General features: G+C 65.7%; 416 protein-coding genes, 9 tRNA genes, 1 other RNA gene, 9 pseudogenes and 1 other annotated feature (2 of these 436 cut by a window edge). Of the genes and pseudogenes, 164 read left to right on the top strand and 271 right to left on the bottom strand.

The genetic code is table 11. The features are described 5' to 3' along the window. The 5 genes from ACQE2J_RS11355 to ACQE2J_RS11335 all read left to right on the top strand — a co-directional run. Positions 1–142: the 3' portion of a TetR/AcrR family transcriptional regulator gene (locus tag ACQE2J_RS11355; protein WP_426936360.1), read on the top strand. 413 nt of this gene lie to the left of the window's left edge; only the last 142 of its 555 coding nucleotides appear in the window; the start codon falls outside the window, past its left edge; it ends in the stop codon at positions 140–142. Between the two features lie 71 nt (positions 143–213). Continuing rightward, the gene (locus ACQE2J_RS11350) at positions 214–1,002 is read left to right on the top strand and encodes an LLM class flavin-dependent oxidoreductase (RefSeq protein ID WP_426936359.1); all 789 of its coding nucleotides are present in this window, start codon (positions 214–216) and stop codon (positions 1,000–1,002) included. 86 nt (positions 1,003–1,088) lie between these two features. Next, entirely contained in the window at positions 1,089–2,510 is a 1,422-nt protein-coding gene (locus ACQE2J_RS11345; protein ID WP_426937512.1) for an MFS transporter, read from the top strand. A gap of 137 nt (positions 2,511–2,647) precedes the next feature. Next, complete coding sequence (locus ACQE2J_RS11340; RefSeq protein ID WP_426936358.1) at positions 2,648–3,916, top strand: EAL domain-containing protein; 1,269 nt, start codon at positions 2,648–2,650, stop codon at positions 3,914–3,916. Positions 3,917–4,009: 93 nt separating this feature from the next. Next, positions 4,010–4,086, top strand: a tRNA-Ile gene (locus ACQE2J_RS11335). Between the two features lie 221 nt (positions 4,087–4,307). Here ACQE2J_RS11335 and ACQE2J_RS11330 read toward each other — a convergent pair. Further along, the gene (locus ACQE2J_RS11330; RefSeq protein WP_426936357.1) at positions 4,308–4,703 is read right to left on the bottom strand and encodes a hypothetical protein; all 396 of its coding nucleotides are present in this window, start codon (positions 4,701–4,703) and stop codon (positions 4,308–4,310) included. Positions 4,704–4,821: 118 nt separating this feature from the next. After that, positions 4,822–5,469, bottom strand: a complete 648-nt coding sequence (locus tag ACQE2J_RS11325) for a recombinase family protein (RefSeq protein ID WP_426936356.1) — start codon at positions 5,467–5,469, stop codon at positions 4,822–4,824. A 309-nt stretch (positions 5,470–5,778) separates the two neighbouring features. Between ACQE2J_RS11325 and ACQE2J_RS11320 the strand changes: the two genes are divergently transcribed. After that, positions 5,779–5,910: a hypothetical protein gene (locus ACQE2J_RS11320; protein WP_426936355.1), complete on the top strand. Its 132-nt coding sequence runs from the start codon at positions 5,779–5,781 to the stop codon at positions 5,908–5,910. Positions 5,911–6,199: 289 nt separating this feature from the next. Here the strand turns inward: ACQE2J_RS11320 and ACQE2J_RS11315 are convergent, their stop codons facing one another. The 6 genes from ACQE2J_RS11315 to ACQE2J_RS11290 all read right to left on the bottom strand — a co-directional run bounded on the left by ACQE2J_RS11315 (position 6,200) and on the right by ACQE2J_RS11290 (position 12,709). After that, positions 6,200–7,315: a hypothetical protein gene (locus ACQE2J_RS11315; RefSeq protein WP_426936354.1), complete on the bottom strand. Its 1,116-nt coding sequence runs from the start codon at positions 7,313–7,315 to the stop codon at positions 6,200–6,202. Positions 7,316–7,384: 69 nt separating this feature from the next. After that, positions 7,385–7,972 (bottom strand): CPBP family intramembrane glutamic endopeptidase, encoded by a 588-nt coding sequence (locus ACQE2J_RS11310; protein ID WP_426936353.1) that lies wholly within the window; start codon positions 7,970–7,972, stop codon positions 7,385–7,387. A 155-nt stretch (positions 7,973–8,127) separates the two neighbouring features. Then, a complete protein-coding gene (locus ACQE2J_RS11305) occupies positions 8,128–8,823 on the bottom strand; it encodes a SagB/ThcOx family dehydrogenase (RefSeq protein ID WP_426936352.1) in 696 nt (231 codons plus the stop codon). 241 nt (positions 8,824–9,064) lie between these two features. Continuing rightward, a complete protein-coding gene (locus tag ACQE2J_RS11300) occupies positions 9,065–9,835 on the bottom strand; it encodes a hypothetical protein (protein ID WP_426936351.1) in 771 nt (256 codons plus the stop codon). Positions 9,836–9,878: 43 nt separating this feature from the next. Then, on the bottom strand, positions 9,879–10,805 hold the full coding sequence (locus tag ACQE2J_RS11295) for a hypothetical protein (RefSeq protein WP_426936350.1): 927 nt from the start codon (positions 10,803–10,805) through the stop codon (positions 9,879–9,881). 446 nt (positions 10,806–11,251) lie between these two features. After that, entirely contained in the window at positions 11,252–12,709 is a 1,458-nt protein-coding gene (locus ACQE2J_RS11290; RefSeq protein ID WP_426936349.1) for a YcaO-like family protein, read from the bottom strand. A gap of 878 nt (positions 12,710–13,587) precedes the next feature. On the opposite strand from ACQE2J_RS11290, the gene ACQE2J_RS11285 reads away from it, so the two are divergent. Beyond that, complete coding sequence (locus ACQE2J_RS11285; protein WP_426936348.1) at positions 13,588–14,496, top strand: ABC transporter ATP-binding protein; 909 nt, start codon at positions 13,588–13,590, stop codon at positions 14,494–14,496. Beyond that, the gene (locus ACQE2J_RS11280) at positions 14,483–15,283 is read left to right on the top strand and encodes an ABC transporter permease (RefSeq protein ID WP_426936347.1); all 801 of its coding nucleotides are present in this window, start codon (positions 14,483–14,485) and stop codon (positions 15,281–15,283) included. Before ACQE2J_RS11285 ends, ACQE2J_RS11280 begins: the two co-directional genes overlap by 14 nt. A 149-nt stretch (positions 15,284–15,432) precedes the next feature. Here the strand turns inward: ACQE2J_RS11280 and ACQE2J_RS11275 are convergent. Continuing rightward, positions 15,433–15,768, bottom strand: a pseudogene (locus ACQE2J_RS11275) (integrase core domain-containing protein); the annotation flags it as partial. On the opposite strand from ACQE2J_RS11275, the gene ACQE2J_RS11270 reads away from it, so the two are divergent. Continuing rightward, positions 15,746–16,021 (top strand): integrase core domain-containing protein, encoded by a 276-nt coding sequence (locus ACQE2J_RS11270; protein WP_426936346.1) that lies wholly within the window; start codon positions 15,746–15,748, stop codon positions 16,019–16,021. The pseudogene ACQE2J_RS11275 and the gene ACQE2J_RS11270 overlap by 23 nt on opposite strands. Before the next feature lie 20 nt (positions 16,022–16,041). Here ACQE2J_RS11270 and ACQE2J_RS11265 read toward each other — a convergent pair whose 3' ends face one another. Then, positions 16,042–16,341 (bottom strand): hypothetical protein, encoded by a 300-nt coding sequence (locus ACQE2J_RS11265; protein ID WP_426936345.1) that lies wholly within the window; start codon positions 16,339–16,341, stop codon positions 16,042–16,044. Positions 16,342–16,503: 162 nt separating this feature from the next. On the opposite strand from ACQE2J_RS11265, the gene ACQE2J_RS11260 reads away from it, so the two are divergent. Next, entirely contained in the window at positions 16,504–16,995 is a 492-nt protein-coding gene (locus ACQE2J_RS11260; protein WP_426937511.1) for a DUF3145 domain-containing protein, read from the top strand. A gap of 214 nt (positions 16,996–17,209) precedes the next feature. On the opposite strand, the gene ACQE2J_RS11255 is transcribed toward ACQE2J_RS11260, so the two are convergent. The 6 genes from ACQE2J_RS11255 to aceE form a co-directional block, all read right to left on the bottom strand. Continuing rightward, positions 17,210–18,454, bottom strand: coding sequence for a beta-ketoacyl-[acyl-carrier-protein] synthase family protein (locus tag ACQE2J_RS11255; RefSeq protein WP_135809200.1), 1,245 nt, complete (start codon positions 18,452–18,454; stop codon positions 17,210–17,212). A 67-nt stretch (positions 18,455–18,521) separates the two neighbouring features. Continuing rightward, complete coding sequence (locus ACQE2J_RS11250; RefSeq protein ID WP_135809201.1) at positions 18,522–18,773, bottom strand: acyl carrier protein; 252 nt, start codon at positions 18,771–18,773, stop codon at positions 18,522–18,524. Between the two features lie 119 nt (positions 18,774–18,892). Continuing rightward, positions 18,893–19,894, bottom strand: a complete 1,002-nt coding sequence (locus tag ACQE2J_RS11245) for a beta-ketoacyl-ACP synthase III (RefSeq protein WP_135809202.1) — start codon at positions 19,892–19,894, stop codon at positions 18,893–18,895. A gap of 18 nt (positions 19,895–19,912) precedes the next feature. Further along, positions 19,913–20,818, bottom strand: a complete 906-nt coding sequence (locus ACQE2J_RS11240) for an ACP S-malonyltransferase (RefSeq protein ID WP_135809203.1) — start codon at positions 20,816–20,818, stop codon at positions 19,913–19,915. A gap of 55 nt (positions 20,819–20,873) precedes the next feature. Then, the gene (locus ACQE2J_RS11235; RefSeq protein WP_135538443.1) at positions 20,874–22,073 is read right to left on the bottom strand and encodes a PucR family transcriptional regulator; all 1,200 of its coding nucleotides are present in this window, start codon (positions 22,071–22,073) and stop codon (positions 20,874–20,876) included. Positions 22,074–22,207: 134 nt separating this feature from the next. Continuing rightward, positions 22,208–24,970, bottom strand: coding sequence for a pyruvate dehydrogenase (acetyl-transferring), homodimeric type (gene aceE / locus ACQE2J_RS11230; RefSeq protein WP_425120046.1), 2,763 nt, complete (start codon positions 24,968–24,970; stop codon positions 22,208–22,210). A gap of 262 nt (positions 24,971–25,232) precedes the next feature. On the opposite strand from aceE, the gene ACQE2J_RS11225 reads away from it, so the two are divergent. The 3 genes from ACQE2J_RS11225 (at position 25,233) to ACQE2J_RS11215 (ending at position 26,606) form a co-directional block, all read left to right on the top strand. Continuing rightward, on the top strand, positions 25,233–25,676 hold the full coding sequence (locus tag ACQE2J_RS11225) for a DUF3052 domain-containing protein (protein WP_135538439.1): 444 nt from the start codon (positions 25,233–25,235) through the stop codon (positions 25,674–25,676). Next, the gene (locus ACQE2J_RS11220) at positions 25,673–26,140 is read left to right on the top strand and encodes a redoxin domain-containing protein (RefSeq protein WP_135538437.1); all 468 of its coding nucleotides are present in this window, start codon (positions 25,673–25,675) and stop codon (positions 26,138–26,140) included. Before ACQE2J_RS11225 ends, ACQE2J_RS11220 begins: the two co-directional genes overlap by 4 nt. A 61-nt stretch (positions 26,141–26,201) precedes the next feature. Next, on the top strand, positions 26,202–26,606 hold the full coding sequence (locus tag ACQE2J_RS11215; protein ID WP_135538435.1) for an HIT family protein: 405 nt from the start codon (positions 26,202–26,204) through the stop codon (positions 26,604–26,606). A gap of 27 nt (positions 26,607–26,633) precedes the next feature. Here ACQE2J_RS11215 and ACQE2J_RS11210 read toward each other — a convergent pair whose 3' ends face one another. Further along, positions 26,634–27,395, bottom strand: a complete 762-nt coding sequence (locus ACQE2J_RS11210) for a MerR family transcriptional regulator (protein ID WP_425120047.1) — start codon at positions 27,393–27,395, stop codon at positions 26,634–26,636. A 114-nt stretch (positions 27,396–27,509) separates the two neighbouring features. Then, positions 27,510–28,691, bottom strand: a complete 1,182-nt coding sequence (locus tag ACQE2J_RS11205) for a trans-sulfuration enzyme family protein (protein WP_135542404.1) — start codon at positions 28,689–28,691, stop codon at positions 27,510–27,512. A gap of 109 nt (positions 28,692–28,800) precedes the next feature. Between ACQE2J_RS11205 and ACQE2J_RS11200 the strand changes: the two genes are divergently transcribed. Then, complete coding sequence (locus tag ACQE2J_RS11200; protein ID WP_426936344.1) at positions 28,801–29,277, top strand: Lrp/AsnC family transcriptional regulator; 477 nt, start codon at positions 28,801–28,803, stop codon at positions 29,275–29,277. A 41-nt stretch (positions 29,278–29,318) separates the two neighbouring features. Here the strand turns inward: ACQE2J_RS11200 and ACQE2J_RS11195 are convergent, their stop codons facing one another. Then, entirely contained in the window at positions 29,319–29,909 is a 591-nt protein-coding gene (locus ACQE2J_RS11195; protein ID WP_135542401.1) for a DUF2249 domain-containing protein, read from the bottom strand. Between the two features lie 48 nt (positions 29,910–29,957). On the opposite strand from ACQE2J_RS11195, the gene ACQE2J_RS11190 reads away from it, so the two are divergent. Beyond that, on the top strand, positions 29,958–30,623 hold the full coding sequence (locus ACQE2J_RS11190; RefSeq protein WP_135542399.1) for a helix-turn-helix transcriptional regulator: 666 nt from the start codon (positions 29,958–29,960) through the stop codon (positions 30,621–30,623). A gap of 54 nt (positions 30,624–30,677) precedes the next feature. Then, positions 30,678–31,019 (top strand): cupin domain-containing protein, encoded by a 342-nt coding sequence (locus ACQE2J_RS11185; RefSeq protein ID WP_425120048.1) that lies wholly within the window; start codon positions 30,678–30,680, stop codon positions 31,017–31,019. A gap of 847 nt (positions 31,020–31,866) precedes the next feature. Here ACQE2J_RS11185 and istB (ACQE2J_RS11180) read toward each other — a convergent pair. The 7 genes from istB (ACQE2J_RS11180) to ACQE2J_RS11150 form a co-directional block, all read right to left on the bottom strand. Beyond that, entirely contained in the window at positions 31,867–32,649 is a 783-nt protein-coding gene (gene istB / locus ACQE2J_RS11180; protein ID WP_426936343.1) for an IS21-like element helper ATPase IstB, read from the bottom strand. Continuing rightward, the gene (gene istA / locus ACQE2J_RS11175; RefSeq protein WP_426936342.1) at positions 32,646–34,223 is read right to left on the bottom strand and encodes an IS21 family transposase; all 1,578 of its coding nucleotides are present in this window, start codon (positions 34,221–34,223) and stop codon (positions 32,646–32,648) included. Before istA (ACQE2J_RS11175) ends, istB (ACQE2J_RS11180) begins: the two co-directional genes overlap by 4 nt. Before the next feature lie 342 nt (positions 34,224–34,565). Continuing rightward, positions 34,566–36,545, bottom strand: a complete 1,980-nt coding sequence (locus ACQE2J_RS11170; RefSeq protein WP_127363299.1) for a hypothetical protein — start codon at positions 36,543–36,545, stop codon at positions 34,566–34,568. A gap of 38 nt (positions 36,546–36,583) precedes the next feature. After that, positions 36,584–38,569, bottom strand: a complete 1,986-nt coding sequence (locus tag ACQE2J_RS11165; protein WP_426936341.1) for a hypothetical protein — start codon at positions 38,567–38,569, stop codon at positions 36,584–36,586. Then, a complete protein-coding gene (locus ACQE2J_RS11160) occupies positions 38,566–39,255 on the bottom strand; it encodes a hypothetical protein (RefSeq protein ID WP_127363297.1) in 690 nt (229 codons plus the stop codon). Before ACQE2J_RS11160 ends, ACQE2J_RS11165 begins: the two co-directional genes overlap by 4 nt. Positions 39,256–39,840: 585 nt before the next feature. Then, positions 39,841–40,050, bottom strand: coding sequence for a hypothetical protein (locus ACQE2J_RS11155; RefSeq protein ID WP_127363295.1), 210 nt, complete (start codon positions 40,048–40,050; stop codon positions 39,841–39,843). After that, the gene (locus ACQE2J_RS11150) at positions 40,047–40,442 is read right to left on the bottom strand and encodes a sulfate permease (RefSeq protein WP_244223219.1); all 396 of its coding nucleotides are present in this window, start codon (positions 40,440–40,442) and stop codon (positions 40,047–40,049) included. Before ACQE2J_RS11150 ends, ACQE2J_RS11155 begins: the two co-directional genes overlap by 4 nt. A 195-nt stretch (positions 40,443–40,637) precedes the next feature. On the opposite strand from ACQE2J_RS11150, the gene ACQE2J_RS11145 reads away from it, so the two are divergent. Together ACQE2J_RS11145 and ACQE2J_RS11140 are read left to right on the top strand one after the other, a co-directional pair. Further along, on the top strand, positions 40,638–41,645 hold the full coding sequence (locus ACQE2J_RS11145; protein ID WP_426936340.1) for a DNA-processing protein DprA: 1,008 nt from the start codon (positions 40,638–40,640) through the stop codon (positions 41,643–41,645). Positions 41,646–41,737: 92 nt separating this feature from the next. Continuing rightward, a complete protein-coding gene (locus ACQE2J_RS11140; RefSeq protein WP_127363293.1) occupies positions 41,738–42,982 on the top strand; it encodes an AlbA family DNA-binding domain-containing protein in 1,245 nt (414 codons plus the stop codon). Here ACQE2J_RS11140 and ACQE2J_RS11135 read toward each other — a convergent pair. From ACQE2J_RS11135 to ACQE2J_RS11125, 3 genes and pseudogenes are all read right to left on the bottom strand, one after another. After that, a pseudogene (locus ACQE2J_RS11135) lies at positions 42,979–43,989 on the bottom strand (C-terminal helicase domain-containing protein); the annotation flags it as partial. The gene ACQE2J_RS11140 and the pseudogene ACQE2J_RS11135 sit on opposite strands and share 4 nt — an antisense overlap. 138 nt (positions 43,990–44,127) lie before the next feature. Then, positions 44,128–45,108, bottom strand: a complete 981-nt coding sequence (locus ACQE2J_RS11130) for a fumarylacetoacetate hydrolase family protein (RefSeq protein WP_101593801.1) — start codon at positions 45,106–45,108, stop codon at positions 44,128–44,130. A 3-nt stretch (positions 45,109–45,111) separates the two neighbouring features. Further along, positions 45,112–45,609: a hypothetical protein gene (locus ACQE2J_RS11125; RefSeq protein ID WP_147271526.1), complete on the bottom strand. Its 498-nt coding sequence runs from the start codon at positions 45,607–45,609 to the stop codon at positions 45,112–45,114. Between the two features lie 54 nt (positions 45,610–45,663). Between ACQE2J_RS11125 and ACQE2J_RS11120 the strand changes: the two genes are divergently transcribed. Further along, the gene (locus ACQE2J_RS11120) at positions 45,664–46,293 is read left to right on the top strand and encodes a TetR/AcrR family transcriptional regulator (protein WP_101593798.1); all 630 of its coding nucleotides are present in this window, start codon (positions 45,664–45,666) and stop codon (positions 46,291–46,293) included. 49 nt (positions 46,294–46,342) lie between these two features. On the opposite strand, the gene mobF (ACQE2J_RS11115) is transcribed toward ACQE2J_RS11120, so the two are convergent. Both mobF (ACQE2J_RS11115) and ACQE2J_RS11110 read right to left on the bottom strand, forming a co-directional pair. Next, positions 46,343–49,822: a MobF family relaxase gene (mobF, locus tag ACQE2J_RS11115; protein WP_101596620.1), complete on the bottom strand. Its 3,480-nt coding sequence runs from the start codon at positions 49,820–49,822 to the stop codon at positions 46,343–46,345. Between the two features lie 142 nt (positions 49,823–49,964). After that, positions 49,965–50,621, bottom strand: coding sequence for a MerR family transcriptional regulator (locus ACQE2J_RS11110; protein ID WP_426936339.1), 657 nt, complete (start codon positions 50,619–50,621; stop codon positions 49,965–49,967). 103 nt (positions 50,622–50,724) lie between these two features. On the opposite strand from ACQE2J_RS11110, the gene ACQE2J_RS11105 reads away from it, so the two are divergent. Further along, positions 50,725–51,615 carry an SDR family oxidoreductase gene (locus ACQE2J_RS11105; protein WP_136651690.1) on the top strand — a complete coding sequence of 297 codons (891 nt, stop codon included), beginning with the start codon at positions 50,725–50,727 and terminating at the stop codon, positions 51,613–51,615. Continuing rightward, positions 51,612–52,049: a DUF1772 domain-containing protein gene (locus ACQE2J_RS11100; RefSeq protein WP_068483897.1), complete on the top strand. Its 438-nt coding sequence runs from the start codon at positions 51,612–51,614 to the stop codon at positions 52,047–52,049. Before ACQE2J_RS11105 ends, ACQE2J_RS11100 begins: the two co-directional genes overlap by 4 nt. A 50-nt stretch (positions 52,050–52,099) precedes the next feature. On the opposite strand, the gene ACQE2J_RS11095 is transcribed toward ACQE2J_RS11100, so the two are convergent. From ACQE2J_RS11095 to ACQE2J_RS11075, 5 genes are all read right to left on the bottom strand, one after another. Beyond that, positions 52,100–53,386: an ISL3 family transposase gene (locus ACQE2J_RS11095; RefSeq protein ID WP_073884858.1), complete on the bottom strand. Its 1,287-nt coding sequence runs from the start codon at positions 53,384–53,386 to the stop codon at positions 52,100–52,102. Between the two features lie 122 nt (positions 53,387–53,508). After that, the gene (locus tag ACQE2J_RS11090) at positions 53,509–54,771 is read right to left on the bottom strand and encodes an MFS transporter (protein ID WP_073884835.1); all 1,263 of its coding nucleotides are present in this window, start codon (positions 54,769–54,771) and stop codon (positions 53,509–53,511) included. 85 nt (positions 54,772–54,856) lie between these two features. Continuing rightward, the gene (locus ACQE2J_RS11085; RefSeq protein ID WP_073884834.1) at positions 54,857–56,596 is read right to left on the bottom strand and encodes an ABC transporter ATP-binding protein; all 1,740 of its coding nucleotides are present in this window, start codon (positions 56,594–56,596) and stop codon (positions 54,857–54,859) included. Continuing rightward, positions 56,593–57,123, bottom strand: coding sequence for an ATP-binding cassette domain-containing protein (locus ACQE2J_RS11080; protein ID WP_426937510.1), 531 nt, complete (start codon positions 57,121–57,123; stop codon positions 56,593–56,595). The genes ACQE2J_RS11085 and ACQE2J_RS11080 overlap by 4 nt, the downstream gene beginning before the upstream one ends. Then, entirely contained in the window at positions 57,008–58,408 is a 1,401-nt protein-coding gene (locus ACQE2J_RS11075) for an ABC transporter transmembrane domain-containing protein (RefSeq protein WP_426936338.1), read from the bottom strand. Before ACQE2J_RS11075 ends, ACQE2J_RS11080 begins: the two co-directional genes overlap by 116 nt. A gap of 171 nt (positions 58,409–58,579) precedes the next feature. On the opposite strand from ACQE2J_RS11075, the gene ACQE2J_RS11070 reads away from it, so the two are divergent. Beyond that, a complete protein-coding gene (locus tag ACQE2J_RS11070) occupies positions 58,580–59,284 on the top strand; it encodes a hypothetical protein (protein WP_426936337.1) in 705 nt (234 codons plus the stop codon). 280 nt (positions 59,285–59,564) lie between these two features. Then, positions 59,565–60,482 carry a serine hydroxymethyltransferase gene (glyA, locus tag ACQE2J_RS11065; RefSeq protein ID WP_073884831.1) on the top strand — a complete coding sequence of 306 codons (918 nt, stop codon included), beginning with the start codon at positions 59,565–59,567 and terminating at the stop codon, positions 60,480–60,482. Here the strand turns inward: glyA and ACQE2J_RS11060 are convergent. Beyond that, a complete protein-coding gene (locus tag ACQE2J_RS11060) occupies positions 60,434–61,720 on the bottom strand; it encodes an ISL3 family transposase (protein ID WP_073884858.1) in 1,287 nt (428 codons plus the stop codon). The two genes, glyA and ACQE2J_RS11060, sit on opposite strands and share 49 nt — an antisense overlap. A 381-nt stretch (positions 61,721–62,101) precedes the next feature. Here ACQE2J_RS11060 and ACQE2J_RS11055 point away from each other — a divergent pair, with 381 nt between their 5' ends. Beyond that, positions 62,102–62,962, top strand: coding sequence for an exopolyphosphatase (locus ACQE2J_RS11055; RefSeq protein WP_426936336.1), 861 nt, complete (start codon positions 62,102–62,104; stop codon positions 62,960–62,962). Between the two features lie 395 nt (positions 62,963–63,357). Here the strand turns inward: ACQE2J_RS11055 and ACQE2J_RS11050 are convergent, their stop codons facing one another. Beyond that, entirely contained in the window at positions 63,358–64,932 is a 1,575-nt protein-coding gene (locus tag ACQE2J_RS11050; RefSeq protein WP_426936335.1) for a recombinase family protein, read from the bottom strand. Between the two features lie 58 nt (positions 64,933–64,990). After that, positions 64,991–65,869 (bottom strand): annotated as a pseudogene (locus ACQE2J_RS11045) (AAA family ATPase); the annotation flags it as partial. Positions 65,870–65,922: 53 nt separating this feature from the next. On the opposite strand from ACQE2J_RS11045, the gene ACQE2J_RS11040 reads away from it, so the two are divergent. After that, positions 65,923–67,410, top strand: a complete 1,488-nt coding sequence (locus tag ACQE2J_RS11040) for a recombinase family protein (RefSeq protein WP_426936334.1) — start codon at positions 65,923–65,925, stop codon at positions 67,408–67,410. A 361-nt stretch (positions 67,411–67,771) separates the two neighbouring features. Here ACQE2J_RS11040 and ACQE2J_RS11035 read toward each other — a convergent pair whose 3' ends face one another. Together ACQE2J_RS11035 and ACQE2J_RS11030 are read right to left on the bottom strand one after the other, a co-directional pair. Next, a complete protein-coding gene (locus tag ACQE2J_RS11035) occupies positions 67,772–68,638 on the bottom strand; it encodes an exopolyphosphatase (protein WP_426936333.1) in 867 nt (288 codons plus the stop codon). Positions 68,639–68,907: 269 nt separating this feature from the next. After that, positions 68,908–69,273, bottom strand: coding sequence for a VOC family protein (locus ACQE2J_RS11030; RefSeq protein WP_426936332.1), 366 nt, complete (start codon positions 69,271–69,273; stop codon positions 68,908–68,910). An 86-nt stretch (positions 69,274–69,359) separates the two neighbouring features. On the opposite strand from ACQE2J_RS11030, the gene ACQE2J_RS11025 reads away from it, so the two are divergent. Together ACQE2J_RS11025 and mobF (ACQE2J_RS11020) are read left to right on the top strand one after the other, a co-directional pair. Further along, positions 69,360–70,334, top strand: a complete 975-nt coding sequence (locus ACQE2J_RS11025; RefSeq protein ID WP_426936331.1) for a helix-turn-helix transcriptional regulator — start codon at positions 69,360–69,362, stop codon at positions 70,332–70,334. Positions 70,335–70,428: 94 nt separating this feature from the next. Further along, on the top strand, positions 70,429–73,884 hold the full coding sequence (gene mobF / locus ACQE2J_RS11020) for a MobF family relaxase (RefSeq protein WP_426936330.1): 3,456 nt from the start codon (positions 70,429–70,431) through the stop codon (positions 73,882–73,884). A gap of 89 nt (positions 73,885–73,973) precedes the next feature. Here mobF (ACQE2J_RS11020) and ACQE2J_RS11015 read toward each other — a convergent pair whose 3' ends face one another. The 5 genes and pseudogenes from ACQE2J_RS11015 to ACQE2J_RS10995 all read right to left on the bottom strand — a co-directional run bounded on the left by ACQE2J_RS11015 (position 73,974) and on the right by ACQE2J_RS10995 (position 78,786). Further along, the gene (locus ACQE2J_RS11015) at positions 73,974–74,798 is read right to left on the bottom strand and encodes an SDR family NAD(P)-dependent oxidoreductase (protein WP_426936329.1); all 825 of its coding nucleotides are present in this window, start codon (positions 74,796–74,798) and stop codon (positions 73,974–73,976) included. Then, a complete protein-coding gene (locus tag ACQE2J_RS11010; protein WP_426936328.1) occupies positions 74,767–75,750 on the bottom strand; it encodes an SDR family NAD(P)-dependent oxidoreductase in 984 nt (327 codons plus the stop codon). Before ACQE2J_RS11010 ends, ACQE2J_RS11015 begins: the two co-directional genes overlap by 32 nt. After that, positions 75,750–76,307: a TetR/AcrR family transcriptional regulator gene (locus tag ACQE2J_RS11005; RefSeq protein ID WP_426936327.1), complete on the bottom strand. Its 558-nt coding sequence runs from the start codon at positions 76,305–76,307 to the stop codon at positions 75,750–75,752. Before ACQE2J_RS11005 ends, ACQE2J_RS11010 begins: the two co-directional genes overlap by 1 nt. Positions 76,308–76,542: 235 nt before the next feature. Further along, positions 76,543–78,219: pseudogene (gene mobF / locus ACQE2J_RS11000) on the bottom strand (MobF family relaxase); the annotation flags it as partial. 174 nt (positions 78,220–78,393) lie between these two features. Next, the gene (locus ACQE2J_RS10995) at positions 78,394–78,786 is read right to left on the bottom strand and encodes a MerR family transcriptional regulator (protein ID WP_208649189.1); all 393 of its coding nucleotides are present in this window, start codon (positions 78,784–78,786) and stop codon (positions 78,394–78,396) included. Positions 78,787–78,811: 25 nt separating this feature from the next. Between ACQE2J_RS10995 and ACQE2J_RS10990 the strand changes: the two genes are divergently transcribed. Together ACQE2J_RS10990 and ACQE2J_RS10985 are read left to right on the top strand one after the other, a co-directional pair. Then, entirely contained in the window at positions 78,812–79,621 is an 810-nt protein-coding gene (locus ACQE2J_RS10990) for an aminotransferase class IV family protein (RefSeq protein ID WP_019158396.1), read from the top strand. Positions 79,622–79,801: 180 nt separating this feature from the next. After that, on the top strand, positions 79,802–80,422 hold the full coding sequence (locus ACQE2J_RS10985; protein ID WP_127363292.1) for a LysE family translocator: 621 nt from the start codon (positions 79,802–79,804) through the stop codon (positions 80,420–80,422). 12 nt (positions 80,423–80,434) lie between these two features. Here the strand turns inward: ACQE2J_RS10985 and ACQE2J_RS10980 are convergent, their stop codons facing one another. Beyond that, positions 80,435–81,829, bottom strand: coding sequence for a PLP-dependent aminotransferase family protein (locus ACQE2J_RS10980; protein ID WP_114306101.1), 1,395 nt, complete (start codon positions 81,827–81,829; stop codon positions 80,435–80,437). A gap of 104 nt (positions 81,830–81,933) precedes the next feature. Between ACQE2J_RS10980 and ACQE2J_RS10975 the strand changes: the two genes are divergently transcribed. Next, a complete protein-coding gene (locus tag ACQE2J_RS10975) occupies positions 81,934–82,629 on the top strand; it encodes a B3/B4 domain-containing protein (RefSeq protein WP_127363290.1) in 696 nt (231 codons plus the stop codon). Positions 82,630–82,674: 45 nt separating this feature from the next. On the opposite strand, the gene ACQE2J_RS10970 is transcribed toward ACQE2J_RS10975, so the two are convergent. Continuing rightward, positions 82,675–83,376, bottom strand: a complete 702-nt coding sequence (locus ACQE2J_RS10970; protein ID WP_426936326.1) for a hypothetical protein — start codon at positions 83,374–83,376, stop codon at positions 82,675–82,677. Between ACQE2J_RS10970 and ACQE2J_RS10965 the strand changes: the two genes are divergently transcribed. Next, positions 83,375–84,621, top strand: a protein-coding gene (locus ACQE2J_RS10965) for an IS3 family transposase (protein ID WP_241155578.1) whose coding sequence is annotated in 2 segments (ribosomal slippage) — positions 83,375–83,660 and positions 83,660–84,621 — 1,248 coding nt in all. Because the reading frame shifts where the segments join, the coding sequence is not laid out codon by codon here. The genes ACQE2J_RS10970 and ACQE2J_RS10965 overlap by 2 nt on opposite strands. After that, positions 83,653–83,781 (top strand) — a sequence feature (AL1L pseudoknot). It overlaps the preceding gene by 129 nt. 15 nt (positions 84,622–84,636) lie before the next feature. Here the strand turns inward: ACQE2J_RS10965 and ACQE2J_RS10960 are convergent. Both ACQE2J_RS10960 and ACQE2J_RS10955 read right to left on the bottom strand, forming a co-directional pair. Next, positions 84,637–85,011 (bottom strand): hypothetical protein, encoded by a 375-nt coding sequence (locus ACQE2J_RS10960; RefSeq protein ID WP_426936325.1) that lies wholly within the window; start codon positions 85,009–85,011, stop codon positions 84,637–84,639. 51 nt (positions 85,012–85,062) lie between these two features. After that, positions 85,063–85,584, bottom strand: coding sequence for an HXXEE domain-containing protein (locus ACQE2J_RS10955; protein WP_127363288.1), 522 nt, complete (start codon positions 85,582–85,584; stop codon positions 85,063–85,065). A 74-nt stretch (positions 85,585–85,658) separates the two neighbouring features. Between ACQE2J_RS10955 and ACQE2J_RS10950 the strand changes: the two genes are divergently transcribed. The 9 genes from ACQE2J_RS10950 (at position 85,659) to ACQE2J_RS10910 (ending at position 93,284) form a co-directional block, all read left to right on the top strand. Further along, positions 85,659–86,255 (top strand): TetR/AcrR family transcriptional regulator, encoded by a 597-nt coding sequence (locus tag ACQE2J_RS10950; RefSeq protein ID WP_127363287.1) that lies wholly within the window; start codon positions 85,659–85,661, stop codon positions 86,253–86,255. Between the two features lie 136 nt (positions 86,256–86,391). Then, positions 86,392–87,354, top strand: coding sequence for an NADP-dependent oxidoreductase (locus ACQE2J_RS10945; protein ID WP_426936324.1), 963 nt, complete (start codon positions 86,392–86,394; stop codon positions 87,352–87,354). A 170-nt stretch (positions 87,355–87,524) separates the two neighbouring features. Next, positions 87,525–88,661, top strand: a complete 1,137-nt coding sequence (locus tag ACQE2J_RS10940) for a sensor histidine kinase (protein ID WP_181870162.1) — start codon at positions 87,525–87,527, stop codon at positions 88,659–88,661. Continuing rightward, positions 88,658–89,329 (top strand): response regulator, encoded by a 672-nt coding sequence (locus ACQE2J_RS10935; protein WP_127363284.1) that lies wholly within the window; start codon positions 88,658–88,660, stop codon positions 89,327–89,329. Before ACQE2J_RS10940 ends, ACQE2J_RS10935 begins: the two co-directional genes overlap by 4 nt. 178 nt (positions 89,330–89,507) lie before the next feature. Continuing rightward, positions 89,508–90,413: an ABC transporter ATP-binding protein gene (locus tag ACQE2J_RS10930; protein WP_114306109.1), complete on the top strand. Its 906-nt coding sequence runs from the start codon at positions 89,508–89,510 to the stop codon at positions 90,411–90,413. 11 nt (positions 90,414–90,424) lie between these two features. Further along, a complete protein-coding gene (locus ACQE2J_RS10925) occupies positions 90,425–91,153 on the top strand; it encodes an ABC transporter permease (RefSeq protein ID WP_244223217.1) in 729 nt (242 codons plus the stop codon). Between the two features lies 1 nt (position 91,154). Continuing rightward, entirely contained in the window at positions 91,155–91,907 is a 753-nt protein-coding gene (locus tag ACQE2J_RS10920; RefSeq protein ID WP_114306110.1) for an ABC transporter permease, read from the top strand. 64 nt (positions 91,908–91,971) lie between these two features. After that, the gene (locus ACQE2J_RS10915; protein ID WP_127363283.1) at positions 91,972–92,334 is read left to right on the top strand and encodes a hypothetical protein; all 363 of its coding nucleotides are present in this window, start codon (positions 91,972–91,974) and stop codon (positions 92,332–92,334) included. Positions 92,335–92,363: 29 nt separating this feature from the next. Next, positions 92,364–93,284, top strand: a complete 921-nt coding sequence (locus tag ACQE2J_RS10910; RefSeq protein WP_015780254.1) for a helix-turn-helix transcriptional regulator — start codon at positions 92,364–92,366, stop codon at positions 93,282–93,284. Between the two features lie 174 nt (positions 93,285–93,458). Here the strand turns inward: ACQE2J_RS10910 and ACQE2J_RS10905 are convergent, their stop codons facing one another. Next, the gene (locus ACQE2J_RS10905; protein WP_015780255.1) at positions 93,459–93,875 is read right to left on the bottom strand and encodes a MerR family transcriptional regulator; all 417 of its coding nucleotides are present in this window, start codon (positions 93,873–93,875) and stop codon (positions 93,459–93,461) included. Between the two features lie 186 nt (positions 93,876–94,061). On the opposite strand from ACQE2J_RS10905, the gene ACQE2J_RS10900 reads away from it, so the two are divergent. Further along, on the top strand, positions 94,062–94,634 hold the full coding sequence (locus tag ACQE2J_RS10900) for a hypothetical protein (RefSeq protein ID WP_169307796.1): 573 nt from the start codon (positions 94,062–94,064) through the stop codon (positions 94,632–94,634). A 151-nt stretch (positions 94,635–94,785) separates the two neighbouring features. On the opposite strand, the gene ACQE2J_RS10895 is transcribed toward ACQE2J_RS10900, so the two are convergent. After that, complete coding sequence (locus ACQE2J_RS10895) at positions 94,786–96,036, bottom strand: MFS transporter (protein ID WP_015780258.1); 1,251 nt, start codon at positions 96,034–96,036, stop codon at positions 94,786–94,788. A gap of 69 nt (positions 96,037–96,105) precedes the next feature. Here ACQE2J_RS10895 and ACQE2J_RS10890 point away from each other — a divergent pair, with 69 nt between their 5' ends. The 11 genes from ACQE2J_RS10890 to ACQE2J_RS10840 all read left to right on the top strand — a co-directional run bounded on the left by ACQE2J_RS10890 (position 96,106) and on the right by ACQE2J_RS10840 (position 105,948). Further along, entirely contained in the window at positions 96,106–96,522 is a 417-nt protein-coding gene (locus ACQE2J_RS10890; protein WP_015780259.1) for a MerR family transcriptional regulator, read from the top strand. A 409-nt stretch (positions 96,523–96,931) separates the two neighbouring features. Then, on the top strand, positions 96,932–98,053 hold the full coding sequence (locus ACQE2J_RS10885) for a sensor histidine kinase (RefSeq protein ID WP_426936323.1): 1,122 nt from the start codon (positions 96,932–96,934) through the stop codon (positions 98,051–98,053). Beyond that, positions 98,050–98,718: a response regulator gene (locus ACQE2J_RS10880; protein ID WP_190247126.1), complete on the top strand. Its 669-nt coding sequence runs from the start codon at positions 98,050–98,052 to the stop codon at positions 98,716–98,718. Before ACQE2J_RS10885 ends, ACQE2J_RS10880 begins: the two co-directional genes overlap by 4 nt. Positions 98,719–98,820: 102 nt before the next feature. Then, positions 98,821–99,726 (top strand): ATP-binding cassette domain-containing protein, encoded by a 906-nt coding sequence (locus ACQE2J_RS10875; protein WP_190247125.1) that lies wholly within the window; start codon positions 98,821–98,823, stop codon positions 99,724–99,726. A gap of 11 nt (positions 99,727–99,737) precedes the next feature. Then, positions 99,738–100,469, top strand: coding sequence for an ABC transporter permease (locus ACQE2J_RS10870; RefSeq protein WP_426936322.1), 732 nt, complete (start codon positions 99,738–99,740; stop codon positions 100,467–100,469). Between the two features lies 1 nt (position 100,470). Further along, complete coding sequence (locus tag ACQE2J_RS10865) at positions 100,471–101,223, top strand: ABC transporter permease (RefSeq protein WP_426936321.1); 753 nt, start codon at positions 100,471–100,473, stop codon at positions 101,221–101,223. 65 nt (positions 101,224–101,288) lie between these two features. After that, on the top strand, positions 101,289–101,687 hold the full coding sequence (locus ACQE2J_RS10860; protein ID WP_190247122.1) for a hypothetical protein: 399 nt from the start codon (positions 101,289–101,291) through the stop codon (positions 101,685–101,687). A 176-nt stretch (positions 101,688–101,863) separates the two neighbouring features. Next, positions 101,864–102,616 carry an ABC transporter ATP-binding protein gene (locus ACQE2J_RS10855; RefSeq protein WP_301499063.1) on the top strand — a complete coding sequence of 251 codons (753 nt, stop codon included), beginning with the start codon at positions 101,864–101,866 and terminating at the stop codon, positions 102,614–102,616. Between the two features lies 1 nt (position 102,617). Then, positions 102,618–104,003: an FtsX-like permease family protein gene (locus ACQE2J_RS10850; protein WP_426936320.1), complete on the top strand. Its 1,386-nt coding sequence runs from the start codon at positions 102,618–102,620 to the stop codon at positions 104,001–104,003. A 62-nt stretch (positions 104,004–104,065) separates the two neighbouring features. Beyond that, a complete protein-coding gene (locus tag ACQE2J_RS10845; protein WP_301498980.1) occupies positions 104,066–105,325 on the top strand; it encodes a sensor histidine kinase in 1,260 nt (419 codons plus the stop codon). After that, positions 105,313–105,948: a response regulator transcription factor gene (locus ACQE2J_RS10840; RefSeq protein ID WP_426936319.1), complete on the top strand. Its 636-nt coding sequence runs from the start codon at positions 105,313–105,315 to the stop codon at positions 105,946–105,948. Before ACQE2J_RS10845 ends, ACQE2J_RS10840 begins: the two co-directional genes overlap by 13 nt. A 190-nt stretch (positions 105,949–106,138) precedes the next feature. Here ACQE2J_RS10840 and ACQE2J_RS10835 read toward each other — a convergent pair whose 3' ends face one another. The 4 genes from ACQE2J_RS10835 to ACQE2J_RS10820 are packed head-to-tail and all read right to left on the bottom strand — an operon-like array spanning position 106,139 to position 109,769. After that, on the bottom strand, positions 106,139–106,942 hold the full coding sequence (locus tag ACQE2J_RS10835; RefSeq protein ID WP_426936318.1) for an ABC transporter permease: 804 nt from the start codon (positions 106,940–106,942) through the stop codon (positions 106,139–106,141). Beyond that, complete coding sequence (locus tag ACQE2J_RS10830; protein WP_426936317.1) at positions 106,939–107,913, bottom strand: ATP-binding cassette domain-containing protein; 975 nt, start codon at positions 107,911–107,913, stop codon at positions 106,939–106,941. The genes ACQE2J_RS10835 and ACQE2J_RS10830 overlap by 4 nt, the downstream gene beginning before the upstream one ends. Before the next feature lie 28 nt (positions 107,914–107,941). Beyond that, complete coding sequence (locus ACQE2J_RS10825; protein ID WP_426936316.1) at positions 107,942–108,565, bottom strand: histidine phosphatase family protein; 624 nt, start codon at positions 108,563–108,565, stop codon at positions 107,942–107,944. A 43-nt stretch (positions 108,566–108,608) separates the two neighbouring features. After that, complete coding sequence (locus tag ACQE2J_RS10820; RefSeq protein WP_426936315.1) at positions 108,609–109,769, bottom strand: PEP/pyruvate-binding domain-containing protein; 1,161 nt, start codon at positions 109,767–109,769, stop codon at positions 108,609–108,611. A gap of 59 nt (positions 109,770–109,828) precedes the next feature. Here ACQE2J_RS10820 and ACQE2J_RS10815 point away from each other — a divergent pair, with 59 nt between their 5' ends. Beyond that, positions 109,829–110,224 (top strand): DNA-binding protein, encoded by a 396-nt coding sequence (locus ACQE2J_RS10815; RefSeq protein ID WP_426936314.1) that lies wholly within the window; start codon positions 109,829–109,831, stop codon positions 110,222–110,224. Then, on the top strand, positions 110,221–110,856 hold the full coding sequence (locus ACQE2J_RS10810) for a transcriptional regulator (RefSeq protein WP_426936313.1): 636 nt from the start codon (positions 110,221–110,223) through the stop codon (positions 110,854–110,856). Before ACQE2J_RS10815 ends, ACQE2J_RS10810 begins: the two co-directional genes overlap by 4 nt. Positions 110,857–110,994: 138 nt before the next feature. On the opposite strand, the gene ACQE2J_RS10805 is transcribed toward ACQE2J_RS10810, so the two are convergent. After that, the gene (locus ACQE2J_RS10805; protein WP_426936312.1) at positions 110,995–111,405 is read right to left on the bottom strand and encodes a tetratricopeptide repeat protein; all 411 of its coding nucleotides are present in this window, start codon (positions 111,403–111,405) and stop codon (positions 110,995–110,997) included. A gap of 244 nt (positions 111,406–111,649) precedes the next feature. Between ACQE2J_RS10805 and ACQE2J_RS10800 the strand changes: the two genes are divergently transcribed. From ACQE2J_RS10800 to ACQE2J_RS10780, 5 genes are read left to right on the top strand one after another with little or no spacing between them, the layout of a single operon-like run. Next, on the top strand, positions 111,650–112,906 hold the full coding sequence (locus ACQE2J_RS10800; protein ID WP_426936311.1) for an MFS transporter: 1,257 nt from the start codon (positions 111,650–111,652) through the stop codon (positions 112,904–112,906). Positions 112,907–112,918: 12 nt separating this feature from the next. Then, on the top strand, positions 112,919–113,704 hold the full coding sequence (locus tag ACQE2J_RS10795) for an SDR family NAD(P)-dependent oxidoreductase (RefSeq protein ID WP_426936310.1): 786 nt from the start codon (positions 112,919–112,921) through the stop codon (positions 113,702–113,704). An 11-nt stretch (positions 113,705–113,715) separates the two neighbouring features. After that, on the top strand, positions 113,716–114,534 hold the full coding sequence (locus ACQE2J_RS10790) for an alpha/beta hydrolase (RefSeq protein WP_301443884.1): 819 nt from the start codon (positions 113,716–113,718) through the stop codon (positions 114,532–114,534). Beyond that, entirely contained in the window at positions 114,531–115,052 is a 522-nt protein-coding gene (locus tag ACQE2J_RS10785) for a hypothetical protein (RefSeq protein ID WP_426936309.1), read from the top strand. Before ACQE2J_RS10790 ends, ACQE2J_RS10785 begins: the two co-directional genes overlap by 4 nt. Further along, entirely contained in the window at positions 115,049–115,966 is a 918-nt protein-coding gene (locus tag ACQE2J_RS10780; RefSeq protein WP_301443882.1) for an MsnO8 family LLM class oxidoreductase, read from the top strand. The genes ACQE2J_RS10785 and ACQE2J_RS10780 overlap by 4 nt, the downstream gene beginning before the upstream one ends. 77 nt (positions 115,967–116,043) lie before the next feature. On the opposite strand, the gene ACQE2J_RS10775 is transcribed toward ACQE2J_RS10780, so the two are convergent. Beyond that, positions 116,044–116,913, bottom strand: a complete 870-nt coding sequence (locus ACQE2J_RS10775) for a helix-turn-helix transcriptional regulator (protein WP_301443881.1) — start codon at positions 116,911–116,913, stop codon at positions 116,044–116,046. 118 nt (positions 116,914–117,031) lie between these two features. On the opposite strand from ACQE2J_RS10775, the gene ACQE2J_RS10770 reads away from it, so the two are divergent. The 23 genes from ACQE2J_RS10770 (at position 117,032) to ACQE2J_RS10660 (ending at position 139,997) form a co-directional block, all read left to right on the top strand. Continuing rightward, on the top strand, positions 117,032–118,495 hold the full coding sequence (locus ACQE2J_RS10770) for an MFS transporter (protein ID WP_426936308.1): 1,464 nt from the start codon (positions 117,032–117,034) through the stop codon (positions 118,493–118,495). 155 nt (positions 118,496–118,650) lie between these two features. Next, positions 118,651–119,505, top strand: a complete 855-nt coding sequence (locus ACQE2J_RS10765) for a helix-turn-helix domain-containing protein (RefSeq protein ID WP_426936307.1) — start codon at positions 118,651–118,653, stop codon at positions 119,503–119,505. 215 nt (positions 119,506–119,720) lie between these two features. Next, positions 119,721–120,833: an ArdC-like ssDNA-binding domain-containing protein gene (locus ACQE2J_RS10760; RefSeq protein WP_426936306.1), complete on the top strand. Its 1,113-nt coding sequence runs from the start codon at positions 119,721–119,723 to the stop codon at positions 120,831–120,833. Then, positions 120,833–121,762: a bifunctional DNA primase/polymerase gene (locus tag ACQE2J_RS10755; protein WP_426936305.1), complete on the top strand. Its 930-nt coding sequence runs from the start codon at positions 120,833–120,835 to the stop codon at positions 121,760–121,762. The genes ACQE2J_RS10760 and ACQE2J_RS10755 overlap by 1 nt, the downstream gene beginning before the upstream one ends. After that, positions 121,759–122,640, top strand: a complete 882-nt coding sequence (locus ACQE2J_RS10750) for a DUF2637 domain-containing protein (protein WP_426936304.1) — start codon at positions 121,759–121,761, stop codon at positions 122,638–122,640. The genes ACQE2J_RS10755 and ACQE2J_RS10750 overlap by 4 nt, the downstream gene beginning before the upstream one ends. Then, positions 122,621–123,019 carry a hypothetical protein gene (locus ACQE2J_RS10745; protein WP_301443450.1) on the top strand — a complete coding sequence of 133 codons (399 nt, stop codon included), beginning with the start codon at positions 122,621–122,623 and terminating at the stop codon, positions 123,017–123,019. Before ACQE2J_RS10750 ends, ACQE2J_RS10745 begins: the two co-directional genes overlap by 20 nt. A 98-nt stretch (positions 123,020–123,117) precedes the next feature. Continuing rightward, positions 123,118–123,996: a hypothetical protein gene (locus tag ACQE2J_RS10740; RefSeq protein WP_301443451.1), complete on the top strand. Its 879-nt coding sequence runs from the start codon at positions 123,118–123,120 to the stop codon at positions 123,994–123,996. A 36-nt stretch (positions 123,997–124,032) separates the two neighbouring features. Next, positions 124,033–125,103, top strand: a complete 1,071-nt coding sequence (locus ACQE2J_RS10735; protein ID WP_426937509.1) for a ParB N-terminal domain-containing protein — start codon at positions 124,033–124,035, stop codon at positions 125,101–125,103. 63 nt (positions 125,104–125,166) lie between these two features. After that, positions 125,167–125,841, top strand: coding sequence for a hypothetical protein (locus ACQE2J_RS10730; protein WP_426936303.1), 675 nt, complete (start codon positions 125,167–125,169; stop codon positions 125,839–125,841). Positions 125,842–125,875: 34 nt separating this feature from the next. Continuing rightward, entirely contained in the window at positions 125,876–127,546 is a 1,671-nt protein-coding gene (locus ACQE2J_RS10725) for a M23 family metallopeptidase (protein WP_426936302.1), read from the top strand. Beyond that, positions 127,546–127,812 (top strand): DUF6112 family protein, encoded by a 267-nt coding sequence (locus ACQE2J_RS10720; RefSeq protein WP_127363259.1) that lies wholly within the window; start codon positions 127,546–127,548, stop codon positions 127,810–127,812. Before ACQE2J_RS10725 ends, ACQE2J_RS10720 begins: the two co-directional genes overlap by 1 nt. 130 nt (positions 127,813–127,942) lie before the next feature. Continuing rightward, positions 127,943–128,212, top strand: a complete 270-nt coding sequence (locus ACQE2J_RS10715) for a DUF6112 family protein (protein ID WP_127363258.1) — start codon at positions 127,943–127,945, stop codon at positions 128,210–128,212. A 37-nt stretch (positions 128,213–128,249) separates the two neighbouring features. Continuing rightward, entirely contained in the window at positions 128,250–129,644 is a 1,395-nt protein-coding gene (locus ACQE2J_RS10710; protein WP_426936301.1) for a conjugal transfer protein TrbL, read from the top strand. A gap of 5 nt (positions 129,645–129,649) precedes the next feature. Continuing rightward, positions 129,650–131,125 (top strand): SCO6880 family protein, encoded by a 1,476-nt coding sequence (locus ACQE2J_RS10705; RefSeq protein ID WP_426936300.1) that lies wholly within the window; start codon positions 129,650–129,652, stop codon positions 131,123–131,125. Between the two features lie 77 nt (positions 131,126–131,202). Continuing rightward, positions 131,203–132,174, top strand: coding sequence for a hypothetical protein (locus tag ACQE2J_RS10700; RefSeq protein WP_426936299.1), 972 nt, complete (start codon positions 131,203–131,205; stop codon positions 132,172–132,174). Between the two features lie 126 nt (positions 132,175–132,300). After that, the gene (locus tag ACQE2J_RS10695; RefSeq protein ID WP_426936298.1) at positions 132,301–132,786 is read left to right on the top strand and encodes a hypothetical protein; all 486 of its coding nucleotides are present in this window, start codon (positions 132,301–132,303) and stop codon (positions 132,784–132,786) included. Further along, a complete protein-coding gene (locus ACQE2J_RS10690) occupies positions 132,783–134,252 on the top strand; it encodes an ATP-binding protein (RefSeq protein ID WP_426936297.1) in 1,470 nt (489 codons plus the stop codon). The genes ACQE2J_RS10695 and ACQE2J_RS10690 overlap by 4 nt, the downstream gene beginning before the upstream one ends. A 109-nt stretch (positions 134,253–134,361) precedes the next feature. Then, positions 134,362–134,880 carry a hypothetical protein gene (locus ACQE2J_RS10685; RefSeq protein WP_301443563.1) on the top strand — a complete coding sequence of 173 codons (519 nt, stop codon included), beginning with the start codon at positions 134,362–134,364 and terminating at the stop codon, positions 134,878–134,880. Beyond that, complete coding sequence (locus tag ACQE2J_RS10680) at positions 134,877–136,667, top strand: TraM recognition domain-containing protein (RefSeq protein ID WP_301443562.1); 1,791 nt, start codon at positions 134,877–134,879, stop codon at positions 136,665–136,667. Before ACQE2J_RS10685 ends, ACQE2J_RS10680 begins: the two co-directional genes overlap by 4 nt. Before the next feature lie 78 nt (positions 136,668–136,745). Beyond that, complete coding sequence (locus ACQE2J_RS10675; RefSeq protein ID WP_301498214.1) at positions 136,746–137,207, top strand: single-stranded DNA-binding protein; 462 nt, start codon at positions 136,746–136,748, stop codon at positions 137,205–137,207. A gap of 15 nt (positions 137,208–137,222) precedes the next feature. Beyond that, on the top strand, positions 137,223–137,846 hold the full coding sequence (locus ACQE2J_RS10670) for a hypothetical protein (protein WP_301443560.1): 624 nt from the start codon (positions 137,223–137,225) through the stop codon (positions 137,844–137,846). Further along, the gene (locus ACQE2J_RS10665) at positions 137,846–138,097 is read left to right on the top strand and encodes a hypothetical protein (protein ID WP_301443559.1); all 252 of its coding nucleotides are present in this window, start codon (positions 137,846–137,848) and stop codon (positions 138,095–138,097) included. The genes ACQE2J_RS10670 and ACQE2J_RS10665 overlap by 1 nt, the downstream gene beginning before the upstream one ends. Before the next feature lie 199 nt (positions 138,098–138,296). Next, on the top strand, positions 138,297–139,997 hold the full coding sequence (locus ACQE2J_RS10660) for a recombinase family protein (RefSeq protein ID WP_426937508.1): 1,701 nt from the start codon (positions 138,297–138,299) through the stop codon (positions 139,995–139,997). Here the strand turns inward: ACQE2J_RS10660 and ACQE2J_RS10655 are convergent. Continuing rightward, positions 139,957–140,030, bottom strand: a tRNA-Val gene (locus ACQE2J_RS10655). The genes ACQE2J_RS10660 and ACQE2J_RS10655 overlap by 41 nt on opposite strands. 117 nt (positions 140,031–140,147) lie before the next feature. Further along, on the bottom strand, positions 140,148–140,645 hold the full coding sequence (locus ACQE2J_RS10650; RefSeq protein WP_135542395.1) for a TetR family transcriptional regulator: 498 nt from the start codon (positions 140,643–140,645) through the stop codon (positions 140,148–140,150). An 82-nt stretch (positions 140,646–140,727) separates the two neighbouring features. Here ACQE2J_RS10650 and ACQE2J_RS10645 point away from each other — a divergent pair. After that, positions 140,728–140,804, top strand: a tRNA-Pro gene (locus ACQE2J_RS10645). Between the two features lie 191 nt (positions 140,805–140,995). Here ACQE2J_RS10645 and ACQE2J_RS10640 read toward each other — a convergent pair. Continuing rightward, positions 140,996–142,480 (bottom strand): uracil-xanthine permease family protein, encoded by a 1,485-nt coding sequence (locus tag ACQE2J_RS10640; RefSeq protein WP_426936296.1) that lies wholly within the window; start codon positions 142,478–142,480, stop codon positions 140,996–140,998. A 226-nt stretch (positions 142,481–142,706) separates the two neighbouring features. Here ACQE2J_RS10640 and bioB point away from each other — a divergent pair, with 226 nt between their 5' ends. After that, the gene (gene bioB, locus ACQE2J_RS10635; protein ID WP_426937507.1) at positions 142,707–143,801 is read left to right on the top strand and encodes a biotin synthase BioB; all 1,095 of its coding nucleotides are present in this window, start codon (positions 142,707–142,709) and stop codon (positions 143,799–143,801) included. Positions 143,802–143,876: 75 nt separating this feature from the next. On the opposite strand, the gene ACQE2J_RS10630 is transcribed toward bioB, so the two are convergent. Further along, a complete protein-coding gene (locus tag ACQE2J_RS10630) occupies positions 143,877–145,418 on the bottom strand; it encodes a fatty acyl-CoA synthetase (RefSeq protein WP_425120051.1) in 1,542 nt (513 codons plus the stop codon). Between the two features lie 102 nt (positions 145,419–145,520). Between ACQE2J_RS10630 and ACQE2J_RS10625 the strand changes: the two genes are divergently transcribed. Both ACQE2J_RS10625 and ACQE2J_RS10620 read left to right on the top strand, forming a co-directional pair. Further along, positions 145,521–146,381 carry a Nif3-like dinuclear metal center hexameric protein gene (locus ACQE2J_RS10625; RefSeq protein WP_135542388.1) on the top strand — a complete coding sequence of 287 codons (861 nt, stop codon included), beginning with the start codon at positions 145,521–145,523 and terminating at the stop codon, positions 146,379–146,381. A 14-nt stretch (positions 146,382–146,395) separates the two neighbouring features. After that, positions 146,396–147,124, top strand: coding sequence for a DUF7581 domain-containing protein (locus tag ACQE2J_RS10620; RefSeq protein ID WP_426936295.1), 729 nt, complete (start codon positions 146,396–146,398; stop codon positions 147,122–147,124). A gap of 50 nt (positions 147,125–147,174) precedes the next feature. Here ACQE2J_RS10620 and ACQE2J_RS10615 read toward each other — a convergent pair whose 3' ends face one another. Continuing rightward, positions 147,175–147,951: a YaaA family protein gene (locus tag ACQE2J_RS10615; protein WP_135542384.1), complete on the bottom strand. Its 777-nt coding sequence runs from the start codon at positions 147,949–147,951 to the stop codon at positions 147,175–147,177. Between the two features lie 140 nt (positions 147,952–148,091). Here ACQE2J_RS10615 and rnpB point away from each other — a divergent pair. Next, an RNA gene (rnpB, locus tag ACQE2J_RS10610) (RNase P RNA component class A) lies at positions 148,092–148,459 on the top strand. Position 148,460: 1 nt separating this feature from the next. Here rnpB and ppgK read toward each other — a convergent pair. Further along, entirely contained in the window at positions 148,461–149,303 is an 843-nt protein-coding gene (gene ppgK, locus ACQE2J_RS10605) for a polyphosphate--glucose phosphotransferase (protein ID WP_135542382.1), read from the bottom strand. Between the two features lies 1 nt (position 149,304). Continuing rightward, on the bottom strand, positions 149,305–150,213 hold the full coding sequence (map, locus tag ACQE2J_RS10600; RefSeq protein ID WP_135542380.1) for a type I methionyl aminopeptidase: 909 nt from the start codon (positions 150,211–150,213) through the stop codon (positions 149,305–149,307). Positions 150,214–150,422: 209 nt separating this feature from the next. Between map and ACQE2J_RS10595 the strand changes: the two genes are divergently transcribed. Then, positions 150,423–151,148, top strand: coding sequence for a FadR/GntR family transcriptional regulator (locus ACQE2J_RS10595; RefSeq protein ID WP_135542379.1), 726 nt, complete (start codon positions 150,423–150,425; stop codon positions 151,146–151,148). Between the two features lie 124 nt (positions 151,149–151,272). Here ACQE2J_RS10595 and ald read toward each other — a convergent pair whose 3' ends face one another. Further along, a complete protein-coding gene (ald, locus tag ACQE2J_RS10590; RefSeq protein ID WP_425120055.1) occupies positions 151,273–152,391 on the bottom strand; it encodes an alanine dehydrogenase in 1,119 nt (372 codons plus the stop codon). Between the two features lie 297 nt (positions 152,392–152,688). On the opposite strand from ald, the gene ACQE2J_RS10585 reads away from it, so the two are divergent. The 3 genes from ACQE2J_RS10585 to ACQE2J_RS10575 are packed head-to-tail and all read left to right on the top strand — an operon-like array spanning position 152,689 to position 157,302. Then, positions 152,689–152,892, top strand: a complete 204-nt coding sequence (locus tag ACQE2J_RS10585; protein ID WP_135542375.1) for a hypothetical protein — start codon at positions 152,689–152,691, stop codon at positions 152,890–152,892. 4 nt (positions 152,893–152,896) lie between these two features. Beyond that, entirely contained in the window at positions 152,897–154,255 is a 1,359-nt protein-coding gene (glnA, locus tag ACQE2J_RS10580) for a type I glutamate--ammonia ligase (protein ID WP_135542373.1), read from the top strand. Positions 154,256–154,260: 5 nt separating this feature from the next. Then, the gene (locus tag ACQE2J_RS10575; protein ID WP_135542371.1) at positions 154,261–157,302 is read left to right on the top strand and encodes a bifunctional [glutamine synthetase] adenylyltransferase/[glutamine synthetase]-adenylyl-L-tyrosine phosphorylase; all 3,042 of its coding nucleotides are present in this window, start codon (positions 154,261–154,263) and stop codon (positions 157,300–157,302) included. Between the two features lie 27 nt (positions 157,303–157,329). Here the strand turns inward: ACQE2J_RS10575 and ACQE2J_RS10570 are convergent, their stop codons facing one another. Then, positions 157,330–158,796 carry a mycothione reductase gene (locus ACQE2J_RS10570; protein ID WP_135542369.1) on the bottom strand — a complete coding sequence of 489 codons (1,467 nt, stop codon included), beginning with the start codon at positions 158,794–158,796 and terminating at the stop codon, positions 157,330–157,332. Between the two features lie 126 nt (positions 158,797–158,922). After that, positions 158,923–160,347: a type I glutamate--ammonia ligase gene (gene glnA, locus ACQE2J_RS10565; protein WP_135542367.1), complete on the bottom strand. Its 1,425-nt coding sequence runs from the start codon at positions 160,345–160,347 to the stop codon at positions 158,923–158,925. 143 nt (positions 160,348–160,490) lie between these two features. Between glnA (ACQE2J_RS10565) and ACQE2J_RS10560 the strand changes: the two genes are divergently transcribed. Beyond that, positions 160,491–160,931: an RDD family protein gene (locus ACQE2J_RS10560; protein WP_135542365.1), complete on the top strand. Its 441-nt coding sequence runs from the start codon at positions 160,491–160,493 to the stop codon at positions 160,929–160,931. Positions 160,932–161,140: 209 nt separating this feature from the next. Here ACQE2J_RS10560 and ACQE2J_RS10555 read toward each other — a convergent pair whose 3' ends face one another. From ACQE2J_RS10555 to lipB, 3 genes are read right to left on the bottom strand one after another with little or no spacing between them, the layout of a single operon-like run. Further along, a complete protein-coding gene (locus tag ACQE2J_RS10555) occupies positions 161,141–161,878 on the bottom strand; it encodes a DUF4191 family protein (protein WP_135542364.1) in 738 nt (245 codons plus the stop codon). A 55-nt stretch (positions 161,879–161,933) separates the two neighbouring features. Then, positions 161,934–162,986, bottom strand: a complete 1,053-nt coding sequence (lipA, locus tag ACQE2J_RS10550; RefSeq protein ID WP_425120060.1) for a lipoyl synthase — start codon at positions 162,984–162,986, stop codon at positions 161,934–161,936. 10 nt (positions 162,987–162,996) lie between these two features. Beyond that, complete coding sequence (gene lipB / locus ACQE2J_RS10545) at positions 162,997–163,635, bottom strand: lipoyl(octanoyl) transferase LipB (protein WP_135542360.1); 639 nt, start codon at positions 163,633–163,635, stop codon at positions 162,997–162,999. A gap of 157 nt (positions 163,636–163,792) precedes the next feature. Between lipB and ACQE2J_RS10540 the strand changes: the two genes are divergently transcribed. Further along, on the top strand, positions 163,793–165,301 hold the full coding sequence (locus ACQE2J_RS10540; RefSeq protein ID WP_426936294.1) for a hypothetical protein: 1,509 nt from the start codon (positions 163,793–163,795) through the stop codon (positions 165,299–165,301). 94 nt (positions 165,302–165,395) lie between these two features. On the opposite strand, the gene sucB is transcribed toward ACQE2J_RS10540, so the two are convergent. From sucB to ACQE2J_RS10525, 3 genes are all read right to left on the bottom strand, one after another. Continuing rightward, complete coding sequence (gene sucB, locus ACQE2J_RS10535) at positions 165,396–167,255, bottom strand: 2-oxoglutarate dehydrogenase, E2 component, dihydrolipoamide succinyltransferase (protein ID WP_425120062.1); 1,860 nt, start codon at positions 167,253–167,255, stop codon at positions 165,396–165,398. Positions 167,256–167,276: 21 nt separating this feature from the next. Then, positions 167,277–168,665 carry a dihydrolipoyl dehydrogenase gene (lpdA, locus tag ACQE2J_RS10530; protein ID WP_135542354.1) on the bottom strand — a complete coding sequence of 463 codons (1,389 nt, stop codon included), beginning with the start codon at positions 168,663–168,665 and terminating at the stop codon, positions 167,277–167,279. A gap of 153 nt (positions 168,666–168,818) precedes the next feature. Further along, positions 168,819–170,294, bottom strand: a complete 1,476-nt coding sequence (locus ACQE2J_RS10525; protein WP_426936293.1) for a leucyl aminopeptidase — start codon at positions 170,292–170,294, stop codon at positions 168,819–168,821. Between the two features lie 97 nt (positions 170,295–170,391). On the opposite strand from ACQE2J_RS10525, the gene ACQE2J_RS10520 reads away from it, so the two are divergent. Then, positions 170,392–171,498: a quinone-dependent dihydroorotate dehydrogenase gene (locus ACQE2J_RS10520; protein ID WP_425120065.1), complete on the top strand. Its 1,107-nt coding sequence runs from the start codon at positions 170,392–170,394 to the stop codon at positions 171,496–171,498. On the opposite strand, the gene ACQE2J_RS10515 is transcribed toward ACQE2J_RS10520, so the two are convergent. Further along, entirely contained in the window at positions 171,473–172,084 is a 612-nt protein-coding gene (locus ACQE2J_RS10515; protein WP_425120066.1) for a DUF3043 domain-containing protein, read from the bottom strand. The genes ACQE2J_RS10520 and ACQE2J_RS10515 overlap by 26 nt on opposite strands. Before the next feature lie 23 nt (positions 172,085–172,107). On the opposite strand from ACQE2J_RS10515, the gene ACQE2J_RS10510 reads away from it, so the two are divergent. The 6 genes from ACQE2J_RS10510 (at position 172,108) to ACQE2J_RS10485 (ending at position 177,702) form a co-directional block, all read left to right on the top strand. Further along, entirely contained in the window at positions 172,108–173,484 is a 1,377-nt protein-coding gene (locus tag ACQE2J_RS10510) for a dipeptidase (protein ID WP_426936292.1), read from the top strand. Between the two features lie 79 nt (positions 173,485–173,563). After that, positions 173,564–173,917, top strand: coding sequence for a HesB/IscA family protein (locus ACQE2J_RS10505; protein ID WP_135542344.1), 354 nt, complete (start codon positions 173,564–173,566; stop codon positions 173,915–173,917). A 32-nt stretch (positions 173,918–173,949) separates the two neighbouring features. After that, positions 173,950–174,627 carry a leucyl/phenylalanyl-tRNA--protein transferase gene (gene aat / locus ACQE2J_RS10500; RefSeq protein ID WP_135542342.1) on the top strand — a complete coding sequence of 226 codons (678 nt, stop codon included), beginning with the start codon at positions 173,950–173,952 and terminating at the stop codon, positions 174,625–174,627. Positions 174,628–174,737: 110 nt separating this feature from the next. Continuing rightward, entirely contained in the window at positions 174,738–175,610 is an 873-nt protein-coding gene (gene coxB / locus ACQE2J_RS10495) for an aa3-type cytochrome oxidase subunit II (protein WP_135542340.1), read from the top strand. Continuing rightward, positions 175,607–177,304, top strand: a complete 1,698-nt coding sequence (gene ctaD / locus ACQE2J_RS10490; RefSeq protein ID WP_426936291.1) for a cytochrome c oxidase subunit I — start codon at positions 175,607–175,609, stop codon at positions 177,302–177,304. Before coxB ends, ctaD begins: the two co-directional genes overlap by 4 nt. Beyond that, on the top strand, positions 177,301–177,702 hold the full coding sequence (locus ACQE2J_RS10485; protein WP_426936290.1) for a cytochrome c oxidase subunit 4: 402 nt from the start codon (positions 177,301–177,303) through the stop codon (positions 177,700–177,702). The genes ctaD and ACQE2J_RS10485 overlap by 4 nt, the downstream gene beginning before the upstream one ends. A gap of 98 nt (positions 177,703–177,800) precedes the next feature. Here the strand turns inward: ACQE2J_RS10485 and ACQE2J_RS10480 are convergent. Beyond that, positions 177,801–177,947, bottom strand: a pseudogene (locus ACQE2J_RS10480) (ISL3 family transposase); the annotation flags it as partial. A 349-nt stretch (positions 177,948–178,296) separates the two neighbouring features. Here ACQE2J_RS10480 and istA (ACQE2J_RS10475) point away from each other — a divergent pair. Further along, the gene (gene istA, locus ACQE2J_RS10475) at positions 178,297–179,826 is read left to right on the top strand and encodes an IS21 family transposase (RefSeq protein WP_426936289.1); all 1,530 of its coding nucleotides are present in this window, start codon (positions 178,297–178,299) and stop codon (positions 179,824–179,826) included. After that, positions 179,826–180,602, top strand: a complete 777-nt coding sequence (gene istB, locus ACQE2J_RS10470; RefSeq protein WP_426936288.1) for an IS21-like element helper ATPase IstB — start codon at positions 179,826–179,828, stop codon at positions 180,600–180,602. Before istA (ACQE2J_RS10475) ends, istB (ACQE2J_RS10470) begins: the two co-directional genes overlap by 1 nt. A gap of 243 nt (positions 180,603–180,845) precedes the next feature. On the opposite strand, the pseudogene ACQE2J_RS10465 reads toward istB (ACQE2J_RS10470), so the two are convergent. The 6 genes and pseudogenes from ACQE2J_RS10465 to ACQE2J_RS10440 all read right to left on the bottom strand — a co-directional run. Further along, positions 180,846–181,007, bottom strand: a pseudogene (locus tag ACQE2J_RS10465) (ISL3 family transposase); the annotation flags it as partial. A 204-nt stretch (positions 181,008–181,211) separates the two neighbouring features. Further along, positions 181,212–181,682 (bottom strand): hypothetical protein, encoded by a 471-nt coding sequence (locus ACQE2J_RS10460; RefSeq protein ID WP_425119425.1) that lies wholly within the window; start codon positions 181,680–181,682, stop codon positions 181,212–181,214. Between the two features lie 202 nt (positions 181,683–181,884). Next, entirely contained in the window at positions 181,885–183,510 is a 1,626-nt protein-coding gene (locus tag ACQE2J_RS10455; RefSeq protein WP_135540800.1) for a cytochrome bc1 complex cytochrome b subunit, read from the bottom strand. Next, positions 183,507–184,550 (bottom strand): Rieske 2Fe-2S domain-containing protein, encoded by a 1,044-nt coding sequence (locus ACQE2J_RS10450; RefSeq protein WP_426936287.1) that lies wholly within the window; start codon positions 184,548–184,550, stop codon positions 183,507–183,509. Before ACQE2J_RS10450 ends, ACQE2J_RS10455 begins: the two co-directional genes overlap by 4 nt. Before the next feature lie 49 nt (positions 184,551–184,599). Continuing rightward, positions 184,600–185,352: a cytochrome bc1 complex diheme cytochrome c subunit gene (locus ACQE2J_RS10445; protein ID WP_425119428.1), complete on the bottom strand. Its 753-nt coding sequence runs from the start codon at positions 185,350–185,352 to the stop codon at positions 184,600–184,602. Positions 185,353–185,442: 90 nt separating this feature from the next. Continuing rightward, complete coding sequence (locus tag ACQE2J_RS10440) at positions 185,443–186,012, bottom strand: aa3-type cytochrome oxidase subunit III (protein ID WP_135541115.1); 570 nt, start codon at positions 186,010–186,012, stop codon at positions 185,443–185,445. A 284-nt stretch (positions 186,013–186,296) separates the two neighbouring features. Here ACQE2J_RS10440 and trpD point away from each other — a divergent pair, with 284 nt between their 5' ends. Then, positions 186,297–187,418, top strand: coding sequence for an anthranilate phosphoribosyltransferase (gene trpD, locus ACQE2J_RS10435; protein ID WP_135540806.1), 1,122 nt, complete (start codon positions 186,297–186,299; stop codon positions 187,416–187,418). Here trpD and ACQE2J_RS10430 read toward each other — a convergent pair. The 3 genes from ACQE2J_RS10430 to ACQE2J_RS10420 form a co-directional block, all read right to left on the bottom strand. Then, the gene (locus ACQE2J_RS10430; RefSeq protein WP_135540808.1) at positions 187,386–189,143 is read right to left on the bottom strand and encodes a DEDD exonuclease domain-containing protein; all 1,758 of its coding nucleotides are present in this window, start codon (positions 189,141–189,143) and stop codon (positions 187,386–187,388) included. The genes trpD and ACQE2J_RS10430 overlap by 33 nt on opposite strands. 74 nt (positions 189,144–189,217) lie before the next feature. Next, on the bottom strand, positions 189,218–189,670 hold the full coding sequence (locus ACQE2J_RS10425; protein ID WP_135541117.1) for a hypothetical protein: 453 nt from the start codon (positions 189,668–189,670) through the stop codon (positions 189,218–189,220). A 28-nt stretch (positions 189,671–189,698) separates the two neighbouring features. Continuing rightward, positions 189,699–190,490: an alpha/beta hydrolase gene (locus ACQE2J_RS10420; protein WP_135540810.1), complete on the bottom strand. Its 792-nt coding sequence runs from the start codon at positions 190,488–190,490 to the stop codon at positions 189,699–189,701. 105 nt (positions 190,491–190,595) lie between these two features. Between ACQE2J_RS10420 and ACQE2J_RS10415 the strand changes: the two genes are divergently transcribed. Then, entirely contained in the window at positions 190,596–191,429 is an 834-nt protein-coding gene (locus ACQE2J_RS10415) for a lysophospholipid acyltransferase family protein (RefSeq protein WP_135540812.1), read from the top strand. Between the two features lie 227 nt (positions 191,430–191,656). Further along, positions 191,657–192,238 (top strand): MerR family transcriptional regulator, encoded by a 582-nt coding sequence (locus ACQE2J_RS10410; protein ID WP_135540813.1) that lies wholly within the window; start codon positions 191,657–191,659, stop codon positions 192,236–192,238. Positions 192,239–192,450: 212 nt separating this feature from the next. Here the strand turns inward: ACQE2J_RS10410 and ACQE2J_RS10405 are convergent, their stop codons facing one another. Further along, complete coding sequence (locus ACQE2J_RS10405; RefSeq protein ID WP_135540815.1) at positions 192,451–193,293, bottom strand: ParA family protein; 843 nt, start codon at positions 193,291–193,293, stop codon at positions 192,451–192,453. A 176-nt stretch (positions 193,294–193,469) separates the two neighbouring features. Here ACQE2J_RS10405 and ACQE2J_RS10400 point away from each other — a divergent pair, with 176 nt between their 5' ends. The 3 genes from ACQE2J_RS10400 (at position 193,470) to ACQE2J_RS10390 (ending at position 198,295) form a co-directional block, all read left to right on the top strand. Beyond that, positions 193,470–196,871 carry a pyruvate carboxylase gene (locus tag ACQE2J_RS10400; RefSeq protein ID WP_135540817.1) on the top strand — a complete coding sequence of 1,134 codons (3,402 nt, stop codon included), beginning with the start codon at positions 193,470–193,472 and terminating at the stop codon, positions 196,869–196,871. Further along, positions 196,864–197,370 carry a peptide deformylase gene (locus ACQE2J_RS10395; RefSeq protein ID WP_135540819.1) on the top strand — a complete coding sequence of 169 codons (507 nt, stop codon included), beginning with the start codon at positions 196,864–196,866 and terminating at the stop codon, positions 197,368–197,370. The genes ACQE2J_RS10400 and ACQE2J_RS10395 overlap by 8 nt, the downstream gene beginning before the upstream one ends. A 70-nt stretch (positions 197,371–197,440) precedes the next feature. Continuing rightward, on the top strand, positions 197,441–198,295 hold the full coding sequence (locus tag ACQE2J_RS10390) for a 3-hydroxybutyryl-CoA dehydrogenase (protein WP_135540821.1): 855 nt from the start codon (positions 197,441–197,443) through the stop codon (positions 198,293–198,295). 166 nt (positions 198,296–198,461) lie between these two features. Here the strand turns inward: ACQE2J_RS10390 and ACQE2J_RS10385 are convergent, their stop codons facing one another. Beyond that, positions 198,462–199,721, bottom strand: a complete 1,260-nt coding sequence (locus ACQE2J_RS10385) for an aminotransferase class I/II-fold pyridoxal phosphate-dependent enzyme (RefSeq protein WP_135540823.1) — start codon at positions 199,719–199,721, stop codon at positions 198,462–198,464. Between the two features lie 154 nt (positions 199,722–199,875). Here ACQE2J_RS10385 and ACQE2J_RS10380 point away from each other — a divergent pair, with 154 nt between their 5' ends. After that, on the top strand, positions 199,876–200,610 hold the full coding sequence (locus ACQE2J_RS10380; RefSeq protein ID WP_135540824.1) for a class I SAM-dependent methyltransferase: 735 nt from the start codon (positions 199,876–199,878) through the stop codon (positions 200,608–200,610). Between the two features lie 94 nt (positions 200,611–200,704). On the opposite strand, the gene ACQE2J_RS10375 is transcribed toward ACQE2J_RS10380, so the two are convergent. From ACQE2J_RS10375 to ACQE2J_RS10300, 16 genes are all read right to left on the bottom strand, one after another. After that, positions 200,705–201,190, bottom strand: coding sequence for an Hsp20/alpha crystallin family protein (locus ACQE2J_RS10375; protein ID WP_426936286.1), 486 nt, complete (start codon positions 201,188–201,190; stop codon positions 200,705–200,707). Positions 201,191–201,485: 295 nt separating this feature from the next. Further along, positions 201,486–202,001 (bottom strand): ferritin, encoded by a 516-nt coding sequence (locus tag ACQE2J_RS10370; protein WP_135540827.1) that lies wholly within the window; start codon positions 201,999–202,001, stop codon positions 201,486–201,488. Between the two features lie 137 nt (positions 202,002–202,138). Beyond that, positions 202,139–203,572, bottom strand: a complete 1,434-nt coding sequence (locus ACQE2J_RS10365; protein WP_426936285.1) for an amidase — start codon at positions 203,570–203,572, stop codon at positions 202,139–202,141. A gap of 4 nt (positions 203,573–203,576) precedes the next feature. Further along, positions 203,577–204,809: an amidohydrolase gene (locus tag ACQE2J_RS10360; protein ID WP_426936284.1), complete on the bottom strand. Its 1,233-nt coding sequence runs from the start codon at positions 204,807–204,809 to the stop codon at positions 203,577–203,579. A 77-nt stretch (positions 204,810–204,886) separates the two neighbouring features. Further along, the gene (locus ACQE2J_RS10355) at positions 204,887–205,615 is read right to left on the bottom strand and encodes a hypothetical protein (protein WP_135540833.1); all 729 of its coding nucleotides are present in this window, start codon (positions 205,613–205,615) and stop codon (positions 204,887–204,889) included. A 10-nt stretch (positions 205,616–205,625) separates the two neighbouring features. Then, complete coding sequence (locus ACQE2J_RS10350) at positions 205,626–206,372, bottom strand: DUF5058 family protein (protein ID WP_135540835.1); 747 nt, start codon at positions 206,370–206,372, stop codon at positions 205,626–205,628. A gap of 255 nt (positions 206,373–206,627) precedes the next feature. Further along, a complete protein-coding gene (locus ACQE2J_RS10345; protein ID WP_426936283.1) occupies positions 206,628–207,134 on the bottom strand; it encodes a hotdog fold domain-containing protein in 507 nt (168 codons plus the stop codon). Positions 207,135–207,246: 112 nt separating this feature from the next. Then, on the bottom strand, positions 207,247–207,678 hold the full coding sequence (locus ACQE2J_RS10340; RefSeq protein WP_425119421.1) for a DUF1801 domain-containing protein: 432 nt from the start codon (positions 207,676–207,678) through the stop codon (positions 207,247–207,249). Positions 207,679–207,994: 316 nt separating this feature from the next. Continuing rightward, positions 207,995–208,447: a transglycosylase family protein gene (locus tag ACQE2J_RS10335; protein ID WP_425119420.1), complete on the bottom strand. Its 453-nt coding sequence runs from the start codon at positions 208,445–208,447 to the stop codon at positions 207,995–207,997. A 213-nt stretch (positions 208,448–208,660) separates the two neighbouring features. Continuing rightward, positions 208,661–211,036 carry an ATP-binding cassette domain-containing protein gene (locus ACQE2J_RS10330; protein ID WP_426936282.1) on the bottom strand — a complete coding sequence of 792 codons (2,376 nt, stop codon included), beginning with the start codon at positions 211,034–211,036 and terminating at the stop codon, positions 208,661–208,663. A 5-nt stretch (positions 211,037–211,041) separates the two neighbouring features. Further along, positions 211,042–211,452 (bottom strand): VOC family protein, encoded by a 411-nt coding sequence (locus tag ACQE2J_RS10325; protein ID WP_426936281.1) that lies wholly within the window; start codon positions 211,450–211,452, stop codon positions 211,042–211,044. Positions 211,453–211,471: 19 nt separating this feature from the next. After that, positions 211,472–211,879 (bottom strand): helix-turn-helix transcriptional regulator, encoded by a 408-nt coding sequence (locus tag ACQE2J_RS10320; protein ID WP_426936280.1) that lies wholly within the window; start codon positions 211,877–211,879, stop codon positions 211,472–211,474. Next, positions 211,876–213,399 carry an APC family permease gene (locus tag ACQE2J_RS10315; RefSeq protein WP_426936279.1) on the bottom strand — a complete coding sequence of 508 codons (1,524 nt, stop codon included), beginning with the start codon at positions 213,397–213,399 and terminating at the stop codon, positions 211,876–211,878. The genes ACQE2J_RS10320 and ACQE2J_RS10315 overlap by 4 nt, the downstream gene beginning before the upstream one ends. Positions 213,400–213,403: 4 nt before the next feature. Beyond that, positions 213,404–214,762, bottom strand: a complete 1,359-nt coding sequence (locus ACQE2J_RS10310) for a flavin monoamine oxidase family protein (protein ID WP_426936278.1) — start codon at positions 214,760–214,762, stop codon at positions 213,404–213,406. A 294-nt stretch (positions 214,763–215,056) separates the two neighbouring features. Then, positions 215,057–215,800, bottom strand: a complete 744-nt coding sequence (locus tag ACQE2J_RS10305; RefSeq protein ID WP_426936277.1) for a septal ring lytic transglycosylase RlpA family protein — start codon at positions 215,798–215,800, stop codon at positions 215,057–215,059. 204 nt (positions 215,801–216,004) lie between these two features. Beyond that, positions 216,005–216,328, bottom strand: coding sequence for a hypothetical protein (locus ACQE2J_RS10300; protein WP_426936276.1), 324 nt, complete (start codon positions 216,326–216,328; stop codon positions 216,005–216,007). A gap of 55 nt (positions 216,329–216,383) precedes the next feature. On the opposite strand from ACQE2J_RS10300, the gene ACQE2J_RS10295 reads away from it, so the two are divergent. Beyond that, positions 216,384–217,172, top strand: a complete 789-nt coding sequence (locus ACQE2J_RS10295; protein ID WP_426936275.1) for a glycerophosphodiester phosphodiesterase family protein — start codon at positions 216,384–216,386, stop codon at positions 217,170–217,172. 62 nt (positions 217,173–217,234) lie between these two features. Then, entirely contained in the window at positions 217,235–217,576 is a 342-nt protein-coding gene (locus ACQE2J_RS10290; RefSeq protein ID WP_135540857.1) for an RNA polymerase-binding protein RbpA, read from the top strand. A 111-nt stretch (positions 217,577–217,687) separates the two neighbouring features. Here the strand turns inward: ACQE2J_RS10290 and ACQE2J_RS10285 are convergent, their stop codons facing one another. Continuing rightward, positions 217,688–218,458: a polyprenol monophosphomannose synthase gene (locus ACQE2J_RS10285; protein ID WP_426936274.1), complete on the bottom strand. Its 771-nt coding sequence runs from the start codon at positions 218,456–218,458 to the stop codon at positions 217,688–217,690. 276 nt (positions 218,459–218,734) lie between these two features. Next, positions 218,735–219,673, bottom strand: a complete 939-nt coding sequence (locus ACQE2J_RS10280; RefSeq protein ID WP_426937506.1) for a metal-dependent hydrolase — start codon at positions 219,671–219,673, stop codon at positions 218,735–218,737. Positions 219,674–219,749: 76 nt separating this feature from the next. On the opposite strand from ACQE2J_RS10280, the gene ACQE2J_RS10275 reads away from it, so the two are divergent. Together ACQE2J_RS10275 and secA2 are read left to right on the top strand one after the other, a co-directional pair. Further along, on the top strand, positions 219,750–221,441 hold the full coding sequence (locus ACQE2J_RS10275) for a 5'-3' exonuclease H3TH domain-containing protein (protein ID WP_426936273.1): 1,692 nt from the start codon (positions 219,750–219,752) through the stop codon (positions 221,439–221,441). Positions 221,442–221,484: 43 nt separating this feature from the next. Continuing rightward, on the top strand, positions 221,485–223,746 hold the full coding sequence (gene secA2 / locus ACQE2J_RS10270; protein WP_426936272.1) for an accessory Sec system translocase SecA2: 2,262 nt from the start codon (positions 221,485–221,487) through the stop codon (positions 223,744–223,746). A 45-nt stretch (positions 223,747–223,791) separates the two neighbouring features. Here the strand turns inward: secA2 and ACQE2J_RS10265 are convergent, their stop codons facing one another. The 5 genes from ACQE2J_RS10265 to ACQE2J_RS10245 form a co-directional block, all read right to left on the bottom strand. Then, a complete protein-coding gene (locus ACQE2J_RS10265; protein ID WP_425119412.1) occupies positions 223,792–226,512 on the bottom strand; it encodes a DEAD/DEAH box helicase in 2,721 nt (906 codons plus the stop codon). Beyond that, complete coding sequence (gene tatC, locus ACQE2J_RS10260) at positions 226,505–227,347, bottom strand: twin-arginine translocase subunit TatC (protein WP_346763090.1); 843 nt, start codon at positions 227,345–227,347, stop codon at positions 226,505–226,507. Before tatC ends, ACQE2J_RS10265 begins: the two co-directional genes overlap by 8 nt. After that, positions 227,344–227,631 (bottom strand): Sec-independent protein translocase subunit TatA, encoded by a 288-nt coding sequence (tatA, locus tag ACQE2J_RS10255; protein ID WP_135540864.1) that lies wholly within the window; start codon positions 227,629–227,631, stop codon positions 227,344–227,346. The genes tatC and tatA overlap by 4 nt, the downstream gene beginning before the upstream one ends. 85 nt (positions 227,632–227,716) lie before the next feature. Then, the gene (locus tag ACQE2J_RS10250; protein WP_135540866.1) at positions 227,717–228,604 is read right to left on the bottom strand and encodes a WYL domain-containing protein; all 888 of its coding nucleotides are present in this window, start codon (positions 228,602–228,604) and stop codon (positions 227,717–227,719) included. After that, entirely contained in the window at positions 228,588–229,610 is a 1,023-nt protein-coding gene (locus ACQE2J_RS10245; RefSeq protein ID WP_240689945.1) for a helix-turn-helix transcriptional regulator, read from the bottom strand. Before ACQE2J_RS10245 ends, ACQE2J_RS10250 begins: the two co-directional genes overlap by 17 nt. Before the next feature lie 40 nt (positions 229,611–229,650). On the opposite strand from ACQE2J_RS10245, the gene ACQE2J_RS10240 reads away from it, so the two are divergent. Beyond that, positions 229,651–230,775 (top strand): DUF3866 family protein, encoded by a 1,125-nt coding sequence (locus ACQE2J_RS10240; protein WP_425119411.1) that lies wholly within the window; start codon positions 229,651–229,653, stop codon positions 230,773–230,775. Positions 230,776–230,884: 109 nt separating this feature from the next. Here the strand turns inward: ACQE2J_RS10240 and ACQE2J_RS10235 are convergent, their stop codons facing one another. From ACQE2J_RS10235 to dop, 7 genes are all read right to left on the bottom strand, one after another. After that, the gene (locus ACQE2J_RS10235) at positions 230,885–231,256 is read right to left on the bottom strand and encodes an FKBP-type peptidyl-prolyl cis-trans isomerase (protein WP_135540870.1); all 372 of its coding nucleotides are present in this window, start codon (positions 231,254–231,256) and stop codon (positions 230,885–230,887) included. Between the two features lie 47 nt (positions 231,257–231,303). After that, positions 231,304–232,260 (bottom strand): FKBP-type peptidyl-prolyl cis-trans isomerase, encoded by a 957-nt coding sequence (locus ACQE2J_RS10230; RefSeq protein WP_240689946.1) that lies wholly within the window; start codon positions 232,258–232,260, stop codon positions 231,304–231,306. Between the two features lie 69 nt (positions 232,261–232,329). Then, the gene (gene pafA, locus ACQE2J_RS10225) at positions 232,330–233,733 is read right to left on the bottom strand and encodes a Pup--protein ligase (protein WP_135540872.1); all 1,404 of its coding nucleotides are present in this window, start codon (positions 233,731–233,733) and stop codon (positions 232,330–232,332) included. Beyond that, positions 233,734–234,423 carry a proteasome subunit alpha gene (gene prcA / locus ACQE2J_RS10220; RefSeq protein WP_135540874.1) on the bottom strand — a complete coding sequence of 230 codons (690 nt, stop codon included), beginning with the start codon at positions 234,421–234,423 and terminating at the stop codon, positions 233,734–233,736. It abuts the gene before it with no gap. Positions 234,424–234,468: 45 nt separating this feature from the next. Beyond that, a complete protein-coding gene (gene prcB / locus ACQE2J_RS10215) occupies positions 234,469–235,269 on the bottom strand; it encodes a proteasome subunit beta (RefSeq protein WP_135540876.1) in 801 nt (266 codons plus the stop codon). A 1-nt stretch (position 235,270) separates the two neighbouring features. Beyond that, the gene (locus ACQE2J_RS10210) at positions 235,271–235,462 is read right to left on the bottom strand and encodes a ubiquitin-like protein Pup (protein ID WP_135540878.1); all 192 of its coding nucleotides are present in this window, start codon (positions 235,460–235,462) and stop codon (positions 235,271–235,273) included. A gap of 11 nt (positions 235,463–235,473) precedes the next feature. Beyond that, positions 235,474–237,003, bottom strand: coding sequence for a depupylase/deamidase Dop (dop, locus tag ACQE2J_RS10205; RefSeq protein WP_135540880.1), 1,530 nt, complete (start codon positions 237,001–237,003; stop codon positions 235,474–235,476). A gap of 32 nt (positions 237,004–237,035) precedes the next feature. Here dop and ACQE2J_RS10200 point away from each other — a divergent pair, with 32 nt between their 5' ends. After that, positions 237,036–237,440, top strand: coding sequence for a DUF3054 domain-containing protein (locus ACQE2J_RS10200; RefSeq protein WP_135540882.1), 405 nt, complete (start codon positions 237,036–237,038; stop codon positions 237,438–237,440). Positions 237,441–237,527: 87 nt separating this feature from the next. On the opposite strand, the gene arc is transcribed toward ACQE2J_RS10200, so the two are convergent. Genes arc through ACQE2J_RS10185 form a run of 3 tightly spaced genes read right to left on the bottom strand, consistent with a single transcriptional unit; the run spans position 237,528 to position 241,447 of the window. Continuing rightward, on the bottom strand, positions 237,528–239,180 hold the full coding sequence (gene arc, locus ACQE2J_RS10195) for a proteasome ATPase (RefSeq protein ID WP_425119408.1): 1,653 nt from the start codon (positions 239,178–239,180) through the stop codon (positions 237,528–237,530). Then, positions 239,177–240,241 carry a tRNA (adenine-N1)-methyltransferase gene (locus ACQE2J_RS10190; RefSeq protein WP_135540886.1) on the bottom strand — a complete coding sequence of 355 codons (1,065 nt, stop codon included), beginning with the start codon at positions 240,239–240,241 and terminating at the stop codon, positions 239,177–239,179. The genes arc and ACQE2J_RS10190 overlap by 4 nt, the downstream gene beginning before the upstream one ends. A 45-nt stretch (positions 240,242–240,286) precedes the next feature. After that, positions 240,287–241,447, bottom strand: a complete 1,161-nt coding sequence (locus tag ACQE2J_RS10185; protein WP_135540888.1) for a site-2 protease family protein — start codon at positions 241,445–241,447, stop codon at positions 240,287–240,289. A gap of 127 nt (positions 241,448–241,574) precedes the next feature. Here ACQE2J_RS10185 and ACQE2J_RS10180 point away from each other — a divergent pair, with 127 nt between their 5' ends. Beyond that, positions 241,575–242,384 (top strand): RecB family exonuclease, encoded by an 810-nt coding sequence (locus ACQE2J_RS10180; RefSeq protein WP_425119407.1) that lies wholly within the window; start codon positions 241,575–241,577, stop codon positions 242,382–242,384. 14 nt (positions 242,385–242,398) lie between these two features. Here ACQE2J_RS10180 and ACQE2J_RS10175 read toward each other — a convergent pair whose 3' ends face one another. Further along, positions 242,399–243,073, bottom strand: a complete 675-nt coding sequence (locus ACQE2J_RS10175; RefSeq protein WP_425119406.1) for an HAD family hydrolase — start codon at positions 243,071–243,073, stop codon at positions 242,399–242,401. Between the two features lie 22 nt (positions 243,074–243,095). Here ACQE2J_RS10175 and ACQE2J_RS10170 point away from each other — a divergent pair, with 22 nt between their 5' ends. Then, positions 243,096–243,926 (top strand): PAC2 family protein, encoded by an 831-nt coding sequence (locus ACQE2J_RS10170; RefSeq protein WP_425119405.1) that lies wholly within the window; start codon positions 243,096–243,098, stop codon positions 243,924–243,926. 9 nt (positions 243,927–243,935) lie between these two features. Here ACQE2J_RS10170 and mshC read toward each other — a convergent pair whose 3' ends face one another. The 3 genes from mshC to ACQE2J_RS10155 form a co-directional block, all read right to left on the bottom strand. Next, on the bottom strand, positions 243,936–245,195 hold the full coding sequence (mshC, locus tag ACQE2J_RS10165; protein ID WP_425119404.1) for a cysteine--1-D-myo-inosityl 2-amino-2-deoxy-alpha-D-glucopyranoside ligase: 1,260 nt from the start codon (positions 245,193–245,195) through the stop codon (positions 243,936–243,938). Positions 245,196–245,268: 73 nt separating this feature from the next. Then, the gene (locus ACQE2J_RS10160) at positions 245,269–246,081 is read right to left on the bottom strand and encodes an SCO1664 family protein (RefSeq protein ID WP_135540898.1); all 813 of its coding nucleotides are present in this window, start codon (positions 246,079–246,081) and stop codon (positions 245,269–245,271) included. 4 nt (positions 246,082–246,085) lie between these two features. Continuing rightward, positions 246,086–246,649: a DUF3090 domain-containing protein gene (locus ACQE2J_RS10155; protein ID WP_425119403.1), complete on the bottom strand. Its 564-nt coding sequence runs from the start codon at positions 246,647–246,649 to the stop codon at positions 246,086–246,088. 57 nt (positions 246,650–246,706) lie between these two features. Here ACQE2J_RS10155 and ACQE2J_RS10150 point away from each other — a divergent pair, with 57 nt between their 5' ends. Further along, complete coding sequence (locus ACQE2J_RS10150) at positions 246,707–246,967, top strand: hypothetical protein (RefSeq protein WP_425119402.1); 261 nt, start codon at positions 246,707–246,709, stop codon at positions 246,965–246,967. Between the two features lie 25 nt (positions 246,968–246,992). On the opposite strand, the gene ACQE2J_RS10145 is transcribed toward ACQE2J_RS10150, so the two are convergent. Further along, positions 246,993–247,892, bottom strand: coding sequence for an aldo/keto reductase (locus tag ACQE2J_RS10145; RefSeq protein ID WP_135540903.1), 900 nt, complete (start codon positions 247,890–247,892; stop codon positions 246,993–246,995). 69 nt (positions 247,893–247,961) lie between these two features. On the opposite strand from ACQE2J_RS10145, the gene ACQE2J_RS10140 reads away from it, so the two are divergent. Further along, positions 247,962–248,798 (top strand): undecaprenyl-diphosphate phosphatase, encoded by an 837-nt coding sequence (locus ACQE2J_RS10140; protein ID WP_425119401.1) that lies wholly within the window; start codon positions 247,962–247,964, stop codon positions 248,796–248,798. 98 nt (positions 248,799–248,896) lie between these two features. Here ACQE2J_RS10140 and ACQE2J_RS10135 read toward each other — a convergent pair whose 3' ends face one another. Then, entirely contained in the window at positions 248,897–249,577 is a 681-nt protein-coding gene (locus ACQE2J_RS10135) for a histidine phosphatase family protein (protein ID WP_425119400.1), read from the bottom strand. A 58-nt stretch (positions 249,578–249,635) separates the two neighbouring features. On the opposite strand from ACQE2J_RS10135, the gene ACQE2J_RS10130 reads away from it, so the two are divergent. Further along, positions 249,636–249,818 carry a DUF5703 family protein gene (locus ACQE2J_RS10130; protein WP_135540909.1) on the top strand — a complete coding sequence of 61 codons (183 nt, stop codon included), beginning with the start codon at positions 249,636–249,638 and terminating at the stop codon, positions 249,816–249,818. 4 nt (positions 249,819–249,822) lie between these two features. After that, complete coding sequence (locus ACQE2J_RS10125) at positions 249,823–250,797, top strand: DMT family transporter (RefSeq protein ID WP_425119399.1); 975 nt, start codon at positions 249,823–249,825, stop codon at positions 250,795–250,797. Here the strand turns inward: ACQE2J_RS10125 and ACQE2J_RS10120 are convergent. The 5 genes from ACQE2J_RS10120 to ACQE2J_RS10100 form a co-directional block, all read right to left on the bottom strand. Beyond that, a complete protein-coding gene (locus tag ACQE2J_RS10120; protein WP_425119398.1) occupies positions 250,751–252,058 on the bottom strand; it encodes a M20/M25/M40 family metallo-hydrolase in 1,308 nt (435 codons plus the stop codon). The genes ACQE2J_RS10125 and ACQE2J_RS10120 overlap by 47 nt on opposite strands. Positions 252,059–252,234: 176 nt before the next feature. Continuing rightward, positions 252,235–252,322: transfer RNA gene (locus ACQE2J_RS10115), tRNA-Leu, on the bottom strand. An 81-nt stretch (positions 252,323–252,403) separates the two neighbouring features. Continuing rightward, positions 252,404–253,258, bottom strand: coding sequence for a MaoC family dehydratase (locus ACQE2J_RS10110; protein ID WP_425119397.1), 855 nt, complete (start codon positions 253,256–253,258; stop codon positions 252,404–252,406). Further along, positions 253,255–254,607: a 3-oxoacyl-ACP reductase gene (locus ACQE2J_RS10105; protein ID WP_425119396.1), complete on the bottom strand. Its 1,353-nt coding sequence runs from the start codon at positions 254,605–254,607 to the stop codon at positions 253,255–253,257. Before ACQE2J_RS10105 ends, ACQE2J_RS10110 begins: the two co-directional genes overlap by 4 nt. Next, positions 254,604–255,893: an acetyl-CoA C-acetyltransferase gene (locus ACQE2J_RS10100; RefSeq protein ID WP_135540919.1), complete on the bottom strand. Its 1,290-nt coding sequence runs from the start codon at positions 255,891–255,893 to the stop codon at positions 254,604–254,606. The genes ACQE2J_RS10105 and ACQE2J_RS10100 overlap by 4 nt, the downstream gene beginning before the upstream one ends. A 58-nt stretch (positions 255,894–255,951) precedes the next feature. On the opposite strand from ACQE2J_RS10100, the gene ACQE2J_RS10095 reads away from it, so the two are divergent. Together ACQE2J_RS10095 and ACQE2J_RS10090 are read left to right on the top strand one after the other, a co-directional pair. After that, complete coding sequence (locus tag ACQE2J_RS10095; RefSeq protein ID WP_135540921.1) at positions 255,952–256,563, top strand: TetR/AcrR family transcriptional regulator; 612 nt, start codon at positions 255,952–255,954, stop codon at positions 256,561–256,563. Beyond that, on the top strand, positions 256,560–258,596 hold the full coding sequence (locus ACQE2J_RS10090; protein ID WP_425119395.1) for an acyl-CoA dehydrogenase: 2,037 nt from the start codon (positions 256,560–256,562) through the stop codon (positions 258,594–258,596). The genes ACQE2J_RS10095 and ACQE2J_RS10090 overlap by 4 nt, the downstream gene beginning before the upstream one ends. A 158-nt stretch (positions 258,597–258,754) precedes the next feature. Here the strand turns inward: ACQE2J_RS10090 and metX are convergent, their stop codons facing one another. From metX to ACQE2J_RS10060, 6 genes are all read right to left on the bottom strand, one after another. After that, on the bottom strand, positions 258,755–259,789 hold the full coding sequence (metX, locus tag ACQE2J_RS10085; RefSeq protein WP_135540925.1) for a homoserine O-acetyltransferase MetX: 1,035 nt from the start codon (positions 259,787–259,789) through the stop codon (positions 258,755–258,757). Position 259,790: 1 nt separating this feature from the next. Then, on the bottom strand, positions 259,791–261,113 hold the full coding sequence (locus ACQE2J_RS10080) for an O-acetylhomoserine aminocarboxypropyltransferase/cysteine synthase family protein (protein ID WP_425119394.1): 1,323 nt from the start codon (positions 261,111–261,113) through the stop codon (positions 259,791–259,793). A 204-nt stretch (positions 261,114–261,317) separates the two neighbouring features. After that, positions 261,318–264,785 (bottom strand): error-prone DNA polymerase, encoded by a 3,468-nt coding sequence (locus tag ACQE2J_RS10075; RefSeq protein WP_135540929.1) that lies wholly within the window; start codon positions 264,783–264,785, stop codon positions 261,318–261,320. A 54-nt stretch (positions 264,786–264,839) separates the two neighbouring features. Further along, positions 264,840–266,438, bottom strand: a complete 1,599-nt coding sequence (locus ACQE2J_RS10070) for a Y-family DNA polymerase (protein ID WP_135540931.1) — start codon at positions 266,436–266,438, stop codon at positions 264,840–264,842. After that, positions 266,428–267,201 (bottom strand): DNA recombination/repair protein RecA, encoded by a 774-nt coding sequence (locus ACQE2J_RS10065; RefSeq protein ID WP_240689951.1) that lies wholly within the window; start codon positions 267,199–267,201, stop codon positions 266,428–266,430. The genes ACQE2J_RS10070 and ACQE2J_RS10065 overlap by 11 nt, the downstream gene beginning before the upstream one ends. Before the next feature lie 39 nt (positions 267,202–267,240). Further along, a complete protein-coding gene (locus ACQE2J_RS10060) occupies positions 267,241–268,833 on the bottom strand; it encodes an HNH endonuclease signature motif containing protein (protein WP_135540933.1) in 1,593 nt (530 codons plus the stop codon). Positions 268,834–269,078: 245 nt separating this feature from the next. Between ACQE2J_RS10060 and ACQE2J_RS10055 the strand changes: the two genes are divergently transcribed. The 3 genes from ACQE2J_RS10055 to ACQE2J_RS10045 all read left to right on the top strand — a co-directional run bounded on the left by ACQE2J_RS10055 (position 269,079) and on the right by ACQE2J_RS10045 (position 271,244). Further along, positions 269,079–269,819, top strand: a complete 741-nt coding sequence (locus ACQE2J_RS10055; protein WP_425119393.1) for a class I SAM-dependent methyltransferase — start codon at positions 269,079–269,081, stop codon at positions 269,817–269,819. Between the two features lie 90 nt (positions 269,820–269,909). Further along, positions 269,910–270,374, top strand: coding sequence for a tRNA (cytidine(34)-2'-O)-methyltransferase (locus ACQE2J_RS10050; RefSeq protein ID WP_135540937.1), 465 nt, complete (start codon positions 269,910–269,912; stop codon positions 270,372–270,374). Positions 270,375–270,419: 45 nt separating this feature from the next. Beyond that, positions 270,420–271,244: a PfkB family carbohydrate kinase gene (locus ACQE2J_RS10045; RefSeq protein WP_135540939.1), complete on the top strand. Its 825-nt coding sequence runs from the start codon at positions 270,420–270,422 to the stop codon at positions 271,242–271,244. Positions 271,245–271,404: 160 nt separating this feature from the next. On the opposite strand, the gene ACQE2J_RS10040 is transcribed toward ACQE2J_RS10045, so the two are convergent. Continuing rightward, the gene (locus ACQE2J_RS10040; protein ID WP_135540941.1) at positions 271,405–271,659 is read right to left on the bottom strand and encodes a type B 50S ribosomal protein L31; all 255 of its coding nucleotides are present in this window, start codon (positions 271,657–271,659) and stop codon (positions 271,405–271,407) included. Between the two features lie 177 nt (positions 271,660–271,836). Between ACQE2J_RS10040 and ACQE2J_RS10035 the strand changes: the two genes are divergently transcribed. Further along, the gene (locus tag ACQE2J_RS10035; protein WP_135540943.1) at positions 271,837–272,388 is read left to right on the top strand and encodes a YbaK/EbsC family protein; all 552 of its coding nucleotides are present in this window, start codon (positions 271,837–271,839) and stop codon (positions 272,386–272,388) included. A gap of 67 nt (positions 272,389–272,455) precedes the next feature. On the opposite strand, the gene ACQE2J_RS10030 is transcribed toward ACQE2J_RS10035, so the two are convergent. The 4 genes from ACQE2J_RS10030 to ACQE2J_RS10015 all read right to left on the bottom strand — a co-directional run bounded on the left by ACQE2J_RS10030 (position 272,456) and on the right by ACQE2J_RS10015 (position 275,802). Continuing rightward, positions 272,456–273,226, bottom strand: coding sequence for a phosphatase (locus tag ACQE2J_RS10030; RefSeq protein ID WP_135540945.1), 771 nt, complete (start codon positions 273,224–273,226; stop codon positions 272,456–272,458). 61 nt (positions 273,227–273,287) lie between these two features. Continuing rightward, positions 273,288–274,181, bottom strand: a complete 894-nt coding sequence (locus ACQE2J_RS10025; RefSeq protein ID WP_135540947.1) for a TrmH family RNA methyltransferase — start codon at positions 274,179–274,181, stop codon at positions 273,288–273,290. Beyond that, positions 274,178–275,014, bottom strand: a complete 837-nt coding sequence (locus tag ACQE2J_RS10020) for a sulfite exporter TauE/SafE family protein (RefSeq protein WP_135540948.1) — start codon at positions 275,012–275,014, stop codon at positions 274,178–274,180. The genes ACQE2J_RS10025 and ACQE2J_RS10020 overlap by 4 nt, the downstream gene beginning before the upstream one ends. A gap of 2 nt (positions 275,015–275,016) precedes the next feature. After that, on the bottom strand, positions 275,017–275,802 hold the full coding sequence (locus tag ACQE2J_RS10015; RefSeq protein ID WP_135540950.1) for an ABC transporter ATP-binding protein: 786 nt from the start codon (positions 275,800–275,802) through the stop codon (positions 275,017–275,019). Between the two features lie 44 nt (positions 275,803–275,846). On the opposite strand from ACQE2J_RS10015, the gene ACQE2J_RS10010 reads away from it, so the two are divergent. Together ACQE2J_RS10010 and serB are read left to right on the top strand one after the other, a co-directional pair. Continuing rightward, positions 275,847–276,581 carry a hypothetical protein gene (locus ACQE2J_RS10010; protein WP_135540952.1) on the top strand — a complete coding sequence of 245 codons (735 nt, stop codon included), beginning with the start codon at positions 275,847–275,849 and terminating at the stop codon, positions 276,579–276,581. Next, the gene (gene serB, locus ACQE2J_RS10005; protein WP_135540954.1) at positions 276,578–277,255 is read left to right on the top strand and encodes a phosphoserine phosphatase SerB; all 678 of its coding nucleotides are present in this window, start codon (positions 276,578–276,580) and stop codon (positions 277,253–277,255) included. The genes ACQE2J_RS10010 and serB overlap by 4 nt, the downstream gene beginning before the upstream one ends. A gap of 151 nt (positions 277,256–277,406) precedes the next feature. Here serB and ACQE2J_RS10000 read toward each other — a convergent pair whose 3' ends face one another. The 3 genes from ACQE2J_RS10000 to ACQE2J_RS09990 form a co-directional block, all read right to left on the bottom strand. Beyond that, positions 277,407–277,913: a SixA phosphatase family protein gene (locus ACQE2J_RS10000; RefSeq protein WP_135540955.1), complete on the bottom strand. Its 507-nt coding sequence runs from the start codon at positions 277,911–277,913 to the stop codon at positions 277,407–277,409. Between the two features lie 10 nt (positions 277,914–277,923). Further along, positions 277,924–278,682, bottom strand: coding sequence for an enoyl-ACP reductase FabI (gene fabI, locus ACQE2J_RS09995; RefSeq protein WP_135540957.1), 759 nt, complete (start codon positions 278,680–278,682; stop codon positions 277,924–277,926). Positions 278,683–278,798: 116 nt separating this feature from the next. Further along, positions 278,799–279,509, bottom strand: a complete 711-nt coding sequence (locus ACQE2J_RS09990; protein WP_135540959.1) for a beta-ketoacyl-ACP reductase — start codon at positions 279,507–279,509, stop codon at positions 278,799–278,801. A gap of 130 nt (positions 279,510–279,639) precedes the next feature. Between ACQE2J_RS09990 and ACQE2J_RS09985 the strand changes: the two genes are divergently transcribed. The 3 genes from ACQE2J_RS09985 to ACQE2J_RS09975 are packed head-to-tail and all read left to right on the top strand — an operon-like array spanning position 279,640 to position 281,176. After that, the gene (locus ACQE2J_RS09985) at positions 279,640–280,065 is read left to right on the top strand and encodes a DUF3099 domain-containing protein (protein ID WP_135540961.1); all 426 of its coding nucleotides are present in this window, start codon (positions 279,640–279,642) and stop codon (positions 280,063–280,065) included. Then, the gene (locus ACQE2J_RS09980; RefSeq protein WP_135540963.1) at positions 280,062–280,274 is read left to right on the top strand and encodes a hypothetical protein; all 213 of its coding nucleotides are present in this window, start codon (positions 280,062–280,064) and stop codon (positions 280,272–280,274) included. The genes ACQE2J_RS09985 and ACQE2J_RS09980 overlap by 4 nt, the downstream gene beginning before the upstream one ends. Then, a complete protein-coding gene (locus ACQE2J_RS09975; protein WP_135540965.1) occupies positions 280,271–281,176 on the top strand; it encodes an SURF1 family cytochrome oxidase biogenesis protein in 906 nt (301 codons plus the stop codon). Before ACQE2J_RS09980 ends, ACQE2J_RS09975 begins: the two co-directional genes overlap by 4 nt. 6 nt (positions 281,177–281,182) lie before the next feature. On the opposite strand, the gene ACQE2J_RS09970 is transcribed toward ACQE2J_RS09975, so the two are convergent. From ACQE2J_RS09970 to ACQE2J_RS09925, 10 genes are all read right to left on the bottom strand, one after another. After that, positions 281,183–282,781, bottom strand: a complete 1,599-nt coding sequence (locus ACQE2J_RS09970; protein ID WP_425119388.1) for an ABC-F family ATP-binding cassette domain-containing protein — start codon at positions 282,779–282,781, stop codon at positions 281,183–281,185. Continuing rightward, positions 282,778–283,515 (bottom strand): RNase H family protein, encoded by a 738-nt coding sequence (locus ACQE2J_RS09965; RefSeq protein ID WP_426936271.1) that lies wholly within the window; start codon positions 283,513–283,515, stop codon positions 282,778–282,780. The genes ACQE2J_RS09970 and ACQE2J_RS09965 overlap by 4 nt, the downstream gene beginning before the upstream one ends. 246 nt (positions 283,516–283,761) lie before the next feature. Continuing rightward, a complete protein-coding gene (locus tag ACQE2J_RS09960) occupies positions 283,762–284,097 on the bottom strand; it encodes a metal-sulfur cluster assembly factor (RefSeq protein WP_025778421.1) in 336 nt (111 codons plus the stop codon). After that, entirely contained in the window at positions 284,090–284,569 is a 480-nt protein-coding gene (sufU, locus tag ACQE2J_RS09955; RefSeq protein ID WP_167854452.1) for a Fe-S cluster assembly sulfur transfer protein SufU, read from the bottom strand. Before sufU ends, ACQE2J_RS09960 begins: the two co-directional genes overlap by 8 nt. Before the next feature lie 16 nt (positions 284,570–284,585). Beyond that, the gene (locus ACQE2J_RS09950) at positions 284,586–285,836 is read right to left on the bottom strand and encodes a SufS family cysteine desulfurase (protein ID WP_135540971.1); all 1,251 of its coding nucleotides are present in this window, start codon (positions 285,834–285,836) and stop codon (positions 284,586–284,588) included. After that, positions 285,836–286,594, bottom strand: coding sequence for a Fe-S cluster assembly ATPase SufC (gene sufC, locus ACQE2J_RS09945; RefSeq protein WP_135540973.1), 759 nt, complete (start codon positions 286,592–286,594; stop codon positions 285,836–285,838). The genes ACQE2J_RS09950 and sufC overlap by 1 nt, the downstream gene beginning before the upstream one ends. A 24-nt stretch (positions 286,595–286,618) precedes the next feature. Further along, positions 286,619–286,936, bottom strand: coding sequence for a non-heme iron oxygenase ferredoxin subunit (locus tag ACQE2J_RS09940; RefSeq protein WP_167854455.1), 318 nt, complete (start codon positions 286,934–286,936; stop codon positions 286,619–286,621). 2 nt (positions 286,937–286,938) lie between these two features. Then, positions 286,939–288,114, bottom strand: a complete 1,176-nt coding sequence (gene sufD / locus ACQE2J_RS09935; protein ID WP_135540977.1) for a Fe-S cluster assembly protein SufD — start codon at positions 288,112–288,114, stop codon at positions 286,939–286,941. 43 nt (positions 288,115–288,157) lie between these two features. Beyond that, positions 288,158–289,588, bottom strand: a complete 1,431-nt coding sequence (gene sufB, locus ACQE2J_RS09930; protein ID WP_135540978.1) for a Fe-S cluster assembly protein SufB — start codon at positions 289,586–289,588, stop codon at positions 288,158–288,160. Continuing rightward, positions 289,585–290,304 carry a helix-turn-helix transcriptional regulator gene (locus ACQE2J_RS09925; protein ID WP_135540980.1) on the bottom strand — a complete coding sequence of 240 codons (720 nt, stop codon included), beginning with the start codon at positions 290,302–290,304 and terminating at the stop codon, positions 289,585–289,587. The genes sufB and ACQE2J_RS09925 overlap by 4 nt, the downstream gene beginning before the upstream one ends. 115 nt (positions 290,305–290,419) lie before the next feature. Between ACQE2J_RS09925 and ACQE2J_RS09920 the strand changes: the two genes are divergently transcribed. From ACQE2J_RS09920 to ACQE2J_RS09910, 3 genes are read left to right on the top strand one after another with little or no spacing between them, the layout of a single operon-like run. Beyond that, complete coding sequence (locus ACQE2J_RS09920; protein WP_135540982.1) at positions 290,420–291,337, top strand: ABC transporter ATP-binding protein; 918 nt, start codon at positions 290,420–290,422, stop codon at positions 291,335–291,337. Then, positions 291,334–292,065, top strand: a complete 732-nt coding sequence (locus tag ACQE2J_RS09915; protein ID WP_135540984.1) for an ABC transporter permease — start codon at positions 291,334–291,336, stop codon at positions 292,063–292,065. Before ACQE2J_RS09920 ends, ACQE2J_RS09915 begins: the two co-directional genes overlap by 4 nt. Positions 292,066–292,073: 8 nt before the next feature. Further along, a complete protein-coding gene (locus tag ACQE2J_RS09910) occupies positions 292,074–292,976 on the top strand; it encodes a COX15/CtaA family protein (RefSeq protein ID WP_135540986.1) in 903 nt (300 codons plus the stop codon). Positions 292,977–293,303: 327 nt separating this feature from the next. On the opposite strand, the gene ACQE2J_RS09905 is transcribed toward ACQE2J_RS09910, so the two are convergent. Next, a complete protein-coding gene (locus ACQE2J_RS09905; protein ID WP_135540988.1) occupies positions 293,304–294,290 on the bottom strand; it encodes a heme o synthase in 987 nt (328 codons plus the stop codon). Between the two features lie 97 nt (positions 294,291–294,387). Next, positions 294,388–294,915 carry a hypothetical protein gene (locus ACQE2J_RS09900; RefSeq protein ID WP_135540990.1) on the bottom strand — a complete coding sequence of 176 codons (528 nt, stop codon included), beginning with the start codon at positions 294,913–294,915 and terminating at the stop codon, positions 294,388–294,390. Between the two features lie 226 nt (positions 294,916–295,141). On the opposite strand from ACQE2J_RS09900, the gene tkt reads away from it, so the two are divergent. The 3 genes from tkt to ACQE2J_RS09885 are packed head-to-tail and all read left to right on the top strand — an operon-like array spanning position 295,142 to position 299,951. Further along, positions 295,142–297,223 (top strand): transketolase, encoded by a 2,082-nt coding sequence (gene tkt, locus ACQE2J_RS09895; RefSeq protein ID WP_135540992.1) that lies wholly within the window; start codon positions 295,142–295,144, stop codon positions 297,221–297,223. Next, positions 297,220–298,323 carry a transaldolase gene (tal, locus tag ACQE2J_RS09890; RefSeq protein ID WP_135540994.1) on the top strand — a complete coding sequence of 368 codons (1,104 nt, stop codon included), beginning with the start codon at positions 297,220–297,222 and terminating at the stop codon, positions 298,321–298,323. The genes tkt and tal overlap by 4 nt, the downstream gene beginning before the upstream one ends. Further along, complete coding sequence (locus ACQE2J_RS09885; RefSeq protein WP_135540996.1) at positions 298,320–299,951, top strand: glucose-6-phosphate isomerase; 1,632 nt, start codon at positions 298,320–298,322, stop codon at positions 299,949–299,951. Before tal ends, ACQE2J_RS09885 begins: the two co-directional genes overlap by 4 nt. A gap of 101 nt (positions 299,952–300,052) precedes the next feature. Here ACQE2J_RS09885 and secG read toward each other — a convergent pair whose 3' ends face one another. The 10 genes from secG to ACQE2J_RS09835 all read right to left on the bottom strand — a co-directional run bounded on the left by secG (position 300,053) and on the right by ACQE2J_RS09835 (position 313,694). Further along, complete coding sequence (gene secG, locus ACQE2J_RS09880) at positions 300,053–300,298, bottom strand: preprotein translocase subunit SecG (RefSeq protein WP_135540998.1); 246 nt, start codon at positions 300,296–300,298, stop codon at positions 300,053–300,055. 55 nt (positions 300,299–300,353) lie between these two features. Further along, positions 300,354–301,139: a triose-phosphate isomerase gene (gene tpiA / locus ACQE2J_RS09875; protein WP_205683365.1), complete on the bottom strand. Its 786-nt coding sequence runs from the start codon at positions 301,137–301,139 to the stop codon at positions 300,354–300,356. 14 nt (positions 301,140–301,153) lie between these two features. Continuing rightward, on the bottom strand, positions 301,154–302,389 hold the full coding sequence (locus ACQE2J_RS09870) for a phosphoglycerate kinase (RefSeq protein ID WP_135541002.1): 1,236 nt from the start codon (positions 302,387–302,389) through the stop codon (positions 301,154–301,156). After that, positions 302,386–303,387 carry a type I glyceraldehyde-3-phosphate dehydrogenase gene (gene gap, locus ACQE2J_RS09865; protein WP_426936270.1) on the bottom strand — a complete coding sequence of 334 codons (1,002 nt, stop codon included), beginning with the start codon at positions 303,385–303,387 and terminating at the stop codon, positions 302,386–302,388. The genes ACQE2J_RS09870 and gap overlap by 4 nt, the downstream gene beginning before the upstream one ends. A 9-nt stretch (positions 303,388–303,396) precedes the next feature. After that, positions 303,397–304,380, bottom strand: coding sequence for a DNA-binding protein WhiA (gene whiA, locus ACQE2J_RS09860; protein WP_135541006.1), 984 nt, complete (start codon positions 304,378–304,380; stop codon positions 303,397–303,399). Positions 304,381–304,405: 25 nt separating this feature from the next. Then, on the bottom strand, positions 304,406–305,401 hold the full coding sequence (locus tag ACQE2J_RS09855; RefSeq protein ID WP_135541007.1) for a gluconeogenesis factor YvcK family protein: 996 nt from the start codon (positions 305,399–305,401) through the stop codon (positions 304,406–304,408). Position 305,402: 1 nt separating this feature from the next. Beyond that, the gene (rapZ, locus tag ACQE2J_RS09850) at positions 305,403–306,299 is read right to left on the bottom strand and encodes an RNase adapter RapZ (protein WP_135541009.1); all 897 of its coding nucleotides are present in this window, start codon (positions 306,297–306,299) and stop codon (positions 305,403–305,405) included. Positions 306,300–306,377: 78 nt separating this feature from the next. Then, a complete protein-coding gene (uvrC, locus tag ACQE2J_RS09845; protein WP_135541011.1) occupies positions 306,378–308,237 on the bottom strand; it encodes an excinuclease ABC subunit UvrC in 1,860 nt (619 codons plus the stop codon). A 5-nt stretch (positions 308,238–308,242) separates the two neighbouring features. Beyond that, positions 308,243–311,113: an excinuclease ABC subunit UvrA gene (uvrA, locus tag ACQE2J_RS09840; protein WP_135541132.1), complete on the bottom strand. Its 2,871-nt coding sequence runs from the start codon at positions 311,111–311,113 to the stop codon at positions 308,243–308,245. A 79-nt stretch (positions 311,114–311,192) separates the two neighbouring features. Next, on the bottom strand, positions 311,193–313,694 hold the full coding sequence (locus ACQE2J_RS09835; RefSeq protein WP_135541013.1) for a DEAD/DEAH box helicase: 2,502 nt from the start codon (positions 313,692–313,694) through the stop codon (positions 311,193–311,195). Between the two features lie 65 nt (positions 313,695–313,759). Between ACQE2J_RS09835 and ACQE2J_RS09830 the strand changes: the two genes are divergently transcribed. Continuing rightward, a complete protein-coding gene (locus ACQE2J_RS09830) occupies positions 313,760–314,050 on the top strand; it encodes a YciI family protein (protein ID WP_135541015.1) in 291 nt (96 codons plus the stop codon). A 138-nt stretch (positions 314,051–314,188) separates the two neighbouring features. Here the strand turns inward: ACQE2J_RS09830 and ACQE2J_RS09825 are convergent, their stop codons facing one another. From ACQE2J_RS09825 to rpsA, 5 genes are all read right to left on the bottom strand, one after another. Next, positions 314,189–315,316, bottom strand: coding sequence for a TerC family protein (locus tag ACQE2J_RS09825; RefSeq protein WP_135541017.1), 1,128 nt, complete (start codon positions 315,314–315,316; stop codon positions 314,189–314,191). A 166-nt stretch (positions 315,317–315,482) separates the two neighbouring features. Then, positions 315,483–317,615, bottom strand: a complete 2,133-nt coding sequence (gene uvrB / locus ACQE2J_RS09820) for an excinuclease ABC subunit UvrB (RefSeq protein ID WP_135541019.1) — start codon at positions 317,613–317,615, stop codon at positions 315,483–315,485. Positions 317,616–317,673: 58 nt separating this feature from the next. Further along, positions 317,674–318,849 carry a dephospho-CoA kinase gene (gene coaE / locus ACQE2J_RS09815; protein WP_135541021.1) on the bottom strand — a complete coding sequence of 392 codons (1,176 nt, stop codon included), beginning with the start codon at positions 318,847–318,849 and terminating at the stop codon, positions 317,674–317,676. Between the two features lie 9 nt (positions 318,850–318,858). Beyond that, positions 318,859–320,700, bottom strand: coding sequence for a hypothetical protein (locus ACQE2J_RS09810; RefSeq protein WP_240689953.1), 1,842 nt, complete (start codon positions 320,698–320,700; stop codon positions 318,859–318,861). Positions 320,701–320,746: 46 nt separating this feature from the next. After that, a complete protein-coding gene (gene rpsA / locus ACQE2J_RS09805; RefSeq protein ID WP_135541023.1) occupies positions 320,747–322,231 on the bottom strand; it encodes a 30S ribosomal protein S1 in 1,485 nt (494 codons plus the stop codon). 207 nt (positions 322,232–322,438) lie between these two features. Between rpsA and ACQE2J_RS09800 the strand changes: the two genes are divergently transcribed. Then, entirely contained in the window at positions 322,439–323,278 is an 840-nt protein-coding gene (locus ACQE2J_RS09800; protein WP_135541025.1) for a class I SAM-dependent methyltransferase, read from the top strand. Between the two features lie 160 nt (positions 323,279–323,438). On the opposite strand, the gene polA is transcribed toward ACQE2J_RS09800, so the two are convergent. Then, positions 323,439–326,105, bottom strand: coding sequence for a DNA polymerase I (gene polA, locus ACQE2J_RS09795; RefSeq protein ID WP_426936269.1), 2,667 nt, complete (start codon positions 326,103–326,105; stop codon positions 323,439–323,441). A 42-nt stretch (positions 326,106–326,147) separates the two neighbouring features. Between polA and ACQE2J_RS09790 the strand changes: the two genes are divergently transcribed. Further along, a complete protein-coding gene (locus ACQE2J_RS09790; protein WP_135541029.1) occupies positions 326,148–326,609 on the top strand; it encodes a PaaI family thioesterase in 462 nt (153 codons plus the stop codon). A gap of 106 nt (positions 326,610–326,715) precedes the next feature. Here the strand turns inward: ACQE2J_RS09790 and ACQE2J_RS09785 are convergent, their stop codons facing one another. Continuing rightward, positions 326,716–327,336, bottom strand: a complete 621-nt coding sequence (locus ACQE2J_RS09785; protein WP_425119370.1) for an ANTAR domain-containing response regulator — start codon at positions 327,334–327,336, stop codon at positions 326,716–326,718. Between the two features lie 192 nt (positions 327,337–327,528). Between ACQE2J_RS09785 and ACQE2J_RS09780 the strand changes: the two genes are divergently transcribed. Next, positions 327,529–327,610, top strand: a tRNA-Leu gene (locus ACQE2J_RS09780). A 121-nt stretch (positions 327,611–327,731) separates the two neighbouring features. Here ACQE2J_RS09780 and ACQE2J_RS09775 read toward each other — a convergent pair. From ACQE2J_RS09775 to ACQE2J_RS09525, 51 genes are all read right to left on the bottom strand, one after another. Then, positions 327,732–329,096 carry a dicarboxylate/amino acid:cation symporter gene (locus tag ACQE2J_RS09775; RefSeq protein ID WP_135541031.1) on the bottom strand — a complete coding sequence of 455 codons (1,365 nt, stop codon included), beginning with the start codon at positions 329,094–329,096 and terminating at the stop codon, positions 327,732–327,734. 183 nt (positions 329,097–329,279) lie between these two features. Further along, positions 329,280–330,827 (bottom strand): pyruvate kinase, encoded by a 1,548-nt coding sequence (gene pyk / locus ACQE2J_RS09770; RefSeq protein ID WP_135541033.1) that lies wholly within the window; start codon positions 330,825–330,827, stop codon positions 329,280–329,282. A 126-nt stretch (positions 330,828–330,953) separates the two neighbouring features. Beyond that, entirely contained in the window at positions 330,954–332,396 is a 1,443-nt protein-coding gene (locus ACQE2J_RS09765; RefSeq protein WP_135541035.1) for a glutamate synthase subunit beta, read from the bottom strand. Beyond that, positions 332,389–337,083, bottom strand: a complete 4,695-nt coding sequence (gene gltB / locus ACQE2J_RS09760) for a glutamate synthase large subunit (RefSeq protein WP_135541037.1) — start codon at positions 337,081–337,083, stop codon at positions 332,389–332,391. Before gltB ends, ACQE2J_RS09765 begins: the two co-directional genes overlap by 8 nt. A gap of 185 nt (positions 337,084–337,268) precedes the next feature. Further along, complete coding sequence (locus ACQE2J_RS09755; RefSeq protein WP_135541039.1) at positions 337,269–338,432, bottom strand: prolipoprotein diacylglyceryl transferase; 1,164 nt, start codon at positions 338,430–338,432, stop codon at positions 337,269–337,271. Beyond that, positions 338,429–339,220, bottom strand: a complete 792-nt coding sequence (gene trpA, locus ACQE2J_RS09750; RefSeq protein WP_135541041.1) for a tryptophan synthase subunit alpha — start codon at positions 339,218–339,220, stop codon at positions 338,429–338,431. The genes ACQE2J_RS09755 and trpA overlap by 4 nt, the downstream gene beginning before the upstream one ends. Next, positions 339,217–340,431, bottom strand: a complete 1,215-nt coding sequence (trpB, locus tag ACQE2J_RS09745; RefSeq protein ID WP_135541043.1) for a tryptophan synthase subunit beta — start codon at positions 340,429–340,431, stop codon at positions 339,217–339,219. Before trpB ends, trpA begins: the two co-directional genes overlap by 4 nt. A 124-nt stretch (positions 340,432–340,555) precedes the next feature. Then, positions 340,556–341,353, bottom strand: a complete 798-nt coding sequence (gene trpC, locus ACQE2J_RS09740; RefSeq protein WP_135541045.1) for an indole-3-glycerol phosphate synthase TrpC — start codon at positions 341,351–341,353, stop codon at positions 340,556–340,558. Next, the gene (locus ACQE2J_RS09735) at positions 341,350–341,619 is read right to left on the bottom strand and encodes an HGxxPAAW family protein (RefSeq protein WP_135541047.1); all 270 of its coding nucleotides are present in this window, start codon (positions 341,617–341,619) and stop codon (positions 341,350–341,352) included. Before ACQE2J_RS09735 ends, trpC begins: the two co-directional genes overlap by 4 nt. Positions 341,620–341,715: 96 nt before the next feature. Continuing rightward, on the bottom strand, positions 341,716–342,228 hold the full coding sequence (locus ACQE2J_RS09730) for a Trp biosynthesis-associated membrane protein (RefSeq protein ID WP_135541049.1): 513 nt from the start codon (positions 342,226–342,228) through the stop codon (positions 341,716–341,718). A 7-nt stretch (positions 342,229–342,235) separates the two neighbouring features. Next, on the bottom strand, positions 342,236–343,795 hold the full coding sequence (gene trpE, locus ACQE2J_RS09725; protein ID WP_135541136.1) for an anthranilate synthase component I: 1,560 nt from the start codon (positions 343,793–343,795) through the stop codon (positions 342,236–342,238). 19 nt (positions 343,796–343,814) lie between these two features. Continuing rightward, the gene (gene hisI, locus ACQE2J_RS09720; protein WP_135541051.1) at positions 343,815–344,171 is read right to left on the bottom strand and encodes a phosphoribosyl-AMP cyclohydrolase; all 357 of its coding nucleotides are present in this window, start codon (positions 344,169–344,171) and stop codon (positions 343,815–343,817) included. Next, a complete protein-coding gene (gene hisF, locus ACQE2J_RS09715) occupies positions 344,168–344,932 on the bottom strand; it encodes an imidazole glycerol phosphate synthase subunit HisF (RefSeq protein ID WP_135541053.1) in 765 nt (254 codons plus the stop codon). Before hisF ends, hisI begins: the two co-directional genes overlap by 4 nt. A 9-nt stretch (positions 344,933–344,941) precedes the next feature. Further along, positions 344,942–346,444 (bottom strand): carboxyl transferase domain-containing protein, encoded by a 1,503-nt coding sequence (locus ACQE2J_RS09710; protein WP_135541055.1) that lies wholly within the window; start codon positions 346,442–346,444, stop codon positions 344,942–344,944. A gap of 11 nt (positions 346,445–346,455) precedes the next feature. After that, on the bottom strand, positions 346,456–347,661 hold the full coding sequence (locus tag ACQE2J_RS09705) for a CaiB/BaiF CoA transferase family protein (protein ID WP_135541057.1): 1,206 nt from the start codon (positions 347,659–347,661) through the stop codon (positions 346,456–346,458). Between the two features lie 2 nt (positions 347,662–347,663). Next, entirely contained in the window at positions 347,664–348,125 is a 462-nt protein-coding gene (locus tag ACQE2J_RS09700; protein WP_135541059.1) for a PH domain-containing protein, read from the bottom strand. Next, entirely contained in the window at positions 348,106–348,945 is an 840-nt protein-coding gene (gene hisG, locus ACQE2J_RS09695) for an ATP phosphoribosyltransferase (protein ID WP_135541060.1), read from the bottom strand. Before hisG ends, ACQE2J_RS09700 begins: the two co-directional genes overlap by 20 nt. Before the next feature lie 50 nt (positions 348,946–348,995). Then, positions 348,996–349,259 (bottom strand): phosphoribosyl-ATP diphosphatase, encoded by a 264-nt coding sequence (locus tag ACQE2J_RS09690; protein WP_425119361.1) that lies wholly within the window; start codon positions 349,257–349,259, stop codon positions 348,996–348,998. Positions 349,260–349,429: 170 nt separating this feature from the next. Continuing rightward, positions 349,430–350,095: a nicotinamide mononucleotide transporter family protein gene (locus ACQE2J_RS09685; protein WP_135541064.1), complete on the bottom strand. Its 666-nt coding sequence runs from the start codon at positions 350,093–350,095 to the stop codon at positions 349,430–349,432. Positions 350,096–350,143: 48 nt separating this feature from the next. Then, the gene (gene rpe / locus ACQE2J_RS09680; RefSeq protein ID WP_425119360.1) at positions 350,144–350,806 is read right to left on the bottom strand and encodes a ribulose-phosphate 3-epimerase; all 663 of its coding nucleotides are present in this window, start codon (positions 350,804–350,806) and stop codon (positions 350,144–350,146) included. 3 nt (positions 350,807–350,809) lie between these two features. Further along, positions 350,810–352,363, bottom strand: coding sequence for an RsmB/NOP family class I SAM-dependent RNA methyltransferase (locus tag ACQE2J_RS09675; RefSeq protein WP_135541068.1), 1,554 nt, complete (start codon positions 352,361–352,363; stop codon positions 350,810–350,812). 5 nt (positions 352,364–352,368) lie between these two features. Continuing rightward, on the bottom strand, positions 352,369–353,313 hold the full coding sequence (locus ACQE2J_RS09670) for a methionyl-tRNA formyltransferase (protein WP_135541069.1): 945 nt from the start codon (positions 353,311–353,313) through the stop codon (positions 352,369–352,371). 29 nt (positions 353,314–353,342) lie between these two features. After that, entirely contained in the window at positions 353,343–355,430 is a 2,088-nt protein-coding gene (locus tag ACQE2J_RS09665; RefSeq protein WP_135541071.1) for a primosomal protein N', read from the bottom strand. A 15-nt stretch (positions 355,431–355,445) separates the two neighbouring features. Continuing rightward, positions 355,446–356,651 (bottom strand): methionine adenosyltransferase, encoded by a 1,206-nt coding sequence (metK, locus tag ACQE2J_RS09660; RefSeq protein WP_135541073.1) that lies wholly within the window; start codon positions 356,649–356,651, stop codon positions 355,446–355,448. Next, positions 356,648–357,916 (bottom strand): bifunctional phosphopantothenoylcysteine decarboxylase/phosphopantothenate--cysteine ligase CoaBC, encoded by a 1,269-nt coding sequence (gene coaBC, locus ACQE2J_RS09655; RefSeq protein WP_135541075.1) that lies wholly within the window; start codon positions 357,914–357,916, stop codon positions 356,648–356,650. The genes metK and coaBC overlap by 4 nt, the downstream gene beginning before the upstream one ends. Continuing rightward, positions 357,913–358,248, bottom strand: coding sequence for a DNA-directed RNA polymerase subunit omega (gene rpoZ, locus ACQE2J_RS09650; protein WP_240689955.1), 336 nt, complete (start codon positions 358,246–358,248; stop codon positions 357,913–357,915). The genes coaBC and rpoZ overlap by 4 nt, the downstream gene beginning before the upstream one ends. A gap of 12 nt (positions 358,249–358,260) precedes the next feature. Beyond that, positions 358,261–358,824 carry a guanylate kinase gene (gmk, locus tag ACQE2J_RS09645; protein ID WP_135541078.1) on the bottom strand — a complete coding sequence of 188 codons (564 nt, stop codon included), beginning with the start codon at positions 358,822–358,824 and terminating at the stop codon, positions 358,261–358,263. Positions 358,825–358,843: 19 nt separating this feature from the next. Then, positions 358,844–359,155 carry an integration host factor, actinobacterial type gene (gene mihF / locus ACQE2J_RS09640; RefSeq protein WP_135541080.1) on the bottom strand — a complete coding sequence of 104 codons (312 nt, stop codon included), beginning with the start codon at positions 359,153–359,155 and terminating at the stop codon, positions 358,844–358,846. A 176-nt stretch (positions 359,156–359,331) separates the two neighbouring features. After that, positions 359,332–360,189 carry an orotidine-5'-phosphate decarboxylase gene (pyrF, locus tag ACQE2J_RS09635; protein ID WP_135541082.1) on the bottom strand — a complete coding sequence of 286 codons (858 nt, stop codon included), beginning with the start codon at positions 360,187–360,189 and terminating at the stop codon, positions 359,332–359,334. Beyond that, positions 360,189–363,464, bottom strand: a complete 3,276-nt coding sequence (gene carB / locus ACQE2J_RS09630) for a carbamoyl-phosphate synthase large subunit (RefSeq protein ID WP_425119356.1) — start codon at positions 363,462–363,464, stop codon at positions 360,189–360,191. The genes pyrF and carB overlap by 1 nt, the downstream gene beginning before the upstream one ends. A gap of 10 nt (positions 363,465–363,474) precedes the next feature. Next, positions 363,475–364,635, bottom strand: coding sequence for a glutamine-hydrolyzing carbamoyl-phosphate synthase small subunit (carA, locus tag ACQE2J_RS09625; protein ID WP_425119355.1), 1,161 nt, complete (start codon positions 364,633–364,635; stop codon positions 363,475–363,477). Further along, entirely contained in the window at positions 364,632–365,126 is a 495-nt protein-coding gene (locus ACQE2J_RS09620) for a hypothetical protein (protein WP_135541088.1), read from the bottom strand. The genes carA and ACQE2J_RS09620 overlap by 4 nt, the downstream gene beginning before the upstream one ends. Continuing rightward, positions 365,111–366,424: a dihydroorotase gene (locus ACQE2J_RS09615; protein WP_135541090.1), complete on the bottom strand. Its 1,314-nt coding sequence runs from the start codon at positions 366,422–366,424 to the stop codon at positions 365,111–365,113. The genes ACQE2J_RS09620 and ACQE2J_RS09615 overlap by 16 nt, the downstream gene beginning before the upstream one ends. Next, a complete protein-coding gene (locus tag ACQE2J_RS09610) occupies positions 366,417–367,397 on the bottom strand; it encodes an aspartate carbamoyltransferase catalytic subunit (protein ID WP_425119354.1) in 981 nt (326 codons plus the stop codon). Before ACQE2J_RS09610 ends, ACQE2J_RS09615 begins: the two co-directional genes overlap by 8 nt. Continuing rightward, entirely contained in the window at positions 367,394–367,945 is a 552-nt protein-coding gene (gene pyrR, locus ACQE2J_RS09605) for a bifunctional pyr operon transcriptional regulator/uracil phosphoribosyltransferase PyrR (RefSeq protein WP_426936268.1), read from the bottom strand. The genes ACQE2J_RS09610 and pyrR overlap by 4 nt, the downstream gene beginning before the upstream one ends. Positions 367,946–368,055: 110 nt before the next feature. Continuing rightward, complete coding sequence (gene nusB / locus ACQE2J_RS09600) at positions 368,056–368,466, bottom strand: transcription antitermination factor NusB (protein ID WP_135541095.1); 411 nt, start codon at positions 368,464–368,466, stop codon at positions 368,056–368,058. Beyond that, positions 368,467–369,027, bottom strand: a complete 561-nt coding sequence (gene efp / locus ACQE2J_RS09595; RefSeq protein WP_135541096.1) for an elongation factor P — start codon at positions 369,025–369,027, stop codon at positions 368,467–368,469. A gap of 213 nt (positions 369,028–369,240) precedes the next feature. Next, positions 369,241–370,356, bottom strand: a complete 1,116-nt coding sequence (gene aroB, locus ACQE2J_RS09590) for a 3-dehydroquinate synthase (RefSeq protein WP_135541098.1) — start codon at positions 370,354–370,356, stop codon at positions 369,241–369,243. A 169-nt stretch (positions 370,357–370,525) separates the two neighbouring features. After that, positions 370,526–371,170: a shikimate kinase gene (locus ACQE2J_RS09585; protein ID WP_135541100.1), complete on the bottom strand. Its 645-nt coding sequence runs from the start codon at positions 371,168–371,170 to the stop codon at positions 370,526–370,528. After that, complete coding sequence (aroC, locus tag ACQE2J_RS09580) at positions 371,167–372,366, bottom strand: chorismate synthase (protein ID WP_135541102.1); 1,200 nt, start codon at positions 372,364–372,366, stop codon at positions 371,167–371,169. The genes ACQE2J_RS09585 and aroC overlap by 4 nt, the downstream gene beginning before the upstream one ends. 10 nt (positions 372,367–372,376) lie before the next feature. Beyond that, positions 372,377–373,129, bottom strand: a complete 753-nt coding sequence (locus ACQE2J_RS09575; protein ID WP_426936267.1) for a prepilin peptidase — start codon at positions 373,127–373,129, stop codon at positions 372,377–372,379. Positions 373,130–373,165: 36 nt separating this feature from the next. After that, the gene (locus ACQE2J_RS09570) at positions 373,166–374,086 is read right to left on the bottom strand and encodes a shikimate dehydrogenase family protein (protein WP_135541105.1); all 921 of its coding nucleotides are present in this window, start codon (positions 374,084–374,086) and stop codon (positions 373,166–373,168) included. Then, positions 374,083–375,225: an endolytic transglycosylase MltG gene (gene mltG / locus ACQE2J_RS09565; RefSeq protein WP_135541107.1), complete on the bottom strand. Its 1,143-nt coding sequence runs from the start codon at positions 375,223–375,225 to the stop codon at positions 374,083–374,085. The genes ACQE2J_RS09570 and mltG overlap by 4 nt, the downstream gene beginning before the upstream one ends. Further along, a complete protein-coding gene (gene ruvX / locus ACQE2J_RS09560) occupies positions 375,222–375,698 on the bottom strand; it encodes a Holliday junction resolvase RuvX (RefSeq protein ID WP_135541109.1) in 477 nt (158 codons plus the stop codon). The genes mltG and ruvX overlap by 4 nt, the downstream gene beginning before the upstream one ends. Beyond that, positions 375,695–378,349: an alanine--tRNA ligase gene (gene alaS / locus ACQE2J_RS09555; protein ID WP_135541111.1), complete on the bottom strand. Its 2,655-nt coding sequence runs from the start codon at positions 378,347–378,349 to the stop codon at positions 375,695–375,697. The genes ruvX and alaS overlap by 4 nt, the downstream gene beginning before the upstream one ends. A 274-nt stretch (positions 378,350–378,623) precedes the next feature. Continuing rightward, positions 378,624–379,265 (bottom strand): 30S ribosomal protein S4, encoded by a 642-nt coding sequence (rpsD, locus tag ACQE2J_RS09550; RefSeq protein ID WP_425119349.1) that lies wholly within the window; start codon positions 379,263–379,265, stop codon positions 378,624–378,626. Positions 379,266–379,459: 194 nt separating this feature from the next. After that, on the bottom strand, positions 379,460–381,037 hold the full coding sequence (locus ACQE2J_RS09545; RefSeq protein ID WP_426936266.1) for a cation:proton antiporter: 1,578 nt from the start codon (positions 381,035–381,037) through the stop codon (positions 379,460–379,462). Between the two features lie 107 nt (positions 381,038–381,144). Then, positions 381,145–382,572: a replication-associated recombination protein A gene (locus tag ACQE2J_RS09540; RefSeq protein ID WP_426936265.1), complete on the bottom strand. Its 1,428-nt coding sequence runs from the start codon at positions 382,570–382,572 to the stop codon at positions 381,145–381,147. Then, on the bottom strand, positions 382,572–384,356 hold the full coding sequence (aspS, locus tag ACQE2J_RS09535; protein ID WP_135542451.1) for an aspartate--tRNA ligase: 1,785 nt from the start codon (positions 384,354–384,356) through the stop codon (positions 382,572–382,574). The genes ACQE2J_RS09540 and aspS overlap by 1 nt, the downstream gene beginning before the upstream one ends. Before the next feature lie 58 nt (positions 384,357–384,414). Beyond that, entirely contained in the window at positions 384,415–385,749 is a 1,335-nt protein-coding gene (gene hisS, locus ACQE2J_RS09530; protein ID WP_135542449.1) for a histidine--tRNA ligase, read from the bottom strand. A gap of 132 nt (positions 385,750–385,881) precedes the next feature. Continuing rightward, entirely contained in the window at positions 385,882–386,526 is a 645-nt protein-coding gene (locus ACQE2J_RS09525) for an MBL fold metallo-hydrolase (protein ID WP_135542448.1), read from the bottom strand. Positions 386,527–386,645: 119 nt separating this feature from the next. On the opposite strand from ACQE2J_RS09525, the gene ACQE2J_RS09520 reads away from it, so the two are divergent. Beyond that, positions 386,646–387,998: a DUF349 domain-containing protein gene (locus ACQE2J_RS09520; RefSeq protein ID WP_425120454.1), complete on the top strand. Its 1,353-nt coding sequence runs from the start codon at positions 386,646–386,648 to the stop codon at positions 387,996–387,998. A 142-nt stretch (positions 387,999–388,140) separates the two neighbouring features. Beyond that, positions 388,141–388,695, top strand: a complete 555-nt coding sequence (locus ACQE2J_RS09515) for a hypothetical protein (RefSeq protein WP_426936264.1) — start codon at positions 388,141–388,143, stop codon at positions 388,693–388,695. Here ACQE2J_RS09515 and ACQE2J_RS09510 read toward each other — a convergent pair. From ACQE2J_RS09510 to ACQE2J_RS09430, 17 genes are all read right to left on the bottom strand, one after another. Beyond that, complete coding sequence (locus ACQE2J_RS09510) at positions 388,674–390,971, bottom strand: RelA/SpoT family protein (RefSeq protein ID WP_135542442.1); 2,298 nt, start codon at positions 390,969–390,971, stop codon at positions 388,674–388,676. The genes ACQE2J_RS09515 and ACQE2J_RS09510 overlap by 22 nt on opposite strands. Before the next feature lie 19 nt (positions 390,972–390,990). Then, entirely contained in the window at positions 390,991–392,007 is a 1,017-nt protein-coding gene (gene secF, locus ACQE2J_RS09505) for a protein translocase subunit SecF (RefSeq protein WP_425120457.1), read from the bottom strand. Continuing rightward, a complete protein-coding gene (gene secD, locus ACQE2J_RS09500; RefSeq protein ID WP_426936263.1) occupies positions 392,004–394,160 on the bottom strand; it encodes a protein translocase subunit SecD in 2,157 nt (718 codons plus the stop codon). Before secD ends, secF begins: the two co-directional genes overlap by 4 nt. Before the next feature lie 38 nt (positions 394,161–394,198). Further along, complete coding sequence (locus ACQE2J_RS09495; RefSeq protein ID WP_240690106.1) at positions 394,199–394,735, bottom strand: preprotein translocase subunit YajC; 537 nt, start codon at positions 394,733–394,735, stop codon at positions 394,199–394,201. 81 nt (positions 394,736–394,816) lie between these two features. Then, on the bottom strand, positions 394,817–395,860 hold the full coding sequence (ruvB, locus tag ACQE2J_RS09490; protein WP_135542462.1) for a Holliday junction branch migration DNA helicase RuvB: 1,044 nt from the start codon (positions 395,858–395,860) through the stop codon (positions 394,817–394,819). Between the two features lie 50 nt (positions 395,861–395,910). Continuing rightward, complete coding sequence (gene ruvA, locus ACQE2J_RS09485; protein WP_135542439.1) at positions 395,911–396,507, bottom strand: Holliday junction branch migration protein RuvA; 597 nt, start codon at positions 396,505–396,507, stop codon at positions 395,911–395,913. Positions 396,508–396,615: 108 nt separating this feature from the next. Beyond that, on the bottom strand, positions 396,616–397,212 hold the full coding sequence (gene ruvC / locus ACQE2J_RS09480) for a crossover junction endodeoxyribonuclease RuvC (protein ID WP_135542437.1): 597 nt from the start codon (positions 397,210–397,212) through the stop codon (positions 396,616–396,618). Next, a complete protein-coding gene (locus tag ACQE2J_RS09475; protein WP_135542435.1) occupies positions 397,212–397,964 on the bottom strand; it encodes a YebC/PmpR family DNA-binding transcriptional regulator in 753 nt (250 codons plus the stop codon). The genes ruvC and ACQE2J_RS09475 overlap by 1 nt, the downstream gene beginning before the upstream one ends. 107 nt (positions 397,965–398,071) lie before the next feature. Continuing rightward, positions 398,072–398,551, bottom strand: coding sequence for an NUDIX hydrolase (locus ACQE2J_RS09470; RefSeq protein WP_135542433.1), 480 nt, complete (start codon positions 398,549–398,551; stop codon positions 398,072–398,074). A gap of 130 nt (positions 398,552–398,681) precedes the next feature. Next, positions 398,682–400,628 carry an alpha/beta hydrolase family protein gene (locus ACQE2J_RS09465; protein WP_426936262.1) on the bottom strand — a complete coding sequence of 649 codons (1,947 nt, stop codon included), beginning with the start codon at positions 400,626–400,628 and terminating at the stop codon, positions 398,682–398,684. Further along, entirely contained in the window at positions 400,625–401,230 is a 606-nt protein-coding gene (locus ACQE2J_RS09460; RefSeq protein WP_135542430.1) for an HIT family protein, read from the bottom strand. The genes ACQE2J_RS09465 and ACQE2J_RS09460 overlap by 4 nt, the downstream gene beginning before the upstream one ends. Then, positions 401,227–403,233, bottom strand: coding sequence for a threonine--tRNA ligase (gene thrS, locus ACQE2J_RS09455; protein ID WP_426936261.1), 2,007 nt, complete (start codon positions 403,231–403,233; stop codon positions 401,227–401,229). The genes ACQE2J_RS09460 and thrS overlap by 4 nt, the downstream gene beginning before the upstream one ends. Positions 403,234–403,440: 207 nt before the next feature. Further along, entirely contained in the window at positions 403,441–404,679 is a 1,239-nt protein-coding gene (locus ACQE2J_RS09450; RefSeq protein ID WP_426936260.1) for a DUF4352 domain-containing protein, read from the bottom strand. 161 nt (positions 404,680–404,840) lie between these two features. After that, positions 404,841–404,912: transfer RNA gene (locus ACQE2J_RS09445), tRNA-Val, on the bottom strand. 37 nt (positions 404,913–404,949) lie between these two features. Continuing rightward, positions 404,950–405,021, bottom strand: a tRNA-Val gene (locus ACQE2J_RS09440). A gap of 30 nt (positions 405,022–405,051) precedes the next feature. Further along, positions 405,052–405,122: transfer RNA gene (locus ACQE2J_RS09435), tRNA-Cys, on the bottom strand. 26 nt (positions 405,123–405,148) lie between these two features. Beyond that, positions 405,149–405,221: transfer RNA gene (locus ACQE2J_RS09430), tRNA-Gly, on the bottom strand. Between the two features lie 136 nt (positions 405,222–405,357). Here ACQE2J_RS09430 and ACQE2J_RS09425 point away from each other — a divergent pair. Beyond that, complete coding sequence (locus ACQE2J_RS09425) at positions 405,358–405,834, top strand: PGPGW domain-containing protein (protein ID WP_425120460.1); 477 nt, start codon at positions 405,358–405,360, stop codon at positions 405,832–405,834. A 203-nt stretch (positions 405,835–406,037) separates the two neighbouring features. Here ACQE2J_RS09425 and zapE read toward each other — a convergent pair whose 3' ends face one another. The 8 genes from zapE to hrcA all read right to left on the bottom strand — a co-directional run bounded on the left by zapE (position 406,038) and on the right by hrcA (position 414,074). Next, a complete protein-coding gene (zapE, locus tag ACQE2J_RS09420; protein ID WP_425120461.1) occupies positions 406,038–407,045 on the bottom strand; it encodes a cell division protein ZapE in 1,008 nt (335 codons plus the stop codon). A gap of 146 nt (positions 407,046–407,191) precedes the next feature. Continuing rightward, positions 407,192–408,127 (bottom strand): GTPase Era, encoded by a 936-nt coding sequence (gene era, locus ACQE2J_RS09415; RefSeq protein ID WP_425120462.1) that lies wholly within the window; start codon positions 408,125–408,127, stop codon positions 407,192–407,194. 1 nt (position 408,128) lies between these two features. Then, entirely contained in the window at positions 408,129–409,442 is a 1,314-nt protein-coding gene (locus tag ACQE2J_RS09410) for a hemolysin family protein (protein WP_135542420.1), read from the bottom strand. Between the two features lies 1 nt (position 409,443). Next, the gene (ybeY, locus tag ACQE2J_RS09405; protein WP_426936259.1) at positions 409,444–409,932 is read right to left on the bottom strand and encodes an rRNA maturation RNase YbeY; all 489 of its coding nucleotides are present in this window, start codon (positions 409,930–409,932) and stop codon (positions 409,444–409,446) included. Further along, positions 409,929–410,981: a PhoH family protein gene (locus ACQE2J_RS09400; protein ID WP_135542416.1), complete on the bottom strand. Its 1,053-nt coding sequence runs from the start codon at positions 410,979–410,981 to the stop codon at positions 409,929–409,931. Before ACQE2J_RS09400 ends, ybeY begins: the two co-directional genes overlap by 4 nt. 55 nt (positions 410,982–411,036) lie before the next feature. Beyond that, positions 411,037–411,789, bottom strand: coding sequence for a 16S rRNA (uracil(1498)-N(3))-methyltransferase (locus tag ACQE2J_RS09395; RefSeq protein ID WP_426936258.1), 753 nt, complete (start codon positions 411,787–411,789; stop codon positions 411,037–411,039). Further along, positions 411,786–412,901, bottom strand: coding sequence for a molecular chaperone DnaJ (gene dnaJ, locus ACQE2J_RS09390; RefSeq protein WP_135542412.1), 1,116 nt, complete (start codon positions 412,899–412,901; stop codon positions 411,786–411,788). The genes ACQE2J_RS09395 and dnaJ overlap by 4 nt, the downstream gene beginning before the upstream one ends. Positions 412,902–413,030: 129 nt before the next feature. After that, positions 413,031–414,074 (bottom strand): heat-inducible transcriptional repressor HrcA, encoded by a 1,044-nt coding sequence (gene hrcA, locus ACQE2J_RS09385; protein ID WP_425120465.1) that lies wholly within the window; start codon positions 414,072–414,074, stop codon positions 413,031–413,033. A gap of 174 nt (positions 414,075–414,248) precedes the next feature. On the opposite strand from hrcA, the gene ACQE2J_RS09380 reads away from it, so the two are divergent. Continuing rightward, complete coding sequence (locus ACQE2J_RS09380) at positions 414,249–415,109, top strand: DUF3097 domain-containing protein (RefSeq protein ID WP_205683402.1); 861 nt, start codon at positions 414,249–414,251, stop codon at positions 415,107–415,109. A gap of 105 nt (positions 415,110–415,214) precedes the next feature. Next, on the top strand, positions 415,215–415,856 hold the full coding sequence (locus ACQE2J_RS09375) for a DUF4870 domain-containing protein (RefSeq protein WP_135542408.1): 642 nt from the start codon (positions 415,215–415,217) through the stop codon (positions 415,854–415,856). A gap of 49 nt (positions 415,857–415,905) precedes the next feature. Here ACQE2J_RS09375 and ACQE2J_RS09370 read toward each other — a convergent pair whose 3' ends face one another. After that, positions 415,906–416,370, bottom strand: a complete 465-nt coding sequence (locus ACQE2J_RS09370; protein WP_426936257.1) for a hypothetical protein — start codon at positions 416,368–416,370, stop codon at positions 415,906–415,908. Between the two features lie 682 nt (positions 416,371–417,052). Between ACQE2J_RS09370 and ACQE2J_RS09365 the strand changes: the two genes are divergently transcribed. From ACQE2J_RS09365 to ACQE2J_RS09330, 8 genes and pseudogenes are all read left to right on the top strand, one after another. Beyond that, complete coding sequence (locus ACQE2J_RS09365) at positions 417,053–418,255, top strand: IS110 family transposase (protein WP_426936256.1); 1,203 nt, start codon at positions 417,053–417,055, stop codon at positions 418,253–418,255. Positions 418,256–418,409: 154 nt separating this feature from the next. Further along, positions 418,410–419,644 (top strand): IS3 family transposase gene (locus ACQE2J_RS09360; protein WP_425120641.1). Its coding sequence is split into 2 segments (ribosomal slippage): positions 418,410–418,695 and positions 418,695–419,644, totalling 1,236 coding nucleotides; the frame shifts between segments, so codons are not numbered across the junction. A gap of 356 nt (positions 419,645–420,000) precedes the next feature. Then, a pseudogene (locus ACQE2J_RS09355) lies at positions 420,001–420,477 on the top strand (IS110 family transposase); the annotation flags it as partial. Between the two features lie 61 nt (positions 420,478–420,538). After that, positions 420,539–421,722 (top strand): IS3 family transposase gene (locus tag ACQE2J_RS09350; protein WP_420896842.1). Its coding sequence is split into 2 segments (ribosomal slippage): positions 420,539–420,796 and positions 420,799–421,722, totalling 1,182 coding nucleotides; the frame shifts between segments, so codons are not numbered across the junction. Positions 421,723–421,756: 34 nt separating this feature from the next. After that, positions 421,757–422,482: pseudogene (locus ACQE2J_RS09345) on the top strand (transposase); the annotation flags it as partial. Between the two features lie 570 nt (positions 422,483–423,052). Further along, a pseudogene (locus ACQE2J_RS09340) lies at positions 423,053–423,217 on the top strand (DUF4870 domain-containing protein); the annotation flags it as partial. Positions 423,218–423,345: 128 nt separating this feature from the next. Beyond that, a complete protein-coding gene (locus ACQE2J_RS09335) occupies positions 423,346–423,459 on the top strand; it encodes a DUF4870 domain-containing protein (protein ID WP_425120618.1) in 114 nt (37 codons plus the stop codon). Between the two features lie 37 nt (positions 423,460–423,496). Continuing rightward, positions 423,497–424,126 carry a DUF4870 domain-containing protein gene (locus ACQE2J_RS09330; RefSeq protein WP_135541139.1) on the top strand — a complete coding sequence of 210 codons (630 nt, stop codon included), beginning with the start codon at positions 423,497–423,499 and terminating at the stop codon, positions 424,124–424,126. A gap of 74 nt (positions 424,127–424,200) precedes the next feature. On the opposite strand, the gene hemW is transcribed toward ACQE2J_RS09330, so the two are convergent. Both hemW and lepA read right to left on the bottom strand, forming a co-directional pair. Beyond that, complete coding sequence (gene hemW, locus ACQE2J_RS09325; RefSeq protein WP_135541141.1) at positions 424,201–425,430, bottom strand: radical SAM family heme chaperone HemW; 1,230 nt, start codon at positions 425,428–425,430, stop codon at positions 424,201–424,203. Further along, complete coding sequence (gene lepA / locus ACQE2J_RS09320; RefSeq protein WP_135541143.1) at positions 425,431–427,299, bottom strand: translation elongation factor 4; 1,869 nt, start codon at positions 427,297–427,299, stop codon at positions 425,431–425,433. A 119-nt stretch (positions 427,300–427,418) separates the two neighbouring features. Here lepA and ACQE2J_RS09315 point away from each other — a divergent pair, with 119 nt between their 5' ends. From ACQE2J_RS09315 to rpsT, 3 genes are all read left to right on the top strand, one after another. Next, complete coding sequence (locus ACQE2J_RS09315) at positions 427,419–428,183, top strand: endonuclease/exonuclease/phosphatase family protein (protein ID WP_425120619.1); 765 nt, start codon at positions 427,419–427,421, stop codon at positions 428,181–428,183. Between the two features lie 47 nt (positions 428,184–428,230). Next, positions 428,231–428,860, top strand: a complete 630-nt coding sequence (locus tag ACQE2J_RS09310; protein ID WP_135541147.1) for a type II toxin-antitoxin system PemK/MazF family toxin — start codon at positions 428,231–428,233, stop codon at positions 428,858–428,860. A 290-nt stretch (positions 428,861–429,150) separates the two neighbouring features. Further along, entirely contained in the window at positions 429,151–429,411 is a 261-nt protein-coding gene (gene rpsT, locus ACQE2J_RS09305; RefSeq protein WP_135541149.1) for a 30S ribosomal protein S20, read from the top strand. A 143-nt stretch (positions 429,412–429,554) separates the two neighbouring features. Here rpsT and holA read toward each other — a convergent pair whose 3' ends face one another. The 5 genes from holA to ACQE2J_RS09280 all read right to left on the bottom strand — a co-directional run bounded on the left by holA (position 429,555) and on the right by ACQE2J_RS09280 (position 436,109). Next, the gene (holA, locus tag ACQE2J_RS09300; protein ID WP_135541155.1) at positions 429,555–430,538 is read right to left on the bottom strand and encodes a DNA polymerase III subunit delta; all 984 of its coding nucleotides are present in this window, start codon (positions 430,536–430,538) and stop codon (positions 429,555–429,557) included. Between the two features lie 96 nt (positions 430,539–430,634). Then, a complete protein-coding gene (locus tag ACQE2J_RS09295; protein ID WP_426937483.1) occupies positions 430,635–432,785 on the bottom strand; it encodes a ComEC/Rec2 family competence protein in 2,151 nt (716 codons plus the stop codon). A gap of 85 nt (positions 432,786–432,870) precedes the next feature. After that, positions 432,871–433,788, bottom strand: a complete 918-nt coding sequence (locus ACQE2J_RS09290; protein ID WP_135541157.1) for a helix-hairpin-helix domain-containing protein — start codon at positions 433,786–433,788, stop codon at positions 432,871–432,873. Positions 433,789–433,929: 141 nt separating this feature from the next. Continuing rightward, positions 433,930–434,805 (bottom strand): DegV family protein, encoded by an 876-nt coding sequence (locus tag ACQE2J_RS09285; RefSeq protein ID WP_135541159.1) that lies wholly within the window; start codon positions 434,803–434,805, stop codon positions 433,930–433,932. Continuing rightward, positions 434,802–436,109: a UDP-glucose dehydrogenase family protein gene (locus tag ACQE2J_RS09280; protein ID WP_135541161.1), complete on the bottom strand. Its 1,308-nt coding sequence runs from the start codon at positions 436,107–436,109 to the stop codon at positions 434,802–434,804. The genes ACQE2J_RS09285 and ACQE2J_RS09280 overlap by 4 nt, the downstream gene beginning before the upstream one ends. Before the next feature lie 96 nt (positions 436,110–436,205). On the opposite strand from ACQE2J_RS09280, the gene ACQE2J_RS09275 reads away from it, so the two are divergent. Next, a complete protein-coding gene (locus tag ACQE2J_RS09275; protein WP_240689970.1) occupies positions 436,206–436,922 on the top strand; it encodes a hypothetical protein in 717 nt (238 codons plus the stop codon). Positions 436,923–437,055: 133 nt separating this feature from the next. On the opposite strand, the gene nadE is transcribed toward ACQE2J_RS09275, so the two are convergent. Next, complete coding sequence (gene nadE, locus ACQE2J_RS09270; protein ID WP_135541163.1) at positions 437,056–437,889, bottom strand: ammonia-dependent NAD(+) synthetase; 834 nt, start codon at positions 437,887–437,889, stop codon at positions 437,056–437,058. 34 nt (positions 437,890–437,923) lie between these two features. Next, the gene (gene leuS / locus ACQE2J_RS09265) at positions 437,924–440,839 is read right to left on the bottom strand and encodes a leucine--tRNA ligase (protein WP_426937482.1); all 2,916 of its coding nucleotides are present in this window, start codon (positions 440,837–440,839) and stop codon (positions 437,924–437,926) included. A 189-nt stretch (positions 440,840–441,028) separates the two neighbouring features. On the opposite strand from leuS, the gene ACQE2J_RS09260 reads away from it, so the two are divergent. Further along, positions 441,029–442,837, top strand: coding sequence for an AMP-dependent synthetase/ligase (locus ACQE2J_RS09260; RefSeq protein ID WP_426937481.1), 1,809 nt, complete (start codon positions 441,029–441,031; stop codon positions 442,835–442,837). Between the two features lie 170 nt (positions 442,838–443,007). Then, positions 443,008–444,051: a glutathione S-transferase family protein gene (locus ACQE2J_RS09255; RefSeq protein WP_426937480.1), complete on the top strand. Its 1,044-nt coding sequence runs from the start codon at positions 443,008–443,010 to the stop codon at positions 444,049–444,051. A gap of 42 nt (positions 444,052–444,093) precedes the next feature. On the opposite strand, the gene ACQE2J_RS09250 is transcribed toward ACQE2J_RS09255, so the two are convergent. Next, positions 444,094–444,729, bottom strand: a complete 636-nt coding sequence (locus ACQE2J_RS09250) for a DedA family protein (protein WP_426937505.1) — start codon at positions 444,727–444,729, stop codon at positions 444,094–444,096. A gap of 299 nt (positions 444,730–445,028) precedes the next feature. Between ACQE2J_RS09250 and ACQE2J_RS09245 the strand changes: the two genes are divergently transcribed. Both ACQE2J_RS09245 and ACQE2J_RS09240 read left to right on the top strand, forming a co-directional pair. Beyond that, entirely contained in the window at positions 445,029–446,078 is a 1,050-nt protein-coding gene (locus ACQE2J_RS09245; RefSeq protein ID WP_426937479.1) for a YhjD/YihY/BrkB family envelope integrity protein, read from the top strand. A gap of 41 nt (positions 446,079–446,119) precedes the next feature. Then, complete coding sequence (locus ACQE2J_RS09240) at positions 446,120–447,547, top strand: glyceraldehyde-3-phosphate dehydrogenase (RefSeq protein WP_425119567.1); 1,428 nt, start codon at positions 446,120–446,122, stop codon at positions 447,545–447,547. A gap of 309 nt (positions 447,548–447,856) precedes the next feature. Here ACQE2J_RS09240 and ACQE2J_RS09235 read toward each other — a convergent pair whose 3' ends face one another. The 9 genes from ACQE2J_RS09235 to ACQE2J_RS09195 form a co-directional block, all read right to left on the bottom strand. Beyond that, on the bottom strand, positions 447,857–448,444 hold the full coding sequence (locus ACQE2J_RS09235) for a hypothetical protein (RefSeq protein ID WP_135541174.1): 588 nt from the start codon (positions 448,442–448,444) through the stop codon (positions 447,857–447,859). Further along, complete coding sequence (locus tag ACQE2J_RS09230; RefSeq protein ID WP_135541176.1) at positions 448,441–449,406, bottom strand: D-2-hydroxyacid dehydrogenase; 966 nt, start codon at positions 449,404–449,406, stop codon at positions 448,441–448,443. The genes ACQE2J_RS09235 and ACQE2J_RS09230 overlap by 4 nt, the downstream gene beginning before the upstream one ends. Beyond that, complete coding sequence (locus ACQE2J_RS09225) at positions 449,348–451,099, bottom strand: MDR family MFS transporter (protein WP_426937478.1); 1,752 nt, start codon at positions 451,097–451,099, stop codon at positions 449,348–449,350. The genes ACQE2J_RS09230 and ACQE2J_RS09225 overlap by 59 nt, the downstream gene beginning before the upstream one ends. A gap of 126 nt (positions 451,100–451,225) precedes the next feature. Then, entirely contained in the window at positions 451,226–451,870 is a 645-nt protein-coding gene (locus ACQE2J_RS09220) for a TetR/AcrR family transcriptional regulator (RefSeq protein WP_135541180.1), read from the bottom strand. Between the two features lie 108 nt (positions 451,871–451,978). Then, entirely contained in the window at positions 451,979–454,015 is a 2,037-nt protein-coding gene (gene dnaG / locus ACQE2J_RS09215; RefSeq protein WP_135541182.1) for a DNA primase, read from the bottom strand. 3 nt (positions 454,016–454,018) lie between these two features. Continuing rightward, the gene (locus tag ACQE2J_RS09210; RefSeq protein ID WP_135541184.1) at positions 454,019–455,326 is read right to left on the bottom strand and encodes a deoxyguanosinetriphosphate triphosphohydrolase; all 1,308 of its coding nucleotides are present in this window, start codon (positions 455,324–455,326) and stop codon (positions 454,019–454,021) included. A gap of 2 nt (positions 455,327–455,328) precedes the next feature. Further along, complete coding sequence (dusB, locus tag ACQE2J_RS09205; protein WP_135541186.1) at positions 455,329–456,516, bottom strand: tRNA dihydrouridine synthase DusB; 1,188 nt, start codon at positions 456,514–456,516, stop codon at positions 455,329–455,331. 89 nt (positions 456,517–456,605) lie between these two features. Continuing rightward, on the bottom strand, positions 456,606–458,276 hold the full coding sequence (locus ACQE2J_RS09200; protein WP_135541188.1) for an ATP-binding cassette domain-containing protein: 1,671 nt from the start codon (positions 458,274–458,276) through the stop codon (positions 456,606–456,608). A gap of 187 nt (positions 458,277–458,463) precedes the next feature. Continuing rightward, positions 458,464–459,012 (bottom strand): helix-turn-helix domain-containing protein, encoded by a 549-nt coding sequence (locus ACQE2J_RS09195; protein ID WP_135541190.1) that lies wholly within the window; start codon positions 459,010–459,012, stop codon positions 458,464–458,466. 61 nt (positions 459,013–459,073) lie between these two features. Here ACQE2J_RS09195 and ACQE2J_RS09190 point away from each other — a divergent pair, with 61 nt between their 5' ends. Further along, the gene (locus tag ACQE2J_RS09190) at positions 459,074–460,459 is read left to right on the top strand and encodes an L-lactate permease (RefSeq protein ID WP_135541192.1); all 1,386 of its coding nucleotides are present in this window, start codon (positions 459,074–459,076) and stop codon (positions 460,457–460,459) included. 39 nt (positions 460,460–460,498) lie between these two features. Here the strand turns inward: ACQE2J_RS09190 and ACQE2J_RS09185 are convergent, their stop codons facing one another. Beyond that, positions 460,499–461,373 carry the 3' portion of a M24 family metallopeptidase gene (locus ACQE2J_RS09185; protein ID WP_205683369.1) on the bottom strand. The gene runs 454 nt beyond the window's last position, so 875 of the gene's 1,329 nt are visible here — the last part of the coding sequence; its start codon lies off the right edge, out of view — the gene reads right to left on this strand; the stop codon is at positions 460,499–460,501.

Here is a 461,373-nt window from a genome sequence, read left to right as displayed (position 1 = left end):
TGACGACAGACAGTGCGAGGCTGCCGCGGCTATGGCGATCGGACTGTTCCAGATGACCTGGGCATCGCCTGGGGCGACGCCCAGTTCGACCTCTGCCCTGCTTCGCCGGGCGTTCGACGACGCGGTGAACCTGGTTGTGTAGCTCGTCGGGCCACAAGAATTCACCTGCTGCCGCCCGACCGCGCACTAGAGATCAAGTGTCACAACGCTGACATGCGGTATGAGAACCCGCTCTACCTCGCCGAGGAGGCCGCCGCCCTCGATCTGCTCTCTGACCAGAGACTGGCGTTGGGAATCAGCCGCGGTTCGCCGGAACCGGCCCTGCGGGGTTGGGAAGCCTTCGGCTACGAGGACCACACCGAGCCGAAGGCAGCGAACATGGCCCGAGAGAAGTTCGATCGCTTCCTCCGCGCCATCCGCGGCGAGGAACTCGCCTCCGCCGATCCGCAGCAGTTCGGCCCCGGAGCGCGCCTGCGCGTCGAACCGCATTCGCCCGGACTCGACCGTCGCATCTGGTGGGGCGCAGGTTCTGCGTCGACCGCCGAATGGGCGGCACAGATGGGCGTGAACCTGATGAGCTCGACCCTGCTCACCGAAGCGACCGGCGCCGCCTTCGGCGACCTGCAAGCAGAGCAGATCGAACGATACCGGGCAGTGTGGAGCGAGGTCGGGCATGGCTGGACGCCGAGAGTATCCGTCAGCCGCAGCATCTTCCCGATCACCACCGACCTCGACGACCTCTACTTCGGGCGACGCAGCGCCGGGCAGGGAGACCAGATCGGGATCATCGATGACACTCGCTCGACGTTCGGCCGCACATACGCGGGTGAGCCGGACAGACTGATCGAAGAGCTCAGGGCCGATGCGGCGATCGCAGCCGCCGATACCCTCATGCTCACGATCCCCAGCCAGCTGGGAGTCGACTACAATCTGCACCTCCTTGAGTCCTTTGCCGAGCACGTCGCGCCGGCTCTCGGCTGGGTGTCCGCCCACGAACGCTGAAGACCGGGTCCGAGTAACCATCCGCGAACGTATGATGAGACGGAACGACACATAACAGGGGAGACCGAGTGAGCGAGAGCACGAAGATGACGCAGACGCAGAAGCGCATCCTCATCATCGGCCTCGTTCCCCTCTTCATGTCGCTGCTGTCCGTCTCCAGCATCAACGTCGTCCTGCCCTCCATCGCCGCCGATATCGACGCGTCCGCATCGGCTCTGCAGTGGGTGCTCACCGGATATGCGCTCTCCTTCGGTGTCGTCCTCGTCGCCGCGGGACGAGCCGGTGATGTCTTCGGGCGCGGCCAATTGTTCGTCATCGGCGTGGGCCTCTTCGGGGTGTCTTCTCTGGTGGCAGGGATCGCCCCCGATCCGCTGACGCTCAACATCTCCCGTGTGACCATGGGGCTGGGCTCGGGATTTCTCAACCCACAGGTCGTGGGCCTGCTGCAGCAGTACTTCCAGGGGCCGCCGCGCGGTCGTGCCTTCGGGCTGATGGGCACCACCGTCGGACTGTCTGTGGCCATCGGCCCGGTGCTCGGCGGCGCCCTCATCGCGCTGTTCGGCGGTGACCTCGGCTGGAGGGCGACCTTCCTGGTCAATGTGCCCTTTGCCATTGCTTCGCTCGTCCTCGCCCGGATCTGGCTGCCGAGCGGCGCTTGGCGACCCGCCGTCGAACAGAGCGCGAAGAGTGCCGAGGGCAACAAGGACCTCGACCCGGTGGGAGTTGTCCTCCTCGGGGTCGGAGTGCTCCTCATCCTTCTGCCCTTCGTCGAATCTTCGCTGGGTTGGTTCATCTGGCTCTCCCTCCCGCTCGGTGTCGGCGCGATCTGGCTGTGGACGTGGTGGGAACGCCGTTATGCGCGAATGGGCCGACCGCCGATGGTCGACCTCGATCTCTTCCGCATCCGCAGCTTCAGCAATGGGTCGATCATCATCGCCCTCTACTTCCTCGGAGTCACAAGCGTCTGGGTCCTCGTCGCTATGTACATGCAGCAGGGTCTGGGACATTCGGCGCTCGCCGCGGGCATGATCGGTCTGCCGGCCGCACTGCTCTCAGCGGTCTCCGCCGACGTCTCCGGACGGTTCGTCTTTCAGATCGGGCGTCGCCTCGTAGTGTGGGGGATCGCCCTCTGCCTTGTCGGTCTGGTGGCCACGATCGGCGTCGTCGCACTGCTGTCCCAGGGCATCGGCAGCGAATGGTGGATGCTGCTCACCTTGGCGTTCATCGGCACCGCTCAGGGCATGGTCATCAGCCCCAACCAAACCCTGACTCTGCAGGAAGTCCCGCTGCGATACGCCGGATCTTCCGGGGGAGTGCTCCAGACGGGGCAGCGCATCGGCACCTCGATGGGATTGGCCATCATGACTGCTCTGGCGTTCTCGATCACTGCGATGAGCAATTGGCATTGGGGGATGATCGGGGCGTTCGCCGCTATCGTCGTCATTGTCGTCCTCGCCGGATTCGTCGGTCTCATCGAAGTCCGCCGAGGCGGCCCTCGCCGCGTATGAACCGCCGATCGCACCGCGTCCGGCGATTAAGAGAACGCCCTCAGCTGTCAGCGCAATAATGTTACGGATTTTAGACAATCCGCTGTGTCCGAATATGGAAGACTGTGAACGCACATCAGCCCATGGAAGGATACACAGTGGTCGAGCCCATACCCGATGACGAGCTTGCGCTCGAGGAACTCGTGCGTTCGGGCGGGATCGAAACCTATTTCGCCCCCGTCGTCGACGCACTGACTTTCCATCGGGTCGGCCATCAGATCCTGCAGGCCCCCACGGGTGATCCGGAGCTGGGTCGCGCCGAATCGGAGAACCTGCGCCACGCCATGCGCGCCTCCACGATCACCGGTGATATCGACGCCTCTCTGCGGGATTCGGCACTGCGTACCGCAGAAGGTGCGGGACTGCCGAAGTCTAACCGCCTGTTCCTCCACGCCGAGGCCGAATCCTTTGCGACTCTCGAGGATCGCAGCGGGGAACCCGACCGCTCAGTCATCCTGCAGCTCGACGCCAACCGGGTCGCATCGTCCCCGGCCTCGGTTCTGCGCTCAGTGCGCTCGGCGCGTGCGCTGGGGTGGGGAGTGGGCATGTCATCGGTCGGCGCCGATCTGCGCAGCACCTCCTTCGTCCCGCTGGTCAATCCCTCAGTCGTCGGACTCCATCCGGACGTTCTGCACATCGACTGCGAGTCACATCTGGCTGAGCTCAATCGCCTGCTCCATGCCCATCTCGAACGCACAGGAGCCGTCATCCTCGCCGACGGCGTCGAGACCGAAGACGATCTGGACCGTGTGCGTGCACTGGGGGCACGGTTCATGTCCGGACCCTACTTCGGTGAGGCTACGAAACAGCCGCAGCCGTTCTCCGAACCGAGTGAAGACGCCCTCGTCTCGCACTACTCACGCAATCTGCCGGCACTGGGGACTCCGTATTCGATCTCGCAGGGACTGCGGCGTGAACCGCTGGTGATGAACCGCGAACTCCTCATCGCGCAGATCGCGGCATTGGAAGAACGCGCTCTGGCGTCGGGAACCGCGACGATCACCCTGGGAGTGTTCGGGGAGGACGACGGATTCTCCGAGGCGACACGACTTCGGTACGAGAAGATCCGTGACACCGTGGGCCTGACCGCTATGTTCTCCGGCGGGTTCGACGGACCACCCATCCGTGGTGTGCGGACCGGACTCGTCGACGCCTCCGATCCCATGCGCAATGAACACGGAGTCGTCGTAGTCGGACCTGACTGGTCGGGCATGGTCGCGGCATCGAAACGCAACGACCCGGGCAGCGACGGACAGACCGTCTTCGACGTCTACATCACGACCGACCGCTACACATGCGTCGACGCGGCACGCAGCGTTCTCACCCGCGTCGCCCCTCTCACCGCGACGGCGAATCTGCCGGCCTGAGACCGTGGAGGCGGTGCGTCTCGGCTCGACCGAATGCGCGTGTGATCCGAATGGGGCAGGGGGGCACCGATGGTGCTAATGTTGTCTCGGCTGGCCCCCGTAGCTCAGCTGGTTAGAGCAGGGAACTCATAATTCCTTGGCCGTCGGTTCAAGTCCGACCGGGGGCACCACCACGAAAAGCCCCGCGATCCCAGTAAATACAAGGGAGATCGGGGCTTGGTCACTGCTCGGAACGAACTGATACACAATCGGTTCCGGCTCTCAATTTTACCGGCGTGTCACGGTCGATTCTCAGACTGACTTGCAGAGTTGTTGCGGAGTTGAGGGTTTGCAGGTCGGCCAGCTCGCCTGCTGTGGCGCACCCCTCTAAACGCCACACGGCACACCGCAGTCAGCGGCGCTTCGTTAGCAGACGTGTTTGCCGGGAAGTTCTAATGAGGCGGCGGCGTTCGTGGGGGCCGATTCCAGCCTGAGCTTCCAGGACTGCCGCATATTCCCAGAGCCCTCTGGTCTGCGCTTCAATTTGCTCAATCTGCCCTTGCAGACGAGCTTTCTTCGCACTGAGTTTGTCCATCTTCGCCTGCTGGTCCACGAGAACTAACCCACTGATAAACGGTTCTACTACCCGGATGACGTTGATCGCTGTGAGCCAAGAGAGTGCACCCCACATTAGGATATTGATAGGTTGCGGCAGGTCAGTCTGACCCATAAGCGCGTAAAGCGCGGCGAGCAAGGATGTCGCAGTGCCGACAATTCCGAGCACGGCAAACACGAGACTGTAGCTCAAGAAAAAGCGCCTGGCTCTACCCCCACCGTCGGGGATTCGGAATGCTAGAACTGTGCCGAGCAAGAGGACGGGGGCCACAGTTACCACAGCAATATAGAAGCTTTCGTTCATCCACTAATCACACCACAGCAGCGCCGATGCCGTCCGTGTTGGCGGCTGAACATGTGGCACGAACGTGGCCCATTCGAACCGCTGCAGGGCCGTTCGTTTTTACCGCATGTGATCCACGTGCCACCTGACGACTCACGCCTAGCTCTTCGGGTAGTTCGGAGAGTGGCACGCATGCCTCGCGCCGCTGGGCGGCTTCTTCCACCTGCTCGGGGGTGAGTGCTTGCTTCTTGGCGAAGCGGCCCTGAGCCTTGGCTATCTCGATGCCCTCGGATTGCCTCTCTCGAATAGTGGTGCGTTCCAGCTCTGCGAATGCGCCCATGACGGTGAGCATGAAGCGGCCCTGTCCGGTTCTGACGTTCATGTCGGGGGTGTCGATGAACTCGACACTCACGTCTTTGTCGCTGAGTTCTTGGACGATGGAGAGTAGATCTGTCGTTGACCGTGTGAGGCGGTCAATCGACTTGACTTTCACCACGTCACCCTCGCGGACGTGTCCGAGCATGGCCTCTAGCGCGGAGCGCTTGCGCTCTTTGGCGCTGATCTTCTCGGTGAACAGTTTGTCGTATCCGCCTGCTGCGTCGAGCGCTCTGAGCCGGCGGGCTTCGTTCTGGTCGGCCGAGCTGACTCGGACATAGGCGACGGTGTGCGCGTTCATGGTCACTCCCTGATTGGTTGGCATGTTAAGGCAACTCCAGAGCTCCTTGGATTTCGTGGCAAAGCGATTACGCAATACTTGCTTGGACTCTAGGTTTGGCGGTTCTTGAAACCGCCTGATCTTGCCTGAGCAGGTGTGCGTCGACAGACTGCATGGGTACCGGTGGTTCGTGGCCTGCTAAAGACATGGGAGGTGATTCGGATATGTTGCTGTTGAACCCCAACAGAAAATGGAAGACTCCGACTTACTTCACGTGGGACGCTGAAGCGGCCAAGAGACTTCAAGGTCTAAAACGGTGGTCTCAGGAGCATGTCCGTCAGAAGATTCTTCACTCCGCTGAGCCTCGCGATCATCGGAATCCTCATCGCAATTGCCGAGATGGTAGACACGTGGTCACTGCAGATGGCCCTGCTCAAGCGCGGTGACACTGCTCCTGAGTGATGCCCTGCGCCTCCAGAGAACGTACCCCCGGAGACCGGATTCTCATACGAGATATCGTGTTTTCCTCCGACCGTCGACTGCTCGGTCAACTCGAAGGAAGCGAACTGGGAATCAGCGCAATCCACCGTACTGAGTGGATGCGTGATCACGCACATCGTGGGCTCGCTGGTATGGGCATTGATTCGAGAGCGCCGCGCTCAAGAGTCGTAGATTTAGCGCAACGGCCCGTCACCATGGTGACGGGCCGCCGTAGCAGCTATCTGTTCGTCGCGTCGAACACCTCTGCGGCCTATTGGGAAGTAGCCACTCGAAGAGAAAGCAGAAGCCGCGTCGGATCGTCGTCTTGACCTGTGTCGTCGGAGATGAGTCGTTGCCCTGCATCCTCAGGAATTTCAAGAAACATCCTCGCGCTCTCTGTGGCGCTGTCGAGCACGTAGTCGAGAGAGCAGCCCAGATGGGCCAGTATCGCCAGCTCTTCCTTGAAGCTGTATCCGGGAACCGTAGTGATCTGCGGCGCACGGCTTCCTGGAAGCAGACGCACAGACTGATGGGTGGCCTCGCATGCTTCGAGGACACCGTTCCAGCCGGCCTGTGCCCGTTTGGCCATCTGTCGGTTGGGTTCAGCCAAACCGGTGCTCTTCTTCAGCTCTCGTTTACCGGCGAGATAGCCTCCCGTACGATTCATCTCTCTGATGTGCCTGGTGTGTGGAAGAATCGGTTCGAGAGTCTCCAAGAACGGAGTATTCAATCCTTCACGGACGAACACTGATCGTCGATGGCTGACCAACTCGGTGGTAATGCCGACCCCACGTTCACCGAGCATCTGTGCCAACTGTCGGCCACGTTCTATTCCATCGTGGGACTCCCACTCCACAAGAGTATCCAGAGGATGCGCGACCGCTGATCGAGACAGCAGCCGGATGAAGCCGAGAAACATGTCGCCCTGTGCGAGGCAGTCAGCACAGTTGCCGGAGCCTCGCAAAGCCACTCTCACATTATTCTTCCTAGCCTCAGTCGCAACGGCCTGGACGAAGTCCCGAGAAGAGCTCTGAACTGTGATCCATGCACGATCTTCACTGCGGGTCGTGAATACTGCTCGTCTGATGTCATCCTGCGAACGAATCCAACGAAGACGGTGAGATACCGGCGATTCGTCGGTGACAGCTGCTCCACCACCGCTGACGACTGGGCCGCCGCTCTCGGTGGCGATCTGCCGGAACGCCCAATATTCTTCCCACGTCGAACTCGTCGAATGAATGGCTCCAACACCATGGCGGCGGAGGGCCTCGACAATAGCGGTCGGCGCGGCGACCACCGAATCCGTCAATCGTTCACGATAGCCACCTAGAGCCATGGAACAGTCGACCATGGGGCCCACGGCGTACTGAGTGTTCGATGTATTCACGGGTTCCAATCTTTCTCCCTGACTTCATCGTTCCAAGAATCGGAACTGTTCACGTCGAGGTCTCGACAGTCAGGAGCGAGACTTCTGCTTACGTAGTGGCTCGAACTGCTGGTAGACCCAATACTGATAGACGGCATGTCCGATAATGGCGACGAACAGCCCGGCGACCATGGCTCCTGCTCCCAGCCCGATCCCGAGCACGATCTTGCCTGCCACGGTGGCCACACCGAACACCACGTGGGTCAGGGCGTAGAGCACCGCTTGTACCCCGATGACGAGTAGTAGGCTATGTCCGTCGGGTCCGAACCCATGAGTCAGGAACAGCCCTCGGAAGAACAGCTCCTCACCGATCACAGTCACCGCGGTCAGCAGACTGAACAGGAGAGGGCGAGTTGCCACTCCTGCGATACCGAGCATGCTCTCGCCTCTGTTCGGGATGTCGAAGCCCTGCAGCGCTGCAGGCAGATTGGCGTCCTCGTCCGTCTGTCGGCGCAGCGACAACATCCATCGTTCAAGAGCGAAACTGAGTCGCCCGATGGCTATCGCTACGAGCACCATCAGCGGAAACTGCCACACCAGATGGACAGTGGCCCCAACCAGCCCGGTGACGACCGCACTCGATCCGCGTGTGGGCAGGATCACGGTGCTGACCGCCATGCATGCGACTCCGAGAACGAGCGGGGCGATGACCGGGAGGCTGGGTCGTGCACGGGGGATCAGCCAGACACATACGATTGTCGCCGCTCCGAGGGCGATCATCGGAATGCTCCACAGGCTCAAAGAAGATGAGATCCATGGAGGCAGAACTCCGGTCATTCGAGGTCTGGTCTTCCGTATTCCAGCGGACGTCCCATCGCCACCAACGCCGAGACGAACTGATCGGTTCCCGCATTGCCCAGCGCCTCGTCAAGATCGTCGTCGAGGAAACCGGCGACTGCGCAGGCACCGAACTTATGAGCTGTTGCTGACAGGTAGAGGTTCTGGAGCAACGCGCCTTGATCCATATGCGAGATGCGGTAACCCCGTGTCATGTACTTCCAACTCACCTTCGACTGGCAGTTGTTGAGCACGAAGACGACGGGAGCGAAGAAGATCCATTCTGTCTCGAACGTATTTCGCTGAAGAATCAGTCGCATGTCGCCGCGCTTGACTGGCACCAACCCGTGGCTGATCGCATCGTATCGATAGTAGCCGGCTTCGACACCTTCAACATTGTTGACGATGACGCCGAGGACATTGCTGTCCAGACCGCCGATGCTCGGATAGGGGACCAGCGGAAGGTCGCGAGTTCCGTACCCGTCTTCGCTGCCGTTCTTAGCGGCCGCCATGCGCAGAACTCCACTGAGCTCGCTCTTGTCGAGCGGGCCCTTGGCGAAATCTCGCACCGACCTCCGGTCGGCAAGCACATCGGCGAGGCTGACGTCGGGCAGATCGACGTCCCCGAGGTCCAGGGCCGATGGATCAGGACGTGCGAATCGGATCAGGTCCTCAGGCAGCTGGGTGCTCATCGACTTCGAGGTGAAGAACTCACCGACCGATCGCCCGAGGACCCTTCTCAGGACTCGAGCAAGAGTGGGGTCCTGCTCGGACTCGAGAATATCCTCAAGGCTTCTGAGTAGTTCCTCCGCCACGTCCTTCGTCTCGGTCGTCCTCGCAGTCGTCCGTGCCTGAATCCACGCTTCCAGGGCCGTTGTCAGCACGTCATCCGTGTCACGTCTATGCTCTGTCAGGTCAGTTTCGGGAGTTACGTCAGTGGTCATGGTGTTCGCCTCCTGCGTGAGAGCTGTCTTCGGAGTCGGAGTCGGCCGGCAGAAGAATCACTGCCATGGCGGCGCGTTCCACTCCGTCGCAACGAAGTGCCTCATTGACGGCCGAATCGATGAAGGCGTTCGCTGTGGCGATCGGGAGCTGAGCTGCCCGACCGTGCTCCCACGCGGCTCCGAGCAACATGCCGCTCGCCAAGGTCGAATTGCGAAAGGCTCGGTCGCCGGTCAGATAGGACGACCTGCCGAGATGGTTGACCAGGAAGATGGCTGGTCTGAAGCTCTCGGTGTCCGTCTGAAAGAGTCCCTCGTCAAGCGTCTCAGCGTCCGCGTCTGTGAAATCGCCCTCGAGGACGGCTCCTGGTCGATTGGGGACAACCCTCCACAGCTTGCCTCGATCGATGAAGAGCACTTCGGTCGAGAACAGCGCAGCGATCAAGGCCGGGTTCTCGTTCAACGGACAAAGAAGCGCTTGCACTGCTGGTGGATACTCACTCTGGGGCAACAACCAACGTGATTCTTGGGATGTCAGCTGATCAAATCCCGATCCTGCAGTCGTGAAGTAGAAATCCGTGATGGTCTCCACTTCTTTACGATCGGCGATCCTCTGCGCCGACGCATGAGTGAGCACAGAATTCACGGAATATGTCTCCGCGAGGTTTCCGGTGGAGCTTCCCCAGCGGCTCGTCGCTGCATCGATGGTGTCTGGATCCAGTTCGTCGACCGTGGTCGGAGGCACCAACGTCTGTTCGAGCATTCGCCTGAGCTGGTCTTCTGGTCTACGCACAGGTCAGTCCTCCTCAGATGAATGGGTGGCGCAGGTCGGGTCGCGATCCCACAGTCACAGGGTTTCGGGCCAGGCGAAGAACACGATCACGGATGACTTGCATTCGTTCGAGATCAATTCGCAGCACATGATCTTCGAGGAACGATCCCGGTCCCCAGAGATGTTGTGCGACTGCCGCCGTCGTCCACCCCGCAGCCATCTGTGCGATGAACAGGGGAATCGGGGCGTCAGCTTCGATGTCCGGACTGGCCGATGCCATGTACTGGTGCTCGAACCGCAAAGTACGAGCAGACTCGTCCAGAGTGTCACGATCGAAGTAGTTCGTCGTCGAGCCAGGGATGAAGGTCGGACCGACGACGATCTCGGCTCCATCGAGATACGATAGATGCCACGGAGTCTCAGAGATCCGAGCGTATTCGTCAGCGTCATAGAAGAACGCCTGATCTAGGCGGTCAGCGCACACCACGACGAAATCGCTCTCGTCGAAAGCCCTCTCGGCGTCGTGGCTGATCTCGATCTCAGACGATGTGAGATCGGTCAGATTCCCTGCCACGGATTCGGCCATGCGCCCTGTTCCGACGACGGTCAGGACCTGATCATCGCGCTCCGGGGTGATGTGCATGCCACTGATGAGTTGGCTGTACCGAACTTGTTCCGGCGAAATGAGGAGGGAGCCCTCGGTGAGCTTCTCGATGAACTCCTGCCGAGTGTCATCGTTGATCCCGAAGTGCGCAGCAACCTCCGCAGGGATGGCCGGACGGACGAACGCTCTGACGAAGTCGGCAAGCACTCCGTGACCATTCGTGTCCGTGATTCGGTAGGACGAGCGCGACCGCGATCCAAATCGAGACATGATCTCGTCATCGCTGCCACGGATGATCGAGACGGCGGGATTGATGACAAGCTGATCCTGCGGACTCAGCGATTCTGTTTTCAACATTAGTTTCCTCTGTTCAGTGGATAATCAGTCGGATTACCAGCGAGAGCCGCGGAGTGCACCCGTGGCCAACGCCCAGACGATACCTATCGCCGCGAGCGCATTTGTCGCGAGTTGGAGAGCGCCCCACACTACGGAGCCATCATTGAGCAGTTGGATTCCACCGATTGTGGAACCGATGACGAGCACAGCTGCAACAGCCATTCCTACCCACCTGCGCAAGTAGACGAGCACTGCCGCAGACAGAAGGAATGCAGTGTTTCCCAGTCCGCTGACGACAGTCCCACCCGAGTCAGGCACTATGTCACCTGCTCCAGTCGGATACACCGCGGTCAGCACGACAAGCGGGAGCTTGAGAGCGAATGCCACAAGTATCAGGATGATTCCTGCGTTCCTGTGACGAGCATTGGAGGTCGTTTCGGTCGGCTGCGAGGTCGAATGTGTATTCATCATGGGTAAGGAAGGGGGTCGGTCGGCATGTCGTCGAACGTCCACGGGCGATCGATCAGGCCGAGCTTCTGAGGGACGTCACGGTATCGCCGATGGCCGAGCTGCGGATTGTTCGGCGGAAAGGCTGGGGCAAGCTCTGGCACGAAGACCTTCGTCGTCTTGATTCGGTCGAAGTCACTGGGTGTCAAATCGAAGGCGATCGGTGTGAGACCGTACTTCTCGTACAGAGCGAGGATGTCGGACAGCTCGGAGTTCTGCGATTTCGGCGGTTGATTTTCGCTCAGTTTGATTTGCGCCATATCGGGATTCCTGAAGAACCAATCGAGCTTGCTCTGATTCTGTGGATAGCCGTAGTAATCGACGACCTGAATGAAGTTCGTGAAATCGGAGGGCACCGCATCCGGTTCGATCCCGAATCGCTTCTCCACACCCATCGTCAGCTCCCAGTCAGGAGTCAGCTGAGCGCTGCGTGCCATGCGCTCGGCCTGCACCACCTCAGCCAGCGCGCTTCGGATGGCGTCTTCCAGACGCAATCCCACACCACCTCCTGCGACGTACATACCTGAACTCAGACCCGGCTCGATGCCAGCAGCTGTGACGACGAAGAACTCCGGCATGTCCATGCGATGGACATAGAAGGTGATGTCGAGCCCAACTCTGCGCGCACTGTCGAGCCATTCGTCGATGAGCGGATCCTCGAAGTCCGTGTCGATGTCGACGACGGACAGTGGAATCTTCGAGAACCACGCGACATTCAGCCCGTCCCGCTCAACGACTTCCAACAATCCATGCGCCAGCGATTGCTCCCTCGTGACATGGGTGGCAAGCCCTCCGGAGCTCGACGAGCCCACTCGGAGCTCCTCCGGCGAGGAGATGTAGAACAGATGTACGAACTGGGCCGGCACCCAATGATCATCGCCGGTGATGAGGTTCTGTCCACGATGCCAGACCAGTCTCGTCCCATCCGTCCATCTCTGGAAGAGAAATCCGGGGGAGTCCAGCTGTTCATCGGAGTACGAGTCATAGTCTTCGGGACATACATGGTGAAGTCCGGCTGCGCGCATCTCCGCGGCGGATGCGGTCATTCGATCACGCGAGTCCACAGTCTGCAGTGAGGAGAATGATCCGAGCATTCTCTCGACTGCCTCACCAAGGGACGACGCCACAGAATCGGCGAAGATCAGCCCCTTGCCTCCACCATAGATGTCGCGATCCAACCCAGCCGATATGCCGGACATACCCAACATTCGACGCAGCTGATGGTCGAGCGACATCGGTGTCGCTGACCCCTGGTAGCCATACGGCCCCACACTCGAGCGAAATGAGGTCAACACGTTGCGGATTGCTCCAAACGGGCTGTATACCGTCAGCAGTTCTTCGAGACCTCGCGCACGTTCACCTGTGTTGCGCGCCGGTGCCCATGGGAGCGAATGATTGATGACTCGTTCCTCAAGCATCAACGACGTCCTTTCAGCATATTCCAAATGGCTTGGTTGTCTCTATCTTTCTTCAATCCTGGTGAATGGCTGGGTGGAACTACTAGACTCCACCCAGCCACACAGCATCAGAATGAGAAGATGCTGTTATTGCACCAGCAGCAGCAGGTGCAGCACCAGCCGCCAGGGGCAACTGTGTTCTCAGTGGTGAAGTGCTTGTCTTCTGCTCGTCCGAGTGAACTTAGCATTGGACGCTCTCCTTACTTTGATAGTTGTTTCACTGTGGTGGTGCACGCAGTTCCTTAACAAAATAAATGAAACTACGCGTTGCTTACTTTATAGAGCCATACCGGTTCATTCAACAGATGAATGCCGTCAGAATCAGCCCGTACGATGTACCGATCCGCATGTGCAACGCTCTGACCTGCAGTAATGGTAATAGATTCGCCAGTTGATCGCAGCTGCGAGGCTCAGCAAACATTGCGCAAATCGACATCTGCTGTTGTCGATACGATATTTGTGAATGTGGTATCCTGGCTCGCCCCTAGGGCGCTGGCGCTATCGCTCGGCAGTATATGGGTGATTCTTCAACTGGAGAGCGTCCTTGCCTCTTGGTGTGGCGCGATTCGTGTTCATTTTTGAGGGCAATCTGTTTAACATTAAATTTGAAAGTTGATGATTAAATTAAAGAGCACTGATCCACCTAATCGAGAACATGTATCAAGTCGACGGCTATGAGTCCGGGCGAAGTAAATGTGTAATCAATTGGGAGTTACGATTTCATTAAGCTTGACGATGCTTGACTCGACGCGTGTCTTAACAACATCGATTTACGGGTTCGTTATCGATATGGTAGCTGTATGAGGAATACACACTCTGCTGTTGGAATGCTGGACTCAGTGACCAAAAAGTATGGTCCGAAGACTGCTATCGATGCTGTGAGCCTCTCTGTTCATGCAGGTGAAGTACTCGTTGTAGTAGGACCGAACGGATCAGGGAAGACGACGTCGTTGGAGATCCTGTCGGGGCTGAGGCGACCTGACTCGGGTCAAGCGCGCATCTGCGGTCATCTGACCCCAGGCAGTCGCGAGGCTCGGTTGACGACCGGTGTTCAACTGCAGGAATCACGATTGCCTGGCGGGATCAAGGCCAAGGAAGCGATTCAGGCGAAGGCCTGTCTCTTCAAAGACGCAGGCCCCGTGGACGCTGTGGTTGAGGCAATGGGGCTCGGCCCGCACCTATCATCTTCCGTCGACAAGCTCTCAGGAGGATGGCAGCGGCGTTTGGACGTGGCCATCGCATGCATCGGTCGACCTCGTCTGCTGATTCTGGATGAACCAACCAGCGGTGTCGATCCGGATGGGCGAGGGGAGATGTGGCGCTTCTTCCGCGAGATCCGTAGTGCTGGAACAGCGATCATCACATCGACTCATGACCTTGCTGAAGCAGAAGCTTTCGCCGACCGCATGACAGTGATCTCCGGCAGCCGGGTAGCCGACACCGGCACCGTTGCGGAGATACTGGAGCACGCCGGCGGCGACTGGCGGCTGCGCGTAGAGGCACCTGATTCGGCAGCTGAGCGCATGGTGCAAGCCAGCGGCCTCGAGATTGGACGCGCACCGAGTTCGCTCTCCGTGTTCGGTCCACGTGATGAAATCAAACAGCTTGGTCGCGTTCTAGAGGATCACCACGAACACGGTGAGGTCAGATACCGAGATCTATTGACCGGAGCAGTGCGACTAGAGGATGTCTTTGCCACCATGGTCGACACCACAAAAGCAGAACGGAGTAGCGATGGCCGCGCCTGAGAGCTCGATCTATGCCCCTTCACACAAACACCATGCGGCATCCGGTGCATCAATTCTCCGAACGTGGTTCGTGCAAGAATTACGGCTATTGCTGCGACAACCTATCGCCGTCTTCTTCAGCCTCGCCTTCCCTCTGGTCATCTATCTGTTCATCGGCCTTCCCTTCGCCGAGCAGCAGGTCGACGAAGGCGTCCGGTACATCGATCTGATCTTCCCGGCTCTGTTGGGCACGGCAGTAGCGAATCTTGCGGTCATGGGTTTGCCGATCTATCTCGCTGAGCTGCGTACTCGAAGGTCGGACATCAGGTATCGAACTCTTCCGTTGCCACTCATCTATTTCGGCATCGCACTGATTCTGTCCATGCTAGTGCTCTCCATCCTGGGCCTGCTCGTCGTGTCGCTCGTCATCGGAATTGCTCACGGACTTTTGCCTACCGCCGCCAACCCCTTCTTCTGGCTGCTCATCTTCCTCATGATCGGTTGGCTCAGCGCCATCGGGTTCTTCGTCGGCTCATTGCCTCTCGATGCTCGCGCAATTCAAGGTATCTCTGCGGTCCTGTTCTTCATCATGTACTTCGGTTCGGGCGCTGCTGTACCGATTACCGAGTTGCCGCAGGTCATGCAAGACGTTCTCGAGTGGAATCCGCTCAAGCAATGGTTCGAAGCTCTTGGCAAGATCTACACCGGTCAAGAAGTAGGCAGTGCACTGACTGCCAAACTGTTTATCGCTTTGCCTCTATCTGCCGCAGCAATTGCTGGTGGTCTGCTCCTCTGGAGAAAGCGATAATCGCGATGCATGCACGGAGAACAAACTACGAGGTGAGATGACGATGGCACATACGAATAGCTGTGAAGTCGCGAAGACATACTCCTGTGCGTGTCCGTGCGGTGGCGCGCTACTGAGCCTCCCCGCAAGTCGTGGACACGTGAACCACGTCACGCAGCTTGCGTAGACGCTTCCTCCTGAACCTGGCCGGCACTCTGCTCGGCCCGGAACTTCTCCTCAAACTCCACCGGCGGCACCATACTCAACGCCGTGTGCAACCGCCGCCGGTTATAGACCACCTCGATCCAACGAGCGACTTCCCGCATCGCCTCAGCCCGGGCCTGCCAGACTCGCCGCTCGAAGAATTCCGGCTTCAATGACGACCAGAACGACTCCGACATCGCGTTATCCCAACACACCCCAGTCCGACCCGCCGACTGCCTCAAACCCAGTTCGACCTATGCTTGATGCAACTGCGCCGACGTGTACTGGGCGCCCTTGTCCGAGGTTGTGGCGTCGGTGGGGTCGCGTGGGGACTCGTACGACAACGCCATGGCCGAGGCATTGAACTTGGTCTACAAGGCAGAGCTCATCGACCTGAAGGTCTGGTCGGGGCCGATTGAGGTGATGGCGGAGACCTCGAAGTGGGTGGCTTGGTACAACCAGTCCAGGTTGCATTCAGCGATTGACTATCGACCGCCCGTCGAGGTCCATTCTGAATGGATCAACCAGTCCGCGACAGAGTCCGCGGCTGCTTAGGAAACCAAGAAAAGGAGGCTCTACGAAACCCGGGGCTTGACAACGAACTTGGGACCGACTTCGGCAGAGACCCATCGGGCGAGCCGCACGCCTTCCTCGGTGAAGGTGCGTGCAGCTGTGTCGGATACCCAAACGAAGGCGGAATCGAGCGAGTCATAGTAAGACTGTTCCGACGCCTCCAGCACCGCGCCGAGCTGGCCGGACAATTCCGTGTCCTCGTAGTCGATCGGTATGTTGATCCACAGTACCGTATCCGTATAGTCGGGGAACATGCGGATGGTCCGCTGCGGTGAGTCGGGCGTCGTGAGTTCCACAGTCATGGGGCCGGCCACCCTAACGTCGATCGCGACCACCGCGCAGGCACCCGACGCCACCAGTATCTTTGATGCTTGGCTGCACGTCGAACATCGACTATCATGTGGTCAGCACCTCCTTTCGGATCGTAGGGGAAGACGTATCCGAGGTAGGAGGCAGAAATGGATATGACACAGGGCGTACTCTTCGTCCACTCAGCACCTCGTGCGCTGTGCCCTCACATCGAATGGGCAGCGGGCGGGGCTATCGGCGCACAAGCACGCTTCGACTGGACACCCCAGCCGGCTGCTCCAGGTCTCGTGCGCGCAGAAGTCTGCTGGCGCGCGCCGGCAGGCTCCGGAGCCCGTATCGCTTCGGCCCTGCGCGGCTGGGATTCTCTCCGCTACGAGGTCACCGAAGAACCCTCTCCCGGAGTCGACGGCGGACGGTGGAGCCACACACCCGATCTGGGCATCTACCACGCCGTGACCGACACAGCTGGCAATATCCTCGTTCCCGAAGACCGCATCCGCTCGGTCATGGACCGCGCTGCAGGCGATCCCGCGAAGTTCTCCTCGGAGATGGCGACTGCCCTCGGCGAAGCGTGGGATGAGGAACTCGACGCGTTCCGCCACGCAGGCGACGGCGCGCCGGTTCGCTGGCTGACCAAGGTCGGCTGAATCGCCTCCGGGCCGTACAGTCATTCGGCGGCTCCGGCTCAATTCTGCTCAATGGGCACACCTACCTGCCTCGGGTGTGTCCATTTCGCCTGACCGCTCTCACGCTTTGCTTGAGCACCGATGAAAACGGCCCACTCCAAGGTGAGCAGCCCAGGATCAAACCTGTGCTGTCCACTCTGGAGTGGGCCGAGCCGCTCGATTGGAGCGGCGTTGATCAGACGGAGCGGAAGGCGACGACGGCGTTGTGACCACCGAAGCCGAATGAGTTCGTGATCGCCGCGATATCGCCCGAAGGCAGTTCCTGCGGAGTGTCACGGACGATGTTGATGCCCTCGACCTTCGGGTCGACCTCATCGACATTGATGGTCGGGGGAGCCGTGCGCGTCTGCAGAGCCTTGACCGTGAGGATCGCTTCCACCGCACCGGTGCCGCCGAGGAGGTGGCCGGTCATCGACTTCGTGGCCGAGACCAGAGCATCAGAGACGTTGTCCCCGAGGAGTTCACTGATGGCCAGCGACTCCGGGATGTCTCCGACCGGGGTCGAAGTCGCATGGGCGTTGACGTGCTTGATCTCGGCTGCGGTGATCTCACCGCCGTCGAGGGCCTGCTGCATGGCGGCGAGGGCATGCTTGCCCTCGGGCTCTCCGCCGGTGATGTGGTAGGCGTCATTCGAGATGCCCCAACCGGCCACCTCGGCGTAGATCTTCGCTCCACGGGCCTTGGCATGCTCTTCGGTTTCGAGGATGAGCGTGCCTGCTCCTTCGCCCATGACGAAACCGTCGCGATCGACGTCGTAGGGACGCGATGCGGCCTCGGGCGAATCAGTGCGACGCGACAGCGCCTGCATCGAGTTGAACGCCGCCAGGGTGATCGGGTGGATCGCAGCTTCGGAACCGCCGGCGATGATGACATCGGCCTTGCCCGAAGCCAGAACGTCATAAGCATGACCGAGGCTCTCGGTCGATGAGGCGCAGGCGGAGACCAGAGTCTGCACACCGGCGCGAGCCTCGAATTCCATTCCGATCGCGGCCGCAGGACCATTGGGCATGAGCATAGGAACGGTCAGAGGCATGACCCGGCGCGGGCCCTCTTCCTGGAGAGTGTCCCAGGCGTCGAGCAGCGTCCAGACTCCGCCGATTCCGGTAGCCCAGGAGACGGCAGTGCGCTCCGGATCTGTCTCCTCGAGGCCGGCGTCGGCCATGGCCTCACGAGCGGAGATGAGGGCGAACTGGCTCGAGGGGTCGAGGCGCTTGGCCTGCACCCGCTTGAGATTGTCGGGCACGACCTGTGGGTCGACCTGCGCGGCGAAGTCCACGGCGAGGCCGTACTTCTCTGACCAATCGTTGTCCATGGTGTGGACGCCGGACTTGCCGGCCAGAATGGCTTCCCAAGTGGCATCGACAGTCGCGCCCAAGGGGGTTACCGCACCGATTCCGGTGACGACAACTTTAGATGTCATGGTACAAACCTCGTCGATAGTGTGGACACGGCCCGTCTGTGGACGGGCCGTGTTCGGCTGCTGTGGGTCAGGCTTCCTGAGCCTTGTTGATGTAGTCGACAGCGTCCTGAACGGTGACGAGGTCCTTGACGTCGTCATCGGGGATCTTCACGCCGAACTTCTTCTCAGCGTTGACGACGATGGTCATCATCGAGATGGAGTCGATGTCGAGGTCGTCGGTGAACGACTTGTCGGCTTCGACTGCTTCGGCAGCGAGGCCGGTCTCTTCGTTGACGATCTCTGCCAGCCCAGCGAGGACTTCAGCTTCGGTGAATGCCATTTCTTTCCTACTTTCTGATTTCGGCCGAGGGTTTTTCGACCGTTTGAGGAACTTTTCGACGAGTGTCCCGCCGAATATCTTAGGACATTCACGGAGAGTTTTCCGTGAATGGGTGTGTCTCAGGGCAGGCGGACGACCTGCGCACCGTAGACCAGGCCCGCGCCGAAGCCCATCTGCAGGGCGAGACCGCCGCTGAGTTCGGGCTGTTCACGCAGCAGCCGTTCTGTGGCCAACGGGATCGACGCCGCCGAAGTGTTCCCGTTGTCAGCGATGTCACGCGCGATGATGACCGATTCGGGTAGCTTCAGCTGTTTGGCGAGTTCATCGATGATGCGCATGTTCGCTTGGTGCGGAATGAATGCCGTAAGGTCCTCGGCCTCGACCCCGGACGCGGTGAGCGCTTCCTTGGCCACCTCGGCGCCGTCCCATACAGCCCAGCGGAAGACGGTCGGACCGTCCTGGCGCAGGGTCGGGAACGGCAGCTCGCGGTTGTCGCGGATGTCCATGAGCGAATCGGTCATCCGGATGGTCGACCAGTTCTCACCCTTCGAACCCCACACGGTCTTCGATATGCCCGGTTCATCGGATGAGGTCACGACGACCGCCCCGGCACCGTCGCCGAGGATGAACGAGATCGATCGGTCCTCTGGGTCGATGACGTCGGAGAGCTTCTCTGCTCCGATGACGAGAACGTTGTCCATTGTTCCGGCACGCACGAGTGCGTCGGCCTGGGAGATTCCGTAGCAGTAGCCCGCGCAGGCGGCGCTGATGTCCCATGCCGGGACCGGCCCGGTGCCGAGGCGGTCCGTCAGTGCGGCCGCGGCCGAAGGGGTGAAGTAGGGGAATGTCACCGTGGAGATGATGATGCCGCCGATGTCTTCCGGCTTGAGACCGGAGGAGGCGATCGCCTCGAGGGCGGCCTCTTCGCACATGTCGAGGACCCCGACATCTCTGCTGGCGCGACGGCGGGTGATGATGCCGGTGCGCTGACGGATCCATTCGTCGGAAGAGTTGATCGGTCCGGCGATATCGTCATTTGTGACGAGGTTCTCCGCACGATAGGCGCCGATTCCCGCGATGCGCGAGAAGGTGCCGAGCTCGGCTGTTTTGAGTGTGGGCATAACGTCTTCCTTCGATTCTCAGGCGTGGGCTGCCGCGAACTCACGCGCGCCGTCGAGGTCGGCGGCTGATTTGACGGCGAATGTCTCGACGCCCTTCATGGCGCGTCGAGCGATGCCGGTGAGGGTTCCACCGGGGACGAGTTCGATCATTCCGGTGACCCCGGAGTTCAGCAGCGACTCCTGACACAGGTCCCAGCGCACCGGGTTCGTGACCTGTTTGACCAGACGGTCGACGTACTCACGACCGGCTGCGACAGCAGCGCCGTCGGAGTTGCTGAGGATGGACACGGTCGGATCTGAGACCTCCATCGCCGAGGCGGTGGCAGCGAGATCCTCGGTGGCCGCAGCCATGAACTCGGTGTGGAAGGCACCGGCCACGGGCAGCGAGATGACCCGAGCGCGCTCCGGCGGGTCCTCGGCCAGCGCCTCGAGCGATTCCAGCGAACCGGCGGCTACGGTCTGGCCTCCGCCGTTGACATTGGCAGGGCTGGCCCCGGCGGCCTCGATTGCGGCGAGGACATCGTCGGGCTGACCGCCGACCACAGCGGACATGCCGGTCGGTGCGGCGGCGGCAGCGGTGGCCATTCCGTCGGCACGGACCTTGACGAAGCGCATGGCGTCGGCGGGAGTGAAGATGCCCGCGATCTGCGCTGCGGCGATCTCACCCACGGAGTGGCCTGCGACGACGGCTGGACTGGCACCGAGTTCGGCTGCGCAGGCGATGGCGGAGGCGACGAGCAGGGGCTGAGCCACCGCGGTGTCCTTGATCGTCTCGTCATCGGAATCGGTTCCATGCAGACGCAGATCGATCCCCGAGGCGGCTTGGAGTTCGTCGATCTGTGCCGAGAAGGTATCGAGTTCGAGGAACGAACTCAGGAAACCGGTCTTCTGGGCTCCCTGGCCCGGACAGGTGATTGCAAGCACTCAGTTCTCTTTTCGTTGGGTTCCAGATGCCAATCTAATGGACGTCGGACCGATTTCAATGAGATTTGTCGCTGTTCGACAATACGCCGTCTTCTGACAGTCGCCCATAGACCAATGCGATGTGGATGACGAACGCATCGCGAGACGTCGTCGGGTCGAGTCCGATGGCTTCGGTGATCTTGCGCAGACGGTAGCGGACGGTGTTCGGATGCACTGACAGCGCCTTGGCCGTGGCTTCGAGCGAGGATCCGAATTCGACATACGCGCTGACGGTCTTCAGCAGCTGCCCGGTGCCCGACGTCAATGGTGCGTAATAGCGGTCGATGAGCTCGCCCAAGGCGATCCGGTCTCCGGCCAGTGCCCTTTCGGGCAGCAGGTCATCGGCCTTGACCGGCCGCGGGGAGTCAGGGCGTGCTGTGGCGGCCTTGAGTGCGCGGATCGCCGCTTTCGCCGAGGTGGCCGCCTCGGCCAGCGCCGGGACCGTGGGTCCGACGATGACTTCGGAGGGACCGAAGCAGTCGGACAGATCCTCGACGGCCTCATCGACTTCGGTGACCCCGCCCAGGACGATGAGCAGCCGGTTGTCGTGGATGCCGACGAGGGCGTCGTCGGCCCACCTGCTGGCTTTGCGCCGGATTCCGTCGAGGCCCTTGTTCGCCGAGCGCTGCGGGGCACGCCCGACGATGACGCACACTGGGCCGTCTGACTGCCAGCCGAAGGCAGCGGTGCGGCTGGCGAGCTCATCGACGGAGTCTCCGCGAACGAGAGCGTCGATGACCATAGCCTCGAGTCGGGCGTCCCAGCTGCCGCGGGCTTCGGCGGCGCGGGCGTAGACATCGGCGGCGGCGAAGGCCACCTCGCGCGAATAGACGAGCACGGCTTCGCGCAGGGCCGGCTGCTCGACAGGACGGGCGATGTCCGGAACGCGCTCCTCGACGACTTCGACGACGATCTTGAGCAGCTGCAGTGTCTGCTGCAGGCTGATGGCGCGGACGAGGTCGCGCGGAGCGGTCTTGAACAGGTCGGAGACCACGCGCAGGTTCTTATCGGGTTTGCGGTACCAGTCGACGAATGAGGAGATGCCCGACTGGGCGAGCAAGCCTACCCAGGACCGGTCAGAGGACGACATCGTGCGGTACCAGGGCAGCTGCGTCTCAAGCCGCTGCAGCGTCACCGACGACAGGACCCCGACTCCCGCCCGCAGTCGACGGGCGGTTTCGGCGCGACGGCGCACGGACTCGGCATCAGACATCATGAGTACGACTTTAGATGATTACTCACAAATACGTTGTCAGCGACATACAACCAGTGGGAATTTGAGACAAATATGGCCGGAGTCTTGGAGACTCCGGCCATATCGGGGCTCAACGCGTGAGCAATCTCAGGAGATCAGGCTCCTGCTCCCTCGGTCGATCCCGAGCTGCCCGCTCGGACATCGTCGAGCTGGTACTTCTTCGCCGCCTCGGCGGCCTTCTCAGCCGAGATCTTCCCGGTGTCGGCCAGGGAGATGAGCGCCTGGGTGACCACAGACGGACCGTCGACGAGGTAGTAGCGACGAGCCGCGGGACGGGTGTCCGAGATCGCGTAGCCGTCGGTGCCGAGCGAGGTGAAGTGGCTGGGCACGTACTGGCGGATCTGGTCGGGCACGGCTCGCATGTAATCCGAGGTCGCGATGACCGGGCCTTCGGTCTCAGCCATCTTCTCGCTGACATAGGGCACACGCGATTCGGCGTCGGGGTGCTTGAGCCGCTCGTTCTCGGCGTCGAGGCCGTCACGACGCAGCTCGGTCCACGAAGTCACCGACCACACATCGGCCGAGACTCCCCAGTCCTTCTCCAGCAGCTCCTGAGCCTCGAGGACCCACTGGACACCGACACCGGAGGCCATTAGCTGAACCTTCGGCCCACCGTTGTCGGCACCCTTCTTGAGCAGGTAGAGGCCCTTGAGCACGCCTTCGACGTCGAGGCCCTCCGGCTCGGCCGGCTGGACCATCGGCTCGTTGTACATGGTGATGTAGTAGAGCACGTCGGGGTCGCGTTCATCGGCGGGATCGTACATCCGGTGGATGCCGTCCTTGACGATATGGGCGATCTCGTAGCTGTAAGCCGGGTCGTAGGACACGACCGAGGGGTACGTCGAGGCGAGCAGATGCGAGTGGCCGTCGCCGTGCTGCAGGCCCTCGGCTACGAGTGTCGTGCGTCCTGCGGTGGCACCGAGGACGAATCCGCGGGCCATCTGGTCGCCGGCGGCCCAGAAGAAGTCGCCGGTGCGCTGGAAGCCGAACATCGAGTAGAAGATGTAGAACGGGATCATCGGCTCGCCGTGGGTGGCGTACGAGGTGCCCGCCGCAGTCAGTGCTGCGGTCGCGCCGGCCTCGTTGATGCCCACGTGCAGAAGCTGACCGTCAGTGGCTTCCTTGTACGCGAGGAACAGGTCCCGGTCGACAGAAATGTAGTTCTGACCGTGTGGGTTGTAGATCTTCGCCGTCGGGAAGAACGAGTCCATGCCGAAGGTGCGGGCCTCATCGGGGATGATCGGCACGATCCGGTGACCGAACTCCTTCTCCCGCATGAGGTCCTTGAGCACGCGCACGAAGCCCATCGTGGTCGCGATCTGCTGCTTGCCCGAACCGCGACGCCCGGCCTCGAAGGCCTTTTCGGAAGGCATCTTGAGGTCGATGTGGGTGCTGCGACGTTCGGGGGAGTATCCGCCGAGCTCGGCACGACGCTCCTGCATGTACTTGAGTTCGGGGGCGTCGACACCCGGGTGGTAGTACGGCGGGAGCTGCGGATTCTCTTCGAGCTCCTTATCCGAGATCGGGATCTGGAAGTGATCGCGAGCGAGTTTGAGGTCGTCGACGGTCATCTTCTTCATCTGGTGCGTTGCGTTGCGGGCCTCGAAGTGAGGTCCGAGCGAGTAGCCCTTGACGGTCTTGACGAGGATCGCCGTCGGCTGACCGGTGTGTTCGAGGGCTGCCTTGTAAGCGGCGTAGACCTTGCGATAGTCGTGGCCTCCGCGCTTGAGGTTCCAGATCTGCTCGTCGCTGTAATTCTCGACCATCGCCTTCGTGCGCGGATCACGGCCGAAGAAGTTGTCGCGGACGAACCCGCCGGACTCGCCTTTGTAGGTCTGGTAGTCACCGTCGGGCGTGACATTCATGAGGTTGACGAGCGCACCGTCGCGGTCCTTGGCCAACAGGGCGTCCCACTCGCGTCCCCAGACGACCTTGATGACGTTCCAGCCGGCACCGCGGAAGTAGGATTCGAGCTCCTGCATGATCTTGCCGTTGCCGCGGACGGGGCCGTCGAGCCGCTGCAGGTTGCAGTTGATGACGAAGTTGAGGTTGTCGAGCTCTTCGAAAGCGGCGACATGGAGCATGCCGCGGCTCTCGGGCTCGTCGAGTTCGCCGTCGCCGAGGAACGCCCAGGTCTGCTGCTGGGACGTGTCCTTGACGCCGCGGTTGTGCAGGTACTTGTCGAACTGAGCCTGCGCGATCGCGTTCATCGGCCCCAGACCCATGGACACCGTGGGGTGCTCCCAGAAGTCAGGCAGCTGGTGCGGGTGCGGGTAGGAGGGCAGCCCCTGCGGCTTGCCGTCGATGAAGTGCGACTGCTGCTGACGGAACCCGTCGAGCTGTTCGGCGCTCATCCGCCCCTCGAGATAGGCACGAGCGTACATACCGGGGGAGGCATGACCCTGATAGAAGATGTGGTCACCGCCGCCGGGATGGTCCTTGCCGCGGAAGAAGTGATTGAGCCCGACCTCGTAGAGAGTCGCGGACGAGGCGTAGGTGGAGATGTGTCCGCCGACCTCTACGCCGGGACGCTGGGCCCGGTGCACGAGCATGGCGGCATTCCAGCGGTTCCAACGGCGGTAGCGGCGCTCGACCTCTTCGTCGCCGGGGAACCATGGCTCGTTCTCGGGTCCGATGGTGTTGACGTAGTCGGTGGCCGTGAGGCTGGGGACACCGATCTGTTTCTGCCGTGAGCGCTCGAGCATGCGCAGCATGATGTAGCGTGCTCGTGTTCGACCGCTCTCATCGATGAGGCCATCGAGGGAGGCCAGCCATTCCTCGGTCTCCTCCGGGTCGATGTCGGGCACCTGGCTGGGCAGGCCGTTGAGAATGGGGCCGCCCTGATTCCGATTGTCCACGATGTGGTCCTCTCTTCAGCTCCACGATCTTCATTGGTGTAGAGATCATGTCCATCAGATGGAGTGTGGTCCGCAGGATGTCTGAGCCCAGGGTCCACCCGATACACAGGTCAGCCTAGTACGGGCAGGCAAACTTCGCTGTGCCGTTCACTTGTGATCTCCCTGACGGAAATGCGTGCTTAGATGCCCTTTGACTGCGCTTGCGGCGCGCGGGCGCGGACATCATTTGCACCTTGACCACTGTTGACGGAACAATACAGGCATGAGCAACTCCGCTTCTGAAAGGACATCCTCCACTTCGACCCTCGCGAACGAGCTGGGACACAACCTCGGCTTCAGCAAGGGCGACTATGTGCAAGAGATCGGCTATGACGACGATGTCGACCAGGCACTCTGCGAGGCGATCGAAAGCATCATCGGAGACAAGATCGCCGACGGCGAAGAGGACGATGTCTATGACGTGATCCTCATGTGGTGGCGATCGGACGACGATGATCTCATCGACGGCCTCGTCGACGCCCAGGCCACGTTGAAGGAGGGCGGAGTCGTGTGGCTGCTCAGCCCGAAGGCGAACCGCCCCGGCCACATCAGCCCAGCCGACATCTCCGAGGCGGCTCCGACCGCCGGGATGCACGTGACGTCGACGGTCAGTGCCGCCGATGATTGGGCCGGTTTCCGACTCGTAGGCAAAAAGAACTTCTCATGATCCTCAGGCCCGGTGACCGGGCCCCGGATCTCGCCCTTCCCGATCAGTTCGGATCGGTCTTCACCCTCACCGAGGCGGCCCGACCTCGCGTGGTCGTGCTCGTTTTCGTCCCGTTTGCGTTCTCACCGATCTGCGGTGACGAACTCGCCGCACTCGATGTGTGGCAGAAGCGGATGCGCGAGCGCGGGCGGGCTGTCGAGGTGGTCGTGGTGTCCGTGGACTCGAAGTACACCCTGGCCGCCTGGGCCCGGCACGCCGACACCGATATCGTGCTGCTGTCGGACTTCTGGCCGCACGGTGAGTCGGCCCGTGCCTTCGGCGTCTTCGACCCGATCCACGGCGTCGCCGAGCGCGGGGTCTTCGTGATCGCCCCGACAGGTACGATCGTCAGTGGCAGGCAGGTCGCTCGCACCGAGACCCGCGACTTCGGCGCGGATTTCGCTGCGGCCGTCTCCTGCCTGTGAAATTCGAGCCACATTCCGCGGGCGGGTCCACGCTCCGCGGGGACTGCAAGGAGGACTCCACATGGCCACGCTGTTCACGAAGATCATCAATGGCGAGATTCCCGGCACCTTCGTCCATGAGGACGAGAAGTGCGTCGCCTTCCTCGACGTTGCTCCGATGACAGAAGGTCATCTCATGGTGGTCCCGCGTGAGGAGATCTCGCACTGGATCGATGCTGACCAGGAGCTGATGAACCATCTCATGACCGTGGCGAAGAGGCTCGGTGAAGCGCAGAAGAGGGCCCTCGACTGCGAGCGCATCGGTCTGCTCATCGTCGGTTATGAAGTGCCCCACCTGCACATCCACGTTCTGCCGACGAACTCGATGGACGACTTCGACATCTCCGATCGAGCTCCGATGCAGACCCCGGAGCAGTTGGAGGTGCCTGCAGAGAAGATCCGTCAGGCACTCTCCGAACTGCCCTGAACCAGATGAGGTCCGTCGCGGGCCGTCTCAGATCCGATGGGCCTCGAGCCAGCGGTCGAGTGAGTCCCTGACCAACTCGGCGCCTGCGGTCCCGCCGTAGTTCGCACCGAGTCGTGGGTCGTCGACGTACATTCGGCCGAGGCCGCGCACGTAGCCGGCGAGATCCCCTGCGGGATCATGGGCCGGGGTGCCCGGAATCGCCTTCAGCCATTCGATATGACGGCGGGCGAGTTCCTGGCAGCGGTCCGATTCGGGCCGCGCCCCCGCCTCTGCGGCGGCGATCCAATCCTGGGAGAGCACGGCGACCCGCGATTTCCACACCTGTTTGTCCGTGTGACTCTTCCGGGACCACCATTCATCGGAGCGTCGGTACGCGTCGGCGCCCCAACGCTCGGTCACCTCTTCTTCGTATTGCCGATGGTCGAAGCCATCGAACATCTCTTCCGCCATGAGCGGTTCACCTGCTTTCAAATGCGTGATCGTCGCGGTGACGGATGCGATCTGCCGGTCGATGCGATCCCGCTCGCGTCCGAGCGAGAGCACATGGCGTGTCAGCGCCTCGACCGGGTCCTCGGTGCGGTCGAGCACCTCGGCGATCGTCGTCAACGACAGCCCCAGTTCTTTGAGCAGCAGGATGCGTTGGAGGCGCACCAGAGCCGCTTCGTCGTAGCAGCGGTAGCCGTTGGCGGCGATGTACGTCGGCGGCAGCAGACCGATCGCGTCGTAATGACGCAGAGTCCTGCTCGTCGTTCCCGTCAGCCGTGCTGTTTCCTGAATGGACCAGTCCATGCCTGACAGCCTAGAAGTTGACGCGACGTCAAGGTCAAGCCAGAACTGAGACGACTGTGCCCGCCCCGGGATCGTCCGGGGCGGGCACGAGGGGCGCCGGTGCTCCGGTGGGCCTCAGGCGGCACTCCGGATCGCATCGAGTGCGGTGAACAGGTCGCGTGCGAGGTCATCGACATGTTCGAGCCCGACCGACAGCCGTACCAGTCCGTCGCCGGGCTTCGCGGTGGCCGCGACGGGGCGGTGCGTCAGTGAGGCCGGGTGCTGGATGAGTGTGTCGGCACCGCCGAGTGAGACGGCATGGACGATGAGGTCGCAGTGTTCGACCAGGGTTCGGGCGGCCTCGAAGCCCCCAGCGAGTTCGAGTGCGATCATCGCGCCGCCGCCGTCCATCTGCCGGCCGACGAGTCCGCGCGGGTCGCCCCCGGATAGGCCGGGATAGTGGACGCGGGCGATTTCCGGACGCGACTGCAGGCGGCGGGCGAGCTCTCCGGCCGTGTCCTGGGCCGCATGCATCCGCACCGACAGCGTGCGCAGTCCGCGATGGAGGAGATAGGCACCCATCGGATGCAGCAGGGCGCCGGTGATCGCGCGGACCTGGCGCAGCCGGGTGGCCCATTCGGAGTTCGCGGCGATGATTCCGCCCATCGCATCACCGTGGCCGCCGAGGTACTTCGTGGCGCTGTGGAGCACGAGGGCGGCACCGTGGTCGACGGGCCTCTGCAGCACCGGGGTGCAGAAGGTGTTGTCGACGAGGACGGGTACCCCACCGGCTGCTGTCACGACGGCCCCGATGTCGACGAGGTCGAGGCTCGGGTTGGCCGGGGTCTCGACGATGACGAGCCCGGTGTCCTCACGGATGGCCTCGGCGATTCCGTCTTCCTCGGCCCAGGTCACCGATGTTCCGAGCAGGCCGGATTCGAGGATGTGGTCGCTGCCGCCGTAGAGCGGGCGGACGGCCACGATGTGAGGGGTGCCGGCCTGGACCGCGGCGAGGAGGGCCGCGGTGAGTGCGGCCATGCCTGTGGCGAAGGCAACGGCCTCCTCGGTGTTCTCCAGGTCTGCCAGTGCTGTTTCGAAGCGTGCCACGCCGGGCTGCCACAGCCGCTGGTACACGGCCGAGTCGCCGGCGCCCGGCCGGTGCCCTGACGCGAGGTTCTCATATGAGTCCCCTCCGGTCCGGACGTCATTGACCGGGTTGGTGGTGGACAGGTCGATGGCAGGAACATGGACGCCGGCCTCCGCCAGACCCTCCATTCCGCCATGGACCATTCGGGTCTCCGGATGCATTGAGGTCATACTCGCATTCAATATGGTTCTCCTATTGCGCGCAAGGAATTCTCAAGAGACTTCGATGATCGGCGTCAGTGATGGAAATCCTGCGAGAATCTCTGGAAGAATGTGACTCATGTCGCAGAATGTCTCACTCGATGTCACCGACCACCGCCTCCTGCGGGCGCTCAACGTCGATGCGCGCGCCTCGGGCGCCGCCTTGGCCGCGGAAGTCGGCATCTCCGAGTCGACGGTGTCTCTGCGACTCAAGCGCCTCAAGTCCCTCGGCGTGATCCGCGGCTTCCGGCTCGATGTCGATCCCGGTGCCCTCGGTGTCAGCCTGCACGCTCTCGTCTCGATCCGACTGGCCAAGCACGACCGGGCCGATATCGACGCCTTCACGGCCGCAGCGCTGAAGTTCCCCGGGGTGGTGCGGATGTACCACATGGCTGGGGCGGATGACTATCTGCTGCACATCGTCGCCGCCGACACCGAGGCGGTGCAGTCGTTCGTCCTCGACTACCTCACCCGGTATCCAGCGGTAGCGCATACACGCACGAACCTCATCTATCGGGTCGAGGAGGGCTCGGCGTGGATGCCTGAGGACATCTGAGTCGCGTCATGTCGGCATCGGCGATGCCCACGAGGGGAGGCTCAGGGCCGGGCGGAGATCGTCAGGCCCTGCTTGCGCTGGTGGACGGAGAAGTACTTGAGCCCGTTCTCGGCGTCGGCGGTGAACCGGCGACGTGAGAGGCGCGGCAGCCATACGATCTGGCCAGGTGACAGGTCGATCGTGCCGGTTTCGGTCTCGAGCGTTCCGGCGCCGTCGAGAATATGGATGAGGACGTCGAGGTTCGGTCCGGTGTGCTCGCGGATCTCTCCGCCCGGGGCGAGGGCGATGACATTCGCGTCGAGATCACGCTGCTGAGTCGGCAGCTGCCAGACCGAACCGGACTCTGCCTCGGTGCCGGCCACCTCGGCGACGTCGAGGACGACCCGCGGAGTCGGAGTCGCCGCCTGCTTGACGATGCGCACCCGCACGGCGTCCTCGCTGCTCTCCAGCGGCTCCCATCCGACGGCATCGGCGAACTCGCGGACCATCTCTACGCGCAGGCCCTCGGGGACGTGATCATTGACGAGGATCAGCCCAGCACCGACGTCGAGCTTCTCGTAGGCGTCGATGATGAGTGGGTGGCGTTCGGGCTTGGGGATGGTGCGAACGTCGATGACGGCTTCTTCGGACACGAAAGCTCCTCTGGTTTGTTCTGAATATCTCTTGGATAAACTATCATCATGGACACTCGACTGGGACCACGCGGCGATTCCCTCGGCCGGCCGGATTCGACGGCTGCGCGAGGGGGTCGGCGCGCCGAAATCCTTCGACAGCTGCGAGGACGATCCAGTGCCACAGCGGTCGAACTCGCCGAGAGTCTCGGAGTTCACCCGAACACGGTCCGCTTTCACCTCGGAGTCCTCGAACGCGACGGTGACGTCGTTCGTCACACGCGGCCCGCTCATGGGCCCGGACGGCCCGAGGTCCGATACTTCCTCACGCCGGCCACGGACTCCGGGCCGCACCGAGCCGATCTGCTCGCTCGTATCCTTCTTTCGCGCGTCGCGTCCGCGCCCGATCCCGCGGGCGAGGCCGAGGAGGCGGGGTATCAGTGGGGGAGCGGTGCAGCCGCAGGCGCGGGCAGTCGGGCCGACTCCGCCGTCGACGGACTCATCGACACGCTGGATGCGGCCGGGTTCGCGCCGGCCCGCCTCGACGGGAATCAGATCGACCTCCACAACTGTCCGCTGCGCGAGTTCCTCGGCACGCACGGGAGCCTGGTGTGTGCGATCCACCGCGGAATGATGACCGGCTTCCTCGAAGCCGCACAGTCATCGAATGCCGTCGAATCGCTCGAGCCCTTCGCCACCCCGACCAGCTGCCGCGCCCGTCTGCGCAGACGCTGATCTGGACCCTGGACCACGAGCACCACTCACCAATGTGAAAGGAACCGCACCACCATGACCGAGAAGCTCACGTCCGAGAATCTTGCCGAACTCAGCCGCGAACTGCTCAGCAGAGCTCGCCGCGCCGGCAGCGGTCGAGCAGCCAAAGGAATATTCACCGGCACCTATCTGCGGCAGGTGCTGCTCGCCCTCGCTGCCGGCTCCGAACTCGCCGAGCACGATTCCCCGCCCGAAGCGACATTGCAGGTTCTCGAGGGTTCTGTGCGTCTGACGACGACGGACGAGTCATGGGAGTTGTCGACCGGAGATCACATCGCCATCCCAGCCGAGAGGCACGCGGTCACCGCGCTCGAGGACGCCGCCTTCATTCTCACCATCAGAATGGACATCAGCTGAAGTGAGGATGTGACTCAAGGATTCCGATCGTGAGCTGCTCCAGTGGCTGTCGACGAGTCCTCAGCCCGCAGACGGGCGCGACACTGTCGATTCCTCCAGGGGGTGCGAAATTCGGCTTGGTCTATGCCGGTTATTGTCTCGGTGCCAATCCGAAGCCCCGTAGGATGAACATGAGACGTTGAGGGCTCGGGGGGCGCCGGGGGAGTGGATCGACGTGCGCCGATGGTGTCTGGGTAAGTGTTTGTGCTGGTGGGCCTCCGTAGGGAGTTTGAGAACATCGGCCAGGCCTTGAAGACCGTAGCTTCTCGCTGGTCACAGGGTGCTTACCGGAAGTCTAAGCGACTGGTCGAGCCGCCGGTGGTGGACTCTCGGGGTCGGTTGGTACGTGCCATTGGGATGGCTCAAACCTTTCTCAAGGAGGAGCAGGTTGACGAGCTGGTGGTGCTGTATCGGCGGGGTTGGACGCTGGCGTCGTTGGCAGACCGCTTCGGGATTCATAAGCGGACGGCCGCCGCACATCTGGTTCGTAGGTCGGTTCCGATCCGAGGAAAGGGGCTGTCTGAGGATGATCTGCCTGAGGCTGCACGGCTCTACGCTGGGGGCGCGACGCTGATCGAGGTCGGGTCGCGGTTCGGGGTGAGTCAGCAGACGATCCGTCGGGCGCTAGCCGCGGCGGGTGTACAGATTCGGCCAAGTGGACGGCGTCGCGACGTGTCAGCCTGAGCGTGGGGCAGGAAAGGTGGGAGCTGTCAAGGGACATCGGGATCTCCCTGTGGGCGGACGTTTGATCTCCCTGTTCGCGGACAGTTCATCTCCCTGTCGGCGGTCAGTTGATCTCCCTGCGGGGTTAGGTCAGGGGGACGACGCCGCGTCCGGCGGTGGCCTCGGCCAGTCGCATCGAGGTGCCCTCGGTGGTGAGGACGTGGGCGTGGTGGAGGAGCCGGTCGACGGTCGCGGTGGCGAGGGTCTTGGGCATGAAGGTGTCGAACCCGGCGGGGTGGAGGTTGCTGGTCACGGCCAGGCTCCGCCGTTCGTAGGTAGCGTCGACGAGGCGGTAGAACGCTTCGGCGGCGGCCTGCCCTGCCGGGAGCATGCCGATGTCGTCAACGACGATCAGGTCGGCGCGGGTGATCCGGGCGATGACCTTGTTGATCGACCCATCGACGCTGGCCCGTCCGATCGCGGTGGTCAGCGATTCCAGGGTGAACCAGGCAACGCGCATGTCGGCGTCGATCACCTGGTGGGCGATCGCCTCGACGAAGTGGGTCTTCCCGGTGCCGGAGGGCCCGCTGATGGCGAGGTTCTCAGCGCGGTGGATCCATTCCAGGGTCGCCAGCGCCGACTGGGTCGGGGCGGGGATGGAGGAGGCGGTCTCCTGCCAGGTCTCGAAGGTCTTCCCGGCTGGCAGGCCGGCGCTCTTGCGGCGCATCGCCTTGGTGGCCGCGTCCCGCCCCCGGACCTCTTCAGCCAGAAGGACGCGGAGGACCTCGGTGGGGTCCCATCGCTGCGCTTTCGCGGTGGCCAGCACGTCCGGGGCGGCAGCACGGAGGTAGGGCATGCGCATGCGCTTCAGGACCGTGGTCAGGTCCTCGGGCAGCGGCGGGGCAGTCATCGTCGTGGTGACGGTCATCGGGTGGTCTCCATGCTCGTGGTGGTGGTGAATCCGGCCCAGCTGGTGGTGCCGGGCTGGGCGGAGTGGGTCTCATCAGCGATGACCAGGTCTGCGACCGCGGCACCGCTTAAGTGGTGGTCGACGATGGTGGCCAGGTCACCCTCGGCGAAGCGTCCGGCGGTCGCGGCGATCCCGAGTCCGGCATCAACCTGATCGGTGCCGACCAGGGCGGCCAGCTCGAGCGCGGCGGTCATCTTCGCCCGGATCCGCACTGTCCCGGCGGCGGAAGCCTCGATCAGCCAGGCCCTCGCCCCATCTCCCAGGGCGAGGAAGTCCCGCTCGGCGCTGGTGCGGGCCCGGGGCCGTGGAACGCGGGGAGCGCCGGTCGGATCTTGGGGATGGTCGGGATAGTGGGCCAGGTCGATCCGGGGAGTGCCCGGGGTGGAGAGGCGATGGCGGGCGACCTCGACCAGCCCGCGTCGGTCCCCGGCCCAGGCCGGGAGGGTGGGTAGGGCGTCGAGGTCGGCGATGATCACCAGCTCCATCCCCGCGGCGCGGACCCAGACCTCGGCCCCGACCAGGCCCGGCGGCGTGGAGTAGCGCACCGATCCGAACCGCACCGTCTGATCGGTGCCCACCGACCGGGTCTGGCCCAGCGCCATCGTGTGAGGAGCCGCCGGCAGCACGTGCAGGCGGGCACGTTCCTCGGCCAGGGCCTCGGCCGGGATCCGTGCGGACTCTCGATGCCTGCGGGCGTTGACCTTGTGGGTGAACGTCTCGCAGGCGGTCTCGAGCTCGGCGAACGAGGCGTAGTCGGCGCGGAGGTTCGCGTCGGTGGGCACCAGATCCGCCTTCGCGATCTTCACCGTCGCCTCGGTCCCGCCCTTGGACTCCGGATCGAAAGGGACGCAGGTATGGACCTGCATGCCGTAGTGCCGGCCGACCTCGACGATCTGCGGATGCCGCACCGGGACCCCGGCCACGTGATCGATGCTGACGGTCCTCGGGTTGTCGGTCAGGACATAGGTCGGGACCCCGCCCAGGCGGTGCAGCGTCGCATCCAGGCACGTGATCAGCGTGGGCAGGGTCTGGTCCCAGACCGGGATCACCACCCGGAACCTCGAGAAGGCCAGCCACGCGCAGAACAGCCACGTCCGCCGCGGCGTCCCGTCCGGGCCGGGCACCTTCGGACCCTCACCCCAGTCGAACTGCAGCCACAGCCCCGGCTCGGTGATCCACGGCCGGTAAGTGCGCCGGTGCCCGGCCCGCCACGCCGCCTTGGCTCGTGCGACCGCCCGCCGAGTAGTTCGCTCCGTCCCCGTGAACCCCTGCGCGACCAGCCGTTCATGGACCACGTCCGCGCGGACCTTGCCGCTACTGCGCTCGACCCACTCCTCGATCTTCGGCAAGAACCCATCCAGCATCCGCGGCCGCCGGCCCGGCCCCATCACCGGCGCCCCCGCATCCCGGGCAGCGACGTAACGCCGCACCGTCTTCGCATCCACCCCCGCCAGCCCCGCCGCCGAATGCGCGGACCCCGTGGCGTCGAACGCCTCCAGAATTTCCATGATCTCCCTGTCAGACTTCTTCATGCGTCCCTCCGGTGGGTACCTGCTCGTGGTGGTAGAAGACCTCGAGCAAACCCCGGAGGGACGCGCATTTCGGGACCGACACGGCCCGATCCCAGGACCACAGACAGGGAGATCAACTGTCCGTCAGCAGGGAAATCCGTGTCCGCCTACAGGGAGATTGGCATGTCCGCTAGCAGGGAGCCTGTCCTCGCGGGAAGGCTCCTAGCAGCTGAACGACCAATCACGAGTGATCGGTTGGTGAGGCGTCGCCGGCGTCCGCCGCATGGGCCGCGCATTCTGATGGCCTGCTTGCTGGATTGGCCGGTCGCCGCTCCGACTGTGCACATATCACCGCAGCGCGCATCATGATGCGCTCTCCGACGGCCGTTGCTGCTTCATCGCACTGGGCGTCGGCCGGTTCCCACGCACGATCGCGATGACCGTACTGTTCGTCACCTTACCGCTGGCGTCGCGTCGGTGCGCCACCCAAATCGAGTCTTGAAGGTGCGGCGTTCCGCCCGAGTGATCGGTGAGATCCAGTACAAGCAACTGACCTAGCGGTTCGTTCGTCGACTGATACTCAGCAGCCTGAGCTAGGTACGCAGACTCGATGCTCTGCCTTTCTGCGGTCCTGAGTTCGCGCTTTACCTCCGTGACGTATCGGCGCGCTCCATCGAATGTGGTGACGACATCCGCACGTCCGCCAGCGATGTTCGCGTGCTCTTTTCCGACACGGCCGGCCAAGTCAGACGCACTGAGGAACTCGTGGAAGTGGTTCTGAATGTCGACTTCAAGCGGGGCCGCACCGTTGGGCGAGATAGGCGCTGTGTAGGTTTGTGCATTGTCTCCCACATGCACCAGAAACCGAACTGTATTGACGAGAAGTAGGGAGAAGTCTGCTTTCGCCATGCCAGAAAAGGCTTCGTTCTCGCCGAGCTCAGCTACGAGACCAGCGCACAGGCGTTCGATGATTTCGTTCTTGGGCCGATCGCCGGCGAAACTTCCGACGAACGTCTGACGTGCAGCTTCTTCGAGTCGTGCTCGACGGGGCGCTGAGAGGTCATGGAGCACAGAGGATACCGGACCTAGCAAGGCATTGAGGTATGGCTCGTTAGGAGATGACTCCTCAGGTGCGTCGCTCGACTCGCGCGGTGTCGCCCGGCCACGATGTACGAGGTCCAGGAGTTCGTAGATCTCCGTCGCAATCTCAGATTCGTCCCGCCGCTTGTCGATGGCGACTACGCGCTCCAGCTGGTGCGTCATCGCCTGACGCTGAGCGATCTCATTTGCCAGCCTTGGCCTAATGAGGGTGGTCACGGTCTGGAGATTGGTGAACTGCCGGTCCGCTTCATAGACCTTCATGATCGCGTCAACCGCGACCCAGGTGTCAAGGAACGCGTCTTCCTCGATCTCGGCAGCTGCAACCTCCAACTGCCATGCCAGAGAGGTCCAAGCAAGTTCCGCCCCGTGGCGCGCAATCGTGTAGTGCCGACTGTGCATGCCGTAACCGAGAAGCGCCCGTCGATCAGCGATAGATCGAGCTGCATGGGCCGACTCTGAAAGGGCTGCGCGGTCTACTTCCTCGAACGCAAGAAGAGCTGTGCAGGCTTGCGCAAACGCATCAGCGTCGTCGCGCCCCTCGACCATGCGTGACATCGCAGTAAACCTGTCCCGAGCTTCGCGGACCTTGCCGACAAGGTCTTCCTTGCTCGGCTGCATGAGGGCGTCGCGTAGTTGCTCGACAGCACCCTCGTAGGCTGCGTCCTCACTGCCTCGGCCGGCCAGCTCGTCCAAAGTAATGGCAAAGCGCGCACGTTCGGCGGGAGCCGTCCAGATGTCCGCTGCGACGCCGAGCGCCCGTGCCAGAGGGTCATCGAAATCCTCTGGGTAGTCCTGAACTGGCCCGGTGAGCAGCGCTAGCAGGCGGTAGGGTGCCACCGTCGTCTTAGCCACGACCTCAAGTGCTATGTCAAGCCGCAAACCTGCGAGCAGTGGACTTGATGCGATGGTGTCCACTTCAGGAATTAACGCGTCATGAAGCGTGGTGGCTGCCAAATCGAGGGCTCGTTCATCTTCTAGCAATACCTCTGCCGTTTCGCGCAGGGCGAGGTAGCTGCGCTGCTGAGCCATGCCAGTGACAAAGCTCAGCAGAGCCACGGTGTGGTCGTCTGTCCAGGCCCCATCTCGCAACTGCGCACAGAAGGAATACGCGAGCCAAGGGGCGAGAGGTTTGGCAGCCAGCTCAGAGGCCTGGGCACCCACTTCGGCGACAGTCCCCAGCTCTTCTAGGGTTATGGTGCTGGAGTCGTCGGTTGCCTGTGCGAGACGTTCACTGACCGACATCTTCACCTTTCGAGACTCCTGGAATTTGGATGACCAATCTAGAAAAGGGACGTTCTGTTTGGCTTTGGAGTGATCGTGCCAGCCACCCCCGACACCGATCCAGAAAGTGTCTTGTCCGCAGTCGTCACAAGTATCTGTAGGCCGGGTTCTTCAACCGCAGCGGAAACTAGGCCCTGAAGCAAAGTCTGTGCATGATCGTCCTGCACCTCTTCGGCTTTCAGGCTGTCGAGTAAGAGGAGACCCGGGTGCCCGGCGATATCGCGAGCACGCGCCGTCCGCAGCAGCGCGACCACGAGCGCGTATCGCAAGCGAAGTCGTTCGCCTGGGCTCTGCGAGCTGAAGCTGGATCGCGCACCGCCGCCCTTGGTCACGTCCATGGTGCCGTTGCCCTTGATTTTGACATGCTCTAGCTCGCTGATTCCGAAGGAATGAGCAAAGTCTCTGGTGGCGTCGCTGAGTTCGGAGTAGAGCGCTGCGCTGACCTGAGCAATCTCCTCGCGAAGAATCTTGTTTGCGGCGTTGAGCACGGCGACAGATACGGGCGTCTCGACTTCTTCCGGAGCCATCGCTCGGAGTGCTTCCACGACGGCTGTAGCCGCTGCAAACTCGTGTTCCGCCTGGATCCGCTCGGCCGTCTGGTGCACACGCTGCGCTTGGGTTATCCGTTCATCAATCGAGTCCAGGTCTTCCTGCGCGCCGTGGAGCTCGACCCGTGCCTTGTTCATTGCCGCGTCCAACGCCTTCTCAGCCGCGCGAGTCGCCGCAAGTGCTTGGACGGCCTGAGCCTCGCGTTCCGTGTAGTCATCCTCATCGTCCGCGTGGAGCGTTGTGTCGCACACGGCGCATTGGTGTTCATCGTGCTCGCGCGAGCGACGCTCGTCGCCGATCGCGGTCTCGCATCGAGGACAAAACCGGGGGTCCAAGCCGTGGAACAGGACGCTCGCTGCCTTCGATTCACGGAGCCCGTTGAGCGCCTTTTCGTCGGCGACCCGAGCGACCTGGGCTTCGTTGAAGGCCGCAGTAGCCGCCTCTGCCATTTGCCTAGCAGTAGCAGCACGCTCTCCTGCCTGCGTGGCGGAGTCTGCCAACTCTTGCAGGCTCTCGGCAGGAGCTTGGTGACGGAGTGCTTGGAGGCGGGCATCGGCGGTTGTTTGTCGGGTCGTTGCCTCTTGAATCTGCCTAGCAATCGCTGCGTTTGTGTCGCGTCCGCGTCGCTGCTCGGCGTTGAACTCGCTGTCGAGGCGCTGAGCGAGTGCCCGCACACGCATTGCACGTGTCGCCTCGGGCATATCGAGGAAGACCTGCATGAGCCTGACGGGTAGTTGATCGCCGGCGGTGCTGCCGAGCAGGATGGTGTCCGCTCCCGATGGTGGATACAAGACGCCGAAGTACGCAGGCCAGCCGTGGGACTTGATGACTCCCACTTCGTCGTCACTGCGTGCTCGGTTGAAGACCTGCATCTCCTCCAGTCCGAGTTGAGTCATCATGAATGCACCGACTTGTTCGGCCCACTCGGCGTTGCTCTGAGCTCGTGCTAGTTCGGTGGTACTCGCTGCGGGCGAATCATCGCTTGCCGCCAGTTCTGCGATCGTTCCGGCCAGGATGCGGGCATCAGTGATCTGCGAATCTTTCAGGGACAGACGGAGACCGATCGCTTGACCATTGATGTGCATGTCAAGGGAGGCTTCATTAAGCCAGGACAGTACGTCTGCTTGCAGATTCCGTGGCTCGCCGCGAAGGAACAGTGTGAGTACTTCGAGAATGCTGGTCTTACCTCGGAGGTTGTCGGCCGCGATGACGGTGACTCCCAGATCGAAGACGAAGGTCTCATCAAACATTCCGGGTTCGACTTCTCCGGCTTTCTCACCACGTATCCGCAGACGATCGAGCCGCATACTACGATGGCGTCGATTGCTGGTCGTCAGGTTCAGTCCGTAATCATTCAAGACTTGTTCGACAGTTTCTCGGGAACAAGCGGCAGCGGCAGCGATTCGATCAACGAGATTCGTACTTCCAGCACTCACTGCCGTTCCTCACTCTCGATACTCGCCAGCGCATGCTTGAGTCGCTGGCGCGCGCGGTCGGCGATACCAACGATTCGAGTCCCGAGTGCGGCATCTGCGTACTCTGGCTGGAGATATTGGATGTCGCGCAATGCACTGCCTCGCCGACCAGCTGCGAGATCCGCTACCAGTACCGACCGCTCGACGTAGTAGGAGAGATCAGGTGCCGTATCAACGATTGTCTGGGCTGCCGTTCGCCCTGAGGCGGTGAGGTAGTAGTCATGCTGGGTGGTGTGCCCGGCGCTGCCTTGTTTGCGGCGAATGACGAGCCCGGGGGTGCGCAGTACCGACAAGGCCTCATCAAGGGGTTCGTAGGCGCCGAAGAGGTAGCGAAGCATCTGGTGCGAACGAACCTCGGGCTCGTCACTGTCCAGGATGTCACGAGCCAACTCGAGGTCCTCGGCGTTGTCGTCGCGTTCGAATCGCGAGATTAGTTCGTCCGCGAGGTAGTCCGGGTTCCGCAGCCAGAAGTCCAGTTTCTGAAGCAGAACCTGAGAGTGCAGGACAGCGACGGCGTCCGCTGGTGTCTCGGTTGGGCGAGGATCAGGAACTGGCTCAGAGGCTGCATCGATGAGCAACAACAGGCGAACTGCATCTTGGAAGACGCTTGTCGTGCGTCCATCCGCTACCTCCTCAAAGCTCGCCATGACACTAATGATAGTGCGACGGCACCTCTGAGAGAGGTAGGCGTGCGGGCTCGGCTATCGGTTCTCGTGGCCAGAGTGATCGGCCGATCCGGTTCGCACTGCCGTCCGTGGGCTCCGCATCTTCCCGTCCACGTTGCGGCGCCTCTGTCACTTGAGGGCGTCGCGTGCGCGGGGGCGTCGATGCTCTACGGGTCGCTCGCGGTCGTCGAACGCGGGGATCGCGATCTGGGAGGCCGAGTCGACTGGGGTCACGCCGTCGTCGTGATCTGGCCGAGGACGGCGCAGAGGTCCGGGCATCACCGGAACTTGACTGCATGAGCGGCCAACAAGAGGTGGAGCCTGTCTCGTTGCGAGGCGGGCTCCGTGCGGTTCAGCACCGTCGTGCTCCGAGGCGTGTGGGTGGTCGGTGCCTTCGTCGGCGACGAGTTCTGCTTGGAGCAGCTCGAACTTGTACACGAAGGATCGCAGGCAGTCAGCACCGATAGGACCGGTGATGATGCCGCTAGCGGTGTGAATGGTGAGGCCCGCTTGGTCAAGTGCGGTGTAGTTGGCGAGATTTCTCCGGCAGTTGGCGGCCGAGACGGTTCAGGCTGGCGATGGCGACGTGGTTGTTTCGCCGCGGGAGGCAGCGCCGAGCAGGCTCGCCCGTGCGGAGCCTGGTTGGCCCTCCTCACGGTAGGTCGCGGTCGCGCGCAGTCCGCGTTCACGGAGGTAAGCGCGGACTGAGCCGCTCTGACGGTCTGCTTGGTCCCGATTCGCGGTCGTGCTGCGGAGGTAGATGACGGCCTTGGTCATGATGCGCCTCGTGCCATCACGGGAGTCGACTCGAACGTCTGCTCCTGTCCAGTATCGGGCTCGACCTGTCGACGCTCAGCACGGTGTTCGGCGTGCTCGTGAATGCGGACGCGGGCGAGCAGGATCAGGCTGACTGGGCCGATCCAGAGCATCTTCAACGCTGACCACAACGCGATGAGCACAAAGAGGTTGAGCCAGCCGGGGCCGCCGTCGCGGACAATGATGGCCAGCAGGCTGGCGAGGTAGAGGTAGGGGATGGCGAGCAGCATTGCCGGCAGGCCCCATTTGAGCCCGCGTCGAGTGCGGACTTTGTCGAGCACGATGTTGCTGGGCATCCATCGGCGCATGAAGGAGCGGATGTGGATGCCGGCGATCCAGAGGAGACGGAACATGGCGGGCCTCCCAGACACGTGACCATCAGGTGAGGCAGTTCGTGTAGTGAGTGCCCGAAAGGGCTGTCCCGAAGGACCCGCAGAGTTGAGGACCTGCCTCTCCTTCCACGATACGCCGGACCTTCGACAGACGGAACCCCTGTTCCGGGTTCGGGGGTGCACCTTGCCGGTGACCGCTTCGGAGGGAGCAGGATCATGGCGAGGCTCGCGGACCAGGTACGGGATGAGCGGCAGGCTCGGGTTGTGCTGTCGATGATCGCCGAACCCGACGACCCAGTGACGGGGCGGCTGCTGAACCAGGTGAGTGGCGTCGAGACGCTCCGCCTGATCGAGGACGACCAGGCCGCAGTCCCGGGGATGAACCGTGTGGACGCGATCACTTGGCGCGAGCACATGTCGGCAGCGATCCCGCCTGATCTGGCGGAACGGATGGCGCAGCTCCAGGACGGCAGGTTCGGCACACTGATCCCCGCGGACGCGCACTGGCCCGTGGCCCTGAACGAGCTCGGCGACCGGGCCCCGTACGTGCTGTGGACCCGTGGAGCGACCTCGCTGTTAGCAGGTGGGATCGAGGGCCGGGCGACGATCACTGGTGCCAGGGCCACGACGCCGTATGGCACGACGGTCGCCGGGGAGTTGGCAGCGGAGTTGGCGAACCAGGACCGGGTGATCGTCGCCGGCGGTGCGTACGGGATCGAGGGCGCTGCACACCGGGCAACCCTCGCCGCAGGTGGCAGCACGGTGGCTGTGCTCGCAGGCGGGGTGGACCGTCCGTATCCGTCCGGGCACGCCGATCTGCTGGATCGTGTTGGCGACCTCGGCCTGCTAGTCAGCGAGGTCCCCCTCGGGGTAGCGCCGTCGCGGCACCGCTTCCTCGCCCGCGCCCGTCTGCTGGCGGCGTTGTCGGGCACGACCGTGGTTCCTGAGGCGGCGAGCCGGTCGATGTCGCTGCGCGTGGCGACCGAGGCGCACCGCTTGGGCCGTCCGGTCGGTGCGGTGTCTGGCCCGGTGACCAGCGCGGCCAGTACCGGGCCGAACGAGCTCCTCAAACGAGGCATCGCTGACGTGGTCACCAGCGCGCAGGACGTGGCCGAACTGCTTGACCGGCAGGATCACACGCGGGGCACAACTGGTCACACAGAGCTCGGCCAGCATCGCGAACCGCCGTCCACTCGGCCAGAACGATCAGGACCGGCCCTGTAGCCCAGACACTCTCGCCCGTCGCCCGGTCGCTGCGCGCCCGGTCCGGGCCGGCGTTCGGACGTCGTGTCAGCAGCGCTGTCTACGCTTGAGGTATGACCTTCACTGCCCTGCACGGAGCGCTTGGACTGCCTCCCAGTCCGTTGACCGACGATGTTCTCAACTCTGCGGTGGACGCGGGTGTGACGGAGACCGATGACTTGGACTGGAAGTCTGAGCTCCCTCCTGTCAAGAACCTCTCCCAGACTGACGTGCCCAAGGACATCGCGGCGATGGCGAACAGCGGCGGCGGGATGATTGTCTACGGCGTCGAGGAGCAGGCGAAGGCGGCAACTGGTCGGAGCGACACCGGGGAGTTCACTGAGGGTCATGAGCGCGCCTATCGCAGCGTCGCGGTCACGGCAATCTCCCCGCCGGTGTTCGGGCTGGAGGTTTATCGGCTCGGTGCCGAGTGCCGGGCCGTCGCCGTGATCGTCCCGGCGAGCGTCGATGGGCCGCACCTGATCTACAAGAACGACTTCTTCGGCGCTCCCGTCCGCAACGATGCCGATACCGCCTGGATGAAGGAGCGCCAGATCGAGGCCATGTATCGGGCGCGGTTCGATGAGCGTCGTCGAGCTACGGAGGCCGTGGATTCGCTGTATGTCGAAGCCGCCGAGGGCTGCGATGTGGCAGACCGTGCCTGGCTGGTCGCGGTGGCGCACCCGCGCATCCCTGGAGCCTTGACCCGTCTGACCCGTGACGAGGCGCGGGAGGTGTTCAAGGACGCTCGGGCGATCACTCTGTCGTTCTCGAAGAACGTCGGCGTGTATCCCTTGGAGAACGTCGAGCATCTGAACCCTCGACCGGGGTTGCGCCGCTGGGTGGCGCCCAACACTGCGACCGGTGATCGATCAGTCTGGAAGTCGGCGTGGGCCAGCGTCCATCACGACGGGTCCGTCTCTTTGACGGCCGCCGTCGGCGGCCACCGCAAGAGTTCTGACGGGTACTTCGAGGACTGGGAGATCGAAGGGCGCGGCATCGAATGCGCCGTCGCGGATTTCATGGCTCTTATCCAAGCCACGGCCCGGGCATTGCATCACGACGAGTATGACGTGCGGATCGGCATCGAATGGAGCGGCGAACGCCCGCTGACCGTCCTGACCGTCGACGGCACCGGCTACACGTATGACGGAGTCTCTACCCCGCTGAGGACGTTCACGTCCGTGCGTTCGACCGTGACAGCATCTGCCGCTGACGCCGCCTTCCACCGCCAGCTCCACGAGTTGGCAGAAGACTGCGTGAACCAAGGCGGCGTCACATACCTCCACGCGATCCACCCCCTACCGGCGGACGATTAGAGCTGGGGCCCGCGCCTATCCATACCCACCGACAAACGACGAGCGGCATCCTGCTCCGGCGCCGGCCGTGGGTTGAGGCGCCGCAGGGCGGCAGCGGCGCGGGCGTGGTCGATCTTCTGCGACGCGGCCTCCGGCACCGCCCCCACCGCCGTGTCGTCGTTGATGCTGTAGCGGTCGCGGTAAGCGGCCACGGTGCGGGCATCGCGCCGCCACCTGGCAGCCCCACGCTCATCCGCCGACGGCGTGCCGAGCCCGGTCATCCAGGGTTCGGCGTCGTGGAGGGCGGTGTCAAGGATCGCGTCGGCCCGGGCCTCGATCAGCTCCTGCCGCTCGGTGAGGGCTTGGCGCATCTCGCCGCTCATGGCGCCGGCGGCGTGCGGGATGAGCCCGACGATCAGCCGCGGGGCCTTCCGGCTGCGTCCGGACCCGGCCGGCTGGACTGTGGCGCGGGCGAGCCGGTAGTGCATGACCTTGGCGATGTCGTCGGCGTCTTCGAACCCGCGCGCCGCGACCAGGCGCGGGAACAGGGCATCGAGGTCGTGGTGGTTGGCCTCGGCCCGCCGTAGCTCTGCGGTGAGCGCCCCGAACGCCTCCGACCCGAGCGCGGCCTCAGCCTGGTCTGCGGTGAAGCCGGAGCTGCGGATGAGGGTGGCCCAGCGGTCGTGCTGGGCGGCTGCGGCGATGGTCTCGTACTCCGCGGCGAGCTGCGCGATCGACCCCCACTGCTCCTGCTCAGCTGTGATGGTCCCGTGGGCGGAGACCTCGGCGCCGGAATGCTGCAACACTCCGAACAACACTGAGCGGCCGGTGGCTTCCTCGTTGTCCGAGGGGTGCGGGGTCTGGTGGGTTGGGTCGGGGCGGTCGAGGATCACGTAGGCACGGTTCGAGGTTCTGCCGCGGGTCATGCCGACGTAGAAGTTCTCCCGCGTGGACGTCGGCTCGACGAGGACGTGGGTGGTATCGACGGTGATGCCCTGCGCGCGGTGTGCGGTGACGGCGTAGCCGAGGTACTGCAAACGCACTCACCTGTGTTCGTGCGCGTGTGCGCACGTTCCAGTCTACCGACTACATGGGACGCGCGAGTCACAGGCCGAGGGGCGCGACCAACGGCGAGGCGGGGTACTCCGTTCGATGTAGCACCGGGTCTATCGACGTGGCGGCCATCTGGTCTGAGGCATCGTCACCGGGGTTCCGAGGCTTTGTTGTAGCTCGCCCATCCCGTCGAAGCGGATCGTGAAGGTCTCACCAGGGTCGAGCCATTCGTCTCGGTCGAGTCCGCAGCAGCCTGGGATGGTGCCCATTCCGATGACTGTTCCGGCAGGTAGCGATCGTCGTTGCAGGATGTGCGCGAGGAGCTCTTCGGGGTGGCTGGTGTAGTCGCTTGTGGAACCGCGCCAGGTGGGGCGGGTACCGAAGTACACCCGGACGTCGACGGCAAGCGGGTCTGGCAGCTCATCGGGAGTGACGAGGTAGGGGCCGATGCCGTTGCCGGTGTCGAGGTCTTTGCTGCTGGCTGGCCCGGTGAAGAGCATCTCTGCCAGTTGGACGTCTCGTGCGCTGGCGTCGTTGTAGATGATGTACCCGGCAGGCACTGCCCGGTCGGTGTGTCGTTGCGGCTCTGGGCCGGTGACTAGGGCGAGTTCAGGTTCGATGTCGAGGTAGGCGGTGAAGTCCGGCCAGGTAATCTCGTCGCCGGGGCCGCTGACCGAGTGATGGTTGCCTTTGTAGAACCGGATAGTGGCAGACCTGCTGGCGGCTCGCCCGAGTACCCAACCCAAGGGCGTGCCGAGCGGTGCCGGGAGGCTGTGTCGCAGCAGGGTACGGCTTGAGGCACGTAGATGTGTTGGGCTCAGGCCGCAGTCGAGGATCGCTGCCGGTCGGGGCAGAGCAGGAAGTAACTGCACATCGTCCAATTCGACTCCGGTGGTCGTGTGGTCGGCTGCGATCGCCGAAGCCCGCTCGAAGGTGTCGGGCAGCCCTGCCAGATAGGTTTCGACGGATTCCAGCCCTTGGGTGTCGTGACCGGGTGCAGTTGTGAATTGGATGATCTCGTGGACGCGCATCACGCCGAACAGCGGCGGCGTGGTCGGGTCAGCGTCGTGTGGCCTGTAGGTGACGAGTTTCATAGGTTATCTCCTTCGGTTGCGGACGGTGCGAGCAACGAGAACTCCGGCGGTGCCGAAGGCAAACACCCACTTGGTCCGAGTCAGCAGAGTCGATATCCGCGCTACACGCCTGGTGATGCGATTCGGGTGGCGGATGAACCTGGCATGGAGTGCGTTCTCGGCCAGATCGCATCCGGCAGAGAGCACCGGCGCGGCCACCACGCCCATGCGTACCCACCGTGGCGTGTCGGGCCTGTGCCCGGCGACACCTGCTGCGGCAAGGGCAGAGGCGTACACCAGAGGATGCAGGGTGTCAGGAAGCAGGTGCCTGCGGTACCGATCACATTGCTCGGGCGACCAAGCGCCCATGATGCGCCTGAGTTCGTCTGGGTCTCTGGTGGTCTGCACGCGCAAGGCGTCCGCACCGACCGGGCGCAACAGTACCGCGATGTAGGCCTGGGAGACCGCGTAGACGCCGAACAGCACGGCGGCCGCTTTGCCGGCTCGTTTGGATGAGAGCACGTCACCTTCCTCTATTAGACGGAATGTCAATAACAGTCAGGCTACACTACTGACATGACATCTAATAGCGGTGGTCGAGCGGGGCGTACTTCGCATCGTCGTCGGCTGTCGACGGATCAGCGGCGACAAGAGTTGATCGACACGGCAGTTGAACTCTTGGGGAACGAGCCTGTGGATGCCTTCTCGATGGACGAAGTTGCCAAGCGGTCTGGCGCTTCACGCCCGCTGCTGTACCACTACTTCTCCTCGAAGCAGGAACTCATCCGAGCCGTCGTCGCCCACGAATCGGCTACCCTCGCCGGTTCCATCGACTCGGCGAAGCTGCCGGAGGCTCTTGATGCGTATCTCGATTACGTGGAGTCGCACCCGCATGGCTACCGCCTCCTCCACGGTGGCCCGCTCCAGGCCGACCGCGAGGTGAAGACCACCGTAGAGCAGACGCGCACCCTGATTGAGAATGAGGTGATCTCCCACCTCGGTATCGAGAAACCCACCGAATTGACCCGGCTGGCCGTTCGAGGCTGGACGGGCTACGTCATCGCCGTATGCATGGAATGGGCGGGCAGCGACTCGACCCGCCGAGATGAGATCCATGACCTCCTCATCCAAGCGCTACCGACACCGACGAACGCATCGAGCATCAAGTCACAAACCGCAGCGGCGACTCCCAACAGGAGCGAGTAGAGTCGAACAGAATGAACAGACCTATCAAAACGGTCGTACTTTTGGTGGCCTATAGACGTCGCGTCGGCCCCTGGCGGCCAGTCTCGTGACGGTGTGGGTCGTGCTGGAACGGGTCATGGAGTTGTCGTTCCCGCTGAGCCGCACGTTCCCGTGCCTGCTCTTGCGCGGCGTGCTTAGTCTCGATCAGACGTGCGGCGTCGTTGATGGGGAGGGCGCGGAGTTCATCGGCCTCTGAGCGTAGGAGCGCGGCCTGGTTCTTGGCGTCGTGCGCTTGACGCTCGGGGTTCGCGATGCAGCGCATCCCGTATCGGGCGGCCTGGGCGTGCTCGGCCCCGTACTCGCTGACGAGCAACGCTGTTCGTTCCTGCTGGTGTCGCTTCCGCATCGTTTCGCGGTCGGCGGTGGCGGCTTCGACAGTCTGGGCGGTCTCGGTTACGCGAGGGTCGGTCTCGGCGCGGTTCGCGGCGACCTGGCCTGCCCATTCCGGGAGACGATCAGGGTTCGCCGGTGTGGTGCCCCACTCGGTGCTGACCTGTCCGCGCAGCGTCTGGGTGCGTTCGGTCGCGGCCTGGTGCTCGGTGCGGGCTTTGCGTCTGCCGAACCTGCCTACGGTGGCGAGGCGGCCACGGGCGGCGGCCTCGTCTGCGACGGCATCGAGATAGGCGGCACCATCAGTCTTCGCCTGCACCGTCAGCGGCCAGGTGACCTCGGCACGTACCTGCTCGGCGGCGTCCTCGGCCATACGAAGCACCCCAGCGCTCTCGTTGTCTTCGGCCCGGTGGGTCGAACTTTGAGCGCCGAATCTGGCGGCGATCTGCTCCCACCGTTCCGCCGCCCGTTCTGCACGCTCGGTCTCGTGGTCGAGGCGGGCGAGTTCGTCGGTGACCAGCCGCACGGGGCCGTCTGCGACGAACCCGCGCACCGCTTCTTGGGCTACGCGGGTGGCGTGGTCGAGGCCCCGGTCGGCCGGGTCGCGTTCCATCGCCTCAATGAACCGCCCCCTGGCGTCGGCCATGTCCTCGGCCACGACGTGGAGCCGGTTGGTCTGGCGGCCTCTGGTCATGCCGACGTAGACGCCCGCCGCGCTCGTCGCCTCCGACAGCACCGTGTGCGAGGCATCGAGGGTTGCACCTTGGACACCGTAGGCGGTCGCGGCGTAGGACAGGTGCGCGTACTCTCCCACATACTCGGCAGGCAGGGCAACGGTGCGGGGGTTCTTGCGCCCGCTGCCGACCTCGCGGGCATAGACGGTGTCGTTGCTTTCGACGTATTGGACGATCCACTGCTGCCGGTTCGCCACTCCCACTTCGCTATCGTTCTTGCGCGTCTGGATCAGGTCACCGGCTCCGATACTCAGGCCGTCGCTGCCGGTGGTCGTGATCGTGTCGTTGACCTCGCCAGCCTCGATCCTCCCGGCGCGGATGCGCTCGTTCAGGGCGGTGGCCTCGTCGTTGGTCGCCACGGTGATCGTCTCACCGTCGCGGGCGTGGGCGGTGATGTGCTCGCGGGCTGTGTCGTCGTCGGGGTGCAGCGTAATGAGATGCATGGCGGCGAGCCGGTCGAACACCTCGCCAGGGTTCTCCCGGTCGCGCATCAACAGCGTCAGCGCTGCGTACTCGGCGTCAGTGAAGCGGTGCAACTCGCTCATGTCGTAGGTGCGGCCCCTGATCTGGGCGGCCATGTCGAGCACCCCGCCGCGACCGACGGCGGGGAGTTGGGCGCGGTCGCCGACCAGCGCGACCGTCGCCCCAGCCTCTTGCGTGATGGTGAGGAGGGCGTGGGCGGTGTCTTGGTCGAGCATCCCGGCCTCGTCCACGATCACCCGTTCACCCTGCGACAGTCGGGCATCTCGCGGTGGGCCGGTGTAGACGCCGCCGGTCATTGGGTCGGTGTCGCCCCGCGTGAGGCGTGTCCAGACGCCATCGTCGTTCCATCGCCACCCGTGCGCATAGACGAGCGCCGCAACGCTGGTGGCGGGTACGCCGAGTTCGTCGTGCGCGACCTGCGCCGCCCGCTTCGTCGGCGCAACCACCCGCGTACTTCTGCCGTGCTCGGCGGCAACCTCAATAGCGGTGCGAAGCATAGTGGTCTTCCCGCTGCCTGCTGCTCCCTCGACGATCACCAGCGGATCAGTCGAAGCCACCGCTGCCGCCGCTACCGTCTGCCCGGCATCAAGTCCGGCGGCTTGTGCCGTCTCGGTGATCTCGTGCTGCACGGGCTCTTGCTCTGGGGTGCTCGCGGTGAGTTGGTCACGTAGCGCGGTCTCAGCGGCGATCACGCCGAGGCTGGTCAGATGCGCGACATGCTCCGGCGTCGCCGTTCCGGGTGGCAGGATCGAGAGGCAATCCGAGACCGCAACCTCGGACGCTTCGCTGATGACCTCCCGCAACTCATCCGGTGTGGCCTGCACTCCTGCCTCGGTGACGATCCGGGTGACTTGCTCCTGCACCGTGTGCGGGGTCCAGGCCGAGGATGCGGCGGTGCAACGATCCAGTGCACGAGAGGCGACCTCCTGCACGGGCAAAGCATCCAGTGCAATCGGCTGTTGCGCGGCACGACGGCCAAGGTTCTCGGGGTCGTATCCGGCATCGCTGAGTTCTTGCTGCCACCACTGCTCGTTCTTCAGGTCGGCGGGCTTCTTACCGGGCCGCTGGTGTGCCCACGCTGTGCCCTGCATCCTTGCGGTCACGACGGGGCCGGGCGTCTCACCGGGATGCGCGGTCTGCCATTCGGCTTCGAGCCGGTCGAGGTTCCGGTTGATCTGGGCTGAGCGCTTCGACATGACCGCATTGAACGGCTCCAACTCGGCCACCTCGCCTGATACGGGGTCGAGGGTCAGACCGTGGCGGCTCAGTGTCTCGGCAAGTTCGGGGTGTGCGGCGATCACTGCCGTGCCCATCGCGCGGATCGCGCCCTGCTGCTTGAACAGCGCCGCCGTGTCCAGTGCTCGCCACTTTCCGGCGGCGAAGATGCGGGTGCCGATCTGCATGTGGATGTGCCGGTGGGGATCACCAGCACGGGAGGTCTTATGGCTGATCCCGACCACCTGCATCTGCTCGATAGGCACCACCTCCCGCGCCTCACGCGGGCCGACCCTTGTCACTGAGTGCTGGCTGAGCCAGCGGCGTATCTCGGATAGCGCGTCCTGCTGGGTGGCATCCAGCGCTGCCGAGACTTCGGGGTGGAGGGCGGCGGCGACCGACAGGCTCTTGGGGCTGTTGATCGTCATCTCACAGAACAACGGCGACCCCTTGGTGCCCTCGGCAGGCTTGCGCGGGGTGCCCATCGACTCGCCCGTGATCGGATCGTGCCAGTCCACCCAGCCCTCGTACTCATCCGGCGACAGCGACCGGGCGGCGGTGACCTCGCCCGTGCCGTCGAGCACGGCGTACTCGGCGATGGCGTTGTCTGCGCCGAGGTAGTACTCATCCGCCCCGGAGCGGTCGGCCTCGACGTACCGACGCGCGGCAGCACCGTTGCCGTGGAACGGGATCACGCCACCTTTCACGCCTGCCACCGCCTCTCTCATGAGTCGTCTCATGAGAGAGGTGCGCACCACGGCCCCGCCGTGGCATCCGTGCATCCAGAGAAGTAGCGGGGCTGGATCCAGAGAAGTAGGGGGTCTGGCTCTAGCGATGGCAGGGCAGGTGATCCGTGTCGAGCGATGAGCGCTATGCGCGAGCTTGACGTGTGGGAGTGTCGTGCCTGGTGGTTTCGATCTTCTGGTTGAGCTGGTTGGCGTAGTGCTGTTGGGCAAGGAGCACGAGGGAGTCCAGGAGTGGGCGGCGAAGCACGCTGCCGAGGACGACACCGCGGATCATCGTTTCGAGGTTCTCGGCCTCAGCGACGGCCCGGACGTCGATGCGTCCAACCGCGTCCGCGGCGTCGGCGTACTCATCGAGACGATCCAGAAGAAGGGTGAGGTCTTCGGCCTGCAGCTCAGCTATCGCCTGAACCGCTGCGGCGTGCGCGGGCGACCCCTCCTGGCATCGCCAACCGCGCGCGGTGACGAGCTCCGAGAGTAGCTGTAACGCAGCCTCCTCGCCTGGGACGGCTCCAACGTCGCCAACGAGTGCGTCTTGGGTGACGCCCATCGCATCGAGGACGGAAGACTCAATGCTGACCGCCTGCACGACCTCCCGAACCTTGTCGAGCGGAAGCCCGGCAACCTTCACGAGCGCGCGGATCAGTCGGAGGCGTTCGAGATGGGCATCGTCGTATCTGGCCTGATTCACGCTCGTCCGTCGCCCCGGCTGCAACAGCCCTTCGCGCAAGTAGTACTTGATCGTGGGCACGCTGAGCCCTGACCGCCGTGACAGCTCCGCCATCCGCATCTCCACGTTGCACCTCGTTCCCATCGCGCTGGCGCTTTCAGATGGATAATACTAGTATCCATAAATAGATAATCACACTATCCATGAGGAGGCGGGGATGGCACGCATCGCTGTCATAGGAGCAACCGGGTACCTCGGTGGGTACGCCCTTACCCGCCTGCTGGCAGACGGCCACACAGTGCGCGCGATCGTGCGGTCGCCAGAGAAGGCATCGCTACCAAAGGGTGTCGAGACCGTGCGGGGTGACGTCACGGCCCCCGACACGTTGGTGGCCGCGTTCACCGACGTTGATGGCGTGCTGCTGACCCTCAACGGTGGGAGCGACCCTGAGCGGGCGCGACACATCGAGGAAGACGGCGTTGCGAACGTTGCCGCCGCCGCTGAAGCGGCTGGGGTGCGGCGCGTGGTGCTGATCTCCGGCATGTTCGCACAGCCCGCCTATGCCGACTATCCCTGGGAACACTCCAAGGCCCGTGGCGAGCAACTCTTGATGGCCAGCCCGGTGGCATCCACCGTGTTCCGTGTCGGGTTCATCAATGAAACGCTCGCGAAGTTCATCCGAGGCGGCCGCCCGGTACTCATCGGCAACCAACCGCACCCGATCCACCCCGTCGCCGCTGACGACATCATGGCGGCTGCCTCCCGCGCGTTCGAGATGCCCGAAACCGCGAACAAGGTCTACGACGTGGCCGGGGAGCAGACGATGACATTGCGGGAGGCGACCGCCGCATACGCGGGCGCAATATCCGGCAAGCCCGTTGCATCGAACGCGGTGCGGGTCATGCCGCTCGGATTCATGCGCGCCATCAATCGCCTATTCCTGAAGGGCGAGATGACCAGACCCCTGGGCATCCTCGACAGCATTGACCGCCACGGCGACGTGACCGACACCACCGCGTGGTTCCAGGACTTCGGCACCCCTCCCACCCCGTTCGCCAGGTGGATCGCGCTACAGCGCGACAACGCCGCCGAAAGGTCAACATCATGAACTGGCTGGAGACTGCCACCATCCTCGTCACCGGATTCGTCGGGTCAGCCGAGTTCGCCTCTGTCGCACTCGTGCACCCCGTGATCCGTAAACTCGCTCCCGACGACCAGCTCACCTTCGAGAAAGGGCTGCTCAAGACCTACGGACGCATCATGCCCATCGGCATGACCGCCGCCACCGTCCTCGCGATCACCGTCGCAATCCCGACGCCCTCGGCCTGGCTGATCTCCGCCGCCGTCGCCCTCGGGATCGCGCTCATCGTCACCATCTTCGGCAACGTGCCCATCAACTTCCGCACCGGACGCATCAAACAGGACACCGCACCCGAAGGCTTCATCGCAATGCGCCGCCGTTGGGATGTCTTCCAGATCACCCGAGGATCGCTTCAGCTCCTCGGGTTCATCCTCGTCACCATCGGACTCGCCGCCGTCTAGCAACTTGGCTCTTCGCGGTTCGTGGTGAATGACCCTGCTGTGGCGGGTATTCACGCTACGGTTCTCGCGGCGCTGGTGAGCAGGATACGCGTCCGGTAGTTCTCCGCGTTGCGGAATCCGCGGCCGGTGCGTTTGATGTTCTTGATGCCGGTGTTGCCCGCTTCGACCTTCGCGGTGGTTGCGCCGGTGACGATGAGGACCTCGATGGCGTCCCACCAGGTCACGACGGTGTCGTAGAGCTTCGTGGCCTCGGGCATGTTCGCGATCTGGACGAAGTAGCCCATCCGCATCCGCTCCTGCCAGGCCTGGGCGAGAGTGTCGGTGGCCAGCAGGCGTCGGAGCTGCTCCTTGATGCCCCAGGAGGCCGAGAGCTCGTCGGTGGGGTCGTCGGTGCGGAACACCCTCTCCAACCGCTCCCACGCCCTCGGGGTCAGGGTGTCGCCGCCGCGCAGCAGCAGCATCCGGTGGGCCCAGGCCGGGTCGTCCTTGCGGCCCCGACGACCGCGATGGGTGCGGGCCAGGCGCTGCCTGACGGTGGTGACCATGTCGTTCCCGAGCTTGACCAGGTGGAACTTGTCGACCGAGACCGCGGCGCGAGGCAGCCAGGTCCGCAGCGCCTTGCGGAACGCGGCCGAGGGATCGATCGCGACGATCTCGATCCGCTCCCGCCACTGCTCAGAGCGCTGCGCGAGCCAATCCCCGACGGCCCTGGAGTCCCGGCCGTCGACGATGCCGAGGACCTGCCCGGTGGCCAGGTCGACCAGCGTCGTCATCCACGGCTCGAACCGTCTCCAAGCGCCCTCGTCGGTGCGGAACCAGCGCACTGACCGGTAGCGGTGCTCATCGACCCCCAGACGCCTGACCCGCACGTCGTCGACGTCAGGCAGGACCACTGCGGCGGCGCTGAGGGCGGCCTGGACCAGCCACCACGAGACGCCGTGGGCCCGGGCCACCTCGGAGGCTGCACGGCCGGAACGGATCACGGCAGAGACGACCTGGTCCCGCAGTCGGGTCGTCGAGCGTGCGTATCGCGGGATCTGCTCGGTGGCCTCGGCGAACGTGCCCCGGGCACAGGCCGGCTCCAGACAGAACCAGCGCCGCTTGGCCCACACCACCACCGCTGCGCCAGCGACGGGAACGTCCCGGACCTGCTGTGACCGGCGGGAATGGACCTTCGTCGCCAGCACGCCGCAGGACGGACAGCCCGGCGGGACGGTCGAGGCGATCACCACCCGCCGGCCCCCGTCGGGCAGGTCGACGGCATCGATGACGCGGTAATTGGGCAAGTTGAAGATCGTGCTCGCAGCATCACGCTGCGAACCAGTACTCTCGTGCACAGGCTCGTGGTCCTCTGAGATTCGGATGTCTTGACAACACCCATCACAGCAGGACCACGAGCCGTTCTACGTCAACGACGCGACGCTCCCCATCACCACGAACCGGGAAGAGCCCGTTTGCCTCAACGTTCATGGCCGGCGTCCTGCGTTGGCACGTCCGAATTCGTCGCATCGCCTTCGGGCGGAGTCGGGATGCGTCGGAATCGGGGGTGAAGGAGAACGAACACGGAGACGATGGCCATGATGGCCGCGCCGACGATGATCGGCAGAGAGGTCCAGACGCCGTACAGGACGGTACCGGCGGTGGGTGCGACGACGAAGGTGAGACCCATGTTGGCGGCGATGAGCCCGGCCAGGCCTCCTTGTTCCTCGCGGGAGACCAACAGTGTTGGTCCGGCGGTGTAGCCGGGCATGGCGGTACCCAAGCCCAGGCCGATGAGGGCGATCGATCCGAAGAGGGCGACCGGCCCGGCATCGGGGATCAGCACGAGGAATCCGAGCAGCGCAACCACGCCGCCCACACGCAGCAGGGTGGCCGGGCCCCATCCCGTACTAGGAACAACGACTGTCTGGGCGAGGATCATGCCGATACCTGCGGCCAGGAGGGCCGCGCCGGTGAGCACTCCGGCTGTCTTCGCGTCCAGGTGAAGTCGGTCTTGGACTATGAAGCCCGTGACGATCTGGATGAACCCCAGGGCGGTGAACATGCCGAACCCGGCGAGCAGGAACGGCCACACCCGCGAGTCTGTCGGCCGGACGCTCGTAGGCTTCTCGATCAGTGTGGTGCGCGCCTCGGGGCGCAGCCGAAGGGCGACCAGCACGAGGCCGAGGGCGAGGAGCACCGGGACGGAGAGGATCGGGGCCATCAGCCCGAAAGCGGCGAGCAGGCCACCGACAACGGAACCGGCGATCTGAGCCACGCCCTGGACCGCGCCCACACCGGCCATGCCCTTGATCCGGGTGGTCTCATCGGTGGTGACATCAGCGATGTAGGCCTGCGCGGTTGGTTGGATAGCAGCAATGGCGGTGCCGAACCCGATACCGCGCAGCACGACGAACAGCGCGAACAGAACGGTGCCGCTGAGAGCGCCGATCATGCCGACCTGGGAGATCAGCGCGAAGGCTGCCGTCGCGATCGCACCGAGGGCCAGCGCCGCGAGGAGAACGCGTTTGCGTCCCAGCGACTGCGACCGGCGCCCCCATATCTGAGCCGTGAGCACCACCATGATCGCTGCTGTGCTGATGGTCACCCCGACCTGCCATTCGGCCAGGCCGACCTCGCGTGAGAGCGGGGCAATGATGGGGTTCAGCGTCATCTGCGCCAGGTAGGCCAGGAACACCGCCGTTAGCACCAGCTTGATCTGCGCGGGGTTGCTTGTCGTCATCCTCGGGGGTCCTTCAGTGCATCCGGGTCGGTCACGATGACGGCGTAGCATGTGTGCGCACACCGCGCTGTTCTCGCGTGTCGTTTCATGAGGCGTCGGTGGGGTGGGTGACGCGCCAGCCTTGGGCCCGTTCGCGTTCGGCCCAGAAGTCGGCGTACAGACCTGTGCCGGCGACGAGGTCGGTGTGGGTGCCGTGCTCCACGATCGCGCCGTCATCGAGGACGAGGATCTGGTCGGCTCCGGCGATCGTCGTCAGGTCGTGGCTGACGATCAGCATGGTTCGGCCTTCAGACAGTGCGGCCAGGCCGGCGTGGACGGCGATCGCGTTCTCCGGATCGAGCGATGCGGTGATCTCGTCGAGAAGCACGATGGGCGAGTCCTTGAGGAAGGCTCGCGCGATGGAGACGCGCTGACGCTCTCCGCCAGAGAGCGCGACTCCGGCCTCGCCGACCTGCGTGTCGAGGCCGTGGGGCATCCGGTCGATGATCTCGTCGACGCGGGACAGACGGATCGCCTCGCGCAGTTCGTCGTCAGTGGCCTCCGGGTTGCCGAAACGGATGTTGGCCTCGATCGTGTCATCGAGCAGGTAGACGTTCTGTTGGACCACCGAGAGCTGCTCCATCACGGTCTGTACCGGCAGCAGCCTGGCATCGACACCGCCAATGCGCACAGTGCCTGCGTCGGGGTCGAAGAACCTGGCGGCCAGCTGCAGGATCGTGCTCTTGCCCGATCCTGACGGCCCTACCAGAGCGGTAGTGGTTCCCGGGTGCGCCGAGAAAGTCACCTCGTGCAGCACTTGTCGACCCCCGGGATATGTGAAGTCGACGTGGTCGAAGGCGAGTTCTCCGGCCTGTTCGATGCTGTCTGTGCCCTCGGGTTGCGCGGGTTCGTCGAGGACATTGTCGATGCGATCCAGGTCGTGACCGGCGAGCCGGAGCGCGGAGCCGAGGTCGGCGGCGTCGATGAGTGGACCGGTGAAGCGTGCGGCGGCGAACAGCACCACGGCGGCGGTCGCCGCGCTCGCCGCGCCGGTGAGGGACTGCCACACGGCGATGACGATGACGGCGGCGAACATCAGCTGCACGGCGGTCGCGAAGCCGATCAGGCCGGGCAGGCTGGTGCGCAGCGAGCGGCGGGAGGCTTCCTGTTGGGCGCGGTGTGCTCTCGCCAGCATGCCGTTGCCGGCCTGATCGGCCCGGAATGCCCTCATCACCGGCTGGGCGCGAGTGAACTCCACGACGCGGCTGGCCGCCTCAACCGCCGCCTGGTCGATCTGATCGGCCGAGCGCTCAGCGAGCGCGGCCGCCCACCGGTACACCAGATACAGGAGTGGGGCGGCGATCAGCATCGTCAGCGCCACCGGCCAGTCGATGAACAGCAGCCCTAGCGCGATGGTCATGGGCGTAACGACGGCGGTCACCAGCGGCTGGATCAGGGTCGAGGCGGCCGTCCACACGGCGGTCGTGCCCTGGGAGACTGATTGCGAGAGTCTTCCGGTGCGATCGGAGGAGAACCAGCCCACCGGCAGCACGCCGAGGTGGTCGATGATGCTGCGGTGCAGGCCGCGCATCAGGGCGAGCCCGATCCGGGATCCCAGCACGCTCTGGATCGAGAATGCGATGCCCGCGATGACAGCGGCACCGATCACCGAGAGGATCCACGGCCAGCTCGCAGAAGCTTCACCTGCGAGCAGGTGGCGTAGTGCGGGGATCGCCAGCAGCAGCGCGACGCCCTGGAGGATCCCGTAGGCGACGCAGACGGTGAGGAAGGCGCGCATCTTCGCCCGGTCGTCCGATGCGAGGATCGGCAGCAGCTTGCGGATCATGCGGTCGTTCCTTCCTGGGCGTTCCACAGAGCGGCGTAGAGTCGGCCATGGTCCAGCAGTTCGTCATGGCGGCCGGTCTCGACGACCCGGCCGCCCTCGAGAACCACGATCTGGTCCGCGTCGGTGATCGTGCGCAGCCGGTGCGCGATGACGAGGACCGCACGGCCTGCGATCAGCGTTGACAGGGCGTCCTGGACGGCTGCTTCTGATTCGGGATCTGCGAAGGCGGTGGCTTCGTCTAGCACCACGATGGGAGCGTCAGCGAGCATGGCCCGTGCGATGCACAGCCGCTGGGTCTCACCGCCGGACGGAGTCACCTGCTCGTGCACGATCGTGTCGTAGCCATGCGGCATGGACATGATCACGTCGTGGATCTGCGCCGCTCGCGCTGCCGCCTCCACGGTCGCGTCGTCAGCGTCCGGGGCCGCTAGGCGCAGGTTGTCGCGCACGCTCATGCGCAGCAGAACGTTGTCCTGGAACACGAATGCGACTCGCCGGTAGATCTCTTCGGGAGCCGCGTGCCGCAGGTCGACTCCGCCGATCCGGATCGCACCGTCGGTGACGTCCCAGAACCGGGGCAGCGCGCGCCAGCGTGGACTTGCCGGAGCCCGATGGGCCCACCAGTGCTGTGACGGTGCCGGGTCGCAGTACGAGGTCGATGTCCGAGAGCACGTCGGTCTGCCCATCGTAGGAGAATCGCACGCCGTCGTACTCCACCACGGCACCCTCCGGGGTGCGTGGATGCGCGACCTGCGGTAGTACCGGGGTGCGGAGCAGGTCGCCCAGCCGCGCCGCTGCCGCGGTGGCGGTGCGCATTGCCTGCGCCCCGATCCCCATGTTCAGCACCGGTGCACCCAGTCCGACCCCGATCATCAACGCCAGCAGCACCTCGGCCGGCGCCCCCCACCCTGAATGGACGAACCAGGCCCCTGTCGCGAGCACCAGGGCGATCACCGTCGGCGGTGCCAGTACCGCACTCGCCAGCGCGTTGACGCGTAGCAGTGGTCCCATCCAGCGTTCGAAGAACACGGCCAGCTCGTCACCGACTGCGTGGTAGCGCTCCTGAGTGCTGCGCGTCCGGCCGAATGTCTTCACGACCGCGATGCCCTGCACGAACTCCACGATCCGGGAGTTCACCCGGCCCAATGCCTCGTCCCAGCGTGCCGCGTTCTCCGTGTTTCCGCGCATCATCACGCTCAGTCCGACGAAGTACAGCAGCACCGGCACCAGGCACACCAGGCCCAATCGCCAGTTGACGACGAACAGCAGTACGAATCCCGCGAGCGGGGCCACTATGGCTCCCACCAGGTCGTTGATCGCGTGTGCCACCAGATGATGCACGTCGTGCACGTCATCTTGCAGGCGGCGCTTCACCTGACCCGAGGAGCGTTCTCCGAACCAGCCCAGCGGCACCCGCCACAGCCGATCGGTCAATCGTTGCCGAAGCGCCTGGCCCACCGTTCCGTCCGCTCCGTGAGTGATGGTGTATGCCGCCCCTGTCGCGGCAGTGCGCACCAACACGCCGATCACGGCGATGACCGCCCACGCCCACACCACGTTCCCGCTCGCGCCTGCCGGCTGCAACAGTTCCTCGACGATCCGATAGATCGCGACATACGGCACCAAGGACGTCAGCGCGCCAAGCGCTTGGAACGCCCCCGCCAGGATCAGCCGCCCACGCACCGGAGCGAGCAGCGAGCCGAGGCTCTTGTCACTACCAGCGGCTCTCGTCTCGGGCTCAAGCGTATCCGGCGCCGACTCGGATTGAGCGTCGGGCAACACAGCCTGAGTAGCGGTCGCATCATCGGGCATGAGCCATCCTTTCAAGCATCCACTCATCGACGGTCTGCACGGTCCCCGATCGCGGGCCCTGTGCAGTGCACAAATCTTTGAAGTGAGTGTACCCTTACCCGGCGCGTTTGTTCAACGGACAACTACGCCGGGTATCGTGGTGGCACGACACTCCGCGGATGGGAGCCGAGCATGACAAAGCCGAAGGCAAAGAAGAGCAAACGCCAGCGCGGACCGCGCACCGCCGCGGACGAAGCCCCCTTGACTACAGAGCAGATCATCGAAGCCGGAGTCCGCCTCACAGCCGCCCGCGGCCTAGCCGGGTGGTCCACTCGGGACCTCGCGAAAGAGGTCGGCTGCTGGCCGACGGCGATTGCGCACCGCGTCGGCCCACGCCACGAGGTCGACCGCGTCATCGTCGACGCCGTCATGTGCTCAGTCGACTTACCGTCACCAGAACTCTCGTGGCGACCGTGGTATCAGCAGCTCCTCACCTCGCTGCACGACACACTGTCTGCGCACCCCGGCGTCGCCCGCTGGCTCGGCATGGCCGCCACGACCGTCCCTGCGGCGGTGCTGATGATCGATACCGGGGTCAGCAAGCTCGCTGAGGCCGGCTTGGGCGACGAAGCACCCGCCGCACACATCATGCTATTGAATACCGCCGTGCACCTGATCGCCTCCGAAGACGAGCGAGATGTCGACCCCAAGCTTCAGGACGCGATCCTCGCAAGCCTCGGCATGTTGTCCGAGGACAGTCAGCATCCAGGGGCGGCAATGTTCGCGGACACGCTCGCCCATGCCTTTGACCTCGATAGGCTCTACAACTACGCAGTCGAGCGTGCACTCGACTGCGTCGCAGCCCGCATTGCGACGAGACAGCCGATGAAACCATAGGCAACATCTCATTAGGGTAGCCTCACCTAAAGGCATCGGGTACACTAGCACCGATCGATAATTTGTGCACTGCACACCTGGCATCGGATTGTCGGTCCTACCCGGCGCGGACACCCTCCCCAGGCGGATCTCCGGTCACCCGCGCTTGCCGAGCCCATCGGAGGTGATTGCCTTGTCCGCGACAGACAGCACTGACGCCTGGCCGCCGGACTCCGATGAGTCCCTTCGGTCAACTCGCAGAGCGTCGCCGCCAGCGCACAACGATCTCGACGAGTCACTGATGGACGCAGACCCCCAGCTGCACACCCTCGTGTCGGAGGAAATGTCACGTCAGCGGCAGACGTTGGAGATGATCGCATCGGAAAACTTCGCGCCAGTCTCCGTGCTTCAGGCGCAGGGTTCGATACTGACAAACAAGTATTCCGAGGGATATCCGGGCCGTCGCTACTATGGCGGATGTGCCCATATCGATGAGATTGAACGTCTCGCGATTGATCGGGCTCGGAAGCTGTTCTCGGCCGACCACGCAAATGTGCAGCCGCACTCTGGAGCTCAGGCGAACGCCGCTGCGTTCGGCGCCCTGATGAAACCTGGTGACACGGTGATGGGTTTGGCCCTTTCCCACGGCGGGCACCTCTCACACGGCACGACAATGAATGCTTCAGGAACCTTCTACAAAGCTGTCCGATATCACCTGGATTCCGATACCGGGCTGGTGAACTTGGAGACCGTGGCCCGTCTCGCGCGCCAGCATCGACCGCGAGTCATCGTTGCAGGGTGGACAGCCTATCCGAGGACGGTTGACTGGGCCGGGTTCCGACATACCGCCGACGAGGTCGGCGCCTTTCTCGTCGCGGATATGGCACACCTTGCTGGCCTGATCGCAGCCGGTGTGTACCCCTCGCCGGTGCCGTATGCCGATGTCGTCACCAGCACGACCCACAAGACTCTCGGAGGTGCGCGCGGTGGGCTGGTCCTCTGCCGGGGCTCACTGGCCGACCGAATCGACGCGGCTGTTTTCCCCGGGCACCAAGGCGGAGCGCTCAATCAGAGCATCGCCGCCAAGGCTGCCACCTTCCATCTCGCCGGCCGACCTGGGTTTGTCGGCTCTTCGCGGTTCGTGGTGAATGACCCTGCTGTGGCGGGTATTCACGCTACGGTTCTCGCGGCGCTGGTGAGCAGGATACGCGTCCGGTAGTTCTCCGCGTTGCGGAATCCGCGGCCGGTGCGTTTGATGTTCTTGATGCCGGTGTTGCCCGCTTCGACCTTCGCGGTGGTTGCGCCGGTGACGATGAGGACCTCGATGGCGTCCCACCAGGTCACGACGGTGTCGTAGAGCTTCGTGGCCTCGGGCATGTTCGCGATCTGGACGAAGTAGCCCATCCGCATCCGCTCCTGCCAGGCCTGGGCGAGAGTGTCGGTGGCCAGCAGGCGTCGGAGCTGCTCCTTGATGCCCCAGGAGGCCGAGAGCTCGTCGGTGGGGTCGTCGGTGCGGAACACCCTCTCCAACCGCTCCCACGCCCTCGGGGTCAGGGTGTCGCCGCCGCGCAGCAGCAGCATCCGGTGGGCCCAGGCCGGGTCGTCCTTGCGGCCCCGACGACCGCGATGGGTGCGGGCCAGGCGCTGCCTGACGGTGGTGACCATGTCGTTCCCGAGCTTGACCAGGTGGAACTTGTCGACCGAGACCGCGGCGCGAGGCAGCCAGGTCCGCAGCGCCTTGCGGAACGCGGCCGAGGGATCGATCGCGACGATCTCGATCCGCTCCCGCCACTGCTCAGAGCGCTGCGCGAGCCAATCCCCGACGGCCCTGGAGTCCCGGCCGTCGACGATGCCGAGGACCTGCCCGGTGGCCAGGTCGACCAGCGTCGTCATCCACGGCTCGAACCGTCTCCAAGCGCCCTCGTCGGTGCGGAACCAGCGCACTGACCGGTAGCGGTGCTCATCGACCCCCAGACGCCTGACCCGCACGTCGTCGACGTCAGGCAGGACCACTGCGGCGGCGCTGAGGGCGGCCTGGACCAGCCACCACGAGACGCCGTGGGCCCGGGCCACCTCGGAGGCTGCACGGCCGGAACGGATCACGGCAGAGACGACCTGGTCCCGCAGTCGGGTCGTCGAGCGTGCGTATCGCGGGATCTGCTCGGTGGCCTCGGCGAACGTGCCCCGGGCACAGGCCGGCTCCAGACAGAACCAGCGCCGCTTGGCCCACACCACCACCGCTGCGCCAGCGACGGGAACGTCCCGGACCTGCTGTGACCGGCGGGAATGGACCTTCGTCGCCAGCACGCCGCAGGACGGACAGCCCGGCGGGACGGTCGAGGCGATCACCACCCGCCGGCCCCCGTCGGGCAGGTCGACGGCATCGATGACGCGGTAATTGGGCAAGTTGAAGATCGTGCTCGCAGCATCACGCTGCGAACCAGTACTCTCGTGCACAGGCTCGTGGTCCTCTGAGATTCGGATGTCTTGACAACACCCATCACAGCAGGACCACGAGCCGTTCTACGTCAACGACGCGACGCTCCCCATCACCACGAACCGGGAAGAGCCAGCAACTTCCCTCACCAGAAAGCACACGAACGGCATGAACAGAACAACGCCCGAGCGCCGCGAACTGAGCCACGGCTGCGCCCCCGGAGCACAAGGTATCCACCCCAGGTAATTCCTCCGTCGCCATCTCAACGGTCAGCCGAGAGTTTCGAAATGGCACTGGGATAAGTCGAACAGTAATGCTGACGAGCAGCGGGCATAGGGGCGCGTTGGTGAGCGTCCTGGTCTGGCTCCTGGTGGGCCACCTCCTTCACGGGAGGTACCACCGTGGCCGAACACACCCCGCCCGCCGCCGACGACGCTGCGGAGCCAGGCAGCCGAGGATTCGAGACGCCCGAAGGGCTACGCGCCCTGCTCCTCCGCCTGCACGAGTCTGGGCCTGGGGCGTGGCAGGGTGATCGGGAGGCGGCGGATCTGATGCGCTACACCGCCGAGCGGTATCGACGGCTGGCCAGGAAACACAACCTCGACCCGTGGCATATCGCGTCGGCGGCGTTCGAGGTCATGCTCGCCCCCTCGACGCGGAACGCAGGGAACCCGTGGGCCGTGGTCACCCGCGCGGTGCAGATCACTTGCAATGCTGACGTGCGGGCGGCCGGGCTGTTGGTGTCACCGAATCAGGCGCGTCACACTGCCCGGATCGCCGGGTTCCATGACGCGGTGCGGTTCGCGGATCGAGAGAACCTGGACGACTATCACCCCGCGTTCGCCGTGAACTCGACCACGGACGACGACGCGGACAGCGGCGAGGAAGATGATCGGGTTGCCGCTGTTCTCGCGGAGGTTGTAGCCCTGTTCGTATCGGCAGGTTGGGATGCCTCACTCGTGGTGGTGTGCGTGGAGCATGTGGCTTACCGACTGGCCGATGTCTCCTCGCGACGCCGCGCGGTGGAGGTGCTGCGCCGTGACCGCACCGTACCGATGCTGCTGGGGCTGCCGCCGCGCTCGTGGACGGCGCTGTCGCGGATCATGCTCGGCAACCCCGACCCGAAACACGCTGGTACCCCGACAGGCGACGGTGTTCTCCTGCGTCTACTGAGTGGTGAATCCTTGGACTCGCTGCGCTGCGACACCGGCCTGCTGGCCGCAATCTGGGCGGCCAACCCGAAGCCTCCGCGCGGCTCCTGAACCGCTGTGGCGGGGCGACGGGCATAACACTTGACCCGCATATAGTGCCCGTAGTGACTACTCGCTACTAAATGTTGTGGTCTTGGGTCTGATTCTGGGTGTTCGGCTCGCACCTATCAGTATGACCATCCCCGCCTCCTCGCCATCGATCACCACAGACACGCCGACAACCCCGCGCGCCCCGAGTTTGGGCGCGCGGCTGGCTGCGACATCGCGGCAGGCACAGGGGCTTTCTGCGGCGGTGAGCGACCCGACTGTGCTGGCCGGTCTGCGGGAGCTGTGCAAAGCACCCCGATTCGCAAAGAGGGTCATGGTCGAGGATCAGGAAGGTCTGTGCGCGCCTGCACGTTCGCCGGTCAAGAACGAGCGAACGAAGCCACGGAAGACGGTGCAGGTTAGGCGCGCCAGATGAACTCGACTCTGCGGGCGAGCACGTCAGCGCGGTGAGCGTCGCGGCGGGCGTGGAACGCCTCGTAGGTTTCGTTGCGGCGTTTGGGGACGGCGGTCATCATGTCGGCCGGGTGCGCGCGGATGAGGACCGCTTGAAGGATCAGGCTCGTCGCTTGGTACTGCCACATCGGAGTACGCCCCTCCCACTCCGCCGCGACGGTGGTCACGTCGATACCCAGCCCCGCATGCGGCTCGGGGGCTGTAGCGGCGTATTCGCGGCGAGTGCGCTCGATCCGCTCCGCGATCCTCGCCCGCTGTCGTACCCACATGGCCTTGTCGATCAGCCCGTCGTAGTGGTCGTCATCGAGTTGGGCGAGGCGTGCCCGGTCCGCGTCGAGCGTCGCCGCGAGCCCGACCCGCGCCGCCTGGTCAGGGCCGGAGGCGTGGCGTTGGGTGGGGTCGAGGGTGATCTGCTCGAACGTCGCCAACACCGCCTCCTGAATGAGTTTTGAGATTTCGGTGGCGCGGATCGAACGGTTGCACCCACCCCTTGTGGCCTGGATGCACTGATACACGTCACCTCGATGAATCATCGTCTGCCCGCAGCCCGAGCACTGGATCAGCCCGGAGAACGGATACATCCGCACAGCGGCCCCGCTACCTGGGATATGGAAGTTGCGGGCCTTCTTCCTCGCGTCGAGGACATCGGAAACCTGCTGCCAAGTGTCCTCGTCCACCAGAGCGGGCCATGCCGCTTTCGCCTGCATCGTCGAGGTCTTCGCCCGGCTCCCGTCCGGCAACACAGGCCGGTACTCTCGGACGCCCTTATTGGAGGGGTTGCGGAGCATCAGCTTCAGCGTCCGATCCGACCACGCGCACCCGTGGGTGGTGAGGATGCCGCGCTCGTTCCAGTCGATCCGAATCCGATACAACGACTCACCGGCCAGCACCCGCCGCATCGCCTCGACCGCCAGCGGCCCCGTCACCGGGTCAATCACCAAGGCACCGTTCTCGGCGCGGTACCCGAACGGCACGCGCCCGCCGTGCCAGGAGCCTTCGATGGCCTGCTGCTTCGCGGCCCGTGCGACACGGCGGGCGGTGTCGGCGGAGGACTTGTTCGCCATCGCGACCAGCACCCTGGCCATCGCCACATCAGAGTCCGTATCCAACCGCAGCGAGCCCGTCACCGAACGGACAGTGAACCCACCGAGCACCTTCGCGTCGATCAGGTCCTCCAAGTCGCGCGGGTCGCGAACGGCGCGGTCCAGGTCGTAGGCGATCATCACCTGCGCCTGCCCGCCGGTGAGGTGGGTGAGCATGGCGCGGAACTGCGGGCGGATCACCCGCCGTACTCGCTCACCAGACGGGAGCGTGATCGTGCGCTGCTTGAACGCAGACGTGTCGTTCTCGCGAAACACCGCGACGACTTCCCAGCCGTGTGCTTCGGCGTAGGTGCGGCAGTCGGCCTCCTGCTGATCCACACCCCGTTCCGTGCCCTCCGGGTCGTCGCTGATTCGGACATACACCACCGCCCGCAACCGCTCGGCACCCGTAGCCTGTTCCTGCTTGTTCTGGCCCATGTTCCAGCGCACCTTCCTACTCCTATGAGGGGTAGGTGCGTTTACAGAACCTCGGCTAGCCGAGGTCGACGTGCTCGGCCACGTAGTCCGCCGGGAGCACGATCGGCCCGAACCGGCGGCCGGGCTTGCGGATTGTGATCGACCCGTCATCGCGCACATCGGTGATGCGCCAGGTCTCACCGTTGCGCACCCAATCCCGGCCGGTGCCGGTGCGCAGGCGGCGGTCGTTGCGGCGGGTGATGATCGTGTCCCCGACCCCGGCACGGGTGCCCTCGGCCAGGGCGACTTCGCGGGTCGGGGTTATGCGGCCTTCGAGGATCAGGTCGGCGCGGGCGCGGGCGTTCAGCGCGGTCACGTCCTCCCGTGTTTCGGCGATCAGCACCGATACCCGCCCGGCGTCCCGGTCGGCCCGCCACGCGGCGTAGGCGACATCGATCATCTCCTCGCCGTCCCCGTCGGCGATGCGGTGATGGTTGAGGTAGGTGTCGATCACACGGGTGCGGCCATGTCGCAGGTCCAGGGAGGCGGTCTTCTCCCACTCGTGGATGAACCGATGCACGTCCACCAGCTCCGGCGCATCATCCTGGCGGTCGGCCACGAGCATCCCGAACGCCCCGCCGGCATCCACGGACTGGAGTTGCCCGTAGTCGCCGACCAGCAGCACCTTCGCGCCCGCCTGCGCCGCCAGGGAGGTGATGCGATCCAGCGACAGGGTGCCGGCCAGGGATGCTTCGTCGATGATGACCAACTGGCCGGCCTGGAAGGTCTCGCCGCGGGTGAGGTGGTTCTGCCACCATTTCGCCGTGTTCTCCGTGGCGATCCCGAGATCATCGCCGAGGACCTGGGCCGCGACCGCCGACGGGGCCAGCCCGACCACGGAACCAGCGCCGTGCTGCTTCTCCCACGCCCGCCGCAGCGCGTTCATCGCCGTGGTCTTGTCGACGTGTCGGGTTTGACCGGCGTACCTACCAGGCAACAAGGGAGGTCGTCATGGACGGCGCAGAAGCAAGCAGTAGTGGGGCGGAGCAGGTGGTGGTGTACCTGCGTATCAGTGAGGATCGTACCGGTGCGGAGGCAGGGGTGGAGCGGCAGCGCCAGGACTGCCTGGAGCTATGTGCCCGCCTCGGGATCGCCGATCCGGCGGTGTTCATGGACAACGACATCTCGGCCTATTCGGGCAAGAAACGCCCCGGCTACCTCGACTTGCTGGAGCGGGTGAAGCTGGGGCCGTCGAGGATCGTGGCGTGGCATGTGGATCGCCTCTATCGCCGTCCCCGCGAGCTGGAAGACCTCATCGACCTCGTGGAAGCCCACCCGATCCGGATCGAGACGGTCAAGGGCGGCGCGTTCGATCTGAACACCCACGAGGGACGGTTGATGGCCCGTCAGCTCGTCGCGATCGCCTCCTACGAGTCCGGGCACAAAGCAGACCGCATCCGGCGTGCGAACCAGCAGAAAGCCGAGCGCGGCGACTGGCACGGCGGAGCGAAGTACGGGTACGGCATCGGCGGCGTCCTCATCCCAGAAGAGGCCGCGGTGATCCGGGAGATGGCCGACCGGTTCCTCGCGGGTCAGTCGGTGCGGCAGATCACCAGGTGGCTCAACCGCGACGGCGGGCCGGTGCCGCCGTCGAAGGGCAAGAGCGCGTTGAACGTGTGGCACGAGAGCACTGTCGGCTCGATCCTGTGCTCGGCGCGTATCTCCGGGCAACGAGCCTACGAACCAGCATCAAAGACGACAGCGACCTGGGAACGACGCGACCGCGCGATCCTGGGGCCGGGAAACTGGGAAGCGATCATCACCCCCGAAGAGACGGCGCGTATCCGGGCGGTGTTCAACCATCCCGACCGGCGGGTGGGCCGCTCGTCCAAAAGTCTGCTGGTGGGGCTGATTACCTGCGCCAAGTGTGGGAACACGCTCGTCTCGTCGGGGTTGCACCGGGGCGAGACGTCTATCGGGAAGCGCCGCTTCTACCGCTGCCTGCCACTCCCCGGCAGGCCCGAGCGTGGCGGGCTCGTCGTGTCCGCACACGGGATCGAAACCCTGGTGAGCGAGGCCATGATCACACGCCTGGCCGCGACCACACTGCCCAGCGTCGAGCCCGGACAGGACGCGGGAGTGAGCGCGGCGATGGAGCAGATCACCGCCGCCCGGCAACGCATGGAGGACATGGCCCGCGACTACGGAGCCGGGCTGCTCTCCCGCACCGAGCTGCACGCCGCGAAGACCGCCGCCACCGCGACGATCAGCAACGCAGAACTCGTCCTGGGACGTGGCGCGAAGTCGTCGGCGTTGAAGGGCATCCCCATCGGCGACGAGACCGCGTTGCGGGCGGCGTGGGATGAGGAGTGGTCGATCCCGCAGAAACGAGCGATCATCGCCGCCCTCATCGACACCCTCATCGTCAAACCCGCACAGCCCGGCAAGCGCGGGGCGAGGTTCCGACCCGAACGCGTCGAACTCACCTTCAAAGCCTGACCCACCCCGCGCGAGGTCAGGTCTCGGGGCGGGTGAGGACACGGAGCTTGGCCAGCGCTACAGGATCGGTGACCCCGACCGGCACGCCGGAACGCTCACACGCATCCCGCGTCCACGCCACCGGATCAAACCCCGGCGGCAAACCGCTCGGAGCCGAGCCCCGCCGCTCGCGAACCGAGGGCGTCAGAGAGATGTCGGGGGTGCTGTGCGCTGCTGTGGTCGTCATACCTGACAGGTGCGCATCCTCAACCACAACATATAGTGGTCTTATCCCATGTAGAACACTATATGTAGCTACTTATCGTGGCTGGCGCTCTCCATGCGACGCCGCCCACAGTGCTGGCCGCGCCGCCGATGAGGTTCACCGTTCAACCGTCGGGTTGGGCCTGGCAGCGCAGACCGCGCCTCTCAAAGCATCGTCGTCGCGCAGGCACTCCGGCGGTTCACCGCTGAGCAGGCGCAGCAGCACGCCGTCGCCGGTCGGGGTGCCGGTGTGCTTCGGTGCGTGGTGCCCCAGCACGATCCGCAGCAACGCGGTCCATGATCGTGGCGGTAGGCCCAGCAGCACCGGCATGGTGCGGTCGCGGCGCAGCACCTCGACCGCACGGGACCGCGAAGGCAGATCAGCCAGCCGATAGGCCACATGCTCCACGCAATCGGCCACGAGGGCAGCGTCCCAGCCCTCTAACTCGAACAGCGCCACGACCTCCGACAGCACGGCAGCGACCGGCCCGTCATCCTCACCGGGCTCTGGATAATCATCGTCCGGGGTGACGGCGAACGCGGGGTGGTAATCGGTCAGGCCCTCTCGGTCAGCGAACCGCACAGCATCGTGGAACCCGGCGATCCTGGGCGTGCGGCGCGCCTTGCTCGTCGCCACCAACAGCCCAGCAGCCCGGACCTCGACGCCGCAACTGATCTGCACGGCGCGGGTAACCACAGCCCACGGATTCCCCGCGTTCCGCGTCGAGGGGGCGAGCATGACCTCGAACGCCATCGAAGCGACCTCCCAGGCATCCAGCCCGTACCTGCGCGCCAGCCGCTGGTACCTCACCGCGGCGTATCGCATCAGTTCCGCCGCTTCACGGTCGTCCTGCCAGGCCCCAGGCCCGGCCTCATGCAGCCGGATCAACAAGGCGCGCAGCCCTTCGGGGCTCTCGAATCCGTGGCTGGCCGAGCCAGCCGATCCCGCAGCATCGTCGCTGACGGGTGGGGTGTGTTCGGTCACGGTGGCGCCTCCCGCGAAGGAGGTGCGCCATCAACACCCAGACCAGGACCGGTATCGGCCGGTCTCTAGTCGTTCATCGGCAGATCAGCTACTGCGGTAGACCTCCTTGCCGGGAGCTGCTACTGACGAGCCCGCGTCCGCTGGCGACGGGCTTGATGCGGTGATCCGCTTGATTGATTCGCTAGAAGGCGCGCCGGGGTCGTCCGGCGTCCACGTGACTCCGGTGGACGCCGGACGACGCGCTCGTGGACGTCGCCGCCTGTGTCTCGTCAGTCGACGGGGCTGACCCGGATGAGGTTGCCGTCGGGGTCGGTGATCACGAAGGTGCGCCCGAAGACATCGTCGTGGATGTCCTCGACCACGTTGTGCCCGCTGCCCTTCCACTTGGCGTAGAGGCTGTCGATCGCCTCAGCCGATCCCGGCACCATCAGCCCGAGTTCGGACAAGCGCGGGGTCTGGGGCGTGACGGAATCTCCATGGCGGCTCCAGAGCGCGAACAGCACTCCGGGGGTGACCTGGAACGCGACGTAGGCGGGGTCGACGAAGACAGGCTCGATCTCGAACAGGTCGGAGTAGAACCGGGTCGAGCGCTCCGTGTCGGTGACGTAGATCAGGAACAGGTTGGGTGCACTCATGAAAAGCCTCCTTGTTGGCGGGGAACGGTGCGCCATCTACACTGGCAGCAATAGAAGACATCCCATGTCACCTTTGGAGAAGCATCGTGGACCGTCCGCAACGACTGCTCGCGATGCTGGTCGCGTTGCAGGCCAACCATCAGATGACGGCCGCCGAACTTGCCGAACAGTTCGGCGTGTCCAGACGCACGATCCTGCGCGATGTCGAGGCGCTGGCCGACGCCGACATCCCCGTCATCGCCGAGCGTGGACGCTACGGCGGCGTCACCCTGCTGCCTGGTGCAGAAGTAGATCTGAGCCGGCTCACGGGGAGCGAGGCAGAGGTGCTGGAACTGATCGGCGTGGACCTCGCCCGGGCGAAACAACTCGGGATCGAAGCCGCCACCCGCACCGCTGCGCAGAAGCTCGCCGCACGCAGACCGTGGGCGTTCGGGAAGACTGCCGGTCTCCTCCCTCTCAACGAAGTCGTCGCCATAGACAACCGTGGCTGGTTCACCCGTGACGATTCTGCCGATGTAGCTGCACTCATCCGCGATGTCAGACGGGGCAAGCGGCTGCGCATCGACTACCGGGCCAGCGGAGCACCTGGGTCGCGCGAGCGGCTCGTTGACCCGTATGGCGTGTTCTCCCGCGGTGGACGCTGGTATCTCATCGCAGATGTACGAGGCGAACCACGGATGTACGCGCTCGCACGGCTTCGCGCCTGGGTCGTGCTCGACGAGGATCGGCAGATACGCGCAGACGTGACACTCGCCGACCTCGCAACGAACCTTGCCACGAACCTGGAAGAGCGTCACAACATCTACGTGACCGCAGTTCTCGACACGAAGATCGAGGACATGGCCCGCCGTATCCTCGGTAGCCGTCTGCTTTCGGTCGAACCCACAGAAGTCTCAACCTCGGTGCAGATCACCGTCGGCTACGAGCAACTCGACGCTGTGCGTCAGCTCCTTCAGTTCGCCGAAAAGATCGAAGTCACAGACCCTCCCGAAGCACGCGCCCTCATCGCCAGTCTCACCCGCACCATCGCCACTCGCCATCGCGACGCAGCCAGCAGATAACCAGCCCTCGCTGACAACAAAAGCGATGCACGCATTTTACGGCGGTGCCGTCGTGCACACCTCCCTCATGAGACCACTCATGAGGGAGGCCAGGATGAAGGGCGGCGTGCTCTTGTTCCGCGGCAGCGGTGCTGCCGCCCGCCGCTACGTCGAGGCCGACCGCTCCCGCGCCGACGAGTACTACCTCGGCGCGGACAACGCCGTAGCCGAGTATACGGTGATCGACGCCAGGGGCGAAGTCACCGCCGCCCGGTCGCTGTCGGCGGATGAGTACGAGGGGTGGGTGGACTGGATCAACCCCGTCACCGGGGAGTCAATGGGCACCCCACGCACGCCCGGCGAGGTTCGGAAGGGGTCGCCATTGTTCGCGGAGATGACGATCAACGCCCCCAAGAGCCTGTCGGTCGCCGCCGCTCTGCACCCCGAAGTGTCGGAGGCGCTGGATGTGGCGCAGCGGGACGCGGCCGGGGAGATACGGCGGTTCCTCGGCCGACACTCGGTCACGCTGGCGGGGCCGCGCGGAGCGCAGGAAGTCCTCCCGGTCGAGCACATGCAGACCGTCGCGATCACGCACAAGACCTCGCGGGCTGGTGATCCGCACCGGCATATCCACTTCCAGATCGGCACCAGGGTGTGGGCCGCAGGTGCGTGGCGGGCACTGACCACCGCGGCCTTGTTCAAGCAGCAGGGCGCGATCCGCGCCCTCGGCGCCGCAGTGATCGCCGCCCACCCACAGCTCGCCGACACCCTCGCGGAGCACGGGCTGACGGTCGATCCGGTGTCCGGGGAGGTGGCCGAGTTGGAGCCGTTCAACCATGTGATGTCGAAGCGGTCGGCGCAGATCAGGCGGAACCTGGACCGCATGGTGGCCGAGTGGCAGGCGGAGCACCCCGGCGAGACACCCGGCCCCGTATTGACGGCGAGAATGCAGGACACGGCGTGGGCCTATCAGCGGCCCGGCAAGAAGCCCGCCGACCTCAAAGACGAGGCGTGGTGGGTGCAGGAACTCACCGACGCCGGTTACGACCCGGCCCGTATGCAGCGGCGGGAGACGCCCGCCGCGGTATCGCTGGATGACCTGGCGGTGCAACAGGTCGCGAGCCGGGCGCTGGATCGCTGCGCGGCGGCGGCATCGACGTGGACACGGCACACCGTGGTCGAGCACGTCACCCGCATCACCACCGAACAAGGCGTGCAGGCAACCCCTGCCGAGTTGCGGGAGTTCATCGACCTGGCAACCGGCCTCGCAACCAAGGATTGCTTCTCCGTGCTCCCGGAGGAAATGGTGCAGCCAGAGCATGTCGCGCATCTGACGAGCCTGAACGTGATCGCCGCCGAGACCGCACTGCGAGACCAACTCGCCGCCACAGTGCCAGAGCGGGAACCGGAGTACCCCGACGTGACCCGTGCCGCACAAGCAGCCGGGCTCGATACCGGGCAGACGGTCGCGGCTGCCGCGGTTGCCTCGACTGATCCGCTTGTGATCGTGGAGGGCGCGGCGGGCAGCGGGAAGACCACGATGCTCCGCACCGCCACTCAGGTTGCAGAAGAACACGGCCGCAGTGCGCGTGTGGTCGCCCCGACGTTGCGTGCCGCGCAGGTCGCCGAGCAGGAACTCGGCGTGCCCGCAACCTCCGTGGCCGCACTGGTCTACGCGCACGGGTGGCGGTGGAACGACGACGGCGTATGGGCACGCCTCAACCCCGGCGACACCGACCCCGCAACCGGCGACACCTACACCGACCCGCCAAGAGACATCCAGCTGTCGCGGGGCGAGCGGGTGATCGTGGATGAGGCGGGAATGCTCGACCAAGACACCGCTCAGGCCCTTCTGACCGTGGCCGCCGAAGCGGGCGCGACGGTCGCGCTCGTGGGCGACCGCGCCCAGTTGCCCGCGGTCGGTCGCGGCGGGGTGCTCGACATGGCTGCGCAGATCAGGGGCCGTACCTACGACATGACCGAGCTGCATCGCTTCTCCGATGCCGAGTATGCGGCCCTCACCCTCGCCATGCGGGACCGGGAGCACCCCGGCGACGTGTTCGACCGCCTCGCCGCCATGAACCGTGTGACCGTGCACGCCGACGACGACACAGCCCACGCACACATCACCGAGCACGCGCGGGGCGGCGAGGCGATCACGGTTGCCACGAACGACGAGGCGGCGGAGCTGAATGAGCGCATCCGCGCCGGGAAGGTCGAGCGCGGCGAGGTCGACGACACCGCGACCGCGACCGGCAGCGACGGGCTGAGCATCGGAGCCGGTGACCTCATCCAGACCCGCAAGAACAACAGCGAGCTGGGAGTGGCGAACCGGCAACAGTGGGTTGTCCAGCAAGTGGCTGACGACGGCACGGTCTACGCTCGCGAGGTCGGCAGCGACCGGAAGCACCTGCGGAGGGTCGCCCTGCCGAGCGAGTACGTGGCCGAGCACGCGCACTTGTCCTATGCCGCGACCGCCTACGGCGTCCAAGGCGCAACCGTAGACGCCTCACACACGATGCTCAGTGAGGCGACGAGCGCGGCAGGCGTCTACGTCGGCATGACCCGAGGCCGCGAACAGAACCGCCTGCACGTCGTAGCCGAAGACCTGACGGACGCGCGGGCGCAGTTCATCGAGGCGATGGAACGCGACCCGGCAGACCGTGGACTCGACCACGCCACCCAGCAAGCCATCGACGCCGTGCACGGCCTCGTCGCGGATGGCCCGGTCAGGCTTGTCTCCGACGAACTCGCCCGGCTCGACCAGGAGGCCGCGCGCGCCCAGCGGCAGGCGGACAGGTGGGAGCAGATTGCCGCGCGCTTTGACGCCCAGCATGCTGCGCACCGCGTCGAGGACGACGAGAACGCCACCGTGCTTCGGACCGCCGAGGCGGAGGCCGAGCGGGTGCGCGCCGAGGTCGCCCAGACGCTCGTTGTGCAGGCCGAGAACGACGGCACGGCCTACCTCGCCGCCATCGCTGCCGAGACGGCCGCGAGCGTGCGCGTCGCGACCAGCGGGCGATTCGGCAGGCGCAAGGCCCGTGCCGAGCACCGCACCGCGACCGGACAGACCCACGCCGTCCGGGTCCAGGTCCGCGACGCCTGGGATGTTGAGCCGCCCCGCGCCCCCGAAGCACTCCCCGCCTGGGCCGCGCAGGCAGCAGCGCGACAAGCCGAGGGCGACCCTCGCGTGAGCGACGCTGACCGCGCCGTCCAGGCAGCGCACGCCGAGCAGAAAGCGACCAGCCAGCGACACCAGCACGAGCGCATGACGTTGCTGGTCAACGAGTTCGGAGCGGACCAGGCTCGCCGCGACCAGTTCGGCATGCGCACGACCAACCCGCACCGAAACGTCGCCGACGCCCGCACGCGAGCCGCCCTGATCCGCGCCGAAGCAGACGAACTCCGTAGCATCCCGGTGACCGATGCCGCCCGCCGCATCGAGGCCAAGCGCGCCGAGCAGGAGCAGACCCGGCAGCGGGCCGTGTGGCGGGCACGGCAGCTCGACCCGTTCGAGCACGGGCCCCGCCGCAGCGCCCCACGCCGCGACGGGCCAGCACGAGGTCTATAGGCCCAAGGCTCCGAACCGATGGAACCGTCGTCACTGGCCTATGGCATGCCGTGGGGCGCAAAAGCAACTACGCCCCTCGACCCACCAGTTCACCAACCGATGTCGAGCATGTCTGCGCTGCGCTGCCAGTGCTCGCGCACGATTTCCGGGTCAGAGGCTTGCCGGTTGGTGCTCCCGATGCGCCTCGGCGTTCCGTAGTACTCGCCCGAAGCCCAGGTACCGCCTGGCTTGCCGTCGATGAAGTGGCGCAGCCGTGCGCCGCCCTGCTGCGGGGAGATGAGGAACCGCTTGAGCACTCCGTGGTAGACGCGCTGGAAGTAACTGTCGGTGTCGGCGGCGAAGTTCGTCGCGACGTTGCCCGGATGGAACGCCACCGATGACAGACCGCGTGCGTGGAAGCGCTCGTGGAGACCTTTGGTGAAGAGGATGTTCGCCAGCTTCGCGTCGCCGTAGGCCTTGTTCGGGGTGAACCCCTGCCAGTTGTTCAGATCGTCCAGATCGATGTTCCCGAACAGGCGCGCCCCGATGCTGGAGGTGTTCACTACCGCCGCCCGGCTGTCGAGCAGTCTGTCGATGAGCAGATGCGTCAGCAGATACGGCGCGAGGTGGTTGACCTGGAAGGTCTTCTCGAAACCGTCCGGCGTGGTCACCGGGCCGGAGAACATCCCGCCCGCGTTGTTCGCGAGCACGTCGATCCGGCTGCAACTTTCGTTCAGCACCCGGGCGAGGCGGCGCACCTCATCGAGCCTGGTGAAGTCGGCCAGGTGGTACTCCGCGCCCGTGGCTTCGGCGACGGCCTGCGTCTTCTCGGGCGAGCGCCCGATGAGGATGAGCCGAGCGTCCGTGTCGGCGAGTTGCCGGGCGGCTGCCGCGCCGATGCCGTCACTGGCTCCGGTGATGACGATGGTGCGCATCGGCACGCCTTTCCATGTTCGCGTCAGGAGGGAGGAAGCGTGCGGTGAGCGCTTCAACGGCTTCCCAGGTGTCTTGCTCACGCCCAGGGTCGTATGACTCGGGCGAGGATCGCGCGACCTTGTGGCGGTCGGTGTAGGCCCCACTGGGTGCCTCGACAGCACCGAGCGCCGCGTCAGCGAGGAAGCTCCCAGCCTTGCCCGGTGACGTTGCGAAGGGGGTGAGTGTCATCAGTGGCATGATCCAGCGCATCGCGAAGCGGGAGACAGGATCGGCGTCTCGGGCCAGATCGGTGCCGGGTACGAAGCCAGGGTTGTAGCCAGTGATCGTCCACGTCGCCGGAAAGCGGCGAGCGCACTCGTGCACGAGATAGATCGCGGCGAGTTTGCTGGTCGAGTACGCGGTACGCCCCGCCCTCGTGCTCGATGGGTCGCGGAACGCGCCGACGCGGGCCAGCGTCTCGACCGGCTGCCACCTGGGGCCGGGCACCATGCCGAGGTTGTGCCGGAAGTCTCCGAAGTGCGTATCACTGACGGTCACCACGACCCGCGCCTGCGGATGCAGACGGTGATGGAGCCTGCGCACCAGGACATGGTTGGCGAGCACGTTGACCGCGAACGTCGACTCGAACCCGTCGACCGTCTCGGTGCGCGCGTTAGTGTGCTGCACCCCGGCGTTGCACACCAGTCCACGGATCGGCGGCAGACCACCAGAGCACACAAGGTCGAGCACGGCATCGGTCGCATCAGCCACGCTCTGCAATGAGGACAGATCGACGCGGACGACCGAGACGCTGCCGCCGTGAGCCTTCAACTCGTCCACGAGGTCGCGCGGATCGTTCCGGCTGAGCAGGACAAGATGAGTCTCCGGCTGCGCAGCGAGCATCTGCCTCGCTGCGATCCGGCCGATACCCCGGCTCGCCCCGGTCATCACGACGGTCTGTTCCACGCTCATCAGCGGCCCGTCCCGCCGCTGTGCTGATCCCGAGGCCCCGCGATGGCCTGCACCAGCAGCACCACATCGCTCTCGGTGAACAGCCCGCCATCGCTCTCGGTGCTGGCGAACGCGACACGGGCGAGAATCGAGCCGACCACGATATGCGCGGCCGCAGTGGCATCGGCACTCATCTGCTCGCAACGCGCCCGTGCGCGGTCGAGGATCGTGGCCAAGTGCTCACGTGTCGGGTCGAAGATGCTCGCCCGCACGATGGCCGCGAGTTCGGGATCGTGGGCGGACTCGCCCACCAGTGCGACCAGGGTCGCCCCGATCCTGCCGGAAAGCACCCGCCGCTTGTGCGCGAACAACTCCCGCAGATCACCCTCGGTCGAGCCGGTGTCTATGTCCGCCGACTCAGACTCAGCGATCTGTTCCGCCGCCGAGAGCAGCAGATCACGCTTCGACGGCCACCGCCGGTACAGCGTCGCGGTCGAGACTCCGGCACGCTTCGCAACCAGAGCAGTGGTCAACCGGGCATACCCCTCGTCCGCGAGCAACGACAGCACCGCGTCCATGATCGCGGGAGTGAGTTCAGCATTGACCGGCCGACCCCGCGACCTGACCTGTTTGTCTTCACCCTGCACCACGACCCACCCCTCGCCCATAGATACAAAACGACTTCATTTCATAATCTAGCGGGCGAATCGCTGGATGCGCAAGCGAGACGGCGACGGCCGGACAGCAGGACAGCAGGACGAAGGAAGCACCCCGCCCGGCAGGTGCACTTTCAGAGTGGTGTCAAACCCGACATGTGGTATTCCCGGCACCTGCCGGGCCGACCAGCACGTCGAGAACCCTCCCGGAGACTGCGATCTGGGTGAGCGCTGCGGCCTGGTCATCGCCGAGCAGGTGCCCTTCCCGGTCGGGCTTCGCGGTGATCTTCTCGACCGTCTCGACCTCGACCATCGGGCCGGTCAGTGTGCGGGAGTGTTCCAGGAGACGGTCTTCGGCCTCCAGCAGTACCGTCGAGGAGAACACGGTCGAGTGGCGGGGCCGGAACACGCTGGTGCCGTCCGGGCGGCGGAACGCGGCCGGGCTGGTGGCGAGCTCGGGCGGCGTCAGCCGCAGCGAGGCCTGCTCGGCGGCATCGGCGATCATCCCCACGATCGCCTCCCGGTCGCTCGCAGTCGCGAATCGCCATGCCATCGACTGCCTGCTCGCCTCGGAGTGCAGGTTCCATCGCCGCCAGGTCGAGCGTTTCTCGCCGACGACCTCGACAACCGCCTGCCCGAGCTCGGAGATCACCTCCAACGGCACATCATCAGCCCGCAACGGCCGCACCTGCTGCGCCTCCGCGAGGACATTGCCGGCCCAGCCGGTCGCGTCCTCACCCAGCAGACGCCCGGCCCGGTCGCGCCAGCCGCTCGTCAGGTCCGCGAGGGAGTGGACCTGCTTCTCGGGGCGGGTGGCGAGGGTGGCCTGGGCGCGCAGGCGCACGATCGTCCGCGCCGAGGGCCGGCGGCCATGCTCAGTCGTGTAGGCGGCGATGAGCCGGTCGGCCTCGGCATCGATATCGCGGGCGCGGGAGGAGAACTCCTCGATCAGCTCCTCGCTGACCCCGGTGATCTCCCACGCCGGGTTACGGTCCCGGCCCCGATCCCGCGCCTCCCACTCCACGCCGAGCGTGCCGGTGAGGCGGTCGGCCAGGACCGCGTTGTAATGCTCCGAGAGCGCGACGACCGCCGCGTGCATGGGGCGCCCGTCCAGCGACCGCCAGCGTCCGTCCAACGCGGTCTGGACCTTGTTGGAGATCACGACGTGGGTGTGCAGCTGCGGGTCGCCGGAGCGGCTGTCGTAGTGATCGAACGCCGTGGCGATCAGCCCGGTCACCTCGACCTGGGCGACCGCGCCATCGGCGGCGGTGTACCCGCTGCGGGTCGCGGCGACCTCCCGCTCCATGAACTCCACCACCTGAGCCACCGCGTCATGATGTGCCTGCGCGATCAGCGCCTGCGTGCCGGCGTCGGCGACGCCCCAGAGCACGGAGACCGATTTCGGCACCGAGAACGTGTAGTCGAACCCCGCGACCGCCCGACGGTTGCCACTCTCGGTCTCCTCGGCCTCGATCAGGCTGATCTGCTCCGCCCGCTCACCCATCCCTAACTCGGAGTCGAGGTCGGCGACGCGCTTCTCAATCCGATCCGCGACCGAGACATACCTCGGGAAAGCCCGCCCGAGCGGGTCGCCGCTGACCGGGTCGCGGCCCATCCCGATCAGCAACTGCAACTGCGACTCCGACACCTCATCGCCGAACGCGATCTGCCCGTCGCCGAGACCGTGCAGAGCCGCCCCCATCCAAGTGCCCGGTGGTGTGCCTTCCTCCGTGTAGTACCTCGTCAACGGGGTCGAGAGGGAACGATCACCGTCGGCGGCGGCGATCGTGCGAAGCAGGTACTTGTACCCGTCGCCCGCGCTCATCACCCGCATCGAGACCGTCATGCAGACCAGGTGAACCGCGCAGCCACGCGGCGGAGTGGGGCGTACGTCCGGGCGGCGTTCTCTCCTCCATGTAGTACTTGGTGGAAAGTACCGAACTCCGCTGAGACCTGTCTCTTGATGCAGTATGCGTCCGTGGTTCGCCTGCTATTGGCTTCTGAGCGGCTAGACGGATTGATGCTCTCTTGGTGTCGAGGAGTCGATCAGGCCTTGGAGGGTGTCTCGGGTGCTGACCAGTTCAGCGATCTGCGCGTCATAGTCGTGCAGGTGTTCCACGAGTAAGGGAACCGCGCATGGTTCCAGACGGTCCGAGTCATGGATGCAGTCGAGCAGTTCGTTGATCGCCCGAGTAGGAAGCCCCGCTGCCAGCAGCGTCCTGATATGACGAACTTGACCAGCCACGGCCGGGTCGAACAGTCGCTGCCCCGACGAAGAACGTTCGGCTTCGATAAGCCCCTGGTTCTCGTAATACCGCAGCATCCTTGGAGTCGCGCCGGTGCGGGCCGCCAGATCGCCGACGCGGAGCAGCCGCGCACGGTCTTGACTTGCCTCTGCCACTAGCGTCAACTCCTACGGTCATCTCATGACCCTTCAGATCACTCACCTCAATGGTAACCCCGCAACCGTCTCGGACCTTGCTCCACTATCCTTCGCGGGGTATGCCCACTTCACCGCGATGCAGATGCGCGACTACTCCGTGCCGGGCCTCGATCTCCACCTCGCGCGTCTGCGTCAAGCCAGCGACACGCTCTTTGGACAGCATCTTCCCGATGAGCGAATCGCCGACTACCTTCGGACGGCTGTCGAAGCCTCCGAAGCAACGGACGCATCGGTGACCTGCTTCATCACCTCCCGGCCTGGCGAATTCGCCCCCGCAGGCGAAAGCCCCAAACTCGATGTGCTCGTAAAAGTCACCGACCCCGCAGTTGCTCCTGCCGGTCCTCTTGCCCTGGATATCGTGCGGCATGAGCGGCACCTGTCGCAGGTGAAGCATGTCGGCGAAGTCAGCAAGACCTTCTTTCTCCGTCAGGCCATCGAGCGAGGTTTCGATGACGCAGCATTCGAGGACTCGGCCGGCAGATTGAGTGAGGCGACGATCTGGAACCTCGCATTCTGGGATGGCGAGTCGGTCATCTGGCCGGAAGCCGAGTACCTGCCGGGAGTGACCATGCAGATACTTGCGCGCCGCCTACACCGACTGGGCGTACCGCAACAGACCCGCACCATCCACACAGCGGACCTCAGTGAAAGACTCTCGGCAGTCGTGATGAACTCATGGACACCCGGAATAGCAGTGTCGCTCATCGGCGACCAGTCGATGGCTCAAGATTCGAAGTTCATGAGACTTCTCAACAAGGCATACACCACAGAAAACCGCGACCGCCTGAAGTGACAGCCTAGGCGTAGAGGCAACTACTTTTGCGCCTGCACGGGGTGCCGCTCGCGGCCTAGCATCGCGACTCGATGGCTGCCTACGCTCTCTCGCCCACGCAGCCCCGCCAACGATTGGTCTAGTAGATCAGCGCAGACTTGGATCTGTGTTGTGATCCAAGTTGCGCGGCAGTCTGGGCGGGTGGGTGTCGAGTTCTGGATCGCGTCGATCGTGGTGACGGCGACGCCGGGCACGGGAGCGTTGTTCACGATCGCGGCGGGTCTCGGGCGCGGTACGCGGGCCGGGCTCGTTGCGGCGCTGGGGTGCACGCTGGGGATCGTGCCGCACCTGGTGCTGGCGCTGACCGGGGCGGCCGCGGTGATCGCGGCGAGCCCGGTCGCGTTCGAGGCAATCAAGTGGCTGGGTGTGGCGTATCTGCTGTACATGGCGTGGGGCACCTGGCAGCAGACCGGCATCCTCGCCCCAGACTCTGGCGAAGAATCCGAAAGAAGCAGGTCGGCGGCGAGGGTGATCAGCGGCGCGGTGCTGGTGAACCTGTTGAACCCGAAGCTGACAGTGTTCTTCTTCGTGTTCCTGCCGATGTTCGTGGACACCACCGCGGAGGGTGCGGTGCTGCGCATGGCCTGGCTCGGTCTGGTGTTCATGGCGATCACGCTGGTGATCTTCACCGTCTACGGCGCCTGCGCCGCGTGGCTGCGGCGGTATGTGGTGGGCCGCCCGGTCGCGATGCGCTGGACCGGCCGGGTGTTCTCCGCCTCGTTCGTGGTGCTGGCAGTGATCCTCGCGTTCACACGTCAGTAGCGGATGACGGTCTCATGCCGGTGTGAAGCGGCCGATGGCTCCGAGTGTCTGGAGGGCTGCTTCCAGGCGCGGCGGCGGGTGCGGGCCGTAACCGATGATCAGCCCCGGCGGGCCCGGGCTGATGCGATGAGCGGAGAGCGGCTGCACGGCAAAGCCTGCCTCCTCGGCTCGCGCGGCGAGCATCGTGTCATCCACGTGTTCGGGGAGTCGGACGAGCAGGTGGAGGCCGGCGGCGACGCCCTCGATCCGGCAACCGAGAAGGTAGCGGCGGATCGCAGCCACAGCGGCGTCGCGGCGTTCCCTGTGCCTGAGGCGCAGGCTGCGTAGGTGCCGCTCCAGCGTGCCGCTGTCGATGAGGTCGGCGAGGGCGAGCTGCGGCAGGGCGGGCGAGCCGAGGTCGGTAGCCCAGCGCTTGCGGACCAGGTCGTCGTGCAAGTCGGTGGGCGCGATCATCCACCCGATCCGCAGCGCCGGGGCGAGCACTTTGGACAGGCTCGAGATGTGCACGACGCGCTCGGGGGCTGCGGCGTGCAGGGCGCGCACCGGGGTGCGGTCGTAGCGGTACTCGGAGTCGTAGTCGTCCTCGACCACCAACCCGCCGCGTGCCTCGGCCCAGGCGAGGAGTTCTCGGCGTCTGTCCGGAGCGAGCACGACGCCGGTCGGGAACTGATGCGCCGGGGTCACCAGCACCGCACGGGCGTCGGTACGTGCGAGCGCCGTGACATCGAGCCCCGCACTGTCAACGGGGATCGGGTGGAGGGTGTCGAGCCAGTAGTCGAGGATGCGGCGGTTGCCGTCGGCGCCGGGATCTTCGATGGCGCAGTCGGTGATGCCTTGGTCGCGCAGCACCTGGGCGAGGAGGCTGAGCGCTCCGGTGACGCCGGCGGTGACGATGATCTGCTCCGGGCCGGCGGTGATGCCGCGGCTGCGGGCCAGCCAGTTGGCGAGGGCGGTGCGCAGCCTGGGGGTGCCCTGCGGGTCGGCGTAGCCGAGCTCTGCTGCGGTGGCGGTGGTGAGGACGCGCCGCTCCGCGCGCAGCCACGCCGCTCGCGGGAACCCGCTCAGGTCGGGTACGCCCGCGGAGATGTTGAGCAGTTCCTTCGGTGTCGGCTCGTCCGGCTCAGGGTTGGGCAGTGATGCGGAGGTGGCGGCGAGTGCGGCGACTTCGGTGCCGCCCCCGTGGTTGGTCACCAGCAGGCCTTCTTCGCCCAGGCGCCGGTAGGCCTCCACCACCGTGCCGCGCGCGACGGAGAGCTCGCCGGCGAGTACCCGGCTGGCCGGCAGGCGTGTGCCGGGGGCGAGCGTGCCGTCGGTGATCGCGGTGCGGAGCTGCTGGGTCAGCCAGGCCGTCCGGCCTCGCGGCGGCGCGGTCGCCGGGTCGAGGTTGAGGAAGTCGGAGCCAATCATTTGGTACACGATCCTACGACCCGTTTGGCTCTATCAGGCAGTCCATGCGGTCGGGAGGATGGAGCGTGCCGGGCGGTTCCGGCAGGAAGGGAGCATGTGCTCGTATGCGGTTTCATCACGCGCCGGCCATTTGGGAGGCGCACCCGACGCTCGTCGCCGGGGTCATCAGCGCCAGCGGCATCACTGCGAACGTGGACGTGCAGGAGCTGATCGAGCCCTTCCGAGACAGTACGCTGGCGCGGCTGGAGCAAAAGCCGGTGAGTGAGTTTCCCGAGGTGCGGGCGTGGCGGCAGGCGTTCTCCGCGATGGGGCTGAAGCCCACCCAGTACCGGTGCGCGTCGGAAGCGCTGCTGCGACGCCTCCACAAAGACGACTCCCTGCCGCAGATCCATCCGCTGGTCGATCTGTGCAACCACCTCTCGGCCAGCACCGCGATCCCGATCGCCGTCTTCGATACCGGCCGCATCGACGGTGACCTCACTGTGCGGCCCGCCGACGGCGCGGAACGATACGAGACGTTCTCCGGTGAGGTCGAGCATCCCGCCGCTGGCGAGGTCGTCTTCGCCGACGACGTCGGCCGGGCGCACGCGCGACGCTGGACCAACCGGCAGAGCGCGACCTCCGCGATCCGCGACACCACCCGCGAAGTCCTCATCGTCGTTGAAGCCTTCCACGACGGCGCCGACCATGACGTGCCGGCCCTGCTCGCGACGCTGGCCGCCCACCTTGGCGACCTCTGGGGAGGTGCCCCGCGTAGTGCGATGCTCACCACGCAGTGGCCATGGTTTCCGGCGGACTGACGGCATCTGATCCACCTTGGGTCGCAACACCGTAGGCATGGATGGCTATCGCACCGAACCCGCGGAAGCAGCGGGATCAACGGGCGCGACGACCGGGGCGGGGCGGACGAGCGCGTGCCCGTGCCTGGACAGGAGCAGGAGCACCCCGATCGCCGCCCAGGCTGCGAGGGTGATCCAGGCCGTGTGGATGTCTTGGTGCGGGAAGTAGCTGTGTGCTTTCAGCAGAGTCGCCGCTGCCCCGGGGGCGAGCCACTGCCCGATCTCGCCCCACGGGGCCGGATAGAACGCGGCGGGCATCGCGAACCCGGAGAGCGGGTTGGCGAGCAGTAGCAGGAAGAACACCCCGAGCGGCAGCCCGAGACGGCCGAGCAGCGTGTTCAGGCCGGCGATGATCCCGGTGCCCGACAGCGCGGTCAGGGCGATCGTGACCGCGTTGAGCAGCGGGTTTCCGTGCAGGATGCCCAAGATCGGCTGGAACACGACGGTGAGCAGGACGGCGACGACGGCGGAGTATGCGAGGGCGGTGGTGAGGCGGCGGGTGCGGCCGTGGATGAGGAAGCTGATGAACACGCCGCCGAGGAACCCGGTGAGCACGACCGGGAACCCAGCCGCCGCAAAACCGGCCCCTGCGGGGTCACCGGCCTGCCACGGTGCAATGTCGGTGATCGCCACGGGTGCGTCGCCGGGGTGGACTGAATCGCCCCGGGTCTGGTGGAGGCTCTGAATCCACGGGAGGATGAGGAGCATGGCAGCACCGAGGAAGTACCCGGACGAGCTTCGGGAGAGAGCCACGAGGATGGCTGTTCAGGCGCGACTGGATCCATCGACGAGGTCGGGCACGTTCCGTCGTGTGGGCGAGCAGCTCGGGATCAATCCCGAGACTCTGAGGAATTGGGTCGTGCAGGCGGAGGTCGACGAGGGATACCGTCCCGGAACCACGACTAGCGAGTCCCAGCGCTTGATCGAGCTGGAGAAGGAAGTACGTGAGCTGCGCCGGGCGAACTCGATCCTGAGGTCGGCGTCGGCTTTTTTCGCGGCGGAGCTCGACCGCCCACAGCGTTGATCGTGGAGTACATAGACCAGCACAAGCATGAGTTCGGCGTCGAGCCGATCTGTCGGACGCTAACCGCAGCGGGCACGCAGATCGCGCCGAGCACGTACTACGCGAGCACGGCCCGCCCGCCCTCGAAGCGAGCACTGCGTGACGAGGAGTTACTGGTCGATATCGGCCGGGTCCACTCCGCGAACTTCAGCGTCTACGGGGCAAAGAAGGTCCATGCGCAGTTGCGGCGGGAGGGCATCTCGGTGGCGCGCTGCACGGTCGAGCGACTCATGCGCGTCGCTGGGCTACGTGGGATCAGCCGGTCCAAAGGCCCGCGCACCACGATCTCCGGTCGCGGTCCGGATTCTCGTCCTGACCTGGTCGAACGAGACTTCACGGCCACCGCTCCGAACCAGTTGTGGGTCGCGGACATCACCTACTGCCGAACCTTCGCCGGCTGGGTGTATGCCGCGTTCATCATCGACGTGTTCTCCCGCCGCGTGGTCGGCTGGCAGCTGTCGAAATCGCTGCGGACAGATCTTGCGCTGGACGCGTTGGAGATGGGCATCTGGGCCCGCGATCACGCAGGCCAGTCCGTCACCGGGCTCACGCATCACAGCGATAAGGGCGTTCAATACGTCGCCATCCGCTACACCGAGCGACTTGCCGAGGCCGGCGCGGTCGCCTCGGTCGGCTCCACCGGCGACTCGTATGACAATGCCCTGGCCGAGGCCTTCAACTCGCTGTTCAAGGCCGAACTGGTCCGCAACCGCGGGCCCTGGAAGAACATCGACGACCTCGAGATCGCGACCGCAGAGTACATCGACTGGTTCAACCACCGGCGTCTGCACGGCGAGATCGGAATGATCCCGCCCGTCGAGCTCGAGGACACCTACCATCACAACCACCCCGCACCGGCACCCGCCGACGCGGCACTTGCGAGCCTCTAACAAACCCGGGGCGATTCAGACCCCTTCGAGCGTCGGCGCCAGGTCGGTGAGTGCCTGCCCGATGACTGGGCTCGCCGCGGACGCGATGACGACCTCCGGGTCGCCTTCGAGGATGATCGCGCCGTAGAGGTCGCGCTGTTCGATCTGTTCGAGCGCGCTCGCCCGATCCGTTACTCGGTGCAGGGTGATCGCGTCGGTGCCGACTTGGCTGCTGGCCGACTTGTACTGGGAGTCGGTGGCGACGATGCCGACGGGGATGTTGCGGGGTTCGGCGTTCACCGACGTCCAGGTGAACGCGAGCGCGATCACCGCCGCGAGCACGGATGCGCCGGCGGCGAGGACGGCCACAAGTCTCCAGGGCGAACGCAGTAGTGGACTGGATGCAGACATGAGCGGTGACCTTTCAGATCGGAAGAAGATGGGAACCCCGGCTCCGGGCGGCTATTCGCCGGCGGGCGGGTGTTCGGTCAGGCGGCGTTCGAGGGCGGGGCGGAGCCGGTAGATCAGGGCGAAGTTCGCCGCGATCACCACGGTGAACACGACCGTCCAGGCGCCGACCGCGAGCGGCGCCTGCGCCTGCCGGATGAGCTCGACGATGGCGTAGAGACACCAGGGCAGGGTGATCGCGGAACTGAGCACGGACGGGGTGCGCATCCCCAGTCGGATCGCCTCGGCGATGTGCGAGACCAGGTGCAGCGTGTACGGGATCATCAGCCCGGCGAACACCGCCGGCTGCTCAATGAGCACGACCGTGAAAGCGATGACGGCGAAGATGACGTACTCCTCGAAGATCATCGCCGCGATGATCGAGGTGCTGGTGTTCCGGAACGACCAGAACACCTGGCGTCGAGCACGCGGGTCGTCGCGGTGCCGGGAGAGCCAGGGACGGATGGTGACGATCTCCTCGAACTCGTGCACCAGGAACAGCGCCACGCTGATCCACACGATCAGGTCCAGGCTCATACCGGCGCCACCGCCCAGTGCTCGTGAGCCGATACGCTACGAAGCGTAGTCTGTCGGTGACGGGAGGAACGATCATGACGAACACTCAGGCGCCCGAGGCCCGCGGCGCGGCCCGCCGCGCCCGCACCGATGAGCGCCTCGCAAGCACGGTCGCCGGGCAGGTGCGCGAACACGGCTACGCGAGGCTCACCATTGAGAAGGTGGCCGCCGCATCCGGGGTGGCGAAGACCACGATCTACCGCCGCTGGGCGTCGAAAGCCGAGATGGTGTTCGATCTCGTCGTCCACCGCGCCGACCAGGCGCCCCCGATCAACACCGGTACGCTCGCCGGCGACGTTAAGGCGCTCGCCGAGCGCGCCGTCGCACTGGTCACGGGCGATCCCGGCCGGGATGTGCTGCCGGGCCTGCTGGCGGATATGGCTGGAGACGCGCAGCTTGCCGCCCGGCTGCGGGAGGCGTTCGTGAGCGCCGCCCGCGATGACATCACCGCGACCCTCGACCGGGCACTCGACCGGGGCGAACTGACCGGAGAAGCCGACGCAGACGGGTTTCACGCCGCGCTGCTGGGGATTCCCTACGCGCACGTCCACCTGCTCGCCGATGACGGCGCAGGCCGCCTCTCGGAGCGATTGGCCGATCAGCTGCTCCGCCTGCTCCCACTGCGGCACTGACGCGGGCTCTCCCGACTCCGCCGAGGGCCGTACCGCCCCAACCGCCAGTCCTGTTGCCCTCGTCGGGGGCTTGTTGTGTTCCTGCATACACTCAATGCTACGCTACGTATCGTTGTGAATGAACAGGAGGCAGTCGATGAGTGAGCAGTCCATGTGGGCGGTGCAGTACGGCCGGTACGGCGGGCCGGAGGTGTTGGAGATCGGCAGGGTGCCGCGTCCGCGCCCGTCGGGGAAGCAGGTGCTGGTCGAGGTCGCGGCGTTCAGCGTGAACGCGACCGACCTGATGGCCCGCCAGGGCAAGATGAAAGGGATGAACGGGCTCGGGTTCCCCAAGGGCACCGGCGTGGACTTCTCCGGCACCGTCATCGAGACCGGGCCGAGCGTGACGAATCTGAAGATCGGCGACCGGGTGTGGGGCTACATCGGGATGAAGCCTCCCGGCAAGCACGCGGCCGCCGCCCAGTTCCTCACGATCCGCGCCGACCAGATCGCCACCGTACCCGAGAGCATCCGGCTGGGGGACGCGGCCGCGCTGCCTTTGGTCGGGCTGACCGCGCTGCAGGCGCTCCGCGGTGCGCTGAAGGTCACCCACGGCAAGCGCGTGCTCGTCGTCGGTGGCTCCGGCGGTGTCGGCAGCACCGCGATCCAAATCGCCGCCGCCCTGGGCGCGACCGTCGACGCCGTCGCCGGAGCCCGCGGCGACATCGCAGAGCGGGCCGGCGCGCAGCGGGTCTACGACTACCAGTCCGTCGAGCCCAGTCAGATCGAGGGGCGCTATGACGCGATCCTCGACACCGCCACCGCCGACCTGCGCGCCTACCGCCGCCTACTGAACCGCGGCGGACGCATCGCCGCCCTCACCCCCGCGGCGCTCCCGGCGATCCTCGCATCCGCGTTTACGCCGGGGCCGCTCATCCACCTGGTGTCCGCGAAGCCGAACGCCGACGATCTGGCCTGGCTCGCGCGGGCTGTGGACGCGGGATCGATCGTCCCGATCATCGACGCCACCTACCCCCTGCAGCGCATCATGGACGCCCACCGAGAGACCGAGGCCGGGCCGGCGGGCGGCAAACGGATCGTCATCACGCAGCGCCCCTGATGTCGTAGATATTCTCAATGAGGAGCCAGCTCCGCCCGGTAGGGTTGGAGAGCATGATGACGTCAGCATCGGCCGCGAGGGCTCCACGAGAGTCCCCAAGAGGTCTTGCTGTCAGTGCGTCGCCTCAACGGCCAGGGTGGGTACATGCGCATCAACGGTTGATTGGCGTGGTGGCCTCCGCGTTGGTGTTCGGGTACGACCTGTTGTTCCTCTTGAGCCGCTTCACCTGGAGCGAGATCTCGCTCGGGGCTTTCGTGGGGGCGGTCCTGTTGTCGCTAGTGATGTGCGCGCTCTACGTGTTCCGCTGGCCCGCGCCAGCACTGGTCCTCTATGGGGTTCTTGCTGCCGCGGCGATGCAGACCGTGCTCGGAGTGGGGCTGGCCCCTGCGTCCATGCTGATTCTGGGCCTGATGCTCTACACACTTGGTTCGTGGTCTAGCTGGAAGATGGTTGTCCCTGCCCTACTGCTGTCGGCCGTTTGGGCGGTGATTGCTGCGGTTCCGGTCGTCCGGGCTGAGCGTGCCCGGGTGGGCGAGATCGGGATGCTCATCCTTGCGTATCTCGTGGCCGTGCTCGTCGGGCGGTTGTCGCGCAGCAGGCGAGAACGGATGGAAGCATTACAGGAGCGTGCTGATCGGCTGGCGCGGGAGCGCGACGCGCAGGCGCGGGTCGCCGCCGCAGAAGAGCGGGCAAGGATCGCCCGCGAGATCCACGACATCGTTGCGCACGGGCTGGGCACGATGGTCGTCGTCGCCGACGGTGCGACCGTCACCGTCGACGCTGAACCAGGAAGGGCGAAGGCGATGATGGCGCAAGTACGCGACACCGGACGGACAGCGATGACGGACATGCGGCGGATGCTAGACGTGCTCCGGGAGGATGCCGAGCCGTCGAAGGCGCCGCAGCCGGGGCTCGCCCAGCTGGACCGGCTGATCGAGCCGCTGCGAAAGACAGGCCTGCGCGTGGAAGTGTCCCTCTCAGGTAGTCCGCGCGATCTCGCCTCCGGGGTGGATCTGGCCGCATACCGGATCGTGCAGGAGGCGCTGACAAATGCTCGCAAGCACGGCGGCCCGATGCTGAGCGTCGTGAACGTGTCGATCGCTTACACCGACGACGCCGTGGAAGTTCGTGTCGTAGATGACGGGCAAGGGCCGGCGGGCGATCCTGGCTCGGGCCTGTCCGGCGGCCATGGGCTGGTGGGGATGCGCGAGCGGGTGGCCGCCTACGACGGGGAGCTGACGCTTCGCCCGCGTGCCCGCGGAGGTTTCGAGGTCCATGCCGTGCTGCCCATCGGAGGTGACGAATGACGATCCGGCTCGTGCTGGTCGATGACCAGGAGATGTATCGGATGGGATTCCGGGCGGTGCTGGAGTCACGGCCGGAGTTCGAGGTCGTCGGCGACGCCGACGACGGCGACACCGCGCTCGATCTGCTGCGAGAGGTCGAGGCCGACGTCGTGGTGATGGACGTGCGGATGCCGCGCCTGAACGGGGTGGAGGCCACCCGTCGCATCCGCGAGGCGGGCGGCCCGCGGGTGCTGGTGCTGACCACCTTCGACCTGGACGAGTACGCCTACGACGCTCTCCAGGCCGGCGCTTCCGGGTTCCTGCTCAAGGATGCCCCGCTGGACGAGCTGGCCGCCGCGATCGCGCACGTGCACAACGGCGACGCCGTGGTCGCGCCGAGCACGACCCGGCGCCTGCTGGACCATTTCTCCCCACCGGCAGTCGAGCCTGCGGCCTCGGACCCGGTCGAGAACGCCCGGCTGGAGGAATTGACCCCGCGCGAGCACGAGGTGCTCACGCTGATCGGGCACGGCCTGTCGAACGGGGAGATCGCGGAACGGCTGGTCGTCTCCGAGAACACCGTCCGCGTGCACGGGCAGCGCATCCTCACCAAGCTCGGGCTGCGCGACCGCGTCCAAGCCGTGGTGCTTGCCCACCGAGTCGGACTCGTCACAGCTTCGGAGCTGTGATCGGCCAGCATCCCTGACTCGCACGCCCGTGGGTTCCTGTATCTGACTCGGCGAGGTTCAGCGAGCGCCGGGTAATGCAGATCGACTACTCCGAGCATGCCCGTAATGCGGATCGACTACGCAAAGTTAGTCGTTTGAGCAGACGACGTGCCGCGGCACACTCGGGAGCATTGAAGACATGTCATACGTCGTCGCCACCGAGAAGCTGACCAAGAAGTATGGGGATCGCACTGTCGTGCAGGATCTCGACCTGCGCATCCCCGAGGGAGCCGTGTACGGGTTCCTCGGCCCGAACGGGTCGGGCAAGTCGACCACGATGAAGATGCTCCTCTCCCTCATCCGCCCCACAAGCGGAGAGGCCCAGGTGTTGGGGCAGCCGATGAACCGGAACACACGCCGAGAGCTACTTGGCCAAATCGGGTCACTCATCGAATCACCTCCCGGTTACGCACACCTCACCGGCCGGGAAAACATGCGTATCACTCAACGACTACTCGGCATCACCGACCAGCAGGTGGATTTCGCCGTGCGCACCGTACGGATGCAAGACCAAATGGACAAGAAGGTCCGTGAGTTCTCTCTGGGGATGAAGCAGCGCCTCGGCATCGCGATGGCGCTGGCACGTCAGCCGAGATTCCTCATCCTCGACGAACCGACCAACGGCCTCGACCCCGCGGGAATCGAGGAGATCCGCGACCTCATGAGACGTCTGGCCAGCGGCGGAGTCACTGTAATGGTGTCTTCCCACCTGCTCGGTGAGATCGACAAGACCGCCACCATGCTGGGAATCCTCAGTCAAGGACGCATGATCTTCCAAGGAACACGCGACGAACTCTTCTCCGCAGCCATCCCAGATGTCCTCATCGACTGCAACGACCCGAAACGCGCCCTACGCCTCTTCGCACCCCACTACGAGGCCAGCCTCACCAACGAGACACTGCGCATCCCTGGAATCGATGACCGTACCACCTCGGGCGTCGTGGCCGCTCTTGTCAGTGAAGGGATCGGGGTCTACGGGGTACGTCGCGACGAACAGACACTCGAGGACGTGTTCATGAACCTCACCGCTGGTGGTGGGCTGTGAGAACGAAGGCGATGGTCAACGAATTCGCAAAGATGCGCCACCTGAGAGTCTGGTTGCTCACGCTGATCTTAGCTGTGCTCGCGATCGGAATCGGGCTTTACGGGTCCACTATGCTCGGACCCGACTTCGACCCGGCATCGGACGACGCATGGAACTCCGTACTCAGCGCATCCGGATTCACCCTCGCCGGGCCACTCCTACTTGCAGTAATAGCGAGCCGCCAAGTAGATATTGAACACCAAGGCAACGGTTGGCTCATGTCGGCCACGTCCGGAGTGACTTCAGGCGGACTCTGCCGAGCCAAGCTTTTCTCTCTTGGCATCATGGTCACGATCGCAACGATCGCGGTCAGTGGCGCACTTCTTTCGGTCGGGCTGCTGTTCGGCGTGACCGCTCCCATTCCAGGCGGCAGGTGGATAGGGTTCACTGCCTGCATCATCGTGGTCAACCTGGTCCTGCTCGCGCTGCACATTGTTGTCTCGACCAGGATTGAGAACCAGCTTGTCGGCATCGGCATAGGACTCCTCGGTACCGTCCTTGCCCTTTTCGGCAACGAGATTCCTGCTTGGATGGCGCACCTGACGCCCTGGGGATATTACGCGCTGTCGACTGCAGCCGAATACCAAGACGGTGTCCTCGTCGGGCTCACTCCGTCATACGCGAGTGTCCTCGCTCTCGGCGCCGTCGCAACCACCGTGTTCATTCTTTTCACCGGCCGCCTCGACCGCCAGGAGGTCTGACATGAGAACAATCCAAGCTGAGTTCACGAAGCTCAAGCGCTCCCTCGGCTGGGCCATCGTCCTGCTCCTGCCTCTCGTGATGGTGATTTCCGGATCGATCATGACTCTCGTTGACGGTAGGCCATTGGAAGACGGCTGGCACACATTATGGATGAGATCCATCGTCTTCTACGGACTCTTCCCGCTCGCGGTCGGAGTGGCCATCCTCGGCTCTCTCGTGTGGCGAGTCGAACACCGCGGCAGCAACTGGAACGCCCTCATGAGCGGCCCGACTCCTTCGCTGTACATCGTCGCCGCGAAGACCACCGTCATCGCCATCATGACCACACTCATGCAGGTCGTCGCGCTCATCACGGTGATTCTCGTCGGGAAACTTGCCTTCGGACTCCCGGGTCTGCTTCCCGCCAAGTACGTGTTCGCGACCGTCCTCGTGATGCTGGCCTGCATCCCAGTCGCCGCTCTTCAATCCGGCATGTCGATGCTCATGCGCTCGTTCGCCGCGCCGATCGCTATCGCATTCTTGGGAGCCGGAGTCTCAACCTTCCTGCTCGTGCTCCGAATCGATCCCGTGATCTTCATCAGCCCCTACGCCTTGATCAGCCGTACCACCCAACTGGGAACCGGCACGTTCGCTGACACCGGATACATCACCGCACCCATCGTGAGTTCGATCATTATCGCGACAGGTTTGCTCACCGCGGTCGCCATGGCGATCTCAGCGCTCATCCTGGAACGCACCGATACCCGAACGTAGAGCGTGCACCAGCTCGAATTAGCAAGCTCTGAATACAGCATTCGACATGAGGAGAGGATCGATCATGGCCAATCCGCACGACGACACACCCAGCTTCTGGAACTCAGAAACTTCGATACCGAAGCCTCGGAACCTCCCTGTTCAGGCACCGGACAACGAGACGAAGTTCAACGCAGAGCCCGGCCCAGGGCTCAGTATCGGAGCGATCATCCTGGGTCTCCTCTCGCTTCCCAGTTCATTGCTCCTGCCACCCTTTGCGGCGCTCCTCGCAATAGCGGGAACCGTGCTGTCGGGTATCCAAATCAAACGAAGTTCCCGCCGGCCAAAACTTGCCATCGGAGCAGTTTCATTCTGTATTGCGTCACTCGTGCTCGCGATCGGAATGACCTTCTACGCTTACATGGCCGGCCCCACGGAAAGCGCGTGAGGGTCGCCGCTGCGGGTGAATGAGGACGGATGTCCCAGCGTGCACTGCGCGGTTATCAGGTGTTGTTGGCGCGGACGCAGACGGTGCATCGCCCGGTCGGGCCACTGGCGTATGACTGCGTGAAAGTCATCATCGTCCGCGACGGTAGCGCGATCCTGTTCAGCGAGTTCGGGCAGAAACCGGTCCGACCCGGCGATGTGGTTGTGCTTGGCCCGAACGTCTTGTGCGGGTCCGAGCCTGAAGGTCACATCACCGTCACGACGATCTACGCCGACACCGACTATGTGATCGATCAGGCGTTCTGGCAGTACGCGGCGATCCTCCACGACCGGCTCGACGCGCCAGGGTTCGTGCGGGAGGCGTTCACCGATCCGGCGCAGATCATCCGGCTCGGTGAGGAGCGTGCGGGGTTGTTGATGCCGTGGCTGGACGAGTTGGTCGCGCTGAGCGTCGATGGAGAATTGGAGAGGTTTCATCGGACGCAGGCGTTGTGGTTCGCGATCATGGACCGCATCGCCCCGTACCTCCACGTCACCGATCACCGGATTTCGCCGTCGCAGCGGGCGCGGGTGGTGCCGGTGCATCCGCGTGTGCGGCGGTTCGCGCCGACGCGGAGCGAGGCCGCCGAGGTACGCGAAGCACTAATGGGGGCGATCGCGTATTCGTGGACGCTGGGCGAGCTGGCTGAGGGTGTGCATCTGTCCAGGAAGCAACTTGCCCGCGTGTTCTCGAACGCGTATGGGAAAACACCGCAAGCGTTCTTGACGATGCTGCGGGTCGAGGAGATGGCCCGCCTGCTCCGCGAGACGAACCTCACGATCGAGCAAGCCGCGCAACGGGTGGGGTGGCGCTCCCGCAACCGCGCCACGATCGCCTTCACCCGCGCGACCGGGATGACGCCGAGCGCCTACCGGGCGCTGCGGGTCACCGGGAACCAGCATCCAGCTTGACCCCGTGACCCGCATGCCGGCCTCAGTGAACAGGAACGGGGTTGCGAGTCCCGCAATCGTTCGAGGGGCGGCCCACACAGTCGCGCAGTCGGATGGGTGTTGGCGGTTGCAAACTCTTCGGGCTATCTCCGCTCGGCTGCGACGAGCCGTCCGCACCGAGTGGGTACGTGTCGGTCAGTCATGGTCGGTGCTGGTGGCCTGGTGTTGATGGTCGGTGATCGCGGTGGCCAGGGCGCGCTCGTGCGCGCGAAGGTGCCTGATCTGCTCACGCAGGCTTTGAAGATGCTCGGCCAGGAGATCGAGTCCTGCCCGTGCGCCGTCCTCGCCCTGGGCGCGGAGCGCGGCGTACTCGCGCATCCGGGCGATGGGCATCCCGGTTTCTCGGAGTCTGCGCAGGAACCGGACCCATTCGATGTCGCTGGGCTGGTAGCGGCGCTGGTTTCCCTGCGTGCGGACGATCGGATGGATCAGGCCGGCGCGTTCGTAGTAGCGCAGCGTATGGCCGGTGACGCCGGTCGCTTCGGCCATCTCCGCGACCGCCAGCCCCGCAGCTCCCGAAGACCGCGACGCAGGGGCGTTCTCATCTACCATAGGTATCGATCCTAACTTAGAGCGTACTCTAACTCTTAGCCTTGATCTGCAAGAGGTGTGAACGCTCAAAGGGTGGTGAGGATCGGGTGCGGACGGCGGTACCGACGCGGGACGGTCTCGGGGTTCCGAATGACAGTGAGTCCGAGCTGCCGAGCGAGAGTCTGTGGCTGATGAGCCGGGCTGGTCGTGGGGCCGTACGCCTGGCAGGTGCTCTCTCCGGCGTGGGGCTCCACTCCGGATCTCGTGCGGAGTTCCACCTATCGGCCGGCGCCCTCATGTACCTTCCTCGGTTCGCCGCCCTCGGACTGGTCGCGATTCTCTGGACACAGAGGTCTCGATGTCGACGTCGAGCACGCCCCGGATGATGAGACGATCTGGTTCGCTGGGATCAAGGTCCCTGTTGCGCGCGTGTTGGCCCACAGCTGGCCCGATGCCCCGAATCTCGGCGAAACCGCCGACATCGACTGGAACACGGTGCGGCTGGCGGACATCCTTCGCGGCGGCTTCGCGTACCAAAGGCGCGGGGCTCGCACCTGGGACCCGCTCGGGATCAGTCGTACGTGGCGACCGCAATCGAGGCACTGCAACCCGAAGCTCGCGGTGATCGAGAACGTGCGCAGGCTGCTGTCCGCCAACTGCAACCGCCAACCCGACCCGAGACGAGGCGCGCCCCATGACGACCGCAACCCCGAGCCCGCGACCGCCGTTCGCAACCAGGAGCATGCGCAAGCATTCCTCGCACGCTCCACACTGCGATGAACTACGAGTCACGTTGAACACGCCATGGCAAATGCCCTTTGAGCCCTTGTCTCGTGACGTTCTGCTGTCGCTACGGTGGAGGCGCCCTGTCCAGAGAGACGCTGTAGTGATCATCTGCACGTCGATTCATCGTGAACCGGCGAGCGTGACCTCAGTGGGTGCTCTGTTCGTGCGTCATCTCGGACATATCAGCGACGTATGGCGTGCGGGACGGGAAGGCGTGTCTGCGTGCGACGGCGATGATCAAGAGACTGAGCACGACGAACGAGGTCGCTGCGATCGGGATCGCGGTCGTGCCGATTCCGGCAAGGATGATGCCGCCGACGAGTCCACCGAGCGCCATCGCCGCGTTCCAGAGCGTGACGAGGATCGCTTGCGCGGTGTCGGCCGCAGCGGGGCTGTGCACCAAGGCCGCTCGCGGCGCCGCGGTCTGCAGGAGTGAGGGGATTCCGCCCCATCCAAGACCCCAGATGGCGATCGCGATCCAGATCAGGATCGGTGCCGAGTTCGTCGCCAAGACAGTACCGGCGATAACGAACAGGATCGAGGCCGCCAGCGCCAGGGCGCGCAAGCGGGTGTCGACGTATCGCCCGGTCAGCCAGATGCTGACGAGGCTGGCTGCACCGAACACGAGCAGGATGAGGTCGACCTGCGAGCCGAGACCCACGGCTTCGAGGTACGGGGCGATGTAGGAGTAGACGATGGTGTGCCCCAGCACATACAGCAGCACGACCGCCATGATGGGCAGAACCCCGGGGATCGCGAGCGTGGCTCGCGCGGTCGCCGCTCGCGCCGCATCATCCTGAGCACCGTTGGAGACAGCGGGGACGCCGCCCGCGATCCAGATGATCACGCCGATGGCTGCGACGGTGATCGCGAGAAACGCGGCGCGCCAGTCGAGGTGCTGGCCGATGAAGGTGCCCGCGGGCACGCCGAGCGCGAGCGCGACGGGGATGCCGGTCATGGCGATGGCGATCGCCCGCCCCTCCAGCCCAGCCGGGGCGAGTCGGCGCGCGTAGCCGGCGAGCACGGCCCAGGCGAGGCCCGCTGCGATGCCCGCGATGACGCGACCGGCGAGCATGATCGTGTAGATCGGGATCAGGGCGGTGAGCGTGTTCGCGACGGCGAAGATGGCCATCGACCACAGCAGTACCGTCTTGCGATTGAACGGAGCCGTGGCCCGGGCGAGAGGGATGGCGGTCAGGGCGGTGCCCGCCGCGTAGACGGTCACGGCCTGGCCGGACATGGCGGCACTGACGCCCAGGGTCGCCGACATCCCCGGCAGCAGTCCAGCGGGCAGGGTTTCGGTGAGCGCGGTGATGAACACGGCGGTGGAGAGCGCGAGCAGGGGCAGCCACGGCAGTCGGGTCTGCGTCTGTTCAGAGCGAGTCGTTGAAGTCATGGAACCATCGTGAAACCATCACATCAATGTGATGGTCAAGTCAGGGTCGTCGCACTACAGTGAGTGGGCATGAGGATCGGTGAACTTGCTCAGCGGACGGGCGCCTCGCGCCGGCTGCTGCGGTACTACGAGGAGCAGGGGCTGATCGTGCCGGATCGCTCCGACAACGGCTACCGAGACTACGACCCCCGATACGTCGACCGCGTGCGGCAGATCCGCGGCCTGCTTGGCGCGGGGCTCACCACCCGGATCATCAAGCAGATCCTGCCGTGCCTCGACAAGCCGCGCTCGATCCACTTCCCCGACGCAACCCCGGAAATGCTCACGCTGTTGCACGAAGAGCGCGACAAGCTCACCGAGCGCATCGATGTCCTCATCCGCAACCGCGACGCGATGACGGAATACCTCATCGAGGTCGAGCGCTGCAAGGCGCCCGAGGGGCCGGAGCGATCCGACGATCGGGCACGTGAGGCACAGATCGCCTGACTGCTCGCGGCGGGCTTTCACCCTCGACTCCGCTCGCTCGCTATTACGCGGAGGAGGGCGTTCCTTCCTCCGTGTAGTACCTCGTCAACGGCGTCGACAGCGACCTATCGCCGTCGGCGGCAGCGATCGTACGCAACAGATACTTGTACCCATCGCCCGCGCTCATCACCCGCATCGACACCGTCATACCCACCAGGTGAACCCGGCCAGCACGAGCCGAGGCGGCGCCTATCTCTGGACGGTGTTCCGTCGGTGGCGCGGTCTCGTCCCCTCTGATGTCCAGCCTGGAACGCTAGCCTTGGACAGCATGGTAGCCAGGACGACTCTCGACGCTAGTCACGAAGCGTCTACGCCTCAGGGCTGGGCGTGGGCTTATCGACGTCTCATCGATGCAGCAGTTGCGATACTGGTGTTCGCCTACGACCTCCTGTTCCTTGTCTCCATGCTGGTAGGCGGCGAGTTCACGCCGCTGATGTTCGTAACCGCACTGGTGCTGTCGCTTGCGATCTGCGTGCTCTATCTGTTCCGGCACCGGTCGCTCCCGTGGACTTTTGCTGGCATGTTCACCGCAGCGACGGCGCAGGTCGCCATCGGGATCGGGCTCGCGCCGGCCTCGGTGACCGTGCTGGGGTTCATGCTGTACGCGATCGGTTCGTGGGGAACTTGGAGACTGCTGATCCCAGCTGTCGTACTGACGGCAGGATGGACGGTGCTCGCCGGTATTCCGGTGGTGCGGGACGATCGTGCGCGCGTCGGCGAGATCGGGATGCTGATGCTCGCCTACGTCCTCGTTGCACTCGTGGGGCGCCTCCTCCGTGGACGACGCGAACGATTCGAAGCATTGCAGGCACGTGCCGAGCAGTTGACGCGGGAACGGGATGCGCAGGCAGCGATCGCGGCCGCAGAGGAGCGGACACGGATCGCCCGGGAGATCCACGACATCGTCTCGCACAGCCTGGGCACGATGGTGGTAATGGCCGACGGCGCCGCGCAGACGGCGACTGCAGACCCCGAGCAGGCGGGGGTCGCGATGGCGCAGGTGCGCGACACCGGCCGTGACGCGATGAACGAGATGCGGCGGATGCTCGGGGTCCTGCGCACCGCTGATCCCACAGGTCGTTCGCCGCAGCCCGGGTTGGGCGAGGTGGATCGGCTGGTGGCGGAGGTGCGTGCGACGGGGTTGCGGGTCGATGTCTCAACTGCGGGCGTGCCGGTGCAGCTGCCGTCGGGTCTCGATCTGGCCGCGTTCCGGATCGTGCAGGAGGCGCTGACGAACGCGCGCAAGCACGGCGGGCCGCTGTTGAGCTTGGTGAAGGTGTCCGTGACCTACCGACGCGATGCAGTGGACCTCATCATCACTGATGACGGACGCGAGCCCGCCGCTGTGCCGGCCGGGGCGGGTGGAGGGCACGGCCTGGTCGGGATGCGCGAGCGCGTCGACGCCTACGGAGGCGCGCTGCGCGCCGGCCCTCGTCCGGGCGGCGGTTATGAAGTGCACGCGACGTTGCCCCTGGGAGGTGGTGCGGGATGACGATTCGGCTGGTGCTGGTCGATGACCAGGAGATGTATCGGGCGGGCTTCCGGATGGTGCTGAGCAGCCGTCCCGAGTTCGAGGTCGTCGGCGATGCCGACGATGGCGACACCGCGTTGGAGTTGCTGCGCACAGTCGAGGCGGACGTGGTGCTGATGGACGTGCGGATGCCTCGCATGGACGGGGTGGAGGCGACCCGGCGCATCCGCGAGAAAGACGGCCCGCGGGTGCTGGTGCTGACCACGTTCGATCTGGACGAGTACGCCTACGACGCGATTCAGGCCGGCGCCTCCGGGTTTCTGCTGAAGGACGCCCCATTGGAAGAGCTTGTCGCGGCGATCCGGCATGTCCATGATGGCGATGCCGTGGTCGCGCCGAGCACCACCCGTCGTCTGCTGGATCGCTTCGCCGAACAGCGGCCCCACCCTGCTCACGATCGCACTTGGAATGGAGAGGGCATCTCCGAGTTGACGGCGCGAGAGCGCGAGGTGCTGGAACTCATCGCTCAGGGGCTGTCGAACGGTGAGATCGCCGAGCGTCTGGTGATCGCCGAGAGCACGGCGAGGGTGCATGTCGGTCGCATCCTCGCGAAGCTCGGACTGCGCGACCGAGTCCAGGCGGTCGTGATGGCCTATCAGATCGGGATCGTCCGCACCGGCACGTAAGCAGATCGAGTACGCGACCGGCTGCGGATAAGCAGAACGCGTAGCGAAAGATAGTCGTCCAGGCAGACGATTCCTCGCGTGATTCTGGCGAGAGTGGATGTCATGTCACTCGTCGTCTCCACCGAGAAGCTCACCAAGTCCTACGGCTCCCGCACCGTCGTCCAAGACCTGGACCTGCGCATTCCCGAAGGGTGCGTCTACGGGTTCCTCGGCCCGAACGGTTCGGGCAAGTCCACCACGATGAAGATGCTACTGTCTCTGATCCGCCCGAGCAACGGGCAGGTGCAGATCATGGGCCGCCCGATGAACCGGAGCACCCGTCGGGAACTGCTCGGGAAGATCGGGTCGCTGATCGAGTCGCCTCCCGGCTACGGGCACCTTACCGGCCGGGAGAACATGCGCATCACCCAGCGCCTGCTCGGGTTGAACGACCAGCAGATCGACTTCGCCGTGCGCACGGTGCGGATGCAGAACCAGATGGACAAGAAAGTCCGCGAGTTCTCCCTCGGCATGAAGCAGCGCCTCGGCATCGCCATGGCGCTCGCGAGGCAACCGAGGCTGTTGATCTTGGACGAGCCGACGAATGGCCTGGACCCTGCTGGCATTGAAGAGATCCGCGATCTGCTCCGCCGCCTCGCCGAGGGCGGGATCACCGTCATGGTGTCCTCGCATCTGCTCGGCGAGATCGACAAGACCGCGACCATGCTGGGCATCCTCAGCCAGGGCCAGATGATCTTCCAAGGCACCCGCGACCAGCTCTTCTCTGCCGCGACCCCGGATGTGCTCATCGACTGCACACACCCCAGCCGGGCACAGCAACTCTTCGCGCGGCACCACCAGACGACCTTGGAGAACTCGACGCTACGGCTGCCGGGTGCTGACGACCGCACCACCGCGGGCGTCGTCGCCGCGCTCGTCAGCGAGGGAATCGGCGTCTACGGCGTGCGCCGCGACGAACAGACCTTGGAGCAGATCTTCATGAGCCTGACCGCGGGCGGTGGACTGTGAACGGGACGGCGGTGCGCAACGAGTTCGCGAAGATGCGGCACCTGCACCTCGGCTTGCTCATCGCGCTGCTGGGCGTCATCATGCTCGGGATCGGCCTGTTCAGCTCGCTGGGCAGCCCGGACTTCGACCGTGCGACGCAGGATTCCTGGAACACGCTCATCGGCGGCACCGCGTCGGGTATCACTCTGGCCGCGCCGCTGCTGCTCGCGGTGATCGCCAGCCGGCAGGTCGATATCGAGCACCAGGGCAACGGCTGGCTCATGTCGGCCACCTCCGGCATCACCCCCGGCGGGTTGTGCCGAGCGAAGTTCCTCGCCCTCGGCCTCCTCGTCGCTGGGGCCACCGTCGTCACCAGCGGGCTGCTCGCGGGTGCCGGGCTGCTGCTGGGCATCACGGCCCCGTTCCCGGCCGGGCGATGGATCGGCTTCACGGCAGCACTGCTCGCGGTCAACCTCGTACTGATCGCCCTGCATACGCTCATCGCCGCACGGGTGGAGAACCAGCTTGTCGGCATCGGCATCGGTCTGCTCGGAACGATCCTCGCCCTGTTCGGCACCGCCGTTCCCGCGTGGATCTCCCACCTCACCCGCTGGGGCTACTACGCCCTGGCCACTGCATCCGGCTACGTCGACGGCGTTCTCGTCGCGGTCACGCCCGCCTATCTGAGCATCGCCGCGCTCTGTGTCATCGCGGGCGTCGCGTTCCTGCTCCTCACCCGCCAGTTTGACCGAAAGGAGGCCTGACGTGAACGCCATCGGTGCAGAACTCGTCAAGCTCAAGCGCTCCCTGAGTTGGGCCGTCGTCGTCCTGCTTCCCATCACCCTTGTCGTCTCCGGATCGGTCATGACCCTCATCGACGGGCGCCCGCTCGAAGACGGCTGGCACACGCTCTGGATGCGTTCGATCGTGTTCTACGGCCTGTTCCCCCTCGCGGTCGGCATCGGGATCCTCGCCTCACTGATCTGGCGGGCCGAGCACCGCGGCAGCAACTGGAACGCGCTCATGAGCGGGCCGACGTCCTCGCTGCGCATCGTCCTGGCGAAAGCCACGGTCATCGGGATGCTGGCCGCGATCATGCAGGTGCTCGCAGTAGCGACCACCATCGTGCTCGGCAAGCTCGTCTTCCAGTTGCCCGGCTTCCTGCCCGGCGAGTACCTGATCGCAGCGGTCGTCATCATCGTGGCCTGCTTCCCGGTCGCCGTGCTGCAGTCCTGGCTCTCGATGCTCATGCGTTCCTTCGCCGCGCCCGTCGCGGTCGCCTTCGTCGGTGCGGGCATCTCCGCGTTTCTGCTCGTGCTCAAGCTGACACCGGCTATCTTCATCAGCCCCTACGCCACCGTCAGCAGAGCCACCCAGCTCGGCACCTCCACCTTCGCCGACACCGGGGAGGTCACCGGGCCTGTCGTCGCTCTCATCATTGGAGCCGCGCTCATCCTGTCCGCCGTCCTCACCACCGCGAACACCGCCGTCCTCGAACGCGGCGACACCCGAACCTGAACTCTCCGCCCTCTGTCCGTGAGAGCGCACACGTTCTCGCCTTCGATGCCTCAGAAAGGTCGATCATGTCCACGCCTCACCAGCCCCAGCACCCCGACCAGCACGCCACCGGGACGAATGCCCGATTCTGGCAGGAGACCGGCGATGCGATGGCCCCAGCGTCCGCACCCGTCGAAGACACCACACCCGAGCACCGCAGGAACGGCAGCCGCGGCTACGGTCTCACCGCCTTGATCATCGCTGCCTGCTCGATCGTGCTCGGCATCGTCACACCCCACTTCGCCGCCATTCTCGTCGCCGGCGGTGCCGTGGTCGCAGGGATCGGCATGCGCAAGTGCGCAGGCGGCCCGCGTAAACTCGCCGCCGCCGGGCTCATCGTCTCGGCGATCGTGTTCGTCCTCTGCGTCGTCTACACGATCATCGTCTACGCAGTTATGGGCCCCAGCATCTACCAGGGTCTCTGAACGCCACCCAAGACACTCCTCCCGATAGGAGCAACAGCGTGACGAGGAGGAAGGGGTACTCGCTGGCATGTGGTGTCGCTTGGCTGGCGCGGGCTGTGAGAGGTAATGCTGGGGTTACCTCTGACTGGGGTGGCAGCGTCATCGACTGATTGGCGCGTACCGCGTGAGATGGACATATGGTTCTTCATCCGGCTTCGCTCCCTCCTGCACCGACGATTCACGCCGACCAGATTGTCAAGGTCCCAACTGGCAGCGTCGGGCAGCCTCCTATTCTTCGGGGCGTCTCTCTGAATCTGACTGGTGGTGGACTCACCGCGGTGGTCGGGCCCAGCGGCGCTGGCAAGACGTCCCTGCTCTACTGCCTCAGCGGCCTCGACAAACCGGATCAGGGGCAGGTGGCGATCAACGGCACCGATCTCTACTCCCTCGGGGACGAGAAGCGCACCCGGTTCCTTCGAGACACTGCGAGCTTCGTGTTCCAGCAGTACAACCTCATCGGCTACCTCACTGTGGAGGAGAACGTCCGGCTCCCGCATGCTCTGGCCAAGCGCAGAGTCGACCCTGACGCCGTGACGGACATCCTCGCCCGGTTCGGGCTGACGGAGAAGAGGTCCGCGAGGGTCGGCACGCTCTCCGGGGGTGAGCAGCAGCGGGCGGCGCTGTGCCGGGCGATCCTCATGCGGCCGTCGGTGATCTTCGCCGATGAGCCCACCGGCGCGCTCGACACCGCCAACACCGGCACCGTGCTGCGCGTCCTGCGGGACCTCGCCACGCACGACTGCTCGGTCGTGATGGTCACCCACGACGTCGAGTCCGCAGCGCTGGCCGACCGGATCGTGTTCATGCGCGACGGGATGATCGCCCATGTCACCGGACGGCTCGGTGTCGACGAGATCCTCCACGCCATGGCCCGGCTCGGAGGCAAGTGACATGCACACGTACGCCCGCCGCATCCTCCTATCCGATCTCGGCAGCTGGTGGCCCGCGATCGCCACTGTCGCCGCCGTGACCACGCTGGTCGGATTGTGCGCCGCGCAGTTCGCCTGGACGCACGACGCCCGCTTCGTCGCCGCGGCCGAGGCGCAGGGCCACTCGATCACCGAGTTCACGATCGTCTCCGAGACGATCTACATGCTCGTCGCCGCCCTCGCGCTGTTCTCGCTCACCGTCGTCGGCACGGCGACCGTGGAGTCCACCCGGCGCACGTTCTCCCAGTGGCGTCTGGTCGGGGCCACCCCGAGCGATGTCCGGCGCAGCATCTGGGCGCTGGTCGCCACGGCGGCGTGCATCGGTGCCGTGCCCGGCTCGATCCTCGCGCTCGGCCTGAGCTACCTCGTCGTCCCGGCGTTCAACCAGATGGCCGCACAAGGCTTCGACGCCCCGATCCTGCCGCCATCGATCCTCGCATGGCTCCTGTCCCTCGTCCTGGGCGTAATCACCTGCATGCTCGGAGCGTTCGGGCCGGCGCACCGGGCGTCGCGGACGCGGGCGATCGAGGTCTTCCGCGCCATCCCCGGCCGTCGCAGGACGGGCTGGTGGTGGCGTACCCCGCTGGCAGCGATCCTGGTGCTGACGTCTTTGGCCATGGTGGTCGCCGCGGCCGTCATGGGCCGATCCGAGGCCGGGGTGGCGGTGATGTTCAACCTCGCCATGAACGCCGGCATCTCGGCGGTGCTGTTCATCTACGTCGTCGGCCCGCTCCTCATTCCCCTCGTGCTCGCAGGCCTGGGCCGACTGGCCGGGTCTGTGGGCAGCGTCACAGGGCGACTCGCGGGCAAGGCCGCCGTCGAGCGGGCGGGCACCAGCGCGAACACCATCGCCCCGCTGGCAGCGGGCATCGGCGGTGTGGGCGTCATCCTCACCTCCGTCGAATCAGCGGCAGCGGTGGTCAGGTCCTTCGACAGCCGGGCGGAGACGAACCTCGCCGACACGCTCATCATGGCCGCGCTGATCTCTTTCGTCCTCCTGGTCACCTCTGCCGCGGTCGTCTCGCTCGCCTCACGCGACCTCGAACGCGAGCACTCGCTGTTGCGGATCGCCGGAATGCCCAGCCGCCGCATCACCCTCTGGTACGTCTGGCAGTCGTTCCTCCTCGCGCTGACCGGCACCGTGCTCGCACTCGTCCCGATCGTCATCACCTTGGCGACGACGGCCATCAGCTCCCACGCCTACGCCGGTCACCCGATCGTCGCCGTGCCGTGGACGACCCTGGTCCTCGGGTTCGTCCTGGCGTGGCTGGTCCTCTTCCTCGTCCAGTGGTGGCCTGCTCGGCCCTCGTTGTGCGCCGACGTCGCTGTGGGACTGAGATCGGCATGACGGAGACGGGGCCGAGTATGCGACAGCGAGAAGTTCCAGGGACGCCCGCGACAATGGGAGGCATGCGCGACAGGCAACCGAGAGCCACGACCCCCGGTATCGCGTTGCGCCGCCATCCGGTCGGCCTCCTGTTCACGTCCTGGCCGTGGCGCAGTCTTGCCTACGTGCTCAGCACCCCGCTGATCGCTGCGGTCTGGCTCGTGAGTTGCTGGCCGCTGCTGACCCTCGCCGGTGTGCCGCTCGGGCACCTCGAACGACACCGTCTCAGACTGCTCGATCACGCACCGATCCCGAACCCTCACGTTCCGGCCCCTCGGGCAGGACTGGCGGCGTGGATCCATGTGCGGGCGAGAGAGCGGATCAGCTGGACCGAACTGCTGCACGGCGCGCTCCTCGTCCCGGTGTCGGTGCTGAACTTCGCCGTCCTGACGCTGGTGCTGCTGATGCCGGGCATGCTCGCCGCCTCCAGCGGGCTCCTGATCGTCTTCAGCATCCTCGGAGTCGATCCGGCCACCGTCGACCCGGGCACGACCCTGATCCAGCGCGACACTCTCGCCCAGTCTCTGTTCTGCGTGCTCGGCCTCGTCCTCCTGGTCGCCGGCCTCTACGCCGTCACCCTCCTCGCGGAGGGGCAGCGCTATCTCACCCGGCTGCTGATCACCGAACCCGCCCCGGAGCTGTTCGCTCAGGTCGAAGGGCTCACTCGTTCCCGTGCCCGCGTCACCGACGCCTTCGACGCCGAACGCCGCAGGATCGAACGCGACCTCCACGACGGAGCGCAGCAGCGCCTCACCGCCCTCGTCATGACCCTCGGCACCATGCGCTACCAGCACGACCGCGGCCACAACGTCACCGACCTCATCGACCAGGCCGGCCACGACGCCCGCCGCGCCGTGGAGGAGCTCCGCCAGATCGTGCATGACATCTTCCCCGCCGCGCTGCGCGAGAACGACCTGACCGGTGCACTCGACGACCTCGCCGCCAGCGCGGAGACAGCAGGCATCGCCGCGACGGCCACGATCGACCTCCCCTCCGAGCTTCCGACCGAGGCGCAAGTCGGGGTCTACTTCGCGACGAGCGAGCTGTTCACCAACGTGCTCAAACACGCCAGCGCGACCAACGTTCTCCTCCTCGGCTATCAGACCGAGGATGGTCGCATCGTCGTGACGGTCGAAGACGACGGGATAGGCGGTGCGGACCCGGGCGGTACGGGACTGCTCGGCGTGATCGACCGCATCGAGACGCTCGGAGGCCGAGTCCACCTCGTCAGCCCGGTCGGTGGCCCGACCCGCATCACCCTGGAGGTCCCATGCGCATCGTGATCGCCGAAGACGCCGCCCTCATCCGCGAAGGACTGAAGAGCCTGCTGCACACAGCAGGCCATGACGTCGTCGCCGCTGTCGAGAACGGGGAGGACCTCCGCGACGCCGTCCACACCCACGCTCCCGATGTGTCGATCATCGATGTGCGGATGCCGCCGACGTACACCGACGAAGGCATCCAGGCCGCAAGCGCACTCCGGCTCGTCAACCCGGCCGAGCCGATCCTCGTGCTCTCCCAGATCGTCTCCGGACGCGCCGCCGCCGACCTGCTCACCACCGGCGACGGCGGGATCGGCTACCTCCTCAAAGACCGCGTCGGCAACGTCGAGGAGTTCCTGACCGCGCTCGACACCATCGCCGACGGCGGCCAAGTCATCGACCCCCAGGTCGTCCGCGAACTGCTGCGCCGCCGATCCCGCCTGGACGCCCTCACGCCCCGCGAGATCGATGTCCTCGCACTCATGGCCGAGGGCAAGACCAACACCGCCATCGCCCAGATCCTCGTGGTCAGCAATGCAGCGGTCGCCAAACACATCAATCGCATCTTCGCCAAGCTCGACCTTGACGCCGACGAGACCTCCCACAAACGCGTGCAAGCCGTTCTGACCTATCTCCGACAGTGACCGTCCCCCTCATGCCCGAGCACCGCAATAGACTGATAACCGCAGAATCTAGCCGATCAAGACGGCACCACTTTTGCTTCCCCACGGGGTTCTCGGCTCGGGGTAGCAGCCTGGCCGGGTCGCAGCCCACACCTACCTGCAGCCGAAGCATGCGTTCGTTCATCCGTTCGTAAGAGTCAAGGCAGGTCTGTCAGCGCTTACGGCTGTAGGAGACGATCGCTAGCGGGCAGAAGACGATCAAGATTCCGACGGACCAGATGATCGTCTGGACGATCGAGTTTCCTGCCGGTGCTCCAGCCAGCAATGCACGAGCAGCGTCCATCGCGTGCGTGACGGGGTTGATGTTTGCCCAGGCTTGGAGCCATGCGGGGAGCGTGTCGATCGGGGCGGCGAGGCTAGAACCGAGCATCAGCGGGATGAACACGATGAACGCGAAGGCCATGACTGCGCCCTCGTCCTTGACGAGCACGCCGAGGAAGACGGTCACCCAGCTCAAGCAGAACCCGAAGGCCAACACGAGAACGACTGCTGACAGGGCGGATCCGGCGTCGGTTTGGATGCGGAAACCCATGAGGTAGCCGATCCCGAACAGCAACGCGATGGCGATGATGTAGCGCACCATGTCGGCCATGATCGACCCGAGCAGGGGTGCTGATCGTCCGATCGGCAAGCTGCGGAAGCGGTCGAAGACGCCCTTCTTCATGTCGATGTTGATGCTCAGGCCGCTCGAAAGCATGCCGGAGAGTCCTGCGCCCATGACCACGATTCCCGGAAACAGATAGAGAAGATAGTCGTCGGTGGAACCCGCAACCGAGCCGCCGAAGAGATAGACGAACAGCAGCAGGAAGATCGCCGGGGTGACCACTCCGTTGACCAGCGCACCGGGGTTCCTCGCGGACTTGGCAAGGCTCCGACGGGCCAGGATCAGGCTGTGCCGTAGCAGCCCTGCCGGACGTCTCTCGGAGCTGGTTGCGGTGATGGTGTCGGCGCTCATGCGTGGCTCCTTTCGGCCTCGTCGTTCGTGTCGCCGATGGTGGGTGCTCCGGTGAGGGTGAAGAACACCTCGTCAAGGCTGGGGAGCCGTAACGCGAACTCGGCAACCTCAATTCCTTCCGCTTCAAAGCGATGGGCGATGTCGAACATCGCCCGATCGCCGTCCACCGGCGTGATCAACTCGTGCTGAGCGGCGCGCTCGACCGGGTGGCCGGAGACGGCGGCCAGGATGGCAGCGGCCCTCTCCACGTCGCCGGGGTTCTTGGGACGGGTCGCGATGGCTTGGCCCCCGACGATCTGTTTCAGCTCGGGTGGAGTGCCGTGGGCGATCACGCGGCCGTGGTCGATGACGGTGATCTCGTCAGCCAGTGCGTCGGCTTCTTCCAGGTACTGCGTCGTCAGAAGGACGCTGGCGCCATCGGCGGTGAGTTCACGGATGATCCGCCATAGCTCTTCGCGCTTGCCAGGATCAAGACCGACCGAGGGCTCATCGAGGAACACGACACGAGGGCGACCGACGAGGCTCGCGGCGAGGTCCAGACGTCGGCGCATCCCGCCGGAGTAGGTAGCCACCGGCTTCTTCGCGGCATCGGTCAAGGCGAAACGCTCCAACAGCTCGGCCGCCCTGCGGGAAGCCTCGCGTTTGCGCAGATCGAGCAGACGCCCGATCAGGATCAGGTTGCCCAGGCCCGTGAGCTCTTCATCCAGCGTCGCGTACTGGCCTGTCAAGCCAATGATCCGTCGCACCTTGGCCGCTTCGCGGGTGACGTCCATGCCGGCGACTCTGGCGGTTCCGGCATCGAGGCCTGTCAAAGTCGCCAGGATACGGATCGACGTTGTCTTCCCAGCCCCGTTCGGGCCGAGGACGCCGAGTACGGTGCCCGGCCGGGCACGCAGATCCACCCCGTCCAGAGCGGTGTGCTTGCCGTACCGCTTCACCAGCCCCTCGGCTTCGATCACATAGTCACTCAATTGAATCTCCTTGCCTTCATCGCCGTGTTCAGGGGCGCAGTGTCTTGGGGAATCCCGTCCAATGCAGATCGGGGCGCAGGTGGCTCATGTCGTTGAACATGACGATGCTCGGTGGCACGCTCGGCCGGTGCTCGATCACGGTCAGCGCAGCGTTGGCGCTGCTGAGCCCAAGCCACCTGATCGCCGGGGCGTCCATGGCGTGACGGAGGAGCCACGCGATCGGGTAGGCGTGCGTGATGAGCACTTCGTGCACGTCGTCATCGTCCTCGGGTGCGGTGGCGAACCTCGCGGTGAGGCTCTGGGCGATCTGGTGCCCTGCTTCGGCTTCGTCGGTGTCGTAGCCGTCGAAGAACGGCATCCATGACGGCGGGGTCTCCTCCGGCTTCGGCACGTAAGGCACATGGTCGATCAGCTCGGCCGCTTCGCTCACCTCGGCGGTGCCGGCGAGGAAGATGTTGAGCTGCCTCGCGCTGTCGGCGGCTCGCGGCAACGGCGAGTGCCAGACGGCGTCGATGGGCAGATGCGCTAAACGCTGACCGAGAAGACGAGCTTGCTCGCCCCCGGTGTCGGTGAGGTTGCCGAACGCATCGGCGTCACCGTGGCGTGCGATGTAGAGATACCTAGTAGCCATAAGTATGTCGGGGAGCACCACGACGATGCCCCGGCTCTCCTTTCTCTCGGGGTAAGGCTTCGGGTCAAAGGACGGTGACGGTTCCGGCGGTACCGTCGAGCGTGGTTCGGGCACCGTCGTCAATGCGGGTAGTGACACCGGCGACGCCGAGCACGGCGGGGATGCCGTATTCGCGGGCGACGATCGCGGCGTGCGAGAGCGCGCCGCCGGTCTCGGTGACCACCCCGGCGGCGACGGCGAACAGGGGTGTCCAGGCTGGGTCGGTGTAGGGGCAGATCACGATGGCTCCGCGGCGGACGGTGGCGAAGTCGGAGGGGCCGCGGACGATTCGTGCCGATGCGGTGACCGTTCCGTGGGATCCGGGAGTCCCCCTCAACGCCTCAGCTGGGTGGGGCGGGCCGGGGACTCTGGTGTCGGGAAGCGCTGCCGTGATCGGGCGTGCTTGCAAGATCCACACGGTGCCGTCTGCGACGGCCCATTCAATGTCTTGCGGCCCGCCGAGCACCGTCGCGATCCGGCCTCCCAGCTCGACCAAGGTCGCGACAGTGGCGTCGTCCAGGGCGCGTGCGGATTGCTGGTCGGGAGCGATCGCGCTGGTGACCACACCGCCGCGCTCACGGCCCAGGTCGATACGGGTCTGTTTACTTCCCACCGCGCAGCCGATGGCCCCGTCCGCGGCGACCTCGTAGGCGTCCGGCGTGATCGTTCCGCCAACGACGGCCAGACCGAGGCCCCAGGATGCTTCGATCCTGGTTGGCTGCCCGTGCTGCTGGGGGGTGAACATGACCCCCGACACATCCGCCTCGATCACTGGCTGCACGAGCACCGCCATGCCCGACGCGTGAGGCAACTCTCCACCCGTCCGAGCCCAGTAGCCATCCACTCGTGCAGCGCGGGCCGACTTCCAACAAGCCATGATCGCCTGACACACGTCGTCTGCGCCGCGAACCCCGATGACGCTCTCGTACTGGCCAGCTGCCGAAGCATCCCCGGTATCCTCGTTCATCGCAGACGAACGCACGGCCACCACCGGATCGCCCAGCCTCCCCAGCTCACCGGCGACGGCATCGCGCAAGAAACGCACGGCCTCCGCGCCGGCCGGCTGATCGCCGTGTGGCACGACGAACCCATCGGGCACCGGCAGCCCCTCCCGCAGCAGCACACCGAGCGCCGCCGCCTTGCCACCCGAGCTCGCCCGGGTCGCTTCTGAGAGCGTCGTCAGCATCACACCATCCTTCAACGAAAGATTGACAACATTCTGTTGATCGTAGCAGGATGGACGGCATGGAACGCAAGCACGACGTCGAGCAACTCAGCAGTGCCGACCACGAGTCGACCCGACGTGAGCGCGAGGCCCAGGGCCGACTTCTCGACAAGGGCGCAGACCAGTTGGAACCGCGCCCGTGGCAGCAGGCCGCAGCCCCGCCCTCGGCGGTGGATCTGACGCAGTACGCGCTCTGGCGCTCATCCGAGCTGGCCCCAGACGAGCTTTTGGGCGCTCTCTCGCTGCTCCCGGCAGCACGCGCCGAGGTCGAGAGCGTGGAGATCGGCCTACTCTTCGCCGCTCGCAACGAGGGGCTCACTTGGGCGCAGATCGCCCAGGCGATGGGGTTCCGATCCCCGCAAGCCTGCCAGCAGTACGTGAACCGGCTCAGCGCCAGGCAGGACAGGCGAGCATGACGCATCCGTCCACGCCGGAACTGCTCGTGCTGCACGCCGTGCGCCTCATGGGATTCGCCGACAGTGACGCCGTCGCCGAGCGTGCGGGAACGAGCCACGTCGAGGCGCTGCGCGTGTTGAGTGAGGCGGAGCGTGAGGGGTGGGTGCAGCACGCCGCGTTCGCCGACCTCGAAGGCTGGTCACTCACCGACTCGGGCAAGACGGAGAACGAGCGCCAACTCGCGACAGAACGCGCGGACGCCGACCCCGCTGGCGTGGTGGCGGCTGTCTACCGCGAGTTCCTTCCGCTCAACGCCCGCCTACTCCGAGCCGTCACCGACTGGCAGATCAAGCCCATCGGAGCAGACCAGCTGGCCCCGAACGACCATGCCGACCGCGCATGGGATGGACGCGTTCTCGATGAACTCACGGCACTCGGCAGGAAACTTGCACCCTTGGGCGAGCGCCTCGCTGCCGTTCTCGCGAGATTCTGCGGCTACGCGGAACGGTACGAGACTGCCCTGCACAAGGCCAGGAACGGGGAGCTCGATTGGATCGACAGGACCGAAGTGGACTCCTGCCACCGAGTCTGGTTCCAACTCCACGAAGACCTCGTCGCAACACTCGGCATCGACCGTAGGAACGAAGCATAGATATCTATGCAAGCAGTCACCAAGCGGGCGAGGTCGCTGCCGGCGTCCGAGACATAGCGTGGATCCGCAAGTTCAAGCCGATCGAGACGCAGCTACTTTCACGACCGTACGCGGTGCTTTCCTCCACGAGTTAATACGTCAATATGAGCGACCTATTTGTGGCGAGTTCGCGATGACGCGGGAGTACAGCGGGAGAGTCTGGGCGAGAGCCGTGAGGGCTACGCGCAACGTCTCGTCGGGCCGTCCAGCGTCTCGAAGCGCGAGCGCGAGAAACGTCTGCACGGCATCGCCCGTGGTTTCGTAGCTCGGCTGATTCCTCAGGAGATCAACTACGGCCTTCGGCGCGCCGGCGTTCCGCAGTGAGTTGGCGAGCTGCACCATTCCCTGCGCCCGTCTGGGCTCGGAGAGTCCGCGGTCGAGGGCGGCCCGGTAGAGGGGAACAGCTTCTTGTTCCTTGCCGAGGTAGTCGTGGACGGACGCCCACTCGTACAGGGCGTCTGGATCGTCTTCGGCGCGCTCCGCGACCAGGGCTTGCATGTTGTAGAGCATCGTGTCGGGTGCGGTGTCGTCTACCGATTCCCACAACTACGCGATCCGGCGTCCCAGTCGGCATCCATCCCGTCGGGATCTCACGCAGTCGATGCTCCCGCGGCGGTCAGCCTGTCCCTGTCAGTGCTAGGCAACTCGGGGTTCTGGCTACCCCGCTGTAGCCCGAGCAGGGTGGATGCATGACCGGTTCGCACGCTCTGCTGCTGGTTGGCACTGTCAGATGTTTCGAGGAGGGAAGCGCCGTATGACGACCACTGTCGGTCCCGCACCTGATGCTGAGGTCGGCCAACCACCGGCTGCCGTGCCGCGACGGAACGCGGCACTCGCGCTGTTCGCGCTGAGTGTCGGCGGGTTCGGGATCGGGTTGACCGAGTTTGTCATCGCCGGACTCCTCACCGAGGTCGCCACGGATCTGGGTGTCACGATCAGCCAGGCCGGGCATCTGGTCGGCGTCTATGCGCTCGCGGTCGTGCCCGGCGCGTTGATCATCACCCCTTTTCTCATGCGGCGGCCCCCGAAGTACGCGCTCGCGGTGCTGCTGGCGTTCTTCGTAGCCGGGAACCTGCTCTCGGCCTGGGCGCCGACATATGAGGTGATGCTCGCAGGCAGGATCGTCGCCGCACTCGCGCACGGCGGCTACTTCGGCATCGGAGCCGTGCTCGCCTCGTCCCTCGTGCCCGCTTCGAAGCGGGCGTCGGCCGTCGCGGCCCTGTTCGCCGGCCTCACGATTGCGAACGTTCTCGGGGTGCCCGCGGGAGCGCTCGTGGGCCAACAGTTCGGATGGCGGATGGTGTTCTGGATCATCAGCGTACTCGGCCTTCTCGCGCTGGCCGGGCTGGTCGCTCTCGTGCCGAAGACGGAGCCGGAGCGGGATCAGCTTCCCGTCGCCCAGCAGTTCCGTGCCCTGGCGCGTCCGCAGGTGCTCGCCTCGCTGCTCACGACGGCGCTGGTGTTCGGCGGCATGTTCGGGGTGTTCACCTACATCGAGCCGCTGCTCCGGGAGGTCACCGGATACTCGGCCGCCGCGATCCCGTGGCTGCTCGTGATCTTCGGAGGGGGCCTGTTCGCGGGCAACATCCTCGGCGGCAAGGCCGCAGACAGGAACGCGGACAACGCGGTACTGGTCCTGTCGATCCTGCTGCCGGCCGTGATCCTGACGCTGGGTGCGGTCGCCGGGATGCCGGTGCCGGTCGCGATCGGGCTGTTCCTGCTCGGCCTGGTCGGCTTCGCCACCGTGCCCGGCTTGCAGGCGCGGGTGATGCGGCACGCGGCGGGGGCTACGACTTTGGCGTCGGCGACGAACATCGCCGCGTTCAACCTCGGCAACACCATCGGCGTCAGCCTCGCCGGTGCCGCGATCGCCGCCGGCTACGGGCTGGTCAGCCCCACCGTCGTGGGCGCGGGTCTCACAGTCATCGGCCTGACGATCATCGTCGTCGCGCGCATCGCCGCACGGCGCCGGGTCTCTTCATCCGCTCGCCACATCAACTCGGCAATCTAGGAAGGCTTCACCATGCATCTCGATCTCACAGGCCGCGTCGTCATCGTCACCGGCGGCACCAGCGGCATCGGCCTCGCCACCGCCCACGAACTCACGAACGAAGGGGCGAAAGTCGTGGCGGTCGCCCGCCGCGATCCCGGCGACGGCGTGCTGCCCGCATCGGCGCACTTCGTCGCCGCCGACCTCGCAGCACCGGACGCCGCGGCCCGGGTCGTGGCGAAAGCCATCGAACGGTACGGCCGTATCGATGGGCTGGTGAACAACGCCGCCCTGTTCGATACCCGTGACTCGTTCGAGGCGATCGATGACGAGCTGTGGGAGGCGACGTTCGAGGTGAATCTGTTTGCCCTCGCCCGCCTCACCCGCGCCGTGATCCCGGCCATGCGGGACGCGGGCGGTGGGAGCATCGTGCACCTGGGCAACGAGGCAGCCCGCATGCCCGATCCGACGATGGCCGCCTACGCCGCGTCGAAGGCAGCAGTGCTGTCACTGTCGAAATCTCTGGCCATCGAGTACGGCCCGGCGGGCATCCGCTCGAACGTCGTCTCCCCCGGCCCGACCCGCACCGCGCTGTTCGACGCGCCGGGCGGGTTCACCGAACAGCTCGCTACGCGCTTCGGCACCGATCCTGACGCGGCGGTGGACCGATTCATCCGCGAGGAGCGCCGCCTGCCCACCGGCCGAATCGGCCGACCCGAGGACGTCGCCGGCGTGATCGCCTACCTGCTCTCACCGCGCGCTGCGCAGGTGACGGGTGCGGAGTGGTCGGTCGACGGCGGCGCCCTGCGCCAGATCTGACCGGACCCATCATGACCACGATCACTACCCCTGAAACGACGCTCTCCAGTGCTGTCACACCCGATGGTGCGACGGTGCCGCTCCTCGTGCACCGACCGGCGAACCCGCGCGGCTGGATCGTCTGGGCGCACGGCGGCTCCTGGCAGCACGGCTCCGCTGCCGCCTGGGCGCCCGTCACCGCCGTTCTCGCATCCCGGTCGGGGTGGGCGGTCGTCTCCGTCGAGTACCGCCTCGCCCCGGCTCACCGGTTCCCGGCCGCGGTGCTCGACGTGCTCGCGGCCCTCGACTGGACCGACCGTCGATCCGACGGGTTGCCGGTGGTCGTCGGGGGCGACAGCGCCGGCGGCACAATTGCCGCCTCCGCCGCGCTCGCCCGGCGCGATGCCGGCGACCGGGTGCCGGCCCAGGTGTTGACGTATCCACCGCTCGATCCCGATTGCGGCCGCCCCTCCTATCGCGCCGGGTCTGGCGCGTTTCCGAACCGGGCCGACCTGCGTGCGGCGTGGCGACTCTGGCTCGACAGCACTCCCGAGCCGACGATCCTGCCCACCCCACTAGAGGCTCCGAGTCTTGCCGGGCTGGCCCCGGTGTCCCTGGTCGTCGGCAGCGACGATCCGGTTCGCGACGACGTAATCGCCTACGCCACGCGGCTCCGCACCGACGGCATCCCCACGACCTTGGAAGTACTGCCCGGCGTCGGGCACGCCGACCTGCTCAGCCCTCGCAGCCGCGCGCTCGCGGCGGTGGCCGCAGCCCTGCCCGAACTGCCCCTGTCCGAACGATCCACTCCGAGTACTCAACCGAATCACATGGAAGGAACCCCATCATGACCACCACCACTCCCGCGCCGCTGGAGGCGCTGACCCGTCACTTCATCGACCTGCGCGACGGCAACCACTTCGGCCACGTCACCCGCACCGGCAAGGAGACCGCCTTCGGAGAAGCCGTCCACCTGCTGGACGGCCCGGCCCGACAGGTGCTGGCAGAGTTCAACGACCATCTCCTGGCCGGCACGGGGAAGATCGAGGTGACCGGTCTGCACCGGGATCAGCGTGGCGGGCTCATCGCGTCCTGGCTGCTGACCTGGCCCGAGCAGCGCGCCGCCACCCTCGCCCCCATCAGCCTGATCGCGACCTACGGCGCCGGGTTCCACCACCCGCACCTGCGCGGCGCGACCATCGGCGAATGGCCGCTCAACGTCGCCGAGCCCGAGCACGCCGAAGAGCTGGTGCCGGTGCTGCGCACGATCGCGGGCGCCGATATCCACAACCTCGTGTTCCAGGTCGGCGGCGACTGGCGCATCATCCCCGCCCTCCACCCCGCAAATGCCGAGAAGCAGTCGGCATGAGGGTCTCGATCCTCGACCAGGTACCGCTCACCGAACACACCGCGACCAGAGCGGAGGCCGTGCAGAGCGGTCTCCGCCTGGCCCAGGAGGCCGAAGCGCTGGAGTATCACCGGATCTGGTTCGCCGAGCATCACCGCTCGGCCTCATTCGCGAGCACCGCCCCGGAGATGATGACCGCCCTCGCCCTGGAACGCACTCGAACGATCCGGGTCGGCACCGGCGGCATCCTCCTGCCGCTGTATCCGGTGCAGAAGGTCATCGAGGTGATGGCCTTACTTGGGCAGGTGCATGGCGACCGCGTCGATGCCGGCGTGGGCCGGGCCGCGCTGGATGATCCGGATTACGGGGAGAAGATCGCCGCTCTCGTCCACGCCCTCGGCACCCAGCACCCGTCGGGGGCGGGTGAGCCGGATGGCCGGGTCTGGGTGCTCGGCGCGGGCGGCTCCGCCGCACCCCTGGCCGGCCTCGCCGGCGCCGGATATGCACACGGGCACTTCTTCGTGCCCCGCGGCGGCGAGGCTGCGACCGCCGCCTACCATGCAACGGCGGCCGAGCATGGTCATGGCGCGCATACGGTGCTGGCCATGCGCGTGGTCACTGCCGAGACGCGCGAACGCGCCCAGCAGTTGGCGGATGCGATGCTGCTGTGGCGGGCGAGGAAAGACCTCGGTTTCGACGGGCCGATCCCGTCAGCCGAGACCACGACGCGGCACGAGTGGACCGATGCCGAGCGCACCCGCGCGAAAGCCCGATCCCACGCGATCATCGCCGGAACCCCCGACCAGGTGAGCACCGAACTCACGGCACTGGCCGAAGCGCACAGCGCGGACGAGGTCATGATCAACACCCTCACCAGCGACCCGGACGACCGGCTGACCTCGTACCGGCTGCTGGCCGAGCGCCTCATGGAGTGATCGTCGCGGTCACCACACGAAGAAGCGCTCCCAAGATCATCCTGGGAGCGCTTCTTCACTGTCCGTCGGGCGACCGGTCACGAGGCCGAGGTCAGTAGCCGCAGCGCGGCGAACGACGCGCTGCCAGGCTCCGCGGTGTGGGTGAGGATCCGCTGCCCGTTGCCCTCGGGCAGGTGCAGCACCTCGTAGCCCAGCTCCAGCTCCCCGACCTCGGGGTGGCGGAACCGCTTCGCTCCGCTCGTGCACAGCCGAACGTCGTGGCCGGCCCACAGGCGGGCGAACTCAGGGCTGTTCATACTGAGCTCGCCGACCAGTTCGGCCAGGCGCAGGTCGTCGGCGAACTGCGCCGCGACGTAGCGCAAGGAGGCGACGGCGAGGGCGGCCTCGTCGGTCCAGTCAACGTAGAGATCGCGGGTGTGCTCGTCCAGGAACAGCAGCTTCAACTGGTTCGGACGATCCTCCACCCATGAGGGCGCATCGCAGTCGAGATGCCCGGCGAGTAGGAGGTGACCGGCCCGGTTCCAGGCGAGGATGTCGTTGAACCGGCCCAGCAGCACCGCGGGCACGTCGCCCATCGAGTGCAACAGTTGCTCCGCGCCGGGCTTGGCGATCTCCGGTTTCGACGCCTGCGGTCGCTTCGGCGGGGCGGGGTGCGCGAGCGCATACAGATGCGCCCGTTCGTCGTCGTCGAGCTGGAGGGCACGCGCGAGGGCATCGATGATGGCATCCGAGGCGTTCTGCGACTGCCCCTGCTCCAGCCGGGTCAGATACGTCACCGAGACTCCGGCCAGCTGCGCGAGCTCCTCGCGACGCAGGCCGGGAACCCGGCGGCGACCGTAGCTGTTCACGCCGGCCTCGTCCGGGGTGATCCGGTCGCGACGCGAGCGGAGGAACTCGCCCAGCTCGGTGACCGGGCCATCGGTATCTGTGGACTGCGGTAGTGCCATGCCATCTATTGTCCCGCACGCGTACCGGCGGAGCCTGACCCTGTCAGTGCTAGGCAACCGCAGGCCACGCAAACCGGGGATCTGGCTACCTCTTTCGCATCGTCCGAGTCTGGATGGCATGAGCCACACAGACACCTCACCACCACCCAGTACCGCATCGACACCCGTTCCGGCGGAGCGCTTCACCGCGGCGCAGAAGATCGCCATGGCCGTCCTGCTGACGGCGAACTTCACCCTCGCAGTCGACTTCTCCATCCTCAACGTGGCCCTGCCGCACATCGGCACCGAACTCGGCTTCGCCACCTCCGCGCTGCAATGGATCGTCACCTCATTCGCGCTCTGCGCGGCTGGGTTCACGCTCTTCTTCGGGCGCGTCGCCGACCTGTTCGGCCGCAAGCGCCTGTTCATGATCGGGATCGTGCTGCTCGGCGTCTCCTCCCTCGCAGGCGGGCTCGCCACCGAGCCCGTTCTGCTGCTCGCCGCCCGCGTCGGCCAGGGCATCGCCACCGCGATGGTCACCCCCGCCGCGCTGTCGCTCATGACCACCATGTTCCCCGAAGGCCCGGCCCGATCCCGCGCGCTCGGCCTCAACGGGGCGCTCATGGCCGCCGGCTTCACCGCAGGAGCCGTGCTCGGCGGGCTGCTCACCGGAGCGGTGTCGTGGCGGTGGGCGTTCTTCATCAACGTCGTCGTCGCCCTCGCCGTGATCCTCATCGCCCCGTTCGTGCTCCGCGAACCCGCCCGCGGCCCGCGCCCCAAGCTCGATGTTCCCGGCGCGGTCACGATCACCCTCGCGCTGGTGGCGCTCGTATTCGGGATCGACACCGCCGGCCACAACGGGTGGACCCACCCGGGCACCTGGGGGCCGATCCTGGGCGCGCTGATCCTGTTCGCCGTGTTCTTGAAGATCGAGGGTCGCGTCACCGAGCCCCTCGTTGCACCTGGGCTGCTGAAGCGCTCGAATATTGGCTGGGGCAACACCGCCGGGCTCCTTGCGTTCGGCACTTTCACCTCGCTCGTGTTCCTGCTGACGCTGTACCTCCAGCAGATCCTCGGCTACAGCGCCATCACCGCGGGCCTGATCCTCGGGGTGCTCGGCATCGGCACCGTGATCGGCGGCCTCGTCGCCCCGAAGATCATCGGCCGCACCAGCGCCAAGACCGCGATCATCGCCGGCCTTGTCGTGCAGGCCGCCGCCACGGCACCGCTCGCATTCGCGGGCGACACCCGCGCGTGGCTGGTACCGGTACTGATCCTCACCTTCGTCGGCGGGATCGCGAACCTTGTCGCGATCGTCGGCTACGTCGTCGCCTCCACCTCCGGCGTGCCCGCGAACCAGCAGGGCCTCGCGACAGGCCTGGTCACGATGAGCCAGCAGGTCGGCATCGCCCTCGGCACCCCGGTCATGTCGGCGATCGCGACCGGCATGGTCGCCGCGACGTTGCTGCCCGGGCTGCAGCTCGCGATCGGTGTCAACGCTGTGATCGCGATCGGTGCGGCGATCCTCATCGCGGTGTTCCTGCGTCTACCCAAGGCAGTCGCACCGGTCGCAACACCAGAACCGGCCGACATGACCGTCTAACACACTTCCCTCATCATGAACGCCCCGCGAGTTCCTACCCTCACTGGAAGCTCGCGGGGCGTCCACTTGTTGCCGGACTGATCGCGGTGTTCGAGTCCGTTCTTGCGCGAACCAGCACAATCCATCGCCCTGTTGGTCCGGTCGCCTATGACTGCGTGAAGCTCATCATCGTGCGTGATGGCAGTGCCATCTTGTTCAGCGAATTCGGTGAACGACCGGTCAGGCCCGGCGACGTGGTACTGCTCGGGGCCAACGTGCTGTGCGGGTCGGAACCAGAGGGACACGTCACGGTCACGACGATCTACGCCGACACCGACTTCCTGCTCGATCAGTTGTTCTGGCAGTACGCCGACGTCCTCCGCGACCGCCTCGACGCGCAGGGATTCGCCGACACGATCTACACCGAACCAGCCCAGATCCTCCGGCTCGGGGAAGACCGCTCTGGAATGTTGATGCCCTGGTTGGACGAGCTCGTCGCTCTCAGCGTCGACGGGCATTACAGGGAGCGGTTTCATCGGATACAGGCGTTATGGCACGCGGTCATCGACCAGATCGCCCCGTTCATCCGCATCTCGCCGGTTCGGACCTCACCGCACCAGCGGGCACGGATCAGACCGGCCCTACCTCGGGATCGCCGGTTCACGCCACTACGGGCCGAAGCCAGACAGGTACGCGACGCTCTACGCAGTGACATCGCCCGCAACTGGGGGCTGCCGGAGCTGGCGAGCATGGTGCATCTGTCCACAAAGCAACTCTCGCGGGTCTTCGTGGACGCCTATGGGAAGACCCCGTTGACGTATCTGACGATGCTGCGGGTCGAGGAGATGGCCCGCCTCCTGCGCGAGACCGACCTGACGATCGAGCAAGCAGGACGACAGGTCGGCTGGCGTTCCCGCAACCGGGCGTCGGCGGCGTTCCGAGAGTGCGTCGGGATCACACCGAGCCGGTACCGAGCGATGCGCTCCGCGAGCAGCAGCATGCACATGAATGAGACACCGGTGCCCACCTAAACGACCCCATCCCGGCCCGTCGCGACCACAGCGCTGGCGGTGCTGGTAGTCCGGACTGTCCAAACGTCAGGTGCCTCCGCGTTCCTGTCGGCCAACTTACCGCTCCATCGTTCGCTGACCGTCTCGACTCTCCGGATACACCTGGCTCACCTCGCAGGTGCACGACCAGCCGCCCACACCCCGGGTGGCTGGTCTGCCGGGAGGAGGCCAGAACGATGGCGACGAGGGAAGAGGCCCGCCAGAAGCGGGAAGAGAAGCTCGACGAGCTCCACGAGAAGCTCACCGGTGCGGTCGAGCAGCTCGTCACGGGCGAGGACTGGGCCGACGCGCTCCGCTTCGCCGCCCGCTTCCGGTCCCGCTCGTTCAACAACGTCCTGCTGATCTGGGAACAGCATCAAGCGGCGTTCGAGCAGGGCCGGGTGCCCGAGCCGTTCCCCACCTATGTCGCCGGGTACAAGCAGTGGCAGCAGCTCGGCCGGCAGGTCGAGAAGGGCCAGCCCGGATATCAGATCCTCGCCCCCGTCACCGGCAGGTTCGCGTCCGCGAACCCCTCTGACCCGGCGTCCTGGTATCGCCTGAACCGTGGCGAGAAGCCGAAGCCGGGCGAGGTGGTGCGCTCGCGGATGGTCGGCGTGCGCCCCGCCTACGTCTGGGATGTCTCCCAGACCGCCGGGGAGCCGATCCCGGAACCGCCGTCCCCGGTGCTGTTGGCGGGCGAAGCCCCGGACGGGCTTTGGGACGGGCTCGCGCAGCAGGTACGGGCGGCGGGGTACGAGCTGATGCGGGTGCCGCATGAGGGCATGATCCACGGCGCGAACGGTCTGACGGATTTCGAGGCGAAGACGGTCGCGGTGCGGGAGAACATGGACCCCGCCGCCCAGGTCAAGACCCTCGCGCACGAGCTTGCACATGTACTGATGCACGACCCCGACCAGGAGGATGCCCGCCAGCATCGCGGGATCGCCGAGGTCGAAGCCGAGTCCGTCGCGCTGATGATCGGCGCCGCCCACGGAATGGACACCACCGGTTACACGATCCCGTACGTGGCCGGATGGGCGGCGAACGTTGACGGCAAAGAGCCGGTCGAGATCGTCAAAGCCACCGGTGAGCGGGTGCGGAAGAGCGCGGCAGGGATTCTCGACCAGCTCGACACCGTTCAGGTGCCCGACGGCACTCCGCCGGGACTGGTCCGCGACGGCCCCGCTCGGAAGGCGCCGGAGCAGGATGGCCCGGCCCGTTCGTCGGAGCGCTCGCGGGGGCGGCGGGTCGAGCCGTTGCCGGAGCCTGCGCGTCGGGAGCGGGTGGGGGTTGAGGGGCCGGGGCTGTGATGAGCAGCCCGAGCAGGTTCACCGACGCGGTGCGGCGGATGGATGCGTCCTGGACGCTGCCGAATGCCGCGGCGGCGTACGCGGCGGCTGGGGTTCCGGTGTTTCCGTGCGCGCCGGGAGGTAAGCAGCCGACCACCCGGCGCGGGTTCCACGACGCGACCACAGACCGGGCACGGGTGCGGGCGTGGTGGTCGCGTTTCCCGGCCGCGAACATCGGGATGCCCACCGGCGCCGCCTCCGGCGTGGCGGTCGTGGACGTCGATGTGCATGGCGTCAACGGCTACGAGGCCTTCGGCCGAGCGCGCCGGGCGGGGCTGTTGAACGGGTGGGAGGCGCTGGTGCGCTCACCGACCGGGGGCCTGCATATCTACTATCCGGCCGGGACCGGTGAGCAGCCGTCGTGGCAGGCCGGGCGTGCGGGGATCGACTTCCGCGGGGATCGCGGCTACATCATCGTCCCGCCGTCCCGGCGCCTCGTCGATGGCGACGGCGTGCTCTATCGCCCCACCACGTTCGCTGCGGCGGACGGCCGGCCCCTGGACGCGGGCCGGTTGCGCGATTTCCTCGATCCGAAGCCGCCGGCCCGCCCACGCCCGAGGGGGCTGGTCGCGGACTCGGAGGCGATGGCGGGCCGGTTGGCGGCGTGGGTGGCGCGTCGGCAGGAGGGCGAGCGAAACGCCGGACTGTTCTGGGCCGCGTGCAAGCTCGCCGAGAACGGCCTGCCCCGAGACGACGCGTTCGAGGTCCTGGGCGCCGCGGCCTCGCATGCCGGGCTGGCCGAACGAGAGATCACGACGACCGTTCACTCCGCCTACCGCACCGTGGGCACCACCACCTCTGCCACCTCTGGCGGCGGCCGGGGTGCCGGGTCGCCGTTCGGGCTCTCACGCCCTGTCGTGCGGGCGGAACCGGCCCGGGGGCTGTCATGACGGCCGTATCGGGCCGCCGGTGGGCGGTGGTCGCGGCGGCATCGGGCACGGTGCTGATCGGCGGCGGCGCGTTCTGGCTGAGCTTCACTGCGCTGGCCGATCTCGCGGTGCGTTCGGGCATCGACGCCGGGCTGGCGTGGATCTGGCCGCTGCTGGTGGACGGGCTGCTCGTGGTCGCCACCGTCGCGGCCGTCGCCCTCGACGGGCACCGCTCGGCCTGGTATCCGTGGGCGCTGCTGATCGCCGGCGCGGGAATGTCGGTGACCGCGAACGCCGCCCACGCGATCGTCGCCGCGACCGCGTCAGTGCCGGCCCTACTGGCCGCCGTCGTCGCCGCGGTGCCGCCATTGGTGCTGCTGGCGTCCACGCACCTGACCGTCGTCCTCACCCGCTCCACCAAGACCAGAGCCATCAAATCTCCCGCCGGGCTTCCCGTCACTGGACCAGCTCTGACCGGCACCGTGAGCACGGGCCGGACGGGGCACGCCGATCCGGCTCAGCCGCCCAAGCTGCCCGAGCACCCTGAGCCGGCTGCCACCAGCGAGCCAGAGACACAACCGCCAGCGCTGCCCGAGCCCCAGAACAAGCTCCAGGACGAGCCCACGCCGAAGCCGTCGTCCGGCCCCGATCCCACCGAGCCCGCACCGCCCAAGTCTGGATCGCCCGGGCGGGAGTCGCTGGGCGCCGGACTGGTTCGGCGTGAGCGGGCCGTGACGCTGCGGGAGGCGGGCTGGTCGAACAAGGCGATCGCCCGCGAGCTCGGGGTGCACGCCTCAACGGTGGGCCGCTGGTTCCCCCGCGCCAGCAGCGGCGAGTCAGAGACCGAGATGAAAAAAGACGAGGAGAAGGAGTCCGATCATGAACCCCAACGAGCATGAACACGAGCAGGAGCAGGCCGCCCGGCACGAGACGCCGAACGCGGCACGCCCTGACCCGGTGGAGCTGACGGGCGCACCGCAAGCGGTCCAGGCCGCCGACGTCGACCGCAAGAACCCGACCACCGATGGCGCCGACCCGAAGCGGCGTGCCCGCGGGGTCGACTGGGTGCGCTCGTCGGACCTGTTGGCCCGTGGCAGCGGGGTCGCCTCCCGCCTGGCGATCGACTTCGAGGCCCACCTGGCCCAGAAGGCGCATGACCCGCTCGCCCGCGGGGCGGAGCGACTGGGTGAGCGGGTGCGGGAGCTGCCGCCGCTGTCGGCGTTCGGACGCGGCACGAGCCACGAGGGTGCCGGGCGTGGCCCGGTCGGGATGAGCTGAGGTGAGCGGACATGACCACCGTCAACGACGACACCGAACGCCGCGCTCCGGGCGCCGGAGCGGCTGCGTGCACCTGCTTGTCAGGAGGTGCCGAAACCATGACCACGACCAACACCACGAACGCCCCGCACGAGGACTACGCCACCAGTGCCGGGCTGCGTGCCCTGCTGCGGCGACTGCACGAGGCCGGAGAGCGGGCGTGGGCGCACGATCCGGTCGCCGCCGAGCTGATGCGGTTCGCCGCGGAGAAGTATGGCGCTTTGGCGCGTAAGCACGGGCTGGACCCGTGGGAGGCCGCGTCCGCGGCGTTCGATGTGATGCGCACCCGCTCGGCCCGTGAGGCGCACGACCCGTGGGGCGTGGTCACGCACGCGGTGCGGATCACCTGCATCGCCGAGGAACGCGCCCAAGGGCTGCTGTGCTCGACCCACCAGGCCAGGCGCCCGCATATCTCCGCGTTCCACGACGCGGAGCGGATCTCCGACCGTGAGACCCCGCTGTCGGAGTATCACCCGGCGTTCCAGGTCACCGACCCCGACCCCGCCACCGACGCCGCAGGCGGTGACGCCGGCGACGGAAGTGGTGGCGGTTGCGGGGTGCAGGCGTCGATGTCGGCGTCCTCGGCGATGGAGGACGCGATCGCGCTGGTGACGATGCTCGGCTGGGAGCCGGCGACCGCGCGGGCGTCGGTGGAGCACATCTGCGGCGCGTTGGCCAAGGCCGGGGCGCGGCATACCGCCTACGAGAACCTGCGCCGTGACCAGTACGCGCGTGCGCTGCTCGATCTGCCGGCCCGCTCCTGGACGGGCCTGCTGAAAGCACTGCTCGGGAACCCGCACCCGGGCCTGGCGGCGACCAGCGCCGGGCGGGGCGTGCTGCTGCGGCTGCTGATCGGCGAGACCCTCCCGGTGCTGCTGCGCGATGACGACCTCGTGCTGACACTCTGCCTCGCCGCGCCCGACCAAGGCCGCAAGTAAGCAGACAGCACGCGGATCGGAAGGAGGTGAGTGGCGATGGGGATCGAGCTGGAGCGCACGGTCGATTCGATCCAGGTCGGCACCCGCCACCGCACCGATCTGGGCGATATCGAGGCGCTGGCCGAGTCGATCCGGCAGCACGGCCTGTTACAGCCGATCACCGTCACCACCGACGGGGTGCTGGTGTGCGGACGGCGCCGACTCGCGGCGATCAGGCTGTTGCGCTGGCGCACGGTGAGCGTCTGGGTGCGCCGGGGTGTCTCGGATCGGCTCGGGCTTCTGCTGGCAGAGCAGGACGAGAACGTCCACCGCAAGCCGCTGACCCAGCTCGAAGCCGCCGCCCTCTACCGCGAACTGAAGCAACTCATGACCGAAGACGCCGCCCGCCGACAGGCCGCGACGCGGTTCAGCAGCGGTCAGCAGCCCGGTGGTGACGGTGGTGGAAAATTTCCACCACCGTCACCAGGGCCGGCGGGCAAGGCCCGTGAGCAGGCAGCCGCGATGATCCCCGGCGGCACGTCCTACAAGACGCTAGAGAAGATCGGCCAGGTCCAGCGCGTCGCCGACGACCCGACCGTCGCAGAGTCGTTGCGTGTGCTGGCCGCTGCCGAGCTGGCGGGGATCGAGGAGGGCGGGCCGGTCGACCCGGCCTACCAGCTCGTACGCGCCGCGGTCGCCGAGGCCGAGCAGGCCCGGCAGGCCGAGCTGCACGCGCTGGCCGAGGAGGCTGTCGCCCGTGTCACCGGCCCGGGCCGTACCAAGAAGCGCAAGGACCAGGCCGCCGAGCCTGCGCCGGCGCAGGTGCCGGGTCGGTGGCCGGTGGCGGCGTTCGTGCAGACCTGGACCTCGCTGACCGACTGGTGGACCCACTACGAGCCCGCCGAACTCGCCGAAGAGCTCACCGACGAACAGGCCACCATCTTCCTGACCGTCGCCGAGGGCACCGCCGCGTTCGCCGACCTCCTGCGTCCCCTGCTCACCCCAGGCACCGACGAGACCGGCGATCACACCGGACCCGGCGATGATGCCGCAGTCGGCGAGATGCCAGCGCAGACCCCGGCCGAAGGGGACGCGGAGACCCCGCGTCGGCACCTGCGCGCCCTGTAACCACGAGTCGCGAGCCCGGCCCCGCCGTGTGCGTGTGGGGCCGGGTTCGTGCACCTGGGCGGCATGAAGACTTCTGCCGACACCCCTTCCCGCAAGCGCCTGATCGTCCTGCTCGCCGCGGGCCTGACCGTCCTGATCCTCGCCGGGGTCGGGGTCTACGGGCTGATCCAAGGCCCCCGCACCGGCCCACCCTCCGAGAACGACCGTCCGGCGGCGACTGCCCCGTCCGATGACGGGCCGGCACATCCGGACCGGATCGCGCCGGTGGTTCGCAGCAGTGACCCGGAGACCTTCGCCCGCAACGTCGCGACCGCGGTGTTCGCGTGGGATACCGGGGCCGGGTTCATGCCGCTGGACTACACGGCGGTGTTGATGGAGGTCGCCGACCCCACCGGCACCGAGCAGGCGGGCCTCGCATCGGATATCGCCGCCTACCTGCCCACCCGCGACGCGTGGGTCGAACTGCGCCCGTACGCCACCACCCAGCACTTGGAGATCACTGACGCGTTCGTGCCGGACGCCTGGGCACAGGCCGAGGAGCAGGCGCGGCCGGGGCAGCTCACGCCGGGGACGACGGCGATCACGGTCGAAGGCATCCGCCACCGCGCAGGGGTCTGGAACGACGAGCCCGTCCAGTCCGCGCACGAGGTGGCGTTCACCGTGTTCGTGATCTGCGAGCCCGCCTACGACACCTGCCACCTGCTGCGCCTGTCCGAACTCGATAACCCCCTGCGCTGACCGGGCCGCGAGAGAGAAAACAGGAGGTGCTGTGGTGTTGAAGAAGCTCGCCATCGGCCTGCTCGCCCTGGTGCTGGCGGCGCCGTTGCTGTCCATGGTGGGGATCGGGCTGCTGATGAACCCCGCCCTCAGCGGGGCCTGCACGGTCTCCGGCGGGAGCTTCACCGTCGGCGAGGTCCCCGACGAGCTCGCCGTTCAGACCCGCGACGGCGAACAGTTCACGCTGAACAAGACGCAGCTCACCCACGCGGCCACGATCATCGAGATCGGCTCCGGCATCGACGGCGTGAACCGCGATGGGCTCCAGATCGCGCTGATGGCAGCCCTGACCGAATCGACGCTGCGTCAGCTCGCCAACACGAGCGCCTACCCGGAGTCCGGCGACTACCCGAACGACGGCGACGGCTCCGACAACGACTCGTTGGGGCTGTTCCAGATGCGCCCGCAGTCCGGGTGGGGCACCGTCGCCGACCTCATGGACACCACCTACCAGGCCGAGGCGTTCTTCGGCGGCCCCGACGGACCCAACGGTGGCTCGCCGCGCGGACTGTTGGACATCCCCGGCTGGGAGGACATGGGCAAAGGCGAGGCCGCCCAAGCCGTCGAAGTCGCGGCCCATCCGGAGCGGTATGAGAACTACAGCCCGGTCGCCATCGCGATCCTCGACGCCCTGATCGGCCCGACCACCGGCACGGCCACCGCAAGCAGCACGGACGGCAGCCCGGTGATCGTCCCGGCGCTGGCGGAGTCCTCGCGAGTGGTGTTCCCGCTGCCGGAGGGCACCTGGACAGCGACCTCGCCATTCGGGTACCGGACCCACCCGATCACCGGGGAACGGAAGCTGCACACCGGGGCGGACTTCTCCGCCGCCGATGGCACGCCGATTCTCGCGGCCGCGGACGGCACAGTGACGGTGGCGGAGTTCTCCGGCGGGTACGGCGGCCTGGTCGTCATCGAACACACCATCGGAGGGGCCACGGTGGCGACCGCGTACGCGCACTCCTGGGAGGACGGCATCCACGTGACCGCAGGCGATCGGGTGACCGCGGGGCAGCACATCGCCGATGTCGGCAGCTCCGGGATGTCGACCGGCCCGCATCTGCACTTCGAGGTCCGCGACGGTGGCACCGACGGGGAGTACATCGACCCCGCCGCCTGGCTGAACGACCAGAATGCTGCTGATCTGCCCGAGGCCGAGACCGGCCCTCCCGGTGGCGACTGCGACCCCGAGACCCGCAGCGGGCCGGGTGGGGAGCCGGACCCGTTCACCGGCGACAACCCGGACGAGCTGGTGGACGACCCGACCACCGATGGACAGATCACCCGCCGCACCCTGCACCTGTATCAGCAGACCTCCGCGGCGTTCCCCGACACGACCTGGGCCTGCTACTCACCCCGCCCCGGCTCGGTCTCGGAACATCCACTCGGGCGAGCCTGCGACATCGCCTTCGGCAACGCCATCGGACAGCGGCCCACCCCGGCGCAACGCGAGCAGGGGTGGGAGGTCACCAACTGGATGAAGACCCACGCCGAAGTCCTCGGGGTGGAGTACCTCATCTGGGACGGGAAGATCTGGTCGCTCGCCCGCGACGACGAGGGGTGGCGCGACTACAACGGCGGCGGCATGCACGACCCCGGCTCCATCACCGGAGGCCACTTCGATCACTCGCACGTGACCGTTGCCGATTCGGTCGGGGGCGCGTGATGGAGGTGTTCCCGGATTTCGAGGGCCTGGGCGGGATCGGTGACCTGGAGAGCGTGATCGGCGCGCTGTTGATGTTCGTGCTGGTGATCGCGGTGCTGATGCTCATCGTCTCCGGCATCATCTGGGCGATCGCCTCCTCGACGGGCAACTACCACGCGGCCGGCAAGGCCCGCACCGGCGTGCTCGTCGCCCTCGGTGCGGCGATCCTCGCCGGCTCCGGGGTGGCCTGGATGAACTGGCTCATCGGCATCGGCCAACAACTCTGACCCCACCACACCCTACTTTCCGCGCCCGTCCTGGCTGTTCGCCCGGGGCGGGCGCTTTCTCGCACGCTGGCGGGCCGGCGTGCACCTGGTGGCAGAACCGTATCCGTTCTCGTCCAGAGGAGATTTCGCCGTGATCGACATCGACCCCAACAGCTCCGGCCTTCCGGGCATCGAGCAGCTCCGCGACATCGTCGGTGCCGTGATGACCGTGGGCCTCATCCTGTCCGTGCTCGCCCTGATCGTCTCCGCGATCGTGTGGGGCTTCGGCTCCAACAGCTCCAACCCGCACTTGTCCGGCCGCGGCAAGATCGGCGTCCTCATCTCCTGCGGTGCCGCGGTGATCTGCGGCGCCAGCGTCACCTTGATCAATTTCTTCTGGGACGTCGGCCAGGCCGTCTGACCACCATCCATCCCGTGACCCGTGAGGGAGGTGTGTGATGGCGCTGTGCGATCTGCCCGTCATCTCCAACGTCTGCGACTCCGCCGGTGAAGCGGCCGCGTCGCTGATCTCGGCCCCGTTCGACTGGTTCGCCCAAGCCGTCGGCGGAGCCGCCGGCTGGCTGCTGGAAGCGATGTGGGCGGTATTCGACACCACGACGCTGGTCGATGTCACCCAAGACGGCTACGTGGCAGTCTACAACCTGCTGTTCGGGATCGGCGTGTTCATCGTGCTGATCTTCTTCTGCTTCCAGCTCATCCTCGGCCTGATCCGCCGTGACCCCACCGCCTTGTCCCGTGCCGCCCTCGGCGCCGGGAAAGCAGTACTCGGGTCGTTTGTGGTCATCACCCTGGCCGCGCTGGCGTTGGAGATCACCGACCAGCTCGCCATCGGGATCATCCAGGCCGCCGGCGAGACCACGACCACGATGGGCGACAAGATCATCCTGCTCGCCGCCGGCCTGACCGGCATCAACGTCACCGCGCCCGGGGTCGGGGCGATCGTCACGATCTTCCTCGGCGGCCTGATGGTCGCCGCCGTCGCGATCGTCTGGTTCAGCCTGTTGATCCGCAAAGCGCTGCTACTGATCGCGATCGTCCTCGCGCCGCTCGCGTTCGCCGGGGCCGCGTGGGATGCCAGCCGCTCCTGGATCGGGAAATGGGCGGCGTTCGTCCTCGCCCTCATCGTGTCCAAGCTCGTGCTGGTCGTGGTGTTCCTGATCGCGATCACGCAGATGGCGACCCCGATCGAGGCCGATCTGACGGCGATCACCGAGCCGATCACCGGCATCGTCATGCTCGCCATCGCCGCGTTCGCCCCGTACATGGTCTACCGCGTCATCGCGTTCCTCGGCTTCGACCTCTACAACACCATGGGCGCCGAGCAAGAGGCCAAGAACGCGATGAACCGCCCCGTCCCGGTCCCGACCAAACCCACGGGTGACGGCCCGAAGAAGGTCCTCGACGACAACGGAGGCGGCGGTGGCGGTGGGAATCCTCCGCCACCCCCGGGCGGCGGAGGTGGTGGGAATCCGCCACCGCCCCCGCCCGGCGGAGGCGGAGGCGCTGGTGCCGGGGCTGGTGCGGGTGGCGGTGGTGCTGCGGGCGCTGGGGCTGCTGCGGGTCCGGCTGCGGCCGTGGTGATCGGCGCGCAGGTTGCGAAGAAGGCCGCCACCGCCGGCCCAGAGGCCGGCAGGGCCGCAGGCTCGCAGGCCGAGGCCGCCGCCGACGGCGCGAACCAGAACACCGCCAACACCAACAGCAATGGCAGCGGTGGGAGTGGGCCGGCGTCGCAGGCGCCTCCGCATCGCACCCCGCCGCCGAACGCCCCGTCCGGCCCGACGCCCCCGGCCCGCGACGGCGGCACGAAGCCGCCGGCAGGCGGGAAGGAGTGAGACCCGTGAGCACGAAACACAGCACCGAGGACACCGGCCCGGGGACCGAGCTGGTACCGGTGAAGTTCTCCCGCCTGACCCGCCGCGGCATCCTGCTCGGCCTCTCCGCCTCACAGCTCGTGACCCTCGGCATCGGGGTGCTCGCGCTGGTGGGCGCGTTCTACGCCGGCGGCGGGATGCTCATCGCCTACACCGCCCCGGTCTGGGTGCTCTCGGCGGTGCTGACCTGGATGCCCATCGCGGGCCGCCCGGTCGTGGAATGGATACCCGTGGCCGGCTGGTGGCTCTGGCGCACCACCGGCGGGCAACTGCTGTACCGGCGGCGGATCGTCGCACCCCGCCCGGCGGGAACGCTCGCCTTGCCCGGGGACATGGCGCGGCTGCGTGAACACATCGACCCCGAGACCGGGGCCGGGATGATCCACGATCCGCACCAGGGCACGCTCACCGTGGTGTGCGAGATCCGGCATCCCGCGTTCGTGCTCCTGGACCCGGCCGAGCAGCACCGCCGGGTCACCTCCTGGGGGCGGGTGCTGGCGACCGTGTGCCGGTCCGGGCGGATCGCGACGCTCCAGGTGCTGGAACGCACCCTGCCAGACTCCGGCACGGGCCTCGCGGAATGGTGGGCCGCCCACGGCACCCAGGACGACTCCTGGGCATCGACCACCTACCAAGAGCTCATCGACCGCGCCGGCCCCGCCGGGGAACGCCACGCCACCACCATCAGCCTCAGCCTGGATATGAAGGCTGCGGCCCGGCAGATCCGGACCGCCGGCGGGAGTCTGCGCGGGGCGGCCGCGGTGCTGCGGCAGGAGATGAGCACGCTGACGGCGGCGCTGCGTGCCGCCGACCTCACCCCGACCGGGTGGCTGACTCCGGGGCAGGTCGCGGTGATCTTGCGCAGCGCTTACGATCCCTCGGTCGCGGCGACCTTGGAGCGGCACGGGGAGCTTGGCCAGTCGCTGGCGACGGCGGGGCCGGTCGCGGTGACCGAGACCTGGACGGGCCTGCGCACCGACTCCGCCCACCACGCGGTGCTGTGGATCAGTGAGTGGCCGCGGTCGATGGTGTATCCAGGGTTCCTCGCCCCGCTGGTGCTCTCCAGTGGGATCGGGCGGGCGTTGTCGCTGCTCTATACGCCCCTGCGCACCGACCAGGCCGCCCGCGACATCCGCAAGAAGAAGGTCGAGCACATTTCGGATGCGGCGCAGCGACGGCGGATCGGGCAGATCGAGGACGCCGCCCAGACCGCCGAGTACGAGGACGTGCTCCAGCAGGAAGCCGACCTGACCGCCGGGCACGGAGTGCTGCGCGTGAGCGGCCTCATCGCCGTCTCCGCACCGAGCAGCGAGGAGCTGGATGCGGCGGTCTCGGCGATCGAGCAGGCCGCGATCCAAGCCTCCTGCGAAACCCGCCGCCTGGTTGGGCAGCAAGCGCAGGCCTTCACTGCGGCCGCCCTGCCCCTGGCCCGCCACATCTGACCCCGCTGTTCTCTGCGGGGTGCGGGGTGCACCTGAGGAGCAACCGATCATCCATCCGCTGTCTGGGGAGGTCCCTCATGCCCACGTTCTACGATCCTGTCGCCGACGCCGAAGAGGCCTCCCAGGCGCTCCGTGGCCTGGCACATGCCAGCCGCAGCTTCGAGCATCCCGAAGACGCCTACGGGGTGATCGGCGACCTGCTCGCCGGGGTGCGCTCCTTGCAGCAGTCCATCGAACAGATCGCGCAGCGGCATCGCCGCCACGACGGCCGCGCGTTCGATGACGCCGGTGACCAGGCCGCCGGCATCCGCGATGCCCAGGTGACTGCCGATCAGCTCTCCAGCGCGGCCGCCGCAGTCGATTCGGTCGAGGAACGGCTGAACGCCGCTATGCAGGCCGCCGGACGCATCGCCTGGCACCCCGCACCTACCACCGCCGCAGACGCCGTGAACGCAGAGGCCGTCCAGTCGGACGCGGCTGGGGACGAGGCGGCGCGGGAGTCGCGGTGGGTCAACATCGTCTTCCTGCAAGGCGATGAGGCAGATGAGGTGCTGCGGCTGATCGATCGCGACGGCCCTGACGCCGCGATCGAACACCTGGCTCACTGGGATTACGGAGAGGAGACCACGGATGCGGCGATGGAGAACGGCTACGTCTACGACGCCGTGCCCACCGGGATGCTGGACACCGAGACGGTCTCGGGTGAGTACACGCTGACCTCCAACCCGGCGATGGGGCACGTCGGCCTCTACCGTCAGCACTCGATCCCACCCGAAGACAGCCTCGACGCCGCTACCCCCACGCCCGCCCCGGTCATCCCGACCACCCACGGCGCCGATGCGGCACGGGCCGCGACCGCGGCAGGCGGCGCCGCTGCGGGTCGTGGGGCGGCACGGTCGGCGCGTGGCCCCGGAAGCAGCGCAGCCCGCGGGCGGAAGGAGACCGGGAAGGTGTCCGAGCGCGGCGCGGCGGCCTCGGCGACGGACGGGTCCTGGTTCACCCATCCCGGCGTTGCGGCCGTCCGCCGCGACCGCGGACTCGGCCTCTAACCCGCCAGGGGCCTGTGCATGGTGCCGCCGCCCGGGGATCGGGCGGCGGCACCGCTGCGTGTTCGGGGTGGGGCGGGTGCACCTGAGCCACATCCCTGTTCGCTGCTGCTTCTTGGGAGGCTGCTCATGCCCACGATCTCCTACTATCCCGCCGCCTACGCCGCCGAGGCCGCCCGGAATCTGCGCGCACTCGCCGCGGCCGGGAATCTACCCGCCACCGACCCGGTGATCGGCGAGCTGCGCGAGGTGGCGACGGCGATGCGGCAGGTGCTCGACCAGCTCGCCACCGCCCGGGCGGGACACGGCGATCCCGCGGCTCTCGCCGCCGCTGATGACCTCCACCAGGCCGGCACTTCCCTGGATGCGGTCGCCGCCGGGCTGACCCGCGCCGCACAAGCCGCACATGTCGCCGCGGCCCCAGATCGGTCCGCGATGACAGCGCCGGCGCCTGCCGCGACCTCGGCGGCCGAGCCGGCGCCGCACGAGCGGCCGACCCGCCGCTCCCGACGGGGCCAGTCCCAGCAGACGAGAGCATCCAAACCGGATCGCTCGTGGTTCGCCCCTCGCACTCTCCGTTCCGGTGCCGATCGCGGGCGGGGGCGGGGACTGTGAGCGAGAAGGAACGCCTGCACACCGCGGTGCTCGTCGCCCCCGCGGCAGAGCGGCGCCGGCTGCGCAAACAGCGCCGCCAAGCTGCGGCCCGGCTGCAGGCCGAACAGCGCCGGCAGGAAGTCGCCGCCGCGAAGGCCAAGGCCGACGCGGAGCGTGCCGAGCGCAAGGCCACTCAGTACCTGCCCGCCGCCGGCGAGCCCGGGCCGGCGGCGCTGCGGTCGCCGGGCAGGTTCCGGCTGCCGCGCCACCAGGACACCTCGGCGACGCTCGCGGCGCAGTACCCGTTCCTCGCCGAAGGGGGCCTCGGCTCCCAAGGCGTGTTCGTCGGCCAAGACCTCTACTCCGGGGCGTCGTTCGTGTACGACCCGTGGGTGCTGTACCAGGCCGGGATCATCACCGCACCAAACGTCGTACTGGCGGGGATCGTCGGTAGTGGCAAGTCGTCGCTGGCGAAGTCGCTGTACACGCGGTCGCTGCCGTTCGGACGCCGGGTCTACGTGCCCGGTGACCCGAAAGGGGAGCATACGGAGATCGCACGGGCGGTCGGGGGCCGGGCGATCCAGCTCGGCCACGGCCTTCACACCCGCCTGAACCCGCTTGATGAGGGGTACCGGCCGTCCGGCCTCAGCGATGCTGAGTGGGCGACCACGGTGGCCTCGCGTCGTCGTGACCTGATCGGGGCACTGACGGAGACGGTGCTGACCCGGCCGATGTCGCCGTTGGAGCACACCGCGATCGACGCGGCGCTGGCGCAGACGGTCCGGGAGAACGAGGTACCGATCCTGCCGATGATCGTCGACCACCTCCTCACCCCGTCGGATGATCCCGACGGCCGGCTCGCAGAAGACGGGCGGATGGTCGGGCACGCGCTGCGCCGCCTCGTCGCCGGTGACCTGTCCGGCCTGTTCGACGGCCCGTCCACCGAAGTGTTCGATCCGACGCTGCCGATGGTGTCGCTGGACCTGTCCCGGGTGACCGAGAACGCCACCCTGGTGTCGGTGCTGATGACCTGCTCGTCAGCGTGGATGGAGTCGGCGCTGCTGGACCCGAACGGCGGACAGCGCTGGGTCATCTACGACGAGGCCTGGCGGCTGATGTCGGAGCCGGCGCTGCTGAAACGGATGGATGCGCACTGGCGGCTCGCCCGCGCCTACGGCATCAGCAACATGCTCATCTTCCACAAACTGACCGACCTGGAGAACGTCGGCGACCAAGGGTCCGCGATGCGCTCGCTCGCGAACAGCCTGCTGGCGAACGCGGAATCGCGGATCATCTACCGGCAAGAATCCGACCAGCTCGGCAGCACCGCCAAGACGCTCGGGCTGACCGGCACCGAACGCGAACTCCTCCCGACGCTGGGCACCGGGCAGGGGCTGTGGCGGATCAAGGACCGCTCCTTCGTCGTCCAGCATCAGCTCCACCCGGACGAATACGAGCTGTTCGACACCACCGCTCGCATGGGCTGAAACCTCCGCAAGTTCAGGATTTCTGACGGTTCGCCACCGCGGCTGAACGTTCGTCAGCCACGGTGAAACCCGGAGGTGCGTCCGGGGGTATCGGGTGCACCTGGGCGGCATGAGACGACACACCACCCCGCCGCTGTCTGAGCCTGTGCCGGTGCAGTTGCGCACCGTGATCCTTGACATCCATCCCGATGGGTCGATGAGCGTGACCATCGACGGCGCCCCGCACCCGCCACCAGAGGATGGGTCGTGGTCGCGGGCGTCGTTCCCGCAGATCATCGACCACGCCAGCGACGACCGGGCGGTGCCGGTGCGGGTCGAGGTGCACGAGGCCGACGGCACCAGCTTCACCGAACTCCTCCCGGCCAGGCCGCCCCGCAGGCCCGTCGCTACCGAGTCGGCGTCGAAGCGGAAGAAGGAGAAGCCGGCCCCGCCGGCGCTGATCGAGGTGACCGGCGACGGGTTCGTGCCCGGTGAGGATGTGGCCTGCTGCCTGATCGTCTCCCACACCGACGCCGCCCCGGACGGCACCGCCCGCGCCCTGCTCGACCCGGCACAGGTCACTGGTGCGGATGAGGTGGTGCTCCTCGGGCGCATTTCCGGCACCGTCGTGACCCGGAGCCTGCGATGAGTACCGCACCGCAGGGACGGCAGACCGGCAGCTTCGGCGACGAGCTGACCAACGCGGCCATGATCGGGTTGGTCGGACTGTTCGGCCTCGCCCTGATCCTGCGCGCCGCCGGCAGCGTCGCCGCATTCCTCACCGGCACCGCGCAGCCCGAGGCCGGTCCTGCGGCCGGGGTGGGGGTGCTGTTCCGTCCCGGCGACCCCGCCGCCGCGCTCGATGCGCCCGGGCTCCATCCGTTCGCCTACTGGGCGGTGGCCGCGGTGATGCTCGCCGCGCTCGTCGCCGGGGGCTGCTGGGTGTGGGTGCGGTTGCGGCGGCATTCCCGCAAGGTCGCCACCGACCCGCACACCACCGCCGGGACCGCGACCCGGCATGAAGTGGCGACCACGGCCTCGCCGTCGGCGCTGCTGAAGCGCGCCGGGAGTCTGCGCCCCTCGGTGGAGAAGCCGGTGCCGGCGGACGTGGGGTATCGGATCGGCAGCAGTCTTGGCCGGGAGGTCTGGGCGTCGGTGGAGGACTCGATCCTGCTCATCGGCCCGCCTCGTTCCGGCAAGGGTCTGCACGTGGTGATCCCGGCGATCCTCGACGCCCCCGGCGCGGTCATCGCGACCAGTACCCGCCCCGACAACCTCACCGCCTGCCTGCGGGCGCGCAAACGCATCGGCCCGGTCGCGGTGTTCGACCCGCAGCGCCTGGCCGAGGGGGTGCCTGCGGGGATGCGCTGGTCACCCATCCGTGGCTGCGCAGATCCGCTGACCGCGATGATCCGCGCCACCGGCCTCGCCTCGGCCACCGGATTGTCCGCGGGCGGGGTCGAGTCCGGCGGGTTCTGGGAAGGCAAAACAAGGACCGCGCTGCAAGCCCTGCTGCACGCCGCCGCTCTCGACCACCGTTCCCCGGAAGAGCTGTTCCGGTGGACGCTGGACCCCGCCGCCGCGGCAGAGGCGGTCGCGATCCTCACCAACAGTCCGGACGCGGCGACCGGATGGGCGGACTCGCTGGAATCCATGATCGACGCCGACCCCCGCACCAGGGATTCGATCTGGCAGGGCGTCTCGCTCGCGCTCGGCGCCCTGGCTGACCCGCGGGTGCTCGATGCCGTCAGCCCCGGCCCCGGTGAGGACTTCGACCCCGAAGCGTTCATCCGGGACAAGGGCACTCTGTTCCTGCTGGCCACCGGGGCGGGTGCCGGTGCATCGGCGGCGTTGGTGGCGGCGCTGGTCGAAGACCTCGTGGAGACCGCCCGCCGGATCGCCGCACGCTCGCCGGGAGCCCGGCTCGACCCGCCCGTGCTGCTTGCGCTCGATGAGATCGCCAACCTCGCGCCCCTGCCGTCGCTTCCGGTGCTGATGGCCGAAGGTGGCGGCACCGGGATCACCTGCCTGCCGGTCCTGCAATCCCTGGCTCAGGCCCGCGACAAGTGGTCGGAGAACCAGGCGAACGCGATCTGGGACGCCTCCATCGTGAAGATCATCCTCGGCGGCGCCTCCAACAGTAAAGACCTCCAAGACCTGTCCACGCTGATCGGCGAGCGGGATGAATACACCGATGCGATCACACTCGGTGACCACGGCACCAGGAGCAATCAACGCTCGGTGCGGCGGGTGGCGATCTTCCCGCCCGACCGGCTGCGGACGCTCCCGTTCGGCACCGCCGTCACCCTGCTGCGCGCCGCCCCGCCCATCGTCACCGACCTGAAGCCCTGGCCCGCCCGCGCCGATGCCACCCAGCTGAAGGCGGATCGCGGCGAGATCGAGGGCCTGCTCCAACGCCCCGCTGGTTCTCGGTAGCCCAGGGCGGCTGGGGTGCACCTGCCTGCCACAGCGGCCACCATCACGAAGGGGGCTGCCTGAGCACAGGAGCCAGTCATGTCCATGCATACCCAGACCTCGGCCTCGGGGTTCATCGCCTCCGATCCGCAACTGAGCCAGACCGCCAAAGGTGACTCGCGGTTCTATGCCCGGTTCGGGCAGGAGCACTACCGTCGCGAGGCCGATGGGTCGTTCACGCAGTTGGAGACGACGTACCACAACATGGTGATGTTCGGCCGGTCGGCGCAGCGCGCACACGAGCGGTTCGCCAAGGGTGACAAGTTCCTCGCTGAGGGCTACACCCGCACACCGGAGTACGAGCGCGACGGAGCGATGGTCGCCGGGGAAGAGGAGTTCATCGCCAAGCGGATCGGACACGACACCGCACGCACCCGCTACGAGGTCGACCGCACCCCTCGCCGCACCGCGGCAGAGCGTCCGGCCGCTGAGCGCCAAGCGCCCGGGTCCGAGCCGGCCGAACGTCAGCAGGCCCGTTCCGCGCCGGCGATGGGCATGTGAGGCAGGAGGACCACCATGACTGATCAGACTCCCGCCGCACCCGGTCCCGACGAGGCCCAGCCCGATGACTTTCCCGATGGCTTTCCCGACGACATCGACCTGGACGAAGACGACTACGACACCGAGAACGAGGATGACCAGGACGTCGGCCCGCCGCACCCGGTGAACTGGTACCTGCTGCGCGCCGATGCGCTCGAAGAAGAGTGGTACGAACTCAACCGGTGGGTCGAGACGCTGCGCCGCACCTACGGGCTGCCCGCATCGGTGATCCCGCCGTTCTGGCACCGCCACGACGAACTGGTCTGGGAACTCAGCAGCCTGCATGTGCACTGGCTGTGCGCCTACCACCCCGAACAAGACGGGTCCGCCCCGTTCGGGTGGCACCGCGACTTCGCCGACGCCCGCCAGCGGCTGCGCGAATGGGTCGCCGCCTCCGGCACCCGTCTGGATCGCGACCGGCCCACCCGGCAGACCACCTGGCCCGGCGAAGACCCCGCCGACCCGGTCGAAGACGTGTTCGTCGCCGACCGCGACCGCGACTTCGTGGACTACGTCGCCGCACAGGTCGCCGACCGCCGCACCAAAGAAGACGCCTTCTACGCCGGCGCCGACCCGGACACCGGGGAGGTGCTCGGCTGATGGGCACCTATGTGAAGAAGACCAACCGGCGCCGTTACGAGGACCGATCGTTCTCGGTGCGCCCCGTTCACCGCGACGCCCCCGACCTGCACAAGCTCTGCGAAGTGCTGATCCGCCTGACCATGCAGGAAACCGGACAGTCCCGCATCGACCGGCGCGCCGCCGAACCACCGGACACCTACCGCGCCGCCGCCGTAGCCGCACCCGGCGACGACGGTCATCGCCCGGCGAGCGGAGAAACGGTAGAATGAGTCTGGCAAGCCTCGCGTGCAGCGTGGCGTGCTGTGGTCCCAAACCCCCACCCGGGATCGGGTGGGGCAAGCGTTACGTGGTCGACCTGTCGGCCGAGTCCTAGAACCCCCGCAGCGGGGTTCCTCTCACGATCAGCACCCGCCGGACGGCCCTAATCCGTCTGGGCGCGAGGTCCGATCTACGTGAGAGAAGGACCCCATGAACGCCACATCCTCGCGCCCCGACCCGGTGCGCAGCCTCGTTGACCTACCCGCCGGAGGCGCCCTGGCCGTGTCCTACCTGCGCGTGTCCACCCGCGAACAGGCCGAACGCGGAGGAACCGACGAGGGGTTCTCCATCCCCGCGCAGCGGGAGGCGAACAACCGCAAGGCCGAACAGCTCGGAGCGGTCATCGTCGAGGAGTTCATCGACGCCGGAGCGTCCGCGAAGTCCGCCGACCGGCCCGACCTGATGCGGATGATCCAGTACGTCAAGGCCAACAAGGTCGCCTACTGCATCGTCCACAAGGTCGACCGACTCGCCCGCGACCGCAGCGATGACGTCGCGATCCACCTGGCCCTCCAACAGGCCGGGGTCATGCTCGTCTCCGCCACCGAGAACATCGACCAGACGCCCTCGGGGATGCTGCTGCACGGCATCATGTCCTCCATCGCGGAGTTCTACTCCCGCAACCTCGCCACCGAGGTCACCAAAGGCATGACCCAGAAGGCCATCGGCGGCGGCACCGTCGGCAAGGCCCCCATCGGATACCTCAACATCCGCACCACCGACGAACTCGGCCGCGAAGCGCGCACCGTCGAACTCGACCCCGAACGTGCCCCGATGATCCAGTGGGCGTTCAAGGCCTACGCCTCCGGCAACTGGACCGTCAGCCAGCTCCACGACGAGCTCACATCCCGTGGGCTGACCAGCGTGCCCACCCCGAAAAGGCCCGGTAAGCCCCTCGCGGTGTCCTCGGTGCACCGGATGCTGATCAACCCCTACTACAAAGGCGACGTGACCTACCGCGGCACCCGCTACGCCGGCAGCCACGAACCACTCGTACCGCCCGAGGTCTGGTACCAAGTGCAGTCGGTGCTCACCGCGCACAAGTCCGCCGCCGAAGCCACCCAGCTCCACGACCACTACCTGAAAGGCACCGTGTTCTGCGGTGCCTGCGGGTCACGGCTGATGGTCTCGAACGCGAAGAACCGTCACGGCAACGTCTACCCCTACTTCGTCTGCTCCGGCCGGCACTCCAAGCGCACCAACTGCACCCGCGGCGCGATCCTCATCGAGGACGTCGAGCACATGATCGAGCGGTACTACCAGCGAGTGCAGATCACCCCCGCGCACCGCGAAGCACTCGGCGGGATGCTGCACCACGAGTTCGACCGGCTCATGGCCGAGGAGACCGACGAACTGGGCCAGCTCACCACCAACCGCGACCGGCTCCAAGGCGAGCAAGAACGACTCCTCCAAGCTCACTACGCCGACGCGATCCCGCTCTCGCTCCTCAAACGCGAACAGGACCGCATCCTCGGAGAGCTCGACCAGGTGACCCGCCGCATCGACGCCCACCACGGCGAATACGCCGACGCCCGCGCCCACCTCGCAGACGCCCTCAACCTGCTGGCCAACTGCGCCGACATCTACGCCCGCTGCGACGACACCAACCGCCGCCTGTGCAACCAGGCCTTCTTCACCAAGGTCTACGTCGAGGAAGACGACGAGCTCCGAGTCGAGTACCAGCGCCCCTACGAGATGCTGCTCGACCCCGAGATCAACGGCAACGCCCTCAACTGGGCACAGGACGGCAAAAAGGCTCGAACCCTTGCCAACGATTCGTCGGGCAAGGGTTCGAGCCTTGTGCCTTGGGTGGGCCCAGAGGGACTCGAACCCCCGACCCTCTCGGTGTAAACGAGATGCTCTAGCCAACTGAGCTATAGGCCCCACTGCGTCATCGGAGACTCCGAGAACGCCTGATCAGTATGCCACACCCGTGGGGCTCCGACGAATCGCAACCGCGGCTCATCAGGGGCGCGGTCGTCTCGGCAGCAGGATCGGCATTCAGGGACGTGGTGGCGAACCTTGAAGGATCTGAGCGACATTCGCCGCGAAATTCTCTGCCACGTCGGCAGGGTCGATATCGAACAGTGCGCGACTCTGTTCGACGGCCACTGCACCCAGAGTCAGGGTCAGGACCCCTTGGGAGACGTCGGGTCCCAGCCGCTGGGCGTTGAGCGCCTGCGGAGCGACATCCTCGGCGGCGATCGAATAGCCGAGCAGGACGATCTCGGCACCGTCACGGTACTTCAGCAGGATCTCGCGCATGGACAGTGCCGCGGCCAGAGGGTCGGCTGTGACAGGGCAACGGGCATCGACCTCGGCTTTGAGGCTCTTCGAGATGAGGACGAGAAGAGACTGTTTGTCCTTGACGTGCCAGTAGAGAGCAGAGGGCTGAACCCCGAGTTCACGGGCCAGTCGGCGCATGGACAGGTCGCCGAGACCGTAGCGCGAAAGGATGTCCAAAGCGGTGTGCGTGATGCTTTCGGCGGTCAGTGCCAATGAGACATACCTTTCATTCTTCGTCTGGGGCTCGTCCCGATTTTTCAGATCGCGTTCCCCTCGCTATAGTAGTTCCTGGTGACGGGATATAGCGCAGCTTGGTAGCGCGCCTCGTTCGGGACGAGGAGGTCGTGGGTTCGAATCCCGCTATCCCGACCACGGGAAAGTGCCGCAGCATCGCTCAGGCGAGGTTGCGGCACTTTCTGCATCTCCAGCTCGACACAGTGTCGCAGGTCGTCTCCGGCAGCCGGAAGTGGTGATCATCACTTTTCGTACCAGCCATCGGGTTGCGAACCGATGGCTGGTACGAAACCTGATGGCGGAGTGCACGAAAAGCGGCTCGAGGGCCTCTACTCCCGCTCATCGCTCGCCTCCACGCCCGACGATGGAGCAGCTCCCGAACTCGGATCCGAGCCCGCTGACGAACCGTCCCCCGAGCTTGGGTCCGAGCCCGCTGATGGTTGCGCGCTCGGTTCGGCCTCGGCGAAGGTCTCGACGAGGGCATCGGGATCCGTTCCGCGCCACCGGGCGATCGCCTTCATCACCTGGTAGACGATGATCGCCGAGGCGGAGCCCAGTGCGATTCCTTCGAACTGGAGACCGCCGGGAGTCCAGGTGAAATTCGCAATCGCGACGATGAGGGACACCGCGGCGGTGTTGAGATTGATCGGATTGGCGAAGTCGACCCTGTTCTCCACCCAGATCCGCACACCGAGCATGCCGATCATCCCGTAGAGGACGGTTGCCGCACCGCCGAGGACGCCCGGGGGAATGGTGGCGATGATCTCGCCAAATTTCGGCAGCAGGCTGAGGATGAGTGCGATGACCGCAGCGCACAGGTAGGCCGCGGTGGAGAAGATGCGAGTAGCGGCCATGACACCGATATTCTCCGCATAGGTCGTCGTTCCCGAACCGCCTCCGGAGCCGGCGAGGATCGTGGAGAATCCGTCGGCGAAGAGTGTGCGTCCCGTCAGCTTGTCCAGATCTCGTCCCGTCATGGCCGCCACCGACTTCACGTGCCCGATGTTCTCGGCGATGAGAACGAGGACGACGGGCAGGAAGAGGCCGAGGTATCCGAGATCGAATGCCGGAGCATGGAACGCGGGCAGTCCGACCCAGTCGGCCTGGTCGACGGTCGTGAAGTCGATCTCGCCCTGCAGCCACGCCGCCGCGTAGCCGATGAGCACCCCGATGAGGATCGACAGTCGCCCGAACATGCCCCGGAACGCCACGGTGACCAGCAGAATGGCCACGATGGTGATGACTGCTGTCAGAGGTGCCTCCTGCACCCAATCCCACGCGGCCGGTGCGAGGTTGAGCCCGATGAGGGCGACGATGGCACCGGTCACGACAGGTGGCATCGTCAGTTCGATCCACCGCACCCCGACGAAATGGACGACGAGCCCGACGAGCGCCAAGGTGACTCCCACAGAGATGATTCCTCCCTGCGCCAAGGCCATGGCGTGCGGTTCGAGGTCCTCGCCGGCGGTCGCCGAGAACCCGGTGACCGCACCGATCGGTGCCAGCAGGCCGAACGAGGACCCGAGGTAGGACGGCATCATCCCCTTGGTGATGAGCAGGAAGAGCAGGGTGCCGATCGCGGTGAAGAACAGAGTCGTCGACGGCGGGAAGCCGGTGAGCAGCGGGACGAGGAACGTCGCACCGAACATCGCGACGACATGCTGGGCACCGACGCTGATCGTCCGCGGCCAGCTCAGACGCTCTTCGGGCAGCACACGCTCTCCCGGGCGGATGGTCCGCCCGTCGCCGTGCAGCCGCCAACCGCGCTGTCTTCCGGGCTGCTGCCGAGTGCCCGTCTGCTCCGAGTCCGTCATTGCGCTCCTTGTTCCGTATTCATCGCCGAGTCCGGGAGGTGGCCTCAGCCGCCGGAAGAATTCTATGCGCTCACTGACAATTGGGGTGTCCGGGCGCCGGGGGTGAGTGGCCGGAGACGTGGCAGGAAGGGCATCTCTGCTATCGTATTGAACACTGTTCAGGACTGTTGACCTGGGCAGATTTCAAACCAGGATTTCTTCCAGTCAGGCAAAGGACCATTCGATGATGACCATGACTCCCCACCGACTTGCCGATTCCATTCTGGACGGAGGACAGATCACCGAGTCTGAAGCACTCGCCCTCCTGGCCACGCCCGATGCAGACCTCCTCGAACTCGTATCCGCCGGATCCCGGCTGCGCCGCCGGTACTTCGCGATGACGATCAAGCTCAACTACCTCGTCAATCTCAAATCGGGGATGTGCCCGGAGTCCTGCGCGTACTGCTCGCAGTCGCTGGGATCGACGGCCGAGATCCTCAAATACTCGTGGCTGAGCACCGAGGAGGCGATGGACCAGGCGAACATGGGAATCGGCGGGGGAGCCGCACGTGTCTGTCTCGTCGCCAGCGGTCGCGGGCCCAGCCGCCGCGATGTCGGCCGCGTCGGCGAGATCGTCGAACGGCTCAAGGGCGAGAACCCCGACGTCGAGGTCTGCGCGTGTCTGGGCATCCTTCGCGAAGGGCAGGCCGAGGCACTGAGAGATGCCGGTGCCGATGCCTACAACCACAACATCAACACAGCCGAGTCCTTCCACGACAACATCGTCAAGACCCACACCTACGAAGACCGGACGAACACCGTCGAGCTCGCCAAATCCGCCGGACTCTCGCCGTGCAGCGGACTCATCGTCGGCCTCGGCGAGAGCGACGAACAGATCATCGAAGCTCTCTTCGCGTTGAAGAGCCTCGATTCCGATTCCATTCCGATCAACTTCCTCGTGCCTTTCGACGGCACCCCGCTCGAAGGCCAATGGAACCTCACCCCGACACAGTGCATGAAGATCGTCGCAACGGCACGCTTCGTCTGCCCCGATCGCGAGATCCGTCTCGCCGGCGGGCGCGAGATCCACCTCAAATCTCTCCAGCCGATGGCACTGCACCTGGCGAACTCGATCTTCCTCGGCGACTATCTCACCGCCGAGGGGCAGGCCGCCGCCGACGACCTCGCGATGATCCGTGACAACGGCTTCACGGTCCTCGGCCAGGACGACACCGCGGACCAGCAGGGCGATGCAGGCACGGACATCGCCGCGGGTGCCGATCGCAGCGATCCAGTCATCCGCAGGCGCGGGGCCGGCACGGCTCAGGGTGCGAACGTCTGAGGATCGTCCCTCTTTTCCGAGGCCGAATCCGTCTGCGTCGAATCGGAGCCGTGTGGGCTCGACCGGCAGACGTCCTCAGACGTCGCGCAGGCTGCGCTTGAGGATCTTGCCGGCAGAGTTCTTCGGAAGTTCGGCCACGAATTCCACTCGTTTGGGCACCTTGAAGCCCGCCAGACGGTTCTTGACGTGGGCGATGACCTCGTCAGCGCTCAGTTCCGGCTGTCCCGATCTGAGGACGACGAAGGCCGTGATCGCTTCGATCCACTTCTCATCGGCGACGCCGACCACTGCCACCTCGGCGACCGGAGCCAGCTCGAAGATCGCGTCTTCGACCTGCCGGCTGGCGACAAGGACTCCGCCGGTGTTGATGACGTCCTTGACACGGTCGACGACTTCGATGAAGCCCTCCTCATCGACCTTGACGAGGTCGCCGGAGTGGAACCAGCCATCGTCGAATGCCTCGGCGGTGGCGTCGGGACGATTCCAATAGCCTTCGCACAGCTGCGGTGAGCGGTAGAGGACCTCGCCTTCAGTGCCCGGGGCGACGTTGTTGCCGGCCGAGTCGACGACGCGGGTCTCGACGAACATGACGGGGCGTCCGGCGGAGCCCGGATGATCGTCGTGCTCCTCCGGGCGCAGCACCGTGCACAGGGGGCCGAGCTCGGACTGCCCGAAGCAGTTGTAGAACCCGAGTTCAGGCAAGCGTGCCCGGAGTCGGTCGAGGATTGGTCCGGGCATGATCGAGGCGCCGTAGTAGGCCTTGCGGAGGCTGTCGAGATTGCGGGTCTCGAGCTCGGGACTGTTCGCCAGTGCCACCCAGACCGTGGGCGCGGCAAAGAATGTGCTGATCTCGCGTTCTTCGAAGATCGCCAGCAGCTCATCGGGAACCGGTGCGGGGACGATGATGTTGTGGGCGCCGACGGACAGCAGCGGGATGAGGAAGACGTGCATCTGCGCGGAGTGGTAGAGCGGGAGCGCATGGACGCAGCGATCATCCGCGGTGAAGTCGAGCGACAGCAGCGCCGAGAGGTATTCGTGGATCAGTGCGCGGTGTGTCATGACTGCTCCCTTCGGCGCCGAGGTGGTGCCGGAGGTGTAGAGCAGCTGTGCGACATCGGCATCGGTGACCGAGAACTCACCTGCGCCGACCGGGGCGATGTCACCTGCGGTGGCGACAGGCACGAGAGTCGAGAAGTCGATGACCTGAGCGCTCCCACCCGTCGGAGTGGCCGTGACGGTGTCGAGCAGGTCGCCGTCGGCGAAGACGATCTTCGCTCCGGCGTTGTCGAGGATGTAGTCGAGCTCGTCGTTCTTCAGCTGATAGTTCACCGGCACGTGGATGGCACCCGTGCGGGCACAGGCGAGGTAGAGGAAGACGTAGAGATCCGAGTTCTTGCCATAGGCGGCCACTCGGTCGCCCTTCGTCACGCCCAGGCGCACAAGCTCCCGGGCGACGGCCGTGACAGCTTCGTCGAGCTGAGCGTATGTCCACCTCCGATCCGAGAATTCGATCGCCGTGGCCGCGGAGAAGCGGCCGGCGCTGCGACGGATGAGATCGGAGATCGTCGAAGTGTTGCTGGAGGTCGGAGAGGCGGCTGCGGTATCTGAAACTGACATGGTTCCAATATATGGGCGAATTCGACGATGTGTGAAGTTGATCTCATTGCCGGGCCCCCAGCTCGGAAGGTTCCCGCTCGGGGAATGTAATAGTGTGGAGCCATGAGACATCCGAAGGTGAGTGACTGCGTCGACGTCTTCGATGCGCTGTGGCCGCCGGCCCTGGCCGAGTCCTGGGATTCGGTGGGCCTGGCGGTCGGGGATCCCGACTCCGAGGTGCGTTCGATCCTCCTGGCGCTCGACCCGATGGACGCGGTCATCGCCGAGGCTGTGGTGCTCGGAGCCGATCTCGTGTTCAACCACCACCCGCTCATGCTCAAACCGGTGAAATCTGTGAACGCCGCCACGCTCAAGGGCGGGGCCGTGCACACGCTCATCAGCAACGACATCGCACTGTTCAATGCGCACACGAATGCCGATTCCGCTCGCGGCGGTGTCTCCGATGTCCTCATCTCTCTGCTCGGCATCACCGACGCCGAACCCCTGACACCGCACACCGCTGGGATCGCCGCCTCCGCCGAGCCTGAGCTTCCTGCTACGGGCATCGGACGTGTCGGTGACCTGCCTCAGCCGACCCCGGTGAGAGAGCTTGCCAGACGTCTGGCAGCGCAGCTTCCGCGCACCACCACAGGAGTGCGCATCGCCGGAGATCCCGCTGCGACAGTGACTCGAGTCGCCGTCTGCGGGGGTGCCGGAGATTCCCTCTTCGACGAGGTTCGCGCCCATGGCGCCGAGGTCTACGTCACCGCTGACCTGCGCCACCACCCGGCAACCGAAGCGCTCGACACCTCAAACCGGCGCGAAGGCGGACTCGAAATCATCGACGTCTCCCACTGGGCGTCCGAGACCGTCTGGCTCAACGCCGCGGCCGAAGCACTCGAAGCGGAGTTCGCCGCCCGTGGCTTCACCGTCTCCCTGCAGCATTCGGCCGTCAACACCGACCCCTGGGTCGAACGCTACTGACGAGGAGACACTTGATGCTCATCACCGTTGCTCAGCGCGCCGCGCTGACGACCCTCATCGAACTCACTGCCCAGGGCCGCGCCCTGCGCCACGAACATGAGAACCCGAAACGAGCCGGGGAACTGCAGGAGCTCGTGCGCAAGCACAAGGAACTCGGCGATGAGCGGGCCCAAGCGAACGAAGTCGTCGAAACCCACCGTGCTGCGATCGCCGAGACGAATGCGCTCATCGAGGCCCAGCGGGCGAAGATCGAGAAGAAGAGCGTCGAACTCAACGACGGCACAGGACTGACCAGCCGGGACCTGGTGAATCTGCAGGACGAGATCGCCGGGCATGAACAGCGCGTGGGCGAACTCGAGGAGTCCGAACTCGAGGAGATGGAACGGCTCGAAGCCGCCGAGGCGGGACTCGCCGCCATCGATGACAGGCTTGCCGAGGTCACGGCGGCCGGACGCGAAGTGCAGACGGCCGTCAAGAATCGGCAGGCCGAGCTGAGCGAACTTCTCACAGTCAATGAAGCGGAATCCGAACAGCCTCGACGTGAGCTTCCGCAGCAGGTGGTGACGGCCTTCGAGGCGAATGTGCGCCAGGGCGGCCCCGGAGCCGCACTGCTCACGGGGCCGAACTGTCAGGCCTGCGGGCAGGAGATCGGTGGAGCCGCGTGGAACGCGATGCTCGGCGCCGATGTGAACGAAACCTACGCATGCGAGGAGTGCGAAGCGGTGCTGCTGCGGCGCAGCTGACCGCTGCCGCGCCATTGCACACGGCCCCGGGGCTGCACGCTCAGAGCGATTCAGTCACGCAGAACGATTGTCAGAGCCGCGGGCTTCGACGCAGTGTGCGCAGTGAACTCGACCTCGTAGAACTCTTCGGCACGGGCCACCAGCTCCTCGATCGTCTGCGGCAGCGGGCGCTCGTCGGCGAGGAGACGGCCGGCGAACTGCCCGCGATAGAACTTCGCCCAGTGGGAGACGACACGACGTCTGCCGTCGCTGTCGGTCACCGCCCCCATGAGCACGACCCGGTCATGGGGCCCGGGCCACGCGGCCCGATAATCGCTCGAACGGCAGTCGAGGGCCACCTCGTCGGGTTCGAGGGCACAGGACTTCGCAAGGATCGGCTTCCAGTACGAGGTCAGCCGACCCAGCGTTCCCAGCTCGGTCTTCATCGCCAGCCGGTAGGCCGGGATGACATCGAGGCCGTGAACCCGGCCGAAGAGGGCGGAGAAGACCTGGACGTGGCGCAGACGTTCACGCAGGGTCTCGTCGTCCTCGGCCGCGGCCACCAACTCGTCCGAGCCCATCGCCTCATAGAGGACACCAGAGTAGGTGAGCAGGGCCGGGGCACACGGGATCGAGTCGAGAACCGTATTGCGTTCGACATCTGCGGCCAGGGATCTGCCGACGCCGAGGCGCTCGAGTGCATCCCGGCTCTTCGACGTCTTCTGCAGCGCGGAGAGCACGCGCTTGCGCTTGCTGGTGAGGTCCGGAGCCGAGAGACCGTCGAGGTCGAGAGTCGGTCCGGAGGCGGCCGGCGTCTTGCCCTCGGAGGGCGGCAGGAGGATCTTCACCCTTCCATCGTAGGAGCACCAGCGGACACGATCGCAGGCGGTATCGGATGAGCTTCGTCACGTTCGCCTCGACCCGGGGGAGGTGGGAGAGACGCTGTGCGACGGAGTCCGTCGAAGACGCTAGACTGGGTTGCTTGAGGACAGGTCACCAGACGGCCGCGGCTCTCGTCAGAGGGCTGAGGAACGTCCGGGCTCCCCAGAGCAGGGATGGTGGGTAACACCCACCCGGGGCAACCCGCGGGCCAGTGCAACAGAAAGCAGACCGCCCAGTTCCGACTGGGTAAGGGTGAAACGGTGGTGTAAGAGACCACCAGAGTGTCGGGTGACCGACGCTGCTGGGTAAACCCCATCCGGAGCAAGATCAGACAGACAGCGTTCGAGGCGGCTCGCCGAGCTGTCGGGTGGATTGCTTGAGGCCGGTGGCAACATCGGTCCCAGATAGATGGCCGTCAGGCGAGAAGGGTGACCGACTCGTCGACAGAACCCGGCGTATCGGTGGCCTGTCCTCATCACATCTTTTCGGACCGAACGCGCTTGACCTTCGCCTGCCCGCCGTTGACGGCGATCATCGCCGCACCGACGATTCCGGCGTTGTTGAACAGCTTCGCTGGTTTGAGTTTGGCGCGAGTGGAGATGAGCGGCAGGAACTGCGCATGCGACTTCGACACCCCACCGCCGACGATGATGACGTCCGGTGCCACAAACAGCTCGACGAGCGAGTAGTACTGCTGCAGGCGTGCCGCCCACTCCGAATAGGACAGCCCCAGGCGGGTCTTGACCGACTCGGCCGCCTGCGTCTCCGCATCCGCACCATTCATCTCGATATGACCGAGCTCCGTATACGGCACGAGCCGTCCCTGTGTGAACAGTGCGGTGCCGATGCCCGTGCCCAGGGTGGTCAGGAGCACGGTCTTCTTCCGGTGGCTGCGCCCGGCGCCGAAGATCATCTCGGCCAGTCCGGCCGCATCGGCATCGTTGAGGAAGTACACAGTCCTGCCAGTGCGGTCGCCGATGACCGCGTCGATGTGCGAACCGATCCAACTCTGATCGAGGTTCGCGGTGTATTCGACGCGACCGCGCCGGATCACGCCGGGGAAGCCGCAGCCCACGGGCAGAGAGTCGAGTTCTGCCCGATCGGTGACGAGTTCGAGATCGAGGGCCTGCTGAGTGAGGTCCTCGAGCAGCACGGCGATCGTCTCAGCCACTGCGGTCGGGGTGCCCGGCTTCGGGGTGAGCACCCGCAGTCGTTTGAACGGCAGTCTTCCGGTCGTGGTGTCGACGAGTGCCGCTTTGATCCCGGTCCCGCCGATGTCGATGCCGATTGCGAACCTGTGGGCCGCCTCGGTGCTCATCTCAGTTTCCACCGTTCACCGGTCCCGCAGCGATCGCCGTGTCGGCATCCGGCAGGGTGAGGATGTCCGCGCCGGTCTCGGTGACGACAAGGGTGTGTTCGAACTGGGCCGAACGCCTCCGATCCTTCGTCACCACGGTCCAGGCATCGTCCCACACATCCCAGTCGATCGTGCCGAGGTTGAGCATCGGCTCGATGGTGAAGATCATTCCCGGTTCGATCGTCTCCGCGTGCGCGGGCGCGGCATCGTAGTGGGGGACGATGAGTCCGGAGTGGAATTCGCGGCCCACGCCGTGGCCGCTGTAGTCACGGACGACGCCGTAGTCGAACCGCTTCGCGTACTTCTCGATGACGCGACCGATGATGTTGATCTCGCGTCCGGGCCTGACCGCCTTGATGCCGCGCATCATCGCCTCATAGGTGCGTTCGACGAGCAGCCGAGACTCCTCGTCGGCCTGCCCGGCGGTGAACGTGTAGTTCGTGTCGCCGTGCATCCCCTGATAGTAGGCGGTGATGTCGACATTGACGATGTCACCGTCTTCGATGACCGTCGAATCGGGAATGCCGTGACAGATCACCTCATTGACCGAGGTGCACACGGACTTCGGGAATCCGCGATAGCCCAGGGTCGAGGGGTACGCGCCGTGATCGCACATGTACTCGTGGGCGACGGCGTCGATGTCGTCGGTCGTGATGCCGGGGACGATCATCTCTCCGACGACGGCCAGAGCATTGGCAGCGATCCGTCCCGCTGCTCGGACGGTCTCGATCTCTTCTGCGGAGTAGAAGTTGTTCCCGCGCCCTTCGTTCGCGTCGGCGCGTCCGACGTATTCGGGGCGGGCGATGGTCTTCGGCACTGTCCGTTCGGGAGAGATGGTGCCGGGGGTGAGGAGGCGCGTGTGAGCAGTCATGATGCCTTCGATTCTATGGTGGTTGTCCGACTTTGTCCCACTTCGCGGGCGCCTGTCGCTGCTTCGGGCAGGCCGCGGGCACGACTAGAATCGAAACAGGGGAGGCGTTCGGAACGGACTCGCCCGCGTCGAATGACTCCGGTCCCGACCATCTGGGCGTGACCGCGGGCCGCCGGCGAGAACAGACGGCGCGAACAGAGGGAGGCAGAGTGAGCGAGGAGACGACGGCCGGGAACCATGAGTTCTCCGGCCTCGGCGAAGTCGTGAGCCTGACGAGCGCGCCTCAGCAGATCGCCGACCACATCCTCTCCGGAATCGCGGTCGGGGCTCTGCCGGAAGGCACCCTTCTGCCGGGAGAGCGGACCCTGGCCTCCGATCTGCAGGTGTCCCGGTCGAGCGTGCGTGCGGCGCTGCTGCGCCTCGAGCGCCTCGGTGTCGTCGAACGTCGCCGAGGACGCGGGGGAGGGACCTTCGTCAAGAACGCCCGCCCAGAAGCGCTGGCGCCCATGGCCGGTCGTATCGATGAGTTCCACGCCGAGCGGCGCAATCTGCTCGATGCCCGCGCCGTGTTTCAGAATTCCCTTGCCGCGACGGCGGCCCGTCGCCGCACCGAGACCGAGCTTGCCGAACTGCACGAATTGGCTCAGATCTATTCCCAACGCGCCGAGGCAGCCGCCGCCCGAACCGCGGACGCGCAGTTCCATTTCGCGATCGCCCGCGCCGGCCACAACCCTGAACTCGTGCGGATGGCCATCGACATCGACACGAAGATCAACGCGGGATTCCGCCACGACCCGTTCTCTGCCGAGCTCTTCGACCACGCCGTGGCCGACCACGCCGCGATCGTCGAGGCGATCGCCGAGGGGGATGCGCAGAAAGCCGGTCAGCTCTGTGAGGACCATTTCCGCTACACCACCATCGTCTCCCGCGACTGAGCCGCCCGGGAGACCCGTCAGGCCGGGGGCCTCATGCCCGGATTGTTCTGAAGTCGACTGCCGAAGGCCGGCACTCCCGGATGGGAGCGCCGGCCTTCGGCATCTGCGGTGACCGCGGTCGGACTCAGTTGGCGAGCGCGTGGGCCACGGACACGGCCTCGAGACCGAATGCCTCGGCGACGTTGTCGTTGGTGACGTGGCCGTTGTGGATGTTGAGTCCGCGTGCCAGTGCCGAATCATTCGACAGGGCCTTGTGCCAGCCCTGGTCGGCGATCTTGACAGCGAACGGCAGCGTCGAGTTCGTCAGCGCCGCCGTAGCGGTGTTCGGCACGGCTCCGGGCATGTTCGCCACACAGTAGTAGACCGAGTTGTGAACGGTGAACGTCGGATCATCGTGCGTCGTCGGACGCGAGTTCTCGAAGCAGCCGCCCTGGTCGATGGCGATGTCGACGAGGACCGAACCCGGCTTCATCCCCGCGACCATCTCATCGGTGACGAGCTTCGGAGCCTTCTTTCCGGGGATGAGCACGGAGCCGATGACGAGGTCGGCGCCGGCCAGAGCCTTCGTGATCTCGTACTTGTTTGACACCTTCGTGCCGATCGCACCGGCGAAGGTCTCGTCGATCTGGCGCAGGCGGGGGATGTTGATGTCGATGACCTCGACGGTCGCTCCGAGGCCGAGCGCCATGCGGGCCGCGTTCGTGCCGGCGACACCGGCACCGATGACGACGACATTGGCGCGCTCGACGCCGGGGACGCCGGAGAGCAGGATGCCGCGGCCGCCGTTGGCCTTGAGCAGGCTGTGCGCACCGACCTGCGTCGACAGGCGCCCGGCGATCTCACTCATGGGAGCCAGCAGCGGGAGTCCGCCGCCGTCGGGCTGCACGGTCTCGTAGGCGATCGCGGTGGTGCCTGCCTCCATGAGGGCACGGGTGAGCGCCTCGTCGGCGGCCAGATGCAGGTAGGTGAAGAGGATGAGGTCCTTGCGCAGGAAGCCGTACTCCTGAGCGATCGGCTCCTTGACCTTGAGGACGAGATCGCCTGCGGTCCAGGTGCTCTCAGCATCGGGAGCGATCTTCGCACCCGCGGCGGCATACTCTTCGTCGGTGATGAAAGAGCCTTCGCCGGCTCCCGCCTGCACGGTGACTTCGTGGCCGTGGGCGACGAGCTCGTGCACGCCGGCAGCTGTGATGGCGACTCGGAACTCGTTGTTCTTGACCTCTGTGGGCACTGAAATGCGCATTGTGTGTCCTTCTTTCATGATTGAGCGCCGCTGGGGCGAAGGCCGCCGACTTCGACGTCGGTCGACGATGGTTCAACTGTATTCCTTAGAAGGTTTGGAGAGCAAACCTTTAAGGCTGTTTTCGTCTTGTCAGATACGGAATCAGTGTATTTCGGTACCAGATGACGCGGAAAACATGATTCCAGCCGGGCGTGATCGGCTGGCAGGTCTGAGAACACGGGATGCACCGCGAACTCCCTGCGAAACGGTAAGCTGAAACTGTCAACGCAGAACCCCGCTGAGGAGAGAGGGCTCGACATGGGACTCTACGAAGATATCGACGATCCTGACTCGAAGTACTACTTCAATCTTGAGACGAACACCGTCGAAAAGGGCCTGGTCAGCGACTGGACGCACCGGATGGGCCCGTACGAGACCGAAGAGGTCGCACGCGCCGCCCTGGACAAGGCTCGCGAACGCAGCCAGAAGTGGGACGAAGACGACGAGAAGTGGAACGGCTGATCGGATGTCACGTCAGGAGGAATTCGTTCTCAGGACCGTTGAGGATCGTGATGTGCGATTCATCCGACTCTGGTTCACCGATGTCCTCGGGCAGCTGAAGTCCGTGGCCATCGTGCCGGCCGAACTCGAAGGCGCCTTCTCCGAGGGCATCGGGTTCGACGGCTCGGCGGTGGAGGGGCTCGCCCGGGTCTACGAGGCCGATATGGTGCTCAAACCCGACCCCTCGACGTTCTCCCTGCTTCCCTGGCGGGGAGAGACCGAACCGACCGGGCGGATGTTCTGCGACATCCATGTGCCCGGGGGAGAACCGGCACCGGCGGATCCGCGCAATGTCCTCAAACGCACTCTGGCGAAAGCCGCCGAACGCGGCTTCACCTTCTACGTGCACCCTGAGATCGAGTTCTATCTGTTCAAGACCGACAACCTCGACCCGGTCACCGGCATCACCGACGGCACCGCGCCAAAACCCGTCGACACCGCGGGATACTTCGACCATGTCAACGGCGGCACAGCCAATGACTTCCGACGCGAAGCGGTGACCATGCTCGAAGCCATGGGCTTGTCGGTGGAGTTCTCCCACCACGAAGCCGGACCCGGGCAGAATGAAATCGACCTGCGCTACGCAGACGCCCTGACCATGGCCGACAATGTGATGACGTTCCGGTCAGTGATCAAGGAAGTCGCGATCTCCAGGGGCGTCTACGCCTCGTTCATGCCCAAACCGCTGTCGGAGCACCCAGGCAACGGCATGCACACACATGTGTCGCTGTTCGAAGGGGAGAACAATGCCTTCTTCGAACCGGGAGCGGAGTATCAGCTCTCGAGGACCGGGCGCCAATTCATCGCCGGTCTGCTCACACACGCCGCCGAGATCTCGGCGGTGACGAATCAGCACGTGAACTCGTACAAGCGGCTGTGGACCGGTCATGAGGCTCCGTCCTACATCTCCTGGGGTCACCGCAACCGTTCGGCCCTCGTCCGGGTGCCGCAGTACAACTCCGGCAAGTCCTCCTCGGCGAGGGTGGAATACCGGGCCATGGACTCCTCGGCGAACCCGTATCTGTCCTATGCCCTCATGCTCGCCGCCGGGCTCAAAGGAATCGAGGAAGGCTACGAGCTTCCCGAGGAGGCCGAGGACAATGTCTGGCAGCTCTCGGACACCGAACGGCGGGCGATGGGCATCGAGGCGCTGCCGCGCAGTCTGTCTCATGCGCTGGAGATCATGGAGAGCTCGGATCTCGTGGCCGAGACCCTCGGCGAAGAGGTCTTCGACTTCTTCCTGCGCAACAAGCGTCAGGAGTGGAACGACTACCGTGCCCAGGTGACACCCTATGAACTCGCCAAGCATTTCACTTCGATGTAATCCCCATGGCAGGAATCACTTCACGCACGACCAGCGTCCCGGATGCGACAGCCCGATTCCTCCACGAGCTCGATGAGCTCCTGGGCCAGCCTCTGGCCACGGATTCGCGCTTCGTCGAGCTGCTTCTGGCAACCCCGGATCCGCACGGTGCCGCCCTCGGGCTGCTCCGGGTCGTCGAGGCCGCTGGGCAGGACTCCGCGGCGCTGCTCTCGGCCGTTCGCTCCGGCACTGCGGAGACGCTGGCAGAAGACGAACTCAACCGGCCGCTGCTGGCGCGCCTGCTCGCGGTCATGGGCACCTCGGAGGCTATGGTCGACCACCTGGTCCGACATCCTGATTCGCTGCCGCTTCTGCTGGTGCCCGAACCGTTCCTGCTGATCTCGACACCCGCCGCCTCGGCGGTGTCGCTGCGGGCCGAGATGCTCCAGGCCGTCGGTGCCGACCCCGAGTCCCCGGCACCGCTCGCCACCGTGACCGGAGACGAGGGGATCCGCTCGCTGCGCCGGAACTATCGTGACGCCGTGCTGCGGCTGGTCGCCGATGATCTCGCAGCCGAAGCGCCTGAGGAGATCGTCGACCACGTCATGGCGGTCCTGTCCGATCTTGCCGCCGCCGCGCTCGATGCTGCTCTGGCGATCGCCAGAGCCGAAGTCGACGGGGGAGACGGGATCCGCTTGGCCGTCATCGCTCTGGGTAAGACCGGTGCCCGCGAACTCAACTACGTCTCCGACGTCGATGTCGTCTTCGTTCTCGACTCCGCCGACGACGGCGACGCGCGGGATCTCGCCACGGATCTGGCCCAGCGGACACGGGCAGTCCTCTCCGACGCCGGAGGCGAACCTGCGCTGTGGGAAGTCGACACCGCGCTGCGTCCCGAAGGCAAGGCCGGGGCACTGGTGCGCACTCTCTCGGAGTTCGAGCACTACTATGCCGACATCGCCCAGAACTGGGAGTTCCAGGCGCTGCTCAAAGCCAGGCCGGTGGCCGGTGATGCCGAAGTCGGCAGACGGTTCTCGGACTCGCTTCTGCCGCTGGTGTGGAAGGTGGCCAGTCGTGAGGGCTTCATCGACGGTGTCAGATCGATGCGTCGTCGCGTCGTCGACCTCATCCCGGCCGCTGAGGCTCCGCGTCAGATCAAGCTCGGTCGCGGGGGCCTGCGTGATGTCGAGTTCTCCGCCCAGATGCTCCAGCTCGTCCACGGCGGCACCGACGAGGACATCCGCACCCCGAACACTCTCATGGCGCTCGAAGAGCTCGGCGAGCACGGATACATCGGCCAACAGGATGCTTCCGTGTTCTCCGCCGCCTACCGGTTCATGCGCGTCGTCGAGCATCGGGTGCAGATTCCCCGGATGATGCGCAATGCTCTCATCCCCGATGACGATGCGAAGCTGAGGATGCTCGCCCGGTCGGTCTTCCGCTCCGGCTCCCGCACCGGTGCCCGCCTCGAAGAGACCCGCCGCGACTACGCCAGACACGTCACCCGATTGCATGAGCAGATCTTCTACCGGCCGATCCTCGAGGCCGCCGTCGGCGTCCATGGGGCCGTCGTCGAAGCCCACAAGCGCGGCTCGAGTCTGCAGGCCGCAGCCGATCGTCTGCGGGCCTTCGGCTATCGGGATCCGCAGGGTGCTCTGGGCCATATCAAGGCCCTGACGACCGGCGTGTCGCGCACGGCGATGGTGATCAAACAGGTGCTGCCGGCGCTGCTCGACTGGTTCTCCGACGGAGTCGAACCCGACCGGGCACTTCTGGCGTTCCGGCGACTGAGCGAATCGCTTGCCTCTTCCGGCTGGTTCCTCAAGATGCTCAGGGATTCCGGACTCGCCGCCAAGTCGGTCGCCGATGTGCTGTCCCTGTCCGGCTACGCCACCGAGCTGCTGCTGCGCCAGCCCGCGGCGGTGGCCTGGTTGGACAAGTACGACAATCTCGCTGCCCGTGACCTCAACGTGCTGTCGGCCGAAGTCGACGGACTGCTCAAACGTCACGGAGGCGCCGCTGTCACGCCGATCCGCGAGACCTACAGTCGAGAACTGCTGCGCATCGCCCTGCGCGACGTCCTCGATGTCGGCGACCGATCCGCGATCCCCGGCGATCTCTCAGATCTCATGGATCTTGCCGTCCGCGGTGCGCTGGAAGCCGTGCGCACCGACCTCGAGACACCGGAGACGCCCGATTACGAATTCGCCGTCATTGCGATGGGCCGCTGGGGCGGACGGGAGATCGGGTACTTCTCCGACGCCGATGCGATGTACGTCGTCCGAGCGAAGTCGAACGATCTCGACGCCGAGGCGAAGGGCAAGCTGAGCAAACATGCCAACAAGGTGGCGCTGCAGCTGTCCTCACGGCTCAAGGCCAGCGAAAGCGCACAGGGAGTCGACCTCGACGCAGATCTGCGGCCCGAAGGCAAGAACGGACCGCTCGTGCGCAGCTTCTCCTCCTACCAGGCCTACTACGCGAAATGGTCACAGCCGTGGGAAGCCCAGGCGCTGCTGCGGGCGCGTCCGGTCGCCGGAGACGAAGGACTGATCGAGGACTTCCTCTCACTCATCGACCCGCTGCGGTACCCCGCCGAGATGCCGCACAAGGCGCTGACGCAGGTGCGCACGCTCAAGGCGCGGATGGAGGACGAACGCCTGCCCCGCAATGCGGACAAACGGCGGCACCTCAAGCTCGGCCGCGGCAGCCTCTCCGACGTCGAATGGACCGTCCAACTCCTCCAGCTCGAGCATGGGCATGAGTTGGCCAGTCTGCGCACGACCTCGACCCTGCAGGCACTCGCTGCCGCCACCGAGGCGCAGCTGCTGCCCGCCGAGGATGCCGCGCAGCTGGCGGAGGCATGGCAGCTGGCCACGGATGTGCGGTCTGCCGTGATGCTCTTCAGAGGTCGCACCGCGGAATCACTGCCCGGTGACCACACCGAGCTCGAGGCCACGGCTCGGTTGCTCGGCTACGCCGCCGGCGAGGGCCATGACCTCGAGGACGATTATCTGCGCACCACCCGGCATGCCCGTGCCGTCATGGAGCACCGCTTCTACGGCTTCTGAGCCGAGCCTGCCGACGGCCGCTGGTGCTCAGTCCTCGAATTCGAGGCCGAGGAGTGCATTCTCGATGACTTCGGGCAGGGCCGGATGGATCCAGTACTGTCCCGTGGCCACCTCGTCGGCGGTCTGGCCGAAGGCCATCGCCTGGATGAGGGGCTGGATGAGCATCGACGCTTCGTGTCCGACGATGAATGCACCGAGGATCAGCCGACTGCGGCGGTCGGCGATGATTTTGACGATGCCCGGGTCGTCGGCCATCGCCCACCCGTAGGCGACATCCGAGAACTGTTGGACCTTCACGGTGATGTCGTGACCGGCCTCCTCGGCTTCCTCTTCACTCATCCCCAGATAGGCGACCTGCGGGGAGGAGAATACCGCTCCGGGCACCGCATGGTGGTTCACCCTGGCGAGGTCCTCCTCGCGAGCCGCCCCCGGCTGCCCTGCGGCGACATCGGCGTCGAGGTTGCGTCCGACGATCTTCGCTTCGTGATTGGCCACGTGCTTGAGCTGATGCGGTGAGCAGATGTCGCCGAGGGCGAAGACACCGGGCACCGGCGAGCCCTCGGAGAGCACCCGCTGATGATCGTCGACGGCCAGCCGGTGCCCGTCGCTGACGTCGAATCCGGCGGTCGCGACATCGAGTTCGGCGGTGTTGGGCACCCGGCCGGTGGCGACGAGCACTGCGTCGGCGGTGATCGTCTCCGGCCGGTCGACCTCGCCGAGGCGGCCGCTGGGTTCGAGGCCGATCGTGACTTCGCCGTGGTCGACGTCGATGTGCCCGGCCTGCACGCCGTGGAGGACGGAATGGGACGAGTCGAAGATGCGAGTGAACTCGTCGGCCGCCTCGGCGTCGATGTTGCCCAGCAGGCGAGGCCCGCGGGCGAGGACGGTGACCTCGGTGCCGAGGGAGGAGAAGATGTGGGCGAACTCCATGGCGATGATGCCGGAGCCGATGATGACCAGGCGCTCGGGCTGGGTGGGGCGACGCATCACCGTGTTCGAGGTGAACACCGGGTAGTCTTCGCCGTCGACGCGGGAGGCGTCGAGCCCGTCGATGTCGGGGATGACGGGATGTGCACCGGCGGCGATGACGATGCGGTCTGCGCTGATCTCCTCACCCGAGGCGGTGCGCACACTCTTCGGGCCGGTGAAGTGAACGTGTTCGGCGACGACGGTGATGTTCGGCTGTCGATCGCTGCTGCGGTAGTCGCGACCGCCGGATTCGATGGCGTCGATGCGAGAGAAGATGCGGTCCTGGAGTCCTGCCCAATCGACCTGCGGCTGTGTGGGGGAGAGGTTGTAGCGGTCGGCCTGCGCGGCCTGCTCGGCCAGAGTGGCAGGGTAGACGAACATCTTCGTCGGTATGCAGCCGACGTTGAGGCAGGTGCCCCCGAAATGCCATTCCTCGGCGATGGCCGTCTTCAGTCCCTTGAATCGCTTGTCGAGGAACATGTTCCCCGATCCGGTGCCGATGAGCAGCAGGTCGTAGTGCGTCAAGATCCAACCCTCCAATGGTCAGTGTTCCGGCCCGTGCGGTCACGAGGCGAAGAGGCGAAAGGGCGCCACGGGTGAAAACCCGTGACGCCCCCACTCTATTCCTGTCCTGCTGTGCGCAGGCGAAGGTCAGAGCGCGTAGTAGAGCTCGAACTCTGTGGGAGTCGGACGCAGGCGTGCGACGTCGAGTTCGTTCTCACGTTTGATCCGGATCCAGGTTTCGATGAGGTCGGGGGTGAAGACGTCACCGGCGGTGAGGAAGTCGTGGTCCTTCTCGAGGTCATTGAGCGCCTCGTCGAGGGTGCCGGGGACGATCTTGATGTCCTTGGCTTCCTCCGGGGGCAGCTCGTAGAGGTCCTTGTCGATCGGCTCCGGCGGTTCGATGCGGTTGCGGATGCCGTCGATGCCGGCCATGAGCTGCGCGGAGAACGCGAGGTAGGGGTTCGATGAGGGGTCGGGCACACGGAACTCGAGACGCTTGGCCTTCGGGGAGGATCCGGTGACGGGGATGCGGATCGCTGCCGAACGGTTCCGGGCCGAGTACACGAGGTTGACCGGGGCTTCGTAGCCGGGGACGAGGCGGCGGTAGGAGTTGATCGTCGGGTTCGTGAACGCGAGTACGGCACCGGCGTGTTCGATGAGTCCGCCGATATACCAGCGGGCGAGGTCGGAGAGACCGCCGTAGCCGTTCTCGTCGTAGAAGAGGGGCTCGCCGCTCTTCCACAGCGACTGGTGGCAGTGCATACCCGAACCGTTGTCGTCGAACAGCGGCTTCGGCATGAAGGTCGCGGACTTCCCGAGCTCGAATGCCGTGTTCTTGATCACGTACTTGAAGTCGAGCAGCTGGTCGCCTGCGTGCTGGAGAGTCTTGAACTTGTAGTTGATCTCCTGCTGACCGGCGGTGCCGACCTCATGGTGGGCACGCTCCATCTCGAAGCCGATCTGCTCGAGCGTCAGTGACATGTGATCTCGGATGTCGGCGTACTGATCCTGCGGCGAGACGGGGAAGTAGCCGCCCTTGAAGGGGGTCTTGTATCCCTGGTTGCCGCCGGGCTCGTCGGTGCCCATGTCCCAGGCCGCTTCCTGCGAGCCGATCTTGTAGAAGCTGCTGCCGGGGGTGTTCTCGTACCGGATGGAATCGAAGAGGTAGAACTCCGCTTCGGCACCGAAGAAGACGGTGTCGGCGATTCCGGTGCTCTCCAGGTAGGACTCTGCCTTCGCCGCCACCTGACGAGGGTCGCGCGAGTACGGCTCATCGGTGAAGGGATCGACGATCGAATGCGTGATGACCAGCGTCTTCGCGTCGCGGAACGGATCGATGTACGCCGAGGTGACATCCGCGAGCAGCTTCATATCGGATTCGTGGATGCCCTGGAATCCCGTGATGGAGGACCCGTCGAAGAGCAGACCCTCGGTGATCTCCTCTGTGCCGTAGGAGGCGGCGGGGAGGTTGAAGTGCTGGACCACACCGGGCAGGTCGCAGAACCGGACATCGACGAATTTGACGTCGTTCTCCGAGATGTAGTTGACGAGTTCTTCAGCAGACGAGAACACTTAGGTCTCCTAGTTCGAGTACGGTGGCCGTTTGTCCTGACCACGGTCAATCCTAGTCGCCCCGGAATGAAGTGGTGATGACGCTCATGTTTCGGGCATGTTTCCTGAGGATTCACTCAGGCCGGATTTCGTAGGGTGGGAGGGTGATCAATCGTGACGACCTCGGTTCCTGGCTCGAAGGACCCCGGTTCGACAGGGAAGAAGACGACTGGCCTGGCAAACGGCTCGGTCTGCCTGTCTCCGGTTCGCATTCTCTGGCTCCTGCGTGGAAGCGGATCCTCGCTCTTCTCGTCGACTGGCTGATGTGTCTGGCGATCGCCAACGTCATCGACCCGGCCAATCCCTTTCTGGCCCCCGGTTTCTTCGCCTTGGAGAATCTCCTGCTCGTCGGCACACTCGGCTACTCGGTCGGCCATCGCCTCTTCGGCATCGAGGTCCGCCGGCTGTCCGGGCATGTTCCCGGGCTGCTCAAATCGTTCATCCGTGCGGTGCTCGTCGTGCTCGTCATCCCCGCTCTGATCTTCGACCGGGACAACCGCGGACTGCACGACCTCGCCGCGGGAACCGTCATCCTCCGCCGCTGACACCCGGTGAGGGGGCGAACCGGCCCGACCAGACCACCTGCCTGGCCTCGGAACACTTCCGCCGGGACAGAAGCGCAGAAGAAAGCGGCGTTCAGGACAGTAGCGCAGAAGAGACTGAAGCGGCGCCGACTCGTTTCGAGCCGGCGCCGCTTCTGTGCGCGATCCGGGTGCTGCCGCCGCCGTTGCGAGGGTCGATCAGCGCCTGTCGATCAGCGTCCGCGCATCGCCTTGTGATTCGGGCGGGCCTTGTTCGGGTCGATGCCCTTGGGAATCGGGGGACGCGATCCCTGTGTGCCCAGCGCCGCCAGGCGGTTGCGCACGGCGAGGACTTCTGCCCGGTTGAGTTTGCGCGGCAGCTTCTGCACGGTCGGCACGACCTGCTTCATCGCCAGCTGACCGTCTTCCTTGCCGCCCTGGAAGGTGTGGACGGGAACATTGGGCAGGATGCGCTCATGGCGCTTCTTCTCCTTGGCCAGCAGCTTCGCACTGCGTCCCTTGGGCCCTTCGCTGAGCAGGACGACGCCGGCGCGACCGGTGGAGCGGAACACGAGGTCACGGCTCTTCGGGTCGATGGCGATCGGCTTCTCATCCATGAGGTAGCCGCGACGAGCAGTGTTGAGGACGGCGCCGAAGGCGCCCGGCTGTCCGTCCATCTGCGCGAAGGCCGCAGTCTCGGCGAAGCGGCCGAGCATGAACATGCCCAGCAGCAGACCGAGCATGAGACCGAGGATCGTCGTGAAGATCACGGTGGTTCCGCCGATCAGCAGACCCACCAAGAGCCCGATCAGCGTGAGTCCGAGCACCGCCGCGGCCAACAGCCACGGCGTCGCCTTGTTGTGCTTGGCGGACAGCTCGTAGACCTGGCGCATCTGTGCCAGACGACCGGGTTTCTTGTTCGGATCCTTCGGCTTGCGCCGGAAAATTCCCTTGCGCGGTTCTTCGCTCATTCTCTCACTTGCTCTTGAGGGGCGTCGCGGCGACATCACCAGGTGACGAACGCCTTCATTGCTCAGCTGTCAAGTCTACCTCTTCGCCGGGTCCGAAGGTATCCACGACGGCCTGAGCCTCCTGCTTGGCCGGGGTGTGCTTGTCGAGATGCTGCAGGTGGGAGGGAATCTCCTCTCCGCGACGGCGCATCGCAGTCGCCCACAGGCGACCGGCGCGGTAGGACGAACGCACGAGCGGGCCCGACATGACGCCGAGGAAGCCGATCTCCTCGGCGGCATCGCGCAGCATCACGAAGTCGGCCGGTTTGACCCACCGGGTGACGGGGTGGTGTCTGGGGGAGGGGCGCAGGTATTGGGTGATCGTGATGAGGTCGCAGCCGGCGTCGTGGAGGTCCTGCAGTGCGGAGATGATCTCATCGTTCGTCTCACCCATCCCGAGGATGAGATTCGACTTCGTCACGAGTCCGGCCTCTCGGGCCTGGGTGATGACGGACAGCGAACGCTCGTACCGGAAGGCAGGGCGGATGCGCTTGAAGATGCGCGGAACCGTCTCGACGTTGTGGGCGAGCACCTCGGGGCGGGATGAGAACACCTCGGCGAGCTGATCCGGCTTCGCATTGAAGTCGGGGATGAGCAGCTCGACGCCGGTGCCGCGGCCGTCGACATACTCGAGGTCGTGGATCTGGCGGACCGTCTCCGCGTACAGCCATGCACCCCCGTCTTCGAGATCGTCGCGGGCGACGCCGGTGATCGTGGAGTAGCGCAGCCCCATCTCGGCCACCGAGGCGGCCACGCGGCGAGGTTCGTCCGCATCGAATGCGGCCGGTTTGCCTGTGTCGATCTGGCAGAAGTCACAGCGTCGGGTGCACTGTTCGCCGCCGATGAGGAAGGTCGCTTCGCGGTCCTCCCAGCACTCGAAGATGTTCGGGCAGCCCGCTTCTTCGCACACGGTGTGCAGGTCCTGCTTGCGCACCAAGGACTTCAGGGAGGTGTATTCGGGCCCGATATGGGCTTTGGCCTTGATCCAGGCGGGCTTGTCCTCGATCGGAGTCTCGGAGTTGCGGGCTTCGACCCGAAGCATCCGGCGGCCTTCTGGTGCAATCGTCATCGGCGTTCTCCTAGGCTGTGATGGTCTCTTGCAGAATCTCGTTGAGGCGGTCTGCCGTGTCCTCCGGCGTCACCGTCCGTCCGATCTCTGCGCTGATGGAAGTGGTGTCGGCGTCGCTGATCCCGCACGGGATGATGCTTTCATAGGCGCCGAGTTCATTGCTGCAGTTCAGGGCCAATCCGTGCATCGTGACACCCTCGTGGATGCGGATGCCGATGGCTCCGACCTTGCGGTCACGGCGGAGTCCGTCGCCGAGCAGCCAGACGCCGGCGCGTCCTTCGACGGTGGTGGCTTCGATGCCGTATTCCGCCAGGAGTCGAATCATCGCATCCTCGAGCTGGGACACGAAGAGGCGGACCTCTTTGGGGTCGTTGAGGCGGTAGATGAAGTAGGCGACGAGCTGGCCGGGGCCGTGCCAGGTGATCTTCCCGCCACGGTCGACATCGATGACTTCGGTGCCATCTGTGGGCCGGTCGGCCTCCTCGGTGCGTTTGCCGGCCGTGTAGACGGGGGAATGCTCGAGGTACAGCACCGTCGACTCCCTCCGTCCTGCGAGCACTTCTTCGTGATATCTCTTCTGCATATCCCAGGTCTGCCGATAGTCCGAGAGGACCGGAGCGAACCCGAGCGTTTCTGTGGCCAAGGGCATGGCTCCACACTATGACTCTTGCACCCCGGGTTCAATTTGACCGCGGGCCGTCGAAAACCCGGTTCCCGGAATGTGACCCTTGACATCGAGGTGCCGACGCTATCACTATTAAATAATCACAAATAGCATAGAGCGCCATCAACGGAGATGACGAAACATGACATGGGAGCTTCAGGCACAGATCTCCGACGACGTCTACCGTGTGAGCGGTCCCTCAGGAGAAGCCGTTTGGGGGATCGACAACGATTCCTTCGATGTCGACGATCCGCAGGCCCTCGGCACTGCCGAAGTGGAACTGCCGACCGGTCGACGGTCGCTGCTCCTCGTCCCCACTCTGCCCGGCGGCCTCGTCCTCGACGTGGTGCGCGCATATCAGGGACTGACCGATGCCGAGCTGTGCACTCTGTTCCTCGGCATCGTCACGGAACTTCGCGGCTGCTCATGTCCCGAACAGCGGCTGAGTCTGAAGGCGTTCGCACTCGAAGCCGCAGGACGTCCGGTGCTCATCCCCGGTCTCTCGGTGCCCTTGGAGACGTCACCGCGGCGTGCCGTGGGGGAGATGCTCTACCACGCCGGCTGCGGCCGTCCGTGGGCCGAATGCCTGTTGCCGGTCAATCTTGCGCTGGCTGATTCGTCACAGGCGCTGCGGGCCGTCGTCGGCGACCTGCTCGCGGATTCGGGTCCCGACACCGGGCTGGCTGCGGCACTCGACGAAGTGGCCGAATCGATGCGGTCACTGGCCAGCCCGGCTCCGCTCCCGCTGGTGCCGGCCGATCGGGAAATCGCGCCCGAAGCAGCTCTGACGGCGCGTCTGCGTGCTGTAGCCGGTCAACCCCTCGGTCGCGGATACGGCCGAGATGCGGTGCCGGTCGAACGCAGCGCCACGAGGTTCCCGACTCGGACGAGTGAGCCGGTGGCCACGGGCTCACCGGCCACTGGAACCGAGTCGAGGACCGCTGATTCGACTCAGACTCACGCAGCACGGACCGTGTCCGCCCCGGGCTCAGCCGCTGAAACCCTGCGTGCGGCCAGCCGACGGTCCCTGAGGGGGCGTCAGCGCTCGCGCCGTCGGGGCCCCGGATCCTCCGCGCTCGGACAGGCGGCCGGACGGTTTCGCGGGTTGTTGAGAACCTGGCTGCATCGTCTCAGGGGAGCAGGCCGAGGACACTGGCTGGTCGCCGCGGCCGCGTGCCTCACTCTCGTCGGTGGTCTCCTCGTCTGGCAGTCGTGGACGGCCGGTGAACTCGATTGGCGGAGGACTGCCCCGAACTCCCAGACCGTGTCGGGCGATACGGCAGAGCTCAGCGCTGAGGAGGTGGCACACGTTCTCTCGCGACTCTGCGCCGACCGTGCTCAGGCGCTCAGCGATGGGGACGAGGCGGCCCTGCGAGTGCTGACTGTGCCGGGATCGGCCGCCGCAGCCGCCGATGAGCTCATCGATCCTTCCCGGTTCATCGGCTCCGACTATTCCATCGCAGTCGATGGGGTGGAGATCATCGATGCCGATGCGAACAGGATCGTCGCCTCGGCGCAGATGCACTCCAGCGCGGGAAGCGGCAGCGAGACCGAGGACTTCGGGATGCTGTCGGTCGAATTCGAACTCAAACGCCTTGACGGCCGCTGGCGGGTCGAACAGGTCACCGAGACGGCAGTCGGACAGCACTGATGATCGCGGCAGGACTGCAACCTGGTCATGAATGACCCGAGGGGCCGACCACGGATGGTCGGCCCCTCTTCAGGGTGTGCGGAAGACCGCAGCCTCAGAGGTCGAGGTCGGCCTCGAAGTTGCCCTCTTCCAGACGTGCCTTGATGGTCTGCAGGAAACGACCCGCATCCGCACCGTCGACCAGCTGGTGGTTGTAGGTCAACGGCAGATACACCATGTCGCGGATGGCGATCGACTCGTCACCGTCGGCCGTCTGCACGGCGATGGGGCGACGGACGATGGCACCCGTGCCGAGGATGCCCATCTGCGGCTGGTTGATGATCGGCGTATCGAACAGCGCCCCCACGGAACCGATGTTGGTCACGGTGAACGTGCCGCCCGAGAGCTCGTCCGGCATGATCTTGTTGTTGCGGGTCCGGTCGGCGACATCATCGATGGCCTTGGCCAGACCAGCGACGCTGAGGTCACCGGCATCCTTGACCACCGGCACCAGCAGACCGCGTGGGGTATCCACGGCGACGGCGAGATGCTCGTGATCGAAGTAGGTGATCTGCTGCGACTCGAGATCGTACTGCGCGTTGACCTTCGGGTGCACCTGAAGCGCTTCGACGATGGCCTTGGCGAAGAACGGCAGGTAGGTCAGCTTCGAGCCGTGCTTGGACTGGAAGGCTTCCTTGTTCGCCTTGCGCAGCTTGACGATGCGAGACATGTCGACTTCGACGACCTGCGTGAGCTGAGCAGAGACCTCGAGGGACTCGCTCATCCTCTTCGCAATGGTCTGGCGGATCCGCGAGGCCTTCTCCGTGGTGCCGCGCAGCTTCGCGACCTCCTCGGGGATCTCGACCTTGAACGGTGCCTTCGGCGCACCGGATGGTGCGGCGGCAGCGGCAGGTGCCGTGGGTCCGTTCTTGGCCGCGGTCTCGACGTCCTGTTTGCGGATGCGACCGCCGACGCCGGTGCCGGTGACCTGCGAGAGATCGACGCCCTTCTCGCGTGCCAGACGACGCACGAGCGGAGTGACATAGGCGGCGTTCTCACCGACCGTGTCCGCTGCAGCAGGAGCCTGCGTCGCGGCCTCGACCGGTTCCTCGGCCTGCGCTGCCGAAGCAGTCTGGGCGGAGGGTGCCTGTGCCGGCTTGGGCGCCGACTCCTGCTTCGGGGCCTCCTGTGCGGGCGCCTCCTGCTTGGGGGCTTCCTCGGCGGAGGTTTCCTGCTTGGGGGCTTCCTCGGCAGGTTCTTCCTGCTGGGGAGCTTCCTCGGCGGGCGCCTCGTCCTTCGGGGCCTCCTCGGCGGGAGCCTCTTCCGCAGGTGCTCCGGTTCCGACACGTGCCAGGGGTGCGCCGACCTCGACGGTCTCGTCCTCTTCGGCCAGATGTGCCTGGACGATTCCGGCGACGGGGGAGGGCACCTCGGTGTCAACCTTGTCGGTGGAGACCTCGAGCAGCGGCTCGTCGACCTCGATCTCGTCGCCGACTTCCTTGAGCCAGCGGGTCACGGTGCCTTCGGTGACGGATTCGCCGAGCGCCGGCATCGTGATTTCGGTGCCTTCACCTGAGCCTTCGGACTGTGCAGCCGGTGCGGTCTCGGCGGCCGGTTCCTTGTCCGTGCTCTCGTCTTCGGCGGGAGTCGAGTCCTCGGCGGGGGCCGAGTCCTCTTCGGGCTCTTCGGCGGGAGCTTCTTCGGCAGCCGGAGCGGAATCGTCGGAGGACGATCCGCTGCCGTCGCCGATGTAGGCGAGATCTCCGCCGACCTCGACGACGTCGTCTTCATCGGCGAGGATCTTCTCCAGTGTGCCCGCGTACGGGCTGGGGATCTCGGTGTCGACCTTGTCGGTCGACACTTCGAGCAGGGGCTCGTCTACTTCGACCTCGTCGCCGACGGACTTGAGCCAACGGGTGACTGTGCCCTCGGTGACCGACTCTCCGAGAGCCGGCATCTGAACGGAATTCGACATGAGTTTTCGTCTCCTCGGATCTTATGAGTGGAAGTGCAGGGGTTTGCCGGCCAGAGCCAGGTGAGCTTCGCCGAGAGCTTCGTTCTGCGTCGGGTGAGCATGGATGAGCTGTGCGACTTCCTCGGGGAATGCTTCCCAATTGACGATGAGCTGAGCTTCACCGGCCTGCTCGGACAGGCGCGCGCCGATGCCGTGGACACCGACGACCGGACCGTCCTTCTCGCGGATGACCTTGATGAGTCCGGTGGTTCCCAGGATGACGGATTTGCCGTTGCCGCCGAGGTTGTACTCGAGCGATTCGACCTGGTCCTTGCCGTACTTCTCCTCGGCCTGAGCCGAGGAGAGCCCGACGGAGAAGATCTCCGGTTCGCAGTAGGTGACGCGGGGGATGCCCGATTCGAGCACGGGCACCGGGTTCAGGCCCGCAATCTCCTCGGCGATGAAGATGCCCTGGCCGAAGGCGCGGTGGGCCAGCTGCAGGCCGGGCACGATATCGCCGCAGGCGTAGATGTTGCCGACGCCGGTGTGGAGACGTTCGTTGGCGAGGACGAATCCGCGCTCCATCGGAATGCCCTGCTCTTCGAATCCGAAGCCCTCGGTCACGGGACCGCGGCCCACGGCCACGAGGAGGTATTCGGCTTCCAGAGTCGATCCGTCTTCGAGCGTGACCTTGACCCCGTCAGCGGTCTCCTCGACACCCTTGAACATGGTGCCGAGCTTGAACTTGATCTTGCGCTTCTTGAAGGCGCGTTCGAGGTTCTTCGAGATCGTCTCGTCTTCGTTCGCGACGAGGTGCTTGAGACCCTCGACGATCGTGACGTCGGCGCCGAAGGAGTTCCAGACGCTGGCGAACTCGACGCCGATGACGCCGCCGCCGAGGACGATGGCCGAGTTCGGCACCTTGTCCAGTTCGAGAGCCTCGGTGCTCGTGATCACGCGATCGGTGAGCTCGAGTCCGATGGTCTTCGAAGTCGAACCGGTCGAGAGCAGAACGTTCGTGCCCGTGACGGTGTGGTTGCCGTCTTCGCCGCTGACCTGGACGGAGCCCTTGCCGACGAGCTTGCCGGTGCCGAAGTACGTGTCGATTCCGCGAGCCTTGACCAGGCCCTGCAGCCCTTTGTAGTTGCGGGTGATGACTCCGTCCTTGTACTCGAGCACCTTGTTGATGTCGATGCCCTTGAACTCGGCTTCGATGCCGAATGCTTCGGAGTTCTTGGCGGAGTCGGCGACCTCTGCGGCATGCAGAAGGGCCTTCGTCGGCACGCAGCCACGGTGGAGGCAGGTGCCGCCTACCTTGTCGCGTTCGATCAAAGCGACCTTCATGTCGAGTTCTGCGGCTCGCAGAGCAGCGGCATAACCGCCGGTTCCGCCGCCCAGAACGACAAGGTCGTAGGTCAATGAATCACTCACGGATTACTCCTCGTAGCTGTGAATAAGCCTGCGCTAAGCAGCTTTCTGTCTTATCTTTCCACTTTTCTCGCTCGGGGCGAAAGGAAACGCTGTCTGATTGGACACAGGTGGGGATCATCACGTTGACCTCGACAGCGTGTAGAACTTCGTTGTTCAGCCCTCCGACTTCGCGATTTCGATGAGCGTGCGCACCGCCGCTCCGGTCGCCGCCTTCGGGGTGTATCCGAAGGGTGCCGAGCCGTTGAAGCTGGGCCCGGCGATATCGATGTGCGCCCATTCGGTGCCGTCGCCGACGAACTCGCGCAGGAACGCGGCCGCAGCGAGCATGCCGCCGGGTCGCGGCCCCGAGTTCGTGAGGTCCGCCGAGGTGGAGTCGAAGCCCGAGAGCATCTCCTCCGGAATCGGCATCGCCCACATGTTCTCACCGGCCACGCCTGCCGAGGCGATGACCTCTTCCCGCGCCGTCGTCGATCCCATGACCCCCGAGGTGCGTTCGCCGAGGGCGACGATCTGGGCGCCGGTGAGAGTGGCGACGTCGATGAGCAGGTCGGGGTTCTCGGCGTCGGCGTCGGTGAGTGCATCGGCGAGGACGAGGCGGCCCTCGGCATCGGTGTTCGTGACTTCGACCGTCTTGCCGCTGCGCATGGTCAGCACATCGCTGGGCCTCTGTGCTGAGGAGCCGGGCATGTTCTCGGCCATCGGCAGCCAGGCGGTCACACGCACGGGCAGTCCGAGGTCGGCGATGCCGAACAGTGCCTGCACGACGGCGGCCGAACCGGCCATGTCGGACTTCATGTCCTCCATGCTCTTGGCCGGCTTGAGCGAGATTCCGCCGGAGTCGAAGGTGATGCCCTTGCCGACGAAGCTGAGATGGCGCTTGGCACCCTTCGGCGCGTATTCGACCTTGACGAGACGGGGGCCGCGGGTCGAGCCCTGTCCGACGCCGATGATGCCGCCGTAGCCCCCGGCCTTGAGTTCCTTGTCGCCGAGGACGGTGACTTTGAGTCTGCGTTCCTTGGCCTGCGTCTTGACGATCTCGGCGTAGGACTCGGGGTAGAGGTCCAGGGGCGGAGTGTTGACGAGGTCACGGGCACGATTCGTCGCGGCCGCGATCGCGGTTCCGGCGTCATGGGCGGCGGCGAACGTTTTGCCCTTGGGCCCGATGACGCTGACTTCGCCCGGGGCTTCGCCTTCGCTGCGGTAGTCGAGGAAACGGTAGGCACCGAGCCCGGCGCCCACGGTGACGGCTTCGACTTCGGCGGGGGTGGCCGCCGGCAGAGCCAGGGCGACCGAGTCGACGCCGTCGAGTGCGCGCAGCGCCGCACCGGCGCCTCGGCGCAGTGCCTCAAGAGTGGCGGCGACGTCCTCGGTGGCGGCGTCGAAGTCGCCGAGGCCGACGAGCACCACGGAGTCCGCAGCGACGCCCTTCGGCGAGGGAATCCGAGCGGTGGAACCGGCCTTTCCGGTGAACCCGATGGCCTTCGCAGCCTCGTCGAGCGCGGTCCGCGCGGCCTTTGCTCCTTCGAGCGCGAGGACCGTCGAATCCGCGGCGCCCAGCACCAGCACGGAGGCGGTGGCCTTCACCGGTGAGGTCGTGGAGTAGCTGCTTGGGGTGGATGCACCAGCCATGAGTTCCCTTTCAGTCGTCTTTGAACGTTGATTCGATCCTAATGCCAAACAACGCGGGATGCGGAAGCGGCGGGTGACTGTGACATATTCTGGGGATGTGTACTCATTGATCTTCAGACTTCTCTTCGCACCGATGGATGCCGAACGGGCCCATCATCTCTCGTTCTCCGCACTGCGTGCACTCGACCGTGTTCCGCTGCTCGGCCGTGTTCTGCGCTTTGTCTGTGCGCGCCGAACCGTCCGCCCCGTATCGGTATTGGGCCTGCCGTTCCCCAACCGAGTGGGCCTGGCCGCCGGATTCGATAAGAACGGGGTCGGGGTGCGGGCCATGTCCGCCCTGGGCTTCGGTCATATCGAGGTCGGAACGATCACCGCCCATGCGCAGCCCGGCAACGATCGTCCGCGCCTGTTCCGGCTGCGGGAGAATCTCGCGCTGCTCAACCGCATGGGCTTCAACAACGACGGTGCGCGGCAGGCTTCGTTCAACATCGCCGAGGAGCGGAAGAGGATCGACGCGCTCCCACCTGGCCTGCGTCCGATCGTCGGAGTCAACATCGGGAAGACGAAGATCGTCGAGGCGGCCGATGCGGTCGCCGACTATGCGGCGTCGACTCGAGTGCTGGCCCCTCTGGCCGACTACCTCGTCATCAATGTCAGCTCGCCGAACACCCCGGGACTGCGGGATCTGCAGTCAGTGAGCAGCCTCGAACCGATCATCACCGCAGTCCGTGACACCGCCGCTGAGGTGGTGGCGGCGCCGCGTTCGACGCTCGGTCACGTGCCGCTGCTGGTCAAGATCGCCCCCGACCTCGCCGATGACGACGTTGCCGAGATCTGCGAGCTCGCCTTGCGCTCCGGAGTCGACGGCCTCATCACGACGAACACGACGATCGACCGATCCGTGCTGGGCGGGCAGGAGGCCCCGTTCGCCGAGGTTCAAGCCGGCGGAATCTCCGGTCGCCCGCTGGCCGAACGTTCCTTCGAGGTGCTGCGCCTGGTAAAGGAGCATGTGGGCGATAGCCTCACGGTCATCTCCGTCGGGGGAATCGCGGATGCCGAAGACGCCCGGGCACGAGTGGCCGCGGGCGCCGATCTGGTCCAGGTCTACTCGGAGATGATCTACTCCGGACCGTTCTTCCCCGGCCGCGTCATCCGCGGCCTCGAGTCGACTCGTCTGCTCACTCGGGGTACTGGCGGCGCTTGACCTGAGGCTTGGGCATGCGCAGGGGCCGCAGCTGGATGCTGCGCATGACCGCGTAGAAGGTGATGCCGCGTTCAACCGAACCGAACTTGTTGCGCAGCCGATTCTTGAGGATGTAGTTGAGCACGAACGCATCGAGGATGATGAGTGCGATGAGCCCCCACACCGCGTAGGTGAAGTACTGCTGGATCTGCACCGGCTGCGTGAAGGCAATGACGAGGATGAGGATCGCGGCGGGGATGAAGATCTCCCCGACCGAGAAACGGGCATCGATGTAGTTGCGGATGTAGCGGCGCTGGGGACCCTTGTCGCGGCGGGTGAGGTACTTCTCCTCACCATTCATCATTCCGATGCGTGCACGATCGCGGTCCTGGCGCTGCTGCTCCTTGGCCTTCTTGTTCGCAACCTTGCGATCCTTGTTCACCAAGGGCTGACGGCGCGCGGACTCCTGCTGACTGCGCTTGGGCGTGGGCCGTCCCTTCTTCGCCTCCGCATCGCGCCGAGCGTCGGCTTCTGCGGAGTTGTCGTCATGGACTGGCTGAGAGGCGGAGGTTTTGTCCTCGGCACGAGATTTTTTACTTCCGAACACCTGATGAATACTACCTTTGGAGAATGAGCGAATCGACTTCAGCACTTGACAGTGCACAATTGCATGCCGAATTGGACGCCATCTTCGACGAGGTCCTCAACGATCTCACGGGTCTGGTGGCCATTCCCTCCGTGGCCTGGCCGAGCTTCGACGCCGCCAATGTCACCGCCAGCGCCGAGGCGGTGGCGGGCTTGGCACGGGACCTCGGCCTGGAAGCCGAGATCCTCACCGCGCCGCAGTCCGACGGCACCGACGGCTACCCCGCAGTCGTCGCATCGATTCCCGCGCCCGAAGGGGCTCCGACCGTCCTGCTCTACGCTCACCACGATGTGCAGCCGCCCGGACGCGACGAGGACTGGGACACGGAGCCCTTCGTCGCCACCCGCAGCGGAGATCGTCTCTTCGGCCGCGGTGCGGCCGATGACAAAGCCGGCATCATGGTCCACCTCACTGCTCTGCGTCTGCTGGCCGACCGCCTCGGCGTCGGCGCCACACTCTTCTTCGAAGGGGAAGAGGAAGCGGGCAGCCCGAGTTTCCGCAATTTCCTCGAGACCTACCGGGAACGCCTGCGCGCCGATGTCATCGTCGTCGCCGACTCCGGCAACTGGGCCGCGGGAGTCCCCGCGCTGACGACGAGCCTGCGCGGAATGTGCGCGATCGAGTTCGAAGTCTCCACCCTCGATCACGCAGTCCACTCGGGCATGTACGGCGGCGTCGCACCGGATGCGATGCTCGCGATGACCAAGGTGCTCGCCAGCCTGCACGATGAGAACGGATCGGTCGCAGTCTCGGGCCTCCACTCAGAGCACGGGACCGACATCGACTACGACGAGGCGACCCTGCGCGCCGACTCGGGAGTCTTGGACAGCACGACGCTCATCGGAGCCGGCACACTCGCCTCGCGGCTGTGGACGCAGCCGGCCATCACCGTCATCGGCCTCGACATCCCGGGTGTGGCCGTGTCCTCGAATACTCTGCAGTCCTCGCTCCGGGCCAAACTCTCGATCCGCCTGGCACCCGGAAACACCCCCGCCTCGGCGGTGAGGGCCGTGGAGAAGCACCTCCGAGCGAACCTGCCCTTCGGCGCGCAGCTGAGCATCGGCGAGACCGAGGGCGGCAGCCCGTGGCAGGCAGATGAATCCGATCCCGTCGTCCAGACTGCCCGGCGGGCCCTCACAGACGCGTGGGGGACTGAGTCGGTGACGATGGGCATCGGCGGTTCGATTCCCTTCATCGCCGATCTGCTCGAAATCTTCCCGGACGCGTCGATTCTCGTCACCGGTGTCGAAGACCCCGATGCCAGGGCCCACAGTGCCAATGAATCGCTCTACCTGCCCGACTTCAAGGCCGCGATCGTCGCCGAGGCGCTGCTGCTGCAGCGGCTGGCACCGACGCGATGAGCGCGCCGGGGAATAGGATCCGCGCCGGGGACGTTGTTTGCGGTGTAGCCTGGGGACAGGAACGTGAGAAGGAGTAACCATGACTGTGACTGAAAAAGCCGAGGCCACCCACGAGGTCGAGCTGTCGTCCACCGCTGCCGACAAGGTCCGCAGCCTGCTCGAACAGGAAGGTCGCGATGACCTGCGCCTGCGCGTGGCTGTCCAGCCCGGCGGCTGCTCCGGGCTGATCTACCAGCTCTACTTCGACGAGCGCTACCTCGACGGTGACGCGGTGCGTAACTTCGACGGCGTCGAGGTCATCGTCGACCGGATGAGCGTTCCCTACCTCAGCGGTTCGACCATCGATTTCGCCGATACCATCGAGAAGCAGGGCTTCACCATCGACAACCCGAATGCCGGCGGATCCTGCGCCTGCGGAGATTCGTTCCACTGATCTGCTGTCGCTGACGAGGAGGACCGCTTCTCATGGACCTGGAGGATCTGCGTGCCGTGTCGTTCACGGCCACGCAGCCCCAGGTCCTTTTGTCGTATCGGGCCGGACTGTTCCCGATGGGGGTCGGCGCACAGGGCACCGGTCGCATGGGTTGGTGGGCGCCGCGGCGGCGCGGAGTGCTCCTGCCCGGCGACCTGAGGGTGACGAAGAGTCTGCGCAAATCGATGAAGCACTTCACCTACAGCACTGATCGCGCCTTCGAGCAGGTCATGCGCGCCTGCGCCGATCCGAACCGGTCGGGAACCTGGATCACCGAGGAGATCATCTCCCTCTACTGCGGATTGCACAGGGACGGGTGGGCGCATTCGGTCGAGGTCTGGGCCGAGGACGAACTCGTCGGAGGGCTCTATGGCGTGGCGATCGGATCGTTCTTCGCCGGCGAATCGATGTTCCACACCGCCAGGGACGCCTCGAAAGCAGCTCTGGTCTACCTTGTCGGTCTCTTCGACGGGGTCGACGTGACCACCAGCAACGCACCAGCTGCCACGGCGAACATCCCGCCGGAGCCGGGGGAGTGGCTCATCGACACTCAGTGGCAGACATCACATCTGCAGAGCCTCGGCGTGTCGGAGCTCAGTGGTCTCGAGTACTCGGCACGGCTAGATTCCGCGCTCCGCGGCGATCTCTGTCAGCATATTCTCAACAAATGAACATCTGCAGGTGAATTTCTACCGTCTGTAGCGGTAGTCTTAGACTCGACAGAGTAAGTACTCGTCTCTCGGCCTGACCAGAGACGAAAGAACGTTGTGAAAGGCTGCACGTGGATTCTCCGAATCAGTCAGGACCGCAGCGGTCCTGGGCGAAGCGGCTCGGCATTCTGAGCGCCGTATTGATACCGGCGTTGCTATCGGGTTGCACGAAAGAGCAGATCGCCACAGGATTCCTTCCCGTCGAATCGAAGGGCGCGACGAACCACACGGACGCCTACACAGCACTGTGGAACGGCGCCTGGATCGCCCTTCTGCTGGTGGGTCTCATCGTGTGGGGCCTCATCCTGTGGGCGATGGTCGCGTACCGTCGTCGCAAGCACGATCGTGGACTGCCGGTCCAGATGCGCTACAGCATGCCGATCGAAATCCTCTTCACGGTGACACCGGTCGTCCTCGTCCTCGGGTTCTTCTTCCAGAACGTCCAGGTCATGGAGCAGACGACCGATGATACGACTCCCGGCGAGCAGGTCATCGAGGTCGCAGCCAAACAGTGGGCCTGGGACTTCAACTACGAGACCGAGGACGTCTACTACGCCGGAACACAGGTCGAACTCGACGGCACCGAGGCGCCGGAGGAAACGGCTCCCGTGCTCTACCTCCCGGTCGACACCGACCTGGAGATCCGCCTGCACTCCCGCGACGTCCTCCATTCCTTCTGGGTTCCCGCCTTCCTCGAGAAGCGCGATATGATCCCCGGCCACGACCAGAGCCTGCATCTGCGTGCCGAGAAGGAAGGCGAGTACGTCGGCAAGTGTGCCGAGCTGTGCGGCGAGTACCACTCTGAGATGCTTTTCAACGTCAAGGTCGTGTCGAAGGAAGAGTTCGCCGACTATACGAAGTCTCTTGCCGATCAGGGCAACACAGGCCAGCTGGGACCGGAGTACGATCGCAACTGGTACCCGAAAGAAGGTGCTGAACAATGACCGCCACGATGGATCAGGCGGCCCTTGACGCTCCAGTGGTTCCACGGAGCAAGGGCAAGGCAATAGTCGATTGGATCACGTCGACGGACCACAAGACGATCGGATACATGTATCTGATCGCGTCGTTTTCATTCTTCTGCATCGGCGGGGTGATGGCGCTGATCATCCGCCTCGAGCTCTTCGAGCCCGGAATGCAGATCGTCGAGACCAAGGAACAGTACAACCAGCTGTTCACCATGCACGGCACCCTGATGCTGCTGATGTTCGGGACACCGTTGTTCGCGGGGTTCGCCAATGTCATCATGCCGTTGCAGATCGGTGCCCCGGATGTGGCATTCCCGCGGCTGAACGCTTTCGCGTTCTGGATGTTCCTCTTCGGTTCGCTGATCGCGCTGTCGGGCTTCCTCACCCCGCAAGGGGCTGCGGCCTTCGGGTGGACTGCCTACGCTCCACTGAACAACACGACGTTCACTCCCGGCGTCGGAGGCAATCTGTGGGTCCTCGGCCTGGGGCTGCAGGGCTTCGGCACCATCCTCGGCTCGGTCAACTTCATCACCACCGTCATCACGATGCGTGCACCGGGGATGACGATGTTCCGGATGCCGATCTTCACCTGGAACACTCTGATCACCGGCATCCTCGTGCTCATGGCCTTCCAGCCGCTGGCTGCTGCTCTGCTGGTCCTCGGTGCTGACAGAATTTTGGGCTCGCATGTGTTCAGTCCGGGCAACGGGGGCCCGATTCTGTGGCAGCACCTGTTCTGGTTCTTCGGCCACCCCGAGGTGTATGTGATCGCGTTGCCGTTCTTCGGCATCGTGACCGAGATCTTCCCGGTCTTCAGCCGCAAACCCGTGTTCGGCTACAAGGAGCTCGTGTTCGCCACGATCGCCATTGCGGCGCTGTCGGTGACCGTGTGGGCTCACCATATGTACGTCACCGGTGTTGTGGCCCTGCCGTTCTTCGCGTTCATGACGATGCTCATCGCGATTCCCACGGGTGTGAAGTTCTTCAACTGGATCGGCACGATGTGGAGAGGCTCGATCACCTTCGAGACACCCATCGTGTGGTCGATCGGCTTCCTGGCCACGTTCCTCTTCGGTGGTCTCACCGGTGTCATCATGGCCAGCCCCGCTTTGGACCAGCAGATCTCGGACACCTATTTCATCGTCGCCCACTTCCACTACGTCGTCTTCGGCACCGTCGTCTTCGCGATGTTCGCCGGGTTCTACTTCTGGTGGCCGAAGTGGACAGGCAAGATGCTCAACGAGAAGCTCGGACACATCCACTTCTGGATGCTGTTCGTCGGCTTCCACGGCACGTTCCTCGTCCAGCACTGGCTCGGTGTCGACGGCATGCCCCGTCGTTACGCCGACTACCTGCCGCAGGACGGCTTCACCTGGATGAACCAGGTGTCGACGGTCGGCTCGCTGCTGCTGGGTCTGTCCATGGTTCCGTTCTTCTGGAACGTGTGGATCACCTCGCGCAACGCACCGAAGGTCACGGTCGACGACCCGTGGGGCTACGGAGCATCGCTCGAATGGGCGACCTCGTGCCCGCCCCCGCGTCACAACTTCACCTCGCTGCCGCGGATCCGCTCTGAGCGTCCTGCCTTCGACCTCAACCATCCGGAGCTGCTCGAATACGCAGGTCACAACTCCTCTGAGGAACAGCTGATTGGAGGTTCCGTCAAATGAAATCTTCGATCGTAGTCTTCCTCGTCAACGCGGTGTTCTTCTTCGCCGTATCCGTGGTCTACGGATTCGCCACCGACTGGGGCGAGATGGTCGGGTTCCCGGCCCTGCTGCTCACCGGCGGCATGTCAGGAATGATCGGTATCTACCTGTGGCTGACGGACCGCCGTGTCGGTCGTCAGCCCCAGGACCACGAAGATGCCGAGATCTCGGATGCGGATGCCGACTACGGGTTCTTCAGCCCGTGGAGCTGGTGGCCGATTGCGTGTGCGGGTGCCGCTGCCATTGCGTTCTATGGAATCGCCATGGGTTGGTGGATCTTCCCGTTCGGTGCTCTGCTCGGCATCATCGCACTCGTGGGCCTGTCCTACGAACACGATCGTGGGGACTTCGCCCACTGATCTGAGCTCCGGCGTGATGTACTCAGCCGCACACTGTGGCCCGAACTCATAAGAGTTCGGGCCACAGTGCCATTCACAGCGTCTGCGACCGTTGTACCGTCGAGCGGACATCTCGCGAGGTAATGCGTGAGGCTTCGAAACCCGAGTGCTGATCCCCGCAGAGGCTCGAGCCGTCCGTTCCTCGATTCGGGGGACCCGTTCGATGTTCCCTGCTCGGTGAAGAGCACCACCACGTCGGCTACTCGGTGCTACTGCGGCGAGCTTGTGGACGGGGAAGGGGTCCATGACTTCGACAGCTTCGGACAGCTCCTCGACGGAGCTGTTGTGAAGCCGGAGAATCCGTCGATGGCGACGACGCCGATACCATCACGCCAAAGTCCTTCGCTCGGGTTGTTGGCGGCCATGGAAAACTGCCCATAGGCGGACAGTAGAAATGCCCGTTCCTGGCCACAAGAACTGCCCAGTGGCGGCCACGATTTCTGCCCATCCGAGCATGTAGAACCTCTCATTGAGACACGACCCCGAACCACTTCCGGGAGATGATGACGGTGTCTAATCGATCAACATCCACCACGAGAGGGTTCGGGGCCGCGTATGAAGTCTGACGGAGAAATCATGGAAATTCTAGAAGCGTATGACTCCACAGGGTCCTACCGAGCCGCAGCCGAGTTGGCAGGGTGTTCACACCACACAGTCAAGGCCCACGTCACCGCCCGCGCTCAAGGCCGCCCGGTGGGCGTGCCCGTCCGCCGTGATCGGGTCACGGACGAGTTCATGGACAAAATCACGGAGCTGGTAGCTCGTTCAGGGGGCCGGATCCGTGCCGATAAGGTCCACGAACGCCTTCTTGGACTCGGCTATGAAGGTTCGGAGAGATCAACTCGCCGTGCCGTCGCCCACGCCAAAGCGGTCCATGAAAGAGCGGGTCGTCGTGTGCATCGTCCCTGGGTGGCAGAGCCGGGACTGTGGCTTCAATACGACTACGGTGACGGGCCCGTCGTCGGTGGCGTGAAGACGGTGTTGTTCATCGCGTGGTTGGCGTTCTCGCGGTTTCGCATCGTCATTCCGCTTCGGGATAAGACGCTGGCGTCGGTGTTTATGGTCTTAGACCGCACGTTTCGACTCATCGGCGGCATCCCGACCTATGTGTTGACTGATAACGAGAAGACCGTCACGACGATGCATATCGCCGGGGTTCCGGTGCGCAATCGCGACACAGTCTCATTCGCGAAGTACTACGGAACGACGGTCCTGACGTGTCAGCCGGCCGATCCGGCGTCGAAGGGCGGGGTGGAGCGGTCCGTCCAGATCGCGAAGGCTGATCTGGTGCCCACAGCCACGAACCTGCGCAATGAGTACGCTTCGTTTGCTGACCTCGAGGCCGCGTGCCAAGCCTTTATGTCCGAGATCAACGAGAAAGAGCATCGGGTGACGAAACGATGTCCGATCGACTTGATCGGTCAGGAGCAGGAGAGGATGCATCCGGTCCCGGATCGGGCGCATACGATCGCGTTCGGTCTGTCGAGGAAGGTTCCGGTCAATACGCCGATGGTCGCTTTCGAGTCCGGGCAGTATTCGGTACCGCATGCACTCCTGGGGTCCGAGGTCTTCGTCCGCGTCCACGGTGTCGCCGAGGCAGAACAGATCATCATCGTAGCTGCCGGTCGTGATGGGGTTCGGGAAGTCGCCCGACACGGCAGGGCCCGGCCCGGATCGCCGAAGATCGATGACGAGCATTTCCCGACTGATGCCACACAGAAGGTGCCCGGAGTGTATGCGGTCACAGCGAACAGTCCTGATGAGGAAGCGTTCCTGATGATTGGGCATGGTGCTCACGAGTGGTTACGTGAGGCGGCCGCGGCAGGGACGTCGAGGATGCGACAGAAGATGGGCCAGGCCGTGGCACTGTCGCGGTTGCATGGTCGAGAACGTGTCGATGAGGTCCTGGGTACGGCGGCTGCCTATGGTCGCTTCGGCACTGGTGATGTGGCGTCGCTGCTGGCCCACCGGGTTGCTGATCAAGGCAGTCGCAGTGCGGGTGAGGATGCGTCCCTGGCGCAGGGGACTGTGGGATGGCAGGCGATGAGCTCACCGTCGACGACTGCGGACGGGGGTGAGCTGTGATGGTTGTCTCTGCCCAGGCGCCAGTCCTTGATACCGAGGTCGAGGCGCTGATGCGACGGTTGAAGATGCCGTATGCGCGCAGTCTTGCCCCCGAGTTGTTGGCCACGGCGAAAGCGCAACGGTGGGAGCCGGTCGAGGTCGTGCGGGCATTGTTAGTCGAGGAATCTCGTGGCCGATCGGCGGCGATGTTAGCGACCCGGCGGAAGCAGGCCGGGTTTCCCACGGGCAAGACGTTCGAGTCCTGGGATGAGGAAGTGTCATCGATTCCTGTACCCACGCAGCAGGCGCTGTCGACGCTGGAGTGGGTGGGGCGGAAGGAGAACCTGGCCATCTGTGGGCCCGCGGGAACCGGCAAATCGTTCTTCCTGGAAGCGCTGGGACAGAAAGTCATCGACGGCGGTGGACGCGTGTCCTGGCTGAAGCTGGAAGATCTGGGCGGACTCGTTCGTGCTCATCGTCCTGATGACCAGGTGACGAAGACTGTTCAGCGGCTGTTGCGAGCCGATCTCGTGATCGTTGACGACATCGGGCTGCTGCCGGTCAGTGATGATGCTGCCGAAGGTCTGTATCGGCTTGTCGATGCTGCTTATGAGAAGAGATCCGTCGCGATTTCGTCGAATCTCCATCCTTCTGCTTTCGACCAGTTGATGCCCAAGACCGTGGCTACGGCGACGGTTGATCGGCTCCTTCATCATGCTCATTTGGTCCAGACCAGTGGGGAATCGATTCGACTCAGCCAGGCCGTTTCTGGGGCAGGGGTGGTTGCTTTGAGCTGATATCGACGGCCCCGGGTGGTCACGACTGGACACAACGAGTCGATGGGCAGAAATCGTGGCCACCAGCGGGCAGTTTTATTGGCCACCAGTGGGCAATTCTCGTGGCCGTCTATGGGCAGTTCCTACTGACCGTTGACATCGGGTCTTCAGCCGTTGTTTGAACACCTGTTTCGAGCGTCTGGGCACCATGTCGAACAACAGTGCCGGGCCCGTTCCTTCACTGATGTGGGGGTGGAGGACGATGATGACGATATCGCGACCAGTCCCATGGCCACCACACCGTCGGCACCAGTCATCAGCGGTGTTGGGGCGATATTCCAGAAGGGCATTGTGCCCGGTGATGTGTTGGCCGGCGCAGCTCAGATCGCGGTGATTGAGTCTGCAGAATCTCGTGAGATCAGCCATCGAGTAAGTGGACTTGGCCACGTCGAGGTCTTTCGGATGGACGGTGAAGGTCGTTCCATCGGCGGAAGGCTTCGAGGCTTATCCGGGCAGCGACTCGCCGTGTCTGACAATCCCTGACCCACACTTTCGACGATAACCTGCCCGTAATCTCCGAGCTCGGAGCGCCACGTGAAAGTCTGTCAATCGTCGAGGACGGGCCCTTAACTACTTTGACGCTCTTCGTGAACGCCAGAGATGGAATACGGATCCGACGATCAATGCAGCAATATAGAAGAGAGACGAATGGATCAGCTGGACGCTGACCACGAGCGTGGTCGGGGAATCGCTTCCGGCTGCCCCGAACGTGAAAGCGTAGAGCGCTGAAAACCCCACAGCGACCGCTCCGATGAGCGCGAGCCAACCGAACGCAAGCAGTTCGCTGACGCTTTGACGAGAGCGAACTGCGACCAAACCCAGAACACACAGCGCAATCGCTGCGGCCATGAGGTAGATCGCTCCGAACCAGCCCATGACTGTCGCATAGGCAGGCATCCCGACTGCCGATACAAGGACCAGCACGGCAAAACTGACCAGCAGTACAACACCTTCGGTTCGAACGTAGTCCCAGTATCTCCCACGAATCAACGGCGAAGACGATGTGCTTCCGCTCTCCACGCTGCTGGTTGACACCTCCATTGCTCCTCCTGACACCTCGCACTTCAGAGTGTATGCGAAGTCCTGCCATATGGTCAGCAGGAGCATCACGCTGCCGGCGAAGCCGACGAGATGTGTGCTTCGTACTCGATCGGTGCCGATCGACTGGCGGGCGAGTGTGAATGAGCCGAGGGGCCCAGCAATGTGAATTGCTGGGCCCCTCGGCTATCGTGAACCTGACCGGTCAGTGGCCGAGCTGGTTGTTGCTCGAACCCTCGACCGAGTCGTGGCTGTGGTGAGAAGCTTCGAGTTCCTGCTTCGTCACCGGTGCCACGCGATCTTCGAAGAAGAATCGCGACAGACGTGCACGCAGCTTCTCCATACCCGTCACCTTGCCCTCGGCATTCGGCTGGGCCGGAATGTACTCCGGCGACTCGAATGCGGTGATCTTCCACAGCTTGTGCGGGGGAAGAGCCTCGTGGCGTTCGAGGAATTCACCGTGGGGGAGACGGATGATGTGTGCGGTCTCGCGACCGTGCAATGCGATCTCGCGGTCCTTGCGCTGGAGTGCGATGCACATGCGCTTCGTGATGATATATCCGATGATCGGTCCGAAGAAGAACAGGAATCGGAAGATATAGATCATATCGTTGAGCGACATCTGGAAGAACACCGCGACGATATCGCCCGAAGCGGCCGCCCACATGTTGCAGTAGAAGATGATTCCTGCAACACCGATTGCGGTACGAGTCGGATTGTTGCGCGGGCGATCGAGGATGTGGTGTTCCCGATGGTCCTTCATCAGCCACGCTTCGAAGAACGGGTAGATGAACATCACCGCGAAGAGACCGCCCATGACGATGACAGCACTGTTGATGTTGAACGAGATCGGCCATCCGAAGATATAGAACTCGAACCAGCCCGGAACGATGCGCAGGAATCCGTCCGCCCAACCGATGTACCAGTCCGGCTGCGTACCGGCAGACACCGGCGACGGGTCGTAAGGACCGTAGTTCCAGATCGGGTTGATCGTGAACAGTGCCGAGATCAGAGAGAGGAGACCGAAGATGAGGAAGAAGAATCCTCCGCCCTTGGCCGCGAACGTCGGGAGCACCGGCTCGCCGACCACGTTCTTCTCGGTGTTGCCGGCACCCGGGTACTGGGTGTGCTTGTGCACGACGACGAACATCAGGTGGATGCCGATGAGCGCGATGAGCAGTGCCGGCACGATCATGATGTGCAGGGTGTACAGGCGCGCCACGATGTCGATTCCCGGGAACTCGCCTCCGAAGAGGAAGAACGAGATGTAGGTGCCGACGAGGGGGAGCGACTTGAGGATGCCGTCGATGATTCGCAGACCGTTGCCCGACAGCAGATCATCGGGCAGCGAGTAGCCGGTGAATCCGGCAGCCATGCCCATGATGACCAGCAGGACACCGACGACCCAGTTGAGTTCACGCGGCCGGCGGAATGCACCGGTGAAGAAGACACGGAGCATGTGCACGCTCAGAGCGGCAACGAACAGCAGCGCGCCCCAGTGGTGCATCTGACGGATGAACAGACCGCCGCGGATCTCCAGGGAGATCGCCAGGGTGGAGTTGTAGGCCTCGGAGATCTCGACGCCGCGCAGCGGCAGCCACGGGCCCTCGTAGTGCATCTCGCCCATGGCGGGCTGGAAGAAGAACGTGAGGAACGTTCCGGACAGAACGACGATGATGAAGCTGTAGAGAGCAACCTCGCCGAGCATGAACGACCAGTGCGAAGGGAAGATCTTGCGACCGAACTCGCGCACGAGGGCCGATGCCCCGACGCGGGTTTCGGCGAAGTTCGCCGCCTTCCCGATGGTGGTGGTTGGCTGTGTAGTACTCATGGGTGGTTGATCTCCCAGAACGTAGGTCCGACAGGCTCAGGGAAGTCCGACTGGGCAACCAGGTAGCCTTCGCTGTCCACGGTGATGGGCAGCTGAGGAAGCGGTCGTTTGGCCGGGCCGAAGATGACCTTGCAGTGCTCAGTCACGTCGAAGGTCGACTGGTGGCAGGGGCACAGCAGGTGGTGGGTCTGGTGCTCGTACAGAGCGACCGGGCAGCCGACGTGGGTGCAGATCTTCGAGTACGCGACGATGCCGTCGTGCGACCAGTCCTTGCGATCCGGATCCTCTTTGAGTTCCTTGGGATCGATGCGCATGAGCAGCACGGCTGCCTTGGCCTTCTCGTTGATCGGGTGATCGCTGGCTTCACGGTCGCCGATGCCCGAGGGCAGGACGTGGTAAGCCGAGCCGATCGTGACTTCGTCAGCCTTGATCGGACGTTCGGAATCCATCGAAGGGATGCCGCCCGGGTCACGGATGAGGCGGGTGCCCTTCTCCCACAGCGTGTTGAAGAGTTTGTTGCCGGGCAGCGGTCCCAGATCGCGGAAGACGAGGACCGCGGGCAGGGGAGCGATCGCCAGCGCCGCGATGAGCGTGTTGCGCAGAAGCGGACGACGGGCGATGCCCGACTCTTCCTTGGCCTGGTGGAGGATCTCGAGCGCAACGGCCTGATCCTCGTCGCTGCCGTTGATGTCGTGACGTTCGTCGATGCCCTCATGATCGCTCATGAGGTTCTTGGCCCAGAGCACGGCGCCGAAGCCGATGGAGAACATCGCAACGGCGGCGCCGAGGCCGACGAACATGTTGTGAAGGCGGATGCTCTGCATCGACTCACCGGGGGTGAACAGGAAGTAGGCGACGATGAACCAGATGGTTCCGATCATCGACAGGACGAACCATCCCGCCACCTGTCGCTCGGCGACCTTCTCAGCACGCGGATCCGCGTCGGTCAGTCGCGGCGTGTGCTCGGGCAGGCCTGGGTTCGTGAACCCGTTCAACTCCTCGAGCTGGCTGCCGCCGCCGGAGTGCTCTTTCGAGGTCATTGAATTCCCCGTCTATTCTCGTAATTGATGGTGAACGACACTGTCGGACTCACTTGGACCTGGATGACAGCCACACTGTCAAACCGATGACTGCTGCCAGTCCGAAGAACCAGATGAACAGACCCTCTGCCACTGGCCCCAGGGATCCGAGTTTGAATCCGCCGGGGGAGGGGTTGTCCGAGACTTCCTTGACGTAGGCGATGACATCGCGCTTGTCGTCGGGAGTCAGGTTCGCGTCGTTGAAGATCGGCATGTTCTGCGGTCCGGTCTGCATCGCTTCGTAGAGGTGCTTCTCCGAGACATCGGCGAGGTTCGGCGCATACTTACCGCGAGTCAGTGCACCACCGGAGCCGACCACGTTGTGGCACATGGCGCAGTTGGTGCGGAAAAGGCCACCGCCGGCTGCGGGGTCGCCCTTCGACGCATCGAGGTACTCGTCTTCGGGAACTGCCGGTCCAGGACCGAGCGAAGCAACGTAGGCAGAGAGCTGAGCGGTCTGCTCTTCATCGAACTGCGGTTCCTTGACACGCGCCTGCGGGCCGTTGGCCTGCAACGGCATACGACCGGTGCCGACCTGGAAGTCGACAGCAGCGGCGCCGACACCGATGAGGCCGGGGCCGGCCTTCGAACCTTCGGCGTTGAGTCCGTGGCAGGTAGCGCAGTTGGCCGCGAAGAGTTTCTTGCCTTCTTCGATGTCAGAGGCGCTGGCTGTGTCTGCCTTGGCGCTCGAAGTCTGCGTGAAGAGTGCATAGGCTCCGCCGGTCAGCAGCAGTCCCACGAGAAGCAGCGCGACCAGCGCCATGGGATGTCTGCGGCGATCTGCTAGAAGCTTCACTTGATCGTCCTTTGCTTGAAGTGTTGTGAGTCCTGGGGGCCGAGCATCTCTGGCCGTTTACTGAAGCAGGTAGATGACGCCGAACAGACCGATCCAGACGACATCGACGAAGTGCCAGTAGTAGGACACGCAGATTGCGAATGTGGCCTCGTGATGACCGAACTTCTTCGCTCCGTAGGCACGTCCGATGACGAGGAGGAAGCAGATGAGCCCGATGGTCACGTGAATGCCGTGGAACCCTGTCGTCAAGTAGAAGACGGAACCGTATCCGTCGGAGTTGATCGCGATTCCCTCGCTGACGAGAGTCGCGTACTCCATGACCTGACCGGAGACGAAGATCGCGCCGAGGAGGAAGGTCAGGTAGAACCACTCGACCATTCCCCATTTGGCGATGTTGAACAGGGAACCGGTCCGCCGGGGGCGGAACCGTTCGGCTGCGAACACACCGATCTGGCAGGTGAACGAAGACGACACCAGGATCAACGTGTTGCCGAGAGCGTAGGGGATGTCGAGGATCTGGGTCCTCGCTTCCCATAGCTCCGGAACAACGGACCGGATGGTGAAGTACATGGCGAAGAGCGCGGCAAAGAACATCAGGTCGCTCGCGAGGAACACGATGAAGCCCACCGTGGTCACATTCGGACGATTGACAACCGGATGCGTTGGCGCTGTTTGAGATGCAGTGGCAGTTGACACAACCCCATTATTACCCGTCTCGGGGTGAGTTTTCATCTTTTACCCAGGTTTCGAGAAAGAAATTTCTACACGATGTAGCGAAAAGCCCGATTTGGTGCCGAAGTCTCGATCCGGAAGCTGCTTCTGTCAGCGTGTCGAACTCAGGATAGGATGCCGCAGGTAAGGTCCGTTCCGTGTTCCGGGACGGCGGCAAAGCCTAGTGAGAGTTCAAACGGATGACCGATTCCAAGCCCCTGACCGCCCCGGCAGCGCACGTGTCCGAGGCCCGCAGCGAGGTCGAGGCAGTCCCGCAGAACTGGCCCGATCTGCTCATGGCGCTCATGCACCAACAGGACCTCGAGGGGGATCAGGCCGCTTGGGCGATGGACCAGATCATGTCCGGCAAGACTCCCGATGTGACAATGGCCGCATTCCTTGCCGCACATCACACTAAAGGTGAAACGGTCGAAGAGATCGCCGGTCTGGTCGCCGCGATGATGGACCATGCGGTGCCCCTGCCCGGTCTCGAGGACTCCGTCGACATCGTCGGCACCGGAGGCGACCGCGCGAAGACCGCGAACATCTCCTCGACGGCGGCCATGATCATCTCGGCCGCCGGCCAGCGCGTGGTCAAGCACGGCAACCGCGCGACATCCTCGGCGTCGGGCTCTGCCGATGTCCTCGAAGCACTCGGCGTCCGATTCGACATCACTCCGGAACAGACCGGGCAGATCGCACACGAGGTCGGTCTGGCCTTCTGCTTCGCCAACGTCTTCCATCCCTCGATGCAGTTCATCGCGGCTGTGCGCCGTCAGATCAGCGTTCCCACGGCGTTCAACATCCTCGGCCCGCTGACCAACCCGGCACGTGCTCGTCACACCGCGATCGGAGTTGCTGACGCCCAGATGGCACCGCTCGTCGTCGGGACGCTGGCCAAACGCGGTCACCAGGCCGTGGTGTTCCGTTCCCGCGACGGGCTCGACGAGCTGAGCAACACCGACGTCAACGATGTCTGGGAAGTCCGCCACGGAGAGATCGAACACACGACCTTCGATGCGCTCGACCTGGGCATCGCACGCGCGACGAAAGACGATCTGCGCGGTGGCGGGCCGGAGGAGAACGCGGGCATCACTCGTGCCGTGCTCGCCGGCGAACGGTCCGCGGTCCGTGACATCGTCGCCATCAACGCCGCCGCCGCGCTGGTCGCGGCCGACGAATCGGCGGTCGGCAGTTTCACCGAACGTCTCGCCGCCAAACTCGACACTGCCATCGCCACGATCGACAACGGCGGCGGGGCCGCGAAGCTCGATCAGCTCATCGAGGTCTCACACCGACTGGCCGAGGCGAACCGCTCCTGAGGATCGTGCGTGGCTGGTCGCTCCGCTTCGGGGCAGCGACCAGCCCGCCCCGCCCCGAACGGACGCGGAGAGCAGCTCTGCGGTCTCCAGCCAGCCTGCAAGCAGGCGTGTCTCCTCCGGCAGAGAATCGGTGTCACGGGGCAGCGGTCCCGGCTCGGGCACCCATTCGGCGGTGGACTGCAGAGCTGCTATGGACTCCGACAATCCCTGCCTGCTCGTGACATGACCGGCGTTGGCGAGTCTGCCGTGGCGGATGACGGCGAGGTCCCATCCCGAGTCGAATCCGGGAGCCGCAGCCACAAGCTCCGGGACTGCGCGCAGAGCCGCCACCTCTTCTGCTCGGGACGCGGTTGCCACAGCTGATCGCATGGCATCACGGACCTCTGCTGCCGTCTCGTACCGGGACTCATCGGCCAATCGCCGCATCCGTGCGGCGGCCAAGCGCTGCAGAGACCCCAGATCTCCGTCGAGGAGGTCGCGGAGTTCAGAGATGCTGTCTCGATAGGCCGCAGCATCGGTGATGCCCGCGCACGGTCCTCCGCATTGGCCGACCTGAGCACTCACACAGGGCCGATGCTCACCGAGGTTGCGCTGCGTGACTTTCGCCGTGCACCGCTTGACGGGGTAGAGGGTGTCGAGGAGCTCTTTGACTGCTTGGGCGCTCTTCCGCGACCGGAACGGCCCCAGCGGCGGGGCGGGTGACCGTTCGATCGCCGAATTCGCGCGCACCACCGACAAGCGCCCGAAGAGCTCGTCGCTGAGTACGATCCACGAGTTCCGTTCGGGGTTCTTCGAGCGCCTGTTGTAGGGCGGGGCCAGCTCACCGATGAGCCTGATCTCTCGGACCTCGGCCTCAAGGGCGTGTGCACAGGGCAGGCAGCTGATCTCCTGCGCTGCCGTGATCATCTCGGCCATCCGACCGCGGTTCTCCGAAGCAGTGAAGTATGCGCGCACGCGGCGAGCCATATTGCCGGACTTGCCGATGTAGAGCACGCGGCGGGTCCCATCGAGGAACATATACACTCCCGGCTCGGCCGGCACGCCCTTGGCCAGATGGGATTTCGCCTGCCGCTTGGCCCACCCCGCCTGCCGGACGGTCGAGAGCTCCTCGAGGGTGGTCACTCCGTAACCGCCGAAACGTTCGAACAGGTGATGGAGCAGCTCACCGGTCGCGCGGGCATCGGAGAGCGCACGGTGGTCGGGGGCCACCTCGGTGCCGAAATGCGCGGCCAGGGTCGCAAGCTTGTGGTTGCGCACCTCATCGCGTCCGACGACGCGGCGGGCCAAGGTGACGGTGTCGAGCACCGTGGGTGCCGGCCAGTGGTAGTCGAGCCTCTCGCAGGCCGAGCGGAGGAATCCGATGTCGAAGGGCGCATTGTGGGCGACGAGCACAGCGCCGAGGGAGAACTCGAGGAAGCTGGGCAGCACCGAGCGGATCGAGGGAGCATCGTCGACCATGGCGTGGGTGATTCCGGTGAGCCGGGCGACGAACGGGCTGATCACGGACTGTTCGGGTTTGACCAGTGACTGGAATTCCCCGATGACCTCACCTCCGCGGGTCTTGACCGCACCGATCTCGGTGATCTCCGACTGGCCGGCGCGCGTTCCCGTGGTCTCGAGGTCGACGATGACGAAGGTGACAGCGGACAGGTCAGTGCCGAGGCTGTCGAAGGACAGCTGAGTGTTCTCCAGGGCGGTCGGAGCCCGATCGAATGGGACGGTCATGGTGCCCAGTGTGTCAGGCACAGGTGACACGGGAGGGTCGGACTGTCCCGTCGGGCGAATGCGGACATCGCCGCTCAGACGGAGGAGCCGTCGCCGTCATCGACGGAACGGTGGGAGGGCAGATGGAAGAACAGGCCCACGGCTCCGCCGACTCCGACGGCGAGGCCGATGAGCAGGTACCAGCCGGGCAGCGGGCGGAAGAAGACGACTCCGATGAGCAGGAGCACCACCGCGCTGAGGGCCGCAGCCCAAGAGAGCACGAGCGTGGGCGAGGCAGTGCGCCAACCGATCGGCTCGGCAGGTTCGGGATGCCAGTGCTCGGTGTCGGCGAGCGCCTCACGGACGTCCTCGACGGGCATATCGCCCATCGTCGCCGCCGGTTCGGAGATCTGCTGGATGAGGTCGTCCCACTCTTCATCGCTGATGCGCGAACGGTCATTGCCGATCCGCTCCGGATCGGGAACGTCCTGCCGCCAATCGTCCCGGCCCTCTTCGCCGGAATTCGAAGCGCTGCCCTCGTCGTCCATATCTGTCACAGCAATTCTGCGGTCACGGCTATTCCCCGGCAGTGTCTGACGGGGCCGACTCGGCGGCACCGCTGCGCGCCTTGGCCAGGACCGCCTCGGCGATGGTTCGGGCATCGAAGTCGAGAGTCGCCACGTGACGCGACTGCCGCAGCGCCACGATCCGGGCCGGGTTCGGCAGATCGGACCGCAGGACACGCAGGGTGCGAGGCCCGACGACGTTGTCCTCACCGGAGATCATCGCGGTCACCGGGGACTCGATCTTCCACAGATCCTCGCGGAGAATCTTCAGCGCTCGGTGGAACGAGGCCAAGGGGGCCAGCGGGGTCCGATGGTAGGCGTATTCATCGCGTTCGGGGTGGGCGATGTCCCCGCCGATCGCTGGAATCGTGCGGACCACGTGGCGGAGCACGGGCAGGAGAGGTGCGAAAGGGGAGTCGACGTAGAGTGCCGGATTGACGGCGACGATCTCATCGGGGGCCGCCCCAGCCGTGCCCAGGGCCAATGCCAGAGATCCGCCCATTGACAGACCGGCGACGACCACGCGTTCGTGGTCGGCCTGCAGCCGACTCAGCTCCAGGCGTGCCGCGCCGAGCCAGTCGGACCAGCCGGTGCGAGCCATGTCCTGCCATGTCGTGCCGTGCCCGGGCAGGCAGGGCACAGCGACATCGATGCCCTCGGCCGCGAGCGCGCGGGCGATCGGCACCCAGACCACGGGAGAACCGGTGAGTCCGTGCAGAAAGAGGACCGCGGTCGATGATCCGGCACTGAGACTGCGGTAGGCAGATCTCGGCTCGGACCGCACAGTGAAATCGATCTCCATGCAACCAGCATGGCACGGATGAGATGATCCCGGCATGGCTTTTCACAGTTGGTGACGATATATGATTGCCGAGGACGACAAAGGGTCGTACATGGAAGGGTGCGCGTGTTCTACTGGTTTCTCAAGCGAGTCCTCGCTGGACCCATCCTGCGGATCCTGTTCCGTCCATGGGTGCGCGGCCTGGACAATCTTCCGGCGGACGGCCCAGCGATCATCGCGGGAAACCACAACCACTTCATGGATTCGATCTTCGTCCCGCTGCTCGCACCGCGGCCCGTCGTCTACCTGGCGAAGAAGGACTACTTCACCGGGCGCGGCATCAAAGGGGCTGTGACCCGATGGTTCTTCAAACTCAACAATCAGCTGCCCATGGACCGCGGCGGCGGCTCAGGGTCCCAGGCCTCACTCGAATCGGGGCTGAAGGTCCTGGGAGAAGGCAACTCCCTGGGCATCTACCCGGAGGGAACGCGCTCACCTGACGGCAAGCTCTACCGGGGCCGGACCGGAATCGCCCGGCTGGTCCTCGAATCGGGAGCACCGGTGATCCCGGTGGCGATCATCGGCACGGACAAACTCCAACCTGCCGGTCGCCTCGTGCCGAAGCTGCGCCGAGTGGGAGTCGTCTTCGGAACTCCCATGGACTTCTCGAAGTACTCGAGCCTGCCCACCGACCGTTTCCTCCTGCGTTCGGTGACCGACGAGATCATGTACGAGATCATGCGGCTGTCGGGCCAGGAATACGTCGACACCTACGCCTCGACCGTCAAGACCAAGCTGCTGACGAGTGCGAAGCCGAAGAAGGCTGAGTCGGCGAAGGACACGGCGAAGAAGTCCGGCTCCGGCAGAAAGGCCGATTCGCCGAAGAAGGCCAAGGACTCCGACCGGACGTCATCCGATCCGGACAGCCAGCCGGAGGGCCGCTCTGACGCGGCCGAATGAGCTGTCGGTTCCGGCCCCATGGCGGCTGGATGACATGTTCGAATACTGCGATAACGGCGACACGCAGAAATTGTTACCTTGGGGTGTTTGTCCAGACCGGCCCGGCAGAATAGCTTGGAGTTGTTGAATCCCACTGTAGGTTCGCTGGGAAGAGGGCTAGAATGACTATGTTCTCGGTCCTTCCAAGCGACCTTCGCTTCCCCCAGGGACTTTAAGGAGGAGTCGGTGTGAACCGCTCAAGTCACGAAAGCGTCGACATGACGCCGATGCCGTCAGCGGCCCAAGGGCTGCTGTTCGATGATGATCTGCCCGTTCTCGACGAAGAGGCCGGCTACCGCGGTCCCACCGTCTGCAAGGTCGTCGGCATCAGCTACCGTCGTCTCGACTACTGGGCGCGCACCGACCTGGTGACCCCGTCGATCCGCAATGCCACCGGGTCCGGCAGCCAGCGGCTCTACAGCTTCCGCGACATCCTCGTCCTCAAGATCGTCAAACGGCTCCTCGACACCGGCGTCGGGCTGCAGTCGATCCGCACCGCGGTCGAGCACCTGCGTTCCCGCGGCGTCGAAGATCTCTCTCAGATCACGCTGATGTCCGACGGCGCCAGCGTCTTCGAATGCACCTCACCCGACGAAGTCGTCGACCTCCTCCAGGGAGGACAGGGCGTGTTCGGAATCGCCGTCGGTCGGGTCTGGAACGAAGTCGAAGGCACGTTGTCAGAGCTGCCGAGCGAGCGCATCCCCGAAGACGATGCGGCCATCGAAGCGATGGACGAGCTCGCGGCCCGTCGCGCCCGTAAGAGCGGCTGACCTCCGCAGCGCTCCACTGCACCTGATTCGCCGAGGCGGTCCATCCGGAAAGGATGGGCCGCCTTAGTCGTTCACCGCCGGCCCGGTGTGTGGCCGCGGCATGTCACCTGAAGTGCTGCGCAGATACAGAAGTGAGTGCTTGGCAGATACAGAAGTGCCGCCCGAACGGAAGCTCGGGCGGCACTTCTGAGATCTCTGATCTGGGGGAGTGGCTACTTCTTCTCCGACGCCGTCCTGGTCGGCTTCGCATCGCCTCCGCGGCGTCCCCGGATGTTCTCCGAACGCAGTGCTCGTTCGAGAAGGGCATCGAAGGAGCCGGCGACCTCTTCTGCGGGCTTGCCGGGCCAGGAGTGGATCGGACGCGCCGAACCCTGGGCCTGCTGCATGACGGCACGTTCGGCCAGCGGCGGGTTGAGAACGAGGGGACCGAACATCTCACGCATCTCTTGGATGCGGTAGTCGTGTTCGGTCGAACCGGCCCGAACGCGGTTGACGACGAGGCCGAGAGGCTGCAGATCGCTGGCGCCGCGCTGGCGCAGCTCGTCCGTGGCGCGCAGGGCTCGATCGGCGGCCGCCACGGAGAACAGGCTCGGCTCGGTGACGACGGCAACCCGGTTGCTCGCCGTCCAGGCCGTCCGGGTCAGCCCGTTGAGGCTCGGCGGGCAGTCGATGAGGACGAGCCGGTAGCCTTTGGCAATCCGTGCCAGGGCATCCTCGAGGCGACGCAGGTAGCGTTCGGACAAGGACGGGCGATCGAACTCCGCGGCCCGAGGCGAACCGGAGATCACATCGAGATGACCGAGCCTGTCACCGACCCACCCCGAGGGGATGATGGCCTCGGACAGGATCTTCTGGGACTTCGGGGCAGCGAGGACGTCGGCGATGTCGACGCGCGTCGAGGTCGGCACATCGAGCCCCGTCGACGAGTCCGCTTGCGGATCCATGTCGACGACCAAGGTCGGAATTCCCCTGTTGTAGGCCGCCGAAGCTAGACCGAGCGTCACGGACGTCTTACCGACTCCGCCTTTGAGGCTGCTGATACTGAGGACAAGCACTCTCCTACGGTAACGTATCGGGGCCTGCGGGGCTGAGCCGACCACGCCGAGACTCACGTCTCAGTCCGAAGTCGACCCCCGCCCGCGAAGGTGTCTCAGGTCACTGAGTAGAGTATGTTCCCGACAGCTTGTCGACCAGTCGCCCAGTGCGGCCGTTACAGAAGTGAGAGACACCTATGTTCTCTAAAGTTCTCGTGGCCAACCGCGGAGAGATCGCCGTTCGTGCGTTCCGTGCCGCTTATGAGCTCGGAGCCTCCACCGTCGCGGTCTTCCCGTATGAGGACCGCAATTCCGAGCACCGAATGAAGGCCGACGAAGCCTACATGATCGGTGAGGAGGGCCATCCCGTCCGCGCCTACCTCAGCATCGAAGAGATGCTGCGGGTGGCCAAGGAGAGCGGTGCCGACGCGATCTACCCCGGTTACGGCTTCCTCTCGGAGAACCCCGACCTGGCGCGCGCCTGCGCCGAGGCGGGAATCACCTTCATCGGCCCGCAGGCCGATGTCCTCGAACTCGCCGGAAACAAGGTCCAGGCCCTGGCCGCAGCCCGCAACGCCGGCATTCCCGTGCTCGACTCGACACGTCCCTCGGCCGATATCGCGCAGCTGCTCGCCGATGCCGAATCGATGGAGTATCCCCTGTTCGTCAAGGCCGTCGCCGGCGGCGGCGGTCGCGGCATGCGCCGTGTCGCCGACCCGACCGACCTCGAAGATGCTCTCAAGGCCGCCATGCGTGAGGCCGAAGGCGCCTTCGGCGACCCGACGGTGTTCATCGAGCAGGCCGTGCAGCGTCCGCGCCACATCGAGGTCCAGGTGCTGGCCGACAACGACTCGAACGCCATCCACCTGTTCGAACGTGACTGCTCGGTCCAGCGTCGTCACCAGAAGGTCGTCGAAATCGCACCGGCACCGAACCTCGATCCCGCGATCGCGGCCGAGCTGCACGCCGATGCCCTGAAGTTCGCGAAGGCACTGGGCTACCAGAACGCGGGAACCGTCGAGTTCCTGCTCGAAACCGACGGCCCGCGCGCCGGCAAACACGTGTTCATCGAAATGAACCCGCGCATCCAGGTCGAGCACACGGTGACCGAAGAGATCACCGACATCGACCTCGTCGCCTCGCAGATGCGCGTCGCCGCCGGTGCCACCCTCGACGAGATCGGCCTGCACCAGGAGGACATGCGCATCAAGGGCGCCGCCCTGCAGTGCCGGATCACCACCGAGGATCCCGCGAACTCCTTCCGGCCCGACACCGGCACGATCACCGCCTACCGGTCCGCCGGCGGTGCGGGTGTCCGCCTCGACGGTGGCACCGTCCACGCCGGGGCCGCCGTCAGCCCCCACTTCGACTCGATGCTCGTCAAACTCTCCTGCCGCGGGCGTGACTTCCCGCAGGCCGTCGGCCGCGCCAAGCGGGCCCTCGCCGAGTTCCGCATCCGCGGTGTGTCATCGAACATCGGGTTCCTCCAGGCCGTCCTCGACGATCCCTCGTTCGTCGCCGGCGACCTGTCCACCTCGTTCATCGAAGAGCGCCCGCAGCTGCTCGACGCTCGTGTCAGCGCCGACCGCGGTTCGAAGCTGCTCGACTACCTCGCCGACGTCACGGTCAATCGCCCGAACGGCGAGCCCGGGCTGCGCATCCGCCCCGGCGACAAGCTTCCCGACATCGACCTGTCGGCGACTCCCGCACCCGGCAGCCGCGACCGCCTCGCCGAGCTCGGCCCCGAGGGATTCGCCCGCGCCCTGCGTGAGCAGACCGCACTGGCAGTGACCGACACGACGTTCCGCGACGCCCACCAGTCCCTGCTCGCCACCCGTGTGCGCACCCGCGACCTGCTGGCCGTGGCCGGACACGTGTCGCGGATGACCCCTGAGCTGCTGAGCATCGAGGCCTGGGGCGGAGCCACTTATGATGTGGCCCTGCGCTTCCTCGGCGAAGACCCCTGGGAGCGTCTCGAATCTCTGCGTGCGGCGGTGCCCAACATCAACCTCCAGATGCTGCTGCGCGGGCGCAACACCGTCGGCTACACCCCGTACCCGACCGAGGTCACCGACGCCTTCGTCGACGAAGCCGCCCGCACCGGCATCGACATCTTCCGCATCTTCGACGCACTCAACGACGTCGAACAGATGCGTCCGGCGATCGAAGCGGTGCGTGCGACGAATTCCTCGCTCGCCGAGGTGGCCCTGTGCTACACCTCGGACATCCTCGATCCGCGTGAGGAGCTCTACACCCTCGACTACTACCTGCGTCTGGCGGGCCAGATCGTCGAGGCCGGTGCCCACGTGCTCGCGATCAAGGATATGGCCGGACTGCTGCGTCCGGCGGCGGCGGTGAAGCTCGTGACCGCACTGCGCGAGAACTTCGACCTGCCCGTCCACGTCCATACACACGACACCGCGGGCGGACAGCTGGCCACTCTGTACGCGGCAGCCGCTGCCGGCGCCGATGCCGTCGACGCCGCCTCGGCGGCCATGGCCGGCACGACCAGCCAGCCGAGCCTCTCGGCCCTCGTCGCCGGTTTCGAGCACACCGAACGCGACACGGGTATCAGCCTCGACGCCGTCAGCGACCTCGAACCCTACTGGGAGTCCGTGCGCAAACTCTACGCACCCTTCGAGTCCGGTCTCGCCGGACCCACCGGTCGCGTCTACCGCCACGAGATCCCCGGCGGACAGCTGTCGAACCTGCGTCAGCAGGCCGTCGCCCTCGGTCTGGGGGAGCGGTTCGAAGACATCGAGCACATGTACGCTGCCGCCGATTCGATCCTCGGCCACCTCGTCAAGGTCACCCCCTCGTCGAAGGTCGTCGGCGACCTCGCGCTCCACCTCGTCGGAGCCGGTGTCTCACCGGAGGAGTTCGCGGAGAACCCGGATAAATTCGACATCCCGGACTCGGTCATCGGCTTCCTGAGCGGCGACCTCGGTGACCCTCCGGGCGGATGGCCCGAGCCGTTCCGGACCAAGGCCCTGGCCGGACGCTCGCCCAAACCGCTGACCGAACACCTCGAACCCGAGGACGCGGCCGCACTGGAGACCCCGGGCCGGGAGCGCAAGGACAAGCTCAACGAGCTTCTGTTCCCCGGACCGACGAAGGAATTCGAGTCGATGCGCTCGAACTACGGAGACCTCTCCGTGGTCGAGACCTCCGAATACCTCTACGGCCTCACCGCCGGAGAGGAACACGCGGTCGAACTGTCCAAGGGCAAGAACCTGCTCATCGGAGTCCAAGCCGTCGGCGGCACCGACGAACGCGGCATGCGTTCGGTGATGTTCACCCTCAACGGACAGCTGCGCCCGCTGCAGGTGCGCGACCGCTCCGTCGAGAGCGAAGTCAAGACCGCAGAGAAGGCCGATCCGAACAACCGCGGCCATGTCGGCAGTCCCTTCGCCGGCGTCGTGACCATGCAGGTCCATGAGGGGGACAGGGTCGCGGCCGGCGACACCGTCGCCACGATCGAAGCGATGAAGATGGAAGCGACGATCACCACGCAGACGGCCGGCACCGTGTCCCGGGTGGCCATCTCCGATGTCCAGCAGCTCGAAGGCGGCGACCTCGTCGTGGTGATCGATGCCTGAGCGCGATATCCGGCTGTGGGGCGATCCCGTCCTCCGCAGCCGCTGCGAAGCGGTGACGGTCTTCGACGACAGCGTCGAAGCTCTCGCGGTCGACCTCGTCGACACGGCACGGCCGGAGGGCCGTGCCGCCGTCGCGGCCCCACAGATCGGTGTGGGGCTGCGCGCCTTCGGCTACGACCTCGACGGACGCACCGGTTATGTCATCAACCCGGAGATCGTCGAAGTCGGGGGAGAGCTGCGCGACATCGAAGAGGGCTGCCTGTCGGTCCCCGGACTGTTCTTCCCCACCCCACGCTACGAATTCGCCAGAGTGCGCGGGGTGGATGCGCAGAACCGTCCGGTCGAGATCGAGGGCCGCGAGGTGTTCGCCCAGATGCTCCAGCACGAAGTCGGCCACCTCGACGGCCAGGTCTACATCCAGACCCTGCCCACCGAGCGCCGCCGCGAGGCGATGAAGGCGATCCGGTCGGCCGATTGGTTCCTCAGCCGCAACGCCTGATCGACGCATCGTCCCGACCGCACCTCGAACGGTCCCCGATCATCAACTATGAACAAAGAAGGAGACGCCAGTGAATATTCAGCGCACAGCAGTCATCGGCAGCGGGCTCATGGGAGCAGGTATCGCCGAGGTGCTCGCGAAGTCCGGGCTCGACGTGATCGTCCGTGAGATCAACGAAGAGGCGTCCGCCGCAGGACGCGCCCGGATCGAGAAGTCGCTCGGCCGTGCCGTGGAGAAGGGCAAGCTCGACGAGAAGGCCCGAGACGAAGCCCTGGGCCGTCTGCGGTTCACCACTGACATCGCCGAACTCGCCGATCGTCAGCTCGTCATCGAAGCCGCCAGCGAGAACGAGGAGATCAAGAAGTCGATCTTCGCCGAACTCGATGGAGTCGTCACCGACCCCGAGGCGATTCTCGCCTCGAACACATCCTCGATGCCGATCGTCCGCTTCGCCCAGTCGACCGCGCGTCCCGAACGCGTGCTCGGTGTGCACTTCTTCAACCCGGCTCCCGTGCAGCCGCTGGTTGAGATCGTGTCCTCCGTGCTCACCGCCGATGATGTCCGTGACACCGTGACCTCGTTCGTCGCCGATGTGCTCGGGAAGAACCCGATCCAGGCCGAGGACCGTCCCGGCTTCATCGTCAACGCGCTGCTCATCCCGTACCTCTTGGGCGCCATCCGGATGCTCGAGTCCGGGTTCGCGACGAAGGAGGACATCGACGCGGGGATGGTCGGCGGCTGCGCCCACCCGATGGGTCCGATCAAGCTCACCGACCTCGTCGGGCTCGATACGTGCCTGTACGCGGCGCAGAGCATCTTCGAAGAGACCGGTGACCCGGCGGCGAAGCCGCCCGTGCTGCTCTCACGCATGGTCGACGCCGGTCTGCTCGGTGTGAAGTCCGGACGCGGCTTCTACGAATACTGAGCCTGCGCGGCCGTGGAGGCGCCTGCACCGAGCTTCTCGGTTCGGGCCTCGCGCACAGAGACTCGCACACAGAGAAGGAGGGCCGCTGCGAACCGATGGGTTCGCAGCGGCCCTCCTCTCTGCTCGTCCGAGCCCGTGGTGTGCGTCGGACTCCGATCGAATGGGCTCAGCCGACCTTGAGCTTCTCGAAACTCGCCAGGCGCACGCAGGCGACGAGACCCTGGGCGGCGAGCTCCACCTCCTCGAGGGTCGGCATCGTCGGGGCGATGCGGATGATGCTGTTGCTCGGATCCAGCCCATAGGGGTGGGTGGCCCCGGCCGGAGTCAGCTTCACTCCGGCCTCGGCGGCGAGCTTGACGACCCGGTCGGCGATGCCGTCCATCGTCGTCAGCGTGATGAAGTACCCGCCCTCGGGGGAGGTCCACCGAGCGAGGTCATCGGGTCCGAGCCCGTCTCCGAGGGCCTTGAGCACGGCGTCGAACTTCGGTGCGATGATCTCAGCGTGTCTGCGCATATGCGCCTCGACACCGGCGGAGTCGGTGAAGAAGCGGACGTGGCGCAGCTGGTTGATCTTGTCCGGGCCGATCGCGACCTTGCCGAGGTTCGCGGTCATCCAGCCGACGGTGGCGGGTCCTCCGCCGAAGAACGAGACACCGGCACCGGCATGGGTGACCTTCGAGGTGGAGGCGAAGATCCACGCACGTTCGGGGTGTCCGGTCTCGGCGCACAGGCTGAGGATGTCGACGTTGTCCGGATGGTCCTCCCGCAGATGGTGCAGCGCATAGGCGTTGTCCCACAGCAGCGCGAAATCCGGGGCAGCGGCCGGCATCTGCGCCAGCTCGCGGGCGCGTTTGTCCGTGATGGTGATTCCGGTGGGGTTCGAATACATCGGCACCACCCACATCCCCTTGACTGCGGGGTCCTCGGCCAGACGCTGTGCCTCGGCGAGGTCAGGACCCTCATCGTCCATGGGAATCGACAGCAGCTCGAATCCGAGTGATTCGGCCAGCGTGAAGTGCCGGTCATAGCCGGGCACGGGACACAGCAGCTTATGCGGTCCCTGACCCCATGGACGATCGTCGACGGCGGTTCCGTGCAGGAGCGCGAACGTCAGGGCCTGGGTCATGAACGTCAGCGAGGCATTGCCGCCGGCCAGCAGCTGAGCGGCCGGGACTTTGAGCAGCGGTGCGAAGATCTCGCGCAGTTCGATGAGCCCCTCCGCGCCGCCGTAGTTGCGGGTGTCGACCCCGCTGGGCGTGAACACATCGTCACCGGAGACCATGGTGAGCAGATCGGCTGCGAGATCGAGCTGTGCGGGAGCGGGCTTGCCGCGGGTGATGTCGAGCTTGAGTCCACGGGAAGCGAATTCCTCGTACGCGGCGGACGCCTCATCGAGGCGTGATTGCAGATCGGACGGTGAGGACATGAGGGCTCCTTCGAGCTGGGATCGGGCCGGTGCCTCCATCCTAACGACCCCGCCCGGCGCGGTGGACTATCGACCCAGTTCTGAGCGGCAAGGATAGAGTTGTGCACAGCGGTGACGTCGAGCGCCGAAACCGATGAGTCGAAAGGCGGACACGATGGTGCGACCACGGGCGCGGGCCTCACACGGGCGCGGTTTCGGTGCCCAGGCCGAGATCTACGAGGAGGTCCGTCCCGGCTATCCCGGGTCCGCTGTCGATCTCGCCCTCACCGGCCGGACACACGGCTGGGCCGGTCTGCGGGTGTGCGATCTCGGCGCGGGAACGGGAATTCTCAGCCGAGAGCTGCTCGAACGCGGAAGCGAGGTCACTGCCGTCGACCCCGACACGGTGGCACTCGAGAGCAATCGAGCACCCAGTCGGGTCGGTACGGCCGAAGCGACGGGACTGGAAGCAGGCAGCGTCGACCTCGTCACCGTCGCGCAGGCCTGGCATTGGTTCGACGAGGCGGCCGCGGCCGCCGAGATCGCTCGGATCCTCGTGCCCGGCGGCAGGCTGCTCATCCTCATCAACCAGCTCGACGTGCGCGTCGACTGGGTGCTTCGTCTGAGCCGGATCATGCATGCCGGTGACGTCTACCGTCCGCAGTATCGTCCGCAGCCGGGTGCTGGGCTCGAACTCATCGCCGATCGGCTCGTCGAGTTCACGACCCCACTCGACGTCGACGGCATCGTCGACCTCGCTCGCACCCGCTCCTATTGGCTGCGATCGAACGAAGCGACCCGCACCCGGGTGGAGACGAATCTGCGCGGATACTTCCGCGACGAACATCCGGTCTCAGGCACCGTGGATGTCCCGTACATGTGTCTGGCCTACCTGCTCGAGCTGTCATGAGCGCGGTGCTGTCTGGAAGGGCAGGAGTGTCCGACAACGACGAACGGCAGGCCGCACCCGAGGTGCGGCCCGCCGTGTCGGATCTGCCGGTCGATCAGTCGGCAGAGCCGCCGGTCGCGGTGTCAGCGGCCGGTCCGCCGTCGGTCGATGTCGACTCGACGACCTCGGCGCTGCCGGACGGGGAGGTGTGGGACACGGTGATCTTCCGGGGGCGGGCCTCCTCGGCGACGGGGATCGTCAGGGTGAGCACGCCGTCGCTGTAGTCGGCGCGGATGCGGTCGAGTGCCACGCGGTTGCCGAGCGTGAGCTGGCGCGCGTAGGTGCCGTTCGTCCGTTCCCGGGTCAGCCACTTCACGTCCTTGTCCGCGACCTCGGATTCGCGGCGTGCGCGAACCGTGAGCGTGCGGTCCTCGACATCGACATCGATGCTGCTCGGGTCGACGCCGGGCATGTCGATGCGGGCGATGAAGACCTCGCCGTCGCGGTAGAGATCCATGGGCAGGGTCGTCGAGTTCGGGGTGCGAGTGACCTCGGAGAAGAAGCGGTCGAGGTCACGGATGGGATCGAATCGTGTAGCCATGTGCGTCCTTTCGTTCGGTTGCTCTATTGAGTCAAACACACTCAACTTTGAAATGATTCCGAACTCATGAAACTCACAGTTCTGCGAGTCCGGTTCGGGTGCTGCGTGACCGGCCTGCCGTCACCGTGCTCATCGCTGAGGCGGTCCTTCGCGGAGTCGTTCCTTCCGGTGCGCTGACCAGCGAGCCGAGGGCTCTGGTCTCGTCTCCAGCAACGACGAAGGGCGGCCGATTCACTGGGAATCGACCGCCCTTCGTCACTGCGGGCGCAGCGGGCTCAACCGTCGTGAGGTCTGATCACTCGCCGTCGGCGGTGATGTCGGGGTGACGCGATCCGAGTTCGGAATCGATGCGCAGCACGCCCGATCCGTCCTCGCCGACGCGCTCGAGGCGGCCGATGATCTCGGAGATGCTCGACTCCTCCTCGACCTGCTCGTCGATGAACCAGTGCAGCAGCGGCAGGACGTCGAGGTCGGTTTCGGCCTGAGCGGTGCGGTAGAGGTTGCGGATGGATTCGGAGACCTTCTCCTCATGGGCCAGTGCGGCCTTGAAGAAGTCGATCGGCTGCGAGCCGGAGACCTTCGGAGCAGCGATATCGCCGATCTGAGGAGCGAACCCGCGGTCGAGGCAGTGCTGAGTGAACTTGGCGGCGTGAACCTGCTCTTCCTCGGACTGGGCGCGCATCCAGCGAGTCATTCCGGGGAGGTCGAGGTCGTCGAGCTGAATCGACAGCTGCAGGTAGACCAGCGAGGCCTCGAGTTCGAGGGTGACCTGCTCGTTGAGGACCTTCTGCATGGCGGGGCTCAGGTGCATCTGTTACTCCTTTGCGATTCTCAAGCGGATCGATTCCGCCTGTACAAGAATATAGTGACACCTTTTCTAGAACCGTTCCAGTGTGGAAAGGCTCGGCAAACTCCACGCAGGTTTGCCAAACCTCTGCGCACTCGCCCTCAGAGCCGCGGATGTGAAGCGTGGTGCCCGGTGGCGACTTCGAAGGCGTGGGCGATGCGCAGCAGATCGACATCGGCGCCCGGCCTGGCGACGATCTGCACGCCCACCGGCAGTCCCGAAGCGGAGAAGCCCGCAGGGACGGAGATCGCCGGACAGCCCGTGGCCGAGATGAGGCACAGGGACCGCATCCAGTCGAGGTAGTTCTCCAGCTGCACGCCATTGATCTCGGTCGGGTATTCGATGCCCGCGTCGAAGGGCAGCACCTGAGAGGTTGTGAGCACGAGCACGTCATGGTCGGCGAAGTATCGTTCGACTACGCTGTGCAGACGCGCACGGGCCGCCTCCGCCGAGGCCACCTCGGCGCCGGTGAGATCGAGCCCCATGCGGATGTTCCAGCGGACCGAGGCCTTGATCTGGTCGGGATGGGCCGCAGCCAGCCGCCCCCAGGATCCGACGAAGTCCAGCGCGCGGCGGACACCGAAGACTTCATCGGCGTCGCGCAGGTCGGGAACCGTGTCGTCGACGTCCGCACCGAGATCGGTGAAGACGCCGGCACTGTCAGCAACGATCCGGGCCACCTCCTCGGCGACCGGGAAGAGCCCGCCGAGATCCGGGGAGAACCCGACCCTGACTCCGGTGAGGTCGGGGGAGTGGGAAGCGCCGAGAGCGAACTGAGGAAGGTCGAACACGCTGCCGGGCTCCGGACAGGACCGAGGGCACAGCGGATCGGGGCCGGCGGCCACGGACATGAGCAGAGCGACGTCGGAGACCGTGCGGGCCATGAAGCCGCCCTGAGCCAGCCACGCATACGGATCGGCCGGAGGTATGTGCGGGATGCGACCGTTGCTCGGCCTCATCCCCACGACATTGTTGAACGAGGCCGGGGAGCGCAGCGAACCGCCCATGTCCGAACCGTCGCCGGACGCTTGGATGCCGGCGGCCAGCACCGCTCCCACCCCTCCGGAGGACCCTGAGGCCGACTTCGTCGGATCATAGGGATTCACGGTCGTACCGAACACCGGGTTGAACGTGTGCGAACCGGCGGCGAACTCAGGCACATTCGTCTTGCCCGTCGTTGTGATCCCTGCCCGCTTGAGCCGGGCGATGATGAGCGAGTCGGACTCGGGCACACGGTCGGCCATGAGCGGTGAGCCCCAGGTCGTGCGCATCCCGGCGGTGTCATGCGTGTCCTTGTGCGTCATCGGCACCCCGTGAAGGGCCCCGAGACTCTCCCCGCGCGCCGCAGCCGCATCCGCCGCCTCCGCCTGGATGAGAGCCGCCTCGTCATCGCGGGTGACGACCGCGTTGAGGATCGGATTGACCGCATCGATGCGCTCAAGGTGGGCCTCCAGCGCCTCGCGAGCCGAGATCTCCTTGGCAGCGATCCGGGCGGCGAGCTCTCGGGTCGACCACCACAGGGATTCCTCACTCATCGGATCACCGTCCGACCTTGCTCAGCACCGCCGAGAGCGCGGCGCGGATGCCCGTTTCCAATGTGGTCTCGACGTCGTCGGGGGCGAAGAACGGGGAGTGGTTGCCGGCGGGGGCTTCGGAGCCGGAGAACTTGGCGGGGGAGTAGCCGCCGAAGAACCAATACACGTACGGGACTCCGATGTCGTCGCCGAAGGCACCGACATCCTCGCTGCCGGTGGCCGGCTTCTGGAGGTGGATCTGTTCGGCTCCCAGCTCGGCGCCGACATGCTCGAGGAAGCCTGCCGTCTCCTCCGGGTCGTTGAAGCAGCGGGGGAACCCGTACATCTCCTCGATCTCGGGCTCCGGAGCACCGGATGCCAGCGCCTCGGCGAGGATGATGCGTCGGACTCGGTCGAGGACGACCTCACGGACCTCCTCGGTGAAGGTGCGGATATTGAGTTTGAACTCCGCGGAATCCGGAATGATGTTCTCCTTGAGCCCGCCGTGGAACGTGCCGACGGTCACGACCGCCATGTCGTTGCCGGCGATCTCACGGGACACGACCGACTGCAGTCGGGTGATCATGTAGGCGCCGAGCACGATGGGATCGATGGCGTTCTCCGGCTGTGAGCCGTGGGCCTGCTTGCCCTTGACCGTCACGCGCAGACAGTCGGACATCGCCATTGCGGTGCCCTTGCTGACGTAGATGTGTCCGGCAGGAACGGGCCACACGTGCTGACCGTAGATGACTTCGGGGCGCACGATCCGGTCCCAGAGGCCGTCGTCGAGCATGGCGCGGGCCCCCTGACCGGTCTCCTCACCGGGCTGGAAGAGCATGACCACGCTGCCGGTCCACAGATCCTTGTGCTCGACGAGGTATTTCGCGAGGTAGAGCCCGACGGTGATGTGGGTGTCATGGCCGCAGCCGTGCATGACCTGCGTCGTCGTGCCGTCGGGCAGGGTGCCTTCGGCGGTGGAGGCGTAGTCGAGTCCGGTGTCCTCGGCGATCGGCAGTCCGTCGGTGTCCGCACGGTAGCCGACCACCGGTCCGCTGCCGTTCTCGATGACGGCGACGACTCCTGTGCCGCCGAAGCGGTGCGTGGTCAGTCCCATCGCCGTGAGTCGGGAGTCGATCTCTGCTGCGGTGCGGGTCTCCTGCATCGACAGTTCGGGGGTGCGGTGGAAGTCCTTGTAGTCGGCGACGATCTGGCCGAGGTCGGCCGTGAGTGACTGGCGGAGTGCGGGGTTGAGAGACATGGTGTCCTTTCTGAACCGGTCTTCTGCCATCTTGGCAGGTGTCTGCGGTTTCGTCTTCGGTGTTCGGGGTCCGGACCTCAGTTGATGCCCACGGTGTCTCCACCGCTTCTCGTGTCCGTGACCTTCTTGTTGCGTGTGAACCACGTGATGAGGATGGTGAGGAAGACGACGATGGCGACGTCGCCGGGAGCCAGCACCGGCACCAGCGGTATGAGCACGAGGATGACCAGAGCTGCCAATCCGAGGGCGATGAGCGTCGATTTCACCTGCCGGAGGGAGGCGATGAGCTGAACGGTGACGCCGCCGAGGATGGCCGGGAGGATATAGAGCTTGGCCACGAGCGTGATCGGTGCGGGAATGAGGGCGACGAGCCAGGTTCCGAGGATGCCGACGAAGATGACCATCGAGGCCACGTGGATGATCGCGGCACCGCAGATGGCCATGGTGGCCGCGTACTCGCCCTTGCGGGTGCCCGGCTTCGCGCCGATCGTGTCCTGCGCGACGATGGCCGAGGGCAGCAGCTTGTTCGACACGTTGCCGATCATGAAGGCCTGATACATACCGGCCGGGCCGAGGATGGGGAAGTAGGTGAGCGGTTCCACGATGTAGAAGACGCCGTAGACGGCGAAGACCGCGAGGAATCCCTTGAGGATGTTTCCGAAGTCGACGTTCGCGTCGGCGACGAAGAGGAGATAGAACGGCACCGAGGTGGCGATGAGGAAGCCGATGAAGAGCGTGATCGAGCCCCAGCGAGTCGTGGTGCGTTCGAAGGCCGCGTGCGAAGGCGAAGTGATGATCGATGACATGATGTGCTCCTCAGGCTTCGGGCAGGCCGAGACCGGCATAGTGGGCGAAGTAGGCGGCGACGAGGCCGACGAGCAGGGAGATTCCCAGCCCCCATTCCTTGAGCCAGTTCGCTTTGAGCACCTTGGCCAGGAACAGGCAGATGCTCATCACGACGGCCGAGACGATGACGGCGATGACATGAGTGGGCGATTTCGGGATCTCGCGGAAGGTCAGTGCCGCGAAGGCCGCGAGCAGTGCGGCGCCGGGGATGATCGACATCAGCGCCGGGTTGACCTTCTCGAGCTTGTGGGTGCTGCGCTTGAAGATCGGAGTGAGGATGAGGGTGGAGATCATCCATCCGGCACCCGAGAGGCTCATCGCCATGAGCGCGACGATGAAGACACCGCGAGTGAAGGTTTCGTCACCGAGGTTCGCGCCCATCGTGCCGGCGGCCAGCGAGGCCGACGCCACCTCGGTGGCCGCCGAGCCGATGAGGCCGACGCGGACGATGACCGGGGGAGTGCCGAACAGCGGCAGAAGGGCGATGGCCACAAGCACCACGGACAGGGACGGGCCGATTGCGGCCACACCTCCGGCACGGAAGGCAGTGCGCACTTCCCGTTGGCTCATCCCAGCCGATTCCGCGTTCTTCTTCACCGCGGTCATATAGATGAGTGACTGCACGACGACGACTCCCATCACCGCCATCGCCAGGATCCAGAGAATCGGGGCATTCGCAAGGCCGATGTAGTCGGCCGAACCGCTGGCCAGGTGCATGGTCAGCTCCTCACATCATTGTCGAGTTGCAGGGACGCACGACGGCAAGCCTCAGTGGTATACCAAAACGCGTGCGTGGTTTCAACATAACCTGACCGGTTGGTCAGGCACCACAGTTCTGTAGAAAGTTCCCATTAGTCGAGATTGATGTCATCGGTCAGTCTCATCGGTTGAATCGATAAGGCCTCAGCGACGGTCAGTGCCTCAGCAGCGGAGACGCAGAAGTGCGAGCGACAGGGGAGTGCGGCCCGGAGTTCACCGCTTCTTCTGCGAGATGTGCATCGTGATCTCGGCAGTGACGAACACGGTGCCGTGGGCGTCGATGACGTCGACGGGCACAACGAGGTCGAACTTCTCCTCGCCGAATTCCGGGCGCTCATCGAGGCGCGCGATGGCGGTGACGGTCGTCGTCGCCTTGGCCTTGTATTCGACGGTCATCCCGGCCGGAATCCATCGATGCGTGGAGGGGACTGTCGCCTCGGTCATCATGCCGCCGGCGACCTCAGCCATATTGCAGGCCGCGATCGCGTGATAGGTGCCGAGGTGGTTGTGCACTCCGCGGCGGTTCGGTGCGCTGACCCGGCAGAATCCCGGTCGCAGCTCGTGGATGAGTGGATGGACCGAGCGGAAATAGGGAGCCTTGAAGCAGACGGACTGAGTGAACAGACGTTTGCCCAGGGGCTTGTCCTGCATCTTCTTCCACAGCGCATAGATCTTCCCGGAGCCGGGAATCGCTGTGATCTGTGCCGAATCGACGGTCATCGTTGAGTCCTTCCGGGCGGCGGTCCAACGTCCAAGGCAAGGAATGGGACTGGTCGTCCGCTGCCGCTGTGAGCTAAGTTACTTTTCAGTAGACTCTAGCAGGCAGGCGGCCTTATGTGCAGTCGGACCATTCGGCCAGCGTGTGGTCGCGTGTGCGCTCGAGCAGTTCGCGGAGCACGACCCGGTCGATGCCTTCCAGGCGGGTGAGATACAGGCATGCCGTGCCGCTGCGGTAGCTGCCCAGACGTGCCATCAGATCAGCCCAGCGGCTCTCGAAGTCACTTGTCAGGTAGATCGTGTGCTGGCGTGCGGCGGGGGAGAAGGCCAGTACCGGCATGGCTCCGCTACGGCCCGACTCGTATGTGTACGTGACTTCGCCGAAGCCGATGATCCGAGAGGCCCAGACGACGGGCTGCTCACCGGAGACATCGCCGAGGAGGTTGATGAGCTCATCGGCCTCGGCGCGACGGAGACCCTGTGCGCGGTCGAGAATTTCTGCGACGGATTCGCCGGTCGGCCGCATGGCCGGTGTCCGCTGGGCCATATCAACTCCCGATTGGTCGTCGGATGCTCGTCCACGTCGGCGGAATCGATTCGTCAGTGTCCACCATAGATGCGGACGCGGGGAGCGGTCCTCTGATCTTAACTTAACATAATGTATATTATCGGCGTTCTACGCAGAGGGCAGCACAACGCGGAACCGGCGTGCCATGCGCGTGTGCAGTGCGGGCGCCTCCGCAAAGACGTCGGAAACGGCAATGGCCGCGAACGACCTGCCTGTCGTTCGCGGCCATGAGCGCTGATCCTCAGTATCGAGCACAGCGCTCAAGACGATTGGATCAGCTGATCTGTGGATGCTGTCAGCCGCCGACGGTGACGTTGCCGCCGAGTCCGACCTTGCCGCTGCCCTTCGAGCCGCCATCGTCCTTCTTGCCGCCTCCATCATCGGCGGCGCCGTTGGACTTCGTCAGCCCGGCCTTCTTGCCGCAGGTCGGCCATGCGCCCGGGCCCTGCTCCTTGAGGACCTTCTGGGCGACGCGGATCTGTTCCTTCTTGCTGTGCTGATCCGCAGTGCCGGAACCGCCGAAGCCGTTCCAAGTCTGCTTGGAGAACTGCAGCCCGCCGTAGTATCCGTTGCCGGTGTTGATGTGCCAATCACCGCCGGATTCGCATTCGGCGACCTTGTCCCAGACGCCCTTATCGGCTGCCTGGGCCGGCTGACCTGCGCTCATGCCGGTCATCCCGGCGGCTGCGACTGCGCCGGCACCGACGAGCAGGGCGACCTTGCGGAAGCTGGTGCTGTAGAGGTTCACTATGTCTTCTCCAAAGTACGACTGCATTTCGGTTTTGTAACCCGGCCGTTACCGAGCCGTTATACACCGTAACGAATGTGCCGGGCAGTGTGAACCCGAAAGCACCGAATCGCCATCCGAATCGCCTCATCAGAGTCTGAACGTGACCTGAGGATCATCGCTCCCTGCGGGCGCGCACCCGGGCGACGGTGCCGCGTCTCCCCCTTATAATCCTCAGCCGCGGACATAGGCAGCCAGGTGCTGTGCGGTCAGGCCCGCTGCGTCGTCGCCGGCGCCGGCGACGAGGTCGGCGGGAGTGCCGGTGGCCACGATGGAACCTCCGTCATGTCCCGCGCCGGGTCCCAGGTCGATGATGTGATCGGCATGAGCCATCACCGCTTGGTGGTGTTCGATGACGATGACCGTGCGACCGGAGTCGACGAGTCCATCGAGAAGGCGGAGGAGTTTCTCCACATCGGCCAGATGCAGGCCCGTCGTCGGCTCATCGAGGACGATCACCTGAGCGGCGTCGGCGGCTTTCGCCGACAGGTGCACCGCCAGTTTGAGCCTTTGTCTCTCTCCCCCGGACAGAGTCGTCAGAGGCTGTCCGAGACTGACATAGCCCAGCCCCACCTCGGCGAGCTTGTCAAGGATCCGCACGACGGCGGGAATGCGCGACTCCCCCGCACCGAAATGCTCAAGCGCAGCGGTCACCGGCAGGTCGAGGACCTGCCGAATGTTGAGCCCGCCGAGTCGGTATTCGAGCACAGCGGCCTGGAACCCCTTGCCCTCGCACTCGTCGCAGGGAGCCGAGACCCCGCCCATGAGCGCCATGTCCGAGTAGATGATGCCGGCGCCGCTGCACACCGGGCACGCCCCTTCGGAGTTGGCACTGAACAGAGCCGGTTTGACGCCATTGGCCTTCGCGAAGGCTCTGCGGACAGGTTCGAGCATTCCCGTATAGGTGGCCGGATTGCTCCGCCGGGACCCCCTGATCGGTGTCTGGTCGATCATCACGACACCCTCACTGGTACGCAGATATCCCTCGACGAGGCTGCTCTTGCCCGATCCGGCGACACCCGTGACCACAGCGAGCACCCCGAGCGGCACGTCGACGTCGACGTCACGGAGATTGTGCAGTGCCGCGGACCGGATCTCGAGGGCCCCGGTCGGCTTCCGCACCGTGTCCTTGAGCGCCACCGTATAGCCGAGGTGGCGACCGGTGAGCGTGTCGGACTCCCGCAGTGCCTCGACGGTGCCGGTGAAGGTGACCTCTCCCCCGGCGCTGCCCGCTCCGGGACCGAGGTCGACGATGTGATCGGCGATGCCGATGGTCTCGGGTTTGTGTTCGACGACGAGGACGGTATTGCCCTTGTCCCGCAGGGCCAGGAGGAGTTCGTTCATGGCCTGGATATCGTGCGGGTGCAGACCGATCGTCGGTTCGTCGAAGACATACGTGACATCGGTCAGAGCGGAGCCGAGATGGCGGACGAGCTTGATCCGCTGCGCCTCTCCCCCGGACAGTGACCCGGCCGAGCGCTCGAGCGAGAGATAGCCCAGGCCGATGTCGTCGAAGGCCTGCACATCGGCACGCAGCGAGTCGAGCAGCGCGAAGGCGGGACCGGCCTCGACGCGATCGAGCCACGCGGTGATATCCGAGATCTGCATGGAACAGACCTCGGCGATGGACTTCCCCGCCAGCTTCGACGACCGGGCCGCGGCATTGAGTCGGGTGCCCGCACATTCGGGGCACACCGTGAACACGACGGCACGGTCGACGAATTCGCGGATGTGCTTCTGCATGGCATCACGGTCCTTGGACAGGAACGACCGGCGGATGCGCGGAATGAGCCCGTCGAAGGTGAAGTTCGTGCCGTTGATCCTCACCTTCTCGCCTTCGGCGTGAAGGAGGTGGTGCCGTTCCCTCTCGTCGTAGTCGGCGACCGGCTTCTTCGGGTCGAAGAACCCGGATTCGGAGAACATCCTCACCGACCATCCTCCGGGTTTGTATCCCGGGATCGTGATGGCTCCGTCGTCGAGCGATCGAGTCTCATCGACCACCTCGGCGATGGCGATGTCCGTGGCGGTGCCCATGCCTTCGCAGTGCGGACACATTCCACCATTGACGGAGAACGACTTCCTCTCGACCTGTGTGCCCTCGCCTCTGTCGATCGTCACCGCGCCCTTGCCGCTGACGGTGGCGACGTTGAAGGAATAGGCATTCATTGATCCGAGGTTCGGTTCGGCGAGTCTTGCGAAGAGAGTGCGCAGCTTCGCGTTGATGTCCGAGACGGTGCCCACCGTCGAGCGCGGGTTCGCTCCGATCCGTTCCTGATCGACGAGGATGGCCGTCGTCAGTCCTTCGAGCATGTCGACCTCGGGGCGGGCCATCGCCGGCATGAACCCCTGGACGAACGCCGAATAGGTTTCGTTGATCATCCGCTGGGACTCCGCGGCGATGGTGTGGAAGACCAGCGAGCTCTTGCCCGAGCCCGAGGCTCCGGTGAACACCGTGAGCCGGCGTTTGGGGATGTCGACGGAGACGTTCTTCAGCGTGTTCTCCCGGGCTCCGCGGACGCGGATGAGGTCATGGCCGTCGGCTGGGTGCATCCGCGTCAGCCTCTCTGCTGGATGCGGATCATGTTCCCGGCCGGATCGCGCACGGCGCAGTCGCGCAGACCATAGGGTTGGTCCATCGGCTCTTGCACGATATCGGCGCCCTTCGCCTCGACCTCGGCGAAGACTGCATCGACGTCGGCAGCGGCGAGGACGATGGCCGCGAAGCTGCCTTTGGCGATGAGCGCCTCGATGGTCTCGCGTTCGGCTGCGCTGATGGTCGGGTCGGTCACCGGCGGGGTGAGCACGATCGAGGTGTCCGGTTGGTTCTGCGGTCCGACGGTCAGCCATCGCATGCGACCGGAACCGACGTCGAGACGGAGTTCGAACCCGAGCACCTCGCGATAGAAGCGAAGGGATTCCTCGGCGTCGAGGTGTGGAAGGAAACTGGCGTTGATCGAGATATTCATGACAGCAATCGTAGACCGCTCAGCGTGGTGGGACTTCTCGATTCCTGACCGGTCTCAGAGCGTTCTTCACCACGATCGTCGGCGATCGGTGCTCACCGGCGGCGACTCCGTTGCGGTACTGGCTCGGTGAGAGCCCGACGAGTTCGCTGAACCGGGTGCTGAAGGTGCCCAAAGAGGAGAACCCGACGGTGAAGCAGATCTCGGTGATCGTCAGATCGCCTCGGCGGATGAGCGCCATGGAACGTTCGATGCGACGGGTCATGAGGTAGGAATACGGCGATTCTCCGAACGCGGCCTTGAACTGCCGACTGAGGTGACCCGCCGACATGTGCACACCTGCGGCGAGGGCTTCGACGCTCAAGGGGCGGTCGAATTCACGGTCGATGAGGTCGCGGACTCGCCGCAGCGCCACAAGCTGCTCGTTCACCCGGTCTCGACTCCCTGCCGCAGCGTGCGCCCGCGGAAGAATTCCGGATGTCGCAGCGACTGGATGATCATGATGACCACGCCGAGAGCCAGCACCCCGATCCCGAGGACGAAGACGAGCCCGATGCCGAACACTGAGGAGCCCGAGCCGTAGTCGGGGTCGAGCGAATCGACCGCGGTGGTGACGAAGATGACGAGCAGGGTCACTCCCCCGATGAGTGGGAACAGGAACCTGAAGAACACGGTGCGCACCGAGGCGAACAGGGTCCGCCGGAAGTACCAGATGCAGGCCAGTCCGGTGATGCCGTAGTAGAAGCAGACCATGAGGCCCAGCGCCGTGATCGTATCCCACAGGGCGTTCTCCGACAGCAGACGCATGACGACGTAGAAGAGGATCGCCGCTCCCGCCGAGGTGACGGTGGCGACCGATGGCGACTTGTACCGGGGCGACACGCGACCGTACTTCTCCGGCAGCGCCCCGTAGTGGCCCATCGCCAGTATCGTGCGTGAGGGCGAGACCATCGTCGCCTGCAGCGAGGACAGGGAACTCGAGAGCACGGCGATCGACACGAGCACCGCGAAGGGTCCCATGACGGGACCGGCGAGAGAGGCGAAGATCGATTCCTGGTTGGCCGGGTTGCCCGCGCCGAGTCCCTCGGTGCCGACCCCCGCGAAGGAGATCACGGCGATGGTGCAGGCGAGGTAGATGATGACGATCGCGATGATCGTGAGCATCGCGGCCCTCCCGGGAGTCTTCTCCGGATCCTTGGCCTCCTCGTTCATCGTGATCACCGTGTCCCAACCCCAGAACAGGAAGATCGACAGGGACACAGCCGCAGCGACGGTCGAGAAGTCACCGGCCGAGAGCGGATTGAACCAGTCGAGCGAGACGGGGGTCGGGTCGAAGGCCGTGCCGCCGGAGACCTGGACAAGCGCGGCAACGACGAACCAGCCGAGCGCCAGCACCTGGAAGGCCACAAGCCACACCTGCAGCTTCTCGGTGGCCTCGACTCCGCGATAGGACACCCACGCCGCGGCGGCGGTGAGCACGATCGTCACCGGAATGTTGATCCACAGCACGCGGGTGAGATCGGCGATCTGCGGATCGGAGAAGATCTGCGACAGCAGCAGGAACAGGAAGTCGACGGCGACCGCTGCGAGATTCGAGAGCACGAGCACGGTCGCCGCGACGAGTCCCCACCCGCCCATCCAGCCCAGCCAGGGGCCGAAAGCGCGTGTTGCCCAGGTGAAGGTCGTTCCCGAATCGGGCATCGCGGTGTTGAGCTCGCGATAGCCGAAGACGACGAGGAGCATCGGCACGAAGCCGATGAGCAGAACGGCCGGGGTGTGGACGCCGACTTCGGAGATCGTCGGGCCCAGCCCGGAGGTCAGCGTATAGGCGGGGGCGATGCACGAGATGCCGATGACGGCACCCCCGATGGCTCCGACCTTTCCGGCAGACAGGCCCTTCGAACTCAGTCCGCTCGAGTCCGTCGACGGTGACGATTGTGAAGTGCTCATCGGTTCAGGAGATCTCGCCGAGGATCCTCTCGGCGGTGGCGGTGCCGATCCTCACCGCCCCATCGACGTGCTGGTAGCCTTCGGCAGCGATGTCGGAGCTGGCGAAGTGCAGCGGCCCGACGGGATCGTTCTGGAACCGTCCCCAGCGGTGCAGCCCGCCGAGGTCGTAGCTCGTGGCATAGGCTCCGCGGGTCCACTCTTCGGCGCCGAAGTCAGAAAGGTAGAACACGCTCGGGCTCAGTGCTTTCGGCCCGAGGAAATCGGCGAGGGATTCGAGGATGCGGGTGCGTCGGGTCTCCTCGTCGAGGGCCCACATCTCATCGGCGTTGACATCGGAGATGAAGCCGACGAGAGTACCCTGTTCCTCCCCGTGGTTCGTGTTGTCGTAGACCTCCTGGACGAGCTGGGAGGCTCCGAATCCGGTACCGCACAGTCCGGCTTCGCGCCAGAACGGAATCTCGTAGGTGGCATGGACCTTGATGACGAGCCCCATAGACTGATGCTGGTGGAAGATCTGCTGCAGCCGAGGCAGCGGCGGGTCGTAGCTGATGCGCGAGTACAGGTTCGGCGGGACGGCGACGATCGCCCGAGCGGCTCGGACGTTGAGCTCGTCGGTGGAGACGCGCACGGAGTTCTGCGACCACTCGATGCTGCGTACCGGTTGGTCGAGGCGCACGGTCTCGGCACCGAGTTCGGCAGCGATCTGCACCGACACTGACTGCATGCCGCCGACGACGCGCCTGTCGAGGATGAAATGGTCATCGACGAGGTTCGAGAACGATCCCGCCGAGGCGGCCATGAGGACCGCTTGCAGTGTGGAGAAGGTCGTGGCCGGCTTCGTGAGCATTCCGCCGGCGATGAACAGTCCGATGTTCTCGCAGGCGAGTTCATCGTCGGACTGCTGCCGCAGCCAATGGTGGAAGGAGATCGAGTCGAGTGCGGCTGCGTCTTCGGCATCCCACGGGGCCTGCGGTCCGATTCGAGCAGCGAGTTCGTCGAGGATGCCGGTGAGGCGTTCCATCTCCGCCTGCGTCGACTCCCCCACCGGGAACATCTCACCGCTGTAGACCGTGCGGGTTCCGTCCGGGGAGATGTAGACGCTGTCGCCCTCCCGGTACCGGGGATAGGTGTCCTTGCCGAGTTCGTCGACGAGGGTGAGCAGAGCGGTCTGGTCCGGTGAGATCCACTGTCCACCGAGTTCGTACATCTGGCCGTCGATGTGCTCGGTCCACGTGCGGCCGCCGACGCGGTCGCGGGCTTCGAGGACGATGACGCTGCGGCCCGCCCTGTGCAGGCGGCGGGCGGCGCTCAGGCCGGAAGGGCCCGCTCCGATGATGACGACGTCACAGGACTCTTCCGACATGGCGATCTCCTCCGAGGGGCTGGGTTGGTCTCAGACTAACCAGCCTGCACCCCGATTCCAAAGCGGGTGAGAGCCGGTGCGGATTCCGCAGGGCCGGCCGAGTGACGGCTGGAACGGGCGAGGACGCGGGACGAGGCACCGAGGCGGACAGAGATCGACGGTCGCAGAGTTTTTCGGTCGCGCATTCGGTCACGGATTCCGCAGAATTCGCGGATTCTGCAGAGACGTCACCGCCGCGGTCCCGGAGACCGGGCCGCGGCGGTGACGAATCTCAGCTGGTGCTGGGCGCCTGGGTCACTGGACTTTGTACTTGCCGTTGATCTGTCCTGCACCGACGCCGCCGACGGCTTCCATCGCGGCCTTCGACAGGTCGAAGCAGCGGTTGCCGTGGTAGGGGCCGCGGTCATTGACGCGCACGGTCACGGACTTGCCGTTGGCCGTGTTCGTGATCTTCACCTTCGAACCGAAGGGCAGGGACTTGTGAGCGGCGGTGAGCTTGTTCGTATCGAAGCTCTCGCCGTTGGCTGTCTGCTTGCCGTCGAAGCCGTCGCCGCCGCCGTAATAGGACATCGGGCAGCTTCCGGACTGGCCGCCCGACTTGCCGGACGTCGACGGCCCGTCGTTCTCGTCCGACTTCTCTCCCCCGGTCGAGGAAGGTGCGGGGCTGGGAGTCTCGACCTTCGTTTCGATCGTGACCTCTGAGGGCTTCTCCTTGGCCTGTTTCTTCGCCTTGGCGAGGGATTCGTCTGTCGCCTGCGTCGGCTCGGCGGCGGAGACGGCAGGGGCTTCGGCGACGACCTGATCATTCGGCGCCGTGTCCTCGGGAACCATGGCCAGGCTCGAAGCCACGACCGCGGCCGTCGCCGCGGTGGGAACGATGAACGCTGACAGCACAGGGCGAGTGCGCACGGCGGCAAGCACGCCTCCGGCGGTGTTCTCGCTGCGTGTCGGCGCATGGCGGCCGGCCTTCTTCTTCGCCGTCAGTGCAGAGAAGAGCGAGCCGCTCGCCTTGGTGCTTGGTGCTGAGTGTCTGCCCACAGTGATGTTCCTCGTCGTCAGAGAATTTCTCGTCAACTCGGAGATATGCAGGGGGAAGTCCTCGTCGCAGCGGTGCACGCGAGGAAAGACTCCAAGTTATCGGATTGTTACCTGAGGGTCAGTCTAATTAAGGAACTGTTACAAATGCAATGTGGCACGCCCGAACGGCGTGCCACACAGGTGAGAGTCTGCCCACCCGAGGAATCACTCGGACTTGCGGGTCACGAACTTGCGAGCTCCTGCGGCCCCCGAAGTCACCCTCTCCTGTGCCTTGTCGAAAGCCTGTTCGACCTTCCCGCTGCGCACTGCATCGTCGATGGCGTGCGACAGTGATCCGAGGGCCTTGTTGACGCCGTTCTCGGTGGCTTCGATGAGGCGTGAGGTCGATGCGGCTTCGCGCACGGTCTTCACTCCGCTGCTCGCCGCGGTGTAGGCACGACCCGCGGCACGGCGGGCCCGTTCGGTCGGTGTCTTCGCGGTGGAGTCGATGACGAAGTCGGGTTCGATGGGTTCGCGGTGTGAGCTCATGTCTCCATCCTTGATGACGCTCGGGCCGAAATCAACACCGGACTAGGATTGGACCATGAATTCTCAGCCCGAGGCCACCGCAGGCCCAGAGATCATCGCGCACCGTGGCGGCCTGTGGCCGGGAATGAGCGAGAACACCCTCGAGGCGTTCACGGCCGCGGCGGACGCGGGAGTGCATTGGATGGAGACCGACGTCCACGCATCGGCCGACGGCGTCCTCTTCGCCGCGCACGACGCCGACCTGACGCGCATCGCCGGTCGCCCTCAGGCCATCCGCGAACTCAACGCGGCCGAGCTCGATGCGATCGAACTCAGCGCCGGCGGCCGTCTCCCCCGCCTCGATGCACTGCTGCAGGCGCTGCCGACCGTCGAATGGAACATCGATGTCAAAGCCGAACACAGCATCGGACCGATGATCCGCTTCGTCCACAATCTCGGTGCCTCAGAACAGATCCGGCTCGCCTCCTTCGACTCCGGCACCCTGCGACGGCTGCGCACCGCCCTGCCCGGAGTGCGCACTTCGACGGGGACGACCGAGACGGCGCTCTTCGCCCTCGGTCGTCTGCCGGGGCTGCCCTCTCGCGGTCTGCTGCCCTCGGCGCCGGAGATCGACGCCCTCCAGGTGCCCGAACGGTTCAGGGGTGTGCCCGTGGTCACCGCGGACTTCGTCGACCGTGCCCATCGTGAGGGCCTGCTCGTCCACGTGTGGACGGTGAATGAGGAGCAAAGGATGCAGGCGCTGTTCGACCTCGGAGTCGACAGCATCGTCACCGATGACGTCGCCACGGGCCTTGACGTGCTCAACCGTCAGCGGCCCCGGAGGCACAGGGGCATGGGGGAATAGACGGACACGGTAGACTGTTACATTGCGTCCAAGGTGAGCACTCGAGTCGGAAGGTCTTAGATATGAGCGAACGCAGTCTCCGCGGAACCCAGTTGGGCTCGCGCAGCCTCGAAACCGAAGAAGGCGTCGAGCCGGCACCGCGTCAGATGGTCGAGTTCGAATGCGAGGACGGAACCCGTTTCAAGGTGCCCTTCTCGATCGAAGCCGAAGTCCCGTCGACATGGGACTCGGGAATCCACGGCATCGGCGTGCGGGTCGGAGTCAATGAGCCCGACGGTGAGCCGGTCAAGCACGTGCGCTCCCACTGGGACATGCTGCTCGAGCGTCGGTCCTTCGACGAACTCCAGCTGCTCCTCGACGAGCGTCTGGCGATCCGTCGCGGAGAGGTTCCGGCGCAGAGCTGAGCCCTCTCTGCGGAGGCAGAACTCGCAGAACAGACACCTGAAGGGGGTGCAGGCCGCGGCCTGCACCCCCTTCAGGTGTCTCGCCTCACTCCGCGCGAGGGAGCGATGTGCTCAGGCCGGCTCGGCGCGTTGTGACCTGTCGCCGCCCAGCAGCCGGCGCAGCTGCCGGCGGCGACGATCCAGGCCCCATCCGGCGACCTTCGTGAAGGCCTCGGAGATGATCGAGCCGCTCATCTTCGACTCACCGAGCTCGCGTTCGACGAAGACGATGGGAACTTCGGCGACCCGGAAGCCGGCTTCGACGGTGCGATAGGTCATGTCGATCTGGAAGCAGTATCCCTGTGATTGCACGCCCGAGAGATCGAGCGCTTCGAGCACTTCGCGAGTGTAGGCGCGGAAGCCTGCGGTCGCATCCTTCACGCCCAGTCCGATGACGGCATTGACGTAGACGTTGGCTCCACGGGAGAGGAAGTATCGCGACTTCGGCCAGTCGACGATCGCGCCTCCTGGCACCCACCGGGATCCGATGACGAGATCGGCCGCTCCCGAACGCGCGACGGAGAGCAGCTGTTCGAGGTCGAGAGGACGGTGCGAGCCGTCGGCGTCGAATTCGCAGATGATGTCGTAATCGCGCTCCAGAGCCCATTCGAATCCGGCGATATAGGCCATGCCGAGCCCGGCCTTCTCGCTGCGGTGCAGGACATTGATGCGCGGGTCCGACTCTGCCTGCTCTGCGGCCCACTCCCCCGTGCCGTCGGGTGAACCGTCATCGACGATGAGGACATCGATCTGAGGCTGCTGTTCGAACAGTCCGGAGAGAGTCACCGGCAGGGCGAGACGTTCGTTGAAGGTCGGAATGACGACGAGAATCTTAGAAGGCACGGACTCCACGATACGCGTTCGGCATCGGCGACAATGAGTCGACACCCCCGCCTTCGGACCACGCCGCTGCTGCGGCGAGTTATCTAATGACGGGAGTGCCGACTCCATCCCGCATGCGGCGGAATGTTCATCACGAATCTAGTTGTCGGCGCTGACTTTGCAAAATCGATCTGACCAGGGCCGATGACCAAAACCCCAGGTCAAAGGCGTGAAGCAGGGTGAAAAAAGTCTGGATTCCTCGGCGTGTCGACTCGACACGCCGACCCCGACGCCGGTTCAGAGGGCGACTCGTGTGGGCAGAGCCACGTCCGCGGCCAGCTCCGGCAGACCCGGAGTTCCCGACCGCGGGTCGGTGCTCCAGGCCGCGACACGCGGGTCGGCGACCTGCACGACGAGACGCTCGACCTGCCACCGCACGATATCGGCATCGGCTCCCGGGGCGAGCACGCCCCCTTCGGGGTTGCCAGCGGCCCGATGAGCGAATCGGGTGGCGGCGTTGAACGCGGCGCGGGCGCCGATGCCGTTGTCGCCGACGACGGCATCGCGCACACCGGCCCATGGGGAGGTCTGCGAATGGCAGAACGAGATCTGCGCACCGGCGGCGAGCAGCTGGGCGAGGGGCTGCTCCCGTACGGGATCGACGGTGATGGCGACTCCACTGCGTCCCAGGGCTTCGACCTGCGCCTCGGACACGGAGAAGTCGAGCCGCAGGCGGTACCCGTACCGCTGTGCGTGTGCCGGGTCGGCCCGCAGCGCCGCGAGCACCTCGCCGAGGCGGTCGTTCGAGTCGATGAGGATGTAGAGGCTGAGCTCCGGCAGGCCCTCCAGGGTGAGGAGCCGTTCGGCGTCGATCGAGGCCCGACCGGCGTCGGCCGCGGTCTCGGTGCCGTCTCCGGTCAGCGTCGGGTAGGCCACGACCGACAGGCCGTCCGGTGCACCGGCGGCGAAGCCGGCGGTCGCCTCGGCGCTGCCGATGGCATGCACATGCGTGAATCCCTGGGTATAGAGCTGTTCGGCGCTCGGCGCCGCCTCGTCGAGGATGAGCCCGGCATGGACGAACCCGGGTGTGAGGAAATCCTCGTTGAGGTCGATCGCCTCGGGGTCCAGAGCCTTGGCCGCCTCATCGGAGCCGATGAACGAGACCTTGCCGTCGGCGCATCCCAGCGCCGTGGCGAACGGGTCGATACTGCTGTAGACATCTCCACCAAAGTACATAGTCACAGCCGACAGGCTACACCGTCGGGGCTGGCGGCTACACCTGTGTCAGGAGCGTCGGGTATCGTCATCGATTGTGAAGCCATTGGTTCTGCTCGATACGCCTGCACTGTACTACCGCGCCTTCTATTCGGTGCCGGACTCGATCGTCAATGACGACGGTCAGCCGGTCAACGCCGTTCGCGGGGTGCTCGACACCGTCGCACAGATGATCCGCCGCTTCGGCTCCGCCCGTGTGGTGGCGACGATGGACGCGGATTGGCGCCCGGCCTTCCGCACCGCGATCATGCCCGAGTACAAGGCGGCGCGGGTCAAGGACGAAGCGGCCGGTACGGAGATTCCGGCGGAACTGGCCGGGCAGCTGCCGATCATGACACGCGTGCTCACGGCTGCCGGAATCCCCATCGCCGAGGTGGACGGGACCGAAGCCGATGATGTCATTGCGACGATGGCGGCCCAGTCGACGACCCCCGTCGTCATCGTCTCTCCCGACCGGGATCTGCTCGCACTGCTCGATGCCGAGACCGAGGTGAGCGTCCTGCGTCCGCGCAAGGGCGGGGAATGGGAAGCCCTCACCCAGGCCGATCTGCCGCATGCCTACGGCGTGCCCGACGGGACTCGCTATCGAGAGCTCGCGGCTCTGCGCGGGGATCCCTCGGACGGGCTGCCCGGCGCCCCGGGCATCGGGGAGAAGACCGCGGCCACGCTGCTGGACAACTTCGGCTCGCTCGACTCGATCGTCAGAGCCGCGAAGGCCGGGGTGAAGACCGGGGGCCTGAGCCCGAAGCGGGCCGCGACCATCATCGAGGTCGAGGACAGTCTGTATAAGACGCTCGAGGTCATGCGCTGCCTCACCGACGTCGATCACGGCCTCGACCTGTCCGCGGTGCCGAATCGCTTCGATCGGGCCGGAGTCCTCGCCGCAGCGACAGGACAGAACATCCGCCGTTCCGTGGACAACCTCGTCGCCGCGCTCGAATCCGTCGCCGGCGCCTCCACTGCAGGTGAGGGCGGCACTCCCCCGGTGCCCCTGGCTGTGACTCCCCCGGTCCCCCAGGCTGCGACCGCCCCGGCGCCTGCTCGTGCGACCGGATCGTGGCTGGACTGCCGGCTCGTCGGCTTCGACCTCGAAACGACCGGTGTCGACCCGGCCACGGCCCGCATCGTCACCGCCGCATTCGTCGACTCGGCGACGCAGACGCGCACCTGGTTGGCCGACCCCGGCATGGAGATCCCCGAATCGGCACGCGCCGTCCACGGCATCACCACCGAATACGCCCAGGCCAACGGTGCGCCCGCAGCCCAAGTCGTGACGGAACTGTGCGAGCAGTTCGCTGCCCTCAAGGACGAAGGTGCGGTGGTCGTCGGCCACAACGTCGTCTACGACCTCAGCGTGATGGCCGCCGAGGTGGCCCGGCATCGCCCGGACATCGACTTCGCCGGGATCATCCCGACGATCGTCGACACCTTCGTCGTCGACAAGTACATCGACCCCTACCGCAAGGGCAAACGGACGCTGATCGACACCGCGAGAACCTATCGTGTTCGACTCCTCGACGCGCACGATGCGGCCGCCGACGCGCTGGCAGCACTGGACATTTCCCGAGCATTGGCCGAAAAGTCCACGGAAATCGCGAGGCTGAGCAGCAACGCGATCATGAGCGCACAGGCCGAGTGGAAGCGCTCACAGGCCGCAGGACTCCAGGCCTGGCTGCGGAAGAAGGGCAACGCCGAAGCCGTCGTCGACGGTTCGTGGCCGATGTCCTGAACGTTAGACTCGACACCGACGCATTTTTCGACGAAGGACGACCATGGGATTCTTTGCACGCCTGCTCAACCGACCCGGCGCTCAAGCCGAGAAGGCAACGGGCTGGTTCGAACGAGCAGCCGACGAACTCGCCGCGGCCGGACGCGAAATCTCCCAGCTCAGCGATGCAGAGCTCACCGAGGCCGCCGGCGAGGTCTTCGCTTCGGGAACTCAGCAGCAGACGCTGACCCGCTACTGTGCCCTCGCCCGGGAAGCCGGTGAACGTGCCCTGGACGAAACCGCCTATGACACGCAGCTGCGCGGCCTCATCGGCCTCCTGCAGGGCAGCATCGTGCAGATGGCCACGGGCGAAGGCAAGACCCTCGTCGGCGCCTTGGCCGCTGCCGGCTACGCCCTGCAGGGACGCCGGGTCCACGTCGTCAGCGTCAACGACTACTTGGCCGTGCGCGACCGGAAGTGGATGAAGCCGCTCTTCGATCTCCTCGGTGTGCGTTCGGCGGCGATCTCCGGGTCGCAGAGCGAAGACGAACGGCGTGAAGCCTACCGGGCAGAGGTCGTCTACGCTTCGGTGACCGAAGTCGGCTTCGACGTCCTCCGTGACCGCTTCCTCACCGATGACGCGGATCTGCGCGTCCCCGAACGCGACGTCGTCATCGTCGATGAAGCCGATTCCGTACTCATCGATGAGGCCCGAGTTCCCCTCGTCCTGGCCGGATCGGCCAGCGTCGAGGACGCCGATACGGCGATCGCGGCTCTCGTGGCCAAGCTCAGCCCCGACACCGATTTCGAGATCAGCCCGGACCGTCACGCGGTCTCACTGACCGATGCCGGAGTCGACCGGGTCGAAGAGGAACTCGATGTCGAACTCTTCGGCGAGGACTCCGAGACTCTGGCCGCCGTCAACCTCGCCCTCCACGCCCGTTCCCTGGTCAAACGCGATGTCGACTATCTCGTCGTCGATGGCCGGATCAAACTCATCTCCTCCTCCCGCGGGCGAGTGGCCGAGCTGCAGCGGTGGCCCGACGGACTCCAGGCCGCCGTCGAGGCCAAGGAGAGTCTCGGCACCACCGACAGCGGCGAGATCCTCGACCAGATGACCGTCGAAGAGCTCATCCACGGCTATGAGACGGTGTGCGGGATGACCGGCACGGCCCTGGCCGTCGGCGACGATCTGCGCGAATTCTACGGGCTGGAGATCGTGCCCATCGATACGCACCTGCCGGTCATCCGCATCGACGAACCCGACCGTCTCTTCACCTATCAGGAGTCGAAGGAACGCGCGATCGTCGAGGAGGTTGCGGACAGTCATGCCCGCAACCGTCCCGTGCTCATCGGTACCTCCTCGGTGGCCGAAAGCGAATCCTTGGCCCAGCGTCTCAGCGAACGTGGAATCGACGCCGCGGTGCTCAATGCGAAGGACGACACCCATGAGGCCGAGATCATCGCCGGAGCCGGTGCCCCCGGCGCGGTGACGGTGTCCACGCAGATGGCCGGCCGCGGCACCGACATCCGCCTCGCCGATGACGAGGTCGCCGAGGCCGGTGGCCTGCTCGTCATCGGTGCCGGCCGCTATCCGTCATCCCGACTCGATGATCAGCTGCGCGGTCGTGCCGGTCGGCAGGGTGATCCGGGCACCTCGGTCTTCTTCACCAGTCTCGAGGACGAACTGCTCACCCGCGTGCCGGAGATCCAGCGTTTCGTCACCGAGGGCGACGAGACCGGACTCATCGACTCCAAACGCGCCCTCGCCCTCGTCGAACACGCCCAGCGCATCGCCGAGGGCCAGAACACGGCTCTCCACCGCGACACGTGGCGGTTCAACGAGCTCATGGCCAAGCAGCGGGAGCTCGTCCTCGAACGCCGCGTGCAGATCCGCAAGGAGGACGAACCGGTCGAGCAGCTGCGCCGCGAACTCGGCGACCGAGCCGAGGACATCGTCACGGAGCATTCGGAGGCACTTCTCGTCCAGGTGCTGCGCGATGTCATGCTCTTCCACCTCGACGCTCGTTGGGTCGACCATCTCGCGTTTCTCAACGACCTGCGCGAGGGCATCCATCTGCGCACCTTCGCCCGCGAGAAGCCGCATGAGGCGTTCAATGCGGAGTCGATCCGCATCTTCTCCTCGTTCTGGTCCGATGTCATCGAGGACTCGAAGGCCACTGTCGAGAAGGCCGAGATGACCGCTGAGGGCATCGATCTCGAATCGCACGGACTCAAACGTCCCTCCTCGACGTGGACCTACCTGACCACGGAGAACGCCTTCGGTTCGGACATCGAGAACATCGTCAAGAAGGTTCGCCGCTGAGACGACGTCCGCGTCCGGCCCGTGAGCTGCCGGAGGCGGCTCGGGTCAGGAGTCGGCGACGACGCCTCGGCGGATGGCATTGACCGTCCGCCGGATCCTCACCGCGGTGTCATCGTCGATGACTTCGGCGACCTGACCGAGCAGATCGAGGCTCTGCTTCGCCCAGCGGACGAAGTCACCGGCGGCGATATCGCTGCCCCGCAGCGACTCCGAGAGGGTCTTGCCCTCCGTCCACCGATACATCGGCTTGATGAGCCCGCGGTCCGGTTCCTCGGTCGTGTCGAGAGCGTGCTGTTCCTCGAGGTGGAAGAGCCGGCGCCAGGTCGTCTCCGCCTCATCGCAGACGACCTTGAGATCAGCGCTCGGCGCCCGATGCGCGTGCAGGGTGTCCCGGCGCGACTGGAAGACGAAGATCGATGCGAAGGCCGCGAGTTCGGGCTCATTGAGCTTCTCCCACAGACCGGCACGGATCGTCAGTGCCACCAGCAGATCCCGTTCACCGTAGATGCGGCGCAGCATCATTGACTCGGCGGGATCGAAGCCGAGGCCGCGCAGCACGTCCTGAACACGTTCGAACACCAGCGCGATCGACGTGGTGCGCCCCTCGATGCGAGCGATGAGGGAATCGTTCTCCCGGATGAGCTTGTCGGCGCGATTGGCCCATCGGGCATGCACCTCCCGATCCGGGCAGTCGTGACACGGATGGGCCCGCATCTGCGCCTGCAGCTCGGCCACGGTGGTGTTCTCACCCTCGCGGTCCCGCTTCGACTCCCAGTGTGCATCCGGGTCGACGCGACCATCGGCGACGGCGGATTCGAGGATCGACAGCAGCTGTCTGCGGTCGCCGGCCTGCCGATGGTTGAACTTCTTCGGCACCCGAATACGTCCTTGAGAGGCCACCGGTGCGGTGACCTCATGCGGGCGCAGGTGCCACACCTTGCCCTGCTCGGTGAGCACGGTCGGCAGCCGGGAGACTCCGTCGCGACTGCTCATCGGGGCGATGATCACGGCCCGACCGCCGACCCGCTTGGCCGGCATCGTCACCACATCACCGATCTTGAGGGCAGTGAGGGATTCGACGATATCGCGCTGCCTGTTCCGCGATTTCGTCCGGGTCTCCTGCTTCTGGGTGTCCGAGATCGCCCGGCGCAGACCCGCGTATTCGGAGAAGTCACCGAGATCGCAGTGCATGGACTTCTCGTAGGCTGCGATCGTCGTTTCGTTCTTGCGGACCTTCCGCGCCAGACCGACGACGGCCTTATCGGCCTGGAACTGCGCGAACGAGGTCTCGAGCACCTTCGCAGCCTCCGCCGAGCTCATCCGTGAGAGCAGATTCGCGGTCATATTGTAGGTCGGTCCGAACGCCGAGTTCAGTGCATATGACCGGTTCGACGCGAGTGCGGCGAGCTCGCTGACCTCGATGGTCGGATGCCAGACGACGACGGAATGCCCGATGCGGTCGATGCCGCGACGTCCGGCGCGACCGGTCAGCTGCGTGTACTCCCCCGGAGTGATCATGACATGGGCTTCGCCGTTGAACTTCACGAGCTTCTCGAGCACCACCGTGCGCGCCGGCATGTTGATGCCCAGGGCGAGGGTCTCCGTGGCGAAGACGACCTTGATGATCCCCTGTGAGAACAGTTCCTCGACGAGCTGTTTGAACTGCGGGATCATGCCCGCATGATGGGCGGCCACGCCGAGCAGCAGTCCTTCGCGGAAGGTGTGGTAGCCGAGGATGCCCAGGTCTTCGTCGGCCAGCTCTTCGCGCAGGGATTCGAGCGCGGCGTTGACGATCGTCTTCTCATCCCGCGAGTTCAGGTCGACCCCGGTGCTCAGATACTGTTCGACGGCTTCGTCGCAGCCGTTGCGGGAGAAGATGAACATGATCGCCGGCAGCATGGCCGCCTCGGCGAGGGACGCGACGACCTGGGTGCGGCTGGGACGGCGGAACCGGGCGCGGGTGGCGCGTGCACGCTTCGAACGCGGTCCTCCGTGGGTGCGGGTGGCGTGATTGAGTGCGGGGTCGATCCGGTCCGAGTCGGCGTGGGTGAACAGGTCAAACATGCGGTGGCCGACGAGGACGTGGTTGACCAGAGGCACCGGGCGGTGGCTGGTCGACACGATCGTCGTGGGTCCCCTGACCTCACGCAGCCACGCTCCGAACTCCTCCACATTCGACACCGTCGCCGACAGCGACACCATCTGCACGCGGTCAGGCAGATGGATGATGACCTCTTCCCACACCGGTCCGCGGAACCTGTCGGCGAGGTAGTGGACTTCGTCGAGGACGACGAACCCGAGGTCGGACAGGCCCGCCACATCGTTGTAGAGCATGTTGCGCAGCACTTCGGTGGTCATCACGATGATCGGCGCGTCCCGACGGATGGTCGTGTCCCCCGTGAGCAGGCCCACGTTCTCCGGACCGTGGACGGCAGAGAGGTCGTTGAACTTCTGGTTGCTCAGCGCTTTGATCGGCGTCGTGTAGAAGATGCGTTTGCCCTGGCCGCGGGCGAGCTCGACGGCGAATTCGGCGATGAGCGTCTTCCCGGCTCCTGTCGGAGCGGTGACGAGGACGTCCTCACCTTCCTGCAGGTGGCTGCACGCTTCGATCTGGAAGTCGTCGAGTTCGAATTCGGTGCGCGACATGAACTGCCCCAGAGGGGTGCGCGCGAATTCGGAGCGAGCTCGGAATTCAGCGTAGGCGGCGGAGGGACTCAGCGTCTCTTCCGCGGCGGTCGGATCCGAGGGGTGAGTGGAATCAGTCATTCTTCTCTTCGTCAGTGAGTTCGTCCTCGTCGACCCACAGGCCCTGTTCGATGAGGCGCTTCTTGCGTCGGCGGTCGTTGAAGACACAGATCGCCCACGCCACGCAGAACAGCGTCATCATGGGGATGACGAGGAAGAACATGGACATGGCATCGGGGGTCGGGGTGGCGATCGCGGCGAACAGGAAGACGAGCATGACGATGATGCGCCAGGACTTCTTGATCCGGTCCGCCGAGAGGATTCCCAGCATGTTCAGTCCCACCATGAGCACGGGCAGGACGAAGGCGAGACCGAAGACGACGATGATGATCATCACGAAGCTCAGATAGTCCTGAGCCGGGATGATGTTCGTCCCGCCTTCGGGTGTGAACGAGGTCAGTGCCTTGACGGCGTTGGGCAGGGCGAAGAACGCCATCGTCGACCCGGCCAGGAACAGTGGAATCGCGGCGCCGAGGAAGCCCAACGAATAGAACTTCTCCTTGCGCTTGAGCCCGGGCACGATGAACGCCCAGATCTCGTAGAGCCAGATGGGGCAGGAGATGAAGAGACCGATGAAGAACGAGAGTTTGATCTTCAGATCGAAGGGGGACGCGACTCCGGCGAAATTGATCTCTGCCATCCGGCCCCCGTTGTCGCGGATGGTCCGTATCGGCTCCTGCAGGATGTCGAGCACAGGGTCGTAGAGGAACCAGCCGCCGACCGCACCCAGGACGATGGCGGCGGCTGCGATGATGACGCGGTTGCGCAACTCGACGAGGTGCCCGACGACGGGCATCTTCTTCTCAGGGTTCTTCTTCTGTGCTCGCGAGGCTTTCCGCTGACTGTTCTCTTTCACTTCTCGTGAGACTGCGGGTCCTGCTTCTCTCGACTCGACTCGTCGGAGCCGGTGGCCCCACCGGTGGCCTTGTCCGAGTCGGTCGAGGAGTTCTGGTTCAGGGCTCCCGGTTCGGTGGACTTCGTCGCCGAAGCGTCCTCATCGTCGCGCAGGTCCTTGACCTCGGACTTGAAGATCTTCATCGACTGTCCCAGGCTTCGAGCCAGCTGCGGCAGTTTGGGCGCGCCGAAGATGATCACGATGATGAGGATCACGATCGCGATCTGCACGAAACTTGGTTTCATTGGGAGCTCCTTGGTTTGTTGATGCTGTGACGATTCTACGCTGTGCGGCTGAGCCTTTCATCCTCATCCGCAGGCGGTTCACCGCTCAGCCGAGTCGTCGCAGTGCCTCCGCGACCGCATCGGTGTCGTCGATCTCGGTGATGACATCGGCGTGGCAGAGCAGGAACCGGCTCAGCCAGTCGACCGAGTGCACGAGCAGACGCACGCGCACACTCGTCTCACCGTTTTCGAAGTATTCACGTGTCGTCACGTCGAGTTCATCGGCCAGCCAGGCTCCCCTGCCGGAGAAGCCGAGGGTGACCTCGTGGGATCGAGTGGTCGATTCGCTCACCGACAGCGGCGGATGGGCCGTGAGCTCCCATGCTCTGATGCTGCCGAGTGCGAACCGGCGCGGTGCCCCGGCCGAGTAGCACCAGGCGTCGACGTACCAGTCGGAACCGGGCACCAGGTTCGTCGGAGCGATGATCCGGGTGGTCAGTTCGTCACGGGAGGCCACATAGTAGTCGATCTGCAGCGCCGTCTCTTCGTCAACGGCCTTCTGCAGCGCACTCAGCAGCTCTTCGTCGACGTCGATGGGGCTGACGTCGACGGCGGTGCGCAGGTTCTCGCCCGCCGCAAGCCGGAGCTTGTCCGCGGCCGAGGCCACGGCCTCGGAGTCCAGCCCTGGCAGCGAGGAGAGCAGTTCGAGGGCGAGCACGAGGACGCCGGCTTCCTCCGCGCTCAGACGCACCGGCACGGAGACCTCCTCGGCGTTGGAGACGAAGATCTGCCCGCCCTCCCAGCTCGCGTCGATGAGGTCATCGGGCATGTGCCCGGGCCGTCCTGTGACGAAGAGGAGCTGAAGGTCGTCGATGAGGGTGTCGGAGTCGATGCCGAAATACGCGGCTGTGTCCTCGAGATCCGCGCCGGGATGGTCATCGAGGTAGGGCACGAGGCTGAGCAGCCTCGTCAGTCGCTCACGCGCTGAGGACACTGGCACCTCCGAGGCGGTTGAGGGATGCACGGATCTCATCGCGGCGCTGGTCCACGGCACGGACGAGTTCGGGCGGTGACACCGCTTCGACGGCGTCGCCGAAGCCGACGATCTCGGCCGCGAGCGTGTCGACATCGGAGAACTCGATGATCACCGCATCGTCATCGACGCGCACCTGCCGGCGTCGAAGCGGGTCGGCCCGGTGGGCGCGGATGTGCAGCTTCGCCTCGGCGACGACCGCCATCTCCGAACTCGACTGCAGAGCCAGTTGAGGTGAGAAGTCCTCGGGGATCGTGTAATCGCCGGGCTCACGTCCGCCGAGTTTCGCGATTCCGCCCTCGACGCGGGAGAGACGGAAGGTCCGACGTGCCTGCCGATCGAGGTCGAAACCGAAGAGGTAGACGCGATCGCCGCGGCTGAGCAGGGCGTAGGGTTCCAGACGCACCTTGCGCGCGGTCTGTCCGGGTTTGTGGTAGCGGAAGCCGATGGCTTCGCGGGCGTTGATGTGGTGGAGGGCATCGGCGAAGTTCGCACTGGCGAGTCTGCGTGCGGCAGAGCCCGGATCCACCTGCGCACGCTCGGCACCCTGCTGGTCGAGGTCGATGCCCAAGGCCCGAAGCTTCGTCAGCGCCTGCGCACTGGAGTCGCCGAGTTCGGTCTCCGACCAGAAGGCGGCCGCGACCGTGACGGCAGCGGCCTCGGCCGGAGTGAGATCGACCTCGTCCATCGCATAGTCGGCGGTCGAGATCCGGTAACCGGTCTCTCCCGCGTCTCCGTACGCATCGTGTTCGGCACGGGTGGCGATCGTGATGCCCATGTGCCGCAGCAGCTCTTTGTCGCGAGAGAACTTGCGGTCGAAGGCGACCTCGTCGAGCCCCGTGTAACCGTCGATGGCGCTCATCAGGGTCTTGCGAGAGACCCATCCGCGGGAGGCGCGCAGAGCGATGAGCAGGTTCATCAGCCGTTCCGTCTGCTGTCTCTGTCTGCTGGTGCGGGGTGTGTTCACGATTCCACCGTAACCTAGGCCGGGCGATAGTCTTGGGACCATGATTCATTGGCGCAAAGGAATCGCCGCAGCGATTCGCTCCACCCGGCCAGGATACACAGACGTCGCCGTCGAACTGGACCGGGCGCTGCCGGGCACAGATGTGACCTCCATCCGCGCGATCGCCTACACCGATGCTGTCGGCCATCCGCAGGTCGGAGACTCGGTGATCGTCAATGTCTCGGCATTGGCCAAGCGCTTGGGCACCGGAGGCTTCGGTCTCATCGTCGCACTGCCCGAGGCGCTTCCCGCCGACCCGCCCGAAGGCCCCGGACATCTGGTCAAGGACCGCTATTCGCCCCTGCAGACGATGGTGCTCGGCGTCGATGATCAGGAATCCGAACACCATGCCGTCCTCGCTGAGGCGGAGCACCTGGACGGCATGCCCGTCATCGTGGCCGATCTGCATTCGGCGCTGCCGGCTGTGATCGCCGGCATCCGCGCTGTCGACCCCTCCCTGTCCGTGGCGTATGTGCTCAGCGACGGTGCCGCCTTGCCCGCCCCGTTCTCACAGGCGGTGGCCGGTCTCAAGGAGGTCGGATGGCTGACGGGGTCGATCAGCATCGGGCAGTCCTGGGGCGGTGACCTCGAAGCGGTGACCGTCCACACCGGTCTGCTCGCCGCCCGACACGTGATGGGGGCCGACATCACCATCGTCGCGCAGGGGCCCGGGAACCTCGGCACCGGCACGAAGTACGGCTATTCGGGGCTCGTCACCGGGGACCATCTCAATGCCGCAGCCCTGCTCGGCGGGCGCCCGATCGGCCTGCTGCGGATGTCGAATGCCGATGCCCGCGGCCGCCACTTCGGCATCTCCCACCATTCGCTGACCCCGCTGACCGAGATCGCACGGCCGGGGATGACCGTGCCGGTGCCCGACTTCTCCACCCTCACCGAGGCGGAGCTGGCCGAGATGGATCCGGAGCCGACCGTCGTCGTCGACACCGTGGACCGACAGCTGGGCAGCCTGGTCATGCACGATCTCGTCGACGTCGACTTGAGCGGTCTGTGGGCGGAGCTGGGCTCCTCCCCCGTCGGACTGTCGACCATGGGGCGAAAGCTGCCGGCCGATGCGGCATCGTTCCTCGCCGCGGCCGCCGCGGGGCGCTTGGCCGCCGAACTCTGAATCCCGGCCTCGAGTTCCCGACCGAAATCTGTCTCCCGCATCGAATCGGACAGATCAGACACGTGTGGCCGGGCTCCGAAGAGCCCGGCCACAGTCGTCATGCGAACGGTCAGCGCACGTTCTCGAGATCGCAGACGAAGATGAGCGACTCCCCGGGCTGGATGACACCGCCGGCGCCCTGATCTCCGTACGCCAGGTGCGGTGGGATCTGCAGGGTACGGCGGCCGCCGACCTTCATCCCCTGGATCCCCTGGTCCCAACCGGAGATGACCATTCCGGACCCGAGACGGAACTCCAACGGGGTGCCGCGGTTGTACGAGGCATCGAACTCTTCGCCGGTGGAATGGGCGACACCCACGTAGTGCACGCTCACGGTGTCGCCGGGCCCCGCCTCGGCGCCGGTGCCGATGACGTCATCGGTGATGATGAGCTCGGTCGGGGCCTCGCCGGGAAAGTCGACTTCTGGCTTCTGCTTGCTCATTTTCTTCCTCCTGGAGTAGTCGTGCTGTGTGTGGCGAAAAGTGCGTCTCAGCCTTGGGCGGAGAGGATGTCGATGACGAAGACCAGGGTCGCATCTGCCGGGATCGAAGGTTCTCTGCCCTGTTCGCCGTAGCCCTTCTCCGGGGGGACGACGAGGACGATCTGGCTGCCGACCTTCTGGCCGACGAGGCCTTCGTTCCACCCCTCGATGACCTGGGCCTCCCCGACGGGGTCGACGACGAACGGCTGTCCGCCCTTCTTCCAGTTCGAGTCGAAGGTCTTCGAGTTGTCGTCCCAGAGCCAACCGGAGTACTTCACGGCCACGCTCTGACCCTTCTCGACCTCGGGGCCTTCGCCTTCGATCGTCGTATAGGTCTTCAGATCCTCGGGCTCGTCACCCTTCGGCTTCGAGATCGACGGGGCACCGTCGTCGGCCCACTTGACCGTCACCGGGTTGCCCGACTGGTCGGCCTTCTTCCCCTCCGCGCGGGTCAGCGGTCGGGTGGTCTTCTCGACATCGATGATGTAGACGAGCGTCTGCGACGCCTCGCCCTGCTCGGCGGAGCCGTTGAGCGACATCATCACCCGGGAGCCGACCTTGACGTCGATGAGGGCGTTGTAGAGGTCTTCGGAGATCTGCGACTTGTCCATGGGGAAACCGGCGGGTGCCTGCGAATCGTAGCTGGATTCGACGATCTTGCCGTTCGTGCCCGACACAAGGGTCATCTGGGCGGTGACCTGCTCGCCGTCGGCGATCTTCTCCCCCGTGCCCTTCTCCAGCACCTTCTTCTCGGCCTTCTCGATCACCAGCGGAGAATCGAAGCTGACCTTGGGCTTCTTGCCCTTCTTGCCCTCGACGGTGATGTCGTCGAGGCTGGTCGACTTCGCATCCTGGGCGGACACCGAGGGCGGAGGTGTGGTCGAGTCCTGCGACTCCTCACCCTGCCCGCAGGCCGAGAGCAGCAGCAGGCCGGCCGCAATGGCGCTGAGCACTTTGGTGCGCACTGGTTTCCTTTCGTCACGGGTGGTCGTGCCCGAACGCTGTGGTGGGACCGACCGGATCACAGGGTGATCTTACAGGCCGGCGATGAGTGTTTCTGCCTGCGGGTGACTCGTGGCGAACGGGTCCTTGAGTGCGACGGCGCGACCGGATTCGTCGTTGAGCCGCAGGTGCACCCAGTCGACGGTGTAGTCGCGGCGGGCGGCATGGGCGACACGGACGAATTCGCCCCGGATGGCAGCCCGGGTGCTCGCCGGAGGCACGTCTTTGGCGCGGGTGGCCGCCTCGGCGGGGACGAGGTTCTTCGCCATTCCCGCCGCCTCCAGCTTCGGGAACAGGCCGGTCGCCGGCGTGATGTCGTGGTAGGCGATGTCGAGACGGTGGATGCGCGCATCGGTGATGTCGTCGATCCCCCGCTGCATGGACCGGCGGATGAGCGCGCGTTTCATCACCCAGTCGATCTCCGTGTCCACGGTCGAGAAGTCCTGGGATTCGACGGCGGTGAGCATCCGCGTCCACAGGTCGATGACATAGCCGGCGAGGCCTTCGTCGCCGAGACTGTGATCTCCCTTGTCAACGATCCGCTGTGCCCGCTCCCGGTAGTCCGAGAGCAGGCCCAGCGGGGTTGTCGTGGTGCCGTCGGTGCGCTCGAGCACGACGGAACCGGTGAGGTCGCGCGCGACGAGTCGGATGTCGCGCACAGGGTGGCGCAGCCCGTTCTCCGGGATCCGCGCTCCCTGTTCGATGAGGTCGAGCATGAGGATCGCCGATCCGAGCTTGAGCGCCGAGGTGGCCGTCGACATCGAGGAGTCACCGACGATGACGTGGAGACGACGGTACTTCTCCGCATCCGCATGGGGTTCGTCGCGGGCGTTGATGATCGGCCGGGACCGGGTCGTGGCCGAGGACAGTCCCTCCCACATGACATCGGAGCGGGCAGAGAGGCCGAACATCATCTCCGTGCGGTCCGATTCCTCATCGGGGTTCAACGCCGAGCGGCGCGGGATGATCGCGCCGGCGCCGACGAGCAGCTGTCGGGACACGAGGAACGGCAGCAGCACCGTGGTCAGTCGGTTGAAGTCGAGGGTGCGGCGGATGAGGAAGTTCTCGTGCGAACCGTAGGAGTTCCCGGCCGCGTCGGTGTTGTTCTTGACCATGTGCACCCGCCCGCCGACGCCTTCGGCCTCGAGTGCGGTCTGCGCCTGGTCGAGCAGGTCGATCATCAGCGCCTCGCCGGCCCGGTCCTGAGCGAGCAGATCGCCCAGGTCGTCGCATTCGGCGGTCGCATATTCGGGGTGCGAGCCGACGTCGAGGTAGAGGCGGGAGCCGTTGGGCAGGAACACGTTCGAGGACCGTCCCCATTCGACGATGGGCCGGAAGAGGTGCCGGGCGATCTCCTCGGGTCCGATCCGGCGTCCGTCCGCCGCGGCGGTGTGGGCGAGTCCGTATTCGGTCTCGATCCCGTAGATGCGTGCCATTCAGTCCTCCCGCAGCCGGTTCATCGCGGCATCGTCGAGACGTCGGAACGTCCTCTGCTTGGTGGTCGTTCGGTCGAGGATCGCCGCTTCGAGCGCGTCTGCGGCCGGTGTCGACTGGGTGGCGGCAGACAAAGCCTGCACACCATGGGCGAACACCTCATGCAGAGACATCTGTGAGGTGGCCAGTCCGGCTAAGGAATCGGTGATCGCGTCGGCTCGGCCTCCGATGGCAACATGCTCGGTCTCGTCGATGACAGAACCGTCATAGCTGAGCCGGTAGAGCTGGTCGTGTTCGGCTGTGTGACCGAGTTCGGCGACGACGAGCTCGACCTCGAAGGGCTTGGATTCGGTGGTGAAGACACCGGCCAGGGTCTGCGCATAGGCGTTCGTCAGCCCGCGGGCCGTGACATCGGTGCGGTCATAGGAGTAGCCGCGCAGATCGGCGTAGCGGACTCCGGCCTGGCGCAGCGTTTCGAACTCGTTGTATTTGCCGACGGCGGCGAAGCCGATCCGGTCGTAGATCTCGGCGATCTTGTGCAGCGTCGGCGAGGGGTTCTCCGCGAGCAGCAGAATGCCTTCGTCGAAGCGCATGACGACGACCGACCGGCCCCGGGCGATGCCCTTGCGGGCGAAGTCCGCCCGGTCCTTCATCAGCTGTTCCGGAGAGACGTAGAACGGCGCCTGACTCATGTCCGATCCTTTCGCGGTGACGATTCGACTTTGACGGTCCGACGCTCAGGCCCGCGCGCTGCGGGTGCGGCGGGCGACCACCTCGGTGGCGGTCTCCAGCACAGCGGCCGAATCGATCTCGGTGGCCCCGTGTTCCAGGTCGACGGTGAAGACCGTCGGCGCGATCTGACGCACGAAGTCCGGTCCCCCGGTCGCCGAATCATCATCGGAAGCGTCGAAGAGGGCCTCGACGGCCACTCCGATCGCCGCGGAGGTGTCGAGATCCGGCTGCCACAGCTTCTTCAGTGCCCCTCGGGCGAAGCCGGAGCCAGAGCCGATGGCGTGGAAGCGGTGTTCGACGTATCTGCCGCCGGTGACGTCGAAGCTGAATATCTGTCCCTGCGGCATCGACGCATCGACGCCGGCGAACAGGGGCACGACGCTGAGACCCTGCATGGCCAGTCCGAGGTTGCCGCGCAGCATCGCGGCCAGACGATTGGCCTTGCCGTTGAGGGACAGCCCGGCCCCTTCGATCTTCTCGTAGTGTTCGAGTTCGAGCCGGAAGAGGCGGATGAGGTCGAGTGCGACCCCGGCCGTTCCGGCAACGCCGATGACCGAGAAGTCGTCGGCGGCTTCGACCTTCTCCATCGAATGGGAGGCGATGAGGTTGCCGATCGTCGCTCTCCGGTCCCCGGCCATGAGGACACCGGTCGCGGTGCGGAAGCAGATGATCGTTGTGCCTTCCGGCGATTGCCCGGTCAGGTCCCGACCGCTGTTCTGCGGCAACGTCTCGGGAGCCAGGGAGCGGGCGAGCTCGACGAAGGAATTGCTCGTCGAGCTCAGAAATGCAGGAGAGAATCCTGACATCTCATTGGCCGCCCTTCTGCACGAAGTTCTTGACGAATTCCTCCGCGTTCGATTCCAGCACGCCGTCGATCTCATCGAGGATGGAGTCGACGTTCTGAGTGTTGATCTGACCCTGCACGGCTTCCGGCGGGTCGACGGGCGCGTCCGACCCGCCATTCGATTTGTCCCTCTGGACCTGTTCCTGCGAGCTCATCTCACACCTCTTCAGTCGTTCTTCGGTTTCAGTCTATCGACTCCGAGGGCCTTCAGCAGGGCCTCGGCGGTCTCGATTCCCTCGACCCGGTCCTCCAGCAGCTCGCGGGTACCTTTGAGCGGCTCCTGCATGGGCAGACGCACGATGCCCAAGTCGCCGGCGTTGAGCACCAGGGAGTCCCAGCTGGCAGCCACGAGAGCATCGCCGAGGCGGTTGACCGCGAACGAGCGGAGGAAGGCGCGGGTGCCCTCGGGCGCGTTGGTCACCGCCGCCTCGACCTCGGCGTCGGTCGTCATCCGTCGGATCCGTCCGGCCCTCTCGAGCTTGTGGAACAGACCCTTCTCCGGGCGCACATCGTGGTACTGGACATCGATGAGGGCGAGCTTCGGATGATCCCAGTCGATGCCCTCGCGCTCACGGTAGTTCTCCAGCAGCACCCACTTGGCGACCCAGTCGATGGAGTCGGCGAGACTGCGCGGGTCGGCGGCCAGCCCGTCGAGGAATCGCCGCCATTCGGCGAGCACCGCGGCGGTATCGGCATCCTCGGGATCGGCGTGTTCGGCACAGGCGGCGAAGAAGACCTCCTGGATCTCCAATGCCGTCATCGTGGTGCCGTCGCTCAGGCGCAGCGGGGCGCTGAGGCTGAGGTCGTGGCTGACGTCCCACAGCGACTGCAGGGCATCGTCGAGTTCGATTCTCGGGGCCAGGCCCGCTTCGATGAGTCCGAGGACGAGGGAGGTCGCGCCGAAGCGCACGTAGGTTGCGGGTTCGGCCAGGGTGGCGTCGCCGATGATCACATGCAGCCGTCGGTACTTCGCGGCGTCGGCGTGCGGTTCGTCTCGGGTGTTGACGATCGGTCGGCGCAGCGTCGTCTCGAGGCCGACCTCGGCTTCGAAGAAGTCCGCGCGCGAAGAGATCTGGAAGCCCTTGCCCTCGCCCTCACGGCCGATCCCGACCCGACCGGAGCCGCACAGGATCTGCCGGGTCACGAAGAACGGGACGAGGCCGGCGACGATGTCATCGAAGTCGGTGCCGCGATCGACGAGGTAGTTCTCGTGCGTGCCGTACGACGAGCCCTTCGAATCCGTGTTGTTCTTGTACAGGTTGACCGGTTCCTCGGTCTTCTCCAAGGCCCGCACCGAGGCCAGCCCCACCAGGTCGCCGGCCCGGTCGAAGGTGACGATATCGCGTGGAGTCAGCACCTCCGGAGAGGAGTATTCGGGGTGGGCGTGGTCGACGTAGTAGCGCGCGCCGTTCTCCGTGACCACGTTCGCGAGGTATTGGGCTTCGACGTCGTCCTGCGGAATATGGGTCAGCTGGGAGGAGTCGGCGTCGGCGAGGTTCATGATGAAGCCGCGAGCATCGGCCAGCGGCGACTCGGTGGCGAAGTCCCAGAAGCTCTGGGACGACTTCAGGCCGCGCGGTCCCGCATAGGCATCGACGACACGCGCCGAGTCCCGCATCGGATTCGCGCGCGGGTTGCCGGGCTGGCTGAGGCCGAACTCGGTTTCGGATCCCATGACGCGCCTGACTCTGAGCATCTGTACTTCCTCCAAGGATTAGACTCGGGGACGTGGCAACGAAGAAATCTCATCTCCCCATCGCACTGATCGTCGACCTCATCCTCGTGGTTCTGTTCACGATCGTCGGTCACTACACACATTCTCACAATTTCGACCCGCAGGGGCTGATGACCACGGCGTGGCCGTTCCTCGCAGCTCTCGTGCTGGCCTGGCTGCTCACCGCGGTCTGGGATCGTCCGATCTCGCCCCTGGCCACCGGCACCGGGGTGTGGGCGGTGACCGTGCTCGTCGGTCTCGTGCTGCGCGGAGTCACCGGGGCCAGCGGAGAGCCCGGTACGGTGCCCGTGAGCTTCATGATCGTGGCGACCTCGCTCAATCTCGTCACCCTGGTCGGCTGGCGGATCATCGCCACTGCGGTCTCCGGCGGCTCCAGCCGTCGCGGACGCAGCCGCTGACAGCCGAGAACGCCCCTGCCCCATTGATGGGCCCGCCTGCTCCATTGATGGGCCCGCCTGCAGGTGCAGGCGGGCCCATCTGTCTTCTCAGACCAGGTCGGAGTTCGGTCGCACTTCGGAGATCTCGGTCTCATAGGGAACGGTCGGTGCACCTCTGGTCGTGTCGAGGTGCATCATCCGCAGATGCGTGACCCGCTCGCCCTTGCGCCCGGAGATGCGCGCCCACTCATCGGGATTCGTCGTGTTCGGCAGGTCCTCGTGTTCGCTGAACTCCTCGGCGATGGCGGCATCGAAGTGTGCCGACTGCAGACCCCTCTCGCCGGTCTCGAGCAGCGACTTGATCGCGGACTTCTTCGCCCGGTCGACGATGTTGTGGATCATCGCGCCGGAGGCGAATGCCGAGAAGTGGAGGACTTCCTTCGAACCGTCGGCATAGCTGACCTCGACGAACTCGTTGTCCGCGCTCTCCGCGTACATCCGCTCCACACAGTGGTCGATGACGGTGGCCACCGCCTCGGCGGGCGTCTCATGACCGGAGAGCACGCTCGAATGCAGCGGCAGGTCGGCCGTGAGGTACTTCTCGAAGATGTCACGAGCGGCATCGGCATCGGGGCGTTCGATGCGGATCTTGACATCGAGGCGGCCCGGACGCAGGATCGCCGGGTCGATGAGGTCCTCACGGTTCGAAGCGCCGATGACGATGACGTTGTCGAGCTGTTCGACGCCGTCAATCTCCGTGAGCAGCTGCGGGACGATCGTCGTCTCCACATCAGAGGACTTGCCCGTGCCGCGGGTGCGGAAGAGCGATTCCATCTCGTCGAAGAAGACGACGACGGGGAAGCCCGCCGAAGCCTTCTCCCTGGCACGGGCGAAGATGAGGCGGAGCTGACGTTCGGTCTCGCCGACGTACTTGTCGAGCAGCTCCGGGCCCTTGATGTTGAGGAAGTAGGTCTTGCTGGTCCTCTCCTCACCGGTGCGATCGGCCAGCGAATTCGCCACAGCCTTGGCGATGAGGGTCTTGCCGCAGCCCGGGGGCCCGTAGAGCAGAATGCCCTTGGGCGGTTTGAGACCGTGCTCGGTGTAGAGCTCGGGATGTTCGAAGGGCAGTTCGACGGCGTCCTTGATCTGTCCGATCTGGTCAGCCAGTCCCCCGATGTCCGAATAGGTGATGTCGGGGACCTCTTCGAGCAGCAGCGAGGACACCTCGGGCTTCTCGACGACCTGCAGCGCGTAGTGGGTGCGGGTGTCGACGACGACGGCATCGCCGACGCGCAGCCCCGAATCGATGAGGTCGGCGGCGAGGGTGAAGACCTGTTCGTCATCACCGGGAGCTCCGACGAGGATGCGCCGGTCATCGATGAATTCGCGGACGTTGACGACCGAACCCACCGGGGGGAACTCGCCGACGCCGATGACGACGAGGCCCTCGGACAGGAGGACATCGGCGCCGGGGCGCAGCCCGGCCGGATCCACTTCGGGGGCGACGGCCACGCGCATGCGGCGGCCGCTGACGATGACGTCGGCAGCCACACCCTTGTCGTCGAGGCCGATGAGGGTGCCCCAGTTGTTCGGCGGCTCGGTCAGACGACGAGCCTCCTCCTTGATCCGGTTGAGCTCGTCGCGGGCAGTGCGCAGGGTCTTCGACAAGGCCTCATTGCGTTTGCCCGCGGTGTAGAGCTGCTGGCGCAGGGACACGGTGTCCTCACGCAGCTTCTTCACCTCGGTCGTGGTCTCTGTCATCGATCCTCCTTCGGCCCAGTGGTCTCAGTGTTCGGCGGCTGTGTCGCGTCCGCGGCAGCCGCGTTCTCTTCGTCGCTGCGCAGGCGCTTACCGGCTTCGCGCATGACTCGGCGCAGCTTCTTCCCGTGTGCGGTGCGGGTGCCGATGGCCGCCTCGGTGACCTCGGGCTCCGTCCACGCGGCGACGTCCTCGGGGGCCGCAGCGGCTCCCTGCGGGCGCTTCTTCTTCTCCAGCGGAGCCACTCCCGCGGCCATCCTTCGGGCCATGATGAGGAAGCCGGTGTGGGCGATCATCCGGTGGTCGGGGCGCACGGCGAGTCCGTCGGCGTGCCAGCCGCGGACCATGGCTTCCATGGCTTCGGGTTCGGCGAAGTTCCCCGTGGCCCGCAGCGCTTCGGTGAAGCGGGAGAGCTGCGGGACCGTGGCCACATACGCGATGACGATTCCGCCGGGCGTCAGGGCTTCGCTGACGGCGTCGAGCGTGTTCCAGGGAGTGAGCATGTCGAGGACCACGCGGTCGACGCTGCCGGGCGCGAAGGTCTGCGGCAGCGCCTCGGAGAGGTCGCCGACGGTGACCGACCAGTTCTCGGGTGCCCCGTCGAAGAAGTCTGCGATATTGCCCGAGGCGATCGTGGCGAACTCCTCGCGCAGTTCGAAGGAGTGCACGCAACCGCGCGGTCCGACGGCACGCAGCAGGGCCATCGACAGTGCCCCGGATCCGACCCCCGCCTCGACGACGGTGGCGCCGGGGAAGATGTCGCCGAGGGTGACGATGAGTCCCGAATCCTTCGGGTAGACGACCGCAGCGCCGCGGGGCATCGAGAGCACGAAGTCCTCATAGCGGGGACGGAAGACCTGGAACTCCACTCCCCCGGAATTCGACACGATGATGCCTTCGGTGCGCCCGATGATGTCGTCGTGGCTGATGAGTCCCTTGTTCGTGTGGAAGAGCTCGCCCGGGGCGAGCACGAAGGTGTGCATGCGCCCCTTGGGGTCGGTGAGCTGGACCTTTTCGCCGCGGCTGAGGGCACGCGGAGGTCGGGAACGGAGTGGCTGAGTCATGATGAGTCCACTCTACGCTGGTGAGGATTGCCTCACACAACCGGCTCAGGCTGCGAGAAGTTCGTCGAAGAACTCCTGCAGGTCGATGACTCCGACCAGCGTGTTTCCGTCCATGACGAGGCTGAACTGCGCCTTGGGGCGGTGGGTGAGCGATTCGAGCAGATGCGGGGCGGTGATGTCCTTGGGCACACCGATCCAGCCGACGAGGGGCCGGGCGACCTCACCGGCGGGCACGGCGTCGAGGGTCTCGGCGAGGCGGCCGGCTGCGGCGTGCCGATCGACGAGACCGTACGGCAGCCCGTTCTGGTCGAGGACGACGATGAGGGTGCGCTCCTTCGCGTTGCCGAGCGTGTTCGCGTAGTCGAGGGTGTCGGCGAGGTCGGCATCCCAGGTGGCCGCGATGGCCGGTTGGATGACCTGGGAGAGATCGTAGGTCTCCATCTTCCTGGCGCGTTTGGCGTGGGTCGCAGCATCCCCGGCGGAGAACCACAGCATGATCGCGATGAGCGACATCCAGGCCACGGTGAGCGGGTCGGGTCGATCGCCGGCCAGCAGCGGAGTGATGACCGACCAGCCGATGAATCCGACGGCGATGATGCGCCCGACCCAGCTGGCCACGATCGTGCCCAGGTACTGGGACCCGGTGATGCGCCACATGATCGCCTGCAGCGCCCAGCCGCCGTCGAGCGGAATGCCCGGCAGCAGGTTGATCGCTCCCAAGGCGACATTGGCGAAGGTGACCGCGATGAGCAGCAGCCACGGCACCGAGGTGGGACTCACGGCGCTCAGGCACCACCATCCCAGCAGCGCGAGGACGATGTTGACGATGGGGCCGACGATGGAGATGACGAAGCTCGTCATCGCGGCCTTGTCGCGCGGATTGTCCATCTGGGGTTCGAAGCGGGTGAAGCCGCCCCAGATGTTCAGCTCGATGGCGGCGACCTTCTGCCCGTAGAACTGACCGGCCACACCGTGGGCGAGTTCGTGGAGGAACACCGAGGCGAAGAGGAGCACCGCGTAGGCGAAGGCCACAAACCATGCGCCGATGCCCAGATCCGGCCGCACCTGGTTGAGCCAGGGGGTGAAGAGTATCGTGATGACGATGGCGGCGAGGAACCACGACCACGCCAGGATCACCGGTGCGCCGAGGACCGTGCCCAGACGCAGACCCGATGACGCACCGGGCTGGTGGTTTTTCGCGGCCATTGAAGGGATTCCTCCGGTCGATGTCGTGGTCAGCGGACCACTGAGGGTCGGTAACTCAGCCTAACAGCGACTCAGCGCTCACCGCTGGTCGCCACGTCGTGTCCGCCCAGGTCGTTACAGTGGTGATATGGCCGAGCTCACCAGTCTGTCGCCCTCCCGGGCCAACGACTTCATCCAGTGTCCCCTGAAGTTCCGCTTCCGCAGCATCGACAAGCTGCCGGAGCCGCCGTCTCAGGCGGCATTCCGCGGCACCGTGGTCCATTCGGTGCTCGAGAAGCTGTTCACCGCTCCCGCCGCAGAACGCACGGCCGAACTCGCCCAGTCGATGCTCATGCCCGCCTGGAGCGAACTCGTGGAGAAGGACCCGACCGTGCTCGAGATCTTCACCGCCGAAGCGGAGAAGGAGACGTTCTTCACATCTGCGCGTCGCCTCATCGACTCCTATTTCGTCCTCGAGTATCCCGAGCACCTCGAACCCGAGGAGACGGAGAAGTTCGTCCGCACGAAGCTCGACAACGGACTCGAACTGCGCGGGTTCATCGACCGGGTCGATGTCGCCCCCGGCGGTGAGACCAGGTTGGTCGACTATAAGACCGGCAAGCAGCCGAAGCCGCAGTACGGACGGGAGGCGCGGTTCCAGATGGGCTTCTACGCCCTCGTCGTCTACCGACTCTCCGGAGATCTCGTCCACACTCTGCAGCTGATGTATCTCGGTTCGCGCAGCGTGCTGAAGTCGCATCCGACGATGAACGAGATCGAACAGACCGAATTCGAGATCGATGCCATCTGGAAGGACATCATCGCTTCGGCGGAGTCGGACCGGTGGCGGCCGAAGAAGTCTCCCCTGTGCAACTGGTGCTCCTTCAAACCGCTGTGCCCTGCCTGGGGCAACACCGCCCCGCCGACGCCGGAGATCACGAACATCGTCGGGGCCTAGGACGATTGGGGAGTTCAGACCCGACTGTGGTGGCGCAGCCGACGCAGATCCTCGACGGTGCGGCCTTCGAGGCCGTCCCACAGGATCCGGCCCGGCCGCGCTTCCAGATCGATGAAATGCGGGATGCCCACGGCGATGGTTCCGGCCGCCTCCGCGCTGGCCAGACCGGGCTTCGAATCCTCGAGAGCGACACACTCTGCCGGGTCGAGGCCCAGCAGGGCCGCCCCGCGGAGGTAGGGCTCCGGGTCGGGTTTGCCCGCGGAGACTTCGTCACCGGAGATGAGTCCGGCGAAGCTGTCGGGCGGGCAGCTGGCGATGACCGCCTCGGCGAGCCGACGGTAGGACATTGTGACCATGACGCTGGGGATCCCCTCGGCTTTGAGCTCGGCGAGCAGCTCCAGTGCGCCGGGCCGGAACGGGACGGAGGTGCGGATCTGGTCGATCACCGCGCTCATGAGGGTGTCGACGATCTCGTTCACCGGCAGATCGAGACCGGCCTCCTGCATCATCGACGCCGAGGTGGTCAGTTCGTTGCCGACGAATTCGAGCCCCTGCTCTTCTGACCAGGGAAGCCCATGAGCGTTCATCAGTTCTGTTTCGGCTCGGATCCAGTACGGTTCCGTATCGACAAGGGTTCCGTCCATATCCCACAGGACAGCGGCGGGCTCGGCGGCGGCAGAATTCGTCATACGCCCAGCGTAGTCTTGAACCATGAGCTTTCTTCCATCCGGGTCCGGGGCACTCGTCTTCATCGCCTTCGAAGGTCAGGATGCCGATGCCTCCGAAGCCGCGAGTTCCCTGGCCAAGGATCTCGTCGAGGTCTGGCAGCTGAACGACTCGCAGATCCTCGACACCGACGGGTTCTACGAATTCCGCTTCTCCGAGCCGGAGATCCTCCGCGACGAGGAGGGAACCGCATCGATCGCCTGGCCGGGGATCGCGGTGCATCGCGGCCGCCTCGGCGAACTGCCGATCACCGTCATCCACGGTCACGAACCGGGACTGAAGTGGCGGGAGTTCCTCTCCCTCATCCTCGGTCAGATCGGTCGGGACGATTCGGTCGTCCTCCTCGGCGGGCTCCATGCGGAGGTGCCGCACACCCGACCGCTGCCGGTCGTGGCGAACACCGAGGACCGAACGCTGGCGGCCGAGATCGGCATCGATGCCAACGGCTATGAAGGTCCCATCGGCATCCTCGGCCTCCTCGCCGTGGCCTGCCGGTGGCGGAGTCTGCGCGCGATCAATCTGTGGGTCGGGGTGCCGGACTACCTTGCCGACTCCCCGTCGCCGAAGGCGGAACTGGCGCTGGCCAAGGCCGTCGAACACTATGCGGGCGTGGAGATCGATATCCATGTGCTCGAGGAGGAGAGCCGCGCATGGGAGCTGGGTGCCGATGAGCTCGTGTCGCTGAATCCGCAGCTGGCCGAACTCGTCCGCGGTCTCGAGGAGGCTATCGACTCCGCCGATCTGCCTGAGGCCAGCGGAGACGCCATCGCGGCCGAGTTCGAACGCTATCTGCGCAAACGCGGCCGCGAGAAGTAGGGCGCAGAGTCAGTCGAGCAGACGGATACCCAGCAGCGCATCGACGGCGTCGGCGACCCGGTCACCGCTGAGCGCAGCGGTGGTCGAGGGCTCGGTGTCTGCGTAGTGTTCGGCCCATTCGTCGAGGATCCCGAGGGCACGGGGGCTGTCGAGGTCGTCGGTGAGCGCTTCGCGGAGCAGACCGATGATGTGTCCGCGCAGTCCTTCCCGGCATTCGGATTCGCACTTCGCCGCATGCCGCCACGCCTCCAGCCGTGCCGCTGCGGTCTCGAGCTGCTCTTCGGTGAAGCTCCAATCGCTGCGGTAGTGGTTGGACAGGATCACGGTGCGGATGACCATCGGGTCGACTCCGCGTTCGCGCAGCTGTGAGACGAGCACGAGGTTGCCCTTCGATTTGCTCATCTTCTCGCCGTCGAGTCCGACCATGCCGGTGTGCATGTAGGTCTTGGCCATCGGGGTGTCGCGCCAGGCTGCGGCGTGGGCCGCGCTCATCTCGTGGTGCGGGAAGATGAGGTCGTTCCCGCCGCCCTGCACGTCGACGGGCAGGCCCGCGTACTTGTCGACAATGACGGTGCATTCGACGTGCCAGCCGGGCCGGCCGCGGCCCAGTGCCCCGCCGTCCCACGACGGTTCGCCTTCACGCTCGGCGCGCCACAGCAGCGGGTCGATCGGGTTCTCTTTGCCCACGGTGTCCGGGTCACCGCCGCGTTCGGCCGAGAGCACGGCCATCGTCTTCTCGTCGTCATGGCTGACGGTGCCGAAAGGCGGGGTGATCGGGGTCGACACCCGGTAGTAGACGTCACCGTTGTCGAGCGTGTAGGCCGCGCCCTTGGCAACGAGGTCCTCCACGGCCGCGGTGATCTCGGGGACGGTTTCGACGACGCCGATGAAGCTCCGCGGCGGGATCACCCGCAGGGCCTCCATGTCCTCACGGTAGAGCTGGATCTGGGAGGAGGCGAGTTCGCGCCAGTCGACCCCGGTGGCGTCGGCCCTCTCCAGCAGCGGATCGTCGACGTCGGTGGTGTTCTGGACGTAGACGACGTCGAGTCCGGCATCACGCCAGATGCGGTTGAGCAGGTCGAAGGCCACATAGGTGGCCGCGTGACCGAGATGCGTCGCATCGTAGGGGGTGATGCCGCAGACGTAGAGACGAGCGGTCTGCTCGCGACCGCGCAGGCGGCGCGGGCTGCGGGAGCTCGTGTCGAAGACCGTGGGCACCTTCCCGGTGCTGGTCAGACGGGGCAGTTGTGGTTCGGGCCATGACTTCACGCAGACCAGCCTAACCGAGACGCAGGCGTTCGGCACTCCGATTCCCAGTGATGCTCGCAACCGGATGCCGGACTCAGATCGGCGGCCAGGGGATGACGGTGCGGTCCTCGGGGGCTTCGGGGAAGAACTCACCTGTGAGGAGAGTCTCGGCCCGCTCGCGCAGAGCCTGCACCTCCTGGGGCGAAAGACAGTCGCAGAGCGCGTCGTTGAGGACCGGGTCCATGTCGACGATCTCCTCGAGGGCGTCGATCTCCTCGGCTCGGAACGATGTGCGGGAGAAGCCCCACAGCACGGTGCGCAGCTTCTCATCGGCATGGAACGTCAGCCCGTTGTCGATGCCGAAGACGCCGATGTCGTGCGCATCGGTGCTCGGCAGGGTCGAACCGGTGATGACATGGCCGGCCTTTCGGTCAGCGTTGTTGGCGAGCAGGTCGAAGAAGGCGACGGCGCGCAGGCCCTCGTTGACCGCATGGGAGAGGACGAGGTCGCGGCCGTCCTCGGTGCGCAGCGCGAAGATCGGAGTGTGGTCGGCCGGGATCGCCTGCACCGCCGACAGGCTCACGGCCTCGTCATCATCGGTGGCTTCGACGTAGGCCTGCAGAGAGCCGCGACCGGCGGGCAGGTCCTCGCGCAGCACCGTCGGCGGGACGACGTCGAGTCCGAGGGCTGAGCTGAGCCGATAGGACGCGACTTCCCGCAGCGCCAGTGTCCCCGAGGGGAAGTCGAGCAGCGGGCGTTCCCCGGAGATCGGTTTGTACACGGCCTTGACCGCCCGGTCCGAGTGTTCGATCACGAGCAGGCGGGTGTCATTGCTGGCCCGCGGAATCGAGCCCATCTCCGTCCACTCCCCCGCGCTCAGAGCCTCGAGGAGAAAGCTGTTGTCCATCACTTCAGGCGCGCGGGATCCCGTTGGCGCGTGGGCACAGGTGGCCTTCGGGCTCGAGCGGGAGGGAGCAGAACGGGCAGTCGCCGCGTCCTGCGCCGACGACCTGTTCGCCGCGGCGGGAGAACTCCCGAGCGGCCGCCGCGTCGAGGACGACGCGCAGGACCTCGCGGTCGACTTCGTCGTCATCGGGGTCGGCGGACGTTCCGGCCTGGGCGTCCGCCTCGGTGAGTTCGAAGCATTCGATGACGAGTTCGTGTTTGACCGTGTCCCAGCCGAGGCTCATGGTGCCGACACGGAACTCCGGTTCGATGGGCACATTCAGTCCGGCGTTGTCGATGCGGTCGTCGAGGGCCGTCTGCGGCACTCGCGCGGCCGGGTCCTTGGTCATGACCATGTCGAGCAGCTCGGTGATCCGGTCGGCGAGGATCTCCACCTGTTCCTTCTCCACGACGACGGTCGTCAGCACGGTCCCGGACTTCGCCTGGAGGAGGAAGGTCCTCTCCCCCGGCAGTCCGATCGTGCCGACGACGAAACGGTCCGGTGTGGGGTGGTCGTAGAGAGCTGCCATGTCTTCAGCCTAGTTCAAACACTTACATGTGACTCCGGCCTGGGATACATTTGAGTCATGAGCACTGATCCTCGTGAGGCCCTGGACGCATTCCTCGAAGCAGTGAGAGAGCACTACGCTGCATCCGCACACCGAAACGGTGACCAAGACCCCCGAGTCGAAGCCGCTTATATGGCTTTGGCCGACGCCTTCGAAATCTACGAAGATGCGATCTACACCGCGTTCGACGAGGTGACCCCCTTCGAACTCTTCGATGACGTCGAAGATGCGAAGGACGATGAGGGATTCATCCTCGACGAAGACGACGAGGACGACTGAGCTCCGTTCTCAGCGCTGTCAGCCGTCAGGAGATCTGGTCGAGCACCTCGGCGATCTCTTCGGCCAGCTCGACCTCGCCGCCGGTGACCTCGGCCAGCTGTGCCGGAGTCCTCGGTGAGACCAGCGAGCAGGCGATCCCGCGGTGCCGGTTGAAGGCCAGAGCGATATCGGTCGTCGACACGCCCAAGGCGGTCGCGGCTTTCCGCACTCCGGCGAGCACCCGATTCGATCGGTCATCGAGATAGGCACCCACATAGTCGCTGAGCTCACCGGCCAGCCGCGAATCCTGCGGTGTCGCCGAGCGATATTTGTCGGTGAGCACTCCGCGTCCCAGCCCGGCACCGGCGATGAGTGAGACTCCGGCATAGTCCGCGGCAGGGATGAGGTCGTCCTCGGCATCGCGATTGAGCAGAGAGTATTCGGCGACGGCGCAGGCGATGGGGATCCCTGCCCCGCGCATCTCCGCCAGCTGCCACCCGCTGTGGTGGGAGACGCCGACATAGCGGATCTTGCCCAGTGTGAGCAGCGTATCGATCGCCGAGGCGGTCTCGGCCCGATCGACGTCGGCATCGAAGACGTCGAGTACGAGGACGTCGAGATGACTGCGACCCGTCGTGTGCAGCAGGGCATCGACCTGGGACAGGATCCGGGCCCGCCCGAGTCCCACCTCGATATGGTCGGGCTCGCTCAGGGACACGCCCACCCGGGCCATGAGCAGCATCTCTTCGGGAAGTCTCAGCTGCCCGAGCACCGAGGCCGCGATTGTGGCAGAGCTGGGCAGCTCGAGGAGGTTCCCACCAGCATCCCTGTAGTCGTCGACGAGACGCTGAGCGGTCCGGTCATCGACCCGGTGGCCCCATTCGAAGGTCCCGAGACCCACATCGCTGACGTCCAGACCGGTGGTGCCGAGGCGTTGGTGCTTCATGCTTCTTGAGGTTACCCGATCCGGCGACTACCGTGGTTTCGTTCCCACCCCATATTCTCAAGGAGTCGTATGTACGACTGGCTGGTCGCTGCCGTGCTCGGAATCGTGCAGGCACTCACCGAGTTCCTCCCGATCTCGTCCTCGGCGCATGTGCGCATCGTCGGCGAACTCATGCTGCCGGGCGACGATCCCGGCGCCTTCTTCACCGCCATCATCCAGATCGGCACCGAGGCGGCCGTCGTCGTCTATTTCTGGCGCGACATCGTCACGATCATCTCGAAATGGTGCAAAGCTCTCGTCGGCAGGCACGATCGCAAGGACCCCGAGGTGCGGCTGGGCTGGCTCATCATCGTCGGTTCGATTCCGATCGTCGTCATCGGCCTGCTGTTCCAGGACCACATCGAAGGCGCGCTGCGCAGCCTGTGGATCACCGCGACGATGCTCATCGTCTTCGGCATCATCATCGGCATCGCCGACTGGGCCGGGAAGCGGGAGCGCACGCTCGAAGACATGACCTGGGGTCAGGGCATCCTCTTCGGCTTCGCTCAGGCCCTGGCCGTCATCCCCGGCGTGTCGCGTTCGGGCGGCACGATCATGGCGGGTCGGTTCATGGGCTTCGACCGTCCCGCCGCCGCTCGGTATTCGTTCCTGCTCGCGATCCCCGCGGTTCTCGGCTCGGGATTCTATGGAGTCGCACAGACGCTCGGACGCGCCGATGACATGGTGCTCGGCTGGGGTCCGACGATGTTGGCGACCCTCATCTCCTTCGTCCTCGGCCTCTTCGTCATCCACTGGTTCCTCGGCTATGTGAAGACGAAGTCCTTCGCGATCTTCGTCTGGTACCGCGTGGCGTTGGGCATCGTGCTCTACGTTCTGCTCGGCACCGGCGTCCTCGCCGCTGTCTGAGCCGCCTGCCGGCTCCGGTCGCGGGCAGACCTCAGCCCCGACCTGAGCTTTCCGCTCCGCACGTTCCTGATCCCGGTATTCGAGTGAGAATGCCGGGATCAGCGCATTCCGCCCCCGCCGACGGCCCCCGACTGCCCGAGACCGGCAGCGGTCACCGACATCGCGGCCAGCACGGGCCTCGTCGCCGAATAGTCGATGACGGTGAATGAGCCCGGCGCCACGCTCAGACGTTGGAAGTCATCGAGCGGCATGCCCAAGGCATCGGCGATGATCGATTTGATGATGTCGCCGTGGGAGACGATCATCCCCCACAGGGGCTTTTCCTTCGTCTCCGCGTCTCTGTTCGCCTCGGCGTCTCTGAGCTCGGCGACGAGCGCGTGGACACGGGCGACGGACCGGTCGGCCGCCTCGGCGATGGATTCCCCTCCCGGAAACCGGGCCTGCGAGGCGCGGTCGAGCACCGTCGCCCACAGAGGTTCGGATGCGAGCTCCTTGAGCCCGCGTCCCGTCCAGTCGCCGTAGTCGAGTTCGATGACGGCTTCGTCCTCGGCGGAGTCTTCGATCTCGGCCGCCTGCCGGGCGATCTCGGCGGTCTGCACGCAGCGGCGCAGAGGAGAATGGATGAGGCGGGCGAAGCGACGGTTCGGCAGCAGTCGCAGGTTCGCTTCGAGCGCGCCCACGCCCTCGTCGGTCAGGGACACACCGGCGGCTCGTCCGGCCAGGATTCCGGAGACGTTGGCGCTGGAGAGGCCGTGCCGCAGAAGAACGATGACGGGCATGGCATCCACATTAGCCCAGATCGTCTAGGGTGGGCCTATGAAACGTCAGCGTCCACGTATGACTTACGAATTCCGCAAGGTTTCGTTCTCCAAGGATGTGCCGCGGTCGGTCAGCCTGCAGGAGCTCAACGACGAGGCGGAATACGGCAAATGGGAGCTCGCTCGGACTCGGATCTCCGTCGGCGGCGTCCGCACCGTCTGGCTGCGCCGCAAGATCATGCCGCTGACTCTGAGCAGCTGATCGTTTGCGGTCGTCTTCCCTCGTTCCCGTCCTCACCGCGGGACTCGTCACGATCGGCGCGGGTGCGGCCATGGCCCTGCAGGGTCGTGCGAACGGTCTGCTCGGTGAAGTGCTCGGGCATGCGGTCTTCGCCGCTCTCATCTCGTTCGTCGTCGGACTCCTCGTCGTCGGGACCACCCTGGCCGTCTCCGCGCGATCCCGAACCGCGGCGGTGCGGCTGCTGGACATGCTGCGCGATCGCTCCCTGCCCGGCTGGGTGGTGCTGGGCGGGCTGAGCGGCGGGCTCGTCGTCATCGCTCAGGCCACGACGGTGCCGCTGATGGGCGTGGCGATGTTCACGATGGCCTTCGTCTCCGGGCAGGTCACCGGCGGGCTCATCGTCGACTCCACCGATCTTCCGCCGGCAGGTCGCCAACGGCTCAATGTGCTGCGCGTGCTCGGGGTGCTCATCGTCCTCGGCTCTCTGGTCGTCGGTGCCGGTGAGCGGCTGCAGACGGGCATCCCCCTGTGGGCGCCGCTGCTGCCGTTCGTCTCCGGCGCGCTGACGAGCGTGCAGCAGGCCTTCAACGGCCGCATCCGCGCCGCCACCGAATCCGCGGTCGTGGCCACAACGGTGAATTTCACCGTCGGCCTCGCGGCGCTCCTCCTCGGCACGGCGGCGCTCTTGGTCGCGGGCGTGCCGTGGGCCGGGTTCCCGACTGCACCGAGTCAGTGGTGGATCCTCCTCGGCGGGGCCTTCGGAGTCGTGTTCATCGCATTGACCACGGTGACCGTGGCTCGTCTGGGCGTGCTGCTGCTGAGCCTGTTCGCGCTCTTCGGCAACCTTGTCGGTGCCCTGCTGCTCGATGTGCTGCTGCCGATCCCCGGTTCGGTGTTCAACGCCACGACGGTGCTCAGCGCCGCCGGTGTGCTCGCCGGGATCGCCGTCACCGTCATGCCTTCATCAGGAAGTCCCCGAGCACCCGGGTCCCGAACTTGAGCGCGGAGATCGGCACTCGCTCATCGACACCGTGGAACATCGCGGGGAAGTCGAGGTCACCGCTCAGCTGCAGCGGGGCGAAACCGTAGCCGGTGATGCCGAGTTCGGCCATGGACTTGTTGTCCGTGCCTCCGGAGAGCGTGTACGGCAGCACCTTCGCCGTCGGGTCATCGGCGAGCAGGCTCGCCTCCATCTGCGCCACGAGCGGGGTGTCGAAGGGGGACTCGAGTGCTTCGCCTTCGTCCTCAGCGGAGATGTCGATCCCCTCCCCCGCCAGCTCCTTGATGGTCAGCATGACGTCTTCGTGCTGACCGGGCAGCGTGCGGCAGTCGACATAGCCCGTCGCCGTGCCGGGAATGACGTTGTGCTTGTAGCCGGCTTCGAGGAACGAGGGATTCGAGGTGTTCTGCAGGGTCGGGGCGACGAACTTCTCGACCGAACCGAGTTCGGCCAGCAGCTGCGGAATCGTCTCGGACCGGAATTCAATCCCGGTCAGGTCCGAGACCCCTTCGAGGAGCTTGCGGGTGGCCAGGGGGATCTCCTGCGGCCAGGGATGGCTGCCGATGCGCGAGATCGCCGCAGCCAGCCGGGTGACCGGGTTGTCGTCGTTGCGCTGGGAGCCGTGCCCGGCAGTGCCGTGGGCGATGAGGTTGAGCCAGGCCAGGCCCTTCTCTGCGGTCTGGATGAGGTACACGCGCTGCCCGCGGATGTCGACGGAGTAACCGCCGACCTCGGAGATCGCCTCGGTCGCGCCGGAGAAGAGCTCGGGACGGTTGCGCACCATGTGGCGGGCACCGTAGTTCCCGCCGGCTTCCTCATCAGCGAAGAAGGCGATGATGAGATCTCGGCGGGGGCGCAGACCCTGAGTGAGCATGGCTCGGACGGAGGCGATGATCATCGCATCCATGTCCTTCATGTCGACCGCACCCCTGCCCCACAGCAGTCCGTCCTTGATGATGCCTTCGAAGGGGTCCACGCTCCAATCCTCGGCAGCAGCAGGCACGACATCGGTGTGGCCGTGCACGACGAGCGCCGGGGAGTTCGGGTCAGAGCCCGAGACCCGGGCGACGAGATTGGCCCGACCCGGTGAGGATTCGACGATTTCGGACTTCAGGTCGACCTCGGCGAACCAGGAGGCGATGAGTTCGGCGGCAGGAAGCTCCGGGTTGGCTCTGTTGCCGCCCCAATTCTGGGTGTCGATGCGGATGAGCTGGCGGCACAGTTCGGTGACCTCCGCCTCGGCGGCGCTGAAATCAAACACGAGGGCTCCCGTCGGTGAAGGGCGGATCACGCGTCGGTGCTGTGATCCCGCGGACATCTTCCACCGTATCCCACCTGCGGCAGCTCGGACGGTCGATTCCGGGCCAGTTTCGGCGCGTCCGGACGGGAAGACGAAAATGGCCTCCGGATCGAAATCCGGAGGCCATCTCCTCGTTGTGCGCGAAGGGGGACTTGAACCCCCACGCCCGATAAGTTGGGCACTAGCACCTCAAGCTAGCGCGTCTACCAATTCCGCCACTCGCGCTGGCAACAGAGATAACTCTACATGCGCGAAACGGTGTCGCAAAATCGAAATCGGCATTTGTGACGCACTCCACTTCTTGGTTCATCCTTCGAGGTGTGCCACCTGCGTGAGCACGTGAGGTTTGCCCGATTTCGGGTCGAAGACCGCCGACCTCGAGGCCCCGTGACGCCGTCCGTCGGTGAGCGCATACCCGGCGGTTCCCGGCAACAGGATCGGCTTCGCGAAGGACACGTCCCAGCGGTAGGACTCCAGTCGCGGGTCCATCGCCGACAGTGCCCGGGAGGCCGTGTACATGCCGTGGGCGATCTGTCGCGAGAACCCGAAGCCCTTCGCCGCCAGACCATTGAGGTGGATGGGGTTGAAGTCGCCGGAGACCTGCGCGTAGCGCTGTCCGATGATCGGGTCCAGCCGCCACAGCGCGCTGGGCTGCGGGGCGGTGAACTCCGCATGCGGGACCTGGGCTCGCGCCCGGGCACCGGGCAGCTTCTTACCCTTGGCGAGATAGGTCGAGACCTCATCCATCACGGGACGGCCCTCGACCTGCGCGGTGACGTGGACCTCGATCGTCGTGCCCTTCGCGTGCTCGAACGGCCCGGCGAGTTCGACATGGAAGTCGACGACCTCGCCGAGGCGGGCCGGAGAGAGCACGTCCACCCGGTTGTGGATGTGGACCATCCCCAACATCGGCAGCGGCACTTCGGGATCGGACAGCAGCTGCATGCTCAGCGGGAAGCCGAGCACGTGCAGGTAGCCGGGGTGGACGACGTCGTAGAGCCTCTGCTCCACGACATGGGCGAAACCGGCGTAGGCGACCGGTTCGAGCGGTACGCTGCGGTCGATCGACCGCTGCGGCAGCTCGGGGCTGGTCCGCGAGCCCACGGGCAGGGTCTTGAGCACGGCGCGGGCGTAGACGGGGAGCATCGAGTCCGCCATCATGCACCCACCATGTTCTGTCCGCACACGCGCAGGGTCTCACCGTTGATGCCGCGGGCGCCGGCCGAGGCGAGGAAGCTGATCGCCTCGGCGACGTCGACCGGCTGACCGCCCTGCTGGAGGCTGGAGAGCCGGCGGGCGACCTGACGGGTCAGCGTCGGCATCTTCGCGGTCATATCCGTTTCGATGAACCCGGGCGCGACCGCGTTGATCGCCCCGCCACGGGAAGCGAAGTCCTGCGCCGAGGCGGCCGTGAGTCCGATGACACCGGCCTTCGAGGTCGCATAGTTCGTCTGTCCGCGGTTGCCGGCGATGCCCGAGGTCGAGGCCAGGGACACGACCTGGGCGCCCTCGGCGAAGAGGCCCTTCTCGGCGAGGTGGGCGTTGATCATCGTCTGCGCCGCGATGTTGACCGCGATGACCGAGTCCCATTTGCCGGCGTCCATGTTCGCGAGCATCTTGTCGCGGGTGATGCCCGCGTTGTGGACGAGGATGTCGACGGGAGCCGCGACCGCCTCGGCGATCTTCTCCGCCGCATCACCGGCGGTGATGTCGAGCTGGAGTGACTTGCCCCCGATCTCATTCGTCACCTGTGCCAGTGCCTGACCGGCCTGCGGCATGTCGACGCCGATGACATAGGCGCCGTCGCGGGCGAGATTGCGGGCGATCGCCGCACCGATGCCGCGTGCCGCCCCCGTGACGACGGCGGTGCGCCCGGCCAGCGGGCCCCTGGCCCCGGTGGACATGAACGTGGTGAAGTCGAGGCGCTCACCGGCCCCGGAGGACACGGTGAGGAACTGCCCGGACACATAGGCGGACTTGCCCGAGAGCAGGAACCACAGGGCCGCAGCCACCGAGGGTGCGGTGAGGTCGACGCCGTCGAGGAGGATGCCGTTGGCGGTGGCCCCGGCGCGCATCTCGTGGGCGACCGAACGGGTGAAGCCGGTGAGGCCCTGTGTGGTGGCGGCCTGTTCGGGTGTCTGGTTCGCTGGGTCCGAGGCAGTCGAGATCGTGATCACACGACCGCAGGTCGTCAGCGATCGCAGGGCCGCACCGACCTCGAGGACGACAGGTGAGAGTTCGGCCGGAGACTGGGCATCGTCGAGCACGGCGATGATCGCCCGCAGCTTCTCACCGGTCTGCGCGTTCCGGCGCACCTCGAAGCCGTTCTCCAGCAGGAGATCGGCGAGGTTCTGTGCGCCGGCTCCGGTGCCGAGGACGAGGACCGGCTTGTTCGTGTAGCTGGCCGGGGTCGAGCCGAAGCGGTTGAGTTCGACCGGCTGCGGCAGTCCGAGGGTCTTCGCGACCTGCTTGAGCGGTCCGTTGACGAGGGAGAGATACGTGTCTTTCATACTGCCTCCACAATCGCGGTGAGTCCCTGACCGCCTGCGGCGCAGATCGACACCAGGGAACGCTTCTTTCCGGTGGTCTTCAGGTGCTTGGCGGTGCTGGCGATGATCCGTCCGCCGGTGGCAGCGAAGGGGTGACCGGCAGCCAGGCTCGAACCCAGCGGGTTGAGCTTGTCACGATCGATGGGGCCCAACGCCTTGTCGAGTCCGGCCTTCTCCGTGCAGAACTCCTCGGACTCCCAGGCCGCCAGGTGCGAAAGCACAGTCGAGGCGAAGGCTTCGTGGATCTCGAAGACATCGAAGTCATCGAACGTCAGTCCATTGCGAGCCAGCAGGCGCGGGACCGCATAGGCCGGAGCCATGAGCAGGCCCTCGGCGCCGTCGACGAAGTCGACTGCCGCGGCCTCGGCGTCGACGAGGCGTGCCAGCGGGGTGAAGCCGTGCTCGTCGGCCCAGTCCTCGCTGCCCAGCAGCACCGAGGAGGCGCCGTCGGTCAGCGGGGTCGAGTTGCCGGCGGTCATCGTCGCCTCGGTGGGCAGCTTCTTGCCGAAGACGGGGTTGAGCTTCGCCAGAGACTCCATGGTCGAGTCCGCGCGCATGTTCGTGTCGCGGCTGACCCCGAGGTACGGAGTGGTGAGGTCGTCGAAGAACCCGTCGTTCCACGCGGCGGCGAGGTTCCGGTGCGAAGCCACGGCGAGTTCGTCCTGGGCCCGGCGCGTGATGGCCCATTCGGCGGTGGTCTTCGCCTGGTGCTCACCCATGCTCAGTCCGGTGCGCGGCTCACCCGTACTCGGAGCCTGGGGCGCGAGATAGGCGGGGCGGATCTGCGAAGCGATCTTCGCCTTCTGCACCATCGTCTTCGCCCGGGTGAGCTCGAGCAGGATCTCGCGCATCGAATCGTTGATGACGATCGGGGCATCGGAGGCCGAGTCCACGCCCGAGGCGATGCCTGATTCGATCTGGCCGGCGTTGATCTTGTTGTTGAGGCTGACGACGGCCTCCAGGCCGGTGGCGCAGGCCTGGCCGAGGTCGAATGCCGGGGTCGTCGGGGCCAGCGCAGAACCGAGGACGGCCTCACGAGTGAGGTTGAAATCCTTCGAATGTTTGAGGACTGCGCCTCCGGCGACCTCTCCGATGTTCTCCCCGGCCAGCCCGAAGCGGGCGACGAGCCCGTCGATGGCCGAGGTGAGCATATCGAGGTTCGTGGCCTTCGCGTACTGCTTGTTCGAGCGCGCGAAGGGAATGCGATTGCCGCCGAGGATGACGGCGCGTTGAGTGGGAGCGGACATGTGCACCTCCGAATGGTTGATTTAGCTGTTACCGACAGTACCTGATACCGTCTGTTACATGAAATCGATCACAGACGGCCGCTCGACGAGGTGGCAGAAGCACCGCGATGAGCGCCGTCGCGAACTGCTGCGAGCGGTCCGTCTCGTCGTCGACGAGTACGGCGACGAACTGTCGATGGATCAGATCTCGGAACATTCGGGGACCACGAAATCCGTGCTCTACCGATACTTCACTGACCGGGCGGGCCTCCAGGCCGCGATGGGGGAATGGGCGATGGGTCTCATCGTCCGGTCTCTCGATGACGCGGCGGCCGCCTCGGTGCGGGTGGACGAATCCACCACCGGGTATGAGGCGTTGGCGGCGATGATCCGCGCCTTCGTCAACCTCGCCGGAGAATCGCCGAACATCTACCGGTTCTGCGACACCGCGGTGAATCGTTTCGCCCCGGAGGAGACCGGGGGCTTCTTCAATTCGATCGCCGCCCTCTTGGCCGAACGCCTCGCCATCGACGGCGAACGAGCCCAGCTGTGGTCAGCGGGGGCGATCGGCTTCGTCCGTGCGGCGACCGAGACGTGGCTGTCCGACCCCGACCGGCCCGAAGAATTCACCACAACCATCACCGATTGGCTTTGGGCATCCCTGCCCGAACACCGAGGAGAAGAACTATGAAGCTGTCTCTTGACCCGCAGGCCATCAACACCGTGCTCGACGGGCAGTGGGCTGAGGCTCGCCAGCGCGGCCGCACCCTGGCCCAGGAGCCGACGATCTACGACGATCCGGCCGATGACCTCGAGACCGCTCGCGCGAAAACGCTCGACGGCGTCGCCATGATGGCCGAGACCGGACTGCCGATGACGGGCCTGCCCCCGGAGATGGGCGGGAAGAACGAACACGCCACCAACGTCTCCGGCTTCGAGGAGACGGTCACAGCGAATCCCAGCCTGCAGATCAAGGCCGGTGTCCAGTTCGGGCTCTTCGGCGGGGCGATCCTCCACCTCGGCGACGCCGAACAGCATGAGAAGTGGCTGCTCGATGCGCAGAGCGGTCGGCTGCTGGGCTCATTCGCCATGACCGAGATCGGACACGGCTCCGACGTCGCCAACGTCGCCACGACTGCCACCTACGATCCCGCGAGCGAAGAGTTCGTCATCGTCACCCCGTTCCGAGCCGCGACGAAGGAATACATCGGCAACGCCGCCCGCGATGCGCGCGCCGCCGTCGTCTTCGCCCAGCTCGTCACTCAGGGTGTCAACCATGGAGTGCACGCCTTCTTCGTGCCCGTGCGCGACGATGCCGGTGAACCGCTGCCGGGCATCTCACTTGAGGACGACGGCTACAAGGGCGGGCTCAAGGGAGTCGACAACGGCCGCATCGCCTTCGACTCCGTGCGGATCCCGCGCAAGAACCTCCTCAACCGCTACGGCGACGTCACCGCCGAGGGCACCTACTCCTCCCCCATCGAGTCGCCGGGGCGTCGTTTCTTCACGATGCTCGGCACCCTCGTCCAGGGTCGTGTCTCCCTCGACGGTGCCTCGATCGTCGCCTCCAAGCTCGCCCTCGACATCGCCGTGCGCTACGGACTCGAACGCAAGCAGTTCACCGCCGGCGACGACTTCGCCGAAACCACCCTCTTGGACTACGGAGAGCACCAGCGTCGTCTGATGCCGGCCCTGGCCGCCGTCTACGCCTCGTCGTTCGCCCACGACAAGCTGCTGACCTCGTTCGAAGAGGTCTTCTCCGGAGCCGATGACTCCGAGGAGAACCGCGCACTGCTCGAAACCCGCGCGGCCGCGTTCAAGGCGGACTCGACATGGATGGCACTCGACGTCATCCAGGAATGCCGCGAAGCCTGCGGCGGTGCCGGTTTCATGGCCGAGAACCGACTGGTGGGCCTACGGGCGGACCTCGACGTCTATGTCACCTTCGAAGGCGACAACACCGTGCTGCTGCAGCTGGTGGCCAAGCGCCTCCTCGGCGATTATGCGAAGGAATTCGCGCACCTCGACGTCGGCGGCGCGGCCCGCTACATCGGCACCCAGGCCGCCGAGCACACGCTCTACCGGACGGGCCTGGCCAATGCGGGACGAGCGATCTCCGATGCCTTCACCCCGAACCTCGGCGACAAGCGGATCCGTTCGGGACGCCTGCAGCGCACTCTGCTCGAGACCCGCCTCGAGGTCATGGTCGCCGGTGTCGCCCAGGCGCTGCGTCCGGCGACGAAGATGCCGGCAGACAAGGCCGCGGAGCTGTTCAACGTCCACCAGCACGAGCTCATCGAGATGGCGCGCGCCTATGTCGAGCTCGAGAAGTGGAAGGCCCTGGACGAGAAGATGAAGGAGCAGACCGATCCCGAGCAGGGGAAGGTCTTCCGTCGTCTGCGCGACACCTACGGTCTCGGACTCATCGAGAAGCACATGGCCTGGCATCTCATGTACGGTCGTCTGCCGATGTCGCGTGCCCGCCAGATCAACGAGACGATGGGGCGTCTGTGCGCGAAGCTCGCTGCCAATGCCCTCGATCTCGTCGAGGCATTCGGCTACGACGACATCCATCGTCGTGCGACGATCTCCACGGGAGTCGAAGCCGAACGTCAGGCCGAGGCCGCCGACTACTACCGTCGGGCCCGCGCTCGTGAGGACTTCCCCGTCGACGAGAAGCAGCTGCGCAAGGCCGCGAAGAAAGCCAAGCAGGCCGCGAAGTGATCACCGGTCTCTGATGCGCACGCTCATCGGAGTGTGCGCATCCGACCGGCAGCACAAAGCCCCCGCAGCGAACGGTCTGCGGGGGCTTTGTGCTGTCTGCTCTCAGCAGTGCTGCCTGCTTGCGGCGGTTCTGTCTGCTTGCGGAAGTTCCGTGAGCTTCAGGCGGCGAGGAACTCTGCGAGTGTCGCAGAGATCTGTTCGGTTTCGGTGAGGAACCCGTCGTGGCCGACGGCCGAGTCGATGACATCGTGTCTGACCCGGCCCGGCAGTGCCTCGGCGAGGATGCCCACCTGTTCGGGTGGGAACAGTCGGTCCGAGGACACGGAGACGACGAGGTTGTCCCGGCACGCATCGGCCAGTGCGGTGGCGAGGTCGGCCGAGCGGCCGTGGCGGACATCATGGTCGCGCAGCGCACGGGTGAGCACGATGTAGCTGTGCGGGTCGAACCGGGCGGTGAGCTTCTTCGCCTGATGGTCGAGGTACGAGGTGACCTCGTAGTAGTCCTCGGATCGTCTGCGACGGGAGAACCGTTCGTTGAGTTCGGCGTCGTTGCGGTAGGTCAGATGCGCGATCTGACGGGCCAGGCCGAGTCCCTGTCCCGGAAACCGACCGACGGCCGAATAGTCTCCGGAATAGTAGTCGGGGTCGAGTTCGATCGCCCGCTCCTGCATCATCGCCCAGGCGATCTGGTCGGCTTCGCAGAATGCGGGAGCGGCGAGGATCGCGCATTTGCGCACCTTCCGCTGGTCCAACAGCGCGAACTCCAGGGCTCGGGCGCCTCCCATGGATCCGCCGATCACGGCGGCCCAGGAGTCGATGCCGAGGATCTGTGCGAGGTTGTGCTCCAATCTGGCCATGTCCCGGATCGAAACCCGGGGGAACCGGGAGCCGTAGGCCAACCCGTCATCGAAGATCGACTGCGGACCGGTCGTGCCCGAACAGCCGCCGAGAGAATTCGCGCACACGACGAAGTAGTCGTTCGTGTCCACGGCCTCGCCGGGGCCGACGACACCCGCCCACCAGTCGGTGACGCGGGTATCGCCGGTCAGAGCATGTTCGATGAGGATCGCATTGGACCGATCCGAGTTGAGAGTGCCGAAGGTCTCATAGGCGATCTCAACCGTACCGAACGTGTGTCCCGAATCCGTGCCGAAGCCCAGGATCCGTTCGACCGAAGTGCTCTGGGTGGTCATCTCAGACCGCGGTCGACGCCTTCGCCGCTGCTGCTGCGAAGCCCTTGTCGAGGTCGCCGATGATGTCGTCGATGCCTTCGAGGCCCACGGACAGGCGCACCAGTGCGGGGTTGACTCCGGCCGCTTCCTGAGCCGCGTCGTCGAGCTGCGAGTGCGTGGTCGAGGCCGGGTGGATGACGAGGGAGCGGACGTCGCCGATGTTGGCCACGTGTGAGTGCAGTTCGAGGGCGTCGACGAAGGCCACAGCTGCGTCGTAGCCGCCGGCGATGTCGAAGGCCAGCACGGATCCGACGCCGTTGGGCAGGTACTTCTTCGCCTTCTCGTTCCAGGGGCTCGAGGCGAGCCCGGCGTAGGCGACGCGGGTGACCTGGTCGTGACCTTCGAGGTAGGCGGCGACCTTCTCAGCGTTCTCGACGTGGCGGGCGATGCGCAGGCTCAGCGTCTCCAGACCCTGAGCGATGAGGAAGGCGTTGAACGGGCTGGCCGCCGGTCCGAGATCGCGCAGGCCCTGCACCCGGGCCTTGAGCCCGAAGGACACATTGGCGCCGAAGGGGCCGTCGGCTCCGAGGTCGCGGGCGTAGACGAGGCCGTTGTAGGACTCATCGGGTTCGTTGAAGCCGGGGAACTTCTCCGGCTGTGCGCCGTAGTCGAAGTTTCCGCTGTCGACGACGACACCGGCGATCGAGGTGCCGTGTCCGCCGAGGTACTTCGTGGCCGAATGGAGGACGACATCGGCGCCGTGTTCGATCGGACGCACGAGGTAGGGGCTGGCCAGCGTGTTGTCGGTGAACAGCGGCACACCGGCGGCGTGGGCGATATCAGCGACGGCGGTGATGTCGAGGACATCGGAGCGGGGGTTGGAGACGACCTCTGCGAAGAACAGCTTCGTGTTCTCCTGCACGGCGTTCTTCCACTCGTCGAGATCGTCGACGTCGACGAAGGTGGTGTCGATGCCGAGCTTGCGCAGGGTGACGTTGAAGAGGTTCTGCGTGCCGCCGTAGAGGCTGGAGCTGGCCACGATGTGATCACCGGCACCGGCGATGTTCGTGATCGCCAGCAGGGCTGCGGACTGTCCCGATGCGGTGAGCACGGCGTGCACTCCGCCTTCGAGGTCGGCGATGCGGTTCTCCACGACCTCGGTGGTCGGGTTCGTGATGCGGGTGTAGATCGGACCGAGCTCGGAGAGGGCGAAGCGGTTGGCCGCGGTCTCGTTGCTGTCGAAGACGAAGGAGGTCGTCTGGTGAATGGGCAGGGCGCGCGATCCGGTGGCCGGGTCGGGTGTCTGTCCCGCGTGGATCTGACGGGTGTCGAATGACTGGCTCATGGTGTCTCTCCTCTGTGAGGGCGACGGCGGTGCCGGCGGTTGAGGTCGATGTGATGTTGTCTACTGTCATCGACTTTCTCGGCGCACGTCCGCCTGTGTGTCATGTTGGTGTCATCACGTGTCATCTTTCGTCACAGATGACAGACTCCCGCCGGTCGCATTTCGACAGGCATTTGCTGTGCGCAGATCAGCCGGCCCCTGTCCTCAGCGGAAGTTCCGTGCCTTCGTCGGCAGCTGCACTTCGAGCGGGATGAGTTTGTGTGCGTAGAGGCTCACGACGTCTCCCCCGCGCTGGATGAGACCGGTGACGACGAGGACGTTGCGGGAGGTCGCGACCGCGCGGAAGCGTTTCATCAGTCCGGCCGTGGCGACGACATTGAGCATTCCGAATTCGTCTTCGAGGTTGATGAAGGTGATCCCCGAGGCGGTGGCAGGACGCTGCCGGTGGGTGACGATCGCGGCCACGGTCATCCGGGTCCCGTCCGCAGCGCGTGCGGCATCCGCGGTCGAGGAGTACCCGCGGGCGCGCAGCGTCTCCCGCAGGATCTGTGTGGGGTAGCCGTCGACGGTGATCCCGGTGGAGAAGAGCTCGGCCAAGGTCACATCGAAGGCGTCCATCGTCGGCAGCGCCGGTGCCGAGTCCACCGTCGCCGTCCCCGGCAGCAGCCCCGGGTGGGCACCGGCGACTCCCCCGGCCAGCCACAGCGCCTGCCTGCGGTCGAGGTCGAATCCGGCCAGGGCTCCGGCCGTGGCCAAGGACTCCAGGGCCTGCTTGCCGATTCCTGTGCGTTCGGCCAGGTCCGCCACCGAGGAGAAGGGAGCGGATTCGCGTTCGGCCACGATCACCTCGGCGAAGGTGCCGACATGTGCGACCGTGTCCAGTCCCAGACGGATCCCCAGCTCCCCCGCCGAGGCGGCCGCCTCGGTGCCGGTGCTCCCCGCGTCCCCGAGCCCGACCCGTTCGAGGTCGGTCGCCGCCTGCGAACAGCGGATGTCGACGGGCAGGATCGGCACCCCATGTCGGCGGGCATCGGCGATGAGCGACTGCGGTGAGTAGAAGCCCATCGGCTGGCTGCGCAGCAGTCCGGCAGTGAACGCCGCATGATGGTGATGCTTGAACCAGGCGGACTGGTAGACGAGGTTCGCGAAGCTGATCGCGTGCGATTCGGGGAACCCGTAGTTCGCGAAGGCGGCGATGGTCGCGAAGATCGCCTCGGCGGTATCTTCGTCGACCCCACGTTCCAGGGCGCCGAGGCGGAACTTCTCTGCGAGTTCGGCCATCCGCTTCTCCGACCGGCGTGAGCCCATGGCCTGCCGCAGGCGGTCGGCGTCGGCCCCGGTGAAGCCTCCGACATCGATGGCCATCTGCATGAGCTGCTCTTGGAACAGCGGCACTCCGCAGGTCTTGGCCAAGGACTTCTCGAGCAGCGGGTGGAGGTATTCGACCTCGTCGAGGCTCTGCCGCCTGCGGATGTATGGGTGAACGGAGCCGCCCTGGATCGGGCCCGGGCGGATGAGCGCGACCTGCACGGCCAGGTCGTAGAACGTCTTCGGTCGCAGCCGAGGCAGGGTCGCCAGCTGGGCCCGGGATTCGACCTGGAAGACCCCGACGGCATCGGCGCGGCACAGCATCTCGTAGACGGCGTCATCCGTGTCGTCGATCTCCGCCCGGTCGATGAGGACGCCGGTGTGGCGGTGGACGAGACCGACCATCTCGTGCAGGGCGGTGAGCATGCCCAGGCCGAGCAGATCGAACTTCACCAGTTCCATGGCCGCACAGTCGTCTTTGTCCCACTGCACCACGGTGCGGTGGCCCATCGTGGCCTTCTCGATCGGCACCACCTCGCCGATGGCACGGTCGGCGAGGATCATTCCGCCGGAGTGGATGCCCAGGTGCCGGGGTGAGCCGAGCAGGTCTCCGGCGACCCGGAGCACGGGCGCGGGCACCGACGAGTCTGCGGCATCGGGCAGGCTCGCCCACCGGTTGCTCGCCTTCGAGAACGCATCCTGCTGTCCGGGAGCGTAGCCGAGGCTGAAGGCCGCGTCCCGGATCGCCGATTTCGCTCGGTAGGTGATGACATTGGCGACCTGAGCGGCCCGATCTCGGCCGAAATGATCGTAGACGTATTGGATGACCTCCTCGCGGCGGCCCGATTCGATGTCGATGTCGATGTCCGGATACCCCTTGCGGTCCGGGGACAGGAACCGGTCGAAGAGCAGCTCGTGCTTGACCGCGTCGACGGCGGTGATGCCGAGGACGAAGCAGACCGCGGAGTTCGCCGCCGAGCCCCGCCCCTGGCAGAAGATCCCCATCTGACGGCAGAATTCGGTGATGTCGAAGACGATGAGGAAGTATCCGCAGAAACCCAGCTGTGCGATCATGTCCATCTCCCGATCCAGCTGCTCCCACGCTCTCGGGTTCTCGGCTCTGGTCCCGTAGCGGTGCCGGCCGCGGTCGGCGATGAGACCGCGCAGATAGGCCTCCCCGTCGCCCTCATCGGGCATCGGCGCCTTCGGCAGATCGGGACGGGCCGCAGACAGGACGAAGGAACATTCCCTCCCGATCCGCACCGCGTTCTCCAACGCCTGCCGGGGGAACCTCGCGGCCATCTCCTCTCCCGTGTGGATGCGGGCGCTCGCCGTCGCCGGCAGCCATCCGGTCAGTTCGTCCAAGGAGAGTCGTGCGCGCACCGAGGCTCTCACCTGCGCGGACTTCCAGCCGGCGCGGGTGGCGAAGTGGACGGCGTTGCTCGCCACGATCGGCAGATGCGTGCGCTTGGCCAGATCGCCGAGGTGGCGCAGCCTTTCGTCGTCATCCGGGGTTCCGTCCCGGCTGAGTTCGACGGCGACCCGATCGGGTCCGAAGAGCGCAGTGAGTTCGCGCAGAGCGCCGAGGCCCCCATCGTCATCGCCCAGGGCCTGTCGCAGCGGACCCTTGCGGCAGCCGGTGAGGATCATCCAGTCGCCGTCCATCGCCGCCAGCTCTTCGATGTCGAAGACGGGGCGGTTCTTCTCCCCGCGCAGATTCGCCTCGGTGATGGCCTGGGAGAGTCGGTGGTAGCCGTCGACGCTGCGAGCGAGGACGAGCAGGTGTTTCGCATCGGGATCGGTCTGGCCGGGGATCTTCTCTTCCAACCCGAGGGACAGTTCGGAGCCGAAGACAGTGTCCAGCCCCGCTTCGGCGGCGGCATGGGCGAAGCGGACCGCACCGTAGAGACCGTTGTGGTCGGTCAGCGCCAGAGAGGTCAGTCCGGCAGCGGCTCCGGCGGCGACGAGCTCTTCGGGTTCGGACGCCCCGTCGAGGAAGCTGAACTGGGAATGCACGTGCAGCTCCGCCCACTCCACGTTCGTCCGTCGCGGCGGCGGACCGCCGTTCGTCCCCCTCCCCATGCCGGCGCCTGTCGGTTCGTGGTAGCGGCCGCGCCCGTCCGAACCGCCTGGTCCGACGGAGACCTGGTAGCGGTCGGGGCGAGAGAACGCCGGCGCGTCGGAGCCGTCGGCATGTTTGTCAACACTGTGTTTGTCGGCACTGTGTTTGTCGGTTGCGCCGTCCGCTCCTCCCGTCCCCGGGGCGGCACGTGAGTCGGAGGCCTCGCGTACTCCGGGTGTGTCTTTGCCTTCGAGTCGGCGGGCGAGCTTCGACCAGGGGGTGCGCGGGTTCGAAAATCCCATCGCGGCCTCCTCTCATCCATGGTTTCTCATCAGTGACCGTGGTCCGGAACCTGATCAGCAGTAGCGTCCGGTCAGGTACCACTGGCCGTGTTCCTTGCTCAGCAGCAGAGCGCGCCCGGTATCGGTGACGACCTGCAGTCGGGTCCGGTACACGGCCCGTTCGGGATCCCACCACCCGGATTCGATGGGCCAGGAGCCCGAGTAGTCGGTGACGGCCTCGGTCTGCCCGGTGGGGAATCTGATCGTCGCCGGTGTGGCCTCCAGCCCCGAGGGGCGGGCTTCCACCGACGTCCCGTCGGCTGCGAGCACGTCGACGGCGAGGCGTTCGACGGTCGTCGGACGGGGCGCGTGCAGGGCACCGGGCCAGGGCGCAGAGGGGCTGCGCTCAGGGACGGCTGCCTGCTGCCACGGGGTCCACAGGTTCGTCTCGGCGGGGTCCCACCCGCCTTGGAGGCCGGGGACCAGGACGGCATCGGGTCCGAACAGTCCCTGCAGACGTTCGAGGGTATGGGTGATCTGCCCGGTGTTCTCGTCGAACAGGCTCCGCGTGGCACCGATCGGGGTGGTCAATTCGGCGGCGATGAGGCGCAACGCGATGATGCCGTCTTCGGAGAAGTCCTCGACGTCGGGGGCCGGATCGTCGACGGTGTCGGGCTCCTGCCGACTGTCGCCGCGCGGAGCTGCACCGCCGGCCAGCCAGCCTTCGGCCTGCCACCTCAGTCGGTCTGCGATCGAGTTCTCCTGCATGTCCTCAATCCGCCAGGTTCGGGATGAGGATCGACCGGCTGCGGCATCGAGTTCGATCGTGATCTGCGTGCAGACCAGCCCCTGCCTGCGCACCTTGGCCAGCAGATCTGCACCGAGCTGGCGGGCGAGGAATCCGAGGGTGTCGCTGCGGGTCGTCGGGGCATCGAGGTCGAGTTCGACTTCGAGCTGTTCGCCGCGGACGTGGTCGGCAAGCGGGACCGTTTCCCGACCGGAGGCCAGGTCGTGCACATGCCGGCCGAAGGCACCGAAGCGTGCGCTCACGTCTTCGGCCGCAAGGCGAGCGAAGTCGCCGAGGGTGCGCAGCCCCAACTGCAGGAAGACCTCGATCAGCCCGGTCGCCTCGGTGCCGGCGTATTCCAGGGTGGTGATCGGCTGGGCCGAGAGGAAGTCCACGGTCTGCCCGGGCTCGACCCGACGCGCTTGACCTGCGGCGAGGACGGCGGCGAAGACGGTGTCGGCGATTCCGGGGAAGAATTCCCATCCGGTGTCGTCGACGAGAGCGGAGACCAGGGTTTCGACAGCGCCGGCTTCGTCTGCGCAGCTGTGTCTGAGCGAATCGAGAGGGATCGCCAAGGTTCCCGGGCTGAGCAGAGTGAACCGGGCGACGAGGTCTTCGAGGGCGGCGACTCCGGCACTGAAGTGTCGGTTGTCTGCCTCTTCATCCCAGACGGCGACATGGGCTTCCGGGCAGCGGTATCCCACGGCACGCCTGTTGTTGCCGGCGGTGATTCCGGCCGCACGGGCGGGAGCATTGGCGGCGATGACCTTGCCTCCGTGGAGGACTGCGACCGGGCGGCCCGGTCCGATGCCGTGTTCGACCGCTGCGGCCACGGCCGGCCAGTCGGGCACCGTCAGGACGAGGGTGCGGCTGAACTCATCCGACATGGCTGATCACCTGCCGCAGCTGTGTGATCGTCGACCAGCGAGGATCGTCGGCGGTCTCCGCATCCCCTGTCCCTGTCTGGGTGGTGGACACTCCGGCAGCTGCATCGGAGGTTTCGGCGGGAACGTCGAGCGTCCCCGCGGGGACGCTCGTGGGAGTCCCGGACGGGCCGGGCAGCAAGAACCGATGGGCTCCCGTCTGTGAACGAGCACGGACGAGGCAGGACTGCAGACGCCCGCGACCGTGTTCGGCACCCGACCAGCGGGTATCGGTGATCTCGATCTGCTCCGTGCTGCCGGACAGGGGACGGAGACTGATGAGACTCATCCGTCGTTCACGGATCTTCGCCAGGAGCCGAGCCCGTTCCGAAGCACTCGGGGCGAAGCCGGGGTCGACGAGGATGATGTCGAAGGATTCGATGAGGATCGAAGCCACCCGCAGCCAGTCCTCACCGGGGGTCGCGAGGTTGACGAAATGGTCGAGGTCGACACCGAGGTCGGCAATCGAGGACACGGCCGGTTCGCCGAGTCCGATGCCGGCACACCACTTCTGTTCCCGGGTCGCCGCAGCGATCGTCGCCAAGCCGCAGCTCAACGACAGCTCACCGCTGACGGTGACGAGTTCACCACGCGGCAGACCACCGCGGCGAAACAGCGGAGAGAGCACAGGATCCACCGGATGGGGTGGGATCTGATCGAACAGAGCCGCAGCCGTGGAGATCCCCATCTCCCGGCTGAGCTGTTCGACGACCGGTGCTGCTGACATGACATCTATTATCGAACTGGTGTTCGAAATTGGCAAGATTCAGACACCAGCTCTGCGCTCCCGGGCGTGTCGCCATTCGGCTTCGAACATCCACGCGATGCAGAGGCCGAGGTCAAAGCCGTAGCCACCGCCGACAGTGCCGGGATCGGCCGCCTCAGTGGCCTTCCTGACCTCTGCAACGCGAACCGCTGTGTTGAACATCATCCGTCCCCTCTCCCGACTCTCCAGGGGAAGCAGCTGAGAGCCATCGGGCAGATAGAAGGCGAAGGCCGCGGGACCGCGCATCGCTCCGGCGAAGTCTGCTCCGGTGCGTTCGATGCGCAGCTGGTACTTGTGCACCACGGTGTGGTGTCTGCGGCAGAGCAGGATGAGGTTGTCCATATCGGTCGCCCCTCCCTGCGACCAGGGACGAATATGGTGGGCATCGCACCGTCTGCGGGCGCGGCAGCCGGGGAATTGACAGCAGACATCGCGCACGCTCAAGGCCATTCGCTGTCGCCTGCTCACCAGTCGCCGCGAGCGCCCGAGCATCAGAACATCGCCTCCGCCGTCCTTGACCACCCCGTTGATCAGCGCCTCACAGCTCAGGCGCTCCGCCGTCGCTGCGGTGATGCCGCCGAACCCTTCGATCCGACAGGTTGTGTCCGCTCGCCCTACAGGCGCCTCCGGTTCGGCCTGCGTCCCCGCGGGGACGCAGACTTCAGTTCCTGTCCTTGCCGGGATGCTGAGAAGAGGGGGCTCAAGTCCGGGGGCGGCTTCCACGGCAGCGCCGCTGCGGGTGATCACCTCGGCGGAGGCGTGGACGAGCAGCCGAGCACGATCGGCATCGACCGAACCCGCCGGCTCGGCGCGAGGGAAGGCATGGATGATCTCCATCAGGCACATCACTTGGGAGATCGGCTCATCAGGCGCCTCGTCCACCGCAGTGCCGTCCTCGGCCACAGATCGGAGCTCGTCGGAAGCGCCGTCGCGAACGGGACGCTCGAGAACCTGACGGGCGGCATCGAGCATCGTGGCGATCTCCGCGGCTTCGTCTTCCTCGAGGTCGATCGTGATCCGGGTCCGACCAGGCGCCACCTGACGCATGCTCACACTGTCTTGAGCCAGGAACAGCGGGAACGGTCCGTTGTCGATCTTGTCGGCCAGCTGCTGGTAGTTCTGGGAGATCCGGCTGATCTGGCTGCCCGTGGCAAGAGTGGCCAGGCGCAGCGCCTCATCGTCGCCGATCCGCTCGCCCAATCGGGTGACTTCCCGCACCTTGGAGAAGCTGATGTCCCCGTCTGCCAGGCTCCTCTTCACCTTCGGCATCTCTCGCAGCGCTGTCATCACACGGACGTATTCGCGTGCAGTGTGCATGCTCACCGATGCCACATGCATCACCCATTCGGCCAGAGTCCTCACTCCGACCCATTCCGCCCACAGCCCCCGCCGCTCAACCTCATCGATGAGGGCGATGACGCGAGCGTGACAGAAGGAGATGCACGAGATGTTGCGCCGGATATCGGTCACGATCTGTGCGCAGGTGAGGGTGCTGAGATCCACGTCGGCCGCGGCCCCTCCAAATTCCCCCGGGTCGACACTCAGCCCGTCGAGCTCTGCGGTCTCCACATCAATCGGCTTGTCGTCTCTCATGGTTCTGCCCTTCCGCGACCCTTCGGTCCTCCGGTTCGGCAATCCCCACGACCGCCAACCGTGCCATCACTCTAGAAGTCGGCACTGACACGAGAACTCAATCGAACGCAGACCGGCGACTTCGAACGCATTCCAGATTCGATTGAGTTTCGTTTCTGCAGGTGACCGCGCTGAATCACGCCGGCCCCGCGGATTGCCGAACTCTCAGCCCCGGTCATGTCAGCACCGACGGGTAGGGTGACTCCATGACCGAAGGCAGCAACGACAGCGCAGACGACGGCGGCCACGGCTCGGACACCGCACAGTCACAGACACCGACCCCGGTCGAAACGCGCACCCGTGAGGTGTCCACGCGTGACTCCTATGATGCGATCTCGCAGACCTACACGGACTGGATCGCTGATGAGCTCACTGCGAAACCGCATGATCGGGCCATCCTCGGGGCCTTCTCCGAGCTCGTCCTCGGTACCGGGTCGGCCGAAGTCCTCGACATCGGCTGCGGTCCCGGTCGCATCACCGCATTCCTCGCCGCGCTCGGGCTCACCCCACGCGGTCTCGACCTCTCCCCTGCCATGATCGGTCTCGCCCAGGGCCTCTATCCGACGCTCGGATTCGACATCGGGTCGATGACCGCCCTGCCCTATGCCGATGAATCCTTCGCCGGCCTCGTCGCCTGGTACTCGACCATCCACGTCCCCGATGATGCGCTTGCGCTCGCCTTCGCCGAGGCGGCCCGTGTCCTCCGCCCGGGCGGTTGGTTCCAACTGGCGTTCCAGCTCGGTGACGGGGTCGATCACATCGCCGATCTCGCCGGTTTCCCTGTCGATCTCGATTTCCACCGCCGCTCGAACGATCAGGTCCTCGCCGCCCTCGAGCCGCACGGTTTCACTCCGGCCGTCCGTCTCGAACGCGAACCCGACCGAGTGGGCCGCTATCCGGAGGCGAGTCGGCAGGGATACCTGCTCGTCCGCAGGGCGGTGCGGTGACCATGGTCACCGCACCGGAAGAACGGCAGCGGCACACGTGCGATCGCGCTGTCGGACCAGCGGGCCACAGGGTGAGAAGATGAGAGGGATATGAATATCGACATCGTCTTCCACACTCCCGAGATCCCCGGCAACACCGGCAATGCCATCCGGCTCGCCGCGGTCACCGGGGCCCATCTTCATCTTGTCGAGCCCCTCGGCTTCGACCTCTCCGACGCAAAGCTGCGCCGAGCCGGTCTCGACTATCACGACCTCGCCCATGTCACCGTTCACCCATCGCTTGCCGACCTGTGGGGCCACCTCGGTGAGCGTCGAGTGATCGCGTTCAGCACGCACACGGACAATTCCTTCGCCGAGGTCGAGTACCGAGACGGTGATGTCCTCCTCTTCGGGCGGGAATCGACGGGCCTGCCCGACGAGGTCACCGACGACGAGCACGTCGACATGGCCGTCCGGATCCCGATGCTGCCGGCTCGCCGCTCGCTCAACCTGGCGAATTCGGCATCGATCGCCATCTACGAAGCCTGGCGCCAGCACGGCTACGCGGGGGCTTGAACCCGCGTAGACTTCTTCGCGGACGCTTTACCTGAAAGGACCACTATGACCGCCAAAGTGCTCACCGTCGCAGGATCCGACGTCTCCGGAGGAGCCGGACTCGAAGCCGACTTGAAGATGTTCGACGAATACGGTGCTTTCGGCACTGCCGTCGTCACCTGCATCGTCACTTTCGACCCCAACGACGCATTCGGCCACGTCCTCGAATTCATCGAACCCGAGGTCGTCAACCGCCAGCTCGAGTCGACGCTGGCCGTGCACGAATTCACCGCCATCAAGTCCGGAATGCTCGGCTCCGTCGACTCGGCTCTGGTCCTCGCCGAAGAGCTGAAGACCAACGAGCTGCCCTACGTCTTCGACCCTGTGCTCGTATGCAAGGGCGCGGGCACCATGGTCGATCTGAAGGATCTCTTCGTCGAGAACCTCGTGCCCTTGGCCACCGTCGTCACCCCGAACCTCGAGGAGGCCGCTACCCTGGCCGACGTCGACCCCATCGATTCTGTCGAGGGCATGATCGAGGCCGCGAAGATCATCCACGGCCAGGGTGCGAAGAACGTCGTCGTCAAAGGCGGAGCCCGCCTCGCCGGTGACGATGCCGTCGATATCCTCTTCGACGGTGAGTCCGTGACGACTCTGCGTTCGCGCAAGGTCAACAACAAGCTCGTCAACGGGGCAGGCTGCTCCTTCGCCTCCTCGATCGCGGCGGGCATCGCCACCGGTCTCGACATCAAGGACGCGGTTGTCTCCGCCAAGGAGAAGGTTGCTCACGGAATCGCGAACTGCCTCGACAACGCCACCGGCGTCGCTTCGCTCTACCACCCGGCGGCTCGAGTGAGCCCTTCGCCCGAAGTCTCCGTCGTCGTCGACTGAGCACTGCTCAGCCGGGTTGTGTCCCCGCGGGGACGCAACCTGCCTCGTCCCCGCGGGGACTTCATCCCTGACCCAGATGGTCTGCAGACAGCGAACTGCCCCGCACACCATGATCGGTGTGCGGGGCAGTTCGTATGAAGCTGAGCGGAACCGCTCGGGATCAGCGCTTGCCGAAGCCCTTGTAGCGGTCCTTGAACTTCTCCACGCGGCCGGCGGAGTCGAGGATGCGCTGCTTGCCCGTGTAGAACGGGTGCGATGCGCTCGAGATCTCGACGTCGATCACGGGGTAGGTGCTGCCGTCTTCCCACTCGATGGTCTTATCGCTCGTGGCGGTGGAGCGGGTGAGGAACTTGGTGCCGGAGGCCAGATCGTTGAACACGATCGGCGCGTATTCCGGGTGGATGTCCTTCTTCATATTCTTACCTCTGCTGAATTCTTTCAGGCGCCTGATATGGGTCCGACCCATCTGCCAGTGCCCGAATTCGTCTGCTGGACACGCCTCGAACCGTAGGAACCGGACACGAAGCGACAGCCCAGTCTAACCGATGGGTGAGAACAAAGCGATTCGACACTCATCTCCTACACTGTGGCCATGACCACGAAGGAACGACTCTCCACTCAGTTCACCCTCCGACCCGCGGCCACCGCGCCCGAGCTCATGGCCGGATCCACCTCCGAGGCGCTGCCGGCGATCACCGGTGACGTCGAGGTCTTCGCCATCGACCCGCAGATCGCAGACACCGCGGCGCTGCTTGACGCCACCGATCTGCCGCCGGCCACCTCCGCGAACTGCGTCCTCGTGGCGGGTTCACGGTCCGGGGAGGAGCGCATCGCGGCGTGCATGGTGCTCGCGAACACCCGAGCCGATGTCAACAAACGGGTGAAGAAACTCCTCGACGTGCGCAAAGCCTCGTTCCTCCCCTTGGAACGGGCGGTCGCCGAATCCGGGATGGAGTACGGCGGAATCGGCCCGATCGGCCTGCCGGAGAGCTACCGGGTGCTCATCGATTCCCGCGTCGCCGAAGCCGAGGAGCTCATCATCGGCTCCGGAATCCGCGGCTCGAAGCTGCTCCTGTCCGGTTCTGCGCTCGCGTCGCTGCCCGGCGCCGAGGTGGTCGAGGGGCTGGCCAACGACATCGACTGAGCGTGTCGCTCGGTCAGACCATCACCCCCGGGCCGGTTCCGCCGGATGAGCATCGGCAGTCGCCGGGTCAGTTGAGGCCCGCGCGGTCGATGACGAAGTCGATGAGCGGGGCATAGAGGTTCGGCACGACATCGTCATCGAGCGGGATGGTCGCCTCGATCTGCCCCTGTGCCTCGGCGACGAAGAGAGCCGGATCATTGCAGTCGGCGTAGCCGATGGTGCGCAGTCCCCGGCTCGAGGCGGCACCGGCCCAACCGTGGTCGGCGACGACGAGGTCAGGGGCCCCGGCACCGCGGGCGGCGAAGTCATCGAGGAGCGCGTGCATGGGTTCGGCCAGATGCGTGTGGGGACTGCCGCCGTGCTGGTGCCAGGTCCACACATCGTTGATCTGGCGGACGTCTCCGCCGATCTCCGGGACCGGGATGAAATGGTCACAGACATCGATGAGGGCACCGGCGGATTTCGCCGCCGCGGCGATCGCCATGTGCACGGGCAGCAGTCCTGCCGGATGGCCGGTGGCGAAGAGGATCCGGCCGCCCTCCCGACTGACGTGGCCGACCGCCTCGGCGAGCTTCTCCGTTGCGTCGATGCACGCCTGCGTGGAGATCGTATCCACGCCTTCGACGAAGGCGGGGTCGGGACGCAGCCCGGCACGTTCGACCATGAGCGCGAACACCGACTCATAGTCCCAGTCGCGGGTGAGTTCGACACCGAAGTCGAACTGCCTTTCCTGGTCAAGGAAACGGCGGATATGGGAGAGGTTGTTCTCCCTGGGGGTCGCGACTTCCCCGGTGATGCGACCGGTTTCAAGGGCTTGGGCCAGTCTGCTGCGGTCCACTGAAGATCCTTTCGGGTTCGGGTGCTGATGGGTCGGCCGTCGGTTCCTCTGGTCGCAGAGCTCAGTCGCTCTGCAGAGCGAAGCAGGTCACCGCCGAGGCGGCCGCGACGTTGAGCGAATCGACTCCCCCGCTCATGGGGATCATCACGGTCGAATCGCAGGCGGCGATCGTCGATCTCTTCAGACCCTCACCCTCGGTGCCGAAGACGACGGCGGTGCGTTCTGGGGCGGATGCGGCGAAGTCGCGCAGACCCACCGAATTCTCGTCGAGCGCCAGTGCCGCAACGTGGAAGCCCAGGTCCTGCAACGATCCGATTCCGGCGGGCCAGCGCTCGATGCGTGTCCACGGCACCTGGAACACCGTGCCCATGGACACGCGGATCGACCGACGGTAGAGCGGGTCGGCGCAGCGTGGAGTCACGAGTACGGCGTCGACGCCGAAGGCCGCAGCGGATCGGAAGATCGCGCCGACGTTCGTGTGGTCGACGATGTCCTCGATGACGACGAGGCGCCGGGCCCCGGCGACCACGGAGGCGACCTCGGGCAATGCGGGTCGGCCCATGGCGGACAGAGCGCCTCGGTGGAGGTGGAAGCCGGTGAGCGACTCCACGGCGGCGTCGGTGCCGATGAAGATCGGCACATCATCGGCGGCGATGAGATCCGCGAGGTCGAACAGCCACTTCGGACTCGTGAGGTAGGACCGGGCCCTCATGCCGGCGGCATGGGCCCGGCGGATGATCTTCGAGGACTCGGCGATGAAGAGACCCTCGGCAGGTTCCCGCACGCTGCGCAGCGCCACATCGGTCAGCTGCGTGTAGTCGTGCATCTCGGTAAGACCGCCCGCGGCCAGATCCGCCTCGTCGAAGAAACGCAGACGTGCGGCGGCGATGCCCAGCTCGGCGGCCCGGTCGATGACCTGCTGCCGGGTGAGAGGAGCCTTGGCCGGGGTGTTCACAGGGTGAGGATCCTCCAGATCGCAACGAGGCCGAGGGCGACGATGACCGTGCGCAGCAGCACCGGGGAGAAGCGACGGCCGACCCGAGCTCCGAAGTACCCGCCGATGAGCGAGCCGACGGCGATGCAGATGACGGCGATCCAGTTGATGCGGTCGTGGCCGACGATGATGTACGTGCTCGCCGAGACCGTGTTGACGACGAGGACGAGGACGTTCTTCAGACCGTTGAGGCGCTGCAGATCGTCGGGCAGCAGCAGACCGAGGAGCGCGATGAGGATGATGCCCTGCGCAGCGGCGAAGTACCCGCCGTAGATCGCGGTGAGGAAGACGACGAGGAGCACGGCCAGATACCGACCGGTCGAGAGCTGGTCCCCCGCCGAGGCGGCTCTGTGCTCGATCCCGGCTGCCTCGGCGCGGCGCAGCGACCGGCTCTTCAGGTACCGGGACAGGTACGGCTGTCCGACGACCATGATGAGTGCGACCACGAGGAGGACGGGCACGATCGTCTCGAACGCGTCCTCGGGCAGGTGCAGAAGCAGATACGCCCCGGTCAGTGAACCCAGCAGCGAGGCGGGAACGAAGCCGAGGATGCGTCTCCACTGACCGCGCAGCTCCTCACGGTAGCCGAAGGAGGAGGCGATGTTGCCGGGGATGAGGCCGACGGCGTTGCTCATCGTCGACACGACGGGCGCGACGCCGAAGGCCACGAGCGCGGGAAACGTGATCAGGGTGCCGGATCCGACGACGGCGTTGATGCCGCCGGCCGCGACTCCGGCCAGGACGATCAGGGCGATCTGCCACGGTTCGAGGCTGAGACTCTGCCACAGCTCCATGCTCAGCGGGCGGAACGAGCGTGGTAGCGCTGACCGTCGCGGGTGAGCTTGACGTCGATGCCGAAGGTCGCGGCGAGGTTATCGGCAGTCAGGGTCTCCTCGATCGGACCTGAGGCCAGATCGGTGCCTTCGGAGAGCAGCAGCACGTGGGTGATCCCCTCCGGGATCTCCTCGACGTGGTGAGTGACCATGATCGTGGCCGGCGCCCACTTCGACGACAGGATCTCCGAGAGCGCACCGAGCAGCTCTTCACGTCCGCCGAAGTCGAGCCCGGAGGCCGGTTCGTCGAGCAGCAGCAGCTCGGGATCGGTCATGAGCGCGCGAGCGATCTGCACCCGCTTGCGTTCGCCTTCGGACAGGGTGCCGAAGGTGCGTTCGGCCAGATGGGTGATGCGGAAGGCCGCAAGCAGGTCGTGGGCGCGATCGATGTCGTCGCGTTCGTACTCTTCGACCCAGCGTCCGGTGACGCCGTAGGCAGCGGTGAGCACGGTGTCGAGGACCGCTTCGGAGCCGGGGATGCGGTTGGCCAGCGCGGTCGAGGCATAGCCGATGCGCGGGCGCAGTTCGAACACGTCGACACGCCCGAGCTGCTCCTCGAGGATGCCGACCGTGCCCGTCGTCGGGTGCATACGTCCGGCGGCGAGTTCGAGCAGGGTCGTTTTGCCCGCGCCGTTGGGTCCGAGCACAGCCCAGTGCTCGCCCTCGGCGACGGTCAGCGAGAAATCGTCGAGGAGGAAATTCGACCCCCGGCGCACGGACACGGAATCCAAAGTCAGGACATCACTCATATCCTCAGACTCTATCGCAGGCGAGCCGTCTATTCTGGTTCGACATGGACCTGACGACCGACTCCCTGCTGCTGACCCTGGCGATCAATCACCGCCTGCGCTCGACCCTGCCCCCTGACGAGGTCACCTCCGCGTTTCTCGACGATGATCGTGATGTTCCTCTCATCGTCTCCGACGAGGTGTTCGGGACCTCCGCTCCGACGGGCCTGCTGCTCTTCATCGCCGAGGCGGCCGCCGCCGGAATCACGCACGCGCGGCTGGCGCTGCACCACCCATCGCTGCCGCACACGACTCCCCCGGTCGACCGGGATGCGCGCACGCAGGTCGGCCGCCACAGTGCCCCCGTCGTCCTCCACCGAGGTGATGAACAGGCGGCCATCGCGCTCATCGGGGCCGAGGCGAACGTCGAGATCATCGCCTGTCGGCCCACTCCCTTCCGACCGGTGACCGTCGGCACGTCCGCGGAGGCGCTGCGACGGCTGCGACTGCTCGTGATCGAGGGTCTCAACCTCATCGAGACCCTCGACGTCCCCGAGGAGTGGCGGCAGGGCCCGTGGCGGGATTGGCAGGAGGAACTGTCGACGATGCATCCGATCTCCCGGCTCATCCCCACCGAGGCCGATTCCCGGGCGATCTACGCAGCCCTCGACATCCATCACCGCTTAGCCGCTGTGCTCGCTCCGGCCACGGTGGCTCCGCCGCAGTTCGGGGCGCTGCTGTCTCAGCTGCATCCCGCGGCCGCCGACTACATCATGGCTGTGGCTACGATGAAGGGATGAACGAGACCGCAGAGGCCGCAGCCGCCCATCTCCCCGTCCGACTGCTCGTCATGGACGTCGACTCGACGTTCATCAACGAGGAGGTCATCGACCTCATCGCCGCTCACGCCGGGGTCGGCGACCAGGTCGCCGCAATCACCGAACGGGCGATGGCCGGTGAACTCGATTTCGCCGCGTCCCTGGCCGAGCGGGTCGCACTGCTGGCCGGACTGCCGGAGACCGTGCTCGACGAGGTGCGGGAGCAGATCACCCTCACCGAGGGGGCCCGTCAGCTCGTCGCCGCGGTCCATGACGCGGGAGGCCGGGTCGCCCTCGTGTCCGGAGGCTTCACCGCGATCATCGCACCTGTGGCCGCCGAGCTCGGCATCACCGATGTCTTCGCCAACGGGCTGGAGGTCGTCGAGGGCCATCTCACCGGTCGCACCAGCGGTCGCGTCATCGATCCGAGCGCGAAGGCAGAGATCTTCGAGGATCTGCTCGCCGCTGGTGAGTACGACCGTGCCGAGAGTGTGGCGATCGGCGACGGCGCCAATGACATCGGGATGATCGAGGCCGCGGGCGTCGGGGTGGCGTTCTGCGCGAAGCCGGCCCTCGTCGCCGCCGCCGATGTCTCGGTGTCGACCAGGAACCTGCGCGAGGTGCTCACGATCGTCAGCAGCCGCGCACACGACTGAAAACCGCCGACCGTCAGCTTCGGCATCAGACCCGGCAGAGACGGCCCCGTCGCAGGTGGCCCCGACACAGACGACTGAGGCCCTCCGAACGAATCGGAGGGCCTCAGGGATGTCACGATCAGATCATGCCGGAAACGTTTGCCGGCACGGATCACACGCCGTGGAAGACTCGGATCTGCGGTGCCGGGCAGGTCCCCGGCTCGACGTCCCAGCTTTCGAGGTCGAAGACCGCGATCGAGGAGGGACGGAACGGATCCGGGACTCCGCCGGCCGGGTTGAGGTAGCCGATCACCTCGGCGACGGTGGGCTGGTGTCCGACGATATAGGCGCACTGCGCGTCGGCGGGGATCGAATTGATCGCATCGATCCAATCCGCGACCTCACCGGCGTAGAGGGACTCGTCCTCACGCAGGCTCAGCACGCCCGGGGCGTCGAGCGAACCGCCGTGGGCCCGATTGACGGCTTCGACGACGGCTTGACCGGTCTGCACGGTGCGTCTGGCCGCCGAGGCGATGGCGACATCGGGTGACCATCGTTCGGCGATCTCTGCGCCGGCCTCGACCGCTTGGGCCAGACCTTTGGAGTCCAAGGACCGTTCGAAGTCCGTGGCACCTTGCGCCTCCGCCTTCGCATGGCGGGCGAGGATGAGCACTGGCATGAGCGGTCTCTCAGGCTCCGGTGGAGTGGAAGCCGCCGTCGACGTGGACCATTTCGCCGGTGGTGGCGGGGAACCAGTCCGAGAGCAGGGCGACGATGGCCTTGCCGGCGGGGGTGGTGTCCGTCTGATCCCAGCCCAGCGGTGCACGGTCGCCCCACATGTCTTCGAGGGTTCCGAAGCCGGGGATCGACGTGGCAGCGGTGGTCTTGAGCGGTCCGGCCGAGACGAGGTTGACGCGCACACCGTCGTCTCCAACGTACTTCGCGAGGTACCGGGCGGTGGATTCGAAGGCGGCCTTGGCCACGCCCATCCAGTCGTAGACGGGCCAGGAGATGGTCGCGTCGAAGGTGAGACCGACGACACCGGCGCCCTTGTTGAGCACGGGCTTGGCGGCCACGGTGATCGCCTTGAGCGAGTAGGCGGAGACGTGGATGGCAGCGGAGACCGACTCCCACGGGGTGTCGAGGAACACGCCGCCGAGAGCGTCCTTCGGTGCGAAGGCGATGGCGTGGACGATGCCGTCGATGTTGCCGCCGAGGCGCTCGGGCAGAGCCGCGAGGTCGTCGTCATTGGTGGCGTCGAGTTCGATGACCTTCGGGGTCTCGGGCAGACGCTCGGCGATGACCTGGGTGATCTTCATCTGCCGACCGAAGCTCGAGAGGATGACCTCGGCTCCCTGCTCCTGTGCGATGCGGGCGGCGGCGAAGGCGATCGAGGCCTCGGTGAGCACGCCGGTGACGAGGATGCGCTTTCCGTCAAGAATTCCCATGGTGGTCCTTTCTCAGAAGGGGTGATTGCGTGTGGGTGATGCCGCGTGGAGCGGGGTCTCTGTGCTGAAGTCTACGGGCTGTGAAGCGGCACGGCCGCATCGGAGGGAGTCCGGGATCAGTGGCCCATGCCGAGGCCGCCGTCGACGGGGATGACGGCACCGGAGATGTAGGCGGCCTCGTCGGAGGACACCCAGCGGACGACCTTCGCGACTTCGGCCGGTTCGGCGAAGCGCTTGGCCGGAATGGTCGAGAGGTACTCGGTGCGCTGCTTCTCGCTGAGCTCGTCGGTCATGTCCGTGCGGATGAAGCCGGGGGCGACGACGTTGGCGGTGATTCCGCGGGAGCCGAGCTCACGGGTGATGGAGCGGGCGAGGCCGACGAGTCCGGCCTTCGACGCCGAGTAGTTGGCCTGGCCGGGCACGCCGTAGAGGCCCGAGACCGAGGAGATGAGGACGATGCGGCCGCGCTTCGCGCGGATCATGCCGGTGATGGCGCGTTTGACGGTGCGGAACGCACCGGTGAGGTTCGTGTCGAGGACGGATTCGAATTCCTCGTCGTTCATCCGCATGAGCAGGTTGTCCGCGGTGATGCCGGCGTTGGCGACGACGACCTCGACGGGTCCGAGCTTGTCTTCGATCTCGGCGAACGCCCGGTCGATGGACTCGGTGTCGGTGACATCGGCGGACACGGCCAGGGCGCCTTCGGGGGCCTGTCCGTTCCGGGAGGTGACGGCCACATTGTCACCCTGAGCGATGAACTCCTCGGCGATGGTGCGGCCGATGCCGCGGTTGCCGCCGGTGACGAGGACTGTGCGTGGTTCTGACACGTTTGACTCCTGTTGATCGACTGTCTTCTTCAAACCTATCGTGGACAAACCTATCCTGTCCCCCGGCCCGTGGATACGTCTCTCACAAAGGACGAGTATCATCTTTAGCAGTCATCGATCGAAGAAGGATATGGTCAGGCACTCGCAGCAGATCACAACGGCAGATACCGCCCTTGATGACGATATGAGGTCTCGGATCATCAAGTATTCGATCACCATGGGCATCAGGACGGTCTGCTTCGTGGCCGCCTATTTCGCTTTCGTCGCCGACCTCCACGTCCTCATGTGGATCTGCGTGGCCGGTGCCGTGATTCTGCCCTATCCTGCCGTGATCTTCGCCAATGCCGGTCGCGAACGCACGAGTGACGACGCCTCGGCGCTGCTCGACCAGGCTCCGTTGGCGGAACTGCCTCCCGCGCGGGGAGAGACGATCAGCGAAGACGGCACGAACTCGGACTCCGAGGACACGGTGCCCGGTGAGACGGTCGATGACGCACACGAGACCATTCCGGGTGAGACCGTCGATGAGGGCAAGGACGAGGGTGAGCAGGCATGAGCGAGGAATTGCAGTGTTCGGCCAAGGGCTGCCGGGCGTCGGCGACGCGGGCGATCCTGTGGAACAATCCGCGTCTGCACGCTCCGGAGCGGAAGAAGACCTGGCTGGCCTGTGCCGACCATCTTGAGTACCTGCGCGACTTCCTCACCCTGCGCGACTTCTATCTCAGTGACGTATCCATCGACGACATTCCGGAGGACGCCGGTTGAGCCGCTATTCCTTCCTCTTCACCGCACGCTGGCTCAAATACATCGCCATGGCGATCATCGTCATCATCGCCTGCGTCTTCCTCGCCCTGTGGCAGAAGGACCGCCGCGACCAGCGGGAACAGGAGATCGCCACGATCACCGCGAACCACTCCGCCGACCCGGTGGCCCTCGAATCGGTGCTGCCGACCCCGGGGTCGACATTGGCGACCACCGAGGAGTGGACGCAGGTGGAGATGCGCGGGACGTTCTCCGACGACGGCACCGTCCTCGCCCGCAACCGCACCGTCGAGGACACTCCCGGCTTCTACGTCGTGACCCCGTTCGAACTCGATGATGGCACCAGGATCGCCGTGGTCAGGGGCTTCACCTCCGAGAAGGACTCCGTACCGGCGGCTCCACGCGGTGAGCAGACCGTCGTCGCGCACCTGCGGCCGGCACAGGACGGGGCCGATGACGACAACCCGCAGGGCATGATCAAAGCCATCGACCCGGCTCGCATCCCCGGAATGGACGACGCCTACTCCCATGTCTACGGCGAAGCCTCATCCGTCGGCACCGGCGGAGACGTGGAAGACGGGCTGACCCCGCTGCCGATGCCCGAACTCGATCCGGGCAACCACCTGTCCTATATGCTCCAGTGGTTCGCTTTCGGAATCATGATCATCATCGCTGTCGCGATCTCCGCTCGCAGGGAACGCAGAGCCGCCGCCGAGGCGGACGAACGTCGCGGTGACAGCAGCAGTGAATTCGTCGTCATCGACAAGGCCGCCCTCGACGCGGGGGCGAAGGTCAGCCAGCCGGGAAGCCGGTACGGACGCAACCGCTTCGCCTCCCCCGGAGTCCACGGTCAGGCAGAGGCCGAAGAGGACGCGATGTTCGAACAGCGGTTCCGTTCGGAGTGAACCGCCTCAGGCCAAGGTGACGAGGTCGAGGTAGGACTCGTTCCACAGGTCCTCGTCCCCGTCGGGCAGCAGAAGCACCCGGTCGGGATCGAGCGCGGAAACCGCTCCCTCATCGTGGGTCACGAGCACGATCGCGCCTTCGTAGCGGCGGATCGCCGAGAGGATCTCCTCCCTTGAAGCCGGATCGAGGTTGTTCGTCGGCTCATCGAGCAGCAGCACGTTCGCACTCGAGACGACGAGCGTGGCCAGAGCCAGACGCGTCTTCTCACCGCCGGAGAGCACCCCGGCGGGTTTGTGCACATCATCGCCGCTGAACAGGAATGACCCGAGCACATTGCGCACGGCCGTGTCATCGAGGTGCGGGGAGTTCCGCGCCATGTTCTCCAGCACGGTGCGCTCGAGATCGAGGGTCTCGTGCTCCTGCGCGTAGTAGCCGAGCTTGAGCCCGTGACCGGGCACGACCTCCCCCGAATCCGGCTCGTCGAGGCCGGCGAGCAGCCGCAGCAGCGTCGTCTTGCCGGCACCGTTGTAGCCGAGGACGACGACGCGGGTGCCCTTGTCGATGGCGAGGTCGACGCCGGTGAACACCTCGGTCGAACCGTAGATGCGCGACAGTCCTTCAGCGGTGAGCGGGACACGTCCGCAGTCGGCCGGAGCCGGGAAGCGCAGGTTCGCGACCTTCTCCGTGGCGCGTTCGTCCTCGAGCCCGGAGAGCAGACGTTCGGCGCGTTTGGCCATCTGCTGGGCGGCCACGGTCTTCGTCGCCTTGGCCATCATCTTGTTCGCCTGAGCGTTGAGCGCTGCGGCCTTCTTCTCCGCGTTCGCGCGCTCGCGCCGGCGGCGACGCTCATCGTCCTCACGCTGCTTGAGGTAGAGCCGGTAGCCCATCGCATAGATGTCGATGGTCTGCCGGGTCGCGTCGAGGAAGAACACCTTGTTGACGACTTCGTCGATGAGATCGAGATCGTGGCTGATGATGACGAGCCCACCGGAATAGGCCTTGAGGTGATCGCGCAGCCACAGCACGGACTCGGCGTCGAGGTGGTTCGTCGGTTCGTCGAGGATCATCGTGTCCGGAGCCGAGAACAGGATCCGGGCGAGTTCGACACGACGTCGCTGTCCGCCCGAGAGCGTACCGATCTCCTGGTTGATCAGCGTCTCGTCGAGACCGAGGTTCGCTGCGATCGCGAAGGCCTCGGATTCGGCGGCGTATCCGCCGGCGGCCATGAACTCGGCTTCGATGCGCGGATAGCGGTCGATGGCCTTCGTCGCCACCTTCTCATCGGGCGAAGCCATCTGGCGTTCGGCCTTGCGCAGTCGCTTCACGAGGACGTCGAGCTCACGGGCCGAGAGGATCCGCTCCATCCCGGTGGCCGTAAGGTCACCGCTGCGCGGGTCCTGAGGCAGGTAGCCGACGGTGCCGGAGACCGACACGGACCCGGCGGAGGCCGGGTGCCTGCCCATGATCACCTTGGTCAGAGTCGTCTTGCCGGCGCCGTTGCGGCCGACGAGACCGACACGGTCTCCCTTGTCCACGCGGAACGAGACTTCGGACATGAGGGTGCGGGCGCCGACGGCGACTTCGAGGCCGGAGGCCTGAATCATTCTGTCTCCAAACTGCGGCCGATGAGTTCGGCCAGAAATTCCTGGGGGTGGATGTCGCGGGCCTGCGCCCGGGCGACGAGTTCGTCGGCGACCGATACTGGGACACGGCACGACACGACGGTCGTGGGCTCCTGTGACCCAGCGCCGGGTGCCGCTTCGGAAACCGGCGCCGAGGCGGCTGTCGGCCCCGAATCTGTCCCCGAATCTGCCGCCGGTTCCGTCGTGAGCGCCGAATCTGTTGCGGGGGCCGTGCTTGACGACGGCGTCCCCGCGGGGACGTAACCGGGCCCCTCGGGGACCTTCGTGCCCTTCTGATAGGCCGTGGCCGCCGCCCTGGCACGGTCGTCGGCCGCCTCGTTCATCGCGTGGTTGTTGTGTCCCTTGACCCATTCGAATTCGACGTCGCGGCCCTTGAGCGCAGAGTCGAGGAGTTCGAGCAGGTCCCGGTTGAGGACCTCTTTGCCGTCGGCTTTCTTCCAGCCCTTGCGCTTCCAGCCCGGCATCCATTTGGTCAGGGCGTTGATGACGTACTGCGAGTCGCAGAAGATTTTGAGATCTTCGCCTGCCGCGGCGGTCGAGTTCAGCAGGTCAAGCACGGCCATGAGCTCACCGCGGTTGTTCGTCGCGTTCTTCCACCCGCCGGCATGCCAGGAGGTGTCGTCGATGTACCAGGCCCAGCCGGCAGGTCCGGGGTTGCCGAGTGCCGAGCCGTCGGCGGCAGCGATGATCGTCAAAGGTTCTCCTTGGAAAGTCAGGTTCCATTCTTTCACGCCGCGCCCGACCTCGACGTGCGCGGGTCGGTGATCTCCATGACCACGCCGGCGCCCGCGGTTCGGCAATCGGTGCGCTCACCGCCGGATCGGTTCGATCACACAGATCGCCGAGGTGGGGTTGCCCCTTTCGGGTGGCCCCACCTCGGCGATGTGATCGTCGGCGTCCCCGCGGGGACGCGTCCTTCGTCGACTCCGTCGACGGCGGCTTCAGATGTTGAAGCCGAGAGCGCGCATCTGTTCGCGACCGTCTTCGGTGATCTTCTCCGGACCCCATGGCGGCATCCAGACCCAGTTGATCCGGTAGGCCGGCACGATGCCCTCGAGCGACTGTGCGGTCTGATCCTCGATGACGTCGGTCAGCGGGCAGGCCGCCGAGGTCAGAGTCATCTCGATCACGGCGGTGCCGTCGTCTTCGACCGAGAGTCCGTAGACGAGGCCGAGGTCGACGATGTTGACACCGAGCTCGGGATCGACGACATCCATCATCGCTTCGCGCACTTCGTCGACGCTGGCATTCTGCGGAGCGTCTATGACTTCAGGCATGGTGATTCTCCTCACGAGCTGCTTGTGCTTGGTTGAGTGCGTCCTTGAACGCCATCCAGGCCAGGAGAGCGCATTTGATCCTGGCCGGGAACTTGGACACCCCCGTGAACGCCGCGGCGTCGCCGAGGATGGTCTCATCCGCTTCCATTGTCCCACGAGAATGCATGAGTTCGTGGAACGCCGATTCGATCTGCAGCATCTGATCGACCGAGGCGTCTGCGGCCAGTTCGGACAGCACCGAGGCCGATGCCATCGAGATCGAACAGCCGTCCCCGCTCCACCGCACGGCAATGCGACCGTCGTCGAGAAGCTCGATCTCGAGTTCGATCTCATCGCCGCAGGTCGGATTCACCTGGTGCGAACAGCCGTGGCGGCCGGTCGCCTCGTCGCGGAGCAGAGCGGTGTTGCCGGTCCGCGCCCGCGACTGGTCGAGGATGACCTGCTGGTAGAGCTGCTGCATCTGTGTGCTCATCGCGTCACTCCCCTTCTCACGCGACCCCGAAGAAGGGACGCACCTCGGCCAGAGCGGTCAGGAACCGCCGGCAGTCCTCGGCTGTGTTGTACAGGTAGGTGCTCGCCCGCGTCGAGGCGGTGACCCCGAACCGGCGGTGCAGCGGTTGCGCGCAGTGGTGTCCCACACGCACGGCCACACCTTGGGAGTCGAGGTACTGTCCGACGTCATGGGCGTGGACGCCGTCGACGTCGAATGCCACGGTCCCGATCCGTTCTGCGGCATCGCCGAGCACCCGGATTCCGGGGATCTCGGCGATTCCGTCAAGGAGGAGCCGGCCGAGTTCGCGCTCGTGGTCGAAGACGTCCTGCAGCCCCACCTCGGCGAGATAGCCGACGGCGGTGGCGAAGGCCGCAACCTCGGCCACCGGCTGGGTGCCGGCCTCGAAGCGCTGCGGGGCGGGCATGAACTCCGAATCCTCCATGGCCACCGTGGTGATCATCGAACCGCCGGTGAGCACCGGCGGCAGCGCGTCGAGCAGTTCGGACTTCCCCCACAGCACACCGAGCCCCGTGGGACCGAGAGCCTTATGAGCGGAGAAAGCCGCGAAGTCGACGTCGAGGACGGTGAAGTCCACGGGCATGTGCGGCACGGACTGGCAGGCGTCGAGCACAACATAGGCACCGACGGCGCGGGCCCGAGCCACGAGCATCTCGACCGGGTTGATCGTGCCGAGGACGTTGGAGACATGCGTGAACGCCAGCACCTTCGTCGTCTCGTCGACGATCGACTCGAGCTCGGAGAGGTCGAGCTCACCGGAGTCGGTCACCGGCAGCCACCGCAGCTGCGCCCCGGTCGATGCCGCCAGCTGCTGCCACGGCACGAGGTTCGCGTGGTGCTCCATCTCGGTGATGACGATCGAATCCTCGGGGCCGAGGGCGAATCGCTGCGCGGCCTCTCCCCCAAAGCCGCGGCTGGCCCGGTCGATGCCCATGGCCACGATGTTGAGCGCTTCGGTGGCGTTCTTCGTCCAGCACACCTGTTCCGGTGTGCCGCCGACGAGGCCGGCGACGGCGATGCGTCCGTTCTCGAAGGCGTCCGTGGCCTCGACGGCCAGAGAGTGTGCGCCCCGGTGGACCGCGGCGTTGCGCTGTGCGTAGTACTCGACGAAGGTGTCGATGACGCATTGCGGCTTCTGCGAGGTCGCCCCCGAGTCGAGATACGACAGCGGCGACTCCCCGACCCTCACATCGAGGATCGGGAAGTCGCCCCTCAGACGTGAGAACATCAGACGCCGGCGGTGAAGAAGCGGTCGTAGCCTTCGTTTTCGAGGCGTTCGGCCAGTTCCGGCCCGCCTTCCTCGGCCACCTTGCCCTCGATGATCACGTGGACGTGATCGGGCGTGATGTAGTTGAGGATGCGGGTGTAGTGGGTGATGAGCAGAACGCCGACATCGGTGACGCCCTTGACGCGGTTGACGCCTTCGGACACGATGCGCAGCGCGTCGACGTCGAGGCCGGAGTCGGTCTCGTCGAGGACGGCGAACTTCGGCTTGAGCATCTCCATCTGGAGGATCTCGTGACGCTTCTTCTCGCCGCCGGAGAAGCCTTCGTTGACATTGCGCGAGGCGAATGCGGGATCCACGCGCAGGTTCTCCATGGCCTGCTTGAGGTCCTTCGTCCAGTTGCGCAGCTTCGGCGCTTCACCGTCGATGGCGGTCTTGGCCGAGCGGAGGAAGTTCGTCACGGTCACACCGGGAACCTCGACGGGGTACTGCATGGCCAGGAACAGACCGGCCTTGGCACGCTCGTCCACGGCCATGTCGAGCACGTCTTCACCGTCGAGGGTGACCGAACCGGAGGTCACTTCGTACTTTGGGTGGCCGGCCAGAGCGTAGGCCAGCGTCGACTTCCCGGAGCCGTTGGGGCCCATGATGGCGTGGGTCTCGTTCGAGTTGATGACGAGGTTGATGCCATTGAGGATGGGCTTGAGCCCGGTCTCGGTGTTGACACCGACGTGGAGGTCTTCGATCTTGAGAGTGGACATAATGATCCTTTGTCTAGGTCGTGGTCAGTTGAGAATGGTGTTCGTGTCGACGAGGATGCGCCCGGCGATCTCCTTGCAGTCATAGACTGCGACGGGTTCGAAAGCCGGCGGATTCACCGGCTGACCCGTGTTGAGATCGAACTGGGATCCGTGCAGCCAGCACTCGATCGTGCAGTCCTCGACATCGCCCTCGGCCAGCGAGACCTCACCATGGGTGCACAGGTCGTCGATGGCGTGGATGGTGCCGTCGGAATCACGAGCGATGCAGACTTCGAACTCGCCGATCTCGATGCGCATGGTTTCGCCCGGCCCCACCTCGGCGGTGGAGGCCACGTCGATCATGGTCACAGAACGCTCCGGGACAGTTCTTCCTCGATGCGCTCGTTGAGCACATCCTCGATCTCGGGCACCTGGATCTTCTGGATGACTTCGTTGAAGAATCCGCGGACGACGAGTCGGCGGGCGACTTCCTCGGGGATGCCGCGGGACATGAGGTAGAACAGGTGCTCCTCATCGAAGCGTCCCGTCGACGAAGCGTGACCGGCACCGGCGATGTCACCGGTCTCGATCTCGAGGTTCGGCACGGAGTCGGCGCGGGCCCCATCGGAGAGGATGAGGTTCCGGTTGAGCTCGTAGGTGTCGATGTCGAGCGCCTCGGGGCGGATGAGCACATCGCCGATCCAGACGCTGCGTGCGTCCTTGCCCTGCAGGGCACCCTTGTAGTGGACGTTCGACGTCGCCTTCGGCGAGTTGTGGTCGATGTAGGTGCGGTGCTCGAGGTGCTGGCCGGCATCGGCGAAGTAGAGACCGAGCAGTTCGGCCTCTCCGCCGGGAGCCGAGTAGCGCACATTCGTGTTCAGACGCACGATATCGCCGCCGAGGGTGACGTGGATGTGCTTGAACTTCGCGTCCTTGCCCACGATCGCATCGTGCTGACCCATGTGCTGGGATCCGTCGTCCCACAGCTGCAGGGACACGAAGGTGACGTCTGCGCCGTCGCCGATCACGAGGGAGACGAGCTCCGAGTAGCGACTCAGGCCCTCGTGTTCGACGACGATGGTCGCCTTCGCGTTCGCGCCGATCGAGACGACGGTGTGCCCATGGGTGAGCTGGTCGCCCTGACCGTCGGCGTGGATGATCGCGGCGCCGTCGAGCTCCGTGTCCGCCGGCACCGAGTAGTGGGTGACGACGGGGGCGTGCTTGGCGGCGACGACGGAGGGGCGGTCCTCGGGTTCGAGGATGCCGAGCTCCTGGGCGGCCTCGAGCGAGATCTCCTCGACCGACAGGCCGGTCGGCAGATCCGCGTCGATGCGCAGACGCGCATCCGTGGCTTCATCGGTGAAGAAGTCGCTGAGCTTGCGCACCGGGGAGAAGCGCCATTCCTCTTCCCGCCCGGTCGGGACCGGGAAGTCGGCTGGGCTGAAGCTGCGGGTGCGATCGTCGCGCTTCGAGTCGGGGACGTGGACGTCGCCGCCGTGCGAATGCTCCGAGACTCCGAGTGGGTTGGTGGTATCTGTCACGTGAAAACTCCTTGTCAGGCAGGTCGGTGGTGGAAGCTGAAGGTCAGCCCACTGCACCTTCCATCTGCAGTTCGATGAGGCGGTTGAGCTCGAGGGCATACTCCATCGGCAGCTCACGTGCGATCGGCTCGACGAAGCCGCGCACGATCATCGCCATCGCTTCGGTCTCCTCCATGCCGCGGGACATGAGGTAGAAGAGCTGATCCTCACTGACCTTCGACACGGTCGCCTCGTGGCCGAGGGTGACGTCGTCTTCACGGATGTCGATGTAGGGGTACGTGTCCGAACGCGAGATGTTGTCGACGAGCAGGGCATCGCAGAGGACGTTGTTCGACGAACCTTCGGCGCCCGGGTGCACGTGGACGAGTCCGCGGTAGCCGGCACGTCCGCCGCTGCGGGCCACGGACTTCGACACGATCGACGAGTGCGTGTTCGGCGCGGCGTGGACCATCTTGGCACCGGTGTCCTGGTGCTGTCCCTCGCCCGCGAAGGCCACGGCCAGGGTCTCACCGCGAGCATGCTCGCCGGTCATCCACACACCGGGGTACTTCATGGTCACCTTCGAGCCGATATTGCCATCGACCCATTCCATCTGGGAGCCCTCTTCGGCGATCGCGCGCTGAGTGACGAGGTTGTAGACGTTGGTCGACCAGTTCTGGATCGTCGTGTAGCGGACGTGGGCGTCCTTCTTCACGATGATCTCGACGACAGCCGAGTGCAGGGAGTCCGTGTTGTAGATCGGGGCGGTGCAGCCCTCGACGTAGTGGACGTAGGAGCCCTCGTCGGCGATGATGAGCGTGCGCTCGAACTGGCCCATGTTCTCCGTGTTGATGCGGAAGTAGGCCTGCAGCGGGATCTCGACGTGGACGCCCTTGGGGACGTAGATGAAGGACCCGCCCGACCACACGGCGGTGTTCAGCGCGGCGAACTTGTTGTCGCCGGCCGGGATCACCGAACCGAAGTACTCTTCGAACAGTTCGGGGTGCTCACGCAGACCGGTGTCGGTGTCGAGGAAGATCACGCCCTGAGCTTCGAGCTCCTCGTTGATCTTGTGGTAGACGACCTCGGACTCGTACTGAGCGGCGACACCGGCGACGAGACGCTGCTTCTCCGCCTCGGGGATGCCCAGACGGTCGTAGGTGTTGCGGATGTCCTCGGGCAGGTCTTCCCAGGTCTGGGCCTGTCCCTCGGTCGAACGCACGAAGTACTTGATGTCGTCGAACGGCAGCGTCGACAGATCCGCACCCCAGTGGGGCAGCGGCTTCTTGTCGTAGAGGCGCAGAGCCTTGAGCCGACGCTTGAGCATCCACTCCGGTTCGTCCTTGAGCTTCGAGATGTTGCGGACGACGTCTTCGGAGAGCCCGCGCTCGGCGGTCAGTCCCTTATCGTCTTCGTCACGCCAACCGTATGCGTACTGCCCGAGGTCTTTGAGCTCGGGATTCGCATCGATGATCCGATTGCCTGTGTCAGTCATCGTGAACCTCCTTGAGGTCGATCATTGCTGTGGATGAGTGGTCTGGTCAGTTCCGAGGTCGGAATGTGGGTGGTGCACACGTGGTCGCCCTGAGCCAGCGAGGACAGCCGTCTGACGTCCACGCCGAGGTAGTCGGAGAACATCGCGAGCTCTGCTTCGCAGACTTCGGGGAACTCCGCGGCCACGGCCTGGATCGGGCAGTGCCCCTGGCACAGCTGCATCGCCTCGAGGGGGGTTCCGGCCGCAACCGGTGTCGCCGAGGCGGCGTACCCCTCCCGTGTCAGCGCAGCCGCCAACGCCCTGGAGCGTGAAGCCACCGTGGTCCCGCCGCGTTTGTCGAGTTCGGCACCGAGACGGTCCCGCAGCCGAGCCACGAGGTCTTCGGTGAAGTCCTCGACGGCCGACTTCCCGTGCCGGTCCTCCATGAACCGCAGGATGTTGACGGCCAACTCGTCATAGGAATGACTGACCGAGTCGTGCCCGGCCGTCGTGACCACGTAGTGTCGTGCCGGTCGTCCCCTGCCTGCCTGTTTGCCGGCGAGCTCGCGGACCTCGATGAGGCCCTCGCTCTCGAGCGCATCCAGGTGGCGACGGATCGCCGCCGGGGTCAGTTCCAGAGCTTTGGCCAAAGATGAAGCGGTGATCGGCCCTTCGTCGAGCACCGACTGGAAGACCTTCTGCCGGGTTCGGCGATCCTCCGTGTCGTTTGCAGCCATAATCCACCTCCTTGACTAACACAACAATATTGTTGCGTAATTTGTTTCGTAAAACTAGGTGAACCTAACCACCAGCCATTTCGACACCACTTTCGACACGTCGTAGAATGGTCTGGTGTCATCTTCGGCCCTGACCATTCGCGGTCTCCACTACTCCTACGGCGCGCACCGCGTCGTCGACGGCATCGACCTCACAGCAGAGACCGGGGCCGTCCTCGGAGTCCTCGGACCCAATGGCGCTGGCAAGTCGACGACCATCTCCCTGGCGGTGGGCACCCGACGCCCCGACGCCGGCACCGTCGAGATCTTCGGCCATGACCCGGTCCGCGACCACCTCACGACTTCTCAGCTGGCCGGTGTGATGCTCCAGGACGGCGGGTTGCCGATGAGTTCGAAACCGCTGCAGGTTCTTCGCCACCTCGCTTCTCTCTATGAGAACCCGCTGCCGGTGCAGGAACTGGCCGACCCCCTGGGTCTCAACGACTTCGCCGGGCGCACCATGCGCCGCCTCTCGGGCGGACAGAAGCAGCGAGTGGCCCTGGCCGCCGCCCTCATCGGCCGCCCGCAGCTGGTCTTCCTCGACGAACCCTGCGCGGGCCTCGATCCGCAGGCGCGGGAAGTCGTCCACACCTTCATCCGCGAGCTCGCCGACCGCGGCGTCGCGGTCGTCCTCACCACGCACGACCTCGTCGAGGCGGAGGAGCTCTCCGACGAAGTCGTCGTCATCGACCGCGGTCGCATCATCGCCCAAGGTGCCCCGGAGGAGCTGCGCAATGCCTCCGCCGCTGCCCGGTCGCTCACCATCGATCTCGACTCGCCCGTCTCGGACCGACTCATCGACCGGATCGCCGCCATCGCCCCCGCCTCGGCGCAGGGCTCGACCATCACCGTCGAGGGCGCGCCGGATTCGGCACGGATCGCAGCCGTCTGCACCGCCGTGGCCGAGGCGGATGTGCAGATCATCGACATCGGCATGCACTCTCAGTCGCTGGCCGATGTCTTCTTCGAGCTCACGGGGAGGCCGCTGCGATGAGGATGAAGCGCATCGTGTCGCAGACGAAGTTCGAGACCGTGTCCGTGCTGCGCAACGGCGAACAGCTGCTGCTGTCGCTGGTGTTCCCGCTCGGGCTGCTCATCTTCCTCTCCCAGACTCCCCTGCTGCGAGGCATCGGCATCATCGAGCCCACAGCCGATCCGCTGACGATCGCCCTGCCCGGTGCTCTGGGGCTGAGTCTGGCCTCGAGCGCCTTCACCGGACAGTCGATCGCGACCGCTTTCGACCGCCGATACGGAGTGCTCAGGCAGCTGGCCACGACCCCGCTGGGCACGAACGGGCTCGTCCTCGGCAAGCTCGGGGCAGTCATCGCCGTCGTGCTCATCCAATACGCGCTCGTCTTCGCCGTGGCATGCGCCCTCGGTTTCCGCGGGCCCGTCGACGTCTTCGCGCTCATCCTGGCCACGCTCTTCGGCACTGCAGCACTGCTCTCGCTCGGTCTGCTCATGGCCGGGACACTGCGGGCCGAGGCGACTCTGGCGGCGACGAACCTCATCTGGGTTCTCATGGCCGGCGTCGGTGGCCTCATCGTCGCGCATCCGGGAGAATGGGGCACGGTCGTGGGCTATCTGCCCTCCGGTGCACTCGGCGACGCCATGCGCGCGGCCATCGGCGACGGCGGCATCGACATCAAAGCAATCATCGTGCTCCTCGCTTGGGGGCTGGTGGGAACTCTTGCGGCACGCAGGTGGTTCCGATTCGAATGAGGAGTGAAGTGGTCACGAAGAAGATCCGCATCGCCGCTTGGGCCATGCTCATCGCCCAGGGCGGAATCATACTGAGCGGCGGCATCGTCCGCCTCACCGGTTCGGGGCTCGGCTGCTCGGACTGGCCGAAGTGCACCCCCGATTCGCTCGTGGCCACCAGCGAAATGGGCATTCACAGCTACATCGAATTCGGCAACCGACTCATCGCGGTTGCGCTGGCGATCCTCGGTGTGTGCATCGCGCTCCTGCTGTGGAAGCACCGCAAGAAGCGTCCCGATCTCTTCTGGCTCAACATCGGTCTGCTCGCCATCGTGCCGGTCCAGGCCGTCGTCGGCGGCATCACCGTGTGGACGAAGCTCAATCCCTGGGTGGTGGCCGGCCACTTCGTTCCCTCGGCGATCGCCGTCGGCGTCGCCGCGTACTTCGTCCGTCGCACCTACGACACCGGCGTGCGTCTGCCGACGCGGGCCGCTTCTCCCCTGCCGACGCTGAGCTGGATCATGCTCGGTCTCACCGCGATCATCGTCGTCTTCGGAGTGCTCACCACCGGCGCCGGACCGCACTCCGGATCGACGATGTCCACCCGCAACGGACTCGACAACATCTGGGTCACCCGGGCCCACGCGTTCCCCGTCTGGCTGCTCGTCATCACCACCGTCGTCGGGCTCGTCCTGGCGAAGCGGAAGGCTGAGACCGCAATGATCGCCCCGCTGAGCGTGCTCCTCATCGTCGAGCTCGCCCAGGGAGTCATCGGCTACGTGCAGTACTTCCTCGGCGTCCCCGAGCTGCTTGTGGCCCTGCACATGCTCGGACTCTCGGCGACGATTGCGGCGAGCGTCGCTGTCGTGGACAGCGCCCACCCGAGAAGCACCGAGGCCACCACCGACCGTTCCCTGTCTGCGATCCCCTGACCACGCCGGGACGGCGAAGGAGACCTCCTTCTCCAGGTCCCCGAACTCGCAGATCCCCTTCGCCGAGCGCTGACTCGGCTTCTTCGAACGCTGACCCGACGAATCCCTCGATGAGGTGTTCGGCCCCATCGTCAACGAGACCGCAGAACCGGTCTGAAACCACCTGGCTCGAGCAGGCCTCCGGCGGTGCAATCAGTGAGGTTTCGAAACCCGAGTGCTTGCCTTTCCTCTCGCGTCCTTCCTCTCGGACAGTTCAAGCCCTCCACCACATGCAGAAGGCTCGTCACCCGATCGGGTGACGAGCCTTCTGTGTATGTTCGGAGCGCCTTACCAGATGCCGGGGATGAGGGTGTCGACGAAGGGATCGATGGCCACTGCGAGGAACAGCAGCGAGAGGTAGGTGATCGAGCCGTGGAAGACCTTCATCGCCTTGAGCGAGGTTCCGTCCTTGCCCTTCTTGGCCCGCGAGACCAGCGAGTAGCACGACCACAGGAACCAGGCTCCGGCACCGACGGCGACGATCGTGTAGACCGGTCCCATCGGGGCCACGGGGATGAGCGCCAGCGAGCAGGCGATCATCGCCCACGTGTAGAGGATCATCTGGCGACCGACCGAGGTCGGCGGAACCTTCGACGGCAGCATCGGCACATCGACGGCATCGTAGTCGGCCTTGTACTTGATCGCCAGCGGCCAATAGTGCGGCGGCGTCCAGAAGAAGACGACGAAAAACAGCAGCACGGGCTCCCAGGCGAGGCTGCCCGTCACCGACGACCAGCCGATGAGCACGGGCATGCAGCCGGCCGCGCCTCCCCACACGATGTTCTGCGTGGTGCGGCGCTTGAGCACGAGGGTGTAGAAGACGGCATAGAGGAGGATCGCAGAGGCGGTCAGTCCCGCCGCAACCCAGTTCGTGAATCCGCCGAGCCAGAAGATCGAGCCGATGCCCAGCGCGAATGCGAAGATCAGCGCAGCGCGGGGACTGATCTCACCGGTGACGAGCGGACGGTCCTTCGTCCGCTCCATCTTCGCGTCGATATCACGATCGACGAAGCAGTTGAACACCGATGCCGAGGCGGCAGCCGCGGCTCCGCCGATGAGCGTGTTGATGACCAGCCAGACATTGGGCATTCCATGAGCGGCCAGGAACATCACAGGGGCGGTCGTGACGAGGAGCAGCTCGATGACACGCGGTTTGGTCAGCGCAATATAGGCGCTGATGATCGATCGCGGTCGGGTGGAGAGATTCTGCTCGTCGATGGCCCTCTGCAGAGGCCGTTCACTCTGCGCTTCCCGGTTCTGACGAAGTTTGCTCACGCCCACGATTCTACCTGCTGTCGAATATTTTGCCAGTCGCGACAGCGACCCGTGTCCGGCTGAATCAGAACCCCGTTGGGACCGTCCGCGGAGGGCCTCAGCGGCGGGTCGAGTCGCGGACGATGGAGACGAGGAAGGCAACCGCGGCGCAGACCGGCGCCAGCACGATGACCTCCACGACAAGAGCGGAGATGAGGTCGAGAGAAGCGGTCGCGGCCTCGGATCTCAGCACAGTGATCCCGACGCCAAGACCGAGCATCCCGCTCAGTCCCGAGTACACGAGCGCCGTGGTCCAGACCAGTCCGCCGTGTCGGGCGTTGAGCATGACGGTCAGGGCGGCGAGGAACGGTGTCAGCAGAAGCGCGGTCCCCAGCGCCCACAGTCCCAGCTCGCCGAGGTCGACGCGGCCGCGCAGCGGCTGACCGAGTGCCGAGGACACGGCGACGGTGGAGAGGATGAACAGGACCGGCAGTGCGAGTCCGATGCGCGAGATGAAACGGCGGGCGCTCACGGTGTGGGCGGCGACCTCGGCGAGGTCGGGCCGCAGACCCTGTGGCCACTTTCGAGAACGCTCCGAGTCGGCCGGAACCGCGACGTCGACCACCGGCTTCGCCCCTTCGCTCACCGTGCTCCCTCTTCTCTCGACCTTCACTCTTCGCCTACCGGCAGTGGTTGGATCGCCAACCACAGCTGTGCGCGAGACCACACTCTACCCGCCGGTAGCCGGAATGTCTCGCACCTCGGCGAAGACCTCGTGGAAGCCTGTGTGTGAACAGGGTCGGGCTATCCGAGGGCCGGCGCGGTAGAGTTTGAGTGCACGCTCTCAGACGAACGAAGGATCGCTCGAAGACATGACAACTCTGTCCTGGACTGAACTCGACAACCGCGCAGTCGACACTGCCCGCCTCCTCGCCGCCGATGCGGTCCAGAAGGCAGGGAACGGACACCCGGGCACCGCGATGAGCCTGGCTCCCATCGCCCACTACCTCTACCAGCAGGGGCTCACCCACGATCCGGCCGACCCGACGTGGGTCGGCCGTGACCGTTTCGTCCTCTCCTGCGGGCACAGTTCGCTGACTCAGTACATTCAGCTCTATCTGGCCGGTTTCGGTCTCGAACTCGACGACCTCAAGGCGCTGCGGACGTGGGGTTCGCTGACTCCGGGCCACCCGGAGGTCGGACACACCGCCGGCGTCGAGATCACCACCGGCCCGCTCGGTTCGGGGCTCGCCTCGGCGGTGGGTATGGCCATGGCGTCCCGTCGCGAACGCGGACTCTTCGACCCCGAAGCGGCACCCGGCACCTCACCGTTCGACCACTCGATCGTCGTGCTCGCCTCCGACGGTGACCTCGAAGAGGGCGTGTCCGGTGAAGCCTCGTCTCTGGCCGGCACGCAGGAGCTGTCGAACCTGCTGGTGATCTGGGATGACAACAGGATCTCCATCGAGGACGACACGGCCATCGCCTTCGGCGAGGACACCGCTGCCCGCTATGCCGCCTACGGCTGGCATGTCCAGCACGTCGACTTCACCTCCGGCGGGGACTACAACGAGGACATGGACGCCTTCCACGCCGCCGTCGAAGCCGCACGTGCCGACTCCCGCCCGTCATTCATCCGTCTCTCGACAATCATCGCCTGGCCGGCCCCGAACGCCCAGAACACCGGCGGTTCGCACGGAGCCGCTCTCGGTGAAGACGAGATTCGCGCGACCAAGGAGATCCTCGGCTTCGATCCGGAGGCGGAGTTCGCCGTCGCCGACGAGGTGCTGGCCCACACTCGTTCGGCTCTCGATCGCGGTCGGAAGGCACACCTGAAGTGGGATGAGTCCTTTGCTCAGTGGCGCAGCGCGAACCCGAAGCGCGCCGAACTCTTCGATCGCCTCTCCACACGTGAGCTTCCGGCCGGTCTCGATGCCGCCTTCCCGGTCTTCGAAGCCAGTGAGAAGGGCATCGCCACCCGTGCGGCCTCGGGTCAGGTCCTCAACGCGATCGCCGAGGTCATGCCTGAGCTGTGGGGCGGATCGGCGGATCTCGCCGGTTCGAACAACACGCTCATCAAGGGCGAGTCGAGCTTCCTGCCCGCCCACCGGTCGACCGGTGCCTTCAGCGGCAACGAATACGGACGCAACATCCACTTCGGCGTCCGTGAGTTCTCCGCCGGTCTCATCGGCAACGGCATCGCCCTGCACGGTGGAACCCGTCCTTACAACGGCACCTTCCTCGTCTTCAGCGACTACCAGCGTCCGGCCGTGCGTCTGGCCGCCCTCCAGCAGCTGCCGAACCTCTTCGTGTGGACCCATGATTCGATCGGTCTCGGCGAAGACGGGCCGACCCACCAGCCGATCGAGCACCTTTCGGCTCTGCGTGCCATTCCCGGCCTCGACGTCGTCCGGCCCGCGGATGCGAACGAGACCGCCGTCGTGTGGCGCAGGATCCTCGACCGCACCGATGGGCCCAGCGGCCTCGTCCTCACCCGTCAGGCCGTGCCGGTCCTCGACCGTGAGAAGTACGCCCCGGCCTCCGAGGCCGCCCGCGGCGGCTATGTGCTCACCGACACCGGAGACCAGCCCGAGGTCGCGATCCTCGCCAGCGGCTCCGAGGTCGCCATCGCCCTCGAAGCGGCTTCGGCCCTGGCCGAAGCCGGAACCGCGGCACGTGTGATCTCCATGCCCTGCCAGGAATGGTTCGATGCGCAGCCCGAGGACTACCGCAGCACGGTCCTGCCGCGCGGACTCAAGGCACGCGTGAGCATCGAAGCCGCTTCGGCGATGAGCTGGCACAAGTACCTCGGCGACGCCGGACGTGCCGTGTCGATCGAGCACTTCGGCGCCTCGGCGGACTACGCGACCCTGTACGAGAAGTTCGGCATCACTTCGGCGGCCGTCGTCGATGCCGCGAAGGAATCCATCAGCGCAGCGAAGGCGGAAGCATGAGTGAACGACTGCATGAGCTGAGCCAGGCGGGCGTGTCGATCTGGCTCGACGACCTGTCCCGCACACGGCTCGAGTCCGGCGATCTCGCCCGACTCATCGACGAGGCCTCGGTCACTGGGGTCACGACGAATCCGACGATCTTCGCGAACGCGATCTCCGCCTCGCAGGCCTATGATTCCGCGGTCGCCGAGCTCGGTGCGCAGGGGGCCGATGTCGATTCGGCCATCGAATCCCTGACCACAGCGGATGTCGCTGAGGCGGCCCGTCTGTTCCGGCCCGTCTTCGACTCCACCGACGGAGACGACGGTCGTGTGTCGATCGAGGTCGCTCCCCCGCTGGCCCACGATGCCGCGGGCACCGTCGAGTCCGCGAAGGCCCTGTGGCAGCGCGTGGGCGAACCGAACGCGATGATCAAGATCCCCGCCACCGAGGAGGGGCTGCGCGCGATCTCCGAGACGATCGCCGCGGGGATCAGCGTCAATGTCACCCTCGTGTTCTCTCTGTCGCGCTACCGCCACGTCGTCGAGGCCTTCCTCCAGGGCCTGGAGAAGGCGCGCGCGGCCGGACACGATCTGTCGACGATCCGGTCGGTCGCCTCGGTGTTCGTCTCCCGCGTCGACGCGGAGATCGATTCCCGCCTCGACGCCCTCGATGATCCGGCGGCGACGGAGCTCAAGGGCCGCGCCGGGATCGCGAACTGCGTGCTCGCCCACGAGATCCACTCGCAGCTGTTCACCTCCGAACGGTTCAAGGTCCTCGAACTCGCCGGAGCTCGTCCGCAGCGTCTGCTGTGGGCTTCGACGGGGGTGAAGAACCCCGACTATGCGGACACCATGTACGTCACCGGGCTCGTCGCCGCGAACACAGTGAACACGATGCCCGAACCGACGATGGAGGCCTTCGCCGACCATGGTGAAATCGCCGACGAGATCACGCCCGAGGACTACCGGGCCGCCGATGAGCTCTTCGACGCTCTGGCCCGCCTGGGGATCGACTATGCCGAGGTGATGACCGTGCTCGAAGAGCAGGGACTGGAGAAGTTCGACGTCAGTTGGGCCGAGCTGCAGGATACGATCCGTACGGCACTGGACCGGTCATGAGACTCGCACTCGAAGTTCCGGTCCAGGACGAGTTCGACGCCGAGTCGGCACGTCTCGTCGAAGCCGGCCTGGCTTCGGCTCTCAGCCGCCAGGACGCTTCGCACTTCGCCGGAGCGCAGGACGCCGCGGACCGTCTCGGCTGGGTCGATCTGCCCGACCGGGCCGAAGAGCTGCTCACCCGGGTCGAGACCCTGCACGCCGAACTCGTCGATCGGGGTCTGCGCACCATCAGCCTCGCCGGGATGGGCGGGTCCTCGCTCGCACCGGAGGTGATGACCGCGGTCGCGGGTGTCCGTCTCGAGGTCATCGATTCGACGGATCCGGATCAGGTCGCCGAGGCGATCGGCACCGATCTCGAACACACCGTCCTCATCGTCGCCTCCAAATCGGGGTCGACGGTGGAGACGGATTCCGTGCGCCGCAGCTTCGCCGCGGCTTTCGAGTCTGTGGGCATCGATCCGGCTTCCCGGATGATCGCGATCACCGATCCGGGCACCGAACTCGATCGACTCGCCAGCGACCTCGGGTTCCTCGCGACCTTCCACGCCGATCCGCAGGTCGGGGGCCGTTTCAGTGCGCTCTCGGCGTTCGGGCTCGTCCCCGCCGGTCTGGCCGGGGCAGATGTGCGATCCATCGTCGCCGAAGCGGCGGCCGCGGCCGCCGAATTGAGCACCGACGCGACCGACAATCCGGCTGTGGCCTTCGGCACGTGGCTGAGCATCGGCCATGCCCGGGCGACGGAGAAGCTCGTGCTTGCCGAGACCTCCCCGCGCCTGCGGGGACTGGCGGCCTGGGTCGAACAGCTCATCGCCGAATCGCTGGGCAAGGACGGACAGGGAATCCTGCCCGTCGTCGTCGATTCCCCCGACGACATCGGTTTCAGCGATGCTCGTGCGGATGCGCTGCTGTGCCTGCTCGGGCCCGCGGCGGATCCATCGGGCCTGGGTGCCCCCTCCGGTTTCGAAGCCACCGTCGACGGCAGCCTCGGCGAGCAGTTCCTGTTCTGGGAGTATGCGACGGCGATCGCAGGCTACAGCATCGGTGTCAATCCCTTCGACCAGCCCGATGTGGAGGCCGCGAAGGAACAGGCCCGACATCTGCTCGACGGACCGGACTCCGGCCGTGCCGAGGAGCCGGTCTTCCGTTCCGGGGACGTCGACGTGATCGAGGTCGTCGACGGCGCCACGGACCTTGTGGGTGCGTTGGAGGAGCTCTTCGCGCAGGTCGACGAATACGGTTACATCGGCATTCAGGCCTATCTCGATCGGATCGCCGACGCCGATGCGGCCACGCTGCGGTCGCTCGTCTCGACGCATGCCGGGGTGCAGACGACGTTCGGTTTCGGTCCCCGGTATCTCCATTCGACCGGTCAGTATCACAAGGGCGGACACCCCAACGGCGTGTTCCTTCAGATCACCGGCGAGGCACGCACCGACCTGCTGGTGCCCGGCCGCGCCTACGGCTTTGCACAGCTCCAGCGTGCACAGGCCGCAGGCGATGCGGCAGTGCTGCGGGACAGCGGCCGTCCGGTACTCAGGGTCCACCTGCTCGATCGTCGCCGTGGTCTGGCACAGCTGCGCGAGGCGATCGGCCGGATCAGCCCCCGCCACCACTTCGGCGTCGACTGACCATGTGACGGATGAGAAGGACCCCGACCGATGCGGTCGGGGTCCTTCTCTTTGTCATCTGCCCATCCGGGCGGAGTTCTCGGCTCGGGGCCGATCGTGCCTCAGGCGTTGAAGCGGGTGAGGATGCCCAGCAGGACGATGCAGGCGGCCCACACGATCGCCAAGAGCGTGGTGAAACGGTTGAGGTTGCGTTCGGCGACTCCCGACGAACCCAGCGAGGAGGACATTCCACCGCCGAACATGTCGGACATGCCACCGCCCTTGCCCTTGTGCATGAGGATCAGCAGGGTGAGGAAGATGCTCGTGAGGACGAGCAGCACGATGAGAATGATGTTGAGGATTTCCACGTCGGATTCAACCTATGTTTCGTTGAGAATGTCGTCGAGTGATGCGTTCGTCAGTCTACTTCGCGACCGCGGCCTTACACAAAGCGGCGAAGTCCGGGCCGCTGAGGCTGGCGCCTCCGACCAGGGCTCCGTCGACGTCTGCGTCGGCGACGATCTCGGCCACATTGTCGGCCTTGACCGATCCGCCGTAGAGGATGCGGGTCGACTCCGCCATGCCGTTGCCGTACTTCTCGGCCAATCGGGCCCGGATCGCCGCGGCCATCTCTGCCGCATCGGCGGCTGTGGCGGTCTCACCGGTGCCGATCGCCCACACGGGTTCGTAGGCGATGACGAGACCTTCGAGCGCGGAGGCGTCGAATCCGGCCAGCGACTCCTCGAGCTGGTCGAGGGTGAAGTCGACGTGGGTCTTCTCCTGCCGCTGCTGCAGCGACTCCCCCACGCACAGGATCGGCGTGAGTTCGGCCGACAGTGCCGCCCGGACCTTCGCGGCCACGACCTCATTGGTCTCATGGTTGTCCGCCCGACGTTCACTGTGCCCGATGACGACGTAGCTGCAGCCGAGCCGGGTGAGGAAGGTCGCCGCGATCTCACCGGTGTGAGCACCGGGAGCATGCTGGGACACATCTTGGGCACCGTACTTCAGCCACAGCTTGTCACCCTGGACGAGGGTCTGCACGGAGCGGATGTCGGTGAAGGGTGGGATCACGACGACTTCGCAGCGGCTCTCATCGAGCTTCGCGTCTTCGAGGGCCCAGGCGAGTTTCTGGACGCTGGAGATCGCTTCGAGGTGGTCGTGGTTCATCTTCCAGTTGCCTGCCAGCAGCAGGGTGCGGTCGCTCATGTTCGTCTTCTTCCTCATCCGAGTGCGTCGAGTCCGGGCAGGGTCTTGCCTTCGAGGTATTCGAGGCTGGCGCCGCCGCCGGTGGAGATGTGGCCGAAAGCGTCATCGGAGAATCCGAGGCTGCGTACGGCGGCTGCGGAGTCTCCGCCGCCGACGACGGTGAGTCTTTCGGCGGGATCGATGTCAGCGGATCGCGCCTCATCGGTCAGTGCAGTGGCCACGGCCTTGGTGCCGGCGGAGAACGCCTCGAATTCGAAGACTCCCATGGGACCGTTCCAGAACACGGTCGCCGAACTCGCGATGATCTGTGCATAGGTCCGTGCCGTCTTGGGACCGATATCGAGCCCGAGCGCCGAGGCGCCGGCCGGGGTGGATTCGAGTTCGGTGAACTCGCGCACCCAGTGCTCGGCGTCTGCGGAGAACTTCTCGGCCATGACGATGTCCTGGGGCAGGACGATCCGTGCCGCCCCGTCTCCGGCCGACGAACGCTCCAGGTAGGCCTTGACGTCGTCGATGCGGTCGGTCTCCACGAGGCTCGATCCGATGGGGTGGCCCATCGCGGCGAGGAAGGTGAAGACCATTCCCCCGCCGATGAGCAGATTGTCGGCACGGTCGAGGAGGTTGTCGATGACACCGAGTTTGTCCGAGACCTTCGAACCGCCGAGGACGACGGTGAAGGGCCGGGCCGGGTCGGTGAGCAGTCGGTCGCTGACTTCGACTTCCGCACGGACGAGAGACCCGGCGAAGTGCGGGAGCAGCTCGGCGACGTCGTACACGGAGGCCTGTTTGCGGTGGACGACCCCGAAGCCGTCGGAGACGAAGTCATCGGCCAGCCCGGCCAGCTGTGCGGCGAACTCGCGGCGTTCGGCTTCGTCCTTCGACGTCTCCCCCGGGTTGAAGCGCAGGTTCTCCAGCAGCAGGACCTCCCCGTCGCTCAGCGCGGCGGCCTTGGCCTTCGCCTCCTCACCGACGGTGTCAGCGGCGAAGGCGACGGGACGACCGATCGCCTCGGCGAGTTCGACCGCGATGGGAGCCAGCGAGTACTGCGGGTCCGGGGCGCCCTTCGGCCGGCCCAGGTGCGACATCACGATGACCTTGGCCCCCGCCTCGGCGAGGTCTGTGATCGTTGCCGCCGAGGCGGCGATGCGTCCGCGGTCGGTGATGGTGCCGTTGTCCATCGGCACGTTGAGATCGCTGCGGACGAGCACCGCGTGGCCGGCGAAGATGCCCGCATCGTCGAATGTCCTCATGAGTCCCTTTCGCTGAGAATGTAGCTGACCATGTCTTTGAGCCGGTTCGTGTAGCCCCACTCGTTGTCGTACCAGGCCACGACCTTGATCTGATCTCCCAGCACCATCGTGAGCTTGGAGTCCACGATCGCCGAGGCGGTGGTGCCGACGATATCGGTGGAGACGAGTTCGTCGGTGGAGTATTCGAGATAGGCGGAGTCCTCCGCCGCGGCGGCGAGGATTGCGTTGACCTCGTCGCGGTCGGCGCCGCGGGACGGAGTGAATGTGAAGTCGATGATCGATCCGGCAGGCACCGGCACACGCACGGCGAGTCCGTCGAGTCTGCCTTCGAGGTGGGGCATGACGCGGCCGACGGTGCGTGCCGCACCGGTCGTGGTGGGCACGATGTTGACCGCGGCGGCGCGGGCGCGGCGCAGGTCCCGGTGGGGCCCGTCGACGAGCATCTGGTCGCCGGTGTAGGCGTGGACGGTGTTGAGCAGCCCGGATTCGACGCCGAGCGCGTCGTCGAGGGCCTTGACGACGGTGGCCATGCAGTTCGTCGTGCATGAGGCGTTCGAGACCACGGAGTGCGTGTCCGGATCGAAGTCGGACTCGTTGACGCCCATGACGAAGGTTGCGTCGACATCTTTGCCGGGGGCGGAGAGCACGACCGTGGACACGGTTCCGCCGAGGTGGGCCTCGGCCTGATCCCGGCGAGTGAAGTGACCGGTGGATTCGACGACGAGTTCGACTCCGTGCCGCGACCAGTCGATGGCGGCGGGGTCGGATTCGCTGAACACCGCAATCTCACGGCCGTCGACGGTCAGCGCATCAGCGCTGGCCTCGACAGCGTGGTCGAAGCGCGGCCACACGGAATCATGTGTCAGCAGGTGGGCCAGGGTGGCGGTGTCGGTGAGGTCGTTGACGGCGACGACTTCGAAGTCGGTGCCGGGTTCGAGGGACAGACGGAACAGGGCACGGCCGATACGGCCGAAGCCGTTGATGGCGATTCGTCTCATGCCTCGATCTTAGCGATCCTCGAGCATTTCCGGGGTCAGGCTGGCTTCGGTGCCGGGAATTCCCAGTTCTTCCGCATGCTTGTCCGCCGTCGACAGCAGTCGGCGGATGCGCCCGGCGACCGCGTCCTTCGTCATCGGCGGGTCGGCGAGCTGCCCGAGTTCCTCCAAGGAGGCCTGTTTGTGGGTGACACGCAGCTGCCCGGCATACCGGAGGTGTTCGGGGACCTCGTCTCCGAGGATCTCCAGGGCTCGTTCGACGCGGGCGCCGGCGGCAACCGCCGCGCGTGCCGAACGGCGCAGGTTCGCATCGTCGAAGTTCGCCAGACGATTCGCTGTGGCGCGGACCTCGCGACGCATCCGGCGCTCCTCCCACGCGAGCACCGCGCTGTGGGATCCCATCCGGGTGAGCAGGGCGGCGATATCGTCGCCGTCGCGGATGACGACCCGGTCGACTCCGCGGACTTCGCGGGCCTTCGCACTCAGGCCGAGTCGGCGGGCGGCTCCGACGAGCGCCAGTGCCGCTTCCGGGCCGGGACAGGTGACTTCGAGGGCGGAGGAACGTCCGGGTTCGGTCAGGGAGCCGTGGGCGAGGAAGGCACCGCGCCAGGCGGCCTCGGCATCGGCGACGGATCCGTTGACGATCGCCGAGGGCAGGCCGCGCACGGGTCGTCCCCGGTTGTCGACGAGACCGGTCTGGCGCGCCAGGGCTCCGCCGTCGCGGGTGACACGAAGCAGGTAGCGGTTGGAACGGCGGATTCCGGCGGCGTTGATGACGACGATATCGGCATGCTGGCCGTAGAGGTCCTTGACCTCGGCGCGCAGACGCTTCGCCGTTTGGGCGGTGTCGAGTTCGGCTTCGAGCACGATCGAGCCGTTGACGAGATGGAGGGCGGAGGAGAACCGGAAGATCGAGGACACCTCGGCTTTGCGGGCGGCGGTGCGGGTGATCCTCACTCGCGCCAATTCATCCTTGACCTGAGCGGTCAGTGCCATTGCTCGTCCTCCTGAACCAGATGTCCTACCACTGCTCGGCAACGCCGATCCCTGCGTCTACCAACATGTCACGGTAGCACGCTGCGAGTTTGAGACTGTCATGCTGTCCCTGCCTGCGTGAGCGCAGCGGACGTTGCCACAGTTTGGCGCCGAAGAGATCCTCTGCCTGCTGCGGCAGGTCGGGTTCGAGCTCGGTCGCCGCCTCGTCGACGAGGACATAGTCCAGCCTCAGCTCGGCTGCGTGCCGGTGCAGGGAGGCGAGGTGTTCGCCGAGGCTCAGGTCCTTCGTCTCCCCATCGGTCGAACTGAGATTGAGAGTGAGGGATTTCACCGCGTCGGAGGCCACGATCGCTTCGGCGAGCGAGGGGACGAGCAGATGCGGCATCACCGAGGTGTACCAGGATCCGGGGCCGAGGTTGAGCACATCGGCTTCGTGTACGACTTCGACGGTTTCGTATCGGGCCGGCGGTGCGGCGGGGTCGAGGCGCACGGTCTCGACATGGCCGAGGGTGGAGGCGAGCACGGATTGTCCGCGCACGACTTGGAACGATCCGGGGAACTTCACATCGGCTTCGATCGTCAGCGGTACCGAGGACATCGGCAGCACGCGACCGTGGGCGCGCAGCAGCCGGGCCATCCAGTCGAGTCCGGCGACATGGTCGCCGTGGATCTGCCACAGAGCGGCGATGAGCAGATTGCCCACGGCATGGCCCGAGAGTTCGCCGTCGGATTCGAAGCGGTGCTGGATGACGTCGCGCCAGGTCTGCCCCCAGGTGCCGTCATCGCACAGCGCGGCCAGCGCCATCCGCAGATCGCCGGGCGGCAGTCCCCCGAGCTCGTCGCGGAGGCGACCGGACGATCCCCCGTCATCGGCGACGGTGACCACAGCGGTGAGGTCCTCGGTGAGCAGGCGGAACGCCCGCAGGGCCGCATAGAGTCCGTGGCCGCCGCCGAAAGAGACGATGCTCGGACCGTCGTTCTGCGTCCCCGAGGTGATCACGGGCAGGTCTTCGGTCTCCATGTCATTCTCTTCCCAAGTCGCGGTGGCGCACGGTCACGGGAATGCCCGTCTGCGCGGACAGGAGCTTGCCGACGCGTTCGCTGATGGCCACGGACCGGTGTTTGCCTCCGGTGCAGCCGATGCCGATCATCGCGTAGCCGCGCCCTTCGCGGAGGTAGCCTTCGGCCACGGTCGACAGGGTTGCAGCATAGCGTTCGATGAACTCCTCGGCACCGTTCTGCTCGAGCACGAAGGACGCGACATCGGAGTCGAGCCCATTGTGTCCGCGCAGGTGGGGAATCCAATACGGGTTGGGCAGGAAGCGGACGTCGGCGATGTGGTCGGCGTCCTTGGGCAGCCCGTATTTGAAGCCGAAGCTCATCAAGGTCAGGCGCAGCGGCGGAGTGTCGTCGTCGCTGAAGCGTTTGCGCACCTCAGCGGAGAGCTGATGGACGTTGAGATCGGAGGTGTCGACGATGATGTCGGCACGGTGCTTGAGAGTCTCGAGTTGGGCACGCTCGGCTTCGATGCCGTCGAGGAGGGTCCCTTCGCCCTGCAGCGGGTGGGGACGCCTCGTCGATTCGAAACGGCGCACGAGGACTTCGTCCGAGGCTTCGAGGTAGAGGATGCGCAGTGACAGTCCCTGATCGACGAAGTCGCCGATCGTCTCCTGCAGCTCCGTGTACTTCGTCCGTCCCTTGGCGTCGATGACGATCGCGATCTTGGGCAGAGCACCGTCGGCGCGGGCGACGAGTTCGACCAGCGGACGCATCATCTGCGGCGGCAGATTGTCCACGACGTACCAGTCCATGTCTTCGAGCACATTGGCCACGGTCGTCCTGCCCGCCCCGGACATGCCGGTGACGAGAACGACCTCGATGGGATGGTCGGAACCGTTCGGTTCGGCCTGCGTACTCACACGTCCTCCTCTGTCGGTGCCCGATCGGTGCCCGGGCACGGGGTCTCTGGGCACTACTCTAGGGCAGTTTCGTCGTGCTCAGTCGGCCAGTGCCGCGACGATCTTGGCCGCGAGCGAGGGACCGATTCCCTTGACCTCGCAGATCTCCTCGGCGGTGGCGGCACGGACCTTCTTCACCGACCCGAAATGACGCAGCAGAGCGGTGCGTTTGGATTCTCCGAGTCCCGCGATGTCGTCGAGGACCGAGCTGGTCATCGCCTTCGCGCGCTTCGACCGGTGGTAGGAGATCGCGAAGCGGTGGGCTTCGTCGCGCAGCCGCTGCATGAGGAAGAGACCTTCGGAGTTGCGCGGGAGGATCACCGGGAACGGGTCCTCGGGCACCCAGATCTCTTCGAGTCGTTTGGCCAGACCGACCACGGAGATGTCGACGATCCCGAGGTCCGTCAGCGCCTTCGTGGCGGCAGCGACCTGTGGACCGGCACCGTCGACGACGAGGAGGCCCGGTCGGTAGCCGAAGCGTTCGTCGGGTTCGTCGGAGCCCATCTGTTCGAGGTAGCGGCTGAACCGGCGGGAGACGACATCGTACATCGAGGCCGTGTCGTCGGCGGCGGCTTCGCCGTGAATGGCGAAGTGTCGGTAATCGCGCTTCTTCGCCATTCCGTCTTCGAACACGACGAGGGAGGCCACGACGTTCGATCCCTGGGTGTGGGAGATGTCGATGCATTCGATCCGCAGCGGGGCTTCGGGCAGGCCGAGATGCTCTTGGATCTCTTTGAGCGCCTGACTGCGGGTGGTCAGGTCGGAGGAGCGTTTGAGTTTGTGCTGGACCAGCGCTTCCTTCGCGTTCTTGTCCACCGTCTCCAGCGCGGCCCTCTTCTCACCGCGTTCGGGCACACGGACCGTCACTCGCGCCCCCCGCTGCTGGCTCAGCCAGGCTTCGAGGGACTCCTGATCGGCCGGCAGGGTGTCGACGAGGATCTCCTTCGGGATCGCCTCGGCGTCGAGACCGGAATACGCCTGCCGCAGGTAGTCGGTGGTCAGTTCCGCCGGAGTGTGGTCATCGGAGCGTTCGATGATCCAGCCGCGTTGACCGCGGATCCGGCCCTGTCTCACATGGAATACCTGTACGGAGGCTTCGAGCTCCTCGGTGACGAGGGCGAAGATATCGCAGTCGGCGCTGACCGAGAGGACCACGGCGGACTTGTCGAGCACCTTCTGCAGGGCGGTGATCTCATCCCGCAGACGGGCGGCCCGTTCGTAATCGAGCTCCTCGGCGGCCTGTGCCATCTCCTTCTTGCGGTAGCTGATGAACCGCCCGGTGTTGCCGGACATGAAGTCGGTGATGCTGCGGGCGAGCTCCCGGTGCTCGTCCTTGCTGATGTGGTCGACGCAGGGGGCCGCGCATTTGTCGATGTAGCCGAGCAGGCAGGGACGGCCGCTGCGTTCTGCACGCCGGTAGACCCCGGGGGTGCAGGTGCGCATCGGGAAGGCCCTGAGCAGCAGGTCGAGGGTGTCCTTGATCGCCCACACCTGGGCGAAGGGACCGAAGTACTTCACGCCCTTGCGGCGTTTGCCGCGGGTGATGAAGGCTCGCGGCACCTCTTCGTTCATGGTGATCGCGAGGTAGGGGTAGGACTTGTCGTCGCGGAACATGACGTTGAACCGCGGATTGAACTCGTTGATCCACGTCCACTCGAGCTGCAGGGCTTCGACCTCGGTGTCGACGACGGTCCATTCCACGGAATTCGCGGTGTGGACCATCGTCGACGTCCGCGGATGCAGTGCGACGGGGTTCGCGAAGTACGAATTGAGGCGGTTGCGGAGGTTCTTCGCCTTCCCCACGTAGATCACTCGGCGGTCGGGGTCCCGGAATTTGTACACGCCGGCCGAGGTCGGGATCGACCCCGTGGCCGGACGGTAGCTGGATGGATCGGGCATTCGGATCAGGCGTCGAGCATCGGTTTGAGGAACCGTCCGGTGTGGGACGCGGCCACCTCGGCGACTTCCTCCGGAGTGCCGTCGGCGATGATCTGACCGCCGCCGCGACCGCCTTCGGGTCCGAGATCGATGACGTGGTCGGCGTTGCCGATCACATCGAGGTTGTGTTCGATGACGATGACCGTGTTGCCTTTGTCGACGAGCCCCTGGAGGACGAGCAGCAGCTTCGAGATGTCCTCGAAGTGCAGGCCCGTCGTCGGTTCGTCGAGCACGTAGACGGTCCGTCCGCGCGAGCGCTTCTGCAGTTCGGCGGCGAGTTTGACCCGCTGTGCCTCGCCACCGGACAGCGTCGTCGCCGGCTGACCGAGGCGGACATAGCCGAGCCCGACCTCGACGAGGGTCTTCAGGTGACGGGAGATCGCAGGGATCGCCGCGAAGAAGTCGTTGGCCTCTTCGATGGGCATGTCGAGGACTTCGGCGATGCTCTTGCCCTTGAACGTCACTTCGAGGGTCTCCCGGTTGTACCGGGCCCCTTGGCAGACTTCGCAGGGCACGTAGACGTCGGGCAGGAAGTTCATCTCGATCTTGATGGTGCCGTCGCCGCTGCAGTTCTCGCAGCGGCCGCCCTTGACGTTGAAGGAGAACCGTCCCGGCAGGTAGCCGCGGACCTTCGCCGACTCCGTTTCGGCGAACAGCCTGCGCACATGGTCGAACACGCCGGTGTAGGTGGCGGGGTTCGACCGTGGGGTCCGACCGATCGGCGACTGGTCGACGTGGACGACCTTGTCGAGGTTGTCCAGTCCGGTCACCCGTTTGTGGCGTCCGGGCACGCGAGAGGCGCCGTTGAGGACATTGGCCATCTGCGTGTAGAGGATCTCGTTGACCAGGGTCGACTTGCCCGAACCGGACACACCGGTGACGGCCGTGAGCACGCCGAGCGGGAAGGACACCGTGACATCGCGCAGGTTGTTCTCCACCGCCTTCTCGACGGTGACCATCCGCTCCCTGTCGACGGGGCGACGGGCTGCTGGGATCTGGATCTCGCGACGACCGGAGAGGTAGTCGCCGGTGATCGAGCCCGGGGCGTCCCTGAGCCCGGGCACGGGGCCCGAGTAGACGACCTCTCCCCCGTGCTCGCCGGCGCCGGGACCGATGTCGACGATCCAGTCGGCGGATTCGATGGTGTCCTCATCGTGTTCGACGACGATGAGGGTGTTGCCCAGCTCCTTGAGCTTGTTGAGCGTCTCGATGAGTCTGCGGTTGTCACGCTGGTGCAGACCGATCGAGGGCTCGTCGAGGACGTAGAGGACGCCGACGAGTCCCGAACCGATCTGCGTGGCCAAGCGGATGCGCTGGGCTTCGCCGCCGGACAGGGTGCCCGCGGCACGATTGAGGCTGAGGTAGTCGAGTCCGACGTCGAGAAGGAAGCCGAGTCGGGCGTTGATCTCCTTCATCACCTGAGCCGCCACCGCCGCATCCCGGTCGCTGAGTTCGAGTGAGCCGAGGAACTCCGCGGCTTCGTCGAGAGCGAGTTCGGAGACTTCGGCGATGGATCTGTCGCCGACCTTGACCGCGAGGATCTCGGGCTTGAGGCGGGTCCCCTGGCAGCTGGCGCAGGGGATCTCCCGCATATACGACTCGTAGCGCTCGCGCGACCAATCGGATTCGGTCTCTTCGTGTTTGCGCTGGATGTACTGGTAGACACCCTCGAAACCGGTCGAGTAGGTGCGTTCGCGGCCGAAGCGGTTCTTGTACTTGACGTGGACCTTGTAGTCCTTGCCGGTGAGGATCGCGGTCTTCGCGGTCTTCGGCAGCTTCTTCCACGGTGTCTTCATATCGAACCCGAGCTCGTCGCCGAGGCCCTTGAGCAGCCGGTTGAAGTACTTCGCGACCTGCTTGCCGCCGGACCAGGGGGCGATCGCTCCAGCACCGAGGCTGAGGTCCTCATCGGGCACGACGAGGTCCTCATCGACCTGCAGGCGCGTGCCGATGCCGTCACAGGTCGGGCAGGCGCCGAAGGGCGAGTTGAAGGAGAAGGACCGCGGCTCGATCTCGTCGACCGTCAGCGGGTGTTCGTTCGGGCACGACATGTGTTCGGAGAAGGTGCGGATCGTGCCTTCGTCGACGAGGTCGATGTCGATGCGGCCATCGGCCAGGCCGAGTGCGGTCTCAACCGAGTCGGTCAGACGCGGACGCATTCCGGGCTTCGCCACGAGGCGGTCGACGACGACGGAGATCGTGTGCTTGTACTGCTTCTCCAAGGCCGGAGGTTCACTCAGGGTGATCTGCTCGCCGTCGACGATGGCACGCGAGAAGCCCTTGGCCTGCAGTTCGGTGAAGAGGTCGACGAACTCGCCCTTGCGGGAGCGGACGACGGGGGCGAGGACGAGGAACTTCGTGCGCTCCTCGAGCTCGAGCAGCTGGTCGACGATCTGCTGCGGAGTCTGCTTCGTGATCACCTCACCGCAGACCGGACAGTGCGGGGTGCCGATGCGTGCCCACAGCAGGCGCAGGAAGTCGTAGACCTCCGTGATCGTGCCGACGGTCGAGCGCGGGTTGCGCGATGTCGACTTCTGGTCGATCGACACCGCCGGGGACAGCCCTTCGATGAAGTCGACATCGGGTTTGTCCATCTGACCGAGGAACATGCGGGCGTAGGAGGACAGGGATTCGACGTAGCGTCGCTGCCCCTCGGCGAAGATCGTGTCGAAGGCCAGGGACGACTTGCCGGATCCGGACAGTCCGGTGAAGACGACCATGGAGTCACGCGGCAGGGCGATCTCGACGTTCTTGAGATTGTGTGCCCGTGCGCCCTTGACCCACAGCGTGTCGAGATGGGAGACGCCGCTGACTTGCTCAACGTTATTGGTTTTCATCACCTGACCACTGTATTCCTCGGCACTGACATTGCTTCATTCTCGGCTCTTTGCACCGGCCGCGGCCGGGCCGTGGGGTTCATCTGACGGCGCCGATCTCGCCGACCGAGACGATGCGGAGAACGATGTCTCCGGCTTCGTCGCTGGCTTCCACGTCCACCTCGGCGTCGATGGCCCAGTCCCGGTTCCCTTCGGGGTCGGCCAGGATCTGGCGGACGTTCCAGGTGGAAGAACCGGGTTCGATGTCGATATATTCCCGACCGCGGGCCTTCTGGTCCGTGAGCAGGTCGCCGTAGACATCGTAGAAGTCCTCGATTGCGTCTTCCCAGGCACGGGCGTCGAAGCCGGATTCCGCGTCGAGGCGGCCGAGTTCGGTGTAGTCGGCACGTTCTGCGAGGAGCACCCGGTGGAACAGGGCGTTGCGGATCTCGGCGGTGAAGACCTTCGTGTTCTCGGAGAACCGACGATCCAACGCCGGCAGCTCATCGGCATGCTGAGTCGGATCGAGACCCTGCAGGGTCCGCCATTCGTCGAGCAGGGAGGAGTCCGTGCGGGCGATGGTCTCACCGAGCCATTCGATGATGTCGGCCAGCTCCTCGGTCCGGTTCTCCGCCGGCACGTTGTGCAGCAGCGCCCGGTAGACGTCGGTGAGGTACCGCAGCAGGCTGCCTTCGGCGCGGGCCAGGGAATAGTAGCCGACGAACTGTGTGAAGCCCATGGACTGTTCGATCATGTCGCGGACGACGGATTTCGGTTCGAAGCTGCCGCCGCGCAGCCACGGGTGGGTCTCGACGAAGTGGTCGAAGGCGGGTTCGAGCATCTCGGCCAGGGGTGCGGGTCCTTCGACCTCGTCGAGGATGGCCATCCGTTCGGCGTAGTCGACCCCTTCGGCTTTGAGTTCGGCCAGGGTGTCGCCCTTGATCCGGTCGAGTTGGCCCTTGAGGATCTGGAACGGCACCGAAGTGGTGGATTCGACGATGGAGACGATGTCGAGGGCGTAGGTGTCGTCGTCTTCGTCGAGGAGGTCGAGCGCGGCGAGGACGAACGGTGCCAGCGGCTGATTGAGCGCGAACTGGGGGCCGAGGTCCTGGGTGGCGGAGAGTTCGTTCCCTCTGATTTCGATGAGTCCGGCGTCGAGGAGGGAGCGTCCGATGCTGATCGCCGTGAGTTTGAGGTCGAGTCGGCGGTCCCGGGTCTCGTGCGTCTTGTCGATGAAGTCGCCGATCGTCGACACGTCGGAGCCGGGACGGGCCACGAGGTTGAGGATCGTCGAATGGTCGATCTTCATCCGCGGGCGCAGGGTCTCGGATTCGCCTTCGATGAGTTTGGTGAAGGTCTCCTCCGACCAGCCGACGAACCCGGCTGGGGCGGCCTTCTTCTTGATCTTCTTCTTTTTCTTCTTGTCGTCGTTCGCGGCCTTCGCTTCGGCTTTGAGATTGTCGATGACGTGTTCCGGGGCTTGGGCGACGACGTAGCCGCGGGTGTCGAATCCGGCGCGGCCGGCACGGCCGGCCAGCTGCTGGAATTCGCGGACGCTGAGTCTGCGCATCTTCCGGCCGTCGAATTTCGTCAGCCCAGTCAGCAGCACGGAGCGGATGGGCACATTGATGCCCACGCCAAGGGTGTCGGTGCCGGAGATGACGAGCAGCAGGCCTTTGAGCGCGAGCTGCTCGATGAGGCGCCGGTATTTCGGCAGCATGCCCGCGTGGTGGACGCCGACGCCGTGGAGGAGGAGTTTGCGCAGGCTCTGTCCGAAGCCCTTGCCGAAGGAGAAGCCTTTGATCGCCGCGGCGATCGCGGCTCTCTGGTCCTTCGTGGCGAGGTCGACCGAGAGGAGGTTCGTGGCGAGGTCGATCGCCCCGTTCTGGGAGTAGGAGACGACGTAGACCGGGGCTTTGTCGTTGCGGACGAGTCCGCGCAGGGTGTCCGAGAGCGTGTCCGTGGAGTATTCGTACTCAAGCGGCACGGGTCTCTCCGCCGAGGTTACCTCGGAGGAATCGCGTCCCGTCGTCTCCCGCATGGTTCTGCGGATGTCGGTGGTGTCGCCGAGGGTGGCGGACATGAGGACGAACTGGGCCTGCGGCATCTCGAGCAGCGGCACCTGCCAGGCCCAGCCGCGGGAGGGGTCGGCGACATAGTGGAATTCGTCCATGACGACCATGCCCGCGTCGAGCATCCCGCCTTCGCGCAGCGCCTGGTTGGCGAGGATCTCTGCCGTTGCGCAGATGACAGGGGCATCGCCGTTGACGGTCGAGTCCCCGGTGATCATGCCGACGTTCTCGGCTCCGAAAGCGGCGATGAGCGAGAAGAACTTCTCACTCACCAGGGCCTTGAGAGGAGCGGTGTAGTAGGCGCGGATCCCTCGGGTGTACGACTGGTAGAGGGCGAAGAGGGCCACGAGTGACTTGCCCGAACCGGTCGGGGTGGCCATGATCGTGTTGTCGCCGGCGAGGATGCTGAGGAACGCCTCATCCTGGGCCGGGTACGGTTCGACTCCGATCTCCGAGCAGTATTCGCCGAAGGACTCGTAGATCGTATCGTCGTCCGCGAATTCCGCGGGGATCTCCTGCAATCTGGCCACGCTGATGCACAGACCTTTCCGATTAGACTGGTTCCATCCTATTGCTCGACACCGAGGAGTCACACATGCCGGTCTTCGCCGTCACCTACAACTATGGTCCCGATACAGACACGCGGATGGAGCATCGCCCCGCGCACCGGCAATGGCAGGCGGAGTTGAATGAGGCCGGAACCATCCTCGCTTCGGGTCCTCTCGACGCTGATCCGCAGCCCGGCGGGCTGCTCGTCCTCAGCGCCGCCGACCGGGCGGAGGTCGAAACCCACCTCGCTCGGGACCCCTATGCGTCGCTCGGTGTGATCGAGTCGACACAGATTCGCGAGTGGACCCCGGTCTTCGGTCCTCTCGCTGCGGACTGAGCCGCGAAGCGCCCGCAGCCCGGCCGGCTGCGGACTCAGTTATGACACGGGCCGCAGCCGATCCTCGGGATCAGCTGCGGCCCGCGCTCTTCCCTGCCGCTCAGCGGCCTCCGAGTGCTGGGGCAGGCGTGGCGTGGATCATTCGGAGTTCGGTTCCTGAGCGGTGCCGGGCTTCTTCTGCGCCCGTCCCTCGCCGTCGCCGAGGCGGTCCGACCCGTCCCGCCCGGCAGAGTCCGGGGCCTGTGGGTCATCGACGTGGTGCTGTTCGTGTTCGACCTGACCGAAGTGGACTTCCTGGTGGCCGCGCTTCATCGCGATGAGGCTGGCGATGGTGGCCACGGCCATGCAGCCGATGATGACGGCCAGAGACACGCCGGTGGTGATGTCGGGAACCCATTCGAGTTTCTCTCCCCCATTGATGAACGGCAGGTTGTTCTCGTGTGCGGCGTGCAGGATGAGCTTGACGCCGATGAACGCGAGGATCGCGGCGATGCCGTACTTGAGGTAGATGAGTCGGTCGAGCAGCCCGCCGAGGAGGAAGTAGAGCTGGCGCAGACCCATGAGGGCGAAGAGGTTCGCCGTGAACACGATGAATGGACTCTGGGTGATGCCGAAGATCGCGGGGATCGAGTCGAGCGCGAACATGACATCGGTGGTGCCGATGGCGATGAAGACGAGCAGCATCGGGGTGAAGAACTTCTGCCCGTCGATCGTGGTCTTGAGTCTGTTGCCGTCGAAGTCGTCGGAGATGTTCACCCGACCCTTGAGCCATCTGACGAAGCGGTTGTCCTCATCGCTTTCGTCCTCGCTGCCGAACGCTTGGTTCCATGCCGTCCACAGCAGGAACACGCCGAAGAGGTAGAAGACGGAGATGAAGAGATTGATGACGACCGATCCGGCGAGGATGAACACGCCGCGGAAGACGAGCGCGATGATGATGCCGACCATCAGCACTTCCTGCTGATACTGCCTGGGCACCTTGAACCGGGTCATGATGATGACGAAGACGAAGAGGTTGTCGATACTCAGGCTGTATTCCGTGAGCCAGCCGGCCAGGAACTGTCCCGCGTGCTCTCCGTCGGCGAAGAAGTACATCGCCACGGCGAAGAGCAGGGCGAGTGAAACGTAGAAGCTCACCCAGAGGGTTGCTTCGCGCATCGAGGGGATGTGCGGCCGTTTGATCACCAGCAGGAGATCGGCCACGAGGATGAGGACGAGAACGATGAGTGAACCGGTCTCGAACCAGAAGGGCAATTCGGTTGTCATGGAAGCCTTTCGCTGTTGTCCGTGCGTGCCGTACACGGCTGGGCAAATCGAAAGTCTCTCCCGCGGCGCTGTTCAACCGCGTCCGAACCCGGATCGAAGAGATCGTGATGACGAGTTCGGAGCTTATGGGATACTCCCCTCCGGCGCTCCAGTCTACACTGGCGGCTCAGGCGTGCCCGGCCTCCTTCATCTGCCGCAGCTCCTGTTTGAGGTCGGAGAGTTCGTCGCGCAGGCGCGCGGCGAGTTCGAACTGCAGCTCGGCGGCGGCGGAATGCATCTGCGATGTCAGCGATTCGATGAGCTCGGTGAGGTCGGCCGCCGGCGGACGCAGCGAGCCGGGCTTGCCCGCGGCTTCGCGCTGTTCGTCGCTGAGCGTCGAATTGTAGCCGCGCCTGCCCTTGCCGTAGTCGAACTCGGTGAGCAGCTCGCGAGTGTCCTCGTCCTCGCGCTGCAGTCGTTCGGTGATGTCGGCGATCCGTTTGACCAGCGGGGTCGGGTCGATGCCGTGTTCCTCGTTGTAGGCGACCTGGATCGCCCGCCTGCGGTCGGTCTCATCGATGGCGGTGCGCATCGAGTCCGTGATCGTGTCCGCGTACATGTGCACCTGACCGTGCAGGTTGCGTGCCGCGCGGCCGATCGTCTGGATGAGCGAGGTCGAGGACCGGAGGAACCCTTCCTTGTCGGCGTCGAGGATCGCGACGAGGGAGACTTCGGGCAGGTCGAGTCCCTCACGCAGCAGGTTGATGCCGACGAGGACGTCGAACTCTCCGCCGCGCAGCTCTGTGAGCAGTTCCACACGTCGCAGCGTGTCGACATCGGAGTGGAGGTACTGGACGCGGACCTCGTGCTCGAGCAGGTAGTCGGTGAGGTCTTCGGCCATCTTCTTCGTCAGCGTGGTCACCAGCACACGTTCGTTCGCGTCGACCCTGGTCTTGATCTCGTCGAGCAGATCGTCGATCTGGCCCTTCGTCGGTTTGACCTTGATCTCCGGGTCGACGAGTCCGGTCGGTCGGATGATCTGCTGGACGTAGCCGTTGGCGTTGCCGAGTTCGAAGTTGCTGGGCGTGGCCGAGAGGTACACGGTCTGCCCGACGCGTTCGCGGAACTCGTCGAACTTCAGGGGCCGGTTGTCCATGGCGCTGGGCAGGCGGAAGCCGTGTTCGACGAGAGTGCGTTTGCGTGACATATCGCCTTCGTACATGCCGCCGATCTGCGGAACGGTGACATGAGATTCGTCGACGACGAGGAGGAAGTCCTCGGGGAAGTAGTCGAGCAGACAGTTCGGGGCCGATCCGGGAGCACGGCCGTCGATGTGCCGCGAATAGTTCTCGATGCCGGAGGTGAAGCCCATCGACTCCATCATCTCGAGGTCGTAGGTCGTCCGCATCTTCAGCCGCTGCGCTTCGAGGAGCTTGTTCTGCGACTCGAATTCGCTCAGCCGCTTCTGCAGCTCGTCTTCGATCCCGCTGATGGCCGTGGCCATCCGGCTCTCACCGGCGACGTAGTGGCTGGCGGGGAAGACGTGGATCGTATCCTCGTCGCGTACGATCTCCCCGGTCAGCGGGTGGAGGGTCTGCAGGGATTCGATCTCGTCACCGAAGAATTCGATGCGCAGCGCGAGCTCTTCGTACTGAGGGATGATCTCGACGGTGTCGCCGCGCACGCGGAAGGTGCCGCGGGTGAACGCCATATCGTTGCGGGCGTACTGCATGGACACGAACCGTTTGAGCAGTTCGTCGCGATCGCATTCGTCGCCCCGGTGCAGGGTGACCATGCGGTCGACGTATTCCTCGGGTGTGCCGAGGCCGTAGATGCATGAGACCGTCGAGACCACGACGACATCGCGTCGGGTCAGCAGCGAGTTCGTGGCCGAGTGCCGGAGCCGTTCGACTTCGTCGTTGATCGACGAGTCCTTCTCGATGAACGTGTCCGTCTGCGGCACATAGGCTTCGGGCTGGTAGTAGTCGTAGTAGGACACGAAGTACTCGACGGCGTTGTGCGGCAGCAGCTGCCGGAACTCGTTGGCCAGCTGTGCGGCCAGAGTCTTGTTCGGGGCCATGATCAGAGTCGGACGCTGCACCTGTTCGATGAGCCACGCGGTCGTCGCGGACTTGCCTGTGCCGGTGGCGCCGAGCAGCACGATGTCCCGCTCCCCCGCATCGAGCCGTTCGGAGATCTCCCTGATCGCCGTCGGCTGGTCGCCGGAGGGCGAGTACTCGGAGACGACCTCGAAGGGGGCCACTTCGCGAGTGACGTCGGGACGGTGACCGATCGCTGGCAGGGGGCGTTCTGAGCTCATAGTCCCACCCTAGTCCTCGCCCCTGACATTGGGCAGTCGGCTCCCGCTTCGGCCCGCATCAGTCGAAGCTGTCGGGGACCAGACGTCGACGCATGCTCAGGAAGTACGGTTCCTTCGACTCTGCGTAGGACCGAGTGATCTGAGAGTCTGTTCCGCCCTGCTCCTGCGCGAGTGCCATGAGCTCGCGTTTGACCCGGAGATACTCGTCCCGCGCCCCGGCATCGGCGCTGAGCAGATCCCGGAATGCGCGAGCGAAGCGGGCGCCCACGGAATCCGCGACCCGCACATGCAGGTTCACCGCCCGGCCGGGGTCCGTGTTCGCGTGGAACCACTTCGCCTCGCCTCCGGCCTCGCCCAGATGATCATGCATCTCCTCCCCCGGATACCCGAGTTCGGTCAGGCGGGGGGCCAGTTGCCGGGCTGCCGCGAGGTCGGGGACCAGCAGCTGCAGATCGATGACGTCTTTGGCGGGCAGGCCCGGCACCGAGGTGGAACCGATGTGCTCGATGGCGAATTCGGCGCCGGTGCCGTGCTCGAGCTTCGCGATGACGCGCCGCGCGTCACCGTCCCAATCCGCATCCTCCGGATCGCTGAGCCCGAGAGCGGCACGTGATGCCCGTCGTGCTCGGCGGAGGTTCTCGGCGAAGGGCCGGATCCGCGAGGAGATGAGCCGGGCCACCGTGTCCTCGGTCGTGGCGACCGGGCCGGTGTTGTCGATGCTGACGTCGCAGGCCCGTCTGCGCGTTTCGTCATCGGCTTGCCGGGTGATCCGTGCGGCGGCATCCTCGCGGTCCATTCCGCGGGCGTCGATGAGCCGCTGCAGGCGCACTTCAGCGGGAACATCGACGACGAGGTTGAGATGGTAGGCGGGTGTCATCGAGTTCTCGACGAGCAGCGGGACGTCGTGGACGACGATCGGCGCCTCGGCGTGCCGGGCGAAGTGTTCGGCGGTGCGGTCGCGGATCGCCGGGTGCATGAGGGCATTGAGCTTCGCCGTGTGTTCGGCATCGATGAAGGCCGCGGCCGCGAGGGCCGCACGGTCGAGGCCTCCCGAGCCATCGAGCACCTGCGGGCCGAAGGCCTCTGCGAGGAGTTCGAGCAGCGGCTGACCGGGTGCGACGACCTCGCGGGCGATCTGGTCGGCATCGACGAGCACGGCCCCGTGCGCGACGAGCATCCTCGACACTGTTGACTTGCCGGCACCGATTCCGCCGGTGAGACCGATTCTCAGCATGCGTTCATCCTACTGACCGAGCCGGTAGACCCGCACCCCCTCATCGGTGAAGACGGGATCTCCGACGGCAGTGTCGAGGAATGCCGCATACTCCTCCTGACTTCCGGGCAGCACCGGGGAGTCGCGGGCCAGCACGATGAAGTCGACTCCTGAGGCGCGCAGGTCGGCGATCGCCGAGTTCACATCCCGACTCGCAGGGTCCGGCATCGGCTCGCCGTCGAAGACGGAGCCGTGCAGCAGCGCATCGAGGCTGTCCTCGGGCGCCGAATAGGTGACCGGCGAGTCCGGGCTCGAACCGATGAAGTATCCGCCGGTCTCGCGATAGCGGAATCCGCTGACGGACTGCCAGACCATTGCCTCATCGGCGTGGGGCACGGCCCATGCCAGCGGGCGGGGGAAGGTCTTGACGACGGATCCGGCGGGGACCACCTCGGCGATCGAATCCTCATAGAAGTCGGGGACGGTCACTTCGTGGGCGGCCTGCGGGCCGGGGACGACGCACACGGCAGCGAGTGCGAGCAGCCCCGTGAGCAGCCGGGCGCGACGCTGCCTCAGGTGGGACAGTGCCCAGTCGAGACCGACGCCGAGGATCGCGAAGAGCGCGATCGTCGAATGCAGGACGAGGCGCATGGGCAGGATGTTGTTGAGCACCGGTACGGATTCGACGAGCGCGAACGGTCCGGTTTCGGTGAGCACTCCCCCGCCGAGGAGGATCGGCGATCCGAGCGAGAGGGCGAAGACGAGGACACCGGTGGCGGCCGCGATGCGCACCGGCAGGGTGCGGGTGGTCGTCCTCGATGAGGCGAGGACGATGATGAGTGCGGCCAGGAGCGCGGGAGCACCGACATAGGCACCGAGTTCGGCGGGATCGATGTCCATCACCCGTGGCAGCGGTGAGACACCGGAGCTCAGCCAGGCGGGCGCGGCCGGCAGGATCGGATCGAGCAGATCGGTGTTCCACACACCGTGCGGACGGATCGGCCCTTGCGGCGCATTGGGCCCGGCCATTGTCAGCAGCAGCGGAATCGCACACAGCAGCGCCACAGCGGCGGCGAGCAGCGAGCCGAGCCCCAGTCGCAGCCATGCACGGGCGGGGAACTGCCGGCGACCGAACGCGGCGAGGCAGACGAGGAAACAGACCGCTGCGAGGAACGTGCCGGCGAGGACTTCGGTCGAGACGTAGAACTGGAAGCCCAGCAGCAGTCCGAAGACGATGCCGATCGTCCACACGGATCTGTGACTGCGGTGGTGGCCGCCGGGGCCGAGCAGCGCAAGGATCGCCCATGCGGTCAGCGTCGGAGTGACGGCGAAGGCGAGGTTCGGGTGGCCGCCGAGCTGGGCGATGACGTAGCTGGAGAAGCCGACTCCGCCGGCGGCGATGAACGCGGGGAGGCGGCCCAGGAAGCGGCGGAAGAGCACCGCGGTGGCCAGGCTGTTGATGACGGGGAGGCACAGGATGAGCAGGTTGTAGCTGACAATCGGTCCGGCCACCCAGGTCAGTGGTGCGAGCAGAAGCGCAATACCGGCCAACGAGGTGTTCCAGGCACCGTTGACTCCCCCGCCGAGGGCGTTCATCGACTCCGTGTAGAGCAGTCCGCCGCTGCCGCCGGACCCGAAGCCGAGGGCGTCGGCGAGGACCTGTGACCCATGGCCGAGCCACCAGATGAACAGGGAGGAGTCGTCGTTGGAGCCGACGACCGAACCGCCTGGGTCTGCGGCGACGGATCCGAAGACGATGAGGCTGACCAGAGCCAGCAGCAGCGTGTACCACAGCCAAGGCCGCAGCCGCCGGTACAGCGGTGGGCGGATCACGGTCCGCGCAGATGCGGCCGCTGCTGCGGGGGCATACACAAAGGGCTCCCGATCTTCCGACCGGGAGCCCTTGTGGTGGCTGCTATCAGCTGCCTGCAAGCTTCTCACGCAGGGCTGCGAGAGCTTCGTCGCTGGCCAGCGTGCCTTCGTCGCTTGCCTCTTCCGAGGAGAACGAACCGGTGGCCGGAGCGGCTTCGGCAGAACCGACGGCATCGGCGGCGGAGGCCTCGGCGTCCGCAGCGATGGCCTTGGCGACCTGCTTCTTGTGCTCTTCCCAGCGTTCCTGAGCAGCGGCGTACTGCTGTTCCCAGGCCTCGCGCTGAGCCTCGTAGCCTTCGACCCACTCGTTGGTCTCGGGGTCGAAGCCCTCCGGGTACTTGTAGTTGCCGTCCTCGTCGTACTCCTGCGGCATGCCGTAGAGAGCGGGGTCGAGGAACTCTTCGGCCTCGGGGTCGACGCCCTCGTTGGCCTGCTTCAGCGACAGCGAGATGCGGCGACGTTCGAGGTCGATGTCGATGACCTTGACGTAGATGGTCTCGTCGACCGAGACGACCTGCTCAGGCAGATCCACGTGGCGCACGGCCAGCTCGGAGATGTGGACGAGGCCCTCGATGCCGTCTTCGACGCGCACGAATGCACCGAAGGGAACGAGCTTCGTGACCTTGCCCGGCACGATCTGTCCGATGACGTGGGTGCGGGCGAAGTGCTGCCAGGGATCTTCCTGGGTGGCCTTGAGCGAGAGCGATACGCGCTCACGGTCCATGTCGACGTCGAGAACCTCGACGGTGACCTCGTCACCCACGGTGACGACCTCACCCGGGTGATCGATGTGCTTCCAGGACAGCTCGGAGACGTGGACGAGTCCGTCGACACCACCGAGGTCGACGAACGCACCGAAGTTGACGATGGAGGACACGACACCAGGACGGACCTGGCCCTTCTGCAGGGTCTGCAGGAAGTCGTGGCGAACGGCGGACTGGGTCTGCTCGAGCCAGGCGCGACGCGACAGGACCACGTTGTTGCGGTTCTTGTCGAGCTCGATGATCTTGGCTTCGACCTGCTGGCCGATGTAGGGGGCGAGGTCGCGGACACGACGCATCTCGACCAGCGATGCGGGCAGGAAGCCGCGCAGTCCGATGTCGACGATCAGGCCGCCCTTGACGACCTCGATGACGGTGCCGGTGACAACGCCGTCGTCTTCCTTGATCTTCTCGATGTCGCCCCAGGCGCGCTCGTACTGAGCCCGCTTCTTCGAGAGCATGAGACGGCCCTCTTTGTCTTCCTTCTGAAGAACGAGGGCTTCGATCTCGTCCCCGACCTCGACGACTTCGCCGGGATCGACATCGTGCTTGATGGAAAGCTCACGTGCGAGGATGACGCCTTCCGTCTTGTATCCGATGTCAACGAGGACTTCGTCACGGTCGACCTTGACGACTTCGCCTTCGACGATGTCGCCATCGTTGAAGTACTTGATGGTCTCATCGACGGCGGCGAGAAAATCCTCAGCGGTTCCGATGTCGTTGACAGCGACCTGCTTCGGCTGCACCGATTCCGGCGTGGTGGTGGTCATATAGGTAGGGACTCCGATGGAATATTGGTCCAGATCCGGTACCCTGTCGGCAGGTCGTAAATTGTTGCCGGCGGATCCGCATCCGGTCTCGATTGCGAATTTGGACTTGCATGCACAGGCGCATACGGTTGTCAATGCTAGCACCAACACGGGCGTGAATGCACGCCGAGGATTCTATTTTTCAGCAGCCGAGGCGACGGAGGAACGATGAGCGAGGGAACTGACGGAGCCGAGGTCATCAGCGGCGGCTATCTGCCGATCGACGAAGAGGCGTCTGTCCGGGCCAATCGCAGCTACTGGGACAACTCCGCGGAGGAGTATCTGGCCGAACACGGCACCTTCCTCGGAGCTTCGGATTTCATCTGGTGTCCCGAGGGAATTCACGAATCCGACGTCCACCTCCTCGGCGCGGTGGACCGCAAACAGGTCCTCGAGGTCGGCTGCGGCGCGGGACAGTGTTCCCGATGGCTCGCCGAAGAGGGAGCCATCACCACCGGTGTCGACGTCTCGGCCGGAATGCTCGAGCAGGCTTCCCGTCTGCAGCGCGACCATCCGCTCAGCGCCGAGGCGACTCCCCCGACCTTCCTCCTCGCCGACGCCCGTCAGCTGCCCTTCGCGTCGAACAGCTTCGACGTCGCCTTCTCCTCCTACGGCGCACTCCCCTTCGTCAAGGACGCCGAAGTGGTGTTCGCCGAGGTGGCCCGCGTCGTCCGTCCGGGCGGGCAGTGGGTGTTCTCGACCACTCACCCGATGCGGTGGATGTTTCCCGACGTTCCCGGTGAGGCCGGTCTGACGGTGGAGTACTCGTACTTCGATCGCACCCCGTATGTCGAACTGTCCTCGTCCGGTCAGCCCGTTTACGCCGAGCACCATCGGACGATGAGCGACTGGGTGCAGCTGCTGGTGGGCGCCGGGTTCACGATCGACTCGGTGACCGAACCCGAATGGCCTGAGGAGAATCAGAAGGCTTGGGGCGGATGGTCGCCGCTGCGTGGCGCGCTCATGCCCGGCACCGTGATCTTCTCGACGACCCTGCACAAGGACTGACCCGCACGGGGGCTGCTGCACCCGCCCGGCCGGCCTCTGTCCTCACGCAGGCAGGCATTCCGGCTCGTTCAACACTGAGTCAGCTTTTCAATGCGAGGCCCGCGCGAAATCCTGACTCAGCGTTGAACGACGGCGTGGACCGGACCGATCCGACCGCTGCTCAGTGGGCCGCGTCGTGCCAGGACCGTCCGGTGCCGACGTTGACGTCGAGCGGGACATCGAGTTCGAAGGCCGAACCCATCTCTTCGGTGACGATCGCCGTCACCTCGTCGATCTCCCCCGGGTGGACGTCGACGATGATCTCGTCGTGGACCTGCAGAAGCATCGGCGACTGCAGCTCGTCGAGGCGGGAGGCGACCCTGAGCATGGCGATCTTCATGATGTCCGCGGCCGAACCCTGGATCGGAGCGTTGAGTGCGGCGCGTTCGGCCATGTCCCGCAGCTGCCGCCGGTCGCTGTGCAGGGCCGGCAGGTAGCGGCGACGGCCCATGATGGTCTCCGTGTAGCCGTTGGCGCGGGCCTGCTCGACGATCTCGTCGAGGTAGTCCTTGACGGCGCCGAAACGTTCGAAGTACTGCTCCATAAGCCCTTTGGCCTCGTCGACGCCGATCGCCAGCTGCCGGGAGAGCCCGTAGGCGGAGAGACCGTAGACGAGGCCGTAGGACATCGCCTTGACCTTCGAGCGCATCTGCGAGTCCACCTCGTCGATACCGACGTTGAAGACCTTCGACCCGACGTAGGAGTGCAGGTCCTCGCCGTCCTTGAACGCCTGGATGAGAGCGGCATCGCCGGACAGATGCGCCATGATGCGCATCTCGATCTGCGAGTAGTCGGCGGTCAGCAGGCAGCCGTCGGGCTCCGCGGGGTCGGCGATGAAGATCTCGCGGATGCGGCGACCGGATTCGGTGCGCACCGGGATGTTCTGCAGATTCGGGTCGAGAGAGGACAGTCGCCCGGTCGCCGCGACCGTCTGCTGGTAGGTCGTGTGGATGCGCCCATCATCGGCGACGGTCTTGAGCAGGCCGACGACGGTCTGTTTGAGCTTCGTCGAGTCCCGGTACGCCAAGAGATGCTGGAGGAAGGGATGCTCGGTCTTGACGAAGAGTTCGGCCAGCGCCTCGGCATCGGTCGTGTACCCGGTCTTCGTGCGCTTCGTCTTCGGCATGTCAAGCTCATCGAAGAGCACGGTCTGCAGCTGCTTCGGCGAACCCAGGTTGACCTCGTGGCCGATTGCGTCGTATGCCTCCTGCGCGCTCGCTTCGGCCTGCTTCGTGAACTCCTCGATGAGGTTGGACAGTCCGGCCTCGTCGACGGCGATTCCGGTCGCCTCCATCCGAGCCAGCACGGGCACGAGCGGCAGTTCGATGTCGCGATACACCTGAGTCATGTTCGCTTCGTCGACGGCGGCGGCGAGGACCTCGTGGACTTCGAGCAGGGCTGCGGCGCGCTGACCGTGAGTGGTCACCGTCGCATCCGTGTCGAGGTCGAGAGCGAGCTGTCCGGAGTCAGCTTCGGGTTCGCTGAGGTCAATGCCGGCACGTTCGGAGGCGATCTGTCCGAGTTCGTAGGATCGGGCATCGGGGACGAGGAGGTAGGCGGCCAGCGCCGTGTCTCCGCTGATGTCGGTGACGTTGAGTCCGATCGACGCGAAGGCTTTGATCTGGAGCTTCGCCGAGTGGAGGATGAGCGATCGGGCAGCCAGAGCCGTGCTGAGCCGGGCCGCAGTCGTCTCTCCCGCCTCGGCGAGGTCGACGACCCAGGCCTGCCCGGGTTCGGCGGAGACGGCGAGGATGCGGGCCTCTCCGTGACCGAGTTCGAAGCGCGCATCGGAATCGAGCGCGAGGACATCGTGGTCGGCGATATGACCGAGCAGCGCATCGATGTCGACGGTCTCGACGGTGGTCTCCCGTGCCGCTGCGGCGTCGGACTCAGTGCCGGCGGCCTCGGGGAAGATCGCTGCGAGGCGCTTGCCGAGGGCTTGGAATTCGAGCTGATCGAACAGGCTCGACAGTTCGCTCGGGTCCCCTTCTCCCCAGACGAGGTCGTCGAAGCGCAGACCGAGATCGACGTCGTCGAGGAGGCGGTTGAGTCGGTAGTTCCGCTCCACCTCGGCGATGTGATCGCGCAGCTTCTCACCGACCTTGCCGCCGATCTTCTCCGCATTCTCGAGCACACCAGGCAGGTCACCGTGTGCGGCGAGCCATTTGGCGGCTGTCTTGTCACCGACGCCGGGGACACCGGGCAGGTTGTCGGCCTTCTCGCCGACGAGCGCGGCCAGACCGCGATAGTTGGCCGGACTGACTCCGTACTTCTCCTCGACCGCGGCGGGCGTCATCCGATTGAGGTCGCTGACCCCGCGCTTCGGGTAGAGGATCGTCACGTCCTCGGAGGCGAGCTGGAAGGAGTCCTTGTCTCCGCTCATGACCTCGACGGCCGCTCCCGCCTCGGTGCCCATCCGGGTCATGGTGGCCAGAGCATCATCGGCTTCGAAGCCCTCTTTGACCACGACTCTGATGCCCATCGCGGTGACGATGTCCTTGATGAGGTCGATCTGCGGGTGGAACTCCGGCGGAGTCTTCGCCCGACCGGCCTTGTACTCGGGGTACTCCTCGAGTCGGAAGGTCTGTCGTCCCAGGTCGAAGGCCACGGCCACATGGCTCGGGGCTTCGTCGCGGAGGACGTTGATGAGCATGGAGATGAAGCCGTAGATGGCGTTCGTCGTCTGACCGGTGCTGGTGGAGAAGTTCTCGACCGGCAGGGCGTGGAATGCCCGGTAGGCCAGGGAGTGTCCGTCGATGAGCAGGAGGGATTCGTTTGAGTGACTCACATGGCATAGCCTAGCGTTCGAACCTGACTTGAAGGAGATCCGATGCTGCGTCCCAACGATTCCCTGACCTCACACACCACCGCCGAGGAGGTCACCGACCTGCTCGAGTCGCTGCGCGCTCCGGGCGCGGGAGGCGAGCTGTGCGAGAAGATGGGCATCGAGTTCACCGAGCTCGGTCACGATCATCTCACCGCCACGGCGCCGGTCGAGGGAAATCGGCAGCCAATGGGTCTCTTCCACGGCGGCGGACACGTGGTCCTCGCCGAGTCCTTGGCCTCGATGCATTCGTTCCTGCTCTCGGGCGGCAAGAGCGTCGTCGGCGTCGATCTCAACGCCACCCACCTGCGGGCCGCCCGCGATGGGTCGGTCACCGGCCGCGCCGAAGTGCTTCATCAGGGCCGCACGATCGTCTCCCATGAGGTGAAGATGACCGACGAGGCGGGGCGCCTGCTGTCGATCGTGCGGATCACGAACATGATCCTCAGGACAGAACCGAAGGGCTGAACGAGCGAACGACTTCGGAGCGCCGAAACGCAGGGGCCGGCGAATCCATGATGGATTCGCCGGCCCCTGTTCGGTGTCGGATTCGGGCGGTCGCTGCCCGGCGGTTCTACTTCTTCGTGCCGATCTGCTTGAGCACGGTCTCGGCCACCTCGCGCATCGTGAGACGACGGTCCATCGACGTCTTCTGGATCCAGCGGAAGGCTTCGGGTTCGCTCAGGCCCATCGAGGTCTGCAGCAGGCTCTTGGCGCGCTCGACGAGCTTGCGCGTCTCGAAGCGTTCGGTGAGATCGGAGATCTCGGATTCGAGCGAGCTGATCTCGGCGTGGCGCGAGAGCGCGATCTCCAGGGCCGGGATGAGGTCGGCCGAGGTGAACGGCTTGACGACATAGGCCATGGCACCGGCGTCACGGGCCCGTTCGACGAGCTCCTTCTGCGAGAAGGCAGTGAGCAGCACGACCGGGGCGATGCGGGCGCGGGCGATGCGCTCGGCCGCGGAGATCCCGTCGAGGATGGGCATCTTGATGTCCATGACGACGAGATCGGGGCGCAGCTCCTCGGCCAGGCGGATGGCGGATTCGCCGTCCGCGGCTTCACCGACGACGTCGTAGCCGACCTCGCGGAGCATTTCTACGATATCGAGACGGATCACGGCCTCGTCTTCGGCCACGACTACGCGGCGGACAGGCACGGACTCATCTGCAGTTGACTCTTCGCTGTTTGAAAGCACGAGACCAGTCTAGACCAGGCCGGTGAGGTCCATGCCAGCGGGCGGTGAAGTTTCTTCTGTGAGGGTGGCCACCACCGGTGACGGCGACCACCGGCGCATCCAGTCCGACGGCGGGAAAATGTGCAATCCGTGTGCTCGCGCAGTAGAATCGTCCCCGTCGCCGAGGCGGCCCCACGGGGCGGTCGGACGCGAGCCGGATTGGCGGAATCGGTAGACGCGGTGCACTCAAAATGCATTGTCGAAAGACGTGCGGGTTCGAGTCCCGCATCCGGTACGGACGAAGGCACTGTCGAATGCGAATTCGACAGTGCCTTCTTTCGTCTCAGTGCCTTCTCTCGTCCCCGAGGCAGTGCACACCGGCTGTGCGCACTTCCGGACCGCTGACCCGGATCCGCCTAACGGACCGCCTCGGTGCTGGGTGCATCGTCGTCGGCGTCCTCCGCGACCGGCACGTAGCCGTTGATGCGCTCAGCATCGTAGCGGTCGACGTCGAGGATGTCATGGCGTCTGGCCACGATGGCCGGGATGAGCGCCTGACCGGAGACGTTGAGTGCGGTGCGTCCCATGTCGACGATCGGCTCGATGGCCAGCAGCAGTCCCACGCCCTCGAGCGGCAGGCCCAGGGTCGAGAGGGTCAGTGTGAGCATCACGGTCGCACCGGTCGTGCCGGCGGTCGCGGCCGAACCGATGACGGCGACGAACACGATGAGCAGGTACTGGATGAGGGAGAGGTCGACCCCGAAGAACTGGGCGACGAACACGGCTGCGATGGCCGGGTAGATCGCGGCGCAGCCGTCCATCTTCGTCGTCGCGCCGAAGGGCACGGCGAAGGCGGCATAGGAGTGGGGCACACCGAAGTTGTCGGTCGCGACCTTCTGCGTCACGGGCATCGTACCGATCGAGGACCGCGAGACGAATCCCATCTGAGCGGCCGGCCAGACTCCGGAGAAGTACTGGCGCACAGACAGTCCGTTGGCGCGAGCCAGGGCCGGGTAGACGCCGAAGAAGACGAGTGCCAAGCCGATGTAGACGGCGACGACGAACCACAGCAGGGAGCCCATGGTCGACCAGCCGTAGGAGTTCACCGCGTTGCCGATGAGTCCGAGGGTGCCGATCGGAGCGATGCGCACGATCCACCACACGACCTTCTGCACCACGGCCAGGGCCGCCTCGATGAATTCGAGGAACGGTTCCGCGGCCTTGCCGACCTTGACGGCGGCGATGCCGATGGCGCCGGAGACGATGATGAGCTGGAGGATGTTGAAGTCGACCTGGGAGGCGAGGCCACCGGACTCATCGGGTGCGGTGGAGACCTCGAGCCCGAGGACGTTCTGCGGCACGAGTCCGGTGAGGAAGCCGACCCAGCTGCCCTGCGAGTCCGGGGCCGCAGCGTTGAGCGATGCGGCATCGGCATGGGCTCCGGGCTGGATGACGACGCCGAGGATGAGGCCGAGGACCACGGCGATGAGCGCGGTCAGGGCGAACCACAGCAGCGTCGACATCGCGAGCTTCGCGGCATTCGTGACCTTGCGCAGGTTGCCGATGCTCGCGATGATCGCGGTGATGACCAGCGGCACGACGGCCGCCTTGAGCAGGGTGACGTAGGACGAGCCGATGGTGTCCAGGGTCTGTCCCAGCCAGTTGTCCGCGCTCTCATTGAGCGGACCCCAGGACCGGGCGATGAGCCCGAGGACGACGCCGGCGATGAGTGCGATCGTCACCTGCACTCCGAAGGACTTGCTCCAAGCGGGCAGTCTCATTGATTTCCTCTCCTAGCTGGCCCTCCCCGCGAGGTGCCGAAGGGAGGAATGGCAACACGGAGAACAACTGTTGAGCAATCGAGGAAATTCCGCAAATCCCTGTGACACACATCGCAGACGACGAAGGCGGCGCCCGATCCGGTTGCGGATCGGACGCCGCCTGGTCGCGGAGGCTCCGAAGAGTCAGTGCCGGGGCGAGTGGTGGTCTCGCACGATCGGCATCTCGCGGGTGATCGGCGACTCGGACACCACCCCGTAGCCGGCCAGCGGGTCCTCTTCGGAGTCCGACGAGTCCTGGTAGGCGGCCGTGACGCCCTTGGCCGCATCACCGATGGTGTGGATGCGCAGAGCGTTCGTCGATCCCGGGATTCCCGGAGGAGACCCGGCCACGAGGATGCTCTGATCGCCTTCACGGGCGGTGCCGTCGGCGAGGAGGACCGCATCGACCTGGCGTGCCATCTGGTCGGTGTGGCGCACCGTCTTCACGAGGTAGGGGCGCACTCCCCAGGTCAGCGCCAGCTGGTGGCGGACCTGCGGGTCCGGGGTGAAGCCGAGGATCGGCCAGGCCGGGCGCAGACGCGACATCCGGCGCACCGAGTCACCGGTCTGCGAGAACGTGCACAGCAGATCGATATCGAGCTGCTGAGCAATCTGCACGGCAGCCGCGGTGACGGCTCCGCCCTTCGTGTGCGGATCGGTGCCCAGCGGGGGAATCCGCTCGAGCCCGTGCTCTTCGGTGGAGCCGATGATCCGGCTCATCGTGCGGATCGCCTCCACCCAGTGCGCACCCACCGACGTCTCTCCGGAGAGCATGAGCGCATCGGTGCCGTCGAGGACCGCGTTCGCGCAGTCGCTGGCCTCGGCGCGGGTCGGCCGCGGGGCGTCGATCATGGTCTCGAGCATCTGGGTGGCGACGATGACGGGCTTGGCCTGCTGGCGGGCGATCTCGACGGCGCGTTTCTGCACGATCGGCACCTGTTCCAGCGGCAGTTCGACGCCGAGGTCGCCGCGAGCGACCATGATCCCGTCGAAGGCGTCGATGATCTCATCGAGCTGCTCGACGGCCTGCGGCTTCTCGAGCTTCGCGATGACCGGCGCGGTGATTCCGACCTCGTCCATGACCGCACGCACATCATCCATATCCTCGGGGCTGCGGACGAAGGACAGGGCCACCCAGTCGAAGCCGAGATGCAGCCCCCATTTGAGGTCGTCGATGTCCTTCTCCGACAGGGCCGGAACAGACACGGGCACACCGGGGAGGTTGATGCCCTTGTGGTTGGAGATGGTGCCGCCGATCTCGACCTCGGTGACCACATCGGTGGCGGTGACCTCGGTGGCACGCAGGCGCAGACGCCCGTCGTCGATGAGCAGCGGGTCTCCCACGGAGACGTCTTCGGCCAGGGTCGGCAGCGTCGTGCTCACGAGTTCGGCGGTGCCGTCGACGTCGCGGCTGGTGATCGTGAAGGTGGCACCTTCGACGAGTTCCTCCTTGCCGTTGGCGAAGGTGCCGACCCGGATCTTCGGACCCTGCAGGTCGAGCAGCACCGCGACCGCCTTGCCGGTGTCGAGTGCGGCCTGGCGGACCCAGGCGAATTTCTCTTCGTGTTCGTCTCGTGTTCCGTGGCTGAGATTGAATCGGGCGACATCGACGCCTTCATCGACGAGCTCGCGGATCTCTTCATAGGAGTTCTGGTTCGGACCTAAAGTTGCGACTATCTTTGCACGCCTCATACGCTCCACCCTACCTAAAGTCTCAGCGGGCGGCTGTTGCCGCTCACCGCTGGTCACGAGCGGTGGACCGACGGCACTGCGCTGTGCCGCTCCACCGTCTCTTCTCACTGTCTGACATGGACTATCTTAGCATTTGAACTCCGCATCCGTGGGTCGCACGGGCGACTCCAGCCGTGTCGAACCGGTGAGGAAACGGTCGACCGCAGCGGCCGCGGCTCGCCCCTCGGCGATGGCCCAGACGATGAGCGACTGTCCCCGACCGGCATCGCCGGCGACGAAGACGCCCGGGACCGAGGCATAGTCCTCATCCCGTTCGAACGCTCCCCCGGCTCGGGTGCCGAGGTCGATGGAGTTCGTTTCCGGGCCGCTGAACCCGAGGGCCAGCAGCACGAGATCGGCATCGATGACATGTTCGGTGCCCGGCGTCGGCACGCGACGACCATCGGCGAACCGGGTCTCGGCGACTTCGATCCCTCGCACCCGCCCGGCCCCGTCGCCGACGAACCGGGTCGTCGATGCCAGATAGCGTCGGGTGCCGCCCTCTTCGTGAGAGGATTGGACCTCGAAGATCCGCGGCACCATCGGCCACGGCGAGTCTGCGCCCCGTTCCGTCGGCGGCTTCGCCCCGATCGCCAGAGTCGTCACCGAAGCGGCCCCCTGCCGCAACGCCGTGCCCAAGCAGTCGGCACCGGTGTCTCCGCCGCCGATGATGACGACGTTCTTTCCCGCCGCATCGAAGGGCAGTTCGGCAGCGGACCCGGCCTGCGACCGATTCGAGGGCACGAGGAAGTCCATGGCGAATTCGATGCCGTCGAGGTCGCGTCCGGTCAGCGGCATATCCCGAGCCACGGTGGCGCCGGTGGCGACGATGACGGCGTCGAAGCGGGCGCGCAGTTCGAAGAGTTCGATATCGCGGCCGATCTCGACTCCGGTTTCGAACCGGGTGCCTTCCGCCCGCATCTGGGACAGCCTGCGGTCGATGTGGTGCTTCTGAAGTTTGAAGTCGGGAATCCCATACCGCAGCAGCCCGCCGAGGCGGTCCTCCCGTTCGTAGACGACGACGGTGTGTCCGGCCCGGGTCAGCTGCTGGGCGGCGGCGAGTCCGGCCGGTCCGGAACCGATCACGGCAACGGTCTGCCCGGTGATCCGGTCGGGCACGACCGGGGTGATGAGCCCGGCGGCGAAGCCTTGGTCGACGATGGAGACTTCGACCTGTTTGATGGTCACCGCCGGCTGATTGATGCCGAGCACGCAGGCGCTCTCGCACGGGGCGGGGCAGACACGACCGGTGAATTCGGGGAAGTTGTTCGTCGCATGCAGCAGCTCGACCGCCCGCGGCAGCTCCCCGCGATACATCGCATCGTTGAACTCCGGGATGAGGTTGCCCAGAGGGCAGCCCTGATGGCAGAACGGGACACCGCAGTCCATGCAGCGGGAGGCCTGCCGGCGCAGCTGCGCGGGGTCACCCGACTCGTAGACCTCCGAGTAGTCCATGAGCCGGATGGGCACCGGCCTGCGGGCGGGCAGTTCGCGTTCGGTGAAGGTGAGGAATCCGTGCGGATCAGCCATGAGCGGCCTCCAGAATCGTCTGCCAGGTCTGATCGGAGTCAGCGGCTTCGCCGGTGCCCGCAAGCTCGTCCTGGAGTTCTTTGACCCGTGCATAGGCAGCGGGGATGATCTTCGTGAAGCGGGACAGGACGTCCTGCCCGCGGTGCAGCCCGGTGAGCAGCTCGTGCGCGAGCGGAGATCCCGTGGCCTCCACATGCGCGGCGAGCAGCCTTTCGAGCACCTCGGCATCGGTGACTCCGATTCCGGTGAATCGGAAGACCCCGGCCGCGCGCTCCTTCGGGTTGAGTCGGCTCGGGTTGAAGTCGAGGACGAAGGCGGTGCCTCCGGACATACCGGCCGCGAAGTTGCGGCCGATCGGTCCGAGGATGACGGCTGTGCCCCCGGTCATGTATTCCAGACCGTGGTCGCCGATGCCTTCGACGACGGCTTCGGCACCGGAGCTGCGCACGAGGAAGCGCTCCCCGACCTGGCCCGAGAGGAACAGCGACCCCTCGGTCGCCCCGTAGCCGATGACGTTGCCGGCGATGACGTTGTGTTCGGGCCGGTTCGGGTTCTCCGGGTGCGGGGCGAGGCTGATCGTCCCGCCGGACAGACCCTTGCCGACATAGTCGTTGGCCTCTCCGCGCAGAGCGATGCTCACTCCGTGCGGCAGGAACGCGCCGAGGGACTGTCCGGCGGTGCCGTGCAGGTTCACGCGCACGGTGCCCGCGGGCAGTCCGTTCCCGCCGTGGGCCATCGTCACCTTGTGCCCGAGCAGGGTGCCGACGGAGCGATCCGTGTTCCCGATGCTCGCGCTGAGCTCGATCGGGGTGCTCGCGCCGATCGAGGACTCGGCCTGCCGCAGCAGGTCGACGTCGAGCTCCCCGGTGAAGTCTCGCGGGGATCGGTTCCTGCTGGTGCGCACCCGGGCCGGTTCACCGTGGATGTCGGTGGGCACGGTCAGGATCGGGGCGAGGTCGAGGCCCAGCCCCGAGGCGGCCGCTCGCTCCTCGTCGATGCGCAGTCTCTCGACCGCTCCGATCGCTTCGTCGAGGCTGCGCAGCCCCAGTCGGGCGAGGTGGGCGCGGACCTCCTCGGCGATGAAGGTGAAGAAGTTGACGACGTGATCGGCCTGTCCGGCGAAGCGCTCACGCAGTTTCGGGTTCTGCGTGGCCACCCCTACGGGGCACGTGTCCTTGTGGCACACGCGCATCATGATGCACCCGGAGACGACGAGCGCGGTCGTCGCGAACCCGAATTCTTCGGCGCCGAGGAGGGCGGCGATGATGACATCGCGTCCGGTCTTGAGCTGTCCGTCGACTTGGACGCTGATGCGGTCGCGCAGTCCGTTGAGCACGAGCGTCTGCTGCGCTTCGGCCAATCCGAGCTCCCATGGGGTGCCCGCGTGTTTGAGCGAGTTGAGCGGGCTGGCTCCCGTACCGCCGTCGTGGCCGGAGATGAGCACGACATCGGCGCCGGCCTTCGCTGCGCCCGCGGCGACGGTGCCGACACCGATGCCGGAGACGAGTTTGACGTGGACTCGGGCGGACTTATTGGCTCGCCCGAGGTCGTGGATGAGCTGGGCGAGGTCCTCGATCGAGTAGATGTCGTGATGCGGCGGCGGGGAGATGAGTCCGACGCCGGCGGTGGCGTGTCTGGTCTTCGCGATCCACGGGTAGACCTTCTCCCCCGGCAGCTGACCGCCCTCACCGGGCTTCGCCCCCTGCGCCATCTTGATCTGGAGGTCATCGGCGGCCGAGAGGTAGTGGCTGGTGACCCCGAATCGACCGGAGGCGATCTGCTTGATCGCTGAGCGCCGCTGGGGGTCGAGCAGCCGTTCGGTGTCCTCTCCCCCTTCGCCGGTGTTCGACTTCCCGCCGATCCGGTTCATGGCGATCGCCAGCGTCTCGTGCGCTTCTGCCGACAGTGAGCCGTAGCTCATCGCTCCGGTCGAGAAGCGCTTCATGATCGCCTCGGCGGGTTCGACCTCGTCGATGTCGATGGGTCCGGATTCGACGGGAACGAAGTCGAAGAGTCCGCGCAGGGTCATCAGTTCCGCGGACTGCGTGTCGACGGCGTGGGTGTACTGCTTGAAGATGTCGAACCGTCCGGTGGCGGTGGAGTGCTGGAGCCGGAAGATGGTCTCCGGATCGAACAGGTGCCCCGGGCCCTCCCTGCGCCACTGGTACTCCCCGCCGACGAGCAGGTTCCTGTGGGCCGGACGCGGATGATCGTCGCGGTAGGCCTCGGCGTGCCGGGCAGAAGTCTCGGCCGCGATATCGGTCAGTGTCTTCCCACCCAACTGATGCGGCGTGGAGGTGAAGTGCTCCTCGATGAGGGAGGCGGCCAGTCCGAGGGCTTCGAAGGTCTGCGCCCCGTGGTAGGACTGGACCGTCGAGATGCCCATCTTCGACATGATCTTCAGCAGGCCCTTGTTGAGCGCGGTGAGCACGTTCGCCACGGCCGCCTCTTCGCTGATGCCCGGGATCCGACCGGCGCGGACGAGATCTTCGGCGGTCTCCATCACCAGGTAGGGGTTGACCGCGGAGGCACCGAAGGACACGAGCGCGGCCGCATGATGGACCTCGCGGACGTCTCCGGCTTCGACGACGATGCTCACCTGGGTGCGGGAGCGTTCCCGCACAAGATGGTGGTGCAGGGCCGAGGTCAGCAGCAGCGACGGGATCGGAGCATAGTCGGAGTTCGACTCTCGGTCGGTGAGGATGAGGAACACTACTCCGGCGGCCACCGCTGCGCTCGCCTCCTCGCACAGTGCCGCGATCCGGTCGGCCATCGCCTCGTCTCCGGCGGATACCGGGTACAGACCGGACAGTGTCACCGAGGCAGTGGTGACGTCCGCGCCGAGGTGGTCGACGTCCAGATGCGCGATCGCTGTGAGCTCGTCGTTGTCGATGACGGGGCGTTCCAGCAGGATGTGGGTCGAGTCCGGGCGGGTCGAGCACAGCAGGTTGCCTTCGCGGCCGATGCCCGCGGACATGCTGGTGACGATGTCTTCCCGGATCGAGTCCAAGGGCGGGTTCGTCACTTGGGCGAAATTCTGGTGGAAGTGGTCGAAGAGCAGGCGTGGGCGAGTGCTCAGGGCCGCGATCGCGGTGTCGCTGCCCATTGCTCCCAGCGGTTCGGCTCCGGTCTCGGCCATCGGAGCGATGAGCACCCGCAGCTCTTCTTCCGTGTAGCCGAAGGTCCGCTGCCGCCGGCGCACCGAGGACTGCGGATGGCTGACGTGGACGCGGGTGGGCAGTTCGGCCAGATGCGTCGAGCATTCGGACACCCAGTCTCGGTAGGGGTGTTCGGTCGCGAGCCGGTTCTTGATCTCCGTATCGGAGATGATCCGTCCGGCTTCGACGTCGACGAGGAACATCCGGCCCGGGGTCAGTCGGCCCCGCGCAGTGATCTCTGCTTCGGGCAGATCGACGACGCCGGCTTCGCTGGCCAGCACCACGGTGTCGTCGGTCATCGCGTACCGTGCCGGGCGCAGACCGTTGCGGTCGAGGACGGCTCCGGCGAGGCGACCGTCGGTGAAGGACACACAGGCCGGTCCGTCCCACGGCTCCATGAGCAGGGAGTGGTATTCGTAGAAGGCGCGGCGATCGTCGCCCAGTCCCGGGTTGTTCTCCCAGGCCTCGGGGATCATCATGAGCATCGCCTGCGGCAGGGACCGCCCTGCGGCGACCATGAGTTCGAGTACGGCGTTGAAGGACGCGGAGTCCGAGGCACCGGCCGGAATGATCGGCAGGATCCGTTCGAGCCCGCGTTCGGTGCCGGGCACCGGGGATTCGAGCAGTTCGCTCACGAGGGCCGCTTCGCGGGCCTGCATCCAGTTGCGGTTGCCGCGCACCGTGTTGATCTCACCGTTGTGGGCGATGGTGCCGAAGGGTTGGGCGAGCTGCCAGGAGGGGAAGGTGTTCGTCGAGAACCGGGAGTGGACGAGCGCAATGGCCGACTTCAGGCGCTGATCGCGCAGTTCGGTGTAGAAGGCGTCGAGCTGCCCGGTCGAGAGCATGCCTTTGATCGTCAGCGTCGTCGGCGACAGTGACGGGAAGTACAGGCCCGCGTTGTCGAGTCGTTTGCGCACGATATAGGCCCGGCGGGCCAGGTCGGAGGCATCGCGCAGCGGGTGTTCGGGGCTGCTGACGAAGAACACCTGGCGCATCGTCGGCATGGTTCGACGGGCGATCTGCCCGAGGACGGAGGGATCGACGGGCACGTCCCGGACAGCGAGCACCGCCAGGCCCTCTTCGGCGCCGATCGTGCGCAGCAGGTCCTCCTGGTCCCTCGCGGCCGGCTCGGCCGACACCGGAGTCTCGGTCGAGGCGTTGAGAGCGGCGGTGGTCCGGTTGAGGTCGGCGGAGTAGTCCTGGGCGAAGAAGCCGATGCCCATCGCGTACTCACCGGGTTCGGGCAGAGTGGTGCCGGCGGCGGCGAGTTCTTCGGCGAAGTAGTCGTGCGGGATCTGGATGGTGATGCCGGCGCCGTCACCGGTGCCTTCGTCGGAGCCGATGCCGCCGCGGTGCTCCAAGCGGCGCAGCGCGTCGAGAGCCTGGTCGATGACCTGATGATCGGGTCCGCCTCGGTAGCGGGCGATGAGGGCGAGTCCGCAGGCGTCGTGTTCGAGCGCGGGATCGTAGAGTCCGATTCGGCCCGGCGGTGCCGGGCGTTTCTGGGTCGCTGCCGTGCTGGGGTTCATATGCTGCCTTCTCGGTGTGTTCGACCTGTCGAAAAGACGGCGCTGTCCTCTGCGGCCTTGACGTGCGCGGAGGCATTCCCTCCGTGCCCGATTGTGAGATCGCTCTCACAGCCGGAGTTTCAATTTACACCGGGGGCGCAGGGATGGAAGAACGGAAAAAGGAACGAACTGCGAACCAATTCGTCTCAGTGCTCGGACGGACGGGGTGCGTTCTGGTCTCGTTTCGGGCCCGCTTCCCCGTGTGTTTCGGGGGCGGAGACGCCGCGGACGTCGGGCACGATCGAAATCGCCGAGGTGACTGCTCCGAAGAATCCGAAGCTGTGGCGGCCGCTGAGGTCGATGCCCGCTTCGTCGTCGGCGGCGTTGGTCCCCTCGGCTGCCGGGTTCGCTCCGGTGACGCCGTCAGCGGCGGCGTCGTCGTTCCTATCGGCTCTCGAGCGAGGCGCGGGGGTACGGTTCGACCGGTCAGCGAGGTCCGGGCCGGCGGCGTCTCCCGCTGCCCGATCCGAATGGGCCGACGGTGCAGCTGGCATCTGCTGGGGGTGTGTGAGAGGAGCAGACTGCCCGGCGTCGGCGATGTTGACCGCGTTGACCTCATAGGTGTGCTTGCCGCGGCGGTGTCTGCGCAGCAGAGTGCGCGACCCTCTGGTGTAGACGCCGGTCTCCTGAGTGCGGTGCCGCAGCCGGGAGACGATGAGCCAGACGAAGCCGACGAGCAGGGTCGCCGCAGCCGTCCAGACGGAGACGGGCAGGCCGAGCAGCAGCCGCGCGGTCTCTGCGGCGGGAGTGCCGATGCGCAGGGCTTCGAGCAGGATCCGACCGAGGCCGAACAGTACGAGGTAGAGCGCAAAAACCTGCCCGTAGCCGAGTCTCAGCCGTTTGGACACGACGATGAGGAGGATGCACGCGAGCAGGTTCCAGATCGATTCGACGACCACCGTGGACAGTTCGAGGCGTCCGTCGAACCATTCGCTGAAGGCGCCGGCGACATGGCCGAGGATGAGCCCGGGGGCGACGGAATCGAGCAGAGGCAGGAAGCGGATCCCTTGGAAGCGGGTGAGCACCCACACGGAGAGCAGCCCGAGGATCGTGGCACCCCAGAAGCTCAGCCCGCCGTCCCAGAGTTCGAGGAACTGCAGGGGCCGGTGGCCGGGACCGAAGTAGGTATCGGGTGCGGACAGCACATGGCCGATGCGTCCGCCGACGACGGCGGCGGGCACACCGATGACCGCGATCGCCCACAGATCGCCCTTGTGACCTCCGCGGGCACGCCACTGGATGCGCGTCATCCACAGTGCAAGTCCGAGTCCGAGGACGGTGAAGACGAGCCATGCCGTGGTGAAGCTCATGCACACCCTTCTGCGAGCTCGGCGGCGAGTCGGCCCAGTCCGGGCACGCCCTCGGAGTCGAGCGCGCGGACGAGGGCGGAGCCGACGATGACGCCGTCGGCGTATTCGGCGACTTCTGCGGCCTGATCGCGGTTCGACACGCCGAGTCCGACACAGACGCGTTCGGCGCCGGCTTCTTTGAGGCGAGCGACGAGATCGCGGGCGTGATTGTCGACTTCGGAGCGGACTCCGGTGACACCCATCGTGGACGCGGCGTAGACGAATCCGCGGCTGCCTGCCACGATGCGCGACAGTCGCTCGGGAGTCGAGGACGGGGCGGCGAGGAAGATCCGGTCGAGGTCGAACTCGCCGGAGGCCGCCAGCCAGTCGCCGGCCTCATCGGGGATGAGATCGGGGGTGATGATTCCGCCGCCGCCGGCTGCGTCGAGGTCGCGGGCGAAGTCGCGGACGCCGTATTGGAGGACGAGGTTCCAGTAGCTCATGACCACGGCGGTGCCACCGGCCTCGGCGATCGCCTCGACGGCGGTGAAGACGTCCTTCGTGCGCACGCCGGACTCCAGTGCCGTCTCGGCTGCGCGCTGGATGACGGGACCGTCCATTCCCGGGTCGGAGTACGGCATCCCGACCTCGACGATGTCGACGCCGTTGCGGACGAGTTCGACCATCGAGTCGATCGAGCCTTCGACGCTGGGGAAGCCGACGGGCAGGTAGGCGATGAGTGCGGCTTTGCGGCCGGACTCCTCGACGGAAGCAAGAGTCGTGCCTGTGCGTGGACCGGAGTGCGTCATACCTGCACCGCCCCTTCATCGATGTAGTCGAACCATTTCGCGGCCGTGGTCATGTCCTTGTCGCCGCGGCCGGAGAGATTGACGAGCAGGACCGCTTCCGGCCCGAGTTCCTCACCGACGCGCATCGCGCCGGCCAGAGCGTGAGCGGATTCGATCGCCGGGATGATGCCCTCGGTGCGTGAGAGCAGCCGCATGGCCTCCATTGCTTCGTCGTCGACGACCGGCTCGTAGGTCACGCGCCCGGTGTCGTGCAGATGTGAGTGTTCGGGTCCGACCGAGGGGTAATCGAGGCCCGCCGACACCGAGTGCGAAGCCTGGGTCTGGCCGTCGGAGTCCTGGAGGATGTAGGTCGCCGAACCGTGGAGGACGCCGGGTCGACCGCCGGAGAAGCGTGCGGCGTGATGACCGGTGTCGACGCCTTCGCCGCCGGCTTCGAAGCCGTAGATCTTCACATCGGCGTCGCCGAGGAACGCGGCGAAGAGCCCCATCGCGTTCGACCCGCCGCCCACGCAGGCGCACACGGCGTCGGGCAGACGCCCGGCCGCATCGACGATCTGGTCGCGGGCTTCGATGCCGATGACGTTCTGGAAGGAGCGGACCATCGCGGGAAACGGATGGGGACCCGCGACGGTGCCGATGACGTAGTGGGTCACGTCCACATTGGCCACCCAGTCGCGCATGGCCTCGTTCATCGCGTCTTTGAGCGTGCGGGTGCCGTTGGTCACGGCGTTGACCGTGGCTCCGAGCAGGCGCATGCGCGCGACATTGAGCGCCTGCCGCTGGGTGTCTTCCTCACCCATGTAGACCTCGCACTCCATATCGAGCAGGGCCGCAGCGGTCGCGGTCGCGACACCGTGCTGTCCGGCACCGGTTTCGGCGATGAGGCGGGTCTTGCCCATGCGCTTGGCCAGCAGGGCCTGAGCCAGGGCATTGTTGATCTTGTGGCTGCCCGTATGGTTGAGGTCCTCACGTTTGAGGAACACGCGGGCTCCTCCGCAGTGCTGAGCGAACCGCGTGGCCTCGGTCAGCAGCGAAGGACGGCCGATGTAGTTGCGCTGCAGGTCGAGGAGTTCGTCGGTGAAGGCCCGGTCGACTTGGGATTTGCGCCAGGTCTCTTCGATCTCATCAAGCGCCGGGATCAGCGCTTCGGGGATGAACCTGCCTCCGAACGCGCCGAAATACGGTCCGGTCTCCTCGCTCACATCGGTCATTGCGGTCCTTCTCGATCTCCTCGTGGTCGCGTCCGGATGAGGCCGAGCCTCGGCCGGACGCCGGCCGGATGGGTGCGGTGTTCGCCCATCGTCGGCCACCTCGAGCGGCCGACGCGGGCAGGGTTCAGGATGCGGACAGTTCGCGGCGTTCGCGGCCGATGGCAGCGTATTCCTCGACCGCGGCCTGCGGACGCCCCCCGGTGACGAGAGCTTCGCCGACGAGCACGACGTCGGCGCCGGCATCGGCGTACTTCGCGACCTCGCGACCGCCGGCGACACCGGATTCGGCGACGAGCGTGCAGCCGGCGGGAACGAATTCGGCCAGCGGGGCGAATCGATCCGTGTCGACGCTGAGATCCTTGAGGTTGCGGGTGTTGACGCCGATGAGATCGGCCCCGAGCTCGGCGGCGATCTCGAGTTCCTCGCGGTTGTGGGTCTCGACGAGGACGGTCATGCCCAGTTCGGTGGCCAGGGCGTGGAACTCGCGCAGCTGGGCCGGGTCGAGGGCGGCCACGATGAGCAGCACGAGGTCGGCTCCGTGGGCCCGGGCCTCATAGAACTGATATTCGTCGACCATGAAGTCCTTGCGCAGGACCGGGATGTCGACGGCAGCACGCACGGAGTCGAGGTCGGCGAGGCTGCCGTTGAATCTGCGGGATTCGGTGAGCACGCTGATGGCGTGGGCTCCCCCGGCAGCGTAGAGCCCGGCCAATGTGCCGGGGTCCGGGATGTGGGCGAGGTCGCCGCGCGAGGGCGATTTCCTCTTGACCTCGGCGATGACTCCGAAGTCTGCGTCGAGGTCGAAGCGACGGACGGGATCCGCCGCCTCGGCGCGCGCGATGATCTCGGTGCGCGGAACCTCGTTCCGGCGTGCCTGAAGATCTTCATGCACGCCGGCGACGATGTCGTTGAGGACCGTCATTTGCTCTTCGGCTTGTTGCCCAGACCGACGGCGCGCAGGATGAGCCCGACGATGATGCCGAGGGCGACGACGCCGATGGCGACGTAGGTGATCGTGGGGTTGTGGATGGTGAAGCCCACACAGCCGATGGTCACGCCGATGAGCATGATGACGACGCCGGTCCATCCCGCCACCGAGTTGCCGTGGCCGGGGTCGGCGATCGTTGCGTAGTCGATCGTGGACTTGTCGAGATCTGTGGCCTCGTTGCGGGCGAGGGACTGCGACATGGTGCTCCTTATTGTGACTGCGTGGCACGCGCGTGGAAACTTTCCTCCATTGTGTCACGCTTCTTCTGCGGACCGGGCACCGACCCGGTCACAAGGTCATTTCGAATCCGGGTCGTCCTCGACGTCCTCGCCTCGGGAGAGGGCGTCCCAGGTGGCGGCCGAGTCGAATTCTTCGCCGTCGGCTTCGGCGGTGCGGGCGTAGCGGTTCGAGTTCGTCCACCGCGCCGAGGCGGTCGCCACCCAGATGATGCCGATGATGCCGATGCCTGCTGCCACGGCGGCGATGATCGGCCAGGAGGTCGCCCCCGGTCTGGAAGCGGCGCTGAGTGCGGTGATTCCGTAGCCGATTCCGGCAACCGCGGCGAGCCCGAGGACGACGAAGCGCCCGAGGCGACCGAGCATCGCTGCGAGGAGACCGCAGACGGCGATGATCGCCACACAGGCGGTGGCTACGGGCGAGGCCTGCGCACTCGAGTCATCGGTGGCCGTGGCCACACCGGCCGGGCCGAGAGTGTCTCCCCCGACTCCGGCCTGCCAGGCCGAGATCGTCAACGCCCACAGGGCGGCGGCGATGACGAGGACGATGAGGACTCCGCGTGACTTCGACAACTTGGGATCACTCCTGGCTTTCGGCCGTGCCGGACCCGGCGTTCGCTGTCGCAGACAGCGCGTTCGCAGCGGCGGCGGCACGCAGCACGGCTGCGGCTTTGTTCTCGGATTCCTGATATTCGGTTTCGGGCACAGAGTCGGCGACGATTCCGCCGCCGGCGTAGACGCTCATCGTGCCGTCGCGCAGGACTCCGGTGCGGATGGCGATGGCGAGATCGAGGTCACCGGTGAAGGACATATAGCCGACGACGCCGCCGTAGATGCCGCGCCCGACGGGTTCGAGTTCGTCGATGATCTGCAGGGCACGCGGCTTCGGCGCACCCGAGAGAGTGCCGGCGGGGAAAGTCGCGCGCAGCACGTCCACGGCGGTCGTGTCCGGCTGGAGTTCGCCGCGCACGGTCGAGGAGATGTGCATGATGTGGCTGTAGCGGACGATGTCCATGAAGTCGCTGACGTCGATGGTCCCGGCCCGGCACACCTTCGCCAGGTCGTTGCGTGCGAGGTCGACGAGCATGAGGTGCTCGGCGCGTTCCTTCTCATCGGCCAGCAGCTCACGGGCCAGACCGTCGTCGGCTTCGGGCGTCGCCCCGCGGGGACGCGAACCGGCGATCGGATGGGTGACGACCTCGCCGGAACGGACGGTGACGAGGGCTTCGGGTGAGGAGCCGATGATGCTCACCGGGGCTCCCGCGTCGTCGTGGAGGTTGAGCAGGTACATGAACGGGCTCGGGTTCGAGTGCCGCAGCATCCGGTACACGCTCAGCGGATCGGCCGCACACGGCGTATCGAAGCGCTGTCCGACGACGACCTGGAAGATCTCCCCCTCGACGATCTTCCGCTTCGCCTGTTCCACTCCGTCGAGGTAGACCTGCCGGGGGGTGCGCAGGGTCACCTCGGGGTCGGGCCTGCGGACGTCGATGATGTCGGCCGGGCTGGGGGCGCGGAGGCGGTCGAGCATCGATTCGATCCGCTCGACTCCGCTCGCGTGCGCCTCGTCGATGCCGGTGTCGGCGCCGTTGACGTTGAAGACGTTGGCTACGAGGGTGACCATGCCCGAATAGTGGTCGTAGACGGCGATGTCGCCCGGGATCATCAGCTGCACGGTCGGCAGGTGGTGTTCGTTGGGGCGCGGGGGTCCGAGACGTTCGAAGCGGCGGATGATGTCCCAGCCGAAGTAGCCGACGAAGCTCGAGACCATCGGCGGCAGGTCCGACTCCCCGGCATCGACGTCGAGCAGTTCGAGAGCGGCGGTGACCGCCTCGAGCACATCGCCGTCGGTGGGGATGCCCACCGGCGGGGTGCCGGTCCAGCGGAAGCCGTCCTCGGTGGACAGGAGCGTGGCCACGGGCGCCGATCCGATGAAGGAGTAGCGGGCCCAGGAGCCTGCGACGGCGGATTCGAACAGGAAGCTGCCGGGACCACCGTCGGTGAGTTTGCGATAGAGGCTCAACGGGGTTTCGGAGTCGGCGAGCACCTGCGTGTGCACGGGCACGAGCCGGTGTTCGGCTCCCAGGGAGCGGAACTCCTCGAGGCTGGGGCGGATCGGCAGCTGCTGCGGATCCGGCATGCGGTCGCTCGACACGTGTTCAGTCGGCACTGATCGTCCTTCCGGTGAAGCAGGTCGGTGTGTTCGTGTGACAGGCGGGTCCGGTCTGGTCGACGAGGAGGAGCAGGGCATCGGCGTCGCAGTCGAGGCTGAGTGAGCGCACATGCTGCACATGTCCGGAGGTCTCCCCCTTCACCCAGTACTCCCGGCGGGACCGTGACCAGTAGGTGGCGCGCCCGGTCGCCAATGTGCGCGAGACGGCCTCGACGTCCATCCAGGCGAGCATGAGCACCTCCCGGCTCGTGGCCTCCTGGACGATGACGGGCACGAGACCGGCGGAGTCCGGGCGGATGAGTTCGCGCCAGTTCTCCGGGGTGGCGTCGATGTCCCTGCTCATCGGACCTCGATCCCCTCTGCCCGCAGCGCGTCCTTGACCTCGGCAATGCTCAGGGTCCCGAAGTGGAAGACGCTGGCGGCCAGCAGCGCATCGGCTCCGGCGGCCACGGCCGGGGCGAAGTGTTCGACCCGACCGGCCCCGCCGGAGGCGATGAGCGGCACATCGACGGCCGCTCGGGCGGCGGCGATGAGTTCGAGGTCGAAGCCCTCCCGGGTGCCGTCGGCATCGATGGAGTTGAGCAGGATCTCACCGACCCCGCGTTCGGCGGCCTCACGGATCCAGTCGATCGCGCAGCGGCCGGTGCCTTCACGGCCGCCGCGGGTGGTGACTTCGAAGCCCGAGGCCGTGCTCGTTCCCTGCGTGCGGCGGGCGTCGAGGGAGAGCACGAGGACCTGGTTGCCGAAGTGCCGTGAGATCTCACTGATGAGTTCCGGGTGCGCGACGGCCGAGGTGTTGACAGAGACTTTGTCGGCACCGTCGCGCAGGAGCCGGTCGACGTCATGGACGCTGCGCACTCCCCCGCCGACGGTGAGCGGGATGAAGACCTCTTCGGCGCAGGCGCGCACGACGTCGTGGACGGTCTCGCGGTCGCCGCTGCTGGCCGTGACGTCGAGGAAGGTGAGTTCGTCGGCCCCGGAGATCCCATAGCGTTTGGCCAGCTCCACGGGGTCCCCGGCATCCTTGAGGTCGGCGAACTTCACGCCCTTGACGACGCGACCGCCGTCGACGTCCAGACAGGGGATGACTCTGACAGCTACCACGCAGACCTCCTAGATTCCCAGGCCCCGATAGCGATCCATCCTGCGGGCCAGTCGGCGGCCCGATGGTTCGCGCATGAGCGAGATGAGTTCGAATTCGAGTGTCGCACCGACCCGAGAGACGAAGTCGAGCGGTTCGTCGCTGGCATCGGGATGCTCGGCGATGATCCGGTCGACGACACCGGTGGCTTGGAGCATGGGCGCGTGCACACCCTGGCTCTGCGCCATCTCTGCGGCTCTCTCCGTCGTCCGATGCACGATCGCCGAGGCGCCCTCGGGCGGCAGGGGTGAGAGCCACCCGTGCTCGGCGCTGAGCACCCGGTCGGTCGGGATCAGCGCGAGTGCTCCGCCCCCGGATCCCTCACCGAGGATGAGCGATACCGAGGGGGCATCGAGGTTGGCGAGGTCAGCGAGGCTGCGGGCGATCTCGCCGGCGATGCCGCCCTCTTCGGCGTCCTTCGACAGGGCCGCGCCCGGGGTGTCGATGACCGTCACGAGCGGCAGGTGCAGCTCTGCGGCCAGACGCATTCCACGGCGGGCCTCACGCAGCGCGGCCGGTCCCAGAGGGGCCCGGGAATCCTGCCGGAACCGGTCCTGTCCGAGCACGATGCACGGGGCGGAGCCGAACTTCGCCAGCGCCAGCAGCAGTCCCGGGTCCTTCTCGCCTTCGCCGGTGCCGTTGAGCGGCAGCACGGTGTTCGCGGCGGTACGCAGCAGGTCGCGGACACCGGGGCGTTCGGGACGGCGGGAACTCGTGATCGCCGCCCAGGCGTCGGAGTTCGGGTCGACCGTCGCCGGTGCGGTGTCCGGGTCGGCCACACGGGCCGGGATCTCCTTGGCTCCCATGAGCACGTCGAGGACTCGGGAGACCGTGCCGGCGATGCGTTCGGGACCGATGACTGCGTCGACGATGCCCATCTTGTGGAGGTTCTCACCCGTCTGCACGTTGTCCGGGAACTTCTCCCCGTAGATGGCTTCGAACACGCGGGGGCCGAGGAAGCCGATGAGTGAACCGGGTTCGGCCACCGTCACGTGGCCCAGCGAACCCCAGGAGGCGAAGACTCCGCCGGTGGTCGGGTGGCGCAGGTAGACGAGGTAGGGCAGACCGGCCCTGCGGTGAGCGACCACGGCGTTCGTGATCTTCACCATCGACAGGAACGCGATGGTGCCTTCCTGCATCCGCGTCCCACCGGAGGCCGGTCCTGCCAGCAGCGGCAGCCCTTCGAGGGTGGCGCGTTCGATGGCGTCGACGAGGCGCTCGGCGGCGGCCACGCCGATCGATCCGGCGAGGAAGCGGAACTCTCCGGCGATGACGGCGACCCGTCTGCCCTCGATGGTGCCCTCACCGGTGATGATCGCTTCGTCGACTCCGGACTTCTCGGCCGCGGCAGCGAGCTCGGCGGCGTACTCCTCGGAGACCCCGCCGGCCGGGCTGATCGGGGTGGTGTCCCAAGAGCGGAAGGATCCCTCGTCGAGGACGATGTCGACGAGTTCGTGTGCGTTCAATCGTGGCATTCGCGCACCCCTCAGTTTCCGCCGGCGAGCCACGCCGCGATCGACTCGGCGTCTTCGTCCAACAGCGGCGGAGCATCGTGGGCGGTGCGGGTCGTCTCGACCTCGCTGGAACCCTCGGCGTCGAAGAAGCGCAGCGGCGGTCCGGGCAGATCGATGTCGCCGAGCACCGGGTGATCGACGGAGACCTTGAGACCCTGGCTCAGTGCCTGATCCCACTGGTAGACCTCGGGCAGGGTGCGCACGGTGCCCGAGGGGATTCCCGCCTCGGTGAGCTTCGCCAGCAGATCTTCGGCGTCGAAGGCTGAGAACCGGTCTTCGATGAGCTCGATGAGTGCGGGACGGTTGGCCACGCGGGAGGCGTTGTCGGCCAGCCCCTCGGTGGCGGGGTCGATGTCGAAGGCCGCGCAGAACTTCTGCCACAGGTTCTCGTTGCCCACGGAGATCTGCACTGCACCGTCACGGCAGGTGAACAGTCCGTACGGAGAGAGTGAGGGATGGTGGTTGCCGCCGGGCTGCGGTTCCTGTCCGGCCACCGTCGCCCGGGTGCCCTGGAAGGCGTGGACGCCGACCATGCCGGCGATGAGCGAGGTGCGCACCACCTTGCCCTTGCCGGTGCGTTCGCGTTCCAGAAGTGCCGCGAGCACGCCGTAGGAGCCGTAGATTCCGGCGAGCAGGTCGGCGATCGGCACGCCCACCCGCTGCATGTCGTCGGATCCTGAGCCGGTCAGCGACATGAGGCCGGCCTCGCCCTGGGCGATCTGGTCGTAGCCGGCGCGGGAGGCTTCGGGGCCGTCGTGGCCGAACCCGGTGATCGAGAGGATGACCAAGCGCGGGTTGATCTCCATGCACCGGGCGGTGGAGAATCCGAGCCGGTCGAGGACGCCGGAGCGGAAGTTCTCGATGAGCACGTCAGCGCGGGCGATGAGCCCGGTGAGAGTGTCCTTGCCCGTTTCGGATTTGAGGTCGAGGGCGATCGACTCCTTGTTGCGGTTGCAGGAGAAGAAGTAGGTGGCCTGCGGGTTGTCCTCGGGCCCGACGAAAGGAGGCCCCCAGGAGCGGGAGTCGTCTCCCCTTCCCGGGTTCTCGACCTTGATGACCCGCGCACCGAGGTCGCCGAACATCATTCCGGCATGCGGTCCTGCCAGGGCGCGCGAGAGATCGACGACGGTATAGCCGGTCAGCGGCCCCGTCGCGGTCTCCGGTGTCTCATTCGCCATTCCTATTCCTCCTTGAAGTGGGTGCTTCTGCTGATGAGCATACGCAATCGTGCGACCTCCGCATGGGCGCGGGGTCCATCGGCATGCTGGATCGCCATCACCGCGCAGGTGGTGCCGTCGCTGAGATCGAGCAGCGGCCAGGGGTCGTCGCCTTCGGGTGAGAACGCCACCCCGAGGATCTGTCCCCAGTCGAAGCGGTGGGTGCGCACCATGTTCTTGACCACGAGCCCCTTCTCGGTGGGGCGGGCCTGGATGTCCGCGATGCGCAGCAGGGCGAGGCCGAAGAGGACGCCGAGCAGGTTCATCCACACCATGTCGAGCACGGTCCAGGGCTCCCAGTCCACGACGAGCAGCGCCACGGACAGGATCAGGAATCCGAGCGTGACGGCGATGGCGCCGACGATGCCGATGATGCGCACCTGTCGGGGCCGGAAGACGGCCAGATCAGATTCGGCAGGCGCCAATGTTCGTCACCAGAATCGCGCGGGCACCGACACCGTAGAGTCGGTCCATCACGTTGTTGACTTCCTTCGCCTCGACCATGACGCGCACGGCGACCCATCCGGTCTCCTGCAGCGGTGAGACGGTCGGGGATTCGAGACCGGGGGTCAGCGAGATCGCCTCGGGCACGAGACGCTGTTCGATGTTGTAGTCGACGAGCACGTACTGGCGGGCGACCATGACGGATTCGAGGCGGCGTTTGAGCACCCCGATGCGGTCTTCGGCCCCGGCACGCTGGATGAGCACGCCTTCGGATTCGAGCAGCGGCTCGCCGAAGGTCTCGAGCCCGGCAGCACGCAGCGTCGAGCCGGTTTCGACGACATCGGCGACGGCGTCGGCGACGCCGAGCTGGATCGAGACTTCGATCGCGCCGTCGAGCTGCACGGTCGTCGCGTCGATGCCGCGCTCGGCCAGGTCGGCGGAGACGAGGTTCGGGAAGCTCGTGGCGATGCGTGCCCCTCGCAGCTCCTCCGGGGAGGTGAAGCTGCCGACGGCGCCGGCGTAGAAGAAGCGGGAGGCACCGAACCCGAGGCCGAGCACTTCCTGGGCCTCGGCCTTCGATTCCAGCAGCAGGTCACGGCCGGTGATGCCGGCGTCGAGGATGCCGGAGCCGACGTAGACGGCGATGTCGCGTGGACGCAGGTAGAAGAGTTCGACCCCGTTGACTTCATCTTGATGGACCAGCGTCTTGGTTCCGCGTCGAGTGGAGTATCCGGCCTCGCTGAGCATTTCGGAGGCGGCTTCGGACAGTGCGCCCTTGTTGGGCACGGCTACACGCAGCATGGGGTCCCTTTGGAGTTCGATGTGGTCGGAGTGGAGTTCGCAGGAGCGTCTCAGAGGTGGGCGTTGACGTCGTCGAGGGTGAGTCCCTTGGCGATCATCATCACCTGCACGTGGTAGAGCAGCTGCGAGATCTCCTCGGCGAGCTCGTCCTCGGATTCGTATTCGGCGGCCATCCACACCTCGGCGGCCTCTTCCACGACCTTCTTGCCGATCGCATGGACTCCGGCGTCGAGTTCGGCCACGGTCCTCGAATCGGCTGGACGATCGTGGGATTTCTGCAGGAGTTCGGCGTAGAGAGAATCAAAGGTCTTCACCCGTCCAGCCTAATGCATCGTCTCGGGGTGAAGCATGCGGGGTCTCACGTTGCGAACCGCACCGGCGGGCGCTGCCGGCGATGTCCTGGCTGCGGGCCCAAGCAGGCGCTGTCTGCGAAGACCAGCCTGCGGGCGCCTGCACACCGTCGCAGCGAACTCCCGATCGCAGTTCAGGCTTCGGGGTCGCGGCCGATGTCGGTGGCCGAGCGGTGCGGTGCCGAGATCGTCTGCCTCGAGCGTTTCGACCAGTCGATGAGGCCGAGGATGACCATGATGAGGAAGACGAGGTAGACGGCTCCGGAGAACACGAGCCCTCCGGCCACTGCCAAGGGGATGCCCACAAGGTCGACGGCCAGCCACACGAACCAGAACTCGACGATCGCCCGCCCCTGTGCGTACATCGCGACGACCGAGCCGATGAAGATGTAGGCGTCGGGGTACGGATTCCATGACCAACCGCCCTGAGCGAGCACCCAGCCGAAGACACCGGTGCCGATGAGCAGGCCGGCCACGAGCAGTCCGCGCTCCTTCCAGCTTGCCCACCTGACAATGACCTCGCCGGAGGCCTCTTTCGACTTCTTCCATTGCGTCCAGCCCCAGACGGCGGCGACGATGATGACGACCTGCCGGGAGGCGTTGCCTCCGAGTCCGGCGGAGATGCTCGCGGAGAACAGCAGGATCGACCCGAGGATCTGCACCGGCCAGGACAGGATGTTGCGTCGCAGAGCGAGCACGACCGTGGCCAGTGCGCAGATGTTGCCGAACAGGTCGGAGTAGGGCACGGGCTTGCCCAGCAACTCGAATGCGGGGGTGTTCAACCAGTCGAACAGATCCATCGGCGGCTCTCCTGAGAGGGTGGGCCCGGGGTGGGCGGCCCGGTGCGGTCAGTGGGTGTGGGCTTCGGCCAGGGTGCGCAGTTCGCTGATCGCCGCGGCGGCGTCCTCGGCTCCGTAGACGGCGGAACCGGCGACGAGGACGTCGGCGCCGGCGTCGACGACACGGTCGATCGTCGACGCGGACACTCCCCCATCGACCTGCAGACGGATCTCCAGGCCGGAGGCCGAGATCGCCTGCCGGGTGCGGCGGATCTTCGGCAGGCAGACGTCGAGGAACTTCTGTCCGCCGAATCCGGGTTCGACGGTCATGATGAGGATCTGGTCGAACTCGCCGAGGAGGTCGATGAACGGTTCGATCGGGGTCGCCGGTTTGAGCGCGAGGCTCGCTTTGGCACCGAGCTTGCGCAGCTCACGGGCCAGGCGCACGGGTGCGGCGGCCGCCTCGGCGTGGAAGGTCACCGAGGCACAGCCGATCTCCGCGTACACGGGAGCGTTGCGGTCGGCATCGGCGATCATCAGGTGGGCGTCGAGCGGGATCGGGGAGATCGCGCGGATGCGTTCGACGACGGGCGGGCCGAAGGTGAGGTTCGGCACGAAATGGTTGTCCATCACGTCGATATGGGCCATGTCCGCGGTGCTGATCTTGTCGAGCTCACCGCGCAGGTCGGAGAAGTCCGAGGACAGGATGCTCGGGTTGATGTCGATTGCCATGGGTCATTTCGCCTTTCGCAGGAGAGCGAGGAACATTCCATCGGTGTTGTGCACATGGGGCCACAGCTGAGCGCAGCGGCCCTCACCTCGGGAGACCGAAGCGAACGACTGCGCCTGTGTGCCGGTGATCGCCTCGAGCACGGACGGAGCATCGAGGAACTCGACGTCGTCGGTGCCGGACTTCGCTCGTCGGCGCAGGACCTCGTCGACGATGAGCACGGTTTCGGCGAAGTGCGGTGAGCACGTCGAATACGCCACCACACCCCCGGGCGCGCAGGCGTCGAGGGCGGCGCCGAGCAGCTCGGACTGCAGACCGGACAGGGCGGTGATGTCCGAGGGCTGTCTGCGATAGCGGGCTTCGGGCCGCCGGCGCAGGGCGCCGAGACCGGAGCAGGGCACGTCGACGAGCACTTTGGAGTAGGGTCCGCGCACCCGGCGGCCGTCGCGGACTTCGACGCTGACGTTGTCGAGGGCCTGAGTCGAGTCCCGGACGAGTTCGGCGCGGTGGTCGCTGGAGTCGAAGGCTTCGAGCCGGACCGATTCTGCGGCGGCCGCGGCACCGAGGACCGCGGCCTTGCCTCCGGGCCCGGCACACAGGTCGGCCCAGGGACCCGCAGGAGCATCGACCTCGGCCAGGGCGAGAGCGACGAGGGCCGATCCTTCGTCCTGGACGCGCGCCCGTCCATCGGCCACGGCCCGGACATCGCGGGGCACAGCGGTGTCCATGGTCACGCCGATCGGTGACAGCTCGGTCGCGTCGCCGGGCAGCTCGCAGCGGTCGATGAGTCCGGGCAGAGCGCTGAGTCCGACCCTGGCGGGAGCGTTGTCGGCGATGAGCAGAGCTTCGAGCTCGTCGGCATCGCATTCGTGGCCTTTGAGTGCTTGGGTCAGTGCCCGCACGATCCATTCGGGGTGGGAGTGTTCGATCGCCAGTCGTGTGGTCTCGGAGACGTTCGCGGTGACCCGCGCGAGCCATTCGTCGTGATCGGCTTCGGAGATGCGGCGCAGCACCGCATTGACGAATCCCGCGGTCTTGGCCGCCGAGCGCTTGACGACGGCGACGGTCTCGGACAGGGCCGCATGGTCGGGGACTCGCATCGACAGCAGCTGGTGGGCGCCCAGACGCATCGCGGCCAGGGGTTCGGGGTCGATCTCGTCGATGGCGCGGGAGGCGGCGATCGTGATGACCGCGTCGTAGAACTTCTGCCGCCGCAGCGCCCCGTAGGTCAGTTCGGTGGTGAAGGCGGCGTCCTGGGCGTTGAGATGGGTGCGGGCGAGTTTCGCGGGCAGGAGCAGGTTCGCATAGGCGTCCTTCGTCGCGACGTCGAGCAGGACCTCCCAGGCGATCCGCCGCGGCAGGTTCTTGCCGATGCGTTCGTCCTGCGGCGCTTCGCGGCCCGGGCGGCCCCGGTCGCCTCTGCGATTGCCGCCTCGGCGGTCGCTTCCGCGGCCCCGGTCGTCGCTGCGGCGGTTGCCGCCTCGGCGGTCGCTTCCGCGGCCCCGGTCGTTGCCTCGACGTCCGCCCGGGACGCCGCTGTTGCCTGAAGTCTCGGCCATGGCTCTTATGCTTCCTGCTCGGTGTGCGGATCGAAGGTGATGTCACCGTGACCGCGCAGGAAGTCACCGGCGTCCATGCGGGGCTTGCCGAAGGGTTGGATCCCGGCGACCGTGACCCAGCCGTCCCCGCAGCGCAGAATCGGGGTCCTGTTCCAACTCGTCAGGGTTCCGACCGGTGCGGCTGCCATGGCCTCCTCGGTGGTTTCCGGGGCGAGGGCGAGGCCGAAGAGCTTGGTGCGTTTGCCGTTCAGTTCCACCCAGGGGCCCGGTGCCGGGCTGGTGCCGCGGGCCCGATCGACGACACGGTCGGCGGGAGCCCGCAGGTCGAGGTGGGCGTCGGCGACGGTGATCTTCTCTGCACAGCTGGCCGCACCGGTCTGCGGAGTCTCCACTGCGGTGCCGGCGGCCAGGCTGTCGAAGGCGGTGACGAGTTCGACCGCTCCGCGGCGGGCGTAGTCGTCGAGGGCCGCTGCGACATCCGGGTGGTCGAGGTCGAGTTCGAGGCGGCGGAGCACGGGCCCGGTGTCCATGCCTTCGTCGATCCGGAAGACGCTGACTCCGCTGCGAGCCGCACCGTCGATGAGGGCCCGCTGCACCGGGGCCGCCCCGCGGTAGGCAGGCAGCAGGGAGAAGTGGAGGTTGTACCAGCCGAGCCGGGCCGTGCTCAGAGCAGCAGGTCCGGCGATGGCGCCGAAGGCCACCACGGCGACGGCGTCGACCTCGAGGGCGCGCAAATCGGAGATGACCTCTCCGCGCAGCCTGTCGGCCTCGATGACGGTGAGTCCGAGTTCGAGCGCCCGGGTCTTCACCGGTGACGGGGTGAGCACCCGCTTGCGCCCGACCGGGGCATCGGGTCGGGTGAGCACCGCACGGATGCGGTGCTCGGATTCGGCGAGGGCCTCGAGGGCGGGAACTGCGACATCCGGGGTTCCGGCGAAGACGATATCCACGCCTCGGATTCTACTGCGTGGCCGAGTCGTCACAGTGACCGGGGATCGTCGATGCGTGCCCGAACCTGCGGCTGCTTCTTCGCCGAGCGGGATGCGGTGATCTCGGCCATTCGGGTTCCGATGCGATCTCCCGCCGCAATCGGGTAGGCGCAGACGCTGCGCTGACCGTCCTCGGCTTCATCGCGCAGCAGCTCGTCGATCTCGCCCACCTCACCGATCTCGGTGAGGACGGCATCGATGTCGGTGCCGGCTCCGGTGAGTTCGAGGATGCGCCGGTAGGGCGGGAACCCCAGCACCTTCCTGTCGGCCAGTTGACGGGACATGAAAGTGACCGGATCGAAGGCGGTCAGGGTCGAGCGGATGAGTTCGTCTTCGTCACCGAGATAGACGGTTCCGCCCTGTTCGCGCGAGCGCACGAGCGCGGCGGCGCGCAGCCGCCTGGCCACGCTCTCGTCGATCGAGCGCATCCACGGTCCCGGCCACAGGGAGTCCAGCAGGATCGCCGCCGCATAGCCGCCGAGCACATAGGGTTCGGCGCCGGTCGTGGCGACGACGAGCCGCGGCGTCTCGTCGAGGACTGCGGAGATCTCGTCTCCCCCGGATTCGATGATCTCGGTGTCGGGCAGCGCCCGGCGCAGCTCTTCGACGGTGCGGGCCCGCCCGCGCACGATGGAGCGCACCTGGTTCGACCGGCAGCGCGCGCAGCTGAAGGTCTCCGAATGGTATCCGCAGGCACGGCAGGCGAAGGGTCCGACCTCGGATTGGGTGGTCAGCGTCTCCTGACAGCGCGGGCAGCGAGCGACTTCCTGACAGCGGGCGCAGGCGAACACGGGGTAGTACCCGGAGCGGGGCACCTGGACGAGCACGGGCCCGGGGACTCCGCCGTCGCGCGGTCGCGGTCGCAGGGCGGTGCGCATGATCTGCCATGCCCGGCTGGGGATGCGCTGCCAGGCGAAGGGGTCGCGGTCTTCGTCGGGGACGAAGACGAGGGGGGCGGAGTGTCGGCGTGCCGGCCCGGTCGGGGTGATGTCGGCCAGCCATCCGATCTCGACGAGGCGCTGCACCTCGGCGCTGCGGTCGGTGGAGACGAAGAACAGCTCGGTGTCCTCGATCGTCGAACGCAGCAGGCTGACCTCGCGGGCGTGCGGGTAGGGGGCATGCTGGTCGAGGTAGTTGCGGTTGGCATCGTCGGTGCAGATGATGAGGCCGAGATCGCGCAGCGGCGCGAAGGCCGCGGCGCGGGTGCCGATGGTCAGGCGGGTGTGGCCGAGGAGGCCGCGCAGCCAGGCCTGCCACCGCTGTTCGGGTGACTGGTCGGCGCTGAGCACGGACACCTCGGTGATCTCGGCGGCGGTCAGGCTCGCCTGCAGGACCAGGAGTTCACGGTGATCGGGCACGAGCCACAGCACGGACTTCCCGGCCGCCAGAGTCTGGCGTGCTGCGGCCAGTCCCGCCCGGATCCAGCTCATCCCGGGCGTCGCACCGGGGGTTGCGGCCAGGACACGTCGCCGCGGAGTCTGATCGGCAGGCGGCGGATCGATCTCGGCGTTGAGGACCCAGTCGCCGAGGCGGCCCAGCAGATTCGTGCCCCCGCCGGCTTCGTCGTCGGCCGGTGTGCCGTCACCGGTCTCCGGTTCCGCCCGGGAAGCGTCCCGCGACCGGTCAGGGGCGTCTGCCGGTTTCGGGTTCTGGGACGTCTCGGCTCGAAGGACGGTCTTCTCGCCTCGCGCGTGGCGGGGCGGGATCGCCAAGCGGAGGACATCGGCCAGGGTGCCGCCGTAACGGCGCGCCGTGGCTTCGCACAGGGCGAGCAGGTCGGGGCCGAGGACCTGCACGGGGCCGCTGAGGCGTTGAATCGTCGCGAGCGGTCCCAGGTGGTCGGAGGAGTCGACCCGTTCGACGAGGTAGCCGTCGCGGAGCCGACCGGCGAACTTCACCCGCACTCGCACTCCGGGCAGGGCCGCCTCGGCGAGCTTTTCGGGCACGGCATAGTCGAAGGTCCGTGCCAGGTGCGGGACGGGATGGTCGACGAGCACGCGCGCGACCGGGTTCTCAGACGCCAGCGGCACCTGGCCTTCGGCCGAGGTGCCGGTGTCGATCGGAAGGGGTTCGTCCACTCTGGAACGCCAGGCTCAGTGGGCGGACACGGCGCGCAGCAGGTCGTCGGCGCGGTCCGTGACCTCCCAGGTGAAGTCCGGCAGCTCACGACCGAAGTGGCCGTAGGTCGAGGTCTGCGAGTAGATCGGGCGGAGCAGGTCGAGTTCGGCGATGATCATCGCCGGGCGGAGGTCGAAGACCTCACGGATGGCGGCGGAGATCTTCTGGGGATCGACCTTCTCGGTGCCGAAGGTCTCCACGTAGAGGCCCATCGGGTCGACGCGGCCGATGGCGTAGGACACCTGGACCTCGGCACGGTCGGCGAGTCCGGCGGCGACGACGTTCTTCGCCACCCATCGCATCGCATACGCGGCCGAACGGTCGACTTTCGACGGGTCTTTGCCGGAGAAGGCGCCGCCGCCGTGGCGGGAGAAACCGCCGTAGGTGTCGACGATGATCTTCCGCCCTGTCAGTCCGGCATCGCCCATCGGTCCGCCGGTGACGAAGGGCCCCGCCGGGTTGATGTGGATGTTCGCCTCACTCGTGTCGAGGCCCGAACCAGCGAGAACCGGGTCGATGACCAGTTCCCTGATCTCGGAGTGCAGCTGAGCCTGGTTCGTCTCGGCCGAATGCTGGGTGGACACGACGACGTTCTCGATCGTCACGGCTTCGTCGCCGTCGTAGCCGAGGGTCAGCTGAGTCTTCCCGTCGGGGCGCAGGTAGTCGAGGCGTCCCGATTTGCGCACCGCAGAGAGCTGCTCGGCCATCCGGGAGGCCAGGTGGATCGGCAGCGGCATGAGCACATCGGTGGAGTTGTCGGCGTAGCCGAACATCAGCCCCTGGTCGCCAGCACCGAGGCTCGTTCCGTGGTCGTCGGAGGCGACGGCTTCGCGGAAGTCCAGCGGGTTCGTGACTCCGGAGTGGATGTCCGTGGACTGGCTGCCGATGGACACGGAGACTCCGCAGGAACGGCCGTCGAAGCCGGTGTCGGAGGAGTCGTAGCCGATTCCGGTGATGAGGCTGCGAACGATTCCGGCCACATCGGCGTAGGCGGCGGTGTTGACCTCACCGGCGACGTGGACGAGTCCGGTGGTCACCATGGTCTCCACGGCCACCTTGGCGTTGGGGTCCTGCGCCAGCAGGTCGTCGAGCACCGCATCACTGATCTGGTCGCAGATCTTGTCGGGATGTCCCTCGGTGACGGACTCGGATGAGAAGAAGCGAAGATTTGATTGAGTCACGGTGTCGATTCTAAGTGGGTGAGCTGTTCGGCCAGGGTAGCAATGACCTTTTGTGAAACATCGTCTTTCGAACCCTGGAATTCCTCACCGACGGTGATCTCACCGGCGGCGGAGCCGATGATCTGAACCGCGGTGTGGTCGTGACCGAAGGCACGGTCGTCGGAGACGTCGTTGAACACGAGCAGGTCGACGCCCTTGCGCTCGAATTTCGCACGGGCGTAGTCGAGGGCTGTCGTCTGTGCGTCTCCGGTTTCGGCGGCGAAGCCGATGATGAGCTGGGTGCCGATTCGGTCATCGACGAGGCCGCGCAGGATGTCCGGGTTCTGCACGAGACGCAGCGTCAGACCGTCGTCGCCGGTCTTCTTCATCTTCGACTCGGTCGTCTCCTCCGGTCGGTAGTCGGCGACAGCCGCGGCCATGATGAGGGCATCGGCGTCCGGCTGGGAGGCGCGCATCGCCGTCTGCAGCTCCAGGGTGGATTCGACCGGGGTGACGGTGGTCCCTGCGGGCAGGTCGGTGAGCAGCCCGGAGTCGATGTTCGCCGCCACGAGTTCGACTTCGGCGCCGGCGGCTCGGGCGGCTCGGGCCAAGGCGATGCCCTGTTTGCCCGAGGAGCGATTGCCGAGGAAGCGGACCGGGTCGAGGGCCTCACGGGTGCCGCCGGCGCTGATGACGATGCGGCGGCCGTCCAGGCTCTGCCCAGCGTGTCCGGTGCCCGGGGCCGCGTCGGCCGAGCCTGCGGCATCGGCGACGGACAGGGCGTAGGCGACGACGTCCTCGGGTTCGGGCAGCCGTCCGGGGCCCGAATCGGGTCCGGTGAGTCGGCCGACGGCCGGTTCGAGGACGTGGACTCCCCTGGCGCGCAGGGTCGCGATGTTGGCGACGGTGGCGGGGTTCTGCCACATCTCCGTGTGCATGGCCGGTGCCACGACGACCTCGGCGGTGGTGGTCAGGACGGTCGCTGTCAGCAGATCGTCGGCGATTCCCGCGGCGATCTTCGCGATGAGGTTCGCGGTCGCGGGAGCGATGATGACGAGTTCGGCGTCCTGCCCGATGCGGACATGGTTGACGGTGTCGATCTCATCGAAGACGTCGGTGGTCACGGTCTGGCCGGACAGGGCCTCGAAGGTGGGGGCACCGACGAAGTTGAGCGCATTGGCCGTGGGCACGACCTTGACGCTGTGGTCGAGTTCCCGGAGTCGCCGGATGATGTGTGCCGCTTTGTAGGCGGCGATCCCACCGGCGACGCCGAGTACGGTTCTCACTGGTCGCTGAAGTCGATCGCGCCGTCGTTGCTCACGGGTGCGGGCGTCTCGGTCTCCGGTACGGCCTGGAGGAAGTCCTCTTCGGAGACTTCGCGGGCGACGATCTTCGACTCGTTGACCTCACGCAGAGCGATCGACAGCGGCTTCTCGTTGGTGCCCGGGGTGACGAGGGGACCGACGTTTTCGAGCAGTCCCTCCTGCAGCTGGGCGTAGTAGGAGTTGATCTGCCGAGCGCGCTTGGCCGCGATCGAGACGAGTTCGTACTTCGATCCGGTGACGCTGAGCAGATCGTCGATCGGAGGATTGGTGATGCCTTCGGGCTGTGCGGGCAAGGAGATTCCCATCTAATCGGAGGTGGATATACCCATCAATGATAGGAGTTCTTCGGCCGCAGTGCGAACGTGGTCGTTGATGATGGTCACGTCGAACTCGGATTCGGCGGCGAGTTCGCGCTTCGCTGTGGCCAATCGGCGCTCCTGCTCCTCCGCGGATTCGGTGCCGCGCCCGGTGAGCCGGGATACGAGTTCGTCCCAGCTGGGCGGGGCGAGGAAGACGAACCGGGCGTCGGGCATCTTCTCCTTGACCTGCCGGGCTCCCTGCAGGTCGATCTCGAGCAGCGCCGGGACTCCCGCGTCGAGCTTCTCCTGCACCGGAGCGGACGGAGTCCCGTAGCGGTGCCGCCCGTGCACGACCGCGTACTCGAGCAGCTGGCCGGCGGCGATGAGCGCGTCGAAGTCATCGTCGGAGAGGAAGTGATAATGGACACCGTCGACTTCGCCGGGGCGTCTGGGCCGTGTGGTGGCGGAGACGGAGAACCAGACCGCGGGGTGATTCTGCCGGATGTACGTGCTGATGGTGCCTTTTCCGACGGCGGTCGGACCCGCGAGGACGGTGAGTCGATTATTCACAGATCTGAGGTTGTCACACTCAGGAATATTTCTCCAACAGGGCGGACTTCTGGTGCACGCCCAGGCCCTTGATCCTCCGTGAGGTGGCGATGCCGACCTCTTCCATCGCTGCTTCGGCGCGGCGGTCGCCGACACCGGGCAGGGCGCGCAGCAGATCGAGCACCCGCATCTTCGCGAGAGCCTCGTCGTCAGCGGCCTTTTTGAGCACGGCGGCGAGATCGGTATCACCGTTCTTCAGTGCCGACTTCACTTCGGCTCGTGCCTGACGTGCCTTGAACGCCTTGTCCAGAGCAGCGGTTCGCTGTTGCGGGGTCAACGGTTCGAGTGCCACATTATCTCCTCTGTCACCATGAACGGGCAGGTAGGGAAGTTGTCTCAGTCTAAGACAAAATCCCCGCGGAGATGCGCAACCAACGGAATTAAACTCTCCGTGGCCTCGTTTTCGTCCATCCGGGAACCGCCGCCGCCGTGTCCGCGGCCGCCGCAGCGGCCCGGACACAGGCGGCGTCAGTTCAGCATTGAGAGCGTGCGGTTGAGCTCCCGTGCAGCATCGGCCAGCCCTTCCGGTCCGGCCCCGAGCACTGCCCGGGAAGCCGTGGCGAGCACCTGTCCCGAAGCCAGGGCTTCGTCGCCGAAGACGGCCCGCAGCTCACCGATGCCCGCTCCCTGCGCGCCGACGCCGGGTGCCAGGATCGGACCCCCGCAGTCGACCGGGTCGAATCCCAGCTTCCGCGCGGCCTCTCCGATGGTGGCTCCGACGACGAGCCCGAAGGGTCCGACCGGCCCCGCGGGCTCCGCCGCTGCCGCCAGGGCCTGCGCATTGCGTTCGGCGACCTGGGTCACGATCGTCCCGGCCACGGATCCGCCGCGTCCCTGTGCGTGCTGGATCTCTCTGCCTTCCGGGTTCGAGGTCAGAGCGAGGACGAACACTCCCCTGCCATGGGCGGAGGCGAGTTCGAATGCCGGCTCCAGAGCTCCGAATCCGAGGTAAGGCGAGACGGTGATCGAATCGGCCGCCAGCGCCGAGGCGGGATCGAGGTACGCCTTCGCATAGGCTCCCATCGTCGACCCGATGTCGCCGCGCTTGATGTCGAGGACGGTGAGTATCCCGGCTTCCCGCGCCGCGGCGAGGGTCTCTTCGAGAGCGGCCACACCGGCCGAGCCGTACTGTTCGAAGAACGCCGACTGCGGTTTGACCGCGGCGACCGTTCCCTGCAATTCCTCGATCGTGCGCAGAGCGAACTCCCGCACACCGGCCGCGCTGCGCGGCAGCCCCCAGGACTGAAGCAGATGCTCGTGCGGGTCGATGCCCACGCACAGCGGTCCGTGCTTCGCCATGGCTGCGGCCAGTCGGGTGCCGAACATCAGGCGCTCCAGTCCTGCAGGCTGCGGACGTCGAACTTCTCGTCCCGAACCACTTCGAGGGAGGTCACCGCGGCGGCGAATTCGGCCAGCGTGGTGATCAACGGCACGGAGTTCGCGGTCGCGGCGGCACGGATCTCGTAGCCGTCGGCGCGTTCCTGCCGGCCCGAAGGCACGTTGATGACCATGTCGATGGTGCCCGCAGTGAGATAGTCGATGACCGTGCGGTCCTCGGCGTCGGCTTCGAAGTGCTTGTGCACCTGTGTGGTCTTGATCCCGTAGCGCGAGAGCACGGCCGCGGTTCCGGTGGTCGCGACGACGTCGAAGCCCATGTCGACGAGTTCCTTGACCGGCAGCACCATGGCGCGCTTGTCGCGGTCGGCGACGGAGACGAATACGGTTCCCGAGGTCGGCAGCTTCACTCCGGCCCCGAGGAGACCCTTGGCGAACGCGGTCGGGAAGTTGTGGTCGATGCCCATGACCTCACCGGTCGACCGCATCTCCGGGCCGAGGATCGAATCGACGATCTTGCCTTCGACGGTGCGGAAGCGACGGAAGGGAAGGACCGCCTCCTTGACGGCGATCGGGTGGTCCAGCGGCAGTGTGGACCCATCGCCCTCTGCAGCCAGCAGGTCACCGCGCAGATCCGCGATGGTCCGTCCCACCGCGATGAGTGCGGCGGCCTTGGCCAGCTGCGTCGAGGTCGCCTTCGACACGAACGGCACGGTGCGTGAGGCGCGGGGGTTGGCTTCGATGACGTGGAGGACGTCGGCGGCGATGGCGAACTGGATGTTGAGCAGTCCGCGCACCCCCACGCCTTCGGCGATGGCCTTCGTGCCCTGACGGACGCGTTCGAGGACGTCCTCGCCCAGAGTCAGCGACGGAAGCACGCATGCGGAGTCACCGGAGTGGATTCCCGCTTCCTCAATGTGCTCCATGATGCCGCCGATGTAGACCTGCTCTCCGTCGAAGAGCGCATCGACGTCGATTTCGATGGCATCTTCGAGGAACCGGTCGACGAGCACGGGACGGTCGCTGGAGATCTCCGTGGCCGTGGCCATGTAGTCGAGCAGCTGGGTGCGGTCGTAGACGATCTGCATCCCCCGCCCGCCGAGGACGTAGGAGGGACGCACGAGCACGGGGTAGCCGATGTTCTCTGCGATCGTCGCGGCCTCTGCAGCGGTCACGGCCGTGCCGTGCTTCGGTGCGGTCAGTCCGGCACGGCTGAGCACCGCACCGAATTCGCCGCGGTCCTCGGCCAGGTCGATCGCTTCGGGCTGGGTGCCGAGGACGGGCACGCCGGCGGCCTTGAGACGGTCGGCCAGCCCGAGCGGAGTCTGGCCGCCGAGAGTGCAGACGACGCCGAGGACCTCACCGGCGGCAAGCTCGGCATGGTAGATCTCCATGACGTCTTCGAAGGTCAGCGGTTCGAAGTAGAGGCGGTCGGCGGTGTCGTAGTCGGTCGACACGGTCTCCGGGTTGCAGTTGACCATGATCGTCTCGTACCCCGCCGAGGAGATCGCCATCGTCGCATGCACGCACGAGTAGTCGAATTCGATGCCCTGGCCGATCCGGTTCGGGCCCGAACCGAGGATGATCACGGCCGGTCGGTCGCGCGGCATGACCTCGGTCTCGGCGTCGTAGGACGAGTAGTGGTACGGAGTCTTCGCTTCGAATTCGCCGGCGCAGGTGTCGACGGTCTTGAACACCGGGCGTACGCGCAGCGCATGACGGATGCCGGTGACGACATCGGTGCTGAGGCTGCGCAGCTGCGCGATCTGCTCATCGGAGAAGCCGTGGTTCTTCGCGATCCGCAGCACCTGCTCGTCGAGTTCCTCGGCGTCGCGGACATGGGCGGCGACCTCGTTGATGAGTTGGATCTGATCGAGGTACCAGGGATCGATCTCGCAGGCGTCGAAGACCTCGGCAGCGGTGAGTCCGGCGGCCAGGCCCCGCTGGACGGAGTGGATGCGATCGGCGGTGGCGTGCGAAATCGCTTCGAGCACGGATTCGCGGACATCCTCGTCGGTGACGTCGGGCAGATCGGTCCAGCCGAAGGAGGAGTCCTTCTGCTCCAGCGACCGCATCGCCTTCTGCAGAGCGGTGGTGAAGTTGCGTCCCAGGGCCATGACCTCTCCGACGGATTTCATCGTCGTCGTCAGGGTCGGATCCGCGGCCGGGAACTTCTCGAAGGTGAAGCGCGGGATCTTCACGACCACATAGTCCAGGGTCGGTTCGAAGCTGGCCGGGGTCACCTTCGTGATGTCGTTGGGGATCTCATCGAGCGAGTACCCGACGGCGAGCTTCGCCGCCATCTTCGCGATCGGGAAGCCCGTGGCCTTCGACGCCAGCGCCGAGGAGCGGGAGACGCGTGGGTTCATCTCGATGGTGATGATCCGCCCGGTCTTCGGGTCGACGGCGAACTGGATGTTGCAGCCACCGGTGTCGACACCCACGGCACGGATGATGGCGATGCCGATATCGCGCATCTCCTGGTATTCGCGGTCGGTCAGCGTCAGCGCCGGGGCCACGGTGATCGAGTCACCGGTGTGCACCCCGACCGGGTCGACGTTCTCGATCGAGCACACGACGACGACGTTGTCCTTGTTGTCGCGCATGAGCTCGAGCTCGTATTCCTTCCACCCGAGGATCGACTCCTCGAGCAGCACCTCGTGGGTGATGGAGTCGGCGAGTCCGGCGCCGGCGATGCGGCGCAGGTCTGTTTCGTCGTATGCCATGCCCGAACCGAGTCCGCCCATGGTGAAGGAGGGACGGACGACGACGGGGTAGTTGAGCTCCTCGGCGGCGGCCAGAGCCTCGTCGAGGGTGTGGCAGATGGCCGAACGGGCCACCTCGGCGCCGCAGTCGACGGCGATGTCCTTGAACTTCTGCCGATCCTCGCCCCGTTGGATGGCGTCGACGTCGGCGCCGATCAGTTCGACGCCGTACTTCTCGAGCACACCCGATTCGTAGAGGGCGATCGCAGCGTTGAGGGCGGTCTGTCCGCCGAGCGTCGGCAGGAGCGCATCGGGGCGTTCCTTGTCGATGATCGTCTCGATCACCTCGGGGTCGATCGGTTCGACGTAGGTGGCATCGGCGATGTCCGGGTCGGTCATGATCGTCGCCGGATTGGAGTTGATGAGGATGACGCGCAGTCCCTCGGACCGCAGGACACGGCAGGCCTGGGTGCCGGAATAGTCGAATTCGCAGGCCTGGCCGATGACGATCGGGCCGGATCCGATGACGAGGACGGATTTGAGGTCTTGTCTCAGTGGCATGGGGTTCTCCTTAGGCCTGTGCAGCCTGGTGGGCCGGGGAAGCGGACATGAGGTCGACGAAGCGATCGAACAGGTAGCTCGAATCGTGCGGGCCGGCCGCGGCCTCGGGATGGAACTGGACGGAGAAGGCCGGGATGTCGAGGCATGCCAGACCCTCGACGACATCGTCGTTGAGACACACGTGGGAGACGGTGACACGACCGTAGTCGGCCTTGTGCGGAGCGATCGTCTCGCCTTCAAGCGGTGCGTCGACGGCGAAGCCGTGGTTCTGCGAGGTGATCTCGACCTTGTTCGTCGTACGGTCCATCACGGGCACGTTGATGCCGCGGTGGCCGAAGGGCAGCTTATAGGTGCCGAAGCCCAGGGCACGGCCGAGCAGCTGGTTGCCGAAGCAGATGCCGAAGAACGGCAGGCCGGCATCGAGCACGGCTCGCAGCAGTTCGACCTGGTCATCGGCGGCAGCGGGGTCTCCGGGACCGTTGGAGAAGAAGACTCCGTCGACGCCGATCGCCTGGATCTCCTCGAAGCTGATCGACGACGGCACGAGGTGGACGTCGATGCCGCGTTCGGTCAGGCGCTCCGGTGTCATCGACTTGATTCCGAGGTCGACGGCGGCGACGCTGAACTTCTTCTGTCCGCGGGCGGGGATGAGCGTGGGCTCGGTGATCGAGACTTCGTCGACGAGGTTGGCCCCGGCCATCTGCGGGGAGGCCTGGACCCGGGCGAGCAGTTCGGTCTCGGGCGCCTCGGCGGCGGGTCCGGAGAAGATGCCGACTCGCATGGCGCCCTTGTCGCGCAGGTGACGAGTCAGGGCACGGGTGTCGACGTCGCTGATGCCGACGACTCCGGACTCGGTCAGCCAGTCGACGAGGTCGCCTTCGGAGCGCCAGCTCGACGAGATCCGTGAGGCGTCGCGGACGACGTAGCCGGCTGCCCAGATCTGAGCGGATTCGTCGTCGGTGCGGTTGATGCCGGTGTTGCCGATGTGCGGGGCGGCCTGGATGATGATCTGCCGGTGGTAGGACGGGTCTGTCAGAGTCTCCTGGTAACCGGACATGGCGGTGACGAACACGGCTTCGCCGGTCGTCTCGCCGATGGCTCCGTACGCGGATCCGTGGAAGGTCCGGCCGTCTTCGAGGATGAGGATGGCGGGTGTGGTGGAAAAGCTCATTGTGCCTCTTCGATCATTTCGCGGATGCGGTCGACGGTGGAAGTGGTGGATGCGGCGTAACGGGCACGGAAACCCGTGTCGACGAGGGTGTCGCCGAGGCGCCAGGTGATGCGGACGATGCCTCCGCGTTCGACGAACTTCCCGATCATCCCGGACGTGGTGTCCACGGAGACGATGTCGCGGCGCGGGATGAGGAAGTCCTCGCGGCCGGCCAGGTCCATGATCACTCCCCCGTCGGTGATGACGAGTTCGCCGGTGGTGCGGATGCCCAGGCCGTGGACGGCGACGCGTTCGAGGGGATGTCCCGCCTTCGTCGTCGAGACATAGGAGCCTTCGACGGGATCGGCCACGGGGGTGATGCCCATGTGCGGCTTCGGCGGGGTCACGACCTCTGACTGGGACTGCTTGCGTCGGCTCCATCCCCACGCGATCGCGATGATCACGACGACGATGACGACGGCGACGATGAGGGTGCCTACTGATCGGTCCATGTTGCTCCTGCCGGGTGGGGTGTGGTGAGTGCCCCTGCGGCCAGAACCCGGTGGCCGTAGAAGAAGGTGTCGGTGATCCGTGCCCTGACTTCGAGACCGTCGAAGGGGTTGTTGCGTCCCTTCGTCGCGTGAGCGGACGGTTCGATCCGGTGCGGAGCGTCGGGGTCGACGAGGACGATGTTGGCACTCGCGCCGATCGCGAGGCTGCCGTGTCCGGAGGCACCGGTGATGCGTGCCGGTGTCGCCGACATCACGCGGGCGACATCGCCGAAGTCGAAGTCGTGCTCGCGCATGGCTTCGACGACGATCGACAAGGCGGTCTCCATGCCGACCATGCCCATGGCCGCTGCGGTCCATTCGCTGCATTTGTGTTCGGCGGTGTGCGGGGCGTGGTCGGTGCCGACGACGTCGATGGTGCCGTCGGCCAGTGCTTCGCGCAGCGCCTGGACATCGGCATCCGTGCGCAGCGGAGGGTTGACCTTGAAGACGGGGTCGAAGCTCCGCACGAGTTCGTCGGTGAGCATGAGGTGGTGCGGAGTCACCTCGGCGGTGACCGCCACTCCCCTCGACTTGGCCCAGCGGATGAGGTCGACGCTGCCGGCGGTCGAGGCATGGCAGATGTGCAGGCGCGAGCCGACGTGTTCGGCCAGGAGCACATCGCGGGCGATGATCGACTCCTCGGCCACGGCCGGCCAGCCGGGCAGTCCGAGCTCGGCGGAGACGGTGCCCTCATTCATCTGCGCACCTTCGGTCAGGCGCGGCTCCTGAGCGTGCTGGGCGATGATCCCGTCGAAGGTCTTGACGTATTCGAGCGCGCGGCGCATGAGCAACGGGTCCGAGACGCAGATCCCGTCGTCGGAGAACATCCGCACGCGCGCTTCTGAGCGGGCCATCGCGCCGAGTTCCGCGAGCTGCTTGCCTTCGAGCCCGGTGGTGACGGCGCCGACGGGCACGACTTCGGTGAAGCCGGCGGCTCGCCCGAGGCGGTGCACCTGTTCGACGACGCCGGCCGTGTCGGCCACCGGTGCGGTGTTCGCCATGGCGTGCACGCAGGTGTATCCGCCGGCCGCGGCCGAACGGGAGCCGCTGAGCACGGTCTCTGCGTCTTCTTTGCCGGGTTCGCGCAGGTGGGTGTGCATGTCGACGAGTCCCGGCAGGGCCACGAGGCCGGCGGCGTCGACGATCTCGGGATCGCTTCCGGCGACGAGTTCGGGGTCGACGATGCGTCCCTCGCACACGGCGATGTCGGCGACTCCGCGTCCGAGCACATCGGCTCCGCGGATGAGGTAATCAGTCATTGGTCTCCTCCTGACCGGTCAGCAGACGGTAGAGGACCGCCATGCGCACGCTCACTCCGTTCTCGACTTGGTCGAGGACGAGGGCGCGGGGTGAATCCGCTGCGGCAGCGGAGATCTCGAAACCGCGATTCATCGGTCCCGGATGCATGATGAAGGTGTGGGCGGGCAGCTTCTCGAACCTCGCGGCGCTCAGTCCCCACAGGCGCGCGTATTCGCGTTCGTTGGGGAAGAAGGATTCGTGCATCCGCTCGTGTTGGACACGGAGCATCATCACGGCCGCGAAGTCCTCGCTGCGCAGTGCTTCGTCGAAGTCGAAGTGGACGGTCACCGGCCAGTGCTCGACACCCCACGGGAGGAGAGTAGGCGGGGCGATGAGGTGGACATCAGCGCCGAGGCGGGCCAACAGGTGGACGTTCGAGCGGGCTACCCGGGAGTGGAGGATGTCTCCGACGATGGCGACCTTCGCCCCGTCGAGGCCTCTCCCCCGCGGTCCCCCGGCCACCGGCCCCGAGGCGGGGACCCCGGCCAGCGCCCGGCGCAGGGTGAATGCGTCGAGCAGCGCCTGGGTGGGGTGTTCGTGGGTGCCGTCACCGGCGTTGATGACGGGCACGTCGATCCATCCGGTGTGGGCGAGCCGGTGTGCCGTTCCCGCGCCGCCATGGCGGACGACGATGGCATCGGCACCCATCGCGGAGATCGTCTGGATGGTGTCCTGGAGGCTCTCGCCCTTCGACACCGAGGAGCCCTTGGCGGAGAAGTTGAGCACATCGGCCGAGAGTCGTTTGGCGGCGGCCTCGAAGGACAGTCGGGTGCGAGTGGAGTCTTCGAAGAAGAGGTTGACGACCGTGCGTCCGCGCAGCACGGGCAGCTTCTTGACTTCGCGTTCCGACACGAGCGTCATCTCTTCGGCGATGTCGAGGATGCCGATGGCGTCCTCACGGCTCAGGGAGGCGGTGTCGAGCAGATGCTTCATTCCCGGCCTCCCGAGATGGTCACGGAGTCCGATCCGTCGATTTCGTCCAGGCTGACGTTGACGCGTTCGCTGCTCGAGGTCGGCAGGTTCTTGCCCACATGGTCGGCGCGGATCGGCAGGTCCCGGTGGCCGCGGTCGACGAGGACGGCGAGGCGGACCTTCGCGGGACGGCCGACATCGGCCAGGGCGTCGAGTCCGGCACGGATGGTGCGGCCGGAGAAGAGCACATCGTCGACGAGGACGAGGGTCTTCGCATCGATTCCTGATGCCGGGATCGAGGTCGGTTCGGGTGCCCGGTAGGAGCCGCCGCGCAGGTCATCGCGGTACATCGTGATGTCGAGGCTGCCGGCGAGTTCGGTCGCGGCTTCCGGGCGTCCCGAGATCGAGGCGATCGCCTCGGCGAGCCGGAGGGCCAGCGGGACTCCGCGGCGTGGGATGCCGAGGAGGACCAAGTCGTCGCTGCCCTTGTTGGATTCGATGATCTCATGGGCGATCCGCGTGATCGCCCGCGATATATCGGCTGCGTCCAGCACTGTTCGCTGTGTCATGCTTCCCCTTCTCCGCCTCTCCGGACGGTGGTTAAAGGAGTGGTTCGATTCGATTGTAGACCCAGCGCTTCTCACGCTGGTGGGCGGGTCCGGAGTCCGGACCCGCCGACTCAGATGAGCGTCGGTTTGACGTCGAGGATGCGTGAGAGCAGACCCGAGACGAAGTTCGGTGAGTCATCCGTGGAGAACTGCCGTGCCAGGGACACGGCTTCGTCGATGGCCACCTTGTCGGGGACGTCATCGTTGAACAGCAGCTCCCAGGTGCCGATCTCGAGCAGGGATCGGTCGACTGCGGGCATACGGTCCAGCGTCCAGCCCTGAGAATGGGTGGAGATGATCTCGTCGATCTCCGCCTGCTTCTCGGTGATGCCTCGAACGATCTCGACCGCGTATTCCTTCATCGGATAGTCGGGGTCGTTCGACCGCATCGTGACGAGTTCGTCCATGGCCAGTCGACGCTGCCCGGCTTCGAAGAGCAGCTCGAGAGCCCTGCGACGGGCTCGGGTTCGTGCGGACGCCACTTACTTGACGCGTCCGAGGTAATCGCCGGTGCGGGTGTCGACCTTGACCTTGGTGCCCTCTTCGAGGAACAGCGGAACCTGGATCTCGTAGCCCGTCTCGAGCGTCGCGGGCTTCGAACCACCGGTCGAACGGTCGCCCTGCAGACCGGGTTCGGTGTGGGTGATGCTCAGTTCCACCGACGGCGGCAGCTCAACGGACAGAGGGGTGCCTTCGTGGAACGAGACCTGCAGCTGCTGGTTCTCGAGCATGTAGTTCGCCGCATCGCCGACGAGCTCGGGCGAGATCGGAACCTGATCGTAGTCCTCGGCGTCCATGAAGACGTAGTCGGTGCCGTCATGGTAGAGGTACTGCATGTCGCGGCGGTCGACATTGGCGGTCTCGACCTTGGTGCCGGCGTTGAAGGTCTTGTCGATGATCTTGCCGGAGGTCACGCTCTTGAGCTTGGTGCGAACGAACGCCGGACCCTTGCCGGGCTTGACGTGCTGGAACTCCAGCACCTGCCACAGCTGGTTGTCGAGGTTGAGCACGAGGCCGTTCTTCAGGTCGTTCGTTGTCGCCACTAATTCGTCCTTCTTCGCTTCAGTCCAGATCACCGAGCGGTGATCGCAGTTGGCCGGCGCCGTGCGCGACCCTCTGCTGAGGGTCGACGAATGCGCCACTGGGCAATTCTAGCAAGCTCGCAGAGCGGCTTCCATCCGAGGGCCGGAGCGGGTGTTGCGCAGGCTTTCGGTTGAGTGCCCAGGCCGTGCTCGGTCCGGGGCCGGGCTGTGCTGTCAGCCGAGGTCGGTGCGCAGCGAGACCGTCGGTGCGCTCTCACCGACCTCCTGGTAGGCGGTGAAGAGGATCGAAGCGTCGGGGATCTCGACGGTGCTCGGATCTCCGATTCCGCTCAGCAGCACCATGCGCAGCATTGCTCCGCGGGCCTTCTTGTCTCGCTTCATCGTGTCCAGCAGCTGCGGCCACACATCCGAGCGGTAGCCGGTGGGCAGGCCGAGCTTGCTCAGAAGCTCCCGGTGGAGGTCGACGATTTCATACGGGAGGCTCTTGACCATCGAGGCGACCTCGGCGGCGAAGACCATGCCCACGGACACCGCGGCCCCGTGCCGCCACTGGTAGCGCTCTTTGTGTTCGATCGCGTGTCCGAGGGTGTGTCCGTAGTTGAGGATCTCCCGATGGCCGGATTCCTTGAAGTCGCCGGAGACGACTTCGGCCTTGACGCGGATGGAGCGTTCGATGAGTTCACGCAGCACCGGACCCTGCACATCACCGATCTCCTCTTTCGAGTGGGAGGAGATGAGATCGAGGATGGACTTGTCGGCGATGAAGCCGGTCTTGACCACCTCGGCGAGTCCGGTGAAGAGCTCGTTCTCCGGCAGGGTGCCCAGGGTGTCGAGGTCGACGAGCACTCCGGCCGGGGCGTGGAATGACCCGACGAGGTTCTTGCCTTCGGCCGTGTTGATGCCGGTCTTGCCGCCGACTGCGGCGTCGACCATGCCGAGCACGGTGGTGGGGATGTGGACGACGCGGATGCCGCGCAGCCAGGTGGCGGCGACGAAGCCGCCGAGATCGCTCACGGCTCCCCCGCCGACGGTGACGATGGCATCGGTGCGAGTGAAGTCGGACTGACCGAGCACCTGCCAGCAGAAGGCCGCGACCTGAACGTGCTTGGCTTCTTCGGCATCCGGGATCTCCGCGGCCACAGCCTCGAGACCGGCGGCGGCGAGGTCGTCGCGGACGCTCTCACCGGTGGTGCGCAGGGCACGCGGGTGGATGACGAGGACCTTCTCGACTCGATTGCCCAGCAGCCCGGGCAGTTCGCCGAGCAGTCCCTGGCCGACGAGGACCGGGTAGGTTCCACCGGCGTCCACATTGATGCGTGTGAGGCTCATTCGTCCGTCTTTCTGATCGTTCTCAGCGTCTTCTTCGTCCGGTGTCCGATGCGGCACCGGCCCCGTCTCAGCCTAGCCCTGCGGGGCGGGTGCGGGCGAGGAGTCCCGCGCTCGTGGTGGGCAACGTCTCATCCCGCGGGCGCTCAGCGGGTGCGACGACGCCGGCGGCCTACTCCCCGTGCGCCCCGCTGCTGCCGTCGTCATCGAGGTGAGCGTACTTCGCGTATTCTTCGGCCCGCTGCAGACCGGTGAGCACATCGACGACACGGTTGACCACCGTCGACGGCGGAGAGTTCGAGGCCTGGACGCGAAAGGTCGCGACTTGTTCGTAATACGGTTCGCGTTCCTCCACCAGCGCCAGCCAGTTCTCCACCGCCGTGCCGGCTCCGCGCAGCAGCGGACGATGCGGGGCGGTCAGGCGCTGAGACACCGTGTCGACATCGATATCGACGTGCACGACCTTGATCGCCGGGTGGAGCAGCTGGGCACGGGTGCCCGAGTTGAGGATCGCTCCTCCGCCGAGGGACACGATGCCCGGCCGGTCGAGCAGTCGCCGCAGGGCCCGGCGCACGACCTCGCGCTCGATCCGACGGAAGTGGTCTTCTCCGCGCTCGACGAAGATCTCGGAGATGACCCCGTACTTCTCGACGATATTCGCATCGGTGTCCGTCAGCGGCAGTCCGAGCCGGTCGGCCAGCAGCCGACCGATCGTCGACTTTCCGGCTGCCGGCGGTCCGGAGAGCACGATGCGCGAGAGCGCGGCGGGAACCGGTTCCAACGGCGGAACCGGTTTCGGGAGCGGGGCCTGGTTCATCGCCCGATGCGAAGGTTCTCCGGAATCGCCGCTGCGTAGGCGTCCAGATTCCGCTTCGTCTCGGCGACGGAGTCGCCTCCGAACTTCTCGACCACGGCCTCGGCGAGGACGAGCGCGACCATCGCTTCGGCGACGACTCCGGCGGCGGGGACCGCGCAGACATCGGAGCGCTGGTGGTTCGCCTTCGCCGCCTCGCCGGTCTCGACGTCGACGGTCGACAGGGCACGCGGCACCGTGGCGATCGGCTTCATTCCGGCACGCACCCGCAACGGCCCGCCGGTCGACATTCCGCCTTCGGTGCCTCCGGCACGGTTGCTGCCGCGGCGGAAGCCATCGGGGCCGACTTCGAGTTCGTCATGGGCCTGCGAACCGGGACGCTTCGTGGTGAGGAAGCCGTCACCGACTTCGACTCCCTTGATCGCCTGGATGCCCATGAGGGCTCCAGCCAGGCGGGAGTCGAGCCGGCGGTCCCAGTGAACATGGGAGCCGAGCCCCGGCGGCAGGTCGTAGGCGAGGACCTCGACGACTCCCCCGAGCGTGTCCCCGGCCTTCTTCGCCGTGTCGATCTCAGCAACCATCGCCGCCGACAGTGCGGGATCGAAGCAGCGCACCGGATCGGCGTCGAGGTCGTCGACGTCGGCGGCGGTGGGCAGATCGGGCACGGCCTCGGAGTCGTGTTCGGCTCCGCCGATGGCCACGGTGTGGGAGACGAGGGTGATGCCGAGTTCACCGAGGAAGTTCGCGGCCACGGTGCCCAGGGCCACGCGCATCGCGGTTTCGCGGGCGGACGCGCGTTCGAGCACCGGACGGGCTTCGTCGAAGCCGTACTTCTGCATGCCGACGATGTCGGCGTGGCCGGGACGGGGACGGGTCAGCGGTGCGTTGCGGGCCAGTCCTTCGAGTTCGGCTGCGTCGACGGGGCCGGCGCTCATCACGGACTCCCATTTCGGCCATTCCGTATTCCCGACCTCGATGGCCACGGGTGAGCCGAGGGTCTCGCCGTGGCGGACGCCGCCGAGGAGCCTCACCTCGTCGGCTTCGAACTTCATCCGAGCGCCGCGGCCGTAGCCGAGTCGGCGGCGAGCCAGGCTCGCGCGGATATCGTCTCTGGTGATCGGTACATGGGCCGGAAGCCCCTCAATGATCCCGGTCAGCGCCTCGCCGTGGGATTCGCCTGCAGTCAGCCATCTCAACATTCCACCGATTCTACAAAAGGATTGGAGCGAGCACCGACCCCAGCCACATCCCGGATAGCATCGCCGGTCCGAAAGCGATCGTCACCCCGCGCAGACGCCGGGCTCGAATCGCTCCGATGAGCGCCCACACGCCGGCGATGAGCATCATCACGACAAGGACCAGCGGCGGCGCCCACGGGTCATAGAGTCCGGCGACGGCGAAGACGAGGAACGCGAGTTTGACGTCCCCGAGGCCCATCGTCTGGGTTCGCAGCACCCGCCCGAGCAGATGGAGGAGGGCGAAGAGCACGAGGGCGAGGAGACCGGCGAAGAATGCGGTGAACCAGAACCGCATCTGCCCGCTCACGGAGCCGACGATGAGCAGGGCCGCACCGGCCAGCATCGTCGGGTAGACGATCCGGTCGGGCAGCCGGCGCACGATGACATCAGCGAGGATGAGGAATGGTGTGACGCCTGCGGCGAGTCCGAGGAACAGGCCCGAGACGATGAGGTCGGCCGAGTTCGGATGCACAGCGGTCAGCGTTGTCGCGCTGAGCGGCGCCGAGGCGGCCCATCCGGTGACCGGTGCGAGCACGGTGAGCTGGAAGACTCCGGCGGCACCGACGGCGATGAGGATTCCGACCAGCACCGGCCAGGGTCCGTGCGGGATCCGGAAGGCTCGCCACCGGGCCAGATGGCTGTCATCGTGGAGCCAGAATCGCGGGGTCCGGGCGAGCAGGAGGCCGACGGCCAAAGCGGTGAGGACCGTGAGTCCAGTGACCATTCCGTGCAGCACCCCGGCCTCCACCGTCTCCTCCGCTCAGTTCCGGGACCGGGCGGGAGACTCCGCCAGGGCAGCGTACATCGCGTCCGCGATCCGCTCCAGCAGTTCCGGTCCCGCCGGCAGCTGCACGCCGGCTTCGTCGGTGCCCGTCGCCGCGGCGGCGTCGAAGAACATCTCGAACTGGGCCACAGCCTGTTCGACGAGCATCGCCGTGCCGATGACCGGGTGCAGTCCGTGGGCTGCGGCTGCGGCGAGGAACGCCGAATCCGCGGCGTAGGCGACGTCGAGAGCCACCCCACCCCAATCCGCGCGGGGTCCGCCCCAGACCGGTTCGGGGGCCGCCTCGGCGGGCAGAGTGGAGATGACGACCGCTGACGGATCGATCCGGTCCAGGCCTCCCACCGAGGCGGTCAGACCGAGCCGAGCGGCGAGGTCGAGGACCCGGCCGGCTCGGTCGGGTCTGCGGACGCGGAAGTCGACATGGGCGATGCCGAGATCGCGGCAGGCCACCAGCGCCGAGGCGGCCGTGGCCCCGGCACCGAGGATCGTCGCTCGTCCGGTTCCCGCGCTGCTCTCCCGGGTGACATCGTGGTTCCGTCCCGCACTCAGGTGCGGGGCGATGGCCCTGACGATGCCGCGCACATCCGTGTTCGCCACCGCCGTCTCGTCTCCGGTGCGCACGAGGGTGTTGCCGGCTCCGGTGAGAGCGGCCGTGTCATCGATCGACCAGCCTCGTTCGGCGGCTAAGGTCACGAGGCGGTCCTTGAGCGGCATCGTCAGCGAGAATCCCGTGTGCTCGGGATGAGCGTCGAGGAACGCCTCGAGCTCATCGGCGACGAGTTCGTGTCGGGAGTACTCGCTCGTGCCCAGGCCGAGGGCGGCGAAGGCGCTGCGGTGCAGCAGCGGTGACTTCGAATGCGCGATCGGCGATCCCAGCACCGCGGCGCGAATCCTCATTCCTTGCCGCCGTCGGAGTTGTGCTCTTTGAGCCATTTCCGGTAGATCTCGACGTTCTTCTGGTGTTCGTCGTAGGTGTTCGCGAACTTCGTCTCCCCCGTGTCCGGGTTCGTGGCCACGAAGAACTGCCAATCACCGTCTGCCGGGTTGAGTGCGGCCTCCACCGCGCCCTCGCTCGGGGCGTTGATCGGTCCGGGCGGCAGCCCCTTCTTCTTGTACGTGTTGTACGGCGAATCCGACTGACGCTCTTCCTTCGTCGTCGTCAGGTCCGACCGGGCGCCGTGGATGTAGGCGACGGTGGCATCGGACTGCAGCAGCCCGCCGGTCTTCGACTTGTCCGAGATCCGGTTGAGGAACACACGGGCGACTTTCCTGCGCACCTCTTCATCGCCCGGGGATTCCTTCTCCACGAGGCTGGCCAGGGTGAGGATGCGATTGGCGTCCTTGGCCTCGATGCCGAGGTCGTCGAGTTCGGCTTCGGTCTTGTCGACCATCTCCTGGACGACATCCTCGGCGGTCTTCGTCTTATTCATTTCGTAGGTCGCCGGATAGAGGTAGCCTTCGAGACTCTCGGCGTCGATGTCGAGGCCGTAGTCCTTCGGGGTCTTGTCGTCGAGGGCTTTGTCGACCTCGTCGGCATTCATCCCCGATTCGATCATGATCGCCTTGATCTCCTCGACCTGCTTGCCTTCGGCGACCGTGATCTTCGGTGGGGCGATGGGATTGATGAGCGCTTCGACCGCGGCCTTCGAGCTCATCTTCTCCCGCATCGTCCACGTGCCGGCCTGGATGGTCGCATCCCGGCGTTCGACTTCGTCGAGGAAGGGACCCGAGTTCATGATCACGCCCTCTTCGACGAGTTGGTTGGCCACGGTGCGCGCAGAGGAACCGGGGGCGATCTCAATGGACACCTCGTTGGTGCCCTGGCCTTCGTAATCGCCTTTGGGGCCGAAGAGGTCGTCGAAGACTCCTCCGGCAGCCTTGACCCCGAAGAATCCGCCGATGCCGAAGACGAGGACGCAGATGACGATGATCGTCGTCGTCCGCCGCCGGCGCATCATCCGCCGCCGCGCCTTCGCCTTGATCTCTGAACGGGTTAGTCCTTCATCTGCTGAGAACTCGCCAGGGAACGGGTTCATTGCTCACTCTCCTCGTCGGGCATCTCGCGTCCGGCGGGGACACCGGTGTTGTGTTCGAACTCGAGGGCGTTCTGCAGGATGATGACGGCGGCTTGGGCGTCGACGATCTCGCGCCGCTGACGCACGGATTTCCCGGCCGCAGCCAGGGCGTGGTGGGCTTCGACGGTCGTGAACCGTTCGTCGATGAGGCGGACGGGTGTGTCGGTGGCGGCGGCGACCTTGCGGGCGAATTCCAGCGCCGAGGCGGCCGCCGCGCGGGCAGCCCCGTCGAGGGACTTCGGGTCACCGGCGAGGAGTTCGATGGGTTCGTATTCCTCGACGAGTTCGCGCAGCTCCTTCAATGCCGCCGGTTCGTCCTTGCGACGGACGACGCAGAGCGGAGTCGCGAGGATGCCGTCGGGGTCGCAGGAGGCGACCCCGATCCGCACCGAACCGATGTCGAGGCCCAGGCGGCGACCTCGGCGGAAACTCACTGGATGGCCGCCTTGACGGCCGCGATGGCGGCCGGGATCGCTGTGGAGTCGCTGCCGCCGCCCTGGGCGAGGTCGGGCCGGCCGCCGCCTCCGCCGCCGAGTTCGCTGCAGGCCAGGGAGACGAGCTTGCCCGCCTGCAGACTGGCGGTGCGGGCCTTTTCGGTGGTGGCGATGACGACGACGGGTTTGCCGTTGCTCACACCCAGCCCGAGGACCACGGCCTGCCGATCGTTGACGCGGCCGCGCAGCTCGGTGACGACGGTGCGGATGTCACCGGCGTTGGAGACATCGCCGAGCTCGGCGACGACGAAGAGGGTGTCACCGACGGTCTGCGCCTCGTCGAGGTACTTCCCGGCCGAGGCGAGCAGCTGCTGTGCGTTGAGGCGGGCGATCTCCTTCTCCGCGTCCTTGAGTCGGCTCATGAGGTCCGAGACCCGCGAGGTGACGTCGGTGCCGGGAACCTTGAGCATTTCGGACAGTGAGGACACGATCGTGCGTTCGGCGGCCAGCGAGCGGAAGGCATCCATGCCGACGGCGGCTTCGATGCGGCGGACTCCCGATCCCACGGAGGCTTCGGAGAGCACGGAGATCGGTCCGACCTCGGCCGATGCTCCGACGTGGGTGCCGCCGCAGAGTTCGCGGGAGAAGGGCCCGCCGATGTCGACGACGCGCACCACGTTCGGGTACTTCTCACCGAACAGGGCCATGGCGCCGGACTTCCTCGCCGCGTCGAAGGGCATGTATTCGGTTCCGACTTCGTAGTTCGAACGCACGGCGAGGTTGGCGACCTCTTCGATCTCGGCCCGCATCTGCGGGCTCGGGGCTTCGGGGAAGGAGTAGTCGAAGCGCATGTAGCCGGGTTGGTTGAGCGAACCCGCCTGCACGGCGTGGTTGCCGAGGATCTCGCGCAGCGCAGCGTGGACGAGGTGGGTGGCGGTATGAGCCTGGGCGCCCAGGAACCGGTGGTCGTGGTCGACGGCGGCGAGCACCTCGTCTCCGACGTGGAGTTCACCGTCGATGACCTCGACACGGTGGGCGGGCAGTCCCTTGACCGGGTTCTGCACATCGGTGACGCGGGCGGTGAAACGGTGCCCGGAGATGAGGCCGACGTCGGCGCGCTGGCCGCCGGATTCGGCGTAGAACGGGGTGAGGTCGAGGACGACGTCGGCGCTCTGGCCGGCGGTGAGCACCTCGGTGGCGACCCCGTCTGCGACGATGCCGCGGACCCGCGAATCGGCTTCGAGCCTGTCGTAGCCGACGAATTCGCTGCTGCCTTCGTCGAGCAGAGCGGAGTAGGCGGACAGGTCGGTGTGCCCGCCGCCCTTCTTCGCCTTCGCATCGGCCTTCGCACGGGTGCGCTGCTCGCTCATGAGCTCACGGAACCCGGTCTCGTCGACGTTGAGTCCCGCCTCGGCGGCCATCTCCATGGTGAGGTCGATGGGGAAGCCGTGTGTGTCGTGGAGGGCGAAGGCGATGTCGCCGCTGATGGTCTTCTCGGGTCCGGTGAGCGAATCGGCGGCGTTCGCGAACAGTTGGGTGCCGGATTCCAGTGTGCGCAGGAACGCCTTCTCCTCGGCGTAGGCGACCCGGGAGATCCGGTCGAAGTCGGTTTCGAGTTCGGGGTAGGACAGCTTCATCGCCTGCATGGACACGGGCAGCAGCTCGGGCAGGACCTCGTCCTTGACACCGAGCAGCCGCATCGCGCGCACGGCACGGCGGAGCAGTCGGCGGAGGATGTAGCCGCGGCCTTCGTTTCCGGGGCGGACTCCGTCGCCGATGATGATGAGAGCCGAACGGACGTGGTCGGCGACGACGCGCATCTGCACATCGGCGTGTTCGTCTGCTCCGTACTCGCGGCCGGAGAGGCGGCTGGCGACTTCGATGACGGGGAACACTTCGTCGATCTCATACATGTTCTCCACACCCTGGAGCAGGAACGCCACGCGCTCGAGTCCCATACCGGTGTCGATGTTCTTCGCGGGCAGGTCCCCGGCGATGTCGAAATCGACCTTCGAGCGCACCTCGGAGAGTTCGAACTCCATGAACACGAGGTTCCAGATCTCGATGTAGCGGTCTTCATCGGCCACAGGGCCGCCTTCGACGCCGTAGTCGGGACCGCGGTCGAAGTAGATCTCCGAGCAGTAGCCGCCGGGGCCGGGCTGGCCGGTGTGCCAGAAGTTGTCTTCGCTGTCGCGCAGCTGAATGCGCGCACGCGGGATGGAGGTCTCCTCCAGCCACATGTCGATGGTCTCGGTGTCGTCCTCGTGGACGGTCGCCCACAGCAGTTCGGGGTCGAAGCCCAGGCCGCCCTCAGCGACGGGGTTCGTCAGCAGTGACCAGGCGAACTTGATGGCATCGCGTTTGAAGTAGTCGCCGAAGGAGAAGTTGCCGTTCATCTGGAAGAACGTACCGTGGCGCGTCGTCTTGCCGACCTCTTCGATATCGGCGGTGCGCACACACTTCTGCACACTGGTGGCGCGGTTGAATGGTGCGGGTTCCCGGCCGGTGAGGTAGGGGATGAACTGGACCATGCCTGCGATGTTGAACAGGATGGACGGATCGGAGCTGATCACCGACGCCGAGGGGACCACGGTGTGCCCGTTCGCTTCGAAGTAGTCCAACCAGCGTTGCTTGATCTCTGCCGTCTTCAATCCAAGACCTTTCACGTATTGCCCGTGCGTGACCGCACTTACTCGTGCGTACCCGCACTTAACAGGGACTAGTTTAATGGCTCGGCCGCAATATGCGAGGTCGGGCGGCGTGCCTGGGAACCGGGAGCGGATCTCCGCACTCTTCGCAGATGACCGGTCGACCCCGTCGGGGGTCTTCGCCCCGACCGGTCGAGGTCGCCCGAGGGTGAATGCACGACTGCCCGGAACCAACGGTCCCGGGCAGTCGCGGCGGCTCGTGGCTTGGCTCAGCCGATCAGCGCGAGTAGAACTCGACGACGAGCTGAACGTCACAGGTCACGGGCACCTCTTCGCGCTTCGGAGTGCGCAGCAGGGTGGCCTGCAGGCCTTCGAGGTTGACGTTGAGGTAACCGGGAACCGCGGGCAGGACATCCTTGTGTCCGCCGGCAGCGGCGACCTGGAACGGATCCATCGAGGCCGAACGCTCATGCACCTGGATGGTCTGGCCTTCCTTCACGCGGAAGGAGGGACGGTCCACGCGCTGTCCGTCGACCGTGATGTGGCGGTGGACGACGAACTGACGGGCCTGCGCCATGGTGCGGGCGAAGCCGGAGCGCAGAACGAGTGCGTCGAGACGCATTTCGAGGAGCTCGACCATGGTCTCACCGGTCAGACCGGGCAGACGGGCGGCTTCCTTGTAGGTCTTGAGCATCTGCGCCTCACGGATGCCGTACTGCGCGCGCAGACGCTGCTTCTCCTTGAGACGGACCGAGTAGTCGCTGTCGTTGCGACGGCGAGCACGGCCGTGCTCGCCTGGAGGATAGGGGCGACGCTCGAAGTACTTCTCTGCCTTAGGTGTCAGAGCAAGGCCGAGGGCGCGCGAGACGCGCGTCATCCGGCGATTACGTGCTGGTGCTGGCACTTGGTTACCTTTCATCACAATGATTCGTCACGACCGGCCATCGGTTCTCGCCCGAGTCGCAACCGTTGTTTCCCCGGATGGGAAGGAGGGATTGAGCGTCGAGATCCGCTCGCACCGACCGCCTTTAGCGTGCAGGCACAACAGCACTCCATCTTAGCGGCTGTTCCGGCGGTCGCGCAAAGCGGCAGCCGGCGCGGGCCGCCCGGGTCTCACCTCTGCTGCGTGTTCATGGCCGCATCGGCGACGGCCGCCCCGGAACCGCTGTAGATGTTGACCACGGCGTGGACTCCCGACTGGTTGAAGTGCGCCGCCTGGTCGGGTCGCTGCACGACGGCGGCGATGGTTCCGTCGAAGCCGGCGATGCGCAGCTGGTCGAGAGCGAAGGTGTTCGAGTCGTGCAGCGCCATGGCCAGCACCACGGTATGGGCATTGCCGCCGACGACCAGTCGGTGCCAGAACTCGTGATCGGTCGCATCGCCCTCCAGGACGGTGAAGCCATCGGTGATGAGCGCATCGATGACGGCGTGGTCGTTGTCGATGACGATGACGCTGCGCGCACCGAGGTCGACGAACCTCTCATACGCTCCGCGGCCGATGCGCCCCATGCCGAGCACCACGACTTCGGCGTCTCCGGTGTCAAGGGGGCGGTCCGTGGGCCGCAGCCTGGCCTCGTTCTCACTCGGGAGCACCGCATCGAGTCGGGCGACGATCTGCAGGCTGCGGGCATTGGCCAAGGAGGAGGCGATCATTCCCACGGCGACGGCCAGTGCCGTGATCGTCAGCCAGCTGTTGTCGAAGACGCCGTTGCCGACACCGACGGCGACCACGATGAGAGCGAACTCGGAGAAGTTGCTCAACGCCAGACTGGTGCGGATGCTGGTGCGATTGCGCAGGCCGAAGAGGCGACCCATGAGATAGAAGCTCACGAAGTTGAATGGCAGGAGGACCGCGCAGAGGATGAGCGCCATCCCCAGGTCCGACCAACTCGGAGCGGCCTGCAGTCCGATGACGACGAAGAAGCCCACGAGGAAGAGCTCCTTGACGCTGAAGAGCGACTTCGACAGTTCTCCCGACCGGGGATGGCCGGCGAAGAGCAGTCCCATCGCCAGAGCACCCAGGTCTCCGTGGATGCCCACGGACTCGAAGGCGACATAGCCGGGCCCCAGCGCCATGACGACTCCGAAGAGGACGAGCAGCTCGCCGCGGCCGATGCGGTCGAGCAGCCGGTGGAGCACCCATGCCGCCGGGACGAGGAGGACGAGGGCGAAGGCCCAGGGACTCGGCGACTCCTCCCCCGCGATCGTGATGAACGCGACCGCGGCGAGGTCCTGGAGCACGAGGATGGCGATGGCGATCTGCCCGTAGTAGGAACCGTCGTCGGACCGGTCTTCGAGCACCTTGACGACGAGCACCGTCGATGAGAACGACAGGGCGAAGCCCAGCAGCCCCACTGTCCCGAGTCCGCCGTGGAGGCTGATGACACCGATGACCGAGGCCAGTCCGATGGTGCCGGAGCCGACGAGGACCACGGTGATCATGTGCAGGGCGGCCGTGCCGTAGGCCTCGGGCTGGAGGAGGGAACGCAGATCGAATTTCAGGCCGATGGTGAACAGCAGGAGCACGACGCCGAGGTCGGAGACCTCCTGCAGCCCGGCGAAGGCGGTGAAACCGAGGAAATGGAGGAAGAAGCCCGCCGCGAGGAATCCGACCAGAGGAGGAACTCGCAGCTCATAGGCGACCATGCCCAAAGCCAGAGCAGCCGCGACGGTGACGATGATCTCCTCCATGGCGGTCTCCTTCGTCCGTGCCGAAGCGCCTGTCATCGTATGCAGCGCCGTTGCTCTCTGTGACTAAAATTACCGTCTTCGACCTCGGCGCGAAAGCGACGGGCGGTTCACGGGCGAAGCAGTCGTCGCAGATTCTCCAACCGCTCGCCCATCGTCCGTTCCAGTCCGTTGCCGGTCGGCTCGTAGTAGCGCTTGCCCCGCAGGGGCTCGGGCAGGTACTCCTGGTCTGCGACTCCGTGAGGATAGTCATGGGAGTACTTGTAGCCCTCGCCGTGGCCGAGTTCCTTGGCTCCTGGGTAGTGGGCATCACGCAGATGCGTGGGCACCTGGCCGGCCAGACCGTTCTTGACATCGGCGATGGCGGCATCCAGTGCCCGGTAGCTGGCGTTCGATTTCGGGGCCATGGCCAGGTAGGTGACCGCCTCGGCCAGCGGGATCCTGCCTTCGGGCATCCCGATGTTCTGCACTGCCGTCGAGGCGGCCACCGCAATGGGCAGCGCCTGCGGGTCGGCCATGCCGATGTCCTCGGCCGCGGAGATGACGACGCGGCGGGCGATGAAGCGCGGGTCCTCGCCGGCGACGATCATCCTGGCCAGGTAGTGCAGGGCGGCGTCGACATCGGAGCCGCGGATCGATTTGATGAATGCCGAGACCACATCGTAGTGCTGGTCGCCGTTCCTGTCGTAGCGCAGCACGGTCTCGCTGCTGGCTTCGGCGCAGGCGGACTCGGTGATGAGGATCGGCGCCGCCGCACCGTCCGCGGAGTCGGCGGCGTTCCCACGCTCGCCTTGGGCGGCGGCGATGCCCGCCGCGGCTTCGAGCACGGTCAGTGACCTGCGCGCATCGGCTCCGGCGATGCGGACGATGAACGTCCGCGCCTCCTCGGCGAGTTCGAACTGTCCGGCCAGTCCCCGGTCCGATTCGACTGCACGGTCGAGCAGCCTGCCCACCGCCTCATCGTCGAGCGGACGCAGAGTCAGCAGCAGGGACCGGGACAGCAGCGGCGAGATGACGGAGAACGAGGGGTTCTCCGTGGTGGCGGCGACGAGGACGACCAGTCGGTTCTCCACCGCCGGCAGCAGTGCGTCCTGCTGTGCCTTGGAGAAGCGGTGGATCTCGTCGAGGAAGAGCACCGTGGTGCGCTGGTACATCTCCCGTTCGCGGCGGGCGTTCTCGATCACCTGGCGCACGTCCTTGACTCCGGCCGTGATCGCCGACAGCTCGACGAACGTCCGTCCGGGTGCGTGGGAGATGACATGGGCCAGGGTCGTCTTCCCGACTCCTGGTGGCCCCCACAGGATCACCGAGGAGGCCCCCGCCCGGTCTCCCCCGCTGGCTTCGACGAGCTGGTTGAGCGGGGATCCGGGGAACGTCAGGTGCTCCTGACCGACGACTTCTTCGAGAGTCCGCGGACGCATCCGCACGGCCAGAGGGTCGAGGGCACGAGCCTGGGAGGCACCGGAGGAACCGGCGAAGCCCGGACCAGGGGCGTCCTGGTCCGGGCCGTCGGAGAACAGATTCGGTTCTTGGCTCATCAGCCCTCGGTGTCGTCGTCTTCCGGTTCGTAGTCGACGCCGGCCTCGGCACGCTGCTCGTCGGTGATCGGAGCCGGAGCCTGAGTGAGCGGATCGAATCCACCGCCGGACTTCGGGAAGGCGATGACCTCACGGATCGAATCGACTCCGGCCAACAGGGACACGATGCGGTCCCAGCCGAAGGCGATGCCGCCGTGCGGGGGCGCACCGAACTTGAACGCTTCGAGGAGGAACCCGAACTTCTCCTGCGCCTCCTCCTCGGAGATGCCCATGATCGTGAATACGCGCTCCTGCACATCCTTGCGGTGGATGCGGATGGAGCCGCCGCCGATCTCGTTGCCGTTGCACACGATGTCGTAGGCATAGGCCAGAGCGGCACCCGGATCCGATTCGAGGCTGTCGAGGAACTCGGGCTTCGGGGCGGTGAATGCGTGGTGGACTGCCGTCCACTGCCCCCCGCCGACAGCGACGTCTCCGGCTGCCTGAGCATCGGCGGCCGATTCGAACAGCGGGGCGTCGACAACCCACACGAAGGCCCAGTCGCCGTCCTTGATCAGCCCGGTGCGTGAAGCGATCTCATTGCGCGCGGCGCCGAGCAGGGCGCGGGAGGAGTTCGGCTCGCCGGCGGCGAAGAAGATCGCGTCGCCCGGTTCGGCGCCCGCGGCGGAGACGAGACCGGCTTTCTCCTCCTCGGAGATGTTCTTCGCCACGGGACCGGTCAGGGTTCCGTCTTCGGCCACGAGGACATAGGCCAGACCCTTGGCACCGCGCTGCTTGGCCCAGTCCTGCCAGCCGTCGAGCTGACGGCGCGGCAGTGATCCGCCTCCGGGGTAGACCACGGAGCCGACATAGTCGGACTGGAAGACGCGGAACGGGGTGTCGGCGAAGAACTCCGTGAGGTTGTGCAGTTCGAGACCGAAACGCAGATCCGGTTTGTCCGAACCGTACTTCTCCATCGCTTCGTGGTAGGTGATGTGCGGGATCGGCGTGGTGATGTCGTAGCCGATGAGCTTCCACAGCGCGGTGAGGATCTCTTCGGCCAACGCGATGATGTCCTCCTGCTCGACGAAGGAGGCTTCGATGTCGAGCTGGGTGAACTCGGGCTGCCGGTCGGCGCGGAAGTCCTCGTCGCGGTAGCAGCGGGCGATCTGGTAGTAGCGTTCCATGCCGGCGACCTGGAGCAGCTGTTTGAACAGCTGCGGCGACTGTGGCAGGGCGTACCAGGAGCCGGGTTTGAGGCGAGCCGGAACGAGGAAGTCGCGGGCGCCTTCCGGGGTCGACTTCGTCAGCGTCGGGGTCTCGACCTCGACGAAGCTGTGCGCGTCGAGCACCGACCGGGCAGCCTTGTTGACATCGGAGCGCAGGCGGATCGTCTTCGCCGGACCGGAGCGGCGCAGATCGAGGTAGCGGTAGCGCAGACGCGTCTCTTCGCCGACGGCACCGGAGTCCTCGGCATGATCGGAGACCTGGAACGGCAGCGCCGCAGCCTCGGAGAGCACTTCGACGGTGGTGTCGATGACCTCGATCTCGCCGGTGGGCAGATTCGGGTTCGTGTTGCCCTCGGGGCGGATCGAGACGGTGCCGGTGGCCTTGACGACGGTTTCGTTGCGCAGCTGGTGGGCGTCATCCTCGCGGACGACGACCTGCACGATTCCCGAAGCGTCACGCAGATCGATGAAGGCGACACCTCCGTGATCGCGACGACGGTCGACCCACCCGGTGAGGGTGACGGTTTCTCCTGCGTTCGCGGCTCGCAGGCTTCCGGCTTCGTGGCTTCGCAGCACCTAAGGCTCCTTTGTGATGATGTGGTCTGGCGCGTGAACAATGATAGTCGTTTGCGGGTCAGGCCCTGTACACCCGCGGCCACAGGTCGTCGGCGCTGGGAGCCCAGGCAGCGGGATCGGCCGAGACCTGTTCGCCGGTGCGGATGTCCTTGACCTCGTGGCCGGACTCTCCATCGGTGAACCAGACGAAGGGGATGCCACGACGTTCGGCGTAGCGGATCTGCTTGCCGAACTTCGCCGCGTTCGGTGAGACCTCGCACGGGATGTCGCGGGCTCGCAGCGCGCTGGCCACGGCATCGGCTTCACCCCGCTTGGCATCATCGGTGACCGCGACGACGACCGCCGAGGGGGTGCCGCGGGTGGCGCGGACGTCCGATTCTTCGCCGAGGATGAACGCCATGAGACGAGAGACGCCGATGGACATGCCCACCCCCGGGTAGGTCTTCTTCCCCACGCTCACGAGCGAATCGTAGCGGCCGCCGGAGGACACGGAGCCGAGCTCTTCGTGCCCGATGAGCTGCGTCTCGTACACGGCACCGGTGTAGTAGTCGAGGCCGCGGGCGATCTTGAGTTGGGCGATGACGACTCCGGGAGCCCGTTCCGCCGCTGCTGTCAGCAGCGTCGTCAGAGACTCGAGGCCGGCATCGAGCAGCGGGTGTTCGACGCCGAGTGCGCGGACCTCTGCGGCGAAGTCCGGGGAGTCGGATTCGATCGCAGCGAGCCGCAGGCACAGCTGCTGCTGTTCCTCATCCGCTCCGGCTTCGACGGCGAGCAGCTTCGCCACTTCCTCGGGCCCGATCTTGTCGTACTTGTCCAGGCAGCGCAGAACGGCTTGGATGTTCGTCAGTCCGATGCCGCGGGCGAAGCCTTCGAGCAGCCGCCGGTCGTTGACGACGATCCTGACGCCGGGCACGCCCAGTGGTGCGAGTCGGGAGAAGGCATCGGCGACGGCCAACGGGATCTCGATCTCGAAGTGGCCGGGCAGTTCGCCGTCGGCGATGACGTCGATATCGGCTTGGATGAATTCCCTGTAGCGGCCGGCCTGGGGGCGTTCGCCGCGCCAGACGGGCTGGATGCGCGCGGCTTTGAACGGGAAGCTCAGTTCGTTCGCGTTGTCCGCGATGTACCGGGCCAGGGGCACCGTGAGATCGAAGTGGAGACCGAGCGGGTTGCGTTCGGTGCCTTCGGAGTGCAGGCGGGAGACGGCGAAGATCTCCTTGTCGATCTCTCCGTCCTTGGCCAGTTGGCTGATCGGTTCGACCGCCCGGTGGCTCAGCGCGGAGAACCCGTGCAGGGCGAAGGTGTGTTCGAGGGTGTCGATGATGGTCTTCTCGATCACGCGTTCGGCCGGAAGTCGTTCCGGGAATCCGGACAGACGGGCTGACTTCGCCATGGTGCTCCTTGCTTTCGGTTCGGTGCTGAGTGTCGGTGTATCGGTGCTGAGTGTCGCTGCTCAGCGGTTCTGCGGTCGATATGAACAGGTGCGGAGGACGCCTCTGCCGGTGCGGGTTCGGTCCCCGCGGTGTCAGAAGAACGGGTTCGAGGCCAATTCGCGTCCGACTGTCGAGGACGGGCCGTGTCCAGGATAGATCGGCACGTCGGGCAGTGTCGCGAAGGCCTTGAGCGATTCCCGCATCGCCTGCGCGTCTCCCCCGGGCAGATCGACTCGGCCGATGGCTCCGGCGAAGACGACGTCTCCGGTGAAGATGATCTCCTCGTCTCCGTCGGTGACGCGCAGCAGCATCGATCCTTCCGTGTGTCCGGGTGCGGCCAGGGCCGTGACCGTCAGACCAGCGAATTCGAAGCTCTCGGCGTCGGCGACGTCGATGACCTCCGGTGCGTGCCAGTCTTGGACGAGAGGAGCGAGCATCGCCGCGAACTGCGGGTTGAGTGTCGATGCAGGATCGTCCAAACGGTATCGGTCGGCGTCGCCGAGGTGGACGGGAACATCCCACCGGGCGAGCACATTCCTCAGGCCGAGGATATGGTCCGGGTGCCCGTGGGTGAGGAAGATCGCTCGCGGTTCGAGTCCCTCCTTGACCAGGAGGCGGTCGAGTCCGGGGGCGCAGTCGTAGCCGGAGTCGATGAGAATGCAGTCGCTGCCGCCGGCGGCACGCACGGCGTAGCAGTTGACATCGAGGAATTCGGCACGGGTTGAGAACACATCCATGTGCAAAGTCTATCTACCGGCACGCTGATGGTTATGCTGGGATAACGTCTATCCCGTAATCGAGTGATCGGCGGGTGGAAAGCCCCGCCGGTTCGACCGATGGAAACAAGGTGAGAACCATGTCGACCCCGACACCGAAGCCGACCCCCCGTCCGTCGTCCCTGCCTCGCCCGCAGGCCGCGCAGGTGGTCGGTGCCAACCACATCGACCACGACGCCGAGGTGGCTCGCGCGGTGACACATGGTCGTGCCGATGCCGAGGGCAATGTGTTCGTCACCACCTCTGACGGCGAGCGTCCCGTCGGCCAGTACCCGGACGCCACACCCGAAGAGGCACTCGAGTACTTCGCGAAGAAGTACGTCGAACTCGCCGAAAGCGCCGTGCTGCTGCGCAACCGCCTTTCGGCCGGGGCCCCCGGCCGGGAGATCGTATCCGCGGCGAAGTCCCTGCAGGAGACGCTGCCCGAAGCCAATGTCGTCGGTGATCTCAAGGGTCTCAGCGCGACTCTCGACACACTCGTCTCCGATGCCGAAGCCACGGAGTCGAAGCAGGCGGCACGCGCCCAGGCGGCGAAGCTGCAGGCCGCGGAGGACCGTGAGGAGCTCGTCGCCGAGGCCGAGGCCCTCGCCAAACAGGACCCCGCGAAGATCCAGTGGAAGCAGTCGGGGGCGCGGCTGCGGGAGCTGTTCGCGCAGTGGAAGGACATGCAGCGCAGCGGTCCGCGTCTGCCGCGTGCCGTCGACCAGGAACTGTGGGGACGATTCTCGCAGGCCCGGAACACCTTCGAACACAAGCGCAAGGAGTTCTTCGCCGAACTCGACAAACTCAATGCCGAGGGCAAGCGGATCAAGGAGAAGATCGTCACCGAGGCGGAGTCGCTGTCCGCGTCGACCGATTTCCGCACAGTCTCCCAGAGGTACAAAGAACTCATGAGCCAGTGGAAGGCGGCTCCACGGGCTTCGCGCAAGGACGACGATGCCCTGTGGGCACGTTTCCGTGCAGCACAGGATGTGTTCTTCTCCGCTCGAGATGCCGAGAACGCCGCGCTCGACGAGGAGTTCAAGGGCAACCTCGTCGTCAAGGAGGAGCTGCTGAAGAAGGCACAGGCGCTGCTGCCGATCACGGACCCGGTGGCGGCGAAGAAGCAGCTGCGGAGCATCCAGGACGAATGGGAAGAGGCCGGGAAGGTTCCCCGCGCGGATATCTCACGGATGGAGAACGGCCTGCGTGAGGTCGAACGTGCCCTCGCCGAAGCCGAAGAGGCCGCGTGGCAGCGCAGCAACCCGGAGACGAAGGCGCGCACTTCGGGGGCTCTGAGCCAGCTGGATGAGTCGATCGTCGAACTCGAGAAGAAGCTCGAGGACGCGAAGTCCGGCGGCGACGACAAGGCCGTCGCCGAGGCTCTCGAAGCCCTCGAGGCCCGGCGCGCGTGGCGGGACCAGCTCGCGCAGACGGCGGCCGAACTCGACTGAGACCGCGACCGTCAACTGCTCCGGCCTGGCCCGGGTCGGCCGCTGAGTGACTGTCCACAGGCACAGGTGGTCGAGTCGGTGACTATCCACAGGCCCGGCGGCGGGTCTTGTCAGCGCCTCCGTACCCGACGATAGTCGGAGTATGGAGGCGTTGTTTCATCTGCGTGACTACGGGTACGAGCAGCTCACGGAGCTCACGCTCGACGGTCTGCTCATCCGGCTCACCGAATCGACGTGGGTGCGCAAGGGGGCGATCCTCTCCCCCGCCGACAGGATGGCGGCGCTGCACTCGGCGATCCCTCCCGGGCTTGCCCTCTCCCATGACAGCGCCTGGTGGGTCCACCGGGGTCTCGGGAGGGCTCCGTCATTGCTCAGCTTCATCACCGTGCCGCGGCGACGCTGGGTCGCCGATGACGGTGTCGACGTCCACGAGATCGCGATCGCCGATGACGAATGGCTGCGCATCGACGATCTGCCGATCACAACGGAGGAGCGGACCCTCTACGATCTGCTCTTCCCGCACTTCCGGCACCCCGGAAACGAGGCGGCACACAGTCTGCGCGGCATCCTCGATGAGGTCCCGGACGGTCTGGCCCGCCGATTCCGCGAGTATCTCTCCGCTGTCACTCGCCGACCGTTCGTCGCCCAGATGCGGCAGGCGCTCGACCGGCGGACTCAGCCGCCGGAGATGCGGTAGACGTCGAAGACGCCCTCGACCTTCCGCACGGCGGAGAGCACGGTGTCCAAGTGGCTCGCGTCGCTCATCTCGAACACGAACTTCGACTGCGCCACCCGTGCCCGGGAGGTGCCCACGGAGGCCGAGAGGATGTTCACATGCGTTTCGGTGAGCACCTTCGTGATGTCGGAGAGCAGACCCGAGCGGTCAAGCGCTTCGACTTGGATCTGCACGAGGTAGATGCCGCTGGTCTTCTCACCCCAGGCGACCTCGACCATCCGTTCGGGCTCCCGTTTCAGAGAAGCGACGTTCGGACAGTCGACACGATGGACAGAGACACCCGAACCGCGGGTGACGAAGCCGAGGATCTCATCCCCGGGCACCGGAGTGCAGCAGCGGGCGAGCTTGACGAGCACATCGTCGACGCCCTTGACCGTCACTCCTTCGGACGATGAGTGATGACCCGACGACTGGCCGGTGCGGTTGCGCGGCTCCGGCGGCAGCACCACCTCTTCGTCATCGTCGCCGACTTCCTTCGCCAGCAGGTCGACGACGTGCTGGGCCGAGGACACCCCGTTTCCGATCGCGGCATAGAGGGCGCTGACATCGGGCAGACGCATCTCCGTGGCCACGACCTGCAGGGCTTCCTGGCTCATCAGTGAGGCGGCGGAGATCGAATGGCGGCGCATCGCGCGGGCCAGCTGTTCGCGCCCGTTCTCGATCGCCTCTTCGCGGCGTTCCTTTGAGAACCATTGGCGGATCTTGCTGCGGGCCCGCGGGCTCTTGACGAAGCCGAGCCAATCGCGGCTGGGCCCGGCGTTCTCGTCCTTCGAAGTGAAGACCTCGACGGAGTCGCCGTTCTTCAGCTCGGTGTCGAGTGCGACGAGGCGGCCGTTGACGCGGGCTCCCATGGTCTTGTGTCCGACCTCGGTGTGCACGGCATAGGCGAAGTCGATCGGGGTGGCACCGGCCGGCAGGCTCATCACATCGCCCTTGGGCGTGAAGACGTAGACCTCCTTCGAGTTCACCTCGTAGCGGAGGCTGTCGAGGAACTCGTCGGGGTCGCTGACTTCCCGCTGCCAGTCGAGCAGCTGACGCAGCCAGGCCGCGTCATCGACCGCTCCGGCGTCGGAGACCTTGACCGACCGGGCGGTGTTCGACGTCGCGGCCTTCGACGACTTGTTCAGATCCTTGTACTTCCAGTGCGCGGCGACGCCGAATTCCGCCCGACGGTCCATCTCGTAGGTGCGGATCTGGATTTCGACGGGCTTGCCGCCCGGGCCGATCACCGTTGTGTGCAGGCTCTGGTACATGTTGTACTTCGGCATCGCGATGTAGTCCTTGAACCGCCCGGGAACAGGGTTCCAGCGGGCGTGGACGATGCCGAGAGTCGCATAGCATTCGCGCACGGACTCGACGAGCACACGGACTCCGACGAGATCGTAGATGTCGGCGAACTCATGTCCGCGGACGACCATCTTCTGGTAGATCGAATAGTAGTGCTTCGGCCGTCCGGTGATCGCCGATTCGATCCCGGCCTCTTTGAGCTCGCCCTGCAGCTCGTCAGAGACCGTGGCCAGGTACTTCTCGCGTTCGGGGGCACGATCGGCCACGAGGCGGACGACTTCGTCGTAGACCTTCGGGTGAAGGACCTGGAAGGAGAGGTCCTCGAGTTCCCATTTGATCGTGTTCATGCCCAGCCGGTGCGCCAGCGGAGCATAGATGTCCAGTGTTTCTCGGGCCTTCTTCGTACTCGACGAAGCCGGGACGAAACGCCAGGTGCGCGCGTTGTGCAGACGGTCGGCGAGCTTGATCACGAGCACGCGGATGTCCTTGGCCATCGCCACGATCATCTTGCGCACGGTTTCGGACTGAGCCGCTTGGCCGTAGGTGAGCTTGTCGAGCTTCGTCACCCCGTCGACCATGGCCGCGACCTCGGACCCGAATTCCTCGGTGAGCTCCTCAAGCGAGTACGAGGTGTCTTCAACGGTGTCGTGCAGCAGCGCGGCGGCGAGCGTGACCGGCAGCATGCCGATCTCGGCGAGGATCGTGCCCACGGCGATCGGGTGGGTGATGTAGGCGTCACCGGACTTCCGGGTCTGCCCGCGGTGAGCCTCCTCGGCGACCTTGTAGGCGCGTACGACGAGGTCGATGTCCGCTTTCGGATGGTTCGACTGCAGGGCCCTGATCATCGGGCCGAGCACTCGGGGGTAGCCAGGGTTGTTCTGTGCCCTGGCCGCCCACCAGGCTAAGCGGGAGATGCCTCGCGGACGGCGCGATTCAGCGGACGAAGCCACAACATCTCCTCTCTCGGGGTCAGACTTCGGCGTGAATCACCGGTGGGACGTCTGCTTCCCCGTTCTTCAAGCGTAGTTCACGCACGGCCTGCTCCTGCGCTTTGACCGCCGGTTCGTTCGACCGGAGCAGGGCGTAGAGCGGGCTCGCGACGAACAGCGTCGAAGCGGCTGCCACTATAGTACCGATGAACAGGGACAGCGAGATATCGACCAGCGTTCCGGCCCCGAGGAGGAACACGCCGAGGAACAGGATCGATGCGATCGGCAGCACCGAGACCATCGAGGTGTTGATCGAACGCACCGTCGTCTGATTGACACCGAGGTTGACGAGTTCGGAGAACTTCAGGTTGCGTTTGTCCCCGAACCTGGCGGTGTTCTCGCGGATCTTGTCGAAGACCACGACCGTGTCGTACAGCGAGAAGCTCAAGACGGTGAGGAAGCCGATGATCGCTTCGGGCGTGACTTCGAAGCCGGTGGCCGAGTAGATGCCCATCGTCACGATCATCACGGCGAAGAGGCCGACGATGGCCGCGATCGACATCTTCCAGGTCCGGAAGTACAGGGCCATGACGATGAGCGCGATGCCCACGAAGATCACGAGCGCCCGGATCATCTTCGAGGTCACGTCCTTGCCCCATTCGGGGCCGACGAAGGTCGAGGTGACCTCTTCGGGCTTGATGTCGTAGCCGGCGACGAGGGCGTCGCGGACTTCCTGCATCTGCGCATCCGTGAGCTGGTTCGTCTCGATCTGCACCGCGGTGTCGGATGTCGGTGTCAGCCGCGGTTCGGATCCGGGAACGACGTCGCTGACGAGGCTTTCGCCCTTACTCGCTGAAGTGTTCGTGACGTGGTCGACCTGGAACTGCGATCCGCCTTTGAAGGCGATGCCGAAGTTGAAGCCGAAGATGAGCGGCACGAGCAGAGAGAGGAGCACGAGGACCCCGGCGATGCCCAACCACAGCTTCGCCTTGCCGACGAACGGGATGGATGATTCGCCGCTGTGGAGCCGGTTGCCCCAGGCAAAGAACCGTTTCACTTGTCAGCCTCCTTGCCTTCGTCGGCCGCCGAGTCTTCGGCGGCCTCCTCTTCGGCTGCCCGACGGGCGGCCGCCTTCCGTTCGGCGATGGTTCCGCCGGCAGCGACCGCTCCGGTCTTGCGCTTCTTGCCGGCGGGCTTCTTCTCAGTCGTCCGCTCGGCCTTCGCGGCTGTCTTCGTCGTTTCGGACTCGACCGCCGCATCGCCGGCAGCCGAGTCGGCTTCCACCGCCTCGCTTCCACTGTCGAGACCGGCCTTGCGCATCCGGGCCTTCTCACGGCGCTTGGCCTCCGGGGATTTGTCCTTGTCGTCGACAGAGAGGTTGAGCGCACCGCGGTAGGCGGCGGGTTTGACTCCGAGCAGACGCGGATCCATACCGGACATCGGGTGTCCTTCACCGAAGAACTTCGTGCGTGAGAGCACCTGGAGCATCGGGTGGGTGAACAGGAAGACGATGAGCACGTCGATGATCACCGTCAGTCCCAGGGTGAACGCGAAGCCGCGCACCGAACCGACCGCGAGGATGTAGAGGATGACCGCGGCGAGCATGTTCACAGCCTTCGAGGCGTAGATCGTGCGTTTGGCACGATCCCAGCCGACTTCGACTGCCGAGAGCAGATTGCGCCCGCTGCGCAGTTCGTCTCGCACTCGTTCGAAGTAGACGATGAACGAGTCCGCCGCCATGCCGATGCCGATGATGATGCCGGCGACACCTGCCAACGACAGGCGATAGCCGTATCTCCAGGAGGCCAGCAGCAGGAGCAGGTAGGTGAGCACGCCGGCGACGACGAGGCTCGACACCGTGACCAGGCCGAGCACACGGTACTGCAGGAGCGAGTAGATGACGACGAGGATGAGTCCGACGAGACCGGTGAGCAGACCGATCTTCAGGTAGTTCGAACCCAGAGTCGGAGAGATCTGGTCTTCGCTCTGGACCTGGAAGCTCAGCGGCAGCGAACCGTTCTTCAGCTGGTCGGCCAGCGTCTGTGCCTCATCGAGGGTGAAGCTGCCGGTGATCTGCGCATTGCCGTCGGTGATCGCAACATCAGAGCTCGGCGCTGAGAGCACAAGACCGTCGAGTTCGATGGCGAACTGGTTGTACGGCTGCTGTTTTCCGGTGATGTCCGAGGTGATCTGTTTGAAGATCTCACGCCCGGTGTTGTCAAACTTAAGATTCACCGCCGGCTGATTTGTCTGTACCCCATTTGAACCCGCCTTGTAGCCCGCGTTGGCATCCGCGAGGTGGTCACCGGAGAGTTCCACCGGACCGAGGATGTACTTGGCCTGACCGTCTTCGGAGCAGGAGACCACGGGTTTGTCCGCCGGCTCCTGTTCGCCGCCGGTGCGGTTCTTCGGATCCGAGCAGTCGAGCTCCGTGTATTCCTTGATGATGTCTTCGGACTGCCATTCGCTCGCATCCTTCTCAGGATCGAACAGCGGACGCGGAGTCGAATCGGTGACCTTCTTCGACTGATTCGACTCGCCGTCCTTCGCCGAAGTGCCGGCCGAACCGGAGGGTTCGGCGGCCTTCGACTTCGCGGCCGCCTCGGTGTCCGTCGACGAGACGCTTCCTGCCTTGGCGACTTCGCCGCCGCCTTCCGGAGCTTGGTCCTCGCCCTGAGCGTCGCCCTGGCCGTCCTTGCCGGTGAGGTCCTCGATGCGCTTGCGCTCTTCGTCGCTCAGCCCATCATCGCCGTCGGACTTCTCGCCCTTGTCGCCGCTCTGCTCCTGCTCCTTCTGGATCTGCTCCTGGGAGCGCGGGTCACCGACCAGCGCCACCCGGCGGAACACGAGCTGAGCCGACGACCGCACGAGGTTGCGTGTCTCTTCATCGGGGTTGCCCGGCAGGTTGACGATGATGTTGCGGTCGCCCTGCGTCGTGATCTCGGCTTCGGAGACCCCGGTCGAGTCCACGCGCTGGCGGATGATCGCCACGGCCTGGTCGAGCTGCTCCTTGCTGATGTCCGTGCCCTTGGACACCTGCGGTTCCAGAATGATCGACGTTCCGCCCTCGAGGTCGAGGGCGAGTTTCGGAGACGTCGTGGCGTTCGACCAGATGACACCGGCGGCGATGATGCCGGCAAGCACCAAGGTGATGATCGTCAGCCACAGGAAGCGCAAACCAGGACGTGGCTTTTCTTCGATATCGGACACGTTTCAGCTTTCGATTGGGAGCAGAGTGCGAGGACGAGTCAGTTGTTCTTGTCGGAGTCCGAATCGGAGGACTCGGCATCCGCCTCGGCGGCGTCTTCGGCCTCAGCCGAGTCCCCGGCATCGGAGTCGGAGGCCGCGGCCTCATCGTCCTCGGCGGCGACGGCATCGTCGTCAGGGGCATCCTGTTCGGCGCGCTTGCGTGCGTTCATGGCGTCGAGTTCGGCATCGGTGATCGCCGGCTTCTCGTCCTGGTCGTCGACATCGACGTCCGTCTCAGCAGCGTCGGCGACGGGAGCGTCGACGGGGGCTGCGGCGGCAGCCTCGGGGTTCTCGATCTGGCCGATGGCCTGGCGGTGGACGCGCAGAACGGTGCCGGGACCCGATTCGATGGTCACCTGGTTGCTCTCCTCGTCGATCGACAGCACGGTGCCGAAGACGCCGAAGGTCGTCATCACGGTCGCTCCGGGCACCAGACCCGTCTTGATCTGCTCCGCACGCGCCTTCTGCTTACGTCGAGAATTGAATAGGAAAAAGATCAGCAGCGCGGCAAGCGCAAGAGGGATCAACAAATCCACAGATATCAGCCTTTCATATGAATGAACCAGTGAACCAGCTTAGTTCGTCCTCACTGTCCAAGGCGAACTCATTTGCGGGGTTCAGTACTCATAGTTTGCTGGGATCTGCATTTCCAGATGCTTCCAGGCTGCCGAGGTGGCCACACGTCCGCGTGGAGTGCGGCTGATGAGCCCTTCGCGCACGAGGTACGGCTCGGACACCGTTTCGACGGTATCGGCTTCCTCTCCGACGGAGACGGCCAGTGTTCCCAGACCCACCGGCCCCCCGCCGAAGCGTTTGCACAGCACGTGGAGGACAGATCGATCGAGGCGGTCGAGCCCGAGCGTATCGACTTCGTAGACACGCAGCGCATTCACCGCGGCCTCCTCGTCGATGACGCCGCTGCCGCGCACCTGCGCCCAGTCGCGGACGCGACGCAGCAGCCGATTCGCAACGCGCGGGGTCCCACGGGAGCGGGTGGAGATCTCCTTCAGCCCGGCGAGATCCGCCTCGATGCCGAGCATCCGGGCCGAACGCTGCAGCACGGTGAGCAGATCGACGCTGGAGTAGAAGTCGAGGAGTGCGGTGAAACCGAAACGGTCACGCAGCGGCGCCGGCAGCAGTCCGGAGCGGGTCGTGGCTCCGACGAGAGTGAACTGCGGGAGGTCGAGCGGGATGGCAGTGGCTCCGGGTCCCTTGCCCACGATGACGTCGACGCGGAAGTCCTCCATCGCCACATAGAGCATCTCTTCGGCAGCGCGCGCCATCCGGTGGATCTCGTCGATGAAGAGCACTTCGCCCTCTTCGAGTGAGGACAGGATGGCCGCGAGGTCCCCGGCGTGCTGGACGGCCGGACCGGAGGTCACACGCAGGCTCGCGTTCATCTCGTGGGCGATGATCATCGCCAGTGTGGTCTTGCCGAGCCCGGGTGGGCCGGAGAGCAGCACATGGTCGGGGGCCTTCTGCCGGGCCTTCGCCGCGTCGAGGACGAGTGAGAGCTGTTCGCGCACCTGGGGCTGACCGATGAAGTCGGCCAGGCCCTTCGGGCGCAGTGCCGCCTCGGCGTCGCGTTCGGCCGTCTCGGCCTGCCCGGAGACGAGACGGTCGCGTTCGGCGCCGGTCATCGACTGATCGCCGAATTCCATCTCATAGGAGTCGACACCATCGCCGCCTGTTCCGGGTTCGAACGATCCGGTCATTTCTTCGCACCCAGCACCTTGAGCGCGGCCTTGAGGATGACGGAGGTCCCGGCCTCAGCACCGGTCTCCTCGACGACGTCGGCGACGACCTGCTCGGCCTGTGCTTCCTTCCACCCGAGTCCCACGAGGGCGTCGACGACCTGCTGGTTGCCGCCGCCGAAGGACAGGGTCGGTCCCGGGCTCGAGGCGGTGAGCTTCGGCAGCTTGTTCTCGAGTTCGAGGATGATCCGCGATGCGCCCTTCTTCCCGATGCCGGGAACCCGGGTGAGCGCGTTCGCATCCTGATTCGCGATCGCGGCGGCGAGCTCGTCGGGGCCCATAACGGACAGGATCGCCATGGCCAGGCGGGGGCCGATGCCGGAGATGGAGAGGAGGACGTCAAAGGTGTGGTTCTCGTCTTCGGTGGCGAAACCGTAGAGCGTCATCGAGTCTTCGCGCACCACGAGGCTGGTGACCAGTTCGATCTCCGCACCGTGTCGGGTGCTCGCCAGGGTGTCGGGGGTGACGTGGACCTTGCGGCCGACCCCGTAGGTGAGCACGACGAGGTGGTCAGCTGCGATCCGATGCACCGTACCGCTGAGGAAACTGATCACGGACTGCCTTTCAGGTGGGAACACGTGTACGAATCCAGGTTAGCAGTAACGCTGCTGACCGTTCGTCCCGGCACGCCAGAGACCCCGCGATGCCGCTGGTTCCGGCGACTATTTGGCCTTGCGCATGGCGTCTGCCCACTGCTGCTGGGCCTTCGTCAGCCCAGAGCCCTCCCGACCGCCGGCCTTGCGTTCGGTGAGGTCCTTGTTCTTGCCCGGAGTCGATTGCGCCGACAGCGCCCCGCGCCAGGAATGGCAGATGGCGATCGCCAGTGCATCCGCGGCGTCGGCGGGCTTCGGCGGGGAGTCGAGCCCGAGGATCCGCGTCACCATGGTGGTGACCTGCTTCTTATCGGCGCGACCGGATCCCGTGGTCGCGGCTTTGACTTCCGAGGGCGTGTGCATGGCCACGGGCAGGCCACGGCGGGCGGCCAGTCCCATCGTCAGCCCGGACACCTGCGCTGTGCCCATGATCGTCGAGACGTCGTTGCGGGCGAAGACCCGTTCGATGGCGACGACGTCCGGTCGGTAGGTGTCCAACCATTGGTCGAACGCCTCGGCGATGGATCCGAGGCGCAGGTCGACGGAGTCCGCGGACGGGGTCCGCAGCACGTCGACGGCGACCATCTTCACCTTCCGTGCGGGCAGGGTGTCGATGACACCGAGCCCGCAGCGGGTGAGTCCGGGATCAACGCCGAGGATGCGCATCAGGCGTCGAGTTCGGCGAGGACCTCATCGCTGACATCGGCGTTCGAGTACACGTTCTGCACGTCGTCGCAGTCTTCGAGCGCATCGATGAGGGTGAAGACCTTCTGCGCGGTCTCGGCATCGAGACTGACTTCGAGCCCAGGCACGAAGGAGGCCTCGGCCGAGTCGTAGTCGATGCCGGCGTCGACGAGTGCCGTCCGCACAGCCACGAGGTCGGTGGCCTCGCAGATGATCTCGAACTTCTCGCCTTCGTCCTTGACCTCTTCGGCACCGGCGTCCATGGTCGCCAGGAGGATCGATTCTTCGTCGGTCTCCGCGGCGTTGACGATGATGACGCCCTTGCGGTTGAAGTTGTACGTCACCGAGCCCGGGTCGGCCATCGAACCGCCGTTGCGGGTCACGGCCACGCGGACCTCGGAGGTGGCACGGTTGCGGTTGTCGGTGAGGCATTCGATAAGGAGGGCGACTCCGCCATCGGCGTAGCCTTCGTACATGATCGTCTCGTAGTTGACGCCCGAGCCGTCGAGGCCGCCTCCGCGCTTGACCGCGCGGGTGATGTTGTCTGCGGGGACCGAGTTCTTCTTCGCTTTCTGGATGGCGTCGAAGAGCGTCGGGTTGCCGTCGGGGTCAGGTCCACCGTTGCGAGCCGCAACCTCGATGTTCTTGATCAGCTTGGCGAAGAGTTTGCCGCGCTTGGCATCGATGGCCGCTTTCTTGTGCTTAGTCGTTGCCCATTTGGAATGACCTGCCACTGGTGTTCCTTCCTGTAGTTACAGCCTCTCAAGTCTATACGCTCCTCGAGGCTCTCCGCTCTGCCCGGGCCCGTCCCCGCCGCTTCAACGGTGCGGGTGGCCCCGCATCAGTCGATGACCAACGGCACCTCGGGCACGGATCCGGTCGTCGCCAGATCGATGAGGCTGAGCAGATTCTTCGGATAGATCGTTTCGGTCGTCGCCATGAGTTCGTCACGGGTCCACCACCGGAATTCCAGCAGGCTGCGCTTCTCGATGTCCGTCCACACCGCATCTTCGAGCTCGATGTCCTCTGCCGTCCGGAACGCGAAGTAGGTCTCGAGCTGACGCAGTGACTTCTCGGTGAACTTGAAGACCTCGTCACGCGTGGCCAGGGGGCCGATGAGTTCGTGCGGCTCGCATTCGATGCCGGTCTCTTCGGCGAGTTCGCGAGCCGCCGTCTGTGCGGCCGATTCGCCGAGTTCGGAGCCGCCGCCACAAGTCATCCACCATTGGTGACTCGGGGTCAGCAGATCCTGGGCCCTGATCAGGAGAACCTCGTCGCGCTCATTGAGTAATACGACCCTTGAGGCTTTACGAGGTTTCATGGTTCTCCAGTGGTCGACGACGAGGGGACGCAGGTGTTTGCAGAATAATGATGCTGGGGGTTTTCGGCAAGAGCGCGACAGGGGTCGAGAGCACGATACCGGCACCGTGCCTTCCCGACCAACTCGACGGTCATGCCCGTCCGGCGGGGGCCGCCAGATGTCGGTCCCACCAGTCGAGCACGGCTTCGAAGCGCTGTCGACGATGGCGTGGCTGCCCGGCACGGGAGAGCTCGTGGTTCTCCCCGGGGAAGATGAGCATCTCCGTGTCGACTCCGGCTCGCTGCAGAGCCGCATAGTACTGCTGGGCCTGTTCGAGCGGGCACCGGAAGTCGAGTTCCGAATGCATCACCAGGGTCGGGGTTCCGACCTGGTCGGCGTGGGCCAGCGGCGATTGGGCGGCGATGGCCTCGCGGCTGCGGCTCGTGTACTCCTCGGTGAAGAAGCGTCCGATGTCGGAGGTGCCGACGAAGCTGTCGGGATCGAGGTATCCGCGCTCGACGATCGCGGCGCGGAAGCGGTGGTCGGCGGCGATGGTCATGGCGGTGAGGTAGCCGCCGTAGGAGCCGCCTTGGATGCCGATCCGATTCCGGTCGAGGTTGGGTTCGGTCTCCAGGGCAGAGTCGAGCACGGCGAGCACATCGGACATCGCCGGGGCCGCCATATCGCCTTGGACCGCGGTGCCCCAGCTGCGGGTGCGGCCTCCCGAGCCGCGGGGGTTCGAGTACACGACCGCGTAGCCGGCCGAGGTGAGCACTTGGGTCTCGTCGAACCAGGAGTGTGTGTATTGGGCGAAGGGTCCGCCGTGGATGTTGAGGATGACGGGGAACGGTCCCTGTCCTTCCGGCGTGGCCAACCATCCGGTGATGGAGCCGCCCTCGCCGTCGACGCGCAGGACCTGCGGGGTCACGGAGTTCGCCGGTGCCGGGTGTTCCTTGACGATGACCGCGGCCGCGGCGGAGTCGAGTTCGATCTTGCCGAGCACAGCAGGTGAGTTCGGGGTCGCCCCGGTGAACACGAGAGTCGAATCCGCGATGTCGAAGCCGTTGATGACGGTCGTGTCATCACTGAGGAAGTCGAGTTCGTCGATGCCGATCTCCTCGGCGCCAAGGTCGATGCTCACGAGCCGGGACGCCCCATCGGTGTCGATGACGGCGATGGCCGCTCCCCCGCGGATCTGCGGGCGGATGGGGGCCAGCGCCACGGTCTCCGGGTCGGTCAGGCGCCGTGTGGTTCCGGTGCGCAGCTCGTGGACGTAGAGCCCGGGCATCTGTCCGACGAAGTCGAGTTCATCGCGGGTGAGATCATTTCCCATCAGCAGAACGGAGTCCTCGTCGAGCCAGATATGCATGCTCACGCTCATCCGCGGCAGCTGCAGCGGGGTCGGCTCCTCGCCCCCGAGCAGCCACACCGTCGAACGCAGATCCGGCTGGCCTTCGTCGGGGTGGAGTGCCGAGACCACGGACATCCGGGTTCCGGATGGGCAGAACTGCGGATCGTGGACATCGGTCACCGGTGCGTTCAGAAGCGTTGAGAGCGGAACTTCCCCGGCACCGCGGATTCCGACCGTGCCCGTTCCGGGTTCGGCGAGATCGACGAGGAAGGCGCGGGCGGGTCGGTCGTTCGTGTACCCGAGGCCGTTGCTCAGATAGGCCGCGGAGGTGATCCGGCGCGGGGCCTCCTCGGCGGCGGGGATGTCCTCGTCCTGACCGTAGCGGCCGGGCTCGGCGGCGCGGGCGATGTAGAGGGCGCGGGATCCTGCATCGTCGAGGGCGAATTCGGACACGCCGAGGTGGCTGTCCGTGATCTGGTGCGCCGTCTCCAGGGTGGCGCCGACGTGGAGCTGCGGAGCCGACTTCTTCTCCGCGCTGAGGTATCCGGACCGATTCGGGCCGACCAGCGGGGACGAATCGTGCCAGGCATGCGTCAGCCGACGCGAGTCGTCTGCGGTCAGGGTGAACAGCTGGGACAGGTAGCTGTTCGATTCGAGGTCGGGTCTGCGGATCGTGATGACGGCTTCGTCGCCGCGCAGCACGGGTGAGGAGTATTCGGCCAGTGTGTCGAGGTCTTCGGGGTTCATCTGTTCCATTCTTCTGACAGCCGCGCTTGCACATCGGCGTGCACCTGCGGCAGGGCCTTCGTCTGCGCGATCACGGGCAGGAAGTTCGCATCTCCACCCCACCGCGGCACCACATGCTGGTGCAGGTGCGCGGCGATGCCGGCACCGGCGACGGGGCCCTGGTTCATTCCCAGGTTGAATCCGTGGGGGCCGGACACGGCGCGGATGACGCGCATCGCCTTCTGCGTGAACCGGGCGAGTTCGTTCGTCTCGTCGGCGGTGAGATCGGTGTAGTCGGCCACGTGCCGGTAGGGGCAGATGAGCAGGTGGCCGGGGTTGTACGGGTAGAGGTTGAGCACGGCGAACACCGTCTCGCCGCGGGCGACGATGAGCCCCTCGGCGTCGGTCTTCGACGGAGCCGAACAGAACGGACATTGGGACTCCCCCGCATCCTTCGGCTTGTCCTGACCGTCGATGTAGACCATCCGGTGCGGGGTCCACAGGCGCTGGAAGCCGTCGGGCTCACCGGGGAACCCGGCGGCGGCCTCGGGATAGGGAATCCCCTCACCGAGGCGGCCGCCGCTGTTGTCCTGCACGGTCGCGTCCTCGCGGCCTTCGCTCATACTTGGGCCTTGGTCTCGATCGCGTCGAGGATGCGGCGCACCGCCTCGGCGACGGGAACGCCGTTGTCCTGTTCACCGCTGCGGAACCGGAAGGACACGGCCGAAGCCTCGCGGTCCTCGCCGCCGGCGATGAGGGTGAAGGGCACCTTCGACTTCGAGGCATTGCGGATCTTCTTGCCGAAGCGGTCGTCGCTGTCGTCGATCTCGACTCGGACACCTGCCGCGCGCAGCTGCTCGGCCACCTCGACGAGGTAGTCGTTGAACTCCTCGGCCACGGGAATGCAGGTGACCTGGACGGGTGCCAGCCACACGGGGAAAGCGCCGGCGTAGTGCTCGGTGAGCACGCCGAGGAAGCGTTCGATGGACCCGAACTTCGCGGAGTGGATCATCACCGGCTGCTTGCGTGTGCCGTCGGCGGCGACGTACTCGAGGCCGAAGCGTTCGGGCTGGTTGAAGTCGAGCTGGACGGTCGACATCTGCCAGGTCCGCCCGATTGCGTCTCGGGCCTGCACGGAGATCTTCGGTCCGTAGAATGCGGCACCGCCGGGATCGGCGACGAGTTCGAGACCGGTCTCATCGGCGACCTCCTCGAGCACGCGGGTGGCTTCTGCCCACTGCTCGTCGGAGCCGATGAACTTCTCTGCCTTCTTCCCCTCTTCGTCACGGGTCGACAGCTCGAGGTAGAAGTCGTCGAGGCCGAAATCACGCAGCAGGCTGAGCACGAAGTTGAGCAGGTGGCGGATCTCCTTCGCCGCGTCCTCCTGGGCGACGTAGGAGTGCGAGTCGTCCTGGGTCAGGGCACGCACACGGGTGAGACCGTGGATGACGCCGGAAGCTTCGTCGCGGTAGACGGTGCCGAACTCGAACAGCCGCAGCGGCAGATCACGGTAGGACCGACCGCGGGAACGGTAGATGAGGTTGTGCATCGGGCAGTTCATCGCTTTGAGACGGTACGGGGTGCCGTCCTTGACGACGGCCCCGGAGTCGTCGCGGACCTCATCGACGGACATCGCCGGGAACATGTTCTCCCCGTAGTAGGGCAGGTGGCCCGAGGTGTAGTAGAGGGTCTCCTTCGAGATGTGCGGGGTGCCGACGTATTCGAAGCCTTCGGCGATGTGACGGGCGCGGACGTAGTCCTCCATCTCCCGCTTGATCACTCCGCCCTTGGGGTGGAAGACGGGCAGGCCGGAGCCGAGCTCCTCGGGGAAGGAGAACAGGTCCAGTTCGGCACCGAGTCTGCGGTGGTCGCGACGTTCGGCTTCGGCGATGCGATCCTGGTAGGCCTTGAGGTCGTCCTTCGTCGCCCAGGCGGTGCCGTAGACGCGCTGCAGGCTCGCGTTCGCCTGGTCGCCGCGCCAGTACGCGGCCGAGGACCGAGTGATGGCGAAGCCGTTGCCGATGAGTTTCGTGTTCGGCAGGTGGGGGCCGCGGCACAGATCCTGCCACACCACTTCGCCCTTGCGGTCGACGTTCTCGTAGACGGTGAGCTCGGCGCCGCCGACCTCGACGGAGGAGCCGTCGTCGGAGCCCGAGCCCTTGTCGTTGATGAGTTCGAGCTTGTACGGCTCGTTGGCCATGCGCTGACGTGCTTCGTCTTCGGTGACGACGACGCGGTTGAAGGTCTGACCGGACTTCACGATCTGAGCGGCCTTCTTCTGGATGGCCTTGAGGTCCTCGGGAGTGAAGGGTTCGGCGACGTCGAAGTCGAAGTAGTAGCCGTCGGTGATGTAGGGGCCGATGCCGAGCTTGGTGCCGGGGAAGAGCTCCTTAACAGCCTGGGCGGTGACGTGCCCGGTCGAGTGCCGGAGGATATCGAGTCCTGCTTCGGAGTCGATGGTGATCGGAGCGATCCGATCACCTGGCTGCAGTTCGCGGCTGAGATCGGCGGGTTCGCCGTTCAGCCACATCGCGACGACTGTGCGGTCGGTGGAGAAGATCTCCGTTCCGGTCAGCCCCTCTTTCCAAGGAATGCTTTCGCCCGCGCAGTCGATGCTGTCTGCCACTGATTTCTCCGTTCGTCTGTGTTCGTCTGAGTCCGGCCGGGGTCGTCCGGATCGAGGACTTCTCGCCCTTAGATTCTAGTACCACTTCGACGGTGACAGATCAGTCGGGCGGCAGTCGTGTGACCGCCGCCCAGACCGAGCCTGCCGCTGCCGGCGTCGCAGCGTCGAGGTGTCGATCGGCCGCCTCGACGCCACGGGTTCACAGCATCACTGCTTGTAGAACTCGAAGTCCTTGCCCTTGCCGAGATCGTCGACGAGTTTGAGCTTGAGGTGCATCCCATCGATTTCGGCCTTGGGAACACCGAAGGCGAGCTCATAGGTCGTTTCGCCGCCGGCAGGCACGGGATCGGTGAAGGCCAGCGAACCCTTGTAGTTTCCGCTGTCGAAGACGTCGTCGTATTCCTTGCTGCCTCCATCAGTGGCGGTCAGATTCGTCAGAGTCATCTTCACGTCAGAGCTCGAGTCGTTCTTCACGGTCATCGTCACGATGGCGATCTCACCATTCGTCGACTCGGCACCGGAGGCGTATTCTCCCGCGGTGCCCGAGCGGACATTGATCGCGGCGGTGACATCGGTGCCGATCTCGACCTCGCCGGCCTGAGCGGGCGCAGCGTCTTCGCCGTCGTTGTTCTCGGCGGGGTCCTGGCCGGCACCCTGGCTCGGATCGGCCGGGGCCGAGGAACTTGCGGCTTCGTCGATGGCCTTGCCGAGGATTCCGAGTCCGAGGATGGTGAAGATCACGACGGCGATCGAGATGAGGATCGACACTCCGCCGAGGACGATGCCGGTGATGTTGAAGCCCTTGTTGTTCGCCAGGCCCTTCTTGATCGCGGAGAGTCCGAGGAATCCGAACACGATCGCGGCGATGCCGAAGAGCGCGCCGCCGCCGAAGACGAAGGCGCCGAGGACGCCGACGATGCCGCCGATGAGTGCGAGGATGCCCCAGATGTTCTTCGAGGTGCCGCCGCCCGAGGGGTACTGCCCGTAGGCGGCGTTCGGGTTGGCCGGGATGAATTGATCGGACGACCCTTCGGCACCCGGGTAGGCCGGCTGCTGTCCGTATTGATTGGCGTCGTACTGGTTCTGGCCGTACTGACTCTGTCCGTACTGGCTGTCGCCGTACTGGTTCTGGCCGTACTGGTCGTTCGGCTGACCAAAGTTCGGCTGCTGTCCGTACTGGTTCTGGTCGTTCGGCTGACCGTAGTTCGGCTGCGAACCGTACTGCGGAGGCTGCTGTCCGTACCCCTGCGAACCGTCATTCCCGCCCGGGCCGTAGTTCGGCTGGGATCCGTACTGGGGAGGCTGCTGTCCCGCGTTCTGGTCGTTGCCGTAGCCGGGCGCACTCGGCGGCTGGTTGTTCGGGTTCTGACCGTTGGGGTTCTGGCCGTTCGGGTTGTTCCCGCCCGAACCGTCACCGGAACCGTAGGGGTTCTGAGGATTAGACATGAATGCTCCGAAGTCATCGTCGTTAGATACAAGGCCAAGCGTACTAGCAAACCCGCCTGCCACTGCATGATGTTCGCGTTCCAAACCTGCAACAGAGCCGGATGTTCACGAGTCTTCGGGGATGCACGAAGCCCCGGGCGGATTGCCCGGGGCTTCTTCTGTGCGCGATACTGGGATCGAACCAGTGACCTCTTCCGTGTCAGGGAAGCGCGCTACCGCTGCGCCAATCGCGCTCTATTCTTTTGTTGCACCGGAACCCGAGGGTCCCTGTGCGCGATACTGGGATCGAACCAGTGACCTCTTCCGTGTGAAGGAAGCGCGCTACCGCTGCGCCAATCGCGCTGGTCGGTCAGCATTGCTGCTGACCATCCGAGGTGGCGACGGGATTCGAACCCGTGTATACGGCTTTGCAGGCCGCTGCCTCGCCTCTCGGCCACGCCACCGCCAAGGCAGTGCCATGACGCCTCCGAGCGGATGACGGGACTCGAACCCGCGACCCTCACCTTGGCAAGGTGATGCTCTACCAACTGAGCCACATCCGCATTTCTCGCTGCGGGGTTTCCCTCGCAACGAGATACAACTCTATACGGAGGGGGCGGCATACGCAAAATCGGAATCGGGTGATCGTGATCACATGCGCAGATCGAGCATTCAGGCTGGCCAACTTATAGTGGTGGGGTGAACGACGAACGTCCCCGCGCCCGCCCCAAGGGCTGGTTGTCACGCCACCATCGCCAGGGCCCCCGACCGTGGCGGAAACTGCGTCTGGGTTTCCTCCGCTGGCGCCGGATGGTGTTGGCGAACCATCACACCGCCCGCATCTATCGCAGCATCGTCGGCGGACTCGGCACACTCATCGTGCTCATCGGCCTCGTCCTTGTGCCCCTGCCCGGTCCGGGATGGCTCATCGTCATCATCGGCCTGTTCGTCATCTCCAGCGAATTCCATTGGGCGCGGAGACTGCTCCACTTCGTGCGCGTGAATGTCGAGCGGTGGACGCGCTGGATCATGGCCCAGCGGCTGTGGGTGCGCTGGACCGTCGGCGCGGTCACCGCGGCCTTCGTCGGCTTCATCGTCTGGTGCACCCTGCGCCTCACCGGCCTGCCGGGGTGGGTGCCGGATCTCGGTGTGCTCGAACTGCTCGGTCTGCACTGAACATCCGCCCTGCGCACCCGAACCCGCCACGCACGTCCGCACAGTTGGCCGACGCCGCTGACCCTCCGGGGTCGCTGTCCCGCCGCCGTTCATCACCCGCCGGTAGCTCTGACCCGACGGTGGCCGAATGCACAGAGGCCGCCGACCATTCACCGTGGTCGACGGGAACGTGCGGAGCCGCTGTCAGGATGACAGCGGTGGAGTCAGGATGACAGCGCGGTCAGCCGCGAAAGGCAGCGCATGTACTTCTTCCTGTAGCCGCCGGCCAGAGACTCCTCGGTGAAGATCTTGTCCAACGGCACACCGGAGTTGACGATGTGGACGTTGCGGTCGTAGAGCCGGTCGACCAGAGCGACGAAGCGCAGCGCCACGCTCTCGTTCTCGATCGTCGTGACGTCCTCCCACACGGCGGAGTCCACGCCGTCGACCATCCGCCCGTAGCGGGACGGATGGACCGTCGACAGATGAGACAGCAGCTGGGAGAACTCATCTCTGGCGACGGTGCCTTCGAGCTTCGCCGTGGCCGCATCGAGCTCGTCGGCCGGCAGCGGATCTGCCGGGGAGCTCAGCGCACGGTGGCGGTAGTCCTGACCGTCGATGCGAAAGACCTCGAACTGGTCGGCCAGCGCCTGGATCTCACGGAGGAAGTCCTGAGCGGCGAAACGGCCCTCTCCCAGCGAGCCGGGCAGGGTGTTCGACGTTGCGATGATCTTCACGCCCGCATCGGTGAGTTCGCGCATGAGCCGGGACATGAGCACGGTGTCCCCCGGATCGTCGAGTTCGAATTCGTCGACGCACACGAGCTTCATCTGCGACAGGTCGTCGCGGGCGCGGGCGAAGCCCAGAGCACCGACGAGGTTCGTGTATTCGACGAAGGTGCCGAATGTGGCGGGCTTCTCATTGGCGTGCCACGCGGACGCGAGCAGGTGAGTCTTGCCGACACCGTAGCCGCCGTCGAGGTAGACGCCCTTGGGACCGGACTTCCCCTTCGAGAAGAGCTTGCCGAAGAACCCCTTCGAGTTCGACTGTGCTGCGAATTGCTCGAGTCTTCTCCGAGCCTCGGCCTGCGAGGGCTCGGCGGGGTCCGTGCGATAGCTGTCGAAGGACACGTCCTCGAACTGAGGCGGCGGGACGAGGCCTGCGATGAGCTCTTCGGGGGCAACCTGTGGGGATCGGTCGCTCAGTGCGACCAGAGTCTGCTCGGCATTCACTCGGCCTAGTCTAAGGCAGGCCCGCGGGCCCGACGGAAATCGGGCCCGAGCGGGTGAGGACCATCACAGGCGCAGAGAACCGAGGTGGACGGGCGCACACGCACAGCTTCGGCGCGCCTTCGTCCGCCGAAGCCGTTCGGTTCGTCTCAGCTGAAGTCGAAGCCGAGTCGGCCGAGCTGTTTGGGATCGCGCTGCCAGTCCTTGGCGACCTTGACGTGGAGGTCGAGGTAGACCTTGGTGCCGAGGAGGCGTTCGATGCCCTGGCGGGATTCCGAACCGATCGCTTTGAGTCGGCTGCCGCCCTTGCCGATGATGATCGCCTTCTGGCTGGGTCGTTCGACGAAGAGGTTGACGTGGACGTTCCACAGCGGATTGTCCTCGCTGCGGCCCTCCCGCGGGTACATCTCCTCGACTTGGACGGCCAGGGAGTGCGGCAGTTCGTCGCGGACGCCTTCGAGGGCGGCTTCACGGACGAGTTCGGCGATCATCTTCTCCTCCGGCTCATCGGTGAGGTCGCCGTCGGGGTAGAGCGGCGGCGACACCGGCAGATGGGAGGAGAGAACGGAGTCGACGGTGTCGATCTGGAAACCGTCGGCCGCGGAGACCGGGACGACGTCGGCGAAGTCGGCGAGTTCGCCGACGGCCAGCAGCGCCTCGGCGACCTTGTCCTTGGATACGAGGTCGACTTTCGTCACGAGCGCGACGATCGGGGTCCGCTCGTCGAGCAACTCCAGCTGGGAGGCGATGTAACGGTCGCCGGGACCGATCGCCTCATCGGCGGGAAGGCAGAAGCCGATGACGTCGACTTCGTTGAGGGTGGTGGCCACGAGGTCGTTGAGGCGGGAGCCCAGCAGCGTCCTGGGCTTGTGCAGTCCGGGGGTGTCGACGAGGATCAGCTGGTGATCGTCCCGGTGGACGATTCCGCGGATCGTGTGCCGCGTCGTCTGCGGCTTTGCCGAGGTGATCGCCACCTTCTCCCCCACCAAGGCGTTCGTCAGCGTCGACTTGCCGGTGTTCGGCCGTCCCACGAAGCAGGCGAACCCGGCACGGTAGCCCTCGGGATAGTCTGTGCGAAATTCCATGTCAGTCCTCTTCCTTCGTCCCCGGGCTTCCGGCCGCGGCGGTCTGCGCCTCGGCGGCGGTGTCGTCTGCGGTGCGGGTGACCCGCACATGGGTGATGCGGTGGCGGCGGCCCTGGCCTTCCATGGCTTCGATATGGAGGCCGGCGATGCTCGCATGCGAACCGTCGATGGGCACCCTGTCGATGAGCTTCGAAAGCAGCCCGCCGACGCTGTTGACATCATCTTCGTCGATGCGCACGTCGAAGTATTCGGCGAAGTCCGAGATCGACATGCGCGTGCTGATGACGAAGGATCCGTCCTCGGCGGCGACGAGTTCGTCATCGCCGTTGTCGTATTCGTCTTCGATCTCGCCGACGATCTCTTCGACGATGTCCTCGATGGTCACAAGCCCGGCGGTGCCGCCGTATTCGTCGACGAGGATCGCCAAGTGCGTGGAGTCCAGCTGCATCTGTCGCAGCAGATCGTCGGCCGGTTTGGTCTCGGGCACGAAGAGCACACTGCGCGCCAGCGTCCCGATCGGCTTGTCGGTGTCGTCCGGGTGGAGCTGAAGGCGGCGGGCCACATCTTTGAGATAGGCGACGCCGCGGACGTCGTCGAGGTCCTCCCCGCACACGGGGATCCGGGAGAAGCCGGAACGGAAGAACAGGTTCATCGTCTTCTGCAGACCTACGTCGGCGTCGACGGTGACGAGGTCGGTGCGCGGGACCATGACTTCGTTCGCCGAGGTGTCCGAGAGGTTGAAGACCGATTGGATCATCTCGCGTTCGCCATCTTCGATGATATCGGATTCGCTGGCCCTCTCGACGAGGTCGCGCAGCTGCTCAGAAGTCACGAACGGACCGTCCTTGTACACCTTGTCCGGGGTCAGCAGGTTGCCGAGGACGACGAGGATGCGGGTGAGCGGTTTGAGGACGACGAGGACGATGCGCACGATCCAGCTGAGGTTGAGGCACACGGCAAGCGACCGGCGCTTGCCGATCGTGCGCGGAGACACGCCGGTGATGATGAAGACCGCCACCGAGGCGGTGAGCACCGTGAGGAAGACCATGAGCGGTCCCACGGAGTAGTAGGAGTCATAGGCCAGTGCGATGAAGACCGTGGCCAGCGCCTCGAGGAAGTTGCGGACGAAGATGATGACGTTGATGTTCGTCGGCAGGTCGCCGAGGATCTTCTCCACCCGCACGGCCGCGCGCTTGCCCTCTTCCTTCGCCTCCTCGACGGCGTGGTGGGACACGTTGAGCAGAGCCGCATCGACCGCCGACAGGATGGCTGCGATGATGAGGCACAGCGCCGCACCGAGGAAGTACGCGAACACCTCAGACCTCGGTGGGGGTGGGAATGTCGGTGCGACCGTCGTAGCGAGCGGCGAAGAAGGTCAGCAGCAGATGCCGCTGCAGGGCGAACATCTCCTCCCGCGCTTCCGGCTCACCGTGGTCGTAGCCGAGGAGGTGGAGGAATCCGTGCACCGTGAGCAGCAGGATCTCGTCCATTGTCGAATGGCCGGCGGCGTCGGCTTGGGCGGCGGCCACCTCGGGGCAGATGATGATGTCACCCATCTGACCTTCGGTCGGTTTGTCCGGCTCTCCTTGGTGGAGCTGGTCCATGGGGAAGGACATGACGTCGGTCGGTCCTTCGAGGTCCATCCACGTGACGTGGAGTTCGGACATCGCTGCGGTGTCGACCATGGTCACGGCCAGTTCCGCACCGGGATGCATGTGCAGGGCCTCCCCGAGGTACTCGGTCAGGGCCACGGCCTCGTCGAGGTCCACCTCGGCGTCGGTCTCGTTGAGGATCTCGGTGTTCATTCGGCACTTCCCCACAGGTCGTAGGCTTCGACGATCTTCGTCACCAGCGAATGCCGGACGACGTCCTTGCTGCCCAGTTCACAGAACTGCAGGTCCTCGATCCCGTCGAGGATGTCGCGCACGACCTTGAGTCCGCTGCGGGTCTTGCCCGGCAGGTCGATCTGGGAGATGTCACCGGTGACGACCATCCGGGAGCCGAAGCCGAGGCGGGTGAGGAACATCTTCATCTGCTCGGCCGTCGTGTTCTGCGCTTCGTCGAGGATGACGAAGGCATCGTTGAGAGTCCGTCCGCGCATGTACGCCAGGGGTGCGACCTCGATCGTGCCGGTCTCGATGAGCAGCGGGATCGATTCCGGGTCGACCATATCGTGGAGCGCATCGTAGAGCGGTCGCACATATGGGTCGATCTTCTCGTTCAGGGTGCCCGGCAGGTAGCCGAGGGATTCGCCGGCTTCGACGGCGGGCCGGGTGAGGATGATCCGCGAGACCTCTTTGTGCTGGAGGGCGTTGACGGCCATCGCCATCGCCAGGTACGTCTTGCCGGTGCCGGCGGGGCCGATGCCGAAGGTGATCGTGTGGTTGCGGATGGCTTTGACGTAGTCGTGCTGGCCCATCGTCTTCGGGCGGATCGACTTTCCGCGTGTGGAGAGGATGTTCGTGCCCAGCACCGCCGAGGCGGCCGCCCCTTCGGAGGAGAACTTCGTGACCCGTTCGATCGTCTCATCGTTGATCCGATGGCCGGCGGCGTGGAGCTTCTTCAGCTCCCCGATGACGCTGACGAAGGCTTGGACCCGGTTCGGATCCCCAGCGGCCTGGACCTGGTTGGCGCGCACGTGGATGTCAAGGTCGTCGAATGACTTCTCGAGGGTGCGCAGGTTCGATTCCCCGGGCCCGAAGAATTCGACGAGGTCGATCGAGTCGGGAATGACGAGGCGTACGGAGTCAGCGGCATGAGAGTCGGCCTGGGCGTCGGTGTCTGCCGCGTGAGAGTCGGGAGTGTTCACAGGGTTCGGGGTGGGGTGGGTGATGTCCAGAATGTTCCTTTGCATGCGAGCGTGCCGTCACCGGCGACGCCGGAGTGTGCTTCCATCCTAGTCCGATGGCTCACCAACGGCCCAATGAATTCTGAGCCATGACGAGGCCGGCGGATCCCGCCGACGAGGAGCGCAGGATGGTCGGACCCAGCAGCACGGGTGTGGCCCCGCGGTCTTTCAGTGCCGCAAGTTCGCTGTCGCTGATACCGCCCTCGGGTCCGACGACGAAGACGATGCGCTCGGGTGCCTCCCCTGCCGCCACCTCTTCGAGTGCCGTGGACAGCTTCGCTTCCGCGGTCTCGTGGAGGACGAAGACCGCATCGGCAGCGGAGAGCCGCTGGGCCAGGGACGTGCCGCGGACGAATTCGTGCAGCTGCGGGAAGTGGGAGCGCCGGGCTTGGAGGGAGGCGGCGTTGAGCAGGTTCTCCCATTTCGCGGCGATCTTCTCCCGCTTCTTCGCCGGCCAACCGGCGATCGAGCGTTCGGCGGCCCAGGGGATGACGTCGTCGACGCCGATCTCCGTGGCCGTTTCGATGGCCTGCAGGTCACGTTCGCCCTTGGCCAGGGCTTGGACGAGAACGAGCCGCGGAGCCGGCCGCGGTTCCGTCGTCACCGCGGTGACGTCGATGGCGATGTCCGTCGGTGAAGCGCTCGTGACGGTGCCGCGAGCTCGCGCACCGGCCCCGTCGACGATGTCGATCTGCTCACCGGGTCCGATCCGTCGCACCCGCACCGCATGTCCGGCCACGTCCTCACCGAGGGTGAGGACCTGACCGATGACCGCCGCGGCGGCCAGGGCGGAGCGGAAGACGGGAAGACTCACCGACCGGCGAACCTTTCGCGCATGCGGGAGAACACGCCGCGGCTCTCGGTGGTGATCTGCGCGCGGGGGGCTTCTTCCCCTCGCAGCTGTGCCAGCTTCTCGAGCAGCTCGCGCTGCTCGTCGTCGAGCTTGTCGGGAGTGAGCACGTCGACGGTGATGAGCAGGTCGCCACGAGTCTCCGAGCGCAGGCGGGCCGCGCCGAGTCCGGCGAGTTTGACGACCGTGCCCGACTGGGTGCCCGGGGCGATGTTGAGGTCCTGGGTGCCGTCGAAGGTCTCGAACGGAATCGTCGCTCCCAGGGTGGCCGCGGTCATCGGCACGGACACCGCGGCACGGAAGTTGTCGCCGTCGCGGTGGAAGACCTCGTGGCGGGTGACCATGACCTCGACGAAGAGGTCGCCGGCGGGGCCGCCGCCGGGTCCGACTTCGCCCTGGCTGGACAGCTGGATGCGGGTGCCGTCGGAGACTCCGGCGGGGATCCGGATCTTCATCGTCCGCTGTTTGCGCACGCGGCCGTCGCCCTGGCAGTTGAGGCAGGGGCTCGGGATGACGGTGCCGAATCCGTGGCAGGAGTTGCAGGTCTGGTTCGTGACCATCTGGCCCAGCAGGGTGCGGGTCATGCGCTGGACGCTGCCGGCGCCGTGGCACAGGCTGCAGGTCTCGATCTTCGTGCCTTCCTGGGTGCCGGCACCGGAGCACGTGTCGCAGACGACGGCGGTGGTCACATCGAGATCGACGGTGCCGCCGAAGGCCGCAGTCTTGAGGTCGATGCTGACGCCGACGAGGGCGTCCTTGCCGCGCTGGGTGCGTGGGATCGGACCGGCGGCCTGTCCCCCTCCGCCGCCGAAGAAGGTTTCGAAGATGTCTCCGAAGCCGCCGAAGCCGCCGCCGGCCGGGAAGCCCTGACCGTTCTCGCCGCCGCCCATGTCGTAGTTGCGCCGCTTCTCCGGGTCGGAGAGCACATCGTAGGCCAGTGAGATGGCCTTGAATTCGTCTTCGTGACCGGGGTTGACGTCCGGGTGGTACTTGCGTGCCAGCTTCCGGTACGACGACTTGATCTCAGCCGCGGAAGCATCTTTGGACACTCCGAGTGTTTCATAGTGATCGGCCACAGAAACTTCTCTCTCCCTGACGTAGTGGTCTTCTCAGTTCTTGGTGGTGGCGACCGCGCTTCCACGCAGTCCTCACCGATATGGTCTCGCCCTGATTCGGGCGCCTCCAGCTCTTCGTCTTCAGCGGCCCTACCCTCGATCGAGGATCGAGGACACGTACTTCGCGACGGCCCGGACAGCCGAGATCGTCGTCGGATAATCCATTCTGGTCGGGCCGAGCACCGCCAGTCTGGCCGAGGAACCCGCCTCATGACCATATTCGGCGGCCACGACAGAAGTCGAACTCAATGATTCGTGAGTATTCTCACGCCCGATGCGCACACTGATCTCCTCTTGGTCTTCGGCCATCGAGGTGAGCAACTTGAGGAGGACCACCTGTTCTTCGAAGGCCTCGAGGATCGGGCCCATCTTCTCACCGAACTCACGTCCGGAGCGTGCGAGGTTCGCGGTGCCGGCCATGATGATGCGCTCTTCACGAGTGGCGGCGACGAGGTCGACGACGGCGGCGCGGACCTGCTGCAGTCCGGAGTCGTCGAGGGCCCCGGGCTCGGCAGGATCGGGAGTCGCGGCCGCCTCGACGCCCGGGGCGGAACCGAGGACCTGCGAGAGCTTGCGGCCGGCGAACTCGGCGTTGATCTGGTCGCGCAGGCCGCGGACGGCGTCGTCATCGACCGGCGTCGGGGTGATGATGGACTTCTGTTCGACCTGTCCGGCGTCGGTGATGAGGACGACAAGGATCCGCCCCGGTCCGAGGCCGACGATCTCGACGTGCTTGATCCGGGCGCGGGACACCGTCGGGTATTGGATGAGGGCGACCTGGTGGGTCAGCCCCGACAGCACGCGTACGGTGCGGTCGAGCATCCCGTCGAGGTCGACTTCACCGTCGATGAGCTGGAAGATCGCACTGCGTTCGGCACCGGTCAGCGGTTTGAACTCGTCGATGCAGTCGACGAACATCCGGTATCCGAGGTCGGTGGGGATCCGGCCCGCCGAAGTGTGCGGTTGGGCGATGTAGCCCTCGTGTTCGAGCTGGGCCATGTCGTTGCGGATCGTCGCCGGTGAGACGCCGAGGGTGTGCCGCTGCACGATCGCCTTCGATCCCACGGGTTCGTTGGTGGCGACGAAGTCCTCGACGATGGCGCGCAGTACCTGTGCTCGTCTGCTGTCGTTCATCGCGGACCTCCTCCCCGCCTCTGTTCCCGGTGCCCGTGTCGGTCTCCGCATGCCCGAACTGGCACTCATTGCGACTGAGTGCCAATTCTACGCCTCTCGACCGCTGATTTCATTTCAGGGGTGTCCCGCGGGTCTGCGCGCGACCCCGACGCTCCTTCATTAGGGTGGTGTCCCGTGAATGTTTTTGATCGCTATGGCCCCGATGTGCTCTCCGGCTCCTCACCGTCGTCTCACCGTCCGAAGAAGTCCCGCCCGGTCGAACTCGGCCTGGGCATGGTGCTCGAAGATGCGATGAGCGGATATGTCGGTGCGGTCGTCGGAGCGGAGAAGACCACGGCCGGTGTCGTCGTCAATCTCGAGGACCGCAACGGCCGGGTGCATGCGTTCCCCCTGGGCCCGGGCTTCCTGCTGGAAGGGCAACCGGTCGATCTGCGGCTGCCGACGAAGAAGAAAGCGCAGGCCCCCGGGCGAACGGCTTCCGGCTCGCGTGCGGTGGCAGGTGCCAAAGCGCGGGTGGCACGTGGGTCGCGCATCTGGGTCGAGGGCAAGCACGATGCCGAATTGGTCGAGAAGATCTGGGGTGATGATCTGCGCATCGAAGGCGTGGTCGTCGAACCCCTCGGCGGCCTCGATGACGTCGCCGACAAACTCGCGGCCTTCGGTCCGGATCGCGAGCATCGGGTCGGCGTCCTCGCCGACCACCTGGTCGATGGAACAAAGGAGTCGAAGATCGCCGAGGCGGTACGCGCCGATCCGCGCTACCGCGACGTCGTCCACATCATCGGTCATCCCTATGTCGACATCTGGCAGGCGGTCAAACCCCATGTCGTCGGCATCAGAGAGTGGCCGGTCGTCCCTCGCGGAGAGGATTGGAAGACGGGGATCCTGCGTCGGATCGGTTGGCCGCATGCCGATCACCGCGATGTCGCGCGCGGATGGGTGCGCATCCTCGGAAAGGTGACGACGATCGCCGATGTCGAACCGACGCTGTCGGGCCGGGTCGAGGAGCTCATCGACTTCGTCACTGTCGGCTGATCGGGGCGCCCGAGGCACGGAGGATGACGACGCAAGTCGACAACACAGTCTGCGTTGACAACATCTGCGGTAACGTGGATGACTGGAGGAATCGAAAGGAAGCTCATGACACAGAATCCCCAGCAGCCCGACAACAGCCACCCGCGACCGATGCCGCCGAATTACCCTGAGGCACCCGGACTCCAACCGCCTTATGGTTCCCAACCGTCATACGGTTCCCAGCAGCCTTATGGTTCCCAGCCGTCATACGGTTCCCAGCAGCCTTATGGTTCCCAGCAGCCTTATGGTTCCCAACCGTCATACGGTGTGCCGCAGAGCTACTCGGTCTCACCAGGCGCCCACGGCCCGGCAGCTGACCAGGCGCTGTACGACTCACGGCTGTTGCCGCCGCAAGCCTTCGGCACCGGGTCCGAAGGGTTCTGGCAAACACCACCCTCGGACCGCAGTACTGCAGTCTGGACCCATATCGGATCCATCCTGCTGGGCTGGCTACTGCCGCTCATCCTCTTCCTCGTCAAGAAGGACGAGTCCCCGTTCGTTCGCGAACATGCCCGCCAGTCGTTGAATTTCGAACTGACTTTGTTCCCGATCTTCTTCATCGGTTCAATATTCACATTGACGGGAGTCGGCCTGCTGATTCTTCTGGCTGCGGCAATCGTTAACATCGTCTTCCACATCAATGGCGCTATCGCCGCCAATCGCGGCCAGGGCTACAGGATCCCCCTGGCGATTTCGATGGTCAAATGACCCGTCCGACGTCCTGACCGACGGCGCCCAATGGTGTTGCCTGGTCCGATCACCGGCCGCGGGCAAACCACGCCGAGGAGCGGGGCAAGAAGGCGAACACTATGCTCGCAGTGCCGAACAGCAGAAAGCAGCCGATCAACAGCGGATTGAGCGGGGTCATCACCACGAAGGCCAGGCCAAGACATCCCATTGCCACCCAACGAGCACGCCCACGACCGACGGCCAGACGCCATGCATAGGCCGTGAAGCCCACAATCACGATGAGGCCGACCACAAACGCGATTGCGACGATCCCCGTGGCGATTCCACTCGATAGATCGCCGGCCCAGGACAGTACCGCTGTATCCGTCAGGTCTCCGATCTTTCGCAGCACCCAGCCGACGATCCGGAACGCTCGCCCACCGGTGAAGGCCATCCAGACGAGAGCCGCAAGAACGAAGAACGGAGCAATGAACCCCAGCACCGAGGCGGTGATGACCTCGAAGGGACGCTTAGGCACACCAAACACATTCACTTGCAGATCTCGCGCAGAGCGGTAGGTCCCGGGATAGTTCCGTGCAACATCGAATGCTTTCCCGTGCCCATTCCGTTCCAGCGGATGCGACCCTATCAAGGAAGCGCGATCCGTTGCGCGCCGGCGACGGAGCAAGTCCTCCCTTGCCCGTGCGGCAATCTCGCGTGGGTCTTCGGTCGGCAGATGACCGAGCGCATGTCCCCACTCAGAATGAGAGTGACCCGTCAGCGACATCGCGGGAGCAGGCCAGGCTTCTGACCAGTTCCTCTGCCCATGCCCCGGATTCGGTGTACTCATAGACGACGTGGCAGCCCTTTCTGCATCAATGACCGATTCCGCTGCTACCTTACTACAGCCGTTGCCGAACTGAGGCAGGAATCTGAGCTCTTCTCTCTCCCCACCCCGTTACCTTTTAAGTAGCCTCAACATCCGTCAGGATAGAAGGGGTCGCTGGCCTGAGGACCTCGGCATGATTCATGCCCCCAGTCGTCATGATCCGGGGGGTGTTGTCACCGAGGTTCGAAGGCACCAGGGAAATCGCTGATAGGGGCCAGAACCACTGGCAGAACACATGCCTCGAGCCCGACCGTAACGTGGATGCCGAACCCCGGAGCCACCCAGCACCACCGGCCAGCCGAACCACTCACAACCGCAGTCACACCAGTCGAAGAAGATGAGTGACATGATCACCAACCACGACACCATTGACGTATTCATCGGCATCGATGTCGGCAAACACGACCACCACGCCGTGGCGCTGGCCAGGGACGGCACCCAACTACTGTCGAAGGCCCTGCCCCAGAACGAAGCAAAACTCCGAGCACTCATCGACAAGCTCCGCACCCACGGGACACTCCTGCTCGTCGTCGATCAGCCCGCCACGATCGGAGCCCTACCCGTCGCCGTCGCACAAGCAGCCGGCGTCACCGTGGCCTACCTCCCCGGGTTGGCGATGCGCCGCATCGCGGACCTGCACCCAGGAGAGGCAAAGACCGATGCCCGGGATGCCGCGATCATCGCTGAAGCCGCCCGCACCATGCCACATACCCTGCGCGGGATTCGGGTCAGCGATGAAAACGTCGCGGAACTGTCGATGCTGTGTGGCTACGACGATGACCTCGCCAAACAAGCCACGGCCACGTCGAACAGGATCCGGGGCCTACTCACCCAGATACACCCCGGACTAGAAGCCGTCATCGGTGCCCACCTGGACCATCCTGCAATGACGGCGCTGCTGGTGAAGTACCCGACACCGAAGGCTCTACGTCGGGCCGGCAAGCACCGGGTCGAGACGCTGCTGGCCAAACACGCTCCACGAGCGTGGAAACGCTGGGCGACAGCGATCTTCGCCGCCTTGGACGAGCAGACTGTGGTGGTCGCGGGCACCGATGCGGCAGGGATCGTTCTCCCGCAACTGGCCACAGCTTTGGCTCAGACGAGGTCGTCGCGGGACGAGGTCTTTGCACGGATCGAGGAGTTGGTGGAATCGCATCCTCTTTTCGAGCTCCTGACATCGATGCCGGCAGTCGGCGTCAGGACAGCGGCGAGGATCCTGACCGAGGTCGTGGGCAAGGACTTCGCCACTGCCGGGCACTTGGCCTCTTACGCCGGTTTGGCACCGGTGACGTGGCGATCGGGGACGTCGATCCGTGGTGATCATTCGTCCCGCCGTGGCAACAAAGTCCTCAAACGGGCGCTATTCCTCTCGGCATTCGCAGCGTTGAAAGACCCGTTGTCGAGGACGTACTACGACCGGAAACGTGCCCAGGGCAAGAAGCATAACCAGGCTCTGATCGCGTTGGCTCGTCGACGCTGCAACGTATTGTTCGCGATGCTGCGTGACGGTTCCTATTTCCACGTACCGATGGAGGCCACTGCCGCGTAGACAGGTTCCGAAGCACCCACGTCCAGTCCGAGACTGCGTCCCGGACCAATCAGTCCTGCCCAGCATCAGCCGGCAAGACTATTCGAAGAAATCTTGGTCTGGGGTGTCATGATTTGAGTAGACAGCAGAACCCGATGAAAGGAAACTGCTGCACATGACTACCAACCAATCCCCGCGGCGGCCCCGCAGAGAGTTCACCTCGGAGTTCAAGGCCGACGCCGTCGCGATGGTCACCGACCTCGGGAAGTCCCGAGCCGAAGTCGCCCGCGACCTCGACATCAACGAGTCGACGCTGGGCCGGTGGGTCGCGAAGGCCACTGGCACTGAAGGAACCGGCTCCGGATCAGCTCGACGCGCTCCCGACGCCAACAGTGATGACCCGGCCGAGATGGCCAAGGAAATCGCTCGTTTGAAGCAGGAGAACGCGTTCTTGAAAAAAGCCGCGGCCTTCTTCGCGAAGGAACAGCCGTGAGCGCGAAGTACGAGCTGATCCACACCGAAGAAGGCGCCTTCCCCGTCACCTTGATGACCCAGATTCTGGGAATTGAGCGCACCGGCTACTATGCGTGGAAGAACCGGCAGGACACCGAACCGGACCCTGAGTCCAGGCGTGGTCGCCGCCAGATCGTCGCCGACCGGGTCTACGCCCTGTGGTTGGCGTCGAACAAGGTCTACGGCATTCGCCGGATCCACAAGGATCTCGCAGCCGAAGGGATCACCGTTTCGCTGGGGTTGGTCGCTGCGATCATGCGCGAGCTCGGGATCGCGGGTGTCCAACCCCGGGCAACGAAGCGAACCACGATCCCTGCCGCCGATGCCCAGGACAGGGCGGATCTGGTGCGGCGGGAGTTCAACCCGCCGGTACCCACGACGCATCTGGTCAGCGACATCACTTATCTGAAGACGGGTGAGGGGTGGTTGTTCCTGGCCACGGTCATCGATCTCACGACCCGGATGGTGGTGGGGTGGGCGACGGCGAAGCATATGCGCACGAGTCTGATCATCGATGCTCTTAAGGTCGCCTACCAGGGCGGATACGTTGCCGAGGGCGCAATAGCGCATTCGGATCGAGGCAGCCAGTACACCTCTGCGGAGTATGCGGAAGTCGCACGATTGATGCAGGTTCGCTTGTCAGTGGGCAGGACTGGGGTGTGTTGGGACAACGCGGTCGCGGAGGCGTTTTTCGCTTCGTTGAAGAATGAGATGTTCCATCGTCAGCGATTCGCTACTCGCGCAAGGGCACGGCTGGCGGTCGCGGAGTATATCGAGGTGTTCTACAACCGGAAGAGGCGTCACTCGGCGTTGGGCTATGAGATCCCTGCCCGGGCGATGGAGTCGTTCTTCGATCGCACCGAGACGGAATCATCGGCAGCCGACCGGGCTGCTTGAGGAAATAGTGTTCTCCTGTCGAAACAACTTGACACAGTCCAGTCACCCCTTGACGAAAACCATAGGGGCACCCGTTACCTTTTAAGTAGCCTCAACATCCGTCAGGATAGAAGGGGTCGCTGGCCTGAGGACCTCGGCATGATTCATGCCCCCAGTCGTCATGATCCGGGGGGGGGGGTGTTGTCACCGAGGTTCGAAGGCACCAGGGAAATCGCTGATAGGGGCCAGAACCACTGGCAGAACACATGCCTCGAGCCCGACCGTAACGTGGATGCCGAACCCCGGAGCCACCCAGCACCACCGGCCAGCCGAACCACTCACAACCGCAGTCACACCAGTCGAAGAAGATGAGTGACATGATCACCAACCACGACACCATTGACGTATTCATCGGCATCGATGTCGGCAAACACGACCACCACGCCGTGGCGCTGGCCAGGGACGGCACCCAACTACTGTCGAAGGCCCTGCCCCAGAACGAAGCAAAACTCCGAGCACTCATCGACAAGCTCCGCACCCACGGGACACTCCTGCTCGTCGTCGATCAGCCCGCCACGATCGGAGCCCTACCCGTCGCCGTCGCACAAGCAGCCGGCGTCACCGTGGCCTACCTCCCCGGGTTGGCGATGCGCCGCATCGCGGACCTGCACCCAGGAGAGGCAAAGACCGATGCCCGGGATGCCGCGATCATCGCTGAAGCCGCCCGCACCATGCCACATACCCTGCGCGGGATTCGGGTCAGCGATGAAAACGTCGCGGAACTGTCGATGCTGTGTGGCTACGACGATGACCTCGCCAAACAAGCCACGGCCACGTCGAACAGGATCCGGGGCCGGGACTGCTGAAGGTTTGGTTGACTTCACGACTGGATAAATTCCAGGAAGGATAGTAGTCATGCCAAAGATCTACACCGATGAGTTCAAGCAATCAGCGCTCGAGCTCTTGGACGATGGAATGACCCAGAAGCAGGTGTGTGCCGACCTCGGTATCTCGAAGTCAGCTCTCCAGGCCTGGGTGCGTGACTCGCGGCTACGCGAGCACGGACTCGAGCCCTCCCGTGATGTCGAGGAGTCACGCGCCCAGGCGGCAGCGCTGAAACGCATTCGCGAGCTCGAGCGTGAGAACAAGATCCTCCGCGAGGCCGCAGCGTACCTCTCGCAAGCGAACTTGAAGCTCGGTGGCCATCACCCAAAATGATGTACCCGCTGGTCCTTGACCTTGCTGCCACCGGGGTGCCGGTGGCAGTGACCTGTCGGGTGCTCGGCTTTACCAAGCAGGGGTTCTACAAGTGGTGCGCTCATCCGGTCTCAGCTCGGGACTGGGACGAGGCACATCTGATCAATGCCGCCTACGACGTTCATACGGACGATCCTGAGTTCGGGCACCGGTTCATCGCCGATGAACTCCACGCCGCGGGTCTGCAGACGTCAGAGCGTCGTGTGTGGCGATTGTGCTCCCAGCAGCAGTTGTTCTCGCACACGATCAAACGAGCCCGGAAACACGGCAAGAAGCCCGGCCCACCAGTGTGTGACGACCTCGTCGAACGCGACTTCACTGCCAAGGCAATCAACGAGTTGTGGCTGACCGACGTTACCGAACACCACACCAGTGAGGGCAAGCTGTACATGTGCGCGGTCAAGGACGTGTTCAGCAACAGAATCATCGGCTATGCCATCGATTCGAGGATGAAATCTCGCCTGGCTGTGGCGGCGATTGATGATGCTGTGGCCCGTCGTGGCGGGTCTGGAATGATTGCCGGGTGTGTCGTTCACTCGGATCGCGGCTCGCAATTTCGTTCTCGGAAGTTCCAGCAGGCTCTACGGCATTACGGGCTCGTCGGATCGATGGGTCGGGTCGGTGCTGCTGGTGATAATGCGGCGATGGAATCGTTCTTCGCCGTGTTGCAGAAGAACGTCCTCGATCGGGGCCGTTGGGACACGCGAGCGAGGTTGCGCACAGCGATCGTCCACTGGGTCGAGCGGACCTATCACCGGAAGCGTCGACAGCGACGTTTGGGTAAACTGACCCCGGTTGAATACGAGCTTGTTCACCAAAAGGCCGTCGCCCTGGCGGCATAAACCCAGGAGTCAACCAAACCTTCAGCAGTCCCGCCTACTCACCCAGATACACCCCGGACTAGAAGCCGTCATCGGTGCCCACCTGGACCATCCTGCAATGACGGCGCTGCTGGTGAAGTACCCGACACCGAAGGCTCTACGTCGGGCCGGCAAGCACCGGGTCGAGACGCTGCTGGCCAAACACGCTCCACGAGCGTGGAAACGCTGGGCGACAGCGATCTTCGCCGCCTTGGACGAGCAGACTGTGGTGGTCGCGGGCACCGATGCGGCAGGGATCGTTCTCCCGCAACTGGCCACAGCTTTGGCTCAGACGAGGTCGTCGCGGGACGAGGTCTTTGCACGGATCGAGGAGTTGGTGGAATCGCATCCTCTTTTCGAGCTCCTGACATCGATGCCGGCAGTCGGCGTCAGGACAGCGGCGAGGATCCTGACCGAGGTCGTGGGCAAGGACTTCGCCACTGCCGGGCACTTGGCCTCTTACGCCGGTTTGGCACCGGTGACGTGGCGATCGGGGACGTCGATCCGTGGTGATCATTCGTCCCGCCGTGGCAACAAAGTCCTCAAACGGGCGCTATTCCTCTCGGCATTCGCAGCGTTGAAAGACCCGTTGTCGAGGACGTACTACGACCGGAAACGTGCCCAGGGCAAGAAGCATAACCAGGCTCTGATCGCGTTGGCTCGTCGACGCTGCAACGTATTGTTCGCGATGCTGCGTGACGGTTCCTATTTCCACGTACCGATGGAGGCCACTGCCGCGTAGACAGGTTCCGAAGCACCCACGTCCAGTCCGAGACTGCGTCCCGGACCAATCAGTCCTGCCCAGCATCAGCCGGCAAGACTATTCGAAGAAATCTTGGTCACCCCTTGACGAAAACCATAGGGGCACCCCCCACTCGGTCGGGCGGGGCGAGGAACTCATCGACATCGTCACAGTGAGTGGTCGACGTCGATAGACGATGCCTGCGCTTCTGTCACAGAACTGGCACAGATGTCCGGCTTTCCGCACCGCCGCCCGGTGGTGGTCTCCACTACTGTGAGAGGGCAGCAACTTCGAAAGGACCACCATGTCGAACAACCCCGGACAGCCGACCAGCGGGCGCCACGTGCCGCCGAACTATTCCCAGGCTTCGGGCCCCAGCAGCCCTGTACGCAGTCCAGCCAGAACGGTCAGCCGGTCTCCACCCAGCCCTACGGTTCCCAGGCGAACCGATCACCGAACTACGGTACGCTCTACACCCAGGTGGACTATGGGCAGTAGAGCGGTGACAACGGTCAGCCAGATTATGGTCAGCAGAGGCAGGTGGTCAATCCTGTGCTCTTCAATTCCGAGATGCTGCCCGAACACGCCTATGGTTCCGGTTCCGAACAGTTCTGGGCGGCCTCGGACTCCGAACGGACCACGGCACTGTGGCGCCACCTCGGTGCCATCTTCTTCGGGTTCGTGCCGCTCATCATGTACTTGGTCAAGAAGGACGAATCACCGTACATCCGTGAGCATTCCCGGCAGGGTCTCAACGCGATGATCACAAACACGATCATCACGACAGGAGCCGTTCTTCGTCTTCGGCTTCTTCGGGTTCCTGCTCGCCCTCGTGACTTTCGGGTTCGGTTTCCTCCTCATGTATGCCGCATTCATCGTCCCCGTGGTCTAACTTCGTCTTCTGCATCATCGCCGCCGCAGCGGCGAACCGGGGTGAGGGATACAGGTTCCCGCTCACCATCAACTTTGTGAAATGAGTCGGCGTCCGGCCGACGAATCCAGGAAGGGACAGACATGTCAGAGAATCCGCAGCGGCCCGACGACGAACCCTCGCGTCCGATGCCGCCGAACTATTCGCAGTCATCCGGTCCACAACAGCCGTACACACAGATCCCGCAGTCCGGACCCTGGCCGGCTGAGGGCTCCCAGCCGCCGTACGGGCAGCACGGAGGCTACAGCGCAGGACCTATGGGGATGTCCTCCGCTCAGTCCCCGGCCGCCTCGGTGCCCATCGGAACCGAGCTGCCCTCCGCCGCCTACGGCCCGGGATCGGTCGGATTCTGGAACGCCGACGAGACGGAGCGCACCACCGCACTGTGGTCTCACCTCGCACACGCTGCGACCTATGTCATCGGACTCGGCTGGATCGTCACCCTCGTCCTCTACATCATCAACAAGGACAAGTCCCCGTACCTTCGGCACCATGGTGCGCAGTCACTCAATCTGCTCATCATCGGCGTCATCGCCGGATTCGGCATCGGACTCATCGGCGGCATCCTCACGATCGTGGGCATCGGATTGCTCATCCTCCTGCTCCTGCCGCTGCTGACCATCTACATGATCGTCATCGAAATCATCGCGGCGATGGCCGCCAATCGCGGTGAGGGCTACCGAATCCCGATGACCCCGAACTGGATCAAGTGATCTGAGAGCCGAGGCCGGTGTCCGGGCAGTCTCTGCCCGGACACCGGCCCTTTCTCATCCCCGTTCGCGGGGTCTCACACGTATTCGGTGAGGATGCGCACCATGTGGTCTGCGAGCAGGCGACCCTGCAGCGTCGGCTGGAACCAGCCGTCCTCTGCCGCATCGTGATCGAGAAGCCCCTGCTTCACGAAGGTTCTGATCGCCTGCTGACTGCCCGGGGCCAGGGTTTCGAGACGCAGCTCGCCGTCGATGCGGGCGGCGAGCATGATCCTCTCGATCTCGCGCGTGCCCGCGTCGAGGACCTCGCGTCCGATCGACGGGGACTGTCCGGCCAGCAGCCGGTCGGCCCACGCCCGCGGGTGTTTGGCATTCCAGAACCGCACTCCCCCGACATGCGAATGTGCCCCGGGACCGTACCCCCACCAGTCGGCATTGCGCCAATACGCCATATTGTGCTCGCACCGGGTCTTTTCACCCGTCGACCAGTTGCTAACTTCGTACCAGTGCAGTCCGGCCGCAGTCATCGCCGCATCGGCGATCTCGTACTTGTCGGCCAGATCGTCCTCATCCGGCATCGACAGCTGCCCGCGGCGGACCATCGCCCCCATCTTCGTCCCCGGTTCGACGATGAGCGAATAGGCCGAGATGTGGTCGACCTCATTCGCCAGTGCCACGTCGAGGGACCGACGCCAATCCTCGATCGACTCCCCCGGCGTGCCGTAGATGAGGTCGAGGCTGAGTTCGAGACCCGCCTCCTTGACCCAGCGGGCCACCTCGGGGATCTTCTTCGGATCGTGCGTCCGGTCGAGAGTCGCCAGCACATGCGGCACCGCCGACTGCATGCCCATGGAGATCCGATTGAAACCGGCACCCGCCAGGGTCGCGATATAGGCCGGATCCAAGGTGTCGGGGTTCGCCTCGGTGGTGATCTCGACGTCGGCGGCCAAGCGGAACCGGGCGCGGATGTCGTCCATCACCCCGGCGAGGACCTCGGCTTCCAGCAGCGTCGGGGTTCCTCCGCCGAAGAAGATCGTCGCGACCTCACGATCGCCCGCCCCCGCCTCGGCGAGGGTGGACACGGACAGATCGAGCTCACGGGCGAGATTGCCGCGGTAGTCGTCACGGGAGGCACCTGGACCGAGATCCTCGGCGGTGTAGGTGTTGAAGTCGCAGTACCCGCAGCGGACCCGGCAATAGGGGACGTGGACGTAGAGGCTCAGCCCGCGGTCGGCGGCACCGATGCCCGCCGAGGCGGGAAGGGAGCCGTCGAGCGGAGGGACCTCACCGGTCGGTTGAGCGGGCACTTACTTCTTGCTGTCCTTCGTATCCGGTTCGTCGGAGGACAGCGCGGCGATGAACGCGTCCTGCGGCACCTCGACGGTGCCGACCATCTTCATCCGCTTCTTGCCTTCCTTCTGTTTCTCGAGCAGTTTGCGCTTCCGGCTGATGTCGCCGCCGTAGCACTTGCTCAGCACGTCCTTGCGGATGGCGCGGATGGTCTCACGAGCGATGATCCGCGAGCCGATGGCCGCCTGGATGGGCACCTCGAACTGCTGACGCGGGATGAGCTTGCGCAGCTTGCCGGCCATCGCCACACCGTAGGAGTAGGCGTTGTCGCGGTGGACGATCGCGGAGAACGCATCGACCTGATCGCCGTGGAGCAGGATGTCGACCTTGACCAGATCGGAGGCGTCCTGGCCGTCGTCGGAGTAGTCGAGGGAGGCATAGCCCTTCGTCCGGGACTTCAGCTGGTCGAAGAAGTCGAAGACGATCTCGGCCAGCGGCAGGCGGTAGCGGATCTCCACCCGGTCCGAGGACAGGTAGTCCATGCCCTGGAGTTTGCCGCGTCGGTCCTGGCACAGCTCCATCACCGCACCGATGAATTCGCTCGGAGTGAGGACCGTGGCCTGGACCATCGGCTCGCGGACTTCCTTGATCTTGCCCGTCGGATATTCGCTCGGGTTCGTCACGATCGTCTCGGTGCCGTCTTCCATCGTCACGTCGTAGATCACGGACGGGGCGGTGGAGATGAGGTCGAGGTCGAACTCCCGCTCGAGACGGTCGCGCAGGACTTCGAGATGGAGGAGTCCGAGGAACCCGCAGCGGAAACCGAAGCCCAGCGCCGTCGAGGTCTCCGGCTCATAGGCCAGGGAGGCGTCGTTGAGTTTGAGTTTGTCGAGGGCGTCGCGCAGCACCGGGTAGTCGGAGCCGTCGATGGGGAAGAGTCCGGAGAACACCATCGGTTTGGGTTCCCGGTAGCCTTCGAGCGGCTCGGCGGCAGGCTTCGCCGCCGCCGTCACGGTGTCACCGACCTTCGACAGGCGCACGTCCTTGACGCCGGTGATGAGGTAGCCGACCTCACCGACGCCCAAGCCCTTCGTCGCCTTCGGTTCGGGTGAGGAGGCGCCGATCTCGAGCAGTTCGTGAGTCGTGCCCGTCGACATCATCTCGACCTTCTCCCGCGGGGTCAGAGAACCGTCGATGACGCGCACATAGGTGACCACGCCGCGATAGGTGTCGTAGACGGAGTCGAAGATCATCGCCCGGGCCGGAGCCTCGGCGTCGCCGACCGGGGAGGGAATGTCCGTGATGATCCGGTCGAGGACCTCCTCGACGCCTTCACCGGTCTTGCCGGATACGAGCAGGCAGTCCTCGGGTTCGCAGCCGATGAGGTTCGCGAGCTCGTCGGCATACTTCTCCGGCTGCGCCGCGGGCAGATCGATCTTGTTGAGCACGGGGATGATCGTCAGATCGTTCTCCATGGCCAGGTAGAGATTGGCCAGAGTCTGGGCCTCGATGCCCTGAGCGGAGTCGACGAGCAGCAGCGCGCCCTCGCAGGCGGCCAGGGAGCGAGAGACTTCGTAGCTGAAGTCGACGTGGCCGGGGGTGTCGATCATGTTCAGCGCGTACGGGGTGTCCTCGTGCTCCCACGGCATGCGCACCGCCTGGGACTTGATGGTGATGCCGCGTTCGCGTTCGATGTCCATCCGGTCGAGGTACTGGGCGCGCATATCGCGGTTCTCGACGACACCGGTCATCTGGAGCATGCGGTCGGCGAGAGTCGACTTTCCGTGGTCGATGTGAGCGATGATGCAGAAATTGCGGATCAGCTCGGGTGAGGTGGCAGACGGTGAAATCCGCTTGAGTGCTTCCTTATTCACCTGAGGTGACATGAACGCCCTTCCTTTGACAGATCAGATCTCCAGACAGACCAGATCACTCATTCTTTCATGACTTGCATGCGGAGCTGGAATCCGCGCCTATTCGGGACCCGATCAGGGAAGATGGAGCCATGAGCGAATTCTCGATCATGAGCTTCAATCTGCGCTACCCGGCGATGGACGGCCACCCGGTGGCCGATCGGATGCCGATCGCCGCCGAGCTCATCCGCGCCGCCCATCCGCACATCATCGGCACCCAGGAAGGGGAGCTCGATCAGCTCGAGACCCTCATCAGCCTATTGCCCGAAGAGTACATCTGGCTCGGCGAGGGCCATTCCGGCGGCAATTCCGGAGAGTTCACCGCGGTGATCCTCGATTCGACCCGCTTCGATGTCGATGCCGTCGACATCTCCTGGCTGTCAGAACAGCCCGAGACCGTCGCCTCGGAGTCCTGGGGCGTCTCGCACGCCCGGACCCTGACGACCGTCGACGTCCGCGATCTCGGCACCGGCCGAGGCCTGCGGGTGCTCAACACCCACCTCGATCACAGGTCCGAACGTGCCCGGCTCGAGTCGGGGCGGATCATGGCCGACACCATCACCGAGGCGGCCGGCCCATGCGTCGTCACCGGTGACTTCAACGTCGCCACCGGATCTCCCGTCTACGACTTCTTCTGCTCAGAGCTCGGCCTCACCGACACGGCCGCTGAGGTGCCCGGCGAAGACATCGGCACCTTCCACCGGTACCGGGGACCGAAGGCCGGCGAGCCCCGCATCGATTGGATCCTCACCACGGCGGGCCTGCGCACGATCTCCACGCGCATCGACACGTTCGCCGTGGAGGGGAAGTACCCGTCCGATCACTTTCCCGTCGAGGCGGTTCTCGAGTTCACCTGATTCTGCGGGTCCCGCCGGAGTTCACGCACCTCCATTAGGCTGTGGGCATGAATTGGAAATCACTGGTCAACCGGGCTGCACGGATCGGGGTCCGGGAGGGCCTGCGCTATCTGCGTCAGTCGCAGTCGAAGAGGAAGTCCGGCACTGCACCGGGCCGCACCGATGTCCCGCGGCAGTCTCCCGCGCCGCAGGGCGGCAGCACCGGGACGAGCGGTTCGCAGTCGAATGGCCCGAACAGGTCGTCAGGATCTGGTGAATCACCTCGATCCGGCGGTGCCTACCCGGGTGACTTCACGGGCCCGCTCAAGGTCAGCTACTCCCCCGACCTCGACGGCGAGGCCGATCCGGGCGAGGTCGTCTGGGGCTGGATTCCCTTCGAAGAGGACTACTCGCAAGGCAAGGACCGGCCGTCGCTGGTCGTCGGTCGGGACGGGAAATGGGTGCTCGCGCTCATGCTCACGAGCAAGGACCATATTCCCGGAGGGGTCGGCGAAGTCCGCGAGGATCGGCACGCCCGCTGGATGAACATCGGTTCCGGTGACTGGGATTCGCAGGGCCGCCCCTCGGAGATCCGGCTCGACCGCGTCATCCGACTCGATCCGACGTCGATCCGCCGCGAAGGGGCGATCATGCCGCGTGAGGTCTTCGACCATGTGGCGAAGAACGTCGGCGCCTGAGACTTCTCTCCTCCGGTCTCAGTGCCGTCTCTGCCGAGTGCCGGTGACGCCCCATAGCGCGTCACCTGCGGTCGGTCTGCACCGCCGACGCCCTCATGCCGCGGATTTCCGGCCGGGGACTCCGGCCTGTATCATTGGTTGCTGTGTCTTCATCAAGGCGTGTGTCTCGCCGAGGTCGGGTGAAGATGCCGTCGGATCCGATATCGTCGATGTGTTTCCCCGCGGAGACGGTCAGGTCGGTTCGATGCGCCCTCACGACCATGTACCACTAACACGAAAGAGTGTTGAAATTGGCTAATATCAAGTCACAGATCAAGCGGAACAAGACCAACGAGAAGGCTCGTCAGCGCAACAAGGCTGTCCGGTCCGAGGTTCGGTCCTACGTCCGCGTCGTGCGCGAGAACATTGCTGCCGGCAAGAAGGACGAAGCGCAGCAGGCATATGCTGCCGCGGCCCGCATGCTCGACAAGGCTGTTTCGAAGGGTGTTCTGCACAAGAACAACGCTGCGAACCGCAAGTCGCGCATGGCTACGCAGATCAACGCTCTCTGAGCTGACGACTGAGGCTATAGCTTCACGGGGTCCGGTCCGAAAGGATCGGACCCCGTGTCTTTTTCCCCTAATTGCTACTCGACGGGCGCCCAGCAACCTCGCGCGAGGTTGCTGGGCGCCCGTCGGGTAGCAAGTGGTGGGGGTTAGCGGATGCGGGCGAGGCGGCTGACCTCGGAGACGAACCATTCGACGGCATACACCGGGTCACGTCCGCCACCTTTGACGGCCTCATCGGCTTCGGCGGCGGCGATGAGCGACTGGCCCAGCGCCACTTCGTTCCACCGCCGCACCTCGCGTCGGGCGCGGTCGACCTGCCACGGCGCCATCTTCAGCTCCGAGGCCAGCTCCCCGCTGGTGCCGGAGAACCCCTGCACCTTCGCCATGCCGCGCAGCTTCATCGCCACTGCGGCCACGAGCGGAACCGGATCGGACCCTGTCGACAGGGCATGCCGGAGCAGGCTGAGCGCCTTCTTCACATCCCCGGCCACGGCCGCATCGGCGACCTTGAACCCGGTCGCTTCGACCCGCCCGCCGTAGTACTGGTCGACGACTTCGGCGGTGATGGTGCCTTCGGTGTCCTCGATGAGCTGGTCGACACCGGCGTTGAGCTCGGCCAGATCCGATCCCAGCGCCGACATGAGCGCAGCCATTCCCGCCTCATCGATCCGACGCTTCGCCGTTTTGAACCGGGTCTGCGCGAACTTCGCCCGGTCGCTCTCGTTCTTCAGCACGGCCGCATCGATGCGCGGGAATCCGGCGGCGTCGAGTTTCTTCACCAGCTTCGCACCGCGGTTGCCGCCGGCGTGCAGGAGCAGCACGACGGCATCGTCATTGGGTTCGTCGAGGTAGGCCAACGCATCGTTGAGGAAATCCTCCGAGCATTTCTCGACGGCGTCGACGACGATGAGCTTCGAGGAGGAGAAGAGGGAGGGTGAGGCCGCCATGGCCAGCTCACCGGTCTGGTACCCGGCCGCGTCGAATTCGATCTCCTCGGGATCGGACTTCCGTGCCGCTGTGACGATCCGGTCCTTGGCCATGCGCACAAGCACCGATTCGCTGCCGGAGATCATGACGACGGGGGCCGGTTTCGCCGAACTCCACGGGACCAGGGTCTTCTTCACTGCCATGGTTCCCAGCCTATCGCGGTCGACAGACGCGAACCGCACGCACCGGCCCGTGCGACCACACCGAGGCGGTCGCCCCCGGAACCGGTCCGCTCCTTCTCATCCCGGGCTCTCCGGGCAGCCGCGGCCCGTGCTGAACCGTCCTTCGGCATAGAGGGCGACCGACCCGCAATGGTCGGTCCGCAGCACCGGCACGGGTCCGAAAGCCCGCAGCGATCTGCCGGTGGGGTGCCCGTAGCTGTTCTCCCCGACGGACACGACGCCCAGGCGCGGGTGTGCAGCGGTGAAGAACTCCGTCGCCAGATCGGACGAACCGTGGTGCGGGGCGATGAGCACATCGACCGGCTGCACACTCTGCGCGAGCACGAACTGCTCCTCGGCCCCCACGTCCCCGGGCAGCAGAGTGCTCAGCCCCTCCTGCTCGATGTGCACGACCAGCGAGTCCTCATTGCGCAGCTCCTCGTCCTCTCCAGCAGGCACTTCCCGCCGAGGCGGCCACAGCACCTGCGCCGTGGTCGCACCGAAGCTCAGAGTCTGCCCGCGATGGGTCGGGACCACCTCGGCGCCGGTGTCGGCGACCATCCGCTTGGCCTCGGCCGAGTCGGCGACGTTCGCGGACACGAAGAGCCGGTCGATCTGCCTCCCCCAGGTCGTTCCCGCGTACCCGGCGAAGTGGTCGGCGTCGAAGTGGGAGATGAGCAGGTCGAACTCTTCGACCCCGGACTCGTCGAGGCAGATGTCGATGGGTTCGGATTCCTTGCCGGTGTCGACGACGAGCCCCCGACCCTCGCCGAGGTTGATGACCGCTCCGGATCCCTGCCCGACATCGCAGACGAGGACGAGCCAGTCGGCGGCGGGAGGTTTCGACCGCACACTGATGACGACGGCGGCGGTGAGGACGAGGCACAGGACGAGGACCGGCAGACCCCATAGGCGACGACGCACGAGCAGCCAGGTCCCCACCGCGGCGATCCCGAGCAGCCCCACAGCCAGCAGGGTCCCCCAGGGTGGGACCGGCCAGTCGAGAGCCGCTCCGGGCAGGCCCGCGCAGAACCGGGCGATGAGGACGATCCACCACGCGGGCAGAGAACCGAGCCAGGCGAGCACGGCCGCGACGAGGTCCGGGCCGAGCAGTCCGGTGGAACCGATTCCGGAGCTCACGAGGCTGAGGAACCCGGCCACGGTCGCCGGAAGAACGGCGGGCGCGGCCAGGGCGTTGGCTGCCACGGACCAGAGCCCGATGCGCGGGTCGATGGCCACGAGGACCGGGGTGCAGGCCAGTTGGGCGACGAACGGGACGATGACAGCGGTGACGAGCACGCTCGGCAGCAGCGGGAAATGGACGGCGAGTCGGCGCAGCAGGATCGGGACGACGAACATGATCGCGGCCGTGGACACCACGGACAGGACGAACCCCACCGAGGTGGCCAGGACCGGGACGAAGGCCAGAAGCAGGCTCGCCGTCGAGCACATCACCGCCACCGGTGAGATCCCTCCCCCGCGCAGGAACACGAGCGCCGCGGCGATGGCCATGCCGGCGGCCCGGATCGCGCTGGGTTCGAAACCGACGATGAAGACGTAGCCGATGCAGGTGAGCACTCCGATGCTCACACGCAGGCGCGGTCCTGCCCGGCAGGCGCCCGCGAGCAGGCCGGCTCCGAGGCTGACGATCGTGACGTTGCTGCCCGAGACCGCTGAGATGTGGGTGAGCGAGACAACTCGCATCTCCTCGGCCATCCGCGCGTCCTGTGGTCCGGTGTCCCCGACGACGAGTCCGGGCAAGAGGCGTCCTCCGTCGTTGCCGGCGGCCAGCGCGTTCGTGCGCAGCTCGGTGCGCAGATGCTCACGCCATTGCCAGGTCCCATTCGGTGCGATGAGCACTTCGGGGGCGGTCTCGGTCGTTCGGATGTCGTCGAGGCGTTCGGTGCGCATCCGCACCTTCGCCCCGTCGTCGACGGCTTCGGGGCTGAGCACCTCGGTGAACCCGGTGCCGCTGAGCAGGGTCAGCCGGGTCCAGCCGGTGGCACCGGGCTGGCTGTGACCGACGACGATGCCGACGCTCTCGTCCTTCCCGTCCGGTCCCCGTGCGGCGGTCAGGGCGGTGATCTGTATCGTCAGCAGGCACGCGAAGACGACGAGACCCACGCCGAGGTGGTGGTGCCGTCGCAGGAGGAGAAACCCGAGGGCACCGAACAGCGGCGTCAGTGTCAGCGCCCAGGGTCCTGGGGCGAAGAGGGCACTGGTCCACAACCCTGCCGCGCAGCACAGGAGCCGGACCGACCCCGGCCACAGTTGAACCCGCGATCGCAGCCAGGCCGACACGGCCGCTGCGCGTTCAGCCCACCGTGACAAGGTCTTTGAGGCTTTCGAAGGTCTTCGGTCCGATGCCTTTGACGAGCAGCAGATCCTCGACGCTTGCGAACGGTTGGCTCTGCCGATGGCTGATGATGGCCTCGGCGGTGACCGGACCGACCCCGGGCAGGGTCTGCAGGGTGGTGAGGTCGGCGGTGTTGAGATCGACCTGTCCTGCCGCTTCAGGGCCACCGGCGGCCCCGCCTGCTCCTGCTGGGTCCGGCCCGGTGCCGCTGGAACCGTCTGCGCCGGTTCCGGCCTCGGCGCCGGCGCCTTCGGCCGCGCCCGCGGTGTTGCCGGCCGACTCCGGTTCTGTCCCGGCGGGTTCTTCTCCTTCCTGCGGAATGTGGATCTGTTCGCCGTCGGCGAGCACCCGGGCCAGATTCACCGATTCGGCGTCGGCCCCCTCTTTCAGACCGCCGGCGGCTTCGACGGCGTCCTCCACTCGGGCCCCGCTGTCGAGAGTGACCACGGACGGTGATCTCACGGCTCCCGTGACATGGACGATGACCTGTCCGGCTGCCTTCGCCGAGGCGGTTCCCGCCTCCCCATTGCCGGTTCCCGCCGCTGCAGCCTGGCCGGACTCATCGTCCCCGGCCGTCGTCGAGGACCCGACCGGTTCGGAGGCTGCTTCCCGACCGTCGGCCTGCTCTGCGGGGTGTTCGCCGGTGGCTGTCGGTGTGTGCCGGTCGGCGGGGCGGAAGAGGAAGAATCCGAGGACGAGCACTCCGACCGTGGCGATGGCGACCGCGACGAGGACAGGCAACCGCACCCGCCGAGGTGCCACAGGCTCTTCCTCACCGGCGGAGTCGGCGGTGAAGACATCGCCCGGCACCCACCCGCCGCGCTCGGCGCTGGCGTTGAGGAGCCCGGCGAATCGATCATCCGGAGACACAGCCATGGTCCGAGGCTAGGACGCGACCCGGCGGCGAGCGAGACACAGAAAAGGGCCTGTGGACGGCGTTTCTGCGTCCCCAGCCCCCAGGCGCCTGAGTCAGGCGTCCGTCCCCACGATTCGGTGGCGGAGTCGGTGCTGCAACGCTCAGGGGGTCGTCTGGACGCTCACCCCGATCGTGCCGGGCCCCACATGCGCGGTGATGATCGTCGACAGGGTCCGGAACCGGGCGTCGAAGCCGAGCTCGCGCAGGCGGTCGGTCAGGGTCGCGACATCGGCGTCGTCGGTCTCACCTTCGGCCTGCTGGATCTCCACGGCCACGTGCGCACCGGAGTCGGAGAGCTCCTCGGCCGCGGCGACGCAGAGCGCCACCATCTTCTCGAGGGCCTTGGCGCGGGTGCGCACTCGAGCCAGGGGCACGACGACGCCGGCATTGAGACCGAGCACCGGCACGATCTGCAGGGCCCTGCCGAGCAGCGATTCCGCGGCTCCGATGCGGCCGCCTCGGCGAAGGTGTTCGAGGGTGCCGGGGGCGAAGAAGGTGCGGGTCTCCCCCGCACACCAGTCGGCGACGGTCCCGGCGATGGATTCGACGTCGAGTCCCTGCCGGATGCCGGCCACGGCGATGTCCAGGGCTCCGGCCTGCCCCGCCGAGGTGGACCGGGAGTCGACGACGTCGATGAGCATGTCTTCGGCTTCGGCGGCCTTGACAGCCGAGTCGCAGGTTCCCGAGAGCTCACCGGACATGGTGATGACGATGAGGGCTTCGGCCCCGCGGCTGCGGAGACCGGAGAAGGCCTGAGCGAATTGGTCCGGGGTGGCCATCGAGGTCGAGACCTCGGCGCCGGCGGTCATCTTCGCGCACAGCTGGCCGGCGTCGATCTCGCCGTCGGCGAAGGCGACTCCGCCGACGAGGACGGTCAGCGGGACCACAGCGAAGAGACCGTCGGTGGCTTCTTCCAGCGCCTTCGATTCGGCTGGCGACAGCTGTGCCGTGGAGTCGGTGACCAGCCCGATCCTCATGGACGGCCCAGAGCTCGATACGTCCACCCGGCCTCGCGCCAGAGCGCGGGAGTGAGCACATTGCGGCCGTCGACGAGGACGTGCCCGTTGACCAGCTGCGCGGTCTCCGCCGGGTCGAGATCCCGGTATTCGCGCCATTCGGTCAGCAGCAGCACAGCATCGGCACCGGTCAGCGCCTCCGCGGTGTCGGCAACGTAGTTGAGTTCGGGGAACGAGATGCGGGCATTGCCGATCGCCTGCGGATCGGTGACGGTGACGACTCCGCCCTGGGTGGCGATCAGCCGGGCCACGGCCAGTGCCGGGGAATCGCGGACATCGTCGCTGTCGGGTTTGAACGCCGCACCGAGGACCGTGATCTTCTTGCCGATGAATGACCCGCCGAGGGCGTCGCGGGCGATGTCGACCATGCGTACGCGACGACGCATGTTGATCGAGTCGATCTCCTTGAGGAATGCCACCGCCTGATCGGCGCCGAGTTCGCCGGCACGGGCCATGAACGCGCGGATGTCCTTCGGCAGGCAGCCGCCGCCGAAGCCGAGGCCGGCGTTGAGGAACTTGCGCCCGATCCGATCGTCCATGCCGATGGCATCTGCCAACTGGGTGACGTCGGCACCGGAGGCTTCGCAGAGTTCGGCCATGGCGTTGATGAATGAGATCTTCGTGGCCAGGAATGAGTTCGCCGCGGTCTTGACGAGTTCGGCGGTGGCGAAGTCGGTGACCATGCGCGGGGTGTCCTCGGCAAGAATTGCCGCGTACACCTCGTCGAGGACCGCCGCCGATTCCTGCCCGGCGGCACCGGGCGCGACGCCATAGACCAGACGGTTCGGGTGCAGGGTGTCTTCGACGGCGTGGCCTTCGCGGAGGAACTCGGGGTTCCACATCATCGCCGCACCCGTGTCGGCGATGACACCGGCCAGTCGGTCCGCCGTGCCGACGGGAACGGTCGACTTGCCCACAACCACGGATGTCGGAGTCAGGTGCTCGTGCAGGGATTCCACGGCGGCGTCGACGAAGGTGACGTCGGCGGCGAACTCGCCGGGCTTCTGCGGAGTGCCGACACAGACGAAATGCACGCGCGCATCGGCCGCGCGGGAGGCATCGGTGGTGAATTCGAGTCTGCCCTTGTCCTGAGCCTTCACGAGAAGTTCACTCAGTCCCGGTTCGAAGAAGGACGGACGCCCGGAGGTCAGCGCCTCCACCTTGGCTTCGTCGACGTCGACACCGATGACCTCATGTCCCAGAGAGGCCATGGCCGCCGCATGCACCGCGCCCAGATATCCGCAACCGATGACTGAAATCTTCAAGCTGAGCTCTCCTGCGTATAGGCATGCGTTTTCGCACCACACTATATGCCACCCGGTTGCACGATATGTGGAGGTTGAAACAGTAGGCTGGGAAATGTGAAGCGTTTCCTGGATTTCCTCACCAACTCACCGGCCGCCGTGACGTTTGCGGTGCTCACCGTGCTCGGCATTGTGGCCTTCGCCATCCCCGCACTGCACCCTGCCGCGTGGATCATCGGGCTCGTGCTGTGCCTGGCAGTGATCGTGGCGCTGCTGATGTTCCACGGTGAATGGCGGCGGTCCCAGCGGCAGATCGATGCGCTGCGCCAGCAGCTGAGCACCGAGCGCGGACGGATGGACACACCCGGTCTCACCCCGGTCGAAGACACGATCGAACTGCTTCCCGACGAGCGACGCGCCCGACGGATCCTCGAACTCATCCCGGATTCAGGCGGCCTCGTCCAGTCGCTGCGTCTCGATGCCACCTTCGGCACTCTCGCCGTCGACGAGCTCAAGCCCCTGTACACGTTCTGCGAAGAGTTCAAGAAGACCAGTTTCGACAATCCGCGCTCGCACACCGCGTTCATGAACCTCTACCGGGCCGCAGAAGGTCTGTCGCTGTGGGTCAAGGACGAAACGCAGGTATCGGACGAGGATTCGACGACTCGTGAGATCCGGCCCGGTGACGCCCGGAACGAGGGCTGGCGCGAGTACACGGAAGCTCGCAGCCGCGGCGAACGCCTCAGCGACGAATTCGTCTCCTCCCGCTGGGAGTTCAACCAGACTGCGCTCGAACTCGGACTCGTCTCCGGAACCCCACCGTTCACCGACTGAGTGGGCATCTGCCGGATCCCGACGGCAGCTCCCGACGGCAAAGAGTCCTGACTCCGGAAACATCTGACCGCCGCTGACGCAATCGTCAGCGGCGGTCAGATGTTTCGCCGATGCCTCGGTTCTGCAGAAGTCCTCAGTGCCGGATCCACCAGGTGTCCGTCGGGGCCACCGGGGTGCGCCTCTTGTGTTCGGAGCGCCGGTACTTCTCGATGAGCGCCGAGGCGGCCGCCGCCTCGATCTCCTTGCCCTCGAGGAAATCGTCGATCTGGTCGTAGCTGAGACCCAGCGAGGATTCGTCGGTCTGCCCGGGTTCGTCATCGAGCAGATCCGCCGTCGGGACCTTGACGATGAGGTGCTCGGGAGCGCCGAGGTGGGCCAGCAGGGCCCGACCCTGCCGCTTGTTCAGTCCGGCCAGGGGGACGACATCGGCCGCACCGTCACCGAACTTCGTGAAGAAGCCGGTGACCGCCTCGGCGGCGTGATCGGTGCCGACGACGAGCGCGCGCTTCTCCCCCGCCAGCTCGAACTGTGCGATCATCCGCATCCGGGCCTTGACATTGCCCTTGCCGAAGTCCGTGATCGGTGTGCCCGTCGCCTTCTCGTACTCATCGGCGGCCGCATCCGTGGCGGCGCCGATGTTGATGACGACCTCATGGTCGGCACCGATGAAGGACATGGCGTCCTGAGCGTCCTGCTCATCGGTCTGCACATGATGGGGCAGGCGCACCGCCCAGAACTCGGCCTCGGCACCGCGGCGGCGCAGATCCTCCACCGCCAGCTGACACAGCCGACCGGCCAAGGTGGAGTCCTGGCCGCCGCTGATGCCGAGCACGAGACCCTTCGCACCGGTGGTGAGGACATAGTCGACGAGGAACTCGACCCGGCGTGCCACCTCGGTGGCGGGGTCGATCGTCGGTCTCACTCCGAGCTGAGAACGGATCTGCTCCTGAACGGTTTCGACTCTCATTGACTCTCGATCCTGCGATTGGCCGCGCCGTTTCTCAGGCGTGGGGAACGATGTTGACCAGCTTCGGTGCGCGCACGATGACCTTGCGCACTCCCGCACCGCCGAGCGCCTTCACGGCGTTCGGCGATTCGAGTGCCAGCTTCTCCAGGTCGTCGGCGCTGATGTCCGGGGAGACCTCGAGACGGGCGCGCACCTTGCCTTTGACCTGCACCACGCAGGTGACGGTGTCGTCGACGAGGTGCTGCGGGTCCGCTTCGGGGAAGGTCGCATAGGTGACCGTCGATTCGTGACCGAGACGCTGCCACAGCTCCTCCGCCATATGTGGAGCGAAGGGTGCGAGCATGACCGTGAGCGGCTCCAGCACCTCACGGCTGGCCCCACCCTGTTTGGTCGCATGGTTGGTGAGCACGATGAGCTTGGAGATCGCGGTGTTGAACCGCAGATGGTCCATATCGTCACGGACTCCGTCGATGACCTGGTGGAGGACCTTGAGCGAGGCGTCATCGGCGCCGCCCTCCTCGACCACGGACTCGCCGGTGGATTCGTCGACGAAGAGTCGCCACACACGCTGCAGGAAGCGGTGAGCGCCGACGACGGCTCGAGTCTCCCACGGACGGTCCTGCTCCAGCGGTCCCATCGACATCTCGTAGACGCGGAAGGTGTCGGCACCGTAGGCGTCGTACATCTCGTCGGGCATGACCGAGTTCTTCAGCGACTTACCGATCTTTCCGTATTCGCGGTTGACCTGCTCGCCGTTGTACCAGAAAGTCAGCTCGCCGTTGCTCTCGGTCCTCTCCTCCACCTCGGCGGCGGGGACGTAGACACCGCGGGAATCGGTGAAGGCATACGCCTGGATGTACCCCTGGTTGACCAACCGGTGGAAGGGCTCCGAAGAGGAGATGTGCCCGAGGTCGAAGAGCATCTTGTGCCAGAACCGGGCGTAGAGCAGGTGGAGCACGGCATGCTCCTGACCACCGACGTAGAGGTCGGCGCCGCCGCGCGGCTTCGACTTCCGCGGTCCCAGCCAGTACTTCTCATTGACCGGGTCGACGAGACGCTCGTCGTTGTGCGGGTCGGCGTAGCGCAGCTGGTACCACGAGGATCCAGCCCAGTTGGGCATCGTGTTCGTCTCGCGGTGATAGGTCTTGAGACCGTCGCCGAGGTCGAGCTCGACCGTGGCCCAGTCCTGGTTGCGGCTCAGCGCGGGTTCCGGACGGCTGTCGGCGTCATCGGCGGCGTAGGTGCGCGGGGCGAAGTCGTCGACCTCGGGCAGCTGCACGGGCAGCATCTCATCGGGCAGGGCGATGGGCGTGCCGTTCTCGTCATAGACGATCGGGAACGGTTCGCCCCAGTAGCGTTGCCGGGAGAACAGCCAGTCCCGCAGTCGGTACTGCGTCGACTCCGTGGCCAGGCCCTTGTCCGCCAGCCACCGCGTCACCGCGGCCTTGGCCGCATCGATATCGAGCCCGTTGATGTCGAGCTCGGCGTTCGCCGAATTCACCATCACACCGGTGCCGGTGTAGGGAGTGTCCTCATCGTGGTCGGCCGGAGGCTGCACGGTGCGGATATAGGGCAGGCCGAACGTCTTCGCGAAGTCCCAGTCGCGGGCGTCTTCGGCCGGCACGGCCATGATCGCCCCGGTGCCGTAGCCCATGAGGACGTAATCGGCGATGAACACCGGAACTTCGGCCCCCGTCGCCGGGTTGAGCGCATAGGAGCCGGTGAAGATGCCGGTCTTCTCCCGGCTCTGCTGCCGGTCAGCGTCGGTCTTGGCCGCCGCGGCGCGCTGGTAGGCGGCGATCGCCTCGGCGGGGGTGGCCCCTCCCCCGCGCCAAGAGGCGGGTACGGACTCGTCCCAGGCCGCGGCGGTGAGCTCGGCAACCTGCGGATGTTCGGGGCTGAGAACGAGGTAGGTGGCACCGAACAGGGTGTCCGGACGGGTCGTGTACACCTCGATCTGCCGGTCATCTTTCCCGGCCACGGGCAGGCGCAGCAGCGCACCCTTCGACCGACCGATCCAGTTGACCTGCATGGCGTGGATCGCATTCGGCCAATCGAGGCCGTCGAGGTCGTCGATGAGACGGTCGGCGTAGGCGGTGATGCGCATGTTCCACTGGCGCAGCCGGCGAGTGAAGACCGGATAGTTCCCGCGTTCGGACAGGCCCTCGGCCGTGACTTCCTCATTGGCCAGCACGGTGCCCAGGCCCGGGCACCAGTTGACCGGGGACTCGGAGACATAGGCCAGCCGGTAGCCCTGCAGGACATCTTCCTGCTCGGTCCCGCTGAGGGCGGACCAGGCGCGCCCGTCCGGGGTCGAACGGGCACCGGAGGCGAACTGTTCGATGAGAGTCTCGATCGGGCGGGCCGCTCCCTTGGGCTCGCCATCGGGGGTGGTCGCCTCGGGGTCGTACCAGGAGTTGAAGATCTGCAGGAAGATCCACTGCGTCCATTTGACGAACTCGTCGTCGGTCGTGGCGAAGCGGCGGCGCACATCGTGGGCCAGACCCAGACGACGCAGCTGTTCGGTCATGTTCGCGATGTTCGCGTCGGTGGTGATGCGCGGGTGCTGACCGGTCTGGACGGCGTAGAGGTCGGCGGGCAGTCCGAAGGCGTCGTACGACAGGGCGTGCATGACATTGTGCCCGCGCATGCGCTGGTACCGGCCGTAGACATCGGTGCCCAGATACCCCAGAGGGTGGCCGACGTGCAGCCCCACACCAGAGGGGTAGGGGAACATGTCCATGATGTAGAGGGATTCGCGCTCACTGAGATCCGTCGGCGGACTGTAGGGCGAGGAGGCGTCCTGGGAGGCGAGCTCGCCGAGGTCTCCGGTGGGGTTCGGGGTGTGGAACGTGCCCGATTCCTCCCATGTGCGCTGCCACGACTTCTCGATCTTCTCGGCCAGCGCCGCATCATAGCGGAAACCGGTCTCCTCAGGGTTCGTCGTCATTACCTTCCTTCGCTGGACAGACGTGAGCGGGTTCCGACCATCGTACTCTGAACACCCCTCGATTCGACTTGGTTAGACTGCCCACAGGGCAGCGGACGCCGGATATCTCGGCAAACGTGATCGATTTCACTGAGACCCGGCCGAACTGTAAGATAACCGAGCAGTAACTTACGTCCTCGAAGGAGACCCATGAGCTCAACGACCATGCCGCAGTCGTCAACACCCGTCGTCGGTTTCGAGGTCGATACCACCTCGTCGACCACTGATATCTTCCTCCGCACAGTCGCGGAGGATCCCAGCCGCCCTCTCGTCGCCAAGCCCGACGGTGACGGGTGGATCGACACGACCGGTGCCGAATTCCTCGCCGAGGTCAAAGCCGCGGCGAAAGGGCTCATCGCCTTGGGCGTGGGAGTCGGCGATCGGATCGCGATCTTCGGGCCCACCTCCTATGAATGGACGCTGAGCGACTATGCCATCTGGTACGCCGGCGGAATCTCCGTGCCGTTCTACGACACCTCCTCAGAGAGCCAGCTCACGTGGATGCTCACCGACGCCGATGTCACGCGTGGGCTCGTCGCCACCGGCGAGCATGCCGAGCGGGTGCGCGCGGCGGCTGCGGCCGGTGGACGCGAAGAGCCGGCGCTGCGGGTCTGGGAGGACAGCGCATTCGCCGATCTCGCCGAGGCCGGCAAGGACATCAGCGACGAGGAACTCGAGGCTGCCCGCTCGCAGGTCGGATCCGAATCCGTGGCCACGATCATCTACACCTCCGGCACCACCGGAAAGCCCAAGGGCTGCGTGCTCACCCACGCGAATTTCGTCCAGACTTCCCAGGCCGCCCGCCACCAGATCCCCAGTGTTCTGGACACGAAGATGCGCTGCCTGTTGTTCCTGCCGCAGGCCCACGTCTTCGCCCGGTTCATCGAGGTCCTGGCCATCAGCAACGGCGCTCTGCTCGCCCATCAGTCGGACCTGACGAAGCTCACCGATGCCATGGGCAGCTTCCGCCCGTCGTTCATCCTCGGTGTGCCCCGTGTCTTCGAGAAGGTCTTCAATTCTGCGCTGGCGACCGCTCAGGCAGGCGGGAAAGAGAAGATCTTCCGCCGCGCCGAGCAGGTCGCCGTCGCGTATTCGAAGGCTCTGGACACGGGCAAGGTTCCGACCAGTCTCAAGCTCCAGCACGCTCTGTTCGACAAGCTCGTCTATTCGAAGCTGCGTGCGGTCATGGGCGACAATGTCACTCATGCGGTCTCCGGAGGCGGTGCACTCGGCGCTCACCTCGGCCATTTCTTCCGCGGGCTCGGCATCATCGTCCTCGAAGGCTACGGACTCACCGAGACCACCGCCCCGATCACCGTCAACATTCCGGAGAAGTCGAAGATCGGCACCGTCGGCGTGCCGCTGCCGGGCGTCTCGGTGGCGATCGCTCCCGACGGTGAGATCCTGACCAAGGGCGTGCCGGTCTTCCGCGAATACTGGAACAACCCGGAGGCCACGGTCAAGGAGTTCCACGACGGCTGGTTCGGCACCGGTGACCTCGGATCCCTCGACGAGGACGGCTATCTGACGATCAATGGCCGCAAGAAGGAGATCATCGTGACCTCCAGCGGCAAGAACATCGCCCCGGCCCCGCTCGAAGACCGGCTCCGTCGACACCCGATCATCGGTCAGCCGGTCGTCGTCGGAGACAACCGGAAGTTCGTCTCGGCACTCATCTTCCTCGATTCCGAGATGCTGCCGACCTGGCTGAAGAACCACGACCTGCCGCAGATGGATCTGCGCGAGGCCGCTGCCGACGAAGCGATCCGTGCCGAGATCGAGAAGGCCGTGGACTCGGTGAACAAGACGGTCTCGCGCGCTCAGGGGATCAAGAAGTTCACGATCCTGCCCGTCGAGCTCAGTGAGGAGAACGGGTATCTGTCGGCCAAGCAGTCGGTCAAGCGCCATCTGGTCAGCAAGGACTTCGCCGCCGATATCGACGCTCTCTACGCGGACTGACCAGTCCCGCTTCACAGAGGCGGCCCGAGCGAGAACTGAGAGGAGTTCGCGCCCGGGCCGTCTCTGCATTCACGCGGATGCGGTCACACCGCACTTGCCGGATGCGCCGCGACAGGTCGTAAGCTGAAGCCAGAAGTCTCAACTCACCGACACCGACGGAGGGGCACGACATGTCCGAAGACACCGATCACACTCCCGCTTATGTGACCGAAGGGCAGGAGTTCAACCGGGACACGAACTACATCGACGATCGCATCCTCAACGATCCGAATGCGCAGTGGCCGGTCGAACCCGGCCGGTACCGCCTCGTCGCCGCCCGCGCCTGCCCGTGGGCGAATCGCACGATCATCGTCCGCCGTCTGCTCGGCCTCGAGGAAGTCATCTCCATCGGCATGCCCGGACCCACTCATGATGCCCGCTCGTGGACGTTCGACCTCGACCCCGGCGGAGTCGACCCGGTGCTGGGCATCGAACGTCTGCAGCAGGCATTCTTCGCCCGCTACCCGGACTACCCGCGCGGAATCACCGTGCCGGCCATCGTCGACATCCCCACCGGCGCCGTCGTCACCAACGACTTCCCGCAGATCACCGAGGACTTCTCCACCCAATGGTCCGACTACCACCGTGAGGGTGCCCCGAACCTCTGGCCCGAAGAGTCCCGGGAAGAGATGGCCAAGGTGATGCGCCACATCTACACGGAGATCAACAACGGTGTCTACCGCTGCGGTTTCGCCGGCTCCCAGGACGCGTACGAGGCGGCCTTCGATCGTCTGTTCAATGCTCTCGACATCGTCGAAGATCGGCTGAGCCGTTCACGATTCCTCATGGGTGAGACCATCACCGAGGCGGATGTGCGACTGTTCACCACGCTGGTTCGCTTCGACCCCGTCTACTTCGGCCACTTCAAGTGCAATCGTCAGCCGCTGACGGCGTTCGAGAACCTCTGGGGATACGCCCGCGACCTGTACCAGACGCCCGGGTTCGGCGACACCGTCGATTTCGGGCAGATCAAACAGCACTACTACATCGTCCACCAGGATGTGAACCCGACGCAGATCGTGCCCAAGGGTCCAGACCTCTCCGGCTGGCTCAGCGATCACGGCCGTGACCGGAAGTTCGGTGGATCACCCTTCGGCGACGGGTCTGCTCCCGGCCCGGTCAAGCCCGGCGAAGAGGTCTCACCTGGACATACGGCATCAGCCTGGGTCAGTTGATACCCGGGTGAGCTGATTCCTGGGTGAGCTGAGAACTCGGCCTCAGGAATCGAACTGTCCGGCCTCGATATGATCGTCCCCGGTCGTATCGAGGCCGGCGGCCTTCTTCCGCCGCTGTTTGCGGACCTTGAACACGATCCACACGATGACGAAGACGACGACTGCGACAATGACGAGATTCTGGAAGTAGCCGGCGTATTCCTCCACGATGGACCAATTCTCGCCGAGTGCGAAGCCCGCGACGATGAGGATCGTGTTCCAGATCGCACTGCCCACGCTCGTCAGGAGCACGAATTTCAGCAGGCGCATGTCCCTCATGCCTGCGGGAATGGAGATCAGAGACCTGAAGATCGGGATCATCCGTCCGAAGAAGACTGCTTTGTCACCGTGGCGGTCGAACCAGTCGACGGTCTTGTGCACATCGTCGACATCGACCAACGGCATCTTCACCGCCACACGCGCAATGCGCTCGATGCCGATCCACTTGCCCAGCGCCCACAGCAGAACGGCTCCGACGAGCGAGCCCACAGTGGCGAAGACGATCGCAAGCACGATGTTCATCTGCCCCTGGCTCGCAGTGAAACCGGCCAGGGGCAGAACGAGTTCGCTGGGGATCGGCGGGAAGATGTTGTCGAGGAAGACCATGATCCCGACGCCCACCGGGCCGAGCGCCTCCATGACGGCCACCGTCCATGCCGAGAACCCGCTGAGGTTGTCTGCCGCGCTGCCGCCGGCGGCGAGAGCGTCACCTGCGGCAAGAGTTCGACCGGCAGGATCGCTGCCGCTCGCGGTGAGGGCGAAAACGGCAGACGAAGTAGTCGAAAAGCTGATCGGCATGGTCAAAAGTCTAGATAAGGGCGCGGCCTGCCGCTCACAGTGCGCTCACAACGGCTAGTGTGGAAATGGACACCTCCGGGCGGGAATCGAAGGCACCTTCCGGGCAGATATCTATGGGCAGACATCGAAGGAGCAAACACGTGGCACCTGCCAAAGTATTGGCCTCGCGCAACAACGTCGCCGAAGCCGGGCACAAGGCCGTCAACAGACCGGGCCCGGCGCACCTCATGCGCGCGGTCCAACGTTTCGGTCAGCGTCTGGGCAATCAGTTCGGTGCCGCGATCACCTACTTCCTCGTCCTGGCCGTCATGCCGATCGCGATGGTCAGCCTGGCGAGCATCGGATTCGTCCTCGATGTCGCACGCCCCGACCTGCTGTCCATGGTCACCGAGCAGATCGAGTCGTTCACGGCAGGCAACGAGTCACTGACGAAGACGCTCGAAGGCTATCTGCTCGAATGGCAGGCAGTGGGTATCATCGGTATCATCACCGGTCTCTACACAGGGCAGGGTTTCATCGGCAACCTCGGAGCCGCCGTTCGGGCGCAGCTGCATGAAGACTTCGACGAAGTCGTGGAGAAGTCGTTCATCAAGAAGATCCTCGGAAACGTCGTCACTCTCATCGGTCTCATCATCGGCCTTCTCCTGGCTGTGGCGCTGACCGTCGTCGGCACCGGCCTGCGGTCGATGATCGCTGACTTCCTCGGTCTCTCCGGATTCGCCGCGAGCCTGCTGTTCGTTGTTCCGCTGCTGCTCACGTTCGGTGCCGCCTGGCTGATCTTCTGGTTCCTGTTCACGATGCTGCCGGAGAAGCCGGTGGACAAGCAGGCGAAGAACCGCGGCTCCCTCATCGGCGCGACAGCGTTCCTCCTCCTCATCAACTTCTCCACCGTGCTCGTCAACCTCTTCTCCGGGAACAAGGCCGCCGGCGTGTTCGGATCGATCATCGCGATCATGCTCACCCTCAACGTCTTCGCCCGCATCGTCCTCTTCATCGCCGCATGGATCGGCACCGCGAATCCGCCCCGCCCGCAGGAGGAAGAGAGCCCCGAGTACCGTTTCGTGGAGCCGAAGGTCCAGGCGCAGAGCCTCGGTGCTCTGTTGGCCGGTGCGGGCATCGTCGCGCTCACTCTGCTCGGATTCCGGCGACTCGAGGAGCACCAGTCCGAAAGCGACTCGGTGAGACGTTAGACTTGGCTCGAATCCGCTAACTGATCGAGGAGACACGACCTTTGACTGATGCAACGACGGCTCGCCTGGACGACTGGGCGAAGAAGCAGACCGCCGCCGAAGAACTCATCCCGCTCGTCGGACGCCTGTACCGCGAGAATGACGTGCTGCTGACACTGTTCGGGCGGTCTCTGCTGAACAAGTCGGTGACCGGCATGATCAAGGCCCACCGCTACGCCCGCCACTTCCTCGGTGAAGACCTCGATATCCAGGTCACGCACCGGATCGTCAAGGCGCTGTCCGGCCTCAATCTGGCGCCGGCTCACATCGATCTGGGCCGCCTCATCGAGAAGCTCGATGATCCGAATGCCGATGTCGATGCCTTCCTCGCAGCCGAACTGGCCGAAGTCGTCGACTCCCAGGCCGGTCAGGGCGAAGTCCGCGACGTCGTCCTCTACGGCTTCGGCCGCATCGGTCGCCTGCTCGCCCGCATCCTCATCGACCGTGCCGGCGGCACCGGAATGCGTCTGCGCGCCATCGTCGTGCGCAAGGGCGGTGAGAACGACATCGTCAAGCGTGCTTCGCTGCTGCGCCGCGATTCGGTGCACGGGTCCTTCGACGGCAGCATCGTCGTCGACGAAGAGGCCAACACCATTCAGGCCAACGGCACCCTCATCCAGGTCATCTACTCCGATGATCCCTCGCAGGTCGACTACACCGCTTACGGAATCAACGACGCGATCATCGTCGACAACACCGGCAAGTGGCGCGATGACGAGGGCCTGTCCAAGCACCTCGCCAGCCCCGGAGCCTCGAAGGTCCTGCTCACCGCACCGGGCAAGGGAGATGTCAAGAACATCGTCTTCGGTGTCAACGACGACGCGATTGCCGACTCGGACACCATCGTCTCGGCCGCTTCGTGCACGACGAACGCGATCACCCCTGTGCTCAAGGCGATCAATGACAAGTTCGGTGTCCGCAACGGACACGTCGAGACGGTCCACTCGTTCACCAACGACCAGAACCTCATCGACAACTTCCACAAGGGTTCACGTCGCGGACGTGCCGCCGGGCTCAACATGGTGCTCACCGAGACCGGCGCTGCCAAGGCCGTGGCCAAGGCACTGCCGGAGCTCGCCGGGAAGCTCTCGGGCAACGCGATCCGCGTTCCCACCCCGAACGTGTCGATGGCGATCCTCAACCTCAACCTCGAGAAGGCCACGAGCGTCGACGAACTCAACACGTTCCTCCGTGAGGTGTCGATGCATTCGCCGCTGCGCAACCAGGTCGACTACGTCACCTCCCCCGAGCTCGTCTCCACCGACCTCGTCGGCTCCAAACGAGCCGGTGTCGTCGACGGACTGGCCACGATCGTCGACGAGGACCGCGTCGTCGTCTACGTCTGGTACGACAATGAGTTCGGCTACTCCTGCCAGGTTGTGCGCTGCGTGGCCAAGATGGCCGACGTCGACGTACCGGCATATCCCTGATTTCGCCGAGGCGGCCCACCGAATCCTGAGATGATTCCTTGGTGAGATGCTGAGACAGGCGCTCGGAGTCTTCGGACTCCGGGCGCCTTCGTCATTCCCACCGGCGCTGCAACCCCTCGCCAGCGTCACAACCTCTCAGCGGCATCACAACCCCTCGCCAGGGTCACAACCGCCCACCAGCGTCACGGCCCCTCGCCAGCATCACAACCGTCCACCAGCGTCACAACCCCCTGCCAGCGAGACAACCTCTCGTCGACGACAATGCCTCCCGCAGGACCGGGAGGCATTGCAGCCAGCGGGAGGAATTGCTCACTGCGCGTCGTCGGACTCCATGGCTTCGTGCAGCCAGATCGGGGTGAAGTCAGCGAATCGAGCCGAGAGCTCCTCGTCGCTGTCGAGGATGACGGCCAGCCGGTCATCGGCGCCGCCGAGCTCGCTCGCCCAGATGGGCCCCAGACCGGCGAGCAGCAGACACGCGATGACGACGGCACCGGCCAGCACCGGTGTCTGTGCCCACAGCAGCGCTGCGAACACGATCCCGATCACGACGAAGCCGATGGCCACGGCCATTCCCGCGTTGCGCGTGCGCGGCGCACGGGCTCTGGCCGGACGGCTCGCCGCGACCGAGTCGAGGATGTCTCGATTGATCCGCGTCCAGGCGATGATCGCGCCCAAGGCACAGACGATGCCGATCATGATGAGACTGAACGCGGAGAACAGGAGCACGGCGTCGATGTGTTCGCCTTGGGCCTGCAGTGCCGCGCCGAGTCCGGCGACGAGCATCGCCGCGGCCAGGACCAGCATGCTCAGCAGACGGGCGCGACGCACGGCGATGAGTTCGGCGAGCACACGGGCCAGGAAGGCGCGCTGGGCGGCGGGGTCGTCCGCCTGGTTCAACGCACGTACCCGAGTTTCTTGTCCACCGTGTGAGGGAACTCCTCACCGGCGAGATACTGTTCGAACAGGCGATGGAACTGCTGAGCCAGACGCTTCCTCCACCCGTCGGTGTCACCGCTCATGTGCGGGGTAATGATGACATCGTCGAGCGTCCACAGCGGATGTCCGGCAGGCAGCGGCTCCTCGTCGAAGACATCGAGTCCTGCTCCGGCGATCTGGCCGGTGCGCAGGGCGTCGACGAGGGCATCGGTGTCGACAGTATCGCCCCGGCCGACGTTGATGAACACGGCGGAGTCATCCATGGCGGCGAACACCTCGGCGCCGATGAGTCGTTCGGTCTTCTCCGTCAGGGGTGCGATATCGATGACCCAGTCGTATCCGGCGACATGTTCGGCCAGGGTCGCAGAGTCGATGACCTCACCGAAGTCGACATCGCCGCTGCGAGCACGGGATCCGGCGCCGGTGACCTCGATATCGACGGCCGTGAGCAGCTGGGCGATTCCCCGGCCGATCGATCCGGTGCCCACGATCATCGCCTTGGTCCCGGCGATGTCGCGGGTCGATCGGCGGTTCCATGTCTTCTGTGCCTGGTCGGCCAGTGATCCGATCGAGTTCTTCGCCTGCATGAGGATGAAGCTGAGGACGAACTCGGCGATCGGACGGTCGAAGATCCCCCGCGCATTCGTCACCGTCACCGGTGCCTCGACGAGTTCGTCGAAGAGGAGGGAATCGACTCCGGCCGCCGCGGCATGGACCCACCGGAGCCGGTCGGCGCTGCCGTAGGCATCCTTGAGTGCTGTGGAGAAGAAGTCCCACATCAGCAGCACATCGGTGCCCGGCAGCGCCTGGCTCAGCGTGTCCGCCTCGGCGATGCGCAGTTCGATTCCCTCGCGGTCACCCAGCTCAGTGAGCAGGTCGGGAATCTCTGTCCCGGGTGAGTTGAGTATCGTCAGTACCGTCATTCCTCGTCTCCTCCAGCAGTGGGCTTTCTGCCAGACTAACCGATGAGACCGCACCGGGGGCCGAATCGGCTGAGGGGGCCGATTCTGCGATGTCGAGGCTCTGCCTCTTCGTCGGTTCGTTCGACAGCGTCTGCGCCAACGGGGTGTTGGGCAGGAAGCAGAGGAAGACGAAGCCGAGCACGGCCAGCGGAGCCACCCACAGGAACAGCGGCACGAGAGCGTCATTGTAGGAGTTGATGATCAGCGAGTGCAGCGGATCCGGCAGGTCGGCGACGATGCCCGGAGTCAGTCCCGTCGAGGAGACCTTCGGCAGCGGCGTGTGCGGAGCGGACTTCGCGATGTCGGTGATTCCGGACTTGATGTTGTCCATGAGCCGTTGGGTGAACACCGAACCGATGAACGCCATGCCCAGGGTCGCTCCGACTTGGCGGAAGTAGTTGTTCGATGCCGTCGCGGTGCCGACCATGGACACAGGGAAGGCGTTCTGGACGACGAGGACGAGGGTCTGCATGCTCAGTCCCAGGCCCAGGCCGAGCAGGGCCAGGCAACCGATGGTCTCCCAAGCCGAGCTCTCGGCCTTCAGCTGCGAGAGCAGCACGAGCGAGGCGGCCATGATGAGGATGCCGGTCAGCGGGTACTTCTTGTACTTGCCGGTGCGGGAGACGATGAACCCGACGAGCGTTGAGGACACGAGCATCGTGCCCATCATCGGCACCATCATGAGGCCGGCGACCGTGGCGTCGATGCCGTGGACCATCTGCAGGTAGGTCGGCATGTAGGAGAGCACACCGAACATGCCGATGCCGACGAAGAGGCCGGCGATCGTGCACAGGATGAAGTCGCGGTTGGCGAACAGGCTCATCGGGATGACGGGTTCGCTGACCCTGAACTCGACGAAGACGAAGGCCACGGCGGCGATGGCACCGCCGATGATGAGGCCGTTGATCTGCCAGGAGCCCCATGCGTAGTCGTGCCCGCCCCATGCGGAGACGAGGACGATGCAGGAGGTGACGATCGAGATCAGGGCCATGCCGATGACGTCGATCTTCGGCCGCGGGCCGGTTCCCTTGGCGCGCTTGGGCACCTTGAGGAAGATCGCGGCGGCGATGAGTGCGATGATGCCCAGCGGGAAGTTGATGGCGAAGGCCCAGCGCCAGCCCGGGCCCTCGGTCAGCCATCCGCCGATGAGCGGTCCGGCCACCGAGGACACGGCGAAGGCGGAGCCCATGATGCCCATGTACTTGCCGCGTTCGCGGGCAGGGACGACGGAGGCGATGATCGACTGCGAGAGGATCATCATTCCGCCGCCGCCGATGCCCTGGAGGACGCGACCGAAGATCAGGGTCGACATCTCGTTCGCGATGAGGGCGAAGACCGAACCGAGCAGGAAGCAGCAGATTGCGAACATGAACAGCGGTTTGCGCCCGAACAGGTCGCCGACCTTGCCGTAGACGGGCATCATGATCGTCGATGCCAGCATGAATGCGGTGGAGACCCACAGCATCTGGTCGACGCCGTCGAGTTCGCCGACGATCGTCGGCAGGGCGGTGGCGAGGACCGTCTGGTTGAGCGAGAACATGAACATTGCGATCATCAGGCCCACGAAGAGCAGGATGATCGCCGAGGTGGCCATCGGCGGCGTGTCATCGCCGTTTGTCGCCGGTGCGGTTGTTCTCTGCGGTGTCGCTGTCATCGTCTCAGATTCGATATCGTGGTTGCTTCTCATCACGGCTTTCGTTGGATTCGTCGTCTCATTCGTCATTCGCGGCCCGTTCGTCCTGTCACTCACTGCGCTCGGTGCCTCGTCTCGGCCGGTCTCTCACTGCAGTCGGCCGAGGACCTTGAGGAAGAGGCCGAGGGAGTCTTCGAAGATCGCCTTGGTCCCGCCTCGCTCGTCGACCGCCTCGGGCGTCTTCTTGATCGTGTGTCCGGCATGGCTGAGCGGCACGCGGCAGAGTTGGGTGAGCATGCGCGCGCTGCGCCACGCCGAGTCCTCGGTGGAGAATTCCTGCCCGAGGTGGCGCAGCCGAGCCAGGACGTGACCGGCGACGATCTCCTCCAGGGCTTCGGCCCGGTCGAAGCTTTTGCTCACAAGCTCCGGGTAGAGCGCGAAGAGGCGACGGCGCCTGGCCGGCAGCTCCGGATCGACGTAGCCGATGAGCAGCGCTTCGCGGACGAAGCGCGCCGTGTCCTCGGCAAGCGTGTCCAGGCCGGCCGGTGAGTGGACGTAGTCATCGGCGAGGGCCTCGTCGACGCCGGCTTCGACTCCGAGGCCGACGATCGCGTCCTCTTTCGTCTCGAAGTAGTTGAAGAACGTGCGGGTGGACACGCCCGCGTCCGCGGCGATGGTCGCCACGGTCGCACAGGCGAGGCCGTCTTCGAGGACTCGGGTGATCGCCGCCTCATGGAGGGCGCTGCGGGTCAGCCGAGCCTTCTTCGAGCGCAGGGATTCTTCAATGGGCATGAGTACATTTTGCACCCCATGCAAACTTTCATCAAATGCAAATATGCAATTGTGCACTATTTCACTGTGTGCAGAATTTCACGGGGATGAGGCTCCCACCGCGGGTGCTCACATGAGCAGTTTGAGTCGGGCCCGATGCTGTTCGAGGGTCTGCAGCTGACCGAGCAGCGCCGCCTGCCCCGCCCCGTCGCTGGTGTCCTGTCGCTGCAGACGTGAGTGCAGCTCCTTGGCAATGCGTTCGAGGTCGTAGTCGAACAGGCGTGCGACGATGCCACGGGCGAACGGCTCGATGCCGGTGCCTTCGATGATCGGCAGCGGAGTCACGATCAGCTGTGCGATATAGGGTTTGAGATCCTCGGCGCTGGCTTCGAGGACGCGTTCGGCCCATTTCGATTGGACGGGTCCCGCCGACCCCAGTCCCCCGGCCGCCTTGATCGCCTCTTGGATCCGCCGGTAGCCGGGGTGTTCGAAGGCCTTGGCCGACAGCGAGTCGAAGAGCTTCGCATTGACGGCTTCCGGGTGCTGCAGGGCGACCATGAGCACGCCCTTCTCCGTCTTCAGACGTGCGGGGCTGATCGGGGCCGAGAGGTTCGAGACGTCGGGACGTTCTTCGTAGACGTATTCGATGCCGCGGTCGTCGGTGATCTCCCCCGCCGAGGCGGGACCGGCCCCGCGCGCGTCCCCGCCCGATGCGGGCACCGTCCCGGCTCCCTGTCCCGGCCCTGATGCCGGTCCCGAGTCAGGTGCGGGCGGTGCCGGTGGCGGACCATTGCGGAAATTCGTCTGCTGTGCCGGTGCCTCGGCGGTCTGGCGGTTCTGCTTCGGCTGCCGCTGTGCGGTGCGCACCGCGGCCTCCACCTCGTCGATGTCGACGCCGATGCGACCGGCGACGAACCGGTAGTAGTGGGTGAGGCTGTTGCGGTCGCGGATTCCGGTGAGCACCTCGGCGGCGGCCTTGACCGCGGAGATCCGGCCTTCGACGGTGTCGAGGTCGAAGCGGGCGATCGCTGTGGTGATGACGAACTCGAACAGAGGTTTGCACTCGTCGATGAGTTCGCGCAGGGCCGCGTCACCCTTCTGCATGCGCAGATCGCAGGGGTCGAGCCCGTCGGCTTCGACGGCGACGAAGGTCTGCGCGGTGAAGAGGTTCTCGAATTCGAAGGCCTTGAGCGCGGCCTTCTGCCCGGCGGCGTCGCCGTCGAAGGTGAAGATGACCTGTCCGGTCGGATCATCGCCCAAGAGCCGCCGGATGATCTTGACGTGTTCGGTTCCGAAGGCTGTTCCGCAGGTCGCTACGGCCTGGTCGACCCCGGCGAGGTGAGCGGCCATGACGTCGGTATAGCCTTCGACGACGACGACGCGTTTGGTCTTCGCGATCGACTTCTTCGCCAGGTCGAGGCCGTAGAGGACCTGGTTTTTGTGATAGAGCGCGGTCTCCGGGGTGTTGAGGTACTTCGGGCCCTTGTCGTCTTCGTAGAGGCGGCGGGCGCCGAAGCCGATCGTCCGGGCGGTCATATCCTTGATGGGCCAGATGACACGTCCGCGGAACCGGTCGTAGATGCCGCGACCGCCTTCGCTGGCCAGCCCGCCGGCGAGGATCTCCTCCTCGGTGAAGCCGGCCCGGCCGAGGTGCGAGGTCAGTGCGTCCCAGGATTTCGGGGCGAAGCCGATGCCGAACTCTCGGCTCGATTCGGCGGGAAAGCCGCGCCCGGTGAGGAATTCGCGGCCGATCCGGCCCGCCTCGGACTCGAGCGCCTGGGTGAAGAACCGCTGCGCGACTTCGTGCATCTCGAGCAATCGCTGTCGCCGGCTGGCCTGCTCCCGGTCCGGACCTTTGCCATCCTCGTAGCGCAGATGCATGCCGGCCTTGCCGGCCAGGGTCTCGACGGCTTCGACGAAGCTGAGCTGCTCGACCTTCTGCAGGAAGGTGAACACGTCGCCGGACTCTCCGCAGCCGAAGCAGTGGTACATGCCGACCTGCGGACGCACGGTGAACGAGGGAGTCTTCTCGTCGTGGAAGGGGCACAGCCCCTTGAGCGAACCGATGCCCGCGGTCTTGAGGGTGACGAACTCCCCGATCACCTCGTCGATGCGGGTGCGGGTGCGCAGTTCGTCGATGTCCTCGCGCTTGATGAGTCCGGCCATGGTCTAGAGCCGATCCTCCGCCCCGGCGTTGAGGTGGTGGTACAGGGCCCACGCGGAGTGGTCGGTCAGGGACGCGATCTGGTCGACGATGACGCGCAGACGGGCGGCATCGTCGGCCGCCTCGGCGTGGTCGGCGCGGAACATCGGGTCGAGGTTCTCCGGTTTCTGCGCATACCACTCGGCGAGGTCGCCGATCACCGCGGCCTGGATGTCATGCAGGCGCAGGCGGTCCTCGGCGACCATGACGGTCAGCGTAGCCATGCCCTTGAGCACGGCGATCTCGACCACGGTGGTCTCCGGCACGACGAGAGATGCCGAGTAGCGGGCCAGCGGCTCCCACCCGAACTCCTCGCGCGTCGCCGCTTCCGCTGCCCCGACGAACCGCCCGATGAGCTGGCTGGACATGTGCTTGAGGCTCGCCTGGGCCCGGCGGGACCCGTCGAAGGTCTCACTGGGCCAGTAGGCGGCGGCCTGGAGTCGGCTCAGCGCCTTGTCCATCTCCGCATCCGTCGTCTCCGGCAGATACCACTGACGGGTGATCTCGAAGAGCTCGGCCCGACGGGATTCGGAGGCGAAATCGGCAAGCTCGAGGTGGCCGGCGACGATGGCGTCCTCGACGTCATGGACGGAATAGGAGATGTCATCGGCCAAGTCCATGACCTGGGCTTCGATGCATCTGCTGCCGTTGTCGATTCCGGAGCGGTAGAAGTCGAAGACATCCGTGTCGTCATCGTAGACGCCGAACTTCCGCACTCCGGAGTCGCGGCGCCCGGACGTGGCCTCGCTGCGCGGCCAGGGGTACTTCGTCAGCGCGTCGAGGCTGGCCCGGGTCAGGTTGAGCCCCGCCGGTCGGCCGTCTGCGGCGATGACCTTCGGTTCGATCCGAGTGACCAGGCGCAGGGTCTGGGCGTTGCCTTCGAACCCGCCGATGTCCTTGCACAGGGCGTCGAGGATCGTCTCCCCGTGGTGGCCGAAGGGCGGATGGCCGAGATCGTGGGACAGGCACGCGGTGTCGACGATATCGGGGTCGCAGCCGAGGTAGCGGGCGAGTTCGCGTCCGACCTGAGCCACTTCGAGAGAGTGGGTGAGGCGGGTGCGGACGAAGTCGTCGGTGCCGGGCGCGACGACCTGCGTCTTCGCACCGAGGCGGCGCAGGCCCGAGGAATGGAGGACGCGGGCACGGTCACGCTGGAAGGCCGAGCGCCGTGGATTCTTTGCCGGTTCGCTCACCCACCGTTCCTCGTCCCACGGCGTATAGACCGCCACGGTCCCCGTCCGCACCGAGGTGTGCGGGTGAGTGTCGAAGGGCATTCTCATCCTCCAGAGATGTCGAGTTCGGCCTCCGACAGCAGCGATCGTCCGCTGGGGTCGAAGATACGGGAATCCAGCCAGCCTTCGGGCAGGTGCGGCTTCTTCGGTCGGGTCGTGCGACCCCGCGAGCCCTCTGCGGCCTCCCCCGGATAGGGGGCGTTTTGGTCGAGCTGGGCAAGCAGTCCGGCAAGCTCCTCGAGCGATGACACCATGGCCAGCCGGCTGCGCAGGTCTCCCCCGACCGGGTAGCCCTTGAAGTACCAGGCGATGTGTTTGCGCAGGTCCCGCACGCCGTAGAACTCGTCTTCGAAGTGATCGACGAGGTATTCGCCGTGCTTGTACACTGCCTGCCCCACCTCGGCGAGGCCGGGACGGTGACGCTCCTCGCTGCCGTTCAGGGCATTCGCGAGATCGCCGAACAGCCACGGTCGGCCCTGGCAGCCGCGACCGATGACGACGCCGTCGCAACCGGTCGTGGCCATCATGTCCAGCGCATCCTCGGCCGCGAAGATGTCGCCGTTGCCGAGCACGGGAACCGTATCGCCGAGGTGGTCCTTGAGTCGGGCGATCGCGTCCCAGTCGGCCTTGCCCGAGTAGAGGTCGGCGGCGGTGCGCCCGTGCAGGGCGACGGCGGAGACACCCGCGTTGCGCGCGGTCTCGGCAGCGTCGAGGAAGGTCGTGTGGTCGGCGTCGATGCCCTTGCGCATCTTCACCGTCACGGGAATTCCCCCTCGAGAGGCCTCGTTGACGGCCGTGGTGACGATGGCTTCGAACAGGTCCTGCTTCCACGGCAGCGCGGAGCCGCCGCCCTTGCGGGTGACCTTGGGAACGGGGCAGCCGAAGTTGAGGTCGATGTGGTCGGCCCGGTCCTCCTCGACGAGCATCCGCACGGCCTGGCCCATGGTGACCGGGTCGACCCCGTAGAGCTGCACGGAGCGCGGGGTCTCATAGGGTTCGTGGTGGATGATGCGCATCGTCTTGGGACTGCGCTCGACGAGGGCCCGGGTGGTGACCATTTCGGTCACGTAGAGGCCGGCGCCGTATTCGCGACAGAGGCGACGGAACGCGGTGTTCGTGATCCCGGCCATCGGGGCGAGCACGACCGGCGAGGACAGCTCGATGGGGCCGATGCGCAGCGGTGCTGCGGCGGCCGGGGACACGGTTTCTGGGCTGGGGCTGATGACACTCACGACCCCATTATCCCAATGCAGTCAAAATCGCACATTCTCGCCCCTCTTCGCCTGTCTCCGACGCCGTGTTTCCGGTGTCCGTTCGGACGTCAGTCTCGCCGGGAGTTCGATTCTGCTCCCCCGCTTTCCGGTTCGGCACTGTCCTGTCCAACGGTCCCCGCACGGAGAAATTCCCGGACGTCCCATTCGGTGTCCACGGCGAGTTCGGCGGCGAGCCGGTCATCGTGGGTGACGACGACCATCGCCCCGCCGAATCCCTCGAGCGCGGTGACGAGCGCCTCGAGCGAGGACAGGTCGAGATTGTTGCCCGGCTCGTCGAGGATGAGCAGCTGCGGGGCGGGGTCCTGGAGCAGCTCGGAGGCGAGGGCGACCCGGAAGCGTTCGCCGCCGGAGAGGGTCGAACAGATCTGGTCGGTGCGACCGGCGCGCAGCCCCATGGCCGCGAGCACTTCATGGACGCGGTGCGGGTTCAGATGCGGATTTCCCGCGCGCACGGCCTCCATGACGGTGAGGTCGGGCGGGAGCCGATACTGCTGGTCGAGGTGGCCGACAGGGACCGAGACGGTGACCGAGAGGTCACCGAAGAGCGCAGCGATCGGAGCGGAAGCCCCGTCACGGCCCGCGGCCGACATCATCGCTGCCAGCAGAGTGGATTTCCCTGCCCCGTTCGGTCCGGTCAGCCGGATCCGTTCGGGTCCGACGATCAACTGCGGTCGCTCCAATCTCGCCGAGGAGGCTTCGAGCACCCGCTTCGAAGCGTGCACCGTCGTCTCCGGCAGGTCGAGGCGCACGCTCGAGGACCGCCGCAGGATGTCTTTGGCCGCCTCGAGAGAATGCAGCGTCTCAGCTTCGTCTGCGGCTGAGTCGCCGCGCCTCTTCGCCGCGGACTTCTCTGCGGAGTTCCTCAGCCCGTTCATCGCGATCTTCGGTCGGCGCTTGTTCTCCTTGTCCTTCGCCGCCTTTCGGCCGGCTCGTGCGAGTTTCGTCTCGAGTTCGATGCGCTGCCGCTTCTCGATCGCATGGGCCTTCTTTGCGTCGATGACTCTCTGCTGCTTCGCTTCCTCTTCGGCCGCGACCATCTGCTCATAGTCGTCGAAGTTGCCGCCGTAGAGCCGCAGGCGATCGGTCATCTCGACGATCGCGTCCATGTGTTCGAGCAGGGTGCGGTCGTGGGAGATGACGAGCGTGGGACCGCGGCGTGCGGTGAGCATTGCACTCAGCAGCTGCCGCCCGTCCTCGTCGAGGTTGTTGCTCGGCTCGTCGAGGATGAGCCACTCGTCTGCGACCATCGCCGCACGGGCCAGTCCGATGCGGCCGGCCTGTCCGCCGGAGAAGCGGCTGAGGCTGCGGTCGAGGTCGGCCGCCTCGAGGTGGAGGCCGAGTTCGGCCGTGGCCGCCAGGGCCTGCTCTTCGATGTCCCAGGCCTCGCCGATGAGTGCGAAATCGGATTCCGCTGCTTCGCCGTTCAGAGCACGATGCAGTGCTGAACGGACCTTCGCGATGCCGAGAGCTTCATCGACGCGCTGAGCCGAATGCGGCAGCAGCTGGTCGATGTAGACGGCGTTGTCCGCGCCGGTGATCGTGCCGGCGGTCGCGGGCAGGTGGCCGGCGAGGAGTTTCGCGAAAGTGGATTTGCCGATCCCGTTGTCACCGACCAGCCCGATGAGTGCGGAGGGGATCGTGGCGGTCAGCTGGGAGAAGATCTCGGTATCGTCGCCGAGGCGGTAGTCCAGTCCGGACACAGTGATTGCTGTAGGCATGAGGATCCTCATTTCGTGGACGCAGAAGCGCTGCGGGCCCGTGGCACCCGCATATCACGGCATGAGGATTCACTTCACTGCGGAGATGTCCTTCGTCGGAAATGGGACAGCACAATGATCGCCGAGGCGGTTCGCCGCGTCAAGAGCACCTCCCGGCGGCGACCGTCGAGGCCGGGCCCGGAGAGCCTCAGACGATGATGAGCATGAGCTCGGCGGGCTCGTCGTGAGGATTCGTCAGCTGGTGCGGGACGTCACCTGGGGCTTGGGCACAGTCGCCGGCGTGGAGAGTGGTGCGGCGATCGATGGTGACGACCTCGATGGTTCCCGACAGAACGAAGAAGCTCTCACGCGAGCCGCTGCGGTGGGCGGCGAAGGCAGAGGTTTCGCTGTGCGGGTCGAGGCGGTAGTGGACGACGTCCATGTTCTCGATCGCCGAGGGCAGATCGCGGCGCCGGATTCCCTCGCCGAAGGTCGTTGTGGTGGGGATCGCCTCGGTGCGGGTGATCGTCACTTCGGGGGCGGCGAGGAGCTGGCCGACGTCGACGCCGAGGGCGCGGGAGAGACCCATCGCATTCGAGACCGAAGTGTCCTGCTCTCCTCGTTCGATCTTCGACAATGCAGCCCGCGAGAGGCCGGCCCTCACGGCCAGCTCGTTGAGCGTGAGGTTGTTGAATTTGCGCCGAGCTCTGATGCGGGCACCGAACACGCGAGCGCCGAGATCCTCTTCTTTCGCCATTGTCGAATCATAATCTATTCTGGGATAGTAGAATACGATCCCTCAAAGGAAATTCGCGTATATGTTGGCGATGCTGGCGCTCGGTCCGATCCTCGTTGCCATCATCCTGCTCCTGTTCAAACAGAGAGCCTGGGTATCAGCGATTGCCGGCACCGTCGTCGCTCTCATCGTCGCCTTCGCCTTCCCCACCCCCGCCTCGGTGTGGGTGGATTCCGGTATCGACTACTTCCCGCTCATCCTCGAGGTCGCACTCATCCTGCTCTTCGGGATGCTCCTGGCCCGGCTGCTCGAGGCGGCCGGTTCGATGTCGCAGATCTCCTCCTGGGTATGGTCCCAATCCCCCAGCCGACCGCTCGGCGTCGCACTCGTCGTCTTCGGCCTCGTCCCCTTCGCCGAATCGGTCACAGGATTCGGCATCGGCGTCACCGTCGGGGTGCCGGTGCTGCGCCACCTCGGATGCACCCTGCGGCAGTCGGCGATCCTCGGACTCCTCGGACTCATCGCCGTCCCCTGGGGCGCCCTCGGGCCGGGCACCACGGTCGCAGCCGCGCTGGCCGGGCTCGATGTCGACGAACTCGGCCTGGCCACGGGATGGCTCAACGCGATTCCGGTCATCATCGTCACGATCGCGGTGGTTGCGATCATGCGCCCGGGTCCTGCCTCGGCGCTGGGCATCATCGGGGCCGCCGCGCTGATGTGGGCGGGCATCCTCGGTGCCAGCATCTTCGTCGGCATGGCTCCGGCGGGAATCATCGGCTCGCTCATCGTCATCATCGCCATGGGCGCCCTCTTCGCTCTCCGTCGTCGCACCACCGGCTTCAGTCGGAGCCTGGGACGGGCCGCACTGCCCTATGCGTCGCTGACCCTCGGGCTGCTGCTGGCGCGGGCGCTGCACTCGGCCCTGCCGTCGCTTGTCACCCAGATCATCGCCTCTCCCCCGTTCTGGCTGGCCGTGGCCTGTCTCATCGCTGCGATCTCCGTCGCCGGGCGACGCAGCGTCGCCGCATCGGCCGCCCGATCGTGGGTGCCCATCGGCGTGGGAACGGCAGCGTTCATGGTCATGGGCTGGATCATGACGACGACGGGAATGAGCGCGGCCATCGGAGCGGCGATTCCCGCCGGCCTCCTCGTGCTCACCCCGCTGCTCAACTCGGCCGGCGCGGTGCTCACCGGGTCGAACACGGGGGCGAACTCGATGTTCACCGGCACGCTGACCGCGGTCGCCACCGCCTCACAGGCATCCGCACTGCAGGTCGTCGCCGCCGGCAATGCGGCCGGCTCACTGGCCGCCCTCGCCGCTCCCCCGCGGGTGGCGATGGCCGTGCAGATGGCCGATTCCTCCGGGCCCGCCTCGGCGCGCGATATCAGCTGGGCGCAGGGTCGGGCACTGGCCGTGGCCGGAATCAACGCCATGTGCCTCGGACTCTGGATCCAATTCTTCGCCTGAGGGCCCCGAACGTGCGGTCGTCGGAGGGGCGGCTCTCGCTCAGACGCGGATGATCTCGCGGGGGAAGTGCGTGAACGGTTCGCACCCGGTGTCGGTGATGAGGACCGGTTCGGACAGTTCGATGCCGTAGCCGTTCATCCACATTCCGCCGATGAGGTGGAAGGTCATTCCCGATTCGAGGATCTGATCATCCTCGGTGCGGATCGAGATCGTCCTCTCGCCCCAGTCGGGCGGGTATCCGATGCCGATCGAGTAGCCCAACCGGCTCGGCTTCTCCAATCCCGACAGCGCGAGCACACGATTCCAGGTGCGGGCGAGCTCGGCGGTGGGCACTTCGGGGGCAGCGACGTCGAGGACCGCGGTGAGCGCCTCGGCGACGACGCCCTCGAGTCGGACGAGCTCCTGCTTCGGTCGACCGGTCACCGCGGTCCGGGCCAAGGGCACGTGGTAGCGCCGGTGGACACCGGCGAGTTCGATGCTCACGGACTCATCGGCCTTGAACTGCCGATCGGTCCAGCTCAGATGCGGGGTGTCCGCGCTCTCTCCGGTGGGCATGAGCGGAACGATCGAGGGATAGTCGCCCCAGACCCCCTCACCGCCGCGGGTCTGCGCCTCGGAGATCGCTGCGGCCACTTCGTGCTGGCCGACTCCGACGCCGATCGTGCCCAGGGCCGCGTCCATGGCTGCCGTGGTCACCTTCGCCGCCTTGCGCATGATCGCGATCTCGGCCGGGGACTTCACCGCACGGATCCAGTTGACGAGTTCGAAGGAATCGACGAGTCGCCATTCCGGCACCCCGTTGACCAGGGCCCGGAAGGCGCGCGGAGAGAAGAAGTGCGAATCCATTTCGACTCCGACCGGTGAGGTCGAGGCGCGGGCGACCTCCCACCGCTGGCGCAGCGCGAACGCCACCC

It is taken from the genome of Brevibacterium sp. LE-L, from assembly GCF_050214925.1.
GTDB lineage: Bacteria > Actinomycetota > Actinomycetes > Actinomycetales > Brevibacteriaceae > Brevibacterium.
Note: the sequence above shows the minus strand (reverse complement) of the source record. Positions and strands in the feature narration are given on the sequence as shown.

Excerpts from the sequence above, each read along its gene's own strand:
- ACQE2J_RS10420 (WP_135540810.1), bottom strand. The coding sequence starts at position 190,490 with ATGGAGATCGATTTCACTGTGCGGTCCGAGCCGAGATCTGCCTACCGC.
- ACQE2J_RS10770 (WP_426936308.1), top strand. The coding sequence starts at position 117,032 with ATGAGCCACACAGACACCTCACCACCACCCAGTACCGCATCGACACCC.
- ACQE2J_RS10170 (WP_425119405.1), top strand. The coding sequence starts at position 243,096 with ATGAGCTTTCTTCCATCCGGGTCCGGGGCACTCGTCTTCATCGCCTTC.
- ACQE2J_RS10280 (WP_426937506.1), bottom strand. The coding sequence starts at position 219,673 with ATGTACTTTGGTGGAGATGTCTACAGCAGTATCGACCCGTTCGCCACG.
- ACQE2J_RS10540 (WP_426936294.1), top strand. The coding sequence starts at position 163,793 with ATGACATGGGAGCTTCAGGCACAGATCTCCGACGACGTCTACCGTGTG.
- ACQE2J_RS10365 (WP_426936285.1), bottom strand. The coding sequence starts at position 203,572 with ATGAGTGAGGAATCCCTGTGGTGGTCGACCCGAGAGCTCGCCGCCCGG.
- gap (WP_426936270.1), bottom strand. The coding sequence starts at position 303,387 with ATGAGACGAATCGCCATCAACGGCTTCGGCCGTATCGGCCGTGCCCTG.
- ACQE2J_RS09985 (WP_135540961.1), top strand. The coding sequence starts at position 279,640 with ATGGTCAGGCACTCGCAGCAGATCACAACGGCAGATACCGCCCTTGAT.
- leuS (WP_426937482.1), bottom strand. The coding sequence starts at position 440,839 with ATGACGACGAACCCTGAGGAGACCGGTTTCCGCTATGATGCGGCGCTG.
- ACQE2J_RS09285 (WP_135541159.1), bottom strand. The coding sequence starts at position 434,805 with ATGAGGATCGGGCTGGTCACCGACTCCACGGCACAGCTGTCGCCAGCC.
- ACQE2J_RS09755 (WP_135541039.1), bottom strand. The coding sequence starts at position 338,432 with ATGAGCTTCACCACGGCATGGCTCGTCTTCACCGTCCTCGGACTCGGA.
- hisS (WP_135542449.1), bottom strand. The coding sequence starts at position 385,749 with ATGGCGAAGTCAGCCCGTCTGTCCGGATTCCCGGAACGACTTCCGGCC.
- ACQE2J_RS11145 (WP_426936340.1), top strand. The coding sequence starts at position 40,638 with ATGGCGAGGCTCGCGGACCAGGTACGGGATGAGCGGCAGGCTCGGGTT.
- istB (WP_426936343.1), bottom strand. The coding sequence starts at position 32,649 with ATGACCGTCACCACGACGATGACTGCCCCGCCGCTGCCCGAGGACCTG.
- ACQE2J_RS10720 (WP_127363259.1), top strand. The coding sequence starts at position 127,546 with ATGGAGGTGTTCCCGGATTTCGAGGGCCTGGGCGGGATCGGTGACCTG.
- ACQE2J_RS10575 (WP_135542371.1), top strand. The coding sequence starts at position 154,261 with ATGGCAGGAATCACTTCACGCACGACCAGCGTCCCGGATGCGACAGCC.
- mobF (WP_426936330.1), top strand. The coding sequence starts at position 70,429 with ATGAAGGGCGGCGTGCTCTTGTTCCGCGGCAGCGGTGCTGCCGCCCGC.
- carA (WP_425119355.1), bottom strand. The coding sequence starts at position 364,635 with ATGAGCTTTTCCACCACACCCGCCATCCTCATCCTCGAAGACGGCCGG.
- ACQE2J_RS10930 (WP_114306109.1), top strand. The coding sequence starts at position 89,508 with ATGTCATACGTCGTCGCCACCGAGAAGCTGACCAAGAAGTATGGGGAT.
- ACQE2J_RS11185 (WP_425120048.1), top strand. The coding sequence starts at position 30,678 with ATGACCGAGAAGCTCACGTCCGAGAATCTTGCCGAACTCAGCCGCGAA.
- ACQE2J_RS11070 (WP_426936337.1), top strand. The coding sequence starts at position 58,580 with ATGACAAAGCCGAAGGCAAAGAAGAGCAAACGCCAGCGCGGACCGCGC.
- ACQE2J_RS11140 (WP_127363293.1), top strand. The coding sequence starts at position 41,738 with ATGACCTTCACTGCCCTGCACGGAGCGCTTGGACTGCCTCCCAGTCCG.
- ACQE2J_RS10340 (WP_425119421.1), bottom strand. The coding sequence starts at position 207,678 with ATGGCCCAGCGGACACCGGCCATGCGGCCGACCGGCGAATCCGTCGCA.
- ACQE2J_RS09685 (WP_135541064.1), bottom strand. The coding sequence starts at position 350,095 with ATGGATCTGTTCGACTGGTTGAACACCCCCGCATTCGAGTTGCTGGGC.
- ACQE2J_RS10150 (WP_425119402.1), top strand. The coding sequence starts at position 246,707 with ATGAGCACTGATCCTCGTGAGGCCCTGGACGCATTCCTCGAAGCAGTG.
- ACQE2J_RS10375 (WP_426936286.1), bottom strand. The coding sequence starts at position 201,190 with ATGGCTACACGATTCGATCCCATCCGTGACCTCGACCGCTTCTTCTCC.
- era (WP_425120462.1), bottom strand. The coding sequence starts at position 408,127 with ATGGAATTTCGCACAGACTATCCCGAGGGCTACCGTGCCGGGTTCGCC.
- ACQE2J_RS10345 (WP_426936283.1), bottom strand. The coding sequence starts at position 207,134 with ATGACCGTCGATTCGGCACAGATCACAGCGATTCCCGGCTCCGGGAAG.
- aroB (WP_135541098.1), bottom strand. The coding sequence starts at position 370,356 with ATGAGCCTCACACGCATCAATGTGGACGCCGGTGGAACCTACCCGGTC.
- ACQE2J_RS10695 (WP_426936298.1), top strand. The coding sequence starts at position 132,301 with ATGCCCACGATCTCCTACTATCCCGCCGCCTACGCCGCCGAGGCCGCC.
- istA (WP_426936289.1), top strand. The coding sequence starts at position 178,297 with ATGAAGTCTGACGGAGAAATCATGGAAATTCTAGAAGCGTATGACTCC.
- ACQE2J_RS11015 (WP_426936329.1), bottom strand. The coding sequence starts at position 74,798 with ATGCGCACCATCGTCATCACCGGAGCCAGTGACGGCATCGGCGCGGCA.
- ACQE2J_RS10330 (WP_426936282.1), bottom strand. The coding sequence starts at position 211,036 with ATGCACCCAGCCGACGGCCATGACCTCATCCGCGTCCGCGGAGCCCGG.
- trpE (WP_135541136.1), bottom strand. The coding sequence starts at position 343,795 with ATGCCGGATCCGCAGCAGCTGCCGATCCGCCCCAGCCTCGAGGAGTTC.
- ACQE2J_RS10790 (WP_301443884.1), top strand. The coding sequence starts at position 113,716 with ATGACCACGATCACTACCCCTGAAACGACGCTCTCCAGTGCTGTCACA.
- ACQE2J_RS10760 (WP_426936306.1), top strand. The coding sequence starts at position 119,721 with ATGGCGACGAGGGAAGAGGCCCGCCAGAAGCGGGAAGAGAAGCTCGAC.
- tal (WP_135540994.1), top strand. The coding sequence starts at position 297,220 with ATGAGTGAACGACTGCATGAGCTGAGCCAGGCGGGCGTGTCGATCTGG.
- ACQE2J_RS10300 (WP_426936276.1), bottom strand. The coding sequence starts at position 216,328 with ATGAGCTCACACCGCGAACCCATCGAACCCGACTTCGTCATCGACTCC.
- ACQE2J_RS10920 (WP_114306110.1), top strand. The coding sequence starts at position 91,155 with ATGAGAACAATCCAAGCTGAGTTCACGAAGCTCAAGCGCTCCCTCGGC.
- ACQE2J_RS09620 (WP_135541088.1), bottom strand. The coding sequence starts at position 365,126 with ATGGACCGATCAGTAGGCACCCTCATCGTCGCCGTCGTCATCGTCGTC.
- ACQE2J_RS10510 (WP_426936292.1), top strand. The coding sequence starts at position 172,108 with ATGAGCGAATCGACTTCAGCACTTGACAGTGCACAATTGCATGCCGAA.
- tatA (WP_135540864.1), bottom strand. The coding sequence starts at position 227,631 with ATGAAACCAAGTTTCGTGCAGATCGCGATCGTGATCCTCATCATCGTG.
- ACQE2J_RS10815 (WP_426936314.1), top strand. The coding sequence starts at position 109,829 with ATGGAACGCAAGCACGACGTCGAGCAACTCAGCAGTGCCGACCACGAG.
- ACQE2J_RS10975 (WP_127363290.1), top strand. The coding sequence starts at position 81,934 with ATGCGGTTTCATCACGCGCCGGCCATTTGGGAGGCGCACCCGACGCTC.
- ACQE2J_RS10385 (WP_135540823.1), bottom strand. The coding sequence starts at position 199,721 with ATGTCCTCACCGTCCGATCTGCAATCACGCCTCGATGAGGCGTCCGCC.
- serB (WP_135540954.1), top strand. The coding sequence starts at position 276,578 with ATGAACGAGACCGCAGAGGCCGCAGCCGCCCATCTCCCCGTCCGACTG.
- ACQE2J_RS09260 (WP_426937481.1), top strand. The coding sequence starts at position 441,029 with ATGAGCTCAACGACCATGCCGCAGTCGTCAACACCCGTCGTCGGTTTC.
- ACQE2J_RS11320 (WP_426936355.1), top strand. The coding sequence starts at position 5,779 with ATGTCCGTCAGAAGATTCTTCACTCCGCTGAGCCTCGCGATCATCGGA.
- ACQE2J_RS11190 (WP_135542399.1), top strand. The coding sequence starts at position 29,958 with ATGGACACTCGACTGGGACCACGCGGCGATTCCCTCGGCCGGCCGGAT.
- ACQE2J_RS09960 (WP_025778421.1), bottom strand. The coding sequence starts at position 284,097 with ATGCCTGAAGTCATAGACGCTCCGCAGAATGCCAGCGTCGACGAAGTG.
- ACQE2J_RS11225 (WP_135538439.1), top strand. The coding sequence starts at position 25,233 with ATGAGCAACTCCGCTTCTGAAAGGACATCCTCCACTTCGACCCTCGCG.
- ACQE2J_RS09980 (WP_135540963.1), top strand. The coding sequence starts at position 280,062 with ATGAGCGAGGAATTGCAGTGTTCGGCCAAGGGCTGCCGGGCGTCGGCG.
- fabI (WP_135540957.1), bottom strand. The coding sequence starts at position 278,682 with ATGGGAATTCTTGACGGAAAGCGCATCCTCGTCACCGGCGTGCTCACC.
- ybeY (WP_426936259.1), bottom strand. The coding sequence starts at position 409,932 with ATGAACACCGAGATCCTCAACGAGACCGACGCCGAGGTGGACCTCGAC.
- ACQE2J_RS10640 (WP_426936296.1), bottom strand. The coding sequence starts at position 142,480 with ATGACGGACTCGGAGCAGACGGGCACTCGGCAGCAGCCCGGAAGACAG.
- sufB (WP_135540978.1), bottom strand. The coding sequence starts at position 289,588 with ATGACTGACACAGGCAATCGGATCATCGATGCGAATCCCGAGCTCAAA.
- ACQE2J_RS10525 (WP_426936293.1), bottom strand. The coding sequence starts at position 170,294 with ATGGCTGGTGCATCCACCCCAAGCAGCTACTCCACGACCTCACCGGTG.
- ACQE2J_RS09190 (WP_135541192.1), top strand. The coding sequence starts at position 459,074 with ATGTTGGCGATGCTGGCGCTCGGTCCGATCCTCGTTGCCATCATCCTG.
- ACQE2J_RS09575 (WP_426936267.1), bottom strand. The coding sequence starts at position 373,129 with ATGGTCACTGGACTCACGGTCCTCACCGCTTTGGCCGTCGGCCTCCTG.
- trpC (WP_135541045.1), bottom strand. The coding sequence starts at position 341,353 with ATGACGGTCCTCAACGACATCGTCGCCGGCGTGCATGAAGATCTTCAG.
- sucB (WP_425120062.1), bottom strand. The coding sequence starts at position 167,255 with ATGTCGAATTCCGTTCAGATGCCGGCTCTCGGAGAGTCGGTCACCGAG.
- carB (WP_425119356.1), bottom strand. The coding sequence starts at position 363,464 with ATGCCACTGAGACAAGACCTCAAATCCGTCCTCGTCATCGGATCCGGC.
- ACQE2J_RS09710 (WP_135541055.1), bottom strand. The coding sequence starts at position 346,444 with ATGCCACGATTGAACGCACACGAACTCGTCGACATCGTCCTCGACGAG.
- ACQE2J_RS10875 (WP_190247125.1), top strand. The coding sequence starts at position 98,821 with ATGTCACTCGTCGTCTCCACCGAGAAGCTCACCAAGTCCTACGGCTCC.
- ACQE2J_RS11130 (WP_101593801.1), bottom strand. The coding sequence starts at position 45,108 with ATGAAACTCGTCACCTACAGGCCACACGACGCTGACCCGACCACGCCG.
- ACQE2J_RS10555 (WP_135542364.1), bottom strand. The coding sequence starts at position 161,878 with ATGAGCGAAGAACCGCGCAAGGGAATTTTCCGGCGCAAGCCGAAGGAT.
- ACQE2J_RS11100 (WP_068483897.1), top strand. The coding sequence starts at position 51,612 with ATGAACTGGCTGGAGACTGCCACCATCCTCGTCACCGGATTCGTCGGG.
- ACQE2J_RS11030 (WP_426936332.1), bottom strand. The coding sequence starts at position 69,273 with ATGAGTGCACCCAACCTGTTCCTGATCTACGTCACCGACACGGAGCGC.
- ACQE2J_RS09855 (WP_135541007.1), bottom strand. The coding sequence starts at position 305,401 with ATGGAGACCGAAGACCTGCCCGTGATCACCTCGGGGACGCAGAACGAC.
- ACQE2J_RS10210 (WP_135540878.1), bottom strand. The coding sequence starts at position 235,462 with ATGAGCTCGCAGGAACAGGTCCAGAGGGACAAATCGAATGGCGGGTCG.
- ACQE2J_RS10745 (WP_301443450.1), top strand. The coding sequence starts at position 122,621 with ATGAACCCCAACGAGCATGAACACGAGCAGGAGCAGGCCGCCCGGCAC.
- ACQE2J_RS11325 (WP_426936356.1), bottom strand. The coding sequence starts at position 5,469 with ATGAACGCGCACACCGTCGCCTATGTCCGAGTCAGCTCGGCCGACCAG.
- ald (WP_425120055.1), bottom strand. The coding sequence starts at position 152,391 with ATGCGCATTTCAGTGCCCACAGAGGTCAAGAACAACGAGTTCCGAGTC.
- ACQE2J_RS10505 (WP_135542344.1), top strand. The coding sequence starts at position 173,564 with ATGACTGTGACTGAAAAAGCCGAGGCCACCCACGAGGTCGAGCTGTCG.
- ACQE2J_RS09970 (WP_425119388.1), bottom strand. The coding sequence starts at position 282,781 with ATGATTCAGGCCTCCGGCCTCGAAGTCGCCGTCGGCGCCCGCACCCTC.
- ACQE2J_RS11200 (WP_426936344.1), top strand. The coding sequence starts at position 28,801 with ATGTCGCAGAATGTCTCACTCGATGTCACCGACCACCGCCTCCTGCGG.
- ACQE2J_RS10060 (WP_135540933.1), bottom strand. The coding sequence starts at position 268,833 with ATGAGAGACGACAAGCCGATTGATGTGGAGACCGCAGAGCTCGACGGG.
- ACQE2J_RS10090 (WP_425119395.1), top strand. The coding sequence starts at position 256,560 with ATGAAGCTGTCTCTTGACCCGCAGGCCATCAACACCGTGCTCGACGGG.
- ACQE2J_RS10935 (WP_127363284.1), top strand. The coding sequence starts at position 88,658 with ATGACGATCCGGCTCGTGCTGGTCGATGACCAGGAGATGTATCGGATG.
- uvrA (WP_135541132.1), bottom strand. The coding sequence starts at position 311,113 with ATGAAAACCAATAACGTTGAGCAAGTCAGCGGCGTCTCCCATCTCGAC.
- ACQE2J_RS11205 (WP_135542404.1), bottom strand. The coding sequence starts at position 28,691 with ATGACCTCAATGCATCCGGAGACCCGAATGGTCCATGGCGGAATGGAG.
- ACQE2J_RS10840 (WP_426936319.1), top strand. The coding sequence starts at position 105,313 with ATGCGCATCGTGATCGCCGAAGACGCCGCCCTCATCCGCGAAGGACTG.
- ACQE2J_RS10080 (WP_425119394.1), bottom strand. The coding sequence starts at position 261,113 with ATGAGCCAGTCATTCGACACCCGTCAGATCCACGCGGGACAGACACCC.
- ACQE2J_RS10445 (WP_425119428.1), bottom strand. The coding sequence starts at position 185,352 with ATGGCGCTGGTCGCGCTGCTTCTCGTGGGACTGCTGCTGACCGGCGGA.
- ACQE2J_RS11245 (WP_135809202.1), bottom strand. The coding sequence starts at position 19,894 with ATGCCCACACTCAAAACAGCCGAGCTCGGCACCTTCTCGCGCATCGCG.
- ACQE2J_RS11295 (WP_426936350.1), bottom strand. The coding sequence starts at position 10,805 with ATGTTGAAAACAGAATCGCTGAGTCCGCAGGATCAGCTTGTCATCAAT.
- ACQE2J_RS09800 (WP_135541025.1), top strand. The coding sequence starts at position 322,439 with ATGAGCGAGGGAACTGACGGAGCCGAGGTCATCAGCGGCGGCTATCTG.
- ACQE2J_RS11310 (WP_426936353.1), bottom strand. The coding sequence starts at position 7,972 with ATGGCGGTCAGCACCGTGATCCTGCCCACACGCGGATCGAGTGCGGTC.
- ACQE2J_RS10265 (WP_425119412.1), bottom strand. The coding sequence starts at position 226,512 with ATGACTGATTCCACTCACCCCTCGGATCCGACCGCCGCGGAAGAGACG.
- ACQE2J_RS10455 (WP_135540800.1), bottom strand. The coding sequence starts at position 183,510 with ATGAGTACTACACAGCCAACCACCACCATCGGGAAGGCGGCGAACTTC.
- nadE (WP_135541163.1), bottom strand. The coding sequence starts at position 437,889 with ATGAGAGTCGAAACCGTTCAGGAGCAGATCCGTTCTCAGCTCGGAGTG.
- ACQE2J_RS10810 (WP_426936313.1), top strand. The coding sequence starts at position 110,221 with ATGACGCATCCGTCCACGCCGGAACTGCTCGTGCTGCACGCCGTGCGC.
- ACQE2J_RS10750 (WP_426936304.1), top strand. The coding sequence starts at position 121,759 with ATGACGGCCGTATCGGGCCGCCGGTGGGCGGTGGTCGCGGCGGCATCG.
- hrcA (WP_425120465.1), bottom strand. The coding sequence starts at position 414,074 with ATGAACGACAGCAGACGAGCACAGGTACTGCGCGCCATCGTCGAGGAC.
- prcA (WP_135540874.1), bottom strand. The coding sequence starts at position 234,423 with ATGAGTCAGGCGCCGTTCTACGTCTCTCCGGAACAGCTGATGAAGGAC.
- ACQE2J_RS09705 (WP_135541057.1), bottom strand. The coding sequence starts at position 347,661 with ATGGCGAATGAGACACCGGAGACCGCGACGGGGCCGCTGACCGGCTAT.
- lipB (WP_135542360.1), bottom strand. The coding sequence starts at position 163,635 with ATGCCCTTGGCCACAGAAACGCTCGGGTTCGCTCCGGTCCTCTCGGAC.
- ACQE2J_RS10110 (WP_425119397.1), bottom strand. The coding sequence starts at position 253,258 with ATGATGGCGGACTCGATGCTCCCCGTCTACGCCCGCGCCGTGCTCAAG.
- ACQE2J_RS11050 (WP_426936335.1), bottom strand. The coding sequence starts at position 64,932 with ATGGGCCAGAACAAGCAGGAACAGGCTACGGGTGCCGAGCGGTTGCGG.
- ACQE2J_RS11105 (WP_136651690.1), top strand. The coding sequence starts at position 50,725 with ATGGCACGCATCGCTGTCATAGGAGCAACCGGGTACCTCGGTGGGTAC.
- ACQE2J_RS10100 (WP_135540919.1), bottom strand. The coding sequence starts at position 255,893 with ATGTCCGCTCCCACTCAACGCGCCGTCATCCTCGGCGGCAATCGCATT.
- ACQE2J_RS11005 (WP_426936327.1), bottom strand. The coding sequence starts at position 76,307 with ATGGACGCGGTGCTGTCGTTGCTCGCGGACGAGGGGTATGCCCGGTTG.
- glyA (WP_073884831.1), top strand. The coding sequence starts at position 59,565 with ATGGACGCAGACCCCCAGCTGCACACCCTCGTGTCGGAGGAAATGTCA.
- ACQE2J_RS10660 (WP_426937508.1), top strand. The coding sequence starts at position 138,297 with ATGAACGCCACATCCTCGCGCCCCGACCCGGTGCGCAGCCTCGTTGAC.
- ACQE2J_RS10675 (WP_301498214.1), top strand. The coding sequence starts at position 136,746 with ATGTCCATGCATACCCAGACCTCGGCCTCGGGGTTCATCGCCTCCGAT.
- ACQE2J_RS09515 (WP_426936264.1), top strand. The coding sequence starts at position 388,141 with ATGGAGGCGTTGTTTCATCTGCGTGACTACGGGTACGAGCAGCTCACG.
- ACQE2J_RS10735 (WP_426937509.1), top strand. The coding sequence starts at position 124,033 with ATGGGGATCGAGCTGGAGCGCACGGTCGATTCGATCCAGGTCGGCACC.
- ctaD (WP_426936291.1), top strand. The coding sequence starts at position 175,607 with ATGACCGCCACGATGGATCAGGCGGCCCTTGACGCTCCAGTGGTTCCA.
- ACQE2J_RS09885 (WP_135540996.1), top strand. The coding sequence starts at position 298,320 with ATGAGACTCGCACTCGAAGTTCCGGTCCAGGACGAGTTCGACGCCGAG.
- ACQE2J_RS10460 (WP_425119425.1), bottom strand. The coding sequence starts at position 181,682 with ATGGAGGTGTCAACCAGCAGCGTGGAGAGCGGAAGCACATCGTCTTCG.
- ACQE2J_RS10980 (WP_114306101.1), bottom strand. The coding sequence starts at position 81,829 with ATGATTGGCTCCGACTTCCTCAACCTCGACCCGGCGACCGCGCCGCCG.
- glnA (WP_135542373.1), top strand. The coding sequence starts at position 152,897 with ATGTCACGTCAGGAGGAATTCGTTCTCAGGACCGTTGAGGATCGTGAT.
- ACQE2J_RS09200 (WP_135541188.1), bottom strand. The coding sequence starts at position 458,276 with ATGCCTACAGCAATCACTGTGTCCGGACTGGACTACCGCCTCGGCGAC.
- ACQE2J_RS09525 (WP_135542448.1), bottom strand. The coding sequence starts at position 386,526 with ATGGATGTGTTCTCAACCCGTGCCGAATTCCTCGATGTCAACTGCTAC.
- ACQE2J_RS11160 (WP_127363297.1), bottom strand. The coding sequence starts at position 39,255 with ATGGCGAGCTTTGAGGAGGTAGCGGATGGACGCACGACAAGCGTCTTC.
- ACQE2J_RS10485 (WP_426936290.1), top strand. The coding sequence starts at position 177,301 with ATGAAATCTTCGATCGTAGTCTTCCTCGTCAACGCGGTGTTCTTCTTC.
- ACQE2J_RS10015 (WP_135540950.1), bottom strand. The coding sequence starts at position 275,802 with ATGAGTGATGTCCTGACTTTGGATTCCGTGTCCGTGCGCCGGGGGTCG.
- ACQE2J_RS11010 (WP_426936328.1), bottom strand. The coding sequence starts at position 75,750 with ATGAGCGTGGAACAGACCGTCGTGATGACCGGGGCGAGCCGGGGTATC.
- ACQE2J_RS09775 (WP_135541031.1), bottom strand. The coding sequence starts at position 329,096 with ATGAGACTGCCCGCTTGGAGCAAGTCCTTCGGAGTGCAGGTGACGATC.
- ACQE2J_RS10240 (WP_425119411.1), top strand. The coding sequence starts at position 229,651 with ATGATTCATTGGCGCAAAGGAATCGCCGCAGCGATTCGCTCCACCCGG.
- ACQE2J_RS10780 (WP_301443882.1), top strand. The coding sequence starts at position 115,049 with ATGAGGGTCTCGATCCTCGACCAGGTACCGCTCACCGAACACACCGCG.
- ACQE2J_RS09540 (WP_426936265.1), bottom strand. The coding sequence starts at position 382,572 with ATGAGCCAAGAACCGAATCTGTTCTCCGACGGCCCGGACCAGGACGCC.
- ACQE2J_RS10050 (WP_135540937.1), top strand. The coding sequence starts at position 269,910 with ATGAATATCGACATCGTCTTCCACACTCCCGAGATCCCCGGCAACACC.
- ACQE2J_RS11265 (WP_426936345.1), bottom strand. The coding sequence starts at position 16,341 with ATGACTGTGGAACTCACGACGCCCGACTCACCGCAGCGGACCATCCGC.
- ACQE2J_RS10775 (WP_301443881.1), bottom strand. The coding sequence starts at position 116,913 with ATGGCACTACCGCAGTCCACAGATACCGATGGCCCGGTCACCGAGCTG.
- ACQE2J_RS11040 (WP_426936334.1), top strand. The coding sequence starts at position 65,923 with ATGGACGGCGCAGAAGCAAGCAGTAGTGGGGCGGAGCAGGTGGTGGTG.
- ACQE2J_RS09790 (WP_135541029.1), top strand. The coding sequence starts at position 326,148 with ATGCTGCGTCCCAACGATTCCCTGACCTCACACACCACCGCCGAGGAG.
- ACQE2J_RS11250 (WP_135809201.1), bottom strand. The coding sequence starts at position 18,773 with ATGGCATTCACCGAAGCTGAAGTCCTCGCTGGGCTGGCAGAGATCGTC.
- metX (WP_135540925.1), bottom strand. The coding sequence starts at position 259,789 with ATGACCACCCAGAGCACTTCGGTCGAACGGATCCTGGGCTTCGGCACG.
- ACQE2J_RS10685 (WP_301443563.1), top strand. The coding sequence starts at position 134,362 with ATGAGACGACACACCACCCCGCCGCTGTCTGAGCCTGTGCCGGTGCAG.
- coaE (WP_135541021.1), bottom strand. The coding sequence starts at position 318,849 with ATGCTGAGAATCGGTCTCACCGGCGGAATCGGTGCCGGCAAGTCAACA.
- ACQE2J_RS10895 (WP_015780258.1), bottom strand. The coding sequence starts at position 96,036 with ATGACTTCAACGACTCGCTCTGAACAGACGCAGACCCGACTGCCGTGG.
- ACQE2J_RS09610 (WP_425119354.1), bottom strand. The coding sequence starts at position 367,397 with ATGAAGCATCTGCTCGACACCGCCTCCCTGAGCCGTGAGGACGCCATC.
- ACQE2J_RS09230 (WP_135541176.1), bottom strand. The coding sequence starts at position 449,406 with ATGACGGTACTGACGATACTCAACTCACCCGGGACAGAGATTCCCGAC.
- ACQE2J_RS09615 (WP_135541090.1), bottom strand. The coding sequence starts at position 366,424 with ATGACTGATTACCTCATCCGCGGAGCCGATGTGCTCGGACGCGGAGTC.
- ACQE2J_RS10960 (WP_426936325.1), bottom strand. The coding sequence starts at position 85,011 with ATGTCTGCATCCAGTCCACTACTGCGTTCGCCCTGGAGACTTGTGGCC.
- ACQE2J_RS10140 (WP_425119401.1), top strand. The coding sequence starts at position 247,962 with ATGTACGACTGGCTGGTCGCTGCCGTGCTCGGAATCGTGCAGGCACTC.
- rpsD (WP_425119349.1), bottom strand. The coding sequence starts at position 379,265 with ATGAAAGGTAACCAAGTGCCAGCACCAGCACGTAATCGCCGGATGACG.
- sufC (WP_135540973.1), bottom strand. The coding sequence starts at position 286,594 with ATGTCCACTCTCAAGATCGAAGACCTCCACGTCGGTGTCAACACCGAG.
- ACQE2J_RS10095 (WP_135540921.1), top strand. The coding sequence starts at position 255,952 with ATGAAATCGATCACAGACGGCCGCTCGACGAGGTGGCAGAAGCACCGC.
- ACQE2J_RS10075 (WP_135540929.1), bottom strand. The coding sequence starts at position 264,785 with ATGGGATTTTCGAACCCGCGCACCCCCTGGTCGAAGCTCGCCCGCCGA.
- ACQE2J_RS11300 (WP_426936351.1), bottom strand. The coding sequence starts at position 9,835 with ATGCTCGAACAGACGTTGGTGCCTCCGACCACGGTCGACGAACTGGAT.
- ACQE2J_RS10290 (WP_135540857.1), top strand. The coding sequence starts at position 217,235 with ATGAGCGAACGCAGTCTCCGCGGAACCCAGTTGGGCTCGCGCAGCCTC.
- ACQE2J_RS10105 (WP_425119396.1), bottom strand. The coding sequence starts at position 254,607 with ATGAAAGACACGTATCTCTCCCTCGTCAACGGACCGCTCAAGCAGGTC.
- ACQE2J_RS10380 (WP_135540824.1), top strand. The coding sequence starts at position 199,876 with ATGGTGCGACCACGGGCGCGGGCCTCACACGGGCGCGGTTTCGGTGCC.
- ACQE2J_RS11155 (WP_127363295.1), bottom strand. The coding sequence starts at position 40,050 with ATGACCAAGGCCGTCATCTACCTCCGCAGCACGACCGCGAATCGGGAC.
- ACQE2J_RS11110 (WP_426936339.1), bottom strand. The coding sequence starts at position 50,621 with ATGGCGGAGCTGTCACGGCGGTCAGGGCTCAGCGTGCCCACGATCAAG.
- ACQE2J_RS09585 (WP_135541100.1), bottom strand. The coding sequence starts at position 371,170 with ATGAACCAGGCCCCGCTCCCGAAACCGGTTCCGCCGTTGGAACCGGTT.
- ACQE2J_RS10425 (WP_135541117.1), bottom strand. The coding sequence starts at position 189,670 with ATGGACGACGAGGGCAGCGCTTCGAATTCCGGCGAAGAGGGCCGGGAC.
- ACQE2J_RS11345 (WP_426937512.1), top strand. The coding sequence starts at position 1,089 with ATGACGCAGACGCAGAAGCGCATCCTCATCATCGGCCTCGTTCCCCTC.
- ACQE2J_RS10620 (WP_426936295.1), top strand. The coding sequence starts at position 146,396 with ATGCTCATCACCGTTGCTCAGCGCGCCGCGCTGACGACCCTCATCGAA.
- ACQE2J_RS10585 (WP_135542375.1), top strand. The coding sequence starts at position 152,689 with ATGGGACTCTACGAAGATATCGACGATCCTGACTCGAAGTACTACTTC.
- ACQE2J_RS09735 (WP_135541047.1), bottom strand. The coding sequence starts at position 341,619 with ATGTCGCAGTCCCTCGCCCGCAACGAGGCCACAGATCTCGACAAGTCC.
- ACQE2J_RS09570 (WP_135541105.1), bottom strand. The coding sequence starts at position 374,086 with ATGAGGATTCGCGCCGCGGTGCTGGGATCGCCGATCGCGCATTCGAAG.
- ACQE2J_RS10700 (WP_426936299.1), top strand. The coding sequence starts at position 131,203 with ATGCCCACGTTCTACGATCCTGTCGCCGACGCCGAAGAGGCCTCCCAG.
- pafA (WP_135540872.1), bottom strand. The coding sequence starts at position 233,733 with ATGGCACGCATCTACGGGATCGAGACCGAATACGGACTCGCCCACACC.
- ACQE2J_RS10850 (WP_426936320.1), top strand. The coding sequence starts at position 102,618 with ATGCACACGTACGCCCGCCGCATCCTCCTATCCGATCTCGGCAGCTGG.
- ACQE2J_RS11220 (WP_135538437.1), top strand. The coding sequence starts at position 25,673 with ATGATCCTCAGGCCCGGTGACCGGGCCCCGGATCTCGCCCTTCCCGAT.
- trpB (WP_135541043.1), bottom strand. The coding sequence starts at position 340,431 with ATGACCGATGTGAGCGAGGAGACCGGACCGTATTTCGGCGCGTTCGGA.
- ACQE2J_RS09335 (WP_425120618.1), top strand. The coding sequence starts at position 423,346 with ATGCCGCATTCATCGTCCCCGTGGTCTAACTTCGTCTTCTGCATCATC.
- ACQE2J_RS09400 (WP_135542416.1), bottom strand. The coding sequence starts at position 410,981 with ATGCAAAGGAACATTCTGGACATCACCCACCCCACCCCGAACCCTGTG.
- ACQE2J_RS10970 (WP_426936326.1), bottom strand. The coding sequence starts at position 83,376 with ATGCTCCTCATCCTCCCGTGGATTCAGAGCCTCCACCAGACCCGGGGC.
- ACQE2J_RS10040 (WP_135540941.1), bottom strand. The coding sequence starts at position 271,659 with ATGAAGAAGGACATCCACCCGGAATACGCGCCGATCGTGTTCAACGAT.
- ppgK (WP_135542382.1), bottom strand. The coding sequence starts at position 149,303 with ATGAGCACCGAGGCGGCCCACAGGTTCGCAATCGGCATCGACATCGGC.
- ACQE2J_RS10740 (WP_301443451.1), top strand. The coding sequence starts at position 123,118 with ATGACCACGACCAACACCACGAACGCCCCGCACGAGGACTACGCCACC.
- ACQE2J_RS10890 (WP_015780259.1), top strand. The coding sequence starts at position 96,106 with ATGAGGATCGGTGAACTTGCTCAGCGGACGGGCGCCTCGCGCCGGCTG.
- ACQE2J_RS10665 (WP_301443559.1), top strand. The coding sequence starts at position 137,846 with ATGGGCACCTATGTGAAGAAGACCAACCGGCGCCGTTACGAGGACCGA.
- ACQE2J_RS10835 (WP_426936318.1), bottom strand. The coding sequence starts at position 106,942 with ATGAGCGCCGACACCATCACCGCAACCAGCTCCGAGAGACGTCCGGCA.
- ACQE2J_RS09765 (WP_135541035.1), bottom strand. The coding sequence starts at position 332,396 with ATGGCTGATCCGCACGGATTCCTCACCTTCACCGAACGCGAACTGCCC.
- ACQE2J_RS09450 (WP_426936260.1), bottom strand. The coding sequence starts at position 404,679 with ATGTCTAATCCTCAGAACCCCTACGGTTCCGGTGACGGTTCGGGCGGG.
- ACQE2J_RS09470 (WP_135542433.1), bottom strand. The coding sequence starts at position 398,551 with ATGAAACCTCGTAAAGCCTCAAGGGTCGTATTACTCAATGAGCGCGAC.
- tkt (WP_135540992.1), top strand. The coding sequence starts at position 295,142 with ATGACAACTCTGTCCTGGACTGAACTCGACAACCGCGCAGTCGACACT.
- ACQE2J_RS11085 (WP_073884834.1), bottom strand. The coding sequence starts at position 56,596 with ATGATCCGCAAGCTGCTGCCGATCCTCGCATCGGACGACCGGGCGAAG.
- pyrR (WP_426936268.1), bottom strand. The coding sequence starts at position 367,945 with ATGACACAGCGAACAGTGCTGGACGCAGCCGATATATCGCGGGCGATC.
- ACQE2J_RS10130 (WP_135540909.1), top strand. The coding sequence starts at position 249,636 with ATGACTTACGAATTCCGCAAGGTTTCGTTCTCCAAGGATGTGCCGCGG.
- ACQE2J_RS10325 (WP_426936281.1), bottom strand. The coding sequence starts at position 211,452 with ATGAATATCTCGATCAACGCCAGTTTCCTTCCACACCTCGACGCCGAG.
- ACQE2J_RS10680 (WP_301443562.1), top strand. The coding sequence starts at position 134,877 with ATGAGTACCGCACCGCAGGGACGGCAGACCGGCAGCTTCGGCGACGAG.
- ACQE2J_RS10055 (WP_425119393.1), top strand. The coding sequence starts at position 269,079 with ATGACCGAAGGCAGCAACGACAGCGCAGACGACGGCGGCCACGGCTCG.
- ruvB (WP_135542462.1), bottom strand. The coding sequence starts at position 395,860 with ATGGAATTCGGCGATCAGTCGATGACCGGCGCCGAACGCGACCGTCTC.
- ACQE2J_RS10360 (WP_426936284.1), bottom strand. The coding sequence starts at position 204,809 with ATGTCTCTCAACCCCGCACTCCGCCAGTCACTCACGGCCGACCTCGGC.
- pyrF (WP_135541082.1), bottom strand. The coding sequence starts at position 360,189 with ATGTTCGGCACCCGACTGGCCGCAGCCATGGCGAAGCACGGACCGCTG.
- ACQE2J_RS11170 (WP_127363299.1), bottom strand. The coding sequence starts at position 36,545 with ATGTCGGTCAGTGAACGTCTCGCACAGGCAACCGACGACTCCAGCACC.
- whiA (WP_135541006.1), bottom strand. The coding sequence starts at position 304,380 with ATGGCACTGACCGCTCAGGTCAAGGATGAATTGGCGCGAGTGAGGATC.
- ruvC (WP_135542437.1), bottom strand. The coding sequence starts at position 397,212 with ATGCGCATCCTCGGCGTTGATCCCGGACTCACCCGCTGCGGGCTCGGT.
- aroC (WP_135541102.1), bottom strand. The coding sequence starts at position 372,366 with ATGTTGAGATGGCTGACTGCAGGCGAATCCCACGGCGAGGCGCTGACC.
- ACQE2J_RS10915 (WP_127363283.1), top strand. The coding sequence starts at position 91,972 with ATGGCCAATCCGCACGACGACACACCCAGCTTCTGGAACTCAGAAACT.
- holA (WP_135541155.1), bottom strand. The coding sequence starts at position 430,538 with ATGGCAGTGAAGAAGACCCTGGTCCCGTGGAGTTCGGCGAAACCGGCC.
- ACQE2J_RS11350 (WP_426936359.1), top strand. The coding sequence starts at position 214 with ATGCGGTATGAGAACCCGCTCTACCTCGCCGAGGAGGCCGCCGCCCTC.
- uvrC (WP_135541011.1), bottom strand. The coding sequence starts at position 308,237 with ATGCCCGATCCATCCAGCTACCGTCCGGCCACGGGGTCGATCCCGACC.
- ACQE2J_RS09225 (WP_426937478.1), bottom strand. The coding sequence starts at position 451,099 with ATGACAGCGACACCGCAGAGAACAACCGCACCGGCGACAAACGGCGAT.
- ACQE2J_RS10315 (WP_426936279.1), bottom strand. The coding sequence starts at position 213,399 with ATGAGCACTTCACAATCGTCACCGTCGACGGACTCGAGCGGACTGAGT.
- ACQE2J_RS10065 (WP_240689951.1), bottom strand. The coding sequence starts at position 267,201 with ATGTCAGCAGCACCGGTCGTCGAACAGCTCAGCCGGGAGATGGGGATC.
- tpiA (WP_205683365.1), bottom strand. The coding sequence starts at position 301,139 with ATGAGCGACCGCACCCTGCTGCTGGCAGGCAACTGGAAGATGAACCAC.
- ACQE2J_RS10855 (WP_301499063.1), top strand. The coding sequence starts at position 101,864 with ATGGTTCTTCATCCGGCTTCGCTCCCTCCTGCACCGACGATTCACGCC.
- ACQE2J_RS11290 (WP_426936349.1), bottom strand. The coding sequence starts at position 12,709 with ATGCTTGAGGAACGAGTCATCAATCATTCGCTCCCATGGGCACCGGCG.
- ACQE2J_RS10925 (WP_244223217.1), top strand. The coding sequence starts at position 90,425 with ATGGTCAACGAATTCGCAAAGATGCGCCACCTGAGAGTCTGGTTGCTC.
- ACQE2J_RS10820 (WP_426936315.1), bottom strand. The coding sequence starts at position 109,769 with ATGCTGACGACGCTCTCAGAAGCGACCCGGGCGAGCTCGGGTGGCAAG.
- ACQE2J_RS10180 (WP_425119407.1), top strand. The coding sequence starts at position 241,575 with ATGGCCGAGCTCACCAGTCTGTCGCCCTCCCGGGCCAACGACTTCATC.
- pyk (WP_135541033.1), bottom strand. The coding sequence starts at position 330,827 with ATGAGGCGTGCAAAGATAGTCGCAACTTTAGGTCCGAACCAGAACTCC.
- ACQE2J_RS09520 (WP_425120454.1), top strand. The coding sequence starts at position 386,646 with ATGTCGACCCCGACACCGAAGCCGACCCCCCGTCCGTCGTCCCTGCCT.
- ACQE2J_RS10730 (WP_426936303.1), top strand. The coding sequence starts at position 125,167 with ATGAAGACTTCTGCCGACACCCCTTCCCGCAAGCGCCTGATCGTCCTG.
- ACQE2J_RS10145 (WP_135540903.1), bottom strand. The coding sequence starts at position 247,892 with ATGAAGCACCAACGCCTCGGCACCACCGGTCTGGACGTCAGCGATGTG.
- ACQE2J_RS09220 (WP_135541180.1), bottom strand. The coding sequence starts at position 451,870 with ATGCCCATTGAAGAATCCCTGCGCTCGAAGAAGGCTCGGCTGACCCGC.
- ACQE2J_RS10910 (WP_015780254.1), top strand. The coding sequence starts at position 92,364 with ATGTCCCAGCGTGCACTGCGCGGTTATCAGGTGTTGTTGGCGCGGACG.
- ACQE2J_RS10070 (WP_135540931.1), bottom strand. The coding sequence starts at position 266,438 with ATGTCGGATGAGTTCAGCCGCACCCTCGTCCTGACGGTGCCCGACTGG.
- ACQE2J_RS11120 (WP_101593798.1), top strand. The coding sequence starts at position 45,664 with ATGACATCTAATAGCGGTGGTCGAGCGGGGCGTACTTCGCATCGTCGT.
- ACQE2J_RS10950 (WP_127363287.1), top strand. The coding sequence starts at position 85,659 with ATGACGAACACTCAGGCGCCCGAGGCCCGCGGCGCGGCCCGCCGCGCC.
- ACQE2J_RS11255 (WP_135809200.1), bottom strand. The coding sequence starts at position 18,454 with ATGACATCTAAAGTTGTCGTCACCGGAATCGGTGCGGTAACCCCCTTG.
- ACQE2J_RS11260 (WP_426937511.1), top strand. The coding sequence starts at position 16,504 with ATGACACAGGGCGTACTCTTCGTCCACTCAGCACCTCGTGCGCTGTGC.
- ACQE2J_RS09830 (WP_135541015.1), top strand. The coding sequence starts at position 313,760 with ATGCCGGTCTTCGCCGTCACCTACAACTATGGTCCCGATACAGACACG.
- ACQE2J_RS10990 (WP_019158396.1), top strand. The coding sequence starts at position 78,812 with ATGACCCTTCAGATCACTCACCTCAATGGTAACCCCGCAACCGTCTCG.
- ACQE2J_RS10370 (WP_135540827.1), bottom strand. The coding sequence starts at position 202,001 with ATGCACCTGAGCCCCGCCATGCAGAAGGTCCTCAACGAGCAGGTCACC.
- arc (WP_425119408.1), bottom strand. The coding sequence starts at position 239,180 with ATGACAGAGACCACGACCGAGGTGAAGAAGCTGCGTGAGGACACCGTG.
- ACQE2J_RS11280 (WP_426936347.1), top strand. The coding sequence starts at position 14,483 with ATGGCCGCGCCTGAGAGCTCGATCTATGCCCCTTCACACAAACACCAT.
- ACQE2J_RS11210 (WP_425120047.1), bottom strand. The coding sequence starts at position 27,395 with ATGGACTGGTCCATTCAGGAAACAGCACGGCTGACGGGAACGACGAGC.
- mobF (WP_101596620.1), bottom strand. The coding sequence starts at position 49,822 with ATGAGAGAGGCGGTGGCAGGCGTGAAAGGTGGCGTGATCCCGTTCCAC.
- ACQE2J_RS11305 (WP_426936352.1), bottom strand. The coding sequence starts at position 8,823 with ATGAGCACCCAGCTGCCTGAGGACCTGATCCGATTCGCACGTCCTGAT.
- lipA (WP_425120060.1), bottom strand. The coding sequence starts at position 162,986 with ATGACGATTGCACCAGAAGGCCGCCGGATGCTTCGGGTCGAAGCCCGC.
- ACQE2J_RS10430 (WP_135540808.1), bottom strand. The coding sequence starts at position 189,143 with ATGACCGTCCCATTCGATCGGGCTCCGACCGCCCTGGAGAACACTCAG.
- ACQE2J_RS10955 (WP_127363288.1), bottom strand. The coding sequence starts at position 85,584 with ATGAGCCTGGACCTGATCGTGTGGATCAGCGTGGCGCTGTTCCTGGTG.
- ACQE2J_RS10350 (WP_135540835.1), bottom strand. The coding sequence starts at position 206,372 with ATGCACCTGGCCAGCGGTTCGGCCGACTACATCGGCCTTGCGAATGCC.
- ACQE2J_RS10160 (WP_135540898.1), bottom strand. The coding sequence starts at position 246,081 with ATGGACAACAGCTTTCTCCTCGAGGCTCTGAGCGCGGGGGAGTGGACG.
- ACQE2J_RS09250 (WP_426937505.1), bottom strand. The coding sequence starts at position 444,729 with ATGGAGGCGCTCGGCCCGGTGGGCGTCGGGATCATGGTCTTCCTCGAC.
- ACQE2J_RS09460 (WP_135542430.1), bottom strand. The coding sequence starts at position 401,230 with ATGAGCGAAGGCCGCGAGGACGCGACCGTGCAGGACAACAGCGGCGGC.
- uvrB (WP_135541019.1), bottom strand. The coding sequence starts at position 317,615 with ATGAGCTCAGAACGCCCCCTGCCAGCGATCGGTCACCGTCCCGACGTC.
- ACQE2J_RS10805 (WP_426936312.1), bottom strand. The coding sequence starts at position 111,405 with ATGCTCTACAACATGCAAGCCCTGGTCGCGGAGCGCGCCGAAGACGAT.
- ACQE2J_RS11215 (WP_135538435.1), top strand. The coding sequence starts at position 26,202 with ATGGCCACGCTGTTCACGAAGATCATCAATGGCGAGATTCCCGGCACC.
- ACQE2J_RS09940 (WP_167854455.1), bottom strand. The coding sequence starts at position 286,936 with ATGATCGACGTGGCCTCCACCGCCGAGGTGGGGCCGGGCGAAACCATG.
- sufU (WP_167854452.1), bottom strand. The coding sequence starts at position 284,569 with ATGAGCACACAGATGCAGCAGCTCTACCAGCAGGTCATCCTCGACCAG.
- ACQE2J_RS10010 (WP_135540952.1), top strand. The coding sequence starts at position 275,847 with ATGGACCTGACGACCGACTCCCTGCTGCTGACCCTGGCGATCAATCAC.
- rpe (WP_425119360.1), bottom strand. The coding sequence starts at position 350,806 with ATGGCAATCGACATCAACCCGAGCATCCTGTCCTCGGACTTCTCCGAC.
- ACQE2J_RS10860 (WP_190247122.1), top strand. The coding sequence starts at position 101,289 with ATGTCCACGCCTCACCAGCCCCAGCACCCCGACCAGCACGCCACCGGG.
- ACQE2J_RS09330 (WP_135541139.1), top strand. The coding sequence starts at position 423,497 with ATGTCAGAGAATCCGCAGCGGCCCGACGACGAACCCTCGCGTCCGATG.
- ACQE2J_RS10905 (WP_015780255.1), bottom strand. The coding sequence starts at position 93,875 with ATGGTAGATGAGAACGCCCCTGCGTCGCGGTCTTCGGGAGCTGCGGGG.
- map (WP_135542380.1), bottom strand. The coding sequence starts at position 150,213 with ATGACTGCTCACACGCGCCTCCTCACCCCCGGCACCATCTCTCCCGAA.
- istA (WP_426936342.1), bottom strand. The coding sequence starts at position 34,223 with ATGAAGAAGTCTGACAGGGAGATCATGGAAATTCTGGAGGCGTTCGAC.
- ACQE2J_RS09675 (WP_135541068.1), bottom strand. The coding sequence starts at position 352,363 with ATGGCCGAGACTTCAGGCAACAGCGGCGTCCCGGGCGGACGTCGAGGC.
- ACQE2J_RS09310 (WP_135541147.1), top strand. The coding sequence starts at position 428,231 with ATGAATTGGAAATCACTGGTCAACCGGGCTGCACGGATCGGGGTCCGG.
- ACQE2J_RS10670 (WP_301443560.1), top strand. The coding sequence starts at position 137,223 with ATGACTGATCAGACTCCCGCCGCACCCGGTCCCGACGAGGCCCAGCCC.
- ACQE2J_RS10190 (WP_135540886.1), bottom strand. The coding sequence starts at position 240,241 with ATGACTCAGCCACTCCGTTCCCGACCTCCGCGTGCCCTCAGCCGCGGC.
- hisG (WP_135541060.1), bottom strand. The coding sequence starts at position 348,945 with ATGCTGCGTGTAGCCGTGCCCAACAAGGGCGCACTGTCCGAAGCCGCC.
- ACQE2J_RS10800 (WP_426936311.1), top strand. The coding sequence starts at position 111,650 with ATGACGACCACTGTCGGTCCCGCACCTGATGCTGAGGTCGGCCAACCA.
- ACQE2J_RS10785 (WP_426936309.1), top strand. The coding sequence starts at position 114,531 with ATGACCACCACCACTCCCGCGCCGCTGGAGGCGCTGACCCGTCACTTC.
- ACQE2J_RS10135 (WP_425119400.1), bottom strand. The coding sequence starts at position 249,577 with ATGCCCGTCATCGTTCTTCTGCGGCACGGCCTCTCCAGCGCCAACGTC.
- ACQE2J_RS09950 (WP_135540971.1), bottom strand. The coding sequence starts at position 285,836 with ATGTTCTCACGTCTGAGGGGCGACTTCCCGATCCTCGATGTGAGGGTC.
- secA2 (WP_426936272.1), top strand. The coding sequence starts at position 221,485 with ATGGGATTCTTTGCACGCCTGCTCAACCGACCCGGCGCTCAAGCCGAG.
- trpD (WP_135540806.1), top strand. The coding sequence starts at position 186,297 with ATGACCGATTCCAAGCCCCTGACCGCCCCGGCAGCGCACGTGTCCGAG.
- bioB (WP_426937507.1), top strand. The coding sequence starts at position 142,707 with ATGACCATGACTCCCCACCGACTTGCCGATTCCATTCTGGACGGAGGA.
- ACQE2J_RS09465 (WP_426936262.1), bottom strand. The coding sequence starts at position 400,628 with ATGAACCCCGAAGACCTCGACACACTGGCCGAATACTCCTCACCCGTG.
- ACQE2J_RS10175 (WP_425119406.1), bottom strand. The coding sequence starts at position 243,073 with ATGACGAATTCTGCCGCCGCCGAGCCCGCCGCTGTCCTGTGGGATATG.
- dop (WP_135540880.1), bottom strand. The coding sequence starts at position 237,003 with ATGCTCAGAGTCAGGCGCGTCATGGGATCCGAAACCGAGTTCGGCCTC.
- istB (WP_426936288.1), top strand. The coding sequence starts at position 179,826 with ATGGTTGTCTCTGCCCAGGCGCCAGTCCTTGATACCGAGGTCGAGGCG.
- ACQE2J_RS09255 (WP_426937480.1), top strand. The coding sequence starts at position 443,008 with ATGTCCGAAGACACCGATCACACTCCCGCTTATGTGACCGAAGGGCAG.
- ACQE2J_RS09925 (WP_135540980.1), bottom strand. The coding sequence starts at position 290,304 with ATGGCTGCAAACGACACGGAGGATCGCCGAACCCGGCAGAAGGTCTTC.
- gltB (WP_135541037.1), bottom strand. The coding sequence starts at position 337,083 with ATGAACCCCAGCACGGCAGCGACCCAGAAACGCCCGGCACCGCCGGGC.
- ACQE2J_RS10400 (WP_135540817.1), top strand. The coding sequence starts at position 193,470 with ATGTTCTCTAAAGTTCTCGTGGCCAACCGCGGAGAGATCGCCGTTCGT.
- ACQE2J_RS09545 (WP_426936266.1), bottom strand. The coding sequence starts at position 381,037 with ATGGAGGAGATCATCGTCACCGTCGCGGCTGCTCTGGCTTTGGGCATG.
- hisI (WP_135541051.1), bottom strand. The coding sequence starts at position 344,171 with ATGAGCAGGGACATCGACGCCACCCCGGAGAACTGGCGCGAACTCATC.
- ACQE2J_RS09290 (WP_135541157.1), bottom strand. The coding sequence starts at position 433,788 with ATGGCTGTGTCTCCGGATGATCGATTCGCCGGGCTCCTCAACGCCAGC.
- ACQE2J_RS09195 (WP_135541190.1), bottom strand. The coding sequence starts at position 459,012 with ATGGCGAAAGAAGAGGATCTCGGCGCTCGCGTGTTCGGTGCCCGCATC.
- trpA (WP_135541041.1), bottom strand. The coding sequence starts at position 339,220 with ATGACGCACTCCGGTCCACGCACAGGCACGACTCTTGCTTCCGTCGAG.
- ACQE2J_RS10020 (WP_135540948.1), bottom strand. The coding sequence starts at position 275,014 with ATGGAGCTGTGGCAGAGTCTCAGCCTCGAACCGTGGCAGATCGCCCTG.
- ACQE2J_RS10845 (WP_301498980.1), top strand. The coding sequence starts at position 104,066 with ATGCGCGACAGGCAACCGAGAGCCACGACCCCCGGTATCGCGTTGCGC.
- rpsA (WP_135541023.1), bottom strand. The coding sequence starts at position 322,231 with ATGACCACCACCACGCCGGAATCGGTGCAGCCGAAGCAGGTCGCTGTC.
- ACQE2J_RS10450 (WP_426936287.1), bottom strand. The coding sequence starts at position 184,550 with ATGACCTCGAAAGAGCACTCCGGCGGCGGCAGCCAGCTCGAGGAGTTG.
- mltG (WP_135541107.1), bottom strand. The coding sequence starts at position 375,225 with ATGAACCCGTTCCCTGGCGAGTTCTCAGCAGATGAAGGACTAACCCGT.
- ACQE2J_RS10155 (WP_425119403.1), bottom strand. The coding sequence starts at position 246,649 with ATGGCAGCTCTCTACGACCACCCCACACCGGACCGTTTCGTCGTCGGC.
- ACQE2J_RS10355 (WP_135540833.1), bottom strand. The coding sequence starts at position 205,615 with ATGTCATCGATCATCACTTCGCCTTCGCACGCGGCCTTCGAACGCACC.
- ACQE2J_RS10395 (WP_135540819.1), top strand. The coding sequence starts at position 196,864 with ATGCCTGAGCGCGATATCCGGCTGTGGGGCGATCCCGTCCTCCGCAGC.
- ACQE2J_RS10625 (WP_135542388.1), top strand. The coding sequence starts at position 145,521 with ATGAGACATCCGAAGGTGAGTGACTGCGTCGACGTCTTCGATGCGCTG.
- ACQE2J_RS09915 (WP_135540984.1), top strand. The coding sequence starts at position 291,334 with ATGAGGATGAAGCGCATCGTGTCGCAGACGAAGTTCGAGACCGTGTCC.
- ACQE2J_RS10710 (WP_426936301.1), top strand. The coding sequence starts at position 128,250 with ATGGCGCTGTGCGATCTGCCCGTCATCTCCAACGTCTGCGACTCCGCC.
- ACQE2J_RS09825 (WP_135541017.1), bottom strand. The coding sequence starts at position 315,316 with ATGACAACCGAATTGCCCTTCTGGTTCGAGACCGGTTCACTCATCGTT.
- ACQE2J_RS10000 (WP_135540955.1), bottom strand. The coding sequence starts at position 277,913 with ATGCCAGTGCTCATCCTCGCCCGCCATGCGAAGGCGGAGGCGCAAGGT.
- ACQE2J_RS10630 (WP_425120051.1), bottom strand. The coding sequence starts at position 145,418 with ATGTCAGTTTCAGATACCGCAGCCGCCTCTCCGACCTCCAGCAACACT.
- ACQE2J_RS09365 (WP_426936256.1), top strand. The coding sequence starts at position 417,053 with ATGATCACCAACCACGACACCATTGACGTATTCATCGGCATCGATGTC.
- ACQE2J_RS11090 (WP_073884835.1), bottom strand. The coding sequence starts at position 54,771 with ATGACGACAAGCAACCCCGCGCAGATCAAGCTGGTGCTAACGGCGGTG.
- ACQE2J_RS10295 (WP_426936275.1), top strand. The coding sequence starts at position 216,384 with ATGAATTCTCAGCCCGAGGCCACCGCAGGCCCAGAGATCATCGCGCAC.
- ACQE2J_RS10035 (WP_135540943.1), top strand. The coding sequence starts at position 271,837 with ATGACCACGAAGGAACGACTCTCCACTCAGTTCACCCTCCGACCCGCG.
- ACQE2J_RS10045 (WP_135540939.1), top strand. The coding sequence starts at position 270,420 with ATGACCGCCAAAGTGCTCACCGTCGCAGGATCCGACGTCTCCGGAGGA.
- ACQE2J_RS09375 (WP_135542408.1), top strand. The coding sequence starts at position 415,215 with ATGACACAGAATCCCCAGCAGCCCGACAACAGCCACCCGCGACCGATG.
- ACQE2J_RS09315 (WP_425120619.1), top strand. The coding sequence starts at position 427,419 with ATGAGCGAATTCTCGATCATGAGCTTCAATCTGCGCTACCCGGCGATG.
- ACQE2J_RS11150 (WP_244223219.1), bottom strand. The coding sequence starts at position 40,442 with ATGTTCCGTCTCCTCTGGATCGCCGGCATCCACATCCGCTCCTTCATG.
- ACQE2J_RS09870 (WP_135541002.1), bottom strand. The coding sequence starts at position 302,389 with ATGAGGACATTCGACGATGCGGGCATCTTCGCCGGCCACGCGGTGCTC.
- ACQE2J_RS10310 (WP_426936278.1), bottom strand. The coding sequence starts at position 214,762 with ATGTCGGAAGAGTCCTGTGACGTCGTCATCATCGGAGCGGGCCCTTCC.
- ACQE2J_RS10880 (WP_190247126.1), top strand. The coding sequence starts at position 98,050 with ATGACGATTCGGCTGGTGCTGGTCGATGACCAGGAGATGTATCGGGCG.
- ACQE2J_RS10945 (WP_426936324.1), top strand. The coding sequence starts at position 86,392 with ATGAGTGAGCAGTCCATGTGGGCGGTGCAGTACGGCCGGTACGGCGGG.
- ACQE2J_RS11235 (WP_135538443.1), bottom strand. The coding sequence starts at position 22,073 with ATGATGTCTGATGCCGAGTCCGTGCGCCGTCGCGCCGAAACCGCCCGT.
- lepA (WP_135541143.1), bottom strand. The coding sequence starts at position 427,299 with ATGTCACCTCAGGTGAATAAGGAAGCACTCAAGCGGATTTCACCGTCT.
- dnaG (WP_135541182.1), bottom strand. The coding sequence starts at position 454,015 with ATGGCCGGACTCATCAAGCGCGAGGACATCGACGAACTGCGCACCCGC.
- ACQE2J_RS10235 (WP_135540870.1), bottom strand. The coding sequence starts at position 231,256 with ATGAGCAAGCAGAAGCCAGAAGTCGACTTTCCCGGCGAGGCCCCGACC.
- ACQE2J_RS10795 (WP_426936310.1), top strand. The coding sequence starts at position 112,919 with ATGCATCTCGATCTCACAGGCCGCGTCGTCATCGTCACCGGCGGCACC.
- ACQE2J_RS11075 (WP_426936338.1), bottom strand. The coding sequence starts at position 58,408 with ATGCCCGATGATGCGACCGCTACTCAGGCTGTGTTGCCCGACGCTCAA.
- prcB (WP_135540876.1), bottom strand. The coding sequence starts at position 235,269 with ATGTCAGGATTCTCTCCTGCATTTCTGAGCTCGACGAGCAATTCCTTC.
- ACQE2J_RS09210 (WP_135541184.1), bottom strand. The coding sequence starts at position 455,326 with ATGCCCTTCGACACTCACCCGCACACCTCGGTGCGGACGGGGACCGTG.
- aat (WP_135542342.1), top strand. The coding sequence starts at position 173,950 with ATGGACCTGGAGGATCTGCGTGCCGTGTCGTTCACGGCCACGCAGCCC.
- ACQE2J_RS10755 (WP_426936305.1), top strand. The coding sequence starts at position 120,833 with ATGAGCAGCCCGAGCAGGTTCACCGACGCGGTGCGGCGGATGGATGCG.
- ACQE2J_RS10185 (WP_135540888.1), bottom strand. The coding sequence starts at position 241,447 with ATGGCCGCGAAAAACCACCAGCCCGGTGCGTCATCGGGTCTGCGTCTG.